Genomic DNA, 461,373 nt, shown 5'->3' with positions numbered 1-461,373 from the left:
TAGACGAAGAATCTCTACGTAAAGACCTTGTTCTCGGCCAATACACCGCATCTGAAGTTCGCGGAGAGCACTTACTGGGCTACCGTGAAGAAAACGGTGTCGCCGAAGATTCACGTACTGAAACCTACATTGGTCTAAAAGCCTACATCAACAACTGGCGTTGGAACGGTGTGCCATTCTACGTGCGTACTGGTAAGCGACTGCCGACACGCGTAACAGAAGTGGTTATCCACTTTAAGAACACACCGCACCCAGTGTTTGGTCAAAACGCCCCTGAAAACAAACTCATCATTCGTATCCAACCGGACGAAGGCATTCAGATGAGTTTTGGCCTTAAAGAACCAGGTGCTGGCTTTAAAGCTAAAGAAGTGAAGATGAACTTCTCTTACAATGATTTGGAAGAGACTCAGATGCTGACTGCGTATGAGCGTTTACTACTTGATGCTTTGAATGGCGATGCGACTCTATTCGCGCGTACTGATGCAGTAGAAGCTTGCTGGAAGTACGTTCAGCCAATTCTCGATTTCAAACAAGACCCACAAGCGCTATTTGGTTACGCTTGTGGCACATGGGGACCAAAAGAAGCAGATGATCTCCTTCAGCGCGCTAACCGCGCTTGGCGCTTCCCATGCAAGAACCTAACCGATACGGACTACTGCGAACTATGATCAACCATAAGATCTTCCCAACAGCACAACAGGTGGTAGAAAGCTTAGCGAATGACATGAAAGCGTTCAGCGAACTAGGTCGACCTGTTCACATTTCACTGTCTGGTGGTAGCACACCTAAAATGCTGTTTAAGCTACTATCAACCAACAAATACGCTACATCCATCCAGTGGAATAACCTGCACTTCTGGTGGGGTGACGAGCGCTGTGTGGCACCTGACGATACAGAAAGCAACTACGGTGAAGCGAACGCATTGCTATTTAGCCAAGTGAACCTACCAGCTGAAAACATCCATCGCATCCGTGGCGAAGAAGAACCAAAAGCGGAAGCTGAGCGATTCGCACAAGAGATGGCAGATGTGATTCCGACTGAGAACGGCACACCTGTTTTCGATTGGATTCTGCTAGGCGTCGGTGCAGATGGACACACAGCATCACTGTTCCCAGGCCAGACTGACTACCAAGATGAGAACCTATCAGTATTGGCTTCTCACCCTGAATCAGGGCAGATTCGTGTTTCTAAAACAGCGAAAGTTTTAGAAGCCGCTAAGCGTATCAGCTATCTTGTACTTGGTGCAGGCAAAGTTGAAATCGTAAACGAAATTCATACTACTCCGGCAAGCGAGCTGCCGTATCCAGCGGCGAAAATCCAGTCTAAAGCTGGCGAGACCGAGTGGTACTTAGATTCAGACGCAGCAGCAAAAATCGCGTAATGCGAGCGTCCATTTTTAGAGAAATTGGAGAGAAATAATGAAAGGTGATATCGGTGTCATTGGCCTAGCAGTAATGGGTCAAAACCTTATCCTGAACATGAACGATCACGGCTTTAAAGTGGTTGCTCACAACCGTACTGCTGCGAAAGTAGACGAATTCCTAGAAGGTCCAGCAAAAGACACTAATATCGTTGGTGCATACTCTCTAGAAGAACTGGTTGAGAAGCTAGAAGCGCCACGTAAAGTGATGCTAATGGTTCGCGCGGGCGACGTCGTTGACAAGTTCATCGAAGCACTTGTGCCTCTGTTAGACAAAGGCGACATCATCATCGATGGTGGTAACACTAACTACCCAGACACAAACCGTCGTGTGGCTGCTCTTCGTGAGAAAGGCATCCACTTCATCGGTACGGGTGTTTCTGGTGGCGAAGAAGGCGCGCGTTTTGGTCCTTCAATCATGCCTGGCGGTTCTGCCGAAGCTTGGGAAGCGGTTAAGCCTATCTTCCAAGGTATCTCTGCAAAAACTGACGCTGGCGAACCTTGTTGTGACTGGGTTGGTAACGACGGTGCTGGCCACTTCGTTAAGATGGTTCACAACGGCATCGAATACGGTGACATGCAACTTATCACTGAAGCGTACCAGTTCATGAAAGATGGCCTTGGTATGTCTGCTGACGAGATGCAAGCAGTCTTCGCTGACTGGAACAAAACTGAACTAGACAGCTACCTAGTAGAAATCACTGCTGACATCCTTGGCTACAAAGATGAAGATGGCGAGCCACTAGTAGAGAAGATCCTAGACACCGCTGGCCAAAAAGGCACGGGTAAATGGACAGGTATCAACGCGCTAGACCTAGGTATTCCTCTAACGCTGATCTCTGAGTCTGTATTCTCACGTTGTCTGTCTGCACTGAAAGATCAGCGTGTTGAAGCAGAGTCTCTATTCGGTAAGACAATCACACCAGTTGAAGGCGATAAGCAAGAGTGGGTTGACGCACTTCGTCAAGCTCTACTGGCTTCTAAGATCATCTCTTACGCTCAAGGCTTTATGCTAATGCGCGAAGCATCTAACGAGAACGGTTGGGACCTAAACTACGGTAATGTCGCTCTAATGTGGCGTGGTGGTTGTATCATCCGATCTGCATTCCTAGGTAACATCCGTGATGCGTACGAAGCGAACCCAGATATCGCATTCCTAGGTTCAGATGACTACTTTAAAGGCATCCTACAAAACAGCCTCAGCGCATGGCGCAAAGTCGCGGCTAAGTCGCTAGAAGCTGGCATCCCAATGCCTTGTACCATCTCGGCACTGTCGTTCCTTGACGGTTACACTACAGCGCGTCTGCCAGCTAACCTACTGCAAGCTCAACGTGACTACTTCGGTGCTCACACTTACGAGCGTACTGACCGTCCGCGTGGTGAGTTCTTCCACACGAACTGGACTGGTACAGGCGGTGACACAGCGTCGACGACTTACGACGTATAAATCAGTTTAAAGGGGATTAGTACGGTATTTTATAATACCCCACACTCCTACTACAATTAATACGTTATGGAGGATGTTAGCCTAGCTGACATCCTCTATTTTTGAAACCTACCACAAGGAGTCGCGTGAACCTTTACCGCGGCATTGGTGATTAGCTTAACCTGGACGGTTTATAACAATCTAAATTGAGGTTCTTGAAATGACTATTAATAAGTACTTTGTCTTTGTTCCTTCTATTGAAGAAAGCAAAGCGGAAAAGGAAAGTGAAGTGGTAAAAACTAAGGAAGCTCAACGTCAGGCATTAGTAAAACAGGCGCAGCAACAAGGCGGACTGTAAAGGCTAGGTTTCAATATATAAAGAGCGCCTTCTGGGGCGCTCTTTTTTTTACTTTTGTCTTGTACCGTATTTAAGAAAATCAGCGATGTACTCTCGCGACTCCATTGAAGCTACATAATCAGGAGGTAAAGCGCAGATGACGACTCATCAAATACCGTCAATATGAGCTTGTTTCACTGGCATAAAATGTCCAATCATAATGCCCACGCTCGTCTCTCATTTTGCTTTGATAACCCCCAATGCTTTTAGCTTTCGATAAACGGTGTTCCGGCTGATTCCCAATACTCGGGAGACCTTGCTGACATTGCCATTGTTTGCACGGTAGGTGTCGACCAATGTGCTATTAAGCGTTGATTTCAAATCCTGTTCTAACACTTCACTTTCTACCAAAGTGTTTTCTAACAGTGGCTGAGCAAAGTGAGTAGGCACGTGCTCAATGCTGACTTCTTCCACATCGCTAGCAATCAAGCTTGTGACTTTGAGAAGGTTGTCCAACTCTCTCAAATTGCCTGGCCAACGATAATTGAGCAATAACTGCATTAGCGACGCCGAGATTTGCTGAACGTTTTGTTGGTGTTTTTCGTGAATAGCACGGATCAGCGCCGCTTTGTCCTCGCGCTGATACAGTGAAGGTAAAGTGATCACTAAGCCATTCAATCGATAGTAAAGATCCTGCCTAAAGCGCCCCTGAGCGACCAGTTGGTTTAAATCCTGATGGGTTGCGGCAATCACCTGAATGTCCACTTGATAGGATTGAGCCGAACCCACAGGCATAACCACTTTGTCTTGCAGGACAGACAGCAAACGGCACTGCGCATCAAGCGGCATTTCTCCGATTTCATCCAGAAATAAGATACCTTTATCCGCTTGTCTAATCCGCCCTGAGTAACCGTGCTTACTCGCTCCGGTGAACGCTCCAGACGCATGACCAAATAGCTCGGATTCAATCAAATCTTTAGGTAGTGCCCCGCAATTAACGGTGATAAGCGGCTGCTTACATCGAGCACTGTGTTTGTGTAGCGCTTTGACGAATTCGCCTTTACCAACCCCAGTTTCTCCGAGGATTAATAGACTAATATCAAAGCCCAACACTTTATTGGCCTGTTGCCACGCTTGTTCCACTTGGTGATCACCATAGTGAAGTTCACTCGATACGCTGAGCCATTTTTTCTGGACTGGCTTCTGGCCTAAGGTCCGTTTTTCGAAGACGAACTTCGCGCTCTGCTCTGGTTGCTTGAGAAGGCTCTCGACATGCTCTCCAACAAGTGCTGCCTTAGGGATAAGTTGAGTGGCGACCTGATTGTGTGCCACCACCTGACCATTTTCATCAGCAATCACTATGCCTTGCCAACCACTCTTCAAAACTGACTCATTGTGCGCAAGGTTGATTTGCCAAGCCCCTTCAGGGATTTGCGTCAGCAGGTAGTTTTCAATCAGTTGCACCATGTTCTGGACCAACAGCTGCGTAGTCACATCATGTTTGCTTTGCTCACTGGTTATATCGAGAATGCCAACCAGCTCACCACGATGGTTAAATAACGGGCTCGCCGAGCAACTAATGAAGCGATGCTGTTTGATAAAGTGCTGCTCGCCAATAATAGACACTGCTTTCTTTTCGAACAGTGCCGTTCCAATCGCATTCGTTCCTTTCAGCCTTTCCTGCCAGCAACTGCCTGAATCGAGCGCTATCGACATCAACTTTTCTCTAAACCTTTCCTGTCCCCAACTTGCAAGAATGACCCCTTCATCATCCGTCAAAATCAACCGGCTATCTGTTCGAGAAAGAACTTGATTAAACAAAGGTAAAGCGCACTGCTCCACAGCTTCAATCACGCCTTGAGCTTTATAACGTCGCTCTTTAAGCAGCGCATTAGACACATTTATGTCTTCAGGTTTTTTTACCTGTCTGAGGCCCGCATTAGTACTTCTCTGCCATGAGGACATGAGCCAGCTGTCTGGTTGATGGGTTTGTAATTCCATACCTGTTCCACTCTTGAGCATTTGGGGTGTGCCATTTTGGAACAGGTGAACATTTTGTTAACTCCCCATTCCATCGCCATGCGTTTAAAACAACACAGTCTAAGCCTTAAACACTCTATCGCCACAACAAGGTCACAACAAGTTTTTAACAATTGGTCTGTGATTTGCGTTAGTTAGATGAATAGTAACTGAAGTGTTCACCGGTTAGTGACAGCTTCAAACATAACTTGAACGAGAAAATAATAAGGATATTTCTATGATTTACGCACAACCAGGCAGTCACGATTCTGTGGTTAACTTCAAAACCCATTACGACAACTACATTGGTGGAGAATGGGTGAAACCTGTGTCTGGCGAATACTTTGACAACACGTCACCAGTCAATGGGCAAGCTTACTGCAAGGTTGCTCGTTCAGGTGAGGCGGACATCAACCTAGCACTTGATGCGGCTCATAATGTCAGAGCAAGCTGGGCAGCCACGAGCGTAACAGAGCGTTCCAATATTCTCCTCAAGATTGCCGATCGCATTGAGCAGCATCTTGAAGAGCTTGCCGTGGCAGAAACGTGGGAAAACGGCAAACCAGTACGTGAAACCCTTGCGGCAGATCTCCCTCTTGTCGTCGATCATTTCCGCTACTTTGCGGGCTGTATCCGCGCTCAAGAAGGCAGCGCAGCCGAGCTTGATGTGAATACCGCGAGCTACCATTTCCCTGAACCTATTGGTGTTGTCGGCCAGATCATTCCATGGAACTTCCCTATGCTGATGGCCGCATGGAAACTGGCTCCAGCGCTCGCGGCAGGTTGTTGTGTGATTTTGAAACCTGCTGAGCAAACCCCAACGTCTATCTTGCTTTTGATGGAAAAGATCGGTGATCTGATTCCAGCAGGCGTGGTAAATGTCGTCAATGGATTTGGTAGTGAAGCGGGTCAAGCGCTCGCTACCAGTAACCGTATTGCCAAAATCGCTTTCACGGGCTCAACACAAGTCGGAAACCACATTCTTAAATGTGCAGCCGATAACCTGATTCCTTCAACAGTGGAACTGGGCGGTAAGTCGCCTAACATCTATTTCCCAGACATATTCGACCATGAAGACGAGTACTTGGAGAAGTGTATTGAAGGTACGCTATTGGCCTTCTTCAACCAAGGCGAAGTCTGTACCTGTCCTTCACGCGTATTAGTGCATGAGTCTGTTTATGACAAGTTCATCGCCAAAGTGGCCGAACGCGCAAAGAGCATCCAGCAAGGTAACCCGCTCGATACTGACACTCAGGTGGGTGCACAAGCTTCTCAGGAACAATTTGACAAGATCCTGAGCTACCTAGAAATAGGCCGCCAAGAAGGCGCGAAAGTAGTTTTTGGTGGTGAAGTCGCTCAGCAAAAAGACGGTATCGAGTCGGGTTACTACATTCAACCAACACTTCTTGAGGGTAACAATAAGATGCGCGTCTTCCAGGAGGAGATCTTTGGCCCAGTGATCGCTATTACTAAGTTTAAGGACGAAGCTGAAGCACTGGCCATTGCGAACGATACTGAATACGGCTTAGGCGCAGGTGTTTGGACGCGAGATGCTAATCTAGCCTACCGCATGGGTCGCAACATCGAAGCGGGTCGTATTTGGGTGAACTGTTACCACGCCTACCCTGCACACGCTGCTTTCGGTGGCTATAAGAAGTCAGGTATTGGCCGTGAAACCCACAAGATGATGCTAGACCACTACCAGAACACCAAAAACTTACTTATCAGCTACGATGTTAACCCGCTCGGTTTCTTCTAAACACGAAGAGCGCCCTAGGGCGCTCTTTTTGCTGTCAGGCTTGTTCGTATTTATCGCTTTCTTTACGCTTGTCATTCCAAAACAACATGCCACTGGCGATCAACGCGACCACTGAAACGGTGGCCAAAGCTGGTATATATTTCGGTATTGAAGCTCAGCGTATCAAATATTCAACAACACCTTACCAACACATCAGCAAACTTAGAATTTCATCATAATTTATATGGTTATTTATGAGACACAACATGACTCACCATGATCTATCATCTCATTCACACCCAATAAACATCGTAGAAGAAATATGTGGTCATCAAAATGCTCGATACTGCCACAAAACCTTTGACGTATTGTTGAGGCACATTACGTGACACCCTTGCAGCGGCATAACCTCCAGATAGCGTCCCTAGCATCACGACAATCCCTCTAGGCCAGTCAATTGAACCATCTAGAACAAACACTAAGATGGCTGTCAGCGAAACACACGATGACACCAAAAGCTTAAGGCCATTCATTTGATTAATGTCTTGGTACCCAGCAAGAACCAAGTAACTCAGTACGATAACCCCTAGCCCAGCATTAAAGAAGCCCCCATAGGCAGAGACCAACACCAAAAACACGGATAGTGTGATGTTCAACCAAACTGGGTTTAAAGAGCCAGTACGAATCAGTTTTCTAGGCCACTCGCTGATTGTACTGCCGAATAAGAACAGCACCGTCGCAAATAATAACAACCAAGGAATGGCTTCTAGAAACAGAGATTCAGAAACACTGAGTAGTAAGTAAGCCCCTAAAGCGCCACCGACTAAGCTAAGGATGACGGTAAACAAAATGGGTTTAGGGTGTTTAGCGATGTCTTGTCGAAACCCATAAGCACCACTGACGTAACCAGCACAGGCGGCAAAAGTGTTGGTTGCATTGGCTACAACAGGAGACACACCAACAAACAGTAAACTCGGAAATGTGATAAAACTTCCACCACCGGCAACACTGTTAAGAATTCCGCCAAGCACTCCGGCTACAAACAATAGAATCCATTCCATCTTTTTGATTCAGTTGGGAGTTGTCAGACTAATGTAACGGTGTTGATGAGAGAGGTAAACTAAAGTGACGATTAAATTCGCCTACTTCACCAAGCTTCTACCGAACAAATCGGCTATTGAATATCCATTGCAACGCTTCTCCAATCTCGTAGCTCTTGGCGATAATGAGCGGTTTGCTTGTCTGTTACTGAGTTAATAATTCTAACCAGATACTTGTTTGCTATCGCTTTGTTGTGACCAATTTTTTTCTTCAAGCTCTGTAGAATAGAAGCTGGCAGGGTTAAACATCAGCTGCTGGAAACGGGGATTAAAGTATTCCACCTGCATGCGATTAGTCAGTAGAGCATTCACTTCAACCCGCATTTTGGTTTGATGATCAATCCAGTCATATGAGGTTACATAGAGTTGAGAGGTCCATTCCCGGATCATTTTTTCTTGTTCAGGCGTCACAGAACCCAGCCAATCATCAAAATTCTCAGTGATCTTTTCTTCATAGTTTTCACGAATTTCGTCTTCAGAGAGCTTCTGATATTTCTTTTTTATAACGTGTATGTCGAACACGAATATTGTTCATCAGTTCTTCCGCTTGTTCATCCGACAGCTCACTGGCCAAAGCAAACATTTCTGGCGCTATCTGACTGACCAGTCTTTGAGTATGGTTCTGGAATTGCACTTCTTGCTGCTTTAAGTCTTCTTCAGTAAACGATTTAGGGTCAAGCGCAATGAGCTGATCTAAATGCTGAATGTAATTGGGAATTTCTTCTCGTCGATGCCAATCACTCAGCACTTCAATTTTTTTCACTGACTAGCTCTTCTTGCTCGTCATTCAATTCAACAAAATCTTCCAGATACTCAACCAACAACCAATCCATATTGTTATATACAAACTTGGTACTACAGCCAGTTAAAGCAAAACAGAGCGTAGTTAACAATCCCCATTTTTTCATTATCCATTCCTCTGCCCAACACTGTTGAGGACATTGTAAGTGTAGCTCTCACACCTAAAGAGAGTGTGTACTTATTTAATGACCAGCAAATTAAATACCAGAATTTTAAACACCCTTTAGCTGGCTGAAATTCCATAGAAACCACTGGAATAAGGCGTTTATCACCTCAGTACTGCGTTTTGCTATGCTGAAAAGCGGCAATCCCTTTCCTCATCCTCAACTCTGACCTAAATTTAACTTGTCGAACATCTAAATCTCTATGATTGAAGCCACTCACTCTAGTAATAGATTGACCTAAGCTTCGCTTACACTCTTAACATCAAGGTATAATTATAATGAACAGAATTTTTGCTTCGTCAGTCATATCTGTGCTGGTACTTGTAGGCTGTGCAAAACAATCGCAGCCTGAGCAAGAACAGGCTAAAAGGCCAGTGTGCCTAGAAAAAGGGTTACCTGGTGGATGGTCCCCCTCTGGCATAACGCCTGAAGTCATGAGAGCGATGGATACCATTCTTGGTCAAATGAACAACGAGTCATCAGTCAAGCAAATCAACCAAGTAAGAACTCAAGTGGTCAGTGGGATAAACTACGCTATTGAATTTACGCTCGAAAACGGCGCAATGTGGCATGCGGTGGTCAATCGTAACCTTCGGGGTGACTATATGATTGAACGAATTGCCAAGCCTGGGCCTCTCTGCCCATAACACTACGGTACGGACCGCATATTAGAGAGTCATATATCGACTCCGCTTGCAGTGAACAATACACTGATGGGTGGGTCGAGGCTTTACTCAAGCCTCTTGTTTATTTATGCAGATGAACTCATAAAGTGAGCCCCCTTTTCTATCTTGAAACTTAGTCCTTTAATCCATACAGTACGTGCAGTGCTTCCAGCTTACCTTCCGCATGATTTTTAAAGTAGTTATTTAGAATCGAGATGATCTTTTCTGCTTCGGGGTGATCTTTTCTAACCGCAGCGTGGAGTGGGGTTGAGTCAAAATAGGCTTTACTAAAGTAGAGTTTATCTTTTGGTATCCTCATTCCATGTGCTGTCCACCTTCCCACCGCTTCGTCAGCCACGAGCACATCGACTTTGTTGGCCATTAGGTAACGGATGCTATTGGGTAAATCTAAGGTGTGGACAGGAATGATATCTTTGTGCTCTCGCAAGTTGTTGGCGTATGCATAATCATTAATTAGCGCAATTCTCATTCCTCGCAAACTATCGGCTGATTGATACTCAAATGGTGCCTCGCTACGAGAGATAAAGACCATATCATTATTCGTATAAGGCTTGCTAAAGAGAAGGAATTTCTCTCTCTCCTCGCTTTTCCAGAGGGAAACAATGACGTCATTTTGCCCCGTCCTAGTCTCTTTGAGTACCCTTGTCCAGGGCTTTATTGAGAACTCTAGCTCGTATCCGGCTGACAGTAATGCATCGGCAACAATATCATGGGCAACACCACTGCCTTGCACAGAATTCATAATGTAAGGTGGCCACAAATCCTGAGATATTTTTAATGTGGCAGCCGTCACCGTCTGGCTCCAAAACAACAACAAGGTAAGGGTGAAGTGTGACCACTTAAAGTACATGACAAAGTTCCTCAAAGACTAATATGAGTGGATGATGTTGCGACATTTTGTTTCGGCCCATAATGTCACCCTAATCGTATTCAGGTTGGAAATGCACACTATTCGTACTTTTCAAAAATGGCGGAGATCCGCCCCGACTGTTGGAGCACTTTCAAGCCTGAATTAAAAGCCGAAATGATCTGCTCTTTGTTGGGATGATCGCGACTCGTCGCTATGTATAAGGGGTTTGCAGCTAACGGTTTATCAATCAGAGCAAATTCATCAATTTCCATGCCGCTATTCCTTATAAACCAGCGAAAAAAGATCTTATCTGCCACTAACGCATCAATTCTTCCGGTTTTAAGTTTCTTAACGTTGGTCGCTAAATTGTCTGCATCTAAACGATCAAAGTCATTGGAATGCATAAAAGCATCGTCATAGGCATAGCCCCGAATGACACCGATTCTTTTACCAGTCAGACTTTTTAAATCTTCGTAATCAAACGTATTGCTCTTAAGCGTCACAAAAATCAGTGAGTTGGTTAGGTAAGCGTCACTGTAGTAGAGGTACTCCAATCGCTCACTGCTTTTCCACACCGTGAGAGCAATATCATAGCGTTGGGTTGCCACTTCTCGTAAGGCACGGCTCCATGGCTTAATCGTATACTTCATATTGTAGCCTTGCACAGCAAACGCTTCTTCTACAATCTCATGTGCCAGCCCTTTGACATCATGTGAATCAATCACATAGGGTGGCCACTCGTCCTGAATAGCCCAGACGACCTTCGCACTTACTGTTACTTGGGCGAACAATAAGTACAATGTTAACCCAATAATAATTCGCACAATCATGATCTGATCTCATCAAATACACTTCTAGAGAGTGTAGTCGATGTTGCGTAAGATTGTTCGATCGGCATGGTGCGGCTCTCACCTCGTTGCTTGATCAGAACGCCAACCTAGAACGGCATAGACCCACCCATTGATGCGATCGAATAGCCACATAGGTATTAAACGAGTAAGGATTTTTACTCACCAAATTCTGTTTAGGCCGCAGCAATATCTACGCCCAATCAACCAGATTCAGTCTAGGGAGTTAAATATAGCCATCACTGATTGGAGAAAAATAGGCAACATTAAAACATCTTGTCGATGGTTCAACAGTAATACCGATGGGATTGGCGATATTGAATGAAATGTGGGAATGATAGCAACAAAAAAGGAGAGCCGAAGCTCTCCTTTTCTTAATCCTAATCACTAACTCTAATTAAAGAGCAGCTTTCGCTTTCTCAACTAGAACTGCAAATGCAGCCTTGTCGAATACCGCGATGTCAGCAAGGATCTTACGATCGATCTCGATAGATGCTTTCTTAAGACCGTTGATGAAACGGCTGTAAGATAGACCATTTTGACGAGATGCCGCGTTGATACGTGCAATCCATAGTTGACGGAATTGACGCTTCTTGTTGCGACGGTCACGGTAAGCGTATTGACCAGCTTTAGTAACTGCTTGGAAAGCTACGCGGTAAACACGTGAACGTGCACCGTAGTAACCTTTAGCTTGTTTTAGAACTTTCTTATGACGTGCACGAGCTTGTACACCACGTTTTACGCGAGGCATTATGCTTCTCCTAAACTAAACGATAAATAAACTAAAAAGAATTAAGCGTATGGCATCATACGAACAACTGCAGCCACTTCACATTTTGGAAGGATTGCGTTTGGACGTAGTTGACGCTTGTTCTTAGTAGTACGCTTAGTCAGGATGTGACGTTTAGTAGCGTGCTTAAACTTAATACCACCAGCAGTTTTCTTGAAACGCTTAGCAGCACCTTTGTTGGTTTTCATCTTAGGCATGATGAATAACTCCGCATTGTAGTAGTTTAATAAACATGTAATCAGGGCGAATAAAGCCCTGCCGTTTTGAAAAACGGCAGGATTTAATTACTTGTAAGCCGTTAATTACTTCTTCTTAGGGGCAAGCACCATGATCATCTGACGCCCTTCGATCTTCTTAGGGAAAGATTCCACTACTGCTAAATCAACAGTGTCTTCCTTAAGACGATTTAGAACATCAACACCGATCTCTTGGTGTGCCATTTCTCGGCCACGGAAGCGAATTGTTACCTTCACTTTGTTGCCTTCTTCAAGGAAACGCGTCAGGTTGCGTAGTTTTACCTGATAGTCTCCAATATCAGTTCCAGGACGGAATTTAACTTCCTTAATCTGAACCTGTTTTTGCTTCTTCTTCTGCTCTTTAGCAGACTTGCTCTTCTCAAAGAGGAATTTACCGTAGTCCATTACTCGACATACTGGTGGCTCAGCGTTTGGACTAATTTCTACTAGATCCATACCCGCTTCTTCAGCTGCTGCAACCGCTTCTTGAATAGAAACAACGCCAACTGATTCACCATCAGCGCCAGTCAAACGAACTTCACGAACGCCACGAATTTCACCGTTTAAACGATGAGCATTTTGTTTGGCCGGTACTTGGCCGCGTCTTCCGCCTTTAATAGTTTATTCCTCCAGATTGAGCTTACGGCTTGAGATCTCGTCTTGGATGTAAGAAATAAAGTCATCCACTTTAAACTTGCCAAGATCCTTGCCTTTACGGGTACGTACTGCAATCTCTCCGGCTTCCATCTCTTGGTCGCCACAAACCAGCATATACGGTACACGCTTCAAAGTATGTTCGCGGATTTTAAAGCCTATCTTCTCATTTCTCAAGTCCGCTTTAGCTCTAATTCCACATTTTTGTAGTTTTTGGGCCACTTCCTGAGCATAATCCGATTGCTTATCAGTAATATTCATAATTACTGCTTGCTCCGGAGACAGCCAAGTCGGGAAGAAACCGAAATATTCTTCAATCAGAATACCAATGAATCGTTCTAATGACCCTAGGATAGCGCGGTGAATCATGACAGGAACTTGACGTTCGTTGTTTTCATCGACGTAGGTCGCACCCAAACGGCCTGGTAGGTTGAAGTCTAGCTGAACCGTACCACACTGCCATGCACGGTCTAAGCAGTCGTGCAGCGTAAATTCAATTTTAGGGCCGTAGAAAGCACCCTCGCCTTCTTGAATCTCGTATGGAATATCCATCGCTTCAAGAGACTGTTTCAACGCTTCTTCAGACTGATCCCAGATTTCATCTGAACCCACACGCTTTTCTGGGCGAGTAGATAGTTTAACGACGATATTATCAAAACCAAATGTCTGATATGTATCGTAAACCATCTTGATACAGCTAGTGACTTCGTCTTGAATCTGACTTTCAGTACAGAAAATATGCGCATCATCCTGAGTAAAGCCTCGAACACGCATAATGCCGTGTAGCGCACCAGAAGGTTCGTTACGGTGACAAGAGCCAAATTCCGCCATACGTAGCGGTAGATCACGGTACGACTTAAGACCTTGGTTGAAGATCTGAACGTGGCCAGGACAATTCATTGGCTTAAGTGCATAGTCACGGTTTTCAGAAGCCGTTGTAAACATGGCTTCTGCGTATTTGTCCCAGTGACCAGAGCGTTCCCATAAAACACGGTCCATGATTAGTGGACCTTTCACTTCCTGATAACCGTATTCAGTCAGTTTTTCACGAACGAATACTTCCAGATCACGGAAGATAGACCAGCCGTTGTGATGCCAGAAGACCATACCCGGAGCTTCTTGCTGCATGTGGAATAGGTCTAGCTGTTTACCGATTTTACGGTGGTCACGCTTTGCCGCTTCTTCTAAACGAGTAAGATGCGCTTTCAGTGCTTTTTTGTCGTGGAATGCCGTGCCGTAGATACGTTGAAGCATCTTATTGTCACTGTTACCACGCCAGTATGCACCTGCTACGTTCAGTAGCGTAAAATGCTGACAGAAACCCATATGCGGTACGTGTGGACCACGACACATATCGATGTATTCTTCATGATGGTAAAGACCCGGACGATCATCACGAGAGACGTTTTCGTCCAAGATTTCCATCTTGTATGTTTCACCGCGAGCTTCAAATGCATCGCGTGCTTCCTGCCAGCTGACCTTTTTCTTGATAACTTGGTATTTGGTCTTAGCCAGTTCTTTCATGCGCTTTTCGATCTTCTCGAGATCTTCTTGCGTTAGAGAGTGCTCAAGGTCAATATCGTAGTAGAAACCATTATCGATAGTTGGACCAATCGCCATTTTCGCTTCCGGGAAAAGCTGCTTGATCGCGTGACCAAGTAGGTGAGCACATGAGTGGCGAACGATTTCTAGACCATCGTCTTCATCTTTAGCTGTGATGATTTCTAGGCTTGCATCTTGTTCGATAAGATCACATGCATCAACACGGTTACCATCAACACGACCAGCGATGGTTGCTTTAGCAAGACCAGGACCGATAGATTGTGCGACATCAAGAGTAGAAACAGGGTTGTCAAATTGACGCTGACTGCCGTCAGGAAGAGTAATAATAGGCATTTAACTATCCTTTACAGTGGTGTTGCACACCAAGCAACACTTGATTTGTTTATATTTCTTTATTTAACATAGAGTTAAATGTAAGAAAAAATGAAAATTTAATCATTTGGTACACTTTTAGGTACAAATACAGATGAACCTCTCAATGAACCAAGTCGGGCATACTAAAACATTCTGGGCGAAAAAGACACCATCAACTGAATATCACTCAAAATCGTCAGTAAAAGCAATCAATTGAAACCTGTCGGGCAATGCTGAGCAACCATTTGCCGATACTGAAGCACGCTGGCCTGAAAAACAGGGTCTTGCAGGTGAGGGGCATCTGAAAGGGTATCAATTTCGTGTGGGTCGGGGTTTAGTTGTAAATACTCCAGTAAAGCTCGTAAATAATCCCTATTGAGGAGGCTGTTGACGGCGTATATGGTTCGCCCACTATTAGTATCTGTATAGGATGAGCTAACATAGGCGTTAGTATTTGTATTAAGCAGTTGCTGTAACGCTGGTACATTACTTGGCCCGGACCAAACGCTGTCATGAGCTGACTGAGCGATATTGCCCGCAAACTGGTCATTCTGGCTGGTGGTGAGACTTAGCCGACCTGAAAAGTTAACGGTGTGCCCTGCAATACCATTGGTTATGCCATCTGACATCAGTGGGTGATATTTGATAAAGACATTATCTTGATTGCTGGCTATGTCGATTGATCCTGACGTCGTGAAGCCATTCTGAGCGACATAATAAAACTCTCCTGCAGAGCAGGAACGCCGCGTAACTAAAGGTGTCATAAAAAGATACTGGTCAGGGAAGTAAGTCTGTACCAATGGCCCGTTAAACGTATAAGTATAGGCACCACCTCCTGTATCCCAAGAACCTAGAGCTGGTGAAGTGACGTCACCCAACTTATAGAAACGACAACCTACTAGAGCAGGGTTAATGACTTGACATAAGTTGCTAGTGTTAACATGTCCGGCATATGCATCAGCATTGTCATCGAATGGATCTTTGATACCAAAAACTGGCAAATCCAACACCGTCCGACGACCATCACTTTGAGCAACACCATTGACAGTGATATTGCCTTGGGAGTTTTCGTCTCTGAGAAACTGAAGAGTCATTTGGCAGGTCTGCGACGTGGCAAGCTCCGCTCCCTGACATTGGTCATCACTCACTGAAAACCCAACCGCTAAACCTGATGTGTCTGTCGTGATGTTCAACCGATCCGAACTGGTGTTCTCTACAGTTAATATAGTCTCTCTAAGTCCATCCACATTGATCAAGGCGCGTCCCTGATTGGAATCGCGATAAGATAACGTTGAGGACGTACTAGATGGCTGAGTTGTTTCGCCACTATCGCCATCGCCACCGCAAGCCGATAAAAATAGCGACAACAACAGTACCCATATATATTTCATTTTTATTTACCGCCCTAAAAAATTGACCGCCAATATTAAAGCGGTGCTTTTCTCGGTCAAGGAAAAATGACATTTTCCCTCAACATTGAAGGCTTACCACCGTAATCTGCGCATATTCATACAACGATAAACACAATAGGCATAGAACAATAATTATATTATATCAATTAAATTAATAACCAACCACGCAACGATAGATAAAGATGATTGTTTTTTTCCATTAAAACGTAAATCAAACTCATACACAATTCATTTAAAGCTTAAAGAAATCGAGTTTAGTTTTCTGTTTCTCCACCAATTTAGCTAAGGTCGTGCTAGCCATAGTACTTTGGCTCGTTGCTTCTACGTTTTCGCAAACCAGAGATAGCATCGTGGTAATGTTATCGTTAATATTCTGAGCCACTAGAGAATTCTGTTCAGTCGCGGTGGACACTTTCAGGTTGAGTTGATTGATGTCGGACACTGATTGCGTTATGCCCATCAAAGCTTCACTGACTTGATGTGAATGACTGTTGCTACTGGCTAACAAATCTAGGCTGCTCTGCATGCGTTCGTTAGCCAAATTAGCTTGGTGCTGGATATCTTCTATGATGCTTTGAATCTTAGTGGTTGATTCCTGAGTGCGCCCAGCCAGCATCCGAACTTCATCTGCAACTACAGCGAACCCGCGACCAAGTTCGCCAGCTCTCGCCGCCTCAATGGCGGCATTCAGTGCTAATAAGTTGGTTTGTTCTGAGACATTCTTTATCACCTCTACCACAACATTGATATTCTCTGACTCTTTTTTCAGTATGAGTATCACCTCTGCTGCACTGCCAAGCGATTGACTCATCTGCTGATTCACTTGCTGACTTTGTTGAAACACATTCAGCCCTGACTGAGCCAATTGGTCTGCTTGCTGAGCAGTGGTATCTGCTAATTGCACATTACCGCTTAAATGCTGAGAAGCGCCCGTCAATTGAGCGATTGAGGTCACAACATCTTCCATCTCCTTCAACTCTAACTGGGCGTTGCTTTCGGTTTTGCCGACAGCAGAAGTCAATTGTGTGGAGGCGATAGACACTTCTTCACTTATCTGTCGCAGCGCTTGCACGGTCGAATGTAACCGACTGACTGTTTTGTTAACATCTCGACTCAATTGGGCAATTTCGTTGCGTCCCTTAGCGTCTAAAGACACATTCAGATCGCCTTCCGCGACATCGCTTACCGCCATGCGCAGCGTCAATATTGGCTTCACAATGATGCCCGACAACCACCAAGCTAAAAGTAGAGACACGACCAACAGAGTAAATACCATGATGGTTGCCGTCTTTTGAACTGCTTGGTAGTTAGTCTGGTTCTCTGTTGTCATCACCTCTGAGAAGTGTCCAATCTTTTTCGACATCTCCTTGAGCAATTTTGTCATCTCATCAACATTAGCGCCGAGCTGAGTAATGAAAGTCTGTTGCTGTGGTTCATCGTCAGTGCCACTTTTCCCCTGCCTCACGACGTCAAAGAATTGGGTTGATAGTGCGACATAGCGAGCTAAGGTTTCACGGATCTTCTCAATATCCTCAGCAAACGTTTTTCGCTCCATCATCATGGAGAGATGAGCTTCTATCTGCGCTATCCTCTCTTCGACTTGAATCTGGTTATCGGCGTCAATAGGCAGTATACGCAATGAGTAAATTTCATCATTAATTTGGGATAAGGTATCTTTATAGAAAATCAAAGATTGAGTATTCACTGCTGAGTTTTTCTGCACATTGGCCAAATTATTATTGGTCACCCCAAAAGAGAGCAATAATAAAATCGCTGCCAAGACGACAGGGGAGATAACCTGAGCACGAATAGACATGTTGTTTAAGAGCAGAGTCACTGTTTCGATCCCTTGTGAGAAATTAATATAATATAAATTTTTATAGACTAATAACTATCGGCACAATGACAGGTTGGACGAATTTATAGATATTTTATACTTATTTATCAGAAAGGCAGTGCACACTAAAAGTGTCTTTACATAATCAATATTTAAAATAGAACGTCAACTCTATTTCATTGTTTAGACAACAAGTCTTTCACAAAGATAGATGACATTCCTTGTTGTCAATATGTTTTACAATCAACTCAGAATATTAAATCATACGCCTGTTTAATTATCTTTGATCTTTTGGAGAATCCATGACCACCATAGTCGTAATTGCATTGACCTGAGCGCACTCACCTAATACATCGGCATGGAATTTTTTATAACTGGTTAGATCTTCGGTTTCAACCCGCAACAAGTATTCATTTGCACCAGTGATATTGTGGCATTCAACAACTTGATCGACAAACCGAACATGCTGCTCAAACTCGAGCTGGGCTTGCCGACGATGGCTCGCTAACCCAACCGACACATATGCGATAAAACCAACCCCCATCTGGGTTCGGTCAAGAACAGCTCGGTAGCCTTTAATCATCCCCTGTCGTTCGAGTTCTTGTACCCGTCTTAATGTCGCCGAAGCAGATAAACCAATTCTTTCAGCAAGTGTCACATTGGCTATTTTCCCGTCACTTTTAAGCTCAAGCAATATTCTTTCGTCAAACTTGTCCATAACGCCTCTCTATTGTGCAATTTACGCCTATGTTTCGAATAAAAGCACAAAATTGCGTTCTATTCCACCTATTATAGAACTTGACCGGTCAGACAATTTATTTAATTGAGCAATCTTTTCCACCCAATAAATTAAGGGATATTATTATGGAATTAGAACAACTGAGCGCTCTGGTGCTCTTTGCCTTTGTCTCGACCTTCACTCCGGGACCTAACAACATCATGCTGATGACATCAGGCGCAAATGTGGGCTATAAACGCACGTTACCCCATATGTCAGGGGTGGCTTTTGGGTTTGCCTTCATGGTGATGTTGGTCGGTCTTGGGTTGACTGGTATTTTTGAAGCCTACCCTGTTACTCACCAAATTCTTAAGTATGTCAGCCTAACATACCTAGGTTACCTGGCGATTAAAATCGCCCTGAGTGGCAAAGCAAAGGACGTCGAAAACTTTAAGCCAATGACGTTTTTGGCCGCAGCCAGTTTTCAATGGGTGAACCCTAAAGGTTGGTCCATGGCACTCAGCTCTGTCACTTTGTACAGTAACGGCGGCGGTTGGCTGGAGCTGTCTATCATCGCCTCCACCTTCTTATTGGTCAACTTCCCATCGGGAAGCTTCTGGATCATTGCAGGGCGAGAACTCCAGCGCTGGCTAACAAGCAATATAAGAGTGAGAAGTTTTAATATGCTGATGGCTGCGCTATTGGTTGGTTCAACCTTGCCGATGCTGTAAGCAGGCATTCCAATGTAAATATTGTTAAAGATACTGTCCGGCCGAAGAAAGAGCTGTTAATCTAAATGCGAAAGAGAATAGTTATCGAGTAGAAATATGAATAAGCCATCAGCAAAACAACTCACCGTCCAGTCAACACAGACTATTACTCCAAACATGCAACGGATTACGTTGCATGGCTCCGAGTTAGCTGAATTTCCAGTCGACTGTGTCGGCGGCTACATCAAACTCTTGTTTAATCAACAAGGTGGTACCGATTTAACTCAACTAGGCGAAGAACAACGTCCAGTAATGCGAACTTACACTATTCGTCAGTTTGACCCTGTATCCTGTACCCTTGAAGTCGACTTTGTGCGCCACATCACGGAAGATTTGCAGTGTGGTTTTGCCGCACGTTGGGCAATGAACACTCAGGTTGATGATGTCATTTCTATCGCGGGGCCTGGTTCAATCTCTACGATGAACCTTGAGGCTGACTGGTTCTTTATGGTCGCCGATATGACCGCTTTGCCAGCTTTGAGCGTTAAAATTCAAAGTCTACCTGAACAGGCTATCGGTTATGCGGTTATTCAAGTCAACTCAGAACAAGACCGCCAGCCGATTAATGCACCAGAAAACATCAAGATTATTTGGCTTAAAGCCTCACAGTCTCTTGCAGAGCAAATCCAAGGCTTGCCTTGGCTGGAAGGCGAAGCATCTGTGTGGTGTGCATGTGAATTTGATTCAATGCGCCAACTAAGACAGTACTTCCGCAATGAAAAGGAAGTAGATCGTGAAAATATCTACATCAGTAGCTATTGGAAAAAGGGCGTATCAGAAGACGGCCATAAAGTCATCAAACGGCAAGACGCAGACGAGAATCAATAATCAAAAAAGCGAAGCGAACTAGCTTCGCTTTTTGGTTTGATTAGATTTCATAACTCAGACCAAAATTGATTTTATAGTCATCGTTTTCTGGTACGACACCGTCTGAATCTGCCTTGGTTTGAGATACGTGTTCCCAGCTGGCTTTGATACTGAACTCTAGGTCACCGACCACGTCAATATCAAACCCAAGATCATTTTTATGGCGCATGCCACCCGCATCATTACTTGCCCAGTCAAGGTTATAGGTATAGTTGAAATCGATGTCCTTAGTCAATTCATACTCAAAGTTCGATTCCAAGGTTAAAATCGTACTGCTGGCACTGTCTTCCTCTCCAGCTGCTACGGTCGAGAACTCACTGTATTGCATACCTGGGCCAATCGATACGTCCCATTCTGCATCTGTATTAGCAACGAAAAAATAGCCCACTTGCATTGAAGCATTGACTTGATATGCCAAGTTTTGAAATTCGTCACTCAGTGCTGAAAACTTGATTGGTCTGAAGAAAAGTCGATTGTTGATATAAATATCGTAAGAGCCGTCAAACTGGCTCTTCTGAGCCGTTTTTTCTTTGTTGGATTCAGACACCTCATGACGTGCATTAAGCTTGGTTCTCGACTCGACCGTATTTCGCTCAGCCTCGACTTCACCCAGCATTGAAAACTCATCAGTGTTACCTTTGCTAATATCTAGGCCTAGGAACAAGTCAGCGGTCCAATAGTCAGAGTCCTTTTCAGCCCCTCGATAAATGGAAACCACTTGAGCTACGGGGAAAGACTGCTCCTGATCGCCTTTTTTTAGATAGAGTTTGTTGTCTCTAATAGACAAATAACCATCATGAATATCACCTTCAGCTGTACGAATAGTGAAATAACTTGCCGTTTCAAGCACAGATACATCTTCAAGTTCAATTTCCTGATCGCCAAGATCATCACTGTCGAACTCGATTTCTTGATCGTAAGAGTTTGATTCCTTCTTTACTGTCCCTGTCAACTCACCTTTCAGTACCTCGCCAGATTTCAGCTTTATCCAGTCATCGCTTGCGTCGATATAAACCGTCTGACTATTAAGCGCTTTGACCGGCTCTTCCGCTGCAACAACATGAGGCTGGGCAACTGCGGCGGTTATACAAAAAGCCGTTAGTTTACGTTTCATCTGCACCTTTCCGTCTATGGGAACGCGTCTCAATGCGCATAAGATAATGAGACAACTGAACTTCAATGTCAGAAGCGAGACAAGCGATTGTCAATGTTATTGGCCACGAGGCTTAAGCAAGATCATAGAAAAACGAAGCTATTTCACCTCAGCATGCCACATCCATCAAGTAGCCACTGAGTCAATACAAGGATCCATCTATCAACCAAATCACAACACTGCATTTACAACTCACTTGTAAATAGCTCTTTTTGCTTTTAAATCAAAGGTTATGACTATTGCAGCAACACTCAGACCACTAACACTACTCTTCATCAGCTCATTTTTGCTGATGGGTAGCCATGGCTTGAGCGGTATCCTACTCCCTGTTTCGCTTGCAGAGGCTAATATCACTATCCAGTCGATTGGCTTCGTCCTCTCCATGTACTCTGTCGGATTTCTGCTAGGAGCGATCCTAGCCAAACGCATTCTGCGCAACATTGGCTTAGTACGAACTTTTGCTATGTGCGGCAGTCTTGGAGCCAGTGCGATTCTTATTATGGGATTGAATTCCGACGTCTGGATATGGGCAATAATGCGCGCGGTGATGGGCTTTTGTATTGCCTGTGCAACGACCACTTTAGATACGTGGTTTAATAGTGTGTCGACCGAGTCCAATCGTGGAAAAATTCTTGCTTTTAATCAAGTGGTTATCCTCAGTGCGATTACGCTCGGTCAGTTTGGTCTCGCCATCGCTCCGCCAAATGAAACCACGCTTTTTGTTCTATGCGGCGTACTTTTTAGTATTTCTGTTACCCCTGTGGTGTTCATTTCTCAGTTCGAGCCAGAAATCGAGCAATCAGATTCCATCCCTCTCAAGTCCATTTATCTGCTTTCTCCGCTAGGGTTTGTCACCTGTTTTGTGTGCGGCATCCTATACTCGACCGTTGCTAACATGCTGCCCATTTACGCCGACGGCATTGGTATTACAGGCTTCCAGCTTTCCGTTTTCATGGGGGCAGCCACGGCTGGCGGAATTTTGCTGCAATTACCCATGGGATATTTATCTGACCGGTTTGAGCGACGTAAAGTCATACTTGGAGGCTGTTTTGCACTCGCAGTGGTCAGCTTTGCTTTGCCCGTTTCGATTGAATGGCAATGGACATTCACACCACTGCTTCTGGTTGCAATGACGATGGGGTTGATCGCCTGTCTTTATCCTCTAAGCATTTCAGAGACGTTTGACCGTGCGATAAAATCACAACTGGTCTCAGTTTTATCCGGCTTACTGTGTGTTTACGCACTCGGGTCAATTATAGGCCCTTACACTGCTTCAGTATTAATGGAGCGACTAGATGATAGCGCACTGTTTACGTTCCTCATCATGGTGGATTTAGGGCTGATCATATTTACCATTTATCGAATGTCGGTCCGCGAGGCACTACCAGTGGAAGAACAGGAAAGTTTTGTGATGCACACCCCTGCATCCATTCACGGAGATCTAGACCCACGAACTGAATATCAGGAAAGTTCGATTTACGTTCAAGAGGCTCTAGAGAAAATCGAAGCGCTAGCGGCATCACACCCATCCAATGCTATTACTTTTATTCGTCGTCTTGCTAGCAAACAACCGGAATGGGCGGTGTCTATTGCGGAGCGAGCAGCGCAGATCGACAATATTGATACTGTTGTGCTTTTCAGAGCCATCACTTTGACCAATCCAGAGCTGTCCGTAGACATAGCGAAGCGTTTAGCGGAATCTGATGATAACCAGATAGAAGAACTCGTTGAATGGTTGGTGGAAAAAGAGCCCGAGAATGCGATGTCTGTCCTAGCGGCGATTACCGAGTCTATGGACAATACACCAATCAAAGTGATTGAAACACTCGCAGAGCATGACCCAGACAAGCTTATCGAAGTCAGTCAGGAACTGGTAGCAAATATGGTGGAAACCAATAGCAATTTACGGCCTGCTGACCGCGAAGAAAGTAAACTAACTGAATCCGTCGAGGAATGGGTCAATGCTGTCTCAGAAACCGCACCAGAACGAGCTGAAGAGATCGCGGAAATAGTCGAGCAGTCGATTCAGGAAGCAGATTTAGATTCCCATGCTTCCTCCTAGTTTATCCGCCAGAAAATCAATCAAAAGTCGTACTTTAGGCGACAAATTTCTATTCTGAGGGTAAAGTGCCCAAATGCCTTCCCTGTTGTCACGATAGTCAGACAATACTTCAATCAGTTCGCCACCATCCAACCCTTTTCTCACATAATAATCAGGCAACTGAACTAAACCTAACCCGCGCTTAGCCGCATTCAATAAAGCCGACCCAGAGTTACAATGAATACGTCCGGAAACTCGCAGCGATTTTTCTCGTTTGCTCTCTTTAAAGCGCCAATAATCAATAGAGCCAACCAAACATTGGTGATTCTCCAGTTCAGATAAAGTATGTGGTTCACCATAGCGCGCTAAATACTCAGGGCTACCGCACACATAAAGTTGACGGCTAGATAATCGTTTCGCTACCAAGCTGGAATCCTGCAACCGACCCAACCTAATCGCCACATCCACACCCATTTCGATCAGATCGACTTTTTGGTTTGTTAAGTTCAGCTCTAAGTCAACCTGAGGGTAAGACTCAAGAAAATCGAACAATAGTGGTGCCAGGTGTGTTTCACCATAGGTTACCGGTGCCGTCACTTTGAGTAACCCTTTGGGAGTGGATTGCATTTGAGTCACGGCAAGCTCGGCTAACTCTAGTCCTTCGACCAAATGTTTGCACTGTTGGTAATATACCTGCCCCGCTTCAGTGATCGAGACTCTCCGAGTTGTACGATTAAGCAGCTTAACAGCAAGTCTTTCTTCCAACGCAGAAACACGCCTGCTGATCTGTGCGACAGACGTATCGAGTTTCTTCGCTGCCGTAGTAAATGACTGCGTTTCTGCGACCGCGACAAATTCACTCACGCCATCCCAATTAGCCATAATAATTCTCCCAAAAAGTCGGACAGCAAGCTTATCATTATTACAAATATGTAAAAATCATTTTCATTTAATCGGGATTATCTTCATTAAAGAAATATATAAAATAGCCTCTAGCCAAACGAAGCTGCGAGCGAAGAGTTCCTCGTCTACGCTTACAACGTCATAAAAAACAATTAAATATCAAGGAAAATCCAATGGCACTAGAGATCAAACCGGGTCAAGAGTTTATCAAATCAAAAGCAGCCGTAGCTTGGGCGGCAGGTGAACCGCTAAAAATGGAAGAAGTCGATGTACAACTGCCTAAAAAAGGTGAAGTGTTGATTCGCATCGTTGCAACTGGAGTTTGTCACACTGATGCTTTTACGCTTTCTGGTGATGATCCTGAGGGTATCTTCCCATCCATTCTTGGTCACGAAGGTGGCGGTATTGTTGAAATGGTTGGTGAAGGCGTTACCAGCGTTGAAGTTGGCGACCACGTTATTCCTTTATACACTGCCGAGTGCGGTGAGTGTAAATTCTGTACTTCAGGTAAAACTAACCTATGTCAGGCAGTACGTGAAACTCAGGGCAAAGGCCTGATGCCAGATGGTACAAGCCGCTTCTCTATCAACGGTGAAACCATTTTCCACTACATGGGTTGCTCCACTTTCTCTGAGTACACGGTTCTTCCAGAAATCTCATTGGCAAAAGTGAATAAAGAAGCACCACTTGAAGAAGTCTGCCTTCTAGGTTGTGGGGTCACAACTGGTATGGGCGCAGTACTGAACACGGCAAAAGTACAAAAAGGCGACACGGTTGCTATCTTCGGCCTAGGCGGTATCGGCTTATCTGCAATCATTGGTGCACGTATGGCGGGTGCCAGCCGCATCATTGGCATCGATATCAACGAGAGTAAGTTTGACCTAGCAAAACAACTTGGCGCGACAGACGTCATCAACCCTCAGAAATTCGAGAAGCCAATTCAGGAAGTCATTGTTGAAATGACCGATGGAGGTGTAGATTACTCATTCGAGTGTATCGGTAACGTCAATGTGATGCGTCAAGCGCTTGAATGTTGTCACAAAGGCTGGGGCGAGTCGGTAATCATCGGTGTTGCGGGCGCAGGCCAAGAGATCTCAACTCGTCCATTCCAACTCGTCACTGGCCGTGTATGGCGTGGTAGTGCGTTTGGTGGGGTTAAGGGGCGCTCTGAGCTTCCAGAGATTGTTGAACGCTACATGGCGGGTGAATTTGGCCTTCAAGAATTCATTACCCATACTATGGGCCTTGACGCAGTCAATGAAGCCTTTGACCTAATGCACGAAGGTAAGAGCATCCGTACTGTTATCCATATGGATCAGTGAGCCTAGATTTAGTCGTTAATAAGTCGCCACATCACCTGATGCGGCGACTTTATCTGAGAGAATTTCAATGAGTTTATCCAACATCAGTCAGAATAAAGTCGCAGGCGGTTGGCACAAGCAATACACTCATGCTTCTGCCGCGTTAAATTGCACGATGCGTTTTGCTATCTTCCTCCCACCAAATGCAAGCAAACAGTCTCCCGTTCCCGTGTTGTACTGGTTGTCTGGGTTGACCTGTAGCGATGAGAACTTCATGCAAAAAGCCGGTGCTTTCAAGAAAGCGGCAGAACTAGGTATGGCCATCGTTGCTCCAGACACCAGCCCACGTGGTGAAGACGTTGCTGACGACCAAGGCTATGATCTGGGCAAAGGCGCGGGGTTCTACCTCAATGCCACTCAAGAGCCGTGGTCTGCGCACTACCATATGTACGATTACATCGCTCAAGAGCTCCCTAGGGTAATCGAAGCTAACTTCCCAGTCTCAACGGTCAAAGCCATTTCTGGCCATAGCATGGGTGGACATGGCGCGCTCACCATTGGTCTGAAAAACGCTGAGCAATTCACGTCAATTTCTGCCTTTAGTCCAATCTGTAATCCAATCCAATGCCCATGGGGTCAGAAAGCCTTCAATGCTTATTTGGGGAACGACTTTGAAAGCTGGAAAGAATATGACTCTAGCGAACTTCTCAAACTAGCCAAGTCACCTTTACCTATTCTTGTCGATCAAGGTGATGCCGATAACTTTCTTGTTGAGCAGCTAAAGCCTGAAACTCTGGTAGCCACAGCGGAAACCCACGGCTCCGATTTAGAGCTACGCATGCAGACCGGGTATGACCACAGCTACTATTTCATCGCTAGTTTTATTGACGAACACCTGATGTTCCACGCGAAACACATGTTCAAATAAACACTATTCACCGAAGAAAATCCTCTCAATACTTTCTGTTGCGGGGATTTTTCCGGTCAAATCACGATATCGACAAACTTCGAATGCTGACCTGTTTTGTTCAATCGATATCAATACAATAAAGTAGCGTATCGGTCGACGGTCCGTTTCTTAATAGGAGTTGTGGTAAACTATCCCCTCAAATTAGATAGCGAATAACACCATGTCTAAAGCCAAACTTATAATCATCATATTCATTTCGGCTCTGAGCTTGCTCCTTGCTTACGTTTTTATCCCAACACATGTTCGCCTTGGGCAAGAGATCGTCAACCGCCCCATCGCCGAAGGCGTTCAGCTGGTCGGGTACAAAGCGACATCCACCGATCCCAAAGATGGCAAGCTCAATCATTATTTTCTGCTAGCTCAAGGGCAATCGGCAAAAGAGGCCCAGCCCTTTCTTGTTACGTCTGATCCTTTTATTCGCGTGGAAAGTGTTGTCGACAATAAACTATACATCACCATCACTGGCCGAGTAGTAACGTTCAATAGCGACTTATGGATCACTAAAACGGACGGTACCGCACATCACTGGTTAATAAGCGCCAACATTAAGTACATTCGATAGTGTTTCAGCTTCAGCCCGAGCTGGGCTGAAGGCACTTCGCCTTCTATACTGGTAATCACACTCCAAACAGGTACAATCTCGCCTTCTGTTTTTTCGTCACGACGGCAAGCTGAAATGCATCAACCTGAAAATTTGTTTACTCCGTTCAATACCCCAATTGATGGTTATAGCTTGCCTGACAAGTTCACCTTCCCGTTTTTCTATCAGCCGCACCCCCTGTGCGAACTTGCCGCACAAGAATTACAGCAGCACTTAGTTGAGCAAACATACTGGCAGCATAATTTTGGTATCGATGGAAGCCAAAGCGGGACAGGCAAAATGTTTGGTGTACTGCTGGTAGAGTCACTTGAGGGCAAGATCGGTTACCTTTCAGCCTTTTCAGGCAAGATAGCAGACAAGAACATACTCCCAGGCTTTGTTCCACCTGTTTTCGATATGCTGGCAGAAGAGAGTTTCTTTCGGGCAGAAACCGCTGAAATCATGGCGGCGAATAAGAAGTTCAATCAATTAAAAAGCAACCCTCGCATTGCCGAGCTGACTTCTAAGATAAAACAACTCACCTCTGAGTATCAGCAGCAAGAGCAATTGCAGCGTGAGTCAATGATTGCAGGCCGAGCTGAACGCAAAGCACAACGTAAACTGGCTGAATCCTCATTCGCTGGAGAAGCACTGCAAAACAGGCTTGATGAACTGGCCAAACAAAGCGTCGCGGAAAAAAACGTGCTCAAATACCTCAAGCTGGAGTGGGATGACAAAATTGCCGTTTTACAACACGAACTAGATGAATTAAACATCAACTTAAATGCATTGAAAGAGGAACGCAAAAGCCTGTCTAACACATTGCAAAACAGGCTGTTTGATAACTACCGCTTTCTAAATATCAGAGGGGAAGAGAAATCCCTCAATGCGATTTTCAAACCGACCAATGCCCCTGTACCACCAGCAGGCGCTGGCGAATGTGCTGCACCAAAACTGCTGCACTTTGCCTTTAAACATGGTTTTAAGCCGCTCGCATTAGCCGAGTTCTGGTGGGGTGTGTCGCCTAAATCAGAAGTTCGCCAGCATGGAAAGTTCTACCCTTCGTGCCAAAGTAAGTGCTTCCCCATTTTGGGTCATATGCTCGAGGGGATGGACGTTGATGACAATCCGCTCGAAGAAAACTGGGCTGAAGACAAAGAACTTGAGATCTTATTTGAAGATGAAGCCATGGTTGTCGTCAACAAGCCTTCAGGGCTACTATCAGTGCCCGGAAAAACCATCAAGGACTCAGCATACACACGCTTGCAACAGCGCTACCCAGATGTTGAAGGCCCCTTTGTGATTCACCGGCTGGATATGGCGACATCAGGGCTGCTGGTTTTTGCTCTAACAAAGCGCGCGAACAAGAGCCTACAGAAACAATTCATTTCACGCTCAGTGCAAAAGCGCTACGTCGCATTGCTTGAAGGAAAGGTAAACCAGTCCAGTGGTCAAATAACGTTACCAATGCGTGGCGATCCTGATGATCGCCCCAGACAACTCGTCTGCTTTGAGCATGGGAAACCAGCTGAAACCTCTTGGGAACTGATTGAATCTCGTGATGGGCGCTCCAAACTGTACCTTTACCCCAAAACCGGTCGAACACATCAGCTCAGAGTGCACTGCGCTCACCATCTTGGGCTTAATTTACCTATGGTTGGCGATGGTCTCTATGGCCAACGTGCAGATAGATTGCACTTACACGCTCAGCGATTAATGATCGAACATCCTTACACTAAACAACCCATGACTTTCGAAGCTGACAGCGAATTCTAACCCTGATAAAAGCACCAATAAACGGTGATTTTTGATTCACCACGTGGCGGTTTCGAGTCGAGTATCGCCTCAATCGCCCTTAAACTTTTTGGTGATATCCTTATCAGCAACTATTCTTTTATTGAATCTATTTGCATGTTTAAGGAAGAAAAAATGCGCAGTTTAACCAACACCTTTTTGTTTCTGGCCGTTTCTCTACTCTTTACTAGCCTAGCTCACGCTAACACCGTTAAGCTCGCCAACGGTGAATGGGCGCCGTACATGTCCAAATCGCTTAAAAATGGAGGCTTCATGACTCAGATTGTCAAAGAAGCCTTTGAAGCAGAGGGCTATCAAGTTGAGTTTACTTATATGCCATGGAAACGTGGCTTCGAAGAATCCAAAGCAGGAAGTTTTGATGGTTCACTGATATGGGGTAAAAACCCTGACAGAGAACAGTTTTTCCATTTTACCGACTCCGTTATCACATTAAGTACCGGATTATTCCAACAAAAAAGTAAACCGATAAACTGGAGTAAGAAAGAAGACCTTAAGGACTTCAAAATCGGCGGTGTCACTGGGTATGCCTATGGGGTAGAAGATATGGAAAAAACCGGGGAAATCAACATACAACGTATCGCTAGTGCCGAAAACAACTATAAAAAACTCAGCGCTGGCCGTCTCGACATCGTGTTGGAAGATATGGATGTGGGGATGGAGCTCGTCACCAAACTCAATTTAGCCGACAAAATAGAGCCCAATGCGAAAACCCTGTCTGCGAGAGATTATTTCGTGATCATTTCAAAAAAAATCACCTCGTGCGCAAGAGCTGGTTGATGCCTTCAACCGAGGACTGGCGAAACTCAAAGCGGAAGGAAAACTGGATGCGTATCGGGAAGCGTCGATTCGCGGCGAGTACAAATAACGCCTGTTGACTAGGCCAACGATGTTATATCAATAAAGGGATGGCAAATGCCATCCCTTTTTTGACTCATTCAATATCTATTAAGCCGTCTTTCGGATCCAAAGATAGGCACCAACGAAATAGCACAGAATCGTTGCTACGGATAAACCAAAGTTCTCAACAGTAGAAACTAGATCAGCGTTTAAAAATGCCGATATGCTCGTCACGATAACCGCCGAAATCGCTACATTCCTATAGATGTTAACTCGAGACGTTTTGGCGCAGTAATAACCTGCATAGCAAGATATCAAGCCAGCCAAGACTAAAAGTACCCACTGGACAGGAGATTGATAATCAAATTGAAACAGTACAGCTGCAAGCTGATTGGCATTCCCGCCAGTTTTGACTAGATAACCGGCATATCCCAAAATAGCAACAAATGCTAGTACCGTTGTTCCAATGATATCAATTAGGATGGAAACAATGATGGCCTTTACAGGCTTACCTTTTTGTTCATCGCTATTTAGGAGAGTGTTTTCCATCGAGCTTTGGTTCCTTTATTTGTTTGATAATTCGTTGTTACTTTTTTTTAACCCACCTCTCACCATCTGAATCAGTGAGGTAGCCGTTTCTTATTTTCCCTTGGGTAAGCCATTTTCCGTCAACATAGAGATTGATAGTGCTTAGTTTGACCTTATATGTCCCAACTGTTAACACTCCTTTTTGGAAAAGCTCAAATGAGTTATCTTCACGAAGCAAAATGTAATGCCCATCTTCTTCGGTATATTCATATTGGCCTTGATAGTCATAATCCCGCGTGGATTGACACCCCAACAGCCCAATTACACATAGAAATAGTAAACTTAATTTCAATAAACGCTTAGTCATTCGCTTCTCTTTTTTCAAGTACTTTCGTATAGACACGGAAATGGAAAATGCTGCTAAAAATCAATCCAGTCAAAGAAAGGACTTCTGAAAACCCTATAGAAACAAAATAGGCTATCGAATTTGATGGTTCTAACAGCGCAATCAAAACTTCCAGTATAAACAATGGCGCATTAATAGCGATGCCACCCAGTATCAGTGTTAATACAACACCGGATGTGATACTCCAACTCTCGCTCATAGACTGAAAAGTCGACCGCTTATTAAGAACAAACTCAAAGTCGGCAAAAGCATATTTCGCTATTAAATACAGTCCGGGGATGACCAACGCAATAAGACCTAAAACAATAGCAGTACCATACACGAGGTACAGAATTGAAAGTCTGAAACACTCGTTAAGTGTTACAGATAAGTCTCGAGTACCACCGGTAACGACTGCCGCCATGTATTTAATCAATCGACAAAATGTGTAAGCATGCGCAACCATAAATACAGCCACATACATAACGGAAAACAGATGAGATTCTTGATTCAACTCATGAGCCACAGAGAGTGCAGCCATCAGAAATATGAAAGGGCCAGTAATAATGAATATTGATCTGAAATGGTTTTTTAGGAAATAATAGCTTTCAAGCAAAAGCCTTTTCATGTGAACTGTCGTTAAAGCATAAGAATTTGGAATGCTTTATATCAAACCCATCAATAAATAACAATATTATCGAAAAACTAACTGCCTTTTGCTCTGCGAGCACAAACCCAAAGGCCTAACATACGTTAGGCCGTTGGGCATTTTGGTTAGTCTCCCCAGACCATGTTGACAAACTCTGGGTGGTCAACATACGGGTTGCGGTTACCTTGGAAATTGTACACCGCGTTGTTGCGATCAATTTCCTTCTGATCAACAGGGTCATTGGCATGCCAGCGTTTTAGCATCGCTAACACCCAAGGTTCAAATACTGTCGTGTTAGTACCGTTAAGCACAGCGTTAGAGTTATCGCTGTTCCCTTCCCAATTAGCGATCTCGTTTTCGTAGCGTGTCGCCATGTAGAAGTACGTACGGGCCAAATCACCTTTGAACGCATCAATCGGTTCAAACACCGTACCAGTGTACCCTAGGCTAGACACGGCAGAACCGACTTTTGAACCGTTCGAAGACGTGTAAGTGGCACTGCCCACTTCACCGAATGGCCAGTTGCTGCGTTGTGCATTCACATAACCATCTGTGGCGTACAAGTGGTGACCATCTGAGTTCATTGGCTCCACTTTGCCACCGAACCAACTCTTAGGGAAAGAGTGTTCGCGGTTGTAACAATCGCCCTCTTTACGATACTGGCCACATTGGTCCGTTACTTTAGTAAATTGAATCGAATCGCCGCCAGAGATCTTCTCCGAGTAGATATCGAGAATCGTGCCATCCTTCTCATAGTAGTTATCGATATCAGCGGTTTTAACCAAATTCCAGACGGCAGAGTAGCCTTGAGAATTATGGTTATTGATGATGTTGTAGAGCGCCGTTTTCAACGCATATCCTGTCTTACCTTCGGCTGATTTGTAGTAGTCACCGGGGGCTGGTGGCTCTGGATCAGGGTTGCCACTACCAAGCGTAAAGGCATGCTGGGAAGCGTTGGTAAACTCTCCGCCAGAGGCCAGTGTTTGACCGTTAGACGCTAGCGTGTAAGACCCATTGCCAGAGCTACAACAGATACCATCGCCATAGGAATCAAGGATTTCAAACACATACGACCCTGACTCAACACACATCGCCTTCTCATAGCTGGCGTTATTGCCGTAGTTAGAGCCAGAGAACAACGTCTGATTATTGCTGTTTTTCAGCGTCCAGCTTGTTTCAGAACCATAGCTGTCGGTCGTCAGCTTGAGAGAAAGGTCATGATGACTACAAGTGGCCGGAGGTGGCGTTACTGCACCATCAGATGGCTGGAAGTTATCGATGTAGACAACCTCTGAACCGTCAAAACCAGATTCATCATAAAAGCGCAGCCCAACATTAATGCTCTTGGTACTACTCGCCGTATACGAGTAAGCAATGTCCTGCCACTGACCCGTTTGACTAGGCACGCTGTAGTTTTGGTATCCATCCACATACAGGCGGGCTTTAACATTGCCTTGAGTATGGTAAACAGACACAGAGAAGCGATATGTCTGCCCCGATACCACACTCACAGACTGCTGAAAGTCCGTGTTGCTTTGGGTACCAGTATTGACCGTCACTTTTGCTGCACTGTTACCACTTTTAACAATGCTGGTTTCCTGTGACACCGAGATGCCACTGTCTATTGTGTTCCACCCTGTTGGAGAGGAACTGCTCCATTGTTCGAAATCACCATTGGTCATTTCAGCTAGAGCAAGTGTAGGGGTTAGAAATAGAGACGCCAGTAAGACGCTTTTATTCAACGGAGAACTCATCTTGTTTCCTTTTTATTTTATAAGTCCGAAATATAGATTAATCTTTAATCATTGAAATACTAAAACCTGAGTCGCAATTTTAAGCAATAGAATCAATAAGAATTCAAGAAAGTTTAATATTCCGCTCAATTCCAACAGATTTAACAATAAAAATAAGTGGGTGTTTAATCACAAAAAAGTGTGAACAATCTTCCTTAAAAAGAACATCAAGTGGAATAATGACCGATTCCAGTTGGTTAGAAAATCCAATGCGATTCTTAGAATAAAGTGATATTAAATAAATATTTCGACTTAATCGCTGAATGAGCACGCTTTGTTGCCCTGCTTAGCGTCGAATTCCAGACGTATTAAACCAGCCAAATATTAAACGGAATATAAAAAACCACCCGTGAAATGCAGGTGGTTTTATTGTTGGTAACAAGAAAAGTGGCTACTGCCTGCTTATCAATAAATTGGCCCCCGAAACGGCAAGAAAGGTGGCACATGCTCGATTAAATCGCTTCGCCATCTCAGGTCGTGAGAACCAATGTCTCAGATAGAGACCGAACAGTGCATAGAGACTGATCGCCGCCAGTTCAAGCGCTAAGAACGTCACTCCTAAGGTCAAGAACTGCTGATCCACGTTCGCCGTCACATCAACAAACTGAGGCAAAAACGCGGTAAAGATTAGAATCGCTTTGGGATTTCCCGCGGCGAGCGCAAACTCTTGCTTCGCAAGCCCAAAGTGGTTGCGAGTCTTATCCAACTCTGCCACTGGGCTGGATTGAGAGCGCCAGAGGTTAAACGCAATCCATAGCAGATAGACTGCGCCCACTAGCTTGACTGTAAAAAACAACACTTCAGAGGTATAGAGAACGACAGCCAATCCAGACGCGGCCAGAGCAATCATACAAGCAAAAGCGACAATGCGCCCCAACCCAGCGACCAAGGCAGTTTTAAATCCGTAACAGCGAGCATTGTTCATCGACAACAAATTATTTGGGCCTGGCGTCATATTGAGAGCGAAGCACGCAGGGATAAATAGCGCTAATTTCAACAGTTCCATATTATGTTTGTTCCAGTTTACTCGTCCATACGTTCGACATATGTGCATAACGAGGAGGTCTAAATTGTTCTGGTTTATTCTTATTCGCCCAAAATGCCGGGCCACCAAAGTTCTCTACTGCACGATAATACAATCTTGCACGACGTAAACGAAGCTTGCGAAGAAGACAGAACCCGCCCTTATGTTCGATAGTACGAATCATATTATTCAGAAAGACTCTGTCCGCTGCCTTTTTATCGTTGATATCCTTGCCATGATGGTACATCCAGTCATGAATGTTGCAGCTTTCTGATACTGAGAGCCCATATAAACTTTCCGGCACTAACTTTCCTTTCCAACCAGACGTACCGCATCCATTGACAATGAGTTCTCGCTCATCAGGTGTTGCCACCCAGTAACTTTCAGGGGCATACAGTTTCAAGTTTCCTCTGCTGCTCTTATCGCTCATTTCAGATCCTTATTATGCTTTGAATTACCTCTGATTAAGCCGGCGTTAAAGATAAAATCTTAATCACTTAATGCTACTGTGGCTTCGATCTCTATCTTCAAATCGGCATGAATCAGTTTAGAGACTTCAATCAGTGAGCAGGCGGGCAGTTGTCCGGCATAGAAAACAAAGAGCTGCTCACGAATTGCAGGGAGTAAACTGATGTCAGTGACGAAAATCGTCAGCTTAATTAAATCGCTCTTTGTACACCGCTCATGCTCCAGTATCCGATCGATCTGGTTTAAGACTTCAGCACTTTGCTCCACCAAACCTCTCGTTTGTGCGTCGGTACCAAAGGCCGTCAGTCCAGAAATGTATAGCGTCTTATTGTGTTTGGCCGCATGGACGTAGGGCCCTGAAATTGCGGGTAGAAAATCGTAGTTTAGTTTTTGTGTCATAAAAAGATAATCCTGAGTGATTGGCTAAAAGGGAAAGTATGAGTACATAGGTAAACCGTCATACCTTTTGACCCTCAACACGCTCAGCGTTGTGAGTTAAATCTCTCCAAATACCAACGCTCTATCGCCAGTCATTGATATAAAAAACGCCAGAATAAGGGGGTGTCCACGTTTGGCTTAACCGGTCAGCTAAGTTTTGATCGAATTATACTGACTAACGGTTTAATCACGTCTTTATCACTCCAATATTGGCCATGGCTAAATGGGTTCCATGATGCGATCAGACTTCCAGCATTAATGGGGTGATCGTCAACGATAGCATGGTATGAATCATCGAGTTGCCTCAATGGCCAGCCAAGGACATCATCTGGATCATAGTAATTATCCCATCTGAACGAAGGATGAGGCTTAGTGAAACAGTGCCTCTCTTGCAATCCAGCATTAAACAAAGGAATGTTACACCCTGTAGTGATGAGGTTCTCACACGTTTTTAATTTCATGAAGGATTCTTTGTTTTCACTATCAACATAATTCTCAAACATATTGAGACCATGTTCTGCGTCCCATAAATAATTTGAGATAACCTGGCAACCGAGCGACTGAGCAATAATGATCACTGGTCTGTTTTCATTCTCGCCAATATCAGCATATGCGTATTCAAGCGTTTTGAAGATTTCTTCTTGCACAGCGAGATACTTATCTTTTCGCCTGTGTGAGCTGTGCTCGAGCGAACCCGCATCGCCAAATCCATAAAGAAAAAACTGCCTCAATCGTGTGGCATGTAAATCATTGCTCGGCTCTGACATCATGGCTTTCCACAGATCATCTTGTGGTTGCTGTAAAATAGGCGCGTACTGAACATTGTGAAATGACACCTTCACCCATTCAGAGCCCAGTTCCTTTTTGAGTGCTTTCTCTAGCTCATCATAATAATCTAGTTTTACCTTCCCCATTCCATGTAATGTGATTAACGCTACTTCTTTCATTAAAAGTTCCTTGTTAAAACAGCGACGAACAACAGCCAGTCAACCAGCAAGCTTGCCCACTTCTATTGCTTGCCAAGAATCACGTGTGTGAATTTTCGTTTCCTGTGACGGAGCAGCACACTGCTCGTAAAACGCCAAGTGTATCTAGCCTGACTTCCCAGCCAGCTGCAATGTGAGATCTCTCGCTGAAATCTGTTTGCATCCTTGAGTATTTTGACCACACCATAGCGGTGAAAAGTCATCAAGACCCTGCTTTTCGGCACGGCAACGCAATTGAGATATCTCTATTGAAGCGTATGGAAACTCTGGCGCTCGCGCTGTCATACAACCCAGTTCACTCATAACGCGGTTCATGATCCCTCTGGCGGGTTTACCCGAAAAGAGGTTCGTTAACGCGGTATGCGAAGACTTAGCACTCTGTATTGCCTGTTTGTGAACTTCTGATGTATTAGCTTCCGTGCACAACAGATAGGCCGTACCAAGCTGTACCGCCGACGCACCTAATTGCATGCAAGCCAATACTGAATGGCGGTCACTCATCCCACCCGCAGCAATAACGGGGACCTTGACGCGATTAACCACTTGCGATACCAGTGGTACTAGCCCCATTTGGGTCGAGATATCACTGGATAGGAACATGCCTCTGTGCCCTCCCGCTTCTACTCCTTGAGCAATAATGCCATCGACACCATGTGACTCCAGCCAAAGCGCTTCTTCTACTGTGGTAGCCGATGAGACAACTTTGGTTCCCCAGCTTTTCACACGCTGTAATAAGTGTTTGTCTGGAAGACCAAAATGAAAGCTAATGAACTCAGGTAAGAAGGGTTCAATGGCATCAGCGATATCATGGCTAAAAGGCATTCGACTGCCACTAGCGGAAGACTCAGCTTGTAGTCCCAACTCGTCAAAGTAAGGCTGAAGTGTGTCTCGCCATATTATCTGGCGATCTTCATCGTAAGGCTTAGGGGCATGACAGAAAAAGTTGAGATTAAAAGGCTTACTCGTAGAGGCCTTGATTAATTCCATTTCGCTGACAATATCTTCAATAGTCAGCATACCGCAAGGGAGTGAACCTAACCCACCAGCCTCACTTACCGCAATGGCAAGAGCACTCCCTTGCACTCCTGCCATAGGGGCCTGAATGATCGGCAGCTCGGTACCTAGAAGTTGTTTGAAATCTCTATTCATCGTCATCCTTACTGAATTTGAGTTGTAAGGCCAAGTGTTGGGGTTATCTTACAAAACGTTGATGGGACAGACACTTTAGCAAGCTACTGAAAAGCATGAAATATAACAAACATAGCCATGCTCAATGAGTGTGAGGATCTCAGAATAAGCAACCGATAGCATTCGTACCGAATTGACCTTAAAAAGTGTGAAGAAATCGGGTTTGAGGGAAAGTGGGCAGGACAGATACTCTGCCTATGCGACCACTCAACGACTTGTCGTTTCTGAGAGTGGCAGTCCCTTCAGTTGTCCTTTAGTTCTTTGATTATAGCGTCCAGCTATAGAGGTTATAAGGACTCGTAGACGTCATTGGAGACAAAGGGCATCTGTATTTGATCTTGTATTGTTAAGAGCGCTTGCCGATCGACATCAGTCGGCATTTCACCATTAAGCTCATGCAAGCCAACGTATTCGTTGAAAAACGTTTGAATGTCTTTGGACTGCTGCAAAACGGACTGCTTGAGAGCCCTAACTTGCTCGCCAATACACTGGTTATAGGCGTACTGCGCTAAGTAACTGAGCACGACTCTTTGCTGTTCCTTAGACAAATTTGACAACCATTCTGATTGTGGAAAAACGTCACCGCCTGACTTAGCCAACTCGAAACAGTGTTCTTTTTGTGTCAGCAAGGCTTTGTAGGGCTCGGTTAAACTCGGGGAGGAACATCCCACCAAAAAAACCAATGACAAGCTACAAAGCCGCTTCACTAACGCACTTCCAAAATTTCTGTTCTTGACCATAAGTATATAGCGCTTCCTGTTTTGCGAGGTTGTAGACTTGTTTTCTTAAAACGGGGTTTATCGACGCCATTGCATTGCCGAATTCATCCCAATGATACTCATAGATATCCTGAGCTGTATGAATAACACCCCCACCTTTGGTTCGAAATATTTCTAGGATAGGGCTAGTTATCATAAAACTCGACAAATAGTTTGCCAAATCGACTTTATAGTCGATGATTTTCAAAGTCGAACGAGAGCGTGAAGATAGCTTTAACCCTTTTATCGAGCCGTAGTTTTTAAACGGCATGGTCCTTCATACTTGCAATCATAAAGTCTGTAGGATTATTCAAGCCAATTCAAACGAGTAGTAGATTATATTCAATTAAACAAATGTCTGTTTCACACTCTGGATAAAATAAGATACAAAATCAATGTGTAGAAAGACCAGTAAAACCATATTCGACCACCTAGCCCTTTAAATTATATGTTGATAGGACAAACACTTTAGCAAGCTACTGAAAAGACTAGATATCATGAATATAGCGGTGATGATTGTCCTAGTTGACTTAATATGGCAGTTAAATTACTCATCTAGAATAGTCCTTGCAATAATCACATTTAAAACGAATTGTAGAGATAGGTTAAATAAATAATCTGATGGTAAGGTTTGCTCACTGTATTCAAATGTCGGGTATCCATATTCCACAAAAACTATTATTACATAAAGGATTGCTATCACTCTTAACTGAAGCTTGGTAAATAGTGCGGCCCCTTTAAATTTTGCGAACAAAGCAATTACCACAATGTAGTTTAGTAGAGGGGTTATAAAGGCAATAACCTTCTCTACAATATCTCCGTAATGGTTATAAGAGTTCATAAATGCCGATGAGAGCACTATGAGCAAAAATAGAGCTAATGAAATTTTTTTCATAATTAAGCCTTGGGTTTCAACAATAGTTATATTTACAAATTTCAATAATTTAAATCAATAACTTATCTCTAATTTAATCGAACATTATTTTCAAACACATAAGTCACTCTCTATTAAACATAAATAATATTTTATTTATTAAACTTCATCCTAGTTGACTTAAATAGTTAACCTATACATTAAAAATTGGAAACCTATTCCTTTAGTTCACACTTAAGTGAGCACAGAACGCCACACTGAAGTTGTTATGGTTCTCACTTCGCTAAACGGTAATACACCGACCAGTAGGTATCGCTTCCAAACGTTCTCCTAACACTTCTTTTAACAAGTCATAAGCCTTCTTCCCTGTGCAGTGACCTGTATACAGTTTATCTATGGGGTATTGCAGCAACGCCCGCCCGAGGTTTCTGATATCATCCTTAGACCCGCCAATAGTGTTAAACAATGGCAGTCCAACAAGGTGAAAGCCCCCTACCACTGCTTTTATCTTCTCGTCTGGGAAGTGGTGAACCGCCGTATCGACCATGTTAAGAACACCACTATGCGCACAGCCAGTAAATATCACTAACCCGTCATGTTCTTTGATCACAAGGAGTAACTCGTGATCGAATGAGTCGTTCTCCCATCCAGTTTGAGATTGTGTATAGAGGTATCGATTACCTTTGGGCTTGTCGTGCTTGCTGCTGATATCCGTGATAGCAAATACATTGGGTGCTATTTCAGTGGTCTGATTCACCAACACCAGTCGATCATGGCTATTTTTTAGCAAATCCGTGGTAATACCGACATCATTTTTAAAACCGTAAGCGCGGAAATAATAGCTTTTTTCGGAGCAGTGCTTCAAAAACACATTGGCTTTCGAGTTATGGGCAACAAAATCGACAGCACCATTACAATGGTCATGATGTCTGTGCGATATCACGGCGATATCTACGTCTTCGATGTTCACATCTAATCGCGGCGCATTTCGACAAAACGTATCACCACTTCCCATGTCGAATAAAATTTTCAACGACTCAGTTTCGATATGCAATGATAAACCACGCTCAACCGCTAGATCTTGTCGACTATCCAATCGAGTATTGTCGACGAGTGTTGTTATTTTCATACTGTCCTTTTGTTTGATTTCTGATGTGTTCACGAGCGCCACATTGTGATGGCAGCTAAGGGGTAACTCGGTAACAAAAACCAAGTATAGTGAGCAACAGATACCTTACCTATGCAGTCATTCAACGACTTTTCGTCCCGTGGAGTGTCTATTACTTTATGTGAATGCGGCCGTCCTTGGACGTCTTTTTACTGCATAGCGCACCTATTTCTTGGGTTTTTAAACATTGAACGCTTAGCTATATACGAACAATGTTAACACTCGAGCTACCGACAAAAGAACAAGAGCGAGCAAACTCAACAACCTCCAGTTCCGACTCATTTGGATGAGAAGTCGTAATCACATCAAGTACTTGGCTACCATCTCCAACGACTAATTCGTCTATTACCTCTTCCCATGTAGAACAGTCAACACCAGTAATACATATTAACCTTGCGCCATCTTCGAGTATTTTGAGGAGCAATTCATCAGAATCCGCACTGTAATTAGATTGAGTCACAAGTACTACTTTTTGATTTCGCATTAAATAAATCCATTTCTAGCGTTGTTTGCGAGCTTGATTACTCATTAAATACCCATTTTGGCTTCGTAAGCTCGTAACCATAAACCTTCAATCCATGCCTGTTCTCCATTGTGTCGGATTTGTTGCGGCAATTTAGAGGCTTCAGCGGATTTAGCCCAGTTTAGAAAGGCAAGTATGTCTTTCTTTAGTCTTTCTAACTCCTTCAACAGCACGGTTTGAGCTTTCGTCTTAAATTCAATTCTTTCAACATCGTAATCTAGGTTTTTGGGCTCATATTTAATCTTAACACCGTAAAAACGCCGAACCTTGCTTGGTTTGAGCTTCAACGGATAGGAAAACACTTCATTCTCAAAACCTTTTGGTACTTCTCCACTCAGGCTAGGGAGATACGTGTGTCGAAAACACAACACATGCGTAATTGCGCCAGGTTTTGCCATTCTACCGCCTAAGCGAATAAGGCTAATATTTACTTCATCATCAATATAGTAAATACTTCTATTTTTACATTTGAACCCTAATTCAAGAAGAGGACGCAATACCACATTGTCGAACTGTTCTTCGAATTCTTGTTTTTCCATAACCTTTTAACGTCTTGTCTACCTTGGAGTCTCAGTCTCTTTCATCTATACAGGTTTATAGGACAGGCACTTTGCCCCTTAACTCAAACATCAATCATCTTGTTGTGCCTCTAATTCAAGAGATTTGACCCAAATATTCTCAACACCAAGATAATGGTCGCGTAATCGATCTTCTATATGATTAGCTCCCCATACAGACGCTCTTTCCAAACCGAGACACTCTTGGTATGTGGAGGGAATATCCTTTGAATCATCATAAAGAGTCACTTTTTTATTGATTCTGTCTTGCTTAAAAAACGTTACTGGCTCGGATAGGCTTTCACTTAATTCAACGTTGCCAATGACTTCCCAACGACCAGAAGTAATAGCGTTGTTCATCACCCACACTTTAAACAAAATAGGGCTCTCAACAACGTCATCTATTCTCACAATACTTTCCGCCTCGACTTTCATGTCATAGAAAGCCACTAATGGCTCTTTTAATACATGTCCAAAGCAAATTTCATTGTTATCAAGACGAATTTTAACTACATCACCTATTTTTCTGCGGGTTTTCTTCATTTTCATGGGTCACAAACTATTTATTCGCTTCGTATACCAATAATCGCTCTTACAAGCATACTAAACATTACAGAGATCAGATATTGAATTTTGATATCATACTGCTGAGCTGAAAATAATGGATTTCGAAAAGAGGGGATACCAAAAGGTCGATGGGACAAGCATCCTGCCTGTGCAGTCTTTCAACCTTTGTATTTAACCACTTAGTAGATTGGCAGAGTAAGCCCCGTCTAGAATGACATGCCGCCAACCAGTAAGTAAAGTGTCGCCTAACGATCTAACTAGTCATTGGCTTGTGTATATAAGTCATCGTAGTCGTCTTCCAATTCCTTAAAGTCTAGCGTGGATAATCCGAGTACCTCTGAAACGCCTAGTTCGACATCCTGCCAATCAGGGGAGTCATTATGACGCTTAGCACGCTCAACGAAATTTTCTGCCACTTTGAGTATCGCTAATGCCAGTTGGGATTCACTGTCCAAAGTAGTATCGAAGAAATTCGTATTGTGATGCTGTAAAATAATTGCGCACAATGCTTTAGGCAAATGCCAAGAATTAGCAATGAAATAGCCTAGAACCGCATGATTGGTATTGTATTTTTCTTCTTCTAATACAACGGAGTTACAGCCTTTGTGATTTGCTTCGATCAAGACTTCTTTGTAGTCGTCAAACCGTAAAGCCAACAAAGGAATGCCACAATTATGAAGCAAACCCACGGTATAGAGAGTATCAATAGGCACTTTGTCTTTAATTCTATCGCCAATAAACAGCATGGCATTGGCAACATCTAAAGAGTCATCCCAAAAACGTTCCAATGAAATCGAGGCTTTTCCCTGAAGGGCTGATTTAAGTAGTAAAGAGGTCACAAGGCTATTAATTGTAGTGAGACCGATAATCATGACCGCTTGTTTTATCTCGGATATCGTTCTGCCCATACCATAGTATGGCGAATTAATTACCTTCAATATGGCTGATGAAAGTCCAATATCACTTGAAATTAGGTCCGCGACAAGACTGATATCGGGCTCTGGTTCGCCCATTATCTCCTGCAATTCGGACAACACTGTAGGCTTCGCTGGTACCTGAAAACTGGACACCACTGATGCTATTTTTTCTTCATCAATATCAACCATCTTATCTTCCCCAATGTTGGTCCGCGCTCAATGACAGCGACACACTTAGTACAGCTAGTACTACGTTTTTATTGCGAATAGAGCTTGCTCATCAAACAACCCAATAATTCTGGGCTGGGTAACGATGAATAACATTCGCCCCGCAAAGCCAATACGTTCTCGACTAAAAGGCGTATCGACTTCTCTAAGGTTAGTTAAGGCGCGAATAAGTACAAAACCGTTTTTATGGATAGATCTAATCACAAATGCCAATGAGGTGTTGAAAGCATTGTAAGTGGCATGCGTATGGGAAGGACACCGCACAGAGGCCACTTTAAATAGGAAGAGAAATCCAGGACAGAGACTTTACCCTGTTTTGCTCTGGCGAGAAATCTTACTCTCAACCGCAGAGCTCTCTAGCCAAGCTGTTGGAAACATTCGCGTTCTGACACTCAATAGGACTGTGCTGGCTTAATCATGCATAACGTGCATAAAAAAAGCGGCTTTACCCCGGAAAAGATAAAAGCCGCTTGCCAATAAGACGTACTATCGACGTCTTAGCGCATAATCATTTGCTCACGCCCAGGACCAACCGATACCATCTTCACTGGTACCCCCATCAGTTGTTCAATACGTAACACGTAGTGTTGTGCAGCGACTGGTAACTGTTCAAATTTGCGACAACCTGTGATGTCTTCGCTCCAGCTTTCCATTGTCTCGTAGATGGGCGCGAGTGCAGCCGTTTGAGGCCAGATCGGATTCTCACTGTGCTCACCTTCATAGCCGACACAGATTTTGAGATCTTTAAGACCCGTTAAACAGTCAACCTTAGTCAGAGCGATTTCCGTCGCGGCTTGAAGTTCAACGCCGTTCTTTGTGGCTACTGCATCAAAGTAACCCATGTCACGTGGACGACCTGTTGTTGCGCCGAACTCACCCGCTAGTTCGCGGAATGCATCTTGCTCTTCCATTGCAGTGATTAACGTACCAGTGCCGACCGACGAGCTAAACGCTTTTGCTACGGCAATAACACGTTCTGGACGCAGCGCAGGAAGACCACTACCGATGCCTGCGTACATAGACACAACGTTTGAAGAGGTGGTCCATGGGTACTCGCCGTATACCAGATCACGGCCAGCACCGAGTTGTGCTTCGAATAATAGAGTTTGGTCTTTTGCTTGTCGTTCTTTTAGCGGAAGCGTTACGTTGCAGATGGCATCACGCCAAGGCGCCGACACTTCCAGCAACCAGCTAGCCATCTCGTCGGCGGTTTGTTCAAACTCGAAGCTTGGGTAAAGCGCACGTAGCTGTGGGAGTTTCCAGTCCATCCAGAATTTGAGGCGTTCTACTAAAACGTCAGGTTGCTGTAGCCATCCCACTAGGATACCTTTCTTCATCACACGGTCACCGTATGCAGGCGCAATACCTTGACGAGTTGAACCGTATGCTTGGTCACCTAAGCGTTGTTCTTCTAACGTATCTTCTTGTGCATGCAAAGGTAGGCACAGTGTTGCGCGATCAGAGATGCACATGTTCACTTTAACCCCAGCTTGTTCAACTTCCGCGATTTCCTGTGACAGTGCTTTAGGGCTGATAACCATACCCGGGCCTAAAACAGCCAAACAGTCAGGGTTGAAAACGCCACTTGGTAGCTGGTGTAACTTAAACGTCCCTAGATCGTTAACGACGGTGTGGCCCGCGTTGTTACCACCTTGGAAACGAATACTTGCAGAGGCTTGCTCTGCCAAAAAGTCAACGATGCGGCCCTTGCCTTCATCACCCCAGTTTGCACCCACTACAACGATAGACGACATAATTCATTCTCCTAAACAGACCGGAAAATCTTAGGACGCTCGCATAAATAAGAGAAATTAATTATACTCATCAGCTTGATAAGAAAATCATATCGAGCAATTTTCTATGTTAGATTTGAACTGGTTACGTACATTTGTCACCTTGGCAGAAGTGAAACATTTCGGAAAAACAGCGATTGAACTGCACATGACGCAGCCCAATGTCAGTCTTCACATCAAACAGTTAGAGCAAACTACTCGTACCAAGTTGATCGAACGCAACCCAGTGCAACTGACTCAAGCAGGTAAACGATTGTTAGACACCGCACAGCATATGTTGAATGAGCTGCAAGTCTGTCAAGCCGATCTCAATGCACTCAACGATTTAACCCAAGGCACGCTCTCAATTGCGGCAAGTGATATTGTTTCACGCCTATTACTTATCAAACCATTCCAACAATTCAAAAACGAGTATTCTGGTATCGACTTAGCGTTGTTCAACACGACCTCATCCCAAGCGGTGGATTTGGTAAAAAGTGCTCGAGCTGATATCGGTTTTGTGATTGCACAGAAAGAGAGTCAGCCGCTGCATTTTACGTCACTTACCCAGATCCATTGGTGTGCTTTCGGCGATAACCTCTTCGATTGGCGAGAGAACAGCGAAGAGAATCAAACTCTCATTTTGTTAGGTCACGATACTCGAACACGTGAGTTGATTGATGCCTCTCTGCCGGGGCTAGGCCTGCCTAGACACAGGGTGATGGAAGTGGGCAGTGTAGAAGCACAAATAGATTGGGCAGAAGCTGGGTTTGGCACCGCCATTGTGCCTGACTTCTCCCTCGATCCAAGGTTGAGACTCTCTAGAAAGGTGACACCGCTACCCAGCTTCCCCAATACTGACTTCGGTTACATTGTTCGCCAAAATCAAGTACTGTCCAAAGCCGCAAAGCAGCTTCTTAAATGGGTAGCTGAGAATGTCTCTCTGGAGCAATATTAACTTTCGAGGAAAGTGTTAGGGTGCCTGTCCCCTTAATCTTTAATCTCTTTTTGGCAATCTATGCCAATGATAGCCCACCATCCACGACCAATGTATGACCAACAATATAGCTCGCCTTATCAGACAACAAGAACTCGATCGCATTGACGATTTCATTCACTTCTCCGAAGCGCTTCACCGGAACGACATCAGACACATCGGCGCGAATACTCGGCACCTCAAGCTGGCGCTCTTCCCAGCGTGGCGTCCATGTTACACCGGGTGCTACAGCATTGACTCGGATTCCATCGGCAATGCTTTCAAGAGCAACGGAACGAGTTAATCCTTCAAGAGCATGTTTAGCAGCACTGTACATTGATGCATTGGGAGTCGGTCTAAGACCATTAACGGAGCTAACGTTAACGATTGATGCCCCCTCCTTCATCAATTCTAGTTCGGCACGTAAGCATAATGCTTGGGATAAAAAGTCCACGTGCAGTGTTTCTTTGAGACGTGATACGTCTACGTCAGTAATACTCCCCCTAGAAGCCAGTGTGGGTGATGCGTTGTTTACTGCAACATCCAGCCTCCCATACTGTTCTGCGATACGAGCAAACCACTTTTCTAGTGCTCGTTCATCCGCGATGTCGACCGTCTGGTAATCCACACTATTTAGCTTGGGATACTTAGCTAGCACTTTAGTCCACGTTTCTTGTGAACGGGAGCAAGTGACGACTTTATATCCTAGTTCTATCAGTCTTATGACCACCTGTAAACCAATGCCTTTCGAGCCTCCAGTAACCAGCGCAACTTTCATTCGCAACTCCTTCTCGCTGTCTTCGATTGCTGACACCACATGAACACCAACAAATCCGATACCTTACCTACGCAGGTAACGACTTGTCCTTTCTTAGGGTGTCTGTGCCTTTAAGTTTAAAGCGCCTCACGACCAAATGACTCGTGCATTACTTGTCCGCTGGGTGTCTCAAAGTGGATAAAGAGCATAACAAGATCCACATCGTTCGCTTTTGACAACGTATAGTTTTCACCGACGATACGCGATACTGCAGACTTCCAGAAACTAAGCGCGCCTGAATTTTCTTGCAGAATTCGAATCTGCCACTTGCCCGGATAGGCTTTCACGACTTGCGCCAAAACGCCCCGACCTACTCCCCGACCTTTAAACTTGCGTAGCACAAAGAATTGCTCAATGTCGTACCGTTTTGGGTCACTGGGGTAACGACGAACCAGAACAAAACCAGCCATTTCGTTGTTGACCTTTATGAAATAAGGAGTGTGGTCATCTCGCTCCCAGTAAGGATCGAACTTTGAAACATCATACCCATCGAAATGACCATCTTTAGTTGGATTCCATTTCATATACTCTGACATATCGTAGACGTAATAACAGAACAAATTCTCAAGTACGTATCGCTCTTCAGGTTTTATTTTTACTAGTTGAACTTCCATTATTCTCCTTGCCAGCCAACGTTCATACATTGCACGTGGTTCTATTTCGTTGAGCACATACTCAATTTGTTCTCGCTAGACCATCATTGGCGCTTTAACTAGTGAGTGAAAGAATGGGACTATAACAGACATGCTCATACTGAATGAGTGTGCCAATCTCAAAAATAGCCAAGTCATCGCTTTCACATCAAATTCAACATTAAAGCTGTGAATGAGGCCGAATAGACGCAATAATCAGTTCATCCATGGCATAACAACACAAGGCTAAGTTATCTTTGCTCGATAGGTTTTATGACTTTACAGGGATTCCCTGCAGCTACCACGTTAGCGGGTATATCTTTTGTAACAACACTGCCCGCTCCCACCACACTGTTTTCGCCAATAGACACCCCCGGACAGACGATAACCCCGCCGCCTAGCCAGACATTATTCCCTATCGTGATGGATGTACCGAATTCTATCCCTTCTTCCACCCGACCTTTGACATCCAATGGATGACCTGCCGTATAGATTTGAACATTTGGAGCAAACAATACGTTGTCACCAATGTCGACTTGTGCAACATCTAACACGATACAATTGAAATTAGCGTAGAAGTTTTTTCCCAGTTTGATATTAGAGCCATAATCACAGCGAAACGGTGGCTCGATATAGGCGCCTTCGGAATCCGGAATTAGGCTATCTATCGCTTCACGCCATTGAACCGTATCAGGAATACTGTTGTTGAGCTTTTGCAGTTTTTTTCGGCAATCAATACGTTCACTGTAGAGCTGTTTGTCCCAAGCATTGTAGGGTTCACCTGCGAGCATTTTCTGTTTTTCTGTTATCATATTTGCAGATCCTTGAATTCCAGTTACCACGACGCAAATCGTCGCACTATCTTAGTCAAAAATAAGCCTATTTCGACTCTCGATTACCCTGTATGTGAAGTCGCAACTTTTGTTGTCGTGCCAGTGATAGCAAGTGGGTTGGCATCGACATTAATCAAGTCCAACTTGGTCTCCATTGTTCACAACGTTACGGGTATTTTCTACAATGGGCTCTATTGCTTTAACTGCTCGGAAATCACGGATGAATACCACTCACCTTAAAGCTCTTCTTCTCGCCATTGAAAATGGTTCTATTTCAGCGGCAGCACGGAAGCTCGGTAAAAAGCAGTCTCAGGTCAGCCAGTGGATCTCTGATCTTGAAATTGATTTAGGTGTCACTTTCTTTGATCGTACAGGTAACAAAAGTACCTTGAGCGAGCAAGGTGAGCAATTACTTCCTTCCTTGACTCATACGCTTGCCCAGTTGGATAAACTCGCCGACAAAGCGGCTGCAATGAGTTTTGGTGAGCCAATCGCTATACGCATAGGTATCGAGCATTATGTACCTGAATCATTGCTGTTAAACGCCATCGGGGAGCTTTTTCAGTTGCCCAATCTTGATGTCGAGATCTATCGTGGGGAACATACTGACTTACGAGAAGCATTGATCGCTGGAGAAGCTGACGTTATCGTTCGACATGAATCAAATCAGCTTCATCAGCCAGACGTGGAATGCACCAAACTGGGATGTTATTCAGAGGGCTTAGTTTGCCAACACTCTATGTCTCTGGCGAAGACTCAACCTGTATCGATTGCTGATCTAAGTAACCACAAAGAACTGATATGGGGAGAGGTTGGCGAAGAGGGTGAAGGTTTCAGCCCAGATTATGCCATCATCAGTGATTTATCTATATTGATTAAGCTGCTTGAATCTGGTCATGGTTTTGCTTTTCTGCCCTTAGCAAACATCAAGGCACAGCTTGAGACTGGTAACTTGGTTAAGCTGGATTCTGAGTTTGAACAGAGTGATATCCCACGACGCGTCGAGCTGAGCTGGCGACCAGGATTGACCCTGACAAAAACAGGTCATCAAGTTATAAAATCACTCAGTCAACGCCATGAATTTGCGCGCTAATCAGCTGGAATACAACGCCGCACTAGAGGATAGTGCGGCGAGATGATTTATTCGTCGATGTCGTAGACAACTTGACCATTGAGGAACGTCATCCAGATCTCTGTCTTTTTGATTTTCTCTGCCGACAGTTTTGTAATATCACGCGATAGAATCGCAAAGTCTGCCGCTTTGCCCACTTCAATTGAGCCTGTAATGTCATCGAGGCCTAAACTCACTGCCGCATTGATGGTGTAGGCGTCTATGGCATCTTCAACACTTGGCAAGCCGGTTTTGCCCATAATTAAACTGTTACCAATCCCAACCAACGGATTGATGTCATGCACATTCCAGTCACTGCTTAAGGAAACGTTAGCACCTGTTTCGAAGATGGCTTTCAGGTTCATGAGTGCTCGTGTTCTCTTCGCGCCGAGAAACGCCTCCGCCCATTGATGCTCGTGATAGGCAACATAATCAGACCCCACTTGAAAGTCCGCGGTTACATTAAGTTGAGAAAAACGTTCGACGTCTTTCGAATTCACCAGCTCTACATGGGTCAGGGTATAGTTTTTATTGCTGCCTTGCTTACGCATGCCCTCTATCGCATTGAGGGATTCGCGTATCGCTCCATCACCAATCGCGTGGATATGCGCACCATAGCCAATTTTATCCAATGCGTTGAGCCAATCAGCCATTGCTTTGGGTGGAATGTAATTAATACCGTAGGGCTCGTCTGGAATATAAGTGTCTAAGTAAGGCGCGAGTGTCTTTGCCGTCCCATTGACCAGAATACCATCGCTGTACATTTTGACTTGATCCACCAGCACAAGACGCGACTTGTCTGTTGCCAACACTTTAGACAGGAAGGAAAGTTGCGGCTGCATTGAATCAGTCGGGTAGATCCAAGGCCTTAAAGAAACACGTGCCGTCAGGTCACCGCGCTTTTCTGCTTCTTTCCATACTTCATACCAACCACGTTTCCAGTAGAGTCGGCCATCACCTATGGTGGTAATTCCATGTCGTCGCGCTTCATCGAGCCCAGCCATCATTCCTTCATAACTTTGATCAAACTGTTCTTCAAGACTATTCCAAGCCATCTCCATCACTATATCGCCAGCGTTATCAAACAAGATGCCATTGAGCTCGCCAGTCTCTTCATCTTTGAGGATCTTTCCACCTTGTGGCTCCGGTGAATGTTTATTAATACCCGCGATATCTAACGCCACTGAATTGACCCACATTGAGTGGGAAGTCTGTTCCATAATGATCACAGGCTGATCAGGGAAAACCGAATCGATGACTTCTAATGGCGTCCGTCTGTTGTCTTCTGCCAGCACGGCTTCTATCGAAAACCCATAGCCCATTACCCACTCACCTCGGCGTGCCTCTTTACGACACGCTGTTAGATAGGGGATTTGTTCTTCAATCCCTGCATCCATACTCAGCTCACATTGACCGCCCGCTGCCGACGCAGCCTCAAAGACATGATTATGGTTGTCGATAAAGCCCGGTGCGATAAAACCACCGTCCAAATCTATGGTTTCAGTCATCGAACCAGCGAATCGCTTCATATCTTCTTGTGAACCGACATAAAGAATTTTACCGTTGGCGATAGCGATCGAATCGGCGTTTTGATGGCCATAAATATGGGCATTGGTTAACACCATCTCCGCAGAGTCAGCAGCGTGCAGATTGCCATTCATAGTTAAACTCAGTAGTAGTGTCAGAGGGTAAGCACATTTCATTGGCTTGGGTTCCTTTTTATTTATCCCTAACGTTTCACAGTATAGGGCTAGTCTCAAGACACAGCCTATCAAGCGATTGTTATCGGTGAAAAATAGTCACTATCAGAGTTTTGGGATAGCGGTAAAAGCCGATGAGCTGGTAGAGACTGCAATCAGAGTCGATAAACGCTTCCGAATTATTGACATACTACCTATGTCACACCCCGTTAATACGATATTCTACGATGGTTTACTTCTCTTATTTTGCATCATATTCATGGAGGAATGCATGTCAGATTACAGTGCTACCATTCGCTGGAAGCGGGCCAAACATGAGACATTCAGCGACAACCAATACAGCCGTGCACACCTGTGGGAGTTTGACGGCGGCGTCCGTGTCCCTGCGTCTGCATCACCTCATGTGGTACCGTTGCCTTACTCAGTCGAGGAAAATGTCGATCCGGAGGAAGCGTTTATTGCCGCAATATCAAGTTGCCACATGCTGACATTTTTGGGGATCGCCGCTAAGCGTCGTTATGTTATTGACGCTTACGTTGATACGGCGATTGGCATAATGGAAGAAGATGAAAAAGGCCGGACATCGGTCACCAAGGTGACACTGAGACCCGATATCGTTTTCTCAGGTGACAAAAAACCCAATTACCTACAATTGGAGAAAATGCACCACCTCGCTCACCAACATTGCTTTATCGCTAACTCTGTAAAAACAGACATCGTGACGGAGATTCTTAGTCGCTGATATTGTGAGAATTAAGCGAGGTAACGATCCCGTGTGGGCGTATTCATGTTAAACTCTGCGCCACATACCGGGTTTACCCCGCTTCACTATTCAGATTCAGAGTGTATCGATGCCATTCTCTAAGCTCGGCTTAAGCCAACCAATTACCGACGCCATTCAACAACTGGGTTACGACAAACCGACGACGATTCAGACCAAAGCCATTCCCGCGGTTTTGCGTGGCGAAGATTTAATTGCAGCCGCACAGACAGGTACAGGTAAAACCGCGAGCTTTGTACTGCCAATGCTGGAAAAATTAAGCCGGGGTGAAACACAGCGTAAGAAACGCATTCGCGGCCTAATTTTAACCCCGACTCGTGAACTGGCTATTCAGGTTGAAGAAAAGATTCGAGATTACAGTCAACACCTCGCTCTGACTTCGCTTGCGATGTATGGCGGTGTGGATGAACAGGCTCAGAAACAAGCCCTAATTGAAGGCGTAGATATTCTGGTCGCGACACCCGGTCGACTGATCGATATGTATGGAAAACGCGCCGTACATTTTGAGGAAGTGGAAATGTTGGTACTGGATGAAGCCGACCGTATGCTCGATATGGGTTTTATCGATGATATCAATAAAATCCTCGACCGACTGCCAACCGATATTCAGCACTTACTGTTCTCCGCCACTCTGTCGAATAAAGTTCGAGACTTAGCGAAAACGGCAGTACACGACCCTTATGAGATTTCCATCGCGGCCAACCAAGCGTCGAAAAAGAACATCGAACAATGGCTAATTACGGTCGATAAAGACAAGAAGTCAGCGCTGTTAAGCCACTTGATCAAAGAAAACAATTGGGATCAGGCACTGATCTTTATCGAAACGAAACACGGCGCAGCCAAACTGGCTCAACAATTGGAGAAGCGCGGTATTGAAGCCGAAGCGTTCCACAGCGGTCGTAGCCAAGCCGTACGTTCTCAGCTGCTAGAAGATTTTAAAGCTGGCAAAATCAAATACATGATCGCCACAGGTGTCGGCGCTCGTGGTATTGACATTGAAGGCCTGACTCGTGTGATTAACTATGACCTGCCTTTCCCTGCTGATGAATACGTACATCGTATTGGTCGAACAGGTCGTGCGGATGCACAAGGCGAGGCGATCTCCTTTGTCTCTAAAGATAACTTCAAGAATTTGTGCATGATCGAAAGCCGCCTCGGCCATCTGATTGAACGTCGTGACGTTGAAGGATTTGAGCCGCGTAAACCTGTGCCTATTTCCATTTTAAACTACGTGCCTAAGCACAAGCGTCAAAACAAGGATTCCCAATGAGCGCACCGACCAAAATTCTCTTTTTTGAGTTTCTGACTCCACTGATCACTTGTGGTAAAAAAACCATTACCATTCGCGATGAATCGGAAGCTCATTACGTGCCAGGTACTCAGGTTGAAGTCTTCACATTGGAGAACGATGAGAAAGTATGTGAGGTGAAGATTCTAGCGGTAGAACCCCTTCACTTTGACGATATCAACGAGTTTCACGCTGAGCAAGAAGCGATTGAGCTACCAAAACTTAAACAGCTGATTCGGGAAATCTACCCCAACACCGACGAGCTTTTCTTGATCACTTATGAACTGGTTGATGCATGATCGACTTTGATTTTCGCCCGGCTACACCGGGTGATTTCGACTTCTTATTCTCTCTCAAAAAGAATGCAGAATACGACGCGATAAAAGCCGTATTCGGTTGGAATGAACAAGTGCAACAACGTATTCACCTTGAAGAATGGCAACAAGACCAGCCCACCATCGTGACTGTTGGCGGCCAGCCCGCTGGTAGCTTTTTGCTGCAAGACAAAGGAGAACACTTTTACTTTTGTCGTTTCTTCCTGCTCACCCGATACCACGGCAAAGGAATGGGAAGCAAAATCCTGCAATACTGTATTGAGCTTGCCGACGCACAACGTAAGCCTATCCAACTGTGCTATTTACAGGGAAATCAGGTTGGTAGGCTATATCAGCGCTTTGGATTCCATATCACCGGCGAAGATAACGCTTTTGTCTACATGAAAAGAGAGCCTCTCATTTAACTCTCATGGTCTCAAAGTAATCATAGATGAGGGCTTCGTAACGCCCATCTTGCTTCATATCGAACAGTACTTGGTCAAAGCGCTCGAGTAACTCAGAATGGCTGAGGTCTTTAGAGAACGCAATGTAGCTGGGGGTTGCTTCAACGGGAGGCGATAAAATATCAATATCACTATCCAACCCTTCTCTAACCAGAATGCTTCGGGCTCCAAATTCATTGTTCACCCAGATATCAGCGCGTTTAGTGCGCACCAGGTGAGCACATTCTACCGTGCTGTTTTTTTGGAAAATCAGCCGAAAGCGACCTTCCTTAATCTTCGCGTCCATCCGTTTTCCGTAACTTACGCCGTTAACGACACACAACGCAATATTGGAGACATCACCGGCTAGGATTTCCTCAGTTTTATAGCTACTGCCTTTGAGCGCCATCAAACTGATGTTTTGGACGAAGAGGACATTCTGACTAAAATCGGCAAATTTCTCGCGCTCAGGATTTTTGAATGCGGTAAATATGCCATCAGCCCGACCACGCTTCACCAGTGTCAGTGCTCTTGCCCATGGTAGTACCGTTATGTTGACGGGAGTTTCAAGCTGGTGAAATATATACCTGACTAATTCAACCGCAACGCCTGATACCTGTTGTCCCTGCATTTCTATGTAGGGAGGATATTCCAGTGTGACCAAATCAACTGGCCTTGCCAAACAAGGTTTTACGGCCACTAGAGCAAGAATGATCGTTCCCAAACGCAACCACTTCATCCTCTCTCCTTCATGCAAAACGATGACTCAATACGAAAGTTTAATGAAACTATCAGCAATAACTTCATTGCATAGACTCAAAGACCTTCTACATTTATCTACCTTTAATAGTAATATCACTAAACAAGTTCGTTTGACTTTTTACGTCCATTCGGCGTTTATTCCATCCTTCGAACGGAACTTATTTGGTTCGTAATTGTGTGAGTCATTTTCACTCTGTCCAACTCTCGCCGTTCTTCTTTGTATGCGAATTAACCTTCAATGGCGCGGTAATTCATCCTCTCAAAGCTTTCATACTCACTAGACGACTGGTCTAATTTGTTTTATAGTTCGCCCATGAACGAAAAAAACAAACGACACTCGCCAACATATTCTCAATGTGGGTTACGAATTAGTAGTGAACAAAGGTTTCACCGCCGTCGGTTTATCTGAACTGCTTAAAACAGCCGATGTGCCAAAAGGCTCCTTCTATCACTATTTCAAATCCAAAGAGCAATTTGGTGAGGCACTGATTGAAGATTATTTCAGAAGCTACCTAGCTCGCATCAATGCGATTTTTCATGCAGAAGAAGGGACTGGCTATCAACGTATAATGGGGTACTTCTCCCGCTGGCTAGAAGTAGAAAATGGTGTCTGTAATGCTAACCGATGTCTGGTGGTTAAGCTTAGTGCCGAGGTTTCTGACTTGTCTGAGCCGATGCGAATCACTCTTGCAAACGGTGCGGGACAAGTCATTGATTCCATTGCTCAGTGCATAGAATCTGGTATCGAAGACGGTTCGATAAAAGCATTGGATGCGCAGCAAGTTGCGACCCAGCTTTACCAACAATGGCTTGGTGCGAGTCTCCTCAACAAACTGGTTCAGGATCAAGCACATCTTGAACGCAGTTTAGAGAGCACTCACTCTCTACTTAGCGCTTAAGTAACACATTCCCGTTTGATTCAACAAATCAACGGGAATTTTTTGAAATCCAAACTAGACGACTGGTCTAATAATAGGAAACACAATGACTAACAACGTAAACCGCCGCATTGTTCTTGCTTCACGCCCTGTAGGCGCACCTGTTAGCGAAAACTTCCGCTTAGAAGAAACAGAAAAGCCTACGCCTGCTCAAGGTGAATTGCTGCTAAGAAGCGTCTATCTGTCACTTGACCCCTACATGCGTGGCCGCATGAACGATGCCAAATCCTACGCGGATCCTGTTGATATCGACGATGTCATGGTCGGTGGCACAGTGTGTCAGGTAGAAACCTCCAATCATCCAGACTACCAAGTTGGTGAATGGGTATTAGCTTTCACTGGCTGGCAAGATTACGGCATTTCAAATGGTGAAGGCCTGATTAAAATGGGCATGAGCCCAACTCACCCCTCTTATGCACTGGGTGTAATGGGTATGCCAGGCTTCACCGCTTACATGGGCTTGCTGGATATCGGCCAACCAAAAGCTGGCGAAACCCTAGTAGTCGCAGCGGCAACAGGTGCGGTAGGTTCTATGGTCGGACAGATAGGCAAACTAAAAGGTTGTCGTGTAATTGGCGTTGCCGGTGGCGAGGAAAAGTGTCGTTATGCGGTAGAACAATTAGGCTTTGATGAGTGTATCGATCATAAAGCGGAAGATTTTGCACAACAGTTAGCGACAGCGTGTAACCAAGGCATCGACGTTTACTTTGAGAATGTTGGCGGTAAAGTGTTTGACGCTGTGATGCCCCTTCTCAACACTGGAGCGCGTATTCCACTGTGTGGCTTGATTTCTCAATACAACGCAACATCGCTCCCTCAAGGCCCTGACAGAATGTCAATGCTGATGGGGCAGTTGCTGATCAAGCGAATCAAAATGCAGGGTTTTATTATTTTTGATGATTACGCTCATCGTTATGAAGAGTTTGCAACCGACATGAGCCAATGGCTTGCGGAAGGAAAAATTCATTATCGTGAGCATTTGGTGGAAGGGTTTGACAATGCGCCAGAAGCATTCATCGGCCTTCTGGAAGGTAGAAACTTTGGCAAACTGGTTGTAAAAACCAACCGTCCACTATAAGCAGAGGTCAACATGATTAAACTACATCACCTTAACCAGTCTCGCTCCAAACGTATTATCTGGTTGTTAGAAGAGCTAGGCATCGATTATGACATCGTCCCCTACCATCGTGATAGTGTGACCTTTCTCGCGCCACCAGAGCTTAAATCTATCCACCCACTGGGTAAATCTCCGGTGATTGAAGAAGATGGCCGCGTCATTACAGAGTCTGGCGCAATCACTGAATACCTTATCGATAAGTATGCGCCAGAGAAGCTTGCGCCAGCCAAAGGCTCTGATGACCACCTCGACTACCTGCAGTGGCTGCACTTTGCAGAAAGCTCTGCTGCTCTACCGTTATTACTAAAGGTCTTCGTTTCAAAAGATGGCGCTCAAATGAACTTCCTACCTGATTATGCTGAAGTCGAGTTACACAAAGTGATGAGTTATGTCGACCAGCGTTTGCAAGACAAGCGTTACCTAGTCGCCGAAAAACTCACTGGTGCGGATATTATGATGTCATTTATTGTTGATATTCTGACGAACTTTGGCTTACTTGAGCGCTACACCAATATTGCCCAGTATGCCTCACAACTTGCCAGCCACGATAGTTGGCAGACCGCCGAACAGCTTGAAATAAAGTTCAGCTAATTACTCGTGTACAGGGTTGCCAATCTTCGCTGGCAGCCCTGCTTCCCTTTTTAAATTTCCGTGATATTTTGCCTCTTACGCCATCGGTATGCATGAGATAGAAAACGTCTATCAATAACATAGCCACAACCAGTTTTATAAAAGCTCTCTCGCCATCTATTCTCAATGCTATCAAGTCAGTCCAATGACGGATATTCAATCAGACGCTAGACCGATAGAAAACGTCTTTGATTTTAACTGGCTAACCAATGATTCGATGGTCACCGATATAAGAAACATCAAAGTGGCGACCGTGAATAAGCGACACTAAAGGAGCAAATCATGGAACACAAAAACGTGAATACTGGCGGTAAATGTCCTGTCATGCATGGCGGTGCAACTTCTTCAGACTCATCTAACGTAGCTTGGTGGCCAAACGCCCTCAACCTCGACATCTTGCATCAGCACGACCAGAAATCGAATCCAATGGACCTAGACTTTAACTATCGTGAAGAACTTAAAAAGCTCGACGTTGAAGCACTAAAAAATGATGTTAAAGCACTGATGACTGACAGTCAGGACTGGTGGCCAGCAGACTGGGGCCATTACGGTGGCTTAATGATTCGGATGGCATGGCACTCTGCAGGCTCTTATCGTACTGGCGATGGTCGCGGTGGTGCGGATACCGGTAACCAACGCTTTGCTCCTCTGAACTCTTGGCCTGACAATGCAAACCTAGACAAAGCTCGTCGCTTGCTTTGGCCTATTAAACAGAAATATGGCAATAAAATCAGTTGGGCTGATCTGATGATCCTAGCTGGCAACATGGCTTATGAATCCATGGGTTTGAAAACCTTCGGCTTTGCATTTGGTCGCGAAGACATCTGGCATCCAGAAAAAGACATCTACTGGGGCGCAGAAACAGAATGGCTAGCAGAAAGCGGTGGTGAAAACAGTCGCTATTCGGGTGAGCGTGACTTAGAAAACCCACTCGCCGCCGTCATGATGGGCTTAATCTACGTCAACCCTGAAGGTGTTGATGGTAAACCAGACCCACTAAAAACCGCTCAGGACATGCGTGTCACTTTTGAACGTATGGGAATGAACGATGAAGAAACTGTCGCACTGACCGCTGGTGGCCACACCGTGGGTAAAGCACATGGTAATGGGGACGCCGATAAACTGGGTGCCGAACCAGAGCGTGCAGAGCTAGATGAACAAGGTCTTGGTTGGAACAACCACACCTCTCGTGGTATTGGCCGTGACACCGTGACCAGTGGGTTGGAAGGTGCGTGGACAACCCATCCAACTCAATGGGATAACGGTTTCTTCCATCTGCTGTTTAGCTATGACTGGTCTTTGCAAAAGAGTCCAGCAGGTGCATGGCAGTGGGAACCAGACAACATCAAAGAGGAAGACAAACCTGTTGATGTCGAAGATGCAAGTATTCGTCATAACCCAATCATGACGGATGCCGATATGGCGCTGAAAATTGATCCTGAATACCGCAAGATATCAGAACGCTTCTACAAGGATCCCGCTTACTTCTCCGACACCTTCGCTCGTGCGTGGTTTAAGCTGACTCACCGCGACATGGGGCCAAAATCCCGCTACTTCGGCCCAGATATTCCGGCAGAAGAACTAACTTGGCAAGACCCCGTCCCCGCTGGTCAAAGCGATTACGATGTTGAAGCGGTCAAAGCTAAAATCGCCGCAAGTGGTTTAAGCGTTAGCGATATGGTTTCAACCGCTTGGGACAGCGCTCGTACCTATCGTAACTCAGACAAACGTGGCGGCGCTAATGGTGCTCGTATCCGCCTTGCGCCACAAAATCAGTGGCAAGGTAACGAACCCGAAAAGCTCGCTAAAGTCCTTTCGGTACTAGAGGGGATCGCCTCTGAGTCAGGGGTGAGTGTCGCGGATACCATAGTTCTTGCTGGTAACGTTGGCATTGAGCAAGCAGCGCGCGCCGCTGGTATAAACATCTCCGTTCCTTTTGCTCCTGGACGTGGTGATGCAAGTGCTGCGCAGACGGATGTCGATTCCTTTGATGTGCTGGAACCTGTCGCTGACGGATTCCGAAACTGGCAGAAGCAGCATTATGCGGTAAGCCCTGAAGAGTTGATGTTAGACCATGCACAGCTATTGGGTTTAACGGCTCCAGAAATGACGGTTCTGATGGGTGGTATGCGTGTGCTTGGAACCAACCACTCTGGGTCTCGTCACGGTGTATTCACTGATAGTGTCGGTGCACTGACGAACGATTTCTTCATCAACCTGACAGACATGCGATACACATGGAAGCCAACAGGGCGTAACGCCTACTCTATTGTCGAGCGCAGCAGCGGTGAGGAAAAATGGACAGCAACCCGAGTCGACCTTGTATTTGGATCTAACTCCATCCTACGTGCTTACGCTGAAGTCTACGCTCAGGATGACAACAAAGAGAAATTCGTCCGCGACTTCGTAGCCGCTTGGACCAAAGTAATGAACGCTGACCGCTTCGATTTGAAACAGTAACTTGCAATGACGCCCCACGGCTTTTGTGAGTCCGTGGGGTAGCAGAGAGTCGATCTGGACAGATGTTTAACTCATCAACAATTTGGCAAAAAACGGTAGGTTGCACTAGTTTTAGATAGGTAACAGCAGTTAAGCAATGAAGCTCATATTTAGCTTCATCAATCCATTAACCATAGATGTTACAAATGAGGAGAGTTGGCTATGAAAGGATTCGAATTCTTTAAGTTATTTGACACCAAAGAGCTGTTCATCTTCTACTGATATAGAGTATCCCGCTTGAATCAGTACTGAAATCCATACGCCGATCGCTAACCTGCACGCATCGGCGTATTGTTTTACTCAGCGCTTATTGTTTTTTCGCCACCGCTTTCATCAGAACAGAAGTATCCATACGCCCATAGCCATCTTGTTGTAGCTCAGCGTATTGATCATCGACTTTCTTAGTTAACGGTAAATCTAGCCCGACTCGTTCCGCTTCTTTCAGGCAGAACCCTAAGTCTTTGCGCATCCAATCAATGGCAAAACCAAAATCAAACTTATCTTGTGACATGGTCACGGCGCGATTTTCCATTTGCCATGAACCCGCTGCACCATGTTTGAGGGTGTCAACCACTTGTTCTACGTCCAAACCCGATTTTTGAGCGAGTAGCAACGCTTCGCTAAGCCCTTGGAGAATACCGCCAATACAAATTTGGTTAACCATTTTACAGCGTTGACCCTGGCCATTTTCTCCCAGCAACGTCATTTGTTTCGCGTACACATCCATCACTGGTGAGATTTGTTCGAACACCGCTTGATCACCGCCACACATAATGGTCAACATGCCATTCTCAGCGCCCGCTTGACCACCAGAAACTGGCGCATCAATAAACTGATTGCCGTTTTCTTTAGCTGCAGCCGACAATTCAACCGCTAGCTCAGCGGACGTTGTCGTATGGTCCACCAGCACAGCTCCTGCCTTCAATCCAGCAAGAACGCCATCTTCACCGTAAATCACACTGCGTACGTCGTCGTCATTACCCACGCAAACAAACACAACATCACAATCCTGAGCCGCTTGTTTAGGTGTCTCACACGCAACACCTTGGTACTCCTCAGCCCATTTGTCTGCTTTGGTTTTAGTGCGGTTAAACACTTTGGTGGAATATCCCGCTTTACTTAAGTAACCCGCCATAGGGTAGCCCATCACACCTAGGCCAATAAACGCGACTTTCTGCTGACTCATTCTGATTTCCCTTTATGATTTTGTAATTAGGGACACAGTCTACTAAACATTACGGATCATTTTCACTATTCGTCATTCTTTGATTTCCGCAACGACGACAATCATCTGCCAGCAACAAGGCGTCGTCTAACCCTTAAGATATGGTCATTTATCAACCAACTCGAACACAAAACAACCAAAATCATCGCAAAACTTTATCCCTGTTGGAATTTTGTAAATTGCTCCCCTACAGAGTGTGACCGTAATCCAGTCTTCCCTTTCAAGCACTATTAATGGCAATTTATAAAAATATCATTGCCCTGAATATCAATAACGAGAAACACCCTATGAAAAAAATAACAACTTTACTCGCTGCCACTGCTGCGCTCAGCGCACCGCAACTCACTTATGCCGACGCAATCCTACACGCGTTCAACTGGAAATATTCGGATGTGACGAATAACGCCCAGCAAATCGCCGCCAACGGATTCAAAAAGGTGTTAATTTCTCCCGCGATGAAATCTAGCGGCACAAAATGGTGGGCACGCTACCAACCTCAGGATTTTCGCGTTATCGACTCTCCACTGGGCAATAAACAAGACTTAGAAGCCATGATCGCTGCACTTAAAACACAAGGCGTCGAAGTCTATGCCGATGTTGTCCTCAACCATATGGCCAATGAGGCGTCAAAGCGCAGCGATCTCAACTACCCAGGCTCAGACGTACTTAACGAGTACGCTTCACGTAGTCACTACTACGCCAACCAGACCTTATTTGGCAACTTGAGCCAAAATCTTTTTTCTGGCAATGACTTCCACCCAGCAGGTTGTATCAGCAACTGGAACGACCCTGGTCACGTACAGTACTGGCGACTTTGTGGTGACAATGGCGATACCGGACTACCAGATTTAGATCCCAATAACTGGGTTGTGTCACAGCAGAAAAACTACCTTCAGGCACTCAAGTCGATCGGAATCAAGGGGTTTCGCATCGATGCCGTCAAACACATGAGCCCGTATCAAATCGATCAGATTTTCACATCAGACATTACTGCTGGAATGCATGTTTTCGGTGAGGTCATTACCAGTGGTGGTCAGGGCGATAGCGGCTATGAAGCCTTTTTAGCACCCTATTTAAACAACACCGATCATGCCGCTTACGATTTCCCTCTGTTCTCGACTATTCGCAGCGCTTTCTCTTTCAATGGTGGATTAAACCAACTCCATGATCCTCAGGCGTACGGCCAAGCTCTGGAAAATTCGCGTGCCATCACCTTCACTGTGACACACGACATTCCCACCAACGATGGTTTTCGCTATCAAATCATGGATCCCAAAGATGAGCAGTTAGCTTACGCCTACGTATTGGGTAAAGATGGCGGCACACCACTTATCTACAGTGATGAACTACCAGACAGCGAAGATAGAGATAATGGTCGCTGGGCTGACGTCTGGAAAGACACCACGATGATCAACATGCTTAAGTTCCACAACTCGATGCAAGGTAAACCAATGACGGTTGTGCACAGTGATCAATGCACGCTGATCTTCAAGCGTGGTAAAGCGGGCGTCGTTGGCATTAATAAGTGTGGCGAGGCGAAGTCTATCACCGTGGATACGTATCAACATGAGTTCAACTGGAACGTTTCTTACAAAGATACGCTAACCGGAGAGACCACTGTCGTCACATCGCGTAACCATACATTCAATATTCCAGCCCGCACGGCAAGAATGTGGATGCTATAGTCTAAGTACAACTAGTAAAGGTCTGGTCAATACCAGACCTTATTTCGGCGCTTTTACTATAATTTAGAAGTGTGCAAAAATGGGCGCCCGAACTGTTAATGAATATGCTGTACTCATGAAAATTCAAGCCGCTATCTTTGATATGGATGGCCTTCTGTTGGACACCGAGCGTGTATGCATGCGTGTTTTTAAACAAGCTTGCGTGAACGTCAACCTACCTTTCTATGAAGACGTTTATCTCTCCATCATCGGTCGTAACTCCGCAGGCATAGAAAAGATCTTTCGAGCCGCTTATGGGGATGACCTCGACAAACTCCACAATGAGTGGCGTCGCAACTACGATGCTATCGTCAAACACAAACCTATTCCAGTTAAAGACGGCGTTGTTGAACTTCTGGAATGGCTCAAACAACAGCAAATTCCAACCGCTGTGGCGACCTCTACTCAGCGTGACGTCGCAGAAGTTAAACTGCGCCTTGCGGGTTTAGACTCATACTTTGACAGCCTGACTTGCGGCTGCGAAGTGTCAGTCGGCAAGCCCGATCCAGAGATCTATCTACTGGCAGCCGATCGAGTCAATGCTCACGCCGAACACTGTATCGCATTCGAAGACTCCAATAATGGTGTAAAGAGTGCCGTAGCCGCGAAGATGACCACCTACCAAATCCCCGACCTAGTGGAACCTTGCGAAGACGTAAAAGCATTGGGGCATTATATTCTCCCCTCACTCCACTCAGCACTAGAACACCTTAAGCGAGCATAGTCTTACCACCCCTAGGGTAATATCAATGGGTTGCTTATCCGTCCATCTCCCTCCATTAGCAACCCCTTATTCAATTAACCGATTTGCAATAACCAAAGGTTCTAATAATCTGATAACGAGGGGTTTTTATCTCTTCATATCATCACAATCTAATCTAGTGCCGGATATCAATTTTGGACAAGGAATCATAATGACTAACCAATACGTACCACCAAAAGTTTGGAAAATGGATGACGAGAATGGCGGCCAATGGGCCAGCATTAACCGACCAGATTCAGGGGCCCGTCACGAGCAAGCACTACCCGTTGGCTCACACCCAATCCAGCTGCATTCTATGGGCACACCAAATGGCCAAAAAGTGACGATTATGCTTGAGGAACTTCTCGCCCTTGGGGTCAGTGACGCTGAGTATGACGCTTATTTGATAAAAATTGGCGACGGAGATCAGTTTGGTTCTGGCTTTGTCGAGGTGAACCCAAACTCCAAGATCCCAGCATTGGTTGACCGCTCAGGTGACACACCAATCAACGTATTCGAATCTGGTAATATTTTGCTGTACCTTGCCGAGAAATTCGGCCATTTCCTACCAACAGATGTTACAGCGAAAACAGAGGTCATGAACTGGCTGTTCTGGCTTCAGGGCTCCGCACCGTACTTAGGCGGTGGTTTTGGTCATTTCTACGCCTACGCGCCAGAGAAGTTTGAATACCCAATCAATCGCTTCTCAATGGAAGCGAAACGTCAGCTGGATGTATTGGACAAGCAGCTAGCAAACCATACCTTTATCGCTGGTGAAGAATACAGCATTGCGGACATCGCTATCTGGCCTTGGTACGGCAATTTGGTGCTGGGTAAGATTTACGACGCTGGCGAATTTCTTGACGTCGATAGCTATAAAAACCTCAAGCGTTGGGCTGAAGCCATTGAAGCTCGCCAAGCAGTCCAGCGTGGTCGTATCGTCAACCGCGCATGGGGCGAAGAGTGGGAGCAGGTTCCAGAACGTCATAGCGCGGAAGATATCGATAAGGTACTTAAGCTCAAACCTTAAGTCATAAAACACAACAATAAATCCTCCCATTCAAAATGAGAGGATTTATTTCGTTCCACCGCCCCCAACTAGAGCACTAATTGGGAAAACGCATTCGGCAATCACATCCTGTTTTCTTACACTTAACTCTGCCAGAGTTAAGTGTCACTAATCCATAGCTTCTTCCCAACCAATATCATCAGTAATAAGGAAAAAAACCGAAATAAATCATCTCTTTTTTTTCTTCCTAGCTCACGATTAGCATTTCCTATCAAACACGCCGATTGAGATGCAATGATGAAAATTGAGCACGTTGCGCTCTGGACCAAACAGCTAGAGTTACTCAAAGGTTTCTACATCAAGTATTTCAACGCGACGCCTAACCAAAAATACCATAACAGTGAAAAGAACTTCTCTTCTTACTTCTTATCTTTTAGCACTGGTTGCCGCCTAGAACTGATGCAAATGGACAGCATTCCAGAATCAAAAGATGACCTTTATGACCAGTTCACTGGTTTTATCCATATTGCTATTTCACTTGGTTCAGAACAGGCGGTAGATCAATTAACTCAACGTTTAGTTGCAGATGGCTACGAGTTACTTAGTGGCCCGAGAACGACGGGGGATGGCTACTACGAAAGTTGCTTCTTTGACCCAGACGGCAATCGGATTGAGCTAACGGTATAAACCTTTTATCATCAAAATATGACAAAACATACTTCATCAATTAAACCCTAAAAACTGTCTGTATTTGTCGCTAGCGCTCTCCGCTATACTTCACCCGATTTAACACAAAGCTCTGGATTTACGCTCCAGTTCGCTAAAAGGAAAAAACATGACAGATTACGTAGTATGTGCACTTTATAAGTTTGTGCGTCTTGAAGATTATGTGGAACTTCGTGAGCCGCTAAAAGCGCTGATGGAACAACATCAAATCCGTGGCACGCTCTTGCTGGCTAGCGAAGGCATCAATGGTACGGTCGCTTCTAGCCGTGAAGGTATCGACACTCTTCTCGCCTGGTTCAAGCAGGATTCACGCCTTGCAGATATCGTTTACAAAGAGTCATTCGACGCAAACCAACCGTTTAACCGTACCAAGGTTAAGTTGAAAAAAGAGATCGTGACTCTTGGTGTAGAAGGCATCGATCCTCGTCATGTGGTCGGTACTTACGTCAAGCCAGACGAGTGGAATGAGCTGATCTCAGATCCTGAAGTTTTCGTCGTCGATACTCGTAATGACTACGAAATCGAAATTGGTACGTTCAAAAATGCCGTCAACCCGAAAACCGATACTTTCCGTGACTTCCCTGAGTACGTCGCTGAAAACATGGATCCAGCGAAGCACAAGAAAGTCGCTATGTTCTGTACTGGTGGTATTCGTTGTGAAAAATCTACGGCTTACATGAAGGAACAAGGCTTCGAAGAGGTGTACCACCTAGAAGGCGGCATCCTGAAGTATCTTGAAGAAGTGCCTGAAGAAGAAAGCATGTGGGAAGGCGACTGCTACGTATTCGATGGCCGTGTCGCGGTAAACCACCAGCTAGAGAAAAGTGGCTACGAGATGTGTAATGCGTGTCGTTTGCCAATTACTCAGGAAGACATGGAATCGGAAGCATTTGAAAAAGGCGTTAGCTGCCCTAAATGTATCGACAAGCATACAGATGAGCAAAAAGCGCGCTTCCGTGAGCGTGAAAAGCAAGTTCAACTCGCTAACAAACGCGGCGAAACACACGTTGGAGGCGAGGCCGATCAGGTGATTGCTCAACGTCGAAAAGAAAAAATTGCCCGTAAAGAACAGCAAAGAAAATCTAAGTAACGCCTACTCGTTCTGAATTCCATCCCCTCTGCATTTTTGCGAGGGGATTTTTTGCACGCTTGAAAACGCTATCGCTCACTAAGAATACACATTACCTATTGAAAACATTGGAAATTTGATTGTTAGCTATCAATTAGTGTCGGACACATCACAGCACAAACCTAACTGTCACCGAGACAAACGCATGATCACTCGCCTGCTTGTCTCGTTCAAAACGTGGATTGATGAGGTGATTGTCGAGCGTGGAATAGGATGTCACATCGGCCATTGAGTACTGCGAGTCGGGCTGAAACTCCTGCGACAATAAGATGTAGTCAAGCACGTTGCCTTTTGCGAAATGATAGTGTGTAGGCGGACGCTCTGTCTCAGGCTGCTTTATAGCGAAAATGTCCCAACTGTCTCGCAGCTTAAGGCCAGATTCGCCTTCGATAGTTTTGGTCAGTAAACCTGTGATGTCACTGCTGATCGGCTGATTCATATCCCCCATCAGAACAGTCGGAATCGGATGCTTCGCGTATCCTTGTTCCATCGCCAATCTCAGCATCACCGCTTCCCATCCTCTTTGCTGGCTTGAAAGCCATTGACCCACAAGCAGGTGCCCCTCACCTTCTTCCATCGCTTGGGTGGCTCTCTGAGATTTTAGGTGGCTGACATAAACAGCGACTTCACCAATATCTGGAACTTCTACCACTGCAAAAACGGGCTGACGACTAAAAGCTGGCAGCGGGATTGAATAGCCTGCTAGCGATGATGCCGGTAACGTGACCGCTTCAACATGTGAGATGGGGTATTTAGACGCCAGAGCCACAACGGGATGAGAGTAGATGTAATCACTTTCTATGTTTGGGCTATCTACGCTGGCAAAATATGAGTAGCCCATTTGTTTGAATAACTGGCAGGCAGCATCAAGACTAAATACTTCCTGAACTCCAATAATGTCCGCTTCGAGGCTCTGAATGGCATTTTTTGTCCATTGGCATTTAGCTTGCCAAGCGTCAGCATCATAGATATTTGCAAAATCATAATATGCACCTGGTGGTTCGATGAAATTGAACAAATTGGCAGTGGCAAATGTAAGTCTTTTGTCGGTAAGCAAAGTGCGACCTTATTGGTTCTAATTAGAGTCTGTTGACCTAGTGTTTAGTGTAAGCCTATCTATGGCAATCTGCTGACTGATAAGCCTGTTAAGCAGTCCAAGTTGCTGTAATGGTCACGGTTAGAGCCAAGGCTAGCGAGAGCATTAAGCCTATTCACCCATACCGCCTATGGCGTCGGTTTATTCCTTTCGGCACTGCTCTTATCTTGAGGCGCCGCAGTAATCGCCGCTACTATCATCAGAAAACAGCATCTGATTGTGCGCCAGCGCACTGTCTGACATCCATACAGCAAACAGGGTTGATTCGAGCACTCAAAGCGATAATAATTCTCATTACAAAATTTTTGAGGTCAGTATGGATAGCCAAAAACCGCTTTATAATGCTTTCTTTAAAGCACAAGATAGATTTGTTGATCGTTACACTCCTAGTGGATTCGAGCCCGATATCATTCACGACTACATACATTGGGCGATGACCTTATCGTCATTGTATGAACAAGGTACGGAGAATGAGAACCCACTACTGTGTGAACTTTACCTACGTCAGGTGTATTTTCATTTGATTGAAGCGATTCAGGATCCGGTGAGAAGCCGTACATTCCGACGGGTTTGCCTCGACGCAATCCATACTCCCCTACTCTGTTTAAAACGCTACTACTACCAATGGGAAGATGGCGATATTCAGTTTTTAAACCTACAACAACAATTGCAGCGTATCCAAACGCCACACGACTAAGTTCAAAAGGATAACCAATGACTCAATCTTCTGCCCCGCAAGAATTCCGTGTTGAAAAAGACAGCATGGGAGAAGTGAAAGTACCCGCGAATGCCCTATATCAGGCACAAACACAACGCGCAGTCGACAACTTTCATTTCAGCAAACATACGATGCCAAGCGCATTTATTCAGGCTCTGGCTTACGTTAAGCAAACGGCCGCGTTAACAAATGCTCAACTGGGTCTAATGGAAGGTGATATTGCCAATGCGATAGCCGACGCCGCGCAAACCATTATTGATGGTCAGCACCTAGAGCACTTCCCGATTGACGTTTTTCAAACTGGCTCAGGCACCAGTTCGAACATGAATGCTAATGAAGTGATTGCGACGTTAGCCAGTGATATTCTTGGTGGTGACGTAAACCCTAACGACCATGTCAACATGGGTCAAAGCAGTAACGACGTTGTTCCAACAGCGATTCAGGTCAGCGCAGCCCTAACCGTAGAAAAACAGCTTACCCCAGCGTTAAATCACTTCATTACTACGCTACAGAGTAAGCGCAATGAAATCGGCCATGTTGTGAAAACAGGCAGAACACATCTGATGGACGCCATGCCAATCACATTTGATCAAGAACTTGGCGGCTGGCAGTTCCAGCTTGAACAAGCGAAACAAGGGATTGAACAAAGCCTGATTGGCGTTAAAGCTTTGGCCCAAGGTGGTACCGCTGTCGGTACAGGTATCAATGCTGATCCAAGATTTGCTCAAGCCTTTGCAGATAACCTCTCTCAGGCAACCCGTTTACAATTCACGTCTAGCGAAAACTTCTTCTACAACTTGAGCAGTCAGGATGCCCTAGTTGCTCTTTCCGGTCAGCTCAAAACGGCTGCCGTAGCGATGATGAAAATATCGAACGATCTACGCTGGATGAATTCCGGCCCACTTGCTGGCTTGGGTGAGATTGAACTGCAAGGCCTACAACCAGGCTCTTCTATTATGCCGGGCAAAGTCAACCCAGTGATCCCTGAGGCCGCAGCCATGGCAGCCGCACAAGTGATCGGCAACGATACCACCATCACCGTAGGCGGCCAATCTGGCAACTTCCAGCTTAACGTCATGCTGCCTGTAATCGCTCACAATGTACTGGAAAGCATCGAACTGTTAGCCCACAGCGCGCTGGCTCTGGCAGACAAAGCGGTCGCGACCTTCAAGGTCCGTGAAGACAACCTTCAAGTCGCATTAGCGAAAAACCCGATTCTGGTGACGGCGCTCAACCCTGTTATTGGCTATTTAAAAGCAGCTGAAGTGGCTAAGAAGGCATACAAACAAGGACGTGCCATTATTGACGTCGCAGAAGAAGAAACGGATCTTGATCGTACTACGCTAGAGCGTTTGCTTGATCCGGCGAAGCTGACTCAAGGTGGTGTTGCCGAATAAACCCGATAGCACACATCCTTGTGCTGTGTGCTCTGGTTTAGATCCAAGCCAGAGTAATGAGCAAAAATGGGACAGCAATCATTGATGCCATTTTTGCCAGTGACAACATCTCGCGAAGTACAATTTCACGCTTAGGTGATATCGTGTGCTTCGCCTGATGCGCCACTATCGCTTGGGCATTGTTCATAGTTCCTCAAACATGCGCTTATGTTAGTGGAGACGCGATTCTAAAGCCTTATCTGAGGGACCGCAATGCCTATAGCCGTCAGAGTTCGGTTAAAACACCATCACGTGATCCACCATGATCTTCCCTTCACGATAAACCAAGACCATTTCAGCGACGTAATCTCCTTCAACTCGACTGAAACCTTGCTTCCAGACAAAGGCGGTTGAATCAGGGCGCTTGAACAGTGCCACCGGAACTCGGTCAGCGAACACGCCTTTTTGTGACTGGTACTGTTTCACGACACGCTCGAAATAGTCCGGCTTTACGATATCGCGCAAGCGCGGGGTAAAATCCTGCACATGTTTCGCATGATTTATCTCTGTCGAAGCCTGCATTAAATTGTCCATTATTGGATTGGCTAGTTCCCAAAGAGCTTGCTCACTCATTTGCTCAAAGTCCATTACAACCTCTGTAATAACTGCATGAAGAAAAAGAAGAAATCATACAGAATTAATCACTAGATTAATTTTGTATGAATTAAGTTTCTGTATCTATAGTTAACCGAGAATATATCCTACTTAGACAATCAATGGTATCGCTCCGCTTAGCGACACCTTCACCTTAACTTGCTGATTTGGAGTACTTTATGAAACGGTTCTTGATCGGTTCTGTTCTGATTTCGCTGTTAACTGCCTGTACACAAGATGACTCATCTCAAGCACTTGGTACGTTGGAGAGAGACCGTGTTACCTTCACTGCAACCGCCAACGAAATCATCCGTGCGTTACCTGCGACAGAAGGATCACAAGTAAAGCTAGGCGAAGTGTTGGTGCAACTTGATACCACTAGCCAAGAAGCGGTACTCGCCCGTGCCGTTGCTGAGCAATCCAAAGCAGAAGCTTACCTACTCAAATTAACCAATGGTGAACGCCCAGAAGATATTGCTGCTTCTCAAGCTCGTGTTAAACGTGCTGAAGCTCAATTAACTGAAGCCCAGAAAAATTACACCCGAAAAGCAGAGTTGGTTGAAAAACGCTTGATCAGCCAATCAGAGAAAGACACCGCACTTGCGGCACGTGACTCTGCGAAAGCAGAACTGGACTCAGCAAAGGAAGAATTTAGCAAGCTGACAGCTGGCTCACGCCTTGAAGATATCGAACAAGCAAAAGCCGAACTCGCGGCTTCTGTGGCTGATGTGACTCTCCAGCAACAGAAGCTTAGCGAGCTCACCATTACCGCCACCCGTGATGGGGTGTTGGATAACTTACCTTACCATTTGGGCGAACGCGTTCCCGTCAATGGTGTGGTCGCCGTGATACAGGCAAGCCGCATCCCGTATGCGCGTGTTTATGTGCCAGCTAACCATCGCGTTGATTTCATACCGGGCAAATCCGTTTCCGTTACGGTAGATGGTGTTGAAAACCCAATCTCTGGAACCGTTCGTTGGGTTGCCAGCGAGCCCTCATTTACGCCCTATTATGCGCTCACCGAAGACGAGCGTTCTCGCTTGATGTATCTGGCAGAAGTTGACCTTGAGTCCTCGGCTCAGCGACTACCATCTGGCATCCCAGCACAAATAGACTTGTCTAGAGAGTAGTGCCTATGGAATATGCGATTAAAGCGGAAAATGTGGTAAAGAGGTTTGGTGATTTCACCGCCATTGACGACATCACACTCAATGTACCCAAAGGCAGTATTTACGGCTTTCTTGGACCTAACGGCTGTGGGAAGTCCACCACCATCCGAGTGCTAACGGGTTTGCTCAGCCCAAGTGAAGGTGATGTCGATGTACTAGGGTTAGAAATACCACGCCAGTCTGAACTGCTGCGCCTCAAAATTGGCTATATGACGCAGAAGTTCTCCTTATATGACGATTTAACCGTCGAGGAAAACTTAGAGTTTATCGGTCAAATATTCGGTATGGGGTCAAAGCACCTCAAGCAACGTATCAACGAACAGTTGAAAACCTACGGCTTGGACCAGCGCCGAAAACAACGTGTCAGTGGGATGAGTGGCGGCCAGAAACAACGCCTTTCCCTCGCAGCCGCCACTATGCATGAGCCTGAGCTCTTGTTTCTTGACGAACCGACTTCAGCCGTTGACCCAGAAAACCGCCGCGAATTCTGGGAACAACTTTTTGATCTGTCAGACCAAGGAACCACGATTCTGGTTACGACTCATTACATGGATGAGGCGGAGCGTTGCCACAGACTCGCCATCATGGAAGCGGGAAGAATTCGTGCCGATGGCGAGCCAGAACAGTTAATGGCCGATATGGGTGTCAACATTGTTGAGGTCAAAGCAGACAATTTGCGGGCATTGAAGGAATCCCTTCTTGCCAGAGAGGAAGTGCGCTCTGCCGCGCAATTGGGCATTCGACTTCGAGTTTTGATTCATCAACATATCCAAGATCCGATTGCATGGTTACGCCAACAGTTTCCTGAGCTCAGTGAAGCGGAAATGAATCTAGCCAGACCGAGCCTAGAAGATGTGTTTGTCACCGTCACGGGAGAAGGAAGACAATGATCCAGTCAATCGCTCGCATGAAGGCGATCATGTTTAAAGAAATCCGTCAGCTTTCCCGTGACCGCATCACCTTTGGCATGGTTGTGATGATTCCCCTGATTCAACTGCTGCTATTTGGTTTTGCGATTAACACCGATGTACGAAATATTCCTATTGGTGTCGTAGACCAAAGTCAGAGCACTGCCGGACGCGTCATAACAGAATCCGTTAAGGTCACTCAGGTGGTTGACGTCAAAGCTACATACCCGACCGCGGAACAGGCAGAACAAGCCATTCAGAACGGTGAAATACGTGCTGCTCTAATCATTCCATCTGACCTCACGCAAAGAATGACTCAAGGTCGAGTGCTGGGGCAATGGGTGGTTGATGGTTCCGACACCATGATCAGCTCTGCGATTTTGGCATTGCAGAATATGCCATTAACGGACTTTGATTTTGACATCCGCCCAGAACAACAAAAGACCTTTGAAGTCGCTTTGTTCTACAACCCAAGTCGTCGTTCTGCGGTGAATATTGTGCCGGGTTTGCTTGGTGTCATCCTAACAATGACGATGATTCTGTTCACCAGTGCAGCCATTGTAAGAGAAAGAGAGCGTGGCAATCTGGAATTGTTAATCACTACACCAATCCACTCTTTCGAACTGATGGTCGCTAAAATCGTCCCGTATATTTTTGTCGGCCTGATTCAAGTGTTCATTATTCTGGGACTAGGTCACTTCATTTTTGATGTACCGATTAACGGAGCTATTAGCCAGATCCTTCTAGGGACGCTGTTGTTTATCTCCGCAAGCCTTACTCTTGGTTTAGTGATCTCGACCGTAGCGTCCACACAGCTTCAAGCCATGCAGATGACCGTCTTTATTTTGCTGCCTTCGATATTATTGTCAGGCTTTATGTTCCCGTATGAAGCAATGCCTAATGCGGCTCAATGGATTTCTGAAGCTTTACCCGCCACACACTTTATGCGCCTAATTCGCGGTATTGTGCTTCGCGGCTCAGATCTCAGTGGTATGTGGCACGACACATTATGGCTGGCCTGCTTTACTGTGATTGGCCTATTGATCGCCTCGACAAGGTTCAAGAAGTCGTTGGATTAAAGGCACACGCCCCTCTAGAATGAGGGGCGTTTTTACATTAGCGGATGTTTTGCGCGATTCGCCACAGCACGCCAGAAGGATCGATCAAACAAAACTCCAACATGCCCCACGGTTGTTCAATCAACTCAGTCACTTTGCACTCAAAGTCCTTTTCGACACCGGACGCCTTAACATGCTCCAACCAACCCATCGCATCCTCTACCAGTAAATGCATCATGGTGTTTTGTGCGTGTTCAACTTGATAGTAGTTCTGCAGCAGAAAAGCGGTGTGATCTTTTCGCATGTAAGCAACGTCACCGAAGACTGAAGCAACCTCAAAGCCCAACGCCTGATAAAATCGTTGCGAAACTTCAAAATCTTTGCTGGGAATAAAGGATTTCATTTCCGTAATCGCCAAATTTGCCATAGTTACCATCCAAAGGCTGATTAAGTTAATCGGAGGGTAACCTAGCTAAAACCTTCACACAACAAGTTGAGAATAATAATCAATAACCAATCTCGGTTTTGATTAGAAAATGGTCTGAGCCAGTAGGATGAGGTGAACTTTGACGCTGGCAAATCTTTCTGCCTGAATTCATAGACTGTAGCCACAAGTGATCAATGGCGATCATCGAGACTGGAGGCGTATTAAACGCCTCTGACCAATTTGGCCAACTTGCCACCGGAGCTTTCTGAAAAGTCGGGAACAGTTTTGCAAAACGTAAGCTGACCGCAGAGAGGTTAAAGTCCCCCAATATCATGACCTCATCGCTGGGGTAGAGTTCGACCAAGGATTCAATAGTCCTGATCAGAGCATTTCGCCGATACCACAACTCTTTGTTCCTCGGTGAAGTGGGATGGGCCACAATGAGCGTCATCGCGCTTTGATTGTGAGGATACCAAGTTCCACGAATGATGTTTTGTTGATCCGGCGTTGTAAACACTGACATATTTTTTAACGGGGAAACACTCAGTATCATCTGACTTGAAGGGTAACCTACCCCTTTTTGCCCTCCATAAAAATAAGGATAAACATCATTAAGCATTTGCAACTTATCACCAATGTCTGGTGCAACTTCTTGCATCACAACTAAATCAGCAGGTTTGGTGAGTAAATAGTTAATAAATGCGTTAACGTCAGGGTTTTCATAGTAGAGGTTAAACTGTACTACTGAGACGGAATTCGTGCAGCGTGCAACTAGCGTTTGATTGGACTTTGGCGCCATCAAGGCAAATGCTCCCGCCAGTACAATACATATCGCACTTGGCGCCCACTTCATTCTTAATGCGAGAATCAGTGCAAACAATAGATAGACGATTAAAAACAGACTTGGGTAAGCGACCAGGTTTTCTACCCACCAATTCGCCTCTTTTAACGACAGACCCGCCCACAACAAAGCTGGGCTGTAAACAATCAACCAGATTTTCCAACGCCTCACTGTAAGTCCTTTTAAAGTGGAGCTTTATTTAAGTATGTACCATGATTCACTCAATGGTGTTTTTTATTGCTTCAGCCCATCATTCAGGCAGCAAACCTGATGTCAGTGACACTCAGTAGAAAACACAAACATCAAAAAAGCCTCTTTGCCGTATTCCTTCATTGTGTCGATGTGATTTTCACCTCGCACTTCTCCGAGAAAAACTGAAATGGATAGTGACTTGGTGTTCAAAATAGTTTCCCTAAAACCACAATGCCAACTAGGCTATTAGTAAGCAATGATACACATAAAAAATTTGCTATGAGAAAACAACGTCAACTTGGCATCGACAAGAAGCTTGTCATTGTCACCTTTTTCGTCAGCACGGCTCTGGCTTTTGCTATAGCGGGCACGAGTTTCTACGTCGATTACCGAACGCAGCAAGAGAACCTCGATAAGCAGATGTTGCAGGTCGAGGACAACTATGTGGTCAGTTTACAGAATAGCCTGTGGATGGAAGATCAAAAGCAGCTATTGACCCAAGCGAAGGGGATATTTCTATTACCTTGGGTAGACCGACTCACCATTATCGATAGCAGTCAGTCTATCATTGAACTTGGCACACCAACAAAAGGCCAAAAGATAACCAATACTTGGGATCTCACCTATCAGCAGGGCAACAAGAGCTTCACACTCGGTCAACTGAAAATAGAAACGGATCTTGGTCCCCGCTATGAGCTACTTTGGCAAAAATTTTGGATTGTTCTTTCCTTAACTTTTACCCAAACCCTTATCGTTGCTGCCAGCTTAATTTGGATTACCCTCAGGCTTATTACAAAACCCATTGCTAACCTCTCTTCCGCCATGGCGGACTTTGACGATGGACCCACTCCAAGTAAGTTAACGCCCCCAAGCGGATGTTTGGTGATGAAATCAGCTTACTCATCGAAGATTATAACCATTGTGTTGAACAACTGCAGGACAACTACCAAAAGATTACCGATTGCAAACAAAAAGCGGAAATCGCCAATATAAAGAAGAGTGAGTTTTTAGCCAACATGAGCCATGAAATACGAACCCCAATGAATGGCATCGTTGGTGTGGCAGAGCTGCTGAAAGAAACCAAACCCAACGAAGTACAGCGCAATTATGTCGACATTCTACTCACCTCTTCTCATACCCTACTCGATATCATCAATGACATCCTCGATTTTTCTAAAATAGAAGCCGGCCACTTTGAATTAGACCCGACTGAATTCGACTTAAAGCTACTGATACAACAGCAAGCCAACGAGTACAGTATTAGAGCCAAACAGAAAGAGTTGTTCTTCGATTGCAACATCGATCCGGCTGTACCTCAGAAAATTGAAGCCGATTCAATACGTCTCAAACAGGTCATCAACAATCTTATCGGGAACGCGCTTAAATTCACCCAAAGGGGTTACGTCGAACTCAATTTAAAGATGTTGGAGAGTGAGTCCTGTCAGCAGCTACAGTTTGAAGTCAAAGATACGGGGATAGGCATTGCAAAAGATAAATTGGGCTCAATCTTTAACAAATTTCAGCAAGCTGATAGCAGTATCACACGACAGTACGGAGGAACAGGTCTAGGGCTAGCAATCAGCCAGAAAATCGTTCAAATGATGGGGGGACGCTTGAAGTAACTAGCGAAGTTAACCTCGGCAGCAGCTTCTACTTCTCGATACCAATAGTTCGAGCCGCGTTAGGGCCAAGCGCGTGCACTCCACCTTCGCCCAACTTGGTTGAGTTTCCGGCCTCTTCAACTACTCAGATGAAAAAGCTGGCACCGAAATACACCACTGGTCTCAAAGTGTTAGTCGTCGAAGACACACGAGTTAACCAACAAGTGATACAAGTAATGCTGAATCTGCTCGGACTTGAAGTTGATATAGCCGAGAATGGCCAAGAAGCATGGGAATACTGTCAACACAATAAAGTGGATGCCATTTTAATGGATTGTCACATGCCGGTTATGGACGGCTACGAAGCGACACAAAAGATACGCCAACTCGAAGGTTGGGCCGCTTATGTGCCCATTATCGCCGTGACTGCCAACGTGATCAAAGAAGAACGAGAACGTTGTTTTGAAATTGGCATGAATGGTTTCTTATCCAAGCCGATAAAACCAAAGGAAATAGAACAAGCACTCATTAACTATGTTCCCGCCTATCAAAGCGCACAAAACAAAGCGAAAGTGGCCAATGGCGCGCCAGCCTCCACCAAATAATGTACGACCGCCAAGGTGACAGAGTCGGAATGCTTTTTCAACAAGGCTAACTTGGCTAAGAGGTCACTAAAACAAACGCCCATTCATTAATCTTTGTCAGTCAAACTACTTATTACTTAAATTGTCATCTAGATTTGAAGATAGGGCATATAAGAGGGCAAAGTATGAGTAGACTTTTCACATCAGTGTTGTTGATTATACACTCATCACTGTGTCTCGCTCAGAGCAATGAACGCACCGTGACATTTGTTGTCGGAGACTGGGAACCTTACACGAGTAGCCAGAATAATCCCGAATACAAAATAGCAGAAAATCTCGTTACCGCTGCCTATGCAACTCAAGGCTACACAGTCGACATTAAGTATCACCCTTGGAGCAGAGCGTATCGATATGCTGAGACTGGCAAGTTTGACGGTACTTTCCCTTGGTTCAAAAATGATCAACGCACTTCAATTTTTGAATTTTCAGAGCCGCTCTTCACTCAGAAAGTTGTGTTTTTTACCATAGCAAAAGTCACTTCGACTGGCAGGATATGTCGGATTTGAATAACTTCCGTATCGGCGCGACGCAGGCGTATGAAGTCACCCGTTTGATGAATTCCCACGGGGTCAAACTGGAAATAGCCAATGAGGATCAAAGCAATTTTATTAAGTTAGCCAAACACCGACTCGATGCTTACCCCGCGGCCATTGAACGGGGGTACTACATGATGGGAACCTTGCTTACGGCCATCCAAATTGGACAGATACGAGTCCACCCAAAAGCGATCATCGAAAAAGACATGTTTGTGATGTTTTCCAAACACAACCCAAACCGCAATCAAAAACTGAAGAGAGCCCTGAAATTAGGCATTCAGGAACTGTTCGAATCTGGTGAATATCAGAAAATCATCAGTGTCGACAATCAAATTTCGCTCCCTGAAAAACCTGTCCAACAAGTTCAACGGTAAGTGAAAACAAACTGTCATACTTGTTCGCTAATCTGCCCTGCCTGCCATACTTAATCAGCGAGAGTCCATCATGTCTAATTCCCTCTACGTTTTCGACCTTGACGAAACATTAATCCATGCTGACAGTGCCATGCTATGGAATGAGTTTCTGGTGGAAAAAGGTATCGTTAAGACAAGCAATTTTCTAGAAGAAGATCGACGCCTAATGCAGTTATATTCACAGGGAAAATTGAACATGGATGAGTATCTCCAATTCGCTATGCTTCCGATAGCGGACTTACCAATACAAGAGGTGGAATCACTGGTTGAAGAATGTGTCGATAAGTGGATTGCACCCACGCAATTTCCCAGTCTATTTCCTTGTTAAACGAGCTACATCAACAAGGAAAACAGACCCTGATCATCTCCGCTACCGTGAGTTTCATTGTAGACGCGGTAGCAAAACGTTTGGGGGTCAACCATTCAATGGGGATCGACTTGGTCACTCACAATAACCGTTACACTGCGAAAGTGGCGGGAGTGGCAAGTTACCGGCAAGGCAAAGTCACTAGGCTGGAGCAATGGCTTTCACAGCAAACCACTCACTACTCAGACATTCATTTTTTTTACCGACTCAATCAACGATCTGCCTTTGTGCGAACGCGCTGATTTCGTTAACTTGGTTAACCCATGTCCTCAGTTGAGAGCCATTGCCAAACGCCCTAACTGGAGAGTGCTCAATTGGGACTCGCAGAAACTGCGAGGTTAAGAGGTTCAGTGTCACCTTTAATGGACGGCACAAAACGGAGTCCCAACATGGTACATCCATCTTCATCGTAGCGATCGGTGAAGACTTTAAAGCCATAAGCGCCATAGTAGTCTTTGAGGTGTTCCTGAGAAGATATAAAAATCGAATCTTGGGGATAAATTTCTCGGATCGTCCTAAAACTCAATGCCATGAGATCGTGCCCGATACCCTTTCCGCGGTGACTTTTCGCAATGATGACACGACCGATACACACGTCCTTATCGTTGGCCTCAATAAACTGTTGCACCTCTGGGGGGTAGCCCAGTCCTTGAGCCATCAATCGGCTATAGGCTACCAGTTTATCACCATCGAACCCCATAACATGCCGAGTTTCCGGGTCAACATCCTTGCCGTCCAAATCACGATAAGGTGCCTGCTGTTCGACGATAAACACATCTACTCGCAAGCGTAAACATTCATACAGTTCGTATACCGATAACTCTGAAAAAGTTTTGACTCGCCACTCAAACATTCTACTTCTCCTTGTTTTTTGCAGAGCTCAAGATTAATGCTCATGTCATCAACAATCATTAACCTTTGTTAAGTAAAGTCACCTCACTTTCGATCAACAGTGTTGACATAGGGGTTACAAACTCTACTGAAAAACCGCTAGAATTTCAGAGAATCCAACGCCAACACGAGTCCACCAATGCGCCAATATTATCTGGCTATGTGTTTTGTTATGCTATTTCCTCTCTGCTCTCAGGCACAGAGTGTTCAAGACAAATGGCAATCACTTTATCAACAGAGCTGGCAATCGGCGGATTTATCGGTAAGTCAACAGCAACTTAGTCGCTTTCCAGTCGAACTACTCAAGGAAAGTGCTCGCTACCCAGATTTTGCGCATTATTCTTGGCCAGAGATTGAAACGGTTTATAAGGTATCTCAGACCTGTCGTTCAGAGGGCTCTACGGCTGAACATCTCAAAGACGCGGTTGAGTTCGAATTGGCAATGTGCCGCAGTCAAAGTCTCAACCCACGGTGGTTTAGCGACCGAACTCTGCGCCATCCCGCTGGCGGAAGTTTTGCTGATCGCTACCTTGCGCTGCGGCCCGATGCTGAAAAAGAGGAACTGCTACCCTTCCTGACCATTGGTAATGTGCAACACCCTTTGCATCATGCCCTATCGCCACTTTCAGGAAAAGGACGAGAAGCCTTACTAAATGGCTATCGAGCTTGGATGGAGAAGGATAGGCTTTGGCTAAGTGGCGAGCAGGGCTGGAAGTCCATACCAGCGCAAACATGGCAACCACTGGCACGCAAGCTCAATATGACGCTTTCAGGCCCAAGCTGTACGTTGCGTTATAGCAACCTTTGTATCAGCGAGATCCCGGAAAACATTCTGGCGCTGCGCTTATTTGTCGCTGGATTGTCCTTGCTAACACTCTTGATAGCAGCAAGAGGACTGTACGCCAAACGTCGACAAAATCGTGAAAGACGCTTCATATTGCAGTTGCTCACACATGAATTGCGTACCCCAATCACCAGCCTTGGGTTGACGGTAGAAATGTTTCGTCATCAGTTTGATCACTTACCCAAACGTGCGCAGGAAGCCGTTTGGCGTTTAATGTCCGATCACCAACGATTAGCGCAATTAACGGAGAACAGTAAAGTCTACCTGAGCACACAACGTGCTGAACAATTACTGAAACAAACGGCTTACGTTGGGGATTGGCTTGAGCATATTTGTGAAAAGCACCAGCTAGAATACCAGCTAAACCAAGACAGAGAGTTAACCTTGCCTTTCTATTGGCTTTCCATTTGTTTGGATAACCTAATCAACAATGCCAAACAACACGGGCAAGGCAAGATACAGGTTAACGTCATACTGAGCCGCACTTTGGTGATTGAAGTCATGGATCAGGGCGACTTTCTTTCTCCGATGAGACGACTCCTCGCACGAGCAAGGCAACCCACCAGTGGTGAAAATATGGGAATAGGTTTGAATATTGTTGAACATCTAATCAAATTAATGGGTGGAAGGTTACGCATTCAGCGTCGCCCTACTCGTTGTACTTTGGAGTTACCCTTGTGAAAACCCTACTATTGATTGAAGACGACCTATTGCTTGGACAAGGGCTGGTGTCTTTGTTTGAATCAAACGGCTACCACTGCCTCTGGGAGCAGGAGTCTCATCGAGTCGAGCAACAATGGTTTAAAGCGGATCTCGTCATCCTCGACAGGCAGCTGAGCGACGGCGACAGCTTAAGGCATTTGCCGCACTGGTTACTGTTAAAAGCACTCCCCGTCATTATCCTCACTGCAAAAGTAGACACGTCACAGAAAGTAGAAGGCTTGATGGCAGGTGCCAAAGACTATGTCACTAAACCCTTTTCTCATGAAGAGTTGTTAGCTCGAGTAGTAAGCCACCTAAGACCATTAGGAGATAGTTCACTGAGTTATGGTGGCATTGAAATCCACGTAGCCAAACGCGAAGCGAGCTTCAACAACCAAATTATTACCTTGAAGCCGAAAGAATTTCAGTTATTGGTCTTACTTGTGCAACATCAGGGGCGAGTGTTTCACAGAGATGAGCTGCTCAATAAAGTTTGGGGATATCAAGCATTTCCTAGCACTCGCACCATAGATAACCATGTGCTCCGCCTGCGCCAAAAGCTGCCAGTATTGAACATTGAAACCCACCGTGGGGTCGGCTATCGACTCAATGAGGCGACGTCATGAGTTATCGACTGTTGTATGTGTTGTGTATTTTGTTCACTCCACCCAATGTCTACGCAAACTGGTTTGACAACACGCCACTCGCGCGAACCTATGAAGCACTGCTCAGAAGCCAACCTCAACTCGCTTGGCAAGAGCTGCATCTCGCACTCAATCAACAAAGCATCAGCCGTGAGTTTTGGCTACCCATAAAGCAGGAGATTATGCAGCGATCTCAATGTGGGCGGCAACTCGTCAGCTATTCAAAACCGTTACCTGCCGATCTTAGCCTTAGCTTTGTTCGTCGTTCTGGCCTTTCTTCACAAGGATTTCAAGTTAAGTTATCCGCTGAAAATGTCCACTCAGCGTTAGAAGTTGAGCTGATATCACCCGAAAAGAAAGCCATGCTACGGGGCTTACTTTCCTCTCAGCCAAACTATCAGGAGATCGAAAGTAAAGAAATGCTTCAGGAACCTAAAGCAGGCATCTATCGACTAAAGCTTAATGGCAATGACTACGATTTAGTCGTCGCGATACCGAAAAATAGCCACTGGTTAACGCTAGACAACATAACTCAGCGGGTCATTATTACCCCACCCGTCGTGGTAAACAGTTGTGCCAAACCCGTTGCAAACTGGCAATGGTTTAGTCACGACTATACATTGCTCAACAAACGTACGCCAATTCAACAGTTCAACGTTCCGTTTCCTGATAAAACCCAGCAACCCAAAGGAGCCAAGCACCTCAGTGCGTCGGTCTCTATCTTTGAGTATCAACAAGGACTTAAAGTTGAATACATACAAAGACTTGCCATTCCCTTTTCACCGTAAAGGTAAGCTCGCAAGACAGTCAATTGAGACATATGGGTGACATTAATCCTTCGATCGTGAGCTCTAATGAATGTCTCTAACGACCCATAGGAATTTGTCATGCCTGCTAAACTCAACCCTTTGACCACTCTGGCTTCATTCTCTTTATTGGCGATAAGTTTCTCCGTCACAGCCCAGGATGTGATACTGAGTGACCGAGTCAATCACATATCTATTTCTCCGCAAGATTTAGGCATCCGCTGGAACAACCTCATCGTTAACAGCGCGTCGTTGCGCGTTAATGGCCAACCTCAGACCAGTTCCCAGCTCAACGAAGAGTCATCCAATCAAGCAAATTGGATCTTACAGCCAAGCGGTCTCGAGACCTCTGCAGTACTAAAAAACGGCGCATTGGAGCTCAGCTTCTCTGTCACTAAACAGCCACAAATCTTACGAGGCAAACCCTTAGCTTTAAGTTGGTTTGATCTCGCACAAACTCAAACGGATACGCTTTACCTACCGTTTAGTGAAGGAATGCGAATCCCGACAAACAACAAGATTTGGGCCAATTATCTGCAAGAAAACCACTCAGGTGCTAACACGACTCAAGACTTAAAAATGCCATTCTGGACGATTCAACAAGGTCAACAAACCATCAGTTACCAGTTGATCACCCCGACTAACAATATTCTGAGTTTCTCCAGCTCAGAGCCTAACGTTGACATGAAGGCGAAACATCAGTTCACCTCACTCAACCAAAATCAAGCCTTCAAGGTGCGCATTACACTGGGCAACGACTGGCTGGACGGAGCGAAGGCTTACAGACAATGGCGAATTGACCACAATCTTTCATCCACTCTCGCAGATAAGGCAAAGACTAACCCTCAATTAGTGAAGTTGATTGGGGCCAGCCAAGTTTACCTGTTCGGTAAAGACATGATTAGCACAGACGATGTCAAGGACTGGTGGGGCCTTAAAAACTGGTACTTTAAACAAACCAGTCTCACTATACCTCGCTCTGCAACAACACAGCTGAAGCCGCTAAAAAAAGGGGTGGACCTGATGAGTCATTATCATAAACAAGTGCTGGTCGACTCGCTGAATGCCTCTTTACACCTCATGTATTCGGCACCAGCGCCATCACAAAACAACAATGCCATTGCAGATCAATTTCAGGTGGCTCAGCAACGAAAACGCTGGCTTATCGAACAGGCTTCGCCATACCTGATCGCTCCCGATAAGTGGGGACAAGCATTATCAAGCGATATGCTCGCGAACATGAGCAAAGCCGGACTGAGCAAACTTTGGCTCGGCTTTGACAACTGGATGCCCGCCTTTTATCAACCAAAGATCATTGATGCCGCAAAGCGTTCAGGCTATCTGGTTGCCACTTATGATTCCTATAACACTGCCATTCCGCGCGGCTTAAACGACACATGGTTAACCGCACAGCTACCAGCATCGATGAGAGAGCAATGCGCGATTGAACAAGCAAACGGCAAGAAGAAAAAAGGATTCCGTGGGCATGGTTACTACCTAAACCCGAATTGTCAGTTAGATTATGTTAAGCAACGAGTTAAGGACATTGTGAAATATGGTCGATTTAACAGTTTGTTTCTCGATGTCGATGCCACAGCCATGGCAAGAGAAGACTATCGAGATCATAGTAGTGAAAGCGCTATGTTAAATGCCTTCAATCAGAGAATGGGGTGGATTGCCGAACAAAATGATGTGGTACTTGGATCAGAAGATGGGAATAGTCTCACCACAACCGGAATCGCTTTTGCTCACGGCCTTGAAACGATAGGTTTTGGCTGGACTGATAACGAAATGAAACACGATGCTCGTTCACCGTATTTTCTGGGCCGCTGGTATCCAGACCACAAACCGGACTTCTTTTTTAAACAGGCGAAAGTAAAAGAACCCTATAAAACCCTGCTCTTCGCTCCGCAATATCGAGTACCTTTGTACCAGATGGTTTTCCACGACGAAGTGATCAATAGCCACCACTGGCACAGTGACAGCTTAAAGTTCACCAATGTTCAGGCAGAGCGTGATTTGACTTCCATGCTTTACAATACGCCACCAATGGTTCATCTGACACGAGATGAGGCAAGCGAACCGAATAGCCCGAGACTTGCAGCACTTGCACACTATCAGCAGGGTTACCAACCAATCCATGAACAATTGTGGGACAAACAGCTCTTGGACTTTAAATGGCTAGATGAGTCAGGCCAAATTCAGCAAACCGTGTTTAGTGACGGCAGTACTATTACCGCTAATTTTGGCCCCAAAAGCATCGACTTGTCAGACATCAAAATATCACCCTATTCCATAGTGGCAAAACTGAGCAATGGCCGTCAGGTCAATTGGCAAGCAAATCCGAATCAATAAACCCAGAGCGGTGTATGCCGCTCTCATTTATCCACAAAGAGACTCAATTGAGGCACACAGTAACCAATAGCGCCCCTTCATATCGTGCAAAGTTACCCTCTACTTGTTGCACGAAATTTTCATAAATGAAATTTATATTTTCATATTTAACATTTAAACAAAAATAACATTAGTGTTACTTTAAACCACGTTGGTTACACTGATACAAAGTCATTCTAAAGACAGCGAATACTTTATAACAGTTTGGATATGGACATTTTGACCAACAATCTCCAAACTAAAAAATTTAAATTGTTGCCCTTGTTTGCCCGCACAGTATGCCCACTGTGCGGGTATTTTCTTTCCGTACCACGCTACACGTTTAACTCGCTCACAATAATCAATCAATTAATCACATGATTAAATAGTGTTGAATTTTTTTAACTATCGAGTCCCAGAACAACGCCCTATAATTAATCACCTGTTTAATATCTAAGGCATTAATCGTGGCTGAATCATTCAGAAAAGCGGGTCGTCCGAGTACAAAAATCGATGCGCGAGCCAAGCTTATCCAGCACTCTAGAGAGCTCTTTACAATGATGGCTTATGACAAAGTCTCGACCCGATTAGTGGCTAAGCGAGCAGGGGTAAACGTCGCGATGATTCGATACTACTTCGGTAGCAAAGAAGGGCTGTTTGAGACCATGTTGCGTGAAACACTTGATCCGATGAAGCAACAACTCAGGGCACTGGCTGCCGATAGCAATCAGAAAAACTTCCTCGATCTGATGCGCACCTATTATCGGGAAATGGTCAAAATACCCCAGTTTCCTAGATTAGTCGCACAAGTCATGAATATGCCACCGTCCGAAACACAGCGAAAACTACTGGAAAAAGTCTTCGACGACATCGCTCAGCCGATGCAGAACGTCGTCTTCGACCAATTGGTTGACAGCGGTGTACTACGTAAAGACGTTGATCCGACCTTATGTCGTGTTTCTTACGTTAGCTTAATGGTCTTTCCCTTTATTGCTCCGCAAGCCTTACTCAATATCCACGGTATTGAACTCAGTGAAGCGTTCTTAAACCGTCTGTTCGAGCACAATATCCAACTCATGACACAAGGCTTTCTGCAAACGTAAAACACAGCGGATTGGTTTGATGACACCCACCCCAAAGCCACACTTTGCGCAGTCGTTTCTATTTAGACTTTTTTAGAACAAACATTTGGTAGCCGACTTGCTGTGCCAGTTGAGAAATTCGATACATGCTTCACCCTTATATTGATATCAACACTATAAACTATGAAGCTCTAGACAGGTCAACAAAGAAAACTGGCCTTGGTCAGATATAAAAAAGGGGCTTAATTGCCCCCTTGTGTCTGAATTACTGTTCAACAACCTTGCCTGACGAGCGGCGAGTCAGTTTCTGTTTTATCCAGCGGAAGATGCCCTTAATGTCATCCAGCATCAGGTACAAGCAAGGAACGAGCACTAACGTTAGTAAGGTAGCAAACAACACGGCAAAACCTAAAGCAACCGCCATTGGAATCACGAATCTTGCCTGCAAACTCGTTTCAAACATAATGGGTAAAACGCCAACGAACGTAGTGATTGAAGTCAGTGTAATAGCACGGAACCTTGCACAACCAGCTTCAATCACAGCCTCCTTAATTGCCACCCCACGAGCACGCACATGATTGACGTAATCGGTCATGACTAACGAGTCATTCACCACAACCCCAGCGGCGGCTATCAAACCAAAGCTCGACATCATACTAAGGTCCAAACCAAACCAATAATGTCCCCAGATTGCGCCCGTGAGGCTAAACGGGATCACTGACATGATGATAAGTGGTTGGGTATAACTCTTCAGCGGCACGGCCAATAAGATATAGACGATGATCATCCCTGCAACAAAGAAGATTTTTTGCTCATCTTGCTGAGCTTGTTGTTCTTCAATCGTGCCACCAAGCTCGCTTGTCACACCAGGATAATCTCCTAGGATGTCTGGAATAATCTGCTCATGGATCCTGCCAACCACTTCGTCTGGTTCCACCAACTCTTCGTCAATAGAACCATAAACATAGACGCTACGGTAGCCTCCTTCACGACGAATACTGCTTACCCCTGGTTTCTGGTTAATGTTCACGACATCGCCCAGCATCACTTTCTTACCTTCCGGGGTAGTGATCACCGCATAGCGCAACGAAGCAAATGCTTCTCTGGTCAGCTTAGGGTAACGAACCATCACTTTGATCTCTTCTCCATCACGCAGCACACGTTGCGCCTCGCCGCCATAGAAGCTTCCGCCAACTTGTAATGCAATATCAGAAAGGTTAAGCCCCAAATCATAGGCAACTGGTGCCAGAGACAACAGAACTTCCTGACTACCAGAATCAATAGAAGACGAGATATCAAATAACCCTTCCTGCTGCTTGAGTTCAAGGATCAATGTCCTTCCTGCCGCGTTGAGCGTCTCGATATCGGCACCGTATAGAAGGAAACCGAACTCATCGCCTTTCCCATCATCGTTAACATTGTCTGCAATAGTCAGCATTTTCAGACCGGGTATCACGGGCAACGATTCACGCCAGCGACGGGCCAGCTCAAACGTATTAAAAGGACGAAGTTCTTCATCCACTAGTGGGATCACCAAACGACCTTCTTTACGCCCCTGATTAAACGTCAGAACGTCTCTAATCATGTTCTGACCGGTTTGCTTCTCCGTTTCCTCATCAATTTTTAGCACCGTACTCTCAATCAGCTTCAAGGCGTCGATAGTCTGTGTACTTGACACATTGTCGTTCATCACCAGCTTAATGCTTGGGAAGTCATGCGGTACTTTCGGCGATGGTATGATTCTCACGTAGTTCGCCATAACCAAAGCAATGCTGAACACAAGCAACGCTGCAAATCCAGCAAATACGCTCCAGCGCCAGTAAGTACAAGCGGTAACAAAGCGCTTGTACGGACCATGAACAAAACTAAAGAAACGCTGGTTGAATCTATCTCGCCAGCTTCCCTTTTTAATCGGCTTAAAGTTCGAATGTGCCAAGTGTGACGGTAAGATCAGCTTGGACTCAATCAAGCTGAAGATGAGACACAGAATCACTATCGCTGCGATACCAAAGAAGAAGGCACGTTCAATGCCCTTTGACATCAAAAACGGCGCGAATACGGCAATCGTAGTAAGGACGCCAAACGTAGCTGGCGTCGCCACGCGCTTAACACCACGTACCACATTATCAACCCCGCCGCCGCTTTTCTCGATCTCAGAATAAGCACTCTCACCGATGACAATAGCGTCATCAACGACTATGCCTAACACCATAATGAAAGCGAACAGGGAGACAATATTGATGCTGACACCAATCGCAGGCATTAACATCACTGCCCCGAGGAAACAGACAGGTAAACCTATCATTACCCACATTGCCAGTTTGACGCGCAAGAAAAGGCTAAGCATTAATGCAACCAAAACAGCACCTTGCAGCAAGTTTTTCAGCATCATATCGAGACGTGCATTAAGGTAATAGGTCATGTCGACCAAAGTTTTGATCTTCAAGTCTGATGGCAATTGCGCATTCTTTTGTTCAATGTAAGACTTCACTGATTCAGCAACCGTCACCATATTTTGGTCTTTGGTCGCTTTTACAGAAAGGTAAATGGCGTTGTCACCAGAATACTTGAAGTATCGGTCATCCTCTGTAAAGCCATCTTTAATAGTGGCGATATCCTGAAGCAATACCTTGCCGCCATTCGCTCCGATTTTGACAGGGATATCGCGAAACTCATCGCCGTTGTAGTACTGATTTTCGATACGAACCGATATCATCCCTGTATTCGTTCTCACCTCTCCTGCTGAGTAGTTCGCGGAATAACGCTGGATCGCTTGTGTGATATCGTTAAGCGTTAGGTTATATTTGCGCAGTATCTGCGGCTCAACTTCAATCGCGATTTCATAGTCCGGTGCACTAAGCTCGACCAAAGCGACATTTTGTAGCTGCAGCAGTTCATCTTCGATCTGCTTGGCTATCGGCTTGAGCTCTAGAAGCGAGCGGTTACCAACCAACGCCATTTCAATCACATCCTGGCGAAATTCAAACTGATAAACCTGAATAGGCTCCATTGCAGCGGGAAAATTTGAGACCGAGTCCACCTTCTGTTTGACCTTATCCAGCACATCGTCAACATCTTGATCAACATCCACCTCTATCTCTATCGCCCCACTGCCTCGCGATGCCGTCGTTACTGCCTTTTTGATCCCTGTAACGTCTTTGAGCGACTCTTCGAGTTTGATGAGAATACTCTCTTCGACTTCCTGTGGAGACGCGCCTGGGTACTGAGCACTCACATTGATGTAGTTAACTTCAATATTGGGAAACATTTGACGTTGAATAAAGAAAAAGCTGACCGTTCCGACAATCAGCACAAACACCATAAGAAGGTTGGCAGCAACTGGATTGTGAGCAAAGTAAGCAATGAGCCCTTTTTGTTTTGAATCGTCCATGTGTCGTCCTTATTGCTCAGAGTCTGTTGGAACGACAGCGACTTCAACTTGCATCCCTTTTTGCGGATACTCAGGAACGGTTAACACGATCTGATCCTCGTCCGTCAAGCCTTCACTGATGAGCATAAATTCTTTCTCTGCTCGCAGAACATTGACCGTACGGGGTTCTAGTTCATTGTTCTCGTTGACTACCCATACCTGTCGATTGTTCACCAACTCTTGTGGCAAACGGTAAATGTGCTTTAGTTCCTTACCAACAAATTGCACTTCAACATAGGAACCAAACTGGAGTGGAGAAGCATCGGCATTAATCGCATATGGGTCATCAATACCAACGACCATATTGATCATTCGAGTCGTGCTATCAACAACGCCAAGGTCACGTTTAATCACCCCCTCACGTTGAATGTCTACAATCCCTCGCTGAATCACATTGGCAGAAAGACCAGCGTATTGCTGCGGTAAAAAGGCACTATCAAATCCAGCAATGGGAATATGTATTTCAGCCGCTTCAATATTGTTTAACGTCGCCACATGCGCTCCAGCTGAAATGTACTGGCCAACACCAATATCCCTCGCTACGACCAAAGCATCATAGGGTGCAACTATTTTGCAATTTTCAAGATCTCGATTGGCGCGCTTGAGCGCAGCCTGTGCAGATTTCACCTGAGCCATGGCACTTAGTACCTGAGGTTTGCGCAAATAAAGATCCGTCACCTGCTTAGCTGGCAGGTTTTTCGCCTGTCGTTTAGCCACCTCCGCTTTGGCTTTTTCTTCAATCAACGCAGCTCGGGCACTCGCCAAGTCAGCCTCTGCTTGAAGTACTGCTGCTTGATAGTTGTCACTTTCAATTGTGAATAGGGTTTCGCCCCTTTTCACCACACCACCAGCAACAAAGTTCGGATGCCAATCAATGACCTCACCTGAAACCTGAGCTGAGAGCTGAGTCACTTCTACAGGTATCAGTTCACCATGACTAGTAATAAGCACCTTGTGATCACTTGAGTGAACGGTTGAGACTGTAACAGTCAGAGGTTTCTTGTCAGGTTTCTGATCAGCATCTTCGGGAGCACTCGACGCAATCGCGGCATAGCCAGCGTAAGCGCTTCCAAGAATAACGAACGGAAGCAACCAACGTAACGGCTTAATGTTCATAAATAATCCTTATTAGAATGACAGCCTATTATTCTTACCTGACCATTAAAGTCAGGTACTATGTTATACGTGTAAGCACTAGCTTTGACATCATGGAGGTACGAAATATCCATAATATTAATGGCTTTTATTGATAGCCACATTCAGCTAGCCAACACTGAGGTAAAAAACGGTCAGCAAAGAGAATGCCAAGATGATAAGCACATAAATACATAGCCTTAGAAAGAACAGCGACGAAAATTAAAACTATAACCAAGGTAAATACATCCACATTTCGGCGAAATTTACCTCTAGAGTGATAACCATCGGTGGGAAATCACGAGGTCACAACGTCACGGAGAGAGCAATGAACAAAATCTATCTATTTGATTGGGGCAATACCTTGATGGTCGATTTTCCTGATCAACAAGGAAAAATGTACTTGTGGCCGAATGTTAAAGCCGTTAAAAACGCGGAATGCACGCTCAAAGCACTTAGCCTTCAGTATCCGATCTACGTAGCAACCAGTGCGCAAGATTCATCGGAACAAGACATACAGCAAGCCTTTCAAAGAGTGGGGTTGGATCCGTATATAAACGGTTACTTCTGTAAAGCGAATTTAGGGTTGGATAAAAACAGCGCGGAGTTTTACCTTGAGATAGCGAAAACGCTATGTCATCCACCACACCAACTCGTCATGGTTGGTGATGTGCTTGAAAAAGACATTTATCCAGCCAACGAAGCTGGGTTGCAAACCATCTGGTACAACCCAAACAAGCGCCCAGTAGCAGAACACATTGAGAGTATTCAGGACTTGACGGAACTGTTAATCGATGAGCAAGACCGAACCTGATACCAAACCATTCAAAAATACCCGAACTGGCCTGAATTCAAAATGAGGCGAGCGGTAGCCTATAGCGCTTTGACTCATGGTGCGTGACTCATGGTACATTCACTGCGTACACTGGGTTGAGAATCATGTCTAAGCGAGAGACGAAAAAGAGAACGAAATGTTTAACCAACTAGCCACTTCTCAGCAGAGCCTTGCAGTACCCTTGCTTAGATCACGCTAAGCTCATTATCACTTTAATCATTGATAGAGGTTAATCTGACTGATTTCGACCCTTTCCTACACACTGTTGTTTTGCCATCAAAACACGCGGAACCCGCCATCTTTTTCGCTCGATACATCGCCTCATCAGCGACACTCAGCAGAGCTTCTTTGTTTTTAGTTTGATCGGGGAAATAACTGACGCCAATACTGGCACCGACTTTGAGCGTACGACCATTAAACTGAATCGGAGCGTTAATCACATCCAGCAGTTGCTCAGCCTTTTTCGGCACAATATCAAAGTCATACAAAAGATCGAGACAGATGACAAACTCATCCCCACCAAAACGGCCAGCAAAATCAGATTCACGAATTGCCGCTGTGATACGATTGGCAACCTCGACAAGAATAGCATCTCCCGCTTCATGACCGAATGTGTCATTCACAGATTTGAAGTCATCCAAATCAATAAAGAAAATCGCCAGCTTACATTGAGTGCGGTTAGCCTTAACGATGGCATTCTCTAAGGCTCTATCAAATGCGCGTCGGTTAACCAGATTGGTCAGAGGATCATGCTCAGATAAGAAGATCAATTGTTCTTGCTTGTGTTTAAGCTGCTGCGTCTGGCGCATCACCTCTTCTTCCAACTCTTGCTTAGTCACTGTGGTGTCACACAGAGACAAAGTCATCTGGTTAAAAAATTGCGCCATGACTCGGAATTCGGTATCCATTTTCACGGCTTCAACTTTCGAGTCTAATTTCCCTTCAGCCAAATCGAGGATCGCATTTTTCATCGCTTCAGCACCCGACTTGAAACGAAACGAGATTAACCAGGCCGTTGCACTGACTAAAACGGAACAGATGATCAACCATGCTGCGGCATAAATCATCACCTGATGCAAACTTTTCGCATTGCGATTAAGTACAGACTGATGAACATACGCCAGCTCTTCCGTCATGTTTTGTACAATCATATTGTAACGTGAATGAAGCAGACCACGTGAATTGATATTCGCCAAGCCTTGGTCATCTAGCCCATTAATTGATAAAAAGTAGACTTGTTTCTCTTTGTTGAGTAAGGCGTTTAAACTCTGATTCATCCGCTGGATGTTGCCTAGCTGACTATTATTTTTCTTATAAGCGGTTAACTTAGTCGCCAATTCGGCTTGAGCCACGTCCACTTCGCTGAGACTCGCTTCATCACCATATTGAAGAAAAACCCACAACTGGCTTCTCAGTAAATCAACAGACAATTGTAAATCAATGATCTGATCTAAATCGGCTTTGGTTACGCGTTGCTCTTGAGCTACTTTGGCAAAAGAAACAATGATGAACAACGTCAGCATTAAGGTTGTGGTCGACAATACAAAGAGCTTTTTAAACAGTGAATTCAGCATAGTCTACTCTCGCAAAGCAATAATTTGTTGATAAGGTTGAGTAAAAAAAAGATCTCTGAAATCGGGCTGTTCGCCTACGACTAAGCCACTTTCTACCGCCCACCTAGCTTGTAATTGGAGATTAGAAAGTAATGAATTGCCCAGCGATAAACGGAAAACGTAATCTTCCCAGGACCACTTGACCTGATTGGCAGGAATATTGAGGCGCTTAGTGATAATGTTGAGTGCCTTACTCGGGTTGGCATTGATCCATGTTACAGCTTCATCAAGCGCACCGAGCAAATACATCGGCTCTTTGCCCGCAAACGCCAGATAAGGCATCGTCGATAACAAGTTAAATGACTGCTGATAAATCCCCGGCGTGCCGAGGTTTTTCACTTCAGCAGCGGATAGAATATCCGCTTTATATCCCATAGGCTCCCAAGCCGAAATCGCATCGACACGGTAGGACAAAAGCGCTGGGACCAGCTCATGAGGTTGAAGGTAGACTTTTTCTACATTCAGGCTTTTGAGATTGTTAGCAATCAGCACTGAATCAAAGTAAAACTCGCTAGCACTGCCTTTGACAACGCCGATCTTTCTCCCTTGTAAAGATCGCACATCGTGAACTTGAGATGGATTTAGCGTCAGCAGCTTAAGATCATTATCTGATTCAACAAAGCTCACCAGTAGTGCCAAGTCCTCACGTTCAAAACTCTGAAACATCACCACAGATTCAGAAGCCGTAGCGTATTCTACGTCTCGGTTTAACATCAAGTGAGTACAAGCAACACCACTTGAGCACGGATAGAGAGTGACATCGAGCCCATAGCGTTCAAACAGACCGAGATGTTCAGCGATCAAAAAGGGGAAGCAAGCGGTGTCAGAGTGACACCAACCCTTATTTCGGTATCACCCTTCTTGTCTCGCCACTCGTGCTGGCTGGCAAAAAGAGCCGCCACACCAATCAATAACGAGCCGAGACCTAAGACCATTAAATTCCGTTTAACAAGTGGCATAACATACACACTCTAAATTAAGAAACCTAGCACATATAAAGTTAGCTTATAGAATTATGACTTTAGAAGGGAACTCCGCTTTTTATAGAAATCTGTGTAAGTCTTTGCTATTTGCGTGAAATTAATCACACAAATCAGCGACTAAAGCATCACAATCCTCAAAAAGAAGCGCTAAATAAAAAGTAATCAGACATTAATCTCTCTCAACTTATCAGCCGTAAAAAGATGAGAAGTCGAACTTATACGTCTTATTCTCTCTACACGCATCTAAATCCTAGGGTAACTCATGAAAGTACTTATTTTGGGCGGAAACGGTGGTATCGGGCATGCAATTTGTCGCAACTTAGTCCAACACTACCCGGGCATGGAAGTGCATGCTACTTACAGAAAGCATCAACCCATTAAGGCCGCCGAATCTATTATTTGGCACCAGCTGGATGTCACTAACGAAGCGCAAGTCGAGTCACTAGCAGGCGAAATCGAGTCTGTAGATTGGATTGTAAATGCCGTTGGAGTACTCCATGATGAGTGTCATGGGCCAGAGAAAAACCTTAAGTCATTTGACCCGGACTTTTACATCAAAAATATCATGCATAACGCTCTACCCACTATGCTGATCGCCAAACATTTCCAACGGTCGTTAAAACAAAGCCAGCAGCCTAAATTCGCCACTATCTCTGCCAAAGTCGGCAGCATTAGCGATAATCATCTGGGAGGCTGGTATAGCTATCGCTCATCGAAAGCAGCACTCAATATGCTACTTAAAACCCTGAGCATTGAATGGGGAAGAACAATGCCTAAAGCATGTGTGCTTTCTCTCCACCCAGGGACAACCGACACCGCGCTATCAAAGCCCTTCCAGACCAACGTACCGGAAGGAAAATTGTTTGCCCCTGATAGAGTGGCAGAAGATTTGGTCAAGATCATCGCTGAAGCGACACCAGATAGTAGTGGTCGCTTCCTGAGTTATAATGGAGAAACACTCCCTTGGTGAACGCGATGTCTTCGACAACGCTCTGAACAATACTTGACCTCTTGCCAACAGCGGCGCCATTTATGGCGCCATGTGAACGGTCTGTGGCAGACCAGACATATTTTTTGTGGTAAATGCTGTTTTTTCATTTAACTAGTGATGGCTCCGTTTTACTCTTCTTTTAATGTTGGCTTCTTTAACCATGAAATCGAACAATGGAGCGAACAAATTTGCAAAGAGAATAGCCAGCATTATCCCTTCGGGGTAAGCCGGGTTGAGCGCCCTAATACCTATCGTCATCACACCAATGAGAATACCATAAGCCCATTTCCCTTTGTTGGTAAACGCTGCTGAGACAGGATCTGTGGCCATAAAGAAAGTACCAAAGGCCACACCACCCAACACGAAGTGCCAGTGGAAAGGCATCGAGAACATAGGATTAGTTTGAGAGCCTATTACGTTTAGCAAGGTCGAAGCCACAACCAGCCCAACAATTACCCCTGCAACGATCCGCCATGACGCGATTCTCATCGCAATGAGAAACAAGCCAGCCAGCATGATCAACAACGTAGAGACTTCGCCCATCGATCCGGGTAGGTTACCCAAGAAGGCATCGCTCCAGGCCAACACCTCACCCGTCATGTTGTTGATCAGAGCACCTTGACCACCTTCATACCATTGACTCAGCGGTGTCGCACCGGAATAACCATCAGCGGCAACCCATACCGCGCCGCCTGACATATTGGCAGGATAGGCAAAGTAGAGAAACGCTCTCCCAGCCAGAGCAGGATTCAAAAAATTTCGACCTGTGCCACCAAAAATCTCTTTTGCCACCACAATACCAAAGGTGATACCAAGCGCCGCTTGCCACAGGGGAATGGTCGCTGGGAGGATAAGAGAAAACAGCACAGAGCTGACAAAAAAACCCTCGTTGACCTCATGCTTTCTCACTACAGCAAACAAGACTTCCCAAAACCCTCCAACAATAAACACGGTGGCGTAGACGGGTATGAAGTAGGTTGCTCCTAGCAACATCTTACTCATCCAGCCTGCATCGGCGACGCCCTGTGCAGAGCCGAAAGCCATCATTAACCTCCAGCTCTCGGCAACCACAGACTCCAACTCAGCCGCTGAGTACACACTCAGCAGCGCCATGGAAGACTGGTTGCCGATATTGAACATCCCCCAAAACATTGCAGGGAAAGTCGCCAACCACACCATGATCATGATGCGTTTCAAGTCTATGCTGTCACGCACATGAGTCGCGCCTCGGTTCACCAAACCTGGCGTGTAAAAAATTGTCGCCGCGGCCTCGAATATAGGATAAAACTTTTCGTATTTGCCGCCGGGTTCAAAATTGGGGGCCATGGCATCTATTCTACTTTTCAAGCTCATATCTTTGCTTCCGAATTGACTTGTTTATTCTATTTACGAGCGTTCCCACCAATTGGCGCACTACTAATTTTCTCAGGTTATGAACAATCATTGACCAGACATCGTACATAAAAGTATGTTCACCGCGAGGAGCGTGTCATGGAAACGCTGGCCGTTGATTTAGCAAGATTCCAGTTTGCATTTACAGTCTCTTTTCACATTATTTTTCCGGCTTTTACTATTGGCCTAGCAAGCTACTTGGCCGTGCTGGAAGGCTTGTGGTTGAAAACGAACAATGAAAAGTATCTTCAGTTGTACAAGTACTGGCTGAAAATCTTCGCGATAAGTTTTGGCATGGGGGTAGTTAGTGGAATTGTACTTAGCTATCAGTTCGGTACAAATTGGAGTGTTTTTGCCGACAAAACAGGGCCGATACTCGGACCTTTGATGGGCTATGAAGTGTTTACCGCCTTTTTCCTTGAAGCAGGCTTTCTCGGTGTCATGCTATTCGGAATGGACAGGGTCGGGAAAAAGCTCCATTTTGCTTCAACTTGCGTTGTCGCTTTCGGCACATTTCTTTCTGCATTTTGGATACTTTCTGTTAACAGCTGGATGCAAACGCCCGCAGGTTATTCAATTAATGAAGTAGGTCAATTCATTCCAGAGAGTTGGTTCGAAATCGTCTTCAACCCTTCTTTTCCATATCGATTAGTTCATATGCTACTCGCCGCCTATCTAACCACAGCCTTTGTCGTGGCAGCTGTGGGTGCCTACCACTTACTCTCAGCCCCGCACAACCCTCTCGCTCGGACAATGTTTTCAATGGCGATGTGGATGGCCGCGATTGTCACGCCAATACAGATTGTTGCCGGGGACATGCACGGTTTGAACACCTTGGAACATCAGCCAGCCAAAGTCGCGGCGATGGAAGGTCACTACCAATCACACAAAGGGGCACCATTAATCCTGTTTGGTATCCCCAACGATGACATTCAGGAAGTGGAGTACAAAGTTGAGATACCGAAACTCGGCAGCCTGATCCTGACGCATGACTGGGATGGCGAAGTCAAGGGGCTTGATGCGTTTCCAGCGAATCAACACCCTCCTGTTGGTATTGTGTTCTGGAGCTTCAGAGTGATGGTCGGGATTGGCTTTGGCATGCTCTTCATCGGTCTGTGCAGTTTGTGGCTACGCAAACGCAATGCTCTCTTTAAAACACCTTGGTTCCACAAACTGTGCGTCGCCTTCGGACCAGCAGGCTTTATTGCTGTATTGGCTGGCTGGATAACCACTGAAGTCGGCCGCCAACCTTATACGGTGTACGGGTTACTCACTACTGCCGATTCTGCGTCGCCTATTGACGCCGCAGCGATAAGCGTTTCCTTAACCGCGTTTATCGTTGTGTATTTTGTTGTCTTCGGAGCTGGATTCTTTTATCTGTTGCGCTTGATGCGTAAATCACCAACAAAATATGAAGAGTCGTTGGACAGTCGCCTCCCTGATGGCACAGATTCTCCACCTGCTTCTCATTCCAACCATCTAACATGAGGAAGGCGCTATGGATTACGCACTAATATGGTACGGATTAATCGGGTTAGCTGTCCTCATCTATGTCATTTTGGATGGGTTTGATCTCGGAATTGGTATTCTCTACCCCAGCGCTCACAGTGAAAACGAACGCGATCTCATGATGAACAGCATTGCCCCTGTCTGGGATGGCAACGAGACATGGCTGGTGTTAGGTGGTGGCGGATTATTCGCAGTGTTCCCGCTGGCTTATGCCGTCGTCATGCCAGCACTTTATGCCCCGCTGATCCTCATGCTGTTGGGCCTGATACTCCGAGGGGTTTCGTTTGAGTACCGCTTCAGAACCAAACGGGGCAAGTTCCTATGGGACGGCGCGTTCTTTTTGGGCTCACTACTGGCAACAGCGATGCAAGGCATTATGCTCGGTGCCCTTCTCCAAGGGATCGATGTCGAAGGACGTGCCTATGCGGGCGGTTGGTTTGACTGGTTAAGCCCCTTCAGCCTCTTCTGTGCCGTGGCTTTGGTGTGTGCATATGTACTTTTAGGCGCTTGCTGGTTGATCATGAAATTACCCGATGACCTTATTAGCCGTTACTACACGGTCGCGAGACGATGGGGGCTGGCATTAGTTTGCTGCATCACCATCGTCAGCCTATGGTTGCCGCTGAGCAATGGATTAGTATTTGAACGTTGGTTCAGCTTCCCTAACACCTTACTTTTCCTCGTCATTCCAATCACTGCTGCGATGTGTATCTGGGCACTTTTTTTCCGCTTTGTTGCAACACAAAGCCCTCAAGGCTTACCTTTGCGGTATTGGGCTATTTGTTATCTCAGCCCTCGGTTTTGGTGTCAGCACCTATCCCTACTTGGTTCCTTTTGCCCTCACGTATCAAGAGGTCGCAGGGCCAGATTCCAGCTTAGCATTCTTACTGGTTGGAGCCGCTATTTTGCTGCCCATGATCATCGCCTACAGCGCTTATTCTTACTGGGTATTCAGAGGAAAGCTCAAACACGGTGAGGGGTATCACTGATGAAGCAGTTAGGATGGTTTGTCTTAATCTGGTTGGCGAGTGTCTTTTCACTCGCCGTTATTTCATTGTCAATTCGTTGGGTACTGTTTTAAAGTCGCCATTTTAACCAAGGACTATCAAACCAAACGGCGACAGGAGTTGTTCTTGCTGCCAGTCACAGATCTTCACACCATGGAGGGAGACACGGCGCATGTCTAGACCCTCTAGAATCAACATGAGTTAGGTCTGCGTTCTCTAGGTTGAATGTGCCCCACTGCTCCTTACTGAACTCACCGCGCGACAAATCTGCCCCCTGCATACTCGCGCCGAAAAGATTGGCTCCCTTCCAACGGTTTTCAAATAACTCGCACTTTTCTAACAAGGTACGCTCAAAATTAGCGTAAGTCAGGTTACAGCCGGTAATGTAGGCTGAACAAAAGTAGGCCGAGTGACTGATGCGATTAACAAAATTAGCCCGTTGAAAGTTCGCCCCTTTTAAATCGCACTGCCTAAACTCAATCCCAAAACACTCCGCCCCGACGAACTGGTTCATGGCTAACATACAGTTTTCAAAGCTGGCATCCTTGAGGTTAGCATATTGAAAGCTGCATCCTTCCAGTGCTTGTGCTTCAATGAACTTACAATTGATAAACTTAGCATCACGCAAGTCTGAACGGTCAAAGCAGCAATTGATAAACTGACAACCCTCGTACACATGCTGCTGTAAGTCTTGGTGCGAAAAGTCCTGCTGATGATAAATCTGATTCTTTATAGACATGTGTTCTCCTTAGTTGCCGCAAGACTAGCACTCTAAGCCTTTGTTTTTCCACAAAAACAAACCCTTCAATATCAACAACTTAAAACACCCCAAAATCGCCAATTTAAGGCACCAAATTAGCGCTCTAAGGCTATGGTTTTTAAAATTTAAAAGACAGGTATGCAGAAAAATGTTCAAACCGTTAAATCGATGCTCAGGCGAGAGCGATAAAAAGTAAAAAGACATAGAGCTATTGGCGCTGTTTTGCTCTAATAAGTGGCAGTTAATCTCAAGAGATCACGTAATGGAAGAAATCTATTTTGCCGGTGGCTGCCTATGGGGTGTGCAAGAGTTTATGAAGCATCTGCCCGGGGTCTCAATGACCGAAGCTGGCAGAGCTAACGGCACCAATCAAGATACCAAAGGAGAGTACGACGGTTACGCGGAATGTGTTCGCACTCAGTTTAATCCAGAAAAAGTGTCCATTGAGGAGCTGATGGGCTATTTCTTTGAAATAATCGACCCTCATAGCCTCAACAAACAGGGCGAAGATGTCGGTAAAAAATATCGCACTGGGGTTTACAGCCAAAATCCACAACATTTAAGTAATGCCAAAGCATTCATTGATGCTCGCACAGACCGTGATCGGATTGTGGTCGAAATTCTGCCACTTACCAATTACGTAACAAGTGATGATGAGCATCAAGATCGTTTGACTCGTAATCCACACGATTATTGCCATATCCCTTTAGACCTACTGCATAAATACAAGCACAAATAACGGAAAAGGCCAGAGTATCAGTCTGGCCTTGTCCGTAGCTCTAAACAGTACTTACACTTGAAACTTGTTGAGATTTTTATGTAGGTCGATCACGTTTTTGGCGATCGTTTCACTGGCTACCGCTGTGCTCTTGGTTTCTTCGGCGGTTTCTTCTGCCAAGCTCTTAATATTGGTCAGGTTATTATCCAGATCTTGAGCCACAGTGGACTGCTGCTCTGCGGCGGCCGCAATTTGCAAGTTTAAACCCGCTATCTCATTGACCGACTCAGCAGCCATAGAGAAGGTGTTGGCAGACTCCGAACTCTTCTCCAAACAGAGTTTGGCAGTATCTGTGCCTTTCTTCATACTCGACACCGCATTTTTCGCTTCCGACTGCAGTGTGTCGACCAGTTTTTGAATATCCACTGTCGCTTCCTGAGTGCGCTGAGCGAGTGAACGAACCTCATCTGCAACCACCGCGAAACCACGCCCTGTTTCCCCAGCGCGCGCTGCTTCGATAGCCGCATTCAGCGCCAGCAAGTTAGTCTGCTCGGCGATACCTTGGATAGATTCCAATACTTGCCCGATATTATTGGTTTCAGACACGAGGTTTTCAATCACCCCAGATGACGTGGTAACCTCATTGGCTAGCTCTTGGATAACTTCTTGAGTCGCGAGCGCTTCTTTCTGGCCCTCCATCACGTGCTTTCTGACTGCATCAGTCACCGAAGACGCGTTGGCTGTGCTGTTCGCCACTTCCTGAGTCGTCGCGTTCATTTGGTTAATCGCGGTGGCCACCTGCTCGATATCACAACGCTGCTTTTCCACATTTTCTAAGGTACGTTGCATGGCTGAAACCGCAACTTCTGACGACTTCCCGAGTTCTTCTGCTTTGGCATTGATTTGAGTAATGGTCCCCATCAACACGCCCAAGAAAGTATTAAACGCGTTCGCCACAGTCCCCGTTTCATCACGGGAAGAATCATCCAATCGAATGGTCAAGTCACCATCACCTTCCGCCACCTGCTTAAGCCTGTCGGTGAGATTCATTATTGGCGTTCGGATAGCACGTGTGACTATTAAAGGCATAATGATGCCTAACGAAATCGACACTAACGCGATGACCGTCATCCACTTTATCGCATGTTTCTCATCGGCTTCCGCTTGTAAAGCACTGGCAAGGGTAAAGCTTTGTACTTCATCGAGAATCGCAATTAACGCTTGATCAATTTCATCTTCGTGAGCTTCCACTTTCTTTGAGAACTTGAGCATCTCCTCAATGTTACCACTGCTGCCATAGTCCATTGTTTTGTCGACTTCACCAACGAGGTTACTGTAAGATTTTTCGACAGATTTCATCTTACCTAAGAGCCGCTTAAATTTTTCTTTCGCCTCCAATGAATACAGCAATGGCATCGCTTGCTCCATAAACCGTTCAACTTCAACAATCTCTTTCGCGGTTTTTACTGTCAGATCATGGACATCTTGCTTGGCTTGTTCGAATACATTCATCTGGGATAAACCTTGCTCAACACGGATCGCTTTGATGAGCGCTCTCTCAAATAGAATCGCTTGATGCAACTGATGCTCTGTGACCGATGTCAGCATCTTAGTGAGCGGGATATCCTTTTCCGCAATATCGCTCAACTCGTGACCGATTTTGTTCATTTGGGACAGGGCAAACACACCCATAATCACCATGGTGAGCAACTGGGTAAATCCAAGCAAATACACTTTTTGGGCAATGGTGAGTCTTGATAACATGCCTGTTCTCCCTTCAATCCTTGTTAACGAAATGCTTGATCATTCGCATGGCAAAGCTTTTGTGTTCCACTAAATATTTAGGGTCTTCTTTGTGCTCCAGAAAGTCACTAAAGCCAGCAAATGATGAATCAAGGTGCTGATCAAGCACTTTAAAACCCATTTTCCAATCAGGGAAACTGCGAGTACGTATATGATGAAAACCAATACGGTTGATATTGGTATGTCGAGTGTCTGTCTTTATCTTGAGAAACAAGGACTCAACGCTGTCTTCTGGCCCCTCTAATACTTGAATAAAGGTCCCGTAGCCGTCGTACAACAGAAGGCCGGTAATGTCGTTGTTGGTGTTATTTTTACGTGCCTTGGACAGAATCTGTTCCAATTGCTCTTGCTCAAGCCGTTGAACCGCTTTACTGACATACACGAGTTCAATCATTTCCATTTATGGCTCCCATCACGGTTGTGTCCTGAGCCGGCGTATTCATTTTTATGCCGCGGACATCGAGTATTCTGAACTGATTTTGCTCCATCAAGACAACAGGTAAAGACTCGTTAACAGATTATTATCAAAAGCATTTGTTATGAAGACTTGCTCTCAAGAGGCTCTGCTTAAAAACCCCACCACCCAACAGGCAACTCAATATTAACAAGTGATTTACAATTTACATGCCAAGTGAGAAAGCGCTAACCGCGATAAGATTTAAGCGAAAACATAGGATAATATCCATTAAGTGCATATTGTAAGTTGCATATTGCAAAACAAATCGCAATATGCAATTGCAATGTGATTAGAGCCAATAATAACCATACAAATACCATGGAAAAGAGCTGCTTAGATTTTTTGCTGACTTTTTACGGTTGGCATCAATGCTCCAATCCGTCAGTCAAATGTTACACAACATACCGCCATCGATAACGACCGGATCGACCTACTTAATGCGAGCAATAAAAAACCGAGCCTGTGAACTGGCTCGGTCTCTTATCTGGCATTTTAAATTATGCCAAACCTTGTTCTACCGCCATTTTATGCGCCACTTTTGGTCCCTGCCACAAAGCGGGTAGCAGAACGAATGATACTGGTACCGCAGTAATCACAATAAACGACTGCAATGAGGAAATACCACCATCACCCAATGCGATAAGAGCAATAGCAACCATACTCATCATTACCCCCAAAAACTGCGCATCACTTTATTGGGGTTTTCTTCTCCGCTTATCACTGAGCTAATCGTATAAGTCATTGAGTCGCCCGTAGTGACAATAAAAGTCGTTGTCAGGATCAGAAAGAGCACAGCAATAACAGTTGGATAAGGCAGCTGACTAGTAATCGCAAGAAGAACAGCGGGCAAATTGAACCCTTCAAAAGCTGCAGAGATAGAACCTGGATGACTGAGTTCAAAAGCTAACCCACTGCCCCCCACAATGCTAAACCAAAAACAAGTAATCAAAGGCGCTGCGATACTGATAGATAGAATCAACTGTCGAATGGTTCTTCCTCGGGAAATTCTCGCGATAAAAATCGCCATCATCGGGCCGTAGCCAATAAACCATCCCCAAAAGAACACGGTCCACCAGCTCAGCCACCCTGCATCACCACGATATAATGCCATAGGAACGAAGTTATCCACCAAGCGACCTACGCCTTGAAGGTAGCCGTCGACAATAAAGTTGGTAGGGCCAAACACCAGAATAAAACCAATTAGAGCTGCTGACAGGATAATGTTGTACCGACTGATGAGTTGGATACCCTTACTGACACCACTCAATGCAGATAGCGTATAGGTAACCATCGCTAACAAGACGACCATTGTTTGTGTCACAAACGTATCGGGAATGGCAAACAGCGCATTCAACGCATAGCTAATTTGCAGACCTAAAAACCCGATCGGCCCGACTGTGCCCGCAGCGACAGCAATGATGCAGCACGCGTCGACCAAATCACCGATCCAACCGTGAATCGCCTTATCGCCAAAAATCGGATAAACCAGTGTACGCGGCTTCAGAGGTAAACCTTTGTCATAGTGGAGGTGCATTAACACCACGGATGATAAACAGCCCAGTATGGCCCAAGCTAAAAATCCCCAGTGCATAAACGATTGTGATAAAGCATTGAGTGCAGCGGATTTAGGCGACGCTTGACCGAAGAAAGGAGGGGCCGTTACAAAATGTGCAATCGGCTCAGCAGCCGCCCAAAATACACCGCCACCCGCGAGCAGAGTACATAAGATAATAGATAGCCATTTAAAACAATCGAGATCCGGTGTCGATAAGCCACCTAAACGTACACACCCGGTGCGCGATATCGCCAGATAAAGGCCAATCACAAAATTAAGTAACAACAGCACCTGCCAATAAGCACCAAAGTACTCAATCGCGTAAGAAAAGCCACCGTTTACCCACTTTGTCAGCAAAGGTGTATCAAGGATTGCCAGCATCACGAAACCAATCAGAAAACTTCCACTCAACCAGAAAACCGGGTTGTTAAGTTGAAGTTTTTGAACAAAGTTGAGTGAGGGGGAAGTAGCCGGACGGTCAGTGCAATCAAGGAGACAGGTTTGTGCTCGGTTGACTGCCTGAGTCATATTAGACATGTAAAATTCACTTATATTGAGGCTGAATGCGAGCAAACAGCATGTATCGCTCTCACAATTTTGTCATTTATTTGTGAGATTCATCACGTAAATGCTAACACAGGCCTCAACAGAAGTAGACTGTTAATCTGTCCTGCCGGCAACAGCCGAAAGAGAAAAACAGCCTATTTATTCATAAAAAATCCGCCTTCACAAAGACTTAGCACAAGTACCCACAGCTAAACGAGCCTGTGATTGAGGTCTTACAATCAAACCGATGCCGATTAGAAACAAGGCACTGGCGATCACTTGAGGCACAGAGAGCACTTCGTCATACATGAAATAGCCACTGATTAAAGCAAAGACCGGAACAAGCAAGGTCAAAGGTGCTGCGGTACTTAACGGGTACTTAATCAGCATTCGATTCCAGACCCAGTAACCAAATAAGGTGGTTGGGTAAGCCTGAAAAGTCACCGCAATTGTCGTACTCATATCCCAATTCTCATAGGCTTGCCAAAGGATATGTTCGCCGTGCAACGCCATCGCGAACAACACTAGCGGGACAGGCGCAAACAACATTCCCCATACATTAAATGCAAAAGCTTGCTTGGTTTTGGAAGCCTTCACGATGACCCCCATTAGTGTCCAACTGATTGCCGCAATCATAATCAGCATCAGGCCTGAAGCAGTAATATTGCCATTGGTCGCAGACACCAGCACCAGTAATGCGACCATCGCCAGCAAAGCGCCCATCAATTTTCCAGATGACGATTTTTCTCTAAAGACTAAAAGCCCCACCGCCATGCCTATCACGACATTGCTCGACAGCAAAACCGAAGACATTCCGGAAGACAAACCCGCAGTAATCGACCAGGACGCCATCCCCCAAATCCCGACGCCAAACACTAATCCATAGCTAACTAAATAGCGCCAAGCCACATTCGGTCTAGCGATAAAAAAGATCGCCGGGATCACCGCGAGCGCGAAACGGGCGGCTGTCGCAATCAATGGGTGAACGCTGGTGATCCCCATCTTGATCATTGAGAAGTTAAATCCCCAAATAGCCATAACAAATACGGCCAGTAATAGGTCATTTTTTTTCATTGTTATCCCTCCATTCATTCTGTGAATGCGAGTATCGCTTGCGAGCAAAAAGGGATACAGATACAATTTTTTAAATAAAAACCAGTACAGTTGCCATGATGATGAGTATTTATAAGCAGTTAGCCAATCAATTTATTGAAGATATTCAACACGCTAAGCTGCGTGAAGGGGACAAAATGCCCTCTTTGCGTCAACTCTCACAGCAGCACTCTGTCAGTATGTCGACCGCCGTTAGTTGCTATCAAGAGCTGGAATCACAAGGCTGGATCCAGTCACGCCCTCAAGCGGGTTACTTCGTCGCACCTCGCCAGCACTCCCATCAGACACCCGATCTCAAACAGTTTGTCAGCACCGTATCAACAGTCCGCAACTTCAATTCCGTACATTCTGCACTGCGAGGCCCATTAGGTGTTTCCAGTACCGCTGGCGATCAACAAGCTGTGACAGAGCTGGAACGCAGTTTTCGTCGAGCACTGCGGCGAATGGGTGATCGACTCAATCACTACCCAGATGTTCAGGGAGAACCTCTGCTGCGTCAGGCACTGTCGACTCACTTTTCTAAAGTGGGCGTGCATTTTTCTGCCAATGATCTTGTCGTCACAGCAGGTTGTATGTCAGCGATAAAAGCCGCGATAGAGTCATGCACCGAGCAAGGTGATGCCATCGCGATCAGCTCACCCTGCTTTAACGGCATCATCGATTTACTGGGCCAGATGGCGCGAAAAATTGTCGAAATTCCTTCTTTAGATGACGGGATCGATTTAGCACAGCTGGAAACACACTGTAAGCAAGGCAATATTAAAGCGGGCATCTTCTGTACTTCTCATATGAACCCACAGGGGATCAGCATGTCGGCCAAGCAAAAACAAACACTGGCACAACTGGCAAATCAATACCAGATCCCTGTGATAGAAGACGATGTTTACCTAGAACTCTCTTACTCTGACCATACACCTCTGCCCGCAAAATATTACGATCAAGCCGGCTACATTCTCTGGTGTGGGTCTGTTTCAAAGAGTTTGTCTCCGAGTTATCGATTGGGCTGGTGCTTGCCTGGGCGTTATCAGTCTATATATCAAGGTCAGTTTGGCGCCAGTTGCTATGGGGTTTCGACTCCGGTTCAGCTGGCCGTGGCTGACTTCATTGATTCCGGCCAGTACGCCAAGCAACTAAGACGCAGAAAACAAAAACTACTTTCGCTAAGAAAAGACTATCTCGACTACCTCACCACTCAATTGCCAGATCACATAAAGATCAGCAACCCAAAAGGCGGGATGGTGCTGTGGATACAAGCTCCGGGGCTGAGCAGTCAACAGCTACAGAGCGAAATCGATACTCATAACATTGATATCCGCCTCGGGCATCTCTTTACCACCCTCGACCTCTACTCCGATTGTGTGAGAATCAATATCGGGTACCCACTTGAAGGGCGTGCGAAACAAGAACTGGATACTATTATAGAACTTTTGATTAAATATTCTGGCTAATGGCCGGAGGCTGTTTTTCCGTACTGCAATGCCATTATAAAGCTTGGGCATAAAAACACGACATCGACCCAAAAAAGCATCTGATAATCTGAGTATTCGATATCAAACAATGTAAACTGCACCGCAAAAGCCATATTGTCAGCCAAAGACAATATCAGTGCATTTCACTAACCAAACCGCCTTATCACCCACCATTTTAGATACTAACGCTACCCATTTAGTTTATTCCTCAGCCTAACTCGCGGCTTGTACCTTACTTTTGCAAGGTGGCGTTCTCTAACTAGCTTGGTACAGTTCATTCAACTGATATGCATGTAGTTTTATTGCAGATGATAAATTCTCTTCACAAGAGTGAAACTGTATGGCGAATGATATTGATTTTACCTTTGAGGTCTCCGATGTTGTAGGAAGGTTCAAAGTAGAAAGTTTTTGTGTCAAGGAAGCCCTGTCTACCTGTTTTGAAATCAGTCTGACGGTGTTATCAGAGAGTGAGGGCATTGCCTTTGATACATTGGGCAGAAAAAACGGCGTGCTGAGTCTCTTTGGTCAAGGGACAGCGAGGGCTCGCCAGTTTCACGGCAGCATTTCTGAACTCTTATACTTGGGCACGGGTCGGCGTTACTCTCGCTATCAGATTACCCTAGTACCGCAGCTGTGGTTTTTGACCCAACGCCAAGACTGCCGAATCTTTCAAAACAAGACCGCCCCCGACATTCTCCGACACGTCTTTGATGAAGCAGGGATGCACGATTACCGCTTTGAACTGACGGCTCACTATCAAAACAAAGACTACGTGCTCCAATACCGAGAAAGTGACCATCACTTTGTCGAACGCCTGTTGGCCGAACATGGCTTATGGTTCTACTTCGAGCACAGCGATAGCGCGCATACCATGGTGATTGTCGACAGCAATGATGCCATTCCTGAGCTGATAAGCACGCATCAGAACGCGTCCTATCTTGGGCCCGTCCAGTTTCACGCACACGGCGGCGGTGTTGCCGATAGAGAGCATATTTTCGAGCTAGAGCAAGTCCACCGAACCCTCACCAGTGAGGTGAGCTACAGTGATTACCACTACCTCACCCCAACCGTACCGCTGCATACCACCGCCCAAAACGGGGCGAACACAGATTTACAACGGTTTGACTCCCATGGGCGCTACACCTCGCACGATACTGGTATCGAGCGGAGCAAAGAGTGGATGGCAGAATACGTGGTGGCCAGTCAGCAAACATACGCTTCCAGCAATATTATGCGCTTAGCGTCGGGGGTGGGTTTTGAGATAAGCGAGCATCCACGCTCAGCGATAAATCGTGATTACCTAATACTCTCCGTGGTGCACCTTGGAGAGAACCCTCGCGTGCATGAAGAAGAAAGCTCGGAGGCGCCCACCCAGTATCGAAATCAGTTTGTCTGCCTGCCGCGAGATGTGACCTTTCGTGCACCGAAAATCGCGCCGCCGGTTATTGAAGGGCCGCAAACGGCGGTCGTGGTAGGCCCTGAAGAGGAAGAAATCCACACCGACAAGCTGGGGCGAATTAAAGTCCAATTTCACTGGGATCGCTACGGGCAAAGTGATGAGCACAGCTCATGCTGGCTACGCGTCAGCCAGTCGATGGCCGCCCCTCACTGGGGGGCAGTGTCTCTGCCGCGTATCGGCCACGAAGTGGTGGTAACCTTCTTAGAAGGCGATCCCGATAGACCGCTTGTGACAGGCGCGGTGTATAACGGTTTGCATACTCCACCTTATGAGTTGCCAAAGCATAAAACCCGCACCGTTTTTCGCACCCAAAGCCATAAGGCGGACGGTTACAACGAAATGTATTTTGAGGATGAGAATGACCAACAAGAGGTGCATCTTCGTGCTCAGAAAGACATGAAGACCACAGTGCTCAATAACCGTTACCGAGATATAGGTAACGATGAAGAGCTGAAAGTGGGCCGAAACCAAGAAAACAACATCTTCGGTGACCGTAAAGAACAGATTGATGGTCACAAGACTTCGGTAACCAAGCAGACTTTTACTGAAGAAGTCATTGAGGATGTTGCCGCTTTCTACAACGCAAGCCTTAGCAAAAAAGTCGCGAATAACCACAGGATAAAAACGCAATATGACCAGAAAACCCTCATTGGGAAAAACGATCAACTATTGGTTGATGGCGACCTGTCTCAAGAGATCTGGCAGTCACGTTCGATTGATGTCGGTGGGGACGACAACCAAAATATAGGGCAGCATTTGACGGTTAGAGTGGGGAGCAATACATCTATCAAGTCCGATGGACAAACGGCTGTGATCAGCTCAGACGAAATTCGATTACAAGTTGGTGCTGCAGGTTTATTACTAAAAAATGACGGGAACATACATTTATATGGCACAAGCGTAACGGTTGACGGTGCGTCTGACATCAGCGTTAAGGGTGCCAAGGTAAATATGAACCCTAGTTCAGCGAAGAAAAATAGCGTCGATAGCCCATCGTTGGTCCGCAAGAGCAGGCCGGCTCCTGAGCGATTCTTGGAGTTTTTCTATCAAAGTAGCGAACTCGTGCCCATACCAAACGTCCCTTATCGCGCAGTCTTTTCAGACGGTTCTCGGTTAACAGGGACGCTTGATTCCGATGGATATGCGCGTTTAAACAAACCTACGGATGGCTATGTCGAGGTTTATTATGAGCCAGAAGAAACCTACCAAGATCTTGCTCGAGAGCCAATTTCGAACCTGTTGAACAATATCGATAAGTTGTAAAGGAGCCAGACATGTTAGGTAATGATATTTTTGCAGCGCTCTATGACAACTTAGAACAAGCGGTAGGCAATGCCGAAGGGTTCATTAAAGAAAAAGCCCAGCAACTTTCTGCTGCTGCATCGGCAAGTGTTGAATGGATTTGGCAAGCCTTGCAAGGCGACTTCAATGAAGACATGTCTACGGGGCAAATTGCCGCGAATGCCCTATTGGGGCTCATCCCAATCGTTGACCAAATCCTAGACTGTCGAGATTTGGTCGCCAACTGCCGAAGAATACATGAAGAGCCGGAAGATAGCTGGGCTTGGGTGGCTTTGGTTATTACCTTGATAGGTTTAATCCCCACCTTAGGTTCCGCTGTTAAAGGGGTTCTAAAGATAATATTTCTTTTTGTGCGTAAGTCTGGCGGAGATATGGGAAAAGCGCTGGGGCTTTCAATAAAACCGATCAATACATTTTTGCTGGACCCAAAAGTACAAAAGGTTCTAGGAAATATCAGCGTACCATCAGTCCTTAAAGATGTGGTTGAAAAACTTAATAGCATTAAAAGCATGCTATCTACCCGTACACTACTTAACCTGTTTGATGAAGTGATTCATACGTTTAAAGGGCTAATAGCAAAACTGAAATCACTTGCACCGGATGAAGTAATTACGTGGATGGAAGGTGCCCTCGGAAGCATGCAGTATGTGCGAACCCAAGCAGATAAGATGTTTCCCAAGGCGTTAAAAGAAGCTATTTATAAATTAGAAGACCTTGAGCTTGCGCTAAAAAAACTCATCAAGAATCTGGAACGACCTCACAAGGCGTTAGCCGATACGAAATCCATCCATAGACTTGATGATAGCGTTGCTCAGATTGATCCCCATATCATTCGTTCGATGAAAAACACCCAAAAAGGGCTATATGGTGAGATTATTAGCGATCACCATATGAAAGCGCGAGGCTTTATTAACTTGTTACCTGAACACCGGCAAGTTAGAAAGATGACCGACAAACCTCGTGGGCGAGGTATTGATGGTATCTACCAAAATACTAATCCGCCGCCGCCCTATGTTGTTACTGAAACTAAGTATCGAACTAAGGCTGGAAAATACATTGATGGCGATGGTATCGCGAAAGATACAATGCTTAGTACGACTAAAGGTAGTAAGGTCAATGGTATTAGCTACCCTCCCGCAAAGCAAATGAGTGATGGGTGGATTGAGCCACGTTTAATTGATGAGCTAGGACTTGAAGGGGCAGAAGATATCTTAGACATGGATTTTGAGCGTTGGTTGATGATAGTTAATGATTCAGGAAAAGTGATTAGCATTGCAAAATTAGATGAGCATGCAAAAACTCTCGAAAAGGTGGCTATATGAATATAAATGAAATGAAGTTTGCCCAGTCTAGACGAGACCCATTACTCGAGTTGAGTGTATATGATGAAGTCAATAATTATTTCAGTAAGGATAAAACCCCTCGTTTGGAAAAGATGAAAGAGCCAACAAAAAGTCTTACAAATCGATCTAGGATAAGCTGGAGTATAACGCTCAATTGCTTTGAACACGCCATATTGAGTTACTCTAGTGGACAATCGATGGAAAGTGTATTGGATCTAACCGAGGTCGCCTTAAAAGAATTAGAAAGACACAAAATTGATTTTCCCCATAAGTCCTACTTGTTTTGGGAACCTGATTCTTTCCAGTTCTTATTATGGTGTTTAAGTTTTGTGGCGTTAACAGGAAAGACAGAGTATCTATCTACCATAGTACGCATGTACGGCACATCACCAGAAGTGAGTGGTGAAGCCTGTATGGCCCAGCTTTTTCGTTTATTTAATGTACATGGTATCCCCGATAATACTGAAGAGGCATTGGTCTTTCCCAAAAGTTACCAGCATTTGTATAACGCGATAAAAACGGGTCCACTGCAACCAAGCAAACAAGAGCGCGAAGAAAGCATAAAAGCGTACCTTCGTGGCTGGTATAAAGGCATGAAGGATTGTTATTGGCATAATAGACACAAAGCACGTTTTCCAACGTTTTTTGGTTATTGGTCACTGGAAGCCGCTATGGTGACTTTGTTGTTTAACTTGGATGATAGCAGTTATAACCACTTGCCTTATTACCCTAAAGATTGGGTAGCAGAGGCACGTAAGCAAGGTTTTGATAAGTTGATACTGCAGGCTAATTTACCGTCTATTCAAGTCGCATTTCCAGAAACAATGTGCCCAACAACAGGGGAATGGCAATCGAACCTTTCTTCAGACGTTATCTCTCTCAAACAAGGCGAGACAATGCCCGGGCCGATACAAGATGATAATGACACCGCTTACTTCTGGGTGTTGCAAACATCTTGATAACACGCGCCAAGCCTTACATTTTATGCCCAGCATTTGCTGGGCATTTTCAATAACGACCCAATCTGAAAATGACCGACAAACCTCGTGGGCGAGGTATTGATGGGGTTTATCAAAATTCCAATCCTCCACCGCCTTATGTTGTCACCGAAACTAAATACCGAACAGAAGCAGGAAAGTACATTGATGGCGATGGTATTGCGAAAGATACAATGCTTAGTACGACTAAAGGTAGTAAGGTCAATGGTATTAGTTTCCCTCCCGCAAAGCAAATGAGTGATCGATGGATAAAGCCACGATTATCAGAAGAGATCGATTACAAAACACTCAATGACATTAAAAAGAAAAAATATGAGAGATGGTTGATGATTGTAGATGAATCAGGAAAAGTAATTAATATCACCAAGCTTGATAAAAACGCTAAAGCACAAGGAAACGTAAAGATATGAATTTAACTGAACACAACTTTACTAAAAAGCGTAGAGATCCTCTTCTAACACTAGATGCTTACATAGAACTAAAAGAAAATTTAGAGGATTTTTATCAAGATGAAGATTTTCATAAGATTAAAAATGACGTATCTGAAGAATTGGGTCACCGTTCAGGAATTAGTTGGGATTTGGCCTTGAATCGATATGAAAATGCCATTTTGCGCTATTCAGGAGGACTACGCATAGAAGAAGTGAATGCTCTTACTGAACTCGCGCTAAAAAATCTAGATAAACACAAAAATGAATTCCCTGATGAAACTTTTTATTTCTGGGAACCCGACTCCTTTCAGTTCTTGTTATGGTGTTTAAGTTTTGTCGCGCTAACGGGCAAAACAGAGTATCTATCAACCATTACTCGCCTATATGGCACATCGCCAGAAGTGAGTGGTGAAGCCTGTATGGCCCAGCTTTTCGTTTATTTAATGTGCATGGTATCCCCGATAATACTGAAGAGGCACTGGTCTTCCCTAAAAGTTACCAGCATTTGTATAACGCAATAAAAACAGGGCCGTTCGAACCAAGTAAAAAGAGCGCGAAGAAAGCGTTAAAACTTACCTTCGTGGTTGGTATAAAGGCATGAAAGATTGTTATTGGTACGGAAGACATAAGAGACCTGTCGCTAACTTTTTTGGATACTGGGCGTTAGAGGCAGCCATGGTCACCTTGTTGTTTGATTTGGATGATAGCGGTTACAACCATTTGCTTTATTACCCTAAAGATTGGGTAGCAGAGGCACGTAAACAAGGTTTTGATAAGTTGATACTGCAGGCTAATTTACCGTCTATTCAAGTCGCATTTCCAGAAACAATGTGCCCAACAACAGGGGAATGGCAATCGAACCTTTCTTCGGACGTTATCTCTCTCAAACAAGGCGAGACAATGCCCGGGCCGATACAAGATGATAATGACACCGCTTACTTCTGGGTGTTGCAAACATCTTGATAACACGTTCCAAGCCTTACATTTTATGCCCAGTATTTGCTGGGCATTTTCAATAACGACCCAATCTGAAAATGACCGACAAACCTCGTGGGCGAGGTATTGATGGTATCTACCAAAATACTAATCCGCCGCCGCCCTATGTTGTTACTGAAACTAAGTACCGAACTGAAACTGGAAAATACGTTGATCGCGATGGTATCGCAAGAGATACCATGTTGACTACAACGAAAGGCAGCAAAGGCTATAAATCTGCGAAACAGATGAGTGATAGATGGATTTTAGATAGGCTGGACGATGAAGTACCTTCCAAAATTCGCAGAGATATTGAAGATGAGGGCTATCAAAGATGGTTAATGATTGTTGATTCGTCGGGCAGTGTGGTGAACGTAAGCCAATTGGATAAGAATGCAAAAGCGATAGGTATTGTAGAGCTATGAAGTTGAAAGTTGCAGATTTCGAAAAAATACATAGAGAACCGTTATTAGAGTATGCTGAATATGAAGAATTGAACGATTTTTTTTGTGAAGACGATTCGTATAGGTATGATCTTTTAAAAGATAATAATAAAGAGTTAACTCACAGGGTTCGTATAAGTTGGTCTATGGTTAGTTCTCGGTTCCAAAGAGCACTTTTAAACTATTCAGCAGGTAATAAGCTTGACGAGGTGAACATTTTATCTGACATTGCTCTGAGAGAATTACAAAGACATAAATCCGATTTCAATGATGAAAATTTGCTTTTCTGGGAACAAGACTCCTTTCAATTCTTGCTATGGTGCTTAAGTTTTGTCGCGCTAACGGGCAAAACAGAGTATCTATCTACCATAGTACGCATGTACGGCACATCACCAGAAGTGAGTGGTGAAGCCTGTATGGCCCAGCTTTTTCGTTTATTTAATGTACATGGTATCCCCGATAATACTGAAGAGGCACTGGTCTTTCCCAAAAGTTACCAGCATTTGTATAACGCGATAAAAACGGGTCCACTGCAACCAAGCAAACAAGAGCGCGAAGAAAGCATAAAAGCGTACCTTCGTGGCTGGTATAAAGGCATGAAAGATTGTTATTGGTACGGAAGACATAAGAGACCTATTGCTAACTTTTTTGGATACTGGGCGTTAGAGGCAGCCATGGTCACCTTGTTGTTTGATTTGGATGATAGCGGTTACAACCATTTGCTTTATTACCCTAAAGATTGGGTAGCAGAAGCACGTAAACAAGGTTTTGATAAGTTGATACTGCAGGCTAATTTACCGTCTATTCAAGTCGCATTTCCAGAAACAATGTGCCCAACAACAGGGGAATGGCAATCGAACCTTTCTTCGGACGTTATCTCTCTCAAACAAGGCGAGACAATGCCCGGGCCGATACAAGATGATAATGACACCGCTTACTTCTGGGTGTTGCAAACATCTTGATAACACGCGCCAAGCCTTACTGAATTGATTTAGAAGGACAAATTGATGGCTAAGGTTTTAAAAATAGGGGCGATATTGATAGCGCTCTGGGTCGCACTTTTTATGTGGTTTACCCAGCCTTTGAGTGGTATGAGAGCACCAGACCACCGTTTGGTTCATCTCCTGAAGATAGTTATATCTCAATCCAAGGGACAAAACCCAAAGACGCTAAGGTCAAAGCCTACGGCACTTTTTTGTGGGCCTTGCAGCAGGCATAATCCCTCCCCCGCACCTCACCGTTTATGCACGTTATTGACGTAACAAAGTGTATTTACTCTTCGTAGTTAGTCACGATACACGCTTGTGCCAATTGCTGATATTCGGTTTGCATGGTCGCGAGAAACTCATCCGCACTGTCAAACGTCGCAATCGGTGCGCCCAACACCACATCACAATTAAAGGGGACAAACATCGCGGTGCCTTTGGGTAGCGCGCGCCCCAACCCTCGCATCACAACCGGAACCACAGGGCAGGCTTGATGTTCGTTAATCAAATGATAAATGCCTTTCTTTAAACCGCTCATGGTTTCCGGTGCACCGCGACTGCCTTCAGGGAATATGATCAAAATATCGCCCTGGTTGAGTGCCTTATGACACTCATCAAAAACCGCGTGACGATCACTGTTACTCGGAGAACGATGAATGGGAATAATGCCTAACACATTGAGTGACAGCCATGCCGAGACTTTGTTTTTGAGGAAGTAGTCCGCCGCCGCCACCGGGCGCACTTTGTGTACCATACTGATGGGAAAGAGCGCCAGTAACACCAAGGTATCTAGATGGCTGTTGTGATTCGCCGCGACCACCACTGGGCCCTTCAGCGGCAAGTTTTGCCTATTGATAAGGTTTAACCCTAAGCCAACAAACACCAATGGTTTCACGAACAGCAGGACGAACAGAACTTTGAACATTCTCATCGCGTCCTCCTAGTAGTAGAGATAGTAAATGAAATGGAAAAACAAAGGCGCCGTAAACATCAGGCTGTCGATACGATCCAAAATACCACCATGTCCAGGAATAAACTGGCTGGTATCTTTAATTTGTAAGTCGCGTTTGACTGATGAAATGACCAAATCACCAATAAAGCCGCTAAAGGTGATGATCATGCCAGCGACTAAACCCTGCACGGAAGTTAGCGGTGTCAGATAAGGTGCAACAAAATAGCTGGTGATGATGATGGTTGCTGCGCCACCGATAAAGCCTTCCCACGTTTTATTTGGACTGACTTTCGGTACAATTTTATGTTTACCAAAGCTCTTGCCCCACACGTATTGGCACACATCATTAAACTGGGTAAAGACTAACAAGAACAGTAGCATACCCATGGAGCCCGCCTCTGGGTTCTTACTAGGCAGTACTAAGAGATAGGCCATGTGGCTAACACAAAACACCGTTAGCATCAGCGCCCAATGAATGATACCAGCTGAGCGAATGAAACCTTTGGTATCACCAATCAATACCGCCACCATTGGCAAGTATAAGAACATGTAGACCGGAATAAAGATGATAAACATGCCATACCAACCGATCGACAACCAATAGTATTGAAATGGGATAGAGAGGTATGCCCAGAAAATCACGCGTCGATCAGCCATGCGGGTAGGCACTATTGAAAGGAACTCTTTCAGCGCCATAAAACTCAAGAAAGCAACAAAGATCAGCGTGTATTGAGTCGGCAAGTAAAGTACAACGAACACAATCCCTATCATCCACCACCAAGAGCGAATACGCAGTTTGAGTTCGTGATAATCTTTGCTTGGATTACGGCGTGATAAATACAGGTAAACCAGCGTACCAATCACCAGCACAAGGGTGATCGCCGCCATCATATGTAGCGAATGCATCGGGATATTAATCATGATCAATCTCCCCTATTGGCTTTTGGTCTGATTCTTTGGTTGGCGATTCGTCTTGTTGGCAACCTTGTTCCGTGGCAGCAAGGGGGCTCAGTTGCGCTTTGGTATTAAAAATGAACACCAAACGACGCCAACAGGTTAATGCACAGCCAAGCACCATAACCAGCAGCGCGATATCCATTAAGTAGGCACTAAAAAAAGATTGGTAGGAAGCCAAACCATTGATTAAATGCCATCAGTAACAAGGTTACTGTCAGCAGTGCCATGCGGTGCTGTTTTGCCATTGGTCCACGAAAATCCGCAGGGCAATCCATACTCACGCCTAACACGCGAATATAAGCGGAAAGTACCGCAAGCAGTGCCGCTACCCAAGCAAGTGGCATAGCAAACGCAGAGTTAGCCACCAAGCCAGCAGCGATGATCAATAAAGGATCGGCGATGCGATCGGGCACATCGTTAAACAATTCCCCAGCAGGCGTTTTCTTACCGCCTTCTACAGCGACCATGCCGTCAAAAAGGTTACATAACAACCTCATTTGAATCATCAGAGCAAACAGCACCAACCACATTGCCATTGGCCATAGGTGGTAGCCAATCGCAAAAATAAGGCCAACTGCGGCAAAGGCCATACTCATTAGTGAAATTTGGTTAGGGGTGATGTTTTTCTGACTTAACCAAACGGCAATACGTTTGGCCACTGATATTTCACGCACCGCGAGAGGGCGACGATTAGGCTCATGCTGGGTCGGCATGTGGGGCATCTCCTGAAAAAAGTACTGTTCCGATATCAAAACTCTGGTTCGTTGAGGCCTCGTGGATATTCAATTGACGATAATTGGCGGATGAGTTTGAATTCGGTCGCTGTCCTAAAACCATACCATCCTGTTCACAGGCGTTCTAATTATGCCTGTTGCCTTAATCATAATTAAGCCCAAATAATATTTTATTTAGTGAGCTCGATACCATTAAATCGTAAAGGCTGTTTTTATTTAGCAGAAAGAAGTTCAACCACCTAACCAATACCCAATGTAATGGGAGCTAGATTCACTGACTGACAAGCGCTTTACTGATATATCATCTAGGAAAAAATAAATAACAACATAATCATTAACACAGTAAGGTGAATAAGTGGAGTGAGGCGCATCAAATCGGTTTGGGTAAATCAATGAAATTGACGTGAAGCAACCGAGAGAAATATCTCCGACGACTCAATATTTCAAATAGCATTGTGAGAAAACAAGAGTACAAGATAATACTTGGTAGCTATTAGTTTGTACTCTTGCAGAATACAAAGCGAATCGTGTACCGGTGTTTGTTCAAGCCACTGTGCGATAGAACCACAAAGAGTCAGCTAACGCTCTGACTCTTTGTATTAGAAACAGGATTTATTTCGGGATAGGGTAAAGATACTCAGGCGGGTTACCCTTAGGAATTGGGCTGATAACCCTTCTTCATCACTAGTGTTTGCATCGCCTCTGCAAAGGTTGTTGTTCTGCCTTTGGCCTGAACCTGCACCACCTTAAACCCCATCTTTTCTAACGCTTGTCGTTCTTCCAAGACGGCGTGGTCATCTTGCTGGCTACCTTCGGCTGGCTGATGGATGTAGCACCCCTCTAATTGACCATCTTCAACCAATTGGTGATGTCTCAAGGCTTCAATATCAAAATTCATAGTAAGTCTTTTATTTAAGTTCTGCGGGTTACATGCGTTTCAAAGGCTTAACAACGCTGTCTAATCCTTCAATTTTTAGCGCAAGGCATAGCTTGAGGAGATCGCCCAGCTCGCCATTAGGAAAGCCCTTCTTGTCAAACCACAACAAATATTCTTCAGGAAGATCAATCAAAACGCGTCCAGCATATTTGCCAAATGGCATCTGTACGCGTGCTAATTTCAACAGGTTTTCTTTTTCTAACATGGTCTTGTTATTCAGAAACAACAGGGAGACTAGAGTACCATCGAAATCGACGACCAAACAGAAGAACTCACCTTATATTTGATTCAGAGTATGCGCGTACTCAACCACAATTTGGTTGCCTTCTATGTAAGCGTTTTGAATCTCACCATCAACACTCATACGGCTTTGAAGATAAACGACCTTAGGACCGGTTTCACTGGTTTCCTTGAGAGAGGGAAAAACCAGTTTAGCATCGAGATGGAGTAGTCGGCAGAATTGATTAATGAAGGACATGGTCAAAGGCTCGTCTCCACGTAAGAGCTGCGAAAAGCTCAGCTGGTTCATCCCTAATTTTTTAGCAAATTCCATTTGCGTGAGACGCATTTTGGACTTCTGAGACATCCATGTATTGTATAGTGCCTCTCTATCCTTCTCGGTAAATTCCATTGAGTGAATCCTTGTATCGCTTAGTATGATGAATTCTGAGCGTTATCATTCACTAAGATGTCAGCGAGGAGTTAACGTTAGTTAAAAGTTTGGTTTGTTCACTGCCTGTCTAGGCATCGCTTCGCCTGATAAGAAATAGCAATGTGCTCAAATCATGCCTTCAACACTCAATAAAAAAGCGGCGCTTTACGCATCCGCTTTTCCAGTCAACTAAAACCAGCCCGAGATCAATCGCTTAAACCAGTCGACCAATTGTTTAAACAGGCTGCCTTCTTCCACGTCCGTCTGAGCAATGAGGTCAGCCGTGGCAACGTCATCTCCATCAACACTGTAAATGATGGTCCCGACTTTCTCCCCTTGACGAATCGGGGCGACCAATTCACGATCAAACTCGACTTCAGCCGTGAGCTTTGCTGCATTGCCTTTTGGTAAGGTCATGTATATATCTTCTTCAACACCTACGCTCAGCTGATCTTGTTCACCCATCCAGATTTTTGCTTCGGTTACCATCTCACCAGCTTTTGTAGGTGCAACTGTTTCAAAGAAGCGAAAACCATAACTTAGTAGCTGCTTACTTTCCGATTCACGGCTTTTGCTGCTGCTCGCCCCCATCACGACGGCTATCAAACGCATATCACCGTTGGTTGCCGATGTGGTTAAACTGTAGCCAGCACCACTGGTATAGCCCGTTTTCATACCATCGACATTCATACTGCGATCCCGTAAAAGACCATTTCGGTTGTATTGAGTAATGCCGTTGTACGTGTAGGAAGTCTCGCTATAAAGAGGGTAGATATCGGGTAGATCACGAATGATGGCCTGGCCCAGCTTAGCGATATCAAGAGGGGTAGAATAAAGGCCACGACTGTCTAAGCCGTGTGGATTGGTGTACGCGGTATTCTCCAAACCCAGTTTTTCAGCCCAAGAGTTCATCAAATTGACGAAAGCCCCTTCACTGCCAGCGACGTATTCTGCTATCGCCACACTCGCATCGTTGCCTGACTGAACAATTAGGCCGCGATAGAGATCCATCATAGGTACAGTGGTACCCACTTCAATAAACATCTTCGACGAATCTGGAAAGTTCTTTGCCCAAGCATTTTTGCTGATCACAACTTGATCATCCAAGGTGATATTACCGGCTTTCATTTCCTGCCCCGCAACATAAGCGGTCATCAGTTTGGTCAAACTCGCTGGGTTTAACCTAGTATTCGCATTCTTTTCAACCAACACTTTTCCTGTGTTGTAGTCAATCAATACATACCCCTTGGCCCCTAATGTCGGAGGCTCAGGGATAATTGTAGGTGCCGCATTGGCATTGCATGTCGCAGCGATAGAGGAGAAAAGTACGGCTTTTAGAAGAAACGTTTTTTTCATGGGACGTTACCAACTCTAGTCACAATCGGAGTATTTATGATGAGTTTGAGTATAAACAAACATCAATGAAATTTATTCGCTTTGTAATCAATCGTTACGCTTATTGAAAAGTTTTATGAAATTATGAGAGTGTGACCCCACATACGGTTAGATTAATACAAAAAAGCCAGTGTTCACAACACTGGCTTTATCAATCTCGATTCTGTGAGCTACTAAGCTTGAGCTTCCTGAACCTTCTTCGGTTTTGGCGTAATGCTGTCTCGGTAGCTAAACCATAAATAAGTCACTATTAAAGAGAAGAAGAGGTAGGACAATGCGAATACCAATGGAGACGTAATCAACTCTTCCGACATGCTCCAACTCACACCGATCACCGTAATGGTTAACTTAGAGAGCATACCGCAGATGAGTAATAGCAATGCAAGCTGAGGGAAACGTGTGGTTCTGAACGCAAACCAGTAACAACTACCCACAGCCAACGCAGAGATAGAAAGCCCCAACATGAAAGAGTGAAGGTGATCAGCGGATAGTATACCTGCTGAAATCGATGCCATTATTACCAGAAATAGTTTCATCTTTAACCTCGCTTTTTAAATGGGAAAAAGCTTCCTTTCATTCTTGCAAACTCATTTTGCATATATTTTCGCCGTTTTCACACTAAATTCAACCCCTAAATTGATACATTTTTTGTCCACCCTATACCCCTACTCCACATGTAAAATAACGGTTAACAAAACAATAGGTAAGGTTCCAGACGGTTCAAGCCTTTAGGACACTAAAACAGCAAAAAGAGAAATATAAGGTTACATTTTAGTAACAATATTTACATCTATAGTTATTGCCAATTTTGTGATCTGATGCGTTTTTGCTCATCGATTAGCGAGTCAAATAGCCGCTTGAAATCTAAGTTCTCGCTTTTGGATCTGTTACTTTGTGAAATATCAAAAAGAGTGTGACTCTAGCCACTGTTCAATAGATTGATACTCGAATAGAACATATCGCTCTGATACCTTTGCGCGCATTCGATATTTCGTACTACATACCATGCCTTCAGAGTACAGAATCAAAAAGATCGTTGAGATCGGTGATACCTTACATCGTAGTGGCTGCGCGCCCTACAAATTAGAAAAATACACTCAATTTTATGCTCGTAAACATGGCGTCGATGTCATGATTCAAGCAACGCCTACCACGGTTAATTATCAGTTTCCCGACGATAACAATGCTGTGGTGATGAAACGCCATCAACCGGCTTCGATTAACCTCAGTTTGCTGGCTAATACCATCATTCGAATTAACCAACCGAGTAAGGAGCCCGTTCCGGAACCTGTCGGCTACCCCAAATGGGTGATCGCACTTGCGAACATGGGCATTCCTCCAGCATATCTGATGCTAGTCGGCAGTACGTTAGAGGCGGTGTATATATCCATCTTTCTCGGTTTTCTCGCTTGGGGTGCACAACAAGTCTGCAAAGCTAGACGCTCCATTGCGGTGGAGTTTGTGGCTGCCTTGGTGACTGGTGTTCTCGTCGCCTTTTTCGCAAGTACCAGTGTCGATCTTCCCGTATGGGCGTTGTGTATCGCCGCTATCGTCCTATTTGTCCCCGGTTTATCCATCGCCAATTCACTCGAATGTCTGGCATTTAACGATTTGGTATCTGGAACAAGCCTGCTAGGTCAGAGCTTTCTCACCCTAATCAAATTGTTTGTCGGCATTATGATGGGGTTGAATATTGGAGAAGCCATTTGGGGGCAACCAGAGATCACTTCTTATGTCAATGAGATACCGACTTGGCTCCATATCTCAGGCCTATTTCTCATTTCAGTCTCCCTTGGCATCATTTTTAATGCCAGACCAACAGACATTCTGCTTGGTTTGCCAGTTGCGGTACTTGGCATGTGGGGACCGTTTTACCTAGGTTTCGAAAGTGGTTGGGTCGTGGGGACTTGGATTACCACCGTGCTGATCACGCTCTACGGTACTTGGGTAGCGAAGAAGATGGACCTCACAGGGTCTATCTATATTGTCCAGGGCATCATCATCTTGGTGCCAGGTAGTCGAGTTTTGGTCAGTGCTGGGCAATCTGTGTTTGAGCAATCCATTTTACCTATTCCTAGTATCGGTCTTTCAGCACTGTTTATGTTTTCAGCGATCGTCGCTGGTCAGGTAACGGCTTACTCTATCTACTCTCCGCGAATCGAACGATAGTTACAACCCATAGCGATAAATAGAGCCCTATTCGAAAGCAGCTGTTTAAGCAGCTTTTGAATAGGGCTCTTTGCCCTTATGTTTTAGCTTGCGTGTAAAGCTTCCCTTTCCTTTTCCTGCCCTTTCGACACGTGTTTTAAATAGTGGACTGGTGACAACCGCTTTTAGCGCATTATCTTGTACTTCACCTCGCCCGACTTCTAAATTCGCTCGAAGAGAAGCGACATCATTCCTTTTTTTTTCTGGCACTCTTGCCCATAATTTTGTCCTGCATTGATTTTACAAACGACTACCAATCGATGATAAATTACTCATCAAGGCCATATTTGGTAGAATAAATCACTAAACAAACGAATGTTACACTATCTACAGCCCAAACAGTAATATTTCCGAAACTATACATAGCGCAAGTTTCGGATGAAAAGAGCATAGTAACGGAAAACTATCATATGAATTTTATTGACTTAGTGCCACTTAGCTTTAGACTAGAGGGCAGCTAGAAAACGGTTCTTGTTTTTATTTCGCCGTTTCGTTGGATTTCTTGTATCTCTTCCGTAACGTCGTGCGCAATAGCAATCTCCTTTTCCACGCTATCGTTGCCGTCATGGCTTTTACAAGATTTATCAAGGATATACATTATGTCTAACACTGTTACTGGTACAGTTAAATGGTTCAACGAAACTAAAGGTTTCGGTTTCATCCAACAAGAAAACGGCCCTGACGTTTTTGCTCACTTCTCAGCAATCACTGGCGACGGTTTCCGTACTCTAGTTGAAGGTCAAAAAGTTGAGTTCACTGTATCTCAAGGTCAAAAAGGCCCACAAGCTGAAAACATCAAACTAGTTTAATTTTTAACTAGATAGATAAAGTTTTACAATAGCCAGCTTCAAGCTGGCTATTTTTTTATGTGTAGTAAACGACTATGGCTATAAAACCGACTATCTATAAGTTCCGAATTTCGCTCTCGGACACTAACCGTGACGTCTACGATTCTCCGCAACTGACTATTGCACAGCACCCATCAGAAACCATTCCACGAATGATGGCGCGTATTCTGGCTTACTGTATTCAATATCAACCAGAACTGGCATTCACTAAAGGGTTGTCTTCAATTGAAGAACCGGATCTCTGGATCAAAGCACTGGACGATACGATCCTACACTGGATTGAAATTGGTGAACCTTCCCTTGATCGTATTAAGAAAGCCACTCGCTTAGCTAAAAGGGTCGACATCTTCACCTTTACCAGCAAATCTGACGTCTGGTGGGCACAAACCAAAAACAAATCTCACCAATATGACGCCAACATATATCGACTCAGTGCAGAAGGCATCGATGCTTTGTCTGACGTCGTTGAACGCGGCATGAATTTATCCATCATGATTACTGGCAGCAGCTTGTTCATTGACTGTGACAAAGGCTCATTTGAAGTGCAGATCGAGACTCTACAATCTAATGACTGAGCTAGTTAAGGCATTCGCCGCGATTAGGGCAGAGTCTCTGGACGCCGTAAAGGAACATCCCAAACTGTGGCAGCAGTTTTTGCAGCAACAATCGGCCTTGTTTGACAAAGTAAAACAGAATAAACCCAATAGCGCCGACGAATCCCATTTACTCGGCATCATGACGAAAGCGCATATTGAGTGCCTGTCTCGTGTTGAAACCAACCGAGAGGCGGTTCAAGCCATGTGGAAAGCATTACACGATAACCTTGGTGAGCAAAATGCCAAGCGATTCGAGTATCAAGATTATCAAATGCTAACTCTGGTAACACATGTCTGGCTCTATATTCAGGGTTATCTGAAAATGGATTTCAGCCTGGCTAATGACCACGCTGAAACCACCGCTAATCTACAAAACGACCTTTCTGGTCTAGATGTCAATGCCATCCGGACACAGTATCTCGCGAGCTACTACTTGGGAAGCGACAATTCCCCAGTAACGCAACGAAGCAACCCTATTTGGAGTTGGTTCAAACGCACCTTCGGTTGATTAAAAAGGGCTTCCCACTGGGAAGCCCTTTATCAATCTTAAAGATAGGTATGAGGTCCAAACACTTCGTAGTGAATTCGATCTCTTGTCACACCCAATCCTTCTAACTGCTTAACCACCGCTTCCATAAACGCGACTGGTCCACAAAGATAAAAGTCAGCACTGCTTAACGGTAACTCGCGCTCCACTAAAGACAGGTTCATCTGTCCTTCGAAATGAGCCTGATCGTTTAAGTACCATGTAAACTGCTGCCAACCGCGCTGTGAAATCAGCTGTTCTGTTTCACTCTTGAAGGTATGTTGTTCAGCGTTATTACAAGCGTAAAGGTACGAGACGTCTTTTTTATTAGCCGCAGCCAATGTTTGCAGCATCGACTGGATTGGTGTCGCGCCAACGCCGGCCGAAATCAGAACCACTGGCGCGCCTTTTTCTTGATAGTAGAAATCACCTGCCGGTGCATATAAATGAACGGTATCGCCTTCATTTACTTCGTCATGCATGAAATTAGATACCAATCCATTGTATTCCCCAACTTCACGTTTAACTGAAATTCGGTAGTTTTTGCCATTCGGTTTCTGAGACAGAGAGTACTGACGAATTTCATTGTGCTCGCCTGCAGACGGCTTAACTTCAACACCAACGTACTGACCAGGGTTGTAATCCAACACATCACCACCATCCTTTGGTTCAAGCACAAAACTGGTAACGTATTCTGATTCAGGTTGCTTCTGTTTAACCACAAACTGACGTGCGTTTTCCCAGCCACCAATGGCTTGCTTACGCTGAAGATACAGCTCGCCTTCACGATCAATAAACACTTTTGCCAAGAACAGATATGCCGCTGTCCATGCCTCTTCCACTTCTTTGGTAAATGCCTCTGACGCCAATTCGCGCAAGGTTTCAATTAGGTGATGACCAACAATCTGGTAGTGTTCAGCTTGAATGTTAAAGCTAGTGTGTTTATGAGCAATACGTTCAACTGCTGATGTCAATGCTTCAAGGTTTTCAATGTTCTTAGCGTAAGCTGCTACCGCTTCAAACAAAGCAACACTCTGACGACCCGTTTTCTGGTGTGTCATATTGAAAATGTCTTTGAGTTCAGGGTTATGCAAAAACATTCGATGATAAAAATGTTGGGTCAGAGCCGGGCCAGCATTTTCTAACAATGGGATGGTACTTTTTACGACTTCAATATGTTGGTTGTTGAGCATCTTGATTCTCTCCTCAGTGGGGGGTTATCTTTTCCCTTGTATGAGCACAATTGATGCCAAGTTTGAAAACTACCTAATTACTTGGATTTTATAGTATTATCCATTGAAATAAAGTCATTATGACACAGTTGATTTATGTCCAAATGACTCTAAAATATAATAATCACACATTCGTATTGGTTACTTTTACTTCACTGCATTCTCTATATTAGTAACCGACGCACTCTGGAGCTTAGCCTTACCATGCAAGACATTTCAGTTTCTACACTGATCGATATGACCATTGGCCTCGCGACGGGTCACAACGAACATGACCGATTCAATAAGTTGCTTGATGCGATTCGTAAAGCCATCCAATGTGACAGCGTCGCTCTACTGTCTCTGCAAGGCGACACTTTGGTTCCACTTGCCATTCAAGGTTTAACAAGAGACACACTAGGCCGTCGTTTTAAAGTTGAGGAACACCCAAGATTCGAGGCGATCTGCGCCTCAAAAGCCGCGGTACGCTTCGACGCTGACTGCGAACTGCCCGATCCATTCGACAACCTCCTTCTCGATTACGATGGTGACCTACCGATGCACGCCTGTATGGGTCTACCTTTGCTATACTCGGACAAACTACTTGGCATCCTGACGCTCGATAGCTTAACACCCAACGTTTTTGACCAAATCCCTACTCGCAGTTTAGACGCCCTGTCGGCAATATTAGCTTCTACGCTTAAAGTGGCAATGACCGTTAACCAACTAGAACACCAAGCTAAGCAGACACAGCAACGATTTGAAGAACTCAATGAAGATGCATGGGAGCGCGATGGAGGAGAGATCATTGGAACCAGCAGTAAAATGATCTCGTTGAAATCGGACATTGATGTGGTCGCTCCATCCAATTTTAACATTTTGATCAACGGAGAAACGGGGGTAGGCAAAGAGCTTGTCGCGCGTAGCCTCCACCATTTATCTCATCGTCGTAAGCAACCTCTGGTCTACGTCAATTGCGCGGCTATCCCAGAAAACTTGGTCGAAAGTGAATTGTTTGGCCATGTAAAAGGCGCCTTTACCGGGGCAGATAAATCACGCCTTGGCAAGTTTGCCTTAGCAGACGGAGGCACTCTATTTCTCGATGAGATTGGTGAACTGCCACTCGCGGCACAAAGTAAGATTCTACGCGCCTTGCAGAACAATGAAATCCAGCCAGTTGGGCAGGACAAGGTCGAGACCATCGATGTACGTGTGCTTGCAGCGACCAATCGTGACTTAAAAGAAGAAGTCAGCGAAGGCCGTTTCCGTTCTGATCTCTATCATCGCCTCAGTGTTTATCCGATCAGCGTGCCGCCACTCCGAGAACGTGAAGGCGATATCGTTTTGCTAGCGGGTTATTTTTTAGAGCAGGCGCGTCGTAAACTGGGAATAGTGCAAATAAAGCTCGGCAAAGATGCCCAACTCCTGCTTTCGCGTTACAACTGGCCGGGTAACGTGCGAGAGCTGGAACATGTCATTAATCGCGCGGCTTTGAAAGCCCGAGCAAAGGGCAACAGTGGCAAGTTGATCACCGTATCCATTGACGATATCGGTGAGCTCCATTCTCTGCCCACTGAAAACTCGGTGGCGATACCAAGCCCTGCAAGGCAGATTGAAGCGATAAATGGAACTCAGGGGCTACGCGAGTCGACAGAAGCTTTTCAGCGAGAACTCATTACACTTGCGTTAACCGAAGCAGAATTTAACTGGGCGAAAGCGGCCAGACAGCTAAAAACCGACCGGGCAAATCTGACCAGGTTGGCAAAACGATTAGGTATTACTGTCACTAAGCAGCACAAGATAAGTACTAATTAACAGGGAACTTGGTTACAATGCCAACACTCATTATTCGAGATACAAAAGTGGGAGAAAACCCACATTAAAGTCGCTCAATTTGTTGTTTTTGAAAGGAAGATTATGAAGTTCATCCGTTGGTTCCTTGGCCGTGTTATCCTGTTGCTTAACTTTGTCTTCTCACCAAAAGGCGTGAAGCGTACGCAAGAAGACCAGCAGGCGGTCAATGAAAAAGCTCAGTCTCTTGCCCTGTATCAGTTTGAGGCGTGCCCATTTTGCGTCAAAGTTCGTCGTGCTATGAAGCGTCAATCCGTCAATATTGAATTGCGCGATGCTAAAACAAATCAGGCACACCGTTCTGAACTCGAAGCTGGCGGTGGCAAAATCAAAGTGCCATGTCTGAGAATCGAGAAAGCAGGCAAAGTAGAATGGCTGTACGAGTCTTCTGATATTGTGGCTTACTTGGAGCAAGAGTTCGCCTAAATTACGCTAAGGAAAAGTTCATGGATGTTGTTGTGCTGGAAATTACCGAGATTAAAGCGATCGTCTTTGATCTGGACAATACGTTAGTCAGCTCAGACTTGGACTTTCAATGGTTACGAACACAAGTCGGCTGTCCCAAGGACGTCGACTTGTTGACTTTTATCGATGAGCTGGAGTGCACTCAATCTGCTCTAAGAGCCAAACAGTTAGTCCTTCAACACGAGCTGGATGATGCGGATCATTCCTCGCCCATGCCCGGCTGTCATGAGTTACTTGACTTCATCGCCAAACAGCAACTTCACACCGCGATCATCACTCGCAACTGCCAACAAGCTTCTCAGCGCAAGGTTGCTCACAATCAGCTTAATATTTCTCGTATCATCAGTCGCGAACACTTCCCACCTAAACCGGCTCCAGATTCACTTCTAGCACTCGCAAAAGAGTGGCAATTGGATCCGCAACAGATTCTCTACGTAGGTGATTATGTCTATGACCTAGAGGCAGCAAGCAACGCGTGTATGCCGTCTTGTCTCGTGACTCATGGTAAACCGAGTACATTTACTCAACATGCTTCATTGACCGTGAATCATCTCTGCGACCTATTGGACTTGTTCTCAACTTTTTATCAACAAAAAAACTGAAACTATTTCATGACTTAGCAGAAAGTAACCAATGGTTAAAAGCTGATCTGTGTGCAACAATAAAGTTCTAAACCTAAGATCTGCGAACTGGATAATGTCAAAGAATAAAGTTTTAGTCCTCTATGCCCACCCCCTCTCAGCGACGCTCTGAAGTTAACCAACCACTGTTTAAAGCCTGTCATGCAGTCGAAGGGGTTACAGCGGTTGATCTGTATTACGAATACCCGACCTACAACATCAACATCGATCGTGAGCAACAACGCCTAATCGACCACGATGTCATCGTATTTCAATTCCCACTTTACTGGTATTCAACACCTTCAATTTTAAAAGAGTGGCAAGACTTGGTATTGGAGTACGGCTTTGCTTATGGCCACGATGGCACTGCATTACACGGTAAAAAGTTTCTTTGTGCCCTCACTGCAGGTGGTCAAGAAGAAGCGTATCAGACAGAAGGCTACAACCACTTCACCATACGTGAATTACTCCAACCTCTTGAACAAATGGCGACACTGACAGGTATGGAATACCTTGCTCCATTCGCTCTGTTTGGTGCTCGTACCGCGAAAGAAGACGGTCGTATCAAAACACATGTTGAGGCTTGGCAAACACTGCTATCGGCATTGGTTGAAGATAGAGTCGATTACGACAAAGCGGCAAAAGTCGAAAAACTCTGCCACTGTTTGGATGAAATCATTGTAGGAGGTTTACAATGACCGGTTATTTCCTACAGGCATTTATCTATCTTGTTGCCGCTGTCATCGCTGTTCCTATTGCAAAGCGACTTGGGCTCGGTTCTGTACTCGGTTATTTAATTGCAGGCGTCGTCATTGGACCGATCATAGGTTTAGTTGGAGAAGAAACAACCACCATCCAGCATTTTGCTGAATTTGGTGTTGTGATGATGCTGTTTTTGGTCGGCCTTGAGTTAGAGCCAAAGATGCTCTGGTCAATGAGAAATCGCTTGCTTGGCTTAGGAGGATTACAAGTCGGGGGAACCACAGCGGTCATCATGGGTGTCGCTTTACTGTTTGACCAACCATGGACTATTGCCCTTGCAATTGGTTTGATCTTCGCACTTTCTTCAACAGCTATCGTACTACAGACCTTTAATGAAAAGGGCCTCAACAAAACAGAGGGAGGACAGAATGCCTTCTCGGTATTGCTGTTCCAAGACATCGCCGTCATTCCCATGCTGGCGTTTATCCCACTATTGGCACTCCCCGAGTTGGTGGAACAAGCTCAGGCGGCGGTCAGCAGTGCAGCCGATCACCATGATGAGCTCAGTTTAGTCGCAGGTCTACCGGGTTGGGCGTATGCCTTGGTGATTATTGGCTCTGTTATTGGTCTGGTCGTTGGAGGACATTATTTAAGTCGTCCACTGTTTCGTTTCGTCGCCAGTTCAGGGCTTCGTGAAATTTTTACCGCTACGGCATTAATGTTAGTTGTCGGTATCGCGGCGCTGATGAGCTTAGTTGGTTTGTCCCCTGCACTCGGGACTTTCCTTGCAGGCGTTGTTCTGGCAAACAGCGAATTTCGCCACGAGCTTGAGTCCAACATCGATCCGTTTAAGGGCTTATTGCTTGGCCTGTTCTTCATCACCGTTGGGGCTGGCATCAATTTTGGTATCCTGTTCGACGACTTTGCACTTATCATCGGTTTAACACTGGGCGTAATGTTGCTCAAAGCGACCATTCTTTACGTGTTAGCGCTGATATTCCGTATAAAAAACAGCAACAAGTGGCTGTTTACACTCAGCTTGGCCCAAGCGGGCGAATTCGGTTTCGTCTTGCTTAGCTTTACGGTGCAGAATCATGTCATTCCACAAGATATTGCTCAAACTCTGTCACTGGTGGTCGCCCTATCGATGTTCCTAACTCCGGGTTTATTTATCCTGTTTGATAAAGTCATCTTGCCAAGATTTGAGCTTGAGTCGAATGACCGTGAAGCCGATCAAATTGAAGAAAAGGGCACCGTCATCATCGCGGGTATCGGCCGCTTTGGACAAATTGTAAATCGATTACTTGTCGCTAATGGGGTCAAAACTGTGGTGCTTGACCATCAGGCTGCTCAAGTGGATGTCGTACGACGAATCGACACTAAAGCTTACTTTGGTGATGCCACTCGGCCCGATTTACTTCACACAGCTGGTATTGAAGAAGCTTCTATGCTGGTTATAGCCATTGATAACCCTGAAACCAGCGTTGAGCTGACCAAGTACGTCAAACATACGTATCCAAAGGTCAAAGTGTTGGTTCGTGCCTTCGATCGAGGTCATGGCTACCTATTACGACAGGCTGGCGCTGACATTATCGAGTCAGAGACTTACCATTCTGCGCTTGAACTTGGAGCACAGGCCTTGAAATCTCTGGGATACCACCCATTTCATGTAGAGCAACAACGAACTGCGTATCGCCGAATTGAAGACAAGAAATCCGACATGCTTTATCAGGCTTGGGAAGATGACTCTGAAGGCGAACGATTTGATAACAACTACCGAAAACTCTTTATGCACCTCGAAGAGCAAATAAAACTGGCGATGAATACCGATCGCTCAGACAAACATGAGGGTGGTGAGCGAGGCTGGACACCGCCACCCAAAGGTTATGCTGAAGAGTTCAAGGAAGAATAAGTTGAGACCGGGGCACTGCCTCGGTTTTTCTTTTACAGAATGATTGAACGATATGACTGCTACAAACATTGAAAACTCCCCATCACTGGGTCAACAGCTGTTCAAAATGACATGGCCAATGCTATTTGGTGTCCTGTCTTTGATGAGCTTTCAGTTGGTCGACAGTGCTTTCATCGGCCAGCTTGGCGTACTGCCGCTTGCAGCACAAGGTTTTACCTTGCCTATTCAGATGATCATCATCGGTATTCAAGTCGGATTAGGCATCGCAACAACCGCCGTAATCGCCAAGGCTATTGGGGCTAACAACACACGCTTTGCCCACCAGCTTGGCGGGTTAGTGATTGCCATGGGGACCATTGGTGTTGCGGTTATCTCTGTGTTTATTTACCTTATTCGAGTCCCTATCCTACAGTTACTCAGTGCTCCAGAAACCCTGTTTCCTGTGATTGACAGCTACTGGATCTACTGGCTGATCAGCGCTTGGACAGGTGCTCTACTCTATTTCCTTTACAGTGTTTGTCGAGCCAATGGTAATACTATGCTGCCAGGCACAATGATGATGGTCACCAGTGTACTTAACCTAGTCCTAGATCCCTTTTTCATTTTTACTTTGGATCTCGGGTTGAACGGTGCCGCTATAGCCACCATTGTCGCCTTTGGTATCGGTATCCTGATCGTTGCGCCTAAGGTCACACGCAAACATTGGATGAGCTTTGACTGGCATGATCTCAACATCGCGCAAAGTGTTAAGTCGATTGGTAATATCATGGGGCCAGCGATGATCAGCCAGTTGCTACCACCTTTGTCTTCGATGTTAGCCACCAAATTACTTGCAGGGTTTGGCACTGCCGCAGTCGCTGCTTGGGCGTTGGGATCAAGGTTCGAGTTTTTTGCTATCGTCTCAGTGCTTGCGCTGACAATGTCTATGCCACCCATGGTCGGTCGATTATTAGGGGCGAAAAACATCACGGATATACGCCGACTCGTCGTCATCGCCAGCCAGTTTGTGATTGGACTTCAACTCCTGATTGCTGCTATTACCTGGCTATCAGCAGATTGGCTAGCTTCATTGATGACCAGTGAATCTCAAGTCACTGAGATTTTAATCTGGCACTTATTGATTGTCCCTGTCAGCCTCGGACCACTAGGCATCTGCATGCTAATGGTATCCATTGCCAATGCATTGGGTAAATCCTACACAGCCTTAACCATGTCAGCGCTGCGTCTATTCGCGTTCTTCTTGCCTTGTCTATGGCTGGGTGCACATCTTGGCGGAATAGAAGGGCTATTTTGGGGTTCTATGGTTGGTAACCTATTAGCTGGTATCTGTGCATGGCACATGTATCAAAAAGCACTGAGGCAGATTGAAGCCAATCTTGAGCGATAAAACTGATTGCCTTTCCTCACTATGCTGGTTAATCTGGTTTTTCATCACTAAGGAATATCTCTGATGCAAATTTCGTTTACTTACCTTTGGCTCCTTCTCATTGCCTGTAGCCGGTAGGTAAACCTGTGCCTGGCTACGAGAAAACGTAGCCAGCCTAATTCTTCTCGTAGCCCAACTCTCAATAAAGGATACGAGAATAATGACCGAAAACACCCAGACGATTCGACCTCCTGCTTTTCGCTCAACTCAAGTTGGCCTATTGCTGGCTCTAGCGGGTTGTCTACTCTTCTCCATTAAACCTGTACTTATCAAGATCGCCTACCAATACGGTGGTGATGCAACTTCTATCATGACGCTACGTGCATTCAGCTCTCTGCCTCTTTATCTGGCCATGTTGGTGTATTTGTGTCGCACACCAGACAATCGTACCAAGGCCAAGCAACATGGTCTTACAGCCGCAGCTATCGGTATCATGGGCTACTACATCGCCAGCTATCTGGATATCGCCTCATTGGAGTTCATCTCTGCTCAATTAGAGCGACTACTGATTTTCTTGTTCCCCACTTTTGTCGTGCTCATTAGTTGGGCTCTGTATCGGCAGGTCCCAAGCCGTCGGGTCATTGTGACCACATTGCTTGGCTATATTGGTATCTCTTTGATCTTTGTCCATGACTTTAACACCCTTGGCAGCTCTGTTTTATTCGGCAGCGGTCTCGCCATCATGTCAGCCTTAGTGTTCGCCTTTTATCTTGTGTGGAGTAAGCCGCTCATCTCAAGAATGGGTAGCTCTCTGTTCACGAGCATTGGCATGGGAAGTGCCGGAGTCGCAATCGTCATTCACCTGCTATTAAGTCAGGCAGAAATCTACAGTTGGAGCTCAGAGCTTATTACCATCGGCGTTACATTAGGTATTTTTTGTACGGTTGTTCCTTCCTATTTGATTGCGGCCGCGATGGCGCGCTTAACACCGACTCAATTGAGCCTAACCAGTAATATTGGCCCTGCGATCACTGCGATATCTGCAGTACTCGTATTAGGGGAAGCATTTACTGTTTGGCACGCTATGGGAATGACTTTGGTTGTAATTTCGGTTTACCTGCTCAATAAACCTAAAACCCACTAGCCCGTCATCGCTGGCGTCGCAATACCGTAAAAGGAAGCAGGCTGTTTCTTCAGTTTTTTTGATGAAGTACAACAAGATAGATAGATGACGTACTACCAAGAACATCGTATGATTCAGCCTACTATTTTTCTACCACGACGATTATGGCTTCAAGACCCCATCACCCTATACAAGGCGCAAGCTGGATGCTTACGGCTGGTTTAGCCTTTGCCTTGGTTAACAGCCTCGCTCAGGTCGCCAGTATTAATTTCGGCTTATCTTCCACGACTGTCGCATTGATCCAATATGCGATCGCTCTGGTTGTCATTCTGCCCTATTTAAAAACATTGGGCATTCGACATTCTCTGCGTACTCAACATCTCGGAATGCACATCTTCCGGGTATTTCTTTCTGTAATCGGAATTCAACTCTGGTTATGGGCTCTGGCTTATCCGGTGCCAATCTGGCAAGGAATAGCCCTACTGATGACGTCACCACTTTTCGCAACGGTTGGTTCAGGGTTGTTCCTTAAGGAAAAAGTGGGTATCGCACGATGGGGAGCCACGCTGTCCGGATTTATCGGTGCTATGATCATTCTGGAACCTTGGGCCGATGACTTCAGTTGGGCAGCACTACTCCCCGTAGGCGCCGCTTTCTTTTGGGCTTGTTATTCCTTAATGGTTAAAAAGCTCTCTTCTGATGATTCTCCATCCACTATGGTGGTATATCTCCTGATCCTCATCACCCCATTCAACATCTTACTCGCTATTCCTGACTGGCAAACCCCTGTAGGCGGCACCATCTGGATGGTGTTGTTCGCCGCAGGCGTACTGACAGCATTAGCTCAATGGGCTATTGTGAAAGCATACTCGGTTGCAGATGCATCGTTTGTTCAACCCTTTGATCATGCCAAATTACCATTAAATGTACTGGCGGGGTGGATCGTATTCAGTTGGGTGCCACCTGGTCGATTATGGCTGGGCGCGGCGATTATTATCGTATCTGTTGCTTTTATTACACATTGGGAATCAAAAAAATCTCGCCAAATGAAATAAATATCCGCCATTACCGTTCTATTAACTAAAGGTAACTATGGGAGAGAGCTCTATGACAGATCCAATCAAATTAACACTCTATCGCTGGGGCGGCAGTTGGGGGCCGTTCAGTGTGAAAATTCCATGTGGTGAGTGCACACTAACAAAAGACATTCTTAAAGATACATTTGAGAATGAGTTAGCGGGTATCCCTGTAGAATTGGAAGTAAAAGATTGGCTCTCTCATTGGTGGGAACCTCTGAAAGTGGGTGCGTGGCATGCACCGATTCTGATGGTAGAAGGCAAAGTTGTCAGTCAAGGTGAAGCCTTAAACCGCGGTGTTTTGGTCCAATCGATCATTCAGGAATGGACCAAGCGTGATACGTTGAAAGGCAACATTGTTTACGGCAAAGCGACCTGCCCTTACTGTGTGAAAGCAAAGAAATTGCTTGACGATGCGGGGGTAGAATATCAATACCATGATGTTGTCAAAGACAGTGCAGCGCTGTACCGAATGATACCAGAGGTCAAGGCCATCATTGGTGAAAAAACACCAGTGACTGTACCTCAGATATGGCTTGATGGTCATTACATTGGTGGCGCAGATAACCTGCAAGCTTGGCTAGCAGAAAAAGGCTTAAGTAATGTGCCCGATAACGTGGTAACCATGGACAACAACCAAAGCTCCGTTGGTTAAAAAGAAACAAAGCCCCAAAATATGGGGCTTTGTTTTTATAGAAAACGTAAACTCGACTATTTTGCGCGTTTTGGTTGTTGGTATGTTTTACCTGCTGCCTGATAGGTATCTTTGCGCTTCACATCAAACATCACTTCAAAGAACCAAGCTACAAATCGAATCACGTCATCGCCTTCATTCATCACATGCTCAACGTATTCTTGCTCTTCACCGTGATCGTTTTCTTGCATCGTCACATGGTAAATGCGTTGTTCACCGTCAACTTCTGCCAAAGCAAACTGACCCGTTAGAGACTGCGCTGCCTCAGCAACTTCTTCATTTTCATGTTGTTTCAACACTTCAAGTGCTTGCGGTAAGTTCTCTTTTGCACAAAGCGCAGTGACTAACTCTTCGAATTGTTTATGTTCCATCGTCGACCTCTCAGATCGTCATTTCAATCATTGAGGCGCATTGTATCAGCCACCTAACACCTTTCAAGCAAACTCTTGGCCTACAGCGCGTCTCACACGGCTTGAATACAGTACCATTGCCATTAGGCTCGCAGAGATCAGATAGAACATGCCTAACGCTAATTGGCTCTCTATCCAGTTTTCAACCAAGTATCCCCCCAACACACCAGCCAAGCACATCTGAATAGCCCCCGACAAGGCAGAGACTGATCCCGCTTGCCGTTTATGTGGCGCAAGCAACATGCTAATTGAGAGAGGGAAAGACAAGCCCTGCGCAATGGTCATCCAGGTAAAGGCCCAGATGATGTTAAACAGGGTCAAACCTGTCACTACCAGCCAAGTACCAGACGCCATCATGATCGCTATCGCTAAGACCATCAGTTGTTGCGCGTTCAAATAGCGATTGAGTACATTCAGAGCCAGCGTACCAATCAATAGCCCCGCGGACGGTATCACCATGACCGAACCATATTCGGCAGCCGTTAAGCCCAATTCATGCTGTAACATGAAAGGCATTACAGACAAGGAAACCATACAAGCAAGGTAAGTAATCCAGTTGTAGCTTGCGCTACTCAATACTTGTTTGTTGGTGATCAATTCTCCATAGTTTTTGACTACTTGACCTACCTTGAATGAGGTTCGACCGTAGTTCATGGTCTCTGGCAAGATAAAGTAACCCAGTGTAAAAATGGCAGCCAAGTAGATGAAAACAAACATAAACACGGCTTCCCAACCCAGATAGAATGCTGCCCAGCCACCAAAGACAGGCGCGATCACGGGCATAATTGAGGCCGTAACAGACACATAAGAGAGGGCTTTGGTCAGCTCTGCGCCATCGTAGCAGTCACGAAGCACACTTCGGCCTAATACCGAAGCACTTCCCGCCCCGAGACCTTGCAGAAGACGACCCAACGCCAATATCCATAAGTGATGAGAAAACAGCAAACAAATCACCGTCCCGATCAGATATATCCCTTGGCCAAGAAGAAATACCGGACGACGTCCAATCGCATCCGACAGTGGGCCATAAAACAGCTGTGAAACACCAAAGCCAACTAGAAACAAAGTGACGAGAAGTTGGACATCAGCTTGGTTAACCTGAAGCGTCTCACTGATCATGGGTAATGATGGTAGATAGATGCTCACACCTACCTGACCCGTTGCAATTATCATCATCGCCAGCAGAATCGGCGTTCTCTTCATAACATCACCTCGTTTATTCTTTATGCAATTGAGTTTAAATTCGATGCTAATGAATGATAATATCCTCAATTGGAAACTAATTAGTTCCTATAAAGAATCAATTGGGGGAAGGATGGATTGGATTCAAAGTGTTCAAAGTTACATTCGAGTGGTCGATGAGGGCAGTTTCAACGGCGCCGCAAGAAAGATGAATACCACCAGCTCGGCGATCAGTAAGCGGGTTCATTGGCTCGAAGAACGCATTGGGGTGCAGTTACTGAAACGCACGACACGTACCGTGACTCAAACTGAAGCAGGGGCCCTATTCTATGAACGTGCAAAAGTTCAGCTCGAAGGCTGGCAATCCATTGTCGATGAAACCCGCTCGGTTAATCAGACACCCGCCGGGCTACTCAAGATTGGCGCAACCATTGCGGTCGGCTCTAAGTTTTTGGTCCAATACCTCGATGACTTTTTACAAATGTACCCGGAAATTCGAATCCAGCTCATCACCACCACACCAGGTCAGCTGCCTGAACTTAGTTTGGATCTGTTTATCAGTCGAGAAATTGAGCAGTTGAATTCACTTAGCTTTAAGGCATCTGCCCTATTCGAACACAAGGCAGGATTCTACGCGTCCCCAGACTATTTAGAAAAATATGGCGAACCTAAAACCATTGACGAGCTGACACAGCACAACGCGTTAATATGGGGTGAACGTCCACAACGCGAAATCACCCTGACCAACGGAAAAAAAATTGTCCTTTCAGGCAACCTCGCCACCACCAATCCAGAAGCACTGTTCTATGCAGCAAAAAATGCTATGGGTATTTTGATCTCCAATGATGTCATGATCAAAGATGAAATCAGATCCGGCACATTAAAGCGTATTTTGCCCCGAATAACCGCTGATGAAGCAACAGTTTACGCCTATTATCCGAAGCTTGACTATCAACACACCCGAACGAAATTATTCTTGGACTATCTGAAACAGCGTTTAGCGAGAGAACAAATGCAGGAACATTAATCTAAAAAAGTGGCTGAGGTGATTTGAATTATTATGAGATCTGTACCATATTTTGATTGAACCAATACCAACAAATAAGTGATTAAAGTCACGGCAAGGTAGGTTACTCAAATGGCTAGGTTACAACAACAAACCACATCGATGGATTTAGATGTGGTGAACAAAACGCTTCAACTCGATGGGCCTGCGTTACTCGACAAGGTCACGCTTGTACTACACAAACACTTTGAGTCCTTTTGCACCTGCATTATTGAAATTGATAAGTTCAATTCAAATGCGCAAACCTTGTCCCATGCGTGCAACAACACGTTAGGCCAGCCTATCTCCTATGCCCTGCGGGGCACACCTTGTGAGCATGTCAGAAAGTCGGACCGCGATTACATTCTTTACGATAACAAGGTTGATCAAGAATACCCGCAAGACCCTTACCTCATACAGCACCAAATAAAAGCTTACTTGGGGGTGCCAATAAGAACTCGCTCTGGAGATGTGCTCGGTGTACTACTGTCTACGTTCAAAACCCCTATCGAAGATAGTGACGCACTCATTTACTACCACAAGTTATTTGCTAACGTGGTAGTACATAGCTTGAGATCTAAATGGCTTGCTGCCCGCTCTGAGAGTTTGGTCAATCAGCTGAGTTACGAAGTCTCTCATGATAATCTCACTGGTTTACTTAACCGCAGTTTCTTGTCAGACAAACTAGAACGACTATCTGAAGAGCGGAAGGATGGATTTACACTCGCTTACGTCGATATTGATAGCTTTAAATCCGTCAATGACTTGTATGGCAATTACATCGGCGATCAAGTGATCAAGTTTGTCGCCAACGCAATTGAGTCCTCAATTCAAGACAGACAATTAGCGTTTAGAATTGCTGGCGACGAATTCGCCTTCATCACCTACAACGGTGACCCGCTTGAAGTATGTCGGAGTATTCTTAGCAAATTGGAGGGGGTTACAAAGACTCGGCGCACAATATTAAAATTAGCGTCAGTATTGGTATTGCCAGAAAAACGGATCATAGACTGACCGCCGATCAGTTGATTCTTAACGCTAGCCTCGCGCTCAAAGATTGTAAGCGTTCAAGAAACTCTCAAGTCCAGTGCTACGATACTCATTTGAGCGCGCAATATTATCGACGGACCATGGTGATAGATGCACTTCGTAACGAATTGTCACCTGCCAACCTGAAACCCAGTGAAATCTACGTGCTCGCCCAACCAATTGTGCATTGTGATCAAGATAACTGGGACTACTTCGAAATTTTAGCACGTTGGGAAAGCAAAACTTTAGGTATGATTTCGCCTTTAGAGTTCATCGAAGCGGCTGAACAGTCTGGACTCATTGTAGAATTGGGAGAACGTATCATCGATCTCGCCTGCCAGGCGAAAAAGAGCTTGAACAAGGTTTAGGGTATCAAGTTAAACTTGGCATCAATTGCTCGGCTCATGAACTCAATGATACCAATCGCTATCTGGCACATCTCACTTCAACCATTAGCAAATATGGTTTCAAGCCGAATGAGTTTACCATTGAACTCACAGAAACCGTGCTTCTCTCACGCACCAGCGAAGTAAGATTCATACTCAACCAACTTAGAGTACTCGGTTTCACAGTGGCGTTAGATGACTTCGGTACCGGATATTCGAGTTTGAATTACATCCACAGTTACCCGATCGATTGTATCAAAATCGATGCCACTTTCATTCGTAATATGCTGTGTAACGAAACCTCTGAACACGTGGTCTGGCTCATTATTCAATTAGCTAAGCAGCTCAACGTTGAGCTAGTCGCAGAGGGTGTGGAAAGTAAAGAAGCACTCGATAAGTTGCATGAAATGGGCTGTAACCAGATCCAAGGCTATTTCTACTCACGCCCCGAAAAGCCTCAAATCCTGATTGAGCTGCAGGAAAAGCGCACTATGTCCAGTGCACCATCAACCGTGGTCAACATGTTTGACTCATAAAAAGCACGTCGGGTGTCGTTGAACCGCTAGGTTTAGAATGGGAGTTCTAGCTGCATGATAACATCACGTTCGTAGTCATCATGCCAGCGATAATCCAACCTTAGCCTTGGCTCGCCTGGCTTCTTCTCGCCGAAACCAACACTTAACTGCAGCCCATGACTCATGATCCAATCTTCTGTTTCTGCAACATTGATTTTGTCTTCTAGTTCCGACGGTACCCAAACGCCAATGCCAATATAATTAGAAGCAAGACTTTGACTCAGGATCGGGCTGGTCTCTGTTTGCAAAACCCAGTCAGCCCAGTATGAGGAATAGTCTGTAGAGCGCTCTTCCGATATCCACTCATCAAAAGCATCGAGTTTATTCGCAGTATATTGAATGCCATCGAGTAAAGAGAAGCAGATCCCGCGTGAAGAATGAAACAACACCGAATCAGACGAATAGCCAGTATCATACAGCTCGCATGCGCCAGCAGAGGAAGACACGAACCCAATCATCAATATCAATGAGCGACCTTTCATTCACACCCCGAATAATTAGTACAGCATTCGTTAATAATACCCTTTTTCGGCTAACATTTGGCAAACTTTAGGCGTCGTCAGTGAATTAATGTTTTTTTTGTCACTTATTGCATTTCTCACGTCCGTACTACGGACCTTGACAGTTTCAGGACATGCCATCACTGACCATCGACTAAGTATTTCATCTGCTTTATAAAATTTAGCAAAATTAAATAGATTGTCAGGGCCAATGACAAAAGTAATGTCATATTCTGGGCACTGACGCTGCAATTCATTCAAAACTGCAAAGGTTGTGACACTTTGGTTTGGTTGATAAATCGTTTCTTCAACTCGACACCGTTCAACATTACTAGGTTGCAGATCTTCGATAAATGCATCGACCAATTCACAGCGAGCTTGGTAGTCAAGCATTGCTTTCCCCCAAGCATGAGAAATACTCGGCAGCAGTAAAACCCGATCAAAATGGGTCAGTGAGTCGATCACACTCTTGTGGCCAAGGGTCGGTGGGTTAAATGCGCTGCCGAATACTGCGATTTTGTTCATTTTCTTTCCTGATGATTGTGAAATCACTGTTCACCGTGTTCAAATCTGTTCAATTAGGTATGATATTACCATTATTTTTGAAAATCATTGCTTGCAGGAAGGAAACATAATGGAACAGCTAATTCGCGACGAGATGCGTGTATTGCCATCAATCGACCCACAGTTTGAAATATCGCGTCGTGTCGAATTTATTAAGCGTAAATTGCAGGAAGCAAAGTGCAAAGCGTTAGTGCTTGGTATCAGTGGCGGAGTCGATTCAACAACCTGTGGCCGCCTAGCACAGCTTGCCGTCAATGAACTGAACGAAGAAACGGATGGCGGCTATCAATTTATTGCGGTTCGTCTGCCCTATGGCGAACAAAAAGATGAAGACGAAGCACAAATCGCGCTTCAGTTCATTCAGCCTTCACACTCCGTATCGGTTAACATCAAAGCTGGAGTAGATGGCCTACATGCCGCTTCACATCAAGCGCTAGCGCATACAGACCTCTTACCCAAACAAGCCTCTAAGATCGATTTTGTAAAAGGTAATGTGAAAGCTCGAGCGCGCATGGTTGCTCAATACGAAATTGCTGGGTATGTCGGGGGGCTAGTACTTGGTACTGATCACTCAGCGGAAAACATTACCGGCTTCTACACCAAGTTCGGTGATGGCGCCTGTGACCTAGCGCCATTATTTGGTTTGAGCAAACGTCAGGTACGTGAAGTCGCAGCAACATTAGGAGCGCCAGAACTTCTTGTGAAAAAGACCCCCACCGCCGATCTAGAAGAACTGGCCCCACAAAAGGCCGATGAAGATGCGCTCCACCTCACTTACGACCAGATTGATGACTTCTTGGAAGGAAAGCCAGTGTCACAAGAAGCATCAGACAAACTGATCGCCATCTACCAAGCGACACAACATAAACGTCAACCCATTCCGACCCTATACGACTAATAACAAACGGGAGCAATTCAGCTCCCGTTTTTAAATCACGACCCTAAAACTAAACGCTTTTAAACTCTTTCTTCGAGTGCAATGTTATTATTGGCCCACAATAGTGCCTGAAGACGGTTCTTAGCATTAATCTTCTTAAAAATATTGTGTAGGTGGGTTTTCACTGTATTCTCGCTAACAAACAACTCATCGGCAATTTGCAGATTGGATGCGCCATGACCCAGCAAGCGCATAATTTCTTTCTCACGCTTGGTTAAGTTGGCGTAAGCTTGCGATGTGGTTACATTGTTCGCACAACGAAAATGCTCAATGTAATCTTGAGCGACTTTGCGCGACAACCACATTTCATCCTGCATGATTTTTTCCATACCTTTTAACAGTAAAGAAATGTCGTCATCGACATAGAAAACCCCGACGAGATTTCGCCATTTAAAAAGTTGTGTCGAAGGCACATCTTTCGGACAGTTAATCACAATTTCCTTTGAGTTCTTGCTACTTAGAGAACGAATGTGGCTATAGAAATCAAATCTCTCGTCGTCCAGATAGTGGTAATCAAACAGAATGTAATCGCCAAGAACGGCACTCTCACCTTCACATTCTTCGAGCGTTTCAATCGGAACAATAGTGACGTCCAATTGAACGCCTTGCTCTAAAGAATCTTTAAACAATTTGGATTGCATGCTCACGTCTGAAAGAAAGGTTATTTCGTGGGTGCATTTATTTGCCATCTGCGAACTCTCCGGCTCAACTTATTCTGTCATTTAAAACTATCGTTTAGTTGTAAATAGTCAACACAGTAAATCATTGATAGCGATTCAAACGCACAATTTATCGTCTTTATTTTAGATACTTACCACCCAGTCTCACTTTTGAGATTCAGTTTATATATCTCGTATCTATTTGAATAGGCGAGTTGGGATGCCTTTTCTCCTTGAATAAATCATGCCCATGGACAGTAAAACGACAAGGTTGAGGGTTCCGCCACTACCACCCTCAGAGGTCGTACTGGTGTAACTGCCATTGACATTACTGTTCAAAACCCGGACCCCATTGACGGTCGTCACGTAGTACTTTGGTGTGACTTGCCCGTTGACCACACTGTTAATCCAACCAATGTAGTCGTAGACATCGGTAAACACGGAAGTCACGTTCAGTGACGCATCACCACACGTACTCGGTCCGAAGCTAGTAATACCAATTTGAATATACTGACTGCCATCATACCAATAGACTGGCCCACCTGAATCACCGTTACAGGTTGAGTTTTGCAAGCTGCCAACCAGTGGTCCACCAAAACAGATTTGTTTATCTGTCACCTTACTGTATTGGGTTTGACAACTCGCCAATGAGATGTATTCCAGTGACGTTTCCAACAACCGAGTACCATTTGAACCGCCCTCTATCAGGCCATGACCTATTGCTTTGTAATCTGCTGGGCTAGGAAAGTTATTGTTTAACGTCGTATTTAAGAGTGACGTATAATCGGATACAGAAAGTGCGGTTTCGAGTTTAATAATCGCGATATCGTTGGGCCAAAGTTCTGCACCTGAGTCAACATAATCATCGGGGTAATAGAATTCTGAAGCTAGTGCCTGCTGAGTGGAGAGAAAATTGGATTCATCCTCTAACTGGGGCACCACAACCGTGTATAACATGGTACTTTCGTTACCGTAAATGCAGTGAGCTGCGGTCAACGCATATTGGCTGTTTATCATTGTCGCGCCACAATAACTAGAGGTGCTGTAAGTGTTTCCGTTGCGGTAAAAAAGGCTGGCAAAAGAAGGGTAATTAACGATATTTGCGTTGCTCCCGTTCACAATATAAGGCGAGACATCAAACGCCATCAATCGGGAGCTGAGTAGTATCAGGCTAAGAAACCAAATTGAATTTTTCACATTCCCGTCTCCCTTTCGTATCCGTCAACATTAAGTTTAGTTCACGAAAGGACAAACGGTATCTAACTTGTTAACTTCCTTCTGGAAAAAGCGCCCAGTATTAACAATAAAGACAGATAGCCCAGTGAGCCTCCACCGCCTCCACCACTGCTGTCACCACTGCTTTGCACTGTGTTGTCGACGAGAGAGCGAGTACCACCGCTGCTCGTAGAAACATAATATTTAGGTGTTTGCCCACCAGAAATAACACTGCTGATCCATGAGTTGTAATCGTACACTTCTGTAAACACACCGGTGGCGGGCTGGGAAGGATCGCCACAGGTTTCAGGGCCAAAGCTGGTAATGCCAATCTGCACAAACTGACCACCATCATGCCAATAGACCGGGCCGCCTGAGTCGCCATTGCAGACTGCGTTCTTGTACGAGCCATTTTGGACACCATCAAAACACAGCTGCTTATCGGTAGAACCACACACTGATTTATCTTCTAGCTCCAAACTCGTTTCCAACAAGGTGCCACTAGAAGCCACATTGCCTTGAATCAAACCATGTCCTACCGCCTTGAACGAATTCGTTCCATTATTCAATGCGTAGCTATCATTTTGCGTGGTATTCAGAAGATATTGATAATCCGAAATATTGAGTGGGGATTCTAGTTTGATAATAGCGATATCGTTAGGCCACCTTTGCGCTTTAGAATCGACATAATCATCAGGAAAATAGAACTCTTTCGCTCGAGAGGATTGAAAGCTCCCGCTTGGGTACTGACTCTGATCGGTTAACTGGGGAACCACCCAAGTATGCAAATTCTGGTAACTCTCATTGTAGATACAGTGTGCGGCGGTCAACACATATTGAGAGTTGATGACCGTCGCTCCACAAAAATTCCCATACTGACTACCATCATTAAAATACAAACTGGCAAATGAAGGGAATTGATTAATGTCCGCTGCTGAGCCATTGACGATATAGGGTGTCACATCGAGCGCGTAACTCTTGGACACAAGAAACAGCGGCAAGAGTATAGATAGCTTTTTCATACAGGTTTCCATGTGAATTCAAATCAGATAATGATGATACCCATCAGAAAATCCCCACGTCGAGCTAATTCCGGTAGTCGAGCTATCTTTTGCGCCAAAATGTTAACTTGCTTGAAACTATGGTACTAATGAGTTGGCTGTCAATTAAAATGTGAAGCTGAATATAAAAAAAAGCCCACCTTAGTGAGCTTTCAATAATGAGACTATTCTATGGGCTATAAAATTAGCCGCGGTAGTAGCGTTGAGGTACAAATGGCATTTTTTCAATCGTCATCGGCAGCTTTTTACCGCGAACGTCTGCAAACAACTCCGTACCAATAGCGGAAAGGTCAGCACGTACATAGGCCATCGAAACGGGCTTACCTGCGTTTGGACCCGCTGTACCGCTGGTAACAACACCAACTTTATTGTCATCAGCATCAAACAGCTCCGTACCTTCACGCACTGGCGCTTTCGTCTGCCCCACTAGGCCAACACGCTTACGTGACACATCTTTCGTTTCAATCTGCTTAAGAATGATATCGGCACCGGGGAAACCGCCTGCTCGCTCACCATCTGTGCGGCGAATTTTCTGAATGCCCCAAAGAAGGCTTGCTTCTACAGGCGTCGTTGTTGTATCAAGATCGTGTCCGTATAAACACAGGCCACACTCTAGACGAAGAGAATCACGTGCACCGAGGCCAATCCACTCCACTTCTTCTTCCGCTGTCAGCTTCTGTGCAAGCTCTTCAGCGTGCGTGTTCGGAACCGAGATTTCGTAACCATCCTCACCCGTATAACCACTGCGGCTGACGATGCATTCGACACCTAGGATGTCTAACTTCTTCACATCCATAAATAGCATCTCAGCCACTTCTGGGTTGAAACGTTTCAGCACATCAACGGCTTTAGGACCTTGAAGCGCCAGCAATGCGCGATCATCGATGATCTCTAGTTCTACACCTGCAGGTAGATGAGCTTCAAGGTGATTGATGTCTTGCTCTTTACACGCGGCGTTAACCACAACAAAAAGGTGGTCGCCTAGGTTTGCCACCATAAGGTCATCCATAATGCCGCCTTCTTCATTGGTAAAGAAAGCATAGCGCTGGTTGCCCTGTGGTAAGTCAATGATATCAACAGGAACTAACGACTCAAGAAATGCCGAGGCACCTTCACCGTGCAAACGAAGTTGCCCCATGTGGGACACATCAAAAAGACCCGCAGCGTCGCGAGTATGCAAGTGCTCTTTCTTTACACCCAGCTTATATTGGACTGGCATGTCATAGCCTGCGAAAGGAACCATTTTCGCACCAGCTTCGACGTGAAGTGTATGAAGTGGTGTTTTGAGTAGATCTTGAGTCATTGTTGTCTCCATTTAATCAGGTTCGTTTTCCGTTCAAGGAAACCTTGTTTCCAATAATAAACACGAGTGGAGAATTTTTGCACCATTAACCGCAGGAGAACAGTCCAAAGTGTGACATTTAACATCATATTCACATTAGAAGGAGCAAAAAGAAAACGCCACCTCAGACTGATTAAGCCCAAGATGGCGCTATTGTACTCATCCAAACCCCAAAAGCAAACGTTTGCCTTCACTATAGGAAATTGTATCTAAATCGTGTTATTTAGCGGTCACCCACAAAATATTGGCATCCTGCTCGCTGGTTGAGATCAACATATGACCCATATTCGCGTCATAGTAAACGCTGTCTCCTTCACTCAACTCCACCGGTTCATAAAACTCCGAATAGAACATGACAGAGCCAGACAAAATCAGCAAAAACTCTTCACCGTCATGACGAACCCAATCACCGTATTCCTCAAAGTTTCGAGCATGCACTTGGCTTTTAAAAGGCATCATCTTTTTATTGGAAAGTTGAGTCGCTAACAGCTCATGTTCGTAGGTCGGTGTCGGGTGAGGTTTCCCCTGCAAATTCTTGGTGATGTCCCTACGCCCTGTTGCCACCTTTTTTCTAGGTGGTTCAAAGAGTTGTGGCATATCTATTTGCAATCCAAGCGCCAACTTTTGCATCGCCTGAAACGTAGGAGAAATCTGCTCGTTCTCGATCTTACTTAGGGTTGAACGAGCGAGACCAGTACGTTGACTCGCCTCTTCTAAAGTGATCCCTAACTTACCGCGAATATCCTTGATTCTCTCACCCAATTTCAGGGGCTCGATATTTTGATCGGCGGCCTCTTTTGCCAGAGTCAAAGATGGGTACTCATCATAGATATCTTCGGGCATGCTTCCCTCTTATTAAACGTCCACTTCCTGTTTCATTTTCATTGTGCACCAACCCACTCAGAGAGGAAAGATAACAATAGGAAATAAAGCGTGCTCTTTGTAACAGTTTTAGAAACCATGTTTCCAATAGGAAATTTTTGGTTGATTGTTCCTTCGACAACCGCTATGTTACCAACTTGTTAGTTGTAGAGATGCTATTTCCGAACTGGCTGATAAAGTGATTTAGCAGTGAGATTCGGCTTTTCCCCTAGATTTTGAAACATCACTTGGGGGTATAGAATTCACCCTGTCTTCAGTTTTGAGGGCAGTAAATAGAAAGAGGACTAACGAGAGCGATAACCCTATTAATAATCTCGTTGGCGCGAATGGAAGGTCATCTACCATGAACAACACTTACCAAAATCACAGCCTAGAGAACTTTTTCTCGACGAATCTTGCTGCTACAGACGACGCGGTTTTCGCTGGTATACAAGCGGAAAATACCCGTCAGAACGAACAAATCGAGCTCATTGCTTCGGAAAACATTGTTTCTAAAGCCGTTATGCAAGCGCAAGGTACTTGCCTAACCAACAAATACGCAGAAGGTTACCCTGGTCGTCGTTACTACGGCGGTTGTGAGCATGTTGATACCGTAGAAACCATTGCCATTGAGCGCGCTAAACAGCTGTTCAAATGCGATTTCGCGAACGTTCAACCTCACTCTGGTGCCCAAGCAAACGGTGCGGTTAAACTGGCTCTGCTTCAACCTGGCGATACCATTCTAGGCATGTCTCTCGATGCGGGCGGCCACCTAACTCACGGTGCGCGACCTGCTCTTTCTGGTAAATGGTTCAATGCCGTTCAGTACGGTGTGGATCGTGAAACCCTAGAAATCAACTACGAAGACGTTCGCGCTCTGGCACTGGAGCACAAACCCAAAATGATCATCGCTGGTGGTAGTGCGATTCCGCGTACTATCAACTTCGCTAAGTTCCGTGAAATCGCAGACGAAGTCGATGCAATTCTAATGGTTGATATGGCGCACATCGCGGGTCTTATCGCTACAGGCGCTCACCCTAGCCCACTGCCACATGCACACGTTGTAACCACCACCACGCACAAAACATTACGTGGCCCTCGTGGTGGCATGATCCTGACTAACCACGAAGACATTATTAAGAAAATTAACTCAGCGGTATTCCCTGGCCTTCAAGGTGGACCTCTGATGCACGTTATCGCAGCTAAAGCCGTCGCATTCGGTGAAGCACTAGGCCCAGAATTCAACACTTATATTGATTCAGTGATCAATAACGCAAAAGTTCTAGCAGAAGTATTGCAAACTCGCGGTTGTGACATTGTGACTGGCGGCACCGACACACATTTAATGCTGGTTGACCTTCGTCCTAAGGGCTTGAAAGGTAATAAAACCGAAGAAGCATTGGAGCGTGCGGGGATCACATGTAACAAAAATGGCATCCCTTTCGATTCAGAGAAGCCTATGATTACATCGGGCATCCGTTTAGGGACGCCTGCGGGTACAAGCCGCGGCTTTGGCGCTGAAGAATTCAAACTCATCGGTAACTGGATTGGCGATGTACTGGATGGATTGGTGAACAACCCTGAAGGTGACGCAGAAGTAGAACAACGCGTTCGCAAAGAAGTGAAAGCGCTGTGTAATCGCTACCCACTTTACCAATAAACAATTTAATCAAAGTTATATTTTTGGAGATTAAGCAATGGACAACACACTGAAGTTTGCAGATAGCCACGAGTGGGTACGTGATAACGGTGACGGCACAGTAACTATCGGTATTTCAGAGCATGCACAAGAAATGCTAGGTGACGTTGTATTCGTAGACCTACCTGAAGTAGAAGCAGAAATTGAAGCGGGTGACAGCTTCTCTTTGGTTGAATCTGTAAAAGCCGCTTCAGATATCTACGCGCCAATCACTGGTGAAATTCTGGAAATCAACGAAGAGTTAGAAGATAGCCCAGAGCTTATCAACGAAGAACCTTTCGAAGGCGGTTGGATTGTTAAGGTGAAGATGTCAGACGCATCCGAGCTAGACAATCTGAAAAGCGCAGAAGAGTACCTAAACTCGATCGAAGACGAGTAATTAGGACGAGTTTAAAGCTGCCCCCAACTGGGAGGCAGCTTTTTTTCAAAGTTCGGACGTATAATTATTTATATCAGTAATGATATCCGATACCCGAATGATGGAGTAGGTAAAGGACAATGACTGAATTACTTCAAAGCCTCAGCACACAAAATGAGTTCGTTGCTCGCCACAACGGCCCAAACAAATCTGACCAACAAAAAATGTTGGATGCGATCAATGTTGTCAGTCTTGACGCACTGATCGACGAGACCGTACCAGCTCAAATTCGCCTAGAACAGCCAATGACCATGGCTGAAGCATTAAGCGAAGCAGACATGCTGGCTGCAATGCGTCAATTCGCAGAGCAAAACCAAATTAAACGTACATTCATCGGTCAGGGTTACTACAATACCTTTACGCCAAACGTGATTCTACGTAACGTATTGGAAAACCCAGGCTGGTATACCGCTTATACCCCTTACCAACCAGAAATTTCTCAAGGTCGTTTAGAAGCATTGCTGAACTACCAACAAATGGTAATGGACTTGACGGCAATGGATATCGCTAACGCGTCTCTGCTCGATGAAGCAACAGCAGCTGGCGAAGCGATGACCCTATGTAAGCGTGCAGGCAAGAGCAAAAGTAACGTATTCTTCGTTGCCGACGATGTTCACCCACAAACGATAGAAGTGGTCAAGACTCGTGCTAAATACATCGGCTTTGACGTACAAATCGGTTCGCTTGAATCTCTACCTGAGCAAGACGTATTCGGTGCGCTGGTGCAGTACCCTGGAACTACGGGTGAAGTTCGTGACCTGACAGACATCATCGCCAAAGCGCAAGCCAACAAAACATTGGTTACCGTCGCAACTGATCTTCTAGCATCAGCGCTACTGAAACCTGCAGGTGAAATGGGCGCGGACGTAGTTATCGGCTCAGCGCAGCGCTTTGGTGTTCCTATGGGTTACGGCGGTCCACACGCCGCCTTCATGGCAACACGTGACAAGCACAAACGTACCATGCCTGGTCGTGTTATCGGTGTGTCTATTGATACAAAAGGTAACCAAGCGCTACGTATGGCAATGCAGACTCGTGAGCAGCATATCCGCCGTGAGAAAGCGACGTCAAATATCTGTACGGCTCAAGCACTGCTGGCAAACATGGCCTCATTCTATGCGGTTTACCACGGCGCGGAAGGTCTACGTACCATTGCTCGTCGTACTCACCACATGACTGCTATGCTTGCAGCAGGTCTGACGAAGTCAGGCTACGAGCTCGCACACAATAGCTTCTTCGATACCATTACGATCAATACTGCTGGTAAGACAGAAGAGCTGTACGCGAAAGCACAAGCGGCAGACATCAACCTGCGCAAGCTAGACGGCAAGCTCGGTATCAGCTGCGACGAAACAACAACGACTGACGATGTGGAAGCATTGTTTGCCGTATTTGGCGTAAAAGAAGCAGTCAATGCACTGTCTTCTGAAATCGCAGCCAACGAGTTCGCGGCTATCCCTGAAGCACTGCGTCGTACTTCAGAGTACCTAACTCACCCAGTATTCAACACGCACCACAGCGAAACGCAGATGATGCGATACCTCAAGCAGCTAGAGAACAAAGACTTCTCACTGACGCACGGTATGATCCCACTGGGCAGCTGTACCATGAAGCTGAATGCGGCGGCTGAGATGATCCCGGTGACTTGGCCTGAATTTGGTTCAATTCACCCATTCGCTCCCATCGAGCAAGCAGCAGGCTACTCAGCTCTAGCGAAAGACTTGAAAGAGAAGCTGTGTGAAATCACAGGCTACGACGATTTCTCACTACAACCAAACTCGGGGGCATCTGGTGAGTACGCAGGTCTTATCGCGATTCAACGCTACCATGACAGCCGCGGTGAAGGTCACCGTAACGTTTGTTTGATCCCAAGCTCAGCACACGGAACTAACCCTGCAACAGCGTCTATGGTGTCAATGAAAGTCGTCGTGGTGAAGTGTGATGACGACGGTAACATCGATATCGACGATCTCGCGGCAAAAATCGAGAAGCACAAAGACAACCTGTCTAGCATTATGATCACTTACCCTTCTACGCACGGCGTTTACGAAGAGCAAGTGAAAGAAGTGTGTGAAATGGTTCATGCTGCTGGCGGTCAGGTTTACCTAGACGGTGCCAACATGAACGCTCAGGTTGGCTTGACGTCTCCAGGCTTTATTGGCTCTGACGTTTCTCACCTGAACCTACACAAAACGTTCTGTATTCCACATGGTGGCGGCGGTCCGGGTATGGGTCCTATCGGTGTTAAATCGCACCTAGCACCATTCCTTCCTGGCCACATCGAAAACGGTGTGGAAGGCGAAGACTTTGCTGTCTCTGCAGCAGATCTAGGTAGCGCGTCTATTCTGCCTATCTCTTGGGCGTACATCGCCATGATGGGTGAAGCTGGCCTGACTGATGCGACCAAAGTTGCGATTCTAAACGCGAACTACATGATGGAGCGTCTACGCCCTCATTACCCTGTTCTTTACCGTGGTACAAATGGCCGCGTAGCGCACGAATGTATTATTGATATTCGTCCACTGAAAGAAGAAACAGGTATCAGCGAAGAAGATATCGCTAAGCGTCTGATGGACTACGGATTCCACGCACCTACTATGTCGTTCCCTGTTGCCGGCACGCTTATGGTTGAGCCAACAGAATCTGAAGATCTGGAAGAGATCGACCGTTTCTGTGACGCGATGATCGCGATTCGCGAAGAGATGGCGAAAGTGAAGAAGGGTGAATGGCCACTAGAGAATAACCCTCTGGTTAACGCACCGCATACTCAAGTTGATTTAGCGGCTGAGGAATGGGATCGCCCATACTCACGTGAGCTTGGCTGTTTCCCTTCACCTGCCACTAAGTCTTGGAAGTACTGGCCTACCGTTAACCGTGTAGATAACGTATACGGTGACCGTAACCTAATCTGTTCTTGCCCTAGCATAGAGAACTACCAAGACTAATTAGGTTGTTGATCACAGATAACCAAGTTGGAAACCAACTTAAGTAAAAAAGGCGAACCGTTTGGTTCGCCTTAATTTTAAGGGATTATTACACCACTACAAGTCGTTGCGCTGCATAACAAACAATGGGTCATTACCTCGTTACGTTAGTAACCAGAATACACTCATTCACAGAGTTCCAAGTTAATCTAGAACGATGACTTTGTCGAAATGGTCTAAGTAAGAGCTATCGTGTGTCACGGCAACCATCTTAGACTTAGGGTCTATTAAGCTAAAAATCATCTTCCACAAAGCTTGGCTTGTTTGACTATCTAAGCCAGTTGTTGGCTCATCTAACAATAACAGTTCAGGTGCTTGAATATAGGCTCTAAGAAAACAGAGCCTACGCTTTTCCCCCCCACTAAGGTTCTGACCATTACCTTGTAAAATAGTATCTAGTGTTAATCTAGACGAGAGCCCTACTTTATCTAGCTGTTTCGTTAACCAATCATGTTTTACATCTTTTCCAAGCGTGAGGTTGTCATAGACACTTCCTGAGAAAACAAAATTATTTTGCTCTAGGTAATTAGAAGATAGAGGAGTCACTGGTTCTGATGTCAACAAGCCAGAAAGAGTATCAAGTAAAATTGTTTTCCCTTGGCCACTTTTACCTATAACAGCAATGGTGTTTACATCGGGCTTCGCTAACTCTTGAAGAACACTCTCTGTAGTGGTCAACAAATTCCGGACACTAACTTAAGCCGATTTTCGGCAGTAACTGGGGACAGCCCATCATTTGCTTGATGAGGCCGGTGCCTATTGTAGTAATTCATTAAGTAATAGCTGATATCCCTCTTTGCCTGAGTTTGGGTTAAATATCCTGTCGCTGGTATCCATTCGGTTTTTAGGCTTCTAAATAGCCTTTCCATAGGAGCATTATCCCAGCAATTACCTCGACGACTCATGCTCTGAGTTATGCGATATCGCCAAAGCCTTTGACGGTATTTTAGGCTACTGTATTGGCTTCCTTGGTCTGAGTGGAACATCACGTTGTTAGGTCGTCCTCGTTGTTCCCAAGCCATGTCCAAGGCTTTGCAAGTCAACTCTGCATTAGGTTTGTCTGATAGTGCCCAACCCACTACACGACGGCTAAATAGGTCGAGTACAACAGCCAGATAACTCCACTTTGAACCGCACCAGATGTAAGTAATATCGCCACACCAAACTTCATTTGGAGTGGTAACAGAGAACTCACGCTTCAACCTATTGGGGATATCTGGTCGCTCTAGCTTAGCCTGCTTATAGCGATGCGAGCCCGGTTGTTTGCTTATCAGCTCTGCTTCTTGCATAAGCTTACGTACTTTGAAACGTCCGACATCAAAGCCTTCAGACTTCAGCATAGAAGCAAGAGTTCTGCTACCAGCAGCGCCGCGACTCATGTTAAAGAGCTGCTTCATTCTGCTGGCTAACCGAATGCGATTAACATCCGGCTTTCGTTGTTTAAACTCGTAGTAGCAGGAAGACGCAACATCGAACAGCTCACAAAGAACTTTGACCGTTTCGTGCTCCCTCAACTGGTCAATTAGCGAGAACGTTCTAGTTCGTCCGACATTAAGAGAGCTGTAGCTTTTTTTAGTATGGATTTTTCTCTTTCTAAGCGATTAATCCTAGCTTCTAACTCTTGGATCTTCTGCTGTTCTGGCGTCAAAGCTTTAACCGTTGGCGTTTCTCCGCCACGCTCAATCTTTAGTTGCTCGACCCAGCGTCGTAAGGCTGTATCACCGATGTCTAGAGAGCGTGCCGCCTCAGATATTGAGTAACCTTGATCAAGAACCAAGCTTGCAGCTTCTACTTTGAATTCAGAAGAAAATGTACGTCGTTGTCGTTTTGTCATTGAACACCTCATGTATGGTGGAGACTTTACCACCTAATTTGGTGTCCGGGATCATTAAACCACTACACTCCAACAATTTACTAAGTTCCACTATTTCATTTTTGTTATCTAGAATCAGTTTTAATGCTGAAAAATCTTCACGACTTTGATCCATTAATCGATATACATCTAACAGACCAGTAAAAGCTCTAGTTAAACTAGCAGAGAGAAGCAACGCAGTGACAAGTTCCCCAGCATCAGAGCGTTGTTCTGGGAACAAGTGAAATATAAATAATGCGATCATTGAAAGCGAAATTAAACTCTGTGTCGCTATAGCGACACCATCAAAAACACTCCGACTGACAGCAAGAGAGACCGTTGCTTGTCTATAATTTTCAAAAAATGGAGCTAAGCGTTTCTCAAAAAAACCTTCGACACGATTAGACTGAATCGTACGTATACCAGAAAATACACCAACAATTTGATCTAATATTTCATCTTCTGCACCGTTTACTCGACCAATATAAGGGCGTCTTAGCCTAATAATTAGAGTCTTAATCATTGTGGAAATAGCTAGGATAAATATCACAAGAGTAAAGGTTATCCATCCACTAAAAAAGACAATAGCGCAACACAAAACAAACAATTCAATGACTAAGGGCAAACCTCGCGAAACACTTAGGTTGATGAACTGTTCATAAGATCCAATACCTCTTTCAAATTTACTAGCTAGTGAGCCTATCTCTAAGCGTTTGAAATGACTGAAGGGTTTACGCATCAACTGACTAAACATTGATCGTGATTTAGTTTCGACGTTAAGTTGTACCTCTTGTTCAAAAAAGTACGTGAAAAAAGGAGATATACCAACAGTCACTAGTGTTGATAGTAACAAATAGATTAACAAAGTCTCCATGCTTTCCAGAGATATGGTCTGAGAGACAACATTAATTATTTGCCCGATTAAATAAGAAGGCAAAGCCAAGTTAACCTTAAGGAGAAGCAAAGTAGAAAAGAGTAAAAAATACTTTAGGCAGGTAGCGACATGCATTACTTATCCCCCAGTGGTACGACCCATTTCCCCTTATCTATAATATTGAAGCGCTCCAACCCGGGAATGTACGTAGACGTGAGCCATATGTTGCTCTGACTAAATGCAGTATGGACCAGTAAATCATACCCTTTCGCTTTAACTGAGCTTAACAGACTATTGTAATGCACCTTAAACCCCATAGAGTCTTCTTGTAGGCTTGATAAATCTACAATTGGCAACCTATCTAACTCCGACAAATCTATAATTTGGCATAGCTTATCGTATTTGTTTAGAAACTCGGTTGCCTTGAGATCACTATCAAGCTCAACTTCATCATAGTTCTCTATATTCTGTACAAGCTCAGACAACGCTCTCTCTATCGAGTGGAACTCTGAATACGAAACACCTGACGAGCGAAATGCCATAGGACTCGTTGAAGAAGGCATTACACACGCGCAAAAGTAGGACAATCACGTTCTTTACTATTGATACCCATAGCCTCTTCTGATGATTCAAAATCAATACTAGGGCCCGTAGAGGGTTCGTTTGGACCATTAATTTCTGAACGTCTTTTACCCATAATTTCATCCTTAATGTAAAGTAATTAGGTCGTTAATGAGCTCCACTTAAAGCAAGCACAGCCAAAATAAAGATATTCCAATCTATGATTTTTTTATGTAATTTATAGTTAATTTCATTTTCAAAGAAATGAATTTAGAAATAGAAATGGGCCTATCGATATAGAAATATTTATCCCACCTAAAAAGAACATCCTCCATAATATAGAGATAAATTATGCACTGTAACCCTCCCCAAAAAACTGGTCATTAGCAATTAGAGTTTTTCCGTTTACACTGAAACAAACGGAGAACGCATGATGAAAAAATCACGCTACACAGAAACGCAAATCGTTAAGATCTTGAAGGAAGTCGAAGCAGGCCGAAAGATCAACTAAGTCTGTCGTGACTATGGCATCTCTGATGCAACATACTGCAGCTGGAAGTCCAGTACGGTGGGATGGAAGCGTCAGATGTTAAACGGCTTAAGGAGCTCGAGGATGAGAATCGGCGGCTCAAGCAAATGTTTGCCGACCTCAGCCTCGAGCACCCTATCGTTAAAGATATTCTGGAAATAAAGCTGTAAGGCCAGCGGTTAAGCGCGAGCTTGTCGATTATACTCGCAAAGAATTAAATTCAGGACACACACTCATGATTATTTTATTTAATCTCCACCACCACTATCTCCACCACCACTATCTCCACCCGACGAATCGTTATAGGAATAAGAGTTTTGCATAGAAGGCCCCGGCGACTTTCCTTCTGAGGTGTCCACAACCGCGATAAAGACGGCAACGGCTATCATGACGAAGCCTGCGAAAAAGTCACCTACAAGTAATCCATAAACACCAATCGCTGCGCACAGTGCGATGCATATAAACTTTTTCATGGTAATCATTCTCTTGTTTGTTATTAAAGATTAAATTCAGGACACACACCCATCATTAGTGGCGAAGGCTCTTTGGCAATAGAGGAATACCAGCGCCTAACGCATACCTATGGGTTGGGGAAATTATCAGGGGACCCGCCCGCGCCCTGTTAAGGCGGTAACATGATAACACCCAACCTGAACATGTGCCATAAACTCAGTGCTGAAGTTGCCATATGTCAGGAGTCAATGATTAGTAATTTGTTATGCTTTTACTTTCGAATGAGAGCGAGTAGGTCAGTACAATACGAATTGTCACCATTTTGACTAATTAGGGTTGTCACTTGACCTCGATGATGAGTTTGGTGATTAAAAAAGTGCAGTAACACCGATGCGAAGGGTTCTGAAAACTCCCTACCTGAAGAGTTTTGATAAACCACATTAGAATCAAATTCAGTATCACTAATGGAACTTATCCAGTCAGCAATTACAACATCTAATTTACCACGACTTGCGCGCAATTCTTCTAGAGTCTCGAAGCAATGCGTACTAATAGAAGTTGGATGAGGAAACTCATTCAGACTTTCAGTCAAGTCATAGAAACTCTGAACATTGGTAAATCGATGTAACCACATCAAGTCGCAAGTAAAAATATGACTCATCGTTTTGAAAGCTGAGCCCCAAAACGCGCCTTTTTCCTCGTAAATATCAAGGTCAACTCCCTCATTTAAATACGAGAGTAATGACTCATTCATCCATTGATTGTACTCAGACATTAGAATAAATTGCTGTTTCATCTGTGTTGTTCCTAATTCAACATAATGCCATGCTGCCCTGCTGTTACGAATCTCCTCATCATTTAAATGTAAAACAATGAGTAGATGCGCGACGTTCAAATTCTACAGCCAAACTCTTGGATGAATTCAGGACACACACCACAATGCATACTGAGTGTATCCGGTATTAGAAAGCACCTTTGAGTTCAAATAAACACATACTTGAATAGCCTTAGTGGCTAGATCAAAACCTATGCATATTTCACACAGGTGCGCCAAAACTCCAAATCTTGAGGTGTAATTTTATCACCCCAGCCATCGTTTTGTGAAAACAATGAGAACTTGAAGGGTGTTAAAACCGGCAGTTTTTCCATGCCACTAGCTGAAATGACATTTTCAAGTGCAGCCATTGATTGTTCGTTTTCAGCCGCACCCCAAAAACTACCCCATAAAATATCGGTTACCCCACTGACAATAGTCCTAAATTGAGTCTCGCCGATTCCGGTTTGGGCGAGAGAAAGCAGTAAGCCCTCGGGAAATTCGTCACCTAGCCCGCAATTTACTAAAGTAGGTCGTTTAGATTCCCAAGGCTCGAATTCGTCGGGACCATCAACGAGAAACCAATCCCATAAGTGCTCCAAAAACTCCTGATTTTCATGAAGCTCTAAACCATGAAGAACACAGAAACGCTCAAAGATAAGCAGACCAATTGCTGCTCGTGCATTGATAGACAACCTTTTACATTCGTTCGTGTATGAGTTCATTGTTCTCTCTAAAAAATCTAATTGGGACAGACACCTTAACACCCTTAACACCTTAGCTAAACCACTGTGCCATAAACACTAAACTGACTTGAAGTGAGAGCGCCAAGCGTTGTGAATCACTCTTAAATCTTGTTATGAGTCTAATTGGGACAGACACCTTAACAACCCCAATAAGAGATCCTCGATATGTGTTAGCCGCTCATTCCCAGCTTGCTCAATAGGAACTTACGCAAGTCTCTCTCAGAACGCATAACAAACAGAATAAATACTTTGTCGCCGTCTTGTTTATAGAAAATACGGCACGGATTAACTACAACTTCACGATAACTTAGATGTTCTAGTTTAGGCGGAATGCGACCCGATTCAGGGAAAGCCTCTAAGCGCTCGACTTTAGAAAAGATCGCTTGAACCAATTCTTTTGCAGCTACGATATTTTCAAGTGCGATGTATTCAGCGATATCATTGAGGTCAGATAGCGCTGGCTCAGTCCAGATTATTTCAGCCATTTCGACATTTTGTCCTTGGCTTCATCGTGGCTCACCACTTTACCGTCAGCTAATGCACGTTCACCTCGTGCAATCCCCTCCAGAATCGCCAAACGATTTTGCATAAACTCGTAATCATCAACATCAACCAGATATGCCGATGGCTTACCATGTTCGGTAATTAACACTGGTTCTTTAGTTTCGTGGAGATCGGCAAGGATTTTTGTTGCTTGGCGCTTGAGTGATGTAACGAGTTCTACTTTCATGAGAGCTGCTCTAAAGGAATACTAAAGTGATACTATTCTATCACTTTGAGTATAGCAATCTCCATGACGGCTAACATTCTTGATAACAGGCAGCCTCGTTTTCTCTCTACCTGCTTTCTAGTAGATAACTTTGTTGTTCGAAAAGCATTGGCTGATCACGCAGCCAATAGGAGTTATTGCCTATTGACAGGCAGAAGGCTCATATGTGTCATAAGCGTGATTAGGAGTAGTACAAGCCTATTTCACGAAACTCAGAGCAGTATCTAAACAGTTAAAGTCTTGAATACACTGGTAATGATTTACTCTATCACCGACAATCACTACATTAACAGCTAACTCTTTGCACGCTTCTAAGTCCCACTCTGCGTCACCAAAATAGGTAACAGGATAATTATCTGTTTGGTTAATTGCTGATTTTGCCAACTCCATAATTTTGATACGAGAATAGTGATCATTTGATGACATAATCGCTAGTTTCTCAGTTTCAAAACCTGCTGACTCCAACTTTATCTTGGCTGTTTCTCCCCACCCACCTGTAGCAATAGAAACAACATATTCGTCACTGTCTAACAGATACGACACGAATTTTTTGGCTCCAGATACTTCTTGAGCAGGTGACTGGGCAACAGATTGCTGAACATTACGGATAAAAATAGGCTTAACGATACTCTCTAATTCAGCTAGAGAATATTTGAGGCCTTGCTCCTGAATAAAAGTTTTTAATATTCCTCTATCTGTGACAAAGGGATAACTACCCCAATCTGTCGATATTTCAAGCCCTGTAGTTTCTCGCACAGCATCAACAAAACACTGTTCATCCATTTCATATGATTGAAGTAGTGTTCCATCAATATCTAGCATTACATGATGTTTCATTTTATTCCTTTTAAACTTATAACATTTTTATTATTTGGCTATTCCCAAGGCTTCACGGTAATGTCAGGCCAACGCTTACGATACCCATCAACCATTTGGTTGTAGCTTTCGCGCGTCATGGCAATGGGATTTGGCTTTACCCGTTTATTGAATGCATCAGTTAGCCCATAAGGCGAGTAAATACGCATTGTACCGTTTGAATTTAACCTAAATCCGATCGCAAATGCAGATAACCAAGAATCAATGCCATGCTCTACTTTTGTATATGCAGGTATAGTTTGGCCAAACCTATGAGGGTACCATTCATGAACACGTGCTTGGTTTACCACATCAATTGGGATTTTATGGTTCACGACACTGTTAATTCGGCGGCTGTAGCTTTCTTCATTAGATGTACTAGCGATATCGAAGTAAATAATATCGAAGTCCTTAACATTCTTGAGTGGACTTTCACCTGATAGTGAGTTCCAAATCAATTGTGTGACTGAACCTCCAGCAATATAGTAATCAGGTAATCCAACCTCAATGCATGCTTGTGCAGTTTCCATTAGCTCAGGAGTATTTCTAATTAACTTTTCTAGTTGACGTTCTAACATGTTCCCCCAGCTAACTAACGCCCTGTAGGGGTAAGCAACGCAATACAAAAGCCGCCGCATACCACCTTAATCACTTAAATCAACGCATAGTGAAAATGCCACGCGCGCCAAGTCCTTCTTTAACGCTTTATTAGCTGTTTACCCTTCAGCTTCAAAATGAGCAAACACTTCAGCACCAGTCATATTCTGAGTTTCGTTTTTGAAATCATAATATTCGGGCTTCTCATCAACAAATATTTGATGAGTAAACTGAAAATGGTCTTCGCCTTGAAGCAAGCCAACTGGCAGGTGGTACTGATTTGCAGGCTTAAGGTAATAAAACAAATGTGTTCCACACTTATTGCAAAACCCTCTGTCTGCCCACTCTGAGGATGCGTATCTTGTGATACTTTCTTCACCTGTTATTTGTACTGAATCAGCACAATCGATGGCTAGCATTGGACCACCGCCCCAATTACGACATATGCTACAGTGACATGCCGCCACCTCATTACTAGCATATTCAACTTCTAGTGCGACTGAGCCACATAAACATTTAGCATGACCTTTCATAAATCCTCCAATAATTTATAGGTAGACACGTTTTAACAGCTAACGCACGTACTTACGAATGATCTTTACCAGACGTGTTCCTTGCCCTGCCATGTTAAGAACTTACCGCTTTGTTCTGTAGTAAGGTTACGAGCAAGTTTAATAATACCTGACGCACTTTCCTCAACAGTAATGTCAGCATCTTTGCCACCCATGTCCGTTTTAACCCAGCCTGGATGAATTGGGCACACAACAATTCCTTTGGGCTTCAGCTCCAATGCCAACACTTGCATTACCTTATTCACCGCTGCTTTTGAGCTTCGATACGCATACATACCGTAGCTTTTTCGGTTTAATGCCCCCATTTGGCTTGAGATGGTAATAATACGAGGGTTAGCACTAGTTTCGAGAAGCCCTAAAAGAGCTCGACTCACCATAAGAGGGGCGATTGAGTTCACGGCAAAGGTATTGAGCCATTCCTTTGGGTCGATAGTCTCCATGGATTGCTCGTCTGAACCAATAATACCCGCATTATTGATAAGTATGTCTAACTGAACATTGGATAACTTAGAGGCTAAATTAGCTACTGAGTCTTCATCAGTGACCTCTAGTTCATGCAAAGCCAGCGAATTATTAACAAGCATGTTTTTTAACTGCATTGAAGGCTGACCACGATAAGTCGAGATGACATTATAACCTAAAGCTAAAAACTGGCGAGTTAGTTCAAGTCCAATACCTCTTGAAGCTCCAGTGATTAAGACTGTTTCCATTTGCTGAATTTCCTTAATTGTATAAAACGCCTTGTTATAAGGTTACGCACAGCGAATGATTACTGTGCCTAAACCGTAATCCACTTCACCACATCGCTTGTTTAAATGAATGCTTCTTGGCAATAAAAAACTGCTTTCAATTAAATCGAAGTCAATTGGTTTTTTCAAAATACAAAAATAACCAGTAGGATTTGAACCCCACGTATAATCAGTAAGAATTTGGTTCCCGTTTTCCAGTAGCAATTCGCGTACTGGATTAAGAATTCTGTATTTTGGACCAATTACCTTATCTGAAAGTTCTATCATCGAATACCTTAAACAATAAATTCAGGACACACACCAAAAGAGCAGTATTTACGGCTACATATGAACGACTAGTTGCGGCAGGAAAACCGAAAAAAAGTGTCAATCGTTGCCTGCATGAGAAAGAAGGTAGTAATACTAAACTCAATGCTTAGAGACGGTGCTATATGGGATAAAAGTAGCGCCAAAAACTAACTATTGACGCCATTGTTTCTTGTTATACCGCTTGGTTGAGGCTAAAATGACCAAAATAAGGACCAATTAAGAGACCGATTATATGACCACTAGAATTTTAGCCGATGTTGCTGCAAGCATTACCGAGTTGAAAGCTAACCCTATGAAAGTTGCAACTAGTGCTTATGGTGAACCTGTTGCTGTATTAAACCGAAATGAGCCAGCATTTTATTGCGTACCTGCCGAAGCGTACGAAATGATGATGGACAGACTCGAAGATCTTGAACTACTAGCTCTCGCTAAAGAGCGTGAATCTGAAGAGAGCATTTCGGTAAATATTGATGACCTATAAACTCGACTTTAAAAAGAGCGCACTCAAAGAGTGGAAAAAGCTTGGCTCTACTCTGCAACAACAATTTAAGAAAAAGCTGATAGAACGCTTAGATAACCCACATGTTCCCGCTTCAAAGCTTTCTGGATCTGACAACATGTATAAAATTAAGTTGCGTCAATCGGGCTACCGTCTAGTCTACAAAGTTGAAGACGATGTCATCATTGTAACCGTCTTAGCAGTCGGAAAACGAGAACGTAGCAATGTTTACCGTAAAGCCATGAAAAGGTTAGATGATTGATTGCGGTATAACTTTCTTAATAACAGACAGTCTCGTTTTTCTCTCTACCTGACTTTTTATCAACTTACCATAACTCATTAAAAACTATAGAATATACGTCATACTGAATCTAATTAGGACAGACACCTTAACACTTTGCGTACCCTCTTATTGAGTGCCTTCTTATTGTTTCCTTGAGCCATTACTCACTCCTAACTTACATAAAAATATAACGCCTCGTTCTTACGAATCCCCTCATAATTTCTATATAAAACAATGAGTAGACGCACATCGCTCATTCTGATCTAATGAATTTCGCCAAAAACACACCTGATTAAATGGATTTAATAGGGAGCCCTAACGATGCGCGACATTCAAATTCTACAGCAAACTATTGAGAATCAATGCCCTGAAATTCACAAAAAACGACTTAGATTTCTGATACTTGCAACCAAAACGGTTCTTGATGGCTCTGACCTAACACTCACCAAAATTGGAAGAGCTCTCGACACCAATACCACAGTGAAACATGCCATCAAACGTATCGACCGATTACTTGGTAATCGCAATCTGCACCGTGAAAAAGAGTACATATATAAATGGCATGCCTCCTTTATTACCCGTGCCATAAATTCAGAAGACTAAATTCAGGACACACACCAAAAGAGCACTTACACCTTGACTGAGCCTGAATATAACTGGAAAACGACTGTTTAACCATTTTTTTGAATAGTGCCTGCGGGGGTTAACCGATAAGTGTCTAGTGACTCAACCAATAATGGTTGGCAGCGGCGAGACCGCAATAAGAGCTCCTCAATATGTGTTTGTCGTAAGCCATGCTCAATGACCGAAATGACAAAGCGAAGTAGATAGCTTTGTTGTTTGAAGAGCATTGGCTGCTCACGCAGCTATTAGGATGTTATTGACTATTGGTAGGCAGAAGGCCATATGTGTTTTGCTGCTGTTACGAGGACCTCGTTGCTAGCTTTTTGTACACTGCATCTTTGTCTCTTTTACCAATAGCCAACACATACACCACGATTTCATCGTCGATCACTTCGTAGGCTAAACGATAACCCGCAGTACGTAGCTTGATCTTGTAAACTGAGTCATAGCCGCGAAGTTTAGATGCGGGAACATGCGGATTTTCGAGGCGTTCTTTAAGCTTCTTTTTAAACTGACTTTGAATTGGTGGAGCTAACTTGCTCCACTCTTTCTTGGCGGCAGGTAGAAATTTAAGCTTATAAGTCATCGATATTTACTTCAACCGCTTCAGATAACTCACCGCGACGACTTTCAACAAGTTTAGCCAGCTCGTAATCATCGAGCATATCCATCAGAAACTCATAAGTTTCCGCAGGAACAAGATAAGCTGCTGGCTTATTGTGGTTCAGAATAGCAATAGCAGAACCATCAGCTTCATTTAGCAAAGCGGTAGGATTTTTCTTTAACTCAGAAATACTTGCTGAATAATCAGCTAAAACCTGTCTCATAACAACACCAATTCAGCACTTAAATAAGTGCTAATTTTAGACCTTATTTTCAGTCTAGACCAGAAGTTTCTGATTGTAGATATAACATTTTTAATAACAGGAAGCCTCGTTTTTCTCTCTACCTAGCTTACCACCAACCTATCATATGTTACTAAAAATTAACGTAAATTTACCAAGCTATACATTCTGTCATTATATAAATACGATCGGATGAATTCAGGACACACACCAAAGGGCTTGATTGCATGTGTGCGAAACATGGTAATACTCAATTCGATGCTAAGAGATGGCGTCGTGTGGGTTGAGAATACAGCTAAAAATTAGCTATTGGTGCTATCGTCGTTTGTTCGCCCTTTACAACAAAGGAAACCATGGGCTTAAATCCTTTAAGCGATGTCCTTTATAGTGTTTAGAGTTAGCGATTGCCTGATAAGAACTAGTTAAACTCACTGTGGCTGGAATAATGAGCAAACAGAGTAGCCACTGAACTGGATCCGCAAAGCCTAGTACCATTGCCAATAAATTAGCAGAGCACAATACCAAAACGCCCCAATTCCATCTGATCATTGCTCTCTTAAATCTGCAGTATCCTGCCCAATCATAAACAACCCAGTCATTTGAGAACTCTCCACATTGAGAACACTTTTGGCTAAGAGGAATTGATTCAGATTTTGCATTGCAGTTTGGGCAACGTCCTTTCATTACTACATGTACCTTTTCGAGAGGGCTAACATCCATAACAACAGGCAGTCTGGTTTTCCTCTCTGCCCAACTTATTAGCAAACTATCATAAGTGACTAAAAATTAATGTAAATACATAGAACCATACACAATATCAATACATAAAAGCGAGCGTGCGGGTTATCTTAGTAAGAAGAGTAAAAATTCTATTAATAATTTAGAGCAACCACCCTACCCCAAACTTCAGTGATTCTGTGCCTGCTCGTTAATAGCCAATCAACGCGAGGTGAGAGTTTGCTCTTGTTTAAGCGTCTTAACGATGCCGTCTCGCTGACTATCGCTCAATGGAAACCAACGGTTCTTCTGGATCTGCGGTTCAGACAGCACCTCAAGCAGTGCGTCTGGGCTCAGTTTCGCTTTCCCATGCGCCACCAGCTCAATCGGCTGTGCACACAAAGACTGCAAACGACAAATACATTGGTCAACGTCTTGGGTAAAACACAAGTTATAGGCATTTTGGTTCTGCATCTTAACTAAACAAAGCTCGGAAGAGTCACGAGATGGGGAGCAATGCTCAGTAAAGCGATTGAGCTGCGCTTGTCTAATAATCGCTTCGAGCCAGCTGTATTTGGACGTTTGTTTAGGGTCGGGCCCATTGAGCAGCGTCGATAAATCACGCATATGGGAGCGAATCGCTTCCGGCTCGGTGTGAATACGGTAACAAATAGAATTGAGGACTTTCAGAACATGATCATCTGTGAGCTTTGGCATGGTAACCTCCAACAGGAAAACATTTCCATCACCACACAGAGACCCCATAACAAAGGGTGGTGAACTGAACAAGGTTAGCACTACCGCGCACTCGGAACGGCCAGCCGAAGCTGCCTCGCCCAGCCCACCGTAATACCAACCGGATTGTTCAAACAAAAACCAATCCGTTTTCTACAGGTGCGCTAAGGCACACATAGTGAAACCAAAGCATTGGTTTACGACTATGTGTCGAGTGCAATAAGGCAGGGTGCTAATCCTGACACTGGATTTTGCCAGTGCTTTTGCAGGATATCGCTGGGGTTCAGAAGAGTCAACGCTTTAAGCGAGTAGGCCGATTAACTGGTCAAAAATCAGGTTCTTATAGAGGAGTGTATTAACAATGTGTCGAGTAAAGGATGGGGTTTAGACAAGGCCGTCACAGAAAACGGTTGCTATTGTTTGAAATTCAATTCAGGACACTCACCAAAAGATTGGTGTGTGTCCTTGAATTCTGAAAAGGATACGCAGGGTTAATAAGTGTTCGATTAAATGTAAACTTTTAGAAAGTCAATATAGCTTGTCATTAATATATTAAATTTAATCATCCATAAATGATTTAAATAACATTAAATCACACCCTATGCGTGACATTGATATCATTATTATATTTGGCATGCATCAAGATAAAAAATAGTGTTAACTTTGATTAGTTAAGTAAATATAATATTAAAACTAATCATAATAAATAATATATTAATCATGAAAATAGCGTCTGTTATTTTAGCCTGCATGGCTTTGGGTAGTACAGCCAGTTTTGCCGAAGAAAATCATACCATTCGTTGTGATGCTAACCCTCCCGGTAGTGTGGTGATTATCGATGAGCGCTTATATGTGGTGGTCGATAATGCGCTATTGCGCCAACAAGATTACTGGCAAAACTTTATCAACGGCAAGATAGAGCTGTGTACAAGTCATGTCACTGATATGAGCGATTTATTTGCTCAATCACCCTATTTTAATTACGACATCAGTCAATGGGACACGCGCCGCGTGACCAATATGGATCGTATGTTTAAAGGGGCAACGCGCTTTAAGCAAGATTTATCCAATTGGTCGGTGGAAAAGGTCACTCGCCATAAAGACTTCGCCCTGCAAAGTGGCCTACCTAATTATTACCTGCCGCTATTTTCGCACTAATTTCTCTTAATAATGTCGATTCAACCTAGGAAATAACCATGAAAAAGAATCTTCTGTCACTGCTTGTTGGGGCGGCGGCGCTCGTCAGCCAGCAGGCTTATGCCATCGATATTTCAGTCAAATGCCCAGATCAGCCCGTCAATTCCGTAATACTCGAAAACGGCAAGGTGTATGTGGTGGTCGACAACACTTTGATTAAAAACCCAATTATGCTCGATAACCTAGAGCAAGGCCATATTGGCTTTTGTACCACTCAGGTCACTAATATGTCTCATGTGTTCTATAAAAGAGCCACCTTTAATGCCGATATCAGCGATTGGGATACCTCTAATGTGACTAATATGATTCGGATGTTTCAGGGTGCGAAAGCTTTTGATCAAGATATCGGTGATTGGGATACCTCTAATGTGACTACTATGATTGGGATGTTTGTGAAGGCTGAAGCTTTTAATCAAGATATCGGGCACTGGGATACCTCTAATGTGACTGCTATGGATTATATGTTTGTGGAGGCTGAAGCTTTTAATCAAGATATCGGGCACTGGGATACCTCGAATGTGACTACTATGGACGGGATGTTTAAAGGTGCGAAAGCTTTTAATCAAGATATCGGGCACTGGGATACCTCTAATGTGACAGATATGGGTTCTATGTTTCAGGGTGCGAAAGCTTTTGATCAAGATATCGGGCACTGGGATACCTCTAATGTGACTGATATGGGTTTTATGTTTACTGAGGCTTACGCTTTTAACCAAGATATAGGTCGCTGGGATACCTCGAATGTGAGGAATATGGATTCTATGTTTTGGAAGGCTAAAGCTTTTAACCAAGATATAGGGCACTGGGATACCTCGAATGTGACTAATATGGAATATATGTTTCATGGTGCGGAAGCTTTTAACCAAGATATCGGTGATTGGGATACCTCTAATGTGACTAATATGAAATATATGTTTTGGGAGGCTAAAGCCTTTAACCAAGATATAGGAAACTGGGATACCTCGAATGTGACTAATATGTCTTCGATGTTTAGGAATGCTGAAGCTTTTAACCAAGATATTAGCAATTGGAATGTTAGCCAAGTCACTTGGTATATCGGTTTTGCTAAAGACAGCTTATTGACTGAGGAGCAGCTGCCTATATTTGCCCAGTAGCGGTTGATCTATAGATTTACGGCTTATCTCTATGCAGTGGCCAACTAAAATTGGCCGCTGCAAGATTCCAATATCGCGACACATGGAGATTGTAATCTAATTGGGACAGACACCTTAACAATCCCAATAAGAGATCCTCAATATGTGTTTGTCGCAAGCAATGCACAATGACCGACATGACAAGCGAAGTAGATAACTTTGTTGTTCGAAGAGCATTGGCTGCTCGGGCAGCCAACAGGATGTTACTACCCATTGACAGGCAGAAGGCTCATATGTGTTAGGAGCATTAGTTGTTCCTGAATATTCGCATGATTAACCACGTGACTTGCTCTACTTTCTGCGTTTTTAAGCTCTGAAATAAGCATTGTAGAAATACCTGCTAATTGAGCTCCACGAATATCGGCAATTTCACTATCCCCAACCATAATGCTATTTTTCGCCAAACTTCCTACACTTTCTAATGCAATATCAAAAGCCTGACGGCTAGGTTTCCTAAAACCAATTTCTGAAGACCAAATTATGCTATCGAAATATTTAGCTAGTCCTCGGTTCATTAAGTCACGTTGAAACACTTCTGTACTACCCGTTACATTAGACAGTAATATGAGTTTTGTTCCCTGGTTATGAAGGGCTTCAAGTAGCGGGATTGAATATTGATAAAGACGACCGCTATCTACAAAGTGATTCAAATGTTTTAAACCAATCGATTGGTCAAATTCTAGTTTGTACTCATTAAATGCCTTTTGCCATACATCAATCCAATTTGGTTGCACCTCTTGTTCGGGTACATACAGGTCTTGAATACTTTGCTCTATCAAATCACCAATTTGATCAGCATACTGCGATTTAAGAACAGCTTTCAACGAGCCTGAAAGGCTACCCATTTCACACAAGGTATTTCCGTAATCAAAAATCACTGTATCGTACATCTGAACCTCTTCGCCTAAGGCCGCTGTAATTGGCGGCTTTATTAGGGCTAGTCACTACTTGAACCCACAAATATCCAGCGCTGATCTTTTGAATGGATGTCATACGCAAAATCCCAAAACACTGGATAAGCAGGATGGCCATTTTTAAAATCAAACTTTACAACTATTTCCGCATCTTCGATGCCGATACTCGAAAATACCTTGCCCATTAATTCGGATATTTCAGACTTTTTAGATTCAAGCTCTAAGGGGCCTAAACCTGTATAGCCTTTATACAAAACCATGTCCATTATTTCAGACATGGCCTCATTCGGTGTAGAAGGAACTACCCCTGAAACCTCGCAGTCTTTTGAAATTAACCTTTTGAGAGTACCAGTTAAACCCAGCTCTGGATCGGCAGGACCATAAAGATTGAACCAAACTTCGTAGTTATTTCCATAAAGGAGATGCTCAATTCTTTTGAACTCTTCCAGTCTTGTATCTCGCACGATTTTCATAGAATCCTAGCGCCGCATTGAGGTGTGAACAAAGCGACCACAAAACTTACCCTTAAGACCGTTAACACAGAACTCAATGATGAAATGAAAAATGCCGAACGTTGAGAGTCACTCTTTAATACTTTGTTATGTCCGTACTCTCGACATGATAACGATGTCTATTAGATAATCTTCAACAAACACAGCCTTGCGTTTTATACCCTCAACTTCAAAGCCAAAGGATTTATAAAGAGCCAACGCAGCAACGTTGTTTGCATGCACCTCTAACTCTAAACGCGTCAAGTTTAGCTGCTCATCACAATACGACAGCAAATATTCCATTAAGAAACGACCCACTCCGTTTCCTCGGGAAGTTTTGGCGACCGCAATACCAAAAGATGCAGAGTGCTTTAACCTCGGCTTAGGCGTGGAGTGAATAGCCAAATGACCCAAGAGTTCTCCATCACTTTCAACCGCGACAAAATTAAGCTGGCTGTCATTGAACATTGAGTCGAACTCTTCCCTTTTGATGTCAGGCAAGTAGCGATTGTTGTTCACAACCTCTTTGTCAGTGTAAATATCATACAAAGCGGGCAAGTCAGCTGAACTCATTTTTCTTATTTTCATAGAACCTCAAAAACCCGAAAAGGACATAACGCCCGAATAACTAGGCCGAAACGCACAACGATAGTCTCTGCATAGCGCCATAACCACTGAAATACCTGCAAACCAAAAATGCCACGGGTTGAAGGTCTAGTTGAATTGATTGTTATGCCACTAGCGGTCGCTGATTGCGACTTTACTTGCCAGTCCGATAAGCAAAACTCCTGAAACACCCTCAAGCGTTCGAGAGTAACGCTGAGAATTCGGGCGACTGAAGACCCAACTACCCACTGATGCATAGAGAACATTACACATGGTCGCCAATACACTAAATAACAAACCAAACGCCAACAACTGCATTGAAGTCGAACCTGTTGATGCGTCAATAAATTGAGGTAGGAATGAGAGGAAGAACAGCGCTACTTTAGGATTCAACACGCTAACGATAACACCCTGCACAAAAACATTTTTTTCGTTTACAACGGTTTCGCTTATCACTATTTTGCTATCCCCGCGCCACATAGAGAGTAACGATTGAATACCCAAGTAAACTAGATATGCTGCACCTAGCCATTTTACTACGCTAAAAGCGACCGCAGAGCTCAGGATGATCGCAGAGAGTCCTAATGACGCTGCCAATGTATGAATAAAGTAGCCAACACCAAGCCCCATTGCCGCCATAAACCCTGTTTTCAGCTTACCTCTCATTGTGTTGGAAACAATATAGATAACGTCTGGACCCGGAATCATATTGATAGCCAGACAGGCAACGATAAATAGTAGTAACGAGTTAAAGTCCATTTCCTTTCCTCCAGATTAAATTCAGTGGCATAACATTCTTAACAACAGGCCGTCTGGTTTTTCTCTCTGCCTGACTTGCCATTAACCTATCATAAGTGACTAAAAATTAATGTAAATACGTCGAAATATACACCCTAACAATATATAAGAACGAGCGTGCATGTTGTTACTTTTTAACCATGCGCATTATCTTGGCAAGAATGGAACCTAATTGGGATAGACCCTTAACACCTTAAATCCTAACGCCTTGTTAACGCGAGAAAAACTAGTGTGCCATACTATTGAGCGAAGCGAAAATAGCACGCGTCTTGGGTCGCTGTAGAACAATTTGTTATAGCTACAACTCTACGAACTTCGCCATTCAGATAAAGCCTCAGTGACGTTAAAGTCAGTTCTGAAGTTAGCTACTTTCCTCAGTGTAAAATACTCCGGTTTCGCACGGATACTACTAGCAAGTTGAGCGATATATGATTTGCCCGTTAATTTATAACTTGATGCTTCCGAATGAGTTAATTGAATCTCTATTGTAAACATGCCGACAGTTCCACATACCACCGACAAATACATATCGTTTGTGTGTTGGAAAAGAAGCCATGACATGTGTTCTTCATCTAAAACTACCACCCATCCTCCAGTAGCTATAACAGTTTGTTAGTAGCAATTTCATGCACGAGCGCCTTGATAACGTAACCCCATTGAAAACGCTTGCTCCTCAGTAATAATTTCTTTCTTCTTTAGCAACCCAATGATCGAGCTAGGCTTTCTTGCTACCTCTTGAGCTATGACATCTATGGATGTATTCGCCTGATGTTGATTTATAACGTACTCGACGGTTTCATCTGTCCAAGGTAAACCATAATTCTTCGGTAAAATCTAATTGGGACAGACATCTTAACACTCCTGAACAATCCCAATAAGAGATCCTCAATATGTGTTTGTCGTAAGCAATGCTTGATAGCCGAAATGACAAAGTGAAGTAGATAACTTTGTTGTTCGAAGAGCATTGGCTGCTCTCGCAGCCAACAGGATGTTATTGCCTATTGACAGGCAGAAGGCTCATATGTGTTATGAGTACGACTTGCACAATAAGATGCGATTACCTGACTGCCTTATAGTATACTTATTACCCGCTATCCTTTCACTGGCATAAGATGCACCAACAAACTTTAAAGAATAGCCCGCTAATACGAAAAAGATTGCTATTGGAACCAACCATGCAGCTTGCTGAGATTCTAAAAAGTAGTAGAAGCATAAGGTTAATAGTAGCGAAAAGGACCAATAGAAAGCATTGGACAAATACTTTTTAAGCTTGTGATATTTTGGTTTTTCGTATTTGCCATCTTCATAGCTGATGGAGCTTTTACACCTCTTAATATCATTTATAAACTCTGTCGGTCTATTTAGATTACAGCAGTGTTGAATCTCTTCAAAGGATAAAGCAAAACCAAAGTAGTTAGCAAATCCCTGCTCTATAACGATAGGGTTCTTAACGCTCAGGTCAGAATCAAATACCTGTAAAAAAAGCTCGTACTTCTTAAATTTGTTGGATGAAGATGTTGCAATCGAGATATTGAAGCGCTCATACATAAGCAGCAACAAAAACAGAGTTAGTATGACAAATATGACCCATGTCGATTCTTGACCAAGGTTCTCACTCAATAGCTCTAACCATTTCGAAAAGATATTTTCCATTTCACTAATTCCCAATAGTACTCACAACATTCTTAATAACAGGCCGTCTGGTTTTTCGCTCTGCCTGACTTGCCATTAACCTATCATAAGTGACTAAAAATTAATGTAAATACATCAAAATATACACCCTGACAATATATAAGAACGAGCGTGCATGTTGTAACTTTTTAACCATGCGCGTTATCTTGGCAAGAATTGAATCTAATTGGGACAGACACCTTAACACTCCTGAACAATCCCAATAAGAGATCCTCAATATGTGTTTGTCGTAAGCAATGCTTGATGACCCAAATGACAAAGCGAAGTAGATAACTTTGTTGTTCGAAGAGCATTGGCTGCTCGCGCAGCCAACAGGAATTATTGCCTATTGACAGGCAGAAGGCTCATATGTGTTAGGCAAATTTTCGCTATGGCACGTAAACCATTTCTATTTGATACTCATAACCGTCTTTGGACTCAAACACTTTGGCTTGGAGCACCAAATCACTTAAACCTTCAGTTTCAGTCCAAAGGTCAATTAGTACATCCCAATGAGTTTCCATCCACATACATACAGATGAATCCCAAGTTTGCTCTGGTAAGGCAACCAAATTTTCATTGTAATCTTTAACATATGTTTCTATCTGGTCAGCTATGTCTTGTGCTACTGGAACTAACCCCTCAATGCTTCTATTGAGAAGGTAATCGTGGTCAACAAAAGAACTTACTATTTGGCAAAATGTTTGACGCCACACTGTTGGTATTGGGCGCTGAACTTCATCTTTTACAACTAATACTTCTTCTGACATGCTTTATCCACCTTTTTGCCTAACATTCTTAATAACAGTCAGTCTCGTTTTTCTCTCTACCTGACTTTTTATCAACTTACCATAACTCATTAAAAACTATCGAATATACGTCATATTGAATCTAATTAGGACAGACACCTTAATACCCACTGTTTAACCATTTTTTTGAATAGTGCCTGCGGGGGTTAATCGATAAGTGTCTAGTGACCCAGCCAATAATGGTTGGCAGCGGTGAGACCGCAATAAGAGATCCTCAATATGTGTTTGTCGTAAGCAATACTTGATGGGCGAAATGACAAAGCGAAGTAGATAACTTTGTTGTTCGAAGAGCATTGGCTGCTCGCGCAGCCAACAGGAATTATTGCCTATTGACAGGCAGAAGGCTCATATGTGTTAGGCAAATTTTCGCTATGGCACGTAAACCATTTCTATTTGATACTTATAACCGTCTTTGGACTCAAACACTTTGGCTTGGAGCACCAAATCACTTAAACCTTCAGTTTCAGTCCAAAGGTCAATTAGTACATCCCAATGAGTTTCCATCCACATACATACAGATGAATCCCAAGTTTGCTCTGGTAAGGCAACCAAATTTTCATTGTAATCTTTAACATATGTTTCTATCTGGTCAGCTATGTCTTGTGCTACTGGAACTAACCCCTCAATGCTTCTATTGAGAACGTAATCGTGGTCAACAAAAGAACTTACTATTTGGCAAAATGTTTGACGCCACACTGTTGGTATTGGGCGCTGAACTTCATCTTTAACAACTAATACTTCTTCTGACATGCTTTATCCACCTTTTTGCCTAACATTCTTAATAACAGGCAGTCTCGTTTTGTCTCTACCTGACTTTTTATCAACTTACCATAACTCATTAAAAACTATCGAATATACGTCATATTGAATCTAATTAGGACAGACACCTTAATACCCACTGTTTAACCATTTTTTTGAATGGTGCCTGCGGGGGTTAATCGATAAGTGTCTAGTGACCCAGCCAATAATGGTTGGCAGCGGTGAGACCGCAATAAGAGATCCTCAATATGTGTTTGTCGTAAGCAATGCTTGATGACCGAAATGACAAAGCGAAGTAGATAACTTTGTTGTTCGAAGAGCATTGGCTGCGCGCGCAGCCAACAAGATGTTATTGCCTATTGACAGGCAGAAGGCTCATATGTGTTAGGGCTTGAGTGCCACCAATAATTTTTTATATTCATTGATAATAGATTTATGAAGTGTCCCTCGTGTATGGCGCGGTCGCCTTCTACGTTCGAGTTTAAGTTCTTCGCTACATATCCAATTAATCTCTTTCTCAAGTTTTTTTTCGGCAAAATATTCGCCACTACTTACATCTGGAAATGGAATGATGTCTGAGGTGTCTCTATTATAAATTGCCCCTTTAATTGGGTGCATTTTTAGCATTTTCTTTAAGTTTTTATCAAATGAAAGAAACATTGGGACAAAGTAATGTCCATCACTACCCATTCCTAAAGGTATTAATTGTTCCATAATTCTCGGAGCTGCCATGTCCCACGCGATGTTGTCTAACTTTTTAGCAATCCTTGTGTTTCGCATCGTTTCTGCACCTCTTTGAGAATGGGTAAGTTATTTCTCGATGAGAAATACTTATGGGCAATTATTGCTTCACGGTCCATATATATTCCGACGCATTCATGCATAAATTGAAGGTAGACTTTCATTTTATTCCTTTCGTTTTTATTTGACTCCTCCTGAACGCGTACCATACCTATCAAATTTAAAAGTAGATTTCTCTGAAGCAACATAAAATCATTTAGTGTATGCTTGTTTTCAAAATAAAATCCATATACTGAGTTTATTGCATTACGAACAGCTTGCCTATATGACACGGTGAACTTTGGGTTTAGTGTTTTCTTATATTCTTGGCAATCAATACTTGCAAAGAGGTGTAAGCTGCATAGATTTTCACGAAAGCTCTTGTCTAAACTTAGCCAGAAGCCTAGTTTACTCTTAGAGGCAAAATCTGCATTTTTCATGACAGTTTTAATGTTCTCAACTAAGTAAAATAGAAAGTCAAAATTCAAATCATCTCTTAGTAACTCATCAACTAATCCCAAAAAATCGCCTTGAACATTACCTATAGACTTACCTCGAACTAAGTTATTGATATAAGAGGCAATGTTAGTATCGAACATAACCGTATAATCAATAGGAAAATACACTTTTTCTTTGCGGAAGATAGCTTCAAGCATATCATCATCAATGAAGTACAGGCGCTCAGACTTAAAGTATGGAACTAGATAATCAAAAGGTTCTTTGGTGTACTTTCTAATACATTCAGGTAAAACAACCCTGTCGTAATCATCTAAGTGTATCACTCCACTGAGCTCTTGGAATTTACCTTTTAAAGCTAACCATGAAGTAGCTACATCTAAAGGGCTTTCAGCAACAGAAAACAGAGTTGCACACTCGTAAAATTCTTCTTGTTCAAATAGTTCCATAGATATTACCTGTTATAATGCAGAGCCCTAACGCCGCATTCTTACGAATCCCCTCATAATTTCTATATAAAACAATGAGTAGACGCACATCGCTCATTCTGATCTAATGAATTTCGCCAAAAACACACCTGATTAAATGGATTTAATAGGGAGCCCTAACGATGCGCGACATTCAAATTCTACAGCAAACTATTGAGAATCAATGCCCTGAAATTCACAAAAAACGACTTATATCTCTGATACTTGCAACCAAAGCGGTTCTTGAAAATCTAATTGGGACAGACACCTTAACACTAGAGGGCTAACACCCTTAACAACAGGCAGTCTCGCTTTTCTCTTTGCCTGACTTGCCATTAACCTACCATAAGTGACTAAAAATTAATGTAAATACATAGAACCATACATAATATCGATATATAAAAGCGAGCGTGAGGGTTATCTTAGTAAGAAGAATAAAAATTCTATTAATAACTTAGAGCAACCACCCTACCCCAAACCTCAGTGATTCTGTACCTGCTCGTTGATAGCCAATCAACGCGAGGTGAGAGTTTGCTCTCCCTTAAGCGTTTTCACGATGCCATCCCGCTGACTATCGCTCAGCGGAAACCAACGGTTCTTCTGGATCTGCGGTTCAGACAGTACCTCAAGCAGTGCGTCTGGGCTCAGTTTCGCTTTCCCGTAAGCCACCAGCTCAATCGGCTGTGCGCACAAAGACTGTAAACGACAAATACATTGATCGACGTCTTGGGTAAAACACAAGTTATAGGCGTTTTGGCCTTGCATCTTAACTAAGCAAAGATCGGTAGTATCACGTCACGAGATGGGGAGCAGTGCTCGGTGAAGCGATTGAGCTGCGCTTGTCTAATAATCGCTTCGAGCCAGCTGTATTTAGACGTTTGTTTAGGGTCGGGCCCATTGAGCAGCGTCGATAAATCACGCATATGGGAGCGAATCGATTCAGGCTCGGTGTGAATACGGTAACAAATAGAATTGAGGACTTTCAGAACATGATCATCTGTGAGCTTTGGCATGGTAACCTCCAACAGGAAAACATTTCCATCACCACACAGAGACCCCATAACAAAGGGTGGTGAACTGAACAAGGTTGAACCTACCGCACACATGGAAACGGCCAGCCGAAGCTGCCTCGCCCAGCCCACCGTAATACCGAATTGAATTGCGCAATAACTAAGCAATTCAGGTTTCGACGGATGCGCCGAGGCCGCACATGATGAAGGCTAAGGTTCAGCCGGCATCAATGCGCCATGTGTAAGTTGCAGGGGTTCAATCCTGGCACTGGATTTTGCCAGTGCTTTTGCAGGATATCGCTGGGGTTCTGAAGAGTCAACGCTTTAAGCGCGTAGGGCGATTAACTGGTCAAAAATCAGTACCTTGTAAAGAGGTGTGTTAACAATGTGTCGAGTAAAGGATGAGGTTTAGATAAGGCCGTCACAGAAAACGGTTTCTATTGTTTGAGGCTGAGAAGAGATTTAGGACACACTAAAAAGATACATTAATGATTGAGGCGTGTATTTTTCTAGGGAAAATCACCAGCCTTGTAGTTGACGGTTAAACAGACATCTTTTCATGTTATAAGTTTCTAAAAACTAACCACTGGGAGCAATCTTTTGTCGAATATTGGCTACTGTTCATTTAAGGATGTAAAACTATCTAGCAGCTCCTTTAAAGCAGTTAGTGAAATCAGAGAGGTAATGAAAGGAGGCAACATGCTTGCTTACTCAGTTGGAGCGGTCCCGCTGTTCGATTTATTCTTAGGTCGAAAGCCAGCCCAAAGCAGACTCATAAACATAGCGGCTTATGACTGGGTTGAGTTTGCCAAGGTACTCGCCTCTGTAAACGCAGCCGTTAAATACAGAATTCACCAGATAGCCGAACCTTTAACATGGCAAACCAATGGCAAGGAAGGTGAATTTTGGAGGTGTGTAGTCCGTGCGTCTTTGTAACCTAGCTCTTGCACTATCCATACTTTCGTTTACCGCCTGTGCAACCAGTTTTGAGCAAGCTTTGGCGAGCTATGGGGATAAACTGACTAAATGCAACAATATAGCCAAGACGAACAATAAACCATTCCCTGTTAACGGCTGGTTCAACTCCCTGTCAACCCAAGATAAGAAAAATGTCGTGTTATTTATCTCTATGGATAATCGGGAAACTTGTTCTCAAAAAGAAAGGCAAAACCTCTTAGATATCGCACAGAGTGCCACACCAGAACAGCTTAAACACATTAAGCTTCTAGTTAAAAACGGCAACCAAAACGAGTTCATTAAGTTACTGGACATTAACGAAATCCACAAGATTCAATCCATCTACTCTGCACCTTTCGATTCTTTACGGGTGGGTGATGAGCTAGGGCTATTTGAATAGCGTATGATTTACTTTCTTGGTACTGGCGTCTATTGAGGCATGTTGCGCTGGAGTGTTCCGCTCAGTTATCTCTGATGGTTGGTGACGTCCGATTAATGATGTCTGTCAATACCGCGTCCCTATATGGCGCCGCTCCCAATATCAAAGCCAACCCTAATGGCAAGAATGCAGATCTATAGGTCAGCCCATTTCAATCCGAACTTAGCTAAATATTTCTGCAACCGACTTGAGTCGTTAGTTTGAGCTTTCAATGTTCGGCTCACATTAAACAACTCCCTACCAGCAGAAGCCATGCTGCTGTGCCGGCGACATACAGACAACACAAAATTTAACTGGTTGGCATCAAATTGGTCCAGTTGTTCCACCTCAGCAACCGACAAACACGCTTCTACGTGCGTGAGCTTAGATTGCTGACGAGTGGGATACCAAGCGCGCTTTAGTCGTTCAATTTCATCTTTTACATCGTCAACAGAAATTCTCGAAGAGTCTGCTAAGGTGCAAAGCCTTGTGATCGCTGAACTTAAGTCTCGAAAGTTTCCAACCCATAACGCTTCGTTGGACGTAGCGAAACTGATAAAAGCATGCTTCGCCTCTTTGTTAAACTGCACCCGTTGTCCTGATTTTTGCGCGTACAAATCAATTTCATAATCAACGTTGGCAGGAATATCCTCTTTCCTGTCTTTTAATGCAGGAAGCTGATAAGTCCAAAGATTGATACGCGCTAACAAATCTTCCCTAAACGTGCCTTTTTCAATTTCGAGCTTGAGATCTCGATTGGTACCCGCAATCAACTGAAAATCACTCTGTACAGGGCTATCACTCCCTACCGGATGAAATGTTTTATTTTCAATCGCATGCAGTAGCATGGCTTGCTCTTCGAGGCCCAGCTCACCAATCTCATCTAAGAACAAAACGCCATCATTGGCTGTAAGCAAAAAACCATCTCGTGATTTTTGAGCGCCAGTGAATGCACCTTTGGTATGACCAAATAAGGCCGCCATAGCATTTTCGCCTTTTAGCGTCGCACAGTTTACGGATACCAAAGCGCCAGAAAGCATTGCACGTCTCTTTTTCAGTTGGTAGATGCGAGTCGCCAATTGGCTTTTGCCTGCTCCGGTTGGGCCCGTTAATAGCATGGGGTCTTCAGAACGTATCGCGACCTTTTCTAACTGAGTAATTAATCGGTTAAACCCTGTATTAAGTGTTTCAATGCCCCCTTTAAGAAACTCTTTGCCTTCTTGATGTTCGACATCAAAACGGGTCGCCAATTGGTCATATTTCGACAAATCAAGGTCTATGATTTGCACACGTCCAATCGACTTGTTGTTATTGTTGTGATCAGGAGAGGTTTGAATTAAACGCCCTGGAAAGTGACGACTCTCGGTAAGTAAATAACTACAAATTTGAACAACGTGTGTTCCGGTTGTGATATGAAAAAGGTAGTCGTTGTTATCAGTATCGAATTCTTGTTGTTGGCACCAATCAAAAAGCTTGGCGTAGACTTCCTCAAAATCCCACGGATCGGAAAAGTTAATCGAATGCAGTGTCACCTTGGTTTTTGGAGACACAGATTCGATGTCTACAGCGACGTTATTTGCCAAGCGATAGCTGTGGTTATCATGCAGCATGTGTAGCTCATCGACCAGCAAGTCTTGCTGACTGCACAAACTCACATTGGGCCGCCACCTTGCCCATCGGTCCACTCTTTTACCAACAAAATCCAATTGAGTTCCAATAAGACTTATCGCCACTGTTCTCTTACTCATATCGTATCCATATAGATAACTTAGCTATCCATTAGGTTATATTTTTGTGTTTTTGTTATCAACGCACTTTTATCTAAAAGAGCAAAGAAAATATATTTTTACCAACAAATACAATCACTTAAAAATAAATTTCAAGAAAGATCACCATTTTGGCACATAGCTTGATATTACCTAGTTGTCTGATGATTTGGTTGTGATTCAAAAGGTCACTCCGGTGCGCTGAACACTGTGACTGCGTATGCCTTATCAGATAACCATTAAGTAGCTCAGAGGTAGAGCAGCGAAGAAATTTCGTGAGTCATGGGTTCGAATCCCATCTTAAATGCAGGTAGCTCAATTGGTAGAGCCTCGAATGTTTAATTCGATTGTTGTGGGTTCGAGTCCCACCCTTTTTACAATGAGTAGTTAAAACGTTAGTAAGCCGTTGGTACCAATGGTAGATAAGCGCCAGAGTGAATAATCAGTAGCAAGCAGGATGCTCCCTACTGAAGTGCAGCTTTAGGCCTTTATTAATCACGTATCTAACTCTTACTAACATCACCACATCGGTATATGGCAAGAAACGAAGGAAATTAAGATGTTTGGAACAACACTATCTTTAAGAAAAACAGTATCAGTAGCAGAAAACCAAAGAGTATTAGTGTTCAAAAATCAAAAGCTAGATTCCGTATTAACACAAGGCAAGCACAAAATATGGGATTTAAAAAACGAAATCGAATTCATGACTTTCGATATTAACTCTTTATTTTTTTCTGAGGAGAATGCCGAAAGACTGTACAAAAATAATGAGTTACTTCATGAACACATTTCGCATTGGAAACTAAAAAGCAATGAAGCTGGCTTGTTATACGTTAACGATTTGCTACGTGGCGTAGTCGCCCCTAGCGAGCAACTATACCTATGGAAAGACGCAGGTGACATTCGCTTGGAGAAAGTGACCATAGATGAAGAGATTGAAGTTGAAGAACAAACACTTTTTTTAATCAATCGTGCTGGGGCGAATACCTCCTCACGTTTGATCAGAAGCGAAAGCACGATAGCAACCAAACCCATCGCTGATCTAACCGTCGCAAACGACCATGTTGGCTTGCTGTATGTAAACGGCCAACTTATAAAAAGACTCGCGCCTGGACGACATGGCTTCTGGCAGTTCAACCACTCCGTTGAGCTGAAATCATTTGATTGCAGAACTCAACTACTTGAGATTTCTGGTCAAGAAATCTTGAGTAAAGACCGCGTCAGTCTACGAATTAATTTGAGTGCAAGCATTAAGGTACATGATGCTGAACTAGCTGCACGAAGTGTCGATAACGTTGATGATTTTGTTTACAAAATGCTGCAATTAGCCTTAAGAGAAGCGGTTGGCACAAAATCATTAGACGATATCCTGCTGGATAAATTGTATGTCAATGAAACAGTGAAAGAGCTCGTCGCAGAGCGCCTATCCGAAATGGGTATCACTTTGATGAATGTCGGCGTTAAAGACATCATTTTACCCGGAGAGATGAAAGCCATTTTGAACCAAGTGGTCGAAGCGCAAAAGGCAGCGGAAGCCAATGTGATCAAAAGACGCGAAGAAACTGCGGCGACAAGAAGCTTACACAACACAGCAAAAGTCATGGAAAACAACCCGACTTTAATGCGCCTAAAAGAGCTTGAAGCGTTAGAAAAAATCGCAGACCAAATTGATAGCTTAACGGTTTATGGCGGCCTAGAAGGTTTAATGAATGGGGTTGTAAAAGTCGCGTAGGCATATCGATAGAGACTGAGCGGCTATGAATTGGCGAACGCTTGCGCGGCGATTATAGAATTAAGGAAGCAACAATGTGTAGAAACTATAACGTTATTGAAAATGAAGGAAGAGCCACCATCAAGGCATGGACTAAAGGGGTGCCTTTTGATGACAAAGCTCAAGAGCAGTTGAACAACATCGCTGGTATGTCGTTAGTCCATTCACATATTGCGGTGATGCCGGATGTTCACCTTGGTAAAGGCGCAACGATTGGAAGTGTTATTCCTTCTGTTGATGCTGTCATACCCGCTGCCGTCGGGGTCGATATTGGATGCGGTATGTTAGCAACAAAAACAACGTTAACGGCCAGCCAGTTACCCGATAATTTATCAGGGATCAGACATGCTTTTGAAGCAGCAGTACCTCATGGTCGTACTGGAGGAAGGGGAAAAGCCCGAGACAGAGGAGCTTGGCACAATATTCCAGATGTCGTTGCTGGCGAATGGAAAAAGCTCGAAACACGATTTGAAACTATTTGCCACAAGCACCCAGCGATAAGAAAAAGCAACCATGTTAAGCATTTAGGCACCATGGGCACGGGTAATCACTTTTTAGAACTGTGCCTAGACGAAAACGATGCGGTTTGGATTATGTTGCACTCAGGAAGTCGCGGTGTAGGAAACAGAATTGGCACTTACTTTATAGAGCTTGCAAAGAAAGAAATGCAACGCCATCAAGTGAACTTACCTGATATGGACTTGGCTTACTTGGAAGAAGGCAGCGCATACTTTGATGACTACGTGGAAGCGGTTGAATGGGCACAAGATTTTGCCGCCAAGAATCGTGAAATAATGATGTTTAATGCTATATCTGCACTGAAAAAGCAAATACCAGTCGCGTTTTCTACCGCTGAGTTAGCGGTGAACTGTCATCACAACTACGTCTCTAGGGAACGGCATTTTGGCAAGGATTGTTATGTGACTCGTAAGGGTGCAGTAAGAGCCGAAAAAGGCGAAATGGGCATTATTCCAGGAAGCATGGGCGCTCGCTCTTTTATTGTTCGTGGGTTAGGAAACCCTGAGAGTTTTAATAGCTGTAGTCATGGTGCTGGACGAGTGATGTCGAGAACACAAGCTAAAAAGGTCTACAACATTAATGATCAAATTGCAGCAACCGAAGGAGTAGAGTGCAGAAAGGATGCCTCTGTGATTGATGAAATTCCCCATGCTTACAAGGATATTGAAAAAGTCATGGCAGCTCAAAAAGACTTAGTGGAAGTGGTTTACACACTGAAGCAAATCGTTTGTGTAAAGGGCTAAGGAAGTAAAATGGCAATGAATGGTAGAGTTAGTGAACTCGCTGAATCGAAACAAGTCATAGACACGAAAATCAGAAAAGAAATATTGCGCAGAATAGCTGCAGCTGAAAAAGAACATGATATTAAAGTGATATACGCGGTTGAATCTGGCAGTCGAGCGTGGGGGTTTTCCAGCCCGAATAGTGATTACGATGTGCGCTTTATCTATGTCCGTAAAAAAGACTGGTACCTATCCATCGATCTTGAAGATAGACGCGATGTTATCGAATATCCAATAGTCGACGAAATAGATATCAATGGCTGGGATTTACGTAAGGCGTTAAACCTATTTTGGAAGTCGAACCCTGCTTTTATTGAGTGGTTACAGTCTCCAATTGTATATGTAGATGATGGCTATTTCGCTCAAAGAGCGAGGGAGTTAATGCCGGCTATCGCTTCTTCACACAAAGGGATACATCACTACTTACACATGGCTAAAGGTAACTTCCGAGGATATCTACAAAGGGATTTAGTCCCTTTGAAGAAGTATTTCTATGTGTTGAGACCATTGCTCGCCATCCAGTGGCTAGAAAAATACGACAAACCCGCGCCCATTGAATTTGACCAACTGCGCCAATTAGTGGCCGAACACATTCCCTTAGATGAAGCTATTACTGCTCTCTTAGAGCGTAAGAGAGTCAGTTTAGAGAAAGAGTACGCGCCTGCGGTGCCAGTCATCAATGAATTTATCGAGTCTGAATTACTTCGGCATGAGCACTATGTGGGGAGCAACAATGGGCGAGAAGCTCTATTTGAGTCACTGAATTTGCTATTCAAAGCTGTATTGGAAAGGAACGAGGCAAATTTGCTTTAAAAAAGCTAGCGGGCGATACACTGTTCTAAATGATGAAAGTTACCTAGGCATTCGCCTAGGTAACTTGAATTTATTGTTAGCTTAGAGGCAAGATATTAACTAAAGGTCCCTTTTCTGTATAACTCTGAGCCATTCTCCCCAATGACCAAAAATCGGTGACTTTCAGTTGGCCACGGCCATTCAAGTTTGGTCAGTTGGCTAGAGATTACCTCATCACCCACCGCATATTGGCGATTGCGGTTATTCACACGGAGGCTACTTTCCTTAAGTTGGAAAACAACCATAGTGATTAACGCTCCATAGTTCTCACCCAGTTCACAGATAGTATTTCTGAAATCTTTGCGGATATTGGTAGCATCCCAAACCACGTTGCGCTTATTTGCCAACGCTTTTTTCAATCGAGTTTTGGCCAGCTGTAAAACTTGCCCTCGATTCTTTTGGCAGTCACGTTTTCCGTTTAGCTCTTTGCGAATTTCATCAAGAGAGATCACGTCGTAGCCCTCTAAGTTCTTCTCGATCCAAGTAGATTTACCACTGCCACTCATGCCGCACATCAGGTATAAATGACTGTAATGCTGGCATGACTCATAGTTTTTCGCTATTGCCTGTTCAACCGTACTAATATACCCATGCGAAAGCTGATGGATGGCATAACCATCTAGAAAAGCCTGCTCAGATTGACAAGATTTAAGCTGTATTTTTCTTAGATGAAACTCGATAGGATCCTCGATACCCCAAAGCTGATAGTCTTCTGCAAACAATCGAAACTGTTCAAGTAAATCAATTTGTTTATCTAAATCAGAGCACGTTCGCCCTTTCATATCAGCCTGTTCAAGCCAATATAAGAGCTCCAAATTAGCATTTAAAGATAAACGAAAGTAATCACTATAGCCTTGGTTTTTAACCACCAAAAGTTTCGGTACTTGATGAAAGCCGACCAACCCCATAATTTGCATTACAGACTTGTAAGCAAGGGGTAACTCCATTAAACGCGTTGCCAAATAGCTAGCGCCTATTTCTTCATGCCCAGACGCTACCACTCGTTCAACACCTGCAATGTCTCTCCGTCGAGTCGTGAGTGGTTTAGCAATATCATGAAGCAAGGCCGACAAAATTAGGACTTGTCTTTCTGCTCCTTGGATATGCGTGGCCCTTGAAGATAGCAAGGCATACAGCGCCTGTAGCACCATGTCTGTATGAATAGCAACATTGCCTTCCGCGTGCCATTCCTTATCTTGCTCTGTGTTTTTAAACTCATTCAACAACGGAAAATAGCTCGCTAAAAATGACCTGCACTCTGCGAAATCAGGCGAATGATCTAAGGCTAAGCTTTCTAGCCATCTATTCAATCTTTTCACCTTCGCCTCCTGTCGTATCTTTTAGTCCGTTAGGTATCACTTCAGCATGCATCCAGTGTTGATCCGTGACCACATGATCAGTTCTCACCCATTTCGACACACACTGAGGAAACTCATTAAAGTGAAAGCGGTCAGCAATTCGCACCACATAACCTTCTTGATGTTCAATATCCAAATCAATATTGCGGATCGTCTCTTCACACCAAAGCCCCAGGTAGAGTTCTTTTGGTGTTTCCAGCCCTAGCTGTTCGAAAAATAGTTTGCTCTCTTGCCAACTTAAACATTCATTTCTGTCATTCCATGCTGAAAAAGCCATGAAATAGCTAGTCAACGCGTCATAAGCAATTGAATGTCTTGCATAGAGGTTTTCACCACAAATACGCCATCCAATTGGAATCCGATATCCGATTTTAGCTTGCAAAGCCTTAACCCACGTTCTCGATGGGTGAAAGCGGCTATCGATAGAGCGAGCATGCACGTAATCTGAATACAAGGTGGTGTTTTCGCCGTCCATTTTTTCAGTAACAACGACTGTCTTACCTTCAAAGTGACCTAAAACGCCTTGGTAGATATCATCCTTTGTAGCACCCGGTGACCAAGGTAAATGAGGGGTGCGAGGATATTTAAATCTCATGTTATAACTCCATGTCTATTTAACTAACACTAAGCCACTTGCTTAGCTGTCATTGAAATAGGCACAGCACGTTCTCCCGCATTTTTGTGGCTTGCGAGATTACTCATTTGCTGTGCTTTGATGGAATTACATTGTTCTATCCTCTAATAATTTGTGGGTTTTATGGTGCAGCTATTCCTAAATAGCTGCTAACCGATTGCTTCATAGTTTCAATTAACTCTTCATCCATATACTGATACTCGTCTGGAACATCGAGCACATGAATGTCTTTGTAGTCTAAAAGTCGAGTGAACTGAGACTTTAAGCGACTTCTGTGTTTTTCTTCCATCACAAAAATAATGTCAGACCATTGAATGTCTTTAACAGATACAGTCTTGCGTGCTTTAGGACTCGTGCCAGCTGACCTTACGGAGACTTTGGGGTGGTTTCTCCACACTTGTTCTCCTGTCGGGCTACGCCATTGATTTCGACTGCATATAAAAAGTAAGTTTGTCATATTCAATCCTTGTTGATTTGGGCTTAGCGACTTTTTCTTGTCACAGCGACAAACTTTTCGCCTTTAAATGTCTTTACAGGGTTGCCCCGTTCAAGCTCCCGATGTTGTTGCCAACGTGCTTTTTCTTGAGAAGTCATTTGCTCTTGCTTCATCATTTCTAGTTTTTGAAACAATAAGGCTCTGGCTAGCCGTTTGTTGGCATGTTGGCTACGTTCACTTTCAACCCGCACGGAAACACCTGTTTCCGTGTGAGTGGCACGCACCGCCGAATTGGTTGTATTGACATGCTGACCACCAGCCCCCGATGCCCGGCACGTTTGATACGTTACACCGCTATCTAGGCTTGACTCATCGACTTCGAACATTTGGCCACTGAAAAACCAATTCTTACGCTTATGTTTAGGTCGAAAGGCACTTTGACACACCCACAACATGGCGCCCTGCCAAGAGAAAGCCAATTGCTTGGCTCTCTCCTCAAATGGTGAATCCAGCTTTAGCAATACGGATCTGAAACAATCCTTATCATCGGCAGCAAGGATATCCACGACATCCAGCTCTATGTTTTCAGCGCGACATTCTTTTTCAATCGCTTTTAGCGCTAAACCAATGGCCTTACAACATTCGATAGGACCTTGTCCTGACGATAATTGGAGTAATATCATGATGAACACTCTCCATTGGTTTTAAACGTTAACACGGGGCGTAATTTTGCTACGACCTCGATTAACCCCGCATCAACCATATCGTTAATGACGGTTTCACAATTTTTATACGCTTGCGGTGCTTCATCATAAAGAAGTTCCTTATTACCACACACCACACGGCTGCCAAGAGCGGTACGATATAAGTCCTCGCGCTTGTATTTATGCCCCAACCGGCCATGACATTCCCCGCGTTTCCACTTTCTGCCAGCGCCATGGGCGAGTGAATAAAGGCTGACTGCCATATTTTTATCTGCACCTTCAATGGGCTTGACTAAATAGCTGTAATCTCCGCGTGAACCTGGAATGACGACATAGCCTTTGTCGCTTGGAGTCGCTCCTTTTCTGTGTAACCAACCTTGCTGGCCCTCAATTTCTTTGGCTGAAACTAGATTGTGATTCACATCCAGAGCGCACTCTCCTTTGGCACGAATAGCGTCAAGAAATCGCTTGGCAATAAGTTCTCGATTTAGCTCAGCCCAACGCACCGCTTCATCATGCTTTTGCAGGTAATCTGCGAAATTACCAATCGCGTCTCCGACTTCGATGCCGTCATGATTATGGGTGGTTATATGGTTGACTAAAATCGATTGCCCTAGACCTCTAGAGCCAGAGTGCACAAGTAGCTGTAGATGCTTTTTGTTTAACCCAAGTTCATCTAAAGCTTGTTGTTGGTACACTTCTTCAATCGCCTGAAACTCGGCAAAATGGTTACCGCCACCGATAGTGCCTAGTGCATAGTCATACGCATTCGTGGTAATGCTTTTTTCTGATTTTCTCGCGGCAACGTGCTCTGCCCAGCTATCGTCTAGAGGCTGTTCGACATGCCCAAACTTCTTCGCTAACTTATCTAAGTTAACCTTGGATACTTTTGCTGACGTTTGCCAAAGCGACATACCACAACCAATATCATTGCCCACTAATGCCGGGTAAATTTTGCTGGTTGTAAAGAATGCTGCACCAATTGGATAACCTCTTCCAGGGTGCAAGTCCGGCATACCAGCAACTTGCTGCATGCCTGCTAATTTTGATGTTTTAATCAGTTGTTGTATTGCTAGCCCTTCAATCCACGTATCAGTAGACGCAATAAGGCTAACGTTTTCAGTGATCTTTTGGACGGATTTGCCCATAGTACCAATACCTTTAAATAGGATTTAAAACGAAAAACGTATTGGCAGGTCAGTTGACTAGGGCGTAGCTTTATAAGAAAGCGAATACCTTAAAAAAGGGGTTTATGAGAGAGCTTCCTGCTACTTATAGGACAAGACCTGCAAAGGATAATGATGTATTTGTCATGATTTTTTACTCCTTTACAGTTAGTTGATAGTTGAATAAGCGGGCGCATAATACGCAAACGGGACTCACAAAGCAATAATAAAAATGCCGTTCAACGGTTAACCTTATCATCAGCAACCAGCTCGATAGTGGTCTTGCTTGCAAATTTTGCTATCACCTCCTTCACTATAAGAGTCAATCTGGAAGGGGTAACATTTATGAATACAGTACGTACGTTGATAGCCTGTTCGCTTGCAGGGTTATCTTTCAGCTCACACAGCGGTGAACCCGTAAGGCTTCTTTCTCTTGACTGGACCAGCCAGCAAGTATTGACCAAAGTGCTGGGGATCTACTCAGTCAAAAGGGCGTTCCCATCGAGTATGTTGATGCGAATGCGCGAGCGCAGTGGTACAAACTTTCTCACGATGAAGCTGATGTACAAGTTGAAGTGTGGGAAGGCTCAATGGCATCAAAATTTTATCAACTCATCGACAAGGGCAACATTGTTGATGGAGGGACTCATACAGCAACCACACGAGAGGATTGGTGGTACCCTGATTATGTTGAGCAGAGCTGCCCCGGGCTACCGGATTGGAATGCCCTGAAAAGCTGCCATGAACAGTTTGCGGAAGGTGGAAAACTAGGGCTTTACTATACAGGGCCTTGGGAGAAGCCAGATGCAGCGCGGATCAGAGCACTTGGCCTCAAGTTTGATGTCGTAACACTGAAAGATGGGGCAGAAATCAATGCCAAGATTGATGAATATATTGCCGCGAAAAAACCGCTACTCATTTTTAACTGGTCTCCTAACTGGGTTGAAGCAAAATATCCTGGAAAGTTTGTTGAGTTCCCCAAATACGATGAACAGTGCGAGCAAAAAGCCTCATGGGGTGTTAACCCAAATTTCAAATGGGACTGTGGCAACCCAGCTGGCGGGTGGCTGAAAATCGCCATTTCAAATAAACTCAATCAAAAATCTCAATGTGCAACGGATATTATTAACTCGTTCAAACTGGATAACGGACAAATCGCTCTGGCCGCGATGTTAGTTGACTATCAAAAAATGTCGGTTGATGACGCAGCAAAAAGCTGGTTGGAGCAAAATCAGGGGCAAGTGGATAAATGGTTGACGCACAATTCTTGTAGTTAACCTATCCTTGCTTAACAACCAACCCAGTAGCTAATTGTTTGGTCTACACGCCATAAACCACATCGCTATACATGTTTACAATGCCGTGTGGTTTTATGGCCCATCTAATGCGCTTCACTGGGGACAAATACGGCTCCGAAGAGCCGTATTTGTATTAAAAACGAGTACATCGTTATTTAGGGCTTTGATAGATAAACATTTTGTAACTTATCTAAAAACTCGTGTAATTTTTGGTTCATTTCTTCATAGTCGTGGCTGAGTAATACGTCTGGTTCCTCGACAAATCGATACCTTGCCGCTTGACTGAGATCATCGTTGTCAATCAACAATGCGACGACATCTTTAGTCAATTCCATATGACACTGAAAACCAAAGACTCGCTCACTATACGCCACAATTTGTCTCGGACACCCTTCACTATGGGCAATGATTTGTGCATCAGTGGTCACACCTGGCATGTCGTTATGCCAATGACCTACTTCTAGCTCCTTGCCAAAATGGTCAAATAGCGGGTGTGCCAAGCCAGCATCGGTTAGCGTGATCGGGAACTTACCAATTTCAGGCTCTGGGCTGTGGTTGTATTGGGCTCCTAAAGCTTCACCTATCAATTGCGCCCCTAAACAGACACCAATGACCACTTTTTCAGCGTCAATGGCGTTTCGAATCACTTCCTGTTCCCTTTTAGAATCAAAATGAGCACATTGTTCAGTGGTTGTCACTGGATCTTGAGGCCCGCCCATCACAATCAGAAAATCGATATCTTGGACATCATTAACAAGCGTTTCACCTTGGTATAACCGAGAATAGGTAATGGTGTGAGCGTGACTTTTTGCCCAAACCTCATAGGCACCTGGGGGTTCGAAATATTCATGAATAATAAAGTGAATATGCATCTTTCAGCCTTGTGTTTGACGATTGGCTGACGATGTTATATCAAATCGATATGGTGCACTTTATACTACCCGACGACCGATATAGATAAACAGACAACTATGCAAGCCAACGATCTGATATTAGAATTTCCTGAGAAGCAATTCATTACCAAAACAACGGCGATGAGTTCAGGCTACGTTGATGACTTTCATACCCACTCATGGCATCAAATCATCTTTCCTATTGAAGGGTTATTGCAATCGGATATAGGGGGAAGTGTGTGGTAGTGCCTCACAATGGCATGCTTTACATCCCTGCTAACACAGTTCACAAGTCCATCGCCATTACCGATACTCAATTTCTAGCGATTTATCTTAACCCAGACAAATTCATTCAGTATGGCGCTCAACCGAAATCTTGTTTTGTCAGCCCATTCATAAAAGAGTTGATACTCGTTTTGTTTGACAACGGTACTCGCGCACAGTCCGAATCCAACATCACCCATTTGCTGATGGTATTGCAAGATCAAATAGCATTGGCAAGCTGCTACGAGATACCCCTGCTCATTCCTACAGATAAACGTCTTTTATCTATTTTTGTCCAGCTTAAACAGCAACCTGATTTGTCATTCACACTGCGAGATTGGGCAACAAAAGTAGGGGCTTCTGAGCGAACTCTGTCGCGACTATGCGCAAAAGAGTTTGCCCAATCCTTTGCAATGTGGCGAAGAAACATTCGGTTGGTTTTATCTCTGCAATTGTTGAGTTCAAACAAGAGTATTCAAGAAATTGCTATCGAATTAGGTTACGCGTCTGACTCCGCCTACATATACGCTTTCAAGAAAATGTTTAATCAGACACCAAGCAAATACCGCACTGACAGCTTAGAGCGTGGTTTGACACTCAGTCATCACTCAAATTAGTCAGTACGCGGTCTTTAAGCCCCTTGAAAATCAACTCACAACTAGGGAGCGAACTGGCTTTTTTGATTAAACCCTTAAACATCTCAACATCAGATGGTTACCTCTCGCGCTGTTGACGCGGTTCACCCAGAGCGCGGTTTGAGCCTTCTTCTCTCCTCCTAGAGTATATGCCTCTATACGTGCGCGAAAACCACAATTGACAACTTTGACATAAAGAATTTGTTGACTAGGTTTTATAGTGTTCAAACAAAAAAGGAATGTCTGATGAGTACACTATTTCGCAACGGACTTTATGCTGTCTTGATGCTGTTTTCGGCAACAAGTATCTCGGCAGTTGAAATTGTTCACCCGATCCCACGTGATGGTTCAGATCTCGACAAATACGCCATCGAACTGATTGGCTTTCTTGCCAACAAATCAGGGCAGCAAGTGACCATCAAGCCCTATTCTCGCCCAGTCGATTCCCAATCGAGAAAAGTACAGTTGCTCAAAGAGGGGAAAATGACCATTGATTGGTTGGGAGCCGATAAGAAACTCGAAAGCCAACTTGTGCCAATTCGTTACCCGGTTTTTCGAGGCTTACTAGGACATCGAATCTTCATTACCAATAAAACCACACAAGCCAAGTTATCGAATGTAGCAACCAAAGCGGAACTTGAACAACTTAGCATGATTCAAGGCGAAGGTTGGGCAGATGTCGGCGTACTTTCAGCCGGAGGGTTTAAGGTAAAAGAAGTCCCCAGTTTTGAGAGCATCTTTAAAATCGTCGACGCTGGCCGCGCGGACTTGTTTCCTCGAGCCGTCATTGAACCCTACAGTGAATTGGCACAACGAAAGCAGTATCCAAACTTAGTCGTCGATAGTGAGTTGATGCTGGTTTACAAATTCCCGATGTTCTTGTTCGTCTCACCGACCGCAGAGAACAAAGCCGTTGTTGATCTCCTGAATTCTGGTTTTGAAAAAGCTTATCAAGATGGATCTTTTGTGGAATTTTTCAACAACTCAGACTTAGTAAAGAAAACCTTTGAACAAGCACAAATGAAACAGCGTCGCGTGTTCAATATCCCCAACCCCAATTTATCCGATGACACGCGAAATATTCCGGATAAATATTGGCTGAAATTTTGATTCAATTTGAGTCTAAAATGCTTTAAAGGAGCGTAAGTGGCGTTTGTTGACCACTTGGCATCCGCTGCCGTGGTTTGCTATCCAGTAGGAGAGACAAGTAAACCACGGCAATTACCCTTCTGAGAAGAACAGCGCTGTGTTGTTCCCCCTATATGTTTCCGCCGAGGCGTAAAGACCAACTTGCTCGTTGTGAAGCAGTCTTGTTTTAGCAAATGCGACATTAAAAGGTAGGTTTCGAATCAAGCTTAGCGCGTTTCTTGGCATAAAAATGCTATCTTGTACTCCAATGTATTTGCATCACTAGACACTATCTGTTCAAAGCCCAATTTCTTTAGCACTGAAGCGCTTCGAATATTCCAGCCATGAACACCTGCCCAAATACTGCCTCGATAACCTGAACGGCCAAGATGTGCGAATAGTGATTTGCACATTTGTGTTGCGCAACCTTGCCCCCAGAATTGCGGATTAACCCAATAGGCTAAAGCCAAACGATCCCCCTGAGGAAGCAGCGTAACCTGGCCAATAACTTGGGAATGAGACAATCGGCGACAGCTCCAAACATAACATTTGCCCCTCTCCCATTCTAAAGCACGTTTTGAGCACCAAGCTTCAGCTTGATGCAGTGTTTTAATCCTTGCTAAAGGCAGCGCCTTAGGAAATTGTTTTGAGTCGACTGCTGCTAGCAAACACCTAGCATCACCAATGTCTATTGGGGTGAATGAAAAACTTGAACATTCGAATTCTCTTGCGAATTTCAAACCAGCCTCCTGTATACAGCAATCCAGTTCAACAGCCAGCTAAGCGAGCACTATCCGTTTTCCTGAGTATCATAGCGTATTTGCTTGTCTACGCTCTTCATCCGGACGCCAACCTTATTGAATGCATTTTGAATAGTGAGTGAGACATGCTGCGGGCCTTCTCCCACTAAGAAGTTAGCTCTATTTTGCTTCGTGTCGAATACGCACACAACTTCTAAGCTCTGAGGAAAAGAAGCGTATTTGACCGTATGGGTCACCCAAAGAAAGCCATCGTAGCTTTTTAACGTATCTTCACAAACTTCGGTTAACACTTCTCTAATTTGATTTTCAGTCTTCTTATCTGATTTACGCATCAAGCACATTCCTATTTAACACTTATGACAATGGCTCTTTGGCCAGATTGTCTCAATCAATATCGGGCATTATGACGGTTTTCAACGCAAAGTCGCCACGTGATTCCCTGAAATCTTACTGCGTGAGGCATGGTAGCAGGTAAAAATCAGGTATCTAGCTAATATTGCGAGAAGTCTTTCGATCAGTTCATCAGTGGTTACAAAACAACCATTGCAAATACCATCAATAAGAGGAACATGGGTTTAGACGCGACGAACAGGAGATGGTTTTATGACTTTAATTCTGACGATCATGATTTTTCTGAGTTGTATTGCGATGCTGGCTATTGGCATTATTTTTTCCCGCAAGCCTCTAAAAGGAGGTGGATGCTGCAAAGTATCGGACGCAGAGAATATTGAAGCAAGCAGCATAAAAAAAACAACGGACACTTAATCGAGTCGATGTGTCTTGTACAAAGAACCCAACGAATTTTAGCCTATGATGCTTGTTTTAATGGTTCAACGATGTCGGCGGTTAACACGATTGAATTTGTGTAAAGCAAACCGCTGACTCTTTTTGAAGGCAGTGGGTATAAGTGGTCGCCATTTATACCCTTACGACCCGAAGTTGCCCCTCTATGACAATGGTCTTGGATCTAACGACCAGTAAAATCGCCTTTAATTTAAAGGCAGTTGGAATGTACTTTTAATCTCTTTAACCGATACGTTGGACTGAATGGCGCTCACGCCTTTAACTCGTCGTATAGAACTGATCCGTTCAAAGTATTCATCTAAGTCTTTTGCTACTACCTGTACGATGTAATCTGCCCCACCAGCAATGCAGTGGCACATGGTAATCCAGTCTGATTCCGCCACATAGTCCTCAAACGGGTCCGTGTTTTCTACTTCATGACTTCCCAGTGTGACCAAAGTGAAACCCGAAACCTGAAAACCAAGTTTTTTACGGTTGAGTCTTGCAGCATAACCTTCGATGTAGCCTTCTTGCTCCATTTTTTTCCAACGTCGCCAACATGGTGTTTCGCTGAGGTTGACCTCTTCAGCTAATTTGCTGTTGCTGATGCGACCATCTCGCTGGATACGTTCAAGAATGGAAAAATCAGTACTATCTAACTCAACATTGGTGAATTCTTTCTTTTTCATAGTATTTTCAGAAATTACTTGCTCAAATTGATTATTACCATAACCCAAATAGCAATTTTATTCCTACCAATATCGTTAGACTGAGTCTCATATTGAAACCATGACTTTACGGGAGTGAGCAATGAGTGCTCAGTTGATGACAGCGTTTCTGCTGTTCGCAGTATCAATTTCTATGACACCAGGCGCGGGTAATATCGCTTTGATTGGTCTTTCCAGCCGCTATGGAGTGAGCGCGACCTTACCTTTTATTGTCGGTAACGCCGTTGGTGTGATCGCCATTCTGACGGGAGCGAGTGTCGGACTGGCTGGGCTACTGGCTCTCTATCCGACTCTTTATTTGGCCCTCAAGTGGCTTGGTGCGGCTTATTTACTCTATATGGCGTGGGGGATTGCGAATATGGATCTCGACAACAAGGCCAGTGTGAAAAAGTCCGGCTTTTTGTCTGGCATAATGGTACAAATCCTTAATCCAAAAGGTTGGGTCGCTTCCATCACGGTGTTTTCCCAATTCGTTTCGCCAGCCAGCAACTATGTCGTTCAGGTCGTCTTTATTATTGGGGTGATGGTAATAACAGGTGTTATTGGTATGTTGATCTGGGCCTACTTCGGCTCAATGCTGACTCGCTTTATTGAGTCGCCGAGGAAGATGGTGGCAATCAATCGTAGCTTTGGAGCGAGTTTGGCTGCGGTCGCGATTTTTCTGGTTATTCAACCGAGCTAACGATACTTGAGCCATGACCTAGTGGATAGCGAAAATGGGATTGGCTACTGACAAACCTTGTCACCCGCATTGGTTATATTTCTAGTCAGCTAAACCGTTACCTGCCTAAAGATTTGCTGAGTAACGCTGAAGACATCCAACCAAAGTGGGAATATTTACATGACGAACTGGACCATACAACACCGGAAAAATCTCCAAATTGACGATGCACTCATTTACTTCGATATTGTCGGAGATAACACTAAACCTCCCCTAGTGATGCTCCATGGAGGAATCGGTAGCATTGAGGATTTTGATCAATTGGTGCCCTTATTATCGCAGCACTTTCAATTAATCAGAATTGACAGTCGCGGCCATGGTCGCTCTACGATGGGCAGTCGAGAGCTGACATATCAACGCTTAGAACAAGATGTGATTGCGGTTCTCGCCTATTTGAATATTCATCAAACCGCTGTACTTGGGTTCAGTGACGGTGGTGTCATTGGCTATCGATTGATGGCATCGAACTCGGTAAGCATCAGTAAGCTTGTCACAATTGGAGCAGATTTTCAGTTAAAGGCGGGATCCACTCTCTACAATTTATTGTCTGGTGTCACAGGACAGAGGTGGAGGGACAAATTCCCTGATTCGTCCCGCCTGTTTACTCAGTTAAAACCCGATGCAAACTTTGACTTGTTCGTCGCAGACATTGTCAAAATGTGGACAGATACCAGTGTGTCGGGCTACCCAGGTGACACTATCGATTACATCGAAGGAGACGTGCTAATCATTCGAGGTGACGATGATTTCCTTTTCCCTCATTCGTCGGCATTGGAACTCGTAAGTCGACTAAAGCACCCATCGTTTGCTAACTTACCATTTGCGGGCCATGAAGCTCATAAAGATCAGCCAGATCTTGTATACAAGGTCATGCAGCAGTTTTTCATTCGCCAATGAGTTAGAGCACTAAAGTCTCCTTAATGTTTACCATAGAGTTTTATGCTATGCCGCTGATGTATCCTAGTTTGAAGGATTTGTTGTGCTATTTTTCAACGCTGAACATTAACATACTTGGCGTGGACTGTATTTAACGTGAGAAGTTAGCAAGGCAAATAGCACAGCCATGATGCCAAGTTAAATGGTGGAAAGTGCGCAATGAGCACGCTCAAACAACTAAAACGAACGTGACAATAAATGTGAATATTCATAAATATGAATTTAAGTTTAAAGCACCTCTTAAAATGAGGGTTTGGTACAACCTTAGTCCCAAGGCCCTCAAAACACTGACTAACTTGGCCTGCGTCATAACAACATGGTTATTTATTCGAATCTTGTGCGAAGACCACTTCGCTCACCCAGGTAGGCATTGAGTCTATGCCTCCTGCGGCAATACCGCGACACAAACCCGTGTTCCTATCGCTTGAACGAACCATTTTTTCGCCATCATACAACCAACTTTCAAAACTCCAACAATCACCCAACCCGCGGCCTTTATGAGCGGAAGATACGATGCCTTGCGAATACTCATTGCCGGAGATGTTGAGATATTTAGGTAGCGCCTCGTTACCTTCAGCCAACAACCAATAACTTGAACCATAGTTATAAGCGGCCAACCAACAGGATGCCTCAATTAACGACTGACCGTTGTTAAGCTTGGCAATCGAGATAGACGGGGTCTCTTCAAACAGCCTATGGCAACCGAGCTCATCTTCCACAACCTGATAGCTAGCGCGCAGTTGTGGCAGTAATCTTTCATACTGCTCAGACTCAGGATCAAGCGATTTCATTTCTGCATCGCCGCCAACACTGACCAGTTTGGGAGCAGCCTCAGCTCGACTGACCTTAGACTCAGCACGCTGACCTTTTGCGACAATGGCAAATGGAGTCTTGAGTCGGCCCTGATATTCATCCATTCTGCGAAACACAGCGCTGGCACCGCTACTAGACAACACCCAGTTAGATTGCCCATCACCAATTTCGATAAGTGCGTCTTTGGTCACCACCGCAAGAATCGCCTGAACCTGCATCGCGGTTAGGATGTCATGCTTTATCGGCCCCAAATCTTGAGAATCGATATAAAGATTGATCTGCTCGGGCCAATGTTCGAAATCATAATAGTCCCCCAGAAACACCTTGGCCGTTATCGGAGTTGCAGGACCGGCTTCACGGGTAAACATCACCGCTACAGGGTTCAGGCTCCCAATGTCTGAATAACCCGCCGCCCTACAGGTGCCTGTATTATCGCAAGCTAGATACCAGTCTTTATGTTGAAAACTCTCTCCTTCAAAAGCGTTTGCAGAAAAAACTACCAAACCTAATGAATAGATAGCACGGCGAATATAGCGCATGATCTGATTTTCCTTATTACAACCTTTATCATTCAGTCAATGAGTGCTTGGCTCTGTACCATTATTACCAATACCCTATTCCTGTGACTATTAGGTATTTTTCAATCCTCGGCCGAGACGTACTTTAACAAATTGTACTGATGTTAGAAGGGCTTATTGAAAATAATCACAGCGTTCAAACCTTGTGTTGAACAAGCGAGAACAAACTATAGACAACCATTAAATGTAGATTGATTGATCTAGCGAGAAGATAAAGAGAGAATTAAGTTTCAGCCAGTCCTGGCTGAAACATAGTTAGGCTAGGCAAACAATGCTTCAAAAGACTGTTCGCTTTTAATTGAGAGTAAGATAGAAGATAAAGACGTAAGCATAGCCTCATGGACAAAATTGCCCATACTTATCCGTTTTACACCTAGTGCTTTCAGTTGTGAAAAATTAGGTAATCCCGGTAAACACATCACATTTATGGGTAGTGAGGTGGTATCGACAACCGCTTTAATATCGTCTTTTTTATTCATGCCTGGTAGGAAAATACCATCAGCCCCCGCCTGTTCATATCGCTTAATTCTCTCAATACTTGCTGAGACCGGCTGTTCAACATCGAGTAGGAACACGTCACTCCTAACATTAATAAAAACATCAACACCCTCTTTGCGAATGCATTCTCTAACTGTTTGTAACGTTTTACCAAATAGAGCGCTATCACGCAGACTTCTTACACCATCTATCACGACACTGTCTTCTATATTGACGCCAACCACACCAGCATTAACTAACTGAATAATATTGTTTGCTACGATTTCAGGCGTCGCTCCATAACCAGATTCAAGGTCGACGGTCAACGGCAATTTTGTCGCGGTGACCATTGCTTTTACAAGCGATAAAAGGTGTTCGAAACTGATGTTTTCTCCATCCTCTTTACCGAGATTTTTAGCGATTGCTGCACTCGACGTGCCTATGGCAGAAAACCCGACGTTCTCGGCGATCTTCGCACTGGGTACATCCCACACATTGCCGATAACAAGTGGCTCTACCATTTCATGCAGATTCTTGAACATGTCTTATACTCCCGTTGCTTTTGTATGATTAAGTTCAAGTCGATGCTAACAACGGAAGACAAATAAGATGCGTCATTTTCGGAACTGAATGTTAAATGTCGACCGTGCTTGAGTTCAAACGCTCTGCGCAGAATGTTATCCAATAGGTTTATGTTTGTTTTCGTCGTTGGTCTATAGGCATGGGAGTCAACGAGTGAAGTAGAAATGAGCTAGCCAAGGCCGCTAGCACCATTGAGAAAGAAGTGGTTAGATAGGATGACGAGAGCAAGCATTGTGAACCTTTAAATGCTTGCTGGCTTTGAATGAGTATTACGGATTTAAGAAAACTCTGCTGCTACCATCACTTTTTTCAGTTCGGGTTGATAGAAGACAATGCCCTCACCAACACCATCTAAGTAGGTATCAAAACTGAATGTGCCCAAGAAAACAAACTCCTTACCGAGTTCCTCATCAAAATATGTCATTTCTCTTGTGCTCATTCGCTCGAAATCAGGACCACTTTCGTCATCCATAACATCATGATAGTGATCTAACTCTGGGTTATCTTCCATTTCATCGTAGAGCATCGCATCCCAATTCTCACCCAGTGGTGGCTGCCCTCCTAGCTCGAACAACGGCACTTTAGCCCCAGAAGCCAAGTCATGAGTTAGATATGCATTTTCTCTATAAAACACCGCCGATTTCCGGTAGTAGTCAGAGTAGTGTTCTTCAAGGTTATACTCTAGTGCATCTGAATAGTCGTCATCTAGCACCCAACCGCCACTCGTCAACGAATAAGTGACAAAAGGGTAGTCACCATCAAATATCCCTTGAATATTAGGCATCGCGATTAATATTTCATCCGTGCTCTCATCATCAAATCTACTGTACGACAATAAGCCGATTGGCAACAAAGATTCTTGATCGAAGATAATATTATCTTGCACTGGAAATGGGATATAGCCTGCTACTTGTTGTGCGACCGTTGTTGGAAATACTTTTAACTGTGTATCTTTTATTATAAATGACATCTGGTGTTATACCTGATTTCATGGCTTTATTTTAATATACATTTAAGTTAATTTAAGTTTAAATTAAGTTTAAATTAACGCATTTTTATGATGAAGTTGACGTTTAGGTATCACCTAAAAATAAAACTTTAAACATATAATACCTTGACTGCCGCACACCAGTTTAATCACAACAAATAAAAGAGAGTAGAATTGGAAAGCATTGTTAAACAGTGGCTGATTTTCAGTTAGTTACATTGAGTTTCGATTGCCTCAAACCATTGGGATGGAAAGCAATACATCTTCAGTTACTGCCTGAGCAATTTACTCACTATGTATTCGATCAAAGAAAATAAAATCAAAACTATCAATAAAGGCTAATTCTATGTAGAGGAAAATAATATTCGACATGTACTCAAATAAACTCCGCAGAAAATCACGTTTATTGCAATAAATCCTACAACACAGGCCAAACAGTGAGATTATACATAGCAAATTTTTTTGATTAGTCATTTGGACTGCAACTCGATAACAGTCAAGGTTTACCTTTCATGCAAGAGTTTTTAATAATAGTTAAAATCGGTCTACTTTTGTACGCCATCACGACTTTTTTTCTCATATCAGAACCAAAAAAACCTTATAAAAGAGCAAAGAGCAAAGCTATTTAGCAATAGACGAGATACCGTTCTCTCTGAAGAAGAGCGCTCCGCTATCTCCGAACTTTGGGAATTGGAAGTCACTTCTTCAGAGGTATATTGCATTGATGAACCGTTTGAAATTCATGCGATTCCCTCTGAAGATAGCAAAGGCGAGAATATGTATGCTTTAGCACTGGCTAATTATCCCATCATGATGAGTGAAAAAGCGATAGACTATATCGAAGAGGGGAAAATATGTGCCGACGTAGTTTTGTTCGACGATATACTCATTGTACTTGGTCTGAACGATTATCGCATTGCCGATGAGGTTAATGACACCCTGACCGAAGCGCCAAATACAGAGGTAAGTAACGCTCGCTCAGAAAACCAATTAGCTTCAGAGCAAACCGTTTTGGATCAATCATCGAACTCCGATAAACAAGATAGCCTTCTAGATGGGCAAGTAAAGCCTGAGACATTAATACAAACATCAGAAGACAATGCGCCAATAGAACCTGCGGTATTCAAATCTGAACGCCCTGTGACGCCCACTGAAGCGCGCTATCTCCATCTTGCTAAGCCTTTTTACAACTTGCTTGTGCCAGTGCTGCTGATCGCTGCCATCGGTATTTTCTTACGCATCACTGATCTTGGCTTCACCCTGTGGCCAAATTGGGTTTCTGCCGTGATTCTCGCTGCCTTTTGTAGTGCGACACTACTCTTGCTCATAATGGAAAGGCCCAAACCCGATCCTACCACTCTGTCAGTGAAACGATATTTTGGTAAAATCATCGCAACAACCACGAAAGAGAATAAAACATGGATCGTGTTCATCGCGCCAAATGGCGAATCCAAGGAGGCTTGGATACCAAACCAATGGCAAAACACAGTAGCTTTAGATTGTGATGTTCAATTTGAAATAGAGCAGAGCCAATCTGCTGTTATGCGTATCGGTTTGAACACCATTTCGGAGCAAGATTCCGTTAAGAAAAAACCACGATACATCGCTGCAGCGATAGGCCTGTTATTTGGTACCTTTTTCATTGGCGCCAATACCCATTTTGAATGGCGAGAGGCTAGCCTAGCAATCTTAGACAATCATTCTTCCTATCAGATTAACAGCGCTTCTGACTGGCCAACAAACGAGCTTAGACTTGGTGATCACCTATCTATTACTCAGCCGCGCCTATGTTTGGATAGCCACGATAAAAACAACAGGTTGGTGTACTGCAAACAATTCGCATACCCTTTAGCTGAAGGAGATTTTAAATTTACCCCTAATGCTTCGGTCATAGATGCGTATATAGAGTTTGTTACCAACGCACCTGACTTTGCACCCGAGATGCCGCAAAATGTATACAACTATCTGGTATCACTGGCAGAAATAAGTAAAGGATTAGGTCTCCGCTACGGATATAATTATAATATTGGAGGCTATGACCGTATTCGCGAGCGCAGAGAAATGAATATGTTTACGCCTGAAAGTTTACAAAAGATCGCCAAGCACATCACACAGTATTGCCCCCTCGACGCTCCATCGACAGAAAGTCATCAAGCTGGAAATCCATCATTCAATAGCCCTAAATTAACTGATATCTGCACCGATTTTAAACAACAATTTGGGGTGCTATGGCAGGAAGCAACAACCAGTACCTGTGATACCTCATTGTGCTGGCAAGAAGCACTTCAAGGGGTAGTACTGGTCAAGGATAAGGCCGTAACAAACAGAGAAGATGATTACTTTTCAAGCTTGCACCATTTGAAAAATGAGATATGGCAATTAGCCAAAGCATCATTAGCACTTTCCCCTCTTGAACAAGCGTCTATCACTCTTGATTGGGTTGGACAGAATAATCAGGACATGACCAAGGTGATCACACTGCGCTCTAAGCTAGACCGAGACTATGCAAACAACCGCATCGAGCAGCTAAAAGAACTGCTGGTATTACAAACCGCAGCCGCACAGCAAAATATCGAAGTGACCATTTTAGGCGTGGCTCACAACGACGGTCGTATTACGCTGACAGTCACCAACAAAATCAGCGCAAAGCAAGCATTAGATACCATTATCCACCTGAGTTTAATCGCGTTTTTTGGCTTACTGGTAGCGCTATTGTGCCTTGCTTACTACCTGAGTGGTCAACCTCGCAAAGGCAAACCGGCTAAAGCACAAGATGCATGGATTAGATAGGGACGTCTGTTATTTCATCTAGCAGATAGAATCAATACTAAAAGGCCCTTTCTGTAGCGAAAGGGCCTTTTCATTTAAATAAAACGCGTGCAAAGTTACTGCTGAATAACTGGCTCTACCAATTATCCCTTCTAATCTTCGAAGCAGGTGTAGTTCTTATTGATCATATCTACGCCCGAAAGTAATAAGGTTGAATCTGGAAAATAGACGTCACGAATGCCTGAGCCAAACATCACTTCTCTAAATGCTCGAAGTTCCACATTCGTGTAGCCGCCATCAGATGGTCCGAATAATTGGACAATCGCAATAGGTGCTTTATCAAAGATAGATTTTGAGAACACTTCTTTAGACATCACTTTCACACAATGGTCAATTTCATAAAAATTACCCATTAATGTCCTCGGATGTGCCAATGCTTCGCACCGTTTAGTGACCGATTTATTGGTTTGGAGGTGAGTGGCAATCACTTCCCCTTTCTTAAATTGATAATGAATGTGGTTATTTCTAAACATTCACTCTCCTTGTCCATACAAGATGACATTAAGTCGATGAAATACTTCCTCGACCATTTAATATGGCGATGAGCCCTGCGTCAGCTCCATTCAATATGGCTAGAATCCTGACTCAACAAACATCATCGCCATCGACTTATCAAAACATCATTTTTTCGAAACCCATCATAGCGGAAAGCGTCTCAATCGTAAAAACTGCAAACTCATAAGCGACTTAAACAGAAAAGGCTTTAACACGTGCTGTACAAAAAGCAGAAATCTTTATCCTTCCATACTTTCACCATCGCTTTATAACTGAATTGTTTCGTTCTGGGCAAAATATCCGCACAGGTTAAGAGTTGTTAGACCACTCAGATGTAGCGACGACACCAATCTATACACATGTCATTATGTGAATACTTTGCTACTACAGTAAGCCCACTAAATAAAATCGGTCTTAAGAACTACAAGGCCAGTCGATAACGCTTGTTATAGACTCACATTCACCAAGTTGGCGTTGAACAATGCGCCTTATATCTAGTCAGTCACTCTAGATAGGGTTGAGTCTGAAAGTGATAGTCACAAAAGCGTATTAAAAATAACCAACAAAAGTCTAGTAAGTGTGTTAACTTGGGTTCTCTCCCTACCGCTTAGTAGGGGCTTCTTTTCTTTTCCGAACTTGCATCTCGGCACTCCTTAGTCGCCCTCCTAGGCCTCAATACAAGGCTTTAATTATGTCAATTTCAAAACAAAAGTTAAGAAATCTCTTCAAGTCTACTAGAGCTGAAGAGATCGAAACCAAGAGTCAAACAACATCACTTGTTCATATAATTAAACCCGTTATCCCCTCGGCGATTATATATTGTGAAGGTAATTTCGGTAGGATTGATGGCAAAACCGCTAATGGGCTAGTAAGACATTCACTTGGTTATCGTATCTTATCAGTTATCGATAGTGAACTGGCAGGTCTGGACGCTGGTGAAGTACTGGATAACAAAGCCAATGGTATTCCCATCGTGAGTAGCATCGAGGAAGCTTTAATTCAGGCGGACACAATCCCTGACTACTTTATATTTGGCATCGCCCCTTCAAATGGTTTTTTATCTGACCTAGATAAAAGTGTCCTTTTGAACGCTATGTCGCTGAAAATGCATGTTGTGAATGGGTTGCATGAGTTTCTTAGCGACGACCCTGTATTTTTGGCGGCAAGTATCAAGCACAACGTTCGAATATTGGATACTCGTAAACCCAAGGATAAAGCCGAACTACAAACGTTTAGCGGGAAGATACACAGAGTTAAATGTCCAAGAATTGCCGTGATGGGCACGGATTGCGCGCTAGGAAAACGAACAACTGCCACCATTCTGGCTAATGAATTGACTAAAAAGGGGCTAAATGTCGTTTTGATAGCGACTGGCCAGACCGGTATTATACAAGGAGCGCAGTACGGTGTGGCACTTGACGCTGTTCCTGCTCAATTTTGCGCTGGTGAGTTGGAATCAGTCATTGTGCAAGCCTATGACACGGAAAGTCCGGATATAATTATCATCGAGGGGCAAGGGGCTTTAAGTCACCCTGCCTTTTCTACCAGCGCTTTTATCTTGCGGGGTAGCTGCCCAACTGGCGTCATCTTACAACATGCCCCTAATCGCTTATATCGCAGTGACTTTCCTGATTGCCCAATGCCTTCGGTTGCCTCTGAAATAAACCTTATCGAAACCTTTTCTAATACCAGTGTTATTGGACTGACACTAAATCATGAAGGCATGTCTCGGGATGAAACACTCAATGCTATAGACTGGTACACCACTGAATTTGATCTACCCGTTACTGATGCGTTATCACAGCCTGCCAAACATCTAGTGCAAATCGTATTGGCAGCTTTCCCTCCGTTAGCAAGTAAACTGGCCGAAGAAGGGTGAACTACCCTAGACTCGATATCGATTGTGGGAAAATTCACCATAACGCTCAGTTCCTGATTACTCAGCTATCGCTGAAAAATATCTCAGTGACGCCTGTAACAAAAGTTTTCCTAGGCCATCCCGTCATTGCTCAAGTGCTACTTGATGCAGGAGCAACAATGTTAGCCGATTCAAGAATCGAAAACCTGCAAAAGATGACGAGAGCATGTATTGCTGCCCCTAAAATGCTGATACGTACTCCTATGCAGGACCAAATTGTCAGCGTGATAAAGTACTGCGACGTGAGTTTAATCTCTGAAGTAGGCGTAGTGGAAAGGCTTTCGCATATAGCGAAACGACAGAGTCGCTATCATGAGATCATTATAATGGTTGAACTAGGTGACCTCAGGGAAGGTTTGATGCCGAATCGCGTTGCTGATTTTATCCGTGAGATTATCTCTTTACCGAACATCACAATATTAGGGATTGGTGGGAACTTAGCCTGCAGGTATGGTGTGGCTCCTGATCATCAAAATATGAAGGTTCTTTCTGATCTTGCAGATGGAATTGAAGCGGTATTTGGAATAAATCTCGCCATTGTCTCAGGAGGGAATTCAGCTTCTATCAATTGGGCGCTGAATAACACCGCACGAACTCGAATAAACAACCTACGTATAGGCGAGGCAATTTTCCTAGGTTGTGAGCCTTTAGAGCAAGAAAAGATTGAAGGTTTGTATACCGATACAGTCCTTTTGACCGCTGAAGTGATTGAATCCAAAATCAAACCAACTTTACCTTGGGGAACCAGAGGAGCTAATGCATTTGGTGAAAAGATAAACTTTCAAGACAGAGGGACGACCTCGCAAGCTATTCTTGCATTAGGTCGTCAAGATGTTTGTGTCTCTGGGCTTCAAGCTCTGGAAGGAGAAAACATCATCTCTTCAACCAGCGACCATATGGTTATTGAATCCTCGAATAGATCATTATTCGTGGGGAAAAGTTAAATTTAATCTCAATTACAGTGCTCTTTTATCCTGTATGAATTCAGGCTATGTCCATAAATATTTTAATACATCTTGTGAGGTAGCCAAGCCAAAAGGGAGGCACAATGCTTAGAGCAACTGCAATATTTTCGTTAGTGTCCATGCTTAACGGTTGCCAGACAAACCCAATACAATCTCATTGGCTCGCCGATTATAGAGCGACCGTTATCTCAAGCCAACTACCAATTGAGTTAGGCTCACTCACACTCGTTGAGGCTCAGTCGGAAGCTAATATCGTCACTCTTATTTTTGCTAAAAGGAAAAAATTAAATATTGACAGCCTAGTGGATAAGGTCGCTGTTAGTTTTTGTAACAGCATTGAGCTAAGGCCTTTATTGGAGAGCAAGATTTCTTATAAAATCATGACATTAGATAAAAATGAGGACGTAGAAAGCCTCTACGTTATTTCTCTAACCAAGTGTTCTAATTGAATGCGAAGCCCTCGAATGGATAAAAATCAATACGAGCTGTTTAATATACTCAATGACATTGTTTTATTGAAGTTCGACTGCCTTACACCTTGGGAAAAAAATTTTATCACGGACTTACACCACAAAGCTTTAACTAAGCAGATCATTTCAACTAAACAAAAACAGCTTGTTGTTAAAATTTCAATGAAAGCCCGAAAATCGAAGAAGAAAAACGTATATCTCAACGTTTGATTTAAGCCTCTGTATACCTAAGATGTTCAAGGTAAACCATTTTTTCTCTAAATCATAATGGGCGTGTTCCAAGAATTAATAAGGGCAACATAATTGTTGCCCTTACTTATTTTCTGCCGACGCTAAACACTTTAGATGCGTTAGCCACTGACACACATTTACTTTAATGGGTCATCATCAGGCAATGCACTATGAATCCAAAGCGCAAGTCTGTGCTTGATATTGGCACCATCAAGTTTACTGTCAGGTAGTGGCGTGATTTGCTTGGCACCAACCAAAAACAGATATACGGCTTTCACTCTGACTGGCTGCGGTGACTTCGGCAGATCAAAACCTTGCATCTTGGCCATTTTCTCACCGATTTCCAACGCTTTCTTGACCAGTTTGTCTTCATTGTGAAGCTTTGCGCTTTTTGACATGAATTATATCCTCTTTACTGACTTCACCTAGAATACATCAAGCTTTGCACTCAGCGTGTTAGCGTACTCTCAGATCAAACAATAAAGAATGAGATGTACGCCTAGTTTAACGCTGTACTCGCTGACGCAACTCAGTAAAGAACGCCCTTAATTCGTTATCGTCCGTGTTGAGCAGACTATCGGTCAATCGGCTTAAACTGCAACTCAACCAAACGCTGGTAAAGTTCACAACTTTGCATTAGCTCATTGTGGTCACCCACATCCACCAGCTTACCCTGATCTAACACGGCAATCTGATCGGCGTGCTTAATGGTCGACAAGCGATGAGCAATAATGAGAGTGGTTCGATTACGCATAAGTGCTTCCAGCGCCTGTTGAACATGGTGTTCACTTTCGCTGTCCAGTGCACTGGTCGCTTCATCCAGTAGCAAGATATTGGGGTCTTTAAGAATCGCCCGTGCGATGGCGATGCGTTGACGTTGACCGCCTGACAATCGCACTCCCCGTTCACCAAGGAAGCTATCGTAACCCTGTGGTAGCTGCATAATGAAATCATGAGCGTGGGCTTTTTTCGCCGCTTCAACTACCTGTTCGTCTGTCGCTGCTGGGTTGCCATAACGGATGTTGTGCAACACGTTGTTACTGAACAAGGCAGGTTGTTGAGGTACCAGAGCCATTTGTTGTCGCAGTGCACTGGGCGACATTTGACGAATGTCAGCGCCACCCAAAGTGACTTGCCCTGATTGCGGGTCATAGAAACGTTGCAGAAGCTCGAACAGCGTCGTTTTGCCTGCGCCAGAAGGGCCAACCAAAGCCAACACTTTTCCTTCCTCAGCCTTGAGTGTTAAGCGCTCAATCGCCGCATGTTCGGGTCTGGATGGATAATGAAAAGTCACATCATCAAACATGACTTCGCTGGCGAGCTGCTCGGTCGATACCACCTTATCCGCTGGTGCAATAATATGGCTTTCAACCTGCAGGATTTCAATCAGTCTTTCGGTCGCTCCTGCCGCGCGTTGCAACTCTCCCATCACTTCAGAAATATTCGCTAGGGAAGAAGCCACCATAATGGCATAGAAGACAAACGCCCCCAGATCACCACCAGACATGGTGCCATTAATGACGTCACTCCCCCGACCCAGAGCATACCTGCTATTGCGCTGAAGACGATAACAATCACCCCAGAAATCAATATCGCTCGTTGCTTGACTCTTTGTCGTCCAATCTCAAATGCTTTTTCAACTTCCTTAGCAAATGCGGCTCTTTCCTGAGCTTCATAACTGTAACTCTGAACGGTTTTGATGTGCTCAATCGCTTCACCAGCATAGCTACCCACATCGGCCATCGAGTCCTGACTTTGACGGGACAACGCTCTTACCCGTCGACCATAAAACAAAATAGGGACCAGGATAAAAGGGACAGAGATTAGAACGATCAATGTCAGTTTGATGTTAGTGGCAAACAGCATGATCACCGCGCCAACGCACAACAAAGCGCTACGCATCGCCATTGAAAACGATGAACCAATAATGCTTTGCAGCAACGTGGTATCGGTCGTAATACGCGACATAATGTCGCCACTACCATTGGTTTCAAAATAACTAGGGTGCAAGTTAATGACATGGTTGAAGACCGCCAACCTGATATCAGCACTCACCCTCTCCCCTACCGAAGAAACGAGATAAAAGCGAAAGAATGTCCCGATTGAAATCATCACTGTCAACGCCACAATGAGTTGAATGGCGCTACTCAGCTCTTGTGTCGACTGCTGAGCAAAACCTTGATCGATCAACAGACGCACTCCTTGACCGACAGAGAGGGTTAATGACGCTGTGACAATCAACGCCACCAGCGCCGCAAGGACCTTCCACCGATACGGCCTGATAAATGTCATCAACTCTAGAAGAATACTAAGATTGTTACTTTTCCTTTGAGAAGATAAAAGGCTCTGTTGGGTAGAATTGGGGTCGGTCTGATGCTGTTCAGCTCTTTGCATAAATACGCCTTGAATGAGTGGGCAGTTCAGGTCAAAAGCAAGGGCCTACTTTCACCATACTCTGCGAGAGAACTGTCTCTGAGACTACCACTTGGGCTTGGTGGCATTCAATACCTTTCACCTAGGTGACCAAGTTCAGCGCCAGCTCTCCAACCTCTCCGATTAACCACCATTTATTCGCGTACCCCGTATTATTTTGTTACATCCTGTCTGAAAATTTAGCCATTTTTTGCATAAAAGCCGTTGGAATATGGATGCAACTCACTGAGTGAGAACAACTATCATTTCTCTCATAGGCCGTTACAATTCTAGGCTGGTAGACCCTATGCAGCATTGGCTAATATTTATCCAATACCAAGGAGGTATGTATGAAACGATTCGAGAACATACTTTTTGCTACACAGGGATTCCCCGGCCACAGTGACGCCTTAGGTCAAGCTCTTCGTATTGCCGCCAGTAACCAGGTATCTGTTTCAGGGTTAGTAGCCTGCCCTGAATTCCCAGATGAAATGCAACAATACCAACAAACTTACCAGCACTCTTTGCGCAGTTCTGTACAACAGAGCATTGAGGAACTTCGAGACCAACACGATATTTCCGCTCAGCAAGTGCCTTTTCCACTCACGATCAGAAGCAGCGAACAACCCGCGGTTTGTGTGATCAAAGAAGCCATTGCCGCTCATCACGATCTGGTTATTAAGGAAGCGGAACCGCTCAACGAAGGCGCTGAAGGTTTCAAAGCCATAGACATGACACTTCTGCGTAAGTGCCCCTGTCCGGTCTGGCTACAAAGGCCAAGTGAAAAACCAAGGGGCACACGCCGTGTTGCCGTCGCTATCGACCCTATGACCGCAGATGAGGAGCATCACGCCCTCTCACTAAGGCTACTGGAACTCTCTCGTTCCATTGCAGACACCTGCGATAGTCGACTTCATATCATTTCTTGTTGGGAACATTACTTAGAAAGTTACCTCGACAACCATGTCTGGATCCAAGTCGACGAAGCACAACTCGCCAACGATGTCCTGAGCGCAAGAAGAAATCACGAGCAGGCGCTTCAGGTTTTGATAGACGAAGCCGGTATATCAGGCGACATAGTGATACACCACATTCACGGTAAACCAGACGAGAAAATACCAGAAAGTGTCGATGAGCAAGAAATCGATGTATTGGTCATGGGTACATTAGCAAGAACCGGTATCTCAGGCTTTGTGATTGGCAATACTGCAGAAAACATATTGCAATCCATCAATTGCTCTTTGGTGGCACTGAAGCCTGAAGGTTTCGTTTCACCAATCAGTTAGAACGCAACCACTCATTGTTGATGAAAGCGACTAATCGTAAGTTTTTAAGGTGAGCTTACAAAAGCTCCTCAGGAGGAAGATATGAAACCACTGTGCCCTCTTTGCCACACGGAAATGCTTGAACGCTCAAACATCCACATCTGTCCAAGGAATGACATCGGTGATTGCTCTTACGATGCGCTAGGTGTGGGAGAAGAAGATCCATCGGCTATACTCAATCAAGAACGAACCATGACTGAATTACGCTCTTATACGGTATCAGACTACCAGTAATTCTTGTTGCTGGACGGCGTAATAGCCGTCAGGCGGTTTGGGCCGCATGTACTTCGGTAGTGCGGTCCTAACACGATGCAGTGTGACTATTTCCTTGACCTGCACTGCTAACTCAATGGGTGGTGCTATTGAATAAGCTAATTGACGGTAATCGTGCTTGGAGTTCGACAGGTCATTCTCTCGCCTGGTTGCTATTCCCCCTTTTTCCAATGTTGATTCTCGCTGCGCTGATCAGCGCCTATCAACCAGGGGGAGTCAGTTGGCATGCAAGTTGGGTTCCCGGATTGGATGTCAACTTAAATTTCAAATTGGACGGGCTCTCCTTCTTATTCGCAGGCTTGATTAGCGGTATCGGTGCCTTGATCCAGATATACGCACTGGCTTACCTCAAGGACAACCCTAGTCGGTTTTCTTTCCACGTCTATCTGACGCTATTTATGCTCGCGATGTTGGGCGTGGTGACGAGCGATAACATTCTTCTCCTTTTTGTGTTCTGGGAACTGACAACGATCACCTCTTATCTCCTGATTGGCTTTAATCATGAGCGAGATAAATCTAGGAAGAACGCACTACAATCTCTCATCGTTACAGGCGCAGGAGGCCTTGTCCTATTAGCTGGCTTGATCCTGCTCGGAGAAATGGCAGATAGCTATGAAATAAGTGTGATTGTGAAAAACAGTGCGGCGATTGCACAACATGAGTGGTTCATTGCTTCACTCTCGCTGATTTTGCTCGGTGCGTTCACTAAATCGGCACAATTCCCATTTCATTTTTGGCTACCCAATGCCATGGCAGCTCCCACTCCGGTGAGCGCCTATCTGCATTCCGCCACCATGGTCAAAGCCGGTGTATACCTTCTTGCCCGTGTATCGCCCATTTATTCACACAGTGATATTTGGTTTTATACGCTGGGCATAGTTGGAGGATTCACTGCCATTTGGTGTGCGTTACTTGCGCTAAAGCAAACCGATTTGAAGCTAATGTTAGCGTACAGCACCAATGTTGCACTGGGCAAATTAGTGCTTTTAATTGGTATGGGGACGGAGTTTGCTATCACCACTGCATTGCTGTTCATCCTGGCACATTCTTTCTATAAAGCGGCGCTGTTTATGGTCGTGGGGAATATAGACAAAGCGACGGGAACTCGCGACATTAGACAACTCCATAGTTTGAAAGCACTATTGTTTTTTAGTCTCATCGCAGCCTGCGTTGCAGCACTCTCAAAATCAGGCGTTCCACCCTTGCTTGGTTTTCTTAGTAAAGAGTACATGTACAAGTCAGGTCTAGAGGTCAATATCCTCATCACCTCGGTATTTTTTATCGTCAATATTACGATGGTGGCACTTGCATTTGCGCTGATCATCAAGCCCTTCTTCCGCCAGCATGAACTACCCCCTATTTCAGTAAAAAATGTAGAAGTAAGTAAAGGGCTTTGGCTACCAGCTATGCTACTTGCCATAGGCAGTGTGCTTCTACCTGTATTGGGTTTGAATTGGATCAACAACAACATCGTTATACCCGGTGTTTTATCGAGTTTACCCAGTGCTACACCAGAGGCGGCTAAACTCTGGCAAGGGGTTAACCTTCCTTTGGCTCTGAGCGTGTTCACGTTATTGCTTGGCTATGTTTTATATCGTATCTACCCAATTTTATTGGTTACTTGGCAGCATAAGACAACGCCATTGCCCACTGCAGAGTCTATTTTTGACCACACAATGGCGGCGATGATCCGTTTCGCCACTTGGCAAACTCAGTTGCTGCAGCAAAAGCGGCTAAGTCACTACGTACTGCTGTTCTTTTTCGTATTGGCGATTGTCTTGGTCAGCAGTCCACTGTCATTGTCACAGGATCGCTTCGCCGTTTTGGGTGATGTCAATTTTTATGAGGCCAGCATTGCGTTGCTACTCATTTTGGCGGCCCTAGTATGTACCATCACCACTTCTCGCTTGTTGGCCGTTTCAGCGCTCGGTGTGGTGGGCTTTATGACCACTTTGGTATTCATGCTTTATAGTGCACCAGACGTAGCTAAAACCTTACTTCTGGTCGAAACCTTGATGGTCATTTTTGTGCTGCTCTTGATACGCCATATTCCAGGCTTACTTACGGTTGCCCAACACTCGATGCCTCGCAAGCTACTGCACGGGACGATTGCGAGTGTTATAGGTTTATCAGTGACAGCCCTACTCATCCAAATCACATCACAACCTCTCGATTCCACACTCGCCGACTTCTTTGCGCAGAATAGCGTACCAGGTGGGCATGGTCGTAACATAGTTAACGTCATTCTGGTGGATTTTCGTGCCTTTGATACATTGGGGGAAGTGATCGTCGTCGTCATGGCTGGTATTGCCGCCGTGAGTCTAGTGAAGACGCACTATCACAAACGCAACCGTATCCACTCTCTGATCTTTGCAACCACTGCGCATATTGTGGCAGCGTTGATGTTGGTATTCTCCTTGTATCTCTTGTTACGTGGCCACAATGAACCCGGCGGCGGCTTTATCGGCGCGCTTATTGCCGTCATTGGTTTTGCGCTTTTGATGTTTGCAGAGTCTCCTCAATACGTGCGAGACCGCTTGTATTACTCACCATTTAGGATTGCTCTATTTGGTGTTTTTCTGAGCTTTGTTGCTGGTTTGATAAGCTTTGTTTTCAATTTGCCATTCTTAACTGGTTTGTGGTGGAAAGACATTTTGCCGCTCGGCACACCTTTAATATTCGATGTGGGCATTTACCTCGCCATCTTTGGTGGTGTCATTGGTATGTTGTTGCGCGTGAATGAGGAGCTTGAGTGATGGAAATATTGTGGAGTCTCGTTGTAGGTGTGTTTGTTGCCGCCAGCATTTACCTGATGCTGGAACGACACATTCTGCGCTTACTGTTCGGTTTGATCTTATTAAGCAGCGCTATCAACATCGCCATTTTCACTGCTGGGCGATTAACGCCAGGATTGCCTCCGCTGATAGATGCGCATTCCATACTACCACCAGAAGGAGCCGCTAATCCTCTTCCTCAAGCCTTGATTCTGACAGCGATTGTGATTGGTTTCGGGTTGTTGGTTTTTGCATTGATGCTGTTTTATCGCGCGTATTCAGAGGCGGGGTCGGCGGATATTGACGCTATGAGACGCTCAGAGGAGGATGAATGACGACAATTTGGCTGACATTACCCGTCGTAGCTTCACTCCTCACTGCTGTCGCTGTTTTTTGCGCACAACGCAAAAACGATCGGGTTGATGCGATAAGTGGCACAAGCGCAGTCGCCATTCTAGTGATTGCCGCCTTGCTAACACATGACGTGATTCAAAGTGGACCTCAAGCAGTGGCTTTTGGTCAGTGGGCGGCGCCATTTGGTATCGTCTTTGTCGCAGATAACCTCGCTGCTGCTCTGGTGATGGTGACAGCCATCATCGGTGTGCTCAGCGTATTTTATGCCAAGGCAGATCTACAAGAGAAGCGATCATACGGCACTTTTCATGCGCTCATACATGTATTGCTTGCGGGTATTTATGGCGCGTTTCTAACCGGCGATATCTTCAATCTCTATGTCTGGTTCGAGGTGATGTTGATTGCATCATTTGGCTTAATGGTTTTGGACGGTTCAAAGAAACAAGTGGATGGAGCCGTCAAATACGTGATGCTCAACTTGATTTCAACGTTAGTTTTTTTACTGGCGATCGGCTTACTTTATGGCGCAACAGGCACACTGAACCTCGCCGATTTACACGCCAAAGCTGGGCTTATACCATCAGATACAAAAACCTTACTCGCGGCACTATTTTTGTTTGCATTTGCCATAAAAGCCGCTTTGTTCCCCGTTTTCGCTTGGCTTCCAGCCTCTTACCATACCTTGCCGAGTGCTATTGTCGCGCTATTTGCAGCCTTGCTGACCAAGGTTGGTGTATACGCGCTGATCCGCACCTTTACTTTAGTTTTCCCATTATCAGAAAGCGGGTGGCAGCCGACGTTGATTTGGGTCGCAGGGCTGACCATGTTGACTGGCGTTTTAGGCGCAGCGAGTCAGCACAACATCAAAAGAATTCTATCGTTCCATATAATCAGTCAGATCGGTTATATGATCATGGGCTTGGCCGTCTACACACCGATTGCCATCGCAGGTGCTGTTTTCTACATCATTCACCACATACTTGTTAAAGCTAACTTGTTTTTGATTGGTGGATTTATAGAGCGTAAACATGGATCTGACAATCTGAGGCAATTGGGCGGCGTCTATAAAGCCATGCCATGGCTGGCCTTCCTATTTCTAGTACCCGCATTTTCTCTGGCGGGTTTTCCGCCGCTTTCGGGATTCTGGGGTAAGTTCCTTGTCATCAAAGCCAGCTTGCAAACCGAGCATTATTGGCTGGCAGGGACAGCACTCTTGGTTGGCCTTCTAACGGTATACTCGATGACCAAGATCTGGAACGAAGTGTTTTGGAAAGCGGCGCCGCAAGAGATAGAGCATTCCGCCCTTACCATTAGCACGCAATGGCTGTACTGCACACCAATCGCAATATTGACTGCATTGAGTGTCATCATTGGTTTGGCTGCTGAGCCATTGTATCAGTTTGCTGTTGAGGCCGCAGAGCAACTTCTTAACCCGCAAGAGTACATTCAGGCAGTCTTGGGAGAGAGTCGAGTCGAACGTGGTTCAGGGCTGAAAAGTGTCGTCGAGAATATGAAGGGAGGAAGCCAATGATTTACCTTTTCTTGAATCTTTTCCTTGCCTTGGCGTGGATGTTACTTAATGGTGACTATACCAGCCTTAACTTTATTATCGGGTTTGTGGTCGGCTTCGTCGCGTTGAGACTGAGCCAACCTTTTGGTGTAAAAACTGGCTACTTCCGACGCTTTCGAGCCTTGCTCAGTTTGCTTGTCTACTTCTGCTATGAAATGGTGATATCCGTCGCCAGAGTATGCTGGGATGTCATCACACCGACGCATCTAAGCGACCCCGATATTGTTCACGTACCGCTGGATGTTTCCACTGATTTGGAAATATCTTTACTGGCGAATATGGTCTCATTGACGCCGGGAAGTTTGAGCCTAGATGTCACACTAGATAAAAAACATATGGTAGTGCACGCCATGTTCGCACCGGAACATGACAAGGTGATCAGGGAGATTAAGGATGGCCTAGAAAAACGGATTCTGGAGGTGACTCGTGGCTGAATGGTTGCAAATTGATGGCTTACTCCAAGTGAGCACGACGATAGCGTATGTCGGATTGCTGTTCAGCATCGTGATGGCCTTAATCCGTTTGATTCTAGGCCCAACACTGGCAGACCGAGTTATCGCACTTGATTTGATTGCTTTTATCACTGTGGGGTTCATCGCCGTCTATACCCTGGATAGCGGACAATCGTCATTGTTGGATGTTGCTATCACACTCGGTCTGGTTGCGTTTCTTGGAACGATTGCGTTTGCAAGGCTGATTTTCAAAAGAAAGGGAGAGGTATCATGACCATTGTTGTGAGTATACTGCTCTGTCTAGGCACCCTGTTTATTCTCATCGCGAGCCTCGGGATTTTGCGCATGCCAGACCTTTATATGAGAATGCATGCCGCTACCAAAGCTGGGACCGTCGGCTTAGCCTCGCTTCTACTGGCTGTGGCGATAGCGATTCCCGATATCACTGTCATTTCAAGAGTCATTGGCACCATGTTATTCATCTTTATCACTGCCCCTGTCGCCGCACATTTGCTTGGAAAAGCAACCAAAGAAAGCGGTTATCAAATCTGGCGCAAGAGGAAATAGACGATGAATCTATCGCAACCGCTTTGGCAATCGGATGGTAAAACTCACGCCTTGGCTGGAGGCAAACTCCAATGTTCCTTTGAGCTTCTGGGTCACCAAGTTAAACACCAAATTTAAGCCTATCCCCGTCCCGCCGCGTGCTCTTCGACTGGTATAGAAAGGCTCAAATATTTTTTTGTGTAGCTCTGGTTCCACACCGCAACCATTGTCTTCGAACCGAAACACTACCTCATCCTCTTCAAGCCGGACGTCGATAAGGATCTTTGGATCAGCTTGCTGATCAAATGCATGGTGGACACTATTCAGGATCAGATGGGAAAATACCTGTGTTAACGCACCAGATAAACTGAACATCGTAAGACCTGGTTCAACAATCAATCTTGGCTCGACCCCAGCTTTATGAGTCTCGGGATGCAGGCTTGCGAGCAATGCCTGAAGCACGTCGTTGACGTCGAAGTCCGTGCAATTTTCAGATACCTGATTCACTGCCGTTTGCTTAAAGCTTTGGACTAATTTAGATGCACGATTCAGGTTATCCGTCAGCAATTCGATGGCCTGTGCCTGTTGAGTCACATAGTTATCAAACTGTTCACTGGTCAGCGACTGAGCTTCAAAAGCGGATTTGAGCTTGGTATTCGATTCATGAATAAGTGACGAGGACGTGATCGCAATGCCCAATGGCGTATTGACTTCATGAGCAATCCCCGCCACTAATCCGCCCAGCGCCGACAGCTTTTCCGATTCGATCAACTGTTCTTGGGTTCTCTTCAATTGTTCCATACTCTGTTCGAGCGCCAGGGTTCGCTGAGCGACTTTATCTTCTAGTGTCTCATTGAGATTTTCCAGCTTACTCTGAGCATTGACTCTTTCTTGGATCTCCTGATAAAGCTCTTGGTTTGATTTTTCCAGCTCCGAGAGAAAGTGATTAAAGTAATTTGCCAGCTGAGCTAATTCATCATTCGACCCTGAATGATCTTCTACTCTCACGCTGTAGTTGCCATTGGAGGCCTTGCCTATCCACTGCATCACATTTTTCAGTGGTAATACGATAGAACGACTGAGAAGTAAGTTAGACGGAACGATGAGCAAAATGGAGACTAACAGTACAATGGCATGAATAACCTTAAGGTCGAACAGGGGCTGGTTAAGTTCTTGAACATAAGTTGAGGAAACGATGTACCATTTGTACTCAGGTAAATAGCGAAAAACAGCGATTTTCTCACGATGCTCCGGCTCTTGTGGGTTCTTCCACGTATACTTGATGGTGCCGTTTTTTTCTCTAAGCATCTGTTGAACAAACAACTGACCTCTGGAATCACGTATGTTGTAGAAGTTGCCATCGTAGTATGGGTGAACAATGGCATCTCCTTGGTCGTTGAGCACGTAAGAATACCCAGTTTCATCAAAGTGAAGCTTGGATATCGACTCGCTAAAATCTTCGATATCCACCAAACTGGCAAACTCTTCACGATAAGAAGATGACGTGATGATCCAATCCCACGGCTCAAAATAGACCATGTACAGCGCCTTTGGTCGCTCAACGAGCTCATCAGGGTTTTTCCACTGATATTCAAGATAACCTTGTCTGGCTGCTACTTGCTTCTGAATAAACTCGTACTTCATCAAGCTCACATCAAGTAAAGGATCCTTTGGGTGGACCCGTATTATCCCTCCAGAGTCGACCACATAAGAATACCCTGTCACACCAATTTTTTGCTCTAGTAGGAAATTCGTGGCTCTTTGCTTCGCCTCTTGCTCGGAGAGCTTTCCTAACTGAAATTGGCGATACTGCTGCTCGACATATTGGAGGCTGAGCTCAGAAATACCTCGTAAGTAATTCCTAATGGTGATGTCGACGGTTGTCGCAATATTATCAGTGATGGACTCTGTTGCTGTGGTGAGTTCTTTCTCTACGCCTTTCTCTATTAGATCCCGCATCAATACATAATTTGCTAGATTGGCGATGTTGAGAACAAGCAGAAAAAGTAGCAGATAACCGAACATCAATCGGTTTCTGATAGAAAGCTGTCGGAAAAGAGTCTGGAGCAGGTTCATAACCATTCGCTATTGACGCATCGGTTAATAAAGCATAGACCTGAATCTAAAAGGTCGTGCACACAAGTCCATCGCAAAAGACAACCACTAGGTCAGCGATGCTCTCCTGCAAAGATCCCGAAAGTAAGGATATTGAGTGTATCAGTGACACTTTCCAATGAACTGAGAATTTGCCTAGTCGGCTCATTGTCTATCAGTGCTTGCCCATCAATACCTTTACTTTTCGGTTCAGAGTGGTTGTCGGTTGGTGTAACCGTGACCGCACGCGTTTCTTCAACAGCACATTCTTGGGCCTTGTTGTCTGAAGACATATTGGCTGTACTCGTACACGCTGTTGCGGTGAAGCTGAGGCTACATAGTAGGAAAAGCTGAGTACGAAACATCGCCGCTCCCTTAAAAAATAAAACACCGTTCAATTATATTGCAATACAGACTGTCAATCCAGTAATCATTGCCACAAACATCAAAGCAGTTGTTGCAAAAAGGCCATTTGTTGCCTTTCCTGCTCTGTCATTTGGTATTCTTCGTCAGTCAAGGCAGCAGAATCAAAACGACCTATCGGGTAACTCTCTGCGCCACTCTGCCCATAAGCTGTTTTTTCTCCGGGGTATCCTGACATTCTCTCAATCACCACATCGCGTAACTCTAAATCCGTCGCCCCCTCTGGCAAGACTCGTTTGAACGCTTTTAATTCCAGTGTTTGCTCGCCCTCCGACAACCGTTGCTTTTTGACCAAAGAGGCAATGGCATTCCCGCCTTGTTGAAACAGGTTTGCACGCAGTCTGAATATACCTTCTTTGTCGATTTGCAGCGTCACCGGAACCGCCATATCAGGCCCCTGAGCGTAACCCTGAGACACTGAAACAACGCTCGCCACAGAGTGATACAAACGAACATCAGCACTGATCACATCTTCACCTTTCTCAAAATCAATACGCGCTATCAATCTCAGCTCTTCTGGCCAATCAGCCCCGGGCGTGATTTGCCACTTCATATCATCCATTGGCAGTGTCGCTAAAGTTTGCTGGTTAGCAACAGAAACGACATCCAATGACGCACTAACTACTGCTTCCTGTGTTACAAGCGCGACCAATATCTGCTCAGGATAGAAATGCCGAAACTTTTCAACGCTCAACGAAGCCGTTGATTTACCGTCCAACACCGGAGTTTCAACCACTGCAAACGCATTCCAACTCAGATAGAGGCTGTTTTCACTGTTTATTGGCTGAGAGTAGGATGGGTATTGGAGGATCTGCTGATGCTGAATTGCGATTTGCTTCAATTTCAGTGTGACCTCTTCAGACTCCAAAGGCGTTTTCAGCTCAACAGCACGGTTTGATGTTTCACGCTCAAAGTGCATGGCAGGGACAGGAGAAATAGCGTTTGAAGGATGTTCACTACGCTTCGATTTTGCATATTCAGACGTCTCGACAGGGCTTGGCCAAAACATGACACTAAGCGTTGTCAAGGCTGCACAAAGGCTCAATATCCATAACTTTTTCTTCATTCCTTCCTCCAGAACGCAAAGGGCTGGAAGCTCTGTCCAGCCCAATATCTGATCAGTTTAGACCAACGGCAATTTCAGACATGGTGTCTTTGTTGGAGCCTTGTACATACAGATATTTTTTACCCCACCAACCACGCTCTTGGTAGGTTGTGACACCGACTGACTGCCCATTGGCTAATGTCACGCCAGTGATACTGGAAGTCACTTTACCTTTATGTTTAGCCCCCACAACATCACTATGACTGTAATCATCTCCCATGATTAAAGGATAATGTTCAGGCATAAAGCTGGACACACCTTTACGTTGTGAGGCTATTTTGCCATTCATCGCTAAGCTCGTTGAGCAACTGTCATAACTGCCTGCTTCTGCGGCACCACATGCCGAATGCGCGGCGACAACCCCATCATCATTACCCGGAAGGAAAACGGATGTGGTTTTGAAATAGTCAGTTCCGTTACCGATAAATCGAATACGAGGAATTCGATGTTCTGACAGACGAGCGATTTGCCTCGCATTAGAAACTCTCAGGTCATTGAGGACTCCAGAGTTGAGTTGATTGGGCATTTCACCCAGCCACAATGAAATGGCATAGCGCATAGCACTATTCGCCAAGCCTCCCCCTTCAATGACGTTCATGATAATATCGCTAAGCTCAGAGCCACCACCAGCCCCCGCAAAATCATAGGTAGCGACAATGTTGAGCGGCGCTAACCCGGCATTTGTGAGCCAGTTTTCCTGATTATCCAGTAGATAGCGCGCAACGAGGTCTCCTGTAGAATGGGTGACAAAAATACAACCTGGCTGGCAAGTACCGTTGCGTGAAAGTTCTTGAAGTTTAGGCCAAGCATATTCGCTGGAGATCTTACCTTCGACACGCTCATAAGCGGGCCAGTCGATTCGTGTATCCGCGTATTGAAGCCAGTATTCTTTCCAGTAATCTTCACCCTCTAGATCGACCTGCGCGGCATCTGGTTTGGATTTCAACTGATCAGATTGCAAGCCGTGAATCAGTACAACTTTGTAGTTTCCTATGGCAGCATGTGTGAAACTAGAAAATGCAATTGCCACTGCAATGGAGGCAATTTTTGTCATTATATTCATGATGTTATTAACCTTTTCGTCCTGAAATTAGCGTTATTTTATTTGTCATCAGCGAGCAAAAATTCCAAACATCGAAAGCACTTTTGCCCATAAAATAGGAATAGTCAGTGAATAAACTTTATTCAACTCATCCGATGAGAGCCTTTGCACTAGGTTAAAAAAACAGCACATCAAGTTGCACAAAACGAGATCTAAGGCATATTTTTTGACATGTTAGATACGATTTCTATTGTTTATCGTTTAAGTGTCACCTAAATGACATATTTTATTGATATGAGGATCAGCCATAGTTTCACGTAACCATCCGGAATAATTGATTTTTTATCCGTTGCAGACAAAAAGGTCACTTTGCGAAGATGCACCGTTATCACGTACACTGATGGAGAAACAACTCACTTGAATTTGCAATGATTACGTGGAAGCAACCACTACAAGAATTTGAATGGCTAATACACCAAGTTTGGTATCTCGAATTGGGCGTTGGTGAAATGCTAGAACGAAAACCTAAACTGATCCCTAACCCAAGACCTCACTTGTTGTTTACCCCTGATGAACAGCAGTATTGCTATGAAAATGACTTGCTTAAACTCGAAGGTCGAGGCAGTCATCTACTCTCGATTAGTCAGCAGTTGCTAACCTTGGAAGACAAAGCCCCATTGAAACGTATCGGTGTCACATTTAGACCTGAAGGGCTCTACCTTCTTGATCCCTCTGGCAACCTGAATACAAATCACTGTGACTGGCCCGATTGGCTGGCCACAATGTTTGGCCCCTCATTACAAAACCAGTTGTGGAGTTCAAACGATAAGTCACACTTGCTTGATGTGCTCCATCATCACTTCCTCCAGCTCAACCTTCATAAGAGAAAAGACCGCGCTTTTTCTATCACACAGAAAGTCACCACAATGGTAGAAAGTCGCCTATCTGATTGGAACATCGATCAGATTGCAGACCAGTGTGCATGTTCTAGGCGCACATTAGAAAGGCACTTTAAGCAAGTGACTGGGCTTAGCGTAAAGCAATATCTCATGATGATGAAACTGGAAGAGATGGTGCTGTCTATCTATGCTCAGGATACCGAGCCCGACTGGGCTGAATTTGCACAAGCATTTGGTTTTAGTGATCAATCCCATTTAATTCGCCAGCTCAAAAATCAGCTCAATCGGACACCAGCTAAGTATCTCAAAAATCGAGACCTGACCATCGACATCTACGGGGATTTCCAATAGCACTTGTCGCAAATATCCAATTTTCGGTACAGATCCTGATCTACCATGCTGAGCAAATGGAGAGGTACACAATGACATACAAAAAACTAAAACGTGGTGACTCAATCTCTTTTGGCGACTCACTGAACATCAAACTGATTCAACGCGAAGACCTCAACGATATAATCGCTATGCTCAACGATCATAAGGTGAATGCCTATTTGTTCTTCGCACCTGCTGCGGACAGCATGTATCAGGCGTTTTTTGAGCCCATTATTGAAAACACGAAGCAAGCGGTTGAAAAAGGAAGTTGGCCAGACAGCCCAACATTTGTCATTCGAGACCAACAAGGCCACTACATGGGCATGTGCGGATTGTCTAAAGTCATGTTTCTCGAAGGTAACTACGAAGTTGGGTATCAACTTCCCGTCCACGCATGGGGCAAAGGGATCGCTACTCGCGCCTGTCGCTTGCTCACCGACATTGCATTCACCGAGTTAGGTTGCCACAAAGTCAGTGCAGACTGCTATGGCGCTAACATAGGTTCATACAAAACGATGGAGAAATGCGGTTTTACATTTGAAGGTCGCCAAGTTGACTACTACAAAGTTGAGTCAGGATTCGACGACAAAGTGTATTACGGTATCACCGCTAAGCAATACTTCAAAGTGTTGAGCACATAACACGACTTCAAGATGGGCCACAAATATTGCCAACTGTGCAACGTTTCCAAATACTGAACCTAGACCAACAGCAGTGCATTCCCTTACACTCTCGTCACTGGGCCCATCAATGAAAATAAGGAGGAACCCCATGACTAAGTGTGAATTGCATTTCGCACGCTTCTTCACCGAGCGTGCAAGCTCAAGTTTTACTGGTATCGTGCTGCGATAACCTTTGCTTGAGCGAAGATTAATACATACAGACTAGAGTCTCTTCTCTCTGGCTTACAGGGTTATCGTCAGCAATGTTTGACGAAAGGCATCTTCATGCCTGTAATTCTTGAGTAAGTTATGAGCACTTTACTATCTGCACAATCTATTTCTTATCAAACAACTTCAGCTCCTTTGCTTGAAGATATCTCATTCACCCTAAAAAAAGGCGACCGAATCGGCTTAGTCGGTCACAACGGTTGCGGTAAAAGTACCCTTCTGAATCTGCTTCATGGTGGAATTCAAGCAAATGCCGGAACCATTACAACAGCAAGCCATTGCCAATTAGAATGCGTGGAGCAACACCTTCCACAATCTTTGCTGCCCCAGTCAATGATGGATGCTGTACTTGATCGTTTACCTGACAGTGAACGACTCAGTCAACGTTGGCGAGCTGAACTCATTCTTTCAGAAATGGGGTTCGATTCATCACAATGGTCATTAGCCGCTTCTGGCTTAAGTGGCGGTCAGCATACTCGCTTGCTGTTAGCCAGAGCATTGATCGTGGAACCCGACCTACTCTTACTGGATGAACCAAGTAATCACCTTGATCTGACAACACTCCTTTGGTTGGAGCAGTTCTTGCTGAACTGGAATGGGAGTTTCGTTCTCGTATCACACGACCGAAGGTTGCTGGACAACACCACCAATTGCACTTGGATACTGCGTGACAATAGCCTGCACTTCTTTCAACTGCCCTGCTCCCAAGCTTTGGAAATGCTTGAGGCACGTGATGACGCTGACATGCAACGTCATCAAGCGGAGCAAAAAAGAAATCGACCGTATTGAGAAAAGTGCGAAACGCCTCGCTGTTTGGGGACATGTTTACGACAATGAAGACTTATCGCGAAAAGCCAAGAACATGGAAAAACGCGTTGAGAAGCTAAAAGGCGACCAGACGATACTCACGTCTGGGACACCATGGAAGTTGGAGTTAAAAGGCGAACGTTTAAAAGCGGACCGCTTACTGCAAATATCCGATCTGGATGTTTCGCCATCGCCTAAAGCTCCATGCTTATTCAATATCGTGGCTAACCAATTGAAAAGTGGCGATCGGGTAGCCATTGTTGGCAAAAATGGAGGGGGAAATCAACCTTGTTGAAAACGCTATGGCAAAGCTACCATCAGGAAGGCGCGGTAAAACAAGGTATTGTGTTTCATCCTAGGGCGAACGTTGGCTTTTACGATCAGAGCCTTAAGCAACTGGACGATAACAAAACCTTATTGGACGCTCTGGCGAGCTTCACTTCTGCACCAGAAGAAAAGCGTAAGATGGCGTTGATCAGCGCCGGATTCCCGTACCTTAGACACAATCAGAAAGTTCATCAACTGAGTGGTGGTGAACGATCTCGCTTGCTGCTTATCGGGTTAACTCTAGCAAACTACCACCTTCTCCTGCTCGATGAGCCAACCAATCATTTGGATCTCAAAGGCAAAGAAGAACTGGCAGAAACGCTAACTAATTTTGTAGGCGGGCTATTACTCGTCACGCATGACAGAGAGTTAATCGAAGCAAGCTGCAATCGCTTTTGGTATATCAAGGGGAATTCTCTGGAGGAATGGTTAGACCCGCAACAGCTGTACCAAGCAATGAGTTCAGAGTCATCTCTTGCCTCAAATGAAACAGCAATCGAAGAAGCTCAAGTAGCGTCTCCTTTATCTCAAACGGACGGGCTTGCTGATGAAGAGCAGTTAATTGAAAAACTCTATGACCTCGAAACGAAACTGGAGGAAGATGTATCGAGAAAAGCCAAGCACCAAAAGCCAAAGCTTCAGGCTATGTGGCGCAATGAGATTGCTCTCATCAATCAACAACTCGGTATTGAGTGATACACCGTTTGGTGAATTACAACCTAATGCAAGGCCGCCGACACCGGCGGCTTTCTCATTCAGTTCAACCACTTCTATTTGACGTAAACCCGTGCTCATCGCTAGTATCAGCCTCACAAATACCAGAATGATAAAAATTAATATGACAGAACAAAAAGTACGTTGGGGCATTGCCGGGCTGGGTAAAATTGCACATCGATTTACCGCCGATCTCACTCAGCATGTCGACAACGCTTGTCTATATGCCGTCTCAGCCAGAGATGAACAACGCGCTGATGCTTTTGCGCAGCACTATCAGGCTGCGCACGCTTACTCTTCTTACCAAGCCATGGCGGAAGACCCAAATGTTGATGTCGTCTACATTGCGACTATCCATCCATTTCACAAAAGCATGGTTGAGCTGTTCTTGAAACACGGCAAGCATGTTCTGGTTGAAAAGCCAGCGTTCACTAACACCCAAGACTGGGACGACATGAAGGCACTGGCAGATAAACAAGGCCTAGTGCTCATGGAAGCAATGAAGTCAGTGACTTTCCCAGCTTACCGAGCGCTACGGGATTTCATTCAAAAAAACAGTATTGAGATAGAATCAATCGAAGCGGCGTTCGGCAACTGGCATGAATTTGATGTTCAACAGCAGATTTTCAAACCTAATTTATGCGGCGGTGCGACTTTAGATGTCGGTGTTTATGCGCTCTGGCTATACGCTGATCTTTGTCAGCTCAAACAGAGTGAGATCCAACCGCCATCAGTGACCTATCAAAAACACAATACTGAATCCAAGGTCGATGAAACCGTGGAGTTTACGTTTAATCACGGTATCAAGGGCAAGATTGGCGCTTCAATCAGCCAAGACCTAAAACGTGTTGCGACAATACGTGGTCCCGAAGTTGAAATTGTTATCCAAGATAAGTGGTGGAATCCAACCGTCATTGATATCACATACAAAGATGAACATACCCAGATCTCACACATACCTGCAGGCGGTGGATTTGAGTTTGAAGCTGCTCACTTATCCCAGCTTATCATTGATGGTAAATCGAGCTCGGACTTCGTTCCTCATCAAACCAGTCGCCAGGTGATTGCTCTCATGGAGCGAAGCCTGAAAGACAATGGGTTCTCGCACTTGCTTCACGCCTCTCATCAATAACACTAATCATAGCGCCGAACTTTTCGCTTGGCGCTTTTCATTCATAATTGCCTAACGATCTCTCCAACAACAGGTAAGACAGAGACGACGAGCAGCAACGCCATCAGCCTATTGAAGGCTTTCAAATAGGCTGGTTTGTCTATGTATCGGCGTAACGAAGAACCAAACACCAACCACACGCCAACACAAGGAAACGAGGCAATAAAAAACATTGAAGCGATGGTGAGGTTTTGAGTCATATACCCTTCGCCTATTGTCGTAAATGCGGATATCGCACCAATTGCCACAACCCAAGCTTTGGCATTGACCCACTGAAACAGAGCTCCATTTAGAAAACCAAGCGGTCGATTTCGGCCTTTCTCAGCACTCACACTGTCAGCTATGGCGATCTGCAATGCAAGATACAAGAGGTAAAGTGTTCCCATAACTTTGACCGCCAAAGAGAGCTGCGGGAACAAAGAAAAAAGCTCACCAAAGCCCAACCCTACCAATAGCAACATCAAAGTAAATCCAACACAAATACCGGTTAACAGCGGCAGGCTGCGTTTGACTCCAAAATTCAGTCCAGATGTCATCACCATGATGTTGTTTGGCCCCGGTGTCACCGAAGATGAAACGGCAAACAAAGCGACGGAGAGTAGGTATTCCATAATAAAAGCCTCGACGTTTAGTGGTGACTGTCACCGATTGCAACCGAAGTTAAACATTATAATGAACGATAGAATTTTATAATGAACACCAGAAAAACGTTTGTCAAATCATGTCATCGTTTTTTATAATGAACGGAAACACACTGACTAGAGAGAGCATTGTGGATCAAAGTAAACCGCCAATCGAACAAATCGCTGCCACTCTGAATGCTGAAAGGTTGAATGCTGGCTTAAGTATCGCCGAGGTCGCAAGACGCGCTAACATCGCAAAATCGACGCTCTCGCAACTCGAAAATGGCGTTGGAAATCCGAGTATTGAGACGCTCTGGTCCATCTGCGTTGTCCTTGATATTCCTTTTTCTCGTCTAATTGAAACACCAACACCAACGACCAAAGTTATTCGCTATGGTAAAGGAGTGAGCGTATTTTCAGAGCAAAAGGATTACCAAGCCATTTTACTGGCTGCCAGTCCAGCAAATGTTTGTCGAGACATCTACTGGATTGAAGTTAAACCCGGTCAGCCATTTATCTCGGAACCTCATCATCCGGGTGTGGTAGAGCACGTGGTTATTGTCAAAGGCCGAGCGAAACTCGGGTTGCAATCGGATCCTCATGAACTAGAGGAAGGGGACTACATTTCGTACCCTGGAGACTTACCGCATATGTTTGAAGCGCTGGAAGAAGATACACGGGCAATGTTGATTTCAGAATATCGGTAGAAATGAAAAGGCGAGCAACATTGCTCGCCTTTCGCATTAGCCATCAGTTCGATATCAAATTTCATAGAACCAAGAATCTTGCTGCAAATCTAGGAGTTCTGGCTCGCCACCCTCAAGCTGATACAAATGGAACTGTTGTAACGGCGGAGAGTAGACATGCAGCGTAACCAGAGGCTCATCATCAGCCTGCAAATTGGATATCTGGTGAATATCGTTGTCTTTGCTGACAGTCACGCTACCTTGCTGGTAATGGGAGGATTGAGACGCGTAAATATGACCGTTCGCTGCCGTTTCAAATAAGGTCTCTGTCGCTTCACCATGCAGCACACGTACGCCACAGGCGGTATTTAAATGATCATGAATTTTGCTTCTCTGGCCATTTAGCCAACTCAATATAAGCACTTCACAGTGGTCGTTTTTGAACAGTCTCCTGCGACAATAGTTGTCTTGATCAAAACTGGATAACGCCTTTATCTCAGTGTCATCCAATGCCACGTTTTCAAGTATGAATCTGATCGTTGCAAGCGACAATGGTTTATTGGACAACTTAATTTGCTCTATAAACCCCTGAAAATTAAGTCGATAGTCACTATCAAGTAATGCCGATAGTGCTGGTGCTTGCTCTTGAGTTATCGCAGAGTGTCGCAAATTGTCCTCCTCACACATCCTGTTATGTTTTGGCAAATACACCTAGTTGTCTTTAGATGTTGCATGAATAGACAATGAGCTGCATAAAAAGTGTCACATAGAAATGTCATTCAGAGAAGGCCATCACCATTTTACAAGTAATTAACAAACGAAAAAAATTACCTCACAACCTTGAATGCTGTAAACATCTGCTACGACCTCTTATACATCGCTTACGCCACAATGAGAATCGCTGTAGAGTATGCATAAACTCAAAAGGACAACATTCAATGACCAAAACGGCTTTAATCACAGGTGCCAGTCGGGGGATTGGCAAAGCGCTATCTCACTACTTTGCTAACCAAGGCTACAACTTAGTGCTGATTGCCAAGCAAGAAGCCAACCTCAACCGTGTGTTTGATGATTTGAAGGACCAGTATCCTCATCTCAGCATAAAAACTCACCATCTAGATTTTGCACAGCCCGAAATCGCTGTGAAATCTTTTGAGGCGATTATCAATCAGTTGAAAACCATTGATGTTTTAGTAAACAGTGCGGGCGTGCTGAAAGCAGGCCATATAGATCTGACATTTGAACAATTATCTGAGTTAATCAACGTCAACTTACTTTCCACTATCGCAGTGTGCAATGCCGTGGCAGCAAAAATGAAGCATCAGGGGTTTGGAGCAATTTACAATCTAGGGTCGACTGCTGGGCTATCTCCGGTACCAAAAATTGCGGCTTACTCAGCCACTAAGTCAGCATTGGTAAGCTATAGCCAGTCCCTCTATCAGGAACTACTACCGCACAATGTTCAAGTGTGTTGCTTATGTCCAAGCGTTGTCGATACCGATATGACCAATGATGGGCGAATCAAAAACGAACTAAAAATACAACCTCAAGACTTATCAAAAGCAATAGATTTTGCCCGTAGCCTGTCCACAGGAGCAGCAATGTCTGTTTTACCTATTCGCTGTAAAGTCATCGACTTGGAAAATAGTTGATCCGTAATGAAGCAATAAAAAAGGGCTACCACTGTAGCCCTTAGCATTTTCACATTAAGTTATTTGCGACTTTCTAACTCTTCAAAAATCGCTTCCGCATCAACAACACCACCAGAGATTGACAGTGTGCTGAACGGTACAAGTTCTTCAGGAGTAGAAGGCTTCTTAACCAATAGTTCTGGGTAAGTGCGCGCCTTGCTCTTCAGCAGCTCTTTAAGCTCAACGGCAGACAGGTCTGGATAGTGTGACCATACCATAGCAGCGACACCAGAAACGACTGGCGCTGCCATACTTGTACCGCTGTATGCAGCGTAGTTGTTGTCTGGAGTTGAAGACAGAACACGGTAACCTGGGGCAAAGACATCAACCGTCTCTTGACCAAAGTTACTGAAGCTCGCAACCAATGAATCATCCGCATATTTCGCTGATGCACCGATGTCCATCCATGTTGAGATTGGCTTAGACCAAGAGTGCTTAGCAAAACGGTTCGGGAAACTAGGTTTAATATCGTTGTCGTTACGACTGTTACCTGCAGAGTGTACAATCAGTACGCCTTTACGCGCTGCGTAACGGAATGCGTGGTCTACGATGTACTTACGTGGCGAGTAGCTCTTACCAAAACTCATGTTGATGATCTTCGCACCGTTATCAACAGCGTAGCGAACCGCGTTAGCGATATCTTTATCCCTTTCGTCACCGTTTGGTACCATACGTACCGCCATGATTTGCGCATGATCAGCAAGGCCATCGATACCAATGCCATTGCGACGTTCAGCAGCAATAATACCAGCTACGTGAGTACCGTGAGCGCCAACAGGGCCTTTCACATCATTGTTGCCATACCCTTTCTCCCAAGGGTTATTGATGTTATCCATCACGATGTCACGACGTGTATCAAGCTCTAGGTTGTAGTGATAATCTAGAGACTCTTGATAACGACTTCTGCGTGATTCTAGGTAATCAAAAGAATACCAAGATTCAAATACGCCAAGTAACCCTTTAGCGGCTTCAACGACTTCGGTATTTGAGTGGTCAAGCAAGACTTGTAGACCGTCTACCGTAAAGTCTTTGTGATCGGTTAATTGAGTGATCTTATCTTTGTACTGATTCGCTTGCTCAGTTGCTGCCGTCACTTGATTAAGAGAAGTCTGGTTGTACTCAACTGATTCAAGATAGTCCGCTTCCACGCCCTTGTAGTATTCGCGTTTTTTGCGCGGAATCCAGTGATTACCCTCTTTTAACTTAAGGTATTTTTTGTACTCACGAGTCACTTCTAGCGTGTCTTGATCAACATTGACACCTAAAGAGTTACCAAGGAAGTTCCAACCGTGAACGTCATCGATGTAGCCGTTACCATCATCATCGATACCATTACCTGGAATTTCGTCTTCATTGGTCCAAAGTTTGTTTTTAAGATCTTCGTGGTCAATATCAACACCAGAGTCAAGAACCGCAACAATAACAGGTTGTGGCTTTAATGGTGGAAGCAATGACTCATAAACATAGTCGGCACCCACACCTTGAAGGCTGGAATAATTTGCTGAAGCATTGAACCAGTCTCCACGATCGGCTGATGGGTTGCTCATCATACGCATTGAGAACAAGGCGAAAGGTTGTACTGGCTTAGGCGAGTAATCTTCAACAATGTTGCCTTTCACATCTTTGATGAAAGGTGAGTTTGTTGGAACTGTTTCAGCACTAACGCTGACTGAAACCGACGCTGAAGCCATCATAGCGACAGCAAGTGCGGAAAGCTTATATCCGTTTATCATTCTGTTACATCCTATTTAATTATACGCTTACAAAGCGTTCAAAAGATAAAATGCAACTCAATCAAGATCATTCACAAAATCAATTAAATGAGTTTAAGATCTCACTAAGCGAGATATTTATCGCTCAAAATTTGAGATAAATTCTATTAATAATATTAACATTTATATAACGCACGATATCTATTTTATTATCCTTTTAATTCATGAACTTAATAGATAAATTCATTTAAAAACATTAGTTCAAAAATTGTCTAAATTTAACATCAGAATAGTCAATAAGGTTGATATTCGATGCTGACTCATATTGTTAAATCATTAAAAAAACCAATGTATAGAAAGGGTCATTTAATGTAGATAATGAAATTTTTTAGCACTAATGAGATTGCCTATCTATGACATGTGGTAATCGAACGAAGATTCAATTATTTTGGCTATTTGTCATCACCAATAGGTAATAGATATGCCTCATAGACAGCCTGTACCAAACCTCAATTTATCCAACCTACCACTTCAGCAAGCTCTAGTCGATTCGATCGTTGACGCTTTTATCGACGACGAAGACGTGCTTGCTGCAGTATTGTTGGGCTCCTTGGCCGCTGAGACAGGCGACAGGGTTTCTGATGCCGATGTTGTTGTCTTCACGACCAACGGTTTCCATCGGAGATCTGAACGAGCTTACCAAGCCTTTGAAAATAACAAAGACATTTTTTATTGTCTCGATGGCTTCCACAATGACCGTGCTTTTTTTAAAAAATATATCTTCAGTGATATGACCAGCGCTGAAATTCATTGCCTCGATCTTGAAGAGCCTTTCATGCTCTCAAAACCTTTCAAGGTATTATTTGATAAATCAGATATCGTCACCTCCCGCCTTACTGATGCGCCGGCACCCAAGCATAAAGACTTCCCGGCTTATACTAGCGGCGATCAAGGGCTTATTTGGGAGTTATTCGATTGCATCAAATGGTTGAGTCGTGATGACACTACCTTGGCAAAAGATTACATTAAGAAGCTGGCTAACAAGCTTTAAGTGATTTTAGGTATGGTAACGCTTTGAACCATGGGCTGATGACGTCATCAGGATTGATACCGCTGGAAAAAGCATTGAGCAAGCCTTCACAGAATTGCTAGATAAGCTTGAAGTCTGGTCATCTCCTGCTTAACTAGACTGTGTATAACTCTTTGAAATCTAAAAACACTAACGTCTCAGGAGCAGGTATGGAGCAGAATAACGCCTTTCAGGAACAGATCCCCAATAACCATTGTTTTGGCTGTGGAGCCGACAATGCGATGGGGCTACAAATCAAAAGCTACTGGAATGGAGACAATGAATCTGTCTGTACTTTTACTCCTTCTGCTCATCACAGTGCTGGGCCTTTGCATTTCCTCAATGGTGGGATCATCTCAACCATCATTGATTGCCACTGTGTCTGCACCGCCATAGCGAAAGGCTATGAAATGCAAGGCAGAGAAATAGGAGCAGGAGAGATGATTTGGTTTGCAACCGGAAGTTTGGATGTCAAATTCCTCAGACCGGTTCCCATAGACGATGACGTTCAACTTATCGCTTCTATCATTGACGCGAAAGACAACAAAATAGAGCTCCAATGCGAACTGTTTTCTGGTAACACACTTTGCTGTCAAAGCCGGGTTGTAGCCGTCAAAGTCCCCAATGAGTGGTTTGAAGGCAGATAAACACGACTAAAAAGCCAGTGACTCACGTCACCGGCTTTACTTAATCCATCCGACTTATTATGTCGAACCAGTCATTAGAACTTGTAACCGCCACCAATCATAAATACCCATGGGTCGATTTGTACGTCTGTTGAGTACTCAGTAGAACCAGCTTTGTACGTCGCTGTTGTATCAATATCGGCATACCAAACAGAAGCGTTCAGGAACCAGTCTTCGTTAAGCATGTAGTCCACACCAAGGTTTGCAGCTAGGCCCCAAGAGTCATCCAACGAAAGATCGCTCAAGCCCGCGCCAGTACCTGTGCCATTTAGCTCTTCATCAAAGAAAACCGTGTAGTTGATACCTGCACCAACATATGGACGAATGTCACTGCTTGCATCACCGAAGTAGTACTGAACCATAAAAGTTGGTGGCAGATGTTTTGTCTCAGCAATGTCACCTAAGTTACCAAAGTTAGTTGAAATTTTGTGTGAGAAAGGGGTTGCTGCAAGGACTTCTAGGCTGATGTTGTCAGTCAACATATAACCAAAAGTCAGGCCAAGCTGAGTGTTGGAGTCTACACCAAACTCAGAGCCTGCATTATTTAGTACATCACCACTGCTGTCATTTGGCGCTACGGTTGCAATACCCGCGCGGACAATAAAATCACCTTCTTGGTGAGCTAGAACATTACCGGAAACAAGGGCAGCAACGACTGCCAAACCACATACTGTTTTTTTCATTGTTGATTTCCTTACGTAGGGCTTTCTTTTAATTAATGATTGAGGGAATCTTATGTATTGTGGCCTGCAAGTTATCACACAAAGACCCTACTCTTTTGATGGAAATCAATTTGTGAATTTTATTGATTAGCGATTTACATTTGTTTCGACTTGATCACCTTTTCAATGCAATATGATGACATTTATGTAATGCAGCCTTTGTGTGTATCACAGACAAAAAAAGCTCCCGAAGGAGCTTTTTTTAGATAGGTTTGCAGTTAGCCTGTGGTTTCGGGCTCACCTTGTTTGGCAAGTTGAATTTCTTGCTGTCGCAACATCGCATCAAGTTCATCTCGACGTACCTTAAATGCAGTCAGTTCACTTTTTGGAACAGAACTCGCCATGGGTATGTTAGCCGTCATGGCATTAACAGGCCTGCCACGGTCAATCAATTCATAGTGAATATGAGGGCCAGTCACTCGACCCGTTGCACCGGACAAACCAATTCTTTCACCACGTGATACTTTCTGCCCTTTTCGAACGAGGATTTTACTCAGGTGCAGATAACGCGTTTTGTAGCGGCTACCGTGCTGAATCACAACATAGTTACCCGCATAGGGGTGTTTACGCGTCATCACAACGACACCATCACCCGTTGATACAATCGGCGTGCCTGTTGGCGCAGCCCAGTCAGTACCATTGTGCGGCGCAATTCGACCAGTGACTGGGTGTTTCCGGGTTGGGTTAAAGTTAGAACTTAGTCGGTAATTTGCATTGATCGGTTTACGTTGGAATGCGCGTTGCAGGCTATTACCATTCTTATCGTAGTACTGCCCATCAGAGTGCAGGTAAGCCGTCACTTCTTTACCGCGGTTATAGATTTTCACCGCTTGAAGCTCTTTGTTACCCGTCAGCTGTTCACCAACATATTGTTTCGACAGAACCACTTCAAACACATCCCCAGCACGGAGATCGCGGGCAAAGTTGAGCTTGTCTTTGAGTAGCGACACAATCTGCTCGTTCTCACTGCTTCCCAGCCCCAAACGGTGCAGAGATTGAGAGAAGCTGCCTGCAATTTCTCCCACCAGCGCCTGTTCTTTCCATGTGCCGGGGATCTTCACATCCTCAAACGTATAACTACCATCATCGTGGCGCTTATACACGGCGCGTTCGACGATGCTGAACTCTAGCTCCATTTTCGCTAAGTTCTTAGTTTCTGCATCTCGCCAAAATCTTAGGGTATTTCCCGGTTTTAAAGTATCCAGCGCAAGATAGTTAAGATCCGTTTCCATAATCTTCATCAGTTCGCTGTAACCAAAGCCCAACTGACTGAAAATGGAACTCAGATTATCGCCTTTCTGAATCACGTACTCGTAATTTGGCATGTCATGAACCACTTCAACGTCAGTAAACAAGCCGTTCACAATGCTGGATTCAGGCAGCGAAAGATCAATAGTGCGCTGATACTGGTTGCTTTTGTTTGTTGCAGATAAAACCAATGCAGCAACAACAGGAAGGCTCAAAAGCATCATTTTTCTCGACTTGGAGAGTTCTTGAAAGCGAGACATCAATCTTTTGGATTGCACAATTTGACCTTATTGCTTGATTTTCAGAAAGGCCTAAGGGTACGAATTTATGCCTAGCTTGTCACCTATGGAATGTCATGATTGGATCAAAAAAGGCGCAAACGCGCCTGTATCAGTATGACTTATGAATGATAGTAATCACCCACTTTCACATGCATTCAGATTACTGATAAGTGGAAATCAATCCGTTATCTGAACCAAAACCATTAGGCTGATATTGATCTGCATTGGGGTCATTAATCCACTTCTCATTATCCACTAAGTAGCGAAATTCGAATTGGCGGTCTTTCGGTAAACGTGTTTTGAATTTATATGATTTTGATTTAGCGCCTTTTTTCATCTGTGTTGGCTGCCAGTCCAAAAAATCGGCTACGATAGCGACAGACTGTCCGACCTGCTCTTCTGAAAGTTCGAACGTCACTTCTACTTCATCTTTGGTTTTAAAGAATCGCTTATTGATCATGTTTAACTCCATTAACGACAAAAACAAATCCATCTCATCACTTGTTAGGCTAAAGAATCAGCAATCTGTACCCTATGCACAATACCGTATTGAACACCGATTACTCGACACGTTCTAGGCTATCTTGCCCATTCAACTTGAAAAGTATAGTCGTTGAAATGATAGGCTCTTGTGACATTGATTGATCAGCATCACGTTGTTTAATTCTTACACTTATATTGTGCTGCTGTTTTTCTAGCAAATCTACGATGATTCGGTCCCCTAGGAATTGAGCTTCTTTTGAAATCATGCGTTTTCTAAACTCATCATAGTGAAACGTTACCAAATAGTAGAACACGCCAGATCCTTGGTTTGAGACGGTCATAATCGAGGCATAAATAGTGGGGGTAACCTGAAGCAACTTACTGGTATCAACAGTAACGACACCACGTTCTTCACCGTCTTCATACGTGCCACTTGCTAGCCCTGTCGTTGGGTTTAGCTCTTCCATAAACGTATAAGCTTGGCTTTCGGGTACTTTCACCGTCCAAGGATTCATAGTCGAAAGACCAAAAACAGACTTCATCACAGCGTCACTGCTCGCCATTTGATTAGGAAACTTTGCCATGATCTCCTCATCAGAAAGGCTGAATCGGTAGAGGCCAGCGATCGTGACTACTATTAATAAGAAGATCGGAATCAAAAGAATCAGAGGAATAGGTAAAAGGCGCTTTTTCATCTTGTAGTATGTCTTATCAAATACATGAACACAGTGGCGTCATGTTAGCAGCAAGGACAAGGAGATAAAATGGAACACGAGCAGAAAATACGTATGGCCGATTGCAGTTGTGGGCAGGTCAATCTGGTTTGCCGAGGTGAGCCAGTCAGAACGTCAGTGTGTCACTGCTTTGAATGCCAAAAGCGAACGGGGAGCGTTTTCGGAGTTCAAGCTAGATTCGAGCAAGAGCAAGTTTCTTTCAGCGGTGATCTTGTCGAATACACTCGTATCAGTGATTCAGGCAATGAAGTCACCTATTCGTTTTGTCCTAGATGCAGTACGACAATGTCACTCAAACTCAGTGCCGCCCGAAATTTTATTGTTATACCTGTTGGTATTTTTCAAGAGCAAGATTTTCATACCCCAAGCTTCTCTGTTTACGAAGAAAGGCAACACGGCTGGGTGAAATTTGACTGCCAGATGGAACACCATCACTAACTGAATGAAGTGTTGAACGACAAACCTTGTCTTGATTTAGGCTTGACTGTGAATGTGAACAAGGCTGGGTTTTGATATCTACTGACGAACGGACTATTGAATAACCTTAGTAAGGGACGCCCTTGACCAGAAGCTGAGCCAGCTTGGTGGCTGGCTCAATCCTATTTACACGCGAGCGTGTTTACAACGCGTGATCCAGTTGGTATTTGCCAATCATTTCCCCTTCGCTATTTAGGAAGCGTTGGTAAGAAAAAGGCGAGATATCAACGCAAGTCGGCAAACTTCTCACAAGCTCATCAAGAATTTGCCCAGTGATCGCTGACGTCAACATCCCCGTGCGGAAATGTCCGCATGCATTGAGGTAGCCCTCGACACCCGGAACAGGGCCAATAATCGGTAGCTCATCTGGAGACCCCGGACGCAAGCCCGCCCAACAACGCTTGATGTTCATATCTTTTAGCGCTGGTATGGATTTCATCGCACCTTGACCTAACTGCTTGATGTACTTGATGTCGTTACTGGTATCAAACCCGCGCTCTTCAGTCGTTGAACCAATCAAGATTTCACCATTGTCTTTTTGCGCGATGTAACAGTCACTGGTTGTCAGACAACCATTCAGTAGCTTAGGCAGTTTCTCTGTGATGATCACTTGTCCTTTCACCGGGAACACGGGCAATTTATAACCGGTTGCCCACTGACTAATGGTCTCTGCCCAAGCACCTGCAGCATTGACCATCATTTTACATGGCAACACACCCTGCTCGGTTTTTACCGCAGTCACTCGATTGCCTTGTCTTTCAATGCCTGTCACTTTGGTATTCAGATACAGCTCAGCCCCATTTTGGCGTGCGGCTTCCAAATACGCTTCATTGAGACGATACGGATTAATTTGATGGTCACAGTCAAACTCCATCGCCCCAATGGCTTCCTTGGAAACATTCGGCTCTTCAGCGTGTAGCTCATCTTGAGTTACCCAGCGGACGTGATCATGACGATCCGGTACTGCTGCTGCGATTTGCTCAGCGTACATACGATCGTACTTATCGAACAGCAAAAACTTAAGCCCAGTGCGTTCAAACTTGAAGTCAACACCGTGGTTTTCAACTAACTCTTCGTATAGAGCGGGATACATAGCGTTCGACATCATCGCCATATCAAAAAAAGGTTTTGGCATTATATGAGGATTCATTTCCGGCGCTTCGCTAACCCCAGACTCCTGCATTTGTTTCGACAACGTCTTAAAAAGGATGACACCACAACCAAGTCCAGTCGATTCGCCCATCGCCCACAGCCCACCTGCCGATGCTCGAGACGCATTCCCAGGATATTTGAAGTCAACAACGGCAATCTTTAGATCTTTCTGTCGGCTCAGGAAATAAGCAATGGACGCACCAATAACACCGCCACCACAAATGACTACATCATACGCTTTCATTATTCTTCCTCCAGCGCTGCAAATGGGATTGGATCAAGTGGGAATCTAGGACGTACTAAGCCTTGTTCCTGACTGAACCCTTCTTTCTTCAATCTGTCGTAGCAATAGTGAGCGCAGGTTTTGCCCTGACAGTCACCCATAGTGACGCGGGTACGCATTTTTAGAGTCACAATATCGCGGCAGCCTTGAGCTATCGCCTCATCTATCGCTTTTTTCTTAACCTGTTCACAGCGACATATCACCGTCTCTTCTTCTGGTAGAGAAAGCAGGCCTAACTCACGGAAACCCGCATTGTCGAATGCCTGACGAAAACGATAGAGACGAGATAACTGACGTCGTATCGCAACTATGTATTGCTCTGCATCCGCGCTACCCAGTTTTCCCATTTCACAAGCAATGGCTTTTGCGGCAATCTTGCCTTCAAGCATGGCAGCGTCTGCACCTGCAATTTTAGCGCTGTCACCGGCGCAGAAAATGTTTTCCTGGCTGCTCTTTTGCCATTTATCAACGGCGGGGATCGCCCCACTCATGTGGTCATACTCTATATTAAGACCGATGAGCTGGGCCAGTTGTGAGCGAGCAGCAAAGCCATAGCCCACACCCAGAGTATCAACAACATGAGTCACAGCCTGAGAGTGATCTGGGAACCAATTATTATCATAAGGAGCAACAGTGACTTCATTGAGTTGGTCGGTACCTTCTGCTTTTACAAGTCCCCAACCGTAATGGAGAGGGATATTGTGTTGCTTGAGGTACCACATCATTGATAGCCCGTCTAACGCTTGCTGAGGGCGATTGAGCATTGCAAATGTTTCCTTGGCTATTGACGAAAACTTTGCCGCTTCATAAATCGCTTCAACCTGACAACCCGCTTTGTGTAACTGACAAGCGACGAGCACCAACAGTGGTCCACTGCCCGCGATCACAACCTTATTCCCAGGACGAACTAAACCACTCTTGATTTGAAGCTGTATAGCACCTAGTAGCATCACTCCAGGAAGCTGCCATCCCGGAAAAGGGATACTTCTTTCCTGACACCCAGTGGCCAATATCAGGTGGTCATAGTCAATGCGAGAAAGCTTGTGATCATGCGTCAGCAACAAGCTGTTTTCTCCCAAAGGCCCAAGTACTCTTGTCTGAGTTCTTAAATCGATAGAAGACGCGTTACTCTGGTAATCTTCTTGAAGCTTATCCATCGCCTTGGTGAGTTTTTCATCTAAGTGGGGCATGTCCGCTGTTTTGCGCCACGGCCCACGATAGATCACCCCTCCTGCTTTCGGTGCTTCGTCAATGACGGTGGTATGAATACCAAAGCGTGCCAGCTCGGTTGCCGCCGACATACCTGCCGGTCCACCCCCTACAATCACGACTTTATTAGTCATATCTCACCCCCTTGTTCCATCACCAAATTGCGGCTAGTTTCCACCTTCATATCTGGCTTAACGATCGTCTGACAGGCTCTTTGCTTGTGACGACCATCAATGTGCAGCAAGCAACAATGGCACACTCCCATTCCGCAGTATGCGCCTGATTCAGCGCCATAATCATTCTTCATTAATTGACGAATGTTTGAAGCTAACAAAGCACTGAGTACACTCTCACCTTCAACAGCCGGAATGGTTTTTCCGTCAACATTGATGGTGAAGGGCTTATCGAGCACCTTAGTAATATCTTGGTTTCTTTTTGTTATAGAATTCATATACCTCTCCAATGCAACAAAGCGCACACGCATCATACCCATAAAAAAATTAAGGGAAATGATCAAAAAAGACGCATTTTCAATTTAAAAAGAGCCATCACAATTATTGTGGGAAATACTTGTGCTACTACTCAATATCTCATCAGACCACTACAAAACTGGAGTTTGGCAGAATAATCTGTTCGAAAAACACAAGGATTCATACAGAAAATTTATGACCACGACTCATAATAGTGAATTAGAAAAATTAATTTTCGATGACATGAGATAGGTTTCGAGCGTTAAGCTCTTTAAGATAAAACCTATCTCCAGTGTCTCCTAATTCAGCTCTCAGCCTCTTCTCGTTAGAACTTATAGATACCTTTCCACTGGTCGGCATTGCATATCATCAGTCACCTAATGCTTAGCGAGGGTAACTCGCCAGAAAGATATCTACTTCGAAGCTAGCGATCACGAGCCCTTGAACACACCTGTTCAGGATTCTTTGCACCTGTATATAGGCAGAGTAAAATGACGAATGTTAGTCGCCAGATATCCTATTGGTTTGCCTTAAACCAAAATTCAGTGACGACTCATCATCAAAAAGTCCACCAAATGGTGGACTTCTTTCAGTTATTGCTTCTGATCCTGTGCATTTTCTGGGCTAAAACTAGCCACAATATCTACTTCATCAAAGTTACGGTAACCACGAATCATAATGTTGAACTCACCGGCTGGTTTGTTAAACACACACTGTTCGTTACTGCCATTCTGGAACGGACGACAGTCATATTCTGTTTTCGAAACCGGACCTTCATAGGTCACATATAAATCAGCATCACCACTGCGTGGCCCTGTAATGGAAATCGTCACCTCACCTGGCTCTGTGGTGCGGAAAACGAAGAACTGTTCATCAAAATAACCAGACGTCAGATTCTCCACTGGCGTACCGTTTTCCAGCTCCTTCACTGGCGACTCAACATCATCCAAACTGGTTTCCACCAAGTACGCGATCGCTAACTTAGCAAATTTAGTCGCATGGCTTGCAGTTGGATCAGAATTCTCCAGCGTGTCGTGCTCAGTATGGATATGCGGGTTGTAATCATTGAACATGGTTTCAAACGGCATTGCTGACGGGTAACCAGCGTTATGCCATGAAGCGTGGTCAGAACAGGCGTAGCCACAGCGGTCAAAATCATAAGTAATTTCACTCGCGTAGGTATCAATCAGCTCGCTGAGAAATTGCGTTAAATTCGCGTCAGTGTAATCGTTGATGAAAGTAATATCATGAGCCGAACCGTTGTAGTTGGTCATATCCAGTTGCAAGGCAGAGACAACATTCGCCTGCTCGCCTTTCAATGTTTGAGCAATGTCTTGAGAACCTCGCAAGCCCACTTCTTCTGCCGCATAGCCGTAGAACTTGATGGTGCGATCTGGCTGGATACCGCTGGCGATCATCAGGCGAAGTGCTTCCGTCACCGTCGCTATACCGGAAGCGTCATCATCGGCTCCCGGTGATATTGTACCTTCGGTTGTCCATGACCCAACTGTTGAATCTAGGTGACCACCCACCACAACGATCTCGTCTGGATGCTTTGCACCAACTAAAGTGACTTCAACCGATTTTTGTGGGTAATCACTGTGTGAGATTTGCTGAGCTGAGGCATAAGGTACATCCTTAATTTCTTCTTGCCAGCGCTCTAGCAACCAGTCCGAAGCAGCAATACCCGTAGAAGTGGTATAAAAACGGTTAGTAAAGCTGGTTAGGTTTTCAATGGTAGTAACCATGTTGTTTGGTTCAACTTGCGCAATCAACGACTCGACCGTATCGTGGTGGCTGATCACCGGCTTCTCAAACGTACTCATCGACAGTGGCATACCCGCCGCTTTCATTGCGCTTGCCTTGTCTGCATGCACCATGTAACCACCACAACGGTGTTTTGCTTCGTGCATATGACTGGAAAGCGCCGCCAACTGCTTCTCATTAATTTTGGCTACAACAGCATTTGGATTCGCGGCAAAGCCATTGACTACCGCAGCCCCATGCTGCGTGACCAAATGTTGCGCATCTGCATCTGTGGTAATCCATACTTCTCCATCTTTCAGTATGTTGGCATCTGATGCAGCAAAGGCGGAAGCGCTCCCAAATAGAGCTAAAGCTAGTAATGTCTTTTTCATAGCAGAACTGAGTTCCTTATAAATTCTGTAGGCTTGATAAAAAGCAGGGCCCCATTTGGAGCCCTGTCGTTTTTAGAATGGACTAGTTGGCTTTGATGAAGCGGTAACGCTTCGTTTCAGAACAAACGTCACCTGAGGTACATACCTGGTACTCAACATCAATCGTGCCGTTGTGACGGAACTTGTCGACGTAAGAGGTAAATTCAGTTGCACCCACCACTTTGCCATTGCGTTTCACAACAAAGTAATCGTCTGTTAGGTATTCCCAAGCCAGCTTAACGCGGGCCTTACCATTAGGCTGCTTGTTACCAAATTGCAGTTTAAGTGGGAACGCGTCTGTTGCCGTATCTTCAATTGTGATGGTCTTATTAGTCGACGTCGCAGAACCAGCATTGTCTGTTACCGTCAGAGTCACAACGTAATCACCAGCTGCCGCGTAAGTGTGGCTAACCACAGCACCTGACTGAGAGTTACCGTCACCAAGATTCCACTGGTAAGAAACAATCTCACCATCGCTATCACTGCTCGTGCTGGTTAGGTCAACTTTCTTGCCCGTGACAACGTGGTCGAATGAAGCCACTGGTGGAACGTTAGTGCTACCAGAATCAAACGATGCTTTAAGGCTTGCATCTGCATATTCAGAGTAGCCAAATACATTGACGGTATAACGGCCAGCCGTTGGGTTCTCGATGACACAGATTTCATCAGTCACCGACTCACTCTTACAGATGTTTTCCTGAGAGCTCGGTGCGTAGTCAAGACCAACATAGATATCTGGGTCGCCAGTTGACACGCCAAGTTCTACCGTTAGTTTCTCTTTACCTTCTGGCACTTCGATATCGAAGTAAGTTTTCGAGCCTGTACCACCAGCAACCGTCACTGCTTGAGCGTTTTCGAGACGTTGATACTCCGGCTCAGGTGGTAAAGGTGGCTCAGCACATGGCTCAACACCAACCAGACCAAATGCCGCCACAACATCTTCAGAGTTGTAACCTAGGTCATTTGCAGCGTTTTTCACACCACAGGCACCTTGCCAGAAATCACTGTCTTCTGCCCAATAGATCTGGTTGGCCAGAACAAACAATTCAAATGCTTTCTTAGTATCCCAACCCTGTGTGGTCGCGATGTGGTAGAAGGCTTTATTGAATACGCCAGAACTGTAGTGAACGTTAAGACCATCGTAGTAGTCAGAAGCGTGATTGATAGAAGAGCCGTCACGTGAAGGATCATCCATGTAACGCAATGCACCGTCTGCTTTAAAGATGTCACGACCGACCATCCAGTCGTTAGTCCCTTTCATGTAGTATTCAGCGGCTTCACCAGCGATATCTGAGAAGGCTTCATTCATACCACCAGACTGATTTGCGTAAATAAGACCTGAGTTTTGCTCAGTAAAACCGTGGCTGACTTCGTGCGCGGATACATCCAAACTCACTAGAGGGTAGAAGTAACTTTCACCGTCACCGAAGGTCATTGCCTGACCATCCCAGAAGGCGTTCTCGTAACCGTTTCCATAGTGAACACGCATCATCAGTTTGAACGTCAACGGTGCCGTATCAAACCAGTCTTTATACATGTCGAATACAACGTTACCGAAGTAATGTGCATCGTTCAGCGGTGAAAAAGCACCATTGATTTCTTTGTGCGCATTACGCGGACATTCATAGGAATAAGGCGTAGAGCCTGATGTCGCACCGTTTAGATCCACAGTGACAACGTTATCGGATTCCATTACACACTCAGTGCCGTTTTCCGTCACATCAAGGTAGTGGTAATCAGTACCGTACTCATACTGGCCTGTTTTCTCGTTACCGCCAGGGCCAGTACCAATTTGGGCGTGGGCAATCCCCTCCCAACGTTCAATAATTTCACCGCTGTGGGCATCCAACATGGTAAACGGACGCGACGGATGAGCTTTGCCTTCGATTAGGTAAGAAATCACATAAATCAAACGAGTTTTATCACCGTCTTGATATACGTAAAGGTCGTCTTTGGCGTTCGCTAAAGATGGACTGGCTGCGACACCAGCTTTAAGATCTTTGCTCGCCAGCTCTAGTGCTTGTGCACGGTTGAGAGAAGGTTTTACGAACTTACGATCAACGCCGGCCATCTTAACGTATTTACCCTGAACGGCTTTTAGGGCACCACCTTTGGCACTTTGCGTTGCATTTAGGTAGTGACCCCAAACAGGCACTCCCCAGATATTTTGCTGGACTTTGACTTTGTAGATACCGCGCTTCTTCAGGTTGACTTCTTTTACCATTTTGAAGCTGGAGGCATTGTCTACACCAAGCTGAGAGTTCAGCCCGGAAAATGATGTAAAGTTGATTGGTTTGCTTAAATAAACTGACTCACCGGCATGTGCAGATAGTGACATCGCACTCGCTACGGCTACTGCCAAAAAATGCTTGGCTATTTTCATTATGATTCTCCTTATCGTGGCATTTTATAAATGCCGGAGATAAACATAACATTAACAATTTAAATTAATGCAAACCATTTTTAACAATTATTTAATAAACCAAACAAGTGCACAATATCAACAGTATTTATTTTATCAATCATAAATTAAACCAATTTATTTCAAACAAAATCAGTTAGTGTCAAATATAAAACCTATTAATTGATAGAAACTATAGGGGTATTTGTATTATACAAATACCCCTATAGATAGAATTAACTATTTTTATAATAATCAATAGAAACAGTAATTTATGGAACAACACACTTCATTGTAATGAAGAAAACATCATGCATAGTCATTTTTTAAAATATTTTAAATTTAAAAAATGAGCAAAGTAATATTTATACTCTTCTATTTTATGACAAGTTTCAAAATATAAAGCCGTTCAATAGTGATGATTACTGAATAAATCGAACTCGGCTTAATACCAATATTATCGCGACCAGAAACTGAAGTATAAAGCATGTAACGAATACCGCTTGCTCACCAAAGCTAACAACTATATATGGCACAACCCAAACTAGCCACGAGGCTCAAACAGTTTGAAAAGATTGAGAAAAACTTAATCAAAAAAGGCATTTATCAACCACTCTTTCATGTAGAACAGGATCTCAAAATCTCAGACACCGTAACAGCACCGGCACTGCTTGCTAACGGTTGGATAGACTTCAATCAGGTGGTGATGAAATAGGTGGCTCGACTAACGTCACTTTACCCTGTTTGTCGATTCGATAGCGCAGTAAGTCTTGTGCAAGGAATAAGTTGCCAGAGTATACCTGCTCAGCCTCTGAGCGAATAATCTCGACTGACAGCTCCGCTTGAGGGTGTAGCTGATAACGTGGGCTGAAATGGGTAAGAATCAAGTTAGGGATACCAGCGACTTCGGCAAACTCCGCAACCAACTTTCCGTAGCTGTGGCCAAACGCTTTCGCCTGTTTGGCAAAAGCTTCGGCATAAGTCGACTCATGAACCAGCAAATGGCATTCTTCACATAAGTGTTTGAGCAACTCAGGCTCGGCATTATCACCAGCGATAACAAGCTTTCTTGGCCCGTGTTCCAAATAAGTGAACTCTTCGCTGATCAGCGTTTTGCCTTGATGTTCGACATTTTGCCCTTTGACTAACTGACCCCATAACGGGCCTCGTGGTACACCTTGCTGTGCCAGCTTGTCAAAATTTAGATAAGCTTTGATCGTACTTTCGGTAAAACAATAGGCGAAGGAAGGCACACGATGCTCTAATTCACACAACGAAATAGTGAATTGGCCTATAGTCATTGAGGGCAAAGATTCAGCAGAAATAAACTGAAGCTCGTAAGGCAAGTGAAGCTTAGTAAATTGCATTGTCGCTTCAAGCCATTCTCGGATCCCTTTCGGCGCAATAATGATTAAAGGATCTGAACGACGATTCATTCCAGCGCTGGCAAGTAAGCCCGGCAAACCAAAGCAATGGTCACCATGTAAGTGAGTAATGAAAATCGCCTTGAGGTAATTGAGCGATAAGGGCGTATGCAGCAACTGGTGTTGGGTCGCTTCACCACAATCAACCAGAAACCAGCCTTTACCCTTGCTTTCCATTACAGCCGTGGCAGAGACATTTCTTGCTTTGGTTGGAGTCCCTGATGACGTCCCTAATAAACAGATTTCCATAACTTACCTTATTGTTGCTCCAGCCAGTCAGATAAGGCTTTGACCGATTCATTCGGCTCTTGATTGGCGGAAAGCAGAAAGTAACTATTGCCAGAGCGGATACGTTTATCAAACGGGCAGAGCAAGCGATTTGACTTTATGTCCTGCTCCGCCAAGGTCACGTCCCCCACTGTCATCCCAAACCCCTGTTGAGCGGCATTCATGGCCTGATCTAACGTAGCAAACGTCTGATTCCCTTTCCCTTTAAGTGTAGATTCGTCACAACTGTTGCACCATAGCATCCAGTCAGACTGCTCAGGGTTTGCATGTAACCAAGTAAAGCGATTGACCAAAACGTCTTGTAAGGGTTCATTCTGCTCGACGCACTGTGACCACAACTGAGGTGAACAAATGGGCGCCAGAATTTCATCAAACAACAGGGTTTGGGAAACCTGTTTACTTCGCACTGGCTTACCATAAACGATCACCATATCAAAACTGTCAAAATCTGGATGAAACTGGTGCTTAGTGGTTGAAGTCAGTTCGACATTCACATCTGGGCTGGTCTGCTGAAAATTGGCTAAGCGCGCCAGTAACCAGGTGGTAATACAGCTGGGTGCTAGTAGCTTTACACGGTTGGCACTTTCAGACACTTCTCTGACTGAGCGTTGTAAGCGCTTGATAATATCTTGCGCGAGTGGCACGAACATACTCCCTTCAGGCGTCAAGGCGAGTCCTCGAGCACGGCGATAAAACAAGCTCACTCCCATCAAAGATTCGAGAGACTGAATCTGCCGGCTGACCGCGCCTTGCGTCATGTTGAGCGACTCGGCGGCATGGGTCAGGTTAAGGTATTCGGCGGTTGCCAAGAATGCCTGTAAGTTTTTCGTCGAAGGTAAGCGCATCATTACCACCCCACTAGCTATGCGTTTTTGCATAGCTAGTATGCCTTTATTTCGATTCTACTCAAATGGATTTTTGACTATGTTTTTATCAAATAAGAAATTCTACTTATTAATTGGTTTTATTATTGATTTATTATGCAGTAAAGGAATATTAAAATGACGTCACTGGCAGACAAGATCGCACCAGATAACATAAAAAAATTAATACCTTATCAATCTGCACGACGTATTGGAGGGTCTGGTCGGTTGTGGCTCAACGCCAACGAGTTAGAGCAACCACTGCATTTCAGTGACCAACAAAATGCTTACCATCGTTATCCTGACTTTTTGCCCCAGGACATCGCTTACGCTTATCAGGATTACTGCCACACCCAACAGCCCGTTTTGGCAGTGAGAGGCGCTGATGAAGCGATTGATCTTCTCGTGCGCACTTTCTGCCAACCGGGAAAAAGTCGCATCGCTATCTGTAGCCCTACGTATGCGATGTATGAATTTTGTGCTGATTCACTTGCCGTTGAAACCATCGACGCCCCTTTGCTTACGCCGAATTTTGCTCTGGATGTAGACGGTGTTGTGAAGGCGGCGGAGTCTGCAAACTTGGTGTTTCTTTGTTCACCCAATAACCCAACAGGCCAGATGCTGAATCGACAAGATGTACTGTCTGTGCTCGAACAAACACAAGATCAGGCATTGATTGTCGTGGACGAGGCATACATTGATTTTGAACTTGAAGAAAGCGTTATCAGCTTAATCGAGCGATACCCACATCTGGTCGTTATTCGTACTCTCTCTAAAGCCTTTGGCCTTGCTGCTGTACGATGTGGCTTCATCATCGCTGATACATCCGTGATGGACTACCTATATAAAATGGTCCCCCCTTACCCAATGCCGGACAGTTCAGCCGAAATCGTGTTAAACGCACTGAGCCCAGAAGGGTTGGCCAAAGTGACACAAAGTACCCAGAAGTTGATCGCCACTAAACGTTGGTTCGTTGACCAGATCCAGTCATTAGGTTGGATCGAGCAGATCTACCCTTCTTCCACCAACTTCGTACTGATTCGCACCCGACCGGATATCGAGCTGTTCAACTATTTGCTTAACGCTGGAATCGTCACCCGCAACCAATCACACGAACCGAGCCTGAATCACTGCGTGAGAATCACGATTGGCTCACAAGAATCTATGCAGGAAGTCGCTACCATCATGAGCCACTTCGCTGACCCAGTATCCATGAAAAACGAAGATAAGGATTTCGAACATGAAAAAAGTGCTTAGTGTCATTGCTTGTACTGCAGCTCTTCTGTCTACACCTACTTTTGCAAAGCAAGTACGTCTGGCATCCGACTTCACTTACCCGCCGTTTAACTACAAAGATCAAAGCGGCAACCCAACTGGATTCGATATCGAAATTGCCGATGCACTGTGTGCTGAAGCCAAACTGGACTGTACCTGGGTCGCTCAGAACTGGGATTCACTCATCCCTAGCCTGTTGGCACGAAAGTCGGATGTCATCATGGCTTCAATGCGTATCACCGAAGAGCGCAAAAAGCGTGTATTGTTTACCAACAAGTATTACCAAACTCCGGCTCGTTTTGTCACAGCGATGGACGCTAAAGTCGACATTTCAGCGCAAGGGATGAAAGACAAAGTCATTGGTGTTCAAGGGGGTACAATTCACGATCGTTATGTAACGGACAAATTCGGCGACGTCGCAGAGATCAAACGCTATACCGGTCAGGATGAAGTCTACATTGACATGGTTAACGGCCGCTTGGATCTGACTTTTGGTAATTCTGATCAGCTAGCGTTAGCATTTCTAGCCAAAGAGATTGGTCAGGGGTTCAAGTTTGTCGGCAATCCTGTGACCGACAAAGCCTACATAGGCGAAGGGACAGCGTTAGCATTACGCCAGAGTGACAAAGCACTGACTGAGAAATTCAATAAAGCGATTGTCGCTATTCGCGCCAACGGTACGTATGACAAGATTGCGAAAAAATACTTCTCTTTTGACATCTACGGTGAAGAACTGTAAATCCATTTGGGCCTGCCATCAGGCCCACTTTTATTGCTTAGCCACCTGTTTTCGATAACGAAGCATCACGGCGCTATCCGGTTGATAAGCGTCAATCAAAGCTGCGAGCTTGCCTTGTTTTTTCAACGTATCAAAGCTTTGAGTTAAAGCATGAACTATCTCCGGAGACGTTTGCTTGCCCGTAACTAACCACAATGCTTTACACAATGGCTTTACCTTCATCACTTCAACAAAATTTTCAGGCTCAAAGCCGTATTGTTCCATCCGATAGGGGTAGCTGACCGTCACCAAAGGCGCGTAGTCGACCCGATTCGCACGCAGCAAGCGAATCGCATCCTTACCGTAGTTAACTGGTATAATCCGATCAAAACCCAGAGACTGAATCAACTCTTCAAACGACCCCTCAGTTTGTGCACCAAAACGAAAGCCTTTGAGCGCCTGCAGTTGATCCGTTTCTAATTTAGGCCCAGTAATATGACGATAGATCCCGACTTCGTAGGGTGAGACTTCACCAATCCAATGAAATTTATCCTCTCTCACTGGCGTACGCGATACAGAGAAGAACAAGGCGTTCGGGCGATTCTGCGTAATTCGCATTGCCCGCTTCCAAGGAGTGAAGTGCACCTGATGAACTTCCATCGGCAGGGATTGAGCAGCGTCTTGTACCACAGCTTCGACAAATTTGATCACATAGCCTTCTGCTACACCATCCACTTTGACTTGGAGCGGCGGAAATTCCTGAGTGTAGAGTTCCAGTTCCACGGGGTGGGGATGCGCGTCACTGGCAGTGGATACGATCAAGCTTGACGCGCAGAGGAAGGTTTTTATCTTTGTTATCCAGCGCAGCATTAAGGGTTATTCTATTTTCTAAGTAGCTAATTTAGCGCATTACTATAAATGACATTTATATCCGGTCAATGTCATACAGGTCCAAACTGTCGGGTTAAGCCATCTCTTTTATTAGACAACTGAACGAGGAGCTTACTAGCGCTTCTAATATAGGCGGGCGTCACTTAATCTTTGACTGAAAGCAGAAAAGCCCCAATTGGGGCTTTCATTATTTAGAATATCTTGCCATCGCCGCTTGCTCTTTCGGCACCACGGTTTTACCAATCGGAGCCAGCGAGATGTACGCCAGTTTGAGGTGCTGAATAGCAAATGGAATACCAATGATGGTCACAAAACACGCCACCGCTGACAGGATGTGGCCTATCGCTAACCAGATACCTGCAAACACAAACCAAATGACGTTGCCGACCAGACCGAGCGGGCTGGTTCCAATATCCATTTCATTGGTCAGCTCATCTCGGGCAATGGCTTCCTGACCAAATGGGAAGAAGGAAAAATTACCCATCACGAAACAGGCGCGCCCCCAAGGAATACCCACGATGCTGATAAAAGCCAGTAGGCCGAAGAACCACCACATCAGGCCCATGACAACGCCGCCCAGCAAAAACCAAATTATATTACCTATCGTTCTCATAACCTGTTGTTTCTCCTTTTAGAAAACCTTAATCGGACACACTCTCATAGTGTTCTACGGTCGGGAATGGATCATAAAAATGATGTAAAAGTGCTTTCCATTCCTGGTACTCAGCAGATTGCCTGAACCCGATTTCATGGTCTTCCAATGTTTGCCAGTTCACTAACAAAATATAGCGCCCCGGATTCTCAATACAACGTTGCAGCTGGTGTGAAACATAGCCTTTCATACTTGAGATGATGGCCTGAGCTTTTGCAAAGTTTTGCTCAAAATCTTTCTCCATATCTGGCTTCACATCCAAGATGGCGACTTCTAGTATCATGTTTTTTCCTTAACCTAAGATGAACGTCAATAAAATGAGTTATACCAAGCCCTGCCAGACTGCCGTAGCACCACTGACGGTACACAGCATCAATGCTCCAAGGCGAATCTTTTCTTTGGGCAGAGATTGAGTCGTTGCTAAGGCGAGTTTATAACCCAACCACGCAGCAGGAAGAAGTGGAATACTGATCCACAGATGATGCGTCGTTAAAAAGCCCGCAGGCATTTGGATAATCAATGAAATGATTGAGCTGAATACAAAAAAGGCCGACAAATTTCCTCGCAGCTGATTCGCTTCCTGATGTTGTAACAACAAAGCCATCGGCGGCCCTCCAATACCAGAGCTAGTGCCGAAAAAACCAGAAAAGAAACCGGCTACGCTCATGCGGGCTGGTGTAGGCTCAATGCGAAAAGGAAGTAGACTCACTGCGACTGCAAACAATACCAGCAAGCCAAGCCATAGCGCCAGCAAATCGGTCGATACCATCACCAATAGCACACCACCCGCGATAGAGCCCGGCACTCGACCAATTAATGCCATCTTAAGCCCCCCGATCTCTACGCTATCTCTATGCTTCAGTGCATTGAGAATTGAGATATAAAGCGCTACCAAGCAGATAGGGGCGGGAACATAATCTGGCGAGATGAGAAATAGCAGCGGTGCGGCAACAATCGCTAAGCCAAAACCAATCGCCGTCTGTACGAAAGAGCCAAGAAAAATCAGGAAAGCAGCGAGTAACGCTTCTGTGGTTATCCATTCCGCATACATATAAACAAAGACCGTTGGGAGCAAAGGTCTTAATCATAATCCATTTTATTCTCAAGCGGTTCCCAAAATACTCTCTGGCACATTTTTATTTTCCATCACGCTAGAGATTGAATTACAAGTTTTCAATATGCGCCAAATAATACTCTGCCTTTTGCAAAATCTCACTTTGTGCCTGTTCCTCAAGATTGTCCCAAGACCGATAAATAACGCCAATACGCGGGTTTTGCGTTAGCATTTCTCTGTGTTTGTGCATGAAACGCCAATACAAGCTATTCAATGGACAAGCATCGTCCTGCGTTTTTTTGCTGTGGTTATAATGGCACCCTTTGCAGTAATCACTCATTCGATTGATGTACGAACCACTCGCAGCGTAAGGTTTCGTTCCCACAATGCCACCATCCGCGAATAGAGCCATACCTCGGGTGTTAGGCATTTCTACCCATTCAATCGCGTCCACATAGATACCGAGATACCATTCATCAACCTGGGCTGGGTCAATCTCTGTCAACAAACAAAAGTTGCCTGTCACCATGAGTCTTTGAATATGATGCGCATAGGCGAAATCCAACGATTGCCCGATGGCTTCCTTCATACATGCCATTTTCGTCTCTCCAGACCAAAAATATTCAGGCAAGTGGCGTTTAGCGTCGAAGTGGTTGTGCTCAGCATAATCTGGCATATTGGCCCAGTACACGCCTCGGATGTATTCCCTCCAACCGAGAATTTGACGTATGAAGCCTTCAGCCTGAGAAATATCTATGTCTGGGTTCGACTCATACGCTGACAATGCACTATCAATCACTTCGAGAGGGTGAAGCATTTTGCTGTTTAAGGCGAAGGATAATCGACTATGGTAAAGCGACCATTTTGATGCATGCGCCTGGGTCATTGCATCTTGAAACCGGCCAAAGTTAGGTAGGCATACGGAGCAAAAGTGGGCAAGTAGCGTCAGACTTTGATTGCGGTTGATCGGCCACAACAATGGGCCTTCAAGTTGCCCTATAGTGCTGATATTGTGCCGCTCAAGCGACGCTTTAATCTCAGTGACATCATTGCCAAACAATAGCGGGGTTGGCAAACGCTCTATATCCGCTATTTTGAGTTTGTTGCGATTGTTCGCATCGTAATTCCACTTTCCACCTTTGGGCTTTCCATCTTCCATTAAGATGCTGAAATTTTTTCGCATTTTACGATAGAAATGCTCCATCATAATATGCTTTCCTTGAGGAAAATGCTGTTCAATCTGCTCAAAAGGAAGGAGGAAGTGTTCGCTCTCTGTACGTTGAATACGGCAGCCTTGTATCTCTATTTCATCGAGGAGCGTTGCTAAACGAAACTCATCCGGTCTTTGATACTCGAACACGGTTGCACCAGATTCTTTGACATAGTGACGGACGAGTTGCGAGACATCAGAGAATGCCAAAGTTTGGTCCAGATTGAGGTGCAGCACTTCGTGCCCATCTTGCTGAAGATCATGCGCAAAAGCCTGCATTGCTGCGAAAAATGCACACACTTTTTGTATGTGATGTTTAACATAAGTCGCCTCGGGATGGAGCTCTGCAATCAAGTACAACACAGATTTGTCTGATTCTTTAAACCAAGAGTGACGCATATTGAGCTGATCGCCGAGAATAAGGCGGATAGTGTTAAACGTCATCTTACTCATCTCCTTTTGAACAAGAGAGTGGCCAGTCGACCATATCAACATGATCACTTGGCGTAATTGCTTTATTTCCGCGCCACCGCTCTATGAAAATCTTATCTGGATCGTACATTTCAGTTTGTTTCGCTAAATTAAAATGACGAGAACCTCTGGGGTCCGCGCCCACGCCCGCCAAATATTGCCAATTCCCCCAGTTCGAAGCGACATCATAATCAACGAGTTGAGTCTCGAAGTAGGCGGCCCCGTAGCGCCAATCCAAACCAAGTTCATGAATCAAACAGCTTGCTACGAGTTGCCTGCCTCTATTAGACATGTACCCCGTCGCTTTAAGCTGTTTCATGCACGCATTGACGATTGGATATTGCGTTTCACCATGTTTCCATTGCTGAAACCGGTAGCTATAAAAGCTTGTCAATGGTGCGATATCTTTAACGCCAGAAAACTTAAACAAACGTCTTCCCCACTGCTTTCCATACCAATGAAAATACTCCCGCCACAGCACCTCAAAGAAAATCCAGTAAGTCGAGTCGTTGGCTCCTTCCCTCTGCTCATATTCTTGAAGCAATACAAAGATCCTCTTCGGACTCAGGCATCCTAGGGCTAACCACGGAGAAAACTTAGTCGAAAAATCAAAACCATCGAGCTCGTTGCGAGTTTGTTTGTAGTGACTTGCTAAAGATGTAGCAAAGTAACCAGAACAATGAGCGAGCCCCTGAGTTTCTCCCCCAGCGAATAGCTGACATGGTACCTTTTCTATGTTTAATGTGCTGATTACCTGCACAGGTTGTTCAGGTAACAAAGACAGGCTTGATTCTACACCGATAGGAAGGTGCTCGACTTGCTTTCTGAATTGGGTAAAGGTGCCGGGCAATTCGCCTAACGTAAAAGGGAGAAGGCGCTGACTGAAGAGTGTGTTAACTGGCTCTTGAATACAGGTGAGATCCGAGTGCAACTGAGACAACCTGTCGACTACGCTTTGCTCATTGACACCGGAAAATAGGTCACAGTACAAATGCGTGACATCATAATCTCGGATAAAACGATGGAGGACATCCAGAGGGCGGTCATCACAGACGATCAAATGCTGTCCCATATTTTCGAGAGATATCGATAAACAGGCCACGGATTGCTGAAGAAATGCCATTCGCTCAGAGCCTAAACTCTGTTCTTGTGAATAACGAATCAGATAACTGTCCATCTGAGGCAAGCAATAGATGCATAGCAGGCTATCAACTTCACAACTCGCCTGCCATAGCAATGGGTTATCTTGGGTGCGAAGATCGCAAGTGAACCAGTAAAGACCAACTTTTTGTTTCAAGCCTCAGCTCCTGACTTTTCTCTTTTACATTAGTACGTGAGAAACAGGAACTAAGACTTGTGGCGAATGAATTTATTGCGCTACCGCAAAGCGTCGAACAGGCTTGTCGTTGATTGGCAGATGAATAATCGCCGCAGCAAACGCGAGAACAACCGTCGACCACCAAATGGGCTCATAAGAACCGTAGTAATCATAAATACGACCACCAGCCCAAGCCCCTAAGAAACTGCCGACCTGATGAGTGAAAAAGACCAGCCCATAAAGCGTCGACAGATACTTAGCGCCAAAGATCTGCCTCACTAAGCCAGACGTCAATGGCACGGTACCTAGCCAACAAAAACCAATAACTGCACCAAATATCGCTGCTGTGTGCTCAGTAACTGGCAATGTCACAAATGCACCAATCACCATGGTACGCATCAGATACAGCGCAGACATCACATGGCGTTTGCTGAATTTATCGCCCATCACTCCCCAAAAATAAGAGCCGAAGATATTGAAAACCCCGACGTAAGCGAGTGCCATCGCAGCCGTTGAAGCAGGTAACTGTTTGTCGGCTAAATAGCTAGGTAAATGGGTAGCAATAAACATCACGTGGAAGCCACAAACGAAGAAACCAAGATGGATCAGCCAATAACCTTTATGAGAAAACGCCTCTTTTAACGCCTGACTAAGCGTTAAATTGTCTTCTTTCATCTCACTAGCAGAGTTTTCATTTTTGGCTGCGGTTTTCGGCGCTCGCATAAACAATGCAAATGCAATCATTGTTGAGCAAAGCATAGCAAAGCCCTGAAGCGCCCCTTGCCATCCCAAATCACTCAGTAGCATCTGCGCTCCGGGAATCATAGCAAACATACCAAAAGAGCCAGCAGCAGTGGCCAAGCCAAATGCTTTTGCTGCGTGCTCCGCAGGGACAACTTTAGCAACGGTGCCAAGAACGATGACATAACTGGTTGCGCTCAGGCCTAAGCCAACGAGAACACCAAGCGTCCAATAAAGTGTTGAAGGCTCGACAGCGATAGAGGTCAAATACAGGCCAACACCATATGCCATAGCGCCTGCAATGATGATGCGTTTTGCGCCGAATCGGTCAGCAGCCATACCGACAAACGGCTGAAAGACACCAAACAGCAAATTTTGCAGCGCAATAGCAAAGCTGAAAAATTCACGTCCGGTTTGAAAGTAATCTGAAACCGGCATCATGAAAATACCAAAAGATTGCCTGATACCTAGGCAGATAACCAGAATGGCGATACCTAACCAGACCATTGCTGGAAAACGGAAAATGCTCATGAACTGACCTTAATGATGGTGATGATGAGAATGGTCACCGGACATATCGTGACTTTGCTGGTGGCAACCGCTATTGATCGCCTGCTCCGCTAACAGTTCCATCAGACGCGGTGACTGATGGACGGCCAACAGAGTTAGGCAAAGCAATATCGTCATTCTCACGAGCTGAGCAAAAAGTGATTGAGAAAACATGATTCATAGTCTCAGCAAGAAAATAAAGAGCGCGAAGTGTATTGAGCCTCTTGTAATGACTCAAATGACATTTTCACAATGACTCTATGCATGTTAGTCATAGAGTTATTGTGGATTCTTCAATCACCCGTTACGCCACTGTTTGGCTGCTTCAATCGCATCAGTTAACCCGTGCCACTCAAGCAAGCTTCTTTGGTATTCCGCCGCTTTGCCTTGAAGAGAAAGGCCGTAACGTTCGAGGCGATAAGCTAAGATCGCATAGAAGGCGTCAACCATGGTCGGCTCATCGTACATAAACGGCAGCCGAGCCTTGGCAAAAATGGTATTGATACGCGTAAGATCAGAGGACAGCTCTTGCATAGGAAGTGAGTCAACCTCCGGCTTATCCAGAGTAAACGAGCAATGCGTTCTCAGTGCGACAAAACCTGAGTGCATTTCACAGCATAAACTCCGTGCTTCTGCTCGTTGAAAATCACTTCGAGGTAACAATTTTCCTTCCGATAGCTCGTTTAAATACTCACTAATGGCCAGCGAATCATGGATCACGCTGTTGTTATCAATAATGAGTGCTGGGACGAGCCCTGTCGGAGAAACCAATTTAAGCTGTTCTTTCGCCTCAGGTTTCGTTAGATCGATCACCTGAGTTTCCATCTCTACCCCTGCAATGTACGCACATATCCAAGCGCGCAAAGACCAAGTAGAATCTGTTCCAACCACTAAGCGCATGCTTCAGCCTCCTGTTTGACCAGCTCAAACCCTTCATCGAGCCAGCCTGTGACACCACCAATCATTTTTTTCACAGGTCGACCAAGTTTTGCCAAACGAATAGCCGCCTTCTCGGTACCATTACAGTGTGGCCCGGCACAATACACCACAAACTGTGTGTCTGGTGGAAAAGCGCTCAGGCTCTTTTCATTCAACCTCGGGTGAGGAATGTTGATCGCTCCCTTCACGTGTCCTTGTGCAAACAGCTCATCCCCTCTGACATCAAGCAACACAAAGTCCATACGATCATTGGTGATGGCATGATGAACATCCCAGCAATCTGTTTCAAACTCCAATAGTCGACTGAAATATTCCAGCGCGCGCTCACTACTGGCGGCTGGAACTCTAGTTACTGCACTTGTCATAACGTCTCCTTGCTTGTCTTTTGAAACATTATTGCGTTCAAATAAGCAACTCAACACTGGCCTAAAAGTCAATATTCGATAATAATCAGCCAAAGACTATCCCTCACTAACGAGTTTCTAGATGATCAAAGTTGCCATTCTTGCCCACTCTCACATCACCTTGTTTGAAATGTCCTGCGCTGCGGAACTGTTTGCCTTGCCTCGACCAGAGTTCGATCCTTGGTATGACTGCGAGATCATTAATATGGAGAATAAAGATTTTGAAAGCACAGGCGGTGTTACGCTCAAGACGAAATTCGTCGAGAGTTTAAAGAATTACCACACATTGATCATTCCCGGCTGGCCGACTGGAGACTACGAGATTCCTCCCCTGATTCAGCGCGAAATTCGTCAGTTTGTCAGCGATGGTAAACGCGTTTTGTCACTTTGTTCAGGCTCTTTTTACTAGGGAAACTCGGGCTGCTTAGAGGGCGCAAAGCCACCACACACTGGATGTATGAAAATGCATTTCGAGAGCAATTTCCTGATGTCGAATACCAGAAAGATGTACTGTACGTAGTCGATGGACAAATTGGGTGCTCAGCCGGAAGCGCTTCAGCACTTGACCTTGGTCTGGCAATTATCCGTCACGATTACGGTTATCAGATTGCCAATCAGGTCGCGAAAAGGCTGGTCATATCTTCCCACCGAACAGGCGGACAAGCGCAGTTTGTTGAAACCCCCATGCTCAAAGTTCCGGGGACATTTTCACAAGCGATCGCCTGGGCATCTGAGAATCTGGATAAAGCCATCACGGTTGAAGACTGGGCGCAGCAAGCCAGCATGTCTCGACGTACTTTTGATCGTAAATTTCGCGCCAGTTTTAGCCTTTCCCCTAAAGAGTGGCTGATCCAACAGCGCATCGAAAGAGCAAAAGGGCTGCTGGAAACCGAGTCCTTACCTATCGAACAATTGGCTAATCAAGCAGGGTTTGAAAACGCCGTCACCATGCGCCATCATTTTCGTCGCTTGGTGGGCGTTTCCCCGCAGAAGTACAGAGCGCAGTTTGGTAAGGTGAATAGTAAAAATCTAGGCGTTGAAGCCTAAGTCAAGCAATACAAAAGTAGGCCTGTTGGCCTACCTCATTTGTCACTGTTATCGACCAAAACTAAGCCAAAGACAGTGCCGCCTCCGAACGGGCCCCTATCTAGCAGGCTTGACTGAGTTTTTCCTTGAGATAAATAATGAGTTCATCCACTGCTACCTGAACAATTGTTCCATCCTCACGGCATTTTATCGCCAGACTGTTGTTGGCTCGCTCCTTGTCTCCCACTACCAGCACATAGGGTATCCTGAGCTTATGGAATCGCTTGAGCTTACGTCCCACTGAGCTTGGACTCAAATCGACCGATACAGGGATATCATGCTCGATGCAAAGTGCTTCAAGCTGGCGAGTGAAGTCATGGTCAGACTCACTCACCGAGGCAATGGCGACTGGCATAGGATGCAGCCAGTCAGGAAGATGCCCTTGAGACGATTCCAGCAACACGCCAATCCAACGTTCAATAGAGCCATACATTGCTTGGTGCATAATGACGGGCGCTTCAAACTGACCTTGCTCGTTCGTGTACTGAACATCAAACCGCTCAGCTAAGTTGAAGTCGAATTGAATTGTACCGCATTGCCAGCTGCGCCCCATAGAATCCATCAATGACAGTTCGATCTTAGGCCCATAGAAAGCCCCTTCTCCAGGCTGAAACTCTGCTTGTAGCCCCTCATGCTCACACGCGGAGGCTAACAGCGCTTGTGCTCTCGACCAATACTCATCTGACCCTAGTGCTTTTTCTGGCTTAGTCGACACTTTTACTCCCAACTCTTGGTAGCCATAATCGCCATAGACTTGCTTTGCACGTTGCAAAAATCGACAAATTTCCTCTTCCGCTTGCGTCCATCGACAGAAGACGTGTGCGTCATCCTGAGTGAACTGACGAGCTCGTAAACAGCCATTCAGTGAACCCGAAGCTTCATTTCGATGCACCAATCCAAACTCAAACAGCTTCAGCGGCAAGTCTCTGTGGCTATGAACACCTCGTTTGTACATCAGAATATGTGCAGGGCATGACATTGGCTTTAACACATACTCGTTGTTATCGTCCGAGCCACCACCGAAAAACATATTGTCAGCGAACATGTCAATGTGGCCTGAAGTCTGCCACAATTCTTGCTTCATAAAGATTGGCGTATTGACCTCTTGAAAGCCATTTTGGCGATATACACGACGCATATGGTGTTGAATAGTCTGAAACAATCGCCAACCACTAGGATGCCAGAAGATCATCCCCGGCGCTTGAGGTTCGGAATGAAATAAATCGAGTTGTTCTGCAATTTCGCGATGAGTATTCATATCGTTTTCCTTGTGTGTGTTCTGAGCGAAAAGCAAAACCAAGGTATAAAAAAACCTCTGGCGGAGAATTCGCTCAGAGGTTTTTTATAGACGTTAAAAACTACCCCCCGAGCAATCTCGTGGTGGTGGTAGTTTGGTTAGCGTTTGAGTAAATCAGTTTCATATCTAATTTTTAACAAGTTTCAAAACACACTGCAAGCACATATTTCAACCGATTGATAATCGTGTACTTCGACCAAGCCCAATGGCCCCGTTTAACTGTAACGCCCAAATTTATGGAAGAAATCACCAACAGTATGTTGGTGAGTGTTGGAGGTAAACTCCCTTAGCGTTAGACATTGAGAAAACACAAAAATGCCACCTATGTAACTGATTTCATTAAATCAGTTATGTGATAATAGTACTTCATACCCACATTTTATGGACTGAAATGACTGCCACTCAATACCTCAAAGATCTCAACCAGCGTTACCTAGACGTTCATCGAACCAAAGAAGATTTGTTCTGGGACACCTATATGGGGATCAGCAACGAACATGATCGTTATACGACTGCGCAAACCGCATGGACGCATTTCCTAAGTAATGCCGAGCAGATTGCTACTATCGAACAACAGCTCAGTACACTCAATGAAATAGCCGATACAGAAGAACGCAACCAAACTCAAATCGGGCTTGAAGGCTGGCTAGCCACTTTTCGCTCACATGCTATCGAAGGAGATAAAGCTCAGGCCCTTAAGACGGAACTGATCGAATTTGAAACTGCACTGTTTGAGAAAAAACAAAACCATGCGCTGGTTTACGTCAACGAACAGGGAGATCACGTTGACGCTTCTTTACCGGCACTGCGCTCAACCATAATGGCAAACGATAATGAAGCCGTACGCCAGTCAGCACATCAAGCATTGCTAGATCTTGAGCAATGGCTCCTCGGTAATGGCTTTATCGATTTAGTCAAACTGCGCAACCAGTTTGCTCGCTCGTTAGGGTACGACAATTTCTTCGATTACTCTGTACTGAAAAACGAAAAAATGACCACCTCTGAGTTGTTTGCCATTCTGGATGATTTCGAGCAGCGGACCAGACAAGTTAATCTCACCAGCTTAGATAAACTCGCTAGTGAGAAAGGTCAAAACGCACTTACGGGCTATAACTTCAATTACTCCTTTTCTGGCGATTCAATGCGTGAGTTGGATCCATACGTACCGTTTTCCAAGTCACTCAGACGCTGGGTAGAATCTTTTAGCCGGCTAAACATTGATTACTCTGGTGCAGAGCTCACTTTGGACTTGCTGGATCGTCAAGGAAAATACCAAAATGGTTTTTGCCACGGCCCTATTCCTTCGTTTTATGACGATGGGCGATGGGTCGCGGCCAAGGTCAATTTCACCAGTAATGCAAAACCCGATCAGATTGGCAGCGGTTATGATGGTATCAACACCCTTTTCCATGAAGGTGGTCATGCCGCGCACTTTGCCAACGTCAAGATGAACTCGCCTTGTTTTTCTCAAGAGTTTGCACCGACGTCGATGGCTTACGCCGAAACTCAATCCATGTTCTGTGACAGCCTGCTGAATGATGCCGACTGGCTGAAACAATACGCTCTGGATGTGGACGGTAATCCAGTTCCAGACGAGATCATTCAATCGATGATCAATTGTAGCCAGCCGTTTAAGGCGTATCAGGAGCGCAGCATTTTAGTGGTGCCTTACTTCGAAAAAGCCTTGTATCAACTTAGCGATGAGGAACTGACGGCGGAACACATTACGGCTTTAGCACGTCAGTGTGAGAAGCAGATTCTGGGACTAGAGTGCAGTCCTCGCCCATTGATGGCGATTCCTCACTTACTTTCTGATGAGGCATCCTGTGCATATCACGGTTACTTGCTAGCCAACATGGCAGTGTATCAAACACGAGCTTACTTCCTCGACAGGTTTGGGTATCTGACTGACAACCCTGAAATCGGTCCCTTACTGGCAGAACATTATTGGCGTGCAGGCAATCAATTATCTCACAATGACACCATCAAGAGTCTGACGGGAGAAGGCTTCAATGCCAAATATCTTGCCGAGGCATGCAGCCTCACTGCCGATCAAGCGTGGGAAATTCAAAAGCAAAAAATTGCCGACTTAAATGATCGTGAACAAATCGATGCCGCACCGTTAAATGCAAAGATCAGCATCGTTGATGGCGCCAATTGTTTAGCTGATAACGATACCTCTGACGATCTGATGTGTAAGCAGTTTGAGCTCTATATAGAAAAAACATACGGCTGTTGATCATCCATAATGAGTCAGTCTAAGAGCTGGCTCAAGCCGATGCGCATAATACAGATGTCAATAAACATCGTATACCCTAGCTCTCGGGCATGAGCTTATACCAGCTTTGATGATAAATAGCCCATAAACAAATTAGCCCGCTAAGTCAGACGTAGCGGGCTAGTTCATTAGGCAGTGTCAATCAACGCATTAGAAGATCCAATGTGCGACCAACACAATGATTGGCAGCGTAACTAGCGTTCTTAGCAGGAAGATAGCGACCAACTCCAAAAAGTTCACAGGGACTTTACTGCTTAGAATCACAGAACCAGTCTCTGACATGAAAATCAGCTGAGTTACGGACAATGCTGCCACAACAAACTTGGTCAGATCGGCATTAATCGTCGACGCTGCGATGATCGAAGGTACGTACATATCAGCAAAACCAACTAGCATGGTTTCCGCAGCGACTGCTGCTTCCGGAACATTCAACGCGTTTAGCAGTGGAATGAACGGTGCACCCAGTAATGAGAATAATGGCGTCGTTTCAGCAACAACCAGACCTAAAGTACCGATTGCCATAACCACAGGCAGCACGCTGATTACCATGTCCAGTGCATTGTGCACACCTTCTTTAGCAACCGCCCCAAGGCTTTTCACTTTGCTTGCTCTGTACAACGCCAACTTCAGGCCAAAGCCCATAACCGATTGACCCGCTGGCACCAATTCATCATTACGATTAGGCTCAGTACCATCAATGTACAGGTCTTTCTTATACGATAACGGTGGCAGGTACTGAATCACCATCGCGGCAATCACACCGGACAAACAGATAGAGAAGTAGAACGGGACAAAGAAATTCTCTAAGCCAACCTGAGTTAATACCACCAGCGAGAAAGAAATCCCAACCGGAGAAAACATAGTCGCGACAACCGCTGCTTCACGCGCAGTGTATTTTTTATCTTCATATTGCTTACTGGTCAGAATCACCCCAACGGTGCCATCACCTAGCCAGGAGGACATACAGTCAATCGCAGCACGACCTGGCAAACGGAAAACCGGGCGCATAAAACGGCTCAGAACAGTACCGAGCAACTCAAGCAAACCAAAGTTGAGTAACAGTGGCAGCAGCAAACCAGCCAGGAAGAAAGTCACCAGTAAAGAAGGCAGAAGGTCATTAAGAACCAGACCACCCGTGTTGCCGTTCCAAATCACTTCAGGCCCGATCTGGTGTAATGCCATAAGAGTGAATACTGCACCTAAAACTCGAACGACTAGCCAAACTGGCGTCAGAACAAACAGTCTTGTCATCAATGCAGATTGAGTCACAAAAGTTGGCTTGATGAGACTGGCAAGAATAGAAATGACAGCAGAAAAACAAATCACAGCGGTGACAGTTGGTAAAATCGCATCTCCAAGGATCGCTTTGACGCCTTTCGCCATAAGCGCTAGCGGAAAGGTGAAGTTGCCATCAATGGTTAACGGTGCAAGGAAAAAGAAAAGACCCAACAAAGACGGAATGGCGAACATCAATATGTTGCGACTGTTTTTGTGGTTCTCTTCGGCTAAAAGTGTATCACTCATCTGACTGCTCCCTAGATGACTATAATTTCACAATTAGTGAATAAGTTATCGTTGCCGCAATTATAACGACAAAGATTTCACACTCAAGCAAATAATGAAAAGTAATTCACCAAAAACGCATAATAATATAAATCAATACGTTATGGAGCTAAGCAAATTGGTGGCATTTTGTACATATAAACTTTAACAATAAACACAGACTCTTTAATCCCTCTCTTTTATACCGAGCGATAATATGACTATTTATGCAACAACCACAAGAGAAGTTATTCGAATGAACCCGATGAATAGAGTTAGCGGATAATAGGTATCTGAAATGAAAACGTTGCCCCTCCTGTTAAGGTCAACTCAATATCACAAACCATTTCAATCAAAAAAGCGTTGCCATCAATTTCCAACTTCTGTTCGTCTACGATCTCAAACAGCGCTTCTACAGCAGCACTGTAAGCAACATCAGAAATCAGATACACCTCAGCGCACAGGTAGTACCCTTCAGGAATCACAAAATCGTAGATAGCTTCGTCGACTTGCCAATCACCAATGAAGGTCTCAATTTGGTCCCATACTTTTTCAAGTTGGTTAATAGGTGTTGCGCCGAGTAAATTGACTGTTTTTTTGCCATAGATTTCGATCACCGAATCCCAGTCAGGATCTTCCAGAGCGATCTTTTTCATCCCTCGCTGAGGGTACCAAATCAACTCAGTTGGCATAGACTTGGCCAGCTCGCTTTCAATCGACTGCTGAGCGCCGGGATGAGCAAGCTTAGCAATAAAATCAGCCGTCTCTCGCGGTGTGGATTCATAACCCATTTTGCGAATTTGTTTCGCCGTCACACCAAGCTCTCTCTTTAAAGCCTTACCTAAGGCTTGCGAAGAAGAGAAACCACAATAGTGAGCTACCTCCATCACACTCCAAGGTTCATCATTAAGCAGCAGATTCACCGCAACTTGCAGTCGTAATCGGCTGAGATACTGCCCCGGGGTCTCATGGAACAATTCGCTAAACTGGCGATGGAAATGATACGGCGATATTGCGCTCTCAGTAGCAATTTGCTCCCACGTTCTGTGTTCTGCCAGCTCGTCATGCATCAACTTCAATGCGTGGGCAAAGCGGTTTCTCAGATGCTCTGGCAGCGGTTCTAATAACGCAATTTCAGGCACCAGTTTAAATGCAGGTTTCTCTTGTTGTGACATAGATACGGGCCTCACTGGAGCGACAGAATCACTATCGCCCGTCAACCGGATAAAATCAATCACGCTCAGCATTAAGCTCCCTCCAATGCCAATTCATCTTCGACAGGCTTTGGCGCTTTACGACTGGTCATCCCCAGCAGTATTGGTATCAGAAGCAGGGTTACAGCCGTAGCAAATAGCTCACCAAACACCAATGAAACCGCTGCAGGTTTTAAGTACTGCGCTTGCTCTGCGGTCTCACTGAGTAGCGGCAGCAAACCACATACCGTTGTAATAGTCGTGAGGAAAATCGCCCTCAATCGACTGGTACCAGCCGTGATCAAGGCCTGTTTAAGCGGCACACCGCTACGATACTCAGCATTAAAGCGCGTGATCAGTACCAATGAGTCATTGATCACTATTCCCGTCATTGCCATCATGCCGAACATAGACAGCAAACTGATTGGCAGATCCATCAAGTAGTGACCGAAAATAGCGCCAGCAAAACCAAATGGAATCACTGCCATGATAATGAACGGCTGCCAGTAAGATTTCAGCGGAACCGCCAACAAGATGTAAATCAGCAGAATGGTCAAAATCATCGCAGAGCGGAAGCCGTCTGAAACTTCACCAATCTCTTCAAATTCGCCGCCTGCTTTGATCTGAACCCCTGGATACTGCTGATGCAGCGTTTTGATCTCAGGGCTAAGCTGAGCCATAGTCTGCTCAGGCGCCTGAACGTCTCGGTTCTGCTTCCAATAGAGGTTTACCACTTGCTCACGATTACGTCGGTAGAGGATCTGAGGCTCCTGCTCATGACGAAATTCAGCAATATCACCGAGTAAGACACTCTTTCCTTTAGGCAGCAATACCATAGTCTGCTCAAGCTGAGCGAGGGTTTTACGCTCTGAACGAGGGTATTGCAGCAGCACCTTGGTTTCTTGGCCTTGTTCCAACAAGCGATGAATTTCTCGCTCACCAAATGCCTCACCCGCCAATCGCGCCAATTTGTCTTGCGTCAATCCGAGCTGCTGACCGTATTTATTCAACACTAACCGCACCTGAGGCTGGCCGCTTTTACCGTCATCATAAATATCCGCTACGCCAGGCAAAGCGGCCAGTTTGTCCGCCAATTGACGACTGACGCGCTTAGCGAGCTCTAGGTCGCTGGACGATATCGAGATGAATGTTCCACCAGCAGGCGCCTCAGCCGCACTAAACTGAACTGAATATGCTCCTTCAATACTTCCAGTATGAGTACGCCAACTATCGGTCAGTAAATTACCCGGCAAGAGGCTCAGGGCTTCACTGGTTAGCTCAGCGGTCACTTCCACCTCTCCATAACCATCGGACCACGCAAGCAGGTTGACCAAGGGTGACTGGCTCAACGGATAGTCTCGCATCAGCTCGTCTTCGACGTTGATCATCGCCTGTTCGATTTGATCTAAAGCTTTCTTTTGTAGAGGTAAAGGGGCACCGTCTTCTAGCTCAACTTTCGCGGTAACGTATCGACCCGGTATTTCGGGGAAAATGGCACTTCGGATCGTCCCAGTAGACCACATGCCATACGCCAGTACGATCGCGGCGACAAAAACCAGCAGTGACGCCAGTTTGTAATCCAGTACCTTCTCCAAAGTAGGTTTGTACACTCTGAAATTGAACCACTCCAAACCGCCTTGAGCGACAGACTGAATGCGAGAGAAAATGCCATTAGGTTTTTTATTCAGGGACAACTGCGCTAGGTGCGATGGCAGAATGAATTTACTTTCAATCAGAGAGAAGATCAGCGCAAATATCACCACAGCGGAGAACCCAGCCAGAATCTTGGCAAAATCGTTGTTAATCCAAAGCATTGGCGAAAATGCCGCGATGGTGGTCAAAACACCGAATACCGTTGCAACGGAAACCGAGTGCACGCCGTGCCACGCTGCTTTGCGCCCACTCGCATGTTTACCTCGTTGCTCGTGAATGGCCTCGCCTACGACAACGGCATCGTCAACTAAAATCCCCAACACCAGAATAAAGCCAAACAACGTGATGTCATTGATGCTGTAGTTAGCCAATTGCATCGCCCCTAAGGTACCTGCGATAGCGACTGGTATACCTACGGCTACCCAAAATGCCAATTTCAGCTCTAGAAAAATGCCTAGTAGCACCACAACAATCAAAAGGCCTTGCCACGCATTATCACCGAGCCTGAACAGTTGCTCTTCAATATAGGGCGCCATGTCTGCCATGGTATTCAGCTCAATGTCTGAAGGCAGGATTTTGCGTTGCTGAGCCAAGGTATCCTTAATTGCATCGCTCACTTTCAGCAGGTTGTCAGTCTGGCTGGTGCTGATCAGCAGAGCGATTGCGTTGATGCCATTATTACGGACGATGGAGCCACTGCGCTCATAGCCACGACTCAGCGTAGCGATGTCACCTAAATAGACGGTACCGGATGGACGAGAGACGATCGCCAGACGACGCAGCTTCTGTACGTCATCGGCGTAGCCATCACCACGGATGACCATGCGGCCCTTGTCACTGATCAGCTCACCCGTGCGAGACTCAAGTGACATCTGTCCGATGCTGGTGGCTAAATCTTCCAGACTCAAACCCAGTTTCTTGAGCTGTGCTGGATCTGGCTCAATAATAAGTTGTGGCTTGCGACTTCCCCAGTTGGATACTTTAGAAATCTTGGGATTACTTTTTAGCGCTTGCTCGACCTGTCTTGCGATGGGTTGAAGTTGCTCATCGCTGCGTGGCCCCGAAACGACAACAAAGGCGGCCAAGTTAGTAAATTCATTTCTAACCACCTGCGGCTTTTCAGCTTGAACAGGAAAACCATTGATCGCATTCACTCGGTTACGTACATCATCCAGCAGCTTATTGAGGTCGGCGCTGCTGGTTTTGCGTATAACAACACTCGACATACCAGCGCTAGACTGACTGGTCACCTGTTTAATACCTGAAATGCCACTGATGGACTCTTCAATTCGCTGCGTAACACTCTCATCAATCTGTTTAGCTGTACCTCCCGGGTAGGCAACATTGATCACAACCGATGACGGCGCAATCTGCGGAAAAGACTCCACACGGAGTTGACCAAACGCCATAACACCACTGGCGATGATTGCAAGCATCAACAGATTCGCACCTACTGAGTTGTTGATAAACCACTTAGTCAGCCAGCTCATTGATTACCCTCCTGCTTCGCGACCAATATCTGCGCAGCTTGAGGAGCGACTTGCTTCCCCGGTAGCATCGACAGCAGTGGGTACACCACCACCTGACGTGCCTTAGCGCTATCCTGATCAAAGCGGACATAAACCTGATTACGCGCTTGCCCTATTTGCGTAATCCACTCTTTCTGCAATCGGTTCTGCTCATCAAGTGTCCAGACGTATCCATCTCGTGTGATCGCACTGAGTGGCAAGGTCACAATTTCTGGCCGTAGCCCGAGACTAACGATGACTTTCACCTGCTGATTAGGCAGTAAACGAGTCATTCCCTGATAAGGCTCGCGAACAGACAAAACCACTTGTCGCTGACGTGTGGTTGGATCAGCTTGGGGCGAGACATATCGAACCTGTGCCTGCCACTCGCTACCATCTCGATTCACAATTGTGATCTCAGGTTGACTGAGCGCCGATTGGACCTGCTGCCAATGAAGTTCCGAAACAGGCAATTCGACATCCAGCGAGTCGCTGGCGGCGAGTTCAAAAGTCACCTGACTGGCTTCCAACCATTCACCGGGGCTGATGTTACGACGCATGATCACAGCATCAAACGGCGCTGCAATACTTGCTTCCTCAAGCAACTTTGCTGCACTGGTGTACGCCTGTTTTGCCTGCACCAACTCTGCCTTGGCTGCCAACACCTGTGGCTCACGGCGAGCAAACGGTGAGCTTTTGGTCGGTGATAGCATTTTTAACGCGACCGTTTGTTCGTGCTGTGCCTGTTTAAGGTTTAGCTCTGCCTGCTTAACGCTGCTGTTCGCCTGAGCCAGATTAGACTCTAAAGCGCTGGTGTTGAGCTTCGCCAACAAGGTCCCTTTTTTCACCAGTACGCCCGGTTCGATATCGGGATTCAACCACGCTAATTGAGCGCTACTTGAAGCCTTAAGCTGAATCGGCCAACGCGCAGTGGTGGTTGCCAGCAAAGTCAATTTGGAATCGTGATCTTCCGGCGTCACTTGCAGTACCGAAACGGGGGTTTTGCTCGGCGCTTTTTGCTCAATCACAACTGGCTGAGGCTCTAAAACATCTACAACCACCAATGCCGCGAAAATTGCCCCACAGCCAGCTAATATTGCAAGAGTCTTTTTAAATTTCATAAGGCTTCTCCTCTACAGCCAATTGAGCGGGGTTTTGATTGAGTCGTTGGCTGATCTCCATCAGGCGCGACAAGGTTTGCAGTGTGATAGGCAGCATCACTGCCGTTTCCACGAATTCCAGTGAGTAAGTTACGATGGAAAAAACCTGACCCACAGTAGGATCAGTAAGAATGCTCACCATCCAAAGGTTGGTTAGGACTGCGGCAAATAAGACTATAAAGATCAGCCCATACACCAGCGCTTCGGTATCGGACAATTTGATTTCACAGCGTTTCAAGCGTTCAAAGTGCGTTCTAATCGCCGCGAAAGGCTGACCGCTAAGCACGCGAACCTGTTGCTCTAACTGATCGTTTAACGCGCCATTAAGTCGCGTAAATGTTTGATGAAACAGAGCATAAATCAGCAGCATACTCAGCCCTGCGACCAACACGCATAATGCAAGTTTGATGTGAAAAGTGGCGAGAATGACAACCGTAGCGACCAACTGCACAACGGCAGTAATCAGCGATGGTAAATCTTCCTCTAGAAAATCCACCAGCTCGCGGGACATGGACAGTCGGGCATCTTTGACTGAGATTGATTGACCGCGCAAATTACGCTCAACCAAATTGGACAACCGCACTCGGATCCCGCCATAAACACGAGTATCGTAAAAACGACGGGCAACACTGAGTACCACCAGTACAAATAAGATCGCGGCAAACATAAGTAACGGCTGCAAGTTTTGTTTGAGCACACCATCAATAGCAAAGCCAATAAACAGCGGCAGCAAAATCATAAATACGTTCTCAGCCAGTACCATCAGCCAAGTCAGCATGACTTTAATGGGACTCAGCCGGATAACGGACCGAAGTGTGATGGGTTGATTGAACAGCATTATTGACCCCACAAATAAATGTGATGCCAGTATTACCAATTATTAATCAGAAAAAGTGTCCCAAATTGCTGTTTTGGTCGCCCCGCTTAGAAAACCACTTTATTTTCGTCACTAATAGACTTCATCATAGTGATAGCATTGTCATTATATCGCGTCACATATTTGATACCTTAACAGGCAAACAAGAAATGGTAATATATACACAGCTCTCTAAGAATTAACTTCGCTTAAATTTTACTTTCACTTGCCGGTCAACTTAATGGGTAATATGGCGTACACTAAAATTAAAAATATCACCAAAAATGCTGCTCACGTCGCTTTTCTTAGCATGGCAACACGCACACCCTCATGATATATTTGAAAATTATAAAACAAATAAAAATTATCAATATTATCAATAAGGTACGTCATGACGCTTGATTTTAATCTGGATGTTCTATCGAATAAAAATTTGCCCATTAAAGAAAAGAAACAAAGTCTGATTGACCTTGTTCTTACTCATTGTAGCAAAAAACAAAGAGCTGAAATTTTTCTTAGCGTAACTAACATGCGTAAAAAGCAGTTGGTTACTCTGTTCCCAAAATATAGATTGCGAAGCCTTTCAACACTATTTGAATTAATGGACTATCATGACTTAATAACACAGTATCCTAGTTCATTTCCTGAAAATATCCGTAATTTAGAATATCAAGCTTCATGTTGTTTCTCTCACTGGCTAGACTTTTGGTGTCAATGTGAAATAGAAGCGATAAAAAAAGATTCTACGGCTATCAATCAAGTTAATTCAGATAACAAAATATCATTCGACGATAATGATTATGCTTGTATGTTAGTTGACAAAATCGAGAATTCAGGACTAATCGTCAAAATGCCCGGTTATGCCAACATTATGTCGCTTAAAGATGCAATTACCCTTAGTAACCTAGAACAATTTGTAAAGGGTGAGAAGTGGTATGAGATGCTGCCTCTACTTTCCTTATCACAAAAAGGAAAACACTTTATCCTCTATAAAGACAACCCTAATGAACCATACCCTACTCTGGTCGCTTCTGCACTCGTACAAGATTGGGACAATCAAACCAACTGGCTAAGTTACACTCCTCAATTTACTAATAACAAATGGACATTTTGCTTACCCAATCAAGCATACTATGAATTTTATCACTACCGGCTATTTGACAACCAATCCTTACCATCTTGTGACTCTCTTTCAGAGTTTGACCATTACTTTAAGCGTACGCTATCAAACACAGAGCAAGTATGTGAAGTTTTACGTTTAGCCGTCAATGGAAGCACCCAGCAAAAGCTCTACTTTTTATACTTAGCACAGAAAAAACTCATGAACTTAATGCATAAGAGTGGATATAAATTTGGCTTTACAGTTATAGAGCAGGTTTTTATGCTAAACTATTACCAATCAATTAGTGAAAATGCATACTTCCATGCGGGTTATTGTGATATAAATGACGACCATAGAATCACTTACCGTGGTTTCTGGAATTTTGAGAAGATGGCGGAAGCATTAAACAATACTCAATTCCGTGAATATAAACGAGCCGTGTTTTCACAGAAGCAACTATGTTCCTTAAATGAATGATATGTCTGACTTAGATTCAATTGTTATACTTTACCCTAAATCAATAACCCTGATTATTGTAATAGCAGCAGTGCTACTATGGATTATTTATTATTGCTTTAGAGTCAAAAATAATGAAAAAATCATAGGCTCATATCATGCCTCTTATATTGCCTATTCTCTATGTATTATTTCTTGGATAGGCTGTAATTTTTACTTTCATACCGGACTTCTTCCTTATCTAGGTCATGATATGGGTGTTTTCATGGCTAAACTGGCGAACCTCGCCTCTTTTTTCGCCTTCGCCTTTGCTTACTATCTATCATGCCAACTAGTCGCAGATAAGAAGAAGTCCAAAGTACCACTGTGGCAAAAAACCACTTTCATGATTGCTTCTGCATATGCCATATATATTAATGTTCAATCAGGACTAACCGTAAAAAACATACAAATCGAGGGGCCAAGTCAGTTTGTCTTAATTTTTGGACCTCATACCTTTTACTTTTTTATTATTCTAGTGCTCTTTGTGTTACTTACGCTAGTAAACCTGATGGCAATGAGAAGCAATATAGGTAGAATCGCGCAGGCCAAAAACAGCTACATGATTGCTGGTATTTTAATCTTTATGATATCTACCGTAATCATACACCTTGGTGTTACCTATTTCTTTGGCGATTTTTCTCTAACGTGGCTACCTCCAGTGTTGTCTATTAGTGAAACTCTACTCTTTGGCTATGCCTTATTAACAACCCGCTTCTACAGCTTCAAATATCTGGTATACACAACAACAAGTGCGCTTTTAGTCAGCGGAATTTTCGCCGTTTTTTTAAGCTATGTTTTCGCCCCATTAGTGCACAAAGATGCCTTATTCTTGATCCCAGCGATTGCATTTATTGGTACGACTTGGCATTTACTTTACAAGCACATCAGTCGCTATGTCTCTCTGCTTATCTATGGAAACAAGAATACTCTAGTACAGCAAATTCTCGCATTAGAGGAAGACTTCAAGTTATCCATTGATGATGCGATGGAACGTTTGAGTTGTTTACTCAATATTCCTAACGATAAGTTACGATTGGTCACCAGTGATGATGCTGATTCCAGCTACAAAGGTTTTATCTCTTCCAATGACTCAATATTGTTGTTAGATGAACTGTCTGAAATCAATGAAAATAGACGTGATTTAAAGAGCCCGGTAAAAGCACTATGTGATGAGATGACTTCCAATAATATCGCTTTGGTTATGCCCCTGTCCGATCAGTGTCAATCGATAACGCACTTGCTCATTTCATCGCACAAAATCAACAAACAACTTTTCTCCAGTGAAGAGATTTCAGCCCTAAAAATACTTTTAAGTCGCATACAAAGCTCGATTGAAGCCGATCAAAAAATTAACCAAAACCGGGTACTCGCTCATTCTATCGCTCATGAGATGCGTAATCCTCTCGCACAAGTGCAATTGAAGTTAGAGGCACTAAAACAGCGTATTTATAACAATGGACCAATAGAACAGACCCAGATTGATATAGAGGATAGCTTACAAGCGATACTCCGAGGTCGACAGTTGATCGACCTGATTCTTCGAGAGGTCAACAGCTCTGTCACAGAACATGATTTAACAACATTTACTTCTATTCACACAGCGGTTAAGTATGCCGTAGATCAATACGGCTTTGAAAATAGTGTGCTCATGGAAAGAATCCAACTCCCTGAACACACTGATTTTGTAATTAAAGTGAACGAAACACTCTTCAACTTCGTTATCTTTAATCTGATCCGCAATGCGGTTTACTATTTTGAAGAATACCCAAATAGCTGCATTGAGATGAGCACCCATACAGAGTTGTATGGAAATGTACTTGTTTTTCGGGATACAGGACCAGGAATCGATGAGTCGGTTGCAGATAAGATCTTCGATGATTTCTTCTCTTACCAAAAGAGTGGCGGAAGTGGCCTCGGTCTGGGTTATTGTCAGCGCGTCATGCGCTCATTTGGAGGCAAAATCGAGTGTCGATCAAAGCTAGGAGAATTTACAGAATTTCATTTGTATTTTCCTATCGCACCAAATGCTCCTGCTTTAGACACATTCGATATACCTGACTTGGCAAACAACCCTAAAACTCAACACAATTCCCAACAGTCACACGAGGCAAACGTTGATGTTCACAACGATGGACCGACCGTACTTATCGTTGATGATCAAAAAGTCCAACGCTCCCTTGCACAAATGTACTTGAATCAGCTTGGAATCAATAGCATACAAGCAAATAACGGTAAAAATGCTATTGACGTATTTAAAACGACCCAAGTCGATCTTGTTTTAATGGACATTCAGATGCCTGTGATGAACGGGTTTGATGCAAGTCGGCAAATCAAACAGCTTTCGCCCGAGACTCCCATTATCGCTTTGTCTGGTGAAACAGGAGACATAGAACTGGAGAAGATTTACCACCTAATGGATGGTCGCTTGGATAAGCCTACAACGCTACCCGCACTGAGACATGTTTTGGCGGACCGATTCGAAGCCATAACTTAACCTTACGGACCCCGTTTAACAACAAGTTATGCTCCGACTGACGATGACTGATTGCACACCACAATCTAAGGTCAACACTCAGTACCGCAATATTTATTCAGGTATCAGCGCTAATGTTTAACAGTTGAAGCCTTTTTTACCAAGTAGCCATTATCATACGAGCAAAGACGATGATGTTTTCACCGCTCAATCTCACTGTCCATGGGACGATAATCATGGCAAGTCATAATCAATCTATAAGACGAACAATCAATGAACCAGGCGCTCGCACGGATTCGACATTGTGACTAATGACTGTCGCTCTTATTGGAGAGTAATAGATCTGAATTTCATCACCAAAACTGTTGTACTGAGTTGCCAAAATCTGCCCCTGCTCGACTAACTCCATCAACTCAACATGGCACACAACAAACCCTCCCTGCTCCGCCCGAACACTGGTAATTCGCACTCCTTCAAGACAAGGGAAGTCGGCAATAGCAAGGTCGCCGTCAATCAGCGCGTAATCTTTAAAAATGTTAAGGACACCATTAGTGGCACGCTGAATCATCTCCAAGTCCGTGTATCGTCCTATCCCCACTTCAATGGTGATGGATGGAATATCAGCTCGGTTATACACTGTTTCTAAAATGCCAGGATCTCCAGGGTCATTGAGAATCACATCAGAGTTGATAAGCCTTGCCATACGAATCGAATCATCCAAGCGATAGTCAGCAAAAACATATAAGGGATAAGCAGAGCCACTAGTTTGAGAATGAAGATCGATAGCCAGATCCGCATTGGGTTTCAGCAAGTTCTCCCAAAGACTATTCGCATAACGGCTAGCATCATCGCCATGTGGGTTACCAGGGAACACACGGTTAAGGTTGGCCGAAGAGCTATCGGGGGCAGCAGAGTGAAAATCTCGACTATGCCTTGCGATGCCAGAAAGGTTAACGGTAGGCACTATGGTAATACAGCCGCAAATAGATTGACCTTCCAGCTCACGTGCTAATTTTTGTGCTGTTAGAATTCCATTTTGCTCGTCACCATGAACTCCTGCGGTAATCATGATACGTTTACCCGGCTTATCACCTTTAAACACACGTACAGGCAATGTCTGCGGATGGCCAATAGCATCTGTGGCAACCGCAAACCAGAACTTGTGCTCCCCAGGTTCCAATGCATTCACGTCCAACGCTTGTATTGTTGGATACATAGGGACAATGCATTCATTTAGTGGCTTAGTCATTAATTCCTCTCCCTCAAACAGCAACAACCATTTTTTGCAGCAGGCGAATGATTTCACCACGTTCTTCAGGTTCAAGTATGCTAAGCAACTTTTGATTAATCGCAATAGGGATAGGGACCAAGGTATCCTTTAACGCTCTTCCCTCATTGGTCAAATAAATACGAAAAGCGCGACGACTGTTGGGGTCAGGGTGACGCTCAACCAAGCCTAAACTTTCCAACTTATCAAGAGTGCGAGTTGTCGTTGAATTTTCCACTTTAGATTTCTGAGCGATATCGCGTTGAGTCACGCCTTCTTCTTCCCACAAACACATAAGAGTCGGCCAAAGGGCAAGTGTTAACCCATGCTTCTTTAGTTCCGTGTCCAAGGTTTTTGCTGCATCATTCGCCACTACATTGATCAGCCAACCAAAGCTGCTTTGTCTATCAAACGTCTCACTCATTGATGAGTTCTCTCAACCAGTAAATTTATAAAGAAAAGGCAATAATTGTCATGGTAACTGATGTCGCTATAACTAGCACTAGCAAAGCTTAAAGTTGAGAAACAAACACATGACCATAAGACGCGAGCACGTCCTTCTGAACACCACTGTATCGTCGATAAGAGGCATAACTGGGTTCAACTGCTGTTGAAAATCAGCCCATAGGACTTGATTAGCTTAAGTCGGTAGTAAAAAGCGGACCCAATAGTCCGCTTTGCTTTAAGATTCCTTTGTCGAGGTAACCACCACACTAAATAGAATCAGAGCCCCGCCTAAGATTTGTATCGTACTGAGCGATTCTTGCAACCAAACCATGGCGAAAATGGCGCCGAAAAGCGGCTCACTGCCCATCAGCAAGGAAACGCGCGTTGGAGACGTGCGGCGCACTGCGTAGTTCTGAACATAAAATGCAAACAAGGTACAGAACAAGACGAGGTAGGTGACTGTCAGCCAAAACTCAAATGAAGCAGGAATAGCAAATTCAGATGCGGGCAAATACGTCACTGCACAGACAATAGCCACCAATGCCACCACTAAAGATTGAAGTGACGTTAACGTTGATGTGGTGATCGCCTTACCTTCCGTAAACCGCTTGGTCATAGTGACCATCAATGCACGAAGGAAAGCTGCCGTGAGAATAAAGTAATCGCCACTGTTTAGAGAAAACTCTACCGTCTCTTTGCTAGTGAGTAACAAAACACCAACCACACTACAAACCGTTAAACCCCATAAGGTGTTGCTGATCTTCTTCTTATTAATAAACAGCTCGGCGAAAGCGGTCAGAATGACAGATAGACTGATCAAAAACGCAGCGTTAGATGCTGAGGTCTGGGAAACCCCAAACACTTCACAGAAAAAAATCGCCGATAGAATAAAACCGGTGGGAATCGCTATCTTCCAGTCTTTATTCAATCCTCGGCGAAAGTCTCGAATCACCACAGGTAGCATACACAAAAAGGTGATCGAAAATCGTATCGAGATAAACAACAAAACACTCGTATAGACCAAAGCACTTTTAGTCAGGCCGTAACTCGTTCCCCAAAATACCGCTACGAGTAGAAGTAGCAACTCTGTGAGGGGAAACCTCACACTTCCTTTTTTTAACGAATCAGCAGCCGTTGTCATCTCAATCCTCCATCCGTGTGAATGCTATTACGAGTACGTCCCTATACGCGCACTTTTCCAAATCAACGGGTGTAATCGGCGAGACTTCATGCATCGTCTGCTTATCATCCGCCAACACTAAATCAAAAGTTTTATCCAACATGAGCTCTTCGCGCAAACATCGGTTCGCGTCGGTAATTTTGGTCACTCCCCCATAACGTTCACTCGATTGATCATCAGAGAAGCAATAAAGGTCACACCGTCACGATGAAGCCCTTCAGGTGTCGGCTGCCCTTGTTGCGAACCATTAGTGACAATTCGATACGGGTGTAGACGAATGTTCCAGTTAACGGATGTATTTAACGCGGCATCATAGATATCACCCAACATCAACAGCAGTCTCTCCAACAATACGGAAGTCACAAACTTATCACTGAGCGGTGCAAAATGACGCTCAATATCGCCGTTCAATGAATTGATAAAGGCTGGTTGAACATAAGGCTCATGAGGGAGCATGCTAATCTCGCGTTGAGCCGCCAATTTCGTAAACTGACCATAGCGCCGATAACGATAGGTCCCTCCGTCTGCCATATAGTTGTCGCGTTCCAATGTGCTCCAGCATTGCTTAAAACGCACGACCTCATCAACATTGGTCTCTAGTAACACTGTCATTTGCCGGCCAGTGACAAAAACATAATCATCATTTTTCAATGTATTAGCTATGCCAGAGAGAATCTCTGTTGTCTCATCCTGAGTAAAATTCATCGGTCGCGGTTCCTATGCTAACTGACGACTTGACCTAGATTGATCGGTAAGCTCAATGGCACGTTGAGCTCTCTGGCGAGCTACATCAATCTCCCATTCATCCCTATCGCGAAGATACTTTGGCTCATCGGCCACAATGCCAGAGGGCATGAAATGCCCTCTAGACAATTGAAAAGAGACACTGCCAGAAACGAACTCGGCAGTGTGAGCGATGAACGCATAGCTTGCACATTGCAACAGGCTTCCCCATCGGCCTTCTACGGCCTCCTGAGTCCACATATCGTTATGCAATGCCTTCGCTTTGAGAACATCTGTAGGTAAAGTTGCCGTTTCCAGTAACTTATAAGCCTTTATCAGAACTAAGGCGGCGGGCGCTTCTCGCACCTCTAGTACCTTTTCATCCTGATCGAGATGGTCGAACCCTACAAAACGACCAATCTCATACGCGCCAACGTAGTTGTTAATGAAGGCAATTAACTCGAGTAAATTAATCGGTTTATCGTTCAGTGTAACGGGATAGCCCTTTCTGAAACCGATTTTAATTTGATCATTGTCCAATTGTTTCTCTGGTTGCCACTTTGACCAGGTAAACAAAGAATCTGAAACCACAAAACTTTCCGGATCGTCCAAAACACCAGATTCAAACTCTCGGCACCACAAGTTGGAATCACCGCTAATATTTCTAGACTTGAATCCAACTAAACCGGAATGAAACAGGGCCTGCGCTTTATCTTCACGAGACAGTGCCGAGTATTCATATGGCGAACCGTAATAACCGCCAAAACCCGATTTTTCAATCGCACCGTTTAAACGACGCAGACTATTTTGCGACTGATTTGCAGTGTGGATAATAGCGTCACAATTCAGTAGGTCCGCTAACTCGACTGCTTTTTTCACAATGATAGGTCGCGAAAGAGAAGAGCTGACTGGATAGTCATTCAAATACATAGCTTGAGCCTGAATCGCTGAGACTAGGCTATGTTCAACAAATTCCTGTCTTGCATCGATGATCTTGAGGTCAAAACCATAGTGATCCGTGATTAATTTTAACTTTGAGTGTTCTATCCCATCACCCAAATCAACGGCAACCGCCGTGACCTTCACATCACAATTCTTTAGCAGATCCAGCACATAAGAGCTGTCTAGCCCACCACTAAATAAGGTCAAGATATGATTAGCCACCTTCGCAACGGTCTTAACATCGCCGATGCTTCTTATTTTTTTCACACATCCGTCCTTGAATCATTCTGCGATACTGTCAATTGACTTAATTAGTATCCATAAGTAACTTTGACGAAACAATATAGCCTAAATGCAAAGGATAATTGCACTGTGGACACAAATAAACTAATCCCTCTCTTATCTGAGATGGCAATTTTCGTCAATGTGGTCGAGTCTGGAAGCTTTTCTGGAACGGCTAAGAAGCTAGGGGTTTCACCTTCTTCGGTAAGTCGTTCCATCACCCGCTTGGAAAATGCATTGCAGGAAAAGCTGCTTGAGAGAACCACTAGACAGATGCGTCTAAGTACAACCGGACAAGAGGTCTACAGTTTATGTAGCGACATGATGAACTCAGCGAAAATGGCCATCTCTGCGGCTCAGGTAGATAAAACCGATATTTCAGGTTCTTTGCGTGTGGCCGCACCCAAAGCACTCTCTCGGCAAGTTTTAATGCCGATGCTTCTCGACTTCATTGACCATTTCCCCAATATTTCTTTACAACTCAAAGTGGCTGATCACTATATTGATCCTATTGGTGATGAGGTAGACGTCATAATCCACATAACCGATAACCCTACTGAGGGCTTGATTGCTAGGCAACTCGGCCAGTGTCGTTTAGTGATGTGCGCCAGCCCTGCTTACTTACAAAGCAATGGTACGCCAACTCACCCCGAAGACATTGATCAGCACAATTGTTTATGTTTAGGAGAAAATCCGAAGGATAGAGTGTGGGAATTTACCAACAACAAAAAAAAACTATCGATGAGCGTCACTGGATCATTCGCCGTAAATCACAGTGAAATTAGACGCGAAGCCGTTTTGCGTGGTGTCGGGATCTCAGTGTTTCCTGAATTTGCGATTCAATCTTACATAGACTCTGGGCAAGTGATAGAAGTGTTGCCTGATTGGCACGTAGGAGGGAACTATCAAGGTAAGATCATCGCTCAATATGCGCAATCTAAGTATATTCCAAGCCAAATCAAAACTTTTATCGAGTATCTACAAGACCGTTTTAATCAGTAACCCAAGCAAAAGCCCAAGGCAAGTTCTGGTTTTGTTCTGTAGCCTACAAGCAGGAGCGCTCGTTATTATTCGATGCATAGAACAGAATATCTCCGAGTTGACAGTCAAATTGAATTCAATGTGGGTGTTAAATGGAACATAGATTAGCTAAGGGATAGCAACAGGTTGGCTCCTCTGTTAGTACAGAAGAGCCGAAGAGTTTGCTTACGTGAATGACGCCTTTTATAGATCGGACACCATCGCCTTGGACAGAGCTTCCGCAACCTTAATCCCATCAATACCAGCAGAAAGGATACCCCCTGCGTAACCAGCCCCTTCACCCGCGGGGTAGAAACCTTTTAGGTTAATGCTCTGGAAATCTTTGCCACGCTTGATACACACCGGTGACGAGGTACGAGTTTCAACCCCAGTGAGCAAACCATCCTCAGAGGCAAAGCCTTTAATCTTCTTATCAAACGCTGGAATGGCTTCTCGAATCGCCTCGATTGCAAACTCCGGTAGCGCTTTAGAAATATCTGTCAGATGGATACCTGGCGTAAATGATGGTTGAACGTCACCGAGCTCACTTGGATTGCGACCTTTCAGGAAATCACCAATTTTCTGCGCTGGTGCATCATAGTTCTCACCACCTAGAACATAAGCACCTGACTCTAGCTCACGCTGGAAACGGATACCAGCAAGGGGATCACCAGGGTAATCACGCTCAGGATCAATACCTACCACGATGGCACTGTTTGCGTTGCGTTCCGAGCGCGAATACTGGCTCATACCATTAGTCACAACGCGACCCTCTTCTGACGTTGCGGCAACCACTGTGCCACCCGGGCACATACAGAAGCTGTATACGGTGCGGCCATTCTTACAATGGTGAACTAACTTATAGTCCGCAGCACCTAAAATTGGGTTACCTGCGTTAGGACCAAAACGTGCTTCATCAATCGTCGATTGCTTATGCTCAACACGGAAGCCCACAGAAAACGGCTTAGCTTCCATATAAACGCCACGGTCGTGCAGCATTTCAAAGGTGTCACGCGCACTGTGTCCAACCGCTAACACAACATAGCGAGATTGAATCTCTTCACCGTTCGATAACGTTAGACCTGTAATTTGGTCTCCATCCATGTGGATGTCATCAACACGGGTGCTAAAGCGAATTTCACCACCCAACTCGATGATTCTCGCACGCATTTTCTCAATCATGGTCACCAGTTTAAAGGTACCAATATGTGGTTTACTGACGTATAGAATTTCTTCTGGAGCGCCCGCTTCCACGAACTCAGTAATCACCTTTCTTCCGTAGAAGTTTGGATCTTTAACCTGACTGTAGAGTTTGCCGTCGGAAAACGTACCTGCGCCACCCTCACCGAACTGTACATTGGATTCTGTGTTTAGAGTACGTTTGCGCCAAAAGCCAAATGTATCCTTGGTACGCTCACGAACTTCTTTACCTCGCTCGACCACAATCGGCTTAAAGCCACTTTGCGCTAGAATCAACGCAGCAAACAAGCCACAAGGGCCGAAGCCGATAACCACCGGACGTTCAGTGATGTTCTCTGGTGCCGTAGCAACAAACTTGTACTCCATGTCTGGTGTCTGTTTAACATGCGGATCATCAACAAATTTCGCTAACAGTTGCTCCTCGTTTTCAACGACAACGTCAAGCGTGTAAATCAACAGAATATTTGTCTTTTTACGAGCATCGTAACCACGTCGGAATAAATTGAAAGAGATCACTTGGTCTTCAGAAATACCGAGTTTTTGGGTAATGGCGGCAATCAGTGCCTCTTCCTCGTGGTCGAGAGGGAGTTTAATTTCAGTTAAACGTATCATGTTGATGTCTCGTAATATCAGGTGTCTTAGCCAGAGTCGCTCAGCGACCAGCTCACAATGGCGCGCATTTTACGAGAATTTGAATTGTCTGTCATACTAAATCAGACCGCATCAGTAACAATAACTATGCTGGATATTGAATTTTCGCTTGGGATGAGTATTATCCCCATTCCTCAACTTTTGACTAACTTAAGAGCGGATCATCATGGCGTTCGTCGTAACCGATAACTGCATTCAATGTAAATATACTGACTGTGTCGCAGTATGCCCTGCAGATGCCTTCCACGAAGGGCCAAACTTCATGGTGATCAATCCTATTGAGTGTATTGATTGCGGCTTATGTGTTGATGAGTGTGACGCGAATGCTATTTTTCAGGAAGACGAAGTGCCTGAGGACCAAACGCTTTACGTTGAGTTAAATGCCGAACTCGCCGAACTATGGCCCGTGCAAACCGAAGTGAAGCCAGCAATGGATGAAGCTGAAAAGTGGAATGGTGTACCAGACAAGTTAGGTATGTTAGAGAAGTAAAGCTCTCTACCTTCAGATATAAAAAAGCGCAGTAAATCACTGCGCTTTTTTGCATTCAAGACTTTTTATTCGCCATGCTGGCGACGTAAGTTATCTAAAATGATCCCCGTCGCCATTGCCACGTTGAGTGACTCTGCACCACCAAAAGCGGGAATGGTTATCTTGTCTGTAACAAACTGAGCCGCTTGCTCGCGTATACCATGAGATTCGCTGCCCATCAGAAGAATACCCTCAGGGTTAAACTTCGTTTTGTGGATGCTTTCGCCTTCCAAAAAGGCGCCATATACAGGAATGCTGGCCTGCTCCAAATAGCTTGGCAGATCCAGTTGGCTGACGGTGACACGGCCAAAACTACCCATAGTGGCACTGATGGTTTTCGGGTTGTACGGGTCGGCGCAATCTTTACTCGCGACAATATGCTTGATGCCATACCAGTCAGCAACACGAATGATGGTGCCGAGATTACCAGGGTCTGACACGCCATCCAAAGCAATCATCAAGCCTTGAGCTTTAGGCACAGTAACTGCTGGGGTTTCTACTACGGCAATTGCCGCGTTATTGCTCACGAGAGTACTGGCCTTGGTCAGATCATCTAATGACGCTTCGATGCATTCAAAATCATCTAATTGCTCTTGGTTTGCGGTCAAAAAATCGCTGGTAGCAAAAATCTGTTTCACTTGCAGCTCACTATTCACCAATTCAAGTACGTTCTTCTCACCTTGGACCAAAAACAGACCATGAGCCTTGCGCTGTTTCTTTTGGCCTAAAGCACGCAGTAATTTGAGTTGGTTTTTCGAAATCATAATGTATCCAAGGTGAAAACGGGATGTTCCAGATAAAAGCGCGGCAATTATAGAGTAAAGCACCCCAGAGCTAAAGAGTCTCATCCCCCTAATCCGGCATCATAAAAAAAGCGAAGGCTAAACCTTCGCTTTTCTCTCTAGCTCCAGCGCAGTATTCGTACTTCATTGCCCTCTTCAGGCTTGGCGGGAATATTAAGCGACAAAATGAACGAAACGACCGCCATTGCCGCGCCAATGTAGAATACGGCTGACGGTGACACTAACCAGATAAGGCCAAAGGATACCGGGATAAATACCGCTGCAATATGATTAATGGTGAATGACACACCCGCTGTCGAAGCCATGTCAGCAGGATCGGCAATTTTTTGTAGATAAGTTTTGATCGCTAACGCTAAAGCGAAGAATAGATGATCAATAACATACAAGGCTGCAGCCCATTCCGCACTTTGCACTAAGCCGTAGCCGATAAAGACAAATATCAAACCTGTGTATTCAAACAACAGTGCTTTACGTTCACCCACTTTACCGATGAACTTGCCAATTCTTTTCGCGAACAGGAAGTTAAACAGGTAGTTGATCAAAAATAGCATGGTGATATCTGCCGCCGAGTAACCAAACTTCTCCACCATCAGGAAGCCTGCGAAAACAGTAAAGATTTGTCGGCGTGCACCACTCATAAACGTCAGTGCGTAGTACAACCAATAGCGCTTGCGCAGCACCAGTTTCTTATTCTGCTGAACTTGGGTTTGGAACTGAGGAAAGGCAAACGCCATCCAAATCACCAGTAGAAAACCAATACCACCAAACGTCAGATAGACCCACTGAAAATCCATGTTAAGCATCTCTAGACAGATCCAAAGCGCACCATAAGTGATTAGCGATGCCAAAGCGCCGACAGAAATAAACTTACCCAGCATCTCTGGCGCTTCCTCTTTTGAAAGCCACTGCAAAGACAGCGACTGCTTCAGAGTTTCGAAGTAGTGGAAACCTGTCGACATCAATAAAGTCGTCAGTAACAAGCCAAACAGTGAAGGGAAAAAGCCCGTAATTGCAGTACCCAAAGTGAGTGCACCCAACGCGAGTAACATAAACCTCTGTTCGCGAATGAACATCAAAACAAACACAGCGGTGAAGGCTAAGAAACCCGGGATCTCGCGGACACTTTGAAGAAGGCCAATATCAGCACCATCAAAGTTCGCTTTTTCAATCACGAAGTTGTTGAGCAGCGCCATCCAACTAGAGAAAGCGATGGGCACCACAATAGAAATGATGATCAAAAAATTCTGAGGCGTTTTCCAGCCAGCCGATGTGTTCATTTATTATTCCTTTTATGAGCTCTGAAACACCTTAAGTCTTCACCAACCAATAAACAAACTTATTTACAATTTATACGTCTTCGGCACCGCTCACGCTTCAAACGTTTCATAACTAAACTTAGGCCTATTAAAATAAGTGAAAACAATGCTTTATCTTTGGTTATTTGCTCGTTATGGTTGAGTCATTTTTAACCAGTCGAGAAGGTAATAATATGGAAATAACAATTCGCCCTACTCTAGTGAGCGATGCAGCCGCAATGTGTGAGATTTATTCACAACCCAAAGCGCTACGTGAAACTCTACAGCTCCCTCAACCATCAGTAACCATGTGGGCACAACGACTGGAAAACATACCGACTGGGATTTATAGCTTTGTTGCGGAAGTGGATGGAAAGGTGGTCGGAAACATAGGCTTCGAGCACTCCCAGCGCCCGCGAACCGCTCACTGTGGTACTTTTGGACTCGGTGTACATGATGACTATCATGGTATGGGGATCGCTAGTAGGTTAATTGAAACTGTGCTGGATTTAGCCGACAACTGGTTGCAAATAAAGCGCGTTCACCTAGAGGTCAATACGGATAACGAAGCAGCGATCGCGTGCTATAAGAAATTTGGCTTTGAAATCGAAGGTGAGGCAAAGAATGCAACGTTCAGAGAGGGCAAGTACCAAAGTACCTATTACATGGCGAGAATGAAGCATGAGTCATTCAGTTAAATCATGCAAAAGGCTTACCTCACGGGTAAGCCTTTAATAACTCAAGAGCACGATGTGTTAACGCTTCAGTATAAGCGTTTATTTTCCAATGATTCGGGCTCCAGCCTTTTAAGAAACGATGAAAATCCGCCCATGCAATCGCAAAAAGCGGCCGCCAGCTTTGCTCGACATCGTTGGCATCAATGTCAGGGTGTAATTTGTTGAGTGCCAGTTTAAGGTGGGAAAAATAGGTATCCAGAATCCAGCTTTCCATTTCATCGCACTGTTCCGGCTCAACCGCACTACTCATAAAGAGAGCGACGTCTTTCATCGCACAGCCTCGCCCTACATACTGAAAGTCTACTGCAGCAGCTTCACCAGCAGGCGTGAAACAGAAATTCGCCAGCTTGGCATCACCATGGATCAACGTCTGGTACGGAGCTTGGCGAAGGACTTGGTCCATGCGGGCCGCGGCTTGCTTTAATACGTGGTCGTCCAACACTTCCAGTTCATCTGGCCTAGTATCCAAGTGCCAATAGCTGCCGAACTCCCACAAGCCTGCTCCCCTTTCTCCGATATGCGATGCATGAAACCAAGCAAGCCACTTTAATACCGACTCCATCTGCATCGGCTGTGCACACTGATGCGTTTCGGTAAAACCCAATTGATGTAAATCTTCCATCACTAAAAGGAGTTCTGTGTCTTGCTGCTCAACAAGAATGGGCTTAGGTTGGGGACATTGACAATGGGCTGCTTGCGCAAAGTTCTGATACCAATGCAGCTCAACCTGATAGGATTTCAGTTTACGCTGATGGGAGAGAGCAGTATTCCAACCTCTAGGGTGATGGGAAGGTTGAGGCAACTGAATATGCTTTATCACAATGCTCGTTTGATCAAGATGTACTCTGACCAGCTCTCCATAACCGCCCCACAAAGGTTGTAAAACCTCTACTCGGTGCAATGTACCGAGCCCTAATCTTAGGCATAAACTCTGATAAATAGGGTGTTGTATCATGAGGGGTCAGCAAGCAGGTGAGACCACTCAGGGTGCCGTGACAAATAATGCACAACATAAGAGCATTCTGGCCTAATTGTCACTCCTTGACGCTCAATCTCAGGCAGAATGGTTTCCATCATTACCTTGCCATAGCCTTTACCTTTGAGCTCTTCAGGTACCTTTGTAGAAATGATGACATAGACATCACCTTGCACATTAAACCTCAAAACACCCTCATAATCCGCTTCTAAATGAACGCGAAAAAGAGAGCTAGCGCTATCAAATGTTAACTTATGTGACATATTGACCTCTAAAAGCGATACATGCGTCGAAATTATTTGCTATGTTGATATTAAAAACTATAACGATATATAAGAAGTTTAACAGTTTGAGAAACAACACTCACTTCTTGAAGAAAAAATAAAACCTGCAGTAAAAATAAGAATAGGCAGGATAAATGGAGGCTAGATGAATACTCAAGCAGTTGCCAACCAAGACAAATCTTCTCCCGTTGCTGCAAAAGAAAGGAGTGTGTCAACCCTTACTAGCACTGATGCTCTGGCCATGCTTGAACATGGAGGTGAGCTTACCATGGGCATTACCACACCAGTTGGAACCACATTCCGGTGTAAATCTACCTTTATAGGTACTCACTCTGTAAACCTTGTTCTAGCCGAATTACCTAAAATTTCTGATGACGATTTGGACTTCTTTTTCCAATCGGGCTTTTGGACGGCAGTACGTGCTATCTCCCATCGGGGCGAAGGCGCGATTGTTCACTTTAGGAGTCAGATTGAGCATGTGCTTACGGAACCTATCCCCATGGTCGCATTAACTATCCCTCATACCATGCAGGTCACCCAGTTACGTAAAGAGCCTCGTTATGACGTCAATCTTGACGCTCGTGTCAATGCCTCAACGCATAAACTCGACTGTCAGATCCGTGACCTATCGAAAAGTGGTTGCCGTTTTATCACAGCACCGCTAAGTCGCGCGTTTCAGGTTGGCGATGAGATTGCTTTAGAAATCAAATCCAGTACGGGCAAATCGAATCAATTCGAGCCTTTGTTCGGCAAGATATGTAATCTGCAAAGCTCACTGCATTACGCTCGCTACGGTGTCCAGTTTGATGAAGCTGGAACGATCAATGCCAAACACTTATTGGCAAACCTAAAATTCGATGGTTCCAAACTGACGCTGCGTTAGCGCCCAATTAATACAAAAAAGGCTTGGGGATGAGTTCAATCCACCAAGCCTTTTTTCTGTATAACGAACCTTAGGTACGATACTGCTTAAGAATGTCAGCGAGAGATAGCGACGCTTTAGTCAGGTTTGCCACCCCTTGAGAAGACTTTTCTGCCACACTACGGATGGTATTCGACTGAGTGCGGATGTCACTCAGCTCAGACGCAATGTCATTGGCCACCGCACTCTGCTCTTCCGCTGAGGTAGAGATCTGAATACTCATGTCCATAATACCGCGCGCCGATTCGGAAATAGATTGAACATCATTGCCAATATCTTCAATCAAGTCACTACTTGTGCGAGCTTGCTCGACAGTCTGTTGAGTAATAGAGGCAATGTTTTGACTTTCAGCCTGCAACTTTTCAATCATTGACTGAATTTCAACGGTCGCCGCTTGAGTACGGCTAGCTAGGGTACGAACCTCATCCGCTACCACTGCAAACCCGCGGCCTTGCTCACCCGCTCGCGCCGCTTCAATCGCGGCATTGAGTGCTAATAGATTCGTTTGCTCTGAAATGGCATTGATCGTCGTGATCACTTCATTTATTTGCGTTGTGTTGTCATTCAAAGTGGCAACGGAGCTCGAAGCCTGCTCAATGTAACTCGACAGTTTGTCTATTTCGTTGATCGCAGACTGAACACGCTTGTGACTGCCATCAATGTGCTGTGAGTCCTGCTCAGTTTGCCCCATTGCTTGCTGTGAAATGTTGGACACTTCTTTCGCGGAAGCGGTCATTTGTTCCATTGCTGTGGCCACAGAATCTAAGGAGCCGTATTGGTTGCTGATCTGAGACTCACTCAACTTCATCTCCTGTTCGAATGAAGCCGAGGTTTCACTTAATGTGTTGGCATTGACCTTAACGTTGTTGACTAAGTCGGTTAACGTATCCATTGCTTTATCAAGTGCACAGCCAATAGTACCAAACTCATCTCGTCCCGGATGAAAACCCAAACGTGAAGTCAGATCACCTTCACCAATCTTTTGAGTCGTGGTGTAAAGCACCCACAACGCACCACCAATAAACGTCGCAACCCAGTAGCAAAATACCGCAAAAGGAATCACCCAAACAAAACTAAAGAAGAAACTGGATAGGGCTTGAGATCGTGCATGCTGATCATGAGACTGGTTGTTTAAGGTCAGTTGGTAGACATTGCCATCCTTACCAGTTTGAGACACGGTCACAATGCCGTTGTTGTAGGCAGGCTTACTGACGCTTGACACCTTAACAATATTGGCTTGGCCGGCTATTGACGCTTCTGTACCCGTACTCAGCATCCCATCAAGTTGATGACTCGCGGCATAAATCGCTGTTTTCTCAATTTGTTCGATTGTAGAGTAATAATTTCCACCAGCGATGCTGCCAACAGCAACAAGAAAAATCGCCAAAATTACCCACATCTTGTCATTGATAGACATTTTAATAAAAAGCTTATCTATCGTTCTAAATTCTACTTCTTTCATGCAACCCCTGCCTCTCCTAACCGAGAACTCCCTATGCGGAATGTTAGTTATGTAAAAATATCGGCCTATAAGAGTTATTTATGAGACATGAATCAAGTAACAATGAAATGTAATACTAATGAAATGTCATTTATGGGATCTAACCCTTACTTATACGATATAAGGTTCCGCAACAGCTCGTTACATCCGCAACATTTAAGCAACTGATTGATTAGCGATGATTGAGAAATTTCTACGGAAGATGTAGATTATTTCTACACCATCAACAAGGAAAAGGGATGAAGATAACAGTCAACGAATTAGACCACCCTGATGTTACCCAATTGCTCCAAGAACACTTGGCGGATATGAACGCGACCTCTCCACCAGAAAGTGTTCACGCTCTGGATACATCCGCCTTAAAAGCGCCTGACGTCACTTTTTGGACTGGCTGGAAAGCAGGGCAGCTCTTGGGTTGTATCGCCATTAAAGAGCTTTCCGAGTCACATGCTGAGTTGAAATCAATGAGGACAACACCTAGCGTGCGAAATCAGGGCGTTGCCTCATCTCTGCTCAGCTACGTCATTGAACAAGCAAAACTGAGAGGTTATCAGCAAATCAGTTTAGAGACTGGATCGATGTCCTTCTTTAAACCTGCCAGAGAACTGTATAAGAAATTTGGCTTTGAATACTGTTCACCTTTTGCTGACTACCAACCGGACCCAAACAGTCATTTTATGACTCTCGATCTAAACAAATAGACGCTCTAAGCCTGCTCAGCAACACGTGATTTCTTCAGCAGCTGGGTAGGAGAGAACCCCGTGACTAACATAGTACCGGACAGCACAAGTAGGGTTCCAGCAAAAGTATTAATGCCTATTGGCTCATCAAGGATCAAGGCTCCCCACATAATGCCAAACACTGGGATCAGAAAGGTTACCGACAGTGCAGACGCGGCGCCCTCATCAGCAACTAGCCGGAAGTAGAGCAGATAAGCCACGCCTGTACAGATGACACCGAGTGCAACCACAGCGAGCATTTCACGGGTGCTTGGTTCACCTTGCATCGGAACAAATGGAAGTAAAGGTAATATCCATAGAACAGCCGCCCACATGTTTCCATGCGCATTTTCAAATGAAGCCACTTTAGGGGCTGTCTTGGTATAGTTGGTCGCAATGCCATAGCAGCAAGCGGCCATAATACCAGCGCCAATGGGCAGGGCTGCACTCACACCGATGTTCACCGCGTCCCAACCAACAAGCACCACAACACCACTGACACCAAGCAGCATACCAAAAATCGCTTTGCCGCTGAGAGTGGATTTATGCCAGAACACCCCTATCAACGCCCCCCATATCGCCGCTGTTGAGTTGAGAACGGACAAGGTCGACGCATTGAGTGTTTGAGCCGCGTAAGCAAACAATAAGAAAGGTAATGCCGTATTAAACAAGCCGATGATCATAAAATGTGAGAAGTGATTTCGGAAGGCTAATTTCTTGCGCAGATAAAGAGAGACTAAAAACAAGCTGATCGCGGCAAAACCCACTCTGAACTCAATCAAATACGCTGGCCCAAACGTATTGGCAGCAATCTTCATAAACAGAAAAGAGCCTCCCCAAATTGCAGCGAGACAGATTAGGCGCAGAAAACTAGCGGTAGACATGGTTTATCCCTCTTATTTTTTGCGCCTAATGTGAATCAATAGTTAAGCAGAATCAATCATTAAATGTGTTACATTTCCGAAAATGGCCACTTTATCAATTCAAGCATTGCCTATGTGGGTTTCAGGATTGTCACCATGATTTGAAAGCCTGCTTGTGAGGTAAGCCTGAGCGTATTTGATTGGACTCATCACCTTACAACAGAAATAACGGCCTCACTCTCACCATTACAGAACAGTGGGCAGAGAAGATGAAGCAATACAAACAAAGCCCCTATTTAATTGAGGGGCTCATCTCATGCTTTATCGATATTGGATTGAGAAAAGTCGAGTTTCTCATTGATGTCAGGCTGAACTTCACTGACATCATCTGAGGAAGTAAGCGGCTCTTGTAACAAATCTAATTCGATCTCCTCTGTGACCTGGTTGCCAAGTGCCTCTTTCTCTTCAAGGGGGATGTTACGCTTATACAACTTGTTTAGAGCTTTGATCACAGAATGTTTACTGACTTTTTTATCCTTGATCTTCTTTAAGATCGGTTTAGATAAGGATTGCAAACCCACAACCGTATCAACACCAATATTCAATGCTACCTGATCACGCAGTACCCTAGCAGGTTCATGGCCGAAATGGCCGGCCAGAAACAGCCAGATATAAGCAATCGCATTACCGTTAGGCCTGTGGTTCATCCAGGCTTCCCCAGCATTATACATAGCATCGCTATGCCCTTTTTCCGCGGCGCGTTCTAGCCAGTAGCACCCTTTGGCATGATCAGCAGCGACACCAATACCGTGAATGTAGTTAAGCCCGAGTTTCATGCGCCCTTCATTGCTCCGGAGCGCAGCTGCCTTGTGATAATATTCGGTAGAAAGACGTGGTTTAGGGTCAGGGTTATGTGATGATGCATACCAGTCACCCAGAAATATCAGGGCGTCGATATGATTCTGTTCAGCTGCCTGTTTTAATATCTGTATCGCTTTGCCAATATTTTCGTCCGTACCGCGACCGAAGAAGAACGCCATCGCCATTTCAAATTTATGAGGGACACTGCCTTCCATGGCAGAAATGCATATCTGCCAAAATTTAGCTTCTTCTTTCAGCACCAAGTCCTGGTTCATCTTGTTGCTGATACGTACGACACCGTACATGCCAGTAACGCTGTCCAGCCGAGCCGCTTTGTCGTACCAATACAGTGCTTCTTTCAATCTTGAACGTTCAGCTTCTTTTGCCAAAAACAATATGGTCGGGATGTGGCCGCTTTCGGCCTTATGAATCCGATCTTCATGTTCTTGCTTGCGATTTTTTTCCATTGCTTTTCGGTAAGCGATCTCACGCTCTTTGCGCTCTTGCTCCAGCCTTTTCTTTCGCAACTGAAGTGCAAGCATCCAAATGAACATGCCAAGCAATAACAAACCGGTTGCCCCAATGGCGATACCTATAACATTCATCTATATCTTATTTTCACCTTCGACTGGCGTTTTGTCGTATGAAATTCTTGTCGGCCAGCCACAACAAAAGTTGAGAATTTATACCGTCTTTACCTAATTGTACCTCACTCCAATGATTCGTTGATGAATAAAATACAAATCCTGCCACAGGAGTACACATTTACATGCTTAATTTTTAACTTAAATTTATATAACAGCACTTAGAAAATTGTAGGAAAAAATAGGCTCTACATTCACTAAAACGAAAAGAAAAGTGAAAAAGATCAAAAACAATAGCTGTGCCAACAAACTTATTTTATAATGCAAATAATGTTTGAAGCATCATATTTCCAATACTAGGGGCAACCAATGAGACTAATCCCGTTAAACAAAGCCGCACAGGTCGGTAAATGGGCTGCGGCACATATAGCCAAACGCATTAACAACTTTCAGCCAAGCGCTGATCGGCCATTTGTACTCGGTTTACCTACTGGTGGTACGCCACTCGCGACATACAAGGCGCTTATCGAACTTTACAAAGCTGGGGAAGTCAGTTTTAAACATGTTGTGACGTTTAACATGGATGAATACATTGGTATTCCAGCAGATCACCCTGAGTCGTATCGCTCTTTCATGTACGAAAATTTCTTCAATCATGTTGATTTACAACAAGAAAATATCAACCTGCTTGATGGCAATGCAACAGATCATGAAGCCGAATGTCAACGCTATGAAGATAAAATCAAATCTTACGGCCGTATTAACTTATTTATGGGCGGCGTAGGTAACGATGGGCACATTGCATTTAACGAGCCTGCCTCTTCTTTATCTTCTCGCACTCGAATCAAAACGCTAACAGAAGATACGCGCATCGCAAACTCACGCTTTTTTGATGGTGATATCAATCAAGTGCCGAAGTATGCTCTGACTATTGGTGTAGGTACATTACTTGACGCAGAAGAAATCATGATCCTCGTTACAGGGCACAATAAAGCCTTAGCGCTAGAGGCCGCTGTAGAGGGCAGTGTCAATCATCTATGGACGGTTTCAGCCCTTCAACTGCACCCTAAATCTGTGATCGTATGCGACGAGCCTTCGACTCAAGAATTGAAAGTAAAGACAGTCAAATACTTCACTGAGCTTGAAGCAGAAAACATCAAAGGTTTCTGACCCCATTTCCCCGTTCTCAAGACATCCATCGAACCGATAATAAATCCGATGCATAATGCGTCGGATTATTGGTTTTCCATGCCTCGTACTTATTTTTGGTTTACTCAATACAAGGGTTAGCTTATTACTCTCCTCGGCATCCTATGCGCTAACGCAATAAGCTCTCTGCCCTTTACGTTCTTTTTACCTGAACACTACTCTCCTTTACACACCTGACGATAAAATTCATCATGTGAATCATTGAGCAAGGATACGTCATGAAGATAAATCACATGGTCATCACCCTGATGGCCTATAGCATCTCTTGGACTAGTTCAGCCAGCCTGACCTACCCTATTGTTGATACAGGCCAAACAGAATGTTTTGACATTAAACAAGCGTCTTCGACCTGCCCCACCTCTTCTGCCGACACTTTCGGTCAGGACGCACAATACGTTGGCAACCATCCCACATACCAAGCCAACATCGACGGCACCGTCACGGATAAGGTGACTGGGCTAATTTGGTCATCAACCACTGATATCAACAACGATGGTAAGATCAACGCCAACGATAAGCTCAGTTATCAAGAAGCGATTGAGTATGTAGACAAGTTACGTCTTGCTGGTTACGACGATTGGCGTTTACCTAGTATCAAGGAACTATACTCTTTGATTTTATTCGATGGCCAAGATCCCAGCGGTTTCAGACAATCAGGGACTGTTCATCTTATACCCTTCATTGATCACCAATACTTTGCAATGAACTCAGGTGATACTGAGTCAGGTGAGCGCTTAATCGACAGCCAGTTTGTTTCTAGTACCAAGTACGTTTCCACCACGATGCGAGGTGATGAGACGGTGTTTGGTGTCAATTTTATTGATGGCCGAATTAAAGGCTATGGGATTGAAAACCCACGTGGTGGCCAAAAGACTTTCTACGTTTTGGCGGTACGTGGCAATAAAATGTATGGACAAAATCAATTCTCTGACAATACAAACGGAACGATAGAAGACACAGCAACTGGACTGTTGTGGCAACAAAGTGATAGTAGAAAAAATATCAAATTTCCTGAAGCTTTGAGTTACTGTCAAAACTTATCACTCGTAGGTCGAAGTGATTGGCGCTTGCCGAACATCAAAGAGCTGCAGTCCATTGTTGATTATTCTCGTTCTCCCAATACATCCAATTCTGGAGCAATAGACCCGATTTTCGAAGCCACTGTGATTAGCAATGAAGCAGGACAAGCAGACTACGCCAACTATTGGAGCAGTACCACTCACCAAAATTTGCATAATGGTGCCAACGCCGCCTATATCGCATTTGGCCGTTCAATGGGATACATGAATAATCAGTGGATAGATGTTCATGGTGCGGGTTCTCAACGAAGCGATCCTAAGTCTGGCAGCACCAACATGTATCCAACAGGTCATGGCCCTCAGGGTGATGCGGTGCGTGTAGAGAACATGGTTAGGTGTGTATCAGGAGGTAACGTTGAGTTTGTACAAAGCCCTACCCAGAGTCAGCGTAGTGCTAAGGCCTTCATGAACAAAGAACAAAGTACAAACTCAATGAAGGCGAAACACATGAATACAATGCCAACTACCACGGGGCGTTTACCCCCTAGGATGGACCGCAATGGTGATGGCAAACTTTCTCGAAATGAGGTTAAGGGTAAACTCGCCCAAGATTTCAGCCGATTAGATAGCAATAATGATGGCTATCTCACTCCAGACGAGATTCCGCCTAAACGATAGTAAAGCTGGGCTTCTGTTGTAAAGAAGCCCATTCAGTCATAATGTGAACTTTTGACTCAGCTGACAGAAGTTTAGCCCCTCAATTAGGCTAGCAACGGGCTCGAGGCTACTTTTCTCAAACTGAACACCAAGTTTACAGTAACGGCTAGTTATTTTTACATTCCTAACTGTTGCTTCAAGCACTTGAGGCTCTACCACTTTATCGCTTTCCGTTTCTTGTATGCTTAACGAGATAAGATCACCAACTTTGTGGTTGGTTAGGTTGCGATCCACTACGATCAAGCAGCCATTGCTCGATATATCGCGAATCTGGCATTTAAAATGATGGGATTGTGGCGCCAGTATTCCCTCCAACGCCAACTCCAATCGAGCACTCTCTCTCAACCCCGCTGCAACCTGAGTCGCGGCAGGCAAAGTGATAAGAAACAAACTGTTTCCCCCAGCCTCAATAACGTACTCCAGCTTACTCTTGAAGTAAATTCTAGCGCCCTCACCTGCCTCAGCAATGACACACGCTTTAATGGCATAGCCTCGCTGAAAAAAAACAGCCACTTCTTTCGGAGAAACTTTTGGCATCTCTAGCAGCATAAGATTGTTGGAGTGAAGACCAATATACTTGGTTTTGCCTTTGAGATTTTTACCTGTAGGAGTCGTGATCAGGAATGCAACTTCACTCAAAGGCTTAACGTCACTGAAGGCGTCTTCACCATATTTGATGTTATCAGAGGGTAACTTGGGGGCTTCTTTCGTCTGGGTAGCATCAGCGGAAGATAGTTCGAGCACTTCAGCTTTCTCGCTTTGCGTCGCTTGTGTCATTATTCTATCACATCCATATAAACCAACTCACATATACAGTTTATAAGCAATCACTCAATATCGGCAACAAAAGTTCGCACAGGCATGACACCCATTTATATTACGCTTAAAAAAGAGTCGATTAGAAGAACAATCACGATTATACTAATCAGTAGTTTACTAAGCTGACCAAAAAATCGAACAGATAACGTTAGGAGGATACGATGATTGTAGCAAGAACCCACCCGGCAGAATTAGTGAAGAATAAATAACCGCAGGTTACACACTTCCCTTCTCTTTGCCCGGTGTAATCATACCGGGGTCTCATGACCCTAGCTGACAATTTTTTGCAGAGACCTTTCTGCATGTCTGGGGTACACAATGTATAACAATCCCAAACAGCCGTTGAACTTAGCTCAACTCGGCTGGAATAACTCGTTTCAACAACAACTGACACTTGAAGAACTTGAACACAGCTGCATTGCACGCGTAGTAGAGCACCATAGAAGTGGATACAAGCTGCTCAGCGAAGATGGTGAAATGACTTTAGCCATACATAAATCACTGCCTATGATGACTGTCGGTGACTGGCTTTTGTTAGATAAACAAAGTGGCTTCGAGCGTTTATTGGACCGCCAATCTTTGTTTGCTCGTAAAGCTGCTGGCAGCAAAGTCGCCGAGCAGCTGATTGCTGCAAACGTGTCCACTTTGTTTATCGTTTGTGCACTCAACGATGACTTCAATCTAAGCCGTATTGAGCGCTATCTGGCCACTTCAAACGAAGCCGAGGTCGAGCCTGTCATCGTGTTAACAAAAGCTGATCTTGTCACTGATGCAGAAGAGAAGCGCCAACAAGTGCAGCAACTCGATCCTTTGCTTATGGTAGAAATGCTCAATGCTTTAGATGGAGAGCAGTATACATCGCTAAGCAGTTGGTGTAAGTCAGGATCCACTGTCGCTTTCATGGGCTCTTCTGGTGTCGGAAAGTCAACGTTAGTCAATGGCTTACTCGGCGAGCCTGTACAATTAACAGGAGGCATTCGAGAAAGTGATAGTAAAGGACGACACACTACCACTGGCCGTTCAATGCACTTCCTGCCAAGTGGCGGTGTCTTAATTGATACACCTGGAATGAGAGAGTTGCAATTGTTTGACTGTGCTGACGGTGTCTCTGAAACCTTCGCAGATATCGAAACGTTGGCAGCGCAATGTCGATTTTCTGATTGCTGCCATCATAGCGAACCTGGGTGCGCTGTCACTGGTGCGATTGAAACAGGTCAACTAGACCATCGCCGACTGAAAAACTATCAAAAGTTACTGCGGGAGCAAGAAAGGAATGGAGCAACCATCTCTGAACGCCGAACCTCCCATAAGCAGCAAACCAAAATGTATCGGAACGTTCAAGCGGCCCGACGTAACCGCAAACAGAGTTTGTAAAATTAAAAAGGGCTCTCAGCCCCTTTTAAGTACAATTCACACAACATTGATAACATTATATTCACACATTAACATTTTCAATAAATTTTCATGCTGAAAATCAATTAATTCTAGACACATTATTTCAACACGCTAGTATTGTCGACCTCAGTTCCAATAACTGAAATTACTAAAATTTTATAAAATAATTCATTGCAGGGATAACTATGCAACACAACTCTATCTTTGCCCGCTTTGCACGTGGAAATCTGGTATTACAGATCCTAGCCGGTATCGTTCTCGGTGTAGGTTTAGCGACTGTGTCACCAGAACATGCGCAAAGTGTTGGTTTACTTGGAAGCTTATTTGTCGGTGCACTAAAAGCCGTCGCCCCCATTCTTGTTTTTATTCTGGTTGCAGCATCCATTGCCAATCAGAAAAAAAACCAACACACTTACATGCGTCCAATCGTGGTTCTGTATCTTTTCGGTACTTTTACCGCAGCATTGACCGCAGTCGCACTTAGCTTCATGTTCCCAACGACACTTACGCTGGTTTCTGGTGCAGAAGGGGCAACACCTCCTCAAGGTATCGCAGAAGTCATGAACACGCTGTTGTTCAAGATCGTTGATAACCCCGTAAGTGCGCTAATGAACGCCAACTACATTGGTATTCTGGCATGGGCCGTTGGCCTTGGTCTTGCTCTTCATCATGCTTCAGGTACAACCAAAGCCGTGTTTGAAGATCTCAGCCATGGTGTTTCTCAGATCGTTCGTTTCATTATTCGCCTAGCACCATTTGGTATCTTTGGCTTGGTATCTTCCACACTGGCAACAACAGGTTTCGACGCACTGGCAGGTTATGCTCAACTCCTAGTTGTTCTGCTCAGCTCGATGCTGTTCATTGCTCTAGTCGTGAACCCGATCATTGTTCTAGTCAAAACTGGCGAAAACCCTTATCCACTCGTATTTCAATGTATACGTGAAAGTGGTGTAACCGCCTTCTTTACTCGTTCAAGTGCAGCAAACATCCCAGTGAATATGGCTCTTTGTGAGAAGCTTAAACTTGATGAAGATACGTACTCAGTATCAATCCCACTGGGGGCAACCATCAATATGGCGGGGGCAGCGATCACTATCACGACACTGACTCTTGCAGCAGTACATACTATGGGTATCGAAGTCGATATCATGACAGCCCTACTTCTAAGTATCGTTGCAGCCGTCTCTGCATGCGGCGCTTCTGGTGTGGCTGGTGGCTCGTTGTTGCTTATCCCATTAGCTTGTGGCCTGTTTGGTATTCCAAATGAAATTGCAATGCAGGTTGTCGCGGTAGGCTTCATTATCGGTGTGGTTCAAGATTCAGCAGAAACGGCTCTCAACAGCTCGACCGATGTGGTGTTTACGGCCGCTGTATGTAAAGCGAAGCAAAAGCAAAAGCAAAAAGCTTAACGCTCCAGCCTGAACACCCAATAGTATCTCAAGCCCAGCGACATGCTGGGCTTTTTGTTTGTCACAAAGCTTATACACAACACGAATACCACCCCATTGTTTTTCAGAAAGATCTCTCTCGCCCCTACTTCCACCTGACCTTATTCAGATTGAATATCTTAGTTTCAGAGACTTAATCCCATTTTATCAACTCATCGAGTAAATTAATTTCCATGGCTAATATCTGAACATATAATTACTAACATAATACTTACTAGTTAACTGTTGTATCGAAGGAAGGTCTATGAGAGGTGTTATTGTCGCCTTTGTGCTTCTGTTTAGCACGCCCTTGTTCAGTGCTGAGTTAGTTGTTGGCATCGATAACCGTCAACCTGAAACTTTGGTTTATGATCAATTGGTTTCCCAATATCCCACAACCTCCTTCACAACCCAACTTCCATGGCAACCAGAAGCCCATGAGTTTACTGGGGTGCGGGTCTCTGACATGCTCGAACAGCTCGGCATTCAAGACACAACCTCAGTGTCATTTATCGCTCTCAATGACTACTCAGCGAGTGTAACGATAGAAAACATTGTGAAGTACGAGCCTATAATCGCGTACAAAATGAATGGCAAGAAAATGAAAGTGCGAAATAAAGGTCCATATTGGCTGGTCTTTAACTTAGACAAGTTCCCTGAGATTGACAACACAACTTTTCATTCTCAAATGGTGTGGCAAATTGGCAAAATAATGATTCACAGAAGTCCTGATGAGAAATCCAACTAGCGTTCGTAGTTTTAACCAGATCCTATCCAGAGCTAAAGTGTTGCTTATCTTTCTCTCTGCGATACTGATCGTCGCAAACTTATACTTTCTGTCAGCCACGCGTGACTTGGCTCGTTCATACAGTGAACAGCAGAACCAAGCAACGTGGTTTCTCTTTCAACTGACAAAAGAGTTTTCTGAACTCAGAACCATCACTGCTCTCGCTGAAAAAGACGACCAACTTTTAGACCGCACAATACTGAAATATGAGCTGACTTGGAGTCGCTTCGAGCTGCTGATAAATAGCCGCGAAGCAGATACTTATATTGCGCTTCCCGGTGCTAAGAGCTTCTTTAGAACCTTATTTGAGCAATTTAAGAGTTTGGAGGGCAAAGTAGAACAATTGCCCGACAACAGAAAGCTCGCACTCAGCCTCGCGGAGGACTTCGAATACCAGTACATGTCGATGATCAACTATGTGAATACAAATTTTCGTATTAAGAGCCCGCTATACCAATCTCAAATGAAACAAGCTCAAGCAATTACACACGCGCAGTTTGTGCTGATGATGTTACTGTTTGCCTGTGTCGGTGTCGTCAGCTATATCATCCACAAAGAAGCGTTGTTTCATAAACAAGTCTCGCTGACAGACTCTCTAACAGGCATTCCAAACCGTTTAGCCTTTATGCGTCAACTCACCGATTACATTGAACAAACCTCTCATTTCTCATTGATTTTGCTCGACCTAAATGGTTTCAAAAAAATCAATGATTCACATGGTCATCAAGCAGGTGACCTAGCGCTGAGGATAATATCGGCGCGTTTAGTCGCATTGATGAGTCGTCACAACCTGTCTGTATTTCGGATCGGTGGTGATGAATTCGCCGTTCTTACCAACTCAGATGATGAAGCAATCATTCAACAACTGTCAGATTCGATTAATCGCTGTTTTGATGAAAGTATCACCATACAAGAGCAAACGGTGTATCTTTCCGCCAGCTTAGGCAGTGCAGCATACCCTCAAGATTCAACCAGCCTTAACCAATTGATCTCCATCGCTGATCAGAATATGTACCAAAAGAAGTTCTCCACCAAAAGCCGAGATAAAAAGTTTACAGCTTAAGAAAACGCTAGCCATAGCCTCAACATTGAAACGTAAAAAAGCCCCTCATTAGGAGGGGCAAAGTACCATCGCTTATTGTTATAGTGATAATGCCAATAAAACAGTAGAGTGATTAACCAAAATCACCATTTACGTATCCCTTGGTACGGTCATCTTTGGGTTCGCTAAAAATAACCTGAGTAGCATCATGTTCAACGAGCTCACCCATTAAGAAGAAAGCCGTGCGGTCAGAGATACGACGTGCTTGCTGCATAGAGTGAGTCACAATAACGATCGTGTAGTTTTTCTTCAGCTCTTCCATCAGCTCTTCAATCTTATGGGTTGCGATTGGATCAAGGGCCGACGTTGGTTCATCCATCAAGATGACATCTGGTTCCATGGCAATCGTACGAGCAATACACAAACGCTGCTGCTGACCACCCGAAAGACCAAACGCATGTGACTTCAAGCGATCTTTTACTTCATCCCAAAGTGCTGCGCTGCGCAGTGAGCGCTCAACGACTTCATCAATGTGTTTCTTGTCTTTAATACCCTGAGCTCGCAGGCCATATGCAACATTTTCATAGATGCTCATCGGGAATGGATTAGGCTTTTGGAACACCATGCCCACTTTAATCCGTAGGTCAGCGACATCAATGTTTCCATAAATGTCCGTGCCGTCCATATCCAACTTACCTGTAATCTTTACCCCTTCAATCAGGTCATTCATACGGTTAAGGCAACGCAATAGCGTAGATTTTCCACAGCCTGACGGTCCTATAAGTGCCGTTACCTGACGTACCGGAATCGGCAAATTAATCGCTTTCAGTGCTTGATTTTCGCCATAAAACAGATCTAGGTTTTCAATATCAAATTTGTTCATTGTCTCTATCTCTTCAATCTTAAATTCGTGTCTGTGCTTGTTGCAGTTAAAGTCGCAGATTAATAATTCGCAGTGTTGAAACGGCTTGCGATTAGCTTGGTGATCATGTTGATCAAGAGAACAACGACAATCAGCACGGTAGCTGTACCATAAGCTTGATTCCACTCTTCAATAGTGAAAAGCTCAGTAGTTAGCTTATATAGGTGAACGGTTAGCGTTCGACCTGAATCAAGTAAAGAATCAGGTATACGAGCCACCATACCCGCAGTCAGAAAGACAGGAGCAGATTCACCTATTACACGACCAATACTAAGAATGACCGAGGTTAAGATACCTGGCATTGCACTAGGCAAAATCAAACGCCAGATGGTGTAAATTTTTGAAGCGCCCAAACCATATGAGCCCTCACGATACGTTTGTGGCACTGCCATCAGTGCTTCTTCCGTAGTACGGATGATCACTGGGAGAATGAGAATACTTAGTGTCAATGCACCCGAAAGAATCGAGAAACCCAAACCTAAGATTGCCACGAAGAAAGTCATACCAAACAGACCGAAAATAATTGATGGGATACCCGCCAATGACTCAGTACAGAATCGGATAACTTTGACAAGTTTACTGCCCACTTTCGCGTATTCGGTAAGATAAATTGCCGTCATAATACCCAGAGGAGCTGCAACCGCAATTGACGCGATTACCATGTAAATTGTCGCTACAATCATTGGGAAAATACCGTGTTCTTCGCCAGTACGAGTGTAGTTGTCAGTAATAAAGTCCCAGTCAACATGCTGCAAACCGTTCGATAAGATGTACCAGATAATCCAGAACAAAAAACCTACCGTTAGTGCCGCCGATGCCCAGACAAAGCCGTTAAAGATAGTATCTTTAAACTGGCGTGATTTCTTTAATTTTGCGCGATCCATAGTCATCACCTTAAACCAGTTTACTTCGCTTTTTCGCGGTTGAGATAAAGCAGAGCTGCGTTCAACATCATGATAAACACCAGCAGAACAACACCTGTAGCGTAGAGTGCATTGGCGTGCACACCGCTTGCGTAAGACATTTCAATAGCGATATTCGCGGTTAGCGTCCGAGCAGAGTCGAGAATGCCCTGAGGCATGGCTGGCGCGTTACCCATCACCATGATGATGGCCATTGTCTCGCCCAGAGCTCGACCAATACCCAGTATCACTGCAGTCATGATGCCCGAACGAGCGGCCGGAACAAGCAATTTAAAGATAGTAAAGATTTTTGATGCGCCCAGAGCCAGTGAGCCCTCTTTGTAGGTGCGCGGTACCGCACGAATTGAGGTTTCTGAAACGGTAATAACCGTAGGAAGAATCATCACGCCCAGCACGATAATCCCCGCCAAAATAGTGTTACCTGCCGGCACTTCAAACACGTCCTGAATCAAAGGAACAATGATGACCAAGCCAAAAAAGCCATAAACCACCGATGGGATACCCGCTAGCAACTCTACGGCCGGTCGGATAATGTCAGCCAGACGTTTAGGTGCGATTTCAGCAATGAAGATAGCGGTAAGCACGCCAACTGGAACCCCAACGATGACTGCACCAAACGTCGAGACGACAGAAGCAACAATCATAGTTGCTACACCGTAAAGTGCAGGTGGCAGCCAGTCTTGGCCTAAGACAATTCCAGACACCCCTGCTTCCTGAAATGCAGGGATAGATTCTTTAACGATAAAATAGGCGATGACCGCCAGAGATACAATGCCAATAACAGCACTGGTAAGGAATAAGCCATGGAAAATTCGCTCTTTCCAGTCCACACGCTTGCTTGCACGTAAACTCGGCTTAGAAACTTGAGTCGCTTCAGTATTCATAAGCTCGTCACTATTTGTTGCGATGGTCATAGAGTTCTTACCTTTCTCACGAACTGCGTTCGCTTGAAGTCAAGAAAAGGCTCAGCCCAAAGTGGGCTGAGCAATTAAAGAGTATTACTAATGATTAGTTGACTGAAATGTAGCCTTTGCTGTCTACCAGTGCTTGAGCTTCAGTAGAAACCATCCAGTCTAGGAATTTCTGAGTTTCAGCAGATGGCTTGCCGTCTTTGTATAGAACAAGGAATGGACGAGCAACTTTGTAAGAACCGTTTTTCACGTTGTCAACGTTTGCTGCAACACCATCAATAGGAAGTGCGTTTACAGAGTTGTCGACTGTACCCAGAGAGATATAACCAATCGCGTATGGGTTGGATGCCACCATAGTTTTCAGTGCACCGTTACCATTGGCAACCTGAGCACGTTGAGAGATAGCAGAGACTTTCTTGCCAGAAACTTTCTTCTTAAGCTTCATGATGTCTTCAAATGCACCACGAGTGCCAGATGCCGTGTCGCGAGTGATAGCAACGATTGGCTTGTCTGCACCGCCGACTTCTTTCCAGTTAGTGATGTCGCCTTTGTAGATAGCTGTTACTTGTTCAGCTGTCAGTGCTTTAAGGTCGTTTTTAGGGTTAACAACAACTGCAATACCGTCTAGTGCAACAGTTAACTCTTTGAGAGCTGGCTCTTTTTCAGAATCTTTCAGGTTACGAGAAGACATACCTAGGTCAGCAGAACCGTTTTTCGCCGCTTTTACGCCAGCAGAAGAACCTGGGCCCTGAACTTCGATAAATACGTTCGAGTTAGTCTTCATGTATGTTTCAGAGAAAACTTCCATCAGTGGAGTAACGCTGCTAGAGCCCACTGCAGAGATCGTTTCTTTAGCAGAAACTGACGTTACTGCCATTGCGCCTAGAAGTGCGATTGCACCGATAACTGTCTTTTTCATCACAATTTCCTTAGTTGGCATGATTGCCGTTGTGTTTCACTTGAACGGTGCTCACTTTAGGACTCGAATATGACATTTGTGTTTCACTTCGTTGAAGCCTGTATGACAGATAAGATTTAATGAGCATGTTTTATCGGAAGTGACTGATAGGCCAAACAATAATGAAACAAGACGGAATAACTTAACGATCAGGTTACAATCTTAGAGTTATAACTCTATGAATTAAAAAGAAAATTAATTCCCAACTTGACTAACGATAATTTCATAAAATAATCAAATTCCAGATTGAATTATATTTGAGAAAAACTAGAATCGTCCCTCCTAATTATAAAAACGACAATATACAACTCACCAACATCAATAGAAGAGGACAATCGATGCGCCAATTGCTCAGCGGGCTTTCCATTAAGCTCCAAGTAGTGGTTCCTGTCATATTCACATTGCTACTACTAGTGGCCGGGATAGGTTACAGCACAACCAACCTAAAAGAAGCCTTTAAGCAAGTTACCGTTTCAACAGAAAATCTCATCAATAATAAGGATGAACTGACACAAATCATCGATAACACTTATGGCATGCGCATCAAAGCTATCTATAGCTTATTTCGTGCAGAAGATGTCAAACAGCTGGCGACACATTTGCAAAGCAAGCAACAAGAAAGCCGTCAATTACTACGCTCTCTGAGTGAAGTAGAAGGTTTGGAGCAAGAAGTTGCAGATATGAACGCCGCTATCGATCATTACGTAAACTACTCTATTAACGTAATGATTCCTTTACTCAATGTGCGTCACGGCGACAGCAACCCACCGCCAGGGTTTGAGACCCAATATGAGAGAGCAGCAAGCGACTACCGCACCGCAGGCAACCAGATGGTTAAGGCCATTGATAACCTATCTAAGAAGCTCAATACACTGGCATTGGATGAAGTGAACGCTAACGAAACCATCCACTCTAATGTGATGAATAGTGGCATCGTCGGGCTTTTATTAGTTCTGGCCGCAGCACTGGCCATCAGTTGGATGCTCGCAGGTATCATAGTGACACCGATTAAAAAGTTACAGCAAGCTATGAAGGAGCTCGCACAAGGTAACTTATTGGTTTCCGTCGAAGAAGAAGGCAACAACGAAATCTCGGCCTTATCTCGTGATTTCAATAGCACAATAGGACAATTACAGAATACGGTCGACTCACTGGTTCGAATCAGTGTTGATGTCGCATCCGCTTCCACTGAATTAGCCGCGGTGATGACGCAATCAAGTATCAACTCCGATCAGGAAAAGAATGAGGTAGAACAAGTTGCGTCAGCCATTAACCAGATGGAAAGCACCGCAACAGAAGTCACTCAGAATGCCAACAATGCTGATTCAGCTTCCAATAATGCAGATAAGCTGGCTCGTGAAAGTTTGGAAACATTTGAACAAAACACGCGCGCCAGTGAAAAGATGGCTCAACACCTTTCTCAAGCCGCTGGGGTGGTCAACTCTCTAAAAGAGCAGTCAGAGCAAATTGGTAAGGTCATTGAAGTGATAGAAAGCATCTCAGAGCAAACTAACTTACTCGCACTGAATGCGGCTATTGAAGCCGCTCGCGCAGGGGAAAGTGGGCGTGGATTTGCAGTGGTTGCTGATGAAGTACGTATGCTGGCAGCTCGAACACAGGAATCGACCAAGGAAATTCAGGTCATCATTGAAGATTTGCAGAATCAGTCTAGCGTTGCCAACGACAGCATGAACTCAAGCCTAGAAATGATTGCTCAGAATCAGACACAAGCGAACAAAGTGAGCGAGGCGCTCGGGCACATAAGTGCATCCATTTCTGAATTGACGAGTATTAACGCTCAAGTCGCCGTCGCGTCTGAGGAACAAGGCCAAGTCACATCCGACGTCAACAACAATCTAAGCAACATCTATGAGCTGGTAAGTCAAAACGTCACCGGGATCACCCAAGCCGCTGCCGCCAGTCACGAGCTGTCTACTTTAGCTGAGAAACAAAAACAGCAGCTAGACTTCTTCAAAGTGTAGATAAACAAAACGTCAACCTTTTGGTTGACGTTTTTTTTCAATCGATAACGCTAGAACAGAAAAAGGTCAGTCTTCGCTGAGCTTATTTCAATCACACAGTGATTAAGGCTGTTGCTTAGTTGGAGCCAATGCAATTTCACGAATACAGACGTTTTGAGGTTGATTGTAAGCAAACTCTACCGCACGAGCGACATCATCAGCCGCCAATACACCGCCCATGTCCACTTTCCAGTCGTCGTAGCCATCTTTGATTTCCTGAGAAGTGGTGTGAGACAGCAATTCTGTCTCTACCGCCCCCGGTGCAATCGTCGTCACACGAACATTTGATGCAGCCACTTCTTCACGTACGTTTTCAGAGATTGCGTGAACGGCAAATTTAGTACCGCAGTAAGCGGCATGATTCGGGAAGGTTTTCTTACCTGCGATCGAGCTGACATTGATAATCGTGCCGCTGTTGCGCTCCATCATAGGTGCCAGTACCGATTGCATACCATTCAGTAGGCCAAGTACGTTGACATCAAACATACGTTTCCATTCAGCTGTGTCTTGTGTATCAATCTGACCTAACAACATCACACCAGCGTTGTTTACTAAACCATCTACCGGGCCAAATTGCGCCTCAGCTTTGGCAATCGCTGCTTCAAATGACGCTTTGTCTGTGACATCGACTTTTTCGCATAGCGTGTTTGGCAAATCTAGGGCTTCAAGACGTTCAACACGGCGAGCAAGCAGAAGTAGAGGATGGCCTTCATTGCTTAGACGACGAGCAATGGCCTCACCAATACCAGAACTTGCACCAGTGATTACGATTAGTTTTTTCATCTTTATTTCCTCTGTAGTTGTTCAGTAGCAGCTCTTTTTCGCTGCGATGGAGGTATATTACGCAAATCGTTTTTGTTGATATATATCACTTTTGTTGAAACACTATTGCTGTAGTGCAACAATAATCAAAACTCAACTTGATTGGATATCCATTGTGCTCAACCAGATTAATCTCGCTGACATCCGCTCTTTCGTTCTCATCGCACAATTGGGGAACTTTACTAAAGCTGCAGAAGCGCTGGATGTGTCGCGCTCGCACGTATCACGTCAGATAAGCAGTCTTGAAAACCAAATAGGCGTAACACTACTGATCCGAACCACACGCACACTCAAACTCACTGAAGCAGGGAAAGCCTTTTACCAGCAATGTGAGAAAGCGCTGCATAATATTGATCAGGCGTTATTGGCTGCCGTGGATGACGTAGAAAAAGTACAAGGCGAAATAAAAATTAATTGCGTGGGCGGCTATCTCGGCGAAGAACTGATCGCTCAAATAGCAACGGAGTTTATGCGTGTCTACTCCGATGTCAGTATCCATCTAGACTTCAGTAGCCATCGAGTAGATTTGATTGAAGATGACTTCGATATTGCCTTTCGTATGGGCAAGCTTGAAGACTCAGGGTTCGTTGCCCGAAAGTTGCTGGATATCCAAATGGGGACTCTGGCCAGCCCTGACTACCTAAAACGGTATGGTCAGCCTAATCACCCTAAAGAGCTCACTCAGCATCATTGCTTAACGGGTTCAGTCAAAAGGTGGAGCTTTGAAAGTAAAGCGGATGCGCAACACTACGATGTGTTCGTCAATGGGCATATGCAGTGCAAAAATGGCCGTGTGTTGGTGAAAGGCGCACTCAATGGCAACGGTATCATTCGTGTACCCATTATTTACTGTGAAGAAGAACTGGCACAAGGAAAGCTGGTCGAAGTCTTTGACCATTGGGTAATTCCGAGCGTCGATTTTTCAGCCATATACCATAGAGATCGCTTTCAGCCTAAGCGACTGCGTGAGTTTATCAGCTTTGTCAGGCATTACTTTGATACTCGCTTAGCGGATAAATAGTCGGCCTAAGATTTTTTCAGCCAAGTTTCTGAAGCGCAAAACAACGCTGCTCCTTGGCAGCCAAGCTGGAGATCTCAGAATGGTTTTTGCTTTGGAAAACGTCTGAAAACCTTCGAAGCCATGATAATGACCAATACCCGACTCCCCTATCCCACCAAAGGGGGCATCTTCAGCCGCCACATGTAACAAAGTATCGTTAATGGCGACCCCGCCGCTGTGGGTCTGCTCGATAATTTGTCTCTGAAGCGTGCGATCCGTCGACATCAGATACAATGCCAGCGGTCTAGGTTTGGCATTAATGTAATTGAGTGCTTCATTCAGATGACGATAGCCAATCACGGGAAGCAGCGGCCCGAATATCTCTTCCTGCATCACCTGCATGTTTTCTGTCACACCCGTTATTAAATGAGGCAGCATTTGACGCCCCTCCAAGGTGACATCATCTATGCTATATACGCTGGCACCTCTGCCTTGTGCATCCTTTAACATGTTGTAAAGGCGGTCGTACTGCCGTTCATTAATGATGTGAGTGACCGTTGGCGCTTTGTTGCCTTCTATGTACAGTGACTTATAGCGTTTGAGGTACAGATTGATGAATAACAGCTCTTTTCCTTGAGGCAGCAGAATGTAGTCTGGCGCAACACAAATTTGCCCGGCATTGACTGACTTGCCAAGCAACACCGCGTCAACGGCGGCGCGAAGATCAATGTCATTGTCTATCAGGACAGGCGACTTACCACCGAGCTCCAACGTTACTGGGGTAAGGTTTTTCGCAGCAGCTTGCGCAACTAGCTTCCCTACTGGCGTCGATCCCGTAAAGATAAGATGATCAAATGGCAGCTGAGAAAAATAGCTGGCGATATCCGCTTCGCCCTCAATAGGGTAAATGTGTCTGTCCAGGCAAGATAAGATCTGGCTCAGTACCTGGTTGGTATGATGAGTATGTTCGCTCAGCTTGACCATCACTCGGTTTCCCGCTGCAATCGCCGTCACGATAGGCGCAATGCTCAGCACTATTGGAAAATTCCAAGGCACGATCACTCCGACCACGCCTAGTGGTTGATACTCGACCGAGATTGACGAAGGAGAGAGCAACAGCCCCGCTTTACGTCGACTTGGTTTCATCCATTTCTTCAGGTGCTTGATCGTGTAATTGATATGAGAAACCGCAGGTAAGAGGTCGCAAATCATGCTATCAAAACGGCTACGAGCACCATAATCCTTTTGCAAAGCTTCAACCAACTCTTGTTTATGTTCAAGTAAAGCTTGTTTGAGGATCTTGAGCCTTTTCATCCGCACGTTGTAGCCAGAAAATGGTTCACTCATATAAAAAGCTCTGACTTCAGCATAAAGATGAAGTAACTCTTGCTGAGTCTTGATGTGTTCTTTTTGCCAACGATTAAGATCTACGACGCCTTCCATGTGCCATTATCACCTGATTGGTTATTCTTTGCCCATAAGTATAGTAGCCAGATTCGACACCAATGTCTTGGCTAGCACACCCATAACGTGCATAAGAAAAAGGCGACATTCATGCCGCCTTGTGTTAATTACTGCAATTGGGTCATCACAGATTGAAAATGCTCAAGCCCTGTGGCCCCGACAATTCTCTGCTGAGCAATTTCAGCACCTTTGCTATCAAAGAAAAATACCGCCGGTGGACCAAACACATTGCGCTCTGCCAGCCACGCCATCTGCTCAGGATTACTCTCTGTGACATCAAACTTGATCGTATTCCAGTCAGCAAACTTATTCTGTACAGATTGATCGCCAAACACTTCTTTCTCAATGACCTTACACGAGACACACCAGTCCGCATAAAGGTCGATTAGTACCGGTTTACCCTGCTGCTTCGCCAGTGCTAATTGTTGATCCAAGACTTCAACAGAGCTGATTTTCTCAAATGGCAAAACTTCGGCTGGATTGTCTGATGTAGTCTGTACAACATTAAGTGGCTTAAGAGGATCATTTGACCCTGTCAACATGCCGACAAATAAGATCAATCCGTAGAACAGAGACATAAATGCGCCCAGTTTACGGGTCCTCGCCCAACCGGGTTGCGCTGAATCCAGCGCACCAAAATGAATACCACTTCCAATGGCAAGTAGCGCCCACAAGAGCATCATCAACCAACTAGGAATGAAACGGCTTAACAACACAATCGCAACCGCCAGCAACAACACACCAAACAATTGCTTCACGGCAATCATCCAAGGGCCGCTTTTGGGGAGCAGCTTACCACCACTCATGCCAATCAGAATCAGTGGTACACCCATACCCAATGCCATCACAAACAGAGTAACGCCGCCCAAAACCCAATCTTGCGTGGTGGAAACATAGAGTAATGCCCCCGCCAATGGTGCACTCACGCAGGGTGACACGACGAGGGCCGACACTGCGCCCATCACGAACACACTTGCTACTTTGCCGCCGCCCAATTTGTCTGAGCTTGCATTCAGTTTCTGTTGAATGGATGCTGGTAACTGCAGTTCATAAAAGCCAAACATCGCTAAAGCAAGCAAGACAAACACCACAGCAAATATCGATAGCAACCAAGGCTGCTGCATCGCCGCTTGCAGGTTAACGCCTTTGGCCAGCGTCGTGACCAATACCCCTGTAAGCGCATAACTGGAAGCCATTCCCAACACATAGGAAGTCGATAGAGTTAGACCTTTTCGACCTGTCATTTTCGCGTCGCCACCAATGATACTCGACAAAATAGGCACCATAGGCAGCACGCAGGGTGTTAGTGACAACCCTAAGCCAAGTAGGAAAAAGATGAGGAGAGCCTGAGTTTTGGACGCACTACCTAATAGCTCAGACAAGCCCGCTGTGTCTTCTGCCAAACCACCCACTTTATCCCAAATTGAGGAGTTGCTGTCATTAAGTTTATTGGCGGGCAAGTCGAATTTGATCGTCTGAGGTAAGTAGCACAGACCTTTTTCTGAACAACCTTGATAACGAACGTTGAGTTGACCTTCGCCACCATAAGGTACCAGCACGGTTACTGGCTTATCGAAAACGACGACTTCACCAAAGTACTTATCTTGTTTCTGTTTGCCCGGTGAAGAAAATTGAGGCTCAGTTAACTCGATGCCGCTATCTGCTGAAAACTTAAATCGACCTTTATAGAGATAATATTCAGGCTGAGTTGCGAAATGGATCTGCACGCCTTGCTCACTGACCGACCACTGGTAAGGAAATGCTTCTTCCACAGGCAAAAAGTCAGGATCCTGTGCAGACGCAAAGGCAGAGATAAAGAGTAAAAAAGGCCAGATGAAAATTCTGATCACGTTACAAACTCCGTGTCTTGATGAATAGCTAATTTATCGTCGATAAACACGACGCCAACTTGCTCTGGGACGGGTAAAGTCGGTTCTAGAGTCAATGCGGTACTGAGTGCCCCTGCTTCCAGCGTCGTTGGCGCTAAGACGCTGACCGAAAGCACTTGGGGATGTGTGCCACGTTGCGACAATATATGTGAACTTTCCTCATCACCAAATTGGAAGCTTCGCTCGTAATGAGCTGAAGTCGTCAATGCGGCATTCGCCAGTGGCACTGAGAAAAATGGCTCGTGCTTATTGTTCGGATTAAGTACCGCCACATTAAAAGGGGATCCATCTGGTTTCGCACCGAGAGCTCGAATGTCTCCTCCAAAATTCACCAGCGCTGAGGAAACACCAAATTTCTCTGCGAGCATCACCGCCTGATCGACCGCAAACTCTTTAATCACACCGCCCAAATCAAATTGAGTCTCGGCATGAGGGATAGAGAGTGTTTTGTCAGATAGCGACCAAGCACCAACGCCCATAAACGGCTTAGCACTTTCATAAGCCGTGGTTCTGTCCCATTGAGGCGTGCTTTCCATCATTGACTTTAGCGTACCTACTGTTGGGTCAAAAACACCTTTCGTGCCCTCAACCAAACGCTTCAAAACTTCAAATACAGCGTAGCTTTCATCATCCAAAACCACAGATGATGACTGACGTCGGTTCACTTGCCGATTAAGCCACGAGTGGCAATCATAAAAGTTAAACTTCTTCTCTAATCTCCGAGTGTTAGACTCAATCAAAGCCGCCACATCAGCGGCTTTCTCTGAGTGATACAGCTGAACTTCACAAGGAACCGTCATCGCCTTAAATCGGTGAACAAAAGGCAAATTAAAACTCATAGGTTGCCCCTACTGCCCACCACTGCGCTTCAAAGCCATTGGATTGCTCGTAGTAAGCACCAAGCAGATTGAAACGCAACTTCTTGTGCACTTTAACGCTTGCACCTAATTCATAGGCATTAGCCGTAAAATCACCAAGACGTAAATCAGAGGTTGCATAACCTGACGATGCAAACGTAGGATCGTTGCCATTCGGATCACGGTAGAAGTCAGCTGCACTTTGGGTATACCAAAAATAACCCGGCGCTAAAGTTAACCAGTTATTGACTGTCCAAGAAAGTTTACCTCCAAACTGATGAGAGGCCACTCCCCAGTCATCCTGAAACCATTTGTAGCGAGGACGAACTACTAGAGTTTCCGACATGGACCAGAACGCCTGAATATTCACGCCACCTGACAAACGAGTATCCGGGCGTGAATCCTGACCAAGAAAGACTTCGTCAGTACCAATCGAACCATCGCCATCAATATCCACCTCACGCAATACCGTCAGATAGTGATTGCTCAGATAGCCAGAGCGATAACCTGCATAGCCGGTGAAGACCATGTAATAATTTGGCGTGAAGGTTTGTGAGAGGCCTGCCTCAACATTCCCCGTAAAGATGTCTTGCCAAGATTGCGGATTGGTCGAGGTTTGATACTTGCCAAACGTCATCGTTTCGTCAAACAGGGTGGAGAAACCTAAGCTGTATGAGCGGTTCTTCTGTGAATCAGCGTATATCAGACCCTTACCATTTAAACCAATACTGCGATAATCCTCTTCTTTGGAAAAGTTGGCGCCGAAGGTCCACTCGTTTCGTAGCTCATCTCGATAGGTGGCACTGCCATTGATTGATTTACGAGTATCTTCCAACTCATATTTCTGAATTTTGTAGCCACTGCTGTGGGGATCGTAGCCAGCACGAATGACCTGATCCGTCATATTTTGCGCTTGCTGAGTTTTTGTCGCCCGATTGACTGCATCCGCAGTGCTGCCAACGGGGGTGGTTGGCCCCCAAGACGGTGACGCGCCCGACACAGTGTCGTAACCTAATTCAAGATTTATAGTCCAATCAAGACCAAAACTCTTTTCTATGGAAACCACGCTATCGCCAGCTTCCACTTTGTCGTCGTACTCTTCGTAATTTAGATAATGAACAGAGATATGATCTTCTGCCAGCGCACTATTCGCCACTGCCGCTGCACTGAGCAACGTTAAAGGTAGTTTTTTCATTGTAATTAATTTTTAATATTTAGTTGCAACCACAGCCGCCGCCACCGACGCCACTGCCACCCACTGAACCTTGCTTGTATGAGAAGACTTTCTCTGAAAATAAGTCAAACTCAGGCACCGGCCCTCCGGGTTTCATCTCTTTCTTCGCTAAGGTGCCTTTTTCCCACGGTTTAACTGGCTCAATACCTAGAGCCTCATCGACAAAAGCGAGGGCCGACTTTTCATTTACGACGGCTTTCGGTTTCTCCAACGTTAAATCCTTAGCTTGAGGTTTAACTAATTCAACGTTGCGACGAGCACCAATTTCTGAACTGCCACTGGTGTAAACCTGTCCAGAAATCACCTCTTCTTCAATGCTGGAGCCACTGACCGAGGTTTCCGTAGCTTGAGAAGGCTTTTTACCTAGCTGACTTAAATCCACTTTTGGGGCTGCAACGCTCAACGCAGGAAAGCAGAGAGCAACGATGAGAACAACTGGCTTCATAGTTGAACTCCCATATCTGCCAGATCCGCCAGAATAACCGTCCGAATATCATTGATGGCACCAAACCGAACTTTCAGCACTTGTCCCTGATAGATGTAGTAGAGCGCCGGCATACCAATCGGCTTAAACTCGGCGATCAACTGTTGCTTGGGATCGTTAATGACAGGGAAGGTCAAACCCAGCGATTTTTGAAACTCAAGGCCCACTTCGACCTCTTCATCAACATCTACACCGACAACCGTCACGCCTGTCCCTTCTAGCTCACTGTAGAGCTGATTAACCAAAGGCAACTCATGGCGACATGAAACACACCACTCTGCAAAGAAATCCACTATCGTTAGCTGGCTTTGATCCAGCTTAAGTCCTGTTGATGCTGAATCTGTGATGGTGTCCCCTTCTTTAAACGCAGATGCAGAGAAAGAAGTGCATAAAGCGAATAACACAACCAATTGTTTAATCATTATTTTCTCCCTAATTTTGTGGTTTTATTTCTGTCCGAAGTTAAGCGTGGTGTCATACTGAACTTCCAATATCTTTGAAAAGTACTCATCGAGTTTCTCGGTGTTGGTTGCAGAGAAAACCTGCCCCTTGATACCTTCTGTGTTTGCGGCGTTGATGCAGCTATGAAACTGAGCTAAGCGGCTTTCTTGTACATTGAAACCAATAAAATTGAGCTCAATAGCAAATTCATTGGCTAAACGGTCACAAAGGCCAGCTTCAATCAGGTCATCCAGTACATAGCCACTGTCGGCTCCGTCTGTCATCAGAATCAGCTTTTGCTTGGGTGTGAGCGAATAAGGGTTGTATCCCCACTCTTGGCGCCATCTTGGAATCAGCTGACGAGCCCCCCAAATGATGCCTTGATACGAGTGTGTCCCACCTGTCGTAGTTAGGGCGTTGATGGCTGTTTTCACTTCGCTCATATCATCGGTAAGCGGGACAAGAGTGGCTGAATCACTGCAATCCGCAAGAAACTTACCCGGCTTACGATGACTCACCGCTTTCTCGGAATGAATTCTATCTAGGTTTTGAACCGTTTCATTCACCAACACTGAGCCACCCGCTTGTTTGGTTAGCCCATCGATACAGAAGACGGCTTTCTCTTCCAGCCAAGCAGTGCTGCGAGCGGAGACACCATCAGAAAAGGGAACAATAGAAATACTGATTGCTCGCCTTCCATCGATTTGTACATTGTCTCGCTCAATACGCTCAATTGCTCGGATAAGAATACGCTTCAACGACTCGATTGAGCCCGTCATGGAACTGGAAATATCCAACACTAGGGTCATTTCGGTGGGAGTCACACTGGATGACTGATTAACATTCGCCTGCGCAACGGAATTTGACTGCGCAGAATACGAAGCCTGAGCAAACTTCAATGATGAAAAAAGCCCCGTCAACGAATACCCCATATTGATCTCACAACCAGAAGTACTGAATATTTCGCTTTTCACCAGTTTTACGTTGGGCTGGTAATAGTCTAAATACGCCTGATTAACGCTCGGATCTGAGTAATCAGAAAAGGCGCACGCCAAAGAAGCCGCATCCACGGCTTGCATTGCACGACTGCTTAGCTGGACCTGAAAACCAATCATGATGGTCGCGGCAGACAACACCACCAAAGGAATCAGCAGGGCGAGAAAGGCTAAGGAGACGGAACCTGTTTGTGGCTTAAGCACTGTAGCGCCTCCCAATAATGACAGCTTGACTGCGCATTGACTTTGGAAGCGGTAACGGCAGCCAGTGGAAAATGGCACTATCCGACTCCAGCGGCTCAGAGACACACAGTGTGACTTGATACAGGTTCGCCGTTTTGCCATGTAACGAGGCGACCGAGCTTCGGCTGATTGGGGCGAATAAAGACAGAGAATCTATCGTTTGTTCCACTTCGCAATCACTGCCTACTTTTTGGGTGATGAGCTCTGTTCGCCCAGCCGTCACGGTTCGAATTTCAAGCACAAGCCCGATACGTTCTGCTTCAAAGCCTGAGGGTAAAGCGCGTTGTGCGACACTCAACAACTGATTCGCACTCGCATCGTCATAAGACTTAGCGCTACCTTGCGGCACTAAGGCTCTTGCAGCAGCGCTCGCCATCGAATATGTGGTGTTGTCAATACGACTCTGGAGGTAGAGCAGTTTGTACACCGCAAACAACCCCAAAACGATGGTCAATATACCAAGCACAACAAACGGAAATTCAATCACGGCTGCGCCATTCTGCTTTGAAACACTACGCATCGTGACTCACCAATACGGTTCGACTTAAAGACGCCACCGAAGGAAACGTTTCAGACAGGGCTGGCACCAATAAAAAGCTAAATCGGTAACGAATTTGATACTCAGTCATCACTGCACTTAAAGGCGTCACCTTTATCCCCAAAGCTAGAGACTGGACGCTATCGCTATAACGCGGAGGGTCAATGTCAATCTTCTCCAGATCGAGCAATGGAAACGACGCGATGCGATCGCGGATTTGATTGTCTAGCATCGTCGAAGGTGGCAGCGTTCTGATCTCCCTCACCGCAGCATTGACGGCAGATTCAAAGATCATGGTGACCCACATCAAACGAACGAATTCAAATGTCGCCAACAGCACAATCATCAGTGGAACAATGACCATGGCAAACTCTATCGTCTGGCTCCCAGAATGACGTTTCATCGCCATGTGCCAGCTCCCTGCTCAGCAAGGTGCTGGTAATACGCTAAGTTGTTCTCTAACTCCGCTTTGGTCAGATCGCCCATTGCGATCATTCGCGCCGCATCGACCTCACCTTGCAATGCATAGGATAACGCCAAATTAAGCCGCAACTTAGTGGTCGCTTCTCCACGTTGGTAAATAGGGTAAAGAATCCGAATACTTTGCTCTGGTTGACCATCGAGCATCCAGCTTAGTGCGAGGTTGTTTCGGTACTCTAGACTGTCCGGCCTGATGTTAATCGCCTGCTGAAATGCCTCGCGAGCTTCTCGATAGTTTTTTTGCAATGAGTAGCTCACACCGAGACTGTTCAGCGCCACTTCGTCTTTATCATTTTCTTCCACTGCTCTGCGCAGTGAATCTGTCGCTAAACGAACATTTCCTAAGGCTAAATGCGCACGCCCCAATTCACGTTCAAACTCAGGGGAAGGATTCAGTGAGTTACCCTTAGTGAGGTAATGCAAAGCCTCATCGTAACGCGCGGCTTGATTGCTGGCGCTGCCCGCCAGAAATAAAAGCTGAGGATCGTCTGGATTATTCTCCAGCTTCTTCTTGTAAATACTGAGCGCATTATCAGCATGACCGTTTGTCAGGGCGGTTTGCGCCAATTGAAAGTCAGATTTCTCAACCTGATTATCGGTAGACTGACAACCAAGAACCGAAAGACAGAAGCAGGCAATAATGAAGGGTTTGATCATAATGTGTCCAGAGTATTAAACAGGCTAAGAACAACAGGGGCAACAATCATGACAACGACTGGCAGCATGATGAATACCACAAGTGGGAAAGACATTTTGGCCGGGATTTTTCCTACCCACTCTTCAAGATCAAGCAACTGGTATTGACGGCTATCGGACGCAATCAGACTCAATGCCTGCGAGAGAGGCGTTCCAAACTGAAGCGCCTGAGACATGGTCACAACCATGTTGTTGATATCTGGCAATTCCAATCTCTGATCCAGATTGATCAAAGCTTGCTGCGGAGAATCCAATACTGACATTTCCGTCGCAGTCAGTGTCCATTCTCGGGCAAGGGCAGGAGAAACTGACGTCATTTCTTCACCGACAACACGAAAAGTGTTTTCCAGTGTCAACCCAGAAGCTACACAAACCACCATAAGATCGAGGGCATCGGGAGCCAATTTGGAAATTTCCTGACGAATTTGGTTAACACGCCATTCAAGCAGTCGATCAACCGCAATACCACAAGCGATAGCCACTGCTATGTCCTGAGCAATATCCGCAGCTGACCAACCTAAAGCGCGAGCAAAATGCCATACACCTGCGCCACAAAGCATCAAGGTAAAACGAATCAATACAAACTGGGTCTCTGCATGACTTTGACCTAAGCCAATGAGTGCCAATTGCTTTTGACGGGCAGGGTTAGACTTCCATCGCCACTTTTCACCAAGTGAGCGAGTGTGCAGTGTCGAAACACTGACCTGCTTCAAACGGCGATGAATAATGTCTTGCTGACGTGCAAGCTGAAAACAAATAACGGAGCTAATGACGCCCACCACAATCAGCAAGGTCGCTATCATAACTATCATGAGAACTTCCTATTTTTGGTCAGCGAATGGAGCGTAAAGCCGCCAAATGCAATACTGGCTGCGCAGTAAATCAGAATCGATTGGCCACTTTCGGTATACACCAATAACTCAAACAGTGAAACATCGATCCATGCCACTACAGCCACCAGCATCAAGGGTAGTAAGGAAAGAAACTTTGCCGTCATTCTTGGCTCCGCAGTCATGCTTTTTACCTTCTTGAGCATGGCCTTATTGTCATGCATGGTACGACTCAGATTGTGGAGGATCTCCCTCAGCTGACCACCGTTACTTTGATTCAATACAAGAGCGACGGAAAAGTAACGAAAAGTACGGTAAGGAAGGCGAGTACAGGCTTCATCAAGGGTTTGACGCAGTGAAATCCCTAGCGCCAAGTTGTCTGTGATAAGCGCAAATTCCCGCCCCAATAACCCGGTTTGCGAATTCGATACTTGTTCGATAGCTTGAGGAACAGAAAGTCCGGCAGACACCGCACGACTGACAAGTCCCAACACCTTGACGATATTGGTATCAAACTCTTCAATTTGCTTTTTGCGACGTACAACAAAAAGCGAACAAAATAAGAGACCAAAGCACACCAAAGCTACAGCGGTTTGCCAATACCATGCCAGTGCTTGCAACCAAAATATCGAGCCAAACGGTAAAGCGAATGCTGAAAAAGCAAGTAGGACCTTGTCCTGGCTTGGCAACAAAGCATCTGTACGAGACCAGAACTCGCGGACTGTCCCACCAGACCGACGCGATTTAACAATCGAGCCTAAATGGCTAGCGCCCGTGTGCGGGACATATTTCGACAAACGTCGCTTCACATTGCGACGCTGGCCAACGTAATGAAGAGAAACCGCTATAGTCAGGCACCATATCGCGACCAAAGCAAGGATCATAGGTCGAGCTCCATAGCCGACCGTAATTGGCTATCAAGTTGATAGTATTGCGCCTTGGATGCAAAAGCAGGCAAACTTTTGGCGCTCATAAATTGCCCCAGTAGCTGGCCCTGATGATCTTCGCCCTGAACCTCAAAGCGGTAGAGATCATGGGTGACATACTGCTCACCTTCCAAGCCAATAACCTCTGTAATGGCAACAACCCGACGCTTGCCATCACGCATTCTCTCAACCTGCACCACTACATCAATCGTATCAGCAACCTGTCGACGTAAGGCAAACAATGGCAAGGTAGATTGCGCCATCATCAACATGTTTTCAATTCGAACCAAGGCATCTAAAGACGAGTTAGCATGTAAGGTCGACAAAGAACCTTCATGGCCAGTGTTCATGGCCTGCATCATTTCAAAGGCTTCATCACCACGTACTTCGCCGAGTATGATCCGATCTGGGCGCATCCTTAACGCGTTCTTAACCAGCTCTCGCTGACTGACAGCCGTCAGCCCTTCTGCGTTTGCGGGTCTGGTTTCAGCTCGAACGACATGCGGCTGTTGGAGTTGAAGTTCCGCAGCGTCCTCAATGGTGATGATTCGCTCATGAGGTGAAATACTGAATGACATCGCATTGAGCAGCGTCGTTTTACCTGCGCCAGTACCACCCGCAATCAAAACGTTCAACCGACAACGAACAATGATATCCAGTAAGCGCACCATGCTGTCTGACATGGCACCGCTTTGCGCCATCTGATTCAAAGACAGCTTGTCCTGATTGAATTTGCGAATTGAAATACACGTGCCGTCCAATGCAAGTGGCGGAATCATGACATTGACCCTGCTGCCGTCTTCTAATCGCGCATCAACCAGTGGTGAACTTTCATCGATTCGACGGCCAACTTTGCTTACGATTCGACGAGCTAAATTAAGCAGTTGCTCTTCACTACGAAACTCGACCGGCGTCTTTTGCAATTTACCCAATTTCTCGATGTAAACCTCATTGGGCCCATTGACCATGATGTCGCTCACCATAGGGTCGTCGATCAATGGTTGAAGAGGCCCCAAACCCAGTAGCTCATCCACCAGCTGCTTAACCACTAGCGCGACTTCACGATTGCCCAGCGGCAGCTGATGAGTCGCGACCACATCGGTCACCAGCAGTAAAATTCTCGCTTCCAATTCCTGAGGACTGAGCTTGATGACAACACTGGCTTCAATCGCATTCACCACCTGAGAGTGGATCAGGTGATAATGTTCACGAATAGGATCCGATGATGGCGCTCCGGCACTGCGTGAGTGAGTGACCGTTAATGGCTCTTTAGTTCTTGTCGACTTGAACATCAGGCCCCTCGCTTCCAGAATCTAAGTGAGCGTGATGGCTGGGTGCCTTCAACTTTATCTGCTAAGTCAGAAAACGCCTGGCTGACCTTACGATTTCCTTTGATGGCAGACTGCCCCAAGGAGCTTTTCGCTAAGAAGTGATTCGGTGCAAAAGGGACTGCAACATCAATATCAATGCCCAGCGCTCGATGCACATCATTCAAGGCAATTAAGGACGCTTTGTTCGATTTAGTGTGGTTAACCACTAACAGGTTTTCCTTAGCGTGGCCTGTTGGATCGCCAGTAGAAAGCAAGCTAAAGATTTGCCCAGCGTTTCGTATAGACGGCAAAGTGGGTTCTACCACAATCACTCGAACATCTGCACTTTTGAGCACGCTCATGCCCACCTGATCTCTCAATGAGAAGGAAGGAATGTCGAAGATGAGGTTATCGGCGTGATCCAGACAGTATTTACTGAAATGTTCTAACGCGTTTTTGTCTGGCCAAAACGGGTCCGTATCCAAAGACAAATAGCCAGTAAACAAGGTTAAATCTGGCTGAACCGTAATACCACTTCGCTCAAAGACCACGGGTTCAAGGCGTTCTGGATATTGCAACATTTCAACCAGAGCAGTATTACCTTGGACATCGAAATGTAAGTCCAGATCACCTGAGGCAAAATCCAGGTCTGCTACCGCTGTCGACTGGCCCCGACTGTTCATCATGCGAGCCAGATTGGCAACGATGGTCGAAGTACCAACGCCACCTTTTGTCCCCACCACAGAGATGCGTTTGCCCCTTTGATTGCCATTGTGTTCTTGACCAAAATCGAGAGAAGCCAATGCATTCGGTGCAATCGGGTTCACCAAATATTCAAGGGCTCCCACCGATAGCAAACTGCGATAGTAGGCAATCTTTTCATCATCACCAATAGCGATGACCTTGCAACCTGTACGATGAACTAGGTTACTCACTAAACTCTGAGCTTCTTCGATTGGCAAACCAATCACATCCAGCGCAATCACACTGTGATTATTGATCAATGCCTGCTTAATGATTTGCTCACGATCTAAAGAAACCTGAGTAAGCTGGGTGATCCCTTGTTCTGCGAATGCAAGGCTTAAATGATAGCTGTCCAGTGCCGGAGAGCTTGCCACCAATACCGAAAGGTTCTGATTTTTCATCATTAATTACCCCCGTATTAATCGAAATCACAGAACTGTTATCTTGACTACTTTCATTGCTGCTTGCTGGAGTGACATAGGCATCAATCGCTGCAACGGCTTTTGCACCATTGGTTGGACCGAGCTTTTCACCCACAACCAAATCTTTCGGATTAGCGACCATTTGCGCTAAAGCCGCAGCATTGCTGCACCCGTATGCCGGATGCGTCTTATATTGGTTGAAGATAACTGGCTGTGCTTTATCAGTGCCGCACCCAGGCACTTTGGCACGGAACGACTCCACAATGATCTGCACATCACCAGATTGCGCGCCGGTCGCGCGTTCCGTGATGATCTGGTGCTTAGCAAGTCCCTGTCCGAGCAACAGGTCTGAAATAGACTTAACCTGAGACCGCCCTTTAGGCGAATAGCTCACCAATTTCACTCTGAGACTATAAGGATTTCCACGCTGAACGATGAAGGATCGGATATCCTGTTGCTGCTGCGGAGTGAGCGACGGCTTTTCGACCGCAAGGGTAAGCTTATTGGTTACCGAAACCACATCAATGGCAGGTTGACGCGCTATTTGATCCGAAGCACAGCCACTCAGGACGAGCAAAACAGGCAAAAGTAACGATTGTAATTTCATGCGCACCTCAGTAATAAAATCCGTTGTCGCCCAACAAACGAGGCTTGCGGTTGTCGGTGTAAGTTGCTTTGCCACTGGTTCCGACGAAATCTTCATCAGGCAAGGCCAGCAGCCTTTCAAGATCACTTTGTGGAATCAGCACATCGGTAGGGATCGGCAGGTTGTCGCTGCGTGTTGGCTCGACCAGATAAGCGGTGGCGATAATGATCAGTTCAGTTTCACGACGCTGATATTCATTGGAACGAAACAGCCCACCTAGGATGGGAATATCTCCCATGCCCGGCAGTTTTTGCAGTTGCTCAATTTCGCTGCTTTGCAGTAAACCGCCAAGAGCAAAGCTCTGTCCGCTAGCCAGTTCAATTGTTGTTGATGCTCTGCGTGACGTAAATGAAGGCAACACATTACCGTTAAGAACCGTTTGATTATCAACAGAGACACTGCTGACTTCAGGTTCAACTTTTAAGCTGATTCTATCTGGGCCAAGCACCACAGGCTTAAAGTTCAAGTTGACACCAAATGGTTTGTACTCAACTGTTGCAGTATCACCTTGAATCAAAGGAATCGGGACTTCGCCACCGACTAGGAAGTTGGCTTCTTCACCAGACATCGCGGTCAGGTTTGGCTCCGCCAGAATCGACATATCACCAGTAGAGGCGAGCGCATCAACCAGCGCACTTAAGTTGGGTTTACCCCAACTGCTTACATCCCAAGGTTTATTGTAAAGAAAGCTGCCAACGGTGTTTTCTACCGTGTTGCCATTGGTGACCAGCGAGCCCCACTTAATGCCGAGTTTATTCGACACATTGCGCGAGACTTCTGCAATACGAATCCGGATGTTGACTTGCGTTGGCATCGTCACCACCAACTGGTTAATCAACTCATCACCATTGCCGTTTTGTTGATTCTCAGAATTGCTCTTTGATGAGTTGCTGCTGTTTGCAGAGTCATTGTTATTGCTCTCTTGCGGAGCAACGACTGGTGACAAATACCCTTTCGCCACATTAACGATACTATGCGCCATTGACGGAGTCGGCACCGACCCTTTAAGCCACAGCTTGCCACCCAATGACTCAGAATTCACCGAAGCATCTGGGAACTGAGCTTTGATGAGTTCATCCAGTTCTTGCGTGTCGTGTACCACACGGACTTTGTTGCTGTAGATCACTCGCTCCTGTTCATTGAGAACCGTGATCGTGGCAGTCCCCGCCTGCATACCAAACACCATGATTTTGGTATTAGTCATAGGTTGATAGTCGGCAATGTGTGTATTAGAAATGAAAATAGACTTTGCCTTTTCTGACAGACGGATCATTTTCGCTTCATTGATGTTCACTTCGAGGGCATTTGCCGATGCTGGAAGCGCAAAAAGCCAACCGGGAAGCAACAACAAGCTCCACCAGCGCAGTATTGTGTTCATTATTTCGTCCTGAAGTTGTTAGTTTTTGTCGCTGTTTGGTCGTAACTGAATCAGGTCTACGTCCGGCGCAACGGTTTTACTTTGCGGATTGAGCTGAGTCGTTGTAATGGTGTGGCTTGGCGGGATTGAAACATCAGTTTCACCCGAACCACGTAATGAAAGGGTCAAGCGACCTAACTGGTTGGCAAGCACAATTTGTGTGGCTTGCTCGGGTGTCACTTCCAGTGACACAGAGCTGTTATCCGGTATTTTCGCCCCGTAGTCATGTCGCTGTTCCTGAAAACCTTCCGATGATGAAAGATTATTGAAAGCAAGAATACGGACATTGGTTGCGATTGTGCTGACGTAGAGGCCTTCAACCACATTGTCGTACTTTTTCAACTCACTGACTTTAGAGCCCAACAATAGAATATCGACTTTGTCGCCCGGTTGAACAAAGCCAGAATTGGCAGTTACCTGATCAACCGGCACCGATACCGCTCTGTACCCAGATCTCACTTTCAAAGCTAATGAAGCCCCACCCTGTGGTGGTATCAAATCAGCCGCCGCAATAACTTGCCCCTGTTTGATTGCAATATGTGCAATACCACTGGCCAAGTTAATCGAGGTGATTTCATCTTCCGTCACGTAATCGATGTATTCAGAAAGCTGCTCTTCGCTTAGAGATTGCCAACGAAACATATTGGGTGTGTAGATATCACCGATACTGATATTCTGACCAGAAACCAGCACTCGTTGAAACACTTGCTCAGGTTTCTCTTTCGCCTGATGCTCTGAGTTGTCTTGCCCAAGCAGCAACAATCCTATGCCTACACTGGACAATAAGATAGACAACAACATCAATCGCTTAGCCGTCATGATTACTCCTTCAGCCTTATCGGGTTAATTACCAGAATCCTGCGTTTGTTCCAGTGATTCGATCACTGTTTCATAGGCACCGACAATGGCTTTGGTCAACTTGCCATCACTACCCCCAACAAATGAGAGCAAAACGACAGACATTGCAGCAGCCAGAATGGCATACTCAATAGCAGCAGCGCCGCCTTGTTTGTTTTTACTTAACATGAATAAACTCCTGAAAAAGCGAAGGTTCAGCCCCACTATAAGGGCTGAAAGTTATTATTATTTTGAGATAAATCGGTATAGGTAATCGTTTGAGTGCTCGATAGAGCTCCTTTGTTTCCGCTCATACTCACCTGATTTCAAATCTAGATAGTCGTAGTATTTTGATGTTGTCTGATTACTCAAGTAGCTGGATTTACTCACTCCGTAGGGGTCCTTTACTACACTATGTGTGAATACAGCCTCATCCAATGGCATCAAACTTGATAGCTCGTCAATAGATGGCAACCGCCAGTTGCTTAAGCCACAAACTTTTTCAGAGTTTTGAAGGTTTAACCTTTCGCTGTACAGAGCGTAATTAACCAAGCGAGCATCCCCATCGTTAGTATCAAACAATTGCCAAACTTCTCCTGAAGCTTCATTTTTTACACACGTAGCCAGCTCTTTGTTTAATGTGGTATTCCCTTCATTGGTGAGGAAAATCCAACGTGCCTGAATCGTATCTTCTCGAACCAAGCGAGCTAAAGTGACATTTTTGTTCGAGTGATAATTGTGCGAAAAAGCCTCGACCTCTTCTTCATATTTCTCTGATGCATAAGAGTATGCATTCTGCTTTCCTGTGCTTGATTCGGCATCAGACCAGTAATAAAACTTAACGCCATCAGGAAGTGGGGATTTAGGATGATGTGGGAATACCGCTGAGTCTAGGGTTAACCCTTTTTCTTCCGCTACCGTTGCCATTATCTTGAGTTGAAGTAGGTTCGGTACTTTCCAATCACTAAAACCACACAGTGACTCACTGTTTCGTAGCTCTAGATACCCGCCTGAACCGTTTAAACTTTTCGTTTCAGTCCCTGTTAAGTTGTACGCGACGTGATCATTCCCCCTATTTTTCCGTCCTGCAATAGGGTCCATACTCTGTTTTTGCTACCTGAACTGACATCGAGGACACAACGCCAACCTTGCGCATATGTGCTTGTCGCTGGCATATACCTACCGAGAAGGTCTAACTTTGCGTAACGGCTATTAATCATGGCTCGTGTTTGATTAACTGAGTAACCTGAAGCATGAGCCTGATTTAAACCGTTTTTAGCAACACTAATTACTGACTGGTTGTCGTGCTCATTCAACGACGCATTAGATTCTACAACTAGAAGGGATGCAGCTGAGATGAGGCCACGGTATTTTTCATCCACGCTTTTTTCAAATTCGAGCAAAGCTTCCACTAGCTGACTAAATGCAGAATTTTTAGCTTGGTAAACGTAGTTTGCACTTAGCAGTCCCTGAGAGGCTATATACAGCTCCTCGCCAGTAGATGCCGCATCCAAAGTTGCTCGATTTTGAGTCAAAGACAAGCTCATTTCTTTCAAACCTGCAAGGTCGTGAACTAATTGATAGGAGCGCAAAGCGTATTCAATCGCAACCAAATTGTGTTTGTACGTTGATAGCTTACTTTCAAACGTTCCTACTTTTCCGACAAACGATAAACTATCAGCGTCTGTGCGCAGCTTCGCCATACTGGCATCAAATCTAATGCCTGCTAAGAACGTATCAAATTGAGCTATCTTGCTTTGCCAAGTATTAAGGTCACTTTCTAACTGTGCTTTACGAGTGTTTACTTCAGACTGCAATGCTACATAATTCGGGGATTGGCCTTGAATCTGATTCAACCAAGTTGGGAGTAAACCTTCACTTAGCTGGATTGCCGCGGTTTGACTATTTTCTAGATTAATCAAGCTAGACAATTCAGGTTCAACTTTTGCTAGTAAATTTTGGCCAGACTCAAGTAGCCATTTCATATGCAGCCTTGACTTGCTCCACTTGCTAACGGAAGTTTCCTCCCCTTTGGAGTAAGCCACCACTTTCCCAGCCTTAGCAGTTACCGTTGAGTAAGTATTCTGCGCAATAACAAACTCACCAACTCCCTTAGGTAAGCTCTCTGGTTGACGTGCCGTCAATAGCTTAACCTCATCAGCGCTCGGTAGTTGCCACTGGCTAATTCCGCACACTGTTGAATCTTGTACTTTCTTGATTAGATCCGCATATCCTTGCTCATTGGCCTCAACGCTAGCGCTCTGTTCTTTACTCCAAAAAATTGGCTCTCCTGTGCCCTGCACATTGTATTCAGCCAAACAAGCCGCTTCTGAAAACTTCCAACCAGCGTCATTAAAAGACGCAACCTGCTCGAGATTCACCATGGGAACATATTGAATCGCAACAAACTTACCTTCTAAACTAGATGCCCAAAGAACCTTACTTGCCGGGTGTTCCAAGCCAGGGAATGCACTCTTTTTAACACGCACGCCAACCTTATCCTTGGCATAAGCCTGCGTACCAATAAACTGAGGAACGGATGTGACAGGTTTCCAGCTAGCACCTTGGTCAACGGTAAACTCATAGTACTCAGGCTGATCAAACGTAACGGTCTTATTGGCAATAGTCGTAGAGAGAAAGTCCCAAGCGATTAAGTTAGGGTGTTTGGTGTTGGCTTGGTCACTTCCTACAATGATGTTTCCACCAGTCAGTACTGGCAGTTTTGGCAGCTCTGTAAATGCGATGCCATTGCTGGCGTGCGCGCCTGCTAGCATACCGTTTTCATCATTAGCACGAACACGTACCTGAACCTGACCGATACTTTTGGCGACATCGCCAACCACTACTGGCTTTTCTAACACTGGTGTCCAATCCGTTCCCTGATTGATTGACCATTCATAGTCGGACAATGAGCTAAAACCAGTGACAAAGGCCCAGTCTAGGGTATCAGCGTCGTCATCCACCACCACACTAGTTGGCGCTACTGGCGCTGCCGGTTGCTTAGTCAGAGCCTTGGTGTTTGACAAAGCTGGACTAGCAAGACGTCCTGTGACGGGATCGTATTTAACACGAACCTCGACACTACTTACACCATACGCTTTGTCTTCCAGTTGCAGCGGTTTGTTCTGAACTGTGCTCCAGCCGGCACCATCGACACGATATTCATAATCATTAGCGGAATCAAAACCCGCGACCCAATCCCAATTGAAGGTATTTAACGCATCATTAACCAGCCCATTCGTCGGCGCACTTGGCGTATTCGGAGTGACAGTAAAAACCTTGTCTGAACACAGGCTTTCACCTCCAGCATCATCGGCTGATGCTTTGATACGGACACAAACCTGTGCCACTTTAAATGCTTCATCTGGAATAGACTGAGGTTTTGATGTCACAGGACGATAGCTGATGCCGCTATCAAGGGAATACTCGTATTGATCCGCGTTCGGATAGCCGTCAACACTCGTCCAGTTGAATAGGTTGTCAGCATCGTTGATGACAGGAAGCGTCGGGGCAACCGGTTTATTCAACACTTTGTTAAATGCGCTCGTCACCAGCAAACTTTCACCAGAAGCACGGCCATTGATCGGGTTTGCTTTGACTCTCACATGAATGGTATTGGCTGGAATGTCCACATTGCCAATTTGGTAAGGGTTGGCTAACACTTCTTGCCAACCACTGCCGAGATTGATTTGATAATCAGTCACACGGTCGAAGCCAGACACATTTTCCCAAGCAAGGATATCGGAATCATCATTGGCAGAGATTAGCACTGGCGCGACGGGTTTATCAGGAGTGACCGTCATCGCAGTGTCTGATTTCACCACATGGCCCGCTGGACGGCCTGAATTCGGCTCTGATTTGACTCTGAGTTTCAAGTCGCCGACTGGAATAGCAATATCAGCGATATTTTGTGGCTTGCTCGTTACATTGTGCCAGTTTTTGCCACCATCCAGTGTGTACTCGTAGTGAGCGATGTTCTGAAAATTTGCCGAGTGTTGCCAGTCAAACTTATTGTCTGCATCATCAAGTGTCAAAGAGGTCGGCGCGGCAGGAACAAGCGTCTCAGTGAACGCTTTGGTCGATAGCAGTGCCATACCGGATGCCAAAGAACGCTCTGGTTTTGCCATGAGACGGACCTGAACATCGCCAGCACTTCTTGCCGCAGCACCAACATTAATCGGCTTTGACATTGCTGGTTGCCAGCTTTGGCCTCTATCTAATGAGAATTCGTAAGCGTTAACCTCTGTAAAACCCGGAATGAATTGCCAGTCGAATGTGTCAGCCGCGTCATTGACGACCCCGCCGCGTGGCGCTCTCATTTTGGTCAGAATGTTGCCGCCATCTAGGTCTTCAGGTTTGATTTTAATATGCTCATGGTAATCGGAACCGATCTGGGCTAATGCTTCTTCCGTGTTGCTTGCACCATGAGAGAGCTGGTCGGTACGCCACTTTAATTGCGCAACATCTAAATTCGCCAATCGTTCAATCGAGCCTTTTCTCGCCAATTCTTGGCTAACACCGCCTTCAACCGAGCTTGCCTGCGCAGATTGCAAAACACGAGTAATACCGCGAGCGAGCATATGTATCTCACGACTTTCCTGAGAACCTTGTGCTACGTAATCAGACTTGATCACATCAGAGGAAACGTTGAGCTCGCTAGCAATAGTCTCTGCGGCGAGATCAAAGGTGATTCCAGAGCGATTTGCTAAGCTGGCAACCATAGACGTCATTGGGCTGATAATGCCCGGCTTTGACGATGGGATTTCTAGCGTAAAGCCCTGAGTGAGCGTTTGATTTGGCGAATCCATGTCAATCGTTACATTAGCAATGGCTTCCACCAACAGGTTGTAATTTTCAGCATTGCCTTCAAAAGGCAGTGTGTACTGACCCGACTGGTCCGTCAGTACCGTTGTACCATCGCTACTGTCACACACTGCGTTGTTGTTTTTGTCCAAGCAAACATTCGCTTTGTACAGATAACCATCGAGTACCACACCAGACAATACTGAGCCAGAGTGGCCTGTTGCAGGCGCCTCATCTGAAGTCAGTTTGGGGTCAGATTCATTGCCTCCACCACAACCGAAAAGTGCAACAGACATCGCCCCGACACTGAGCTTTTTGGTCAGCATTTTCACCGCTGGATACTCCTTTAATTTTTAGGTCCAATCAAAATTCCGGCGGCGATACTAATTTAAATGATATTTATTATCAATATCATTTGATCTTTTATTTTACATGGTGATTAAATAATAGGGATAAATGCTAGGTTATATATTAATTAACAAAATTATTGGTTTAACATGCTTGAGAATACAAAAATATGTTGCACAGCCCTTGCTGTGTCTAGTGCTATAGCTCTATCCGCATGCGGTGGTGGCGGAGAATCTGGAAGTTCATCATCGGCAGCAACAGCCAGCACATACAGCTACCAAAATATGACACCCTGTGCCGACACCGATCTTGATGGCATCTGTAGCAATTATGAGAAACAAGTCGCCGTGACAAGCGGCTATGCGAGGATGATCGACGCCAATGGGGCAATACTCACCTCGCCAGCGGAATTAAGTATCATTTCTCCCTTCACAACTCTGCTCCACAGTGAAATGTTGTACAACCCATCAACGAGTGGAAGTGTCGAAAAATCAAAAACTTATTTACAGTCAGTACTCGGAAAGTATGTGGGTGTCGATTTTACTTCAGTGGATATCAGTCATGGGCCTCAGCAAGCCACAAACCTTCTAATGGCATCGCTTAAACAAGCCCAAATTCAGGGTTCGGCGAGTTCGCCAATGGTGAACATTGCCAAAGCCCTTGATGTAATGATTGAACATAAAACGCTTGACCTTTCCTCAATCAACTTGGCCACCCAAGCATCACGCCATATCAGTTTTGATGGTTCACTGTTGATTCATGGGTCACAAAGCGATGCTGGCTTGGGCGCTATGAAATCTATCGCTTTAAACCCAGCCAACAGCAGAATAATCTACGTTGATGCAAGGGATAACGTCCGAGAGCTCAATACGGTCACCAAACAATCGGTGGCGATTGGAACTGCAGGTTCCTCATCTCGTTCTCTTAGCATTACTTCCTATGATGACGACCATGAAGACGAGGACCATGAACACGAAGATCATGATCACTATGGTGGAAATGTAAACAGATTGCCTGGATTTCAGCAGGATACCTCAAACACACTCAAGGAAGTGGTACCTGCGCTCAACAGTGTTCAATCTTACAAATTATACGAACCCAATGGCATTCGAAATCAGAGTTTTGTCTGCAATACGACAGGGGGCAACGGCATATTCTTGACCAGCTTGCAGGATAAAACCGGCAACCCGAACACCAACGTCGCTGTCAGAACAACACGGGCAATGAAAATCGATACTTACGGAGGTGCCTCAGGCAGTGATCTACCCATTGCTCCGCCATCCGCTCCGCCAACGATTCCGCTGTCAGCTTCTTATTGTTACAACGATAATTTCGAGTGGGTCCACCCCCTTTACCAACAAGACTCCATGATCGCTAAGTTAGACGATGGACTGAATGCCGACGGGGATCAGTTGCGCCGCTTGAATGCCACGACACTGAGTATGGAGCCCATCGTATACACGTTACAATCTGAAGATAAAACGATTGTTTTTTCCAAGGATGACGATGAAATTCTTGTTATCTCTGATGACCGTCAGTCTGCACCTAAGTTGGTTGAAACCAAGACACTAAACGAACGACTCGCACTGAATGTTACCGACGTTTTAAATGCCAGCTTCACAACTGGTGGGCAAATAGCGATGGCATTGGCATCGGAAAACAAAGTCATATGGACAGACAAAGCGCCCAACACCCAGCAATTGGGTTACGTTAACCTCGACGGTCAGGTTAAGCTCATGGACTCCTCTCCCAACGGCGCATACACCGTTGTCATTACCCCTACCAGCGTTTACTTGCTCGACAATAACCGGCGAGACATCGCTAAACAAATTAGCTTTGACGCTAGCCAGACGACGAACCTATTTGTTCAAAATGACAAAGCGATAGCCATTAACAAAAGTGGTGTAGATTACTTCCAGTTCGCCAATATTTCAGGGCCTAAGCTCAAGGTTGCGGCTCAATTGGTAACTAAGGAGCTCCTTAAGAGCTGGGAAAACACCTCGACCTCTCACTGGACCGAAACCAACTTAGGCCACATACTTGAGCAAACTGGTACTCCGAAAAACACAGCGCAGTCATTTCATGATATCACGCTAAATTGGATCCCTTCGACGGCAACCCAAGCGAGTCAGATCACTGGGGTCTTTATCACTGGGACAAACCGCGGTGATAGAGTGCAACTATACAAAACACTGTAATTCAGGGGAGGTCGAGCCTCCCTTTACTTTGCAACCAAGCCTCAACCCTGACAGAGATCGGCTAGCGAGTAAGATCTGAGTAGCATGGTTCCATTTTACGTGGACAATACCCTTGAATGACCCGTCGTCATCACTTACCGAACACGTCCTAAAAAGCAGGTCCGTGATAACAAAACCTAGTTCCACCTGACGCAAGGTATTGCGTTTGTGGTTTAATCGGATTACAACAAGCAGTATCACTTAATCTATCCTGTGGATGGCACTTTGAAACTCATTGAACTTCGTGAATACAAGATCAAACCTGGTATGACTCAACAATGGCTAGACTGGATGCACGAGGAAATTCTTCCTTATCAGATCTCGAAAGGCATTAAAGTACTCAGTACCTATATTCACAAAGGCGAAGGCGGTGAAGATTACTTTATCTGGTTACGAGAATTTGCCGATGAAGCATCGCGCAAAAAAAATCTACGCTGAAACGTACAACGAGTGGTGGATCAACGAAATTCGGCCACGCGTCTTTGAACATATCGACCAAGACTCAGTCACAGTACGCGTATTGACGCCCTCAGGTATCTGATCACAAATTGAACCCATTAAAAAGGCCATCCACTAGGATGGCCTACATTTATCCATTCAAAACTGCTTAAACAAAGACGGTTTTATAAGCTTCCGCCAACCCTTCTATCAACATCTGAGTACCAATAACCGCTAAAATCAAACCCATCATTTTCGTCACCACGTTGAGTGCACTAGGACCAACGGCTTTGACCAGTTTGCTGCCAAACAAGAACAGCACGTAAGTGATGATGCACAATAGCCCGAACGCAACGATCGTAATGATGGTCTGGTCAAAGCCACCTGTCGTTGCAAAATTCATTGCCGTAGCTATCGTGCCGGGCCCTGCCAGAATCGGCATCGCAAGAGGAGAAACCGCAACACTCAATGCCGCTTGCTGCTGCTCAGGAGAATAGGCTTTTTGCTTAGTTTTATGATGCGTGGAATTGCCTTGCAGCATATGAAAACCAATGAGAAACACCAAGACTCCCCAGTGATGCGCAGCGCGTATAAGGTGATACCAAACAAGTCAAAAATCAGTTTTCCTGAAATGGCGAACACAGAAACAATCACGAAAGCAAACAAAACCGAACGAAAAGCAATCGATTTAACCGTCTGTCGATCATCATCGCTGGTCAAGCTAAGAAAAATAGGAATGTTAGCAACCGGGTTCATGATGGCGAAAAAACCCATAAATACAGTAACAGCATGCACGACTAATTCTTTCATAAGTCCTTCTTATTCTATGAATTTTCGATTTCAGTATAGAAGCAGACCATCACTATGAAACAGAAACATGGCAACTCAGTGATCTGTGACTCGACATTTCCGCACATACTCGATATGTTGCACAAGTCATTTATACCAAGAACAAAGGACTCAGCCATGACACCGACGATAGACACTATCCTTTCTCACCGTTCTATCCGTAAATTTACCGATCAGGCTATCGACTCGTCTCAGCTCGACACCATTATTCAGTCTGGCCTTGCGGCTTCGTCTTCCAGCATGTTGCAAGTGGTGTCGATCATCCGCGTCACGGATAAAGAAAAGCGTAAGGCGTTAGCACATCTAGCTGGCGATCAGCCTTACGTAGAAAGCGCCGCAGAGTTCCTTGTGTTTTGCATCGACTATCAGAGACATTTTGAGATTAACCCACAGGTAAAACCAGAATTTACTGAGCTAACCCTGATCGGCGCAGTAGACTGCGGCATTATGGCGCAAAATTGCCTAGTGGCAGCGGAGTCGCTCGGATTAGGCGGTGTTTATATTGGCGGCTTAAGAAGCAGTGCTCAGGATGTTGACCAGTTATTGAATCTACCCGCCCACAGTGCGGTTTTGTTTGGCCTGTGTTTAGGTCATCCAGATCAAAACCCTGAAATCAAACCGCGTCTACCTGCACACGTGATTGTGCATGAAAACGAGTATCAGCCTCTTAATTCAGACGATATTCGCGCCTACGATGAGGCAATGCAGACCTACTACGCAGGTCGTAGCAGCAACCAAAAGCAGAGTACTTGGTCTGAGCAAGTCACAGGAAAACTCGCTGGCGAAAGCCGTCCACACATCAAGGGCTACCTAAACAGTAAGGGTTTAGCCAAGAAATAACACCTCACTGGCTAAACTAGGGCCTGAATGTGCGATAAAAAGAGCAGCACTGCCAATCATGTTCGTGGGGGTGTTAGGAGCATGTTTGCATGCCAGTGCTGCTGTCTTTAGCCACTTACCAGTGGCAAAGTTGTATCAAAGCCAGAATCGCTGAACGTTCCAACCAAGAATCCGTTTTTTCCAACCTCTTATGGTAGTACGAGACCAGATTTCTCTGCTTGCTGTAGTCCATCTTTCTTCTCTCAGCTTGTTTGTATTGACCCGTTTATTATTCCCTTTAAATAGGAACAGAAAAACCGAGATATTTATAATTTTCCTTTCCTATTTTTATCATTTATGCCGTTACAAAGAGAATAATTAGGCAAAAACTTGTAAAATAGGAAAACCAAACACTAAGTCGTGCTTATTTTCTTGCTGCCTGGAGCCCTTGTGTCAGATTTAAATTTATTACGTTACTACGCTCGCCTCGAACCATTGGGGGTTGGAGAGGAGATCAAAACTGCCCTGCCCAAAGTGGCTGAAATGCTATTCACCAGCCCTCGCCATGCGCGTAATTTACTCAATCAAATGCAACAACTAGAGTGGTTAGAATGGTCACCTAAAGTTGGACGAAACCAACGTTCTGGTTTGCTCCTCAACCACCCATTGGATGAGCTGAAATCTCAACTGGCTGCCAAACGTATTCTGGAAGGGAAATATGAGAAAGCGCTGAACATTCTCGATGATGATGAAACCGCATTTGGACGCTTGCTACAAAGCACATCGGGTGCGTCACTCAGAGAAGGATTGCTTCATATTCAGCTGACCTACAAGCGCCCTTTTGAACGCTTAGTGCCTCATCAATTGCAGCGTTCCAGTGAGCGATACCTACTGCGCCAGATTTATTGCTGCTTGGTCAGCAGTGACGCAGAGGGCAACTTAGAGCCTCAACTTGCGCATCATTGGCATTACGATGAAACTCACTATCAATGGACGTTTTACCTCAGGCCAGCACTCACATTTCACAACGGCGCAGCAATAGATGCAGACAGTATTGTTAGCCTGTTTGCCAAGCTGTCGACTCTCGCTAATTACCAGAGTGAACTCTCTCATTTGGTGAGTGTGAGTTCACCCTTAGCGAATAAAGTCGTATTCCAGCTTTCGGAGCCAGATCAAGGCTTTGGTGGCCTCATCTCAGGTGTAAAATACGCGATTCAGCCAACCAGCCAAGTCAATAATGCCCACAGTTATGCCGTCATTGGTTCTGGCCCTTTTCAGGTAAGTGAACATTCACAAACTCGCCTTTGTCTCGACGCATTCGAACGCTACTATGGCTGCCGTGCGTTAACCGATCAAGTCACGATCTGGAAGTTAGATGAAAGTGAATTAGCCAACAAACAGATTCAGACAAACCAGCCCGGCGCTCAGGAAAGCAGTGAATGTAACTACTACCTCTCTCATGCAGTAGACGTTACAGCACGTAGTGATACGCAGCAATCTCGTATTGAAGATGGCTGTATGTTTATACTGTTTAACCAGATTGCCTCCACCACTCTTAACGATGCTCAACGGCGCTACCTGTCTTCACACCTGAGCTCATCTCGTGTTTTTGAACAGCTCAAATCAAGTCAAGCACTGTTTGGCTGCGAATTCGCGCAAAACATGCTGCCAATGTGGCAGCCTATCATCCGTCCAGAAGCAGAGAGCGTGGCGCTCCCCCAGCACCTTAATATTGCTGTATACGACTATACGGTGCTGAGAAATTGCGCCTTTGCTGTCAAAGCGATATTGGCGAAATTGGGCGTAAAAGTTGAGGTTAATAGCTATTCTTATCGAGAACTCAATGAACTTGCTCAAAGCCAGCAGCTTAACGAATCGATGATCATCACCAACATCAATCTGGACGATAATCGACACGCCTCCGCATTTAACAGCCTGTACCACAATCCGGTTCTACAACGCTGTATCGGTGAAGATTCAAAACGCTGGCTCACTCAATCACTCAATACACTAAGATCGCAAACACCGCTACATCAATACTTGGATGCGCTGGAACCCATCGCCTCTGCTCTGATCAATCAGTACTGGCTAACGCCACTTTTTCATCACCGTCAGACATTGCGCTTCCACGGTGTACTTAAAGACGTTGAACTCACCAACTGGGGCTGGCCAGACATCAGAAACGTATGGTCGACTGACTAACGCGGAAATCATTCGTACTCTTATATTTAGAACACTAAAGGAGAGATTGAATCAATCTCTCCTTTTTAATTTAAAACTTGTAACACAACTCCTAAAACAGACCTCTCACTTCCTGTAAGTAATAAATTAATCATTTGAACTCTAAACAAATTTTAACTACTCTGTGCATGTATCCATCAGAAAGGAATTCGAAATGAAATACACAACTGCAGCGCTAGCATTAGTGGCTGCCAACGCCGCCTTTATTTCTCAGGCTTCAGCCAATGAATGTGGCAAAGTCACCATTGCCGACATGAACTGGAACTCAGCCAGTCTTATTGCCAATATTGACCGTTTTATTCTTGAACATGGCTATGACTGTGAAGCCGAGCTAATCCCCGGTGACACCATGCCAACTGGCACCTCGATGATCGAGAAAGGTCAACCGGATGTCGCGCCTGAGCTATGGAGTAACAGTCTTAAAGATGCGCTCGATAAAGGTGTAGAAGAGAAACGACTCCGCTATGCAGGCCGCTCCTTAGTGGATGGCGGTGAGGAAGGATTTTGGGTCCCGTCTTATCTGGTCAAAAAGTACCCTGAGATAAAGACCATTGATGGTGTTATCAAGCACGCCAATTTGTTTGAGCACCCTGAAGACCCAGACAAATCCGCATTCTACAGCTGTCCAGCTGGCTGGAACTGTCAGATCAGTGCAGGCAACTTGTTTAAAGCGCTCAAGCTAGACAACTCTGGCTTCGTGATCGTCGATCCGGGCTCAAGTGCGGGTCTGTCAGGCGCCATCGCAAAGGCCTACGAACGAGAAGAACCATGGTTTGGTTACTACTGGGCACCAACGGCGGTTCTAGGCAAATATGACATGGTCAAAGTCGACTTTGGCAGTGGTGTCGATGAAAAAGAGTTTATCGCCTGTACTACCAATGCTGACTGTGAAGCGCCTAAAGCGACCATGTACCCACCATCACCAGTCCACACCATTACCACTGAAGCCTTTGCTAGCCGAGCGCCAGATGCTTATCAATATTTCACCAAACGTGGTTTTACCAACGCGGATATGAACCAATTGCTCGCGTGGATGGAAGACAATCAAGCCGATGGTGAAGAAACCATGTATCACTTCTTAGAAGGTTATCCGCAAATCTGGACTAAGTGGGTCTCTAAAGACGTAGCAAACAAAGTAAAAAGCGCGCTTTAACAGATGTTAAACGCCGATGAAGTACTCCAAAGCCAGCGCTGTCTGGCTTTGGTTTTAGAAGGAATTAAATGATGTCTGCAGAAAACTGGTTTAACCGCTTTCCTGAAATGGAACGCTCTGATTTAAGAGCTATCCGCAAAAGCCTTGATGGCGCCTACCGCGAATTCTCCCGTGAATATGGAGAGTTCATTGAATCCCTGTTTGACCCACTCCTGTCTTTCTTGATCTGGTTTGAGAAGCTTCTTCTTTCAACACCTTGGGTCATCATACTTGCTATCTGTACAGGTCTCGTTTTTCTCGCCAGTCGCTCATGGAAACTCACTTTAGGCTGTTTTGTCTCTTTGATCCTGATCGGCTACTTCGGAATGTGGGAAGACACCATGCGGACTCTGAGCATCATCACCGTTTGCACCATGCTCTCCATCGCGTTGGGTATTCCGATTGGCATTGCAATGGCACGCTCGAATCGCATCCAGTCCGCTGTTACGCCCATGTTGGACATCATGCAAACCATGCCCGCCTTCGTTTACCTGATCCCTGTCGTGATGCTACTGGGTATAGGTAAAATTCCTGGGCTGATTGCGGTTGTTATTTACGCCATTCCCCCCGTTATCCGCTTGACTAACCTCGGCATTCGACTGGTTGATAAAGAAGTCCTTGAAGCTGCGACAGCCTTTGGCGCCAGCGCAAAACAGAGGTTATGGGGGGTTCAATTACCGCTTGCGATGCCGACCATCATGGCAGGGATCAACCAAACCATCATGATGTCACTATCGATGGTCGTGATTGCGTCCATGATTGGTGTCAAAGGCCTTGGTCAGCCTGTACTTAAGTCCATTACCAACCAATACTTTACTTTAGGGCTACTGAACGGCTTTGCCATTGTCGCATTGGCAATTTTGTTTGACCGGGCGTCACAGGCCTACGCAAAACGTACTCAAGCTCATCTAGGAGACATGAAACATGACTGAACCTCTAATTGAAATTAGTGGCTTGTATAAAGTCTTCGGGCGCAAACCTGAGTCTGTAATGGCACGTGTGAAAGCCGGTGAAAGCAAAGACCAAGTGCTGGCAGAGACAGGCCACACCGTCGGTCTTAAAGATATCAACCTGAAAATAAACAAAGGCGAGATCTTCGTGATTATGGGTCTTTCCGGCTCGGGCAAATCAACATTGATCCGTCACTTCAATCGCCTCATCGATCCGACTGAAGGGCAAATTCTGGTCGAAGGCACCGACGTGATGCAACTCAATCAGAAACAACTGGAAGAGTTTCGTCGCCATAAGATGTCGATGGTATTTCAGCGCTTTGGCTTATTACCACACCGCAGCGTGGTAGAAAACGTGGCCTACGGCCTTGAAGTTCAAAGTGTTGATAAAGCTCAAAGACAGAACAAAGCCCAACAATGGCTAGATACGGTTGGACTCAAAGGTTACGAGAATCAGTACCCCGCACAGCTGTCCGGCGGTCAGCAACAGCGTGTTGGCTTAGCAAGAGCCCTCTGCACTGATGCAGAAATCCTCTTAATGGACGAGGCGTTCTCTGCCCTCGATCCTTTGATCCGCAGTGAGATGCAAGATCAACTGATCGAGTTACAAGAAAAGCTGCATAAAACCATCGTATTTATTACCCATGACCTCGACGAAGCACTTCGTCTCGGCGATCGCATCGCGATTTTGAAAGATGGCCTGCTAGTCCAGCAAGGCACACCTGATGAAATCCTGCTGCACCCAGCCGATGAATACGTTGAAGCGTTTGTCAAAGACGTCAATCGAGCTCGCGCTCTAACCGTTGAAACCGTCATGCAGCCACCCGCCTACCGTATTTCAGCGACCAACATTCAAGAAGCCATCAAACAAATGAAAGGCATCAAGCAAGATTACGCCTATCATGTTACCGAAGAGGGTTATCAAGGCGTTGTGACCAAAGAAAGCTTACTCGATGCAGCAAAAGATACCTCCAGTGAGGAGTTCAACGAAGAAATTTACGAGGAAGTCCCTTCCATTTCTCCAGATGCCGCTATCGAAGAAGTACTGATGGACAGTATCTCTTGCGACTATTCACTGCCTGTCGTCGATGATGAAGGTAATCTGCAAGGTGAGTTAGAACGAAGTGCAGTCGCTGAGATTTTCTCCGATCAAGCAGAGGAAGATGCCTCAGCCTCAAACTTGGACAAAGTCTCCTAGTCGAGATAAGTGCCATGATGACTTTGTAAGCTAAGCCCTATACCTCTTGGTATGGGGTTTTGTTTCGGTCACCGTCCTCGCCACAACACCTTACCCCAGCAAACCATCAGCCCATTCCAGCACACGTCGCTCTATTATTGCAAACTTTGAACATAGTCACGCAGTTGCATTTGAAATAAAAAAATTTGTCCGTATTGTGTATGGGAAACCTAAAAATACTGTATGGATAAACAGGTGTTAGTCAATAAATTTCAACTCCACTATTACTTTAATGACGACTCTCACTCGATGGATGCCCTGGTGCGACATCAGTGCGAAGCCGAGGTCATCGCCATACTTTTTGAAATTGCCGCCACGATCAATGAACACATTCAGATAGAAAGTGAAGCCCGTCAGGAAGGGGGCCTGCGTGATATCTGGCGGGTGGCCAGCGCCAATGCAGGTATACTTTCAGTCATTGTAGGCATCGCTTCAATTGCCATCCCTCTGCTTCCTAAATCAGACTCAGAGCTTGAGCGTTTACAAAAAGAAGAACTGCGTTTAAGCATAGAGGAACGTAAGCTGAGAATTGAGAAGCTAAAAGCGGAAGTCAGATCTGAGCGTGTCAGCCTTAAAACGGTGTCACAGGTTGCTGAAGTGGTGAATGAAAACTACAAGGTGATCACCCGCCGCTCGAATCTGTTTAAGTCTCTCAGCGCTTATCCTAAAGTCACCAAACTCGGTATTAATGGGCTGACCGCTTCGGGCTCTGATGCCATGCCCGAATCGCAGATCAGCAGGGCCGCGTTCAAACAATTTGTTTTACCTTCCCATCGACTGCCGATACAAACCATTGACAATGCCGTGATAGAAATCGTTTCTCCAGTACTAAGGCAGGGAAACTACCGATGGAAGGGCATCTGGCAAGGGCAAAACATCAGCTTTGCGATGAAAGATCTGAGTTTCAAACAAGATGTGTTGAGCAAACAAATCAGCTTCCAGCATGGTTCTTCTATCCGCTGTGTCATGGACATTCGCTCCAAGTTAGACCAGCTTGGAGAAATTATCATCACCAGTTTCTCCGTGGTGACAGTGCTGGAACACGGTCATGGCGTTGATTCCCATAAAACTCCGCAAGGTGGCGCCTATCATCATCTAAGAGGCTTGGAGGACGCTCAGGGAGATCTGTTTGAAACCACCTGAAAGCTGAGGTAAACCCGCCTCTTAACCCAAGGGGCGTCCTTGTTGAGCTGCGAAAGGTAACGCACATCTTTCAGTCTTAAAAACGGCTTATAATAGCGTTAAATCATACTTCACAGCGATATTAGCGCCACTCCTTGGGAATTAAACTGTATATATACACATATTAAATGTATAAAATCACCATCAATATCATGTCGTCTAGTTGTAAGGAATAATAATGATTGAACACTTAGAATCAGGGATCCGAGAGCTGGTTGAAGACTTCATTGACGCCGGAAAACCTTGCCCTTCAGAGCAACCTATTGAAGCAAGACGAGCCGGATATCGGTCAACGACCACATTGGCAGGCAAGGGACCTGAGATGGCACAAACCTTTATCGATGTCGTTGACGGGATCACGCTCAAAGTTTTCAGACCCAGCGATACTTCTCATTTGCCGATAACCATTTACTTCCATGGTGGTTGTTTTATCAGTGGCGGATTTGACACCCATGATCAGCAATTACGCCAGCTTGCGGCCGAGTCCAACAATGTGGTGATCTGCGTTCAGTACAGACTCGCCCCGGAGTACACCTACCCTGCCGCTCATGACGATGCCTATAACGCCGTTGTTGCGATCCGAGAAATGGGTTCTAAATATGGTGGGGATACTTCACGTATCTCCTTGGTAGGCGATAGTGCCGGCGCTCATCTTGCGCTAGTGACCACAATGCGCCTCAAGCAAAGACTGGGCTGGCTGCCTGTACGACAGATTCTCATTTATCCGATGCTAGATCCCCATGGCTCGTCGGCCAGCTACAAAGCCAATGCAACCGACTACATCATTACCGACAAAATGCTGCTCTCTGGATTTTCTCTGTACCTTGGTGATAAAAGTCCACAACAAGTTGATAATAACCCTGAACTCAATCCATTGGTATGTGGTGACTTTCACGGTTTGCCCCCGACCTCTATTATCACGGCAGAATTTGATCCACTGAGGGACGAGGGTGAGCAGCTTTATCGTCAGCTTCTCAAGCATGACGTAGAAGCGCAGTGCCAACGTTATTTAGGTGTCATACACGGCTTTTATCAGCTTTCTGCTGTCAGCCAATCGGCGGTACGCTGTATAAGCCACATTGCTAGTGAGCTTGCTACCTCGACTCAAGCCAGCCCTAACAACATAGAGAAAGGTCGTCCACATGATTGAATTGGATTATCTGGTTCGCGTCACTCAGCTACCGAGTGATTTAGAGAGTGCTTCTCGGGACGTCAATCATCGCCTATACGAAACCTATAAAATATACCAAGGTGTTATCGATTCTAACTTGCTGTGGCGAGTCTGGTTAATCGACGACTATGGTCACGTATGGCTTGAAGTCAACTTCATCAACACTCAAGGTGAAGCGGAGTTTCACACCATTCAAATTGATGAAGGTACCTATGAGAAAGTGGGCGTTGACCCTTACCAAGCGCTCGCTCAGCTTGAGTAGTGCCTGTGGAAGATGACCTCAAAGGCTCGGCACCCTTAATTGTTGAATTACTCATTTTGATGCACAGCCACTCGTTTGATTACTTACTGTCTGATATAGTTAGGAATTATACAACAAGCACTTGTACTCCCGCGATGTATGTCGATAGTGTATTTCCATCACACAGGGCGACTTAACGGGCAAACAAGACAACAAGAAGTAACCCAACAATACTCAGATTGGATAAAAAGGTAACAAGATGAAATGCCCAAAATGCGACTCTAACTTCGAGCAACTCCAAACCCCACTTGGTGATGTGGAGAGATGTCTTGACTGTAAAGGGCTGTGGTTAGATGCCCATGAAATCGAGGCGATGAAGCCACTTGCTGATGTCATCGATGTCGGCGATGAGGAAATCGGCAAAGCGTACAACGCCATCGATCGTATTGACTGCCCAATTTGCCCAAACAACCAGATGCTAAGACTCGTCGACCCTAAGCAACCACATATTTGGTTTGAAAGCTGCCCGACTTGTAAAGGTCGATTTTACGATGCCGGTGAGTTCAAAGATCTTGCGACCATTGATCTATCGGATTTCTTCAAAAAGTTTGTCACCTCTGAGCGCGTATAATACTCTCGCACAATCAACAAAAAAAGCGCTCCACCACTTGGGTGGGGCGCTTTTTACTTTTCAGGTATCACTCAATAATTAATGATATCGAGTGCCTGGAAATCCTTGATGCAACCCTGTCGATATCACTTCATAGCGGTCTGCACTGAAATTGGGAAACGGATCAAATACGGCTCTTGGTAAACGAGGAAGCTGCACTAAGTAGCCTTTGGGCGCGGCCAGAAAGCCCACGTCAATACCGATTTTCCTCAGCTCTGTTTCCAATTTCGACAGATAAAACCCTCCGCCAACATTACAAGACTGCACTTTGAGAACCCCAACCTGTCGAAGCCCCAAATCAAACAGTTTTCTTGCCAGCCCAGAAGGAGTCAGTGATGTTTCAATCCCAGTTTGATTCATACACACAGGTCCATAAGGATTGCCATGAGCAACCACATCCAAGCGATGATTGAATGTCAAAGAAGAGAGTTGATTAGATTGTACATTGGGGAACAAGGTATTGAGATGGCGAGAGCTTACGTCGCCGTCACTGTACAAATTACCTTGTGGGATACCATAGCGGCTCTTGACGTTTTCTCCGAAATGTCGAAACAGTGACGCCGGTTCGCCTTTACCAAGTAGCAGCACGTGTCGATAATGACCCGATGACACCCAATTGTTTAGGCTGGTAGCCGTTTGATTCAGCAACCACCCAGCGGCTCCCGCTCGAGTCACTTTGTGCACACCGAAAGAACCTACGCCTTCAAACAAAGCATACTCGTTACTTGAAGGGAAACGTCGTACCCGTTGCCAAGTTCCTTGTATATTCGCGACAAAATCAGCACCTTCTACCGCCCCCTCTCCTAGATAGTAATGTAACCCAGGCTCCACTTGCTGACCGATAAGCGAAGCATCAGCGACCTGACTGACCTGCAAAGCGGTACTTTGTGTCATCTGTTGACCCAATGCCACCGTCTCTTCGGTTGCAAGCTCAACGACCTCACTGGTATAAGCAGCATCCGCCACTCTTGCCCCGTTAAACATCGTCCTTGAAAACAGTAACCCTTGCGCTAATTCGCCCAAGGCTAACTCACCGACCACCTCTGGAGCAATTAACGTCACTATGGTGATCGCGGCGAACGAAGGAAAGCTCCAACGACTATGATGGGGTTGCTGTTTACCTTGACGAACCTCATTAACCAAAGCTTCTCCGACCATTGAGTAAGCGTATTTTTGATCTGGCAGACCCTCTATATGTTGGTACCATTGCTGCAGGTTTTCCCGATTTGATCCGCGTAACGAAGGCCAATGGGTCAAAAGCGTCGTTTGCAGCATGGCTCCGACTCGAGCGTAAGGGTGAGAGCCATTTTGATACTGGGCAAAATCGTCATAGTCAGGTTTCCATTGAGTTGCCGATTGCTTAAGTTCAGCCAATAACATCGCTTCTAAGCGATCTTTAAATACACCTCCTCCCGAGAAGCCCGAAATCAAGAATTGACGTATTGAATCTGCATAACGTCCACCAGTTTGTTGCGCTAGCTTTTGTATCAGTTGGGATTCACCATACTTTTCTAAGCTGATGTTCAACGCTATCGAGTAGATGGATAAACCGAGCAGATCATTTTGATAATAACGTTGCAGATACTGTGCTTCATCTTCCGTAGCAGGTGAAACAAGCTCCAACTCGCGTGACAAGTTATCGAGGAAAACCTGCTTCGTATACTCTGCTGGAAACAGCTCATGATGCGGCAGATCGTGTGCTTGTGACATCACGAATAGCGTAGCCGATTCATTAATGATCGCGACCTCCAATGCAGAAAGCCCTTCATCATTGAAGTTTTGGTTAGCAGATTGGATCAGTCGTGTAAAAAACAGTTCTGGCATGTAGATAATGCCGTGCTTCTTTTTCACCACATTGAACGCGTCAACCGCACTTAATGCGTGCTCCTGAGCTTGCCAATCTACCCACTGGCTGACCTTCTCTCTCATCACTTTGTGATGTTGGTATTGATTGTACACAGGGGAAGTCGCACTAGCGGGTAAACTCAGCCCGAGTGCTAACATAGACAACAGTATTTTTTTCACAATTTTATATTCTGTAGAGTATTGAAAAAAGGGCGTAACCTCACGATTCACGCCCTAACGATGTAAGAACTTCAGTCTTTACTTAGCCGATACATTAGCGATTTAAGTCAACGGTATTGGCCACTTCTAAACGAGAAAGGACATGATCAGGAATGTTGTCAAAGAAGGGATTAAGGTCAAGCTCAAACGGACTGTTTGCTCCTGAGCGGCACATGATTAAATCGTCGCCCATAATCGCCAGTTTAGGTGTCACGCCATCCCATATTAGTTTAGCGGTAAGGTTTAAGTCACTGATGTTAATACCACAGTCGTAAGTTCTCGATTTCAGAATGCCATCTTCAATGGTGTAACCACCTATAAGCGCGATCGGATGCTGAGATTTGGGAAAAACAATCGGTGCCTCTGGAACCGATGATGGGGTGTCAGGAAAGGTAAGGGTAGCATTCGCTGAAACGCAGGTTGCAGCAAGAAGGGTCACTAAGCCAATGACGTTGTTAGTTTTCAATTTTAATTCTCCATATTTTATGGTTGGGAATAATCCCAATGAGAATGTATCTCACTAACAAACTTTCATTCAATCCGCATAACACTATGATTCCTGTAGGAAACAGCCGCTTTATTCATTTATTGATATTAATTATTAAAAATCCTTATTAATCAGCAAGATAAAAATAACCAATAGAAATCCTTAATCTAAAGAACACGAAATTCACAACAGCAACAGATGACCATATTAGCAGCCACTGATTTTTCAATATAAAAAATAAACCATATAAATCATAATCTTAACGATAAAACATCGACTATTGAGCAGCAATTTTTCCTCGACCAATGCTCAACGCCCCAGTGTCAAAGTCAGCAAAAATCAAATGGTTGATATCGCACATTAAAAAAGGAAAATGCTTATATAATAACTGCTTGCTCACGTTTTCTTCACCTAAAACCTAAGGAATCGCTTTGATAGATACCACAGTCAACAAAGAGAACAATGAAGTGCAATGGCCAGCACTCCTTAAGCTCGCAGGAGATAACGAACTGGTTTACCTCGCTTCACGTGACAGGCTTATTCGAGAATCAGAGTCATTGATACTCGACAGTGACGACGTGATTATCGATTCTGAAGGGAGGTGCTTTGAACTGACAGCGCACGGTAACAAGGTTGAACTCAACCTCAAGCCTACAAGATACAACTTGGCAGACGTCACCCACCTCATTCAAGCGCATGAATTCAGTAAAGCTCAGGTGTGTATTGTTAAAATTCAATTTGACTCGATTCTCGCCGCGATCGAATCCTTGTGCGACCAATGAAAGCTCGAATGATGTTTACGCCAGATGGTCGCGCTAACCCTAGCCCCTTGATACCAACCTTACTGCCCACACAAAAGGCCGATACCATGTCTGAAATGTACACCAAACACGCCAAACAGTATGATGCTGTGATAAGAAACAATATCTACAACGCCTTGCTTGAGCGTCCTTCCACCATCGCGCTTCTTGATGACCAAGCCAAATTTTATTTTCTTCCGCTGTGAAAAACCCCTGTAAAACCATCAAATGAGAAACCAATAAAGGAAAGGGATTACTGAATATGGAACAAACACTGATCATTGCCTTGGCTCAGGCTCCAGTCGAGCGAGGAGCCATTGAAACCAATTTGCGCACTCACCTTATGCACGTGGCGCAATCCTCCCAACTTGGCGCCAATCTCGTTGTATTTCCTGAACTTTCTTTAACAGGGTACGAACTGGACCTACTCGACGAGCTTGCTTTTGACTCATCAACTCCGGCGATTAAATCACTTTCAGCCGCGGCCAGCGAACACAAGATTACCGTCATCGCAGGCTGTCCACTGTCAAATCCCAGCTCAAAACCGACGATTGCCGCCGTAATTTGCTTCCCAGATGGCAAGGTTGAATTCTATTCCAAACAGTACTTACATGACGGTGAAGACACGTATTGCACTTCAGGCAATGCCCATTACCTATTCACCTTGAACAATAAACGTATTGCCCTTGCAGTGTGTGCTGATTTTGCTCAACCTCAGCACGCACAAGACGCAAGCGACAATCAAGCCGATCTGTACCTGGTTAGTGCTTTGATCTCCCCCTCTGGCTTTACTGCTGATGGGCAGATTTTGTCTGGTATTGCTGGTCACCATCGATTACCCGTGCTCCTCTGCAATCACATATCAAAAACCGGTGGATGGGAGACTTGCGGCCAAAACAGTGTTTGGGATGAGAAAGGAGAATTAGCTGGTACATCCAACAACGCTCAGCAAGGCGTGCTGATTTGTACCCTCAAAAGCCACCACCTTTCAGCACAGTTTCATTCTCTTTCACAACGCGGCCATTGAGCCGCGATTTAGCCCATAGCCTGACTTACTGAAAGGAACCATTTACATCGTTGTGGCGTTCAACCATGACTCACACAGCAAGGAAGCGAAAGTGACAGGTCGCCAACCAAAGTCATCAACGCCACAGGTTACAGAACTGACACATTTCATTAGACCTCTACCTAATCTTTCTTACATTATTTATACAAATATTGTTAAAAAGCCTGACTGACTTTCGTTTTGGTTGACCTTCTGCTACCCTGCACCGCACAATTTACTTCGAACTCTAAATAATTAGCGAGGATTAATGAGTAGTAATAAGGATAGGTATAGTATTGAAAATACCGATTATACCGTCGGCCAAGACAACGTTCAGAAATGGGGTTTTGACGTTCACAATCCCGTTTTTGGTGCCAGTGCTGGCCTGATCATTGTCTTTCTTATCGCCCTTCTTATCGCCGACCCTAACGTTGCAAAATCCACTCTTGATGGCGTAAAACTGCAAATCATTGAGTCATTTGATACGCTGTTTATGTGGTCAGGCAATGTGTTTCTGATTTTTTGTATTGGTCTGGTTTTATCTCCATTTGGTAAAATTCGTATCGGCGGTGTCGACGCTAAGCCTGAGCACTCCAACCTGTCATGGATTGCAATGCTGTTTGCCGCCGGGATGGGCATCGGTCTGATGTTCTGGGGCGTTGCCGAACCCGTTGCTTACTTCACTGGCTGGTTTGAAACACCACTTGGTGTCGAGCCATTCACTGAAGAAGCAGCTAAAGTCGCCCTTGGCGCCACAATGTTCCACTGGGGCCTTCACCCATGGGCGATTTACGCCGTAGTCGCACTTGCGATGGCATTCTTTGCATTCAATAAAGGCTTACCACTTTCCATTCGCTCCGTGTTTTATCCAATTTTGGGTGACCGCACATGGGGCTGGTTTGGTCATATCATCGATACCCTTGCTGTCCTGGCGACACTATTTGGTCTTGCTACCTCATTGGGCCTAGGCGCTCAACAAGCTGCCAGTGGTATCAGCCATGTCTTTGGTATCGATAGTGGCCTAGGGTTACAACTCGGTGTGATTGCCTTTGTTACCAGTCTGGCGGTGATGTCGGTTGTCCGCGGCATTGATGGTGGCGTGAAAGTCCTCAGCAACATCAACCTGCTTGTGGCTTTCGCCCTACTGATGTTTGTGATCATTGCTGGACTAGCGACGGCATTGGGTACGATTCCCACAACGCTAACCGGCTATGTAGAAAACATGCTTCCACTGAGTAACCCTTATGGACGCGAAGACGAAGCTTGGATGCACGGTTGGACCGTATTCTACTGGGCTTGGTGGGTATCTTGGTCACCATGTGTTGGTATGTTTATCGCTCGTATTTCCAAAGGTCGTACAGTACGCGAATTCCTTTCAGCGGTGATCTTGATCCCTACCGCTATCACAGTGGTTTGGATGTCTGCTTTTGGTGGCCTGGCCATTGAACAAGTGGTCAATCAAGTTGGTGAGCTAGGTCAGAATGGTTTGACCGACATTACGCTCTCTCTGTTTTATGCCTTTGATGCTATGCCAATGGGAACAGTACTGTCTGTGATTTCTATTGTGCTGATCATGGTGTTCTTTATCACCTCTTCTGATTCCGCCTCTTTGGTTGTCGACAGCATTACAGCAGGCGGTAAAGTCGATGCTCCTATCCCACAACGCATCTTCTGGGCCTCAGTTGAAGGGGCTATCGCCGCCATGCTGCTTTGGGTTGGTGGTACAGAGGCGATTCAGGCATTACAGGCCGGAACCATCTCAACTGGCTTACCATTTACCGTGATTCTACTCACCATGTGTGTCAGCTTGTTGATGGGCATGCGTACCGAGTTGCAACACCATAAGTTAAGCTACGCCTAATCACTCGTTCGCATCATAACGCAAAGTGAATTGAGAGCAGAACACAACTGCCAGTATACAAACACAATCGGAAACCCAGTGTCGGTTTCCGATTTTTTTATGCCTATCTAAACTGATTGGCAGGACACAGCGAACTGAGCGCCACTGTCCCTCTAGGCACACCAATGACGCAAAAACATGCCCGCGACAACGCAATACCCATCATTTAGCGGGCTGGGTATAGCTGAGAAAAATTGGGGACGTGCTTTTCCCAAATGGGCGGCGTTCCGATATGGGCCTTCACTGCCGAGATAAACTCTCTCACTAAAGCGGTTTGCTTGCGATGTGGGTACAAGGCGTAGAGTGCGAGCCCACGATTACATAAGCCGTAATGAGTGAGCAGTGGCTTGAGGTTGATGTCGGCAACGGGACAATAGAGATTGGAGGATGAAATCATGGCATAGCCCAATCCATCTTGGACTGCCGCCAATAAGGTCAGCACATCATTGACCTTATATTTCCCCGTCATTTTGTGATTAATGAAGCGACTGCCCTCTGGTGTTTCACTAATACGAGCCGTATCCACGGTGAGTGGCCCATTGCTGTAGACCACCGAAGGTAAGCGCATTAACTCCTCGGGGGTTTGAGGATCACCATACTGCGTAATAAAGCGTTCAGACGCCAAAATTACCGGCCTGATATCGGCGATTTTCCTCGCAATCAAACTCGAATCTTCCAGCCGACCAAGGCGAAACGCAACATCAAAATGATCAGAAATGATGTCGGAACGCTTATCATCCATTTGCAGGTTAATTTCAACCTCAGGGTAGCTGCGCATAAATTGCGTAATCACAGGCTGAAGGTAATGTTGACCAATATGTAAGGGCGCTGTGATGCGTATTCGCCCTTTTGGTCTTGCCTGATAAGAATCGGCAATCGAATGAACATGCCCGAGTGTGTCCACCAGACTGTGGGCTTGTTCCAAAATCTCTTCACCTGCAGGTGTTAAGGAAAAGGAACGAGTAGAGCGATTGAGAAGCTGGACACCGAGCTCAGATTCCAGTTTTTTGATCTGTTTCGATAATGACGAATTATCCATGTTGTGCAAGGTGGCCGCTTTGGTGAAAGACCCTTGCTGCACAACATCAATAAACAGTGATAGCTGGTTAACCAAGGACATGCCCTACTCCTACTTTTGTGCCCTTTGCCACTGTACTAGCCATTTGTCCAAGTGGTTAGCAAATTGCTGTCGATCGGCTTGGTTCAAGGGCGCTGGCCCCCCTGTTTGTACACCGCTACTGCGCATGGTTTCCATAAAATCACGAATATTAAGACGAGATTTTATGTTCTCTTTCGTAAACTGTTCACCCCGAGAACTCAACGCATGGCCGCCTTTGGTAATGATCTCATCGGCCAGTGGGATATCACTGGTGATGACTAAATCGCCCGCCTCACAACGTTGGACAATCTCATTGTCTGCCACATCAAAACCAGCCTGAACCTGAAGCATGGTCACTTTTGGAGAAGCAGGGGTGCGGATAAACTGGTTCGCCACCAAGGTGACTTCCACACCAGTTCGCTCAGAAGCCCTAAAAAGAATGTCTCTGATCACCACTGGACACGCATCTGCATCAACCCAAATTTTCATCTGTTGTATTCCTAAATCATCGATTGGCGCTCATTACATCGTAAAAGTGCCCGGCTGAATAGCCTTATTTGAAGGTGACGGCGCTTCTACTGATACAAACCATCATCTCGCCTGCACCACAACCAATCACTGGGTCATTAAAACCGTACCACCCGCTCCAAGCCTACCCGCCCACTTTTCCATTTTAGCAAACGCACTCGCACAAACTCGTCCTATAAGACCCGAAGGGCGTTTATCACTGAGATGTGTTGGCGACAGGCCGTCATCAGGGCAAGCTTAGGAGGCAGAGTCAGCTTAATGAGCAAGGGCTTTGGCGTAATCGTCCAGCTCTTCATCTTCCAGTAACTCCATGATCTCATCCAGAGGAAGCTGGTAGCCCAACCCAATCAGTTTTTTAACCAATTGCAGTTGTTTATCATGGAAGTGGCGTTGTTAATGATCAAATCAGTTTGAAGGTCAACGACGCCATATGTGGCTCATCGTTCTTGACTGCTGCAAGGCAGATCTCGAGGGGTTGCTTTTTCACTTGTATCCACGGCCATATGCCGCTTTCGCCAGACTCTACGTGATAAAAGAGCATTAAACAAACTGGAAGGATTAAGCAAGCCTGAAACAATAACGCTCGCCTAATAGTTAGACATGTAAGGGCTCTTGTCCAAAATTTGAATTTGGAAACAAAACCCCATAAAGCATAAACAATAATGCATAAAACTACTACCAATTTAAATTTCGACAGCGCGAACAGGGCAATAGGCTTGCAAGCTTTCAAAGTCAGCTCTTAATTGGACCAAATCATCATTAAAAAAGGTTAAAACACCTGCAGTGTCAACAAGAGAGTTTGATTCTACAATGTCACCAACTGAGATATGCCATTGTAGTTCGTATTGACTTTGCAATCTGGGCTCCAGTAATTCGAGCACTTTACCATTCTGAACAGGCAGTAAGGCTGAAACAACATTGTTGCTACATTTAGGTTTAATGTACTGCTTAATATCTAACCCGCAGCTCAACAATAGGGTTGCATCAACCATATTAACATTACTATTTTTTTTGTGATAAGGGACCCCAATTCCACCGGGCACACGAGCTGCTATCTCTAGAAACGTAATTTTTCCATTGTCGTTTGAAACAAACACTTCTAAGTGAGTGGAGCCGTTACGAAAACCAAGAGCATCTATTACACTCTGATTGAAAATTGATAATATCTCATGTAATTTCTTATCGAGGACAGGGAAAACTGATAAAGGCTTTCCTAAGACAAAGTCAAAGTTAGAGCACCCTAATTCCAAGATACCCGAAAAATAAACTTTGCCGTCCACAACTATTGAATCACACTGATACATTTTACCTTCTATAAACTCATCAACCTCATAGGAAAAATTATATTTATTATCCTCTATCATTTCGATAAAATCTTGAAAATCATATAAATTATTTACAATTTTAACATTTACACTACCTGCCCCACTTGTAGGTTTTATAACCAAGATCTCTCCTAACGTTTTAGTCAAATTTTCATAATATTCTTTTTCACTACTTTTCGCTCGACCAACATCTAAACACGTATGTTTAGGAATGCTATTGCTCATTAATTTTCCAACTATTTCCTTCATTAGTAACTTATCTCTGAACTTCAACATGTCGCTTGGCAAATCTCCTTTGATATTTAGAGCCTCTCTAACATACGCAGCAGTCAATACATTATCTTCTTGCTGGCAAAATATAGAAAAACTATTAGAAGGGTTGATATCAGAGATCTCATCAAGCAAAATTTCTATTATATTTTCATGGGACAATACGGGACGTAGGCTACTATCCAGTGAGCTCGAAACTTTGTAGATTTTATCTAGGTAAGGAATAATTCTATCATCAACATCCTCACTTTCGCTTATAAATAAAGTAATTTTAACTCTGCTGGATAGCATTCCTAAAATAATATCAGAACCTAAACCAATGTAAGTCTGAGAAATTAAAACTAGATTTTTTATCATACTACTCTCCATAATGAATATTAATCCTGTGTAAAATTCTGCTACCCTCTTTTGATTCACAAGGTGAAATGCCTTTACCGCAATGAATAGTAGAAATATTATCCCAAATAATTATCTCACCCTTAGTGTAAGAGTGTTCATAATATTTCGAATTTTCAAAAATAAAATCTTCCAATAAATTCAAAATAAAAATAGATTCTAGTTCGCTTTTTCCTTGAATTTTAAATGAGCTTCCACTAGTAGCAAATAGTGAGGCTGTGCCAGTAATTGGATGTCTTACTACAAGGTCATGCAGGCAATGTTCATGATCTTTACATTTTTCGCTTGATAATTTTTGCTCACATTCCTCCTTATCTGTAATTTTTCTTCTGTTACCAAATTTGTGAAGCACTTTAGTTGACTGTAAATCAAGGCCATAAATCTCTGATAACTCCCTATGAAAATTAGTATTATTAACGATAGATTTAAGCCCTGATTCTAAGTCCAGAAACATTGTTTTCGGCCCATTTTTAGGAGCATTTATTGCATATAACGAAGTCGCAACACCAACCTCTTTACGATAAGCCATGTCACTGTGCCAGTAAGCACCACCATAAAGGACACCGTGCTCCCTAGCATCGGAATCAACATAGTTCGATATTTTTATTATTTCTGGCATATGCTCTAGAGCGAATTCAGATAGAATATGAGTAATCGGCTTCCCCAATTTTGACATAAAAGATAAATATTCTTCATCGGAAAAAAATTGGTCTTCTATAATTATAACTTTATATTTAAAAAGGATATTCTTAATCTTTAATATTAAATCATCATCAACTTTTCCTTTTGAAAGGTCGAGTTCACTCAGTCTACAACCAAAACCATCCTTTAACTCATTAATCAACATTTTAACTTTCCCCTTAGTTATAACACTCCATCGTATTAATAGATCTAGCTCCAGCTAAAGTGCCTATAACGGAAATATTTTTATTTACAGACTTAGATTTAATTTTACTAACAAAACCTTTATCGTTTAAATACAGTCCCTTGATATTATTATCTGGCAAATTACCAATTGTACCAATCGCTGAAATAACTATAGAATCTTTGATACTTATAGAAATCACTTTATTACCGTAATCCTCTTCAACTGATAGATTATCGTAACAACGTCTTGCAATATGATTGTTATTTTTTTTGCTTTCAACCAGGGCTGAAATGCAATCTTTAGAGCGAGAGAGATTGCTATATATTAAAAAGCGTGACTCTACCAACTCAGAAGAACTCTGAGATTTCCATATATATTCAATGGCCTTTTGAGATGGTGCTCTGAGTGCAAACCGATCCTGATTTTCTTGTGGATAAACTCCTAGATATTCACGAGCTAATACGGTTGATTTAAACCCCCTTTCATAGGCTGAAGTAGCAATTTGGAAGGCTGAATTTCCGCTACCAATTATAAAAACTTCGTAACCAATTTTTTCTAGACATTTATCAGATTCAAAAAATTGATATGCTGAAAAACAATTTATTGTATTATAAGAATCTATCACACTTGGGATATTCCTAGGTTTTATTCCTGTAGCAATTATCAAATTTTTAGTTTCAAATTCTACTATATCTCCATTGATTATTACGTGGCAGGAATAAATATCTTTCCTTTCCTCTATAAATGAAACAAATCCTAGAACCACTTCAATCGGATAACTTTTAATACAATCTGTTATATAGTCTATATAATTAGCAGCATTTGGGGTTAAAGAATTGTCGAAAATATAATCGTTTATAGCTTTTTCATGATGTTTAATATCAAGCTCGTTCTTGTATGACTGCAGTTGTTTATATCCCATACAAGACATGGAACCACCTAACTTGTCGGAAATAATTAAAACTTTTTTCCCCTCAGAAATTAACCTTTTCGTTATCAGAGCGGCAGAAGGGCCACCGCCCAAAATTATATATTTATCTTTCATCGATTTAACCTATATTTAAGCTACTTAACCTATCACATGCTGTAAGTAAATCTGGGCGCCTAACGGAAAAAGAGAATCGAATAAATTTACTTTTACTTGTATGAAATTCATCCAGGGGAAGCGGTGTCACTCCGCATTGATTTGTTATAGATATACATATTTCTTTTGCGGATTTAGAAGTTGTCAAATCATTACAGTCAACAGTTACAAAGTGACCACCTCTTGGATAATAGGCCTTCATACCTTTATTAATAAGTGTTGAGTAAAGGATATTACGATTTTCTTTATAGTATTTTCTGAATCTATTTGCACCCTCACCACCATACCTATCTATCATACTAGCAGCCGCACGCTGAATTATATCTGCAGTACAATTTGACATATGCATGTGGTAGGAGTTGGAAATTCTTATATTTTTTTTTGAACCAACTAACCAACCTACCCTTAAACCGGAAGCTGCTAAGGACTTAGAAAGTGAGCCTGAAATTAAAACTTGTTCAATTATCCCAGATAGCTCATTATATGGTATTTTACTGGAAGTATAGTTGAACTCTCTATATACATCATCAACCAATAAAAATGAATTATTTTCTGTGCATATACTTATTATCTCCTGCCACACCTTGCTAGAAATAACCATTCCTGTAGGATTATGTGGCGTATTGATCAATATTGCTGTTTTATTATTTATTTTTTTTCTAACATCATTTATATTTATTTCAAATTGATAATCATTTATTAAAAGTCTACTAGAAATAAATCTAATCCCTGCCATTTTACACATCATTGGATAGTAGGAATAGAATGGTTCTGGTACGACAATTGATTCATATCCCAGGGTCTTTAAGCAATACATACTACATAAAAGTGACTCTGTACAACCAGAAGTTATAATTGAGTGATAATTATCCCCATACATAGATTTTATTCTACTATTAAGCAATATAGCGCCTTGTACAGGCATGTATTGCCAATTACATCCCTCTCCAGATGACATAAATTCACTCCAATCTCTATCATATATATTTATAGGTAGCCCTTGAGAGAGATTAATTGATGACTTCATTTTTGATAACTTAGACATATATCCATAAATATTATTCAAACCATCTCCTATCTAATTTTTAAAAATATTAAAAATTAGCAGCAGAATAATTAAAACTGCTGCTTTAAATTGAGATCATTTCGTTAATCGATGAAGTCCATTCCAGAAGTTTGTTAGTGATTGCAAAACTTCACTGGCCCCAGATATTAATTCTTCTCTAGCCCCATCTCCACCTTTACTAGCTTCAACCAATGCATCTTGGATCCAGTCAACATGATTAGATTCAATTAATATATGTAGATAAAAATAATTGAAATCTTCATGTTTCCAACCATCATAGAGTCTAAATCCTTCATATAAATTTATGATCATCGGAAGTCCAAATTCTTCGATGACATAGTGAGCACCTATTGCTTTATTAGGATTTTCTTCCAAAAACAATCTATTTAGATCATCAATTAATTGTCGAGTTTCAGTCGTATAATCTACAGATTTGTAATCATCCAAAGTAACTCCTATAGCACTTAGAGACTCTTCAAACATCGCAAAATGTGGGGCACCTCTCCCATCGCCCAACTCGGACACAACAGTCCGACTAATCTTCAATCTAATTAGTTCGTCATCTACACGCGGAGCTAAACCTGATAAAATCTCAGGAAAAGTTCTTATGTAAAAGTAATATTGTTGAAAAATCGATTTTATTTTCTCTAATGGTAACTTTTTTTCTCTAAATGTTTTATAAAATTGGTTTTCGTTTATATTAGACTCCTCGATCATGCTTTTAATTACTTCAATAACTTCACATTTACTCTTCGTAACTTCCATTTTATTCCCTTACCGTTTTTTCGACTTGTAATAATTTGCAAATAAAACACTAATGCAAACAAGAATTACTAAAATAGGCACAAAATAATTGACCCAAGATACATAAAAATATTCTAAACCCAGTGAAAAACTTGGAACTAAAGGTGTTATAATTGAAACTCGACTCGACCCCAACGTCACTATTGAATACTGTAATAAATATATTGGAGCCACTATAAATGTGAGAGATAATATAGCCATGCTTACCAATATCGTAACTTCTGATTCATATAGAATCCTTATGGAATCATAGCTTGAGAAAACAATATAAACGAGTAACATTATAAACCTCGATGCTAAAATATTTAAAACAGTAAATCCTCTCTTATAAAAAAAGAAACTCAGAGTACACCATATACAAAGCTGCTGTTACTCCTGCTATGGACGCGTATATAACCCCTTGTATCAAAGAGTCATTTATACCACCTTCAAAATAAACTCTAGTGTAACCAAGTAATCCCAAGAAAAAAGCCAAGAACAACACTGATATAATAAGACTCTTCTTAGGTATTTCCTTATGTATTAAATACTCCACAACAATTACAATTATTGGTATCCATCCTTGATATATAGCTGACTCTACAGAGGCTTCGATTTTCTGAAGAGCCATGAACATAAACAACCAACAAAATAGCGTTAATACATTCAAAATCGCTACTGATTTAAAGTTATTGATAATAAAAAAAGTAAAATCACCTTGTTTTAAATAGCATAATGTAATGAATGAAATCTGAGCAACCAATACAGTAAAAAATATTAGTGCCTCTGAATTAAAAGTCGAGAACGAATAGTTAACCCAAACGGATGATACAGCAGTCGCTAAACAATATAATCCAATAGCTATCCATCCTAGTCTTTGCGTTAATAGAGGGTTATGCTTTAGATAATAATCATTAAAATATTTTTTCTTGGCCATTATCGAAATTCCTTTTATACCCACTTGTTTGCCTGAATTAACCTTAATTTTTGTATCTAGCTATCTATGCACCATGTCAGTAAACATACTTTCAGATAGGAGGTAATACCTTAAATTATTAATAGATAAATTATTTAAAATAACTATACCCAAGCAAGAGTTCAGGGCGGGATCGCCGAGTCTTTACTCGAAGCTCTCGCATTGTGGATTAATGAGCAAAGAGAAAATCAGAGTAAACCCGTTATCGCTTTCGATGGAAAAGTACTTCGCGGTTCTTATCGCTCTCACCCCAAAACGGCACTACAACCGGTCACTGCCTACGATACAGAGCGTGGTCTTGTTCTCAGCCAGAAACCGACAGAAACAAAGAATGGCGAAATTAATGTTGTACGGCAGATGCTTGATATTATTAACGTTAAAGGTAGTATTATCACCGTTGATGCATTACATTGTCAGCGTAAGATATTAAAAAAATGGCGGCGAAAAACGCCCATGTTGTTGTCCAAGTAAAGAAGAAACAACCTAAGTTGAGAGATGCCGTTGTATCTCAATTTCAAGCCATTTTTGACGTGAAGAAAGAAAAAGTGGTGACGGAAGTAACGCAGACTCTGCATGGGAGAAAAGAAGAGCGTATTGTGTTTCAACTCAAAGCAAAGCTACCTCAGGAACTCGCGGAAAAGTGGCCAACAATACGCAGTATTATTGCCGTAGAACGTCATCGTACCATCAACGGGAAAGGGACTGTAGATACCTCGTATCATATCAACTCTCTTTCACCCAACCACAAGCTACTTGGTCATTATATCCGTCAACACTGGCGAATCAAAAACAGCCAACACTATGTTTTAGATGTTGTTTTTAACGAAGACAGTTCACGAATCTGTTTAGAGGGTGCTGTGGAAAATATTGCTTTGTTTAGACGCTTTGTGATGAACATGCTCAAACAATGTGAGTGCGGTGCTCCAAGCCAAAGACAAAAACTAAAAAAAGCGGGTTAGTGTTACGATTACAGAGCACAAGTATTCTTTGGGTTATAAATTAATCAAAGTATGCTCGCGCCCTGGTTCACAGTTGATGTCTTGACTAAGTTTCTTGTCCCACAGAATGGCAGGGAGCGCATTCCACATATCCACACGTTTATCTGTTACTGGAGGCAAGTTGGCTTGGATAAGGAGGTGGTTGACGTTTTCAATGGTCTTTGTAGTCATGGCTATACTCTGTATTCAATATCCTTAAGTTTTTTATTGCACGTCATCTCGTCCAGCAGGGCCAGTGAAAGGTAAAGAGCTTGCTGGTAGTAAAATACCGTGGGCAAGGCATCATCGGCCTCCACTTTAGGCAGGCTAAAGTGGTCTGCGGTGATCACGCTAAAGTTTTGATAAGCATGAGTATTGTTTGGATTAAGATAAGCGCCTTGGATCAGTTTAGGCGTAAGCTCACCCAGCAAGTCCACCAGCTCATTGCGGATAAATACTCGTGGCGGGGTTAAGGTTAGGTCAAACGCCAAATCGGGTTCAACGCCAATTACCTTATGCCCCAAATGGGCCTTTACCGGGCACTGTAAATAACTCGCGGTATCGAGTTTAAAATAGCCGTCAATCACCATAGTAGTTCATAGTCCTGTTCGCTGCTGAGCACAATATCCCTAGGTTTTTTATTGCGCGTTATCTCGTCCAGCCAGCCATAAGAGCGATAAAATCAAGTTACTAGCAGCTTGGGAGCACTGCTTATTTATCTCGATAAGTCATAGATTTTTTAAGGGCGTTTAGTGTGCGAGACATGTAAAAAACAATCACGCTCAGACTATTAAACGCCCTGTTTTTTGTAGAGCCGTGAGCTTTCTACCCTACTTACCCGCAGCTAAAAGAATCTCAGGGGTTTGCTTTTTTACGTACTTTAACGCGTCGCTATTTTGCTTTACCGCTGCCAAACAAATCTCGGGAGTTTGCTCTGATACACAGCTTAATACATGGCCATTTTGCTTTACTGCTGCTAAACAAATCTCAGGTGTCCGTTTTTTTATTTCTCTTAACACGTAGCCGTTTTGCTTTACTGCTTCCAGACAAAGCTCAGGGGTTTGCTCTGGTACATACTTTATTGCCAACCCATTTTGTTTAACCGCTGCTAGACAAAGCTCAGGGGTTTGCTCCTTTACATGCATTATTGCCCATCCACTCTGCTTTACTGCAGCAAGGCAAATCTTGGGGGTCTGCTCTTTGACATAGCGTAATGCGTTGCCATTTTGCCTTACCGCTGCAAGACAAAGTTCCGGCGTCTGCTGTTTTGCATGTTCTAGTACCTCGCCATTCTGCTTGACCGCGGCAAGACACAGCTCAGGGGTCTGCTCTTTTGTATGTTCTAGTGCGTATCCGTTCTGCCTAACCGCAGCAAAACATATCTCAGAGGTCTGCTGTTCTACATAGCGTAGTGCGTTGCCATTTTGCTTGACCGCTGCCAAACAAAGCTCCGGTGTCTGTTCCTTTACCTGTTGAAGCGCTAAACCACTGTGTTGAATGGCAGCCAAACAAATCTCTGGAGTTTGTTGTTTGACAAAGCGTAATACGTGGCCAGTTTGCTTAACCGCCTCAAGGCAAATCTCTGCGGTTTGCTCTTTTACATGGGGTAGTGCCCATCCACTGAGCTTTACTGCTGTAAGACACAGTTCAGGGGTTTGGTTTTGTACATACTGCAATGCTTCGGGGTGAGCTTGAATCGCGATATTGCAAAGTTCAGGGGTTTGGTTTTTAATCTCACTCAACGCGGAGCCGTTTTGTTTGAGCCTGATTAAAACTTTGCTTAGCTCTGCTTTGTCGTGGGTAGTGTCCATGGTTATTCCCTTAGTTTTTTTGATTAAGCGTTGTCAAATCAGGCTGGAGTTCAACAACATAACCCAGTATCATCAATGTTAAGTTTACAAACTTGGCTTAGATTAGACCTTGGTCAATATTTTCGATAATAACTTAATTCATAACCCCACCCTGTAATCAATTTGACTTCTTCTCTTACCGCCGGGCACTTTATCGTTGAGGTATAGACAGTATAAACCCCTAAACAGAATAAGCTTAGGGGCAGAGTCAGCTTAATGAGCAAGGGCTTTGGCGTAATCAAAATATTCGTATTCTTCTAGTTCCGAAATTATTTCATCTACAGGGACATGATAACCGAGCTCGATAAGTTTATTTATTAAATGTAAGTGTTTGTCAGTGAAAGCAGCTTCGCTAATAGGGTATGACCAAGGTAAGTTTTTAATAATCTCTTGGCTAGGTCTCTGTAATAGATATTGCTCAAAAAGATCAGGTGAACAAAATAAAGCAGCACCGAGAAATGAGTGAAATGCAGACATATGAGAGTTTTCATCGAAAGGTAGATTAATATCAATACCTTTTTCAATTAACCGGTTAAACAAAGCCCTATCTTCCTCATCTGGCTCTTCATCGCTACAGTATTTCTTGTATAATAATTGTGCTGCAACATAGTTTACTGTCTCTTTTTTTATATTGAAATTGTCCATTAAGTAATTAAACATCTCAACTTCGTATCTATCATCAAACAACCAACACAATAATCCATCATGGTCTACTCTTCCGCCGAGCAAGACAATACTTTTTATATAATCCAGATACAGATCCCAACTGAGCTCGTAAATAGCTTCAGAGTCAGATAAATATAAGGTTCCATCTCGTTCTAGTGGCGCCAGTATTTTGACCAGTGGGCAATGTTCATAAGACAAGTCCATATCTTCGACATCACTATTATAAAATTCCAGAATGTTTAGATCGGTTAAAATACCAGCTCTAAGTAATACTCGGATTCGTTCAAAATTGGTTTCTTCACTAAAGTTGCTATCTTCAAGAATGGCATCTATCACCTCCCATATCTGGTAGTAAGAATTAATTTTTGCCACCGCTGCAAAGTTGGCTTGGGCTAGGCATTGGTTGATGTGTTCTATGGTCGGTTCAGTCATATTTATACTCTGTATTCAATATCCTTAAGTTTTTTATTGCGCGTCATTTCGTCCAGCAGTGTTAGTGAAAGGTAAATAGCTTGCTGGTAGTAAAATACTGCGGGCAGGGCATCGTCGGCCTCCACTTTAGGCAGGCTAAAGTGGTCTGCGGTGATCACGCGAAAGTTTTGATAGGCATGAGTATTGTTTGGGTTAAGGTAAGCGCCCTGAATCAGCTTAGGCGTAAGCTCACCTTGTAGTGGTCAACAAATTCCGGACACTAACTTAAGCCGATTTTCGGCAGTAACTGGGGACAGCCCATCATTTGCTTGATGAGGCCGGTGCCTATTGTAGTAATTCATTAAGTAATAGCTGATATCCCTCTTTGCCTGAGTTTGGGTTAAATATCCTGTCGCTGGTATCCATTCGGTTTTTAGGCTTCTAAATAGCCTTTCCATAGGAGCATTATCCCAGCAATTACCTCGACGACTCATGCTCTGAGTTATGCGATATCGCCAAAGCCTTTGACGGTATTTTAGGCTACTGTATTGGCTTCCTTGGTCTGAGTGGAACATCACGTTGTTAGGTCGTCCTCGTTGTTCCCAAGCCATGTCCAAGGCTTTGCAAGTCAACTCTGCATTAGGTTTGTCTGATAGTGCCCAACCCACTACACGACGGCTAAATAGGTCGAGTACAACAGCCAGATAACTCCACTTTGAACCGCACCAGATGTAAGTAATATCGCCACACCAAACTTCATTTGGAGTGGTAACAGAGAACTCACGCTTCAACCTATTGGGGATATCTGGTCGCTCTAGCTTAGCCTGCTTATAGCGATGCGAGCCCGGTTGTTTGCTTATCAGCTCTGCTTCTTGCATAAGCTTACGTACTTTGAAACGTCCGACATCAAAGCCTTCAGACTTCAGCATAGAAGCAAGAGTTCTGCTACCAGCAGCGCCGCGACTCATGTTAAAGAGCTGCTTCATTCTGCTGGCTAACCGAATGCGATTAACATCCGGCTTTCGTTGTTTAAACTCGTAGTAGCAGGAAGACGCAACATCGAACAGCTCACAAAGAACTTTGACCGTTTCGTGCTCCCTCAACTGGTCAATTAGCGAGAACGTTCTAGTTCGTCCGACATTAAGAGAGCTGTAGCTTTTTTTAGTATGGATTTTTCTCTTTCTAAGCGATTAATCCTAGCTTCTAACTCTTGGATCTTCTGCTGTTCTGGCGTCAAAGCTTTAACCGTTGGCGTTTCTCCGCCACGCTCAATCTTTAGTTGCTCGACCCAGCGTCGTAAGGCTGTATCACCGATGTCTAGAGAGCGTGCCGCCTCAGATATTGAGTAACCTTGATCAAGAACCAAGCTTGCAGCTTCTACTTTGAATTCAGAAGAAAATGTACGTCGTTGTCGTTTTGTCATTGAACACCTCATGTATGGTGGAGACTTTACCACCTAATTTGGTGTCCGGGATCATTAAACCACTACACCTAACAGGTCCACCAGCTCATTACGGATAAACACCCGAGGTGGAGTTAGGGTTAGATCAAACGCCAAATCGGGTTCAACGCCAATCACCTTATGCCCCAAATGGGCCTTTACCGGGCACTGTAAATAACTCGCGGCATCGAGTTTAAAATAACCGTCAATCACCATAGTAGTTCATAGTCCTGTTCGGTACTGAGCACAATATCCCTAAGTTTTTTATTGCGCGTTATCTCGTCCAGCCAGCCATAAGAGCGATAAAATCAAGTTACTAGCAGCTTGGGAGCACTGCTTATTTATCTCGATAAGTCATAGATTTTTAAGGGCGTTTAACCAGTGTTTAAGACATTTAAAAACAATCTGTCTCAGACTATTAAACGCCCTGTTTTTTGTAGAGCCGTGAGCTTTCTACCCTACTTACCCGCAGCTAAAAGAATCTCAGGGGTTTGATTTTTTACATACTTTAATACGTGGCTATTTTGCTTTACCGCTGCCAAACAAATCTCGGTCGTTTGTTGTTTTACATGGCGTAGTGCGTAACCATTTTGTTTTACCGCTTTAAGACAAATCTCAGGGGTTTGCTCTTTTACATAATTTAATACCATACCGTTCTGCGTTACCGCTGCAAGACAAATTTCAGGCGTTTGCTGATCAATTTCCTGTAATACAGAACCACAATTCTTTGCCGCCTCAAGACAGATCTCAGAGGTTTGATCTTGTACCATTGATAATACGCGGCCATTTTGTTTTACCGCTTCGCGGCAAATCTCAGCGCTCTGCTCTTTGACATAGCGTAGTGCGTTGCCATTTTGCCTTACCGCTGCAAGGCAAAGTTCCGGCGTCTGCTGTTTTACATGCTCTAATATATTGCCATCTTGCGTTACCGCAGCAAGACACAGCTCAGGGGTCTGCTCTTTAACATGCTCTATTGCATAGCCGTTCTGAGTAACCGCAATAGCACATATCTCAGGGGTCTGCTGTTTTACAAAACGTAACGCATTGCCATTTTGCTTAACCGCTGCCAAGCAAAGCTCCGGTGTCTGTTCCTTTACCTGTTGGAGCGCTAAAGCACTGTGTTGAATGGCAGCCAAACAAATCTCTGGAGTTTGTTGTTTGACAAAGCGTAATACGTAGCCAGTTTGCTTAACCGCCTCAAGGCAAATCTCTGCGGTTTGTTCTTTTACATGGGGTAGTGCCCATCCACTGAGCTTTACTGCTGTAAGACACAGTTCAGGGGTTTGGGTTTGTACATACTGCAATGCTTCGGGGTGAGCTTGGATCGCAATATTGCAAAGTTCAGGGGTTTGGTTTTTAATCTCACTCAACGCGGAGTCGTCTAGTTTGAGCCTGATTAACATTTGCTCTAGCTCTGCTGTGTCGTGGTTAGTGTCCATGGTTATTTCCTTAGTTTTTTTGATTAAGCGTTGTCAAATCAAGCTGGAGTTCAACAACATAACCCAATAACGTCATAAAGTTTCGTCAATGTTAAGGTTGAAAATTTGGTTTAGATTAGACTTTGTTCAATATGTTCGATACTTACTTCATTCATAATGACGCCCCGTCGTCAATTTGATCTCTTCTCTAACCACCTATCAGCATATGAAAAGCGTTTTATCACTAAGATGTATTGAGGGGAAATATAAGCCCCTTAGCAGAATAGGCTTAGGGGCGAGCGTCAGCTTAGTGGGCAAGGGCTTTTGCGTAATCGTCCAGCTCTTGTTCTTCCAGTAACTCGATGACCTCATCCAGCGGAAGCTGATAGCCCAATTCCATCAGTTTTTTAACCAATTGCAATTGCTTATCATGAAAGTATTCATTCTCAATCGCAAAACCCCATGGTAAATCAGCGATAATGTGTTGATTGGGTTTTTGTAATAAATACTGCTCAAACACAATAGGATCAAGGCAAAACACGAGCCCCAAGAAAGAATTAAAGTCATTGCCATTATTGAAAGGCAGATTAATATCGATGCCTTTTTCAATTAACTTTTTAAATGCAGCCCTGCCTTTTTCTTCTGAATTACGCTTTTTCCAATAATTATTAAGTATTATTGCTCCCGCAGCAAAGTTAATGGCCTCTGGTTTTATATGGAAGTTATCCAGAAGATAGTTGAACATTTCAAACTCACTTCTGCCGTCAAAGACCCAGTACAGCAAGCCATCATGATCCACTCTTCCGCCGAGTAAAATTATATTTTTTATATAATCCAAATAAAAATCTTGGCCAAGTTGGTAAATAGTTTCCGAGCCGGATAGATATAAGGTACCATCGCGCTCTAATGGCGCCAGTATTTTGACCAATGGACAGTGTTCATAAGACAAGTCCATATCTTCGACATCACTATTATAGTATTCCAGAACATTGAGCTCGGTTAAGATACCAGCCCTAAGTAATACTCGGATTCGTTCAAAATTGGTTTCTTCACTAAAGTTGCTATCTTTAAGAATGGCATCTATCACTTCCCATATCTGGAAGTAAGACTTAATTTTTGCCACCGCTGAAAAGTTGGCTTGGGCTAGGCATTGGTTGATACGCTCCATGGTCGGTTCAGTCATAGTTACACTCTGTATTCAATATCCCTAAGTTTTTTATTATGCGTCATCTCGTCCAGCAGTGTTAGTGAAAGGTATAGAGCTTGCTGGTAGTAAAATACCGCGGGCAGGGCATCATCGGCCTCCACTTTAGGCAGGCTAAAGTGGTCCGCGGTGATCACGCTAAAGTTTTGATAGGCATGTGTATTGTTTGGGTTAAGGTAAGCGCCCTGAATTAGTTTAGGCGTAAGCTCACCTAATAGATCCACCAGTTCATTGCGGATAAATACCCGAGGTGGGGTTAAGGTTAGGTCAAACGCTAAATCTGGCTCAACGCCAATCACCTTATGCCCCAAATGGGCCTTTACCGGGCACTGTAAATAACTCGCGGTATCGAGTTTAAAATAGCCGTCAATCACCATAGTAGTTCATAGTCCTGTTCGCTGCTGAGCACAATATCATCATGAAAAGACACCAGCTTATCACGCAACCCCTCGCTGACCATATACTGAATAGCGTCGAGGCCGTTTAAGCGAAATAAGGTAAAATCGGCCTCGGTCTGTTGGGTGAGGGGCGTGGTATCAAGCACGACTTCCTCTAGGTCACCGTCTTCATCAACGGTAGATTGGGCGAGGTCGATAAGATCAAATTCTTGGCGCGTGTCAACACGGTAATAGTTAAAGGTGATATCGTCACTAAAGCGAATCTGCACCGGCACTATATACAGGCCACGGGCGCCGCTGCTGGCGAGAATTTGGTAAATCTCTTCATCGACAAATAGGCCATCACCGTCGTAGAGCTTTTTACGATACATCGAAGGCACTTGTAGGCTTCTGTAGGGCAAAGGGCGGGCGGTAGACAGCTCGGTTTGGCTAATAAAAAGCTGGGCGAGATCATGCTCAGGAACCAGTAAATCCGTTAGCTTGTTGTAGTTTTCATTTAAAAAAAACACTTGTGGACTGGTCATATTAGGCGGTCTCGGTTTGTTTGTTATCTTGGGTGGCTGTCGTTTTTGAGGAACTTGCGGACATGATCCACTCGACTTCAGTGGCGACTTTCATCCCCATCCTACGTAACTTTTTCCTACCTTCCTCAATGTGCAAAAAGTATTGTAAATCATCTTCATGCTCTCGCTTAGAGGCGCAGGGTAAAGTTTGTAATGTACCTTTGGCACTTTCACGGCCGCTGGCTTTTGTGGTGCCCTCATCATCGACAATGCCCTCACCATGGATATAAGAGGTAATTAACCGCGTATTGCAGCACCCTGCAAGATTACCTTTTCCAGGTTTATAGTCAGCACCATGTTCGTGTAGCAACCAGTGAAACTTGGCAAGCTTTTTAAGAATTTTTTTTGACACTTGATTCATATCAGCTATAAATTTATTGTGATCTAGATCCTTTTTGCATTTAAAGTGTTTAACGATCACTTGATGCACCAATTTTAACACTTTGGCATGGTAGCCTGCTTTCTTGTCGTCAAATTTCCCCCAAACTTTTTCCTTACCAATTTGGCTGGCCAAGATACTCTTAGTTGAAGCAAGTGCAGGTGCCGAAAGTTCGTACTTATGTCCACCTTCATGGAGCGGCACACCAAGATAACAAGCCACAACAGTACTGTTAGGTAAAATCAGCAGATTATGTGGGCTGTTGACGTTGTAACCGATATCATTCTCAATCACGTCAGTAAAATGTCTGGTTAGGGCTTCGGTCACGCAGCATGAAATTAAATGGTGTGGGGTTAGCAAAGAAAATTTTGTATAAAACGGATTGCTAATATCCTGCTCAGTGGCCCAAGGATGGTGGATTATCCACTCCTCCTTTGCCTGGACCATACCGACTTCTTTAACGAGTTCTTTCAAAGGTGGTATTGCAGCAATGCAAGCGTTTAAAGTATCACTACCACTACCTCTCTCAGCGCTACCCTCAAATTCCCTAGTGTCTCCGCTAAACTGGCCAGGTTTGCTGTTTTTATCTTCTAACCATTTGAGATATTTTTGCCACGTGCCTACGCCCCCTTTAGGAGCCGGAATACGTCCTGTTGCCATTAGATCACCTCATGTCCTACACAGCTGCCATCTTGTTTATTGGTGGCTTTTTTTGCCCTTTTTCTTCTTAACACGGTTGCAGATCCTACATGTCCCCGCGCCCTTTTTCTTTTCATTGGCTTTGGTGGTTTTATTGCCGCTTTGTGATGTGCCTTTACCACCACTGTGGTAAGTCTTGGCAGGGAATACATCATCAGCCTTGCCTAACACCGATTGGAATAAGTGGTCAAAGCTATCGGTGGCTTTGGCGATATTGTCGGCCGCCAGTTTCTCGAGGGTTTTTAACTCGCTAACCAGATCGAGGAAATACTCACCCAGTGTATCGGCGCCAATGCGGTTGGCCGATGAAGCCAGCTCAAGGCCAATTTCTCGACAAGGTTTGATCACATCTGACAAGATTTCTGAACATTGTTTGGCGTAGCTGCTCCAGTCAAGCTCACGCAGAAACTTTTCTGGGTCGCCTTTGCCAAGGGCACGCATAATAGCGAGTAAATCGTCTTTGGGTGTCTCTTTACCCAGCTTTAATACCACTTTACAGGTGCCTTTCATGGCGCTGCCAAACAATGGGATACAGCCAATCAGGGTGAGGGTCAACATCAGCCAGTTTTCGGGCTCTTCTCTTGCGTCTTCATCGAGGAGCTTGAGTATGTTGGCGGCGAGGTCACGCAAATCGGCGACTTGGTCGACCACAGGTATCATGGTAATGGCGGTGTTGGCGATGATCTGCTCAACGGTGGCGTTGTTGTTGAAGTCACCGAGGATCACCCCCCATACCCAGCTGGCAACACCCGAGGTTTTGCGCCAAGCGTTTTCCCAAAAGCCCAACTCGCCTTGCTTGGCGTTGTCGACCAATTGGCTTGGTTCTGTCATCGGGTTGAATCTTGGGTTGGCTTTGGTGGGCATATTTGGGGTGAACTCGCGAGTATCTTCGCCGTATTCCACCTCAAACTCACCCGGTGCAACGCCACTCACCGCTGCCTTGCCTTTGTTGTCAAGGTTGCCGGTAAAGTTTGCGCCCTTTGAATCCACCAGCGTGTAACTGGCGCCTTGAACTGGATCACCATCGGCATACGACAGGGCCAAATCGACCGTGTAGGTGCCTTCTTGATCTTCCGTAACCGTGACCGACGGGTTTTGTGCCCCGCCAAGGCACATGGTGTTGGCTTTGTTCATGGTCATCTGGTCACTCAGACGACAAACGCCTTTGCCTTCCATGCTCACCGTTGGTGAGGCAGAAATAAACTTGGCTTCGGCTTCAATGGTGCCAGATGCGACGCCTTTCTTGTCGCCACCAGCATCGCCTGTGCTTTTTGAAAATTTACTGCCCTTAATCGCAACGCTGTTACCGCCGTCCATGGTGACCGTTGTGGTGCCATCAACCAGATCCGACGATTTTGCGTTGTTGCCATAAGGAATAGGAACAACGGCATTGCCTACCGTTGTTAAACACACATCCGGCAGTGTTGCATTGGCTTCGCCGCCCGATCCTTTGTGTATAACACTGAGCCCATTTGCGCAAACAGTGACGCCCATAGTCAACCCTTACCTAGTGATAATCGAGTGTCTATGATATAAAACTAATGACGCATATATCCAATTAATTGCCTAGTGAAAATGCCTTTTTTGATAGTTAAAATCACTGAAGTTGATATTTTTCGCACAACCTCTCACTAAGGCCGTGTATTTTTTGTTGACTAAGTATTTTAGAGAGTGGTCGTTGTGTAGAGCATGGCAGCCAACCCGCCAGTGGATCGTGGTTAACCTAGTGATCCTAGGTAAGGATCGGGTTGGCGTTAGCTTACTGCTCTGATGGCGACGAGAATTGGTTTGGCTTATCTGTGATGATGTAATCCACCCCCAAATCATAAAAGGCTTGTGCTTGTTCGGGTGCGTTCAAAGTCCAGATATGTAATACCAAGCCAGCATGTTTAATCACCTTGGCTATCTTGGCATCCAAAATGTGGTGATCGATATGGATGCTGAACAAACCCAAGTCTTGCAACGACTCTAAGCTAAAATCATTCCACACTTCACAGATGAATCCGCGTTTTACCTGTGGGATCAGCGCTTGGCAAATCGCCAGAGCCTCTTTGCTGAAGCTAGATAAAAGCAGTTTGTCCAAGGGGTAGTTTTTCTGCTTGACCACCTTAACCACTTGCTCTATTAAGGTGTCCATGGTTTTGTCATTGTAGGTTTTTAACTCAAGGTTGAGTGTTAGCCCGAGTTCGGCACATTTGTCTAATGCCTCTTCGAGTGTTGGAATGGTTATGCCCGCAAACTGTGGGCCGAACCAGCTGCCCGCATCGAGTGCTTTAAGCGCCTTGGCATCGAGCTGTGACACCTTACCTTTGCCATTGGTACAGCGATCAACCGTCTGATCGTGAATGATAACCGGAATGTTGTCGGCGCTCAGTTGGGTGTCGATTTCTACCCATAACGCCCCTGACTTGGCGGCGTATTCAATGCTCACCAAAGTGTTCTCTGGTGCTAACGACGCCGCACCACGATGGCCTGTGATCATAGGGTACTCTCAATTTTGCTGGGCAAACTCAACAACCATAAGTTGGTTTTACCATTAATTATGCTTTGGGCTCTAATGTAGCGAAAAAACCGCATCATGGTTGGCGGTTAGCTGACTATTGTGAGGCCTAGTGCAAAATTGGTGTCTATCAACTAGCTAAATATCAAAAGCTAATAGAGCCTAAACAAACCCAAAGCGCTGATTGACGCGCATAAAAAAGGGCGACCGCGCGCCCTAGCATCAAGCGGTAGCCACTTACTGATGCGCGCTTACCAGACGTTTATGCAAGTCATCTTTCATCACCGCACGGTCATGTTTCATCTTATGCATTTCTTCATCGCTGAGTGGTGAGTCCATCAGTTCTAGCTTGCGGATTTCTTTATCCAGCGAGTCATAGGACTTCATCTCGGAGAGAAAATTGTCATCCATTTTGGCCAATGCACGAATGGTGTCTTTGTATTGCGGGAATTCGCTTAATAGAGAGTGATCTTCACCTAGCATAACAACCCCTTTGCTGATCTTGGTGGATTTGAGTGGTTAATTTTTATACAAACATAGCACCATTGGGTGTTCATATTTGAGATCCAAATCGATAACTTCACACTGGGGTTCAATTCTGACCCAATGTTGACTTTGGCTGGTTCACTCCTTTGTTCGTCGGTCGCACCGAAAATTCCCTGACTCTGCCCAATTAATGCCCCCCGATTCCAGTAGCGTTTGTAGGGATCAATCAAACCAAAATAGATGGAGTCAAACATGAAAGCACTCACCTTATCCTCGTCGGTTGGCATTGGCGCAGACAACACACCCGATGATGTACTCAATGTGCAAAAAGCCCTCAACCAGATCAGTGACAAAATTGGCCTCACCGCCCCATTGGCAGAAGATGGCATCATCCGCTCAGATCTCGGACCATCGCCAACCTGTCAGGCGATCGCCGCTATGCAGAAAACGATACTCGGTTTTCATCACCCAGATAGCCGCATTGATGCCAACGGCAAGAGCCACCGTTCGCTCAACAAAGCGCTGGGCGCAGGTCAAAGCACACTGAGTTCCTTGTTCTTACCCGCGATTGAACCTATCAAAGGGTTAACTGACGATGACTACCATGACGCCGCCGATGCCCTGGGCTGTGAAGTTGCGGCGATTAAAGCCGTCTCAGATGTTGAATCTGCAGGCAGTGGTTTCTTTGAATCTGGCTTACCTTGCATCTTGTTTGAAGCGCACCAGTTCTCCAAATACAGCCAGCATCAATTTGATGATTCACACCCCAATATCTCATCTCCCAAATGGGATCGCTCACTCTATGTGGGCGGGGAAAAAGAGTATGACCGCCTCAAGCAAGCCATGGATCTCGATAGAACCGCCGCACTGAAATCCGCGTCGTTCGGCCGTTACCAGATCATGGGTTTTAACCACAAGGCCGCCGGCTACGACGATGTGGAAAGCTTCGTGCGTGACATGTTCTTTGCGGAGCGCCATCACCTGATGGCCTTTGTTCATTTCATTAAATCCAACGCTAAGCTGCACCAAGCGATACAAGCGCTCGACTGGCCGACGTTTGCCCGCCACTACAATGGCCCCGGCTATGCGGAAAACCGTTACGACGAAAGACTGGAGTCCGCCTACCAGACTCATTCAGCTTAAGCGGCTTGCGCAGGGCAACCTGCGCAACATTCATTCAGGCGAAGAAAGGAGTCTATTCATGAACAATGTCCAAGCCACAACCATCGCCCAATCTTATGATGATTATTATCGCATCGGCCTCTATCAGGCTCGCTATCCAAAAGCCAATATTCGAGTCCTTAATACCCTCTTTCAGCACGCGCAATTTCTCGGTCAGGATTCGTTAGCGCTGGACTATGGGTGCGGAAACGGGCGCTACAGTTATCCGATACTGAAACAGACCAATTTACATCTCTATGGCTTTGATATCAGTGACATAGCAGTCCAACAAGCCAAGCAGGTAACACAACCATTCTCTGAACGCGCCGATTGGTTCAGTGACCAGCATCACCTTGAACAACACCTGAAAGATCGCAATGGGGCGGTGCAATTAGGTATGCTACTTTTTGGTGTGATGAGCCACATCCGAGAGCAGAAAGAACGGGTTAAGTTACTCAAATGGTTCCACAAACAACTGGACCAAGATGGTTCACTGATCTTATCTGTGCCTAATCGGCGTCGGCGTTTCCTCACTCTGCAATGGCGGCAGAGAAAGCAACAAAACTTGCCCGGCGATATTCAATATCATCGCTATCAATCCGGTCGGAAAATCCCTCTTTTTTATCATCTTTACACTGTAAATGAGATCAGGGCAGAGCTGATTGAAGCCGGGTTTGACGTCGAGAAAGTCACCGCTGAAAGTATTTTCCCAGAGCGTTTTGTGATCCAGAATTCTGTGATGGCGTTGCTAGATAATCTGTTATGCAATCTCCTGCCCGCTTCGCTGGGATACGGTTTATTGGTGGTCGCAAGGAGGCGGGCATGATGCGTTTCCTTCCTCTCGTCATGGGTGGTTGCTTGCTGCTGGCGTTCCATGCTCAGGCGCAAGATCTACTGAGCAAAATTAAACAATCTGAGCGGATTGTGATTGGCGTCAAAGCCGATTATCCACCTTGGGGAATGCTCGACAGCAGTAACCAACCGGCTGGATTTGAACCCGACTTAGCCCACATGATCGGTGATGCGCTCAATGTTGAGGTGGAATTCAAAACCGTCACGAGTGCCAACCGTTTTCAAAAGCTTAATGAAGGGCAAGTCGATATGTTGATTGCCACGGTTGGTGACTCGATGCAACGTCGCCAGCGCGTGCGTATGATCACGCCTCACTATTTCCGCAGTGGCGTCACCGCACTGACCCACAAGTCAAACCGCGTCGAAAAATGGACAGACTTGATCGGCCAGCCGGTCTGCCTGACCGCTGGGGCGTATTTTAATAAGTCTCTGGTCCAGAATTATCGCATCAAACCCATTATTCTGATGAGCAACCGAGATGCAAAACTGGCACTTTTGACCAACAAATGTCAGGCATGGGCCTACGACAGTGGCATTTTGTTCCACTTATCGAAGCAGAAAGAGTGGCGTGACTATCGTGTTGATGTCGAAACCATCATGCCAATCCACTGGTCGATGGTGACTCGCAAAGATACGGCGTCGCAGTCTCTCGCACACTGGTTGTCACGCTTTATGGCAAGCCGTATCAGAGACGGCCGCTTGAAGAGTCTCGCCCAACAATGGCAGCTACCAGAACAAGACTACCTCGCGCAGCAACACAAAAACTGGAACACCGTGGATGAGAACGGCGATTTGGTGTGTCAGGCGGATGGCGATCAGGTAACAAAGAAAAAACTCTGCTTTGATAGTGTCATTTCGCTAGGGCAACAAGGTGATAAACAGTTTTGGCCGTTTGACCAGTTCGATACTGAGCGGCTTATTCAGTCTATGCTCCACACCGCACTATTCACTGTGGTTTCGATCTTAACCGCCATCGCGTTGGCTTTGGGGTTTACGCAAATGACCATCAGTGCCAAACGCTGGATCGCCAAGCCCGTCGCTTTTCTCACTCACCTGCAAAGCTCGATTCCGCCTATTTTGATGCTTTACCTGATTTACTTCGGTGCGTTGTCTTTCTGGAACGAACACGGCCAACACTGGCTACTAAGCGGGGCCAGTGTTGCTTGGTTGGTGTTGGCGCTATACACCGCCTCCGGCATCAACAACCTAGTGACCGCCGATGCGACGTCACGGCTTGGCTTAACTCAGCGCTATCTTCATCACAGTGCCGGGGTGAAAGCTAACTTGGTCAATCTTGCCAAAGCCGCCGGTATGGCAAGTGTCATCGCTTCACCCAATGCGGTTCTGGTGGTCAACACCTTGGTCTCCAGCTCGGGTTACCCTGTTTTGCTGATGACACTTTTGGCTGTGTTTTATTATCTTGAGGTGCTGCTGTTTGCCTATCTGGTCGGCAAGCTTTTCACTCGCTATTCCGATTTTCTCCAACGACAAGCATCGCCCGACATCAACAACAAAGGAGCGTTGCAATGATTCTATCGGATATGACGTTATGGCTGTCGCTCACCTACTCCTTCAGCCTGAATATTCTTATTGCTATCTCGGCGATGACGATAGGTTTTCCTGTCGGCTCTCTGCTCAGTCGCGGAACCAATCACACTCAGGCACCTATCAAGTGGCTGGCGAAAGGGGCTCAGTCGTTGCTGTGTAATGTGCCCAGTTTCGTCATGCTGTTTTATCTTGCGCTGATCGTCCCCTCACGCTGGGAAATGATGGGCTTTGAAATGCATGTCCCGGCTTTGGGTAAAGCGATTATTGCTCTGGCGATCCCCGTGATGGGTTACAGCTGTGATTTGGCGACACAAAAACGCCACAAGGGTCAGTCCTTCTCGCTATCGGCGGTGAATCAGTTTTTTCTGGTGATCCTAATGGCGTCGACGACGGCATCGGCGATTGGTGTCGACGAAATACTCGCCACCGCCAACGCTTACATCGCGTCTTCAGGTCAAGCCGACGCAATATTGCCGATTTACACCATGGTGGCTTGCTTTTTCATCGTCAGCGGCGCTTTGTGTCAGAGCTTTTTGAAAACCTTTATCACACTCGCGGAAAAGCGCCAACAGCCCCCTATTAACGCGGGAGACGAATCATGATCAAACCGTCCGAACTTGAGTATTACCATTTGCGTTGGGTCACGGCGCTTATCTGGTCTGCCGCGGCTTTTATCGCTATTACTATTTATCAGTTGCACGCCGAGGTTGATACGGATATTCGTCATCACTTGGTTGAACAAAGCCACGCCGCCACTGAGGCGATTAACAAGCGTTTAACTGAGTTGTCGGAGAAAACGGAACTGCTCGCATCGGCGCTCAAACAGCGGCAGCGCAATGATCAGGAACTGCGCGATTTGATCACTCAGTCCGTGATGACAACCCAAGGGGCACATCGCGGTGGTGTCGCCTTTCGCAAAAACCGTTATTCAGATCCTGCCAGTCCTTTGTATTCGCCGTACTTTCAAAAAAACGGAGACAATCGCCACAACCAGCAGATCTCGGAGCGTTATGACTACACCTTGCCAGACCGAGTCAACAACGGCCCTCGTACTTTCTGGTTCCATCAACCGATGGCAAAAGGCAGTATGTGGATGGAGCCTTACTTTGGCACCAATGCCAACACCTGGTTGGCGGAATTCATCGTACCGTTTGAGTCCAGCTACGATGGACAGATGGATAATGGCTTTGACGGTATTGTGTTTCTCAACTTCTCGCTCAGTAGCTTAACCAAGCAAGTGTTAAATCTCGATCTTGGCAGCCAAGGCTTTGGTATGTTGATTTCACGTACGGGTCAGATATTGGCGTATCCGAACCAATCGGTGCTGGGCAAAGATATCTACAGCTTAGACCCTGCTGAGTACCCTCTTCTCGCTGCTATCTCGGAGCAACTGACGAAAGGGGATCTGTCGACCTTTTCTCATCCGGTGACCGGGCGTGAGGAGTGGATGGTTTTGAGCGATATCGATGGACTCGATGCGCAGCTTGGGCTGATCATTGATGCCGATGAACTCAGAGCATCGACCACTTCGGATGCGGGCTACCATGATCTGATTTGGTTTCTGGCGATTGCCGGTTTCATCATTTTTGTGGCTTCATTGCGTTTTCCCGATGGGTCACGCGCCAAATTACGGCGCTTGTTTACTGTGTTGTCGCTGTGCCTGTTGTCATACCTGCTTTTACTTTGGTATCAGGCTTTAGCGCCAAAACCACTCAGCAAAGGCGAAGCCCTGTTAGTCAATGAGGAAAGTGCTTACCTCGCATGGCAAACCCAATCTCCAGCAGGTCAGAAGGCCTCTTCGGATCACGTTCATCAGATTAACTTAACCGTTGAATCCTTGGATTTGGTCGAAGCGGATCAGGTCAGTATCGTTGGCAAAATCATCACCTCAGATCAGGCCACCGATGAGCCACCACTGCACATCAACAACTCGCTCAATACCTCTTGGTCTCTGATTCGGGAAAATGAAGGGTTTCAGCTGTGGCAGTTTGTCGCACTTATCAAACAGCCTTTTGATTACGAGTCTTTTCCGTTTGACCGTGAGGTGATCGAACTGACTATGATCCCGAGGCCAGACTCAGGCTATCTGATGCTGGTTCCGGAGTTTGACAGCTACCCTTCGATGCGACCCGAAGACCTGCCCGGCATCAGAATGGCGGAACACGATTTTGGCAGCTGGAAACTGCTACAAAGCTACTTTAGCTATCAAACTGACAAGCTCTACAATGGGCATCAAACCGTCAATTTGAATTACAACATGGTCATACAGAGGATTATTACGGGGCCTTTGATCAGCCATATCATGCCACTGCTGGTGGTGAGTTTTCTCACCTATTGCATGCTATTGCTATGGACCAAAGATGAAAAGCAGCAGGCCTTATGGGGGTTTAACACTGCCACTGTTCTCCAATATTGTGCTTCGCTGTTTTTCATCTTGGTCATTGCCCATGTCGCGCTGCGAGAGGAGTTGAATGCTCAGGGGGTTATCTTTATCGAGTACTTCTATTTCCTCGCTTACTTGCAGATTATTTTTACCTCCATCGGTGCGCTTGCGTACACCACGGAGATGAAAATTCATGCATTGGAATATGAGCAAGGGTTGCGGGTCAAACAATGGTACTGGCCGCTGTTACTCATGCTCTCGCTGATCATTACCCTGCTGTTTATCGAAAAATAGCGCAACGTCGATTAGCAGCAATTCTGGTTAGAAACCCCCGAGTATCTGTCGGGGATTTTGCTACATTGGACAGGTTAAATGCCTCAATCAACAAGGAGTGACACGTGTCAGCCAATACTCAATACATTCAACAGGAAGTCCTTAAAGTCCTCGATCAACTGTCCATGCCAGACAGGCACTCACAACAAACCATGGATGAATGCTGGCAAAAACTCAACCAATTGCAGATGCTCGATCAGATTGACATTGCCTATCTGGATTTTAAAGGAACCCGCTCTCCATTGGATGAGTCCATCACTATTCATAATCGAGGTGATATGACCGCCGACATCAGTGGCTGGCACATTCAGGCAGGGTCACCGGATCAGCAATACATTTTCCCAGAACACACCTATTTATCGCCATACGAATACATCAAAATTGACACCTCGGGTCAATCAGAGCATAGCTTCAGTTCTAACCAGCCAGTGTGGAACAACCGAGGCGACCTAGCGACTTTGGTTAACCAGCATGGCCAGACGGTTTCCAGCTTCGTCTACGGCGATAAAGCTCACCCTCATGCCATCATCAGCCACGTTAATTATGACGGCAAAGAGTTTCGCAGCGAAGGGGACGAGTACGTTGAAATACACAACACATCCGAGCATACCCTTGATCTGAGCAACTGGCGTTTAGAAGCGCTACGCAATGACCATTGCTTTGTGTTTCCTGAAAACACTCAACTGGCACCGCTGACTTCCTTACGCGTTTTTACCAATAAAGCGTCACTTGAAGATAATGAATACAGCTTTAATAGCCCGACCGCGCTTTGGAATAACGACGGTGGCGGTTGCAAGCTGATTGATTATCAGGACAGAGAAGTCTCCAGTTATCACTATTAATCAGAGGAGATAGCCGTTGGCGAGTGACTCACTAGTAAAATCACGGACTCCGGAATCGAGCCCAGAGTCTGATTTACAACAACTGATCCGTGAAGGTATCCAGTTACTGCAATACGTTGCTCGCCATGGTGATCTCACCATTGATCCCACTATTGCCGAAGGCATCTATCGCGCCAAGTACCGCATTGATACTCGTCACTGGAGCGTAGAAGATGAAACCTTGCTGCTGCAATGCTACGACCGCTTAGCCAAGCAGGTTTACCCTGTCACAGTCGAGAGCATCAAAGCCGTGGTGCCTGAGACTAAAGCGGGTAAGCTCGAACGGCCAGGCGCCTCACGAGTGATCACTTGGTATCGACGCTACACCGTCTTGACCCTGATTTTCCTACTGATCGTGCAGATGTACTACTTGTTTGGCTACGCTCTAACGCAAAACCTGCTTACTTCAGTCGGCTCAACGGACACGTTCAATTCGCCCATGCCGCCCGATATGGAAGCAAACTATCAGTTACTGAGGAACTGGAATCACATCTGGTTAGGTGGCCGCAACATCCCTCTCGATGCCACGCGCACCGAAAATGAAGATTCCCCTGTTGAATATTCGGCTAACCTGATTGCCGCTCAGTCAGTATTGCAAATGCTACAAAACTACATTCTGCCACTGATGTATGGCCTGCTGGGGGCGTTTATTTTTGTTCTGCGTAGCCTGCTGCAACAAGTGAGAACACTGACCTACACTGCCAGCAGAGAAGTGGGGTATCGACTGCGCCTCACCCTCGGCTGTTTAGCGGGAATGATAACCGGCTGGTTACTCAAACCGGAAATGGGCGACATGGCACTGTCGCCAATGGCACTGGCCTTTATCGCCGGTTACAGCATTGAGGTGTTGTTTACTTTGCTTGATCGTCTGATTGATGGGGTTCGTCGTCAGTCTGATTCTCCTCCTGATGCTTCTTCAACGGGGCGAGCGCCTGATTAGCCATCATCGGAGCCTGCTCAACAAAAGTTTTAACCAATTTGGCGACCAATTCGAGAGACTCTTTCTGCAAAGACTCCAATTTATCCACTCCCTGCAGTACGGCCGTGACTTTGTTATGTACTTTGACCTTCTGCTTCACTTGCTCTGGCGTCATCTTGAGCTTTTGCAATTTCGGCTTGTAGGCTTTTTTGATCAATTTAAGGGTACTGATTAAATCTGACATAAGGTTTCCTGCTGATTTGCCCTGCTTTTAACTTATCACTCAGCAATAAAGAATCACGGTCAAATAACCCAATTATTCAGCCATTTAGCCTGAGCTAATCACCCTGCTTTCAAGTCATCATGGCGTGAAACCCGAAAACTAACACCGAAAACTAAGGACACACAATGAAAACCCATTACCTCGGCTGGATCGCCGCCTGTTTGATATTACTGAGTGGCTGTACTTTGCGCTTGGTGGCTCCCTACGACCCTCAGACCGTTCAGCAGGCACAAAGTATCGAACGTGATATCGACTACCTCTACCTGAGCCTGCAAGCACTACCTGAAAGCGAACGTCGCTACCGTGAGTTCAGTGAACAATACCTCAACATCGACGTGAACGTTCGTGGATTAGAGCGCAGGCAACAAAGGCGTGAGCAAAATCAAGAGACCATTAAGCAAGCTCAAACACTGGTTCAGTTTTGGCAGCAGGACATGAAAGCCCACAAGGAGAAGCAAACCTTGTCCGATTTTCTTATCAAACGTCGAATAGACCAATACGAACGGCTTATCGACGCATTAATTCGTGGTGAGCTTGCCAAACAGTAATTGATACAAGGAGTAGAAAAATGACACCAAGCCTAGATAACCTGATTGAACAAGTGACTAACCAAATTGAAGATTCACCGCTAAAGAACCTGATGACCAGTGCACTGACCGTGACGCTGGATAAGCAAAAAACCACCTTACAAGAGCTGATAGACGCGAGAAATAATGGTGATTTAACCAACGAAGAATTTGAGCTAGAAATGTTGCGTGAAAAGCAAATCGCTGAGGCCGAAATGCTGACGTGGCAAATCAGCGCAAAATCCGAAGTGCAGAAAATCATCAATAAAACTTTTAGCACACTGGTGGAGACACTGGTGTAACTGTTTCTGGCGGGAACCTCCCGCCAATCTTGATCATAAGGGGGAAGCATGGGCAAATATCGACGCCGCCGAGTCGTATGGGTTCCTCGTGGCTACCGACTTAAATCCCGCTATCGTAAAGCGAACAAGATTCTCTCGCCAGAGGCCACTGCGCAAGAAGACACTGCTGTTTCATCACCTGAAGAAGCGGACGAAACGCCACCCGTTTCCCTGGCTCACCAAGATTCATCTTCAGCAATAGAACCACTCATGCAAGAGGCGGCAGAAGTGACAAGCAAGACAAACACTGAAAGTAAACTGGCGGAATTTGATGCTGGCTTTAACCCTTATCAAAGCTATGTGCAAGATCTGGCACGTTGCCTGACCAGCATGCCTAAAGGTGTGTTTAGCAACAGCACCGACGAACAACCTGAAGCTGCTAACGATTCCGGCGATGCAGGGGCACCGGTCGATGATCGAAAAAAGCCATCCGAGCCCGCGCGCCCAAAATCTGGTAGTGAGCGTAGCAGGCTCGAACCAAGCACGGCGCCACCAGCCGCTGGCGAAGCAAAAGCCACAGCGAACGTCAATGAGATCAACTGGTGTCAACCTTCGAGCTATTCAGGCCATTCAGGTTCCCCCTATCGCTTCGAGTTTGTCGCCAGTGAACCAGCCGTTCATAAACAAAAAACCGCAATACCAGCACAAGACCACCTCGACGATCAAGAGGTGGAGAAAAACAGAAAAACAGTAGAGTTCTCCGGCCTTTCAAAGCCTGACAATCAATCTCGACCCCATCTTCGCTGGCTGACGGGCGTGCGCTCCTGCATGCGTGCAACGGATCATCAATAACCCCAAAAGAGTGAACTATTGCACCAAGTATGCAAGGCCTGAAAAACCTATTCTGCGGAGGTAACTACTCAACAGGAGAAACCAATGAGACAACTACTATTTCGCCTTTGCGAAGCTTCTGACGGACGTACCTTCGCCTTCCTGACTGACCAGCCAGACGTTGAAGATTATTTTGATAGCGGCTATAAGGTCGCTTACAAGTATCGAGACGGGCATAAAGGGAAACAACTCCTCGCCCGCTGGCGAAGCTCCTATTCGGTGAAATCACAGAACTATACTCAGGTTCCAGAGCAAGATGAACTGCCTGAAGGTGTGCAAAACGCGTTTGATACTATGATCTCTAGCCTGATCCCAGGTGTCGATGTCTTCTTCTGCGACTACAACTTAGCCATCGAAGCCGACCTGCCCATTTGCAATCAGGTGATGGACCACTACCGTTCGACCGATTTCGTCCTTTTCTCGTGTGAAGAGTTGATCGGTAACGACCCAAACACTCAGCCTTACATGGTGTCTTATGCTGCCCCTCGCTACCCAGAGTCTGGCAACACAGGCAGTCAGCATCGCATTTATAGTAAAACGGATGGGTTCGCTTTTGCTCAGGCAGTGAATGCCATCGTCAATCAGAGGGATCGCGATGCGTTAAACGGCGGACATATTCGCTCCGAAGTGGATACTTACATCAGTGAGCCTTCGGTCAAAGAGTCGGTCGCAGAACAGGTCATCAACCGCTTTGTCGAAACGCTGCCGCAGTTTAACAGTGACGTTAAAGCCCTCAGCGCACCCACTGAATAATCCCAACCGGGAGGACTCTTAATGCGATCAGACCAAATGTATTATGCGGCCTTTAGCGCCGCATTAATGGCCGGAGCAGAACCCGGCCTCGCCCAGCGGCTGGCGTACCAACTGGCTTATCTGGCTCTTTCCTCCCCAGTGCAAGAGGAACCGCCAACTTGTGACAGCTCATCCGATCTACCTCAATGGTCACCACACTCACAAGCTGGTAAACCGATGTCGATACGCCCGATTAACCCTCTTAGCCATGTAGATTGGCTCAAAGGTGGTGCACTGAATGAGCGAGGTTCCAGACTCGGACAGCAGGGGATTTCCGGCCGCTACCACTACTCTTATCAAACCCGAGAGGTCAATCGACCACCCAAGCAGCCTACAGCTGAAGAGAAATACGCGGGCAAGATCAATCGTGCCATCTTACTGGCCATGACCAACGCCGACAGCTTGGCTACCAGCAAATTTGTCGCCGCGCTGCATCAATATTTGACGTCGGCGACGACACAAGATGCCAAGGTTCAACATCACTTCTGGCTGCTGATGCACACGGTTCGCTGCTTCCTGTTTGGTACGACTTTCCAATGGCAGGCAGACTATGCCAACAGCACTGACACCAGACAGAAAAGCAAGCCTATGTATCCGGTGGTCAAAGCCTTGTGGTCATGCATTGAAGGGGGAATTGAAGAGCCTGAGCTTTCAGATATTTTGTCTGAGCAACTCAGTTATTTTTCTCCCTCTCAGCAAATTCAATGCCTGTCTCTCGGCACCGCCTTTCGTCCAGAACTCTTGAACGACTACAACCTTGCTAACCATGCCATCCAAAGCAGAGTCTATCTCCATGAATTGGATGATGCACAGCGCTGGCTAGAGAACGCATAATCCCAACCTAACGCCAGCATCACTTACTCTATGCTGGCTTATCCCGAGTTTTTACCCACTTCGATTGATACTCTGAACGCATCGCTCTTTCGGAGAAACCTTATGATTCAGCAATCCCTACTCAGCCATCTCGCCAGTCAGCACGATTTCAGCAAAGCGAATCAGGTCATCGCCATGCCTCAGGCCAAACCTTTTGTTCATTCCTGGCTCACTCTTGATCTCAGCCTGTCACTGGCTCAGTCTTCGAATATCGAAGACATCCATTTCGCCTCTCCCTATCAACACGGTGACGAGTACCTCAAGTTTGTCAGCAAATCGTCTGCCGTCGAGCCTTGCGACAAGCGCTACGCGTCCAAAGCGGATCTGCGTATCGCGACACCGGGTAAAAACCTTTGGTTCGAGTTTCATGTGCTTCATCAGGACGAGTTGGCGTCAAAGAAAGATCGCAACAAACTCTACGACGATGCCCAACGTGTCACCGCCTTACGTCAATCCTTACCTCAAGATGAAGTGATACTACTGGTCGGGTTATGGGGAAGCTTCAGTGGCCAAGACATCAAGCACTTCGAGCCACTCGACAACAACACTCAGTGTGCGTATGTCCTTGATACTAGCTTAACGGGCAGTACCCAGATCGCGCGGCTCAGCCATATGAAAAAGAGGGGGAGCCACGTTTTCTGCTAGCCGCATTCTGAAGTAGGCCACCCGTTGCGTCGCGGACTTGCTCAACCGGAGCTTTCGTCCCAATAAAAAATCCGCTGTTAATGGCGGATTTTTGTTTTCTGGCATCGATAACATTTAATCTTTCAATTGACGATAGAGCTCCATCAGTGGATAGCGCACTTGAACCAGCATGATCGTTTGCAAATAGATAGCCAATAAATCTTCACAGTTGTCAGACTTCAGTTTGTATGGCACACATGAATCCAGTCCGGTCCATGGACCATTATTGCGATCCCCACGGCTTCGTAATAATCGTTCGAAGGATTATTGTTATCTAGGTTGGCATCCAGTGTAAAACAGATATAGGTCGTATGGGCACGGTTGTTTTGATTCAGTACGCGCTGATTCATGCCTTGTTGTATCTGGCTATTGAAACTCACCAGAATTTCTTTCGAATTCAATGTCTCAATCACGCGGACATTGTGGATATGAGTGGTGCCAAACTTTTTACTTTTCAGGTCAACCGCTCGACCTTTAATGTCGTTATAGGCATTGGTATTGACGGTCAGTTTGACCATCCCCAGCGGGAAGTCCATATCTTTAAAATACGCTTTGCTGTCGAGTTGCAGCCAAGCACTCAGAAGTGCATCGTTAATCACTTTGAATTTATCGTTTGGATTGACCTTTTGCGATTTTGGCTTGAGCAGTATGGATAATGCCGTATTGACTTGAGAGAAAGTCAAAGGATTCAGAATACAGGCTTTCAAGTTGGGCAGATTCTTCATCAACTTGTTGACGTTCTCTTCATTACAGGCGGATGTCAGTTGCAATCCCGACCCAGTGATCGCTAAATCGTAATTGCCCTCGACGGCTTTGTTAATGTAGCCAATGACGTCATCTGTCGGTCCTTGTTCATTAACGGAAGCGGCAAAGTGGTTCACTTTACCCAGCAGATCATATTTTATCTGAGGGACGATACCTCTTCGGAGTGTTCCGTTTTGCTGGTTGGGAATTTCTTGAATGGTTGCCGAGTTGCCGAGGGCTTTAAGATTGGCTCGGTTGTTGTTCAAACCGGCAATGGCGAACAAGGCGGCTGAAGCCCGCTTTTTTCTCTTTGCTTCTTTATGTGGGCTACCACTCACCCCTAGTTCAATTTCGCCAATCAGCAGCAGGTTTTCAAACAACATATAACGCCAACCCGGGATCTTAAAATCGCCGTTTTGGTCATCGTGTAAAACCGTCACTTCATCCTTAGCTGAAATATAGGATTCAGGGTTACCCATGCGTGGTGTCGATAAATCAACGACTTCAGATTTAAATCGGATATCCTCGTTATTGCCGCCATGGGTGATCCTGAAGTCATAGACAATGGCCAAACGGTAGAGCAAAAAGCCGGGGATGGTATGGTTGACATAAATGGTGGGCGTGCACTGCGGCTGAAAGCCATACCCGCTGATGTTATTGGTCATTGCGTGGGAAACCGTATCACCCACACCAAATTCAATTCTCTGGCTGTTGTTGTTGAACAAACGATGGTTGCGCATATCCCATTCAGGTAAGTAACGCATGTCTCGGCCGACCTGATAGCATCGACTTTGGTTATCTCGATAAGCCACCGTTATTGGCCCAACAAGCCCCGTCTCCTCTCGGATGACATTTTCAATGATCTCCAATAATTCACCGTTCAACCAGTTGTTCATTGTGGTGTTCATCGCGGCAGTGACAGTATTTGGCGCGACACCCGCGGTTAGAGCTCGCGCGGCATCCTCAAGGACTTCGACCATGGCATTGTGGACGGTATCCAGCTCCGCGTTTGGATTAGCAGCTGTTGCCCACTTGGTATAGGTGGCCAAGTCCGGCATCACCTGAAAATCCCAATCACTGGTGGGGTGCCCACCTGTGTCCAATTTGGTTAATGCAGCCCCCCTTTTAAATAGTGGTAATAGATATTATTGGTGTTAAGCCCGGCTTTTGTACGCAGCTCGGTGTCGGCCCTTAACGCAGCAGCTTCCGTGGGCACGGCCACAACTTCAAGAAACTTTTCGGTAATTTCACTATCGATACGACGTTTGATTTCACGTGCTTTTTGTTGAATGGCATTAATTGGCATCTTAAATTCCTGTTAACTGAATGGAAGGTTGGAAGCGCGCCTGTATGTGACGTGTGTTGACTCATCACAGCTCAAACGTTGAGCGGGTAGCAAGACGCACGGCTGGCTCCACTCTAACGGGGTGAAGACCTCAATACTGTGGTAAACCGATGTGAAACCGAGGCGAAACAATGGTGGATATTCTTGGTTTTTCCCGTCGCTCCATCTGGTCTGAACATGGCGGATTTAAATTGAACTCAAAGCAAATTTTTTCCTTTCAATTATTGATAATGATTTTCATTCGTATAAATTATTGTGTTGATGATTTTCAACTGACGGCGGAGGCCACCATGAATCAACCTGACATCACTGAGCTGCTTATTCCTCAAAGCGAATGGGTTTCACCGCAGCTTTACCTGTATGAAAACGATGACCGTCTGTGCCTAGATTTAGCTGGCGCGATTCAATACAGCGGTATCAACAGTGTCGGTGGTTTGGTATTAGGGTTCAGGCTGGTTCAATACGCCGTTCAGCTCGGAGCGGGTAGTGAAGTCTTGCAACGAGATGGCATCAGTATCTATACCGCCTTCCCCGGTCGCGGCACACAAGATGCCTTTGAATACACCTGCCGAGCACTGCGTGATAAGCGCTACTGCTGCGATACCACCTTGCACCATCCAGGCGCACAATCGGGTCAACGAGGTCAATTCTTGTTTACGATGCGAGTCAATGAGCAGTCTATGGTCATGACACCTGCCGATGGTTTACCAAGACACAGTTATTTTGAAGCGGACAGACGCTCCAAGGAAAGTCCAGAAGCTGGGCTGAAGTGGCGTGATGAAAAAATTCACTTCGCCAACACGCTGCTAAGTCTTCCCCCAGAGCAATGTTTGCGAGTGTTGTAGAAGACTTGATAATCACTCATCAGGTCAGCCCGTATAAAGTCAAAGCCCATAGAGACGGCTCTCTATGGGCTTGTTCTATAACCAACCATCAACAAACAGTTGGAATAACGTATTGAACTGATAAAGCGTTAAAAAGCTTAACCAGACAATGACAACGATATCTAAAATTCGCATTGACTTTCCTACCTTTCGAATGCCAATCCAGACTCTACAAGGTATTAATATGCCATTCTCAGCTTAACCTAGGTTTCTTTGTGGCTTAGGCGTTAATTGATGTTTTGCCTTCAGCGAGTTGACACTCCACCCTATCCATGACGGCACAATATTGGCTAAAAGGATAACGACACCTTTTTGTCATTATTGCTTGTGTACCCGCTAACCAAACTTCTTTGCCACACTAGCCGCTTTGTCACCTAATTCGGCAAAGTTAGCGGTGCCTTTTTCCATGATTTTCTGAGCTTGTTCGATCACCTGAACATATTTGGGGTCGCCAGTGGCGAGCAATTCGGAAAGAGCAACACCGATAGCGGTGGTACTGATGGTATTGAGATTGCGCAAGTTGTCAGCAGCGTCTTGCACTGCAATGGCGGTAGATTGAGCGACCGATTGTTTGGCCTTGTCAGTCGTGCTCTCATTCGACATTGGCGCTTACCCGTTAGCCGCCTTTTTTGAGGATCAAGGCGCACGCTGTCGAAGTGGAAGCGTTGCTAATCGCCTGCATGCCTTGCTGTATAGTCACGGCGTTTTGCATATGCAGACCCATGGTGTCTGACATGGCGGATTCTGTCAGTTGGTCGATCATCTCAGTCACTTGTTTGAGGTCTTCTGCACTGTTTTTATCACTCATGGCTCACTCCTGAAAAAAAAGGCCAATGTCATTAACTGAATTGGCCATTGGGTCAACGGGTACTTTTAGCAACAAAGTCACATTGGCTAGGGGCTTATTCTTCGTCTTTTTCGACGATCGCTTCCGTTGCACGACCCAAAACTGCAGTGCCTATCGCCGTGAGTGCGTTGACCCCTTGTACCGTCGCCGCCTGCATACCTATGTTTGCCTGTTGCTGTGCTGAAGTGGCATTGTTGTTCAAGTTCGACATCGCTAATCCCATAGAGGTAAACAGGTTACCCATTGCATTAGCAGGCGATCCCGCCAGCACTTGAGTATTGGTTTGCGTGACAGAATCCGTGATCTGCTCGTTGACTTTTTTCGGCATGATAACCTCACTTATTGAATTTCATTTGGCAGCAGCTCTTGCAACTGCTGATTAATTTTGCTGATTTCCTGCTCAAGCTGGCCTTCGATATTATCCAACATACCCGTGACCGCGCTTTCCACTTCATCGATGGAGTCATTGACTTGGCCTGAACCAAAACGCTTTTGCGATTCTGCAATCAACTTCTGCACATCCTGTTGTTGCCGCTCGGTGAACGACTCAATCTGCTTGAGCTGCTCATTGACATCAAACTTTATGGTGTCATTGCTGGTCATCGTTCTTCCCTTTGTTTCTCTTCAGAAAACGTAACAAGCTGAACGAGCGTTTTTTCTCTTCAGCGTCTTCCTGAATGTCTTCACTACCACCGTCCTCTCTGCCTAATCGATGACTGGCATCGACAAAGATGGCGGGCTCGGTTTTGGGCTCTACTTTCGCCTCAACCGTTGGCCGTGTTTGAGTCTGCAGTAATCGAGCACAAGCGTTCGTCACCGAAGCGGCAGTGGTCATTTGAGACTGTTGCTGAGTACTGACGGCGTTATGCATCGACAAGCCCAGCGTATCAGCCAATGTGGTTTCCAATAGGCTGGTGGGTTGAGACGAGAACGCCTGCAAGGTATTAAACTGGTCAATCGCGTTTTGCGAGAGTTCCTGTTCGAACTCGTTCTCGAATCTTGTATCCTGCTCTTTCATATTCACTCCTTGAGATGCCTTCAACAGGCGCTGAAACGAATGCTGAACTCACAAACCTGAAATGGAAATGAGAAGAACAGCAATCATTACTGAGAGCGATCGTGCAGCACGGTCGCTACTTTATCGCCGACAACACCGAAGTTTTCGGCACCATTCGTCACCACTTTTTGTGCCTGGTCGATGATGTCCATGTACTTAGGATCACCCGTTTCCAGAAGTTGGCTTAACGCTGTGCCAATCGCCGTGGTACTCAATGTGTTCAGGTTGCGCAGATTGTCGGTTGCATCCGCAAGTGCCATGGCAGTGGACTGAGCCACAGATTGATTCGCCGCGTGGAATGCTGACTCTGCCTGATCAGGGGGTGTGTTTACCGTTTTCATTCACATCTCCTTCAAATACACCTTTGCCAGCCATCTGGCTGACAAAGGTGCGCATGGCATTACGAGTCTTTTTCGATGATGCCTTCTGCACTTCGGCCAACAACCGAAGAACCGATAGACATCAGCGAGTTAACGCCTTGAACCGTTGCGGCCTGCATAGTGATTTGAGCTTGCTGCTGGCCGCTTGTCGCGTTGTGAGCTGCCGTGCCTAACGCTTGGCTGGTAGACATTAGCAAGTTACCCATTGCCATTGCCGGAGTTTCACCAACCACTTTTGTGTTCACCTGTGTTACTGAGTCTGTTACTTGTTCATTAACTGGCATTGTTTCGTTCCTTATTTGTTGTTAACAATTAGTTTTTCCAACCTGGCTGTAATTAGCCTTTTTCGATGATGCCTTCAGCACCACGGCCAATGACCGAAGAACCGATTGCCATCAAAGAGTTCACACCCTGTACTGTTGCAGCCTGCATAGTGATTTGTGCTTGCTGCTGTGCAGCCGTCGCGTTGTGAGCAGCATTACTCAAAGCGTGGCTGGTAGACATCAACAGGTTACCCATTGCCATTGCTGGTGTTTCGCCAACAACTTTCGTGTTCACCTGTGTTACTGAGTCTGTTACTTGTTCATTAACTGGCATAATTTGCTCCTAATTTCAGTTAATTAGCTTGCGCTAGGTTCTAGGATGAGTTCGACACTACGGCCTATAACCGCGGTACCTGTAGCGAGCAATGAGTTCACTCCCTGCACTGTCGAAGACTGGTGGACCAAAGTCGCTTGTTGGTTCGCCCCTGTACTGTTGAGTGCGGAGATGCCCATTGCCTGACTGGTAGAAAGCAACAGGTTTCCACTCGCAACAGCGGGGGTGTCACCCACTACTTCGGTGTTTACTTGCGTCACGGAATCGGTGACCGCATCATTTACTGGCATATCAAATGCTCCTTTGCTGGTTAAGAAGTGCCGCATTGCACCTCAAAACTGACTAAGACCCTTTTGCTGCAATGGAATAAATCAACCCGGAACCTAACGCCGTATTGGTGACCACTATGGTCTGAATTTGCTGCTGAGCATGAGTCGCATTTTGTGATGCTTTGCCTAACGAATCAGCGACCATGTTGAGGTACATATTGCGCGATGTTGTCGGGGTAAATTGACTCAGCATTTTCTCGATGTTGATTTCCATTTCAGAGGCTCTTGATGTTCGTCTCTATGCTTTCCATATTAAGAACAAGGCGGCTTAATAACTTGGTCGAATCCATCAAGAATTGCCGCCTTTTCACCAACTTAGTTCGGCGCAAACCGGCGCGCTTTTTCTCGTTCCTTCTGTCGGTACTGGCGCGGCGTACAACCGACATTTCTCTTAAACATTTTTTCGAAATGACTCAGGTCGCCGAACCCAGATTGCAAGCATACTTCGGTGACCTTCATCATTGGAGCGTCATCAATGAGTTGCTTGGCGTAGCGAATTCGCACTTGCACCAACAAGGATTTGAAGGACAAGCCAATGTGTTGTCGGAATAAATAAGAAAGATGAGATTGGCTGGTAAACGCCGCGTTGGAGAGATCGGCTAACGTCAGCTCTTCGGTGAAGTTCTCGCTCATGTAATTGAGCGCTTTAAGTAAGCCTGGGTGAAGATGACGGAATCCGCCGAACTCTTTATTTAACAACGCTGCAACAATGTCGACGGTTTCATTTTCAGGGAAGAGGTCGAGACTCTGAATGTCTTCCACGTCAATGTGGTGATCGCAACAGGACGCCAAAGTCACAACGACGCGCTGCAATTGCTCGACGTTACCCGGCCAATGGTAGTTGTAAAGCAGCTGAGTCGCTTCAGGTGTCAATTGCGTTGTGGTGAAAGACTGAATTTTATTAAGTATATGATCAATATGAATAAGCAGGTCTTGCTTGCGCTCTCTAACTGGCGGGATATAAAGCTCTAGATGCGGCACCTCTGTCCCGAGTAACTTCGCCAAAAATTGCCGATTTACTTGCGTACTGTTGATCGGTTCGGTACAGGAGACGATCAGCTGGACCTTTTTTTCAGTCAAGCAACTTTGAAATTCCTCCTGACTGAATAAGGTGGTCAGGTAATCCTTTTTTTCCTGTGGCAGAACATCGACTTCAGAGAGATATAAGGTGCCTTGCTTGGCTCGATTTAAACTACTCTCAAGGTACGCTTTAAATTGTGATTGATTGTGGATGGTTGGTGGAATAAGAATAAAGCGGCCCTTACCCTCCAATCGGTTGAGATGAATAAGCGAGGCAATTGAACGTTTTTCAGTCCCTATCTCTCCGCTGATAAATACCGGATAGTTGGTTCTGGCCGCAAATTCAATCTGACTTTGGATTCTCTTTATTGAGGGGGATAAACCGAGCAGAGGGTAATCTGCTCCACTTCTATTAACAGGGTGATGTGGGAACGAATTGTACTTATTAAGTACCATAGGAAGGCCATTTCCGGTCGCTCCTCTGTTGGCATAGCTTAGCTCTGACATTGTAATTATTCCTTTATTTTGGTGTAGTCTCTGACGCCGAGCTTCTATGCTAAGGGGAACATTACTAGGTAAATTGGTGTTATAGGCTAAATTCACGGTTAAAGCCGCGAGAAACATGTTGAATATGCAGTCAGCATCATTTTAAAGGTAACAATTTAAACGATAAATCTTCGTTACACGCTCAGCGCACGAGAAACCCGTGATGACGAAAGAGGAGCTTACGTCATATCGAAGAAAAAGACTCGCTAGCGCTCAATGAGGCAAACTTAAAAGTGCATAACTATTGATTATCTATGCACGCAATAAATTATCTGATCTTGATATGCACCCAATATCGCATGTAATGAGAATGACGTTTTTTTTAACACCAACGGGCTAAGATGTGAAATCTGAAAACACTCAGGCAAGACATGTAATTAATATTGTTATCAAAATGTTAACAACTAGCGCTCTCTAGTGATAAAGATCACATCTACAAATCTGACAACGCATTTTACGTTCGTATTTTTCGATTCGACTGATAACCTCCTGCTCGCCTTGAAGTGAACTCAAGGTGCATAACTATAAGGAGTGTTCACTATGAATACCAAGAAACCAATGTCGTTAACCAGCCGAGTAATTATTGGTATGGTTGCGGGTATCTTGACAGGTTTTGCGATTCGCAGCCTTTTTGCCGACAACGGATTTGTCGACACATACATCGTCAATGGATTGTTTGAAGTTGGTGGCCAGATTTTCGTTGCCAGCTTAAAAATGCTTGTTGTCCCACTGGTGTTTGTTTCACTGGTTTGTGGTACAAGCTCACTGAAAGACCTATCTACCCTAGGTCGCATGGGTGGTAAAACACTCGCCTTCTATATTACTACGACCGCGATTGCGATTACGTTGGCGCTGACTATGGGTCACCTATTTCAGCCCGGTGCTGGTGCCGATCTAACCGCAGCGAGTTCATTCCAATCCGCAGAAGCACCGTCTCTGGGCCAAGTCATTATCGGCATGTTCCCAACCAACCCGATCAGCGCAATGGCGGAAGGAAAAACCCTTCAGGTCATCGTATTTGCTGTACTGTTTGGTATCGCGATCAGTGCTGCGGGCAAACCGGGTGAGCGTATTGCCGCCGTCTTTGCTGACCTTAACGAAGTGATCATGAAGCTGGTTGCGCTACTCATGAACCTAGCCCCTTACGGTGTATTCTTCCTGATGGCGAAGCTGTTCACAGGTCTAGGTCTGAGTGCCATTCTCAACTTAGCGGAGTACTTCCTAGTTCTAGCAGGTACGCTCGTGATTCATGGCCTGGTCACCTACAGCCTGATGCTGAAAGGCTTTACAGGTCTTAACCCAATCACCTTCTTGAAGAAGATGGAAGACGCCATCATGTTTGCCTTCTCAACCGCATCTTCTAACGCGACAATTCCTGTCACGATGGAAACGGTTAAGAATCGCATGGGTGTTGATAACCGTATTTCTTCGTTCACTGTGCCACTCGGCGCGACTGTGAACATGGATGGTACGGCCATCATGCAAGGTGTCGCGACTGCCTTTATTGCTCAAGCGTTCAACATTGACCTAACCATGGGTGATTACCTGATGGTGATCTTAACGGCAACGCTAGCTTCTATCGGTACAGCAGGTGTGCCGGGTGTCGGCCTAGTGATGCTCGCGATGGTGCTTAACCAAGTTGGTCTACCACTCGAAGGTATCGCTCTGATCATGGGTGTTGACCGCCTATTAGACATGATCCGTACTGCTGTGAACATCACAGGTGACAGCGCAGTGACGGTTATCGTCGCTAAGTCGGAGGGTGCTCTGGATGAGTCGCGCTTCAACGACCCAATGGCGGGTGAGCAAGAAGAAAAAGTGCATCTGAAAAAAGCCAACGCTTAATTTGCTTATTCCCCTCACTTAAATCCATGCCCCGTGTTTACACACGGGGCATTTTTTATGCTAGCGCCACCGACTGTGACTCAAAAGTGGATTAGAGAAACTCGCCCCAACGCCGCAATGTTCAACCATAAGTTAAACATGCCAAGCGTAATAAATCCTATTTAATTCTTGTATCGATCTTGTCAAGCGACCTGATTAGCCATATAGTTATCATGCTAACTAAATAGCTAATGAGGAAATTATTGATGAATGAACATACGTTTATCTTCGCCAAGATCACACCAAAGCCCGAGTACTTTGAGGTATCAAAGCAAGCGATTAAAGACATTATATCGCAGACTCGAAATGAACCTGGCTGCTTAGAGTTCACGCTCCATGAGGATAAAGCGGGCAGTTTATGTTTGTATGAGGAGTGGAGGGATGACAGTGCGTTGCAACTTCACCATGACATGGACTATACAAAAGCGGTTTTTAAGGCCTACGGTGATTGGTTAGCGACCCCCCTGAAATCACTAAACTTGTTAAACTCGCCTAAAGGTAAGGTATGTTTTTTCTAAAGGAACTTCCAACCAAAGCCATGCTTGATAAATACACCAGTGATTTAACTAGCAACGAGAAGAACTCCATCGCTGAAGCGCTTAGCATCATGCGACAAGCAAGCCTTCTAGTGAGAAATCTAGAAACTTATTTTTCTTCCCATGATCTTTCGCAGCTGAAGTTTTTAATACTGATTGTAATCGATCGCGAACCCGACAGAACGAGCCTCTATGCGCATGAAATAGCATCACGCTTAGATGTTTCCAAGCCTGTACTGACAAGAGCATTAAAAAAGTTGATTGACGATGGCTTACTCACTTCAAGTAGCGATCCAACCGATAAAAGAGCTAAGAAGATAGCACTAACCAAAAAAGGGGGGACCTGCTTATCGGAAATTCTTCCTGGCTATTTCAATGAAATCAACAAATTAATGGTCCCACGATGAAGAAAAAGTTATTGAGGATCTTGTTAACTTGGGTGTGTATTTATCCGATTGTCACACTGGTGATATTTACACTTTCAACCTTAGATATTCAATTGCCCTTATGGTTGCAAACTCTTGCAATAACAATGATTTTAGTGCCTACCATGGTGTTGATCATTGCGCCTAAAGTGACGGTAACCATAGATCGAATCGTTCAGCCATAGACGATGTAGCCCTGTTAAGGTGAGCAGCGCACTACCAACGCCGCTGCCTCACCCTATCTGATACATTCGTGGTGACCAGAGTCGATGTACATCGCCTAATCGACATCATCAATCACAGAAAAAATCGAGTCTTAGTAGTTGTTAAATAAAAAACTTACGTGTTAATTAGTAGCAAAACCACTTTAGGAGCCTGATCAATCAGTGATAAGTCTCTGCTTTTAGCCTTCTAATTGGAGCAGGATCCCGACTTTGAGATAGCCCAATAACCACCATACGCACGCTTTTCCTAAACCTGATCATCAATATGTCCATGACGATTTTGTTGGAAATCGTCTAGGTTGGTAAACCAACGCGTGCAATAGCCCCAATAATGGTCTTTCTCCATCAGCTTTTTCAGGCTTTGATGTTCAGGAGCAATATCATAGTTCACTTCTTCAACGCCTTTTTGTTGCCAGCGTTCAAGTAAGGATTGGTGGATCAAAAACGTCGATGACGACTGATTGAGCTCAATACACACCAATAAGCGCTGTGCGCTTGGTATGTGGCGAAAACGAGTTTCAAAACGATGGTGAAACAATACCTTATGGAATGATAGCGCCGTGAAATCAGTGTGCAAGTGGCCCGCTGCATCACGCACCTCGGCTGCTGAAAACGTAATGCCTAGTTTGTCAGAAAACTCGAGCTCGGCGGCGAGTTCATTGTCCAACAATAACGTGTATTGACCAGAACAGGTTGAAATTTTGGGCATCCGAAGGGGCTGACCACCTGTGCGTCGGTTTAGATTTTCAGCTTTATCTTGGTCACTTTCAGGCTCAAAACACACCACTTCTTCACCAAGAAAGAGATGTGGATGTGAGCGGTTGTCACTAATCGGCTGCCAGGTGAAGTCATACTCATTTAACCACGCATCGGGGTCACCGTCTTTGTCGGCATACACATCACCAACATGGATCAGTTGAAGTGGCAGATACTCACTCAAAATGCCCTGCATATCTATCATGGTCATTTCCTCCTGTAGGGGTTATAGGCGTTTGATTTTGCGGGCCATTTGTCGCTGATATTGATGCCAATATTCGAGCCACTCGGGCGTCAAATCGTCAAGTTCGATCGTTTGGCGATCGGAAAATGATAAGGCATCTTCATGCAAAAGCTGCTCAAAGAACACCTGTTCTAGCAGTTGGGTTTGCAACGGGTTGTTGTGTGTTGAGTGACGACGGAAAAACGTCAACCCAATGAATTTTAGGGCCGTGGACTGACAGCAGAACAATTGTATCCAACGTAGCTGGCTGGTGAGGTCGGGGTCTACAAGGATCTGCGGCAAAATCTTAGGCGCGTTTTTTCTGTAGCAGTACGGTGGAAGATCAAACTGTTCAACATCCACGTACTCATGAGTGAGGCGCTGGTAGCAACGAAAGCTCAACTCACCATCTAAGAAGCGAAGCGCGGCATCAGCAAGGGTGTGGACATCAACATCATGTCCGTCTTTGACCACAACAGACATGAGCTCACGGACAACCGTTGGGCGAAAATCACGTAATGGCGTGCTGATCTCCGAGTGTAAGCGATGGACGTTAAGGTAGAAGTAATCACGCTCATAGGAGCCAAGCTTATTGATCGCCAAGTTCCATCGATTTCGCTCACTGTGGTCGCATTCCACATAGCGGTGGACCAAGGCCTCCAACTCGCTTTCATCATATTGGACGGCGATACTGATGTGAAAGGCACTAAGGTCAGCATCAGGTACCCCCATCTCATGTAAAGTCGTAAGGAAAGTACGCCGTAGTTCGGGTAAGGCAAACCCTTGGAAACCGTTTCGATAAAGGCGAGACATACTCTCGATAGTCGCCTGTGGCGCTAACTCCATACTCAGTAGAATGACGCGTTTGGCAAACGAATCCTGATTGGCCTTATAGAGCCAGTAACAGGTCGCTAGCATGAGACGGAATGGAGCGATTGACGAGAAAATATCATATTTCGGCTGGATAACGCCGAGTTCAGATTTAGCATCTCTATCCATCTCGTGCTTAAGTATTGAGCTCAGCTCCTCAACAAGCGCAGTAAACCCATTATTGCTTTCGTTGATTAGCCATGCTTGCAAATGCTCCGGTTGGCGACCACAATGACGCTTAATCTCACTATAAACATCCTGATGCAGGCCATCACTGACCCATTTAAGTAGCGCATCGGTATCACCATCAAACAGCTCTACATCGTGATTCAAATTAAGTAAAATCGCGCCGATTAAACGACATCTTGTTTGCTGTTCTTCCTCGTCGCGCTGCCACTGCTGGTGGTCAAATGCATGACGATTTGAGCCAAATACGCGCTCTATCTCTTGATATTCGTCGTGATCACACGTATAGAAATGATCCAGTGAATCAATGATGTGATCAATGTTCCTTTTGGCCCTCGGGCAGATCGCATTATCTAGAGCCTCACTTGGTTGGGTGTATCTACGCTCAAATTCTAAAGCACTGAGACACGCCGTCTCTTCGTCTTTAGTCAGGATCTCCCGCCAGACATTTGGCAAGTCTTGCTGGTCGAATAGGTGGAAGAAAATATCCAATACACGTAAAAAGCAGTCTTGATGATGCTGGTCATGCAGTTCGGCTAACAACACTTGGTACAGCGGTCTTAATGCATCACTCAAACACGCTAAGATCTCATGCTGTGGTGGCGGCACACTATCATAATCACAAGTGCGAAGGAGGTGGCGGTAAAAGCTAGGACTATGTTTTTTGGCATGTAAGACCACTAAGACCGAATCTAGATCAAGCAGGCATTCTTCTAATGGCATCGGAGCATCAAACTCTCCGGTTAGCACGTAGTGCCACAGCGCTTCTCCCTGAGGGAGGTGAAGGATGAAAGGAGATATCTGCTGCAAAGGCGCCGGGATTTCCTCACCGTGAGGATCAGGAGAGAGAACTTCAGCCTCATCTTCCCCTTCTTCTGCGATAACGCGGGCTTCTCGGTCTGCGTCGATGTACTGACTGATACCTTGCCAATGGCGAGTATCGCAAAAATCATTAATCGCAACGAGATCGTCTGTTTCCAACAGGTCCAGCAATTGGGTAACGTTCCATCGGTAGGTATCTTCGGGCTGACAGAGGCAATGATGTCGAAACAGCGATACTTTGGCTTGATAACCTTGCTGACTCAGGATATCTGTCAAATCAAAAGCAAAAAAATTAGCGTTTTGGTAATTGCAGAACAGGTGACAAAAGCGAAGATGCTTCTCAAGACTAATCCAGTTGGAGGCTTCACAACGGTTTTGTTCAAGCACTTGTTTAAAGGCGGCATTCACCACCTCTTGTTCGGCATCGCAATACAGTAACACCAAGCATGGTTCGTCGTAGCTGTTAAACTGTTTCAGAACAGTTTTCACCGCTTCCGGTGCCTGCTGTATCTGTGGAGTAATAGTGGCATCTTTCATTGAAAAGCTCGTCATACGTTAGCGGTCTATGTTCGTAGTGTCGTGTCACGTGGCGAACGGGATAGGTTCAGGTGATGATAATTTGCTTTAACAGGTGAGGCAATCTGACTAATGCCAGTCAGTTAAGCTGACTGGCTTTTTTCTTGATAAACAGCGATCAAAACTCGTATTTAACGTTGACTTCAATAGACTGCTCTGCACCAAACCAGCAGTTATATTTGTCGTAGCAGGCGTAGTATTCTTTATCAAAAACGTTGTTCACAATTACGTTCGCCGTTGCTCCGGTAAGAGATTCACTTGCCTGACCTAAATCATACCCAACAGACATATCTACCGCGGTGTACGATGGCACTTTGCCCTGAGTGTTGGTCGCATTCCTTTCCATTTCACCCACATAACGTGCACCACCACTGATACGAGTCCCCGTCAATAGGCCAGTAGACACCTTGTAGTTTGCCCAGAGATTGGCACTGTGCTCTGGGACATAAATTGGCGTAGTGCCTTCTAGGTCATTGCCCGAATCTTGGGTAATTTCCATATCAAGATAGGTATAGGATGCCGCAATATCCAGACTCTCGGATGCATACCAACGACCTTGCAACTCTATCCCCTGAGACACCGCCTCTCCCACTTGAATACGAGGACCATATACGTTGCTTGGATCCGTCATTAACATGTTCTTCTTGGTGATATGGAAAAACGATGCCGTTGCTGTTTTAGACATATCCGATGACATGTATTTCACACCGACTTCCGCTTGCTCGCCCGTTTCAGGGTCAAACGACTTGTTGTTTTTGTCCACACCTGGTGCGGGTTCAAAACTGGTCGCGTAGCTTGCAAACGGTGACAGACCACTCTCTAACTCATACAGCGCGCCGACACGATACGTGAAATGATTGTGATCAGACTTTGTCGAATAGTACACGCTTTCTGACTCGTACTGATCGAAGCGACCACCACCAATCAATACCAGTTGATCAAGACGAACCTGATCTTGGAAGTAGAGGCCGAGTTGCTTTGCGTCACTGTCATCCCGAGCTTCACTCGATTTGGTTAGATCATCACGATCCAACAGATTGTTGTTTGGGTTGAGCGGATCAAACTTTCCGAATCCACTGGTCGCGGCAACACTGTAATCAGAATACACCGTGTTGCCATCCATAGACTGGTAGTCGATACCAAATAGCAGGTTGTTTTCAATACCCGCTATATCGACCGTGCCAGACACTTGGTTATCCATCACAAATCCTTTGAGCTCTTCGTCTGTCGAATAAGGCGTTCGTGTCAGGGTTCCATCAACGTTTAGGCCGGCTGTATGGTAGGTGTTCTCTTGATACAAACTGGCATCGGTGAAGCGAGCATTTTGTAGGAACGTCCAGTTTGAATTGAATTCGTGGTTGATCTTGTAACCCACCATTAAGACTTCACGCTCAAACTGACTCCAGCTCACATCCCCCATCGACACCGACGGAGCACTCTTTTCCAATACCTCAAGCGGCATAGAAGAGTTAATCCCCATTGAAGGATCATTCTGATAATAAACATTAACGTTGATCAAGGTTTTGTCTGTTGCCTGCCAATCCAAGCTTGGAGCCAACACGTAACGCTCTTCTTCGGCATTATCCACTTGGCTGTCTTGTTTACGTGCCAGTGCAATTAAGCGATAGGAGAAATCACTGTCACCAATTTGACCTGTCGTATCTATCGATGCTCGCATCAGGTTTCTTGAACCGGTAGCAACATCTACTGTGGTTGAAGCTTCCTGTTGGGGTGTTTTGGCTATCAAGTTGACCATACCGCCAGGAGGCATCGCGCCGTAGAGTACCGACGTTGGGCCTTTAAATATCTCCACTTGCTGGAGAGCAATTGGATCTACCTGAGGCTGTAAATTCCAACCCGTTAGATAAAGTAATGACAAGCCGTCATAGTAATTGAGGTTTTTTGTCTGGAAACCACGGAGGGTGAAATCATCAAACATGGTCACCGAGCTACCTCGGTTCTCAGTGGCGACACCAGGAACGTATCGCAGTGCTTGATTGATGGAAGTCACACCACGCTGTTCAAGCTGCTCTGCTTCAACAATAGCGATGCTTTGAGGTGTTTCTTCCGGTTCTAACGATGTTTTGGTCGCCGTATTACGGTAGGCTTTACCCATCACAGTGATGGTTTCTAGTTCCGTTGTCTCTTGACTGACTTCATCCGCAGCCATAACGGAGGCTGAAAAGGCGGTAAGCAGCGCTACAGCAAGTGTTGAGCGCTTAAAATTTGTTGGAGTTGTCATGTGTCCCTCAAGTACCAATGCTTTTTATTATTAAGAATAAATCTCATTTGCATTCTACAAACCTGAGAAACAGGAAAGTTAACAATTTGGTGCATCTTTACCAAATTAATTTATAAAACCATCACTAAAGATTACGGTGAGAGCCGTTCAACTGGGATCCAATATTCCATGACAGCATGGGGATCTTGTTGATGGTAATTGGCGGGATAGCATTCAAGTTCGTAACCATCAATACCCCGATAACCAGAGTGAGGTAACCAATTGAGCAAGAACCACTCTAGTGTTTTGGGTAAATACACCACTGGGCCACGATGTTTGACCACAGCGTATGTTTGCGAGGGCACCCCCAAGGTACTAAGTTCAGAAGAGATAACAGAAGGTAATTGAGGCAGCAACAGGTCATCGGTTAACTCCACTCCAGCCCAATATTGGATGTTACTGCCGTCGAACTGGCTTTGGGTAATATCAATCACACCGGTCAAGGCAAGAGAACGGTCAGCTTCACTTGGCAGGGTTTGCTCTAGTCGATGCCACAACGCCGGGACTTTTTGTTGGAAGTCAGGGTTAAGGGAGAATAACCCATTAATGTCTTCATGGAGTCCTTTGAGGAGAAATGCATTTTTGGACTCCACTCTGACTTCAACAAAATGCGGGCTGGCCTCTTGCGTTGCACGTCGAGATACCTCAATGGGCTTGAGCAAACCGGTTCGGAGCCCTTGTTTACGATACGCTCGAGGGCTAAGGCCAAACACTTGCTTGAACGAACGACTGAAGCTAATTTCTGAACTAAAGCCGAGCTCTAGAGCGATATCAATCACCCTATCAGAAGTATCTATCAACCTTTCTGCTGCCTGACTGAGCTTGAGTTCTCGGACATAAGTCGCTACCGCTATACCTGTTTCTGTCTGGAATACTCGTTGCAGTTGCCAGCGTGACCAACAGCTTTGACGGGCAATATCATCTAGGGATAACGGCTCATTGATGTGCTGATGAATGAACGACAGTACTTTACTGATCCGACTAAACGCATTAGAAGATCGTTCCGTGGACTTACCTGTCGTCATCGTGGTTCTCAATCATAGTGGGTTAGAAGTGGCCTATCCTAACAAATTCACCAATGAGAATTAATATCTTTAACATTATAAAACACGCTGAATGGTTGAACTGGTTGATAACCTGCGAACAGTGAGCCAATCGTCACTCAAACCTTTTTCCTATTTCTATTTGAGTTTGCTTGGTAATACTGGTGCATATCAACGTCTACAATGTCGAATAATCGGCTTGATGTCACTGGCATTGACGGTTAAAAACTGACGACAATTCAACCTATAGCGACCTGTCCGCCTATTAATTAGGTATTTGTATTCTGCCGTACATCAGGGGAAGCTCTTCCTCCAACTCGAGGATTTTTTCTAATCGCTCTTCGAACCGCTCTGGGCGTTTGTCCAAACGAAAATAAGTCATGGGGCGTTCTCTAAAAAATTCCGCCTCTGTGATGATTGCACTTCGGCCTTTGTCCATATAATTGAATATTTGTGCAAGGAAATAGTCGTTATCTTTTTCTCTATTTAACGTGATCTTACCCGTAGGTTGGATAACGGTCGCCTCTGTGCAATAGCCAACTTGACCGCCTCCCTTTTCCCAATATAGGTACAAGTGCAGCCCTGTTCGGTGTTCTAAAAAGCCCAAGTTCTCAAACCGACAAGCGCCAATACGACCAGACGACCAAGTGTAAACAATCCCTCGCTTTCGGTCGAAATAGATATCAGCCGGCCTTGGCATTTTAAACAGAACAAAACTGAACAATATGGCCAAACTGAGTGAGACACCAGAAACTACGAGATCTGTGATGAAAAATTTTCGGTCAATGTCTGAACCATACTTAAATATGGCAATACCATAGGAAAAGATAGAAAAGTCACCATCCGAATCGAACCAAGCGTTATAGTAGTTATATGTTTTCTGATGAAAATCATTAAAATACTCGCCCCTTGCCTGCTTATTTGTGTAATACACAACTCTCTTTTGTGCTGTAATTATAGAGGCAGAATTGGGTTTTATATCACCCACAACGTTAAAAACTATAAACCACAGGGCAATGACTAACGGCACTAAATAGGGCAAGCGCAAATTATGCAGAGAATCGCGCACGGCCAACGCGTCTTCCGTAACCTCCATAAAGGGTTCAAGGGGGTCTTGCTCGGGCTCAATGGGAATACGTTGGGTAATCTTTTCTCGCCAGTTCACTAACTTTTGTGGATATTGATACCCTAACAAAACGCCATGGTTCTTTTTTCTTTGCACGCCTATCTATCCTTCGTGACGATATTGGATAGCCTTTAGGCCTAATGGCAAAAAGGCTGGGCTTGGGTGGTGAATAATAAAGCGGCGTTTCATATGACTCTCTATAGCAACCTATCCGCCTATCAATTGGGCACTTGTATTCTGCCGTACATCAGGGGAAGTTCTTCCTCCAACTCGAGGATTTTCTCTAATCGCTCTTCGAACCGCTCTGGGCGTTTGTCCAAACGAAAATAGGTCATGGGGCGTTCTCTAAAAAATTCCGCCTCTGTGATGATTGCACTTCGGCCCTTGTCCATATAATTGAATATTTGCGCTAGGAAATAGTCGTTATCTTTTTCTCTATTTAACGTGATCTTACCCGTAGGTTGGATAACGGTCGCCTCTGTGCAATAGCCAACTTGACCGCCTCCCTTTTCCCAATATAGGTACAAGTACAGCCCTGTTCGGTGTTCTAAAAAGCCCAAGTTCTCAAACCGACAAGCGCCAATACGACCAGACGCCCAAGTGTAAACAATCCCTCGCTTTCGGTCGAAATAGATATCAGCCGGTCTTGGCATTATAAACAGAACAAAACTGAACAATATGGCCAAACTGAGTGAGACAGCAGAAAGAACTAGGTATGTAATGAATTTTTTACGTTTTTGCTCTGAGCCATATTTAAATATTGCTGCGCCGTAGTTTAGGATACAAAAGTCACCATCCGAATCGAACCAAGCGTTATAGTAGTCATATGTTTTCTGATGAAAATCATTAAAATACTCCCCCTTGCCTGCTTGTTTGTATAATCCACAACTCTCTTTTGTGCTGTTATTATAGAGGCTGAATTGGGCCCCAATTCTCCTACACAAAGAAAAACTATAAACCACAGGCCAAGCACCAACGGTAATAAATAGGGCAAGCGCAAATTATGCCGAGAATCGCGCACGGCCAACGCGTCTTCCGTGACCTCCATAAAAGGTTCAAGGGGGTCTTGCTCGGGCTCAATGGGAATACGTTGGGTAATCTTTTCTCGCCAGTTCACTAACTTTTGTGGATATTGATACCCTAGCAAAATGCCATGGTTCTTTTTCCTTTGCACGTCTATCTATCCTTCGTGACGATATTGGATAGCCTTTAGGCCTAATGGCAAAAAGGCTGGGCTTTGGTGGTAAATAGTCCAATACATCGACGTTTCATGTGACTCTCATTCAACCTATAGCAACCTGTCCGCCTATCAATTGGGCACTTGTATTCTGCCGTACATCAGGGGAAGTTCTTCCTCCAACTCGAGGATTTTTTCTAATCGCTCTTCGAACCGCTCTGGGCGTTTGTCCAAACGAAAATAGGTCATGGGGCGTTCTCTAAAAAATTCCGACTCTGTGATGATTGCACTTCGGCCTTTGTCCATATAATTGAATATTTGTGCAAGGAAATAGTCGTTATCTTTTTCTCTATTTAACGTGATCTTACCCGTAGGTTGGATAACGGTCGCCTCTGTGCAATAGCCAACTTGACCGCCTCCCTTTTCCCAATATAGGTACAAGTGCAGCCCTGTTCGGTGTTCTAAAAAGCCCAAGTTCTCAAACCGACAAGCGCCAATACGACCAGACGACCAAGTGTAAACAATCCCTCGTTTTCGGTCGAAATAGATATCAGCCGGCCTTGGCATTTTAAACAGAACAAAACTGAACAATATGGCCAAACTGAGTGAGACTCCAGAAAGAGCGAGGTCTGTTATGAGAGTGTCCTTCTCGTTTTCTCGTCCGTGGGCAAAAACAGCTTGAATGTACCCCCAAAGCGAGTAATTACCATCACTATCGAACATAACCCCGTAGAACGCGTATTCTTCTTTGTCAAAGTCATCAAAGTAATCCCCCTCTCCTCCATGATTTGGTATTCAGCAAGCCTCTTCTTACCGGTATTAATAGATGCTGAGTTGAAACCCAACTCACCTACACAAAGAAAAACTATAAACCACAGGCCAAGCACCAACGGCAATAAATAGGGCAAGCGCAAATTATGCAGAGAATCGCGCACGGCCAACGCGTCTTCCGTAACCTCCATAAAGGGTTCAAGGGGGTCTTGCTGGGGTTCAATGGGAATACGTTGGGTAATCTTTTCTCGCCAGTTCACTAACTGTTGTGGATATTGATACCCTAGCAAAACGCCATGTTTCTTTTTTCTTTGCATTCTATCCCCTGCTATATGTTGCTTGGCTTGTCGTCAATCATCCCGTAATACGTTTGTGTCAGAACGCCTTTGGACGTTAACATGCGTTTTGGGACAATAATATCTGGGCTTTGTTGGTAATACCAATGCAGGTGAAGTTCTTCCTCTGGCTGAGCTTCCATCTCCACGGTAAAATTCAAGTACAGGGTTCCATTGACCATTTCAGACTGGAAAAAATCCTGACTGTTGGCAGCCGCGCTGAGAGCCCGCTGAAATGCCTTTGTGGCCGCTTCATCCTTTATTAGCGTTCCGTTCCGCATTTGATTGATCGGCTGCATAATATCAACAACTTTCTTTCTGCATACCATGCCAATCAGATTGGATTTCCCTTTCATATAACTTGGCAGCGCGATGCGGTAACCATAAACTTTTCTGGTGCTGGACAGCTCTTCCTCGACCCACACTTTTAGCTCAGGGCGCAATAGTAAGTTCATAAACTCTTGCTGTTCTATTTCAAATGCCAAGTTAAACTCTGCTTCTTGGAGCCTCTTAGCCGCAATATCTAGTCTTTTCTGTAAATCGAGATCCCCTTCTTTCTCAAAATACCAGAAAGAGTAATATTTACTATTACCCCAAAAACATCGATTGAGCAGATTCTCCAGCTCGGTTTTGCCGTATTTCAGTTTCATGGATTCCGCCACAATCAACAGCGTGAAACCGATCAACGCAAAATACCCAGAGCGAATCGTCGATGAAGACATGCTTCTTATCGATACAATAGCACCGTGATTGGAATTAGCAGGCAATAAACTTTGGACTACTTTCAGGGTGGGAGCCGCCGCAAACATAGAGTAGGCAATCATTGAATTCACATTGGCATACATAAGGCCTGTATTCCCTGCCTTATTAGCATCCATGGCATCCATCGCCGATGTGGCAACCAGCGCTAAATTGGAAGCACTAACCAAACCGGACATGCGTGTCGATTTCGTTAGTACTTCAAGCTTATCTAATCGGCGACTAATGACGCCAGTAACCGAGCGGGCGCCTCCTCTTGCTATTGCGCCTAGCAGCCCTGGTAACCCAATAGACACGGCTTGGTAGAACTTTTGAGAATTAAGGGCTTTTTGGCCAGCAACAACTGAGCTCTGCGCCCCCCAGTAGAATCAACCACTACAGCCGATAACCCGGCCACCGCCAGCGCATAATCCTGACTCGCGGACAGCCAATCGTGGTTTTTTGTTGGATCCGCTTGTTCAAATTCACTCTTTAGAAGCAATTGCACTAGCATTTCGATATTGGCTTTAAGCGAAAGGGAAGATAACGCTCCATCAGCCGTTTTACCCAATAAACTGGCTGTCGTTGCGGCTTCAAAATTGGCAAAACGGTGGCCGAATTTCGGTAAATCTAACTCTGGGATGGCTCTATTTTCTGCGTCCAGTTCAAACTCAGGGAGCGTGGTTGTTCTCTCGACATTGGCCCATTTAATTAATCGGGTGGCTGTTGGCATCACGGATTGAGTTCTTGCCATCTTAAAATGACTCTTGCCACCTGAATTGATATGTTCAGAGAGCATATCTGCCAGCTCCTGCAAAGTAATTCTAACCTTGCCACCTTCTTCAACAATACCAAACCCTTTTTCAAAGAAGAAGGGGATAAAATTGAGCAAGCCAGCATAGGCAACCGGCCTTAAATTTAACGCCGTCGTAACCACGATATCAGCACCATACTTCGCCAAGGCGGAAATCCAATTCCAAAGGAACTGAAGGAGGTTAGAGGTGTTATTCGCCAGCGACGTAGACAGCTCTGCCCAATCCACAGTATCTTGACATTGAAGAAGGATAAGTTTGAGCTTGTCTTCATAAGTGAGATAGATATTGTTTGTGCCTTGTTCGTAAGCCAAGTTAATCATACTGATGGCTGTATCATGGCCTTCCTTGGTACCCTCAAGGCCATCCATAATACTTGTCATAATATGGTTGAGCTTCTGAATCTCTTTCAGTGGCTCGATTGACTGCTCCGAGAAAAACATATCGAAGTAGGCATCTAGGGAACCTAATGACCCGTCCGCTAAATCCTCAAAGGCGAACGTTGAATACAACTTGAGTATCTCAGTTCTTCTTGTCTTAAAATCGGAAAACAGCGTCTCTCGTTCATCAAAGAAGTTTGTCATCGCCTCAATATTGATATTCTCTTGCACGGCTTGGCGGATCTGAGGATCTTTATCTGGCTTCATTAACTCGCGTATGATGTTACCAATGACTTTCGGATAGGTATCCGCGCTATCTGCGGTCATTTCAACCGTGGCCAATAGCGATAACACGAAAGACAACTCAACCTGACGCCCAACCGGGTCAAATAACACCACTAAAGTGCCGTCTTTTTTTCTCGCTGTGGCTTTTTTGCATGGTTTCAGCCAGCTCATCAGCAGCAAGGTGATAATTGTTGGCTGTGGTAAACACATCCAAACCGTATTGACTGGGTTTGTCTTTGTTCTTATCTGCCAACCATTTGGTATCTGGGCTGCGGTAATCTTCGACCAAAGCGCTTAACGTCTCTTGGCTGGCGGTGTCGCTAAAGTCATCGCTGGCGGTCATGTCGACTTGCTGCATGGCTTGGGTGCGCCACTCTTGGTCGCTGTTCATCTTATCGATGATTTCAGCGGCCCATTCGTGCTCTGAGTAAACGATCGAGATTTTTTGCGTGCCATGGGTAACAAACGCAAACGGGTAAAAGGTCGCGCCAGAGGAGGTATCGAGCGTTAAACCATCTTGGGCGTTTTCTTGGTTGGTGAAGTAGTATTTCTCAAACTTTTCCAGCACGCCGGTGGCGGTTTCCGTTTGCGCGTAACGGAAGATATGAATTTGCTGGTTATCGGCTTGGCCCCCTTCCTCTTTGATGTAAATCCAGCCTTCACGCAGCAGGCGCAAAAGATAGCCGCCGGTTTCATTGAGGCCAGACGCACCAGCCATGTCTGGCAAGGTAGGCGGCGCTTGAGCGGGCATAATGGTGTCAAAGAAGTTGGCATAACCATAGCGCACGGGGTAAATGGGTAGCACATTGGCTATCTTGCCCGGCACTTCGTTCATAAAGGGTTCGACCACATCGATCGATTGTGTGGTATTAACAACGACTTCCGCCGTTTCCCCCTCAGTGGAAAAGACACTCTTACTGGCCTTGATAACTTCGACATTGTCGAGATGACTCAGCAGATTGGAGGCTCTGAGCTCCATTTTGCTGAACACGCCTGCCATCAAGTCGGGTAAGCCTTTGATGTAGGCTTTCATGGTGGAGATGTGCTTATCAAACACTTCATCCGATAGGTAGGCGTATCGCAGCTTAGTGGCTTGGTCATGGAGAAATTCCAGTCGAGACTGAAGTTTGCTCAGCAGCGACTCGAGGTTGTCACTGACCGCTTTCTTTGCCGCCGACCAGTCATACTCTCGCAGGTAACGCTGCGGGTTGCCCTGACCACGGGCACGCATGTACGCCAACATTCTATCGGTGGTTTCATACGGGGCAAGGCGTAATAATACCGAGAGTATTTCGCCCTCTTCGAGTACCTGTGGCATGCAGTAAGCCAATAAGGTTTCTGTGGTATGGGGCAGTGGCTGGTTGAGGTTGCCTACCACCGCATCACAGAAATGGTCTAAGGCAAAGGGGCTTTCTGGGTGGAGATGGCTAAAGTGCAGCCGCGCCTCAACCTTAAGCATGTCGTGAAAGTAGCGGTCACTGCTCAGCTCATGACCTAGGCAGCCCCATGGCATCATGTTGGTTTCGACTCGCGCGGCTTGCCAGAATCCCTGATGACGGCCAATCGCTTGTGTAAAGAAATCCTCTTGTGAAATGTCTGGGTTATGGTGTGGGTTAGGGCGTCGAATTGGCTTAATGACAAAAGGATCTTGGCTTTCTTCGACGGTGATTTTCACGTTGTCGGACTTCAAGTCTCTGATGTATGACTCGCCTTTGCCACTCAATACGCCGTCTGCCATTGGCTGACCACTCTGATTGGTGAGCGTATATGGCGCATTCTTCAATAGCTGTCCATTGGGGTAGCGAGCTTTGATGGCAACACTATTTGGGATATCGAGATCGGGGTCGACGGTCACACTTGGGTTTTGTACACCGCCAAGGCACATGGTGTTGGCGTTGTTCATGGTCATCTGATCGCTGAGGCGAGCCACCCCTTTGCCTTCAATCAAGACCGTCGGTGAAGCGGTGATGAACTCCGCTTGCGCCTCGATAGTACCGGAGGCGATGCCTTTTTTATCACCGCCCGCATCGCCGGTACTTTTGGCAAACTTACTGCCTTGTATCGCTATGCTGTTTCCACCATCCGCGCTGACCGTGGTGGTGCCATCGACTAAGTCTTCTGATTTAGCATTATTGCCATAAGGAACGGGAACGACAGCAGAGCCCACTGTCGTTAAGCACACATCGGGGAGTGTCGCGTTGGCTTCACCACCCGATCCTTTGTGAACAATACTTAACCCATTTGCATTAATCGTCACTGCCATGTTGTGCTCCTAATATCCAGATAGAAGGAAAGTTAACCACTGCTTTCAACCTACCATCAGCCCCTCTGGACAAAAACTGTCATAACAACTGGCTTTAACCGATAAAATCACCAAAAAAAGGAACACATAGATAGGTCAATTACCTATAAGTGGCAGCAAATCAAATTAAAGCATTTAAAAAACAACCGAATTAAATTGATCAAATTTTGATCAACCATGAATAGAGATCACATAATTTAGGATAAATTCACAATAGGTAAATAGGGTAAATCAACCAACCAAAAACAAGGCTTATCAGTATTTATGGTTACATAAAAACCAATGATATTTTTACTCACCACATCGCAATGACAAGCCGTCATAATCATTGACGTTTTTTGTCTGGAAACCACGGAGGCTGAAAAGACGGTAAGCAGCGCTGGTGCATATCAATGTCTAAAATGTCGAATAACCGGCTTGATGTCACTGGCATTGACGGTTAAAAACTGACGACAATTCAATCAGATCAAACCTATCTCACATACCCATCGTCAAAACCTCTTTAGAATGGCTCCACCATAACAACCATCTTCTTTCAAGGAGTGAAAGTATGAAATTGCAGTGGCTCGCTTTTGTCGCCCTTGTATTACTTCCCTTTACGACTTTTGCCGCCAACAGCCCTCAAGAAACGTTACCTTTAACTCAATCTACCATCGGCTATGTGGCCATCCTGATTTTCACTTGTGCCTATGCGCTGGTGATGCTGGAAGAATACCTCTCGCTTCGAAAGTCCAAACCTGTCCTACTAGCGGCGGGCCTTATCTGGGCCATGATTGGTTACGTCTACTCGCAACATGGTCATATCGAAGTCGCCAAATCAGCACTGGAACACAACCTACTCGAATACGCAGAGTTATTGCTGTTCTTACTGGTGGCCATGACCTATATCAGCGCGATGGAAGAGCGGCGGTTGTTCGATGCGTTGCAAGCGTGGATGGTCGGAAAAGGGTTTAATTACAAGTCGTTGTTTTGGTTAACCGGTATTCTGGCGTTCTTTATTTCTCCGATTGCCGACAACCTGACTACGGCTTTGTTGATGTGTGCGGTTGTGATGAAAGTCGCGGGAGACAACCCTAAATTTATCAATCTGGCGTGTATTAATATTGTGGTCGCGGCCAACGCTGGCGGGGCCTTCAGTCCATTTGGTGATATCACAACATTGATGGTGTGGCAGGCAGGTTATGTCTCCTTCTCTGAGTTTATGCCTTTGTTCTTGCCTTCCATTGCCAACTACGTTGTCCCTGCCATCATCATGTCGATGTTTGTGCCAAGTACGACACCGAATGTCGTCCACCAGCATGTAGAGTTAAAACGTGGTGCCCGCCGGATTGTCGGGTTGTTTATACTGACGATTGCGACTGCAGTTGCGTTCCATGCTGTGCTGCATTTCCCACCCGTCATTGGCATGATGATGGGGCTGGCTTATCTCCAATTTTTCGGGTTTTTCTTGCGTAAGACTCTTAAAGCATCACTGCATAAGAAAGCGGCCCTTGCGATTGCCAATCGTGATGACACGGCGCTGAAACGGCTCGGCTCGGTTGTCCCGTTCGATGTGTTTAGACGAGTCTCTCATGCCGAGTGGGACACGTTACTCTTCTTCTATGGGGTAGTGATGTGCGTCGGCGGCTTGAGCTTACTCGGCTACTTAGGATTGGTTTCTGAGGTAATGTACACCCAGTGGGATCCAATCTGGGCCAATGTGATGGTGGGGATCTTGTCTGCTATTGTCGATAACATCCCGGTGATGTTTGCCGTCCTGACCATGGAGCCAACGATGTCGATGGGTAACTGGCTATTGGTCACGCTGACCGCAGGTGTTGGTGGTAGTTTGCTCTCCATTGGCTCTGCGGCCGGGGTTGCACTGATGGGAGCCGCGCATGGCAAGTATACCTTCTTTGGCCATCTCAAATGGGCCCCCGTCATAGCCATAGGCTACGCCGTGAGTATTGCCCTCCATTTAATGCTCAATTCAGCGTTATTCTAAATTTCCTGAGCATTATTCAATGCAAAGAGGACAGCCCGAAGGCTGTCCTTTTCAATAGCCGATTCACCCGTTATCGTTAATCCAATCGTCTCTGCCACACACTAGCAAGCTGGTATCTTGCACAAACACTGCACGTCAATGCTTCATTATTACCATGAATGCGCATAACGATGTCTTCACGTTTTTCTTTGGAGTTATTGCGCATGGTTATGGTCAGGAAATTATCGTCGACCTCAAAAGATTTGATGACATCAGGCGCACCCACCCGGCTGATCGTGACCATTGCATCTTTGAACATCAATAAATCCTGGGTATACAGATTTTCATATACCCCTTCAAACTCATAGGTTTGCTTGTTGATCATTCGATCAAGTTTTTCTTCAAAACACCCTTGCAGCAAAAGCATTACTAGCAAGGAAAATAGTCCTTTTTCTAACCGCATTACTCAGGTTCCCAATGCTCTATTTTTAACAATGCTGCTTTCCGTTCCAGCCCGCCCGCATAGCCAGTGAGCTTACCGCTTTTTCCAATCACCCTATGGCATGGGACAATCACAGATATCGGGTTCTTACCGTTTGCCAACCCTACCGCCCTCACGGCTTTTGGGTTGCCAATCGCATCGGCCAACTGCTGGTAACTCCAAGTCTCGCCAAAAGGTATGGTTGTTAATGCTTTCCACACCTGCTGCTGAAACACAGTCCCTTGCGCTGCTAGTGGGAGATCAAATGCCTGTCGACGGCCAGCAAAATACTCGTCTAACTGTTTGATTGTTTTGATAAGTATAGGATGTTCTTTATCGTTTTTGCCTAACTTTTCAGGTTGTGTGGTCTGAGTCTCAAACCAAGCCCCTAACAAACCTTGCTCATTGGCCTGAATCGTCATCTGCCCAAGCGGCGTTTTTAAATAGGTGTAACTCTTGTTCATGCGTGGCTCCAGCAATGGAATGTGGCATAGCTCCCCCATGGAGATACGCGTTCAGCATCCAGTTCAGGGAATTGATGCAGGGCTTTTTTGACGACCAAATCACCATCTAGGAAGCAATTGGGATCAGAGGCTCCTCTCAACCGTGCGTAATTGACCGTCCACGGACCAATGCCTTTGACATCAAGCCATTGTTCTAGACTCGCTTCGGGGTTTTCTACCATAAACTGCGCAAAACGGGCCAATGTCTCTTTGCGGCTTTGCGGCATACGTAAAAAAGATAAATCGGCCAGGGCCACTTCCTGTGGGGTGGGAAAATGTGTCACCCCTCTGGGTTGTAAGGTTTTAACGAGTAAATTGAGTTGCCCTATGGCGGCCTTGATCGACACTTGTTGGCCCAAAATGGCACGAACACCGCCTTCCCAAGTGTTCCAGACTCCGGGAATACGAATTCCGCTGCGCAATATTAGGCTTGGATTGATCGCATTCAATGTCTGTTCAATGGTCAAGATATCTGTATCAAGGTCAAACACTCTGCGCAATTGATTCACTAAGGCTTTGAGGCGACGGGTATCCGACAACTCAAACTCAACGCGCATAATTCCGGTCTTAAGATAGCGAATCGAAAACCAACCGTTCGCCCCTTCAATCTCAAACTGTCTCTGATAACGTTCGTCGCTAACATGCTCTAATCCGTTTATCGCTCGCAGGCGGTAAAAATCCAGCATGTGTTGCCAATCTAAAGGTCCTTTAAACGCGAGGTCGATGTAGCTACTTTCTACCACAGACATGGCCTGATCTTTTCTGACTTGAGTTGGGGTCAGCTTAAGAACCTGCTTAAATGCATCATTGAAACGACGGACGCTGTTGAACCCACTCGCGAACGCAATATCCGTCACCGACATGGAGCTGGAATGAAGCAGTTGTTTCGCAAACATCAATTGATGGTAAAGCGCGTATTGTTTTGGTGCCATCCCAAGATGGTCTTGAAATAGCTGTCTCAAATAGCGATCGCTAATGCCAAGACGTTCGGCCAACTCAACCAAGCTAGACGTTTGTAACTCGCCTTGCTCAATCATTTTCAAAGCACGAAGAAACGTCGTTTCCACCCCTTTCCATGCCCAAGAACTTGGCGCACTGTCTGGGCGACAGCGCAAACAAGGTCGATAACCCGCTTGAAGCGCCTGCGCTTTTTCGACGAAGTACTCGACATTTTCTTCCTTGGGTAAGTTGGCGGGGCATATGGGTCGACAAAAAATACCTGTGGTTTTTACTGCCACATAGAAACGGCCATCGAAACGTGCATCTCTGGCCTGACGAGCACTTTGACACTCTTGCAATGATATGGATGATAATCCGCTCATACTCTTCTTCCCGACATCTTTCAAACGCTTACCGCGAGTCTAATCGGCTCTCTTTTTAATACTAGCCATTTTCGGAAGTTAATCGAATTTGCTATCAGTTTAAACTCTTCTAGAGTTAGAATGCAGTCGATACAAATAATAAGGAAGTTGGCTATGAATCTGCACACTTGCACGATAGTGCTAAAAGATAATCTCACCCTTACGTATGACAACGTCGAACAGAGCCTGAACGTCATTGAACAGCATGGCCAGTCAGCAATCAATACTATATTGATTGATGCGACGGATGGTCAGACTATACGCTCTTATCACCATCTCTCGATTGAGGAGTCGATTGAAAGCCTGATGGACTTGTAATATGTAATGTCACTTCAGGAACGCTCCTTCAATCACACAAATAAGTGGACGCAACCTTCATTCATTGATTCAATTTATGTAAACAGTGCATTGAAGGAATACAAAACACATGAAATTGCTGCTGGTTGAAGATGACCCAGAGATTGCTGAGTTCATACATAAAGGCTTAACAGAACAAGGCCACTCTCTTTGTCACGAACCTGATGCGAAAACCGGACTCGTTCGCGCCGCGAGCGAGTCTTTCGATGTCATCATTTTTGACCGCATGCTGCCTAGCATGGATGGCATTGACGCCATACGCGTACTCAGACAAAGCCAGGTGCATTCTCCGATTCTTATCCTTACTGCCAAAGACAGTATTGGTGATCGCGTTGCAGGCCTTGAAGCGGGCGCAGATGACTACATGGTCAAACCATTTGCCTTCGAAGAGTTAAATGCTCGCGTCAAAGCATTAGCACGCCGCCAGCCCGTCAACCCAACCTCTACTCAGCTAACCGCTGGCCCTCTCACGCTGGATAAAATCAGCCGCAAAGTGAGTCATTCAGGTCAAGAACTCGATCTTCTGCCACGCGAGTACCAGATTCTGGAATTGCTGATGGTCAATCAAGGTGAGTTGGTCACTCGAACTATGTTGCTGGAACAAGTTTGGGGCTTTCAGTTTGACCCCAATACCAGTTTGGTCCAGACCCATGTTAGCCGTCTAAGACACAAAGTCGATAAAGCCTTCAATACGGAACTAATAAAAACGGTGCGCGGGGCTGGCTATGTCCTCTCGTTCTAAGCCTGCGGTTGCCAACATTTGGCGTTCCTCTGTTTTCAGATACACACTCACTTCTTCTGCACTGTTCTTTGTTTCAGCGCTGATCCTATTGGGTATTATCGGCGGCTCATTTTTATACAATACCAACCAATTGGATAAGCAAGAGCAGAGCGATACCTATCAATGGTTGGTAGAAGAAACGACAGAAAATGGCCTGGACTGGCTGATTGAAGAGCTTGATGCGGATTTCGACGATCTCAATGACCCAGAGTTTTGGCATGAGAGAATGCAACGAAGTCAGTACGTGGTTTATCTTAGAGCACACGGTGAAGATTATGGCTTAACACCACTGAGCGAGTCGCCCTTTGGATGGCACTGGTACACTTTCGACGTTTCTCACTTTGATGAAGAAGGCGAGCTCATTGACGCGGTGTATGAGATCAGAACACTGCAACACAAGCTCAACAGTGATTTTGTTCTGGTGGTCGGAACCAGCACCAGCTTAGATTACCGATCGATTCTCGAAACCATGTCTAATGGGTTGATTTGGGTCTGTGTGACGGCGTTGCCATTATCCGTATTGATCGCTTATCTACTCAGTCGAAAAGTCTACCAACGCCTTGATGATCTCTCAGACAATCTGGAGACCATTAGCAGCACCCATCACACTGAGCGGTTGCCTGTCTCCACAAGTACTGATGAATTCGATCGTTTGTCTGAAAACATTAATCAAATGCTGGAGAGGATAGAGCACCTCAACACCAATATCGAAGACGTTACGGTCGGTATCGCACATGATTTAAAAACGCCACTGACTCGACTCGCGAATCAATTACAGCTGATGCAGATGGACAGTGACGGGGCTGAACAACACATAGAAAAAGCCCAATCGCAAGTTGCGGCTATGTTAAAAACCTTTAACAGCTTACTCCGCCTGAGCGAGATTGAATCGGGCAAGCGCAAATCTCATTTTACCGATATCAACCTTTCTGAGTTGATTGAAAATCTCGTCGACAGTTATCAACCAGTTTTTGAGGATCATCATCTACAACTCACCAGTGCCATTGTGCCCGCAATCCGCGTTTCGGGTGATGCAGAATTACTCAACCAGATGATCATCAATTTGTTTGAAAACAACCTAAAGTACAGCAAAGACAACGGGCAAGTCTGGATACACCTTCAACCTTCAGAATCGGGCGTGGTCCTCCAGTTAGGTGACAACGGCCCGGGCATCGCTGATCAACACAGACAGCGGATCTTTGAACGCTTTTATACCGCTGATCTCAGTCGCAGCGAAGCCAGCAATGGGTTGGGGCTAAGTTTGGTGCAAAGTATCGCTCATCTTCATGGTGCCTCCATCACTCTATTGCCTGACACGCCAGGGACAGTGTTTAACATCCAGTTTTCAACCAACCATACAAATTTGTATGGTTAGAGCCTGAGATATGTAAACCAAAGTCATAAGCCAGATACTTATACTCCTTTCCTGCCTCATGGAAAGGAGTATTCGCTCGTGTCGAAGCTTTACCCACTCTCGACGTTAATAATGATTAGCGCTTTATTCACCGCAACCAGCCATAGCGCGCAAGGTGAACAGGCTTCAAGCTCAATCACATCGTCTGCGCATCAAAATCAAGCCTATTGGCAATGTCAAACCGATCAAATTTCTCAATCAGTGCGTTTTTTAAATCAAGTAACGTTTGGTGCAAAGCGCCAAGATATCAACGCGTTATGCAAGGAAAGCCAATCGCAGTGGTTCATCAATCAACTCAATACTCAGCCTAGCTATTTGATGCCTCACGTTCAACTGGCGATTGCTCATGCTGATCATGGTGAAGAACTCAATGCTTTCGTTTTGGAATCACCCACCTTCGGCTTCTGGACCAACGCGATCACGGCGGATGATCAGCTTCGCCAGAGAATGGCCTTTGCACTGTCCGAAATTTTTGTCGTTTCAACAAAAGGTGGGGAAGTACTGGCAGAAACTCCGACAGCCATTGCAAGCTATGAAGATTTATTGATCAAACATGCCTTTGGCAATTATCGCCAGTTGCTGAGTGACATCACCTATTCTGCAACCATGGGTTACTACTTAACTTATATGGGCAGCAAGAAAGCAGATGCGGCAACAGGTCGAATGCCAGATGAAAACTATGCCCGAGAGCTACTGCAATTGTTCACGATTGGCGTCACGCTTCTCAATCAAGATGGTAGCGAAAAGCTCAACCATCAGGGGAAAGCGATAGAAGCCTACAGTAATCAGGATATTACGGGTTTAGCCAAGGTGTTTACCGGCTTTGATCTCAATGTCCCTTCTCACTTTGACGAAGAAGAGCGCTTTGAAGCATGGATGGACGCGGCTCCAAAAGCGATGACCATTCGTCGTCAATATCACTCTAGCGAGGAGAAACGCTTTCTTGGCTATACCATAGCAGCCAACACGTCAGCTGAACAATCGGTACAACAAGCTCTAGATCATATCTTTCATCACCCCAATGTCGCCCCCTTTTTCAGTACTCAGCTCATTAAACGTTTTACCACCAGTAATCCTTCAACCCACTATGTCAAACGTGTGGCGGATACCTTTGACGCCGGCTGGTACATGTTACCGGATGGACAAATCGTTGGTAGTCGACAACGAGGCGATCTGAAAGCGACCTTGGCAGCTGTGCTTTTTGATACCGAAGCTCAGCGACCAGTCTCACTGCATCACGGAAAAATTAGAGAGCCATTGTTGGCGTTTACCCAGTGGGCACGAGCGTTTGAGATTAGACAAGTCACCCCACAATTTAAACTCGACCTCTGGTCAACGGAAGGCGTTGAGGCCCTCTCACAGCATCCGTATCGATCACCTTCTGTGTTCAATTTTTTCCGCCCAGGGTACGTGCCTCCGGGCAGTAAGAGTGCGGAAATGGGTCTCACTGCGCCGGAAATGCAGCTTATCAATGCATCCAGCTTGTCTGGTTACACTAATTTCCTCACTCACTTTATTTTCAATAACTTAATGGAAGAAGATATTGATGATGAGCAAGCATCACTGGCAGAGGAAGGTAAACAAGTCAGTCGGGCGCAAATTAAGCAAAGCTTTCGTGCCTATTACACTCATGAATATCAGCTTGCTAGCCAGCCTAGCCTCTTGATCTCACACCTTGATCTACTTCTGACAGGCCACCGCTTGTCGGACGAGACCAAACGTTCGATCGCAACGGCCATTAACTACTTGGAAGAGGAAGAAGATCGTTTGATGCGCGTACAACTTGCCATCTTGATGGTCATGACCTCACCAGACTACTTGTTTCAACGATAGGGAAGAATAGATGATGAATCGGAGAAAATTTCTAAAAGGCAGTCTGGCTACAGCCGCAGTGACACCTTGTATGACTTCCTTCGCCAGCCTGCTAACATCTCTGAGCAGCTCTGTAGCAAAAGCCGATACAACAGGCGACTACAAAGCCCTAGTGTGCGTTTTCCTCTACGGCGGCATGGATAACCACGATGTGGTCATCCCATATGACAAGCAAAACTATAACCATTGGGCGAGCATTCGTCGTGCTTTGATGAGCCCGACAACAAGACGTTCGAGAAACGATCTCCTGCCACTTAGCAATGTCCAAGGCAGTCAGCAGTTTGCTCTACCACCTGAGTTGTCTGAACTTCACGCCTTGTATGAGCAAGGTAATGCAGCGATCATGGCCAACGTAGGCCCTTTGATCGAGCCGACTGATGCCACCCGTTTCGCCAAGGTTCCTGATCTTCAACCGGCAAGGCTATTTTCCCACAATGATCAGCAATCAACTTGGATGTCCGGTTCACCAGAAGGTGCCCGCTCTGGCTGGGGAGGACGTATGAGTGATGCCCTGATTCAATTAGGTTCAACACCCAACACGCCGTTCAATAACATCTCTACCGATGCCGGAGAGTTACTGCTCACTGGCAGCAAAAGTTACCCGTATCGGGTTGAGGGTGGTCAAGCAACACAACCCGAGCTGATAGAAGAAACGGACGATGAATTGCGAGCGCATTTGATCCAACATTTTCGCTCTGCCAATTACACTTCGGCCAACCCGATCCAACAAGATCTGGCCGGCAAAATGACCCAGTCTTTCGATGCCAACCAAAGCTACAACCGCGCCACGCGAGATATCCAGCTCAGTACTCATTTTACCGATACCGAGCTGGGCACTCAGCTACAAAGTGTCGCCAACACTATGGCGGCCAGACATCAATTGGGGGTATCTCGGCAACTGTTCTCGGTTGGACTTGGTGGATTTGATACTCACTCTAATCAAGCAACAACCCTACCCCAACTGCAACAACAATTGAGTCAGGCGATCACTGCTTTCTATGCTGCTTTACAGGAACTCGGATTGGAAAAACAAGTCACGCTGTTTACGGCATCTGATTTTGGTCGGACACTTGCCGTCAACGATGATGGCACTGATCATGGCTGGGGTGGCCATCATTTTGTTGTCGGTGGCGCCGTTCAGGGCAGACAAATTTTAGGTACGGTTCCTCCTCCAACATTTGGCCACGGCCAAGATGCGGGACACGGTCGGTTGATCCCAACGACGTCGGTTGACCAGTACGCTGCCACACTCGGAAGTTGGTTGGGCGTATCGGAAAGTGCCCTGTCCGAGATCTTCCCTAACCTGAAAAACTTCCCAACACTAAATGGGTTGTTTGCGAGCTAACGGTCCCATAAAACGCATTCTGCAAGCAGTAACGGTTTTCAAGGCTGTGATTGAAGCATGTGTCAGTCAAACACAGCCGCTCTGCGATCATCTTTAGCCACGAGATCAAGCCGCTCGTGATGAGTACATTGGTTAAACGAAACCTCAAAGTAATCCGCTTTGTCGATGCAACACAGTCATTCAAAAATTTCGAATGTCTCGCTCGAAGAGAGTGGATTTTTTCTCGCCGTGCTTGAACCTAAACTCAATAGCAACAGACACTAGGGCTCGATTGAATCCAGCCTGACTAGACGAGAAACATGATTATGACCAATACACTTGTTGTTAAATCCAGCATTCTGGGCCCTCACTCTCAATCAAACCAATTGATCGATCAGGCTCTTGAAGGCAAATCAAACCTTATTCAACGCGATCTGGCCGCAACGCCTTTACCGGTACTTGATATGAATGTTGCAACCGCACTGCGCAGCGACGGTAATGATCTGTCAGATGAGCTTAAAGCAATACTGGAGCTCTCTAACCAGTTGATTGACGAACTCAAAGCCGCAGATACCCTTGTCATCGGTGCACCTATGTACAATTTCATGGTACCGACTCAGCTTAAAAACTGGTTCGATCTGATTGCTCGTGCTGGCGTGACCTTCTCTTACACCGAGACTGGCCCTGTGGGTTTAATCGAGAACAAGAGAGTGATTGTTGTGACCACTCGCGGAGGTCTACACAAAGATTCTCCACGCAACTCGATCGAAAGCTACCTGACCACAATGCTGGGGTTCATTGGCATTACCGATGTTGAGTTTGTCTACGCTGAAGCACTTAACATGGGCGAAGATACCGCAGCCATAGCACGTGAAGACGCACTGAAGCAATTGACTGAGTTGGTGTAACTCATTAATCATAAAGCCCTCAACTGAGGGCTTTGTCTATTCATCGATCGGCAAATCCGCCATTTGTTGTAATGAGTACGCCGTGATCGGGTCAATGTCTTTCACCAATTTCTCTACCTGCCCAATCGCTTCGACCGAAGAGCTCGCTTTACGGTAACTTAGGTAGATAGGTCGGTACCAATCCTCAACACCCGCTACTTTAAACAGTTGACCACTAGCAATAAAGGGCTCAACTAATGAGATAGGTAAGTAAGCACTTCCTCCCTTTTCAAGAATGAAATCCATTGCAATCCGCGCGGTTGACGTTCTCAAATAAGGGGCTGGAATTTTAGGATGTCGCTCAGCATGTTCAGATGCAAACTTGGTTCCCCAATCGACGTAAACATACTTATCTTCAAATACACTCTCTAACGTATGCTCTTGTGTTGAGACCAGAACCAAAACGATATCGGCGACCTTTTTACAGTGCAATTCATCCGCTTTAATCTGGTCAAACGCAAACGCCATATCCAGTGTTCTCTCTTGCAAGCAGCGATTCAGAGCCTCTCGCCCCATCACTTCAGCCATAAAGCCGTAACCACCAAACGAATCCGTGACAATACTCAGGCAGTTTTGCAAGTAAGCATCCCAGACATTTGGGGTTCCCCCATCGTTAGTTGCAACCCCTTGCCACTTTCCAACGACAGCTCCAACTTTGCTTGTTGCAAGGTTGCGACCATCACTTCGGCATAGCTCACCAAACGTTCACCAGAGGACGTCAGCTTGATGTTGTTCCTGTCACGAATAAACAACTGAGTATCAAAATAGCTTTCCAGTTGCTTGATCCGTGCACTCACCGCTGCCTGAGTAATGTATAGGTTCTCGGCTGCACGTCCGAAGTGACGCACATTGGCCAGTTCTAAAAATGTTTTAAAGACTTTGACGTCCATCGAAATACCTCAGTTCAGAGCATGAAAGGTTAGCATTCATCGGTTTCACTTTGTTTTCCATTCAACAAACTGTTACCTAACCTTCATAAAAGTGTTTAATTGAGACGATAAAAAGGTTTTGTTTTTCTTTTGTTAAATTTACGCCTACTTTTCGTTTTAGTTCAACCAAGTAGGTTTATAGAGGCTACCACAATGTCTGACACTCTATTTCGTCACGGCAAAAAACGTTTTTATGACAACACAAAGTTCCCACGAGGATTTGCTAAGTCTGGAGATTTTACGCTTGCAGAAGAGGAAATCCTAACGCTTTATGGGGATACGATGCAGGGTTTGGAAATGGGAACCCTGGAACCAGAAAACGCCGAGGAAAAGCACTTTATTAAGGTGATAGAAAACCCTGGTAAAGCCAAATCCAAACTGGAGCGAGTCTGGCTCAAGTACGTACAGTTAGCGCGTGGTCGTAAGCGTTTCCACACCCTCAATGGTCGCAGTAAGCCAGACGCCACTGAAGACTATTCTGAAGATGTCAGCCTAGCTGAAGAAGACTAGCGATCGAGGCATCTTAACTGGCGGCCAATATAGAACACCAATTATTGGCCGCCTTTCATGCTCCAATAGAAAAGCGTAGGTCTCTTGAGCCTGAATCACCGCTGAGAATGTTGGCCAAAATTGCTCAAAGTCTGCTTTTTTGATTTCCCTAATCATCAATTTTCTCCTAGAACATATCACTAGAAACCAAAATATCCCCTCGATATAACTTGTCACTCATGCTCAACTTAAAATAAAAACTCTCTTCATCTTCCATTTCCAATACATAGAAATTCAGTTCAGCACTACCAAATTGTCTAATCTGATCAATCCTCGTCGCCGCGTCTTCTTTGTTAGGGACAAGCCCAACCAACAAGGTCTCACCGCCTAATTTCAACGACACATTATACCCATCACCATAACTCGGCGTTGATATTTCATATCGAGATTTGATTTCATTCTTATTCATTATAATTCCTCAATAAGTTAACTATTTTGATAGTATATTCGTTTGTGCAGGGAGCTAGACAACCAATGAGGTTACGGAAGCACTCTTGCTGAATGACCATACAGCGGCCAAAAACCGAAATTTAAACTAATCCAAATACGCTAAGTATTGAATAACAACTGGAATGGCTTGTTGTGTTAATGTTCACCTTGGACCGCTAACCAAGACTTAAGCAGTAATGCTCTGTGTTTAATCATTGGACTTATAGCTTGATCTGCATCCCCTGCTCTCATTGCGATGTACATAGTACCAGATTTGTTTTTATATCTTTGATCCAGTAAAAAGCTATTAAACTCAATCGCCGTATCCCTCGTTTTTAACCATGATAACTGGCTATTTTTCAAACGCTCTTTGCCATCTACGCTTAAGCTTCTATAAAGGCGTCGATAATAGTTGTTCAGTTCCCGATCCCAAACTTCGTAACGAATAAAACATCTCACCGAAAGGGAGCCACCATAACTATGATCTAAACAATCTTGTACATAGGTATCAATATATTGTTCAAATTCACCAACAGATGAAAATTCACTTAGGGTTAAAAAATTCTCTACTGGCCTTTCTTCAAATGACTGAGCGTAGGGTGAAAATGGAAACATCAGTAAAGGAACAAGTAGCTTAAATAGCTTCATATTTAACTTTCCTTGATTAACATATCGCCTTTCTAGGCGTATACCGCCTTATTTAAATCGTAAGCACTCAGACTGATATAAACCAAAACTGCCAAGTGTTAAGAGACGACTTAAATTTTTGGCGAGTTTTTACATCTCTACTTTCGCCCGGGCTCATGCCTCTCGTAATGGGGTAACTCCGCACTTAGGTCTTCCCAGTTCGCTTTTGATGTCACAAAATTGTTAGAGATAGGGCGTTCTGCTATTTCACTGTCTAGTGCCCCTAAACGGAGACGATACAACTCAGGAGATTTGGCGTTTGAACTATAGATAGGGGCGCCACACGCTTTACAAAAGTACTTGCGCTTCCCTTCGCTACTCTCATAAAAGGTAAGCGTCTCACCACTGTCTGTTAACTTCAGATCCTGTGCATTAATGAAACCATTCGTCGCGTAAGCACTTCCACTTGCTTTGCGACACAACGAGCAATGACAGTGAATAATGTCCGTTACATTACCATCAAGTTCAAATTGGATTGAACCGCACAAACAACTTCCCTTATACATCTGTTTTCCTTAGTGAGTTTTTGGGCTGATATACTTCAGCTCATTGCTTTTTTGAACGCGGGTAAATCAGAGAGATCGTCTAACCAGCTCACTTTTGACTCATCATAAATATTGACCTCTGGTTTAAGTTCCTGCGGAGACTCCGTATCGAGACTACCTAAATGCAGAATGTTTAAACCGGCGTATCTTGGGTTTGAATTGAAAATTGGAGTACCACATTGCCCACAGAAATGTTTACGCGCATTCTCTGTCACATCACAAGAGACCAAATTGCCACTAATCAGGTCAAAATCAGTCGTCAATACAGCAACATAAGTTGAGAATGCTGCACCATTCATTTTTCGACACAATGTACAGTGACAATTTACAATGCGCTTAAAATCACCTGTTACTCTAAACTGAACCGCCTTACATTGGCAACTTCCTAACATCATAATATTCCTCATAAAATCAAAACATTATAGCGATTAACGCCACGTTAAGTAGTGACCAGCATCTAGCTCTGTTCTAAAACCTTATAGAATCTAGATTAGTAGATTAGAGTAAGTAGATTAGGGACACACACCAAAAAACTGGTTAGCAGCGTTCCTGAGTTCAGTTATATCGCCAGCAAAAAGCCAGCTTCTCTTATCGGTGTGGTTCCACTCACCAAAAACAGAACCCTATAAAAGCAAGCAACCTATCCTAGGCAAGCGCACACAAGTACGAACGTTTTTTTATACAGCTACTGACTCTCTGAGATCCTCAGATAGGTCCCATTAAAGGAGACATTTAACCCGCCACAACCATTGTCTTGGCTCACTACTAGTGTCTCTTGATCTAATAAAATGCGGAGAGTACAGCCGTCAGCGTCATAGTCTATTTGATTGCCTTTTAACGTTGCGACACCGTCGATTTCTCCAAAATTTACAAGACCGGAGGAAGAATCACCGACCCAAACTGATGTCCCTGATAGTTCATATGTGTTCGAATCCACCTTAGTTAAATCAATAAAGGCTGTGTCAGTATCCAATTGGTCATTGTGATATCGCTCATAATGCCCCTCAAAACTAGGGACGCTGGCTGCAGATGCAAACGAAGAAACAAGCAACATACTTAGTGCAATGCAAACTGTTTTCAAGTTCAAATTCTCCTCTAAATTCAGCAGTTAAATTCAGCAAAATTCAGCAAATTCAGCAGGACACACACCACAAGTCTATGATGCTACACCTCCTTGTTGATACCCAATCAACGCGAGATAAGGCTTTGCTCTGACTTAAGCGTTTTCACGATGCCGTCTCGCTGACTATCGCTCAATGGAAACCAACGGTTCTTCTGGATCTGCGGTTCAGACAGTACCTCAAGCAGCGCATCTGGGCTCAGTTTCGCCTTCCCATGCGCCACCAGCTCAATCGGTTGTGCACACAAAGACTGCAAACGACAAATACATTGATCGACATCTTGGGTAAAACATAAATTATACGCATTTTGGTTCTGCATCTTGATTAAACAAAGATCGGGAGTGCCACGATAGATTCAGGACACACACCGATAGATTCGGGACACACACCAAAATAACGAATCGCTTCATGGCAAAACGAAAAAGCCTGACTGCGATTGAATCGAAGTCAGGCCTTACGAGCCACTTAACCGAGTTGTCCCACTTGATGGATCACTTCAATTTCGTGGCCTTCCGTATCATTGCTACATTACTTTGCGAGTGTGGCGACTTTCTTGAGGAAGGAGTCACGCAGATGCTCCTGATCGTAATCCAAATGATAGGTATTGTGGAAACCGATCTTAAGCTCAACGCCGTTACCACGTAAATACACACTGTACCCATCGTAGTCCGAGAAGGCTTCTATCCCTTCATACATCTTGCCATATTCAGTCGGCGTCCCGTTCGACATCACCGTCTCATACGCGTGAAGTATCTTGGTCGGGTCGAGTTCGTTTTTCATCACTTGCACTCCGTATTTATACCCCTTAAGTATGAGTAGCACGTCTCTTTTTCGCCATAACAGACTTTGAGCGAAGTCAAAAGTTGAGCAATTATTCTTTCACTGTCTAGCCTGCAACAAATCATCAGTTAGATGAATTATTTGTAATGTTCAGGTTAGAAGGGGTTAAGGTCTGCAACGTAATCTTGTTTCGGTCTACACAACATCCACTACCTAACAAGGATTACATTATGTTCAAATCATCCATTGCTTTCATTTGTCTTTCACTCACCATGATCACGCCAGCGATGGCGAACGAGATTCAACACGGTCCTGCGGTCAGCGCGGTCGAAGCACTGCAACAAATCAAACGTGAACACCCAGCCAAATATGAGTACATCGCTTTGGCAGTCGATGAAAACGGTAAAGACCAATACGTGGCTCAGGTCGAGGAAAGCAACCCGCCGAAGCTTGTCAAACTCGATGGCCAAAGCGGTGCGAGTCAGGTGGTCGACACCCGCTCCGCCAAATACAACCTGCTGGACGTTCTGACCTTTGTAGAGAACAACTTTCGTGGACAGATTGGCGCAGAGCTTAACTAAGCTCGGGCAGAAGTTCTTCAGGCAGGAAGCGAGCCGCTCAACAGAGGGCAATGGATTAGGGCTAAGTTTCGTCACCAGCGCCATAGCAAAAATGTCTGGCGACGTTAAGTTCAGTAACGAGACTCTCAACCACCAGCGTGGGCTGAGGGTGGAGGTTAGGTTGAAGAAATCTTAGTCAGAGATAAAAAAGGGAGCCTCGGCTCCCTTTTCTATTACGCCCAGAATGTCATGGCGATAAAGGTCAGTACGACAATACACGCGATATTGAGGATCAGGCCAACACGCATCATTTCGCTTTGCTTAACGTGACCCGAGCCAAATACAATAGCATTGGGCGGAGTAGCAACGGGCAGCATAAAGGCACAAGAGGCCGCCACGGCGATCAATACCGAAAGCACCACAGGCGACAATCCGAACGCTTCTGCCACGCTGGCGAATACGGGGATAAGCAGCGCCGCACTGGCGGTGTTGCTAGCAAACTCTGTCAGAAAGACCACAAATACAGCAATCACCGCAACAATAAAGAAGATGCCTAGGTGTGAAATCAATTCACTCAAACCGTTGGCTAAGAATACGCTAGTGCCGGTTGCCTTGAGTACGTTGCTAAGACAGATACCGCCACCAAACAACAACAGTACTCCCCAGTCTGCCGTCTTCTCGATATCTTTCCAATGCACTACTCGAGCAAAGTTAACCGCGACAATCGCACCCAAAGCAACAACCGTGTCGAACTTAGCGTACCCACCAATCAACGCATTGATTGGCTTACTGAAAATCCACAGGCAAACCGTTACAGCAAAAATACCTAAGGTGACAATTTTACCTTTATCCCAGTTGACTGGAGCATCGTTAAGTTCAAACTGGCCGTTCAGGTCTGGCTTCAGTACCAGGAACAAGACTGCGACAGCGATAGGCAGCAAGATGATGGCAGTCGGCAGGCCAAAGCGCATCCAATCTGTAAAACTCAGCCCCACTTCGGCCGCTGCAATAGCATTCGGTGGGCTGCCAACGATGGTCGCGATACCGCCGATACTGGCGCTGTAAGCGATTCCGAGCAGGACAAACACATAAGTTTTGTGGCCACTTTCAGAATTGACTTTACTCAAGACACCGAGCACTAGCGGCAACATCATCGCTGTGGTCGCCGTATTACTGATCCACATGGACAACGCAGCCGTCACACCAAACAGCATAAAGACGGCAACGCTCATCTTGCCTTTCGCAATGATCAACACTTTATCAGCAATGACTTTATCTAGCCCCTGACGATGCATCGCCGCAGCTAATGCAAAGCCACCAAGGAACAAGAAGATGATGGAATTGGCAAAATTATTTAAGGCCGTTTGAGTATCAAACACACCAAATAAAACCGCCATAACGGGCACCAGAATAGCGGTAACGGTAACGTGCAACGCTTCAGTCAGCCAGAGAATGGCGACAAACGTTAGCATGCTCAGGCCAAGCACGACCTGAGGTTCGAAGGGCAGTGTAAAGTAGAGGGTCGCGAATAAGGCGACATTGGCGAGAACAATCAGGCTGTTGCGGTTTAACAGCCACTCCCGAGTGTTTGTGGGCAATGGAACACTATCATTTCTATTCATTATTATATTTCCTCATGAGGGCCAGATGGCAATGCAAATGGTCCCACAGATGTGTATGAGGAAATACTTTTCATTTCTAAATTGTTAACCATATCAAAAACATGGTTAAGGTTTTTAAAATAATGAAATAAAAGAAGTTTTATTTATAACCAATTTGTCTACTACGCAATCAACTCATCAAAACTTTGCATGACTTGAGCGCATTTCATTACTCTCCCATGCCCTTTCCCCTGAGTCGCCACCAAGGTGACATTAGCCATCTCCTGCGCCGCTTTCTGCGATACAGAGAACTTGGTAAATTTGTCCCCTTCGTCATGCACTATGATGGTTTTCGACTGACGTAACTTGAGCTTGTTGTAAGGGTCAATCGACTGAATTGGATAGCGGTATTGCTCTTCCACTTCCGACACCACCGCATTGAACAAACGCACCGAGTAGCCAGAACGGGCGACACTGCCAAACAGGTTATCCAGGTAGTCCAACACCGGAGCAATAAGCAGTAATGGCTTGTCGACCAGTTTCTGATGGTGGCACTCAATCGCCGAAGCGGTACCCATACTGTGCCCCGCTAAACCCGCCACTTCATCCACGCTATCAAGAATTGCCTCCAAGCCATGAACAAACGCCGGAATATGCCCGTACAAGCCACCACTTTCACCATGCCCCGGATGATCGTACGCCAGTGCGGTGTATCCCTGCGACGCAATATGTTCCATCAGTGGAAAAAATTGGCTCGCCGTACCAGACCAGCCGTGAGTTAGCACCCAAACTGGGCCCTGACCAAGTTGATATGTCTTAAGCGGTCCTTCTTTAGATTGGACTTCACCTATAACTAAACCTTGAGGTTGAGCATTCTTTGGCTTAGTTCTCGCAGGTGTTAATAGCAGTTTACGCGCCGTTTGCTTTGCATGACTTGGGGCCAATGTGTGGTGTAAGCGTGTCGTCAGGTTAACCAAACTCTTCTTAACACTGAACTTGTTCGAGGTATTAAAATAAATCTTCTCACTCATGGTCGTTATCCTTTTCGGGTCCGCCTTACAAAAGCGAACGACCGTGCTATTTTTAGTTAAATTATTGGCTGAGCCTAAACTCAGCCTGCAAATGCTTATTTCCAGCTTGTTATCATGCGTTCAACGCCTTGCCAGAAATGTTGATAGCTCTCCTGCTCCCCGTGTATTGAATAAAACAGGTGAGCACTTAAATACAAGCCATACAACTCAAAAGTGGCCTGTTTGGGTTCAAGATCCTGACGAAATTCACCATTTTCGACCCCTTTCGCGACTTGAATTCGCAAGTATTCGATCCAAGTTGCGATGGTTTTTTTCAGCGCTTTCTGCGTTAGATTCGTTTCTGAATTGGTTTCTTTCCATGCATCCAAAAACATGCAACTGCCCTGAAAAGAATGATTCCAGCCCAGCCAGTTATCCAACAGAGTCCGAATCTTCTGCTCTTGGCTACGGGCACTTTGCTCTCTCGCTGGCGTAATCACCCGTTGGGTAAAAATCAGGTTCGCATGCTCCAAAACCGCGTTCTGTAAGTTATCTTTGGAGTTAAAATGGGCAAACAAACCACTTTTAGACATCCCACATTGCTTAGCTAATTCACCGATCGTCAGGCTTTCCAGCCCATTTTCACTAGCCAGTTCAAATGCCTTACTCAAGATATTGTCTCGGGTTACTTTACCTTTGCTCATCTTACTCTCACTTATTTATTCTTATTATTTTTAGCACGTTCGTACTTTTTGCAATCGATAAATAGCTATAAATTCAGTAAATTCCACCAAAGCAGTACAGAGTAAATTCAGGACACACACCAAAAGGACTAAATAAGTATGATTTCCCGCTTTTCGAGGGACTGATTACAAACTCTTGTTTGAATGATTGCTACCTTGTTATTGTTCGACAAGGAGACACATTGATGACAACTGCGCGCAAGCAACTTATCTCGATTGAAGCCACATCCTATTATCACTGCGTTTCTCGTTGTGTGAGGCGTAGCTTTTTATGTGGTGAAGACCCACAAACCCTAGTGAGTTATGAGCACCGCCGGGAGTGGATTGTCAACAAAATGCACTCGCTTGCTGAGCTCTACTGCATCGATATTTGTGCTTACGCCATCATGAGTAATCACTACCACTTAGTCGTCAATATCAATCGAGAGAGAGCTTTGGGCTTATCACATCATCAGGTTGTTGAACGCTGGGGGATGGCGCATAAGTTACCCCCTATTGTTCAACGCTGGCTTGATGGCCAGCTTACTCACCCGATGGAACAGGAAACATGTATCGAGATCATTGAGCGTTGGCGAGAACGTCTGTGGGATTTAAGCTGGTATATGAAGGAGCTTAACTACGATATTGCTTGCAAAGCGAACAAAGAAGACAACTGCACTGGGCATTTCTGGGAAAGCCGATTTAAAAGCCAAGCTTTGCTGGATGAAAAAGCCCTAGCCGCTGCGATGGCGTACGTAGACCTCAATCCTATTCGAGCAGGCATTGCCACTAAACCCGAAGACTCAGAATTCACTTCCATCAAAGCTCGAATCGACGCCTTAAACCAACAGCAATCTACAGCCCCTTGCCTTCATCCATTTATCGGTCACGAGAGCCACTCAAAAAGAGAAGGTATTCCTTTTCGATTGATGGATTATCTTGAATTAGTCGACTGGACAGCCCGTCAAATTCGGCCCAATAAAGCATCGATGAATACCAGCCTGCCACCCATATTAGATAGGCTTGGGGGAAACAGAAACAACTGGCTCAAGGTGTGTACTCAATTGGAGAAATTTCACGTCACGGCGGTAGGCAGTCAAGCCAAGGCTATCATCGCCAAAACCGCTCTGAATAAGAAAAAGCTTCATTTACTCACCTTTGAGTAAGCGTCACTCGAAAGCTGTTAGACATTCCCCCACAGCTTGATAGCTGACATGGTGTTGAAATAAACGTACCGATATTCAATAGAATACCTTCCTCAAGTCCAAGTCAGCGACAATATTTCTCAAAGTTGGCCGTTTATCAAAATAACCCTCGGGTGATTTGGTGAGTCTTACTGACGATTTACTGGTGTGTGTCCCGATATTCAAGTGTATTCCCACTAGTGTATTCCCACTAGTGTATTCCCACTAGTGTATTCCCACTAGTGTATTCCCACTAGTGTATTCCCACTAGTGTATTCCCACTAGTGTATTCCCACTAGTGTGTGTCCCGATATTCGATGTCCCGATATTCGCCCCGATATTCGCCCCGATATTCGCCCCGATATTCGCCGGTATTCGTTGCTTCGTTCTTCGGTCATTTAAGGCTTTCTAGCCAAATCACGCGCGAGAATCAAAGCCAGGCCAAAGACTTGCAAAAATAGACCGATATTTTTGTACCAGGCGATTTTTTCATTCAAAGCCGCCATTACTTCGGTAATGGTAAGGTTGTTCAGGTAGTAGTCATCAATCTGATTACGATAACCCTGCTGAGCCTGATTAATCTGCATCATTAATGGGCTCAAATTTTCACGGCTGATCTGCGGAACACTTCCGCCTAACCAAGCACTGAGTTGACCTTGAAGCACAGTTTGCAGCGCGTCATCAATCTCATCATCATCCGCTTGACTAAGGTGTAACAACATAGCCTCGCGTTTACGCTCCAAGGTTTCGACACTGCTCCATGCGAGCTGAATCGAATAGATATTTTCGTCTTTCTGTTCTGCCAGGGTCGAGAGTTCCGCACTTAACCTGTCTAACACCACACTCGACATTACAATCGCAAGAATGTTGAGAACTAGACCAACCAATACCAGAGACCAAGCAGGCGGAACTTTGAAAGGCATTACCATAGCTTTCCAAACGGTAGATAAACGAGGTTAAGAACAATAAGTGCCACCATCGTCAGAAAGGTTAATTTCATACCAGTAATACGGCCTTTTAGCTTCTCAGCTAATACCGCCTTAGCGTGCAGAAGTCGGCCAATGACAAATACAACACCGGCTATATGGATCATCCAAGGGCTGGCTCCGTTATATTCAACCATCGCCATCAAGAACAAAGTGATTGGAATATAGTCCATGGCATTGCCTTGCGCACTGCGGGCAACCTGAAGGGCATTAACTCCACCATCAGCATAAGCAACCTTGGCACTGCGACGCTGTTTAATGACCTCTATCGACAACCATATCATCAACATGGCTAACACCGACGCGTAAAGCGCTGTAATCATAAGTATTTCTCCTTGTTACTCTGATTATTGTAGAGAATAATTTCAGAAGTTATGGAGAAAATCCATGACAACGCCCCACTTATGAGTAGGACAAACAAACTCAAGTCATAATTATTAACAGCAATGAGTGCCATAACCTGAATTGGTAAGACAATGTTAACCTGTGCCTAGGAAAGTCTGCTCAGACAGAAACTGATAGATGTTTCTTCAAGCTTCAAAGTTCGATTAGCAGCGTTCATCCGCACAACACTCATCTTGTAAGAAACCAATCACAGCTTCAAGACACTGATATTCGGCAACGCAATAAAGCGTGCGGCCTTCGCGGCGCTGACTGATGAGATTGGCCGAAGCCAAACTGGAGATATGATGAGACAACGTTGAGCCAGGAATATCCAACTGGTCCTGAATCGCACCTACGGCGATCCCTGAAACCCTGCCTTGACAACACTTTTATAGATGGAAAGACGCGTTGGGTGGCCCAATTCTTTCAACGCTTTCGCGACAACTTCAAGTTCCATCAATCACTCCTAACTCAAAAAAACATTTCCAAGATAATCGAAGTATTTATATTTTGCAACTTGCTCAGCAGGACTTCTTAAGAAGGGCATAGCGCTTTGACTGACTCAATATAACAAGGTAACCCTTGGTGATTGCGTTTTATGTTCAAAGTGAAATTCTGAAGGGAATTTCACATTAGCCCTTTACACTTCTGATATAGTCACCAGATAACGTGCGAATTAAGGAGTAAAACATGAGACTTTCATTGATTGCGACGGCGATTGCTCTGCTGATTGGTGGCTGTTCTAACACATGGCAAGGCGTTAAAGATGACTCTTCAAAAGTATGGGACGACACCAAACAAGCCATTCATGAAGCTACCGCTGAAGAGTAAATAACGTGTTTTGTTATAGCCAGAGCCTAAAAACGCTGGCTATAACAACAATAAAAATCCGTATACCAAGAAGATGACAATCACTATATGGCGCTATTCAAACGCTGGCGCTGAGATATGAAGTGATAAAGGCGCAGACCTAAAACGGACACGGATAATCCAAATAAAATCAATCCCCCGCCAAGCATCTCTAAATGGGTTAACTGCTCATTTAAAAGCAGATTGGAGCCGACAATACCCACGACAGGTATCAACAGAGCAAAAGGCGTAACAACAGCAGCTGGATGATTTTTAAGCAGCCAACCCCACAAAGCGAAAGCTGCCAAAGTAGAGATGTAGCTGACATACAGTAAAGACAGCCAAGATTTTTCTGTTGTTGCCAATAACAAAGTCAAAGGCTGATTGGTTTCGAAGTGCCAAGACACCAAGAATAATGGAAGAGGAGGGATCAGGCTAACCCAAATCATGAAATGCAATAAATTCACATCACCTATTCTTTTCATAATCAGATTTGAGACTGCCCAAAAGGCCGCAGCACATAAAATAAGCGTTATTCCTAAAGCGGTTGCATTGCCTCCCGCGGTATAGAAAAACAGACTGAATCCAATGCAGGCGAGCCCCATGCCGACGAGTTGGTATCGGTTCATTGATTCTTTCCACAACACGACGCTGAGCAAAATAGTAAATACCACTTGTGCTTGCAGTAATAATGAGGAGAGCCCCGCTGAAACATCAGACGCCATCGCCACAAATAGGAAGCTAAACTTAAGAACTCCTAAAAACACGCCAACACCAATGACATTCCATACAGAGGTTTTAGGATGTGACCTTTCGAATTGGCGATTTAATTGAAATGGACTGGATCGCAAGAAAGCTATGGCAATTGCCATTTTCACTATGCGCCTCACGATCTTACTTAGATAAGAGCGAGCCAATATTGCATCCGTCCGATCTCGCAAAGCATCGCCTACTGACTGTCCACACTGATCGCCACTGGAAAATGCACAATCAAAACACTGGGGAGGCGTTCTCGTACAACGACACATTTGATTTCTCATCAAATGATGTACTTCTTATAAGAGATGCAGCAATTCGAGGGTTAGGTGTCGCTTGGATCCCGCCCTATTATTTTGCTGAAGAGCAGTACCTTGAGGAGGTGTTACCTGAATGGAAGTCAGCAGACCGTGAAGTTTACATCATGTATCGCGACCGAGACAAACGCCCAGCAAGGGTCGACGCCTTCATCAAACATGTTTTTGAATGGCGAACTCGATTCAATGTTGTTCACCCTGCGTTAGAAACATCTTCCAACAACGGTCATCTTTGAAGTTGGGTATAGGAGTAACAACGCTAGGTCTGATTCATGTAGGTTCATGCGCTTGTCTAGGGTTCAATTTCCCCACTTTTTGACCAATAAAAAAGCAGCGCGATGTTCGCTGCTTTTACATGTCCCTCGTGGGCTTTACCCCGCCCGACGGCCATTTAGCACTTCAGACTCTGGCATAGCTAGGCATGGCGTTACCAGCTCAGCGAGCGCAGCACAATGGCGTAAACCGCAATTACCACAATACTTACCATGGTTTCTACGGAAATTCTTGCTGCACTTGTTCCTGTACCCAGATAGGAAGTTTCCAGTACGATGATATTGGCAGCAGGCGGAAGTAGGCAAATTAAAAGCAGCCACGGCAGTTGATGATACAACATCTCTGAGTTTGCTATCTGGCTAATGCCAAAAACGACTAGAACCATTGCACTCAACGTCACAATTCTTAGGACATAAGTCCGAGTGTAAAGCAATACATCGCTTTTCTTTAAACTTGTTTCAGCAAGCCAGATACCAAGTATCATCATACCCAGAAAGCTCATTAAGAATTTAGACACGACATATAGAGTGTGTCCGTGGACTTCAATGCCTCGTCCAACTGGAATCAACAAACCACCAATCAGTAACGCAATCACTGGCGGCGAAGCCAGAACCTTCAGAATTGAGAATGTCTCTTTCTTTAAATAGTTTGCGCCAATTGAGTTACCAACAATAGAGCTTCCAATGTACGCTGCCAACATAAATCTAGCCGCTTCATCGCCCAGCAAAGCGTGAGCAATGGGCAAACCCAACCAACCTATATTGAGATAACAAAAACATAAACTTCGAATCGCATCTTTTCCCATCCAGTGTCGGCAGGCAAATATCGCTAACATAGACATCATCGTCAATGCGATAACCCCTATCATTTCCTCTGAATGAAGGGAGATATTCCAAATGATAATGACAGGGATCACCAGCTTAGTAAGTACAAGGGATGAAAACTTTTTAACGTTTAGCTGCCCTTTGCCAACAAGGAATCCAACAAGCAAATAGATAAAAGGGAGTAACGTTGCCATCAGTACTTTACCTCTGCTCGCTTCGTCCACGGTTTTTCTATCCGTTGAAGGTAAAACCAATTGTCACTCTTGGACAACGAAGCGCCCCTGTTTAATAAGCCAACTCCTTGACTCTCGATACTTCCATATATTCGCAAGACTGATGCCTACCATTTAATCAAAACGCAGATTTTATAAAACCATCAAAAATATGCAACCTGTTTGCCTTAAGACAAAAATGACTAGCCAATGCCAACTAGGACGCCGCCAGCTAGGCATTTAAAACGCCGTTACTGAAAAAGCAGCGCAAAAGCGCGGCGAGTGGTCTCTGGTATTTCATTGTCAGAACAATGGTCAACACTATCTTTCCGATCGCTTTGTAGTGCTCAGTATGTTGGTGAGCACGATTTGATGTGTACATAAATCGTTCACTAAAGATAAACGTAAACGAAACGAAGATGTCACTTGATCTGTGAAAAATGACTGAAAAACGAAACAAACGAACCCCGTAAAACACTAAACGAAACCTTAGTACTAAGGAAAGGAATGATGAAACACTTATGGATTACCGGATTACTTTTTTCAGCAACCGTCTCTGGTTCAGCACTTGCAGCAACGGAAGTGACATGGTGGCACGCAATGGGTGGTCAACTTGGTGAAACCGTGAATAAAATCGCGACTGAGTTCAACGCATCTCAGAATGACTACAAACTTATACCTGTATATAAGGGGTCTTACACTGAGACTCTAACAGCAGGTATCGCTGCCTACCGTGCCAATGAAGCGCCGAACATTCTTCAGGTGTTTGATGCAGGTGCTGCGACGATTATGAATGCTAAAGGTGTCGCTAAACCGGTGCAGGACATCATGGTTGAATCAGGTTATAGCTTCCACTCTTCTGACTACCTTGCGGGTGTGCGCAACTTCTATGCAGATAGCCAAGGTACAATGGTTGGCATGCCATTTAACAGTTCGACACCTGTACTTTACTTCAACCGCGATATGCTGGCTGAAGCGGGTGTTGAAGCGCCTAAGACTTACGAAGAGATGGAAGTCGTCGCTAAGAAACTTAAGGTAAAAGGACATGCGGCATTTTCTCAGTCTCATACTCCTTGGATTTTCTTTGAGAACTTCAAATCTCGCCACAACCAACAGTTAGCTGACAAGAACAACGGCTACGATGCGCCAGCCACCAAAGTGATGTACAGCACTAAGAACCTACAGATGCACTTCACTAAGATGAAAGAGTGGGCGGATAAGGGTTACTACAAGTATTACGGTAAAGACTGGGCTGCAAACCAAACACCATTTGAGCGCAAAGAAGTGGCTATGTGGATTGGCTCTTCAGGTTCGTTCGGTGGTCTACGTGACCGTGTTGACTTTGAGCTAGGTACTACATTCCTTCCATACTGGGAGTCAGTCGACAAAAATGCAGGCGTTACTTTTATCGGCGGTGCCGCGCTATTTGCTCTGTCAGGTCATGACAAAGTGGAAGACAAAGGTGTTGCGGCATTCTTTCACTACCTAACTAGCCCAAAAGTACAGATGCAGTGGCATAAAACGACGGGCTACGTTCCGGTTACTAACGCGGCTTATGAGCTTACTAAGCAATCCGGTTACTACAAAGATAGCCCAGATGCAGAAGTAGGCGTTCAGCAGTTGAGCCTACCTGGCGGTGAATGGACTAAAGGTTATCGTCTTGGCTTCTACCCGCAGATCCGTGAAGTGATGTACCGCGAAACCGATAAGATTTTCGCTGGCGAATCACAAGTTGAGTCGAGCCTTAACAAAATCGATATTGAAGCTCAGCAGCTTCTAAAACGCTTTGCTCGCACAGTTAAGTAACTCGGCAAAATTCAGCCTCTCCATGTATACCCAATTGAATTCAAGGTGCTGGGTTCACAGCGGTGTCACGGGATTAATTTCAAGCAAATGACCTGGTTCTTACCAAGTTATTTAACGCTGAACTCAGCATCTTGATGTAATTTGAGTATCAAGGTGAGGCTTTTTTGTAACTGATATTTTTACTTTTTTGGAGTCTACGTGGAACGTCGTCAACAATTCCGGCACTCTCCTTTACCCTATATATTTCTGGCTCCGCAGATTTTAATTATTGCGATATTTTTTATCTATCCGGCAGCTCAAGCGGTCTATCTTTCCTTTATGTTGGAAGACCCATGGGGATTGTCATCTACCTTTGTCTGGTTTGAAAATTATACAATTCTGTTTGAATCAGAAGAATATTTAAAGTCTGTCGGGTTTACCCTTTACTACTCATTGCTCGTCTCTTTCTGTTCATTGGCGTTGGCGTTGCTGTTAGCCGTAAAAGCAAATAATGTTATTCACGGGCAGAGTGCTTACCGAGTAACGCTCACATGGGTTTACGCGGTTGCCCCTGCGGTGGCGGGTATGATGGGAACTTTTCTCTTCAGTCCTCATTTGGGCATCTTCGTCGATCTGTTTAAAGTTGTAGGGATTGATTTTAGTTTTCAAACGGACTCTTCAGATGCAATCATTGCTTTGGTTGTCATATCAGTATGGAAGCAGATCTCAGTTAATTTTGTCTACTTTTTAGCGGGCCTTCAGTCGATTCCGACTTCGGTAAAAGAAGCGTCGGTGCTCGATTGTGTCAGCGATACGCGACGATTCTGGACCATCACTTTCCCACTTTTAGCCCCGACGGGATTTTTCTTGTTGGTGATAAACCTAACCTACGCCTTTTTCGATACCTTCGGCGTTATCGACATGATGACAGGCGGAGGACCCGGCGGCTCAACAACTACCCTGGTTTACAAGGTGTTCACGGATGGGTTTGTCGGTGCAGACATTGGCGGTAGTTCTGCTCAGTCTGTGGTGCTGTTGATCATGGTACTCGGTCTCAGTTATCTACAGTTCCGTTTTATTGAAAAACGCGTCCACTACTAAGGGAGTTAAGATGATGAAAAGCAATAGGATTAGCGATCATATCATCCTTATATTGGGGGCTGTTTTTATGCTTTCCCCAATCTGGCTTATCTTCGCCAGCTCCACTCATGATTCAGCCACCATTCTCACGCAAGGTTTACAGTGGGTTCCCGGAGACCATTTTATGGAGGTCTATGAGAAGGCATGGAAGACGGATCAAGGCTTCACGACAGACGTCACAGCAAAGACGATGCTCATTAATTCTATGATTATGGGCTTGGGATTTGCCATCGGTAAGATCGTTATCTCGCTTTGCGCTGCCTATGCGTTGGTCTATTTCAGATTACCTTATGCCAGTGCTTGGTTCTGGCTGATCTTTGTCACCCTGTTGCTTCCTTTAGAGGTACGTATCATGCCTTCCTATGAAGTGGTTTCTAAACTAGGCATGTTGAACAGCTACTCAGGCCTGATTGTGCCACTGATTGCTTCAGCTACAGCGACCTTTTTCTTCCGTCAATTCTTTAAAACCATACCCGATGAACTACTCGAAGCGGCGCAGCTGGACAATGCAGGGCCACTGCGCTTTATCGTCGATATCTTGCTGCCCCTTTCTCGAACCATGATTGCAGCGATCTTTATCATTATGTTCGTCGTCGGTTGGAATCAGTACTTGTGGCCGATCATGATGACGACTGATGAAAGCTACAACACCATAGTGATGGGGATTAAACAGATTCTGGCTAATATCAATGAAACGCCCGACCCAAGATATAACTATGCCTTTGCTATGGTGATCCTCGCCATGCTGCCACCTGTCTTAGTGGTGATTATCTTTCAACGCTGGTTCGTGAAAGGACTCGTTGAGAGTGAAAAATAGAATCTAGAGCGAATTAAACAATGTTAGAAATCAAACAATTGGTCAAAACCTACGAAAACGGCCATCAGGCGGTTAAAGGCCTCAATCTGGATACCACTAACGGTGAGTTCATCGTACTTGTCGGTCCCTCGGGTTGTGGTAAGTCTTCTATTTTGCGCTCGATCGCTGGTTTGGAGCCAATCTCTGGCGGTGAAATTTACCTCAATAAGCGACGTATCGATACAGAAAAGCCAGCCTCACGAGATATAGCAATGGTGTTCCAAAACTATGCGCTCTATCCACATATGACGGTGTACAACAACCTTGCTTACGGTCTGAAAAACCGGGGTGTCGATAAATCTGAGATTGATGAAAAGATCCAAAACGTCGCGAAGACGCTCAAGATCGAAGAGTATCTCGATCGCAAGCCGGCCAAACTTTCTGGTGGTCAAAGACAGCGTGTAGCAATGGGTCGTGCGATTGTGCGTGACCCCCAGCTGTTTTTGTTTGATGAGCCACTGTCAAATCTGGATGCATCCCTTCGCACTCATATGCGCTTGAAGATCAAGAAACTCCAGCGCGAACTGGGGGTGACAAGCGTCTACGTTACTCATGATCAAGTAGAAGCCATGACCCTTGCTGACCGCATTGTCGTACTCAATCAAGGGCAAATCGAACAGGTAGGAACGCCCTCTGAAGTGTACCATTGGCCTGCCAGCCATTTTGTGGCGAGTTTTATGGGCAGCCCAGCAATGAACTTTCTGACCGCGACTCTTGCTGATGGCATTCTCACTGTTGCAGGCCACACTATACCGCTGCCAGAGTATGCGGGTATCAATCAGGAGGTCACTCTTGGTATCCGTCCAGAGCATGCCGATACACGGGCCCTAGACAGTATGTTGAATCTTGCTTTGAACATCAGTGTCATTGAGCCACTTGGCCCAAACCAATTGGTACACGGTCAGGTGAATGGACAAGCCTTCATCGCTGTGACACCTGAAACTGAATTTGACGTCGATAAGCCTCTTAACCTTTGTGTTGAAAATAGTCACCTTCATCTATTTGATACTCAGGGTAAACGCATTGAGCCGACCCAAACACAGTGATAGAAATGCACTCATTTAAGGACAGACACCTAAATAAGGACAGACTGGTGAGCCTATCTTCAAGACAAAAAGAGATCCTTGGTTATCTGCAACGGAGCAATGGCGTTCTATCCAGTGCTCTGTTGTCAGACACGTTTAACATATCTGTTCAAACTATTCGTAAGGATATGAATGATCTTAGCGACAAAGGACTCGTCAAACGTGTTCATGGTGGCATTACTTTACCAAGTGCTAACGACAATCTGTCATTTACCAACCGAGATATACTCAATGTTTCCGCCAAGCAGCGTATTGCAAAGAAAGTAGCGAGCGAAATTCCCGAAGGGTGCAGTATTTTTTAGGTATTGGAACGACACCAAAACATGTCGCCACCGCACTATTGGACCATCCTGGTTTAACTGTAGTGACCAACAACATCAACGCTGCTCTAACGTTAAGTAGAAACACAAATATCTCTACTTACTTAGCAGGTGGGAAGGTGAGAATGTCTGATGAAGATACGGTGGGCGAGGCAACGACGCTATTTTATCGTCAGTTTAATATTAAGATCGGCATCTTTGGTATCGGTGGCTTAGGAGAGAGAGGGGAACTTCTCGACTTTACTCCGGAAGAGGCTAATTTGACGAGAGCCGTTGTTGAACAAAGCCATCAATGCTGGCTGGTTGCAGACAAGACTAAACTAGGAAGATATGCCCCAGTTGTTAGCGCACAACTCTCGGAAATGGATCGACTATTTGTAGATGATGCGGTAGCGGAATTTCAATCACTATGTAAAGTCAATCAGGTTGAGCTAGTTGTTGCAGATTAAGGATGTTAATAAAACAGCCACCGAGGGGTGGCTGGTCATTATTCTGAGAACAAAAGCCGCTCAAAAGAGCGGCAAGTGGTCTCTAGTATTTCAGTGTCGGGGCAATAGTCAGCACTATCTTTCCGACCGCTTTATATTGCTCAGAACGCTGGTGAGCACGCTGGATATCCTCAAGTGGATAAACCGTATCTATTGGGATGATTAACTGATTTTTATTGAATAGGTCGAGCACTTTATCAAGATCCTCAGCGCTGTTCTCGACCCACATTCTTGTGAACGAAATACCGTGGATACCCACCTCACCTTCAGAAAGCTCATCAAAAGTGGACACTATTCGGCCTCCTGATTTAACACAGGAGACCGTACGATGAAGCAAATAAGCCCCCGCTTTCGCAACAAAAGCCAAGTCGTATCTCATGGTCGAATGCCAATCTGTCTGGCTTTCATCGTGCACTTCATCTGCCCCCAATGTTTTTATGTAATCTAGCTTAGCTTGAGAGGCCGTCGCTACGACGTACGCTCCTGCAGCCTTGGCTATTTGCACCGCAAATGAACCAACACCGCCGGAAGCATTATGAATAAGAACAGTTTGCCCTTGCCTGATATGACCTTGGGTATGCAAACCTTGCCACGCAGTAGTAGAGGCCAGTGGCAAAGCCGCTCCATCGATAAAACTCATTTTTTCTGGCTTTTTCACAACCAGATCCGCATTGACAGCAATGTATTCGGCATTAGTGCCCTGTCCTGAAATGGGGGTGAATGAGAGTACCTTGTCACCCGGTTTAAACCCATTCACATCATCACCAACTTGCTCAATAACCCCTGAACAATCCCAACCTAATACAAGCGGCAATGTATGGGTATCAGTATCGGCCATCATGCCATTGCGAATATGAAAATCGACCGGGTTTACACCTGATGCCACGACCTTTATCAGTACCTGATGGACGGATGGTGCTGGCTTTTCCAATTGACCTACATGGATTTGAGCCACGTTTCCATAATGTTTTATAAATGCTGCTTTCATAATTTTCTTCCTTATCTGTGATGAGAACAGCTTTAGTATTCAATCAACAACCTATTTCTTCTAATTAATAGTTGATATAAACGTTATTCCACACAGGAATGAATTGTATGGCTAAAATTGACTTAAATCTGATCGTTATCTTTGACGCAATCATGCGAGAGCAGTCCATAACCATCGCAGCAGAGCAATTAGCGATGACTCAGCCTTCGGTATCGAAAGCCGTCTCTCGAATGCGCTATGCATGGAAAGATCCTCTGTTTATCAAACATGGGAGAGGCATTACTCCCACTCCATACGCAAAGCAGCTGTGGCATGAAATCTCGGAACCTCTCAATAAGATTAGCCATTCCGTCTCTCCACCTAAGTTTGATCCTATGACCGCCTCCATACAGCTTAGAGTAGCGTTAACAGATGGTACCAGCTGTCTTTTCTGGCCTAGATTGCGAGCGATCATCGAGGAAAGAGCTCGAGCTATGGATTTATATGCCGTCCCCTTCAAAGGAAATGGGCAACAGCTGTTACTAGAAGCGGAAGTCGATCTGGTACTGGATTACTATCCAACAACACATGAACAAATTTCAGTTCGACACTTGTATGAGAATCACTTCACCTGCGTAATGCGACCTGAACACCCACTCGCAGACCGTTTTCTTTCTCTGGAAGATTTTTGCGGCGCAGACCATTTGCTGGTCTCACTTTCTGGTGATCCAAGTGGCGCTGTGGACTCAACACTGGCTCTAAAAGGACTCCAGCGACGCGTCGCCATGACCGTCAATAGTTTTTCAGGGGCTATGGACTTATTGGAAGAGTCCAATCTTATCAGCGTTCTGCCTTTTACCGTGGCCAGCAAATCAATAGAGAAAGGGAGACTGGTGCAAAAGCCAATGCCCATTACTGTCCCACCCCCCACGATTTCCATCGCTTGGCACCGACGAAATCAGCATAACCGAGCACTGAAATGGCTGATTAATGAAGTCGGAGCGATCGTTTCAACAGAGGCACATGTGTTTGCCAACAAAGTTACTGGTTAGCGAAAAAACACTCCTGTTAAGCAATTGATATTATTAGACATGCTAATTATTTCGATTTTTATCGAAATAAACTTCTTGATCATTTGCTCTTTATTTCTATAATTCGAGAAAAATAGAAATGAATTTGAAAATATTCAGATTCATAACACTCGAATTTGGAATCACCTTATGAACAATGAATTTATATCTATGGCCAGTGAAGCGTTCAATATGTTTGCCTTTCTCGCGACTGAGCTGATCATCCTGTTTCTTGCCATCAGCTATATCGTTGGTGTATTGCAAGCGTTTCTGACACCAGAAAAGATTCAGTCGATCCTTAGCTCACGTAATGGTAAAGGCTATGTCGTCGCAGCTCTGCTGGGCGCTATCACGCCTTTTTGTTCTTGCTCAACCATTCCTTTCCTAAAAGGCCTGCTTCGAGCACGTGCAGGATTCGGCCCTATGATGGTCTTCCTGTTTGGCAGCCCGCTACTTAACCCGGTGATCATTGGCTTGTTTGTCGTAACCTTTGGTTGGAAAGTTGCATTGTTCTACTTCATGATCGCTATGGTTGTGTCTGTTGTTGCGGGCTACGCACTAGAGAAACTCGGTTTTGAACGTTACGTAAAACCGGAGGCGTATCAGGCGGCAGAAGTCAGCAGTTGCGATACAAGCTGTGGGGAAAGCAAATCTACACCGAAGAAAGAGAGCTCATGTGGGACGTCGAGCTGTGGTGAACCAGCGCCAGCAATGGCAAAAGAATCCAGCTGCGGCGCAAGTGCAAAACCATCAGTCGGTGTTGCAAGTTGCTCAGCAGATGGCAGCGCCACCGCGACTTTAGTGGAAGAACGTAAACCAAATCTCTGGGTGAAAATCTGGCACTCGACTTGGAAAGACTTCAAACAAGTATTCCCATACCTACTGCTGGGTATTGCGATCGGCTCACTTATTTACGGATTTATTCCAACAGACTTGATTGCAGAATACGCAGGCGCGGGTAAGTGGTATGCGATTCCAGTCGCCGCTATCATTGGTATCCCACTTTACATTCGTGCTGAAGCGGTGATTCCTCTCAGTGCTGCACTGGTACAAAAAGGGATGGCTCTGGGTTCTGTGATGGCACTGATCATCGGCAGTGCGGGCGCAAGTTTAACAGAAGTGATTTTGCTCAAATCCATCTTTAAGAATCAGATGATAGCCGCATTCCTGACGGTCATCCTGAGCATGGCGATCGGCGCTGGATTCCTATACAGCTACCTATTTACTTAATGAAACAAAGGGAAATCAAAAGGGGGACACGCTATGCGTATCCCCTTTTGTTATCGTTCGCCTAACACTTCGAACTCATCGTAAGTTAGGCGCGCTTTACCGTCTTCCTGCAGTGTCCACACTTCTTTATGTACCACACCGAATGCTTTGTTCATCGTCCACTTTGACGACAAGATATAGTTATTGTCATCGACTTTTTCCCACTTTGTATCTGTGTAAGATACATCGCTAAAGCCTTGGTCAATGATGTTTTGCCAAAACGCCTGAATTTGCTCGCGACCTTCAAACGTACCAAATGGCTTGGCGATCATGGTTGTGCCTTCGGCATATTGCTCTGCACATCCTTTTTGCATCCTGACGGTTAAATGCTGCTTTCCACGCTTCGATACCTGCCTGACACGCTTCTAATACTGATTGACTCATTGTGTTTCTCCTTCTTGTCTGATGGGGAGAAGTTTAGGTCTAGGATTAACTAAGAAAAACAGATAAATTAGAAATTACTGTTTGGATAAAGAGAACAATAATGAACAAACATAAACAAATGATGATCTTCAAAGCGATTGTAGAAGCGGGTTCTATTTCGAAGGCGGCTGACAAATTGGAGTTGTCGAAATCAGTCCTGAGTACTCACCTTAAACAGCTGGAGAGTGAGCTCGCCACCACTCTAATAAAACGCACCACACGTAAGCAATCACTCACTCCTGCGGGCGAAAGGTTCTATCAACACTGCATCACAATGCACGACGTTATGTCGACAGCCTGGGATGACATTCGTCACTTGCAAAAACAGCCCAGCGGCAAACTGTCTATTACCGCGCCCATTGCTTTAATGGAGAGTATTGTCGTCCCTGCGCTGAGTGATGCTTTTGCTCCTTTTCCCGATGTATCACTCAATGTAGTCGCTGAAGATAAGCAGTTAGACTTAATGCAACACGATATTGATTTAGCCATTCGAGTCGGTGAGTCGCCAGACAGTAATGTAAAACAAAAGCGCATTGGTCAGTTTCGTGACGTGTTATGTCAGTCAGCCGCTACTCGCCACGCCCCTGAAACCGCTAAATACATCGCTAATCACTGGCAACCTAAAACCATCACACACCACCTTTTCGCTGCCGACGGGGCGAAATCAACGACGCTAATTTACACGGCCCACCATAGAGTCAATACCGTCAGTCAGGTGGCGAGCCTCATTCGTCATGATATGGGCATTGGCTTACTTCCGGAGTTTATGCTGAACCAGTTCTCAGATTTAGAACCTTGTTTTAAACACCAGCAGTTACTATCCAACAATGTGTATGCTCTGCACCCGTACTCTAAATCTCCCCCAATTTCAGTCACCAGAGCGATAGCAGTGATCGAACAAAGACTGAAATCCGTGACGGTTTTTTGAACAGATGTAGAACCAAGATCAAGCTTCATGATAATTTCATCCACTGTTCAAAAAGTGTGTCCTACACTTGAAAAACGCGTCGGTTAACTACTAAGGAGAACAACATGATTTCAACATTCAGGGATTACGAATTACAAGATAAAAACCACTTCCACGCTCATATAGAAGTCAACCCATCTGGGTTATTAGATGTTGATATTATTGAAAAAAATGAGCACCACCAAACAGAGTTGTGTGATATCAGTTTTGAAAAGCTGAATGGTAAAACGCGCATTAAAGGTAAAGAAGAACAGCGTCAGTGGCAATTAGATCTCGACGACAAAGATGCAACAGAGCTGCACCACCTAATCTCAGAAGCGAACGAAGAATACGAGATCTTAATGCGTGATTTATGAAACAAGCTTATCAGGAGAAGTGTTTACTTTTTCGCACACTTTTCCTGATACATTTTCTCATCGGCCATCTCTAATAAAGTATCAATTGATACCTCTTGCGAAGGCTTGGCAACCGCAATACCCACGCTGAATGTGATCTCATACCCTCGATCTTCTTCCTGATTAAAGCGTTCGACCGATTTTCTAAAACGCTCAATGGCGACGGTGGCTACTTTTTCGGTCAGGCCAGACATAAAGACAACAAACTCATCACCACCTATTCTGGCAAACACATCCGAATCGCTAAATGAAGTTGCCATTAAGTCGGCAAACTGCTGCAGAGCAGCATCACCCACTTTATGGCCTAACTCATCATTGATGGCCTTAAAGTCATTCAGGTCAAAATACGCCAGCGCGACACAAAACCCGCCCATTCGGCAGTACTGCATCGACTTCTCTGTGAGTTCGAAGAAACCGCGGCGGTTAGAAATCTGCGTCAGCGGATCAAGAGTAGCTTGAATAGTTGACTCCAACTCTTGTTCCGCCATCTTTGCCAAATCAACCAGATCGGCCATTTGCTGCATGGTCAACTCACGCGGTTTTGTGTCTATGATACACAATGTACCGAGCTTACTTTTGTTGTGATACACCAAAGGTATGCCTGCATAGAATCGAATATGTGGCTCCCCCATAACCAACGGATTATCAAGAAAACGAGGATCCTTAGTTGCATCATTGATGATAAAAGGCTCTTCACCATTGATCGCGTGTCCACAAAAGGAGACATTTCTTGCGGTTTCGCGAACAGGAAGACCAATACAGGACTTAAACCACTGTCGCTGCACATCAACTAAACTCACCACAGCAATCGGGACATCAAAAAGATGCTGAGCAACACGAGTGATCCGTTCAAAACGCTCTTCCGGTTCGGTGTCGAGAATATCAAGAGAATGAAGATCTTTTATTCGTTGTACTTCATCATTAGGAAAATCAGGCTCTTTCATCCAGTGCAGCTCTTTAAAGATGGTTAACTATCAGCTTAGCACTCAGCCGTCATCTTGCTTAGTTTGAAAACTATTGATGAGTAGTTGAGTATAAAAGTGTGATGCCTCGCTGAAGATCATTGTCGCAGCGCACAACAGTGATGCCGCCACACTAAAATTGACAACAATGTTAACTATAGTTAACGCTTCGACATATCATCAAAATGATAGACCGCTTAAGCACCCTATTATCAGACAAAAAAGGGCCGTTTTCGGCCCGATTCTTAGTATGAATAGATTACACTGCAACGCGCGTTGGCACGGCGGATTTGACGGCAATCTCATGGCCATCCAACAGCCCTTTGCCTCTCTTCAATTCATTCAGGCGCGCGTTGACCACACCATCTCTGCTAGTAAAGTCTATCTTATAACTGCCAACGTACTCTTGAACGTACTTGCTCGACAGTGACTTCAGCTTATCGATATAGACAACGGCTTTGTCGTAGTCTCCTTGCGATACCACTTCAAGTTTAGGCGTTAGAAGCTGGGCAAATTTATAGGGGTGACCGACAAAACCACTGCCCATCACAAGCGCTGCGACAATTGGTGTTGTGATCACCACATTCTGAAACCACTCAGAAAACATCTTGTGATCATTGACTAGACTGGCTGGAGCAGTGCGGTTGTTCCACTCTTTCTTAGCACGTTTGGTTACTTTATCAAGCAGGCTACGTTGAACAAAGAAATCGACTAACTTGATGATACGCTCCAGAATATTGGTGATCATGCTGACCAATGAGCCCACTCCGGCTGCAACATCACCTGCGGCTTGCAAACCTATGCCTGCCACCCCCATAGTGAAAGATTTGATCCCTCCTAACGCACCTTTAGCAGAATGCAGAGCCAGTGCATTGGCGATAATACTAGGATGACCACCTAACAGCTCCACCCCACGACCACGATAAATTTGTGAAATCAGATCTTTGGATTTCATTACCGACTTTTTCGCCGCAGAATAGAGCCCCGATGCACTTTGCACATACCCCCAGCCGGGAATAAGATTAGAGAAGGTCCCAGCAAATTCGCTGGCTAGCCACGTGCCGACTTCCGCAAGCCACTCAATACCATGCAGCAGGTCGCCATAAACGTTTTTTACCTTGTTCAACAAACCACGAAAGAAATCACAAAACAGCTTCTTAAGCTTTGTTGTTATCGCAGATGTCATCTCACCGACTTTGGCTTTAGCCCTAGACGTTTTGAGCACAATTTTGCTGCTTTTTATCTTGCTCATGGTCTCAGTCTTATTCAGCAAGCCCATCGCAGCATCTTTAAAGTCTACAAAGGGCTCAGTTCCGACCACAAAAGCTTCAAAAAAATGCGCATTAGAAATCTTCGCCACTTTGGTAATTTCGGTACTGGCCAGCATGTACATTGCTCCCATGCGAGCATCGGCCATCTGTGCAACCTGCACGCCCAGTGCTGTATTTTTTGTCTTACCAAACATTTTGTCTTTAATCAGACGTTTTAATAGTTTTATCTGCATGTAAACCTCTGCCCATACAATAACGACACATAAATTTTTTGCGCCAAAAATGACAATTACATAAATAAGACGAATAATAACGAGATTTATCAATTATGTGGTCTGTCTTGCTGGCTTAGATTCAAAAAACACAATAATCTGGTGGTTAACAGCAACATATGACTGAGAATATAAAAAAGCCCCGCAAGTAAGGACATTACTCACAGGGCTAAGGGCAGTTAGGTAAAACGAGAATCAGGTTGTTATTTGGGTCCAGCGATTGAAAAGCTTTTCTGTAATGCGATCAAATTGCGGTGCCAACATATACAGCATCAGAACAAATAATACCGACCCGACCAAATCAATCGGTCGATGCATTCCGAGCCAAAGGCGACTGTATGCCAAGCCCAGCGCCCATCCCCCAAAACCATCGCTAAAGCGTAATGTCGATTCTGAATAAACAGATTGCCAAAAAAGGCAAGACATATAGCCGCAAAAATAGTGTGGCCTGAAGGAAAGGAGTAGTCTTTTTCGCCTTGCCAGTGGCGGGTGCGCCAAACACTAACACGATGCGAAATATCGTCAATGACATGCTGTTGTTGAACCGTATTCAGGTTATAGAAGTGAGAGGGTTGTGGGATCAGAAGTTGCTGGGTCAGCAGTTCAGTGTATGGACGTGGACTCTCCGTCATTTGTTTGAGGCCGGTCTTGCTGACAAACCCTATCAAAAGAATGAGCCCGAGCTGAGCCATCTTGCTCAACCATTCAATTCGGTTCGGTAACACTTTCCAACTAATCGCCACCAAAACGAACAAGGTCAAAAGAAAACCTTTCGAACCTGCTGAATCCGTCAGGAGAGTAAAGGCCAAGCCCGTTGTATCAGACACGCTACTCAGCAAATCAATATGGCTGACCAGTAAACTCATTGGCGCAATAATCACAAGAAATGCAACCAAAAGACCAATACCATACTGCTTCTCGATCAGAAAATTCTTCACCGTGTTGTCCCGCACTGAATCTGTAAGATGCAGAATATTAGTCGACACAAGGTGGAAAATTTATCAACTCAATGTCAATTTGATGAAAGATCGAGCCAGCTTCACAAACAGCCATTCACCCCGAAAATAACCTAATTTCACACATTTCCAAAACAAATAAACAAGACTCTTTTGACCGCCATCTTAAATCGAAGAGCCATGACAAAAGGCAGCCCAAAACGTACCCAACCACCTTCAATATCATTGCCCATTGTTTTCGCCATCACGGTCTTCTAGGTAAGAGGAAGCTTTGTTTATACTTTAACATCCAGTCCCTGTTGCCAGAACGCTACTTCCATTCGAGTCGCAGTTCTGAACACTTCAATCAGGTTTTGTCCCCGCTGGCTGTGAAGTTCAATCTCTTTTAAGAGTTGGTTAAAATGCTCTGCACCTTGTGCGACACCGCTTTGGAATTCCTCACCGCCATAAAGTTCAATCCAACTTGCGTAAGGGTTTCCTTCCCGTACGGTGCCATCACTTTCAATCAACGCTTTGCCAATCACCGCATAACCAATCGAACACGGCGCCAGCGCAGCATACAGGTCCACTAAGTCACCTGTCATGCCAGCGTCAAGCACATAGCGTGTGTAAGCAACGGTTCCAAAATCTTCAGATTCGTTTTCTAAATCAGATTCCGTCAGTCCCCATTGTTCACAATACGTCACATGATGAGCAATTTCGGAATCGAGTAGAGTATGCACACTAAGCAAGGCACGACGCATATCCTCCAGCGTGCGCGCTTTATAGATGGCTAACGCGTAAGCACGCGCATACTGTTTGAGAAACAGAAAATCCTGCTTCAGATAGTGAAGAAAACTGTGCTGATCTAAAGTACCTTGTGCGAGCTGCTGCACAAAATCATGCTGTGTGTATTCCTGCCAGTCCGACTGACACGCTTGGATAAGATCCTGATATTTCATTAGTTAAACTCCGGTATATAGTCTGCGGTTTTAGGCAGAGTGTCGATGATCTTTTGTGAATACATCAACTGGGCGTAAACGTCGTAGCACTTGAAGCCCACCTCGGAAGACTTAGTGCAAAACGGCTCAGCGAACATTGATGTGGCCACAGAAAAAGTGATGGACTGGCCCATGCCCTTTGCCAACCTTGAGCTCATCGGCATGAGCAATGGCCTGGGAGATGTATTGTTTACCTAGATACACGGCTTTGTGCAGCCTATTGCCCTGCGCAAGATAAGACGCAATCGCCGAAGATAAGGTACAGCCTGTTCCATGGGTGTTTTTCGTCGGGAATCGTTTGGCACTCAGAAGCTCACTCGTTTGCGCTAAGATCAGCAAATCATTGCTGTTATCATCTTTTTCGAGATGCCCCCTTTCAGCAATACCGCTTTGGCACCGAGCGCGCGCAATGCTTCGATCATATTGCCCATCTGATCTTCATTTTCCGGCACAACACCATCAATCAAAGCCGCCCCTTCAGGAAGGTTTGGGGTGATCAGATCAGCCATCGGGATCAGTTGCTGTTTTAATGTGTTAATCGCCGATGGTTCTAGCAGCAGATCACCGCTAGTAGCGACCATCACAGGATCAACCACCAGATGTTCAGGTTGATATTGTCTGATTTTGTCCGCAACGATCTTAATGATCCGCGCGTCAGCTAACATCCCGACTTTAACCGCAACCACATTGAGATCGGTAAACACGGCGTCAAGCTGACTTTCAATATGCGGCAAAGGAATCGGGTGAATGGCACTTACGCCAAGCGTATTTTGGGAAGTGATGGCAGTGACAACCGAGCAGGCATAACTGCCCGTTGCAGATATGGCTTTGATGTCCGCCTGAATACCGGCGCCACCACCGCTGTCTGATCCCGCGATGGTCAATACAATGGGTGGTGTGTCTTGTGAATGTAGCATAGTTGCTCCTATTACAAAACGTATAGGAACTCTCAGCCAGACATGACGTGATCAATAAAGGGAAGATCGAATCATAAAAAGCGAGTGCACCAAAATGAGCATACTCAAGCATTGATGCGAATAGTTCCCTACGTCAGTGCTAACTGAATCAGGTTCTACGGGTCTCGCAATGCGATCTCAGCCCTGAGGCTCCCCGACTATTTGCCCATGATGATAACAGCAATTAAAAAGCGAATGCACTTGTTAATTAAAAAAAGCGCCAACTCTGGCTAGTTAGATCCTCTGTTACCTATTCGTATCTCACTGTTAAATGGCGATGGCAGGTTTGATGTTATTCATCTTGCAAGGTAATAAGATTAAGGAGTCTATAGTGCTGATGCCACGACTGATAATACAGTGAGGAAAGGTTGAGAGGTGGTGTGACAAGTCATACGATACTACTGTCACACCTTAGACATTAGATCCCCGCCCAGCTCGGGCGAGGACCAACAGTACCACTAAGAGACGAAAAACGCCCTTAATCTGCTTAAGACGCTCGCCACACTCTAGTGAACTTGGTGAGCAGGGTAAAGATTGATTGGTCCCAAGAACATCGACTGATCACTTGGTGCCAGTACTTGAGGTAAACCATTGGATTTTTCTGTGCTTCTTACATACGTACAATGCACTTCCAACACTGGAACATTGGCCGCACCTGGGTAGGCTGGTTTTTTCACTATCCTATCAACGGACAGCTGCGCAGATGGAGGCAATAAAAACTCTGCTTGAACCGCAATCGCAGATTCATTGCTTTTGAGCCCCATTAGCTTTGCCAAATTTTCATACCCTTGCTTCATTTTATTGATACGGCGGTATTCAAAAATGAGGGTTTTGCTTTGTTCGATCACTTCATTAACGTACTTCTTCTCATAATCGGAAACCGTTTTGACCGAAGTATCGGTGATGTTAAACGTCCTGACGGCGGTATTATCTAATCGACTCGCGAGGTTGGTACTATTGTAGCCACTAAAGGCACTGATATTGACGCCTTGAGCACGACGAATAATAAAATTCAGAATACCCTCGGTGTTTTTGTAAACAGGGAAACAAGCGCCCTCGATAAAGCCTTTATGAAAACTGCATGATAAGTAACGACTGCTTTTAATAGTGCCCGCAGGCCCTTTCGGATTCCTACCATTGACAATATCATTGGCATACTTCCACCAAGCAGAATTTTGAGGATTTGGTACGGTAATTTGACGATAAACGGGCACGTCCACATGTGATGTTGAGTTTTGTCTCCACTCTTTGTACGAGTTCCAGACATTAACCGCACTGTCATCGAGCCTTTTACCTTTCGTGGTGTAACCCGTCATTCCTGTATTGAGAGAACTGGAGTTAAACGTATAAAAGGAAAGTGCTGTCACCATCTCCATTTGTCTCACCAAAGCCTGCGCTTCATGTTGGTTGACTTTCGAGCGGATACTCTGAGGTAGAGACCAAGTATGACGCATACTTTGCGCAACTTTAAACTGGTTGACAAAGCCTCTCAACATATTGATCCACTCAGTGGGACTGTTGTTACGGCAATGCTGTCTGTATGAAGCCTGGGTTATATTCATCGCCATTTGCAAAAGAGCATCCATACACTCTTTCTCTGCAGCTTCGTTGATTTTCAGGTATTTGAGTCTCTTGGCTAGATTCCCGACTCCGACAGACTTTAATTGCTCATAACGATATTCATCGTAACCACCAATTTCCATTGCTTATTCCTTATCTAATCGATACTTCTATGTTGGGTTAATGCTTGTATTTAGCAAATAGCAAATTGCGCTATTAATAAGCTAAAGTATAAAGACCCTAATAAATGCAAACGTTCATAAACAACATTCATCGATTTCTATAAGAATAGATCGATAGTCGAGCCATTGTTTATGGGTTACTTTAGACTATGAGGTAATAACGTAGCATGGTTTAATAGTAAAAAAAACTTACCGTGATCATAAATGCCTTATAATAAATGAAAATCACATTTAAAATCATACACTTAAATAAGACATCTTACCATTATTATTCCATTAAATAATAATGGCAACCCAACTATTGTTTGTTTTAAAATTAAACATATAATCATTAAAAACACCTAAAAATATGATTCCGATCCTAAATCTTGGAAATAAAATGTAAAGGTTATTGATTATTTATAATAATAACTTCTTACAATAAATCACTCAGTCAGAGGAAGATGGTAACCGCTATTTTTTATCAGCAAGCAAATGACATAACCGTCAGTGACCTAGGAAGACGCATTTTGAGTACGATACGGAAAAGCGCCACCAAGTAACAAGCCATCTGTGTGATTAACCAAGGGGTTAATCGTGTTGCTAACAAAGCAAGGTGGACTTTAAACGAAAAACAAAATGTTTGAAGATACGTACCTATTGCGACCCGCAACTGGTTGATGCTTGCTGTCTGACAACGCGTTCGCAGACGTGTGACCTCATGACGTCCCGAGCGCCTAGTTTTGCGAGAGGTTATACAGGGGGAGATGCATCATGTGTGGTAGGAGGTGGTACTGAGAGAGCGAAACTAATCGCTGTTCTTGATTTCTCGCCTAAAAAGGTAAATCAGGACGACCTCACATCAACGATGAAATCGTCCCTTGATCAATAAACCATGAAAGTGAACCCATCGTCTATTGCGGGTTCAGCTCATGTCACTCATTCACTTACTGATAAGCGCCTGCTGAGTAATGCAGTTCGTAACTGTGAGAGTAGATTTCTAGAATGTTGCCGAACGGGTCTTCCATGTAGATCATACGGTAAGGCTTCTCACCAGGGTAATAGTAACGAGGTGCTTTCATACGCTTCTTACCGCCTGCGGCAACGATTTTCTCTGCCAGCTCTTCGACATTAGGGTCCTGAACACAAAAGTGAAAAATCCCTGTTTTCCAGTATTCAAAATTGTTCTCTGGATTTTCCTGATTCTTGAATTCAAACAGTTCAACCCCGATACGATCCCCTGTTGAAAGATGCGCAATACGGAAACGTTCCCACCCTGCACCAAACACGTCAGTGCACATTTCACCAATGGCGGAATCGTCTTCGACAATTTCTGTGGGTTCCATAATCAGGTACCAACCTAGTACTTCAGTATAGAATTTAACCGCGGCTTCTAGATCTGGCACTGAAATGCCGATATGAGAAAAATTACGTGGATAGGGAGTAGACATATAGACCTCTTTTTTGCTCTTTGGATCACGGACGTTTCCGCTTTGTTGAAAACCATATTAGGCAAAAAAAAGATAAATAAAAATTATCAATTATTCTCATTTTAATAATTTTTTATTATTAAAATATTTTCCAAACTTCTCGGTTTCCAACTTTGTATGAAACTAATTTACTGTTCTATAGTATCTAAACTCATCAACAAAAAAGGAGAGTGCCAATGAGTCAGGCGGCGCTAATTTCTCGTCTTAACGAGTTACCTAGAATCCAGAAAGTACTCCAAGAACTGCTTGATATGGTCAATCAGGACGAGGTTGATTTTGGCGAGCTATCAAGAAAAATCGCTACCGATCAGGTATTGAGTGCTCGATTGCTCCGTATGGCGAATTCTGCCCATTTTGGCGGCAACAAAACCGTCTCTTCAGTTAACGAAGCCTTGCTTCGTGTCGGTACAGGGCCAGTTAGAACTCTGGTGGTCGCATCGGTACTTTCTGGTGCCTTCCCTAAAATCAAAACACTGGATATGGATCAGTATTGGGAAGACACCTTCGAGGTTTCCGTTATTGCGAGCAAGATTGCTGACGAAACGGGGATGGATGCCAATGAAGTGTTCACTACTGGCATTCTTCATAATATAGGCGAGTTGATGATTCATACCTTGGTTCCAGATGCAGCGGTCAAAATACATCAACGTGCGGAAGCAGGCGAAGACCCGATTTCAGTGCAAGAAGAAATTTTGGATATTGGTGCCCCGACACTGGGTGCTAAATTGGCGAAGACTTGGAAGTTCCCAGACCCAATGGTAGACGCGATTGCCAATTATCACGACCCTAGGAACGCAGAGCTCTCTCCCAAAATGGCAACCACACTGCACTTTGCCCGCTCGATACACCGCGATTGGGATCAACTAGACAGCGATGACGCCAAAGCTCGCTATCTGGCCGAGCATCCAGACTCTCGTTTACTTCATGTATCCGCCACCTTTGCACCAACCATAGATAAGTTTCGTGGAAACGGTAGGGATCTCGCCACTCAACTCAATGCTGCTTAGCCCCTGAATGGCGAGGGAATAGACCTCGCCACTTTACTCACACTACCCAAATTTCACGTTATCACTTAGACTACTAGTAATAATTTTTTGTTATTAAAAGATGACGATGCTAAATCCGCTGTGGCTGAAAACCTTTCAAACACTCATCGACACTGGTCACTTCACTAAAACCGCTGAAAGGCTGTTTATGACACAGCCAGGGGTGAGTCAGCATATTAAAAAGCTTGAGCGAGCATGCGGCCATACGCTCATCGCCCGACATCACAAGACTTTTGAAATCACAGAAGCTGGGCAATCTGTCTATCACTATGCTCGACAAATCGAACACCAGCAGGCTGAGCTGATTAATTCACTGAATATTGAAGACCCTTATTCTGGTAGTGTGTCGCTTTCCTGTTCGGGCGCTTTGGCATTGCTGCTCTACCCGCCTCTGCTTAATTTACAATGTAAACACCCAACACTGATTGCGAAACTCGAAGCCGCCCCACACTATAAGATTTTGGCTGATGTACTATCTGGCGAGTGTGATATAGGGATTGTCACTCACATTCCTTCCGACTCTCGTTTTGAATCAGAAACACTAGGTATTGAACCTCTTTGCCTGATGCTACCTGCCAGCCGCTCAATAAAAAATGCCACCCCAGAGGATTTGAAAACGATGGGTTTGATTAAGCATCCTGATGCTTTCCACTATCTCTCGCTTTACTTTGCCCAATGCGGGGAACCTTTGCTAGAGAAGATCAACATTGATGAGCTGCCAGTCACAGGGTACGTCAATCAGTTGAGCCAGATATTACTGCCTGTCGCCAAAGGTCTGGGCTTTACCGTCTTGCCAAAGAGTGCTCTCGATTCATTTCCAGACAGGGACAACATTGCCATCTATCATGCGAATCATGAAGTGTTAGAAACCTTGTACTTTCTGACGAAAAGACATCGTCAATTACCGCAACGCTTCACAACCATAATGAAAGAGATTGCGGGTCACTTTCACTCAGACTAACCGACTGTGATTTCTGTAGCTAATTCATCAATCACAGCACCACCCTCGACGCCAATCAAAGTGAGTGTAATAGTGATAGGGTCGCCCGCATCAGAGTATAAGGAGAAGCGCTCAAGCTTACGTTCACCCTGCAGTAGAAATTGCGTCTTAATGTTGTAGACTGAATAGTCCCAGTAGCCTGACTTATCAATACTGAGAGAGCCGAGCGTATCCTTACCTGCGATCACACTGTTTGGATCGAACTGAGTCTGACGACGGTATCCACTTGAGATCAGAAGCCGCCCAGAATCCATCAATAACGGAGAGAGAGCCATGGCTGAAAGCGATTGGTCCTCTTCCGCATATTCAGACACCACTTCTTCCACTCGCATACTGAGTATTTGACTGATCCTATCTCTTACCCCTTCAGGAAAAATCGGCAACAGTGGCTGTGAGCCGAGGTGAATTGCTGCTGTTCTTTGGGCACGAGACAGATTGACGTCGGTAGTCAAAGTATAAGAATCTGCATGGGTTACAGCGCTTCTAGAACGATGTGTGTGAGTTGAGTGAGCCATAACCTTCTCCTATTTTCTTTGATTACGCTTGTCAAATTAGAACGCAGTTTGAATCAAGCCTGGTCTTTGGATAACGCAAACCACGTGCCAAAAAATAGGAAATGAAGATAAGCATAAAAGTGCATAAAATTCATTATGATAGAAACTCGCAAAATCAGAGCACAATCTGATTCTCAATATGAAATGCAAAACACAACAAATGTTGGTCTCTCATTTTCATTTTGCTAATCGCCCTAACCTCGCCATATTTAACAATTTTTTTAATCAATCTAATTGCCTAGGTGTTACCCTGCAGCCGTTCAACAAAACAACAAGTGTGAAACAATGAAACTAGAACACATCGATACACCTGCTTTGTTTATCGACCTCGACACTGTCGAACACAACTTAGCGGAGATGCAACGCAGAATAAATCGGCTAGGCTTAACCCTACGCCCCCATACAAAGGCACATAAAATCCCACAACTGGCCCACAAACAAATTGAATATGGGGCACAAGGCATCTGTACCTCAAAACTGGGTGAGGCAGAGGTCATGCTTCAAGGTGGTATCAGCGACATCCTTATCACAACGCCTATTGCAGGTCAGACTAAGTATCAACGCCTGATTGATCTTCATATCCAATACCCCCAAGCGATCCTCTATCAAGTAATTGACCACCCACAGCATATAGAATCGATCGCAGAACTTGCGCAACAGGCTGGTATCAGCGTCAATCTTCTGATTGAAGTAGAGAGTGGCCAACAACGATGCGGAGTGGCAGTAGGACCGCAGTTACTCGCAATGATAGAGAAAGTCGTCCAGACACAAGGTGTCCATTATGCGGGTATTCAAGCGTACAGCGGCCACTTACAGCTGATGAAAGGCTTTGAACAGCGCCAACAACAAGCACGTACTGCTGTCACTGAGCTGTTTGATTTTATCGACAGCCAATTAAAACCTCGTGATCTTGTCCCCGCAATCATCAGTGGCGGGGGCACTGGCACCTATCAAGCTTATCAAGGGCTAGCGTACACTGAAATCCAAGCGGGCTCTTACCTGTTTATGGATAACGCTTATTGCAATATTGGGGATGAACAAGATACCCATCTCAATCGACAGTTCAACTCGGCACTCAAAGTGTTAAGCACTGTGATCAGTCAACCAACACCGCAACGCGCTGTCATCGATGCGGGTATGAAATCACTTTCCATTGATCTCGGAATGCCAATTGTCGATTCTCGTCCCGATCTCACCTATCAATGTGGTGGAGATGAACATGGTATTGTTCATCTTAGTGACGGCAATCCGCTTAACATCGGTGAAACGCTCGTGTTAACTCCGAGCCACTGCGATACAACACTGAATAACTTCGACCATTTGTACGTAGTGAAACAAGGAGAGATTGTCGATAAATGGAAGATAGCGGGACGTGGCCGCTCAGACTAACTCTATTGTCCATTTCTGACATCAAAAAAAGAGCCTACGGCTCCTTTTTTATGCGATATCTATCAATGGGTGGCAGTTATGCTTCTAATACGTCTTTTCCAGCGGCCTCTGCAAGAAGAAGCTGATCCGTTTCATCCAAATGCATACCAAACAAAGGCAGACCATGTTGGCAGACCCAACAAGCAAAGAAAACAAGGATACCCAGAGTAACAAAACCGAGAACAATCATAGACAAACCTCCTCCTTGGTTATCAACATACGTACCGATAACTTAAGATGTGGCGTCGCCGGAGCGATGAGCTAAAAGGCCTTTGTAAATACTTTATTCTTCGACGCTTTCGATTGATTGTCAGTAATTACATCACTAAGACATGCATATCGTTTACGGACAATTTTTCGTATCAGCTCTGTGAGATTACTCGGGGCTCTACACCTTTCAATTATATGGGTACGATTCCACTATAGTTATACCGTACAAACCGAACAACAACATTAAGTGGTTAGCGGCCACAAGATCACAGTTTTTATGCCTATTTACGCGTATTTATTCTTACACGTCGGTTGCAAGTGCAAAAAAGGGGCAAATAGCCCCTTGAGTAGTGCAATATTCCTGAGTGGAATAGGTTTATCTATGCGCCAATCACACCGCCATCTTCGCGAGTGATTGCCATGATTGTCGAGCGCGGCTTGCTGTTTCCACCAGCCGGGAAATGTGAAGGCGCGCCTTTCTCACCTGGATGCTGAACACCGACAAACATGGTCTTGTAATCCTCTGAGAACGTCAGGCCTGTGATTTCGCATGCAACTGGGCCCGTTAAGAAACGACGAACCTCACCTGTCATTGGGTCACCACACAACATCTGGTTGTTGCCCTGACCGGCAAAATCGCCTTTGTTTGAGTAGTTCCCATCGGTTTGAATCCACAGACGTCCTGCTTTATCAAACCCAATACCATCAGGGCTATTGAACATGTTGCCTGCATGAATGTTGTCGCTACCTGCATAAAGGTTGCCTTTATGCACGCTAGGGTTGCCCGCAATCAGGTACAAATCCCATTCAAACCCTTCGCTGGTATGATCGCCACCTTGTGGTATCCAGCGAACAATCTGACCATAATGGTTTTCTTTACGTGGGTTAGGTCCACCCACTGGCTGGCCTTCCTTGACGCCACGGTTTTTGTTGTTGGTCAAGGTACAGAAAACATGCTGGTTGTCAGGATGGACAGCAACCCATTCTGGACGGTCCATTGTGGTTGCGCCAACCTGAGTTGCCGCTCGGCGTGCAAAGGTCACCACTTCCGCTTGATCATGGAAGCCATTTTCTTTGGTTAACCCATTTTTACCATGTGTCAGCTCCAACCACTGGCCCTTACCTTTCAGTTCGGCGTCATCCATCTCGAATTTGGCGACATACAATGTCCCTTGTTCCAGTAGATCGCGATTTGCCGTGTTGTTGCCTGGCTGATATTTGTTCTTAGAAACAAACTTGTACAGGTGCTCACCTCGCTCATCATCACCCAAGTAAACCACGACATGGCCGTCTTCATTGATCAGCAGCGCAGCATTCTCATGTTTGAAGCGGCCTAACGCGGTACGTTTAAGCGGTGTTGAGGTCGGGTCATTCGGGTCGATCTCAACCACCCAACCAAAGCGGTGTGGCTCATTAGGATGTTTAGCCACATCGAAGCGTTCATCGGTATCATGCCACTGGTATTTGCTAGGCTTGGGCGCAACGCCATAACGTGCGTGATCGTCAGAGACCTCTGCGCTACCGCTGGTACCAAAGTAGCCATTGAAGTTCTCTTCACATGTTAGGTAGGTACCCCATGGCGTTTGGCCATTCGCACAGTTGTTGAATGTACCTAAAGGTTTCATACCCGTTGGATCTAGCTTGGTTTTCATTAAATCGTGACCAGCCGCTGGACCTGTGAGCTTCATTTCGGTCGCCGCCGTAATTCTGCGGTTACGTTTGCCATTTTTGTCCAGCTTCCACTCACCACCAGACTTGACGATTTCAAACACAGTCACACCGTGAGCAGCCTGCGATTTCATCACATCATCAGCGGTCATCGCTTTACCGCCATGGTCAAACAGGTACTCGTAGTTGGTGTATTCATTGTTGACCGCAATGACAGCACGGTCTTTCGTGATTGGGAATAGGCTCATGCCATCCGTATTATCACCAAACTGGCGCTGTTGGGCTTTTTGAGTCTTGCTTACCACTCGGATCAAACTCCGGCGCATCGGCAAAGATCGGATCGCCCCATGATAATAAAGGTGTAGCTTTATAGCCTTTTGGCACAATAATCGCATCTGATGTAGAGGCAGGAACCGCGTCAAAATTCAGTAGTGCGCTTTTCTTGCCTGCGGCAAATGCCTTGGTAATTGGGTTAAGCGACAGAAATGCACCTGCACCCACTGCTGCGGTACCAGCCAGAAAACGACGACGAGACAATCTCGCCTCGATCATTTGGCTGAATTGAGAATCTTGCTCATCGCGATTCCACATTGCTGACTCCTTGCTCGAGTATGTTTTTTATTAATAGCGAGCAGATGATAGAGAGTTAAAATGACATTCGCGTTAAAGTATTGTTTCTATTAGATAAAGACGGTATTGCAATTTTATTTTAATTGCATTGCAATCCCATTAAAGTGAGCTTACGTTCACTTTTAATAAATAAGGTATGACGTACATACAAGAAAATGTGATCTAAAACCTAGCGATGTTCTAATTTGGTCGCTACATTAAATCTTGTTCATGAGGAACTTGATTCACATAGGCTCAGAGACGAGCAAGCCAATAAAAAGTGAGGGAATATCATGAAGAAAATGAGAAGAGCGCAACTTCATCGTGTCCGAATTCAATATTGGAAAGACGCCCAAAAAGACACAAATAAGAAGTAGCGCGCATCCTTTTAGCCTGTTATAGCAGGCTATCAACGTCTAAGCTGGCAATTTTTTGCCAGCTTTTGTGCACTAGACACACAAACCTTATCCTTACACAATATAGAACGTCAAAGTCTGGCTGCTAACGCCGCTTACACGTTGACATCTCTGAGATCAGAGTCCTAGATGAGGCATGCTTTGGGTAATTGCCCGCTAATCTCTTCGTACATCATTAAAGATTTCACAGGAGAGTTTATAATTGTGTTGTCTCGCGATCTTCTGCGAGAAAAAGAGTTGAGGAAGCTCATAGATGATGAGTAATGCGAGGATAAAAAGCGCGCTTGTGTGGCCGAGAAAAAGACCTATGATACTGACCGTTAGCAAGATCAATTCAAGTGCAAACAAGGCATATTTACCTAAGTAGCAGTGGTGGAAACCACCTAGAAAAAACCAGTTCAACGTCGCATAAGTGTCTGGGTCTTTAAGCTTCTTAGATTGTCGCTCAAAGAATTCTTTTTTTGGTTTTCAGGTAATGCATTTACCTGCTTTCTTAGCAGTTCTTCATTTTTTTCTAACTGTTCAATTGGCTCAAATAAGCGCATTACGGCACCTCATCACGTATTTTTTCAATGAGGTCAGGTTGGTTGCATCGTTTAATCCTTTCTAAACCAAGTTTCCAACCTTTTATCGCCCCATACTTTGCAATGCATTGTTTTGTGTATTCAGAGCATGTCGGCTCAAAATTACATTCAATATTTAACAACTTCTTTGATCCACCGCTCGCTTGATAGCGATGGATCAATGTCAAAGAAATATACTTAAGCAAGCTTAGCGGCCAAGAGTAATAATCACAGCCTCACGCTTCCAAAACAACATAAAGCGCTTCTGTTCAATGACCTGAAATACAACCTGCCAACCGTCTTGTACATATTTATTTAGATCGGCTTCCATTTTTTGCACAGGCAATCCGCTTGCACCTAGTAGTACCGTACCACAGCCACCTTCTACAACGTGAACCACTTTATATTCTGTAAACTTTGTC

At 45.0% G+C, this 461,373-nt stretch carries 428 protein-coding genes, 2 tRNA genes, 40 pseudogenes and 1 riboswitch (2 of these 471 running past the window's edge); of the genes and pseudogenes, 195 read left to right on the top strand and 275 right to left on the bottom strand.

Annotated elements, in window-relative coordinates:
• The 4 genes from zwf to KW548_23105 all read left to right on the top strand — a co-directional run.
• Positions 1-668, top strand: the final stretch of a protein-coding gene (gene zwf / locus KW548_23120; protein ID QXX09515.1) for a glucose-6-phosphate dehydrogenase. 835 nt of this gene lie to the left of the window's left edge; only the last 668 of its 1,503 coding nucleotides appear in the window; its start codon lies off the left edge, out of view; it ends in the stop codon at positions 666-668.
• Complete coding sequence (gene pgl / locus KW548_23115; GenBank protein ID QXX09516.1) at positions 665-1,381, top strand: 6-phosphogluconolactonase; 717 nt, start codon at positions 665-667, stop codon at positions 1,379-1,381. Before zwf ends, pgl begins: the two co-directional genes overlap by 4 nt.
• A 37-nt stretch (positions 1,382-1,418) precedes the next feature.
• Positions 1,419-2,867 carry a decarboxylating NADP(+)-dependent phosphogluconate dehydrogenase gene (gene gnd / locus KW548_23110; GenBank protein ID QXX08507.1) on the top strand — a complete coding sequence of 483 codons (1,449 nt, stop codon included), beginning with the start codon at positions 1,419-1,421 and terminating at the stop codon, positions 2,865-2,867.
• A gap of 199 nt (positions 2,868-3,066) precedes the next feature.
• Complete coding sequence (locus KW548_23105; protein QXX08506.1) at positions 3,067-3,204, top strand: hypothetical protein; 138 nt, start codon at positions 3,067-3,069, stop codon at positions 3,202-3,204.
• Between the two features lie 216 nt (positions 3,205-3,420).
• Here the strand turns inward: KW548_23105 and KW548_23100 are convergent, their stop codons facing one another.
• Positions 3,421-5,184 (bottom strand): sigma-54-dependent Fis family transcriptional regulator, encoded by a 1,764-nt coding sequence (locus KW548_23100; protein ID QXX08505.1) that lies wholly within the window; start codon positions 5,182-5,184, stop codon positions 3,421-3,423.
• A gap of 256 nt (positions 5,185-5,440) precedes the next feature.
• On the opposite strand from KW548_23100, the gene KW548_23095 reads away from it, so the two are divergent.
• Positions 5,441-6,961, top strand: a complete 1,521-nt coding sequence (locus tag KW548_23095; protein ID QXX08504.1) for an aldehyde dehydrogenase — start codon at positions 5,441-5,443, stop codon at positions 6,959-6,961.
• Between the two features lie 272 nt (positions 6,962-7,233).
• Here the strand turns inward: KW548_23095 and KW548_23090 are convergent, their stop codons facing one another.
• The gene (locus tag KW548_23090; protein QXX08503.1) at positions 7,234-8,001 is read right to left on the bottom strand and encodes a sulfite exporter TauE/SafE family protein; all 768 of its coding nucleotides are present in this window, start codon (positions 7,999-8,001) and stop codon (positions 7,234-7,236) included.
• 113 nt (positions 8,002-8,114) lie between these two features.
• A pseudogene (locus KW548_23085) lies at positions 8,115-8,948 on the bottom strand (hypothetical protein).
• Between the two features lie 335 nt (positions 8,949-9,283).
• Between KW548_23085 and KW548_23080 the strand changes: the two are divergent.
• Complete coding sequence (locus KW548_23080; protein QXX08502.1) at positions 9,284-9,652, top strand: 2-oxoglutarate dehydrogenase; 369 nt, start codon at positions 9,284-9,286, stop codon at positions 9,650-9,652.
• A 151-nt stretch (positions 9,653-9,803) separates the two neighbouring features.
• Here the strand turns inward: KW548_23080 and KW548_23075 are convergent, their stop codons facing one another.
• From KW548_23075 to KW548_23035, 9 genes are all read right to left on the bottom strand, one after another.
• On the bottom strand, positions 9,804-10,541 hold the full coding sequence (locus KW548_23075) for a transporter substrate-binding domain-containing protein (GenBank protein QXX08501.1): 738 nt from the start codon (positions 10,539-10,541) through the stop codon (positions 9,804-9,806).
• A 98-nt stretch (positions 10,542-10,639) separates the two neighbouring features.
• Positions 10,640-11,371 carry a transporter substrate-binding domain-containing protein gene (locus tag KW548_23070; GenBank protein ID QXX08500.1) on the bottom strand — a complete coding sequence of 244 codons (732 nt, stop codon included), beginning with the start codon at positions 11,369-11,371 and terminating at the stop codon, positions 10,640-10,642.
• A 415-nt stretch (positions 11,372-11,786) separates the two neighbouring features.
• Positions 11,787-12,140, bottom strand: coding sequence for a 50S ribosomal protein L20 (gene rplT, locus KW548_23065; GenBank protein ID QXX08499.1), 354 nt, complete (start codon positions 12,138-12,140; stop codon positions 11,787-11,789).
• A gap of 41 nt (positions 12,141-12,181) precedes the next feature.
• A complete protein-coding gene (gene rpmI / locus KW548_23060) occupies positions 12,182-12,376 on the bottom strand; it encodes a 50S ribosomal protein L35 (protein ID QXX08498.1) in 195 nt (64 codons plus the stop codon).
• Between the two features lie 105 nt (positions 12,377-12,481).
• Positions 12,482-13,033 carry a translation initiation factor IF-3 gene (infC, locus tag KW548_23055; protein QXX09514.1) on the bottom strand — a complete coding sequence of 184 codons (552 nt, stop codon included), beginning with the start codon at positions 13,031-13,033 and terminating at the stop codon, positions 12,482-12,484.
• 3 nt (positions 13,034-13,036) lie between these two features.
• Positions 13,037-14,965, bottom strand: coding sequence for a threonine--tRNA ligase (gene thrS / locus KW548_23050; protein QXX08497.1), 1,929 nt, complete (start codon positions 14,963-14,965; stop codon positions 13,037-13,039).
• A gap of 230 nt (positions 14,966-15,195) precedes the next feature.
• The gene (locus tag KW548_23045; protein ID QXX08496.1) at positions 15,196-16,377 is read right to left on the bottom strand and encodes a hypothetical protein; all 1,182 of its coding nucleotides are present in this window, start codon (positions 16,375-16,377) and stop codon (positions 15,196-15,198) included.
• 253 nt (positions 16,378-16,630) lie between these two features.
• Positions 16,631-18,235: a methyl-accepting chemotaxis protein gene (locus KW548_23040; protein QXX08495.1), complete on the bottom strand. Its 1,605-nt coding sequence runs from the start codon at positions 18,233-18,235 to the stop codon at positions 16,631-16,633.
• A 277-nt stretch (positions 18,236-18,512) separates the two neighbouring features.
• Positions 18,513-18,953, bottom strand: coding sequence for an Lrp/AsnC family transcriptional regulator (locus KW548_23035; GenBank protein ID QXX08494.1), 441 nt, complete (start codon positions 18,951-18,953; stop codon positions 18,513-18,515).
• A gap of 146 nt (positions 18,954-19,099) precedes the next feature.
• Between KW548_23035 and KW548_23030 the strand changes: the two genes are divergently transcribed.
• Positions 19,100-19,684 carry a LysE family translocator gene (locus tag KW548_23030; GenBank protein ID QXX08493.1) on the top strand — a complete coding sequence of 195 codons (585 nt, stop codon included), beginning with the start codon at positions 19,100-19,102 and terminating at the stop codon, positions 19,682-19,684.
• A gap of 96 nt (positions 19,685-19,780) precedes the next feature.
• The gene (locus tag KW548_23025; protein ID QXX08492.1) at positions 19,781-20,551 is read left to right on the top strand and encodes a siderophore-interacting protein; all 771 of its coding nucleotides are present in this window, start codon (positions 19,781-19,783) and stop codon (positions 20,549-20,551) included.
• Positions 20,552-20,591: 40 nt separating this feature from the next.
• Here KW548_23025 and KW548_23020 read toward each other — a convergent pair whose 3' ends face one another.
• Complete coding sequence (locus KW548_23020; GenBank protein ID QXX08491.1) at positions 20,592-21,704, bottom strand: DUF481 domain-containing protein; 1,113 nt, start codon at positions 21,702-21,704, stop codon at positions 20,592-20,594.
• Positions 21,705-21,975: 271 nt separating this feature from the next.
• On the opposite strand from KW548_23020, the gene KW548_23015 reads away from it, so the two are divergent.
• The gene (locus KW548_23015) at positions 21,976-23,805 is read left to right on the top strand and encodes an MFS transporter (protein ID QXX08490.1); all 1,830 of its coding nucleotides are present in this window, start codon (positions 21,976-21,978) and stop codon (positions 23,803-23,805) included.
• Here the strand turns inward: KW548_23015 and KW548_23010 are convergent.
• Complete coding sequence (locus KW548_23010) at positions 23,782-24,666, bottom strand: LysR family transcriptional regulator (protein QXX08489.1); 885 nt, start codon at positions 24,664-24,666, stop codon at positions 23,782-23,784. The two genes, KW548_23015 and KW548_23010, sit on opposite strands and share 24 nt — an antisense overlap.
• Before the next feature lie 194 nt (positions 24,667-24,860).
• Between KW548_23010 and KW548_23005 the strand changes: the two genes are divergently transcribed.
• The 5 genes and pseudogenes from KW548_23005 to KW548_22985 all read left to right on the top strand — a co-directional run bounded on the left by KW548_23005 (position 24,861) and on the right by KW548_22985 (position 30,218).
• On the top strand, positions 24,861-26,009 hold the full coding sequence (locus tag KW548_23005) for an S-(hydroxymethyl)glutathione dehydrogenase/class III alcohol dehydrogenase (protein ID QXX08488.1): 1,149 nt from the start codon (positions 24,861-24,863) through the stop codon (positions 26,007-26,009).
• Positions 26,010-26,076: 67 nt separating this feature from the next.
• On the top strand, positions 26,077-26,916 hold the full coding sequence (gene fghA, locus KW548_23000; protein ID QXX08487.1) for an S-formylglutathione hydrolase: 840 nt from the start codon (positions 26,077-26,079) through the stop codon (positions 26,914-26,916).
• Positions 26,917-27,118: 202 nt separating this feature from the next.
• Complete coding sequence (locus tag KW548_22995) at positions 27,119-27,520, top strand: hypothetical protein (protein ID QXX08486.1); 402 nt, start codon at positions 27,119-27,121, stop codon at positions 27,518-27,520.
• Positions 27,521-27,634: 114 nt separating this feature from the next.
• A complete protein-coding gene (locus KW548_22990; GenBank protein ID QXX08485.1) occupies positions 27,635-29,314 on the top strand; it encodes an RNA pseudouridine synthase in 1,680 nt (559 codons plus the stop codon).
• Positions 29,315-29,467: 153 nt separating this feature from the next.
• Positions 29,468-30,218: pseudogene (locus KW548_22985) on the top strand (transporter substrate-binding domain-containing protein).
• A gap of 80 nt (positions 30,219-30,298) precedes the next feature.
• Here the strand turns inward: KW548_22985 and KW548_22980 are convergent.
• The 18 genes from KW548_22980 to KW548_22895 form a co-directional block, all read right to left on the bottom strand.
• Positions 30,299-30,739: a hypothetical protein gene (locus KW548_22980; GenBank protein ID QXX08484.1), complete on the bottom strand. Its 441-nt coding sequence runs from the start codon at positions 30,737-30,739 to the stop codon at positions 30,299-30,301.
• A gap of 37 nt (positions 30,740-30,776) precedes the next feature.
• A complete protein-coding gene (locus tag KW548_22975; GenBank protein ID QXX08483.1) occupies positions 30,777-31,085 on the bottom strand; it encodes a hypothetical protein in 309 nt (102 codons plus the stop codon).
• Positions 31,078-31,731, bottom strand: a complete 654-nt coding sequence (locus KW548_22970; GenBank protein QXX08482.1) for a hypothetical protein — start codon at positions 31,729-31,731, stop codon at positions 31,078-31,080. The genes KW548_22975 and KW548_22970 overlap by 8 nt, the downstream gene beginning before the upstream one ends.
• A 146-nt stretch (positions 31,732-31,877) precedes the next feature.
• Complete coding sequence (locus KW548_22965; GenBank protein ID QXX08481.1) at positions 31,878-33,506, bottom strand: endonuclease; 1,629 nt, start codon at positions 33,504-33,506, stop codon at positions 31,878-31,880.
• A 430-nt stretch (positions 33,507-33,936) separates the two neighbouring features.
• Positions 33,937-34,551: a LysE family translocator gene (locus KW548_22960; GenBank protein ID QXX08480.1), complete on the bottom strand. Its 615-nt coding sequence runs from the start codon at positions 34,549-34,551 to the stop codon at positions 33,937-33,939.
• Between the two features lies 1 nt (position 34,552).
• Complete coding sequence (locus tag KW548_22955) at positions 34,553-34,999, bottom strand: DUF1353 domain-containing protein (GenBank protein QXX08479.1); 447 nt, start codon at positions 34,997-34,999, stop codon at positions 34,553-34,555.
• A 59-nt stretch (positions 35,000-35,058) separates the two neighbouring features.
• A complete protein-coding gene (locus KW548_22950; protein ID QXX08478.1) occupies positions 35,059-35,436 on the bottom strand; it encodes a RidA family protein in 378 nt (125 codons plus the stop codon).
• 185 nt (positions 35,437-35,621) lie between these two features.
• Positions 35,622-36,422: a hypothetical protein gene (locus KW548_22945; GenBank protein QXX08477.1), complete on the bottom strand. Its 801-nt coding sequence runs from the start codon at positions 36,420-36,422 to the stop codon at positions 35,622-35,624.
• A gap of 144 nt (positions 36,423-36,566) precedes the next feature.
• The gene (locus KW548_22940) at positions 36,567-37,610 is read right to left on the bottom strand and encodes a nitronate monooxygenase (GenBank protein QXX08476.1); all 1,044 of its coding nucleotides are present in this window, start codon (positions 37,608-37,610) and stop codon (positions 36,567-36,569) included.
• A gap of 326 nt (positions 37,611-37,936) precedes the next feature.
• Positions 37,937-38,320, bottom strand: a complete 384-nt coding sequence (locus tag KW548_22935) for a hypothetical protein (protein ID QXX08475.1) — start codon at positions 38,318-38,320, stop codon at positions 37,937-37,939.
• A gap of 19 nt (positions 38,321-38,339) precedes the next feature.
• Positions 38,340-38,678 (bottom strand): hypothetical protein, encoded by a 339-nt coding sequence (locus KW548_22930; protein ID QXX08474.1) that lies wholly within the window; start codon positions 38,676-38,678, stop codon positions 38,340-38,342.
• A 276-nt stretch (positions 38,679-38,954) separates the two neighbouring features.
• The gene (locus KW548_22925) at positions 38,955-39,302 is read right to left on the bottom strand and encodes a hypothetical protein (protein ID QXX08473.1); all 348 of its coding nucleotides are present in this window, start codon (positions 39,300-39,302) and stop codon (positions 38,955-38,957) included.
• A 262-nt stretch (positions 39,303-39,564) separates the two neighbouring features.
• Positions 39,565-40,410 (bottom strand): MBL fold metallo-hydrolase, encoded by an 846-nt coding sequence (locus tag KW548_22920; protein QXX08472.1) that lies wholly within the window; start codon positions 40,408-40,410, stop codon positions 39,565-39,567.
• Positions 40,411-40,648: 238 nt separating this feature from the next.
• The gene (locus KW548_22915; protein ID QXX08471.1) at positions 40,649-40,933 is read right to left on the bottom strand and encodes a hypothetical protein; all 285 of its coding nucleotides are present in this window, start codon (positions 40,931-40,933) and stop codon (positions 40,649-40,651) included.
• Positions 40,934-40,977: 44 nt separating this feature from the next.
• Positions 40,978-41,511 carry a hypothetical protein gene (locus KW548_22910; protein QXX08470.1) on the bottom strand — a complete coding sequence of 178 codons (534 nt, stop codon included), beginning with the start codon at positions 41,509-41,511 and terminating at the stop codon, positions 40,978-40,980.
• A gap of 90 nt (positions 41,512-41,601) precedes the next feature.
• Positions 41,602-42,078, bottom strand: a complete 477-nt coding sequence (locus KW548_22905; GenBank protein QXX08469.1) for an immunity 26/phosphotriesterase HocA family protein — start codon at positions 42,076-42,078, stop codon at positions 41,602-41,604.
• A gap of 275 nt (positions 42,079-42,353) precedes the next feature.
• The gene (locus KW548_22900) at positions 42,354-43,202 is read right to left on the bottom strand and encodes an HDOD domain-containing protein (protein ID QXX08468.1); all 849 of its coding nucleotides are present in this window, start codon (positions 43,200-43,202) and stop codon (positions 42,354-42,356) included.
• Positions 43,203-43,738: 536 nt separating this feature from the next.
• On the bottom strand, positions 43,739-44,995 hold the full coding sequence (locus tag KW548_22895; protein QXX08467.1) for an adenylosuccinate synthase: 1,257 nt from the start codon (positions 44,993-44,995) through the stop codon (positions 43,739-43,741).
• A gap of 106 nt (positions 44,996-45,101) precedes the next feature.
• Here KW548_22895 and KW548_22890 point away from each other — a divergent pair, with 106 nt between their 5' ends.
• A complete protein-coding gene (locus KW548_22890) occupies positions 45,102-45,971 on the top strand; it encodes a LysR family transcriptional regulator (protein QXX08466.1) in 870 nt (289 codons plus the stop codon).
• A gap of 58 nt (positions 45,972-46,029) precedes the next feature.
• On the opposite strand, the gene KW548_22885 is transcribed toward KW548_22890, so the two are convergent.
• From KW548_22885 to KW548_22875, 3 genes are all read right to left on the bottom strand, one after another.
• A complete protein-coding gene (locus tag KW548_22885; GenBank protein QXX08465.1) occupies positions 46,030-46,767 on the bottom strand; it encodes an SDR family oxidoreductase in 738 nt (245 codons plus the stop codon).
• Positions 46,768-46,883: 116 nt separating this feature from the next.
• Positions 46,884-47,420: a GNAT family N-acetyltransferase gene (locus tag KW548_22880; GenBank protein ID QXX08464.1), complete on the bottom strand. Its 537-nt coding sequence runs from the start codon at positions 47,418-47,420 to the stop codon at positions 46,884-46,886.
• Between the two features lie 269 nt (positions 47,421-47,689).
• Positions 47,690-48,250 carry a sugar O-acetyltransferase gene (locus KW548_22875; protein ID QXX08463.1) on the bottom strand — a complete coding sequence of 187 codons (561 nt, stop codon included), beginning with the start codon at positions 48,248-48,250 and terminating at the stop codon, positions 47,690-47,692.
• A 241-nt stretch (positions 48,251-48,491) separates the two neighbouring features.
• Here KW548_22875 and KW548_22870 point away from each other — a divergent pair, with 241 nt between their 5' ends.
• Complete coding sequence (locus tag KW548_22870) at positions 48,492-49,364, top strand: LysR family transcriptional regulator (GenBank protein ID QXX08462.1); 873 nt, start codon at positions 48,492-48,494, stop codon at positions 49,362-49,364.
• A 47-nt stretch (positions 49,365-49,411) separates the two neighbouring features.
• Here the strand turns inward: KW548_22870 and KW548_22865 are convergent, their stop codons facing one another.
• Positions 49,412-51,085, bottom strand: a complete 1,674-nt coding sequence (locus tag KW548_22865; GenBank protein QXX08461.1) for an amidohydrolase — start codon at positions 51,083-51,085, stop codon at positions 49,412-49,414.
• A gap of 268 nt (positions 51,086-51,353) precedes the next feature.
• Between KW548_22865 and KW548_22860 the strand changes: the two genes are divergently transcribed.
• The 4 genes from KW548_22860 (at position 51,354) to KW548_22845 (ending at position 53,890) form a co-directional block, all read left to right on the top strand.
• Positions 51,354-51,824 (top strand): OsmC family protein, encoded by a 471-nt coding sequence (locus tag KW548_22860; protein QXX08460.1) that lies wholly within the window; start codon positions 51,354-51,356, stop codon positions 51,822-51,824.
• Positions 51,825-51,933: 109 nt separating this feature from the next.
• A complete protein-coding gene (locus KW548_22855; protein QXX08459.1) occupies positions 51,934-53,133 on the top strand; it encodes a DEAD/DEAH box helicase in 1,200 nt (399 codons plus the stop codon).
• A complete protein-coding gene (gene yqfB, locus KW548_22850) occupies positions 53,130-53,450 on the top strand; it encodes a N(4)-acetylcytidine aminohydrolase (protein QXX08458.1) in 321 nt (106 codons plus the stop codon). The genes KW548_22855 and yqfB overlap by 4 nt, the downstream gene beginning before the upstream one ends.
• Complete coding sequence (locus KW548_22845; GenBank protein QXX09513.1) at positions 53,450-53,890, top strand: GNAT family N-acetyltransferase; 441 nt, start codon at positions 53,450-53,452, stop codon at positions 53,888-53,890. Before yqfB ends, KW548_22845 begins: the two co-directional genes overlap by 1 nt.
• On the opposite strand, the gene KW548_22840 is transcribed toward KW548_22845, so the two are convergent.
• Complete coding sequence (locus tag KW548_22840) at positions 53,883-54,647, bottom strand: transporter substrate-binding domain-containing protein (GenBank protein ID QXX08457.1); 765 nt, start codon at positions 54,645-54,647, stop codon at positions 53,883-53,885. The two genes, KW548_22845 and KW548_22840, sit on opposite strands and share 8 nt — an antisense overlap.
• 370 nt (positions 54,648-55,017) lie before the next feature.
• On the opposite strand from KW548_22840, the gene KW548_22835 reads away from it, so the two are divergent.
• The 4 genes from KW548_22835 to katG all read left to right on the top strand — a co-directional run bounded on the left by KW548_22835 (position 55,018) and on the right by katG (position 59,815).
• Positions 55,018-55,569, top strand: coding sequence for a TetR/AcrR family transcriptional regulator (locus tag KW548_22835; protein QXX09512.1), 552 nt, complete (start codon positions 55,018-55,020; stop codon positions 55,567-55,569).
• A gap of 85 nt (positions 55,570-55,654) precedes the next feature.
• Positions 55,655-56,686, top strand: coding sequence for an NADP-dependent oxidoreductase (locus tag KW548_22830; protein ID QXX08456.1), 1,032 nt, complete (start codon positions 55,655-55,657; stop codon positions 56,684-56,686).
• 12 nt (positions 56,687-56,698) lie between these two features.
• A complete protein-coding gene (locus KW548_22825; protein QXX08455.1) occupies positions 56,699-57,316 on the top strand; it encodes a glutathione S-transferase in 618 nt (205 codons plus the stop codon).
• 321 nt (positions 57,317-57,637) lie between these two features.
• Entirely contained in the window at positions 57,638-59,815 is a 2,178-nt protein-coding gene (katG, locus tag KW548_22820) for a catalase/peroxidase HPI (protein QXX08454.1), read from the top strand.
• A gap of 346 nt (positions 59,816-60,161) precedes the next feature.
• Here the strand turns inward: katG and KW548_22815 are convergent, their stop codons facing one another.
• The gene (locus tag KW548_22815; GenBank protein ID QXX08453.1) at positions 60,162-61,040 is read right to left on the bottom strand and encodes an NAD(P)-dependent oxidoreductase; all 879 of its coding nucleotides are present in this window, start codon (positions 61,038-61,040) and stop codon (positions 60,162-60,164) included.
• Between the two features lie 326 nt (positions 61,041-61,366).
• Between KW548_22815 and KW548_22810 the strand changes: the two genes are divergently transcribed.
• The 5 genes from KW548_22810 to KW548_22790 all read left to right on the top strand — a co-directional run bounded on the left by KW548_22810 (position 61,367) and on the right by KW548_22790 (position 66,370).
• Positions 61,367-62,764 carry an alpha-amylase family protein gene (locus KW548_22810; GenBank protein QXX08452.1) on the top strand — a complete coding sequence of 466 codons (1,398 nt, stop codon included), beginning with the start codon at positions 61,367-61,369 and terminating at the stop codon, positions 62,762-62,764.
• Between the two features lie 115 nt (positions 62,765-62,879).
• Positions 62,880-63,527 (top strand): HAD family phosphatase, encoded by a 648-nt coding sequence (locus KW548_22805; GenBank protein QXX09511.1) that lies wholly within the window; start codon positions 62,880-62,882, stop codon positions 63,525-63,527.
• A 190-nt stretch (positions 63,528-63,717) separates the two neighbouring features.
• Positions 63,718-64,575 carry a glutathione-dependent disulfide-bond oxidoreductase gene (yghU, locus tag KW548_22800; GenBank protein QXX08451.1) on the top strand — a complete coding sequence of 286 codons (858 nt, stop codon included), beginning with the start codon at positions 63,718-63,720 and terminating at the stop codon, positions 64,573-64,575.
• Between the two features lie 276 nt (positions 64,576-64,851).
• Positions 64,852-65,241 carry a VOC family protein gene (locus KW548_22795; protein QXX09510.1) on the top strand — a complete coding sequence of 130 codons (390 nt, stop codon included), beginning with the start codon at positions 64,852-64,854 and terminating at the stop codon, positions 65,239-65,241.
• Positions 65,242-65,389: 148 nt separating this feature from the next.
• Positions 65,390-66,370: a rhodanese-related sulfurtransferase gene (locus KW548_22790; GenBank protein QXX08450.1), complete on the top strand. Its 981-nt coding sequence runs from the start codon at positions 65,390-65,392 to the stop codon at positions 66,368-66,370.
• Between the two features lie 148 nt (positions 66,371-66,518).
• Here the strand turns inward: KW548_22790 and KW548_22785 are convergent, their stop codons facing one another.
• The gene (locus KW548_22785) at positions 66,519-67,466 is read right to left on the bottom strand and encodes an endonuclease/exonuclease/phosphatase family protein (GenBank protein QXX08449.1); all 948 of its coding nucleotides are present in this window, start codon (positions 67,464-67,466) and stop codon (positions 66,519-66,521) included.
• 355 nt (positions 67,467-67,821) lie between these two features.
• Here KW548_22785 and KW548_22780 point away from each other — a divergent pair, with 355 nt between their 5' ends.
• Positions 67,822-68,202, top strand: coding sequence for a hypothetical protein (locus KW548_22780; GenBank protein ID QXX08448.1), 381 nt, complete (start codon positions 67,822-67,824; stop codon positions 68,200-68,202).
• A 17-nt stretch (positions 68,203-68,219) separates the two neighbouring features.
• On the top strand, positions 68,220-69,620 hold the full coding sequence (locus tag KW548_22775; protein ID QXX08447.1) for a class II fumarate hydratase: 1,401 nt from the start codon (positions 68,220-68,222) through the stop codon (positions 69,618-69,620).
• A 37-nt stretch (positions 69,621-69,657) separates the two neighbouring features.
• Here KW548_22775 and KW548_22770 read toward each other — a convergent pair whose 3' ends face one another.
• Together KW548_22770 and KW548_22765 are read right to left on the bottom strand one after the other, a co-directional pair.
• A complete protein-coding gene (locus tag KW548_22770; GenBank protein QXX08446.1) occupies positions 69,658-69,807 on the bottom strand; it encodes a hypothetical protein in 150 nt (49 codons plus the stop codon).
• Positions 69,808-69,896: 89 nt separating this feature from the next.
• Positions 69,897-70,247, bottom strand: a complete 351-nt coding sequence (locus KW548_22765) for a hypothetical protein (GenBank protein QXX08445.1) — start codon at positions 70,245-70,247, stop codon at positions 69,897-69,899.
• A gap of 185 nt (positions 70,248-70,432) precedes the next feature.
• On the opposite strand from KW548_22765, the gene KW548_22760 reads away from it, so the two are divergent.
• Genes KW548_22760 through KW548_22750 form a run of 3 tightly spaced genes read left to right on the top strand, consistent with a single transcriptional unit; the run spans position 70,433 to position 73,409 of the window.
• Positions 70,433-71,383 (top strand): HlyD family efflux transporter periplasmic adaptor subunit, encoded by a 951-nt coding sequence (locus tag KW548_22760; GenBank protein ID QXX08444.1) that lies wholly within the window; start codon positions 70,433-70,435, stop codon positions 71,381-71,383.
• A gap of 5 nt (positions 71,384-71,388) precedes the next feature.
• Entirely contained in the window at positions 71,389-72,312 is a 924-nt protein-coding gene (locus KW548_22755) for an ABC transporter ATP-binding protein (protein QXX08443.1), read from the top strand.
• Positions 72,309-73,409 (top strand): ABC transporter permease, encoded by a 1,101-nt coding sequence (locus tag KW548_22750; protein ID QXX08442.1) that lies wholly within the window; start codon positions 72,309-72,311, stop codon positions 73,407-73,409. Before KW548_22755 ends, KW548_22750 begins: the two co-directional genes overlap by 4 nt.
• Before the next feature lie 37 nt (positions 73,410-73,446).
• Here KW548_22750 and KW548_22745 read toward each other — a convergent pair whose 3' ends face one another.
• Complete coding sequence (locus KW548_22745; GenBank protein QXX08441.1) at positions 73,447-73,815, bottom strand: glyoxalase; 369 nt, start codon at positions 73,813-73,815, stop codon at positions 73,447-73,449.
• A 79-nt stretch (positions 73,816-73,894) separates the two neighbouring features.
• On the bottom strand, positions 73,895-74,827 hold the full coding sequence (locus KW548_22740; GenBank protein QXX08440.1) for an endonuclease/exonuclease/phosphatase family protein: 933 nt from the start codon (positions 74,825-74,827) through the stop codon (positions 73,895-73,897).
• A gap of 300 nt (positions 74,828-75,127) precedes the next feature.
• On the opposite strand from KW548_22740, the pseudogene KW548_22735 reads away from it, so the two are divergent.
• From KW548_22735 to KW548_22725, 3 pseudogenes are all read left to right on the top strand, one after another.
• Positions 75,128-77,054 (top strand): annotated as a pseudogene (locus tag KW548_22735) (response regulator).
• A 164-nt stretch (positions 77,055-77,218) separates the two neighbouring features.
• Positions 77,219-78,003: pseudogene (locus KW548_22730) on the top strand (transporter substrate-binding domain-containing protein).
• Between the two features lie 70 nt (positions 78,004-78,073).
• Positions 78,074-78,751: pseudogene (locus KW548_22725) on the top strand (HAD-IB family hydrolase).
• On the opposite strand, the gene KW548_22720 reads toward KW548_22725, so the two are convergent.
• A complete protein-coding gene (locus tag KW548_22720; protein ID QXX08439.1) occupies positions 78,720-79,262 on the bottom strand; it encodes a GNAT family N-acetyltransferase in 543 nt (180 codons plus the stop codon). The pseudogene KW548_22725 and the gene KW548_22720 sit on opposite strands and share 32 nt — an antisense overlap.
• Positions 79,263-79,439: 177 nt before the next feature.
• On the opposite strand from KW548_22720, the gene KW548_22715 reads away from it, so the two are divergent.
• The 5 genes from KW548_22715 (at position 79,440) to KW548_22695 (ending at position 85,772) form a co-directional block, all read left to right on the top strand.
• Positions 79,440-80,825 (top strand): sensor histidine kinase, encoded by a 1,386-nt coding sequence (locus KW548_22715; protein QXX08438.1) that lies wholly within the window; start codon positions 79,440-79,442, stop codon positions 80,823-80,825.
• Entirely contained in the window at positions 80,822-81,472 is a 651-nt protein-coding gene (locus KW548_22710) for a response regulator transcription factor (GenBank protein QXX08437.1), read from the top strand. Before KW548_22715 ends, KW548_22710 begins: the two co-directional genes overlap by 4 nt.
• Entirely contained in the window at positions 81,469-82,278 is an 810-nt protein-coding gene (locus KW548_22705) for a DUF2861 family protein (GenBank protein QXX08436.1), read from the top strand. The genes KW548_22710 and KW548_22705 overlap by 4 nt, the downstream gene beginning before the upstream one ends.
• Positions 82,279-82,377: 99 nt before the next feature.
• The gene (locus KW548_22700; GenBank protein ID QXX08435.1) at positions 82,378-84,651 is read left to right on the top strand and encodes a glycoside hydrolase; all 2,274 of its coding nucleotides are present in this window, start codon (positions 82,378-82,380) and stop codon (positions 84,649-84,651) included.
• Between the two features lie 485 nt (positions 84,652-85,136).
• Positions 85,137-85,772, top strand: coding sequence for a TetR/AcrR family transcriptional regulator (locus KW548_22695; GenBank protein QXX08434.1), 636 nt, complete (start codon positions 85,137-85,139; stop codon positions 85,770-85,772).
• A 244-nt stretch (positions 85,773-86,016) separates the two neighbouring features.
• On the opposite strand, the gene KW548_22690 is transcribed toward KW548_22695, so the two are convergent.
• A complete protein-coding gene (locus KW548_22690) occupies positions 86,017-89,142 on the bottom strand; it encodes an efflux RND transporter permease subunit (GenBank protein ID QXX08433.1) in 3,126 nt (1,041 codons plus the stop codon).
• 9 nt (positions 89,143-89,151) lie between these two features.
• A complete protein-coding gene (locus KW548_22685; GenBank protein ID QXX08432.1) occupies positions 89,152-90,297 on the bottom strand; it encodes an efflux RND transporter periplasmic adaptor subunit in 1,146 nt (381 codons plus the stop codon).
• A gap of 346 nt (positions 90,298-90,643) precedes the next feature.
• Between KW548_22685 and KW548_22680 the strand changes: the two genes are divergently transcribed.
• Positions 90,644-91,129: an HAD hydrolase-like protein gene (locus KW548_22680; GenBank protein ID QXX08431.1), complete on the top strand. Its 486-nt coding sequence runs from the start codon at positions 90,644-90,646 to the stop codon at positions 91,127-91,129.
• 233 nt (positions 91,130-91,362) lie between these two features.
• Here the strand turns inward: KW548_22680 and KW548_22675 are convergent, their stop codons facing one another.
• Positions 91,363-92,724 carry a diguanylate cyclase gene (locus KW548_22675; protein QXX08430.1) on the bottom strand — a complete coding sequence of 454 codons (1,362 nt, stop codon included), beginning with the start codon at positions 92,722-92,724 and terminating at the stop codon, positions 91,363-91,365.
• A gap of 3 nt (positions 92,725-92,727) precedes the next feature.
• Positions 92,728-93,698: pseudogene (locus KW548_22670) on the bottom strand (ABC transporter substrate-binding protein).
• Positions 93,699-94,008: 310 nt separating this feature from the next.
• Between KW548_22670 and KW548_22665 the strand changes: the two are divergent.
• Positions 94,009-94,716: an SDR family oxidoreductase gene (locus KW548_22665; protein ID QXX08429.1), complete on the top strand. Its 708-nt coding sequence runs from the start codon at positions 94,009-94,011 to the stop codon at positions 94,714-94,716.
• On the opposite strand, the gene KW548_22660 is transcribed toward KW548_22665, so the two are convergent.
• Positions 94,689-94,844 (bottom strand): DUF2256 domain-containing protein, encoded by a 156-nt coding sequence (locus KW548_22660; GenBank protein QXX08428.1) that lies wholly within the window; start codon positions 94,842-94,844, stop codon positions 94,689-94,691. The genes KW548_22665 and KW548_22660 overlap by 28 nt on opposite strands.
• A gap of 4 nt (positions 94,845-94,848) precedes the next feature.
• Positions 94,849-96,090 carry an NADH:ubiquinone reductase (Na(+)-transporting) subunit B gene (locus KW548_22655; protein ID QXX08427.1) on the bottom strand — a complete coding sequence of 414 codons (1,242 nt, stop codon included), beginning with the start codon at positions 96,088-96,090 and terminating at the stop codon, positions 94,849-94,851.
• A 138-nt stretch (positions 96,091-96,228) separates the two neighbouring features.
• On the opposite strand from KW548_22655, the gene KW548_22650 reads away from it, so the two are divergent.
• The 3 genes and pseudogenes from KW548_22650 to KW548_22640 all read left to right on the top strand — a co-directional run bounded on the left by KW548_22650 (position 96,229) and on the right by KW548_22640 (position 98,719).
• Positions 96,229-97,617 carry a cytochrome ubiquinol oxidase subunit I gene (locus tag KW548_22650; protein ID QXX08426.1) on the top strand — a complete coding sequence of 463 codons (1,389 nt, stop codon included), beginning with the start codon at positions 96,229-96,231 and terminating at the stop codon, positions 97,615-97,617.
• A gap of 10 nt (positions 97,618-97,627) precedes the next feature.
• Positions 97,628-98,627 (top strand): annotated as a pseudogene (gene cydB / locus KW548_22645) (cytochrome d ubiquinol oxidase subunit II).
• Complete coding sequence (locus tag KW548_22640; protein QXX08425.1) at positions 98,627-98,719, top strand: DUF2474 family protein; 93 nt, start codon at positions 98,627-98,629, stop codon at positions 98,717-98,719. Before cydB ends, KW548_22640 begins: the two are co-directional and overlap by 1 nt.
• Before the next feature lie 10 nt (positions 98,720-98,729).
• Here the strand turns inward: KW548_22640 and KW548_22635 are convergent.
• Positions 98,730-99,384, bottom strand: a pseudogene (locus KW548_22635) (Qnr family pentapeptide repeat protein).
• A 283-nt stretch (positions 99,385-99,667) separates the two neighbouring features.
• On the opposite strand from KW548_22635, the gene KW548_22630 reads away from it, so the two are divergent.
• Positions 99,668-100,144 (top strand): peptide-methionine (S)-S-oxide reductase, encoded by a 477-nt coding sequence (locus KW548_22630; protein ID QXX08424.1) that lies wholly within the window; start codon positions 99,668-99,670, stop codon positions 100,142-100,144.
• 51 nt (positions 100,145-100,195) lie between these two features.
• Here KW548_22630 and KW548_22625 read toward each other — a convergent pair whose 3' ends face one another.
• The 4 genes and pseudogenes from KW548_22625 to KW548_22610 all read right to left on the bottom strand — a co-directional run bounded on the left by KW548_22625 (position 100,196) and on the right by KW548_22610 (position 105,558).
• Entirely contained in the window at positions 100,196-101,887 is a 1,692-nt protein-coding gene (locus KW548_22625) for a methyl-accepting chemotaxis protein (GenBank protein ID QXX08423.1), read from the bottom strand.
• A 13-nt stretch (positions 101,888-101,900) separates the two neighbouring features.
• Positions 101,901-102,326, bottom strand: a complete 426-nt coding sequence (locus KW548_22620; GenBank protein ID QXX08422.1) for a BLUF domain-containing protein — start codon at positions 102,324-102,326, stop codon at positions 101,901-101,903.
• Positions 102,327-102,880: 554 nt separating this feature from the next.
• Positions 102,881-104,475 (bottom strand): annotated as a pseudogene (locus tag KW548_22615) (BCCT family transporter).
• A gap of 189 nt (positions 104,476-104,664) precedes the next feature.
• On the bottom strand, positions 104,665-105,558 hold the full coding sequence (locus KW548_22610; GenBank protein QXX08421.1) for an EamA family transporter: 894 nt from the start codon (positions 105,556-105,558) through the stop codon (positions 104,665-104,667).
• A 101-nt stretch (positions 105,559-105,659) separates the two neighbouring features.
• Here KW548_22610 and KW548_22605 point away from each other — a divergent pair, with 101 nt between their 5' ends.
• The 9 genes from KW548_22605 to KW548_22565 all read left to right on the top strand — a co-directional run bounded on the left by KW548_22605 (position 105,660) and on the right by KW548_22565 (position 114,979).
• Positions 105,660-107,045, top strand: a complete 1,386-nt coding sequence (locus tag KW548_22605; GenBank protein QXX09509.1) for a PLP-dependent aminotransferase family protein — start codon at positions 105,660-105,662, stop codon at positions 107,043-107,045.
• A 361-nt stretch (positions 107,046-107,406) separates the two neighbouring features.
• Entirely contained in the window at positions 107,407-109,788 is a 2,382-nt protein-coding gene (gene vgrG / locus KW548_22600; protein ID QXX08420.1) for a type VI secretion system tip protein VgrG, read from the top strand.
• Positions 109,789-109,799: 11 nt separating this feature from the next.
• Positions 109,800-111,149 (top strand): hypothetical protein, encoded by a 1,350-nt coding sequence (locus KW548_22595; protein QXX08419.1) that lies wholly within the window; start codon positions 109,800-109,802, stop codon positions 111,147-111,149.
• Entirely contained in the window at positions 111,146-112,129 is a 984-nt protein-coding gene (locus tag KW548_22590; protein QXX08418.1) for a DUF1911 domain-containing protein, read from the top strand. Before KW548_22595 ends, KW548_22590 begins: the two co-directional genes overlap by 4 nt.
• A gap of 71 nt (positions 112,130-112,200) precedes the next feature.
• Positions 112,201-112,578 carry a hypothetical protein gene (locus KW548_22585; GenBank protein ID QXX08417.1) on the top strand — a complete coding sequence of 126 codons (378 nt, stop codon included), beginning with the start codon at positions 112,201-112,203 and terminating at the stop codon, positions 112,576-112,578.
• On the top strand, positions 112,575-113,120 hold the full coding sequence (locus tag KW548_22580) for a DUF1910 domain-containing protein (GenBank protein QXX08416.1): 546 nt from the start codon (positions 112,575-112,577) through the stop codon (positions 113,118-113,120). Before KW548_22585 ends, KW548_22580 begins: the two co-directional genes overlap by 4 nt.
• A gap of 76 nt (positions 113,121-113,196) precedes the next feature.
• Complete coding sequence (locus KW548_22575; GenBank protein ID QXX09508.1) at positions 113,197-113,562, top strand: DUF1911 domain-containing protein; 366 nt, start codon at positions 113,197-113,199, stop codon at positions 113,560-113,562.
• 71 nt (positions 113,563-113,633) lie between these two features.
• The gene (locus KW548_22570) at positions 113,634-113,999 is read left to right on the top strand and encodes a hypothetical protein (protein ID QXX08415.1); all 366 of its coding nucleotides are present in this window, start codon (positions 113,634-113,636) and stop codon (positions 113,997-113,999) included.
• On the top strand, positions 113,996-114,979 hold the full coding sequence (locus KW548_22565) for a DUF1911 domain-containing protein (GenBank protein QXX08414.1): 984 nt from the start codon (positions 113,996-113,998) through the stop codon (positions 114,977-114,979). Before KW548_22570 ends, KW548_22565 begins: the two co-directional genes overlap by 4 nt.
• A gap of 310 nt (positions 114,980-115,289) precedes the next feature.
• Here the strand turns inward: KW548_22565 and KW548_22560 are convergent, their stop codons facing one another.
• From KW548_22560 to KW548_22525, 8 genes and pseudogenes are all read right to left on the bottom strand, one after another.
• A complete protein-coding gene (locus KW548_22560) occupies positions 115,290-115,934 on the bottom strand; it encodes a 1-acyl-sn-glycerol-3-phosphate acyltransferase (protein QXX08413.1) in 645 nt (214 codons plus the stop codon).
• A gap of 9 nt (positions 115,935-115,943) precedes the next feature.
• On the bottom strand, positions 115,944-116,876 hold the full coding sequence (locus KW548_22555; protein QXX08412.1) for a phosphatidate cytidylyltransferase: 933 nt from the start codon (positions 116,874-116,876) through the stop codon (positions 115,944-115,946).
• Positions 116,869-117,625 (bottom strand): annotated as a pseudogene (locus tag KW548_22550) (CDP-alcohol phosphatidyltransferase family protein). The gene KW548_22555 and the pseudogene KW548_22550 overlap by 8 nt, the downstream one beginning before the upstream one ends.
• A gap of 673 nt (positions 117,626-118,298) precedes the next feature.
• Positions 118,299-118,544, bottom strand: coding sequence for a hypothetical protein (locus KW548_22545; GenBank protein ID QXX08411.1), 246 nt, complete (start codon positions 118,542-118,544; stop codon positions 118,299-118,301).
• Between the two features lie 28 nt (positions 118,545-118,572).
• Positions 118,573-118,788: a DUF3820 family protein gene (locus tag KW548_22540; GenBank protein ID QXX08410.1), complete on the bottom strand. Its 216-nt coding sequence runs from the start codon at positions 118,786-118,788 to the stop codon at positions 118,573-118,575.
• A gap of 72 nt (positions 118,789-118,860) precedes the next feature.
• Positions 118,861-119,214 (bottom strand): helix-turn-helix transcriptional regulator, encoded by a 354-nt coding sequence (locus KW548_22535; GenBank protein QXX08409.1) that lies wholly within the window; start codon positions 119,212-119,214, stop codon positions 118,861-118,863.
• 210 nt (positions 119,215-119,424) lie between these two features.
• On the bottom strand, positions 119,425-120,591 hold the full coding sequence (locus tag KW548_22530; GenBank protein ID QXX08408.1) for a D-alanyl-D-alanine carboxypeptidase: 1,167 nt from the start codon (positions 120,589-120,591) through the stop codon (positions 119,425-119,427).
• Positions 120,592-120,803: 212 nt separating this feature from the next.
• Positions 120,804-121,166, bottom strand: coding sequence for an NADH:ubiquinone oxidoreductase (locus KW548_22525; GenBank protein QXX08407.1), 363 nt, complete (start codon positions 121,164-121,166; stop codon positions 120,804-120,806).
• Positions 121,167-121,635: 469 nt separating this feature from the next.
• Between KW548_22525 and KW548_22520 the strand changes: the two genes are divergently transcribed.
• Positions 121,636-122,799 (top strand): threonine/serine exporter family protein, encoded by a 1,164-nt coding sequence (locus KW548_22520; protein ID QXX08406.1) that lies wholly within the window; start codon positions 121,636-121,638, stop codon positions 122,797-122,799.
• A gap of 45 nt (positions 122,800-122,844) precedes the next feature.
• Here KW548_22520 and KW548_22515 read toward each other — a convergent pair whose 3' ends face one another.
• Entirely contained in the window at positions 122,845-123,048 is a 204-nt protein-coding gene (locus KW548_22515) for a ribosome alternative rescue factor ArfA (GenBank protein ID QXX08405.1), read from the bottom strand.
• Between the two features lie 389 nt (positions 123,049-123,437).
• On the opposite strand from KW548_22515, the gene KW548_22510 reads away from it, so the two are divergent.
• The 3 genes from KW548_22510 to KW548_22500 all read left to right on the top strand — a co-directional run bounded on the left by KW548_22510 (position 123,438) and on the right by KW548_22500 (position 124,790).
• The gene (locus tag KW548_22510; GenBank protein QXX08404.1) at positions 123,438-123,647 is read left to right on the top strand and encodes a cold-shock protein; all 210 of its coding nucleotides are present in this window, start codon (positions 123,438-123,440) and stop codon (positions 123,645-123,647) included.
• Between the two features lie 74 nt (positions 123,648-123,721).
• On the top strand, positions 123,722-124,261 hold the full coding sequence (locus KW548_22505) for a YaeQ family protein (GenBank protein QXX08403.1): 540 nt from the start codon (positions 123,722-123,724) through the stop codon (positions 124,259-124,261).
• Entirely contained in the window at positions 124,254-124,790 is a 537-nt protein-coding gene (locus tag KW548_22500; GenBank protein ID QXX08402.1) for a hypothetical protein, read from the top strand. The genes KW548_22505 and KW548_22500 overlap by 8 nt, the downstream gene beginning before the upstream one ends.
• 38 nt (positions 124,791-124,828) lie before the next feature.
• Here KW548_22500 and hmpA read toward each other — a convergent pair whose 3' ends face one another.
• A complete protein-coding gene (hmpA, locus tag KW548_22495) occupies positions 124,829-126,001 on the bottom strand; it encodes an NO-inducible flavohemoprotein (protein ID QXX08401.1) in 1,173 nt (390 codons plus the stop codon).
• 243 nt (positions 126,002-126,244) lie between these two features.
• Between hmpA and norR the strand changes: the two genes are divergently transcribed.
• The 9 genes and pseudogenes from norR to KW548_22450 all read left to right on the top strand — a co-directional run bounded on the left by norR (position 126,245) and on the right by KW548_22450 (position 135,789).
• Positions 126,245-127,834, top strand: coding sequence for a nitric oxide reductase transcriptional regulator NorR (norR, locus tag KW548_22490; GenBank protein ID QXX08400.1), 1,590 nt, complete (start codon positions 126,245-126,247; stop codon positions 127,832-127,834).
• Between the two features lie 102 nt (positions 127,835-127,936).
• Positions 127,937-128,296, top strand: coding sequence for a glutathione S-transferase N-terminal domain-containing protein (locus KW548_22485; GenBank protein ID QXX08399.1), 360 nt, complete (start codon positions 127,937-127,939; stop codon positions 128,294-128,296).
• Positions 128,297-128,316: 20 nt separating this feature from the next.
• Entirely contained in the window at positions 128,317-128,937 is a 621-nt protein-coding gene (locus KW548_22480) for an HAD family hydrolase (GenBank protein QXX08398.1), read from the top strand.
• A gap of 94 nt (positions 128,938-129,031) precedes the next feature.
• Positions 129,032-129,653 (top strand): annotated as a pseudogene (locus KW548_22475) (NAD(P)H-dependent oxidoreductase).
• Entirely contained in the window at positions 129,650-131,569 is a 1,920-nt protein-coding gene (locus KW548_22470; GenBank protein QXX08397.1) for a monovalent cation:proton antiporter-2 (CPA2) family protein, read from the top strand. The pseudogene KW548_22475 and the gene KW548_22470 overlap by 4 nt, the downstream one beginning before the upstream one ends.
• Positions 131,570-131,621: 52 nt before the next feature.
• On the top strand, positions 131,622-132,956 hold the full coding sequence (locus KW548_22465) for an MATE family efflux transporter (protein ID QXX08396.1): 1,335 nt from the start codon (positions 131,622-131,624) through the stop codon (positions 132,954-132,956).
• Positions 132,957-133,155: 199 nt separating this feature from the next.
• Entirely contained in the window at positions 133,156-134,079 is a 924-nt protein-coding gene (locus tag KW548_22460; protein ID QXX08395.1) for a DMT family transporter, read from the top strand.
• Between the two features lie 143 nt (positions 134,080-134,222).
• Complete coding sequence (locus tag KW548_22455) at positions 134,223-135,113, top strand: DMT family transporter (GenBank protein ID QXX08394.1); 891 nt, start codon at positions 134,223-134,225, stop codon at positions 135,111-135,113.
• Between the two features lie 52 nt (positions 135,114-135,165).
• Positions 135,166-135,789: a glutaredoxin gene (locus KW548_22450; protein QXX08393.1), complete on the top strand. Its 624-nt coding sequence runs from the start codon at positions 135,166-135,168 to the stop codon at positions 135,787-135,789.
• Positions 135,790-135,845: 56 nt separating this feature from the next.
• Here the strand turns inward: KW548_22450 and KW548_22445 are convergent, their stop codons facing one another.
• Together KW548_22445 and KW548_22440 are read right to left on the bottom strand one after the other, a co-directional pair.
• Positions 135,846-136,199, bottom strand: a complete 354-nt coding sequence (locus KW548_22445; GenBank protein QXX08392.1) for a hypothetical protein — start codon at positions 136,197-136,199, stop codon at positions 135,846-135,848.
• Between the two features lie 63 nt (positions 136,200-136,262).
• On the bottom strand, positions 136,263-137,441 hold the full coding sequence (locus KW548_22440) for a multidrug effflux MFS transporter (GenBank protein ID QXX08391.1): 1,179 nt from the start codon (positions 137,439-137,441) through the stop codon (positions 136,263-136,265).
• A 112-nt stretch (positions 137,442-137,553) separates the two neighbouring features.
• On the opposite strand from KW548_22440, the gene KW548_22435 reads away from it, so the two are divergent.
• Together KW548_22435 and KW548_22430 are read left to right on the top strand one after the other, a co-directional pair.
• Positions 137,554-138,447, top strand: coding sequence for a LysR family transcriptional regulator (locus KW548_22435; protein ID QXX08390.1), 894 nt, complete (start codon positions 137,554-137,556; stop codon positions 138,445-138,447).
• A 111-nt stretch (positions 138,448-138,558) separates the two neighbouring features.
• A pseudogene (locus KW548_22430) lies at positions 138,559-140,416 on the top strand (EAL domain-containing protein).
• Between the two features lie 32 nt (positions 140,417-140,448).
• On the opposite strand, the gene KW548_22425 reads toward KW548_22430, so the two are convergent.
• Together KW548_22425 and KW548_22420 are read right to left on the bottom strand one after the other, a co-directional pair.
• Positions 140,449-140,913 carry a hypothetical protein gene (locus tag KW548_22425; GenBank protein ID QXX09507.1) on the bottom strand — a complete coding sequence of 155 codons (465 nt, stop codon included), beginning with the start codon at positions 140,911-140,913 and terminating at the stop codon, positions 140,449-140,451.
• Positions 140,914-140,967: 54 nt separating this feature from the next.
• Positions 140,968-141,480, bottom strand: a complete 513-nt coding sequence (locus KW548_22420; protein QXX08389.1) for a nicotinate-nicotinamide nucleotide adenylyltransferase — start codon at positions 141,478-141,480, stop codon at positions 140,968-140,970.
• 109 nt (positions 141,481-141,589) lie between these two features.
• Here KW548_22420 and nadE point away from each other — a divergent pair, with 109 nt between their 5' ends.
• Entirely contained in the window at positions 141,590-142,417 is an 828-nt protein-coding gene (nadE, locus tag KW548_22415; GenBank protein ID QXX08388.1) for an ammonia-dependent NAD(+) synthetase, read from the top strand.
• Positions 142,418-142,476: 59 nt separating this feature from the next.
• Here nadE and KW548_22410 read toward each other — a convergent pair whose 3' ends face one another.
• From KW548_22410 to KW548_22390, 5 genes are all read right to left on the bottom strand, one after another.
• On the bottom strand, positions 142,477-143,145 hold the full coding sequence (locus KW548_22410) for a LuxR C-terminal-related transcriptional regulator (protein QXX08387.1): 669 nt from the start codon (positions 143,143-143,145) through the stop codon (positions 142,477-142,479).
• A gap of 168 nt (positions 143,146-143,313) precedes the next feature.
• Complete coding sequence (locus KW548_22405) at positions 143,314-144,261, bottom strand: trypsin-like serine protease (GenBank protein QXX09506.1); 948 nt, start codon at positions 144,259-144,261, stop codon at positions 143,314-143,316.
• 113 nt (positions 144,262-144,374) lie between these two features.
• On the bottom strand, positions 144,375-145,352 hold the full coding sequence (locus KW548_22400; protein ID QXX08386.1) for a trypsin-like serine protease: 978 nt from the start codon (positions 145,350-145,352) through the stop codon (positions 144,375-144,377).
• 223 nt (positions 145,353-145,575) lie between these two features.
• On the bottom strand, positions 145,576-146,694 hold the full coding sequence (gene gcvT, locus KW548_22395; protein ID QXX08385.1) for a glycine cleavage system aminomethyltransferase GcvT: 1,119 nt from the start codon (positions 146,692-146,694) through the stop codon (positions 145,576-145,578).
• A 258-nt stretch (positions 146,695-146,952) separates the two neighbouring features.
• On the bottom strand, positions 146,953-147,576 hold the full coding sequence (locus tag KW548_22390; GenBank protein ID QXX08384.1) for an XRE family transcriptional regulator: 624 nt from the start codon (positions 147,574-147,576) through the stop codon (positions 146,953-146,955).
• Between the two features lie 382 nt (positions 147,577-147,958).
• Here KW548_22390 and KW548_22385 point away from each other — a divergent pair, with 382 nt between their 5' ends.
• The 3 genes from KW548_22385 to gcvP all read left to right on the top strand — a co-directional run bounded on the left by KW548_22385 (position 147,959) and on the right by gcvP (position 152,656).
• Positions 147,959-149,254 (top strand): serine hydroxymethyltransferase, encoded by a 1,296-nt coding sequence (locus KW548_22385; GenBank protein ID QXX08383.1) that lies wholly within the window; start codon positions 147,959-147,961, stop codon positions 149,252-149,254.
• A 37-nt stretch (positions 149,255-149,291) separates the two neighbouring features.
• Positions 149,292-149,672, top strand: a complete 381-nt coding sequence (gene gcvH, locus KW548_22380; GenBank protein ID QXX08382.1) for a glycine cleavage system protein GcvH — start codon at positions 149,292-149,294, stop codon at positions 149,670-149,672.
• A 119-nt stretch (positions 149,673-149,791) separates the two neighbouring features.
• Complete coding sequence (gene gcvP / locus KW548_22375; protein QXX08381.1) at positions 149,792-152,656, top strand: aminomethyl-transferring glycine dehydrogenase; 2,865 nt, start codon at positions 149,792-149,794, stop codon at positions 152,654-152,656.
• Between the two features lie 183 nt (positions 152,657-152,839).
• On the opposite strand, the gene KW548_22370 is transcribed toward gcvP, so the two are convergent.
• The 4 genes from KW548_22370 to KW548_22355 form a co-directional block, all read right to left on the bottom strand.
• Positions 152,840-153,376, bottom strand: a complete 537-nt coding sequence (locus KW548_22370; GenBank protein QXX08380.1) for an ATP-binding cassette domain-containing protein — start codon at positions 153,374-153,376, stop codon at positions 152,840-152,842.
• Positions 153,370-154,529, bottom strand: a protein-coding gene (locus KW548_22365; protein QXX08379.1) for an IS3 family transposase whose coding sequence is annotated in 2 segments (ribosomal slippage) — positions 153,370-154,262 and positions 154,262-154,529 — 1,161 coding nt in all. Because the reading frame shifts where the segments join, the coding sequence is not laid out codon by codon here. Before KW548_22365 ends, KW548_22370 begins: the two co-directional genes overlap by 7 nt.
• Complete coding sequence (locus KW548_22360; protein QXX08378.1) at positions 154,495-155,556, bottom strand: hypothetical protein; 1,062 nt, start codon at positions 155,554-155,556, stop codon at positions 154,495-154,497. The genes KW548_22365 and KW548_22360 overlap by 35 nt, the downstream gene beginning before the upstream one ends.
• Positions 155,556-155,963 carry a hypothetical protein gene (locus KW548_22355; GenBank protein ID QXX08377.1) on the bottom strand — a complete coding sequence of 136 codons (408 nt, stop codon included), beginning with the start codon at positions 155,961-155,963 and terminating at the stop codon, positions 155,556-155,558. Before KW548_22355 ends, KW548_22360 begins: the two co-directional genes overlap by 1 nt.
• A gap of 452 nt (positions 155,964-156,415) precedes the next feature.
• On the opposite strand from KW548_22355, the pseudogene KW548_22350 reads away from it, so the two are divergent.
• A pseudogene (locus tag KW548_22350) lies at positions 156,416-156,713 on the top strand (transposase).
• A 46-nt stretch (positions 156,714-156,759) separates the two neighbouring features.
• On the opposite strand, the gene KW548_22345 reads toward KW548_22350, so the two are convergent.
• From KW548_22345 to KW548_22300, 10 genes are all read right to left on the bottom strand, one after another.
• Positions 156,760-156,984, bottom strand: a complete 225-nt coding sequence (locus tag KW548_22345; protein QXX09527.1) for a hypothetical protein — start codon at positions 156,982-156,984, stop codon at positions 156,760-156,762.
• Between the two features lie 251 nt (positions 156,985-157,235).
• Positions 157,236-157,760: a DinB family protein gene (locus KW548_22340; GenBank protein ID QXX08376.1), complete on the bottom strand. Its 525-nt coding sequence runs from the start codon at positions 157,758-157,760 to the stop codon at positions 157,236-157,238.
• A 230-nt stretch (positions 157,761-157,990) separates the two neighbouring features.
• Complete coding sequence (locus tag KW548_22335; GenBank protein ID QXX08375.1) at positions 157,991-158,503, bottom strand: hypothetical protein; 513 nt, start codon at positions 158,501-158,503, stop codon at positions 157,991-157,993.
• A 191-nt stretch (positions 158,504-158,694) separates the two neighbouring features.
• Complete coding sequence (locus tag KW548_22330) at positions 158,695-159,009, bottom strand: type II toxin-antitoxin system RelE/ParE family toxin (protein QXX08374.1); 315 nt, start codon at positions 159,007-159,009, stop codon at positions 158,695-158,697.
• Positions 158,997-159,254 (bottom strand): type II toxin-antitoxin system Phd/YefM family antitoxin, encoded by a 258-nt coding sequence (locus KW548_22325; protein QXX08373.1) that lies wholly within the window; start codon positions 159,252-159,254, stop codon positions 158,997-158,999. Before KW548_22325 ends, KW548_22330 begins: the two co-directional genes overlap by 13 nt.
• A gap of 237 nt (positions 159,255-159,491) precedes the next feature.
• Positions 159,492-160,130, bottom strand: coding sequence for an HAD hydrolase-like protein (locus tag KW548_22320; protein ID QXX08372.1), 639 nt, complete (start codon positions 160,128-160,130; stop codon positions 159,492-159,494).
• A 38-nt stretch (positions 160,131-160,168) separates the two neighbouring features.
• On the bottom strand, positions 160,169-160,726 hold the full coding sequence (locus tag KW548_22315; protein ID QXX08371.1) for a nucleotidyltransferase family protein: 558 nt from the start codon (positions 160,724-160,726) through the stop codon (positions 160,169-160,171).
• A gap of 138 nt (positions 160,727-160,864) precedes the next feature.
• Positions 160,865-161,278 (bottom strand): GFA family protein, encoded by a 414-nt coding sequence (locus tag KW548_22310; GenBank protein ID QXX08370.1) that lies wholly within the window; start codon positions 161,276-161,278, stop codon positions 160,865-160,867.
• Between the two features lie 65 nt (positions 161,279-161,343).
• Positions 161,344-162,027, bottom strand: a complete 684-nt coding sequence (locus KW548_22305) for an SDR family oxidoreductase (protein ID QXX08369.1) — start codon at positions 162,025-162,027, stop codon at positions 161,344-161,346.
• 42 nt (positions 162,028-162,069) lie between these two features.
• Positions 162,070-162,333, bottom strand: a complete 264-nt coding sequence (locus KW548_22300) for a hypothetical protein (GenBank protein QXX08368.1) — start codon at positions 162,331-162,333, stop codon at positions 162,070-162,072.
• A 44-nt stretch (positions 162,334-162,377) separates the two neighbouring features.
• Between KW548_22300 and KW548_22295 the strand changes: the two are divergent.
• From KW548_22295 to KW548_22280, 4 genes and pseudogenes are all read left to right on the top strand, one after another.
• A pseudogene (locus tag KW548_22295) lies at positions 162,378-162,525 on the top strand (IS110 family transposase).
• An 82-nt stretch (positions 162,526-162,607) separates the two neighbouring features.
• The gene (locus KW548_22290) at positions 162,608-162,856 is read left to right on the top strand and encodes a type II toxin-antitoxin system Phd/YefM family antitoxin (protein QXX08367.1); all 249 of its coding nucleotides are present in this window, start codon (positions 162,608-162,610) and stop codon (positions 162,854-162,856) included.
• Positions 162,846-163,136, top strand: coding sequence for a type II toxin-antitoxin system RelE/ParE family toxin (locus KW548_22285; protein QXX08366.1), 291 nt, complete (start codon positions 162,846-162,848; stop codon positions 163,134-163,136). The genes KW548_22290 and KW548_22285 overlap by 11 nt, the downstream gene beginning before the upstream one ends.
• 342 nt (positions 163,137-163,478) lie before the next feature.
• Positions 163,479-163,742 (top strand): annotated as a pseudogene (locus KW548_22280) (transposase).
• A 337-nt stretch (positions 163,743-164,079) separates the two neighbouring features.
• On the opposite strand, the gene KW548_22275 reads toward KW548_22280, so the two are convergent.
• The 3 genes from KW548_22275 to KW548_22265 form a co-directional block, all read right to left on the bottom strand.
• On the bottom strand, positions 164,080-164,367 hold the full coding sequence (locus KW548_22275; GenBank protein QXX08365.1) for a type II toxin-antitoxin system RelE/ParE family toxin: 288 nt from the start codon (positions 164,365-164,367) through the stop codon (positions 164,080-164,082).
• Positions 164,357-164,608: a type II toxin-antitoxin system Phd/YefM family antitoxin gene (locus tag KW548_22270; GenBank protein QXX08364.1), complete on the bottom strand. Its 252-nt coding sequence runs from the start codon at positions 164,606-164,608 to the stop codon at positions 164,357-164,359. Before KW548_22270 ends, KW548_22275 begins: the two co-directional genes overlap by 11 nt.
• A 957-nt stretch (positions 164,609-165,565) precedes the next feature.
• Positions 165,566-166,216, bottom strand: a complete 651-nt coding sequence (locus KW548_22265; protein ID QXX08363.1) for a hypothetical protein — start codon at positions 166,214-166,216, stop codon at positions 165,566-165,568.
• 582 nt (positions 166,217-166,798) lie between these two features.
• Between KW548_22265 and KW548_22260 the strand changes: the two genes are divergently transcribed.
• Both KW548_22260 and KW548_22255 read left to right on the top strand, forming a co-directional pair.
• The gene (locus KW548_22260; GenBank protein ID QXX08362.1) at positions 166,799-167,236 is read left to right on the top strand and encodes a DUF285 domain-containing protein; all 438 of its coding nucleotides are present in this window, start codon (positions 166,799-166,801) and stop codon (positions 167,234-167,236) included.
• 38 nt (positions 167,237-167,274) lie between these two features.
• A complete protein-coding gene (locus KW548_22255) occupies positions 167,275-168,390 on the top strand; it encodes a DUF285 domain-containing protein (GenBank protein QXX08361.1) in 1,116 nt (371 codons plus the stop codon).
• 245 nt (positions 168,391-168,635) lie between these two features.
• Here KW548_22255 and KW548_22250 read toward each other — a convergent pair whose 3' ends face one another.
• The 11 genes from KW548_22250 to KW548_22200 all read right to left on the bottom strand — a co-directional run bounded on the left by KW548_22250 (position 168,636) and on the right by KW548_22200 (position 177,193).
• Positions 168,636-169,319, bottom strand: a complete 684-nt coding sequence (locus KW548_22250) for an HAD family hydrolase (GenBank protein ID QXX08360.1) — start codon at positions 169,317-169,319, stop codon at positions 168,636-168,638.
• 47 nt (positions 169,320-169,366) lie between these two features.
• Positions 169,367-169,816: a hypothetical protein gene (locus tag KW548_22245; GenBank protein QXX08359.1), complete on the bottom strand. Its 450-nt coding sequence runs from the start codon at positions 169,814-169,816 to the stop codon at positions 169,367-169,369.
• A 126-nt stretch (positions 169,817-169,942) separates the two neighbouring features.
• Positions 169,943-170,407, bottom strand: a complete 465-nt coding sequence (locus tag KW548_22240; GenBank protein QXX09505.1) for a GNAT family N-acetyltransferase — start codon at positions 170,405-170,407, stop codon at positions 169,943-169,945.
• Positions 170,408-170,572: 165 nt separating this feature from the next.
• Positions 170,573-171,199 (bottom strand): LysE family translocator, encoded by a 627-nt coding sequence (locus KW548_22235; protein QXX08358.1) that lies wholly within the window; start codon positions 171,197-171,199, stop codon positions 170,573-170,575.
• 1,065 nt (positions 171,200-172,264) lie between these two features.
• A complete protein-coding gene (locus KW548_22230; protein QXX08357.1) occupies positions 172,265-172,891 on the bottom strand; it encodes a hypothetical protein in 627 nt (208 codons plus the stop codon).
• A gap of 407 nt (positions 172,892-173,298) precedes the next feature.
• The gene (locus KW548_22225; protein ID QXX08356.1) at positions 173,299-173,679 is read right to left on the bottom strand and encodes a hypothetical protein; all 381 of its coding nucleotides are present in this window, start codon (positions 173,677-173,679) and stop codon (positions 173,299-173,301) included.
• A gap of 408 nt (positions 173,680-174,087) precedes the next feature.
• Positions 174,088-174,468: a hypothetical protein gene (locus KW548_22220; GenBank protein QXX08355.1), complete on the bottom strand. Its 381-nt coding sequence runs from the start codon at positions 174,466-174,468 to the stop codon at positions 174,088-174,090.
• 393 nt (positions 174,469-174,861) lie between these two features.
• On the bottom strand, positions 174,862-175,209 hold the full coding sequence (locus tag KW548_22215; GenBank protein QXX08354.1) for a hypothetical protein: 348 nt from the start codon (positions 175,207-175,209) through the stop codon (positions 174,862-174,864).
• 17 nt (positions 175,210-175,226) lie between these two features.
• Positions 175,227-176,162, bottom strand: coding sequence for a hypothetical protein (locus tag KW548_22210; protein ID QXX08353.1), 936 nt, complete (start codon positions 176,160-176,162; stop codon positions 175,227-175,229).
• Between the two features lie 531 nt (positions 176,163-176,693).
• Positions 176,694-176,945 (bottom strand): hypothetical protein, encoded by a 252-nt coding sequence (locus KW548_22205; GenBank protein ID QXX08352.1) that lies wholly within the window; start codon positions 176,943-176,945, stop codon positions 176,694-176,696.
• 5 nt (positions 176,946-176,950) lie between these two features.
• Entirely contained in the window at positions 176,951-177,193 is a 243-nt protein-coding gene (locus tag KW548_22200) for a hypothetical protein (protein QXX08351.1), read from the bottom strand.
• Positions 177,194-177,874: 681 nt separating this feature from the next.
• Between KW548_22200 and KW548_22195 the strand changes: the two genes are divergently transcribed.
• Together KW548_22195 and KW548_22190 are read left to right on the top strand one after the other, a co-directional pair.
• Positions 177,875-178,126: a hypothetical protein gene (locus tag KW548_22195; GenBank protein QXX08350.1), complete on the top strand. Its 252-nt coding sequence runs from the start codon at positions 177,875-177,877 to the stop codon at positions 178,124-178,126.
• Positions 178,113-178,547 carry a hypothetical protein gene (locus KW548_22190; GenBank protein ID QXX08349.1) on the top strand — a complete coding sequence of 145 codons (435 nt, stop codon included), beginning with the start codon at positions 178,113-178,115 and terminating at the stop codon, positions 178,545-178,547. Before KW548_22195 ends, KW548_22190 begins: the two co-directional genes overlap by 14 nt.
• 173 nt (positions 178,548-178,720) lie before the next feature.
• On the opposite strand, the gene rtcR is transcribed toward KW548_22190, so the two are convergent.
• On the bottom strand, positions 178,721-180,313 hold the full coding sequence (rtcR, locus tag KW548_22185) for an RNA repair transcriptional activator RtcR (GenBank protein ID QXX08348.1): 1,593 nt from the start codon (positions 180,311-180,313) through the stop codon (positions 178,721-178,723).
• Positions 180,314-180,568: 255 nt separating this feature from the next.
• Here rtcR and KW548_22180 point away from each other — a divergent pair.
• The 5 genes from KW548_22180 to KW548_22160 all read left to right on the top strand — a co-directional run bounded on the left by KW548_22180 (position 180,569) and on the right by KW548_22160 (position 184,216).
• Positions 180,569-180,638 (top strand) — tRNA-Phe (locus KW548_22180).
• A tRNA-Lys gene (locus tag KW548_22175) sits at positions 180,633-180,709 on the top strand. Before KW548_22180 ends, KW548_22175 begins: the two co-directional genes overlap by 6 nt.
• Before the next feature lie 181 nt (positions 180,710-180,890).
• Positions 180,891-182,063, top strand: coding sequence for a slipin family protein (locus KW548_22170; GenBank protein QXX08347.1), 1,173 nt, complete (start codon positions 180,891-180,893; stop codon positions 182,061-182,063).
• A gap of 74 nt (positions 182,064-182,137) precedes the next feature.
• Positions 182,138-183,364: an RtcB family protein gene (locus KW548_22165; GenBank protein ID QXX08346.1), complete on the top strand. Its 1,227-nt coding sequence runs from the start codon at positions 182,138-182,140 to the stop codon at positions 183,362-183,364.
• A gap of 9 nt (positions 183,365-183,373) precedes the next feature.
• Positions 183,374-184,216: a nucleotidyltransferase domain-containing protein gene (locus tag KW548_22160; protein ID QXX08345.1), complete on the top strand. Its 843-nt coding sequence runs from the start codon at positions 183,374-183,376 to the stop codon at positions 184,214-184,216.
• A 95-nt stretch (positions 184,217-184,311) separates the two neighbouring features.
• On the opposite strand, the gene KW548_22155 is transcribed toward KW548_22160, so the two are convergent.
• The 5 genes from KW548_22155 to KW548_22135 all read right to left on the bottom strand — a co-directional run bounded on the left by KW548_22155 (position 184,312) and on the right by KW548_22135 (position 188,535).
• Complete coding sequence (locus KW548_22155) at positions 184,312-185,574, bottom strand: AAA family ATPase (GenBank protein QXX08344.1); 1,263 nt, start codon at positions 185,572-185,574, stop codon at positions 184,312-184,314.
• Positions 185,558-186,208 (bottom strand): RNA ligase family protein, encoded by a 651-nt coding sequence (locus KW548_22150; protein ID QXX08343.1) that lies wholly within the window; start codon positions 186,206-186,208, stop codon positions 185,558-185,560. The genes KW548_22155 and KW548_22150 overlap by 17 nt, the downstream gene beginning before the upstream one ends.
• Before the next feature lie 160 nt (positions 186,209-186,368).
• Complete coding sequence (locus tag KW548_22145; GenBank protein QXX08342.1) at positions 186,369-186,704, bottom strand: phosphotyrosine protein phosphatase; 336 nt, start codon at positions 186,702-186,704, stop codon at positions 186,369-186,371.
• 23 nt (positions 186,705-186,727) lie between these two features.
• Positions 186,728-187,366, bottom strand: coding sequence for a peptide chain release factor H (gene prfH / locus KW548_22140; GenBank protein QXX08341.1), 639 nt, complete (start codon positions 187,364-187,366; stop codon positions 186,728-186,730).
• Entirely contained in the window at positions 187,363-188,535 is a 1,173-nt protein-coding gene (locus KW548_22135) for an RNA ligase RtcB family protein (protein QXX08340.1), read from the bottom strand. Before KW548_22135 ends, prfH begins: the two co-directional genes overlap by 4 nt.
• A 363-nt stretch (positions 188,536-188,898) precedes the next feature.
• Here KW548_22135 and KW548_22130 point away from each other — a divergent pair.
• Positions 188,899-189,830 (top strand): annotated as a pseudogene (locus KW548_22130) (ABC transporter substrate-binding protein).
• Positions 189,831-190,006: 176 nt separating this feature from the next.
• On the opposite strand, the gene KW548_22125 reads toward KW548_22130, so the two are convergent.
• Complete coding sequence (locus tag KW548_22125; GenBank protein QXX08339.1) at positions 190,007-190,723, bottom strand: glutamine amidotransferase; 717 nt, start codon at positions 190,721-190,723, stop codon at positions 190,007-190,009.
• Positions 190,724-190,822: 99 nt separating this feature from the next.
• Between KW548_22125 and KW548_22120 the strand changes: the two are divergent.
• Both KW548_22120 and KW548_22115 read left to right on the top strand, forming a co-directional pair.
• Positions 190,823-191,625: pseudogene (locus KW548_22120) on the top strand (AraC family transcriptional regulator).
• Positions 191,626-191,889: 264 nt separating this feature from the next.
• Positions 191,890-192,753 carry a hypothetical protein gene (locus KW548_22115; GenBank protein QXX08338.1) on the top strand — a complete coding sequence of 288 codons (864 nt, stop codon included), beginning with the start codon at positions 191,890-191,892 and terminating at the stop codon, positions 192,751-192,753.
• A 245-nt stretch (positions 192,754-192,998) separates the two neighbouring features.
• Here KW548_22115 and KW548_22110 read toward each other — a convergent pair whose 3' ends face one another.
• From KW548_22110 to KW548_22100, 3 genes are all read right to left on the bottom strand, one after another.
• Entirely contained in the window at positions 192,999-193,511 is a 513-nt protein-coding gene (locus KW548_22110; GenBank protein QXX08337.1) for a GNAT family N-acetyltransferase, read from the bottom strand.
• 50 nt (positions 193,512-193,561) lie between these two features.
• Complete coding sequence (locus tag KW548_22105) at positions 193,562-193,864, bottom strand: Fis family transcriptional regulator (GenBank protein QXX08336.1); 303 nt, start codon at positions 193,862-193,864, stop codon at positions 193,562-193,564.
• Between the two features lie 657 nt (positions 193,865-194,521).
• The gene (locus KW548_22100) at positions 194,522-195,004 is read right to left on the bottom strand and encodes an Lrp/AsnC family transcriptional regulator (GenBank protein QXX08335.1); all 483 of its coding nucleotides are present in this window, start codon (positions 195,002-195,004) and stop codon (positions 194,522-194,524) included.
• 121 nt (positions 195,005-195,125) lie between these two features.
• On the opposite strand from KW548_22100, the gene KW548_22095 reads away from it, so the two are divergent.
• Positions 195,126-195,725: a LysE family translocator gene (locus tag KW548_22095; protein ID QXX08334.1), complete on the top strand. Its 600-nt coding sequence runs from the start codon at positions 195,126-195,128 to the stop codon at positions 195,723-195,725.
• A 159-nt stretch (positions 195,726-195,884) separates the two neighbouring features.
• Positions 195,885-196,661: an alpha/beta hydrolase gene (locus KW548_22090; GenBank protein QXX08333.1), complete on the top strand. Its 777-nt coding sequence runs from the start codon at positions 195,885-195,887 to the stop codon at positions 196,659-196,661.
• Positions 196,662-197,020: 359 nt separating this feature from the next.
• Here the strand turns inward: KW548_22090 and KW548_22085 are convergent, their stop codons facing one another.
• The 3 genes from KW548_22085 to KW548_22075 form a co-directional block, all read right to left on the bottom strand.
• Positions 197,021-198,052: a DUF1176 domain-containing protein gene (locus KW548_22085; protein QXX08332.1), complete on the bottom strand. Its 1,032-nt coding sequence runs from the start codon at positions 198,050-198,052 to the stop codon at positions 197,021-197,023.
• A gap of 299 nt (positions 198,053-198,351) precedes the next feature.
• On the bottom strand, positions 198,352-199,110 hold the full coding sequence (locus tag KW548_22080) for an isocitrate lyase/phosphoenolpyruvate mutase family protein (GenBank protein QXX08331.1): 759 nt from the start codon (positions 199,108-199,110) through the stop codon (positions 198,352-198,354).
• 317 nt (positions 199,111-199,427) lie between these two features.
• Positions 199,428-200,120 carry a hypothetical protein gene (locus tag KW548_22075; protein QXX08330.1) on the bottom strand — a complete coding sequence of 231 codons (693 nt, stop codon included), beginning with the start codon at positions 200,118-200,120 and terminating at the stop codon, positions 199,428-199,430.
• A gap of 530 nt (positions 200,121-200,650) precedes the next feature.
• On the opposite strand from KW548_22075, the pseudogene KW548_22070 reads away from it, so the two are divergent.
• Positions 200,651-202,928: pseudogene (locus KW548_22070) on the top strand (hypothetical protein).
• A 131-nt stretch (positions 202,929-203,059) separates the two neighbouring features.
• Here KW548_22070 and KW548_22065 read toward each other — a convergent pair.
• Positions 203,060-203,440, bottom strand: a complete 381-nt coding sequence (locus KW548_22065; GenBank protein QXX08329.1) for a hypothetical protein — start codon at positions 203,438-203,440, stop codon at positions 203,060-203,062.
• A gap of 713 nt (positions 203,441-204,153) precedes the next feature.
• Between KW548_22065 and KW548_22060 the strand changes: the two genes are divergently transcribed.
• From KW548_22060 to KW548_22050, 3 genes and pseudogenes are all read left to right on the top strand, one after another.
• Positions 204,154-205,341: a DUF1611 domain-containing protein gene (locus KW548_22060; GenBank protein ID QXX08328.1), complete on the top strand. Its 1,188-nt coding sequence runs from the start codon at positions 204,154-204,156 to the stop codon at positions 205,339-205,341.
• Positions 205,338-206,436 (top strand): annotated as a pseudogene (locus KW548_22055) (alanine/ornithine racemase family PLP-dependent enzyme). Before KW548_22060 ends, KW548_22055 begins: the two are co-directional and overlap by 4 nt.
• A complete protein-coding gene (locus KW548_22050) occupies positions 206,429-206,794 on the top strand; it encodes a GspS/AspS pilotin family protein (GenBank protein QXX08327.1) in 366 nt (121 codons plus the stop codon). The pseudogene KW548_22055 and the gene KW548_22050 overlap by 8 nt, the downstream one beginning before the upstream one ends.
• A 389-nt stretch (positions 206,795-207,183) precedes the next feature.
• Here the strand turns inward: KW548_22050 and KW548_22045 are convergent, their stop codons facing one another.
• Together KW548_22045 and KW548_22040 are read right to left on the bottom strand one after the other, a co-directional pair.
• Complete coding sequence (locus KW548_22045) at positions 207,184-207,444, bottom strand: DUF5062 family protein (protein ID QXX08326.1); 261 nt, start codon at positions 207,442-207,444, stop codon at positions 207,184-207,186.
• A 176-nt stretch (positions 207,445-207,620) separates the two neighbouring features.
• Positions 207,621-209,440 (bottom strand): annotated as a pseudogene (locus KW548_22040) (ABC transporter ATP-binding protein/permease).
• Between the two features lie 368 nt (positions 209,441-209,808).
• Here KW548_22040 and KW548_22035 point away from each other — a divergent pair.
• The 8 genes from KW548_22035 to mnhG all read left to right on the top strand — a co-directional run bounded on the left by KW548_22035 (position 209,809) and on the right by mnhG (position 216,773).
• Positions 209,809-210,744, top strand: a complete 936-nt coding sequence (locus KW548_22035; protein ID QXX08325.1) for a universal stress protein — start codon at positions 209,809-209,811, stop codon at positions 210,742-210,744.
• A gap of 81 nt (positions 210,745-210,825) precedes the next feature.
• Positions 210,826-211,017, top strand: a complete 192-nt coding sequence (locus KW548_22030) for a hypothetical protein (protein QXX08324.1) — start codon at positions 210,826-210,828, stop codon at positions 211,015-211,017.
• A gap of 209 nt (positions 211,018-211,226) precedes the next feature.
• Entirely contained in the window at positions 211,227-213,812 is a 2,586-nt protein-coding gene (locus tag KW548_22025; GenBank protein QXX09504.1) for a DUF4040 domain-containing protein, read from the top strand.
• Complete coding sequence (locus KW548_22020) at positions 213,812-214,165, top strand: Na+/H+ antiporter subunit C (protein QXX08323.1); 354 nt, start codon at positions 213,812-213,814, stop codon at positions 214,163-214,165. Before KW548_22025 ends, KW548_22020 begins: the two co-directional genes overlap by 1 nt.
• Positions 214,162-215,715 carry a Na+/H+ antiporter subunit D gene (locus tag KW548_22015; GenBank protein ID QXX08322.1) on the top strand — a complete coding sequence of 518 codons (1,554 nt, stop codon included), beginning with the start codon at positions 214,162-214,164 and terminating at the stop codon, positions 215,713-215,715. The genes KW548_22020 and KW548_22015 overlap by 4 nt, the downstream gene beginning before the upstream one ends.
• Positions 215,712-216,188, top strand: coding sequence for a Na+/H+ antiporter subunit E (locus KW548_22010; protein QXX08321.1), 477 nt, complete (start codon positions 215,712-215,714; stop codon positions 216,186-216,188). Before KW548_22015 ends, KW548_22010 begins: the two co-directional genes overlap by 4 nt.
• Positions 216,181-216,480: a cation:proton antiporter gene (locus tag KW548_22005; protein ID QXX08320.1), complete on the top strand. Its 300-nt coding sequence runs from the start codon at positions 216,181-216,183 to the stop codon at positions 216,478-216,480. Before KW548_22010 ends, KW548_22005 begins: the two co-directional genes overlap by 8 nt.
• Positions 216,477-216,773, top strand: coding sequence for a monovalent cation/H(+) antiporter subunit G (mnhG, locus tag KW548_22000; GenBank protein ID QXX08319.1), 297 nt, complete (start codon positions 216,477-216,479; stop codon positions 216,771-216,773). The genes KW548_22005 and mnhG overlap by 4 nt, the downstream gene beginning before the upstream one ends.
• A gap of 9 nt (positions 216,774-216,782) precedes the next feature.
• Here mnhG and KW548_21995 read toward each other — a convergent pair whose 3' ends face one another.
• From KW548_21995 to KW548_21980, 4 genes are all read right to left on the bottom strand, one after another.
• On the bottom strand, positions 216,783-218,777 hold the full coding sequence (locus KW548_21995; GenBank protein QXX09503.1) for a cache domain-containing protein: 1,995 nt from the start codon (positions 218,775-218,777) through the stop codon (positions 216,783-216,785).
• Between the two features lie 143 nt (positions 218,778-218,920).
• On the bottom strand, positions 218,921-219,211 hold the full coding sequence (locus KW548_21990) for a hypothetical protein (GenBank protein QXX08318.1): 291 nt from the start codon (positions 219,209-219,211) through the stop codon (positions 218,921-218,923).
• Positions 219,212-219,291: 80 nt separating this feature from the next.
• Positions 219,292-220,335 carry a hypothetical protein gene (locus KW548_21985; protein QXX08317.1) on the bottom strand — a complete coding sequence of 348 codons (1,044 nt, stop codon included), beginning with the start codon at positions 220,333-220,335 and terminating at the stop codon, positions 219,292-219,294.
• Between the two features lie 52 nt (positions 220,336-220,387).
• Entirely contained in the window at positions 220,388-221,437 is a 1,050-nt protein-coding gene (locus KW548_21980) for a hypothetical protein (GenBank protein QXX08316.1), read from the bottom strand.
• Between the two features lie 407 nt (positions 221,438-221,844).
• Between KW548_21980 and KW548_21975 the strand changes: the two genes are divergently transcribed.
• The 4 genes and pseudogenes from KW548_21975 to KW548_21960 all read left to right on the top strand — a co-directional run bounded on the left by KW548_21975 (position 221,845) and on the right by KW548_21960 (position 226,557).
• Positions 221,845-222,666 (top strand): AraC family transcriptional regulator, encoded by an 822-nt coding sequence (locus tag KW548_21975; protein ID QXX08315.1) that lies wholly within the window; start codon positions 221,845-221,847, stop codon positions 222,664-222,666.
• A gap of 71 nt (positions 222,667-222,737) precedes the next feature.
• A complete protein-coding gene (locus tag KW548_21970) occupies positions 222,738-223,328 on the top strand; it encodes a GNAT family N-acetyltransferase (GenBank protein ID QXX08314.1) in 591 nt (196 codons plus the stop codon).
• Between the two features lie 330 nt (positions 223,329-223,658).
• Positions 223,659-225,407 (top strand): annotated as a pseudogene (locus KW548_21965) (ATP-binding cassette domain-containing protein).
• 142 nt (positions 225,408-225,549) lie between these two features.
• Positions 225,550-226,557: a Gfo/Idh/MocA family oxidoreductase gene (locus tag KW548_21960; GenBank protein QXX08313.1), complete on the top strand. Its 1,008-nt coding sequence runs from the start codon at positions 225,550-225,552 to the stop codon at positions 226,555-226,557.
• 41 nt (positions 226,558-226,598) lie between these two features.
• Here KW548_21960 and KW548_21955 read toward each other — a convergent pair whose 3' ends face one another.
• Positions 226,599-227,207, bottom strand: a complete 609-nt coding sequence (locus tag KW548_21955) for a LysE family translocator (protein QXX08312.1) — start codon at positions 227,205-227,207, stop codon at positions 226,599-226,601.
• A 161-nt stretch (positions 227,208-227,368) separates the two neighbouring features.
• Here KW548_21955 and KW548_21950 point away from each other — a divergent pair, with 161 nt between their 5' ends.
• Positions 227,369-227,926, top strand: a complete 558-nt coding sequence (locus tag KW548_21950; protein ID QXX08311.1) for an XRE family transcriptional regulator — start codon at positions 227,369-227,371, stop codon at positions 227,924-227,926.
• A gap of 54 nt (positions 227,927-227,980) precedes the next feature.
• Here the strand turns inward: KW548_21950 and KW548_21945 are convergent, their stop codons facing one another.
• Positions 227,981-228,574 carry a hypothetical protein gene (locus KW548_21945; GenBank protein QXX08310.1) on the bottom strand — a complete coding sequence of 198 codons (594 nt, stop codon included), beginning with the start codon at positions 228,572-228,574 and terminating at the stop codon, positions 227,981-227,983.
• A 269-nt stretch (positions 228,575-228,843) separates the two neighbouring features.
• On the opposite strand from KW548_21945, the gene KW548_21940 reads away from it, so the two are divergent.
• Positions 228,844-229,557, top strand: coding sequence for an SDR family NAD(P)-dependent oxidoreductase (locus KW548_21940; GenBank protein QXX08309.1), 714 nt, complete (start codon positions 228,844-228,846; stop codon positions 229,555-229,557).
• Positions 229,558-229,616: 59 nt separating this feature from the next.
• Here the strand turns inward: KW548_21940 and KW548_21935 are convergent, their stop codons facing one another.
• Positions 229,617-231,329: a S8 family peptidase gene (locus tag KW548_21935; protein ID QXX08308.1), complete on the bottom strand. Its 1,713-nt coding sequence runs from the start codon at positions 231,327-231,329 to the stop codon at positions 229,617-229,619.
• Between the two features lie 460 nt (positions 231,330-231,789).
• Between KW548_21935 and KW548_21930 the strand changes: the two genes are divergently transcribed.
• Both KW548_21930 and KW548_21925 read left to right on the top strand, forming a co-directional pair.
• Positions 231,790-232,359, top strand: coding sequence for a hypothetical protein (locus tag KW548_21930; protein QXX08307.1), 570 nt, complete (start codon positions 231,790-231,792; stop codon positions 232,357-232,359).
• Between the two features lie 188 nt (positions 232,360-232,547).
• Entirely contained in the window at positions 232,548-233,024 is a 477-nt protein-coding gene (locus KW548_21925; protein QXX08306.1) for a PaaI family thioesterase, read from the top strand.
• 74 nt (positions 233,025-233,098) lie between these two features.
• Here KW548_21925 and ompW read toward each other — a convergent pair whose 3' ends face one another.
• The 4 genes from ompW to KW548_21905 all read right to left on the bottom strand — a co-directional run bounded on the left by ompW (position 233,099) and on the right by KW548_21905 (position 236,492).
• Positions 233,099-233,746: an outer membrane protein OmpW gene (ompW, locus tag KW548_21920; GenBank protein QXX08305.1), complete on the bottom strand. Its 648-nt coding sequence runs from the start codon at positions 233,744-233,746 to the stop codon at positions 233,099-233,101.
• A gap of 257 nt (positions 233,747-234,003) precedes the next feature.
• Positions 234,004-235,257 (bottom strand): peptidoglycan DD-metalloendopeptidase family protein, encoded by a 1,254-nt coding sequence (locus KW548_21915; GenBank protein QXX09502.1) that lies wholly within the window; start codon positions 235,255-235,257, stop codon positions 234,004-234,006.
• 217 nt (positions 235,258-235,474) lie between these two features.
• Positions 235,475-235,774 (bottom strand): isoamylase early set domain-containing protein, encoded by a 300-nt coding sequence (locus tag KW548_21910; GenBank protein QXX08304.1) that lies wholly within the window; start codon positions 235,772-235,774, stop codon positions 235,475-235,477.
• 100 nt (positions 235,775-235,874) lie between these two features.
• The gene (locus tag KW548_21905) at positions 235,875-236,492 is read right to left on the bottom strand and encodes a hypothetical protein (protein ID QXX08303.1); all 618 of its coding nucleotides are present in this window, start codon (positions 236,490-236,492) and stop codon (positions 235,875-235,877) included.
• A 69-nt stretch (positions 236,493-236,561) separates the two neighbouring features.
• Between KW548_21905 and KW548_21900 the strand changes: the two genes are divergently transcribed.
• The gene (locus KW548_21900; GenBank protein QXX08302.1) at positions 236,562-236,969 is read left to right on the top strand and encodes a GFA family protein; all 408 of its coding nucleotides are present in this window, start codon (positions 236,562-236,564) and stop codon (positions 236,967-236,969) included.
• Between the two features lie 181 nt (positions 236,970-237,150).
• On the opposite strand, the gene KW548_21895 is transcribed toward KW548_21900, so the two are convergent.
• The 5 genes from KW548_21895 to KW548_21875 form a co-directional block, all read right to left on the bottom strand.
• Positions 237,151-238,407 carry an FAD-dependent oxidoreductase gene (locus tag KW548_21895; protein QXX09501.1) on the bottom strand — a complete coding sequence of 419 codons (1,257 nt, stop codon included), beginning with the start codon at positions 238,405-238,407 and terminating at the stop codon, positions 237,151-237,153.
• Positions 238,404-239,786, bottom strand: coding sequence for an NAD(P)/FAD-dependent oxidoreductase (locus tag KW548_21890; protein ID QXX08301.1), 1,383 nt, complete (start codon positions 239,784-239,786; stop codon positions 238,404-238,406). The genes KW548_21895 and KW548_21890 overlap by 4 nt, the downstream gene beginning before the upstream one ends.
• A complete protein-coding gene (locus tag KW548_21885; GenBank protein ID QXX08300.1) occupies positions 239,783-240,103 on the bottom strand; it encodes a (2Fe-2S)-binding protein in 321 nt (106 codons plus the stop codon). The genes KW548_21890 and KW548_21885 overlap by 4 nt, the downstream gene beginning before the upstream one ends.
• Positions 240,104-240,715: 612 nt before the next feature.
• Positions 240,716-242,260 (bottom strand): M20/M25/M40 family metallo-hydrolase, encoded by a 1,545-nt coding sequence (locus KW548_21880; GenBank protein QXX08299.1) that lies wholly within the window; start codon positions 242,258-242,260, stop codon positions 240,716-240,718.
• 82 nt (positions 242,261-242,342) lie between these two features.
• A complete protein-coding gene (locus tag KW548_21875) occupies positions 242,343-244,682 on the bottom strand; it encodes a M4 family metallopeptidase (protein ID QXX08298.1) in 2,340 nt (779 codons plus the stop codon).
• A 547-nt stretch (positions 244,683-245,229) separates the two neighbouring features.
• On the opposite strand from KW548_21875, the pseudogene KW548_21870 reads away from it, so the two are divergent.
• Positions 245,230-245,415 (top strand): annotated as a pseudogene (locus KW548_21870) (ABC transporter substrate-binding protein).
• Here KW548_21870 and KW548_21865 read toward each other — a convergent pair.
• Complete coding sequence (locus tag KW548_21865) at positions 245,393-246,373, bottom strand: ribonuclease Z (protein ID QXX08297.1); 981 nt, start codon at positions 246,371-246,373, stop codon at positions 245,393-245,395. The pseudogene KW548_21870 and the gene KW548_21865 overlap by 23 nt on opposite strands.
• An 8-nt stretch (positions 246,374-246,381) precedes the next feature.
• Positions 246,382-247,257, bottom strand: a complete 876-nt coding sequence (locus tag KW548_21860; protein QXX09500.1) for a LysR family transcriptional regulator — start codon at positions 247,255-247,257, stop codon at positions 246,382-246,384.
• 156 nt (positions 247,258-247,413) lie between these two features.
• Here KW548_21860 and hisC point away from each other — a divergent pair, with 156 nt between their 5' ends.
• On the top strand, positions 247,414-248,532 hold the full coding sequence (gene hisC / locus KW548_21855) for a histidinol-phosphate transaminase (protein ID QXX08296.1): 1,119 nt from the start codon (positions 247,414-247,416) through the stop codon (positions 248,530-248,532).
• Positions 248,516-249,289 carry an ABC transporter substrate-binding protein gene (locus KW548_21850; protein ID QXX08295.1) on the top strand — a complete coding sequence of 258 codons (774 nt, stop codon included), beginning with the start codon at positions 248,516-248,518 and terminating at the stop codon, positions 249,287-249,289. Before hisC ends, KW548_21850 begins: the two co-directional genes overlap by 17 nt.
• A 30-nt stretch (positions 249,290-249,319) precedes the next feature.
• On the opposite strand, the gene KW548_21845 is transcribed toward KW548_21850, so the two are convergent.
• The 10 genes from KW548_21845 to KW548_21800 form a co-directional block, all read right to left on the bottom strand.
• Positions 249,320-250,138 (bottom strand): transporter substrate-binding domain-containing protein, encoded by an 819-nt coding sequence (locus KW548_21845; protein ID QXX08294.1) that lies wholly within the window; start codon positions 250,136-250,138, stop codon positions 249,320-249,322.
• Between the two features lie 208 nt (positions 250,139-250,346).
• Positions 250,347-250,772 (bottom strand): YccF domain-containing protein, encoded by a 426-nt coding sequence (locus tag KW548_21840; protein QXX08293.1) that lies wholly within the window; start codon positions 250,770-250,772, stop codon positions 250,347-250,349.
• A 28-nt stretch (positions 250,773-250,800) separates the two neighbouring features.
• A complete protein-coding gene (locus KW548_21835) occupies positions 250,801-251,094 on the bottom strand; it encodes an antibiotic biosynthesis monooxygenase (GenBank protein ID QXX08292.1) in 294 nt (97 codons plus the stop codon).
• A 39-nt stretch (positions 251,095-251,133) separates the two neighbouring features.
• Entirely contained in the window at positions 251,134-251,862 is a 729-nt protein-coding gene (locus KW548_21830; GenBank protein ID QXX08291.1) for a sulfite exporter TauE/SafE family protein, read from the bottom strand.
• 112 nt (positions 251,863-251,974) lie between these two features.
• Positions 251,975-253,519 (bottom strand): cryptochrome/photolyase family protein, encoded by a 1,545-nt coding sequence (locus tag KW548_21825; protein QXX08290.1) that lies wholly within the window; start codon positions 253,517-253,519, stop codon positions 251,975-251,977.
• Position 253,520: 1 nt separating this feature from the next.
• On the bottom strand, positions 253,521-254,843 hold the full coding sequence (locus KW548_21820; GenBank protein ID QXX08289.1) for a DASH family cryptochrome: 1,323 nt from the start codon (positions 254,841-254,843) through the stop codon (positions 253,521-253,523).
• Positions 254,844-254,915: 72 nt separating this feature from the next.
• The gene (locus KW548_21815; protein QXX08288.1) at positions 254,916-256,136 is read right to left on the bottom strand and encodes an MFS transporter; all 1,221 of its coding nucleotides are present in this window, start codon (positions 256,134-256,136) and stop codon (positions 254,916-254,918) included.
• A 9-nt stretch (positions 256,137-256,145) separates the two neighbouring features.
• Complete coding sequence (locus KW548_21810; GenBank protein QXX08287.1) at positions 256,146-256,328, bottom strand: hypothetical protein; 183 nt, start codon at positions 256,326-256,328, stop codon at positions 256,146-256,148.
• Between the two features lie 123 nt (positions 256,329-256,451).
• Positions 256,452-257,054, bottom strand: coding sequence for a glutathione S-transferase N-terminal domain-containing protein (locus tag KW548_21805; protein QXX08286.1), 603 nt, complete (start codon positions 257,052-257,054; stop codon positions 256,452-256,454).
• Positions 257,045-257,458 (bottom strand): rhodanese-like domain-containing protein, encoded by a 414-nt coding sequence (locus KW548_21800; protein QXX08285.1) that lies wholly within the window; start codon positions 257,456-257,458, stop codon positions 257,045-257,047. The genes KW548_21805 and KW548_21800 overlap by 10 nt, the downstream gene beginning before the upstream one ends.
• 121 nt (positions 257,459-257,579) lie before the next feature.
• On the opposite strand from KW548_21800, the pseudogene KW548_21795 reads away from it, so the two are divergent.
• Positions 257,580-258,544 (top strand): annotated as a pseudogene (locus KW548_21795) (helix-turn-helix domain-containing protein).
• A gap of 100 nt (positions 258,545-258,644) precedes the next feature.
• Here the strand turns inward: KW548_21795 and thrS (KW548_21790) are convergent.
• Positions 258,645-259,841, bottom strand: coding sequence for a threonine--tRNA ligase (gene thrS / locus KW548_21790; GenBank protein ID QXX08284.1), 1,197 nt, complete (start codon positions 259,839-259,841; stop codon positions 258,645-258,647).
• A 430-nt stretch (positions 259,842-260,271) separates the two neighbouring features.
• On the opposite strand from thrS (KW548_21790), the gene KW548_21785 reads away from it, so the two are divergent.
• Positions 260,272-262,119 carry a peptidase M3 gene (locus tag KW548_21785; GenBank protein QXX08283.1) on the top strand — a complete coding sequence of 616 codons (1,848 nt, stop codon included), beginning with the start codon at positions 260,272-260,274 and terminating at the stop codon, positions 262,117-262,119.
• 189 nt (positions 262,120-262,308) lie between these two features.
• On the opposite strand, the gene KW548_21780 is transcribed toward KW548_21785, so the two are convergent.
• The 5 genes from KW548_21780 to KW548_21760 all read right to left on the bottom strand — a co-directional run bounded on the left by KW548_21780 (position 262,309) and on the right by KW548_21760 (position 270,052).
• Entirely contained in the window at positions 262,309-263,682 is a 1,374-nt protein-coding gene (locus KW548_21780) for a YjiH family protein (protein QXX08282.1), read from the bottom strand.
• 293 nt (positions 263,683-263,975) lie between these two features.
• On the bottom strand, positions 263,976-264,875 hold the full coding sequence (locus tag KW548_21775) for an AraC family transcriptional regulator (protein QXX09499.1): 900 nt from the start codon (positions 264,873-264,875) through the stop codon (positions 263,976-263,978).
• 71 nt (positions 264,876-264,946) lie between these two features.
• Complete coding sequence (locus KW548_21770) at positions 264,947-268,036, bottom strand: efflux RND transporter permease subunit (protein ID QXX08281.1); 3,090 nt, start codon at positions 268,034-268,036, stop codon at positions 264,947-264,949.
• The gene (locus KW548_21765) at positions 268,033-269,175 is read right to left on the bottom strand and encodes an efflux RND transporter periplasmic adaptor subunit (GenBank protein QXX08280.1); all 1,143 of its coding nucleotides are present in this window, start codon (positions 269,173-269,175) and stop codon (positions 268,033-268,035) included. Before KW548_21765 ends, KW548_21770 begins: the two co-directional genes overlap by 4 nt.
• The gene (locus tag KW548_21760; GenBank protein ID QXX08279.1) at positions 269,165-270,052 is read right to left on the bottom strand and encodes an ABC transporter six-transmembrane domain-containing protein; all 888 of its coding nucleotides are present in this window, start codon (positions 270,050-270,052) and stop codon (positions 269,165-269,167) included. Before KW548_21760 ends, KW548_21765 begins: the two co-directional genes overlap by 11 nt.
• A 409-nt stretch (positions 270,053-270,461) precedes the next feature.
• On the opposite strand from KW548_21760, the gene KW548_21755 reads away from it, so the two are divergent.
• Positions 270,462-271,649: an acyl-homoserine-lactone synthase gene (locus KW548_21755; GenBank protein ID QXX08278.1), complete on the top strand. Its 1,188-nt coding sequence runs from the start codon at positions 270,462-270,464 to the stop codon at positions 271,647-271,649.
• Position 271,650: 1 nt separating this feature from the next.
• A complete protein-coding gene (locus KW548_21750; GenBank protein ID QXX08277.1) occupies positions 271,651-274,164 on the top strand; it encodes a hybrid sensor histidine kinase/response regulator in 2,514 nt (837 codons plus the stop codon).
• Positions 274,165-274,393: 229 nt separating this feature from the next.
• Here KW548_21750 and KW548_21745 read toward each other — a convergent pair whose 3' ends face one another.
• The 5 genes and pseudogenes from KW548_21745 to KW548_21725 all read right to left on the bottom strand — a co-directional run bounded on the left by KW548_21745 (position 274,394) and on the right by KW548_21725 (position 278,969).
• The gene (locus KW548_21745) at positions 274,394-275,392 is read right to left on the bottom strand and encodes a succinylglutamate desuccinylase/aspartoacylase family protein (protein QXX08276.1); all 999 of its coding nucleotides are present in this window, start codon (positions 275,390-275,392) and stop codon (positions 274,394-274,396) included.
• A gap of 13 nt (positions 275,393-275,405) precedes the next feature.
• Complete coding sequence (locus tag KW548_21740) at positions 275,406-275,834, bottom strand: MarR family transcriptional regulator (GenBank protein QXX08275.1); 429 nt, start codon at positions 275,832-275,834, stop codon at positions 275,406-275,408.
• A gap of 258 nt (positions 275,835-276,092) precedes the next feature.
• Positions 276,093-276,998 carry a DMT family transporter gene (locus KW548_21735; protein ID QXX08274.1) on the bottom strand — a complete coding sequence of 302 codons (906 nt, stop codon included), beginning with the start codon at positions 276,996-276,998 and terminating at the stop codon, positions 276,093-276,095.
• 1 nt (position 276,999) lies between these two features.
• Positions 277,000-277,742 (bottom strand): annotated as a pseudogene (locus KW548_21730) (2OG-Fe dioxygenase family protein).
• 12 nt (positions 277,743-277,754) lie between these two features.
• Positions 277,755-278,969 carry an argininosuccinate synthase-related protein gene (locus KW548_21725; GenBank protein QXX08273.1) on the bottom strand — a complete coding sequence of 405 codons (1,215 nt, stop codon included), beginning with the start codon at positions 278,967-278,969 and terminating at the stop codon, positions 277,755-277,757.
• Positions 278,970-279,074: 105 nt separating this feature from the next.
• Between KW548_21725 and KW548_21720 the strand changes: the two genes are divergently transcribed.
• Complete coding sequence (locus KW548_21720) at positions 279,075-279,986, top strand: LysR family transcriptional regulator (GenBank protein QXX08272.1); 912 nt, start codon at positions 279,075-279,077, stop codon at positions 279,984-279,986.
• A 222-nt stretch (positions 279,987-280,208) separates the two neighbouring features.
• Here KW548_21720 and KW548_21715 read toward each other — a convergent pair whose 3' ends face one another.
• Entirely contained in the window at positions 280,209-281,816 is a 1,608-nt protein-coding gene (locus KW548_21715) for an NAD(P)/FAD-dependent oxidoreductase (protein ID QXX08271.1), read from the bottom strand.
• Between the two features lie 205 nt (positions 281,817-282,021).
• Between KW548_21715 and KW548_21710 the strand changes: the two genes are divergently transcribed.
• Positions 282,022-282,345, top strand: a complete 324-nt coding sequence (locus KW548_21710; protein QXX08270.1) for a ferredoxin family protein — start codon at positions 282,022-282,024, stop codon at positions 282,343-282,345.
• A 65-nt stretch (positions 282,346-282,410) separates the two neighbouring features.
• Here KW548_21710 and KW548_21705 read toward each other — a convergent pair whose 3' ends face one another.
• Both KW548_21705 and KW548_21700 read right to left on the bottom strand, forming a co-directional pair.
• Positions 282,411-283,148: an RNA methyltransferase gene (locus KW548_21705; GenBank protein ID QXX08269.1), complete on the bottom strand. Its 738-nt coding sequence runs from the start codon at positions 283,146-283,148 to the stop codon at positions 282,411-282,413.
• A gap of 137 nt (positions 283,149-283,285) precedes the next feature.
• A complete protein-coding gene (locus KW548_21700) occupies positions 283,286-284,464 on the bottom strand; it encodes an MFS transporter (GenBank protein QXX08268.1) in 1,179 nt (392 codons plus the stop codon).
• A 212-nt stretch (positions 284,465-284,676) separates the two neighbouring features.
• Between KW548_21700 and KW548_21695 the strand changes: the two genes are divergently transcribed.
• Positions 284,677-285,180: a GNAT family N-acetyltransferase gene (locus KW548_21695; GenBank protein QXX08267.1), complete on the top strand. Its 504-nt coding sequence runs from the start codon at positions 284,677-284,679 to the stop codon at positions 285,178-285,180.
• Between the two features lie 19 nt (positions 285,181-285,199).
• Here the strand turns inward: KW548_21695 and KW548_21690 are convergent, their stop codons facing one another.
• Together KW548_21690 and KW548_21685 are read right to left on the bottom strand one after the other, a co-directional pair.
• Entirely contained in the window at positions 285,200-286,174 is a 975-nt protein-coding gene (locus tag KW548_21690) for an ecdysteroid 22-kinase family protein (GenBank protein ID QXX08266.1), read from the bottom strand.
• Positions 286,171-286,458 carry an N-acetyltransferase gene (locus KW548_21685; GenBank protein ID QXX08265.1) on the bottom strand — a complete coding sequence of 96 codons (288 nt, stop codon included), beginning with the start codon at positions 286,456-286,458 and terminating at the stop codon, positions 286,171-286,173. Before KW548_21685 ends, KW548_21690 begins: the two co-directional genes overlap by 4 nt.
• A gap of 166 nt (positions 286,459-286,624) precedes the next feature.
• Between KW548_21685 and KW548_21680 the strand changes: the two genes are divergently transcribed.
• Positions 286,625-287,362, top strand: coding sequence for a flagellar brake protein (locus KW548_21680; GenBank protein QXX08264.1), 738 nt, complete (start codon positions 286,625-286,627; stop codon positions 287,360-287,362).
• A gap of 70 nt (positions 287,363-287,432) precedes the next feature.
• Here KW548_21680 and KW548_21675 read toward each other — a convergent pair whose 3' ends face one another.
• Positions 287,433-288,863 carry a methyl-accepting chemotaxis protein gene (locus tag KW548_21675; protein QXX08263.1) on the bottom strand — a complete coding sequence of 477 codons (1,431 nt, stop codon included), beginning with the start codon at positions 288,861-288,863 and terminating at the stop codon, positions 287,433-287,435.
• 278 nt (positions 288,864-289,141) lie between these two features.
• On the opposite strand from KW548_21675, the gene KW548_21670 reads away from it, so the two are divergent.
• Positions 289,142-289,603 (top strand): GNAT family N-acetyltransferase, encoded by a 462-nt coding sequence (locus tag KW548_21670; protein QXX08262.1) that lies wholly within the window; start codon positions 289,142-289,144, stop codon positions 289,601-289,603.
• Between the two features lie 5 nt (positions 289,604-289,608).
• On the opposite strand, the gene KW548_21665 is transcribed toward KW548_21670, so the two are convergent.
• Both KW548_21665 and KW548_21660 read right to left on the bottom strand, forming a co-directional pair.
• Entirely contained in the window at positions 289,609-290,505 is an 897-nt protein-coding gene (locus KW548_21665; GenBank protein ID QXX08261.1) for a DMT family transporter, read from the bottom strand.
• A 293-nt stretch (positions 290,506-290,798) separates the two neighbouring features.
• Positions 290,799-291,950: a sel1 repeat family protein gene (locus tag KW548_21660; protein QXX08260.1), complete on the bottom strand. Its 1,152-nt coding sequence runs from the start codon at positions 291,948-291,950 to the stop codon at positions 290,799-290,801.
• Between the two features lie 348 nt (positions 291,951-292,298).
• On the opposite strand from KW548_21660, the gene nagB reads away from it, so the two are divergent.
• Both nagB and KW548_21650 read left to right on the top strand, forming a co-directional pair.
• The gene (nagB, locus tag KW548_21655; protein ID QXX08259.1) at positions 292,299-293,099 is read left to right on the top strand and encodes a glucosamine-6-phosphate deaminase; all 801 of its coding nucleotides are present in this window, start codon (positions 292,299-292,301) and stop codon (positions 293,097-293,099) included.
• 257 nt (positions 293,100-293,356) lie between these two features.
• Positions 293,357-294,835 (top strand): DUF1566 domain-containing protein, encoded by a 1,479-nt coding sequence (locus tag KW548_21650; GenBank protein QXX08258.1) that lies wholly within the window; start codon positions 293,357-293,359, stop codon positions 294,833-294,835.
• A 36-nt stretch (positions 294,836-294,871) separates the two neighbouring features.
• Here the strand turns inward: KW548_21650 and KW548_21645 are convergent, their stop codons facing one another.
• Complete coding sequence (locus KW548_21645; protein ID QXX08257.1) at positions 294,872-295,651, bottom strand: PilZ domain-containing protein; 780 nt, start codon at positions 295,649-295,651, stop codon at positions 294,872-294,874.
• Positions 295,652-296,011: 360 nt separating this feature from the next.
• Between KW548_21645 and rsgA the strand changes: the two genes are divergently transcribed.
• The 4 genes from rsgA to KW548_21625 all read left to right on the top strand — a co-directional run bounded on the left by rsgA (position 296,012) and on the right by KW548_21625 (position 300,365).
• Positions 296,012-297,067, top strand: coding sequence for a ribosome small subunit-dependent GTPase A (gene rsgA / locus KW548_21640; GenBank protein ID QXX08256.1), 1,056 nt, complete (start codon positions 296,012-296,014; stop codon positions 297,065-297,067).
• A gap of 206 nt (positions 297,068-297,273) precedes the next feature.
• Complete coding sequence (gene sstT, locus KW548_21635) at positions 297,274-298,497, top strand: serine/threonine transporter SstT (GenBank protein QXX08255.1); 1,224 nt, start codon at positions 297,274-297,276, stop codon at positions 298,495-298,497.
• Between the two features lie 283 nt (positions 298,498-298,780).
• Positions 298,781-299,263, top strand: coding sequence for a molybdopterin-dependent oxidoreductase (locus tag KW548_21630; GenBank protein QXX08254.1), 483 nt, complete (start codon positions 298,781-298,783; stop codon positions 299,261-299,263).
• Positions 299,247-300,365 (top strand): GGDEF domain-containing protein, encoded by a 1,119-nt coding sequence (locus KW548_21625; protein ID QXX08253.1) that lies wholly within the window; start codon positions 299,247-299,249, stop codon positions 300,363-300,365. Before KW548_21630 ends, KW548_21625 begins: the two co-directional genes overlap by 17 nt.
• Before the next feature lie 112 nt (positions 300,366-300,477).
• Here the strand turns inward: KW548_21625 and pstB are convergent, their stop codons facing one another.
• From pstB to KW548_21605, 4 genes are all read right to left on the bottom strand, one after another.
• Entirely contained in the window at positions 300,478-301,227 is a 750-nt protein-coding gene (gene pstB, locus KW548_21620) for a phosphate ABC transporter ATP-binding protein PstB (protein ID QXX08252.1), read from the bottom strand.
• A 59-nt stretch (positions 301,228-301,286) separates the two neighbouring features.
• Positions 301,287-302,150, bottom strand: a complete 864-nt coding sequence (gene pstA / locus KW548_21615) for a phosphate ABC transporter permease PstA (protein QXX08251.1) — start codon at positions 302,148-302,150, stop codon at positions 301,287-301,289.
• A gap of 20 nt (positions 302,151-302,170) precedes the next feature.
• Entirely contained in the window at positions 302,171-303,103 is a 933-nt protein-coding gene (pstC, locus tag KW548_21610; GenBank protein QXX08250.1) for a phosphate ABC transporter permease subunit PstC, read from the bottom strand.
• A 94-nt stretch (positions 303,104-303,197) separates the two neighbouring features.
• Positions 303,198-304,019, bottom strand: a complete 822-nt coding sequence (locus KW548_21605) for a phosphate ABC transporter substrate-binding protein (GenBank protein QXX08249.1) — start codon at positions 304,017-304,019, stop codon at positions 303,198-303,200.
• A 377-nt stretch (positions 304,020-304,396) separates the two neighbouring features.
• Between KW548_21605 and KW548_21600 the strand changes: the two genes are divergently transcribed.
• Positions 304,397-306,040, top strand: a complete 1,644-nt coding sequence (locus KW548_21600) for a methyl-accepting chemotaxis protein (GenBank protein QXX08248.1) — start codon at positions 304,397-304,399, stop codon at positions 306,038-306,040.
• A 102-nt stretch (positions 306,041-306,142) separates the two neighbouring features.
• On the opposite strand, the gene KW548_21595 is transcribed toward KW548_21600, so the two are convergent.
• Positions 306,143-306,862 (bottom strand): SDR family oxidoreductase, encoded by a 720-nt coding sequence (locus KW548_21595; protein ID QXX08247.1) that lies wholly within the window; start codon positions 306,860-306,862, stop codon positions 306,143-306,145.
• A gap of 154 nt (positions 306,863-307,016) precedes the next feature.
• Between KW548_21595 and KW548_21590 the strand changes: the two genes are divergently transcribed.
• Positions 307,017-307,922, top strand: coding sequence for a LysR family transcriptional regulator (locus tag KW548_21590; GenBank protein ID QXX08246.1), 906 nt, complete (start codon positions 307,017-307,019; stop codon positions 307,920-307,922).
• Here the strand turns inward: KW548_21590 and KW548_21585 are convergent.
• The 19 genes and pseudogenes from KW548_21585 to KW548_21495 all read right to left on the bottom strand — a co-directional run bounded on the left by KW548_21585 (position 307,908) and on the right by KW548_21495 (position 329,483).
• Complete coding sequence (locus KW548_21585) at positions 307,908-309,344, bottom strand: coniferyl aldehyde dehydrogenase (GenBank protein QXX08245.1); 1,437 nt, start codon at positions 309,342-309,344, stop codon at positions 307,908-307,910. The genes KW548_21590 and KW548_21585 overlap by 15 nt on opposite strands.
• A 128-nt stretch (positions 309,345-309,472) precedes the next feature.
• Positions 309,473-311,215 carry a protein-disulfide reductase DsbD gene (dsbD, locus tag KW548_21580; GenBank protein QXX08244.1) on the bottom strand — a complete coding sequence of 581 codons (1,743 nt, stop codon included), beginning with the start codon at positions 311,213-311,215 and terminating at the stop codon, positions 309,473-309,475.
• On the bottom strand, positions 311,212-312,093 hold the full coding sequence (locus KW548_21575) for an FAD:protein FMN transferase (GenBank protein ID QXX08243.1): 882 nt from the start codon (positions 312,091-312,093) through the stop codon (positions 311,212-311,214). The genes dsbD and KW548_21575 overlap by 4 nt, the downstream gene beginning before the upstream one ends.
• On the bottom strand, positions 312,083-313,306 hold the full coding sequence (locus KW548_21570) for a DUF3570 domain-containing protein (protein QXX08242.1): 1,224 nt from the start codon (positions 313,304-313,306) through the stop codon (positions 312,083-312,085). The genes KW548_21575 and KW548_21570 overlap by 11 nt, the downstream gene beginning before the upstream one ends.
• 19 nt (positions 313,307-313,325) lie before the next feature.
• Entirely contained in the window at positions 313,326-313,790 is a 465-nt protein-coding gene (locus tag KW548_21565) for a DUF4266 domain-containing protein (protein ID QXX08241.1), read from the bottom strand.
• Positions 313,787-314,251 (bottom strand): TlpA family protein disulfide reductase, encoded by a 465-nt coding sequence (locus KW548_21560; GenBank protein ID QXX08240.1) that lies wholly within the window; start codon positions 314,249-314,251, stop codon positions 313,787-313,789. Before KW548_21560 ends, KW548_21565 begins: the two co-directional genes overlap by 4 nt.
• A 24-nt stretch (positions 314,252-314,275) precedes the next feature.
• Entirely contained in the window at positions 314,276-315,469 is a 1,194-nt protein-coding gene (locus KW548_21555) for a Tad domain-containing protein (GenBank protein ID QXX08239.1), read from the bottom strand.
• Positions 315,462-316,028, bottom strand: coding sequence for a hypothetical protein (locus tag KW548_21550; GenBank protein QXX08238.1), 567 nt, complete (start codon positions 316,026-316,028; stop codon positions 315,462-315,464). Before KW548_21550 ends, KW548_21555 begins: the two co-directional genes overlap by 8 nt.
• A complete protein-coding gene (locus tag KW548_21545; GenBank protein ID QXX08237.1) occupies positions 316,021-316,455 on the bottom strand; it encodes a pilus assembly protein in 435 nt (144 codons plus the stop codon). The genes KW548_21550 and KW548_21545 overlap by 8 nt, the downstream gene beginning before the upstream one ends.
• Positions 316,446-317,183 carry a tetratricopeptide repeat protein gene (locus KW548_21540; protein ID QXX08236.1) on the bottom strand — a complete coding sequence of 246 codons (738 nt, stop codon included), beginning with the start codon at positions 317,181-317,183 and terminating at the stop codon, positions 316,446-316,448. Before KW548_21540 ends, KW548_21545 begins: the two co-directional genes overlap by 10 nt.
• Positions 317,180-318,034 (bottom strand): type II secretion system F family protein, encoded by an 855-nt coding sequence (locus KW548_21535; protein QXX08235.1) that lies wholly within the window; start codon positions 318,032-318,034, stop codon positions 317,180-317,182. The genes KW548_21540 and KW548_21535 overlap by 4 nt, the downstream gene beginning before the upstream one ends.
• On the bottom strand, positions 318,031-318,936 hold the full coding sequence (locus KW548_21530) for a type II secretion system F family protein (GenBank protein ID QXX08234.1): 906 nt from the start codon (positions 318,934-318,936) through the stop codon (positions 318,031-318,033). The genes KW548_21535 and KW548_21530 overlap by 4 nt, the downstream gene beginning before the upstream one ends.
• Positions 318,933-320,270 (bottom strand): CpaF family protein, encoded by a 1,338-nt coding sequence (locus tag KW548_21525; protein QXX08233.1) that lies wholly within the window; start codon positions 320,268-320,270, stop codon positions 318,933-318,935. Before KW548_21525 ends, KW548_21530 begins: the two co-directional genes overlap by 4 nt.
• On the bottom strand, positions 320,270-321,436 hold the full coding sequence (locus KW548_21520) for a P-loop NTPase (GenBank protein ID QXX08232.1): 1,167 nt from the start codon (positions 321,434-321,436) through the stop codon (positions 320,270-320,272). The genes KW548_21525 and KW548_21520 overlap by 1 nt, the downstream gene beginning before the upstream one ends.
• Positions 321,437-321,443: 7 nt before the next feature.
• Positions 321,444-322,061 (bottom strand): annotated as a pseudogene (locus KW548_21515) (CpaD family pilus assembly protein).
• Between the two features lie 7 nt (positions 322,062-322,068).
• On the bottom strand, positions 322,069-323,478 hold the full coding sequence (locus tag KW548_21510) for a type II and III secretion system protein family protein (protein QXX08231.1): 1,410 nt from the start codon (positions 323,476-323,478) through the stop codon (positions 322,069-322,071).
• Positions 323,479-323,496: 18 nt separating this feature from the next.
• Positions 323,497-324,336: a Flp pilus assembly protein CpaB gene (gene cpaB / locus KW548_21505; GenBank protein ID QXX08230.1), complete on the bottom strand. Its 840-nt coding sequence runs from the start codon at positions 324,334-324,336 to the stop codon at positions 323,497-323,499.
• Between the two features lie 24 nt (positions 324,337-324,360).
• Positions 324,361-324,543, bottom strand: a complete 183-nt coding sequence (locus KW548_21500; GenBank protein ID QXX08229.1) for a Flp family type IVb pilin — start codon at positions 324,541-324,543, stop codon at positions 324,361-324,363.
• A 57-nt stretch (positions 324,544-324,600) separates the two neighbouring features.
• Positions 324,601-329,483: pseudogene (locus KW548_21495) on the bottom strand (DUF1566 domain-containing protein).
• A gap of 306 nt (positions 329,484-329,789) precedes the next feature.
• On the opposite strand from KW548_21495, the gene KW548_21490 reads away from it, so the two are divergent.
• Together KW548_21490 and KW548_21485 are read left to right on the top strand one after the other, a co-directional pair.
• Entirely contained in the window at positions 329,790-331,703 is a 1,914-nt protein-coding gene (locus tag KW548_21490) for a hypothetical protein (GenBank protein ID QXX09498.1), read from the top strand.
• Positions 331,704-331,967: 264 nt separating this feature from the next.
• Positions 331,968-332,283, top strand: a pseudogene (locus KW548_21485) (NIPSNAP family protein).
• A gap of 66 nt (positions 332,284-332,349) precedes the next feature.
• On the opposite strand, the pseudogene KW548_21480 reads toward KW548_21485, so the two are convergent.
• Positions 332,350-332,990: pseudogene (locus KW548_21480) on the bottom strand (MarC family protein).
• Between the two features lie 156 nt (positions 332,991-333,146).
• Here KW548_21480 and nfsA point away from each other — a divergent pair.
• The 9 genes from nfsA (at position 333,147) to KW548_21435 (ending at position 342,693) form a co-directional block, all read left to right on the top strand.
• Complete coding sequence (gene nfsA, locus KW548_21475) at positions 333,147-333,869, top strand: oxygen-insensitive NADPH nitroreductase (GenBank protein QXX09497.1); 723 nt, start codon at positions 333,147-333,149, stop codon at positions 333,867-333,869.
• Between the two features lie 429 nt (positions 333,870-334,298).
• Positions 334,299-336,050, top strand: coding sequence for an SgrR family transcriptional regulator (locus tag KW548_21470; protein ID QXX08228.1), 1,752 nt, complete (start codon positions 334,299-334,301; stop codon positions 336,048-336,050).
• Positions 336,051-336,243: 193 nt separating this feature from the next.
• Positions 336,244-337,242 (top strand): ABC transporter substrate-binding protein, encoded by a 999-nt coding sequence (locus KW548_21465; protein QXX08227.1) that lies wholly within the window; start codon positions 336,244-336,246, stop codon positions 337,240-337,242.
• A 71-nt stretch (positions 337,243-337,313) separates the two neighbouring features.
• Positions 337,314-338,213, top strand: coding sequence for a proline/glycine betaine ABC transporter permease (locus tag KW548_21460; protein QXX09496.1), 900 nt, complete (start codon positions 337,314-337,316; stop codon positions 338,211-338,213).
• Entirely contained in the window at positions 338,206-339,429 is a 1,224-nt protein-coding gene (locus KW548_21455) for a glycine betaine/L-proline ABC transporter ATP-binding protein (protein QXX08226.1), read from the top strand. Before KW548_21460 ends, KW548_21455 begins: the two co-directional genes overlap by 8 nt.
• A gap of 222 nt (positions 339,430-339,651) precedes the next feature.
• The gene (locus tag KW548_21450; GenBank protein QXX08225.1) at positions 339,652-340,611 is read left to right on the top strand and encodes a hypothetical protein; all 960 of its coding nucleotides are present in this window, start codon (positions 339,652-339,654) and stop codon (positions 340,609-340,611) included.
• A 217-nt stretch (positions 340,612-340,828) separates the two neighbouring features.
• Positions 340,829-341,800, top strand: a complete 972-nt coding sequence (locus tag KW548_21445) for an alpha/beta hydrolase (protein QXX08224.1) — start codon at positions 340,829-340,831, stop codon at positions 341,798-341,800.
• Entirely contained in the window at positions 341,793-342,083 is a 291-nt protein-coding gene (locus KW548_21440) for a hypothetical protein (GenBank protein ID QXX08223.1), read from the top strand. Before KW548_21445 ends, KW548_21440 begins: the two co-directional genes overlap by 8 nt.
• 238 nt (positions 342,084-342,321) lie before the next feature.
• Complete coding sequence (locus tag KW548_21435; GenBank protein QXX08222.1) at positions 342,322-342,693, top strand: zf-TFIIB domain-containing protein; 372 nt, start codon at positions 342,322-342,324, stop codon at positions 342,691-342,693.
• A gap of 78 nt (positions 342,694-342,771) precedes the next feature.
• Here KW548_21435 and KW548_21430 read toward each other — a convergent pair whose 3' ends face one another.
• Positions 342,772-344,661 carry a hypothetical protein gene (locus KW548_21430; GenBank protein QXX09495.1) on the bottom strand — a complete coding sequence of 630 codons (1,890 nt, stop codon included), beginning with the start codon at positions 344,659-344,661 and terminating at the stop codon, positions 342,772-342,774.
• A gap of 190 nt (positions 344,662-344,851) precedes the next feature.
• Positions 344,852-345,262 carry a hypothetical protein gene (locus tag KW548_21425; protein ID QXX08221.1) on the bottom strand — a complete coding sequence of 137 codons (411 nt, stop codon included), beginning with the start codon at positions 345,260-345,262 and terminating at the stop codon, positions 344,852-344,854.
• 452 nt (positions 345,263-345,714) lie between these two features.
• Between KW548_21425 and KW548_21420 the strand changes: the two genes are divergently transcribed.
• From KW548_21420 to KW548_21405, 4 genes and pseudogenes are all read left to right on the top strand, one after another.
• Positions 345,715-346,065: a DUF4144 domain-containing protein gene (locus KW548_21420; protein QXX08220.1), complete on the top strand. Its 351-nt coding sequence runs from the start codon at positions 345,715-345,717 to the stop codon at positions 346,063-346,065.
• A gap of 86 nt (positions 346,066-346,151) precedes the next feature.
• Positions 346,152-346,259: pseudogene (locus KW548_21415) on the top strand (SAM-dependent methyltransferase).
• A gap of 86 nt (positions 346,260-346,345) precedes the next feature.
• The gene (locus tag KW548_21410) at positions 346,346-347,110 is read left to right on the top strand and encodes a carbon-nitrogen hydrolase family protein (GenBank protein ID QXX08219.1); all 765 of its coding nucleotides are present in this window, start codon (positions 346,346-346,348) and stop codon (positions 347,108-347,110) included.
• A 286-nt stretch (positions 347,111-347,396) separates the two neighbouring features.
• Positions 347,397-348,989 carry a BCCT family transporter gene (locus KW548_21405; protein ID QXX08218.1) on the top strand — a complete coding sequence of 531 codons (1,593 nt, stop codon included), beginning with the start codon at positions 347,397-347,399 and terminating at the stop codon, positions 348,987-348,989.
• Positions 348,990-349,194: 205 nt separating this feature from the next.
• Here KW548_21405 and KW548_21400 read toward each other — a convergent pair whose 3' ends face one another.
• The 8 genes from KW548_21400 to KW548_21365 form a co-directional block, all read right to left on the bottom strand.
• Positions 349,195-350,148, bottom strand: coding sequence for a LysR family transcriptional regulator (locus KW548_21400; protein ID QXX08217.1), 954 nt, complete (start codon positions 350,146-350,148; stop codon positions 349,195-349,197).
• A gap of 9 nt (positions 350,149-350,157) precedes the next feature.
• On the bottom strand, positions 350,158-350,616 hold the full coding sequence (locus KW548_21395) for a YaiI/YqxD family protein (protein QXX08216.1): 459 nt from the start codon (positions 350,614-350,616) through the stop codon (positions 350,158-350,160).
• Between the two features lie 722 nt (positions 350,617-351,338).
• Positions 351,339-352,607 carry an ATP-grasp domain-containing protein gene (locus tag KW548_21390; protein QXX08215.1) on the bottom strand — a complete coding sequence of 423 codons (1,269 nt, stop codon included), beginning with the start codon at positions 352,605-352,607 and terminating at the stop codon, positions 351,339-351,341.
• Between the two features lies 1 nt (position 352,608).
• Positions 352,609-353,493 (bottom strand): TauD/TfdA family dioxygenase, encoded by an 885-nt coding sequence (locus tag KW548_21385; protein QXX08214.1) that lies wholly within the window; start codon positions 353,491-353,493, stop codon positions 352,609-352,611.
• Between the two features lie 13 nt (positions 353,494-353,506).
• Positions 353,507-354,559: a SidA/IucD/PvdA family monooxygenase gene (locus KW548_21380; protein QXX08213.1), complete on the bottom strand. Its 1,053-nt coding sequence runs from the start codon at positions 354,557-354,559 to the stop codon at positions 353,507-353,509.
• 4 nt (positions 354,560-354,563) lie between these two features.
• A complete protein-coding gene (locus KW548_21375) occupies positions 354,564-355,664 on the bottom strand; it encodes a pyridoxal phosphate-dependent aminotransferase (GenBank protein QXX08212.1) in 1,101 nt (366 codons plus the stop codon).
• Positions 355,665-355,739: 75 nt separating this feature from the next.
• Positions 355,740-356,429 (bottom strand): iron-containing redox enzyme family protein, encoded by a 690-nt coding sequence (locus KW548_21370; protein ID QXX08211.1) that lies wholly within the window; start codon positions 356,427-356,429, stop codon positions 355,740-355,742.
• Positions 356,430-356,793: 364 nt separating this feature from the next.
• A complete protein-coding gene (locus KW548_21365; GenBank protein QXX08210.1) occupies positions 356,794-357,384 on the bottom strand; it encodes an EamA family transporter in 591 nt (196 codons plus the stop codon).
• Between the two features lie 144 nt (positions 357,385-357,528).
• Here KW548_21365 and KW548_21360 point away from each other — a divergent pair.
• Positions 357,529-358,382 (top strand): annotated as a pseudogene (locus KW548_21360) (ISAs1 family transposase).
• A gap of 33 nt (positions 358,383-358,415) precedes the next feature.
• On the opposite strand, the gene KW548_21355 reads toward KW548_21360, so the two are convergent.
• The 15 genes from KW548_21355 to KW548_21285 all read right to left on the bottom strand — a co-directional run bounded on the left by KW548_21355 (position 358,416) and on the right by KW548_21285 (position 370,412).
• Complete coding sequence (locus KW548_21355; GenBank protein ID QXX08209.1) at positions 358,416-358,592, bottom strand: hypothetical protein; 177 nt, start codon at positions 358,590-358,592, stop codon at positions 358,416-358,418.
• Positions 358,593-358,594: 2 nt separating this feature from the next.
• Entirely contained in the window at positions 358,595-358,990 is a 396-nt protein-coding gene (locus KW548_21350; protein ID QXX08208.1) for a hypothetical protein, read from the bottom strand.
• Between the two features lie 240 nt (positions 358,991-359,230).
• Positions 359,231-360,211, bottom strand: coding sequence for a DUF4116 domain-containing protein (locus KW548_21345; protein QXX08207.1), 981 nt, complete (start codon positions 360,209-360,211; stop codon positions 359,231-359,233).
• A gap of 252 nt (positions 360,212-360,463) precedes the next feature.
• On the bottom strand, positions 360,464-361,348 hold the full coding sequence (locus KW548_21340; protein QXX08206.1) for a hypothetical protein: 885 nt from the start codon (positions 361,346-361,348) through the stop codon (positions 360,464-360,466).
• 2 nt (positions 361,349-361,350) lie between these two features.
• A complete protein-coding gene (locus KW548_21335) occupies positions 361,351-361,506 on the bottom strand; it encodes a hypothetical protein (protein QXX08205.1) in 156 nt (51 codons plus the stop codon).
• An 84-nt stretch (positions 361,507-361,590) separates the two neighbouring features.
• Positions 361,591-362,750, bottom strand: a protein-coding gene (locus KW548_21330) for an IS3 family transposase (GenBank protein QXX08204.1) whose coding sequence is annotated in 2 segments (ribosomal slippage) — positions 361,591-362,483 and positions 362,483-362,750 — 1,161 coding nt in all. Because the reading frame shifts where the segments join, the coding sequence is not laid out codon by codon here.
• A 54-nt stretch (positions 362,751-362,804) separates the two neighbouring features.
• Entirely contained in the window at positions 362,805-362,984 is a 180-nt protein-coding gene (locus KW548_21325; protein ID QXX08203.1) for a hypothetical protein, read from the bottom strand.
• Positions 362,985-363,226: 242 nt separating this feature from the next.
• Entirely contained in the window at positions 363,227-364,207 is a 981-nt protein-coding gene (locus KW548_21320) for a DUF4116 domain-containing protein (protein ID QXX08202.1), read from the bottom strand.
• 286 nt (positions 364,208-364,493) lie between these two features.
• Positions 364,494-365,369: a hypothetical protein gene (locus KW548_21315; GenBank protein QXX08201.1), complete on the bottom strand. Its 876-nt coding sequence runs from the start codon at positions 365,367-365,369 to the stop codon at positions 364,494-364,496.
• Positions 365,370-365,371: 2 nt separating this feature from the next.
• Complete coding sequence (locus KW548_21310) at positions 365,372-365,767, bottom strand: hypothetical protein (GenBank protein QXX08200.1); 396 nt, start codon at positions 365,765-365,767, stop codon at positions 365,372-365,374.
• Entirely contained in the window at positions 365,761-366,312 is a 552-nt protein-coding gene (locus KW548_21305; protein QXX08199.1) for a hypothetical protein, read from the bottom strand. Before KW548_21305 ends, KW548_21310 begins: the two co-directional genes overlap by 7 nt.
• A 1-nt stretch (position 366,313) precedes the next feature.
• On the bottom strand, positions 366,314-367,390 hold the full coding sequence (locus KW548_21300) for an AHH domain-containing protein (GenBank protein ID QXX08198.1): 1,077 nt from the start codon (positions 367,388-367,390) through the stop codon (positions 366,314-366,316).
• Between the two features lie 36 nt (positions 367,391-367,426).
• On the bottom strand, positions 367,427-368,923 hold the full coding sequence (locus KW548_21295; protein ID QXX08197.1) for a DUF4150 domain-containing protein: 1,497 nt from the start codon (positions 368,921-368,923) through the stop codon (positions 367,427-367,429).
• Positions 368,924-369,188: 265 nt separating this feature from the next.
• Positions 369,189-369,911, bottom strand: coding sequence for a glycerophosphoryl diester phosphodiesterase (locus KW548_21290; protein ID QXX08196.1), 723 nt, complete (start codon positions 369,909-369,911; stop codon positions 369,189-369,191).
• A gap of 255 nt (positions 369,912-370,166) precedes the next feature.
• Positions 370,167-370,412, bottom strand: coding sequence for a DUF465 domain-containing protein (locus KW548_21285; protein QXX08195.1), 246 nt, complete (start codon positions 370,410-370,412; stop codon positions 370,167-370,169).
• Between the two features lie 255 nt (positions 370,413-370,667).
• On the opposite strand from KW548_21285, the gene KW548_21280 reads away from it, so the two are divergent.
• The 7 genes from KW548_21280 to KW548_21250 all read left to right on the top strand — a co-directional run bounded on the left by KW548_21280 (position 370,668) and on the right by KW548_21250 (position 378,513).
• On the top strand, positions 370,668-371,558 hold the full coding sequence (locus KW548_21280) for an N-acetylmuramidase family protein (protein QXX08194.1): 891 nt from the start codon (positions 370,668-370,670) through the stop codon (positions 371,556-371,558).
• 58 nt (positions 371,559-371,616) lie between these two features.
• Positions 371,617-372,402, top strand: coding sequence for a class I SAM-dependent methyltransferase (locus KW548_21275; protein ID QXX08193.1), 786 nt, complete (start codon positions 371,617-371,619; stop codon positions 372,400-372,402).
• Entirely contained in the window at positions 372,399-373,958 is a 1,560-nt protein-coding gene (locus KW548_21270; protein ID QXX08192.1) for a transporter substrate-binding domain-containing protein, read from the top strand. The genes KW548_21275 and KW548_21270 overlap by 4 nt, the downstream gene beginning before the upstream one ends.
• Positions 373,955-374,578, top strand: a complete 624-nt coding sequence (locus KW548_21265) for a hypothetical protein (protein ID QXX08191.1) — start codon at positions 373,955-373,957, stop codon at positions 374,576-374,578. Before KW548_21270 ends, KW548_21265 begins: the two co-directional genes overlap by 4 nt.
• Positions 374,575-376,653 carry a hypothetical protein gene (locus tag KW548_21260; protein QXX08190.1) on the top strand — a complete coding sequence of 693 codons (2,079 nt, stop codon included), beginning with the start codon at positions 374,575-374,577 and terminating at the stop codon, positions 376,651-376,653. Before KW548_21265 ends, KW548_21260 begins: the two co-directional genes overlap by 4 nt.
• A gap of 104 nt (positions 376,654-376,757) precedes the next feature.
• Positions 376,758-377,534, top strand: a complete 777-nt coding sequence (locus KW548_21255; protein ID QXX08189.1) for a lamin tail domain-containing protein — start codon at positions 376,758-376,760, stop codon at positions 377,532-377,534.
• Between the two features lie 16 nt (positions 377,535-377,550).
• Entirely contained in the window at positions 377,551-378,513 is a 963-nt protein-coding gene (locus KW548_21250) for a hypothetical protein (GenBank protein QXX08188.1), read from the top strand.
• Here the strand turns inward: KW548_21250 and KW548_21245 are convergent.
• Positions 378,425-378,736 (bottom strand): hypothetical protein, encoded by a 312-nt coding sequence (locus KW548_21245; protein ID QXX08187.1) that lies wholly within the window; start codon positions 378,734-378,736, stop codon positions 378,425-378,427. The two genes, KW548_21250 and KW548_21245, sit on opposite strands and share 89 nt — an antisense overlap.
• Before the next feature lie 164 nt (positions 378,737-378,900).
• Between KW548_21245 and KW548_21240 the strand changes: the two genes are divergently transcribed.
• The 6 genes and pseudogenes from KW548_21240 (at position 378,901) to KW548_21215 (ending at position 382,834) form a co-directional block, all read left to right on the top strand.
• On the top strand, positions 378,901-379,323 hold the full coding sequence (locus tag KW548_21240) for a hypothetical protein (protein ID QXX08186.1): 423 nt from the start codon (positions 378,901-378,903) through the stop codon (positions 379,321-379,323).
• A gap of 20 nt (positions 379,324-379,343) precedes the next feature.
• The gene (locus KW548_21235) at positions 379,344-379,643 is read left to right on the top strand and encodes a hypothetical protein (GenBank protein QXX08185.1); all 300 of its coding nucleotides are present in this window, start codon (positions 379,344-379,346) and stop codon (positions 379,641-379,643) included.
• A 48-nt stretch (positions 379,644-379,691) separates the two neighbouring features.
• Complete coding sequence (locus KW548_21230; protein ID QXX08184.1) at positions 379,692-380,474, top strand: hypothetical protein; 783 nt, start codon at positions 379,692-379,694, stop codon at positions 380,472-380,474.
• An 84-nt stretch (positions 380,475-380,558) separates the two neighbouring features.
• Positions 380,559-381,266, top strand: coding sequence for a hypothetical protein (locus tag KW548_21225; protein ID QXX08183.1), 708 nt, complete (start codon positions 380,559-380,561; stop codon positions 381,264-381,266).
• A 21-nt stretch (positions 381,267-381,287) separates the two neighbouring features.
• Positions 381,288-382,139, top strand: coding sequence for a hypothetical protein (locus KW548_21220; protein ID QXX08182.1), 852 nt, complete (start codon positions 381,288-381,290; stop codon positions 382,137-382,139).
• A 102-nt stretch (positions 382,140-382,241) separates the two neighbouring features.
• Positions 382,242-382,834: pseudogene (locus KW548_21215) on the top strand (hypothetical protein).
• Between the two features lie 207 nt (positions 382,835-383,041).
• Here the strand turns inward: KW548_21215 and KW548_21210 are convergent.
• Complete coding sequence (locus KW548_21210) at positions 383,042-384,667, bottom strand: hypothetical protein (GenBank protein ID QXX08181.1); 1,626 nt, start codon at positions 384,665-384,667, stop codon at positions 383,042-383,044.
• A gap of 47 nt (positions 384,668-384,714) precedes the next feature.
• Positions 384,715-384,912, bottom strand: coding sequence for a hypothetical protein (locus tag KW548_21205; GenBank protein ID QXX08180.1), 198 nt, complete (start codon positions 384,910-384,912; stop codon positions 384,715-384,717).
• A 329-nt stretch (positions 384,913-385,241) separates the two neighbouring features.
• Here KW548_21205 and KW548_21200 point away from each other — a divergent pair, with 329 nt between their 5' ends.
• Positions 385,242-385,796, top strand: a complete 555-nt coding sequence (locus KW548_21200; protein QXX08179.1) for a hypothetical protein — start codon at positions 385,242-385,244, stop codon at positions 385,794-385,796.
• 375 nt (positions 385,797-386,171) lie between these two features.
• Here KW548_21200 and KW548_21195 read toward each other — a convergent pair whose 3' ends face one another.
• From KW548_21195 to KW548_21145, 11 genes are all read right to left on the bottom strand, one after another.
• Entirely contained in the window at positions 386,172-386,438 is a 267-nt protein-coding gene (locus KW548_21195) for a hypothetical protein (protein QXX08178.1), read from the bottom strand.
• Positions 386,439-386,451: 13 nt separating this feature from the next.
• The gene (locus KW548_21190; GenBank protein ID QXX08177.1) at positions 386,452-386,643 is read right to left on the bottom strand and encodes a RebB family R body protein; all 192 of its coding nucleotides are present in this window, start codon (positions 386,641-386,643) and stop codon (positions 386,452-386,454) included.
• Positions 386,644-386,737: 94 nt separating this feature from the next.
• Complete coding sequence (locus tag KW548_21185; GenBank protein QXX08176.1) at positions 386,738-387,010, bottom strand: RebB family R body protein; 273 nt, start codon at positions 387,008-387,010, stop codon at positions 386,738-386,740.
• Positions 387,011-387,021: 11 nt separating this feature from the next.
• Complete coding sequence (locus KW548_21180; GenBank protein ID QXX08175.1) at positions 387,022-387,285, bottom strand: hypothetical protein; 264 nt, start codon at positions 387,283-387,285, stop codon at positions 387,022-387,024.
• The gene (locus KW548_21175; GenBank protein QXX08174.1) at positions 387,272-387,700 is read right to left on the bottom strand and encodes a RebB family R body protein; all 429 of its coding nucleotides are present in this window, start codon (positions 387,698-387,700) and stop codon (positions 387,272-387,274) included. The genes KW548_21180 and KW548_21175 overlap by 14 nt, the downstream gene beginning before the upstream one ends.
• 86 nt (positions 387,701-387,786) lie before the next feature.
• Positions 387,787-388,080: a RebB family R body protein gene (locus tag KW548_21170; protein QXX08173.1), complete on the bottom strand. Its 294-nt coding sequence runs from the start codon at positions 388,078-388,080 to the stop codon at positions 387,787-387,789.
• A gap of 59 nt (positions 388,081-388,139) precedes the next feature.
• The gene (locus KW548_21165; GenBank protein ID QXX08172.1) at positions 388,140-388,403 is read right to left on the bottom strand and encodes a RebB family R body protein; all 264 of its coding nucleotides are present in this window, start codon (positions 388,401-388,403) and stop codon (positions 388,140-388,142) included.
• A 52-nt stretch (positions 388,404-388,455) separates the two neighbouring features.
• On the bottom strand, positions 388,456-388,716 hold the full coding sequence (locus KW548_21160) for a RebB family R body protein (protein ID QXX08171.1): 261 nt from the start codon (positions 388,714-388,716) through the stop codon (positions 388,456-388,458).
• A gap of 23 nt (positions 388,717-388,739) precedes the next feature.
• Positions 388,740-389,006: a RebB family R body protein gene (locus KW548_21155; GenBank protein ID QXX08170.1), complete on the bottom strand. Its 267-nt coding sequence runs from the start codon at positions 389,004-389,006 to the stop codon at positions 388,740-388,742.
• Between the two features lie 52 nt (positions 389,007-389,058).
• Positions 389,059-389,259, bottom strand: coding sequence for a RebB family R body protein (locus KW548_21150; GenBank protein ID QXX08169.1), 201 nt, complete (start codon positions 389,257-389,259; stop codon positions 389,059-389,061).
• Between the two features lie 101 nt (positions 389,260-389,360).
• On the bottom strand, positions 389,361-390,572 hold the full coding sequence (locus KW548_21145) for a helix-turn-helix domain-containing protein (GenBank protein QXX08168.1): 1,212 nt from the start codon (positions 390,570-390,572) through the stop codon (positions 389,361-389,363).
• A gap of 579 nt (positions 390,573-391,151) precedes the next feature.
• On the opposite strand from KW548_21145, the gene KW548_21140 reads away from it, so the two are divergent.
• The 4 genes from KW548_21140 to KW548_21125 all read left to right on the top strand — a co-directional run bounded on the left by KW548_21140 (position 391,152) and on the right by KW548_21125 (position 393,641).
• Positions 391,152-392,456 carry a dicarboxylate/amino acid:cation symporter gene (locus KW548_21140; GenBank protein QXX08167.1) on the top strand — a complete coding sequence of 435 codons (1,305 nt, stop codon included), beginning with the start codon at positions 391,152-391,154 and terminating at the stop codon, positions 392,454-392,456.
• A 245-nt stretch (positions 392,457-392,701) separates the two neighbouring features.
• Positions 392,702-393,013 (top strand): antibiotic biosynthesis monooxygenase, encoded by a 312-nt coding sequence (locus tag KW548_21135; protein QXX08166.1) that lies wholly within the window; start codon positions 392,702-392,704, stop codon positions 393,011-393,013.
• Entirely contained in the window at positions 393,001-393,438 is a 438-nt protein-coding gene (locus KW548_21130; GenBank protein QXX08165.1) for a MarR family transcriptional regulator, read from the top strand. Before KW548_21135 ends, KW548_21130 begins: the two co-directional genes overlap by 13 nt.
• Complete coding sequence (locus KW548_21125; GenBank protein QXX08164.1) at positions 393,435-393,641, top strand: hypothetical protein; 207 nt, start codon at positions 393,435-393,437, stop codon at positions 393,639-393,641. Before KW548_21130 ends, KW548_21125 begins: the two co-directional genes overlap by 4 nt.
• 286 nt (positions 393,642-393,927) lie before the next feature.
• On the opposite strand, the gene KW548_21120 is transcribed toward KW548_21125, so the two are convergent.
• The 12 genes from KW548_21120 to KW548_21065 all read right to left on the bottom strand — a co-directional run bounded on the left by KW548_21120 (position 393,928) and on the right by KW548_21065 (position 408,324).
• Entirely contained in the window at positions 393,928-394,641 is a 714-nt protein-coding gene (locus tag KW548_21120) for a hypothetical protein (protein QXX08163.1), read from the bottom strand.
• Between the two features lie 21 nt (positions 394,642-394,662).
• The gene (locus tag KW548_21115) at positions 394,663-397,074 is read right to left on the bottom strand and encodes a hypothetical protein (GenBank protein QXX08162.1); all 2,412 of its coding nucleotides are present in this window, start codon (positions 397,072-397,074) and stop codon (positions 394,663-394,665) included.
• A 157-nt stretch (positions 397,075-397,231) separates the two neighbouring features.
• The gene (locus KW548_21110) at positions 397,232-399,355 is read right to left on the bottom strand and encodes a TonB-dependent siderophore receptor (GenBank protein ID QXX08161.1); all 2,124 of its coding nucleotides are present in this window, start codon (positions 399,353-399,355) and stop codon (positions 397,232-397,234) included.
• Between the two features lie 131 nt (positions 399,356-399,486).
• Positions 399,487-400,419, bottom strand: a complete 933-nt coding sequence (locus tag KW548_21105; protein QXX08160.1) for an AraC family transcriptional regulator — start codon at positions 400,417-400,419, stop codon at positions 399,487-399,489.
• 283 nt (positions 400,420-400,702) lie between these two features.
• Entirely contained in the window at positions 400,703-401,659 is a 957-nt protein-coding gene (locus tag KW548_21100) for a hypothetical protein (protein QXX08159.1), read from the bottom strand.
• Positions 401,660-401,781: 122 nt separating this feature from the next.
• The gene (locus tag KW548_21095) at positions 401,782-402,216 is read right to left on the bottom strand and encodes a hypothetical protein (GenBank protein QXX08158.1); all 435 of its coding nucleotides are present in this window, start codon (positions 402,214-402,216) and stop codon (positions 401,782-401,784) included.
• Positions 402,217-402,338: 122 nt separating this feature from the next.
• A complete protein-coding gene (locus KW548_21090) occupies positions 402,339-402,737 on the bottom strand; it encodes a hypothetical protein (protein QXX08157.1) in 399 nt (132 codons plus the stop codon).
• A 135-nt stretch (positions 402,738-402,872) separates the two neighbouring features.
• Positions 402,873-403,340 carry a hypothetical protein gene (locus KW548_21085; protein ID QXX08156.1) on the bottom strand — a complete coding sequence of 156 codons (468 nt, stop codon included), beginning with the start codon at positions 403,338-403,340 and terminating at the stop codon, positions 402,873-402,875.
• Between the two features lie 32 nt (positions 403,341-403,372).
• Entirely contained in the window at positions 403,373-403,828 is a 456-nt protein-coding gene (locus KW548_21080; GenBank protein QXX08155.1) for a hypothetical protein, read from the bottom strand.
• A gap of 11 nt (positions 403,829-403,839) precedes the next feature.
• Entirely contained in the window at positions 403,840-404,901 is a 1,062-nt protein-coding gene (locus KW548_21075) for a hypothetical protein (protein QXX08154.1), read from the bottom strand.
• Positions 404,874-406,175, bottom strand: coding sequence for a hypothetical protein (locus KW548_21070; GenBank protein QXX08153.1), 1,302 nt, complete (start codon positions 406,173-406,175; stop codon positions 404,874-404,876). The genes KW548_21075 and KW548_21070 overlap by 28 nt, the downstream gene beginning before the upstream one ends.
• Entirely contained in the window at positions 406,162-408,324 is a 2,163-nt protein-coding gene (locus KW548_21065; GenBank protein QXX08152.1) for a DUF4150 domain-containing protein, read from the bottom strand. The genes KW548_21070 and KW548_21065 overlap by 14 nt, the downstream gene beginning before the upstream one ends.
• Positions 408,325-408,913: 589 nt before the next feature.
• Here KW548_21065 and nhaD point away from each other — a divergent pair.
• Positions 408,914-410,347 (top strand): sodium:proton antiporter NhaD, encoded by a 1,434-nt coding sequence (nhaD, locus tag KW548_21060; GenBank protein QXX08151.1) that lies wholly within the window; start codon positions 408,914-408,916, stop codon positions 410,345-410,347.
• 76 nt (positions 410,348-410,423) lie between these two features.
• Here nhaD and KW548_21055 read toward each other — a convergent pair whose 3' ends face one another.
• From KW548_21055 to KW548_21045, 3 genes are read right to left on the bottom strand one after another with little or no spacing between them, the layout of a single operon-like run.
• Positions 410,424-410,789 (bottom strand): hypothetical protein, encoded by a 366-nt coding sequence (locus tag KW548_21055; GenBank protein QXX08150.1) that lies wholly within the window; start codon positions 410,787-410,789, stop codon positions 410,424-410,426.
• Positions 410,789-411,271, bottom strand: a complete 483-nt coding sequence (locus KW548_21050) for a methylated-DNA--[protein]-cysteine S-methyltransferase (protein QXX08149.1) — start codon at positions 411,269-411,271, stop codon at positions 410,789-410,791. The genes KW548_21055 and KW548_21050 overlap by 1 nt, the downstream gene beginning before the upstream one ends.
• Positions 411,268-412,632 (bottom strand): helix-turn-helix domain-containing protein, encoded by a 1,365-nt coding sequence (locus tag KW548_21045; protein ID QXX08148.1) that lies wholly within the window; start codon positions 412,630-412,632, stop codon positions 411,268-411,270. The genes KW548_21050 and KW548_21045 overlap by 4 nt, the downstream gene beginning before the upstream one ends.
• A gap of 153 nt (positions 412,633-412,785) precedes the next feature.
• Between KW548_21045 and KW548_21040 the strand changes: the two genes are divergently transcribed.
• From KW548_21040 to KW548_21015, 6 genes are all read left to right on the top strand, one after another.
• Positions 412,786-412,989 (top strand): hypothetical protein, encoded by a 204-nt coding sequence (locus KW548_21040; GenBank protein QXX08147.1) that lies wholly within the window; start codon positions 412,786-412,788, stop codon positions 412,987-412,989.
• Positions 412,990-413,098: 109 nt separating this feature from the next.
• Entirely contained in the window at positions 413,099-413,770 is a 672-nt protein-coding gene (locus tag KW548_21035) for a response regulator transcription factor (GenBank protein ID QXX08146.1), read from the top strand.
• Entirely contained in the window at positions 413,754-415,184 is a 1,431-nt protein-coding gene (locus tag KW548_21030) for a HAMP domain-containing histidine kinase (GenBank protein ID QXX08145.1), read from the top strand. The genes KW548_21035 and KW548_21030 overlap by 17 nt, the downstream gene beginning before the upstream one ends.
• 78 nt (positions 415,185-415,262) lie before the next feature.
• Positions 415,263-417,056 (top strand): DUF1800 domain-containing protein, encoded by a 1,794-nt coding sequence (locus tag KW548_21025; protein QXX08144.1) that lies wholly within the window; start codon positions 415,263-415,265, stop codon positions 417,054-417,056.
• A gap of 10 nt (positions 417,057-417,066) precedes the next feature.
• On the top strand, positions 417,067-418,440 hold the full coding sequence (locus KW548_21020; GenBank protein ID QXX08143.1) for a DUF1501 domain-containing protein: 1,374 nt from the start codon (positions 417,067-417,069) through the stop codon (positions 418,438-418,440).
• A gap of 305 nt (positions 418,441-418,745) precedes the next feature.
• Positions 418,746-419,327 (top strand): FMN-dependent NADH-azoreductase, encoded by a 582-nt coding sequence (locus tag KW548_21015; GenBank protein ID QXX08142.1) that lies wholly within the window; start codon positions 418,746-418,748, stop codon positions 419,325-419,327.
• A gap of 36 nt (positions 419,328-419,363) precedes the next feature.
• Here KW548_21015 and KW548_21010 read toward each other — a convergent pair.
• Positions 419,364-420,256, bottom strand: a pseudogene (locus KW548_21010) (LysR family transcriptional regulator).
• Between the two features lie 192 nt (positions 420,257-420,448).
• On the opposite strand from KW548_21010, the gene KW548_21005 reads away from it, so the two are divergent.
• Positions 420,449-420,805 (top strand): DUF413 domain-containing protein, encoded by a 357-nt coding sequence (locus KW548_21005; protein ID QXX08141.1) that lies wholly within the window; start codon positions 420,449-420,451, stop codon positions 420,803-420,805.
• A gap of 166 nt (positions 420,806-420,971) precedes the next feature.
• Here the strand turns inward: KW548_21005 and KW548_21000 are convergent, their stop codons facing one another.
• From KW548_21000 to KW548_20970, 7 genes are all read right to left on the bottom strand, one after another.
• Positions 420,972-421,253 (bottom strand): hypothetical protein, encoded by a 282-nt coding sequence (locus KW548_21000; GenBank protein ID QXX08140.1) that lies wholly within the window; start codon positions 421,251-421,253, stop codon positions 420,972-420,974.
• A gap of 176 nt (positions 421,254-421,429) precedes the next feature.
• Positions 421,430-421,921, bottom strand: coding sequence for a DUF1311 domain-containing protein (locus KW548_20995; GenBank protein QXX08139.1), 492 nt, complete (start codon positions 421,919-421,921; stop codon positions 421,430-421,432).
• A 137-nt stretch (positions 421,922-422,058) separates the two neighbouring features.
• Positions 422,059-422,466 (bottom strand): GFA family protein, encoded by a 408-nt coding sequence (locus KW548_20990; GenBank protein ID QXX08138.1) that lies wholly within the window; start codon positions 422,464-422,466, stop codon positions 422,059-422,061.
• Between the two features lie 35 nt (positions 422,467-422,501).
• On the bottom strand, positions 422,502-422,900 hold the full coding sequence (locus KW548_20985; protein ID QXX08137.1) for a GFA family protein: 399 nt from the start codon (positions 422,898-422,900) through the stop codon (positions 422,502-422,504).
• Between the two features lie 290 nt (positions 422,901-423,190).
• Positions 423,191-423,586: a hypothetical protein gene (locus tag KW548_20980; protein QXX08136.1), complete on the bottom strand. Its 396-nt coding sequence runs from the start codon at positions 423,584-423,586 to the stop codon at positions 423,191-423,193.
• 107 nt (positions 423,587-423,693) lie between these two features.
• Entirely contained in the window at positions 423,694-423,945 is a 252-nt protein-coding gene (locus KW548_20975) for a hypothetical protein (GenBank protein QXX08135.1), read from the bottom strand.
• Between the two features lie 209 nt (positions 423,946-424,154).
• Positions 424,155-424,406 carry a DUF3081 domain-containing protein gene (locus tag KW548_20970; GenBank protein QXX08134.1) on the bottom strand — a complete coding sequence of 84 codons (252 nt, stop codon included), beginning with the start codon at positions 424,404-424,406 and terminating at the stop codon, positions 424,155-424,157.
• Between the two features lie 230 nt (positions 424,407-424,636).
• Between KW548_20970 and KW548_20965 the strand changes: the two are divergent.
• Both KW548_20965 and KW548_20960 read left to right on the top strand, forming a co-directional pair.
• Positions 424,637-424,972 (top strand): annotated as a pseudogene (locus KW548_20965) (hypothetical protein).
• A pseudogene (locus KW548_20960) lies at positions 424,971-425,162 on the top strand (sensor histidine kinase). Before KW548_20965 ends, KW548_20960 begins: the two co-directional pseudogenes overlap by 2 nt.
• Positions 425,163-425,199: 37 nt before the next feature.
• Here the strand turns inward: KW548_20960 and KW548_20955 are convergent.
• The 3 genes from KW548_20955 to KW548_20945 form a co-directional block, all read right to left on the bottom strand.
• Entirely contained in the window at positions 425,200-426,588 is a 1,389-nt protein-coding gene (locus tag KW548_20955; protein QXX08133.1) for a DASS family sodium-coupled anion symporter, read from the bottom strand.
• Positions 426,589-426,749: 161 nt separating this feature from the next.
• On the bottom strand, positions 426,750-427,598 hold the full coding sequence (locus KW548_20950) for an alpha/beta hydrolase (GenBank protein ID QXX08132.1): 849 nt from the start codon (positions 427,596-427,598) through the stop codon (positions 426,750-426,752).
• 95 nt (positions 427,599-427,693) lie between these two features.
• Positions 427,694-428,281, bottom strand: a complete 588-nt coding sequence (locus KW548_20945) for a TetR/AcrR family transcriptional regulator (GenBank protein ID QXX08131.1) — start codon at positions 428,279-428,281, stop codon at positions 427,694-427,696.
• Positions 428,282-428,505: 224 nt separating this feature from the next.
• Here KW548_20945 and KW548_20940 point away from each other — a divergent pair, with 224 nt between their 5' ends.
• Positions 428,506-429,465, top strand: a complete 960-nt coding sequence (locus KW548_20940; protein ID QXX08130.1) for a transposase — start codon at positions 428,506-428,508, stop codon at positions 429,463-429,465.
• Between the two features lie 416 nt (positions 429,466-429,881).
• On the opposite strand, the gene KW548_20935 is transcribed toward KW548_20940, so the two are convergent.
• The 3 genes and pseudogenes from KW548_20935 to KW548_20925 form a co-directional block, all read right to left on the bottom strand.
• Positions 429,882-430,406, bottom strand: a complete 525-nt coding sequence (locus KW548_20935) for a DNA mismatch repair protein (GenBank protein ID QXX08129.1) — start codon at positions 430,404-430,406, stop codon at positions 429,882-429,884.
• Positions 430,406-430,792: an MAPEG family protein gene (locus tag KW548_20930; protein ID QXX08128.1), complete on the bottom strand. Its 387-nt coding sequence runs from the start codon at positions 430,790-430,792 to the stop codon at positions 430,406-430,408. Before KW548_20930 ends, KW548_20935 begins: the two co-directional genes overlap by 1 nt.
• A gap of 225 nt (positions 430,793-431,017) precedes the next feature.
• Positions 431,018-431,310: pseudogene (locus tag KW548_20925) on the bottom strand (metalloregulator ArsR/SmtB family transcription factor).
• Between the two features lie 233 nt (positions 431,311-431,543).
• On the opposite strand from KW548_20925, the gene KW548_20920 reads away from it, so the two are divergent.
• On the top strand, positions 431,544-431,684 hold the full coding sequence (locus tag KW548_20920) for an entericidin EcnAB (protein ID QXX08127.1): 141 nt from the start codon (positions 431,544-431,546) through the stop codon (positions 431,682-431,684).
• An 83-nt stretch (positions 431,685-431,767) separates the two neighbouring features.
• Here KW548_20920 and KW548_20915 read toward each other — a convergent pair whose 3' ends face one another.
• Positions 431,768-432,574, bottom strand: a complete 807-nt coding sequence (locus tag KW548_20915) for an EamA family transporter (GenBank protein ID QXX08126.1) — start codon at positions 432,572-432,574, stop codon at positions 431,768-431,770.
• On the opposite strand from KW548_20915, the gene KW548_20910 reads away from it, so the two are divergent.
• The gene (locus KW548_20910) at positions 432,538-433,011 is read left to right on the top strand and encodes a transcriptional regulator (GenBank protein QXX08125.1); all 474 of its coding nucleotides are present in this window, start codon (positions 432,538-432,540) and stop codon (positions 433,009-433,011) included. The genes KW548_20915 and KW548_20910 overlap by 37 nt on opposite strands.
• 191 nt (positions 433,012-433,202) lie before the next feature.
• Here KW548_20910 and KW548_20905 read toward each other — a convergent pair whose 3' ends face one another.
• Positions 433,203-434,066 (bottom strand): permease, encoded by an 864-nt coding sequence (locus tag KW548_20905; protein ID QXX09494.1) that lies wholly within the window; start codon positions 434,064-434,066, stop codon positions 433,203-433,205.
• 528 nt (positions 434,067-434,594) lie between these two features.
• Between KW548_20905 and KW548_20900 the strand changes: the two genes are divergently transcribed.
• The 5 genes and pseudogenes from KW548_20900 (at position 434,595) to KW548_20880 (ending at position 439,719) form a co-directional block, all read left to right on the top strand.
• On the top strand, positions 434,595-435,890 hold the full coding sequence (locus KW548_20900; protein ID QXX09493.1) for an extracellular solute-binding protein: 1,296 nt from the start codon (positions 434,595-434,597) through the stop codon (positions 435,888-435,890).
• 198 nt (positions 435,891-436,088) lie between these two features.
• The gene (locus KW548_20895) at positions 436,089-436,970 is read left to right on the top strand and encodes an ABC transporter permease subunit (protein ID QXX08124.1); all 882 of its coding nucleotides are present in this window, start codon (positions 436,089-436,091) and stop codon (positions 436,968-436,970) included.
• A gap of 13 nt (positions 436,971-436,983) precedes the next feature.
• Positions 436,984-437,826, top strand: a complete 843-nt coding sequence (ugpE, locus tag KW548_20890; protein QXX09492.1) for a sn-glycerol-3-phosphate ABC transporter permease UgpE — start codon at positions 436,984-436,986, stop codon at positions 437,824-437,826.
• A 20-nt stretch (positions 437,827-437,846) separates the two neighbouring features.
• Positions 437,847-438,911, top strand: a complete 1,065-nt coding sequence (ugpC, locus tag KW548_20885) for a sn-glycerol-3-phosphate ABC transporter ATP-binding protein UgpC (GenBank protein QXX08123.1) — start codon at positions 437,847-437,849, stop codon at positions 438,909-438,911.
• Between the two features lie 44 nt (positions 438,912-438,955).
• Positions 438,956-439,719, top strand: a pseudogene (locus KW548_20880) (DeoR/GlpR family DNA-binding transcription regulator).
• Positions 439,720-439,801: 82 nt separating this feature from the next.
• Here the strand turns inward: KW548_20880 and KW548_20875 are convergent.
• Positions 439,802-440,746 carry an NADP-dependent oxidoreductase gene (locus KW548_20875; GenBank protein QXX08122.1) on the bottom strand — a complete coding sequence of 315 codons (945 nt, stop codon included), beginning with the start codon at positions 440,744-440,746 and terminating at the stop codon, positions 439,802-439,804.
• 107 nt (positions 440,747-440,853) lie between these two features.
• Between KW548_20875 and KW548_20870 the strand changes: the two genes are divergently transcribed.
• Together KW548_20870 and KW548_20865 are read left to right on the top strand one after the other, a co-directional pair.
• Positions 440,854-441,777 carry a LysR family transcriptional regulator gene (locus KW548_20870; GenBank protein QXX08121.1) on the top strand — a complete coding sequence of 308 codons (924 nt, stop codon included), beginning with the start codon at positions 440,854-440,856 and terminating at the stop codon, positions 441,775-441,777.
• 168 nt (positions 441,778-441,945) lie between these two features.
• Positions 441,946-443,025 (top strand): permease, encoded by a 1,080-nt coding sequence (locus KW548_20865; GenBank protein ID QXX08120.1) that lies wholly within the window; start codon positions 441,946-441,948, stop codon positions 443,023-443,025.
• Positions 443,026-443,075: 50 nt separating this feature from the next.
• Here the strand turns inward: KW548_20865 and KW548_20860 are convergent.
• Positions 443,076-443,448, bottom strand: a pseudogene (locus tag KW548_20860) (nuclear transport factor 2 family protein).
• Between the two features lie 100 nt (positions 443,449-443,548).
• Here KW548_20860 and KW548_20855 point away from each other — a divergent pair.
• Positions 443,549-444,415 carry a LysR family transcriptional regulator gene (locus KW548_20855; protein ID QXX08119.1) on the top strand — a complete coding sequence of 289 codons (867 nt, stop codon included), beginning with the start codon at positions 443,549-443,551 and terminating at the stop codon, positions 444,413-444,415.
• A gap of 104 nt (positions 444,416-444,519) precedes the next feature.
• Entirely contained in the window at positions 444,520-444,810 is a 291-nt protein-coding gene (locus KW548_20850; protein QXX08118.1) for a hypothetical protein, read from the top strand.
• 23 nt (positions 444,811-444,833) lie between these two features.
• Here KW548_20850 and KW548_20845 read toward each other — a convergent pair whose 3' ends face one another.
• The 7 genes and pseudogenes from KW548_20845 to KW548_20815 form a co-directional block, all read right to left on the bottom strand.
• On the bottom strand, positions 444,834-445,793 hold the full coding sequence (locus KW548_20845; GenBank protein ID QXX08117.1) for a sensor domain-containing diguanylate cyclase: 960 nt from the start codon (positions 445,791-445,793) through the stop codon (positions 444,834-444,836).
• Positions 445,794-446,070: 277 nt separating this feature from the next.
• Positions 446,071-447,315, bottom strand: a complete 1,245-nt coding sequence (locus tag KW548_20840) for a hypothetical protein (GenBank protein ID QXX08116.1) — start codon at positions 447,313-447,315, stop codon at positions 446,071-446,073.
• A gap of 234 nt (positions 447,316-447,549) precedes the next feature.
• Positions 447,550-448,292: pseudogene (locus KW548_20835) on the bottom strand (phosphatase PAP2 family protein).
• Positions 448,293-448,585: 293 nt separating this feature from the next.
• Entirely contained in the window at positions 448,586-449,251 is a 666-nt protein-coding gene (tenA, locus tag KW548_20830; GenBank protein QXX08115.1) for a thiaminase II, read from the bottom strand.
• Between the two features lie 126 nt (positions 449,252-449,377).
• Positions 449,378-450,207, bottom strand: a pseudogene (gene thiD, locus KW548_20825) (bifunctional hydroxymethylpyrimidine kinase/phosphomethylpyrimidine kinase).
• Between the two features lie 108 nt (positions 450,208-450,315).
• A riboswitch (TPP riboswitch) is annotated at positions 450,316-450,413 on the bottom strand.
• 339 nt (positions 450,414-450,752) lie between these two features.
• Positions 450,753-451,949, bottom strand: a complete 1,197-nt coding sequence (locus tag KW548_20820) for a hypothetical protein (GenBank protein QXX08114.1) — start codon at positions 451,947-451,949, stop codon at positions 450,753-450,755.
• Between the two features lie 965 nt (positions 451,950-452,914).
• Positions 452,915-453,418: a lactoylglutathione lyase family protein gene (locus tag KW548_20815; protein ID QXX08113.1), complete on the bottom strand. Its 504-nt coding sequence runs from the start codon at positions 453,416-453,418 to the stop codon at positions 452,915-452,917.
• A gap of 215 nt (positions 453,419-453,633) precedes the next feature.
• Between KW548_20815 and KW548_20810 the strand changes: the two genes are divergently transcribed.
• Both KW548_20810 and KW548_20805 read left to right on the top strand, forming a co-directional pair.
• Entirely contained in the window at positions 453,634-454,464 is an 831-nt protein-coding gene (locus KW548_20810; GenBank protein ID QXX08112.1) for an HDOD domain-containing protein, read from the top strand.
• 106 nt (positions 454,465-454,570) lie between these two features.
• On the top strand, positions 454,571-455,464 hold the full coding sequence (locus KW548_20805) for a LysR family transcriptional regulator (GenBank protein ID QXX08111.1): 894 nt from the start codon (positions 454,571-454,573) through the stop codon (positions 455,462-455,464).
• Here the strand turns inward: KW548_20805 and KW548_20800 are convergent.
• On the bottom strand, positions 455,461-455,835 hold the full coding sequence (locus tag KW548_20800; protein QXX09491.1) for a VCBS domain-containing protein: 375 nt from the start codon (positions 455,833-455,835) through the stop codon (positions 455,461-455,463). The genes KW548_20805 and KW548_20800 overlap by 4 nt on opposite strands.
• Before the next feature lie 507 nt (positions 455,836-456,342).
• Between KW548_20800 and KW548_20795 the strand changes: the two genes are divergently transcribed.
• A complete protein-coding gene (locus tag KW548_20795) occupies positions 456,343-457,446 on the top strand; it encodes a DSD1 family PLP-dependent enzyme (GenBank protein QXX08110.1) in 1,104 nt (367 codons plus the stop codon).
• 76 nt (positions 457,447-457,522) lie between these two features.
• Here KW548_20795 and KW548_20790 read toward each other — a convergent pair whose 3' ends face one another.
• From KW548_20790 to KW548_20775, 4 genes and pseudogenes are all read right to left on the bottom strand, one after another.
• Entirely contained in the window at positions 457,523-457,681 is a 159-nt protein-coding gene (locus tag KW548_20790; GenBank protein QXX09526.1) for a hypothetical protein, read from the bottom strand.
• Positions 457,682-458,075: 394 nt separating this feature from the next.
• Positions 458,076-459,954: pseudogene (locus tag KW548_20785) on the bottom strand (PhoX family phosphatase).
• Between the two features lie 978 nt (positions 459,955-460,932).
• Positions 460,933-461,157 carry a membrane protein insertion efficiency factor YidD gene (yidD, locus tag KW548_20780; protein QXX08109.1) on the bottom strand — a complete coding sequence of 75 codons (225 nt, stop codon included), beginning with the start codon at positions 461,155-461,157 and terminating at the stop codon, positions 460,933-460,935.
• A 2-nt stretch (positions 461,158-461,159) separates the two neighbouring features.
• Positions 461,160-461,373, bottom strand: the 3' portion of a protein-coding gene (locus KW548_20775; GenBank protein ID QXX08108.1) for a DUF4177 domain-containing protein. The gene runs 2 nt beyond the window's last position; 214 of the gene's 216 nt are visible here — the last part of the coding sequence; only part of the start codon is in view: it crosses the right edge, with 1 base visible at position 461,373; its stop codon occupies positions 461,160-461,162.

Source organism: Vibrio neptunius, assembly GCA_019339365.1.
GTDB classification, from domain to species: domain Bacteria; phylum Pseudomonadota; class Gammaproteobacteria; order Enterobacterales; family Vibrionaceae; genus Vibrio; species Vibrio neptunius.
This window is presented reverse-complemented; position numbering and strand designations above follow the sequence as displayed.

Coding starts and splice junctions, on each gene's coding strand:
- pgl (QXX09516.1), top strand. CDS start 665: ATGATCAACCATAAGATCTTCCCAACAGCACAACAGGTGGTAGAAAGC.
- gnd (QXX08507.1), top strand. CDS start 1,419: ATGAAAGGTGATATCGGTGTCATTGGCCTAGCAGTAATGGGTCAAAAC.
- KW548_23105 (QXX08506.1), top strand. CDS start 3,067: ATGACTATTAATAAGTACTTTGTCTTTGTTCCTTCTATTGAAGAAAGC.
- KW548_23100 (QXX08505.1), bottom strand. CDS start 5,184: ATGGAATTACAAACCCATCAACCAGACAGCTGGCTCATGTCCTCATGG.
- KW548_23095 (QXX08504.1), top strand. CDS start 5,441: ATGATTTACGCACAACCAGGCAGTCACGATTCTGTGGTTAACTTCAAA.
- KW548_23090 (QXX08503.1), bottom strand. CDS start 8,001: ATGGAATGGATTCTATTGTTTGTAGCCGGAGTGCTTGGCGGAATTCTT.
- KW548_23080 (QXX08502.1), top strand. CDS start 9,284: ATGAACAGAATTTTTGCTTCGTCAGTCATATCTGTGCTGGTACTTGTA.
- KW548_23075 (QXX08501.1), bottom strand. CDS start 10,541: ATGTACTTTAAGTGGTCACACTTCACCCTTACCTTGTTGTTGTTTTGG.
- KW548_23070 (QXX08500.1), bottom strand. CDS start 11,371: ATGATTGTGCGAATTATTATTGGGTTAACATTGTACTTATTGTTCGCC.
- rplT (QXX08499.1), bottom strand. CDS start 12,140: ATGCCTCGCGTAAAACGTGGTGTACAAGCTCGTGCACGTCATAAGAAA.
- rpmI (QXX08498.1), bottom strand. CDS start 12,376: ATGCCTAAGATGAAAACCAACAAAGGTGCTGCTAAGCGTTTCAAGAAA.
- thrS (QXX08497.1), bottom strand. CDS start 14,965: ATGCCTATTATTACTCTTCCTGACGGCAGTCAGCGTCAATTTGACAAC.
- KW548_23045 (QXX08496.1), bottom strand. CDS start 16,377: ATGAAATATATATGGGTACTGTTGTTGTCGCTATTTTTATCGGCTTGC.
- KW548_23035 (QXX08494.1), bottom strand. CDS start 18,953: ATGGACAAGTTTGACGAAAGAATATTGCTTGAGCTTAAAAGTGACGGG.
- KW548_23030 (QXX08493.1), top strand. CDS start 19,100: ATGGAATTAGAACAACTGAGCGCTCTGGTGCTCTTTGCCTTTGTCTCG.
- KW548_23025 (QXX08492.1), top strand. CDS start 19,781: ATGAATAAGCCATCAGCAAAACAACTCACCGTCCAGTCAACACAGACT.
- KW548_23020 (QXX08491.1), bottom strand. CDS start 21,704: ATGAAACGTAAACTAACGGCTTTTTGTATAACCGCCGCAGTTGCCCAG.
- KW548_23015 (QXX08490.1), top strand. CDS start 21,976: ATGACTATTGCAGCAACACTCAGACCACTAACACTACTCTTCATCAGC.
- KW548_23010 (QXX08489.1), bottom strand. CDS start 24,666: ATGGCTAATTGGGATGGCGTGAGTGAATTTGTCGCGGTCGCAGAAACG.
- KW548_23005 (QXX08488.1), top strand. CDS start 24,861: ATGGCACTAGAGATCAAACCGGGTCAAGAGTTTATCAAATCAAAAGCA.
- fghA (QXX08487.1), top strand. CDS start 26,077: ATGAGTTTATCCAACATCAGTCAGAATAAAGTCGCAGGCGGTTGGCAC.
- KW548_22995 (QXX08486.1), top strand. CDS start 27,119: ATGTCTAAAGCCAAACTTATAATCATCATATTCATTTCGGCTCTGAGC.
- KW548_22990 (QXX08485.1), top strand. CDS start 27,635: ATGCATCAACCTGAAAATTTGTTTACTCCGTTCAATACCCCAATTGAT.
- KW548_22980 (QXX08484.1), bottom strand. CDS start 30,739: ATGGAAAACACTCTCCTAAATAGCGATGAACAAAAAGGTAAGCCTGTA.
- KW548_22975 (QXX08483.1), bottom strand. CDS start 31,085: ATGACTAAGCGTTTATTGAAATTAAGTTTACTATTTCTATGTGTAATT.
- KW548_22970 (QXX08482.1), bottom strand. CDS start 31,731: ATGAAAAGGCTTTTGCTTGAAAGCTATTATTTCCTAAAAAACCATTTC.
- KW548_22965 (QXX08481.1), bottom strand. CDS start 33,506: ATGAGTTCTCCGTTGAATAAAAGCGTCTTACTGGCGTCTCTATTTCTA.
- KW548_22960 (QXX08480.1), bottom strand. CDS start 34,551: ATGGAACTGTTGAAATTAGCGCTATTTATCCCTGCGTGCTTCGCTCTC.
- KW548_22955 (QXX08479.1), bottom strand. CDS start 34,999: ATGAGCGATAAGAGCAGCAGAGGAAACTTGAAACTGTATGCCCCTGAA.
- KW548_22950 (QXX08478.1), bottom strand. CDS start 35,436: ATGACACAAAAACTAAACTACGATTTTCTACCCGCAATTTCAGGGCCC.
- KW548_22945 (QXX08477.1), bottom strand. CDS start 36,422: ATGAAAGAAGTAGCGTTAATCACATTACATGGAATGGGGAAGGTAAAA.
- KW548_22940 (QXX08476.1), bottom strand. CDS start 37,610: ATGAATAGAGATTTCAAACAACTTCTAGGTACCGAGCTGCCGATCATT.
- KW548_22930 (QXX08474.1), bottom strand. CDS start 38,678: ATGCCGTTTAAAAACTACGGCTCGATAAAAGGGTTAAAGCTATCTTCA.
- KW548_22925 (QXX08473.1), bottom strand. CDS start 39,302: ATGAAAAAAATTTCATTAGCTCTATTTTTGCTCATAGTGCTCTCATCG.
- KW548_22920 (QXX08472.1), bottom strand. CDS start 40,410: ATGAAAATAACAACACTCGTCGACAATACTCGATTGGATAGTCGACAA.
- KW548_22915 (QXX08471.1), bottom strand. CDS start 40,933: ATGCGAAATCAAAAAGTAGTACTTGTGACTCAATCTAATTACAGTGCG.
- KW548_22910 (QXX08470.1), bottom strand. CDS start 41,511: ATGGAAAAACAAGAATTCGAAGAACAGTTCGACAATGTGGTATTGCGT.
- KW548_22905 (QXX08469.1), bottom strand. CDS start 42,078: ATGAAAATGAAGAAAACCCGCAGAAAAATAGGTGATGTAGTTAAAATT.
- KW548_22900 (QXX08468.1), bottom strand. CDS start 43,202: ATGGTTGATATTGATGAAGAAAAAATAGCATCAGTGGTGTCCAGTTTT.
- KW548_22895 (QXX08467.1), bottom strand. CDS start 44,995: ATGTCGTCTATCGTTGTAGTGGGTGCAAACTGGGGTGATGAAGGCAAG.
- KW548_22890 (QXX08466.1), top strand. CDS start 45,102: ATGTTAGATTTGAACTGGTTACGTACATTTGTCACCTTGGCAGAAGTG.
- KW548_22885 (QXX08465.1), bottom strand. CDS start 46,767: ATGAAAGTTGCGCTGGTTACTGGAGGCTCGAAAGGCATTGGTTTACAG.
- KW548_22880 (QXX08464.1), bottom strand. CDS start 47,420: ATGGAAGTTCAACTAGTAAAAATAAAACCTGAAGAGCGATACGTACTT.
- KW548_22875 (QXX08463.1), bottom strand. CDS start 48,250: ATGATAACAGAAAAACAGAAAATGCTCGCAGGTGAACCCTACAATGCT.
- KW548_22870 (QXX08462.1), top strand. CDS start 48,492: ATGAATACCACTCACCTTAAAGCTCTTCTTCTCGCCATTGAAAATGGT.
- KW548_22865 (QXX08461.1), bottom strand. CDS start 51,085: ATGAAATGTGCTTACCCTCTGACACTACTACTGAGTTTAACTATGAAT.
- KW548_22860 (QXX08460.1), top strand. CDS start 51,354: ATGTCAGATTACAGTGCTACCATTCGCTGGAAGCGGGCCAAACATGAG.
- KW548_22855 (QXX08459.1), top strand. CDS start 51,934: ATGCCATTCTCTAAGCTCGGCTTAAGCCAACCAATTACCGACGCCATT.
- yqfB (QXX08458.1), top strand. CDS start 53,130: ATGAGCGCACCGACCAAAATTCTCTTTTTTGAGTTTCTGACTCCACTG.
- KW548_22840 (QXX08457.1), bottom strand. CDS start 54,647: ATGAAGTGGTTGCGTTTGGGAACGATCATTCTTGCTCTAGTGGCCGTA.
- KW548_22830 (QXX08456.1), top strand. CDS start 55,655: ATGACTAACAACGTAAACCGCCGCATTGTTCTTGCTTCACGCCCTGTA.
- KW548_22825 (QXX08455.1), top strand. CDS start 56,699: ATGATTAAACTACATCACCTTAACCAGTCTCGCTCCAAACGTATTATC.
- katG (QXX08454.1), top strand. CDS start 57,638: ATGGAACACAAAAACGTGAATACTGGCGGTAAATGTCCTGTCATGCAT.
- KW548_22815 (QXX08453.1), bottom strand. CDS start 61,040: ATGAGTCAGCAGAAAGTCGCGTTTATTGGCCTAGGTGTGATGGGCTAC.
- KW548_22810 (QXX08452.1), top strand. CDS start 61,367: ATGAAAAAAATAACAACTTTACTCGCTGCCACTGCTGCGCTCAGCGCA.
- KW548_22805 (QXX09511.1), top strand. CDS start 62,880: ATGAAAATTCAAGCCGCTATCTTTGATATGGATGGCCTTCTGTTGGAC.
- yghU (QXX08451.1), top strand. CDS start 63,718: ATGACTAACCAATACGTACCACCAAAAGTTTGGAAAATGGATGACGAG.
- KW548_22795 (QXX09510.1), top strand. CDS start 64,852: ATGAAAATTGAGCACGTTGCGCTCTGGACCAAACAGCTAGAGTTACTC.
- KW548_22790 (QXX08450.1), top strand. CDS start 65,390: ATGACAGATTACGTAGTATGTGCACTTTATAAGTTTGTGCGTCTTGAA.
- KW548_22780 (QXX08448.1), top strand. CDS start 67,822: ATGGATAGCCAAAAACCGCTTTATAATGCTTTCTTTAAAGCACAAGAT.
- KW548_22775 (QXX08447.1), top strand. CDS start 68,220: ATGACTCAATCTTCTGCCCCGCAAGAATTCCGTGTTGAAAAAGACAGC.
- KW548_22770 (QXX08446.1), bottom strand. CDS start 69,807: ATGAACAATGCCCAAGCGATAGTGGCGCATCAGGCGAAGCACACGATA.
- KW548_22765 (QXX08445.1), bottom strand. CDS start 70,247: ATGGACTTTGAGCAAATGAGTGAGCAAGCTCTTTGGGAACTAGCCAAT.
- KW548_22760 (QXX08444.1), top strand. CDS start 70,433: ATGAAACGGTTCTTGATCGGTTCTGTTCTGATTTCGCTGTTAACTGCC.
- KW548_22755 (QXX08443.1), top strand. CDS start 71,389: ATGGAATATGCGATTAAAGCGGAAAATGTGGTAAAGAGGTTTGGTGAT.
- KW548_22750 (QXX08442.1), top strand. CDS start 72,309: ATGATCCAGTCAATCGCTCGCATGAAGGCGATCATGTTTAAAGAAATC.
- KW548_22745 (QXX08441.1), bottom strand. CDS start 73,815: ATGGCAAATTTGGCGATTACGGAAATGAAATCCTTTATTCCCAGCAAA.
- KW548_22720 (QXX08439.1), bottom strand. CDS start 79,262: ATGTTTGAGTGGCGAGTCAAAACTTTTTCAGAGTTATCGGTATACGAA.
- KW548_22715 (QXX08438.1), top strand. CDS start 79,440: ATGCGCCAATATTATCTGGCTATGTGTTTTGTTATGCTATTTCCTCTC.
- KW548_22705 (QXX08436.1), top strand. CDS start 81,469: ATGAGTTATCGACTGTTGTATGTGTTGTGTATTTTGTTCACTCCACCC.
- KW548_22700 (QXX08435.1), top strand. CDS start 82,378: ATGCCTGCTAAACTCAACCCTTTGACCACTCTGGCTTCATTCTCTTTA.
- KW548_22690 (QXX08433.1), bottom strand. CDS start 89,142: ATGGACGATTCAAAACAAAAAGGGCTCATTGCTTACTTTGCTCACAAT.
- KW548_22685 (QXX08432.1), bottom strand. CDS start 90,297: ATGAACATTAAGCCGTTACGTTGGTTGCTTCCGTTCGTTATTCTTGGA.
- KW548_22680 (QXX08431.1), top strand. CDS start 90,644: ATGAACAAAATCTATCTATTTGATTGGGGCAATACCTTGATGGTCGAT.
- KW548_22675 (QXX08430.1), bottom strand. CDS start 92,724: ATGCTGAATTCACTGTTTAAAAAGCTCTTTGTATTGTCGACCACAACC.
- KW548_22665 (QXX08429.1), top strand. CDS start 94,009: ATGAAAGTACTTATTTTGGGCGGAAACGGTGGTATCGGGCATGCAATT.
- KW548_22660 (QXX08428.1), bottom strand. CDS start 94,844: ATGAAAAAACAGCATTTACCACAAAAAATATGTCTGGTCTGCCACAGA.
- KW548_22655 (QXX08427.1), bottom strand. CDS start 96,090: ATGAGCTTGAAAAGTAGAATAGATGCCATGGCCCCCAATTTTGAACCC.
- KW548_22650 (QXX08426.1), top strand. CDS start 96,229: ATGGAAACGCTGGCCGTTGATTTAGCAAGATTCCAGTTTGCATTTACA.
- KW548_22640 (QXX08425.1), top strand. CDS start 98,627: ATGAAGCAGTTAGGATGGTTTGTCTTAATCTGGTTGGCGAGTGTCTTT.
- KW548_22630 (QXX08424.1), top strand. CDS start 99,668: ATGGAAGAAATCTATTTTGCCGGTGGCTGCCTATGGGGTGTGCAAGAG.
- KW548_22625 (QXX08423.1), bottom strand. CDS start 101,887: ATGTTATCAAGACTCACCATTGCCCAAAAAGTGTATTTGCTTGGATTT.
- KW548_22620 (QXX08422.1), bottom strand. CDS start 102,326: ATGGAAATGATTGAACTCGTGTATGTCAGTAAAGCGGTTCAACGGCTT.
- KW548_22610 (QXX08421.1), bottom strand. CDS start 105,558: ATGAAAAAAAATGACCTATTACTGGCCGTATTTGTTATGGCTATTTGG.
- KW548_22605 (QXX09509.1), top strand. CDS start 105,660: ATGAGTATTTATAAGCAGTTAGCCAATCAATTTATTGAAGATATTCAA.
- vgrG (QXX08420.1), top strand. CDS start 107,407: ATGGCGAATGATATTGATTTTACCTTTGAGGTCTCCGATGTTGTAGGA.
- KW548_22595 (QXX08419.1), top strand. CDS start 109,800: ATGTTAGGTAATGATATTTTTGCAGCGCTCTATGACAACTTAGAACAA.
- KW548_22590 (QXX08418.1), top strand. CDS start 111,146: ATGAATATAAATGAAATGAAGTTTGCCCAGTCTAGACGAGACCCATTA.
- KW548_22585 (QXX08417.1), top strand. CDS start 112,201: ATGACCGACAAACCTCGTGGGCGAGGTATTGATGGGGTTTATCAAAAT.
- KW548_22580 (QXX08416.1), top strand. CDS start 112,575: ATGAATTTAACTGAACACAACTTTACTAAAAAGCGTAGAGATCCTCTT.
- KW548_22575 (QXX09508.1), top strand. CDS start 113,197: ATGAAAGATTGTTATTGGTACGGAAGACATAAGAGACCTGTCGCTAAC.
- KW548_22570 (QXX08415.1), top strand. CDS start 113,634: ATGACCGACAAACCTCGTGGGCGAGGTATTGATGGTATCTACCAAAAT.
- KW548_22565 (QXX08414.1), top strand. CDS start 113,996: ATGAAGTTGAAAGTTGCAGATTTCGAAAAAATACATAGAGAACCGTTA.
- KW548_22560 (QXX08413.1), bottom strand. CDS start 115,934: ATGAGAATGTTCAAAGTTCTGTTCGTCCTGCTGTTCGTGAAACCATTG.
- KW548_22555 (QXX08412.1), bottom strand. CDS start 116,876: ATGATTAATATCCCGATGCATTCGCTACATATGATGGCGGCGATCACC.
- KW548_22545 (QXX08411.1), bottom strand. CDS start 118,544: ATGAATTTTGATATTGAAGCCTTGAGACATCACCAATTGGTTGAAGAT.
- KW548_22540 (QXX08410.1), bottom strand. CDS start 118,788: ATGTTAGAAAAAGAAAACCTGTTGAAATTAGCACGCGTACAGATGCCA.
- KW548_22535 (QXX08409.1), bottom strand. CDS start 119,214: ATGGAATTTACCGAGAAGGATAGAGAGGCACTATACAATACATGGATG.
- KW548_22530 (QXX08408.1), bottom strand. CDS start 120,591: ATGAAAAAAACGTTTCTTCTAAAAGCCGTACTTTTCTCCTCTATCGCT.
- KW548_22525 (QXX08407.1), bottom strand. CDS start 121,166: ATGAAACTATTTCTGGTAATAATGGCATCGATTTCAGCAGGTATACTA.
- KW548_22520 (QXX08406.1), top strand. CDS start 121,636: ATGCCTTCAGAGTACAGAATCAAAAAGATCGTTGAGATCGGTGATACC.
- KW548_22510 (QXX08404.1), top strand. CDS start 123,438: ATGTCTAACACTGTTACTGGTACAGTTAAATGGTTCAACGAAACTAAA.
- KW548_22505 (QXX08403.1), top strand. CDS start 123,722: ATGGCTATAAAACCGACTATCTATAAGTTCCGAATTTCGCTCTCGGAC.
- KW548_22500 (QXX08402.1), top strand. CDS start 124,254: ATGACTGAGCTAGTTAAGGCATTCGCCGCGATTAGGGCAGAGTCTCTG.
- hmpA (QXX08401.1), bottom strand. CDS start 126,001: ATGCTCAACAACCAACATATTGAAGTCGTAAAAAGTACCATCCCATTG.
- norR (QXX08400.1), top strand. CDS start 126,245: ATGCAAGACATTTCAGTTTCTACACTGATCGATATGACCATTGGCCTC.
- KW548_22485 (QXX08399.1), top strand. CDS start 127,937: ATGAAGTTCATCCGTTGGTTCCTTGGCCGTGTTATCCTGTTGCTTAAC.
- KW548_22480 (QXX08398.1), top strand. CDS start 128,317: ATGGATGTTGTTGTGCTGGAAATTACCGAGATTAAAGCGATCGTCTTT.
- KW548_22470 (QXX08397.1), top strand. CDS start 129,650: ATGACCGGTTATTTCCTACAGGCATTTATCTATCTTGTTGCCGCTGTC.
- KW548_22465 (QXX08396.1), top strand. CDS start 131,622: ATGACTGCTACAAACATTGAAAACTCCCCATCACTGGGTCAACAGCTG.
- KW548_22460 (QXX08395.1), top strand. CDS start 133,156: ATGACCGAAAACACCCAGACGATTCGACCTCCTGCTTTTCGCTCAACT.
- KW548_22455 (QXX08394.1), top strand. CDS start 134,223: ATGGCTTCAAGACCCCATCACCCTATACAAGGCGCAAGCTGGATGCTT.
- KW548_22450 (QXX08393.1), top strand. CDS start 135,166: ATGACAGATCCAATCAAATTAACACTCTATCGCTGGGGCGGCAGTTGG.
- KW548_22445 (QXX08392.1), bottom strand. CDS start 136,199: ATGGAACATAAACAATTCGAAGAGTTAGTCACTGCGCTTTGTGCAAAA.
- KW548_22440 (QXX08391.1), bottom strand. CDS start 137,441: ATGAAGAGAACGCCGATTCTGCTGGCGATGATGATAATTGCAACGGGT.
- KW548_22435 (QXX08390.1), top strand. CDS start 137,554: ATGGATTGGATTCAAAGTGTTCAAAGTTACATTCGAGTGGTCGATGAG.
- KW548_22425 (QXX09507.1), bottom strand. CDS start 140,913: ATGATTGGGTTCGTGTCTTCCTCTGCTGGCGCATGCGAGCTGTATGAT.
- KW548_22420 (QXX08389.1), bottom strand. CDS start 141,480: ATGAACAAAATCGCAGTATTCGGCAGCGCATTTAACCCACCGACCCTT.
- nadE (QXX08388.1), top strand. CDS start 141,590: ATGGAACAGCTAATTCGCGACGAGATGCGTGTATTGCCATCAATCGAC.
- KW548_22410 (QXX08387.1), bottom strand. CDS start 143,145: ATGGCAAATAAATGCACCCACGAAATAACCTTTCTTTCAGACGTGAGC.
- KW548_22405 (QXX09506.1), bottom strand. CDS start 144,261: ATGGCGTTTGATGTCTCGCCTTATATTGTGAACGGGAGCAACGCAAAT.
- KW548_22400 (QXX08386.1), bottom strand. CDS start 145,352: ATGAAAAAGCTATCTATACTCTTGCCGCTGTTTCTTGTGTCCAAGAGT.
- gcvT (QXX08385.1), bottom strand. CDS start 146,694: ATGACTCAAGATCTACTCAAAACACCACTTCATACACTTCACGTCGAA.
- KW548_22390 (QXX08384.1), bottom strand. CDS start 147,576: ATGCCCGAAGATATCTATGATGAGTACCCATCTTTGACTCTGGCAAAA.
- KW548_22385 (QXX08383.1), top strand. CDS start 147,959: ATGAACAACACTTACCAAAATCACAGCCTAGAGAACTTTTTCTCGACG.
- gcvH (QXX08382.1), top strand. CDS start 149,292: ATGGACAACACACTGAAGTTTGCAGATAGCCACGAGTGGGTACGTGAT.
- gcvP (QXX08381.1), top strand. CDS start 149,792: ATGACTGAATTACTTCAAAGCCTCAGCACACAAAATGAGTTCGTTGCT.
- KW548_22360 (QXX08378.1), bottom strand. CDS start 155,556: ATGCATGTCGCTACCTGCCTAAAGTATTTTTTACTCTTTTCTACTTTG.
- KW548_22355 (QXX08377.1), bottom strand. CDS start 155,963: ATGGCATTTCGCTCGTCAGGTGTTTCGTATTCAGAGTTCCACTCGATA.
- KW548_22345 (QXX09527.1), bottom strand. CDS start 156,984: ATGAAAAAGTTTATATGCATCGCACTGTGCGCAGCGATTGGTGTTTAT.
- KW548_22340 (QXX08376.1), bottom strand. CDS start 157,760: ATGAAACAGCAATTTATTCTAATGTCTGAGTACAATCAATGGATGAAT.
- KW548_22335 (QXX08375.1), bottom strand. CDS start 158,503: ATGAACTCATACACGAACGAATGTAAAAGGTTGTCTATCAATGCACGA.
- KW548_22330 (QXX08374.1), bottom strand. CDS start 159,009: ATGGCTGAAATAATCTGGACTGAGCCAGCGCTATCTGACCTCAATGAT.
- KW548_22325 (QXX08373.1), bottom strand. CDS start 159,254: ATGAAAGTAGAACTCGTTACATCACTCAAGCGCCAAGCAACAAAAATC.
- KW548_22320 (QXX08372.1), bottom strand. CDS start 160,130: ATGAAACATCATGTAATGCTAGATATTGATGGAACACTACTTCAATCA.
- KW548_22315 (QXX08371.1), bottom strand. CDS start 160,726: ATGTTAGAACGTCAACTAGAAAAGTTAATTAGAAATACTCCTGAGCTA.
- KW548_22310 (QXX08370.1), bottom strand. CDS start 161,278: ATGAAAGGTCATGCTAAATGTTTATGTGGCTCAGTCGCACTAGAAGTT.
- KW548_22305 (QXX08369.1), bottom strand. CDS start 162,027: ATGGAAACAGTCTTAATCACTGGAGCTTCAAGAGGTATTGGACTTGAA.
- KW548_22300 (QXX08368.1), bottom strand. CDS start 162,333: ATGATAGAACTTTCAGATAAGGTAATTGGTCCAAAATACAGAATTCTT.
- KW548_22290 (QXX08367.1), top strand. CDS start 162,608: ATGACCACTAGAATTTTAGCCGATGTTGCTGCAAGCATTACCGAGTTG.
- KW548_22285 (QXX08366.1), top strand. CDS start 162,846: ATGACCTATAAACTCGACTTTAAAAAGAGCGCACTCAAAGAGTGGAAA.
- KW548_22275 (QXX08365.1), bottom strand. CDS start 164,367: ATGACTTATAAGCTTAAATTTCTACCTGCCGCCAAGAAAGAGTGGAGC.
- KW548_22270 (QXX08364.1), bottom strand. CDS start 164,608: ATGAGACAGGTTTTAGCTGATTATTCAGCAAGTATTTCTGAGTTAAAG.
- KW548_22260 (QXX08362.1), top strand. CDS start 166,799: ATGAAAATAGCGTCTGTTATTTTAGCCTGCATGGCTTTGGGTAGTACA.
- KW548_22255 (QXX08361.1), top strand. CDS start 167,275: ATGAAAAAGAATCTTCTGTCACTGCTTGTTGGGGCGGCGGCGCTCGTC.
- KW548_22250 (QXX08360.1), bottom strand. CDS start 169,319: ATGTACGATACAGTGATTTTTGATTACGGAAATACCTTGTGTGAAATG.
- KW548_22245 (QXX08359.1), bottom strand. CDS start 169,816: ATGAAAATCGTGCGAGATACAAGACTGGAAGAGTTCAAAAGAATTGAG.
- KW548_22240 (QXX09505.1), bottom strand. CDS start 170,407: ATGAGTTCAGCTGACTTGCCCGCTTTGTATGATATTTACACTGACAAA.
- KW548_22235 (QXX08358.1), bottom strand. CDS start 171,199: ATGGACTTTAACTCGTTACTACTATTTATCGTTGCCTGTCTGGCTATC.
- KW548_22230 (QXX08357.1), bottom strand. CDS start 172,891: ATGGAAAATATCTTTTCGAAATGGTTAGAGCTATTGAGTGAGAACCTT.
- KW548_22225 (QXX08356.1), bottom strand. CDS start 173,679: ATGTCAGAAGAAGTATTAGTTGTAAAAGATGAAGTTCAGCGCCCAATA.
- KW548_22220 (QXX08355.1), bottom strand. CDS start 174,468: ATGTCAGAAGAAGTATTAGTTGTTAAAGATGAAGTTCAGCGCCCAATA.
- KW548_22215 (QXX08354.1), bottom strand. CDS start 175,209: ATGGCAGCTCCGAGAATTATGGAACAATTAATACCTTTAGGAATGGGT.
- KW548_22210 (QXX08353.1), bottom strand. CDS start 176,162: ATGGAACTATTTGAACAAGAAGAATTTTACGAGTGTGCAACTCTGTTT.
- KW548_22205 (QXX08352.1), bottom strand. CDS start 176,945: ATGCAAGGCCAAAACGCCTATAACTTGTGTTTTACCCAAGACGTCGAT.
- KW548_22200 (QXX08351.1), bottom strand. CDS start 177,193: ATGCCAAAGCTCACAGATGATCATGTTCTGAAAGTCCTCAATTCTATT.
- KW548_22195 (QXX08350.1), top strand. CDS start 177,875: ATGAAAGGAGGCAACATGCTTGCTTACTCAGTTGGAGCGGTCCCGCTG.
- rtcR (QXX08348.1), bottom strand. CDS start 180,313: ATGAGTAAGAGAACAGTGGCGATAAGTCTTATTGGAACTCAATTGGAT.
- KW548_22170 (QXX08347.1), top strand. CDS start 180,891: ATGTTTGGAACAACACTATCTTTAAGAAAAACAGTATCAGTAGCAGAA.
- KW548_22165 (QXX08346.1), top strand. CDS start 182,138: ATGTGTAGAAACTATAACGTTATTGAAAATGAAGGAAGAGCCACCATC.
- KW548_22160 (QXX08345.1), top strand. CDS start 183,374: ATGGCAATGAATGGTAGAGTTAGTGAACTCGCTGAATCGAAACAAGTC.
- KW548_22150 (QXX08343.1), bottom strand. CDS start 186,208: ATGAGATTTAAATATCCTCGCACCCCTCATTTACCTTGGTCACCGGGT.
- KW548_22145 (QXX08342.1), bottom strand. CDS start 186,704: ATGACAAACTTACTTTTTATATGCAGTCGAAATCAATGGCGTAGCCCG.
- prfH (QXX08341.1), bottom strand. CDS start 187,366: ATGATATTACTCCAATTATCGTCAGGACAAGGTCCTATCGAATGTTGT.
- KW548_22135 (QXX08340.1), bottom strand. CDS start 188,535: ATGGGCAAATCCGTCCAAAAGATCACTGAAAACGTTAGCCTTATTGCG.
- KW548_22125 (QXX08339.1), bottom strand. CDS start 190,723: ATGCATATTCACTTTATTATTCATGAATATTTCGAACCCCCAGGTGCC.
- KW548_22115 (QXX08338.1), top strand. CDS start 191,890: ATGAGTACACTATTTCGCAACGGACTTTATGCTGTCTTGATGCTGTTT.
- KW548_22105 (QXX08336.1), bottom strand. CDS start 193,864: ATGCGTAAATCAGATAAGAAGACTGAAAATCAAATTAGAGAAGTGTTA.
- KW548_22100 (QXX08335.1), bottom strand. CDS start 195,004: ATGAAAAAGAAAGAATTCACCAATGTTGAGTTAGATAGTACTGATTTT.
- KW548_22095 (QXX08334.1), top strand. CDS start 195,126: ATGAGTGCTCAGTTGATGACAGCGTTTCTGCTGTTCGCAGTATCAATT.
- KW548_22090 (QXX08333.1), top strand. CDS start 195,885: ATGACGAACTGGACCATACAACACCGGAAAAATCTCCAAATTGACGAT.
- KW548_22085 (QXX08332.1), bottom strand. CDS start 198,052: ATGCGCTATATTCGCCGTGCTATCTATTCATTAGGTTTGGTAGTTTTT.
- KW548_22080 (QXX08331.1), bottom strand. CDS start 199,110: ATGTTCAAGAATCTGCATGAAATGGTAGAGCCACTTGTTATCGGCAAT.
- KW548_22075 (QXX08330.1), bottom strand. CDS start 200,120: ATGTCATTTATAATAAAAGATACACAGTTAAAAGTATTTCCAACAACG.
- KW548_22065 (QXX08329.1), bottom strand. CDS start 203,440: ATGTTTAGAAATAACCACATTCATTATCAATTTAAGAAAGGGGAAGTG.
- KW548_22060 (QXX08328.1), top strand. CDS start 204,154: ATGTCAATTTCAAAACAAAAGTTAAGAAATCTCTTCAAGTCTACTAGA.
- KW548_22050 (QXX08327.1), top strand. CDS start 206,429: ATGCTTAGAGCAACTGCAATATTTTCGTTAGTGTCCATGCTTAACGGT.
- KW548_22045 (QXX08326.1), bottom strand. CDS start 207,444: ATGTCAAAAAGCGCAAAGCTTCACAATGAAGACAAACTGGTCAAGAAA.
- KW548_22035 (QXX08325.1), top strand. CDS start 209,809: ATGAAACGATTCGAGAACATACTTTTTGCTACACAGGGATTCCCCGGC.
- KW548_22030 (QXX08324.1), top strand. CDS start 210,826: ATGAAACCACTGTGCCCTCTTTGCCACACGGAAATGCTTGAACGCTCA.
- KW548_22025 (QXX09504.1), top strand. CDS start 211,227: ATGTTGATTCTCGCTGCGCTGATCAGCGCCTATCAACCAGGGGGAGTC.
- KW548_22020 (QXX08323.1), top strand. CDS start 213,812: ATGGAAATATTGTGGAGTCTCGTTGTAGGTGTGTTTGTTGCCGCCAGC.
- KW548_22015 (QXX08322.1), top strand. CDS start 214,162: ATGACGACAATTTGGCTGACATTACCCGTCGTAGCTTCACTCCTCACT.
- KW548_22010 (QXX08321.1), top strand. CDS start 215,712: ATGATTTACCTTTTCTTGAATCTTTTCCTTGCCTTGGCGTGGATGTTA.
- mnhG (QXX08319.1), top strand. CDS start 216,477: ATGACCATTGTTGTGAGTATACTGCTCTGTCTAGGCACCCTGTTTATT.
- KW548_21995 (QXX09503.1), bottom strand. CDS start 218,777: ATGTTCGGTTATCTGCTACTTTTTCTGCTTGTTCTCAACATCGCCAAT.
- KW548_21990 (QXX08318.1), bottom strand. CDS start 219,211: ATGTTTCGTACTCAGCTTTTCCTACTATGTAGCCTCAGCTTCACCGCA.
- KW548_21985 (QXX08317.1), bottom strand. CDS start 220,335: ATGAAGAAAAAGTTATGGATATTGAGCCTTTGTGCAGCCTTGACAACG.
- KW548_21980 (QXX08316.1), bottom strand. CDS start 221,437: ATGAATATAATGACAAAAATTGCCTCCATTGCAGTGGCAATTGCATTT.
- KW548_21975 (QXX08315.1), top strand. CDS start 221,845: ATGATTACGTGGAAGCAACCACTACAAGAATTTGAATGGCTAATACAC.
- KW548_21970 (QXX08314.1), top strand. CDS start 222,738: ATGACATACAAAAAACTAAAACGTGGTGACTCAATCTCTTTTGGCGAC.
- KW548_21960 (QXX08313.1), top strand. CDS start 225,550: ATGACAGAACAAAAAGTACGTTGGGGCATTGCCGGGCTGGGTAAAATT.
- KW548_21955 (QXX08312.1), bottom strand. CDS start 227,207: ATGGAATACCTACTCTCCGTCGCTTTGTTTGCCGTTTCATCTTCGGTG.
- KW548_21940 (QXX08309.1), top strand. CDS start 228,844: ATGACCAAAACGGCTTTAATCACAGGTGCCAGTCGGGGGATTGGCAAA.
- KW548_21935 (QXX08308.1), bottom strand. CDS start 231,329: ATGATAAACGGATATAAGCTTTCCGCACTTGCTGTCGCTATGATGGCT.
- KW548_21930 (QXX08307.1), top strand. CDS start 231,790: ATGCCTCATAGACAGCCTGTACCAAACCTCAATTTATCCAACCTACCA.
- KW548_21925 (QXX08306.1), top strand. CDS start 232,548: ATGGAGCAGAATAACGCCTTTCAGGAACAGATCCCCAATAACCATTGT.
- ompW (QXX08305.1), bottom strand. CDS start 233,746: ATGAAAAAAACAGTATGTGGTTTGGCAGTCGTTGCTGCCCTTGTTTCC.
- KW548_21915 (QXX09502.1), bottom strand. CDS start 235,257: ATGATGCTTTTGAGCCTTCCTGTTGTTGCTGCATTGGTTTTATCTGCA.
- KW548_21910 (QXX08304.1), bottom strand. CDS start 235,774: ATGATCAATAAGCGATTCTTTAAAACCAAAGATGAAGTAGAAGTGACG.
- KW548_21905 (QXX08303.1), bottom strand. CDS start 236,492: ATGAAAAAGCGCCTTTTACCTATTCCTCTGATTCTTTTGATTCCGATC.
- KW548_21900 (QXX08302.1), top strand. CDS start 236,562: ATGGAACACGAGCAGAAAATACGTATGGCCGATTGCAGTTGTGGGCAG.
- KW548_21890 (QXX08301.1), bottom strand. CDS start 239,786: ATGACTAATAAAGTCGTGATTGTAGGGGGTGGACCGGCAGGTATGTCG.
- KW548_21885 (QXX08300.1), bottom strand. CDS start 240,103: ATGAATTCTATAACAAAAAGAAACCAAGATATTACTAAGGTGCTCGAT.
- KW548_21880 (QXX08299.1), bottom strand. CDS start 242,260: ATGAAAAAGACATTACTAGCTTTAGCTCTATTTGGGAGCGCTTCCGCC.
- KW548_21875 (QXX08298.1), bottom strand. CDS start 244,682: ATGAAAATAGCCAAGCATTTTTTGGCAGTAGCCGTAGCGAGTGCGATG.
- KW548_21865 (QXX08297.1), bottom strand. CDS start 246,373: ATGGAAATCTGTTTATTAGGGACGTCATCAGGGACTCCAACCAAAGCA.
- KW548_21860 (QXX09500.1), bottom strand. CDS start 247,257: ATGCGCTTACCTTCGACGAAAAACTTACAGGCATTCTTGGCAACCGCC.
- hisC (QXX08296.1), top strand. CDS start 247,414: ATGACGTCACTGGCAGACAAGATCGCACCAGATAACATAAAAAAATTA.
- KW548_21850 (QXX08295.1), top strand. CDS start 248,516: ATGAAAAAAGTGCTTAGTGTCATTGCTTGTACTGCAGCTCTTCTGTCT.
- KW548_21845 (QXX08294.1), bottom strand. CDS start 250,138: ATGCTGCGCTGGATAACAAAGATAAAAACCTTCCTCTGCGCGTCAAGC.
- KW548_21840 (QXX08293.1), bottom strand. CDS start 250,772: ATGAGAACGATAGGTAATATAATTTGGTTTTTGCTGGGCGGCGTTGTC.
- KW548_21835 (QXX08292.1), bottom strand. CDS start 251,094: ATGATACTAGAAGTCGCCATCTTGGATGTGAAGCCAGATATGGAGAAA.
- KW548_21830 (QXX08291.1), bottom strand. CDS start 251,862: ATGTATGCGGAATGGATAACCACAGAAGCGTTACTCGCTGCTTTCCTG.
- KW548_21825 (QXX08290.1), bottom strand. CDS start 253,519: ATGACGTTTAACACTATCCGCCTTATTCTCGGCGATCAGCTCAATATG.
- KW548_21815 (QXX08288.1), bottom strand. CDS start 256,136: ATGAGCATTTTCCGTTTTCCAGCAATGGTCTGGTTAGGTATCGCCATT.
- KW548_21810 (QXX08287.1), bottom strand. CDS start 256,328: ATGTTTTCTCAATCACTTTTTGCTCAGCTCGTGAGAATGACGATATTG.
- KW548_21805 (QXX08286.1), bottom strand. CDS start 257,054: ATGCGCTTAGTGGTTGGAACAGATTCTACTTGGTCTTTGCGCGCTTGG.
- KW548_21800 (QXX08285.1), bottom strand. CDS start 257,458: ATGACAAGTGCAGTAACTAGAGTTCCAGCCGCCAGTAGTGAGCGCGCG.
- thrS (QXX08284.1), bottom strand. CDS start 259,841: ATGAATACTCATCGCGAAATTGCAGAACAACTCGATTTATTTCATTCC.
- KW548_21785 (QXX08283.1), top strand. CDS start 260,272: ATGACTGCCACTCAATACCTCAAAGATCTCAACCAGCGTTACCTAGAC.
- KW548_21780 (QXX08282.1), bottom strand. CDS start 263,682: ATGAGTGATACACTTTTAGCCGAAGAGAACCACAAAAACAGTCGCAAC.
- KW548_21775 (QXX09499.1), bottom strand. CDS start 264,875: ATGTCACAACAAGAGAAACCTGCATTTAAACTGGTGCCTGAAATTGCG.
- KW548_21770 (QXX08281.1), bottom strand. CDS start 268,036: ATGAGCTGGCTGACTAAGTGGTTTATCAACAACTCAGTAGGTGCGAAT.
- KW548_21765 (QXX08280.1), bottom strand. CDS start 269,175: ATGAAATTTAAAAAGACTCTTGCAATATTAGCTGGCTGTGGGGCAATT.
- KW548_21760 (QXX08279.1), bottom strand. CDS start 270,052: ATGCTGTTCAATCAACCCATCACACTTCGGTCCGTTATCCGGCTGAGT.
- KW548_21755 (QXX08278.1), top strand. CDS start 270,462: ATGACGCTTGATTTTAATCTGGATGTTCTATCGAATAAAAATTTGCCC.
- KW548_21750 (QXX08277.1), top strand. CDS start 271,651: ATGTCTGACTTAGATTCAATTGTTATACTTTACCCTAAATCAATAACC.
- KW548_21745 (QXX08276.1), bottom strand. CDS start 275,392: ATGACTAAGCCACTAAATGAATGCATTGTCCCTATGTATCCAACAATA.
- KW548_21740 (QXX08275.1), bottom strand. CDS start 275,834: ATGAGTGAGACGTTTGATAGACAAAGCAGCTTTGGTTGGCTGATCAAT.
- KW548_21735 (QXX08274.1), bottom strand. CDS start 276,998: ATGACAACGGCTGCTGATTCGTTAAAAAAAGGAAGTGTGAGGTTTCCC.
- KW548_21715 (QXX08271.1), bottom strand. CDS start 281,816: ATGATACGTTTAACTGAAATTAAACTCCCTCTCGACCACGAGGAAGAG.
- KW548_21710 (QXX08270.1), top strand. CDS start 282,022: ATGGCGTTCGTCGTAACCGATAACTGCATTCAATGTAAATATACTGAC.
- KW548_21705 (QXX08269.1), bottom strand. CDS start 283,148: ATGATTTCGAAAAACCAACTCAAATTACTGCGTGCTTTAGGCCAAAAG.
- KW548_21700 (QXX08268.1), bottom strand. CDS start 284,464: ATGAACACATCGGCTGGCTGGAAAACGCCTCAGAATTTTTTGATCATC.
- KW548_21695 (QXX08267.1), top strand. CDS start 284,677: ATGGAAATAACAATTCGCCCTACTCTAGTGAGCGATGCAGCCGCAATG.
- KW548_21690 (QXX08266.1), bottom strand. CDS start 286,174: ATGATACAACACCCTATTTATCAGAGTTTATGCCTAAGATTAGGGCTC.
- KW548_21685 (QXX08265.1), bottom strand. CDS start 286,458: ATGTCACATAAGTTAACATTTGATAGCGCTAGCTCTCTTTTTCGCGTT.
- KW548_21680 (QXX08264.1), top strand. CDS start 286,625: ATGAATACTCAAGCAGTTGCCAACCAAGACAAATCTTCTCCCGTTGCT.
- KW548_21675 (QXX08263.1), bottom strand. CDS start 288,863: ATGAAAGAAGTAGAATTTAGAACGATAGATAAGCTTTTTATTAAAATG.
- KW548_21670 (QXX08262.1), top strand. CDS start 289,142: ATGAAGATAACAGTCAACGAATTAGACCACCCTGATGTTACCCAATTG.
- KW548_21665 (QXX08261.1), bottom strand. CDS start 290,505: ATGTCTACCGCTAGTTTTCTGCGCCTAATCTGTCTCGCTGCAATTTGG.
- KW548_21660 (QXX08260.1), bottom strand. CDS start 291,950: ATGAATGTTATAGGTATCGCCATTGGGGCAACCGGTTTGTTATTGCTT.
- nagB (QXX08259.1), top strand. CDS start 292,299: ATGAGACTAATCCCGTTAAACAAAGCCGCACAGGTCGGTAAATGGGCT.
- KW548_21650 (QXX08258.1), top strand. CDS start 293,357: ATGAAGATAAATCACATGGTCATCACCCTGATGGCCTATAGCATCTCT.
- KW548_21645 (QXX08257.1), bottom strand. CDS start 295,651: ATGACACAAGCGACGCAAAGCGAGAAAGCTGAAGTGCTCGAACTATCT.
- rsgA (QXX08256.1), top strand. CDS start 296,012: ATGTATAACAATCCCAAACAGCCGTTGAACTTAGCTCAACTCGGCTGG.
- sstT (QXX08255.1), top strand. CDS start 297,274: ATGCAACACAACTCTATCTTTGCCCGCTTTGCACGTGGAAATCTGGTA.
- KW548_21630 (QXX08254.1), top strand. CDS start 298,781: ATGAGAGGTGTTATTGTCGCCTTTGTGCTTCTGTTTAGCACGCCCTTG.
- KW548_21625 (QXX08253.1), top strand. CDS start 299,247: ATGAGAAATCCAACTAGCGTTCGTAGTTTTAACCAGATCCTATCCAGA.
- pstB (QXX08252.1), bottom strand. CDS start 301,227: ATGAACAAATTTGATATTGAAAACCTAGATCTGTTTTATGGCGAAAAT.
- pstA (QXX08251.1), bottom strand. CDS start 302,150: ATGGATCGCGCAAAATTAAAGAAATCACGCCAGTTTAAAGATACTATC.
- pstC (QXX08250.1), bottom strand. CDS start 303,103: ATGACCATCGCAACAAATAGTGACGAGCTTATGAATACTGAAGCGACT.
- KW548_21605 (QXX08249.1), bottom strand. CDS start 304,019: ATGAAAAAGACAGTTATCGGTGCAATCGCACTTCTAGGCGCAATGGCA.
- KW548_21600 (QXX08248.1), top strand. CDS start 304,397: ATGCGCCAATTGCTCAGCGGGCTTTCCATTAAGCTCCAAGTAGTGGTT.
- KW548_21595 (QXX08247.1), bottom strand. CDS start 306,862: ATGAAAAAACTAATCGTAATCACTGGTGCAAGTTCTGGTATTGGTGAG.
- KW548_21585 (QXX08245.1), bottom strand. CDS start 309,344: ATGGAAGGCGTCGTAGATCTTAATCGTTGGCAAAAAGAACACATCAAG.
- KW548_21575 (QXX08243.1), bottom strand. CDS start 312,093: ATGAGTTTTAATTTGCCTTTTGTTCACCGATTTAAGGCGATGACGGTT.
- KW548_21570 (QXX08242.1), bottom strand. CDS start 313,306: ATGAAAAAACTACCTTTAACGTTGCTCAGTGCAGCGGCAGTGGCGAAT.
- KW548_21565 (QXX08241.1), bottom strand. CDS start 313,790: ATGAAGCCAGTTGTTCTCATCGTTGCTCTCTGCTTTCCTGCGTTGAGC.
- KW548_21560 (QXX08240.1), bottom strand. CDS start 314,251: ATGATTAAACAATTGGTTGTGTTATTCGCTTTATGCACTTCTTTCTCT.
- KW548_21550 (QXX08238.1), bottom strand. CDS start 316,028: ATGCGTAGTGTTTCAAAGCAGAATGGCGCAGCCGTGATTGAATTTCCG.
- KW548_21545 (QXX08237.1), bottom strand. CDS start 316,455: ATGGCGATGAAACGTCATTCTGGGAGCCAGACGATAGAGTTTGCCATG.
- KW548_21540 (QXX08236.1), bottom strand. CDS start 317,183: ATGATCAAACCCTTCATTATTGCCTGCTTCTGTCTTTCGGTTCTTGGT.
- KW548_21535 (QXX08235.1), bottom strand. CDS start 318,034: ATGATAGTTATGATAGCGACCTTGCTGATTGTGGTGGGCGTCATTAGC.
- KW548_21530 (QXX08234.1), bottom strand. CDS start 318,936: ATGATCCTTGCTTTGGTCGCGATATGGTGCCTGACTATAGCGGTTTCT.
- KW548_21525 (QXX08233.1), bottom strand. CDS start 320,270: ATGTTCAAGTCGACAAGAACTAAAGAGCCATTAACGGTCACTCACTCA.
- KW548_21520 (QXX08232.1), bottom strand. CDS start 321,436: ATGATGAAAAATCAGAACCTTTCGGTATTGGTGGCAAGCTCTCCGGCA.
- KW548_21510 (QXX08231.1), bottom strand. CDS start 323,478: ATGAACACAATACTGCGCTGGTGGAGCTTGTTGTTGCTTCCCGGTTGG.
- cpaB (QXX08230.1), bottom strand. CDS start 324,336: ATGACGGCTAAGCGATTGATGTTGTTGTCTATCTTATTGTCCAGTGTA.
- KW548_21500 (QXX08229.1), bottom strand. CDS start 324,543: ATGTTAAGTAAAAACAAACAAGGCGGCGCTGCTGCTATTGAGTATGCC.
- KW548_21490 (QXX09498.1), top strand. CDS start 329,790: ATGACACCCTGTGCCGACACCGATCTTGATGGCATCTGTAGCAATTAT.
- nfsA (QXX09497.1), top strand. CDS start 333,147: ATGACACCGACGATAGACACTATCCTTTCTCACCGTTCTATCCGTAAA.
- KW548_21465 (QXX08227.1), top strand. CDS start 336,244: ATGAAATACACAACTGCAGCGCTAGCATTAGTGGCTGCCAACGCCGCC.
- KW548_21460 (QXX09496.1), top strand. CDS start 337,314: ATGTCTGCAGAAAACTGGTTTAACCGCTTTCCTGAAATGGAACGCTCT.
- KW548_21455 (QXX08226.1), top strand. CDS start 338,206: ATGACTGAACCTCTAATTGAAATTAGTGGCTTGTATAAAGTCTTCGGG.
- KW548_21450 (QXX08225.1), top strand. CDS start 339,652: ATGGATAAACAGGTGTTAGTCAATAAATTTCAACTCCACTATTACTTT.
- KW548_21445 (QXX08224.1), top strand. CDS start 340,829: ATGATTGAACACTTAGAATCAGGGATCCGAGAGCTGGTTGAAGACTTC.
- KW548_21440 (QXX08223.1), top strand. CDS start 341,793: ATGATTGAATTGGATTATCTGGTTCGCGTCACTCAGCTACCGAGTGAT.
- KW548_21435 (QXX08222.1), top strand. CDS start 342,322: ATGAAATGCCCAAAATGCGACTCTAACTTCGAGCAACTCCAAACCCCA.
- KW548_21430 (QXX09495.1), bottom strand. CDS start 344,661: ATGAGAGAGAAGGTCAGCCAGTGGGTAGATTGGCAAGCTCAGGAGCAC.
- KW548_21410 (QXX08219.1), top strand. CDS start 346,346: ATGGAACAAACACTGATCATTGCCTTGGCTCAGGCTCCAGTCGAGCGA.
- KW548_21405 (QXX08218.1), top strand. CDS start 347,397: ATGAGTAGTAATAAGGATAGGTATAGTATTGAAAATACCGATTATACC.
- KW548_21400 (QXX08217.1), bottom strand. CDS start 350,148: ATGTCCTTGGTTAACCAGCTATCACTGTTTATTGATGTTGTGCAGCAA.
- KW548_21395 (QXX08216.1), bottom strand. CDS start 350,616: ATGAAAATTTGGGTTGATGCAGATGCGTGTCCAGTGGTGATCAGAGAC.
- KW548_21390 (QXX08215.1), bottom strand. CDS start 352,607: ATGATAAAAAATCTAGTTTTAATTTCTCAGACTTACATTGGTTTAGGT.
- KW548_21385 (QXX08214.1), bottom strand. CDS start 353,493: ATGTTGATTAATGAGTTAAAGGATGGTTTTGGTTGTAGACTGAGTGAA.
- KW548_21380 (QXX08213.1), bottom strand. CDS start 354,559: ATGAAAGATAAATATATAATTTTGGGCGGTGGCCCTTCTGCCGCTCTG.
- KW548_21370 (QXX08211.1), bottom strand. CDS start 356,429: ATGGAAGTTACGAAGAGTAAATGTGAAGTTATTGAAGTAATTAAAAGC.
- KW548_21365 (QXX08210.1), bottom strand. CDS start 357,384: ATGGCCAAGAAAAAATATTTTAATGATTATTATCTAAAGCATAACCCT.
- KW548_21355 (QXX08209.1), bottom strand. CDS start 358,592: ATGACTACAAAGACCATTGAAAACGTCAACCACCTCCTTATCCAAGCC.
- KW548_21350 (QXX08208.1), bottom strand. CDS start 358,990: ATGGTGATTGACGGCTATTTTAAACTCGATACCGCGAGTTATTTACAG.
- KW548_21345 (QXX08207.1), bottom strand. CDS start 360,211: ATGGACACTACCCACGACAAAGCAGAGCTAAGCAAAGTTTTAATCAGG.
- KW548_21340 (QXX08206.1), bottom strand. CDS start 361,348: ATGACTGAACCGACCATAGAACACATCAACCAATGCCTAGCCCAAGCC.
- KW548_21325 (QXX08203.1), bottom strand. CDS start 362,984: ATGGTGATTGACGGTTATTTTAAACTCGATGCCGCGAGTTATTTACAG.
- KW548_21320 (QXX08202.1), bottom strand. CDS start 364,207: ATGGACACTAACCACGACACAGCAGAGCTAGAGCAAATGTTAATCAGG.
- KW548_21315 (QXX08201.1), bottom strand. CDS start 365,369: ATGACTGAACCGACCATGGAGCGTATCAACCAATGCCTAGCCCAAGCC.
- KW548_21310 (QXX08200.1), bottom strand. CDS start 365,767: ATGGTGATTGACGGCTATTTTAAACTCGATACCGCGAGTTATTTACAG.
- KW548_21305 (QXX08199.1), bottom strand. CDS start 366,312: ATGACCAGTCCACAAGTGTTTTTTTTAAATGAAAACTACAACAAGCTA.
- KW548_21300 (QXX08198.1), bottom strand. CDS start 367,390: ATGGCAACAGGACGTATTCCGGCTCCTAAAGGGGGCGTAGGCACGTGG.
- KW548_21295 (QXX08197.1), bottom strand. CDS start 368,923: ATGGGCGTCACTGTTTGCGCAAATGGGCTCAGTGTTATACACAAAGGA.
- KW548_21290 (QXX08196.1), bottom strand. CDS start 369,911: ATGATCACAGGCCATCGTGGTGCGGCGTCGTTAGCACCAGAGAACACT.
- KW548_21285 (QXX08195.1), bottom strand. CDS start 370,412: ATGCTAGGTGAAGATCACTCTCTATTAAGCGAATTCCCGCAATACAAA.
- KW548_21280 (QXX08194.1), top strand. CDS start 370,668: ATGAAAGCACTCACCTTATCCTCGTCGGTTGGCATTGGCGCAGACAAC.
- KW548_21275 (QXX08193.1), top strand. CDS start 371,617: ATGAACAATGTCCAAGCCACAACCATCGCCCAATCTTATGATGATTAT.
- KW548_21270 (QXX08192.1), top strand. CDS start 372,399: ATGATGCGTTTCCTTCCTCTCGTCATGGGTGGTTGCTTGCTGCTGGCG.
- KW548_21265 (QXX08191.1), top strand. CDS start 373,955: ATGATTCTATCGGATATGACGTTATGGCTGTCGCTCACCTACTCCTTC.
- KW548_21260 (QXX08190.1), top strand. CDS start 374,575: ATGATCAAACCGTCCGAACTTGAGTATTACCATTTGCGTTGGGTCACG.
- KW548_21245 (QXX08187.1), bottom strand. CDS start 378,736: ATGTCAGATTTAATCAGTACCCTTAAATTGATCAAAAAAGCCTACAAG.
- KW548_21240 (QXX08186.1), top strand. CDS start 378,901: ATGAAAACCCATTACCTCGGCTGGATCGCCGCCTGTTTGATATTACTG.
- KW548_21235 (QXX08185.1), top strand. CDS start 379,344: ATGACACCAAGCCTAGATAACCTGATTGAACAAGTGACTAACCAAATT.
- KW548_21230 (QXX08184.1), top strand. CDS start 379,692: ATGGGCAAATATCGACGCCGCCGAGTCGTATGGGTTCCTCGTGGCTAC.
- KW548_21225 (QXX08183.1), top strand. CDS start 380,559: ATGAGACAACTACTATTTCGCCTTTGCGAAGCTTCTGACGGACGTACC.
- KW548_21220 (QXX08182.1), top strand. CDS start 381,288: ATGCGATCAGACCAAATGTATTATGCGGCCTTTAGCGCCGCATTAATG.
- KW548_21205 (QXX08180.1), bottom strand. CDS start 384,912: ATGCCAATTAATGCCATTCAACAAAAAGCACGTGAAATCAAACGTCGT.
- KW548_21200 (QXX08179.1), top strand. CDS start 385,242: ATGAATCAACCTGACATCACTGAGCTGCTTATTCCTCAAAGCGAATGG.
- KW548_21195 (QXX08178.1), bottom strand. CDS start 386,438: ATGTCGAATGAGAGCACGACTGACAAGGCCAAACAATCGGTCGCTCAA.
- KW548_21190 (QXX08177.1), bottom strand. CDS start 386,643: ATGAGTGATAAAAACAGTGCAGAAGACCTCAAACAAGTGACTGAGATG.
- KW548_21185 (QXX08176.1), bottom strand. CDS start 387,010: ATGCCGAAAAAAGTCAACGAGCAGATCACGGATTCTGTCACGCAAACC.
- KW548_21180 (QXX08175.1), bottom strand. CDS start 387,285: ATGACCAGCAATGACACCATAAAGTTTGATGTCAATGAGCAGCTCAAG.
- KW548_21175 (QXX08174.1), bottom strand. CDS start 387,700: ATGAAAGAGCAGGATACAAGATTCGAGAACGAGTTCGAACAGGAACTC.
- KW548_21170 (QXX08173.1), bottom strand. CDS start 388,080: ATGAAAACGGTAAACACACCCCCTGATCAGGCAGAGTCAGCATTCCAC.
- KW548_21165 (QXX08172.1), bottom strand. CDS start 388,403: ATGCCAGTTAATGAACAAGTAACAGACTCAGTAACACAGGTGAACACA.
- KW548_21160 (QXX08171.1), bottom strand. CDS start 388,716: ATGCCAGTTAATGAACAAGTAACAGACTCAGTAACACAGGTGAACACG.
- KW548_21155 (QXX08170.1), bottom strand. CDS start 389,006: ATGCCAGTAAATGATGCGGTCACCGATTCCGTGACGCAAGTAAACACC.
- KW548_21150 (QXX08169.1), bottom strand. CDS start 389,259: ATGGAAATCAACATCGAGAAAATGCTGAGTCAATTTACCCCGACAACA.
- KW548_21145 (QXX08168.1), bottom strand. CDS start 390,572: ATGTCAGAGCTAAGCTATGCCAACAGAGGAGCGACCGGAAATGGCCTT.
- KW548_21140 (QXX08167.1), top strand. CDS start 391,152: ATGAATACCAAGAAACCAATGTCGTTAACCAGCCGAGTAATTATTGGT.
- KW548_21135 (QXX08166.1), top strand. CDS start 392,702: ATGAATGAACATACGTTTATCTTCGCCAAGATCACACCAAAGCCCGAG.
- KW548_21130 (QXX08165.1), top strand. CDS start 393,001: ATGTTTTTTCTAAAGGAACTTCCAACCAAAGCCATGCTTGATAAATAC.
- KW548_21125 (QXX08164.1), top strand. CDS start 393,435: ATGAAGAAAAAGTTATTGAGGATCTTGTTAACTTGGGTGTGTATTTAT.
- KW548_21120 (QXX08163.1), bottom strand. CDS start 394,641: ATGATAGATATGCAGGGCATTTTGAGTGAGTATCTGCCACTTCAACTG.
- KW548_21115 (QXX08162.1), bottom strand. CDS start 397,074: ATGAAAGATGCCACTATTACTCCACAGATACAGCAGGCACCGGAAGCG.
- KW548_21110 (QXX08161.1), bottom strand. CDS start 399,355: ATGACAACTCCAACAAATTTTAAGCGCTCAACACTTGCTGTAGCGCTG.
- KW548_21105 (QXX08160.1), bottom strand. CDS start 400,419: ATGACGACAGGTAAGTCCACGGAACGATCTTCTAATGCGTTTAGTCGG.
- KW548_21095 (QXX08158.1), bottom strand. CDS start 402,216: ATGCCAAGACCGGCTGATATCTATTTCGACCGAAAGCGAGGGATTGTT.
- KW548_21080 (QXX08155.1), bottom strand. CDS start 403,828: ATGCAAAGAAAAAAGAAACATGGCGTTTTGCTAGGGTATCAATATCCA.
- KW548_21065 (QXX08152.1), bottom strand. CDS start 408,324: ATGGCAGTGACGATTAATGCAAATGGGTTAAGTATTGTTCACAAAGGA.
- nhaD (QXX08151.1), top strand. CDS start 408,914: ATGAAATTGCAGTGGCTCGCTTTTGTCGCCCTTGTATTACTTCCCTTT.
- KW548_21055 (QXX08150.1), bottom strand. CDS start 410,789: ATGCGGTTAGAAAAAGGACTATTTTCCTTGCTAGTAATGCTTTTGCTG.
- KW548_21050 (QXX08149.1), bottom strand. CDS start 411,271: ATGAACAAGAGTTACACCTATTTAAAAACGCCGCTTGGGCAGATGACG.
- KW548_21045 (QXX08148.1), bottom strand. CDS start 412,632: ATGAGCGGATTATCATCCATATCATTGCAAGAGTGTCAAAGTGCTCGT.
- KW548_21040 (QXX08147.1), top strand. CDS start 412,786: ATGAATCTGCACACTTGCACGATAGTGCTAAAAGATAATCTCACCCTT.
- KW548_21035 (QXX08146.1), top strand. CDS start 413,099: ATGAAATTGCTGCTGGTTGAAGATGACCCAGAGATTGCTGAGTTCATA.
- KW548_21030 (QXX08145.1), top strand. CDS start 413,754: ATGTCCTCTCGTTCTAAGCCTGCGGTTGCCAACATTTGGCGTTCCTCT.
- KW548_21020 (QXX08143.1), top strand. CDS start 417,067: ATGATGAATCGGAGAAAATTTCTAAAAGGCAGTCTGGCTACAGCCGCA.
- KW548_21015 (QXX08142.1), top strand. CDS start 418,746: ATGACCAATACACTTGTTGTTAAATCCAGCATTCTGGGCCCTCACTCT.
- KW548_21005 (QXX08141.1), top strand. CDS start 420,449: ATGTCTGACACTCTATTTCGTCACGGCAAAAAACGTTTTTATGACAAC.
- KW548_21000 (QXX08140.1), bottom strand. CDS start 421,253: ATGAATAAGAATGAAATCAAATCTCGATATGAAATATCAACGCCGAGT.
- KW548_20995 (QXX08139.1), bottom strand. CDS start 421,921: ATGAAGCTATTTAAGCTACTTGTTCCTTTACTGATGTTTCCATTTTCA.
- KW548_20990 (QXX08138.1), bottom strand. CDS start 422,466: ATGTATAAGGGAAGTTGTTTGTGCGGTTCAATCCAATTTGAACTTGAT.
- KW548_20985 (QXX08137.1), bottom strand. CDS start 422,900: ATGATGTTAGGAAGTTGCCAATGTAAGGCGGTTCAGTTTAGAGTAACA.
- KW548_20975 (QXX08135.1), bottom strand. CDS start 423,945: ATGCAGAACCAAAATGCGTATAATTTATGTTTTACCCAAGATGTCGAT.
- KW548_20970 (QXX08134.1), bottom strand. CDS start 424,406: ATGAAAAACGAACTCGACCCGACCAAGATACTTCACGCGTATGAGACG.
- KW548_20955 (QXX08133.1), bottom strand. CDS start 426,588: ATGAATAGAAATGATAGTGTTCCATTGCCCACAAACACTCGGGAGTGG.
- KW548_20950 (QXX08132.1), bottom strand. CDS start 427,598: ATGAGTGAGAAGATTTATTTTAATACCTCGAACAAGTTCAGTGTTAAG.
- KW548_20945 (QXX08131.1), bottom strand. CDS start 428,281: ATGAGCAAAGGTAAAGTAACCCGAGACAATATCTTGAGTAAGGCATTT.
- KW548_20940 (QXX08130.1), top strand. CDS start 428,506: ATGACAACTGCGCGCAAGCAACTTATCTCGATTGAAGCCACATCCTAT.
- KW548_20935 (QXX08129.1), bottom strand. CDS start 430,406: ATGCCTTTCAAAGTTCCGCCTGCTTGGTCTCTGGTATTGGTTGGTCTA.
- KW548_20930 (QXX08128.1), bottom strand. CDS start 430,792: ATGATTACAGCGCTTTACGCGTCGGTGTTAGCCATGTTGATGATATGG.
- KW548_20920 (QXX08127.1), top strand. CDS start 431,544: ATGAGACTTTCATTGATTGCGACGGCGATTGCTCTGCTGATTGGTGGC.
- KW548_20910 (QXX08125.1), top strand. CDS start 432,538: ATGGACTGGATCGCAAGAAAGCTATGGCAATTGCCATTTTCACTATGC.
- KW548_20915 (QXX08126.1), bottom strand. CDS start 432,574: ATGGCAATTGCCATAGCTTTCTTGCGATCCAGTCCATTTCAATTAAAT.
- KW548_20905 (QXX09494.1), bottom strand. CDS start 434,066: ATGGCAACGTTACTCCCTTTTATCTATTTGCTTGTTGGATTCCTTGTT.
- KW548_20900 (QXX09493.1), top strand. CDS start 434,595: ATGAAACACTTATGGATTACCGGATTACTTTTTTCAGCAACCGTCTCT.
- ugpE (QXX09492.1), top strand. CDS start 436,984: ATGAAAAGCAATAGGATTAGCGATCATATCATCCTTATATTGGGGGCT.
- ugpC (QXX08123.1), top strand. CDS start 437,847: ATGTTAGAAATCAAACAATTGGTCAAAACCTACGAAAACGGCCATCAG.
- KW548_20875 (QXX08122.1), bottom strand. CDS start 440,746: ATGAAAGCAGCATTTATAAAACATTATGGAAACGTGGCTCAAATCCAT.
- KW548_20870 (QXX08121.1), top strand. CDS start 440,854: ATGGCTAAAATTGACTTAAATCTGATCGTTATCTTTGACGCAATCATG.
- KW548_20865 (QXX08120.1), top strand. CDS start 441,946: ATGAACAATGAATTTATATCTATGGCCAGTGAAGCGTTCAATATGTTT.
- KW548_20855 (QXX08119.1), top strand. CDS start 443,549: ATGAACAAACATAAACAAATGATGATCTTCAAAGCGATTGTAGAAGCG.
- KW548_20850 (QXX08118.1), top strand. CDS start 444,520: ATGATTTCAACATTCAGGGATTACGAATTACAAGATAAAAACCACTTC.
- KW548_20845 (QXX08117.1), bottom strand. CDS start 445,793: ATGAAAGAGCCTGATTTTCCTAATGATGAAGTACAACGAATAAAAGAT.
- KW548_20840 (QXX08116.1), bottom strand. CDS start 447,315: ATGCAGATAAAACTATTAAAACGTCTGATTAAAGACAAAATGTTTGGT.
- tenA (QXX08115.1), bottom strand. CDS start 449,251: ATGAAATATCAGGATCTTATCCAAGCGTGTCAGTCGGACTGGCAGGAA.
- KW548_20820 (QXX08114.1), bottom strand. CDS start 451,949: ATGGAAATTGGTGGTTACGATGAATATCGTTATGAGCAATTAAAGTCT.
- KW548_20815 (QXX08113.1), bottom strand. CDS start 453,418: ATGTCTACTCCCTATCCACGTAATTTTTCTCATATCGGCATTTCAGTG.
- KW548_20810 (QXX08112.1), top strand. CDS start 453,634: ATGAGTCAGGCGGCGCTAATTTCTCGTCTTAACGAGTTACCTAGAATC.
- KW548_20805 (QXX08111.1), top strand. CDS start 454,571: ATGCTAAATCCGCTGTGGCTGAAAACCTTTCAAACACTCATCGACACT.
- KW548_20800 (QXX09491.1), bottom strand. CDS start 455,835: ATGCGAGTGGAAGAAGTGGTGTCTGAATATGCGGAAGAGGACCAATCG.
- KW548_20795 (QXX08110.1), top strand. CDS start 456,343: ATGAAACTAGAACACATCGATACACCTGCTTTGTTTATCGACCTCGAC.